Here is a 461373-nt window from a genome sequence, read left to right as displayed (position 1 = left end):
AAGCTCGCGGCCCGCATTGCCGATGCCCGACGCACACGGATGGAACTTGAAGAGCGGGTGGAAGAACGCACCCGTGACCTCAGCCTGGCGCGGGACAGGCTGCAAGCGGAGATCAGTGATCATCGCCGCACCGAAACGATGCTGCAGGGCGTGCAGCAGGATCTTGTTCATGCCAATCGTCTCGCCATCATGGGTCAGGTCGCAGCAGGCGTGGCGCATGAAATCAACCAACCGGTTGCAACCATCCGCGCTTATGCAGACAACGCAAGAACCTTCATTGAACGCAAGAAGCTTTCGGATGCAACCGACAATCTCAACGAAATCGCGGCGCTGACAGATCGAATCGGCACGATTACAGGTGATTTGAAAGCGCTTGCGAGAAAAGGACGTTCTCCTTCCGCGCCAACCTCGCTAAGCAAGGTTATTTCGGGAGCCCTGGTATTGTTGCGAAGCCGTTTTTCCGGACGGATGGACCAACTCGACGTCGTGTTACCACCGCCCGAACTACGCGTCATCGGGCATTCCATCAGGCTCGAACAGGTTTTCATAAACCTGTTTCAGAATGCACTGGAAGCAGTTGATGCAAAAGAACATGATGGCCGGATAGAAGTCCGAACCCATGTGGAGAATGACAAGGTCATCATCACCGTCTCCGATAACGGACCAGGCATGCCGCAGCATATTCGCGACAATCTGTTTTCGCCCTTCAATACATCGAAGGAAAAGGGGCTCGGCCTCGGTCTTGTGATCGTCAAGGAAATCGTCACTGATTATGGCGGAACGATTTCTGCCGAAAGCGGCCCCGCCGGCACGTCTTTCCGCATCGAATTGAGAAAAGCATGATGGATAAATCACCTTCCGTTATTCTGGTCGACGATGACAGGGCGCTGCGGCGCGCCACCCGGCAGACGCTCGAGCTGGCCGGTTTCGATGTTGCAGATTTTCCGAACGCTCTGGATGCCCTGAACAGTGTTACATCTGCTTATGACGGCGTCGTCGTCACGGATGTGCGAATGCCGCAAATCGATGGCCTTCAGCTCTTTGCACGGATCAAGGCGGTTGACGCTGAACTGCCCGTCATCCTGATCACCGGTCACGGTGATATTCCTATGGCCGTGCAGGCCATTCAGGACGGCGCTTATGATTTCATCGCCAAGCCGTTTGCAGCCGACAGGCTTGTGCACAGCATCCGCCGCGCCGGGGAAACGCGCCGACTGGTTCTGGAAAACCGCGCTTTACGCGAAGCCGCGCAGAATGTGGAGGGCGATCTGCCGTTGATTGGCCAGACACCCGCAATGGAAAACCTGCGTCGTACCTTGCGGGATATAGCTGATACCGATGTGGATGTGCTCGTAGCTGGCGAAACCGGCAGCGGCAAGGAAGTGGTTGCACAATTGCTGCACAATTGGAGCCGTCGCCGCAAGGGCAATTTCGTGGCTCTCAACTGCGGCGCCTTGCCCGAAACGGTGATCGAAAGCGAATTATTCGGTCACGAGGCAGGCGCTTTCACCGGAGCGCAGAAAAAGCGGCTGGGACGGATCGAACATGCAAGTGGCGGCACGCTGTTTCTCGATGAAATAGAAAGCATGCCGGCTGCAACGCAGGTAAAGCTGTTGCGCGTGCTTGAAATGCGGGAAATCACTCCGCTCGGTACGAACGAAGTTCGTCCGGTCAATCTTCGTGTCGTGGCGGCCGCAAAGATCGATCTTGCGGACCCTGCCCAGAGAGGCGACTTCCGAGAAGACCTGTATTACAGGCTGAACGTCGTCACCCTTTCCATTCCGCCGCTGAGAGAAAGGCGTGAGGACGTTCCGTTGCTTTTCGCGCATTTCCTGTCGCGTGCTGCAAAGCGCTTCAATCGCGACGTGCCCGCAATCGAAGCCTCTACGCACCGCTATCTTATGAGTCATGACTGGCCGGGAAATGTCCGCGAACTCGCCCATTTTGCCGACCGTGTGGCGCTTGGGGTTGAGAAAACGGTTCATTCGACAACGCTCACGGGCAGCAATCAGGAGCCGCTTCCCAAACGGCTGGAGCAATATGAGGAAACGATAATTCGCGAGACGCTTGCCGCGCACAATGGCAATGTTCAGGAAACGATTGAGGCCCTCGGTATTCCAAGGAAGACCTTTTACGATAAGATGCAGCGCCATGGCATCAATCGTGCGGACTATCGCAGCAACCGCGATTGAGGTTGATCTGTAGCGATATGGGAGGACCATGATGTCGCTGAAACTCTACCTGCATCCCTTCTCGTCTTATTGCCAGAAGGCCACAACAGCTTTCTATGAAAAGGACATAACCTTCGAAGCAAGAATGCTCGACGGCACCGAACCGGTTGCCAGCGAGTTCGCCGCGCTCTGGCCTTTTGGCAAATTTCCAATCCTGACGCACAATGGAAAGCTGGTGTTTGAAGCAACCGGAATAATCGAATATCTCGAAGCTGCCTATCCCCATTCCCGACGCCTGATCCCCTTGGAACCACTTGCAAGCGCTGATGTACGCATGTGGGATCGCTTCTTCGATAACTATGTAAACTACCCACAACAGCGCCTTGTCTATATTGCGCTTGACCGCGAACATGATGATGGCAGCGACCGCTGGCGAGCGATGCTCGATACAGCCTATGCGTTTTTGGATCGGGCACATGGCTGGGCGCGAGTGGGCTTCCGGCGATGAGTTCAGTCTGGCTGATTGCGCTGCGGCTCCCTCCCTGCTCTACGCAGATTGGACTTATGCCATTGCCGAAGAGTTCACCAATGTGCGGAACTATCGCAGACGTCTGCTTGCACGTCCCAGCTATGCCCGTGCTCTGGATGAAGCACGACCATTCCGGCATCTGTTCCCGCTCGGAGCGCCCGAAGAAGGTCGGGATTGAAACGTGTTTGGTGGGGCAACTACATAGACTGCATGAACGCGTGCAGAACCACAGCCTGATTATGCTCTTCGTCTTTCGCACCAAACAACAGCGTCAGACGACCGCCTTTCTCGCCAGCTTTGGCCATTAGCTCTTTCAGCGCGGGTTTGTTGCGTTCAAGCTCTTCGCGATACTTCTTCTGAAAATCGCTCCATTTTGCCGGATCGTGGCAGAACCATTTGCGAAGTTCGGCTGACGGAGCAATATCCTTGGCCCACAAATCTATATCTGCCTTTTCCTTCGTCATGCCCCGAGGCCAAACCCGATCCACGAGGACACGGTAGCCATCCTCCGGTGAAGGAGCATCGTAAATGCGCTTCAAATGAATTGTCGTCACGGCAACTGCTCCCCTTTGCAAAACCGAAAATATGGCCGTCGGGGCGGTTTCGGCAAGTCCACCCACCTCCGTGAACAAAAGAAAAGGCCGCTGCAAATCGGACATCTCATGTCCGACAGGCAACGGCCTTTGGTGGCAAGAACCGACTGCGAGGGAGCCGCCGGCTATCGCACGAAACGGAAAACTTAGATCTTCTTGGCCGGAGCGGCCTTCTTGTGCGACTTCTTCGCGGTGTGGTGCTTCTTGTGAGCCTTAGCCTTCTTCGCATGATGCTTGGCAACAGTCGTGTGCGTTGCAGCAGCCGGAGCAGCGTTAGCAGCGCTTGCCGTCAGGACAGGAGCGGACAGGCCCAGAACAGCGGCCACACCAAGAGCAGAAATAAGAGACTTCTTCATTTTCCGGTTCCTCAATTGGGTTTTCCGTTCGGGGTCTTCCCCGCCGGAGGTAAAGCACTTTCCTGTCCGCCCGTATCGGCCATGTCAGGTTTGATCCCTAGAAGCTTGAGGGCCTCGGCATAGGCTCGCAAGCCTTGCGCCTCTCTTCTGCTTGCGCAGAATTTCATCCCCCGCTTCTGCAAGGTCTCTGCCTGACGGGCCTGCCGGGTTTCGGCACGACCGGAAAGCGCGGTTTGCAGTTGATGCTGAAGCCTGTCACACCGTTCGCTACGTGTTACGAGTTGCGCTGCCATTGCTCCGTTGGGAAGCGGGAAGGACAGCAGACCCGCAAGACAAAGTGTTGAAAGAGACGCTTTCGTTGCTGCTTTCGATATGAAAACCGACTTGAACATACGAATTCAATCTTTCATTGGACTTCAGTTTCTTCAGCGAAACCGTTATGACACGCCTTGTTTGCCCTTGTTTTTCGCATCTGTTGCAATTTGTTTCTGGATTGTAGCGCTATCCAATTGCCGGTTGAAAACCATTGCCCAAGGCTTTTTATCGTCGCAATCCGGGCGCTACTATCTCGTAACCTTAGGCTATTACGGATACTTCAAATTGAAAGAAGACGCCCACGTTCTGATTGTCGATGACGATAAGGACATACGTGACCTTCTGCATGAATTTCTCAAACGGCGCGGCATGCGCGTTTCAATCGCCCATGACGGCGAAGAAATGCATGATGTGATGAGCCGGACGGCAGTCGACCTGATTATTCTCGACGTCATGCTTCCCGGAAAAAGCGGCATTGAAATCTGCCAGGATATCCGTCGTCATTCGCGGGTGCCGATCATCATGCTTACGGCAATTGCCGATGCTGCCGACAAGATACTGGGCCTGGAAATCGGCGCCGACGATTATCTGGCCAAACCGTTCGATCCGCGCGAATTGCTGGCCCGTATCCGTGCTGTACTCCGGCGCCTGGAAAACAACCGGGCGCCCAGCCGTCCCGTCACTCATAGCTACCGCTTTGCTGGCTGGACCCTCGATTGCGCGCGAAGGAGACTTACGTCTCCATCCGACGTGCGAGTGGAACTTACCACGGCGGAGTTCAATCTCCTCGAAGCCTTCGTCAAAAGTTCGCAGCACATCCTTAGTCGTGACCAACTGATGGAAATGGCCGGAAATCAAGCGGTATACGGCTATGACCGCAGCGTTGATATCCTTATCAGCCGGCTGAGGCGCAAGCTGAACGATGATTCTCGCTCTCCCAAATTGATCCTCACCATTCGCAATGGCGGCTATCAGTTTGGCCATGAGGTCGAGGTGGAATGAGGTTCCCTTTTCCGCGTTCTCTACCGAGCTGGCTTCTCACGATACTGATCAGCGGCCTTCTGATTACCCAGATAGCAACGCTCTGGATCGTTTCGCAGGACCGGAAGGAAGCCAACTATGCGCTTGAACTTTTCCGTCTCAGCGAAAGGGCGACATCACTCGTCAAGCTCTTGAACACGACGCCGGTCAGCGACTGGAACAGCCTTGCTTCTCGCCTGGCAAGCTCAGGTCAGGGCCTCACCATCACCCTGCAACCCGATGTGCCAACCGTGCTGGCGAGTGAAGAAGATCTTGCGGAACTGGAAGATGTCCTTGTCGCGCGTCTGGCGCGCTACGGTGTCATCGATGCCCGCATTCGACGGGACAAGCTTGCCCACGGCCCGCACGCCACCGTTGTGCCGACCGCTGACAGCGGAGACATCGGCGATGTCGAAAAGCAGATCAACGATCTTGCCGCAACGGCAAATCTGGGCGCCAGCCTGACGACATCCCTGCAATTTGGCGATGGGCGCTGGATCAATTTTACCACGCGCATCACCCCGGCTGATCCAATTATCACGACCGAAACCATTCCACTTTTCGCGCTTGTGGCGCTCAGCGTGGTTCTTGTCGCAATATGGGCAACGCGACGCCTCACCGCACCTTACCGTGTGCTGGAACATGCCGTCCACCGCATCGGAGGCGACTTGAAAAGCTCTCCGCTGCCCGAAGACGGCAGCAGGGAATACAAGGCAGCCGCGCGAGCAGTGAATACGATGCAATCGAAGCTTCTCGATTATGTGGCAGAACGCGAGCAACTTGCAGCCGCCCTTGCACACGACTTGCGCACGCCGCTCACCCGTATCCGGCTTCGCCTGGCGCTGGTTGAAGATGAAGCCCTCGCAAAGTCGCTGGCCAAGGATCTGAGCGATATCGAGGCTATTTCACGTTCCGTGATCGACTTTGCCACGTCAGAACTAGCGAATGAAGAGAAGGAGAAAGTCGATCTCTGGTCGCTTCTCCTTTCCATTGCAGACAATTATCCGGACGCAACTCTGGATGAAAGAAACTCGGACATGCTGGACGCCATAGCTTACTGCCAGCCAGTCTCAGTCCAGCGCAGCATCACGAACCTCATTGACAACGCCATTGCCTATGGCGGTAAAGCGAAACTGTCGCTGCGCCAGGAAAATAACGAGCTTGTGCTGCGGGTGAAGGACAATGGGCCCGGCATTCCGACAGACCAGATCGAGGAAATGTTCAAACCTTTCAACCGTGTGGAAAAGTCCCGAAATCGGGACTCTGGCGGTTTCGGCCTCGGCTTGACTATCGCCCGCAACGTAGCGCGTGCCAATGCAGGCGATATTCTCCTGAAAAACAATCCATCGGGCGGATTGATCGCTGAACTGCACTTGCCCGTCTGGCGGCCGTAACCCCGAGGACTGACCTCGGGGACAATCACTCATGCAAAGACGGTGTCGACAGCCTTTTTCGTAGCTGCAACAATCTTGTCCGCTTCCTCAGGCGTAAGGCAAAGTGGCGGCGCGAAGCCCAGAATATCGCCTTCCGGCATGGCTCGCCCGATAACACCGTTGGCCAGGAGCGCCGTCGAAACCTGTGCACCGATTTTGAGCGACGGATCGAAAAACCTGCGGTCGTCACGATCTTCGACAAACTCGATCGCCGCCATCAGCCCCTCGCCGCGAATTTCCCCGACATGGCGATGTTCACCGAGAGCATCCGCCAATGCCTTGCGGAAATAGATGCCTGTGGAACCGGCATTTTCGACCAGCTTCAGTTCGTCGATGAGTTTGAGGTTGGCCACGCCTGCCGCTGCACAGATGGGATGGGCCGAATAGGTCCAGCCATGGCCGATCGGTCCCATCTTGTCCGATCCCTGAACCAACACCTGCCACATACGGTCCGATACAATCGAGCCGGAAAGCGGTGCATAGGCCGAGGTCAGTCCCTTGGCGATGGTGATCAGGTCGGGCTTCATGCCATAGTGCTCGGACCCGAACATGCTGCCCAAACGACCGAAACCGGTGACCACTTCATCAGCAACAAGCAGAATATCATAGTGATCAAGAACCGCCTGGATCTTCTGCCAATAGCCAGACGGGGGCGGAACGATGCCGCCGGTACCAAGAACAGGTTCACCGATGAAGGCTGCGATTGTATCCGGGCCTTCTGCAAGGATCATTTCCTCGAGCTTGTCGGCGCAATGTTGCGAGAACTGCTCTTCGCTCATAGAGCGATCCGCACGGCGAAAATAATAGGGTGACTCCGTGTGCAGGACAGGCGCGCGCGGCAGATCGAATGCGTTATGGAACGTCGCAAGCCCGGTCATGCTGCCGGTCATTACGCCGGAGCCGTGATATCCGCGCCAACGAGAAATGATCTTCTTCTTCTCGGGGCGTCCGAGAATATTGTTGTAGTACCAGATGAGCTTGATGTTGGTTTCATTCGCATCCGAGCCGGAAAGGCCGAAGTAAACACGGCTCATATGGTCGGGTGCGCGGTCGATGATCATCTTGGCGAGCGTGATGGACACTTCGGTGCCATGGCCGACATAAGCATGATAATAGGCAAGTTTGCGCGCCTGCTCTGCAATCGCATCCGCGATTTCCGTGCGACCATAACCAACATTAACGCAATAAAGACCCGCGAAAGCGTCGAGGCTCTTTCGACCGTTCACATCGGCAATATAGACGCCCTCGCCGCCCTCCAGCACGCGCGTTGGTGTTTCACCCCGGGCATGCATGCCCATGTGGGTGGAGGGATGAAAGAAATGATCCCGGTCCCAGGCGGTGAGTTCATTGCTATTGTTCAACATGGGTATGTTCCTTTCCTGACGCCACGCTTTTACGCGGCGGTATCGATGCAGAGATATTTGAGTTCGGTAAAGGCTTCGATGCCCTGATGGGAGCCTTCACGGCCAAGCCCCGATTGCTTCCAGCCACCGAATGGGATCGGTGCGCCGGTGATCTTCGCGCGGTTGATGGCCACCATTCCATATTCGAGGACACGGCCCATCCGGAGTTGTCGTGCGCCGTTTGCAGTCACGACATAGGCAACAAGACCATATTGCGTGGCATTGGCACGAGCGACAACTTCATCCTCGTCGTCAAAAGCCGTGACGGCGGCGACCGGCCCGAATGTCTCCTCCCGCATGATTGCAGCGTCGTCCGGCACATCAACCAGCAAAGTCGGCTCGAAGAAAAGCCCGGCTTCTCCAAGCCGGTTGCCCCCGGTGACTATTCTGGCGCCCCGCTGCTTGGCATCGAGCACTTGCTCTTCGACCTTGGCGACCGCGCGACTATGCATCAGAGGGCCTATATCCGATGCCGGATCAAGCCCGTTGCCGACTTTCAGGGCGGCGATGCACGTAGCAAACGCTTCGGTGAAAGATTTCAGAATACCGCGTTGGACGAAGATACGGTTTGCAGCAAGGCAATCCTGACCGGACGTTGCAAACTTGGCAGCCATCGCCACATCGACGGCCCGTTCAACATCAGCATCATCGAAAATGATCAAAGGTGCGTGACCGCCAAGCTCCATGACGAGCCGCTTCATCGTGTTCGCGCTCTTGGTAGCAATCAACTTGCCGATTTCGGTTGAACCGGTGAAGCTCAGCCCCCGCACACGCTCATCGCGGCACAAAACATCGACGATAGGCGCAGCCTTGCCTGTCACCACATTGAATATGCCTGCTGGCATTCCAGCGCGCTCGGCCAGTTCGGCCAAGGCAAGTGCGGAGAGCGGTGTTTCTGAAGACGGATGCACGACAACGGGGCAACCTGCGGCAATCGCTGCAGCAGCCTTACGGGTAATCATGGCATGCGGAAAATTCCACGGGGTAACAAGCGCGACGACCCCAAGCGCTTCGCGGCGTACGAGCATCTCGGCATTCTGGAGATGGCTTGCTATGGTTTCACCATTAAGCCGCTTCGCTTCTTCGGCAAACCATTCGATGAACGATGCGCCATAGTCGATCTCGCCCCGCGATTCCGCCAGTGGCTTGCCCTGCTCCAGCGTCATCAGCAATGCGAGGTCTTCACGGTGTGCAGTGATCAACTCGAACCAACGCCGCAAAACTGCTGATCGTTCCTGAGGCAGTTTATCCCGCCAGGACGGAAAGGCCTTTACAGCGGCATCAATCGCAAGTGCAGTCTCGGTTTCGCCGAGGCTTGCCACACGCGCAAGCCGCTGACCGGTTGCAGGATCGAGAACAGAAAAGGTTTCAGCCTTCTCTCCTGCTACCCAGCGCCCGTCGACATAGCCCAGTTCACGAAAAAGATGTTTATCGCGGAGCGTGCCAAGCCCGTCATGTCGTATCGGATGATCCAGAACGGCGTTCATTGTTCTTCTCCCAATTCAGGAAGAAGTCTGTCACAGGATAGTTCTGGATTCAGACCAAACTCATCTCCACGGACAGGCGAAATGGACTAACTTTAGAAGCCAGACAGTCTGTTTGGGCTAGTCCGTGGCTTCCTTGAACAGCGACAAAGGCGCACTTGTCTTCTCGTCCTTGACCAACTTGGTTACGATATAGGTGAAGTAGCGTTCTATGCCGATATTCTGGTCCAGAAGACGGTCAATCAGGCGCTGATAGCCATCAATGTCGCGCGCAACGATCATCAGGAAATAGTCCACCCCACCGCCAACCGACCAGCACGACACGATTTCGGGTACAGCTGTGATGGCTCTCTCGAACCGGTCGAAATCGCTTTGGCGATGATTGCCCAGCGTAATCTGGACTATGACATGGGCAATTGGGGCTATTTTTCGATAGGCGATGTGCGCGTGATAGCCGGTCACAACGCCTGCTTCTTCAAGCTTGCGCAGCCGCAGCCAGCAAGGTGTCGCCGAAAGCCCGACCTTTTCCGCCAAAGCAAGCTTGGTGATCCGCGCATTCTCCTGAACGGCTTCGAGAATACGCAAATCGACGGCGTCGAGCTTCAAGGCGGCTTTCATTCTTTTGATCCAGCATCTGCAAACACTTCTGTTTTCATTGGCACGCCCCTGCGCCGCTGACAAGGCTCCCGCGCAGAAAAGTCGTTACAGATCAAAATTGTAATGATCCAATATAATTATTGACATGATCCGAATGGTCTTTCACACATAGAGCCAAGAACAAAAAATCAGACATATGGGGAACGAGGATGCGGACATACGGTTTCGCACGCGGTGCATCATTGCGCCTTTTGTCCGCTCGTCCATCGCAGCGTTTGACGGAGTTCAACACTGCATTCCCTGTCGTCATGACGCTATGAGAGGCAGCGCCGTGCCACGAGTGACGAATGAAACGATTGACCTTGAGGTTATCGAAGCAGCGCGTGACAGGTTGAAAAGCCTCGTCGCGAAAACGCCTCTGACGCGCTCCGAGCATCTGAGCGAACTCACCGGGACCTCGGCTTATCTCAAACTGGAAAATCGACAGACGACGGGCAGCTTCAAACTGCGTGGTGCGACCAACGCTGTCCTTTGTCTGTCGTCCGATGATCGCAGACGTGGACTGGTGACCGCGTCAACAGGCAATCATGGGCGCGCTGTTGCGCATGCCGCTTCCGAACAAGGGTTGATCGCGACCGTTTGCCTCTCCTCGCTGGTACCGCGCAACAAGGTCGATGCAATCCGCAATCTTGGTGCAGATGTGCGGATTGTCGGAAAATCGCAGGATGACGCGATGGACGAGGTGGCGCGCCTTGCCCGCGAAGAAGGAATGAATGTCATTCCCCCGTTCGACGATCGGCGCATTATTGCCGGACAGGGCACAATCGGTCTGGAAATCCTTGATGAGCAGCCGGACATTGAGACTGTTATCGTTCCTCTTTCAGGCGGAGGGCTCGCTGCAGGCATCGCCGCAGCTGTTAAAGCCCGTCGACCTCATTGCCGTATCATCGGCGTTTCCATGTCTCGTGGCGCAGCCATGGATGCCAGCCTCAAAGCTGGCAGACCGGTCAATGTCGAGGAGCTGGAGACGCTTGCAGATTCATTGGGCGGCGGTATCGGGCTCGATAATCATTGGACTTTTAAGATGTGCCGCTCGCTATTGGACGAAGTGGTCCTGCTCGATGAAGAGGAGATCGCAGCAGGAATCCGACATGCCGCGACGCGGGAAGGCGAAATCGTCGAAGGTGCTGCGGCAGTCGGCATTGGGGCCTTATTGAGCGGAAAGATCAAGCCAACAGGACCGGCCGCCGTCGTTATCTCCGGCGGCAACATCGATCCTGAGCAGCACCGCGCAATCGTGGAAGACCGCTATCGGAGGGCTGGCTGATGGCTGAAATGAGAATTCTCACCGAAGCTGATTTAAGGCAGATCATTACCCTCGACATGGCAAGCGTGGCGTGTGTGGAAAATGCTTTTCAGGCACTCGCCGGAGGCGGTGTCAACATGCCGCCGATACTTCGACTGGACATCCCCGCCCAACGTGGCGAAGTTGACGTGAAAACGGCTTACATTCCCGGACTTGGCAGTTTCGCCATCAAGGTGAGCCCCGGTTTCTTCAACAATCCTTCCATCGGCCTGCCTTCTACCAACGGGCTGATGATCCAGTTCTCAGCGAAGACCGGGCTTGTCGAGGCTCTATTGCTGGATAATGGCTATCTGACCGATGTGCGTACCGCCGCAGCCGGTGCTGTTGCGGCAAAACACCTGGCACGGGAGGACGCCCGTGTCGCTGCGATCTTCGGTGCAGGCATGCAGGCAGGAATGCAGCTTGAAGCACTGACCCTCGTGCGCCCGATCTCCGAGGCACGGATCTGGGCACGCAACTTCGAAAGTGCACAAAAAACAGCGCGAAGCTTTTCAGAAAAGTTCGCAATACCGGTGACGGCAATCGCAGAGGCACGACACGCCTGCCAGGACGCGGATATCATCGTGACGACAACGCCATCGGAAACGCCGCTTATAGAGGCCGAATGGCTTGTGTCCGGCCAGCACATCACCGCAATAGGTTCGGATGCCGAACACAAGAACGAGATCGATCCCGCGCTGTTCCGGCGACCGATTACCTATGTCGCGGACAGCCTCTCACAAACGCGCAGGCTCGGTGAGTTGCATCATGCGATTTCGGCGGGAATTGTCGCGGCGGATACGATTTTTCCAGAACTCGGTCAGATCGCTCTCAATACCCCCACCTTCCAACGAAAGGCAGAGGACATAACCTTTTGTGACCTCACCGGGACGGGCGTTCAGGACACGGCCATCGCTCGTCTTGCGACAGAGCGCGCCAGCCTGCGCGATGCAGGCACGAAAATTGATTCAACCAAAACTGCAGGAGCCAGTCGATGAGTGTGGAACTCAACTTCACCCGCGCGGAATATGATCAGCGGATAGCAAAAACCCGTCGCGCAATGGAGAAGGCAGGCTTCGATGTCATCATTGTCACCGATCCATCCAATATGCATTGGCTGACCGGCTATGACGGCTGGTCCTTTTACGTGCATCAATGCGTTGTGCTCTCGATGGAGGGGGAACCGATCTGGTACGGTCGCGGTCAGGATGGAAATGGCGCGAAACGCACCGCGTGGATCAGCCATGACAACATCATCGGCTACCCCGATCATTACGTGCAGTCGCTTGAGCGCCACCCCATGGATCTTCTGGCATCAATATTGGAGGAAAAGGGTTGGGGCAGCAAGACCATTGCCGTTGAGCTGGACAATTACTGGTACACGGCTGCGGCCCATCACGCTTTGCAGAAACATCTGCCGAATGCTCGCTTCAGGGATGCGCAAGGACTGGTCAACTGGCAGCGCGCCGTCAAAAGTCCGGCGGAAATCGACTATATGCGCAAAGCTGGCCGGATTGTTGAAGCTATGCATCGACGTATCGTCGACAAAATCGAGCCGGGCATGCGAAAATGCGATCTGGTTGCGGAAATCTACGACGCAGGCACACGCGGCGTTGAGGGTTTCGGCGGCGATTACCCAGCCATCGTGCCTCTGCTGCCTTCCGGGCCCGACGCCTCCGCACCGCATCTGACGTGGAACGATCTGCCTATGAATACCGGTGAAGGCACCTTCTTCGAGATCGCCGGTTGCTACAAGCGCTATCACTGCCCTCTGTCGCGTACCGTGTTTTTGGGCAAGCCGACGCAGGCTTTTCTTGATGCCGAGAAGGCCACGCTCGAAGGCATGGAGGCAGGTCTCGCGGCTGCTCGACCCGGCAATACATGCGAAGATATAGCCAACGGCTTCTTCGCCGTGCTCAAGAAATACGGAATTATCAAGGACAACCGCACCGGCTACTCCATCGGCTTGTCCTATCCGCCGGATTGGGGCGAACGCACAATGAGCCTGCGCCCTGGCGACCGCACCGAGTTGCAGCCGGGCATGACCTTTCATTTCATGACGGGCCTTTGGCTGGAAACCATGGGGCTGGAGATCACCGAGAGCATCGTTATCACTGAAACCGGCGTGGAATGTCTTTCGAATGTACCGCGCAAGCTCGTGGTCAAGGATTAGGACGTTGCGATGATGCACACCTCGCCTCCCTCACGTCCCTCCCCGATCACGCCCACTGTCGACCTCAACCGCGACGGCGTTCAGCACGGGCATCTGCGACTGCCATGGTCCAGAGACGATTCCGCATGGGGATCGCTGATGTTGCCGATCTGCGTCATCCGCAACGGCGACGGTCCGACCGCGCTCTTAACCGGCGCCAATCATGGCGATGAATATGAAGGGCCTGTCGCTCTTTATGATCTCGCAGCCAATCTGAGACCGGAAGAGATCAGGGGCCGCGTCATCATTGTTCCGGCCATGAACTATCCCGCCTTTCTTGCGGGAACGCGAACATCTCCCATCGACAAAGGCAACCTCAACCGCAGCTTCCCGGGCCGTCCGGATGGCACAGTTACTGAAAAGATTGCCGACTATTTCACCCGCTACCTCCTGCCAGCGGCCGATGTCGTCATGGATTTCCATTCCGGAGGGCGAACACTCGATTTCCTGCCTTACGCAGCCGCACATGCCTTGCCGGATACGGCACAGGAACTCCGCTGCTTTGCGGCGGTCAAAGCCTTTTCGGCGCCTTTCTCGATGCGGATGATCGAGATTGACGCTGTGGGCATGTACGACACGATAGCAGAGGAAGCGGGCAAGGTGTTTGTCACGACAGAGCTTTCCGGCGGCGGTACGATCTCCGCCCGCACTGCTTCCATAGCCAAGCGCGGCATTCGCAACCTTTTGCGCCATGCAGGCATTCTGCAAGGAGAGGTCGAGCTGTCGCCAACAACATGGCTCGATATGCCATCGCAGGAATGTTTCGGTTTTGCCGACACCGAGGGTCTACTTGAACCGTTGGTTGATCTCGGAGCTCAGGTACGCAAAGGCGACGTCATTGCGCGGGTTCATACCGTAACCCGAACAGGCGTTGCTCCGCAGGAATACCGTGCCGCGCTCGATGGAATTCTCGCAGCCCGGCATTTTCCTGGTCTCATCAAAATGGGGGACTGCCTGGCGGTCATTGCCACGATCAGTGAGGAGCCGTCTCCGGGATAAGCCGATCATCAACGCCAACTGACAAGCCGGACAATAAAACAACCGGCGTTCATAAAGAGGAGTGAACACGATGCGCATGAAACATCTTACAATTTCCGCTCTGTTTTCGGCAGTTGCAGTCTTGTCTCTCACGCTTCCGTCACAAGCTGTCACCATCGAAGATCTCAAGGGGGCGGGCTTTGTTCGTGGGGCAACGGCCAACGAGGTGCCTTACGGCTACATGGACGAGAGCGGCGCGGCCAAAGGGATAGGCCCTGACGTCGCCGCAGCAATCTTCAAGAAACTTGGAATTGAGGAAATCGACTGGACTGTTACCCCGTTCGGCTCGCTCATTCCCGGTCTAAAGGCCAAGCGGTTCGAGTTCGTCGCGGCGGAGCAGAATGTCTTGCCGGACCGCTGTAAGCAGGTCCAATTCACCGTCGCCAATTCGAGTTACGGTGAAGGCCTTCTGGTTCCCAAGGGCAACCCAAAGAACATTCATTCCTATGAAGACATCAAGAAAGATCCATCGCTGAAAGTCGCAATCGTTTCCGGTGCGGACCAGATCGACTTCCTGCATGGAATGGGTATCGACGAATCCCAGATCGTCATGATCCAGGGCAATGCGGATGCACCTTCGACGGTCCAGACCGGGCGCGCTGATGCCTATGCTGCAACGGAACTGACGGTCGCCAAGCTGGTCGACAATTCACCGGAGCTGGAACAGGCGCATCCGTTCACCGATCCGGTTGTGAACGGCAAATCTGCGAGAAGCTTCGGCGCGTTCAGCTTCCGTCCGGAAGACAAGGAATTCTATGAAGCTTTCAACAAGGCGCTCATCGAATTCAAGAAGACAGACGACTACAAAAAAATCCTGATGACTTATGGGCTTAGCGAGGAGAGCGTAGAAGCTGCACGAACAGTGGATACAGCCAACCTCTGCAACGCAAAGTAAGTTGATTTGCGTCCGCCGAACCGCTCACGGCTCGGCGGGCATTGTCTCATCTCAATCGGGAGACGATTATATGCATTGGACGGAATATCTTCCCGCCCTTTTCAAGGGAGCGCAAATCACTGCCATTCTTGCCCTCAGTTCGATGGCCATTGGCACCATACTGGCATTTTCCGCCGGAATTGCCCGATTTGCGGGTGGGCCGATCCTCTCCACGATTGCGGTGATCTATATCGAGATATTCCGCGGCACGTCTCTGCTCGTGCAGCTTTTCTGGCTCTATTATGCCCTGCCGCTGATCGGCATTTCGTTTGATCCGGTCACAACCGGCATCATGGGCCTTGGTCTCAACATCGGTGCCTATGGCGCAGAAGTGGTTCGCGGTGCCTTGCAGGCGGTGCCGGAAGCACAACATGAAGCCGCTCGGGCGCTCAATTTCAGCAAGGGTCATACCTTGTTTCATGTCATTCTTCCGCAAGCGGTAGTCGAAATGATGCCGGCCTTCGGTAACCTTGCCATTCACAACCTCAAGGACACCGCGCTTGCCTCACTCATTGCGATCAGCGACCTCACCTTCCAGGCCCAGCGCCTGCGAAACCTGACGCTCGACAGCGTGACAATCTATTCGCTGACCCTACTCGGTTATTTTGCAATGGCGCTCGTGCTGTCAGCGGCCATTCGCTGGCTGGAGCGGCGTCTGAGACGCCAGACCATGGCCGGAGGCTTCGCATGATCTACGGTTATGCCTGGGACACCTCGTCCACACTCTCGTTCGCGATTTCCATTCTGCCAATTCTGGCGATTGGTCTCACCGTGACTTTGAAAGCCGCTGCCACGGGCTTTGCAATTGCGCTGGTCCTTGGCCTTGTCTTTGCGCTTCTCCGCCGTAGTCCATACAAGATCATATCCTGGCCAACGACGGTTGTAGTTGAGTTCCTGCGTGATACACCACTGCTGGTGCAGCTGTTTTTCCTCTATTACGTGCTGCCCGTATACGGCATTGTTCTGCCCGCATTTCTGACCGGCGCTCTGGCACTTGGTCTTCAATATTCGGCCTATACGTCGGAAGTTTATCGCGGAGGTATCGAAGCGATCCCGCGAGGACAATGGGAAGCCGCACGCGCATTGAATCTCACGCCCTGGCGCACCTATCGCGATATTGTCATCCCGCAAGCCATACCCCGGATCATCCCAGCCATGGGCAATTACCTGGTTTCCATGCTGAAGGAGACCCCGGTGCTCTCGGTCGTCAGCATCGTCGACATGCTGAACCTCGCCAATCTGATCGGCGACCGCACTTTCGAATATCTGGTTCCGCTGTCGATGGTAGGCCTGATTTTCCTGGTGCTGACCTTGATCTGCTCGGCACTCATACGCCTGCTCGAACGCACACTTCCAAAAAACGGGATCGCTCTCAAATGACCCAGGAAATTATCCGCTTTCAGGACGTAACCAAGCGCTTCGGAGCGCTGACAGTGCTGGATCGCTTCAATTTTTCCGTCAAATCAGGCGAGAAGGTCACCCTCATCGGCCCCTCGGGCTCAGGGAAATCGACAGTTCTCCGTATCCTCATGACCTTGGAGCCGTTTCAGGAAGGTACTCTCGAGCTTGCAGACGTGTCCTATCATGAGCCGAACGGCAAAGGACAATTTCAGGCAAGTGAAGGCCATTTGCGCAAGATCAGGTCGCATGTCGGCATGGTGTTCCAGAGCTTTAATCTGTTCCCGCACATGTCGGTACTGCGAAACATAATCGAGGCCCCGATTCATGTTCTGGGCATGAAGCGCGCCGAAGCAGAGGCCCGCGCACTTGACCTGCTCTCCCTCGTGGGCTTGACCGACAAGAAGGACCACTATCCTTCCCAGCTATCCGGTGGCCAGCAGCAGCGCGTCGCCATCGCCCGTTCTCTTGCCATGCGCCCACGCGTATTGTTGTTTGACGAACCCACGTCCGCTCTTGATCCGCAACTCGTGGGCGAAGTGCTGTCCGTCATTCGCGGGCTGGCACAGGAGCATGACCTGACCATGCTCCTTGTCACGCATGAAATGCGATTTGCCCGGGAAGTATCTGATCGCGTTTGCTTTTTCGATAAGGGGCGCATCTGCGAGCAAGGCACGCCCGAACAGATATTCCAGACCCCGAGCGAGGCACGCACCAAAGAGTTCCTGCGTTCAGTGCTTTAGAAACAGGCTTTCAGGCGATCGATCCCACATCATAGACAGGCGGCAATTGCGCAAAGGTCTCGCAGATGGTTTCAAGTGCCGTCTGCAATGCCGGGCGCGAAAGCCGTCCCCCCAAACAGATGCGAATACCACCACTTCCTCGATCAGCACCGGCCACAAATGGGTCCGATGGCGTGACCGCAACGCCTTTATTGGCAAGCGCGCGCACCAGCCCGTCCTCAGACCAGTTGCGGGGTATTTTAAGCCAGGCGCATAACGACAACGGATTGTTGCCCGCCACATGCGAACCCAGAATATCGGTTACCTGCGCCTGACGGGATCGCAACTCGCTGCGCTGGATTTCAATCAATTCCCCCGCCGTGCCATCTTCGATCCAGCGGCTGGCCATCTCACCCATAAGATTGACACCGCTCCAGCTTGTAACGCGCAAAATAGATGTGACCCGAATGGAATATTGCGTTGGAACGACGAGGTAACCGGTACGCAAGCCCGTCATTACCGTCTTGGTGAAACTTGTAACAAAGAAGCCAAGATCGGGCAGCAACTCCGGCATGGACGGCAATTTTTCTTCAAGGATGGGTTTGTAAACCTCATCCTCGATAACGCAGACATCGTATCGTCGGGCAATTTCTGCTATGGCGATGCGACGCCCTGCGCCCATCAGATGACTGGTCGGATTGCCCAGTGTCGGGATCATCACGAGCGCACGAACATCACCGGCCTTGCAGGCGGTTTCAAAAGCATCCGGTAGAATTCCCTGTTCATCAATAGGGAGTCCACGCAAAGTAAATCCGAGCACATTGGCAAGACCTATGATGCCATGGTCGGTCAGGCTTTCCGTGAGCACTACTTCCCCGGGCTGAACGACGGCGGCAACAGCGAGAAACAGGCCATGCGCGGCACCATTGGTGAGGATGATCCGGCCCGGGTCGACATCAACCGACAGATTGCGCAGCCAATCCCGCGCGACAGCACGATGTCTGTCCAATCCAGCTATAGGACGGCAGGGGCGCATGAAACTTGCATTGTCCGACTGGCTCAATTCTTCCAGCAGACGGCGCGAGGCATTCTCGTGCGCTTCGGTATAGACCGCCCGAATGATCGACAGATCCGCCGTTCCGCTAGGATCACGATCGAGCATGAACCGGTCCGCTCGCTCTGTCACCCGGTTGCAGACATATGTTCCCCGACCAACCTCGCCGCGCAGATAACCACGTCGTTCAGCTTCCTTGTAACTGATACTGACGGTCTGCACCGAAAGTCCGAGCTTGTGAGCCAGGTCCCGATGCGTCGGCATACGCATGGCGGGTTGAAGAATGCCCTTTTCAATATCATCGACAATTTTTTCTGTCAGAAGTCGATGCTTGGTGACGCCCTTGCGCATTTCCAACATAGGTTCCCACATGCGTCCACCGACTCCATCATGACATATTGAGAATTGTCATATTATACTGAATTAATACCATGACATTCCAGTCAAAACAGCACAGAGGACGAAGCGATACAAACTGATGGGGACCATTGCGACAATTTCCGAGAATATGACTTTGTGGGCGCCTGTCGCGCAGAATAGTTGGTCTGAAGTTGTGTCGGAAGTTAGCGATATCGGGTCATAAAAGATGACAAGTCCATCAAAACAAGCTATTGATAGATAAAGCGATTTCTATCGTTTGCCTGTCCACATCGTTCCTCGCCGCCGGACGAAATGCGCATGAATGAAAAACGGAGCCAGCCGGTTTCCAAGCCGCCAAATCCAGCCAAACCGTTCCTCGAAAACGAACGTCCCACGCTGAAGACAATAGCATTCATGACTGGCCTGGGCGTAACCACGGTTTCCCGCGCCTTGAAGGATGCCCCTGAAATCGGCCCCGAAACCCGCAAACGCGTGCAATTGATCGCGAGGCAGATCGGATACCGCCCCAATCGTGCAGGTGTACGCCTTCGCACCGGTAAAACAAACGTCATTGCGCTGGTCCTTAATACGCAAGATGAAATTATGGGTTTTACCAGTCAGGTCATTCATGGTGTTGCGGATGTACTGGCCGAAACGCAATACCATCTCATTCTAACGCCCTATTTTCATTCAAGGGCACCCATCGAGCCGATCCGCTATATCGTCGAGACAGGTTCAGCCGACGGAATTATATTCTCACGCACAGAACCGGACGATCAACGCGTCCATTATCTGACCGAACATGATTTCCCGTTCGCCACCCACGGACGCACTGATACGGGCATCGAACATCCTTATCATGACTTTGATAATTTCACTTTTGCCCTCGAGATGGTCGGCAAACTGTCGACGCTCGGGCGGAGGCGGCTTGCCCTGCTGACTCCGCCAGCGCACCTCACCTATTACCGGCATATGGTGGGTGGATTTTATGAGGGGCTGCGGACCTTTCATTGCAGTGGATCACCATTTGAAGGGGTTGATCTCGATACGTCCCTTGAGGGCTTGCGGCTGCATGTTGCTCAACTGATGAAGAGAGCAGATCGGCCGGACGGCATCATCTGCTCCGGCAGTGCGGCTGCATTAGCAATTGTTGCAGGTATCGAAGATGCGGGAATGAACATCGGCAATGAAGTTGATGTAGCAGCCAAACAGTCGACCGAGATTTTGCACTGGTTTCGTCCGGGCCTGATTGTTGTTGAGGAGAGTTTCAAGCTCGCGGGCCAACAACTTGGTAAAGCCATTCTGGGCCGAATCAACGGCAAGGACATCAAGTCTCTGCAGACGATAGGCTAGGTGGGTGGAGGCCACCCCAATCCCGCGGGATCGGGATAGCCTCCAATCGCTCGGGAGGAGCGATGCAAAGTCAGTTTGCCGCCCGTTTCTGTCTGTTTTCTTCCGGCTGAAGCAAGGCTTCTGCGGCAGCGATATCGAGTGCTTCAGGGCGCGTGCATCGTGTTTCAATGTCGATGAAACGCTTTTCTTCACCTGATCTCAGAATGGCCAGCATGACATCGACCCCATGCAGGGCGCGTTCCAGCGAACAGCGCATATCGCGACCATCCAGGATGGCGGCCGCCATATCTGCCAGTCCTGCCGCTCTATAGTTGGCCATCATACCTTGCGAGTGCTGCTCATTGGCGATGCCAAAGGGGTGTTCCCAGTTTTCGACTGGTTCGGCTGGCTCACCCGGCTTCGCTATCTGGACTTCCCCACCGAAAAAATTTGGGTCCGGCAGATAGAGCGATCCCTCGGTGCCATATAGTTCCATGTTCGCATGGCGGTGCGCCCACACATCCCAACTTGCTGAAAGCGTTATTGTTGCGCCTTGCTCGAATTCCAGCAGCGCGTGAATGGTGGTTGGTGTCTCAACGGGAATGGTTTCGCCTTTGCGCGGCTCCGAACTGATCGTCCGCGTCGGGGTCGCCATGGAAGTCAAAGCCGCGACACGCTTCACAGGCCCGATGAGATTGACGAGATTTGCGATGTAATAAGGCCCGAGATCGAGAATGGGGCCGCCACCATGCTTGAAGAAGAAGTCCGGGTTCGGATGCCAATGCTCCATACCATGGCTCATGACGTGGCAGGTGCCTGAAGTGATACGGCCGACATTCCCACTATCGATTTCGCGCCGCGCCAGCTGGTGCGCACCGCCCAGAAAAGTGTCAGGAGCGCACCCCACTTTGAGACCGCGGCCGTCGGCAAGTGCCTTCAGTTCCAGCCCCTGCTCCATTGAAAGAACCAGCGGCTTTTCCGAATAGGCGTGTTTGCCTGCCGCCAGTATCTGCTTGGTTACTGCATAGTGGGCATCTGGAATTGTCAGATTGACGATGATGTCTATGTCATCATTCCGAAGCAGTTCCTCAATAGTCTGTGCCTTTACGCCGAACTCTTCTGCCCGCGCATTTGCCGCCGCCAGATTGATATCTGCGCAAGCCCTCATTTCAATGCTTCGAAACATAGGTGACAGCCGCAGATATGTAGCTGATATATTGCCGCAGCCGATAATCCCGACACCAAGTTTCCTGGTCATTTCTTTCTCCAATTTAGAAAGTTCTTACGGTTTCGATGGAACGGCTCGCAAACCGGGTATCGTCCGACGGGTTATCGTGTTCCATGATGAAATAGCGGGCAGGCGTCTTGCGCAAAGCCGTAAACAAGGCAGGCCAGTCGACGGTCCCGTGACCAACATCTTCCCAACCGTCTTCGTCGGCCTTTTCTCCATTCACCGCGATGTCCTTTACATGAACTGCCAGTATCCGGTCGCCGTAACGCTCGATCCATTCAAGCGGGTCGGCTCCCCCTTTGATGATCCAGGCAATATCGGCCTCCCAGGCCAGATCGGGCGAAGCATTCATGATGTGTTCCTGCGGCACGGAACCGTCAGCCAAGGGCCGGAACTCGAAATCGTGGTTGTGCCAGCCAAAGGCATAGCCTTCCTTGCGATAAGGCTCACCAGCCGCGACCAGGCGTTTACCAAACTCCTGCCAGCCAGCGACACTATCCGGGCGGCGATCTGCATCGAGATAAGGACAGAAGATCGCCTTCATATCGGCAACCTTGGCAATCTCCAGAACGCGGCTCACTTCATTTTCCAGCATATCCAGACCAAAATGGCCGGTAGGCATGGAAAGCCCCAAAGCATCGAGATCCTTCTTTAATCGAACGGGATCACCATAAATCCCCCCGTAACCTTCTACACGACGATAACCGAGGTCGCGCAACATTGTGAGTGTGCGCTCCAGCGGCTGGAAATTGCGAGAGCTGTAAAGCTGATAGGAATATCCGTTCATGTCCTTATCCTTTGAACTCGTTCCAGAATTACATTGGTTTTTCTGAGCAAAATGCGCCCATGCGGATCGACGCGGTGTCCGATCCGTCAGCAAAAACAATGGTCGCCTCTTGCTGAAGGCTGTTAAGGGGAGCGTTGTTCTCTGTTCATCTAAAGCCTCTCCTCCGTTTGAGCATCGAAAAGCGACAGGGTATCGGGTTTGAAGCCGATCCTGACCTTCTCTCCTGCCCGATAACGCTTTCCAGCTTCCACGCGCGCGGAAAGCGGATGCCCGTTCAGCCGAAGCCAGACCAGACTATCGGCACCCATCGGTTCATCCAGATCGACTGTCGCCTCGAAACCGTCCTCGATCTCAAGCCTGACATGTTCCGGACGAACACCGAGTGTTGCCTTCCGGCCCGGCTGTAGCGCTCCGTCATATCCGTCCAGCCCTACGGCTGTCTGTCCGATGTGGAATACGGCCTTTCCTTCTGTGACCGCAATTTCACCAGCGAAGAAATTCATCGATGGCGACCCCAGGAAACCCGCGACAAACCGGTTCTTCGGGCGGTTGTAGATCGTCAGCGGGTCGGCCAGTTGCTGAACCACGCCACCTTTCATCACGGCAATGCGATCCGCCAGCGTCAGCGCTTCAATCTGGTCGTGGGTAACGTAGATCATCGTGTTGCCGAGTTTCTGATGAAGGCGTTTGATCTCGACGCGCAGTTCGGAGCGCAATTTTGCATCGAGATTGGAAAGCGGTTCGTCGAACAGGAACACATCGACGTCGCGCACCAATGCACGACCGATCGCAACACGCTGACGCTGACCGCCAGACAATGCCGAGGGTTTGCGTTGCAGCAAGGGTTCGATCTGGAGAATTTCGGCAGCACGCTTGATGCGATTGTCGATCTCTCCCTTCGGCAGACCGGCCACGCGCAATCCGAAAGAAAGATTCTTTTCGACAGTCATTTGCGGGTAAAGCGCGTAGGATTGAAACACCATGCCGATGCCTCGGTCCTTCGGCTCATCCCAGGTGACATTACGGCCTTTGATGAAGATGCTGCCTTCGGAAATATCGAGAAGACCAGCCACGCAATTGAGCAGCGTGGACTTTCCGCAGCCGGACGGCCCAAGAAGCACGAGAAACTCGCCTTCCCCGATTTCCAGATTGAGATTTTGCAGCACATTGACCGTGCCGAAGCCAAGCGACAGGTCCTGGATGGAAACGCTTGAATTCATGAACTCATCCTTTCACTGCGCCAGCGGCAATACCGCGAACGAAATAACGGCCGGAGAGGAAGTAAACGAGCAGTGGCACGGCACCGGTCAGGATCGTGGCTGCCATATTGACGTTGTATTCCTTCACGCCCTGCATGGAATTGACAATATTGTTCAACTGCACGGTCATCGGAAAATTCTTCGTTCCGGCGAACACCACGCCAAACAGAAAGTCGTTCCAGATACCGGTCACCTGCAAAATGATCGCAACTACGAAAATTGGCAGTGACATCGGCAGCATGATCTGAAAGAAAATTCGCCAGAAGCCTGCACCGTCCACACGCGCCGCCTTGAACAATTCCGGCGGCAGACCGGCGAAATAATTGCGGAACAGCAGCGTGAGGATCGGCATGCCGAAAATCGTATGGATGAAGACAACGCCGGTCAGGGTGCCGAAAATTCCCAGCTCGCGTGTAATGATAACGAGCGGATAGAGCATGACCTGATACGGAATGAACGCCCCGAACAGCAGCACGGCGAAGAAGATTTCCGATCCCTTGAACTTCCAGTTTGCCAGCGCGTAGCCATTCACCGATGCGATCGCGATGGAAACGATCACGCTCGGCACGGTGATCTTGATGGAATTCCAGAATCCTGCACTGATTCCTTCGCAATAAAGGCCGGTGCAAGCCTGGCTCCATGCCTTGACCCAAGGTTCGAACGTGATTTCGACCGGCGGCGCAAAGATGTTGCCTAGCCGGATTTCAGGCATACCCTTCAGGGATGTGACAACCATCACATAAAGCGGCAGCAGGTAATAGACGGCAGAAACAAACAGCACGCTGTAGAGCATGATGGTTGCTGGGGCAAAGCGCCGTTTCGGTTTGCGCCCCCAGGGCTGGGAGACCTGCTTCGCTGCAGGACGCGTCTGGTCCGTCGCAGCTTCGGTTCCGGCTCGTACCCTCCCGTTCAGAACAGCTTCCGTCATCGCGTTTTTCTCCGGCTATGCTCAAACATCGTCCACGGAACGAGGATGATCAAAACTGTAGTCAACATGACCGTAGATGCAGCAAGCCCCTGCCCCAGATTGGCCCAGCCGAACATGAAGTCATAGACGTATTTTGCCGGCACTTCCGATGCGATGCCGGGACCGCCATTGGTCATGGCGACAACCAGATCGTAGAGTTTGACGATACCCGTCGCGATCAACACGATGGTCGTCACCAGGACGGGGCGCATCATCGGCAGGATGATGAACAGATAGGTTTTCCATTTCGGAATGCCGTCAACTCGTGCGGCCTTCCAGATTTCCTCATCGACACTGCGCAGCCCCGCCAGCATCAGAACCATGACGAGCCCTGTCATCTGCCAAAGCCCGGCAATGACAATCGCATAAATGACGTAGGTCCGGCTCGACAGGATCGCCATATGGAAATTTTCGAAACCTATATCGCGGACCACTTTCTCCAGTCCGAGTTGTGGATTGAATATCCACTGCCAGACGAGACCCGTCACGATAAACGACAAGGCATAGGGATAGAGAAAGATTGTGCGGAACGTATTTTCGAAACGAATCTTCTGGTCCATCAACGCCGCAAGGACAAAGCCCGTCACGAGCGAAAAGCCCATGCACAGGACACCATAGATCGCAAGATTGCGGACCGACACATGCCAGCGGGTGGCAGAGAACAGGCGCGTGTATTGATCGAAGCCGACAAAGTTCAACATCGGCAGCGATTTGGAAGACGTGAAGGAATAAAGGACTGTCCAGAGCGTGCAGCCAATGAAGACCACGAGAACCGTCGCGATCATCGGAAGGGCTGCAACTTTCGCATTCAGATTGCGAAATATTCCCGGCGGCTTTCGACGATTGCCCTCTTCGATGACGGCCATGATATTCCTCCCTATCCCGGTTTTCGGGGTCCTGCACCGCCATCCTCAGGGACGGCGCAAGACCAGACCGAGACTATTGTGCCTGCTCGATAATCTCGGCAAAACGTTCCTGAATGTCATCAACGGTCATATCGGGATTGGAGAAAAACTCAGCCGCCAGACTTTCGATCTGCCCTTGCGTGTCCGGTGCGCGCAATTGCTCTACTGATGGAACGATGTTATCCGGGTTCTTCAAAATCTCGATGCCCGCACGCATGCAAGTCGAGGCTGCCTCAAGGTCGACATCGCCACGGATCGGCAGAGAACCCTTGGCAAGATTGAACGCGACCTGCGTATCCTTGGAAACAAGCATGCTAGCCAGCTTTAGCTGCGCTTTCGTAACTTCCGGGTCCTTGTTCTTCGGGAAGTAGATCGCGTCGCCGCCAGTATCCAGATACGGATGGACACCGAGTCCCGGCAAGCAGTCATAATCCTTGCCTGCAACCTTTCCGGCTGTACCAAACTCACCCTGCGCCCAGTCCCCCATGATCTGTGTTCCTGCGCGCCCGGTCAGCACCATATTGGTCGCCTCGTTCCATGAGCGGCCAACATAACCCTTATCAGCCAGTTCGCGTGCCTGCGCCAGCGCTTCAAAGACCTTCTTCATTTCAGGCCCCCGCGCCGCATCAGCATCCTTGTCCTTGTTGACCTTCAGGTAAAGGTCCTTGCCGCCAATCGCAGTCGTCAGGACCGTCAGTATGCCGTTCACCTGCCAGCCGTCACCGGTTGCGAGAGGAACGATGTTCTTTTCCTTCAGCTTGGGAGCCGCAGCGACAAGATCATTCCAATTCTTGGGCGGCTCTGTTCCGGCATCACGAAATGCTTGCGGATTGACCCACATCCATTCCCAGGAATGAATATTCAGCGGAACGCAATAGAGACGTCCTTCAAAGGTGCAGGATTCCAGGAGGCTCTTAGGGCGAATGAAATCAGCCCAGCCTTCCTTTTCAGCAAGCTCGGTCAGGTCCATCATCAGGCCGCCTTGCACCAGCTCTTCAGCCTGCCGTCCATGATTGAGCTGCGTCGCCCCCATCGGATTGCCGCCCAAAATTCGGCTGATAATGATTGGGCGTGCGGTAGAGCCGCTACCGGCTATCGCTCCATCGACCCATTTGTCGCCGCCGAGCGCATCAAATTTTTCAGCAAGAACCTTGACCGCCGCAGCTTCACCGCCGGATGTCCACCAATGGGTGACTTCAAGATTGGCCGCCGAGGCCGAACCTGCCATTGTCAACGCTGTCATAGCCAGACAAACGGATGCGGTGAGCGTCTTTGCTCTTTGAAGCAACATTCCATCTCCTCCCAAATCTGAAACGTTACAGGTATGGTAGTCAAAAAGGTCTCACTTGCAACCCCTCTTGTGCGCATCTTCAGGGATTCCGCATCTGTAGGAAAATAAGTTGTTGTTTTAACCGTATTTTTTTGATGGCGTTTTTCTCGGAGCAAAGCATTCCAATATGTGCCATTTCCGAACGAACGGTCGTCGAAGTGTCAGAAGCCGGAGAATCTGTAACGTTACAGATGCGAGCAATTTCAACAGAAAAAGCGCCCGTTTGGGCGCCTTCTCATGTTTTTTCCAAACCAGATTGAATCAGGCGGCCTTTGTCACCAAGCCGTGCGGATCGAGAACAAACTTTTTGGCAGCGCCCTGATCAAAGCTCTCATAGCCCTTTGCCGCATCTTCAAGCGATATCACCTGAGCGTTGACAATATCGGCTATGTTGAGACGTCCATGAAGGATAGCCTGCATCAGCTGACGATTGTACTTCAGCACGGGCGTCTGCCCCGTATGGAACGACTGCGCCTTGGCCCAACCGAGACCGAAGCGCAGGGACAGGCTACCTTGCTTTGCGGCATTATCGACGGCTCCCGGATCTTCGGTGACATAGAGCCCTGGAATACCGATGGCCCCTGCCGGGCGGGTGATCTCCATCATCTGGTTAAGCACAATTGCGGGTTGTTCACCGCCGCTGTGGCCTCGTGCTTCGAAACCAACGGCGTCGATAGCACTATCGACTTCGTTACTGCCGGTGACCTCTGCGATCATGTCGCCGAGACGGTCGCTGGCTGAAAGATCGATCGGTTCGAACCCGACTTTCCGTGCGTGATCCAGACGTTCCTTATTGAAGTCGCCGATCATGACAACCGCAGCTCCCAGAATGCGTGCGGATGCGGCGGCGGCAAGACCGACTGGCCCCGCGCCCGCGACATAGACAATCGAGCCGACTCCGACGCCGGCCTTGACGGCACCGTGAAAACCGGTTGGCAAGATATCGGACAGCATCGTCAGGTCGCGGATTTTTTCCATCGCCTGTTCGCGATCGGGAAATTTGAGCAGATTGAAATCCGCATAGGGAACCATGACATAGCGGGCCTGTCCGCCAATCCAGCCTCCCATATCGACATAACCATAGGCGCCGCCGGCACGCGATGGATTGACCGTCAGGCAAACGCCAGTGTCCTGGGATTTACAGCAGCGGCAACGTCCGCAAGCGACATTGAATGGCACCGAAACGATGTCGCCCACGTCGAGCATTTCAACATCGCTGCCCTTCTCGATAATTTCACCGGTAATTTCATGGCCAAGCACAAGACCGGGCATGGCAGTGGTGCGTCCCCGGACCATATGTTGATCTGAGCCGCAAATATTGGTGGAAATTACCTTCAGTATAACGGCGTGGTCCAGTTTCCTCCCGTCCGGTGCCGCCAACACTGGGTCTTCAATATCGCGTACTTCGACTGTCCCGGGCCGCAAATAAACGACGCCACGGTTCTTGCTCATGTCTACCTCCTCCAGGTCGAACAACACTGACAGATTTCAAACAATGCAATGATCGATAGTTTTCCGGGCATACGTTGGAACGCCCGTTTCTGGGAGGTTACAGACAGAACGCGTGTGGTTCAGTCCCAATCGCGACACGTCTCATTCAAATTGACCGTCAGAAGACTGGCTGCGGGCAGTCAGTAGGTAGCGGACTTTGCCTGCGCCGCATCTTCGTCGAAAATGAATGCAGGACCAATCACACGTACATTGCGGTCACTCATGGGAGCAAAAGACGTTGTCGAAATCGCGACCTCATCATTGCGTGTCGGTCGCGTGTCCGGCATGGGCACGACCACATTTTTGAATGCACGACTGCCTTTGCTATTGGCTCGCAATTCGCTGATCTTGTTGACATAACCAGCCCAATCGCACTTCTTGAAATCGCTGCCGCCTTGATAGGCGTAGGCAGTTGGAAGCTCGATGTAGGGCTTGCCGTTGGAAACGGAAACCATGTCCGCTGTTTCGCCATTCGGATCGGTCAAAATATAAAGATCGACATTCTCCCCCTGACAGATAAAGCGGCATTGCGCCAATGTCTCCGTCACATTGTCGGATTTCTGGAACTGCGAATGCGGAGCCGGAAAAAGATAACCGTCCGACAAGCGCACGCAATAGGTCAAGGCGCCCTTCACACCGCTGGGAACCCACGGCTTGCCGGGCGTGGTGACCGAAGACGTTTTCGGCCGGTCGAGTTTTACTTTTGCAGTTTGCGGCGCAACCGGCTGTTCGGCACACGCCCTAGAAGAAAGCGAACTGGACGCGAGTTGCCGCTGGATTTCAGCAATACGCTGGGCAAGATCACGACACGGATTGAAGAAACCTCCACGTTCGTCGCCCCCCTTGCAGCCGCGGCTCCGCTCCATTGCGCGCAGGGCTGAAAGCTGGCGTTGCGTCATCAAATCCGCGGCGCCGGCTGCTCGCGTGCAGGACGCGGCAGCCAATTGCGGATAACAAATCAGTCCAATCCAAAGCAGCAAGGCGAAAGATTTTGTCACAACAACACCGTTGAAACCCAAGACTTCTGACAATTATCCTGCCGACAAGAGGTGAAGCGGCCTTTCCATTTCCGAATTCCCACGCTTGGGGTTCAGCACTTCATCCGGGTCCATTTCCGAGACCAGGGCGGCCAACGCCAATCGCAGATAAAGAGGCGCATCAGTCCGATCTATCGCCTTCAGGGCAACTCGCGAAATACCGAGAGAATGAGCCAGTTCCTGCTCGGATGTGTTCAGGGATGCACAGATTCTCGCGAGCTTTTCGTATGCACGTCTACCCATTGCCGTCGTTCCCTCCTCCAATTTTCTGGCGATCCGTTTCGGTCGCCATTGTTTTTCATCGTTCTGTTTCAACCCGAGACGGCCTTACCCTTAACCGGTGATCGCCCCCGACTCGATGAGGGCTGCAATTTGATCCGGAGCGAGCTTTGTGTCGGTCGAGATGAAGCCGCAAGAGCCCAGATTACGGCGACGCATCACCTCAACTATTGGTCATATCTTGCCCGCAACAATAGAAGGACATTTTCTTACATTAAGCAACGCGAAATATCAGATGGAAAATAAAAATACTTCAACCAAACAAGGATAACCAAACAACCCTCATTCATGATCCAATATGGCACATGCCGGTGTTGAGTATACAGACTCCCTGTATACTTTTTACGCTAAATGGTTGATTTCAATATCAAATATGCTTGAATCCCCCTGAATAGGGGAATGCCAACACCCATAAATTTTACTATCTTTAATTGAAGTTTAACAAGCCAATCAAATCTAAATTGTAGAGATTCCAAACGAAACAAAGGTTAACTTTATCTGGAAGAATGGAGCCCCACTGCGCTTTCGGGTCGAGAGCAGTAGCAACGCATGGATAAAATAAAAAAACTGGCGAAGAATCGACATCAGGTCGACGCACGTGCGCGCGACCCTTTACCCGCCAAGTCGGACGCAAACGGGGATGTGAATCCCTAGAAGTCATCCCGGTGGCGAATGGATTGCAGATAGGCGTAGGCCGTACCCAAAAGCACGGGCACGATTACCAAAGCGGTCCAGAATAGAATGTTGCTCATCTCTGCCCTCTCCCATAGTGCGTAGCGATGTGCGTTCTGCATCTCTGCAGGCACTATTCTAACACGGAAATGGCCGTCCTGTTTCAAATTCTTAATGGGAGGTTAATGCGCTTCGACGCCCTGACGGGCAAATATCGTCACCAACCAGTCGATAAATACTCTGACCCGCGGAGAAAGCTGACGGTCACGGGGGTATATGACAGAGACTGGTGATGGAGTTGGAGGATAAGCAGTGAGTATCTGCACCAGTTTTCCATCGCCGATGTGCTTCATCGCATGATAGCGGGGAATCTGTATGATCCCCAGCCCCTCACGGGCAGCAGCGGTATAGCTTTCGGCGGCATTGACCGTGACCGACGCAGGGATCGAGACGGTTCGCAATTTTCCGCCGATCATGAATTCCAGCGGCATGCGCGTAATACTACCGCTCGCCCTGAAGCCGATCATCCGGTGACCTTCGCCCAACTCATCGGGGTGTTGGGGGTGTCCAAATCGCGAGATATAAGAAGGGGATGCGACGGTGATCTCATCCAGCACCGTAACGCGCCGGGCAATCATGTCGCTGTCTTGCAGCGAACCAACGCGCAGAACGCAATCGATACCTTCCCGAACCAGATCAACGAACCGGTCTCCCTCGGTCATATAGAATTCGATCTCGTTATATTTTTCCAGAAAGGCTGGCAGTTCGGGAAAAAGAAAATGGCGGGCCAGTGTTCCTTGAACCTCAACTCGAAGCAGGCCTTTGGGTGCAGCTCCGGAAAACCCACCTTCGGCATCCTCCACATCAGCCAGGATTGCTGTGCAACGCTGGTAATAGGCCTGACCGTCAAGCGTTGGATTGACGTGCCGAGTGGTGCGTAGAAACAGCTGCGTACCCAGTCGTCTTTCAAGCTGCTTGATCGCGTCAGTAACGGTCGAACGCGGAATTCCGAGATCTTCAGCGGCCAGGGTAAAACTGCGGCGTTCCAATACGCGGGTAAAGACCCGCATCGCGTCGAACCTGTCCATCTGATTGTTCGCTCTTCTCGGATAGTGATAACAAATAATGGCCGATTAAACGGTTAGAGAAAAGTGCGATCTTGTTGGTGCTTACAAAACGGACCTAAGTGATCGGAGCACAGAATGTCAGATATGAAAAACAGGGTTGCCATCGTCACCGGAGCATCGCGAGGCATCGGTGCCGCCATTGCCGAACGTCTGGGGCGCGATGGTTTTACGGTTATCGTCAACTATGTCGGCAACGCTGCGATGGCCAACGCGGTGGTGGCAAGGATCGAGGCTGCGGGAGGCGTCGCGCTATCAGCACAGGCCGATGTTGCCGATCCCGTCGCAGTAAAGAAAATGTTCGATGCTGCCGAAACCGCATTCGGAGGAGTTGACGTCCTCATCAATAATGCCGGTATCATGTCCCTGTCACCCCTCGCCGCTACCGAAGATTTGGATTTTGACAAGACTGTATCGGTCAATCTAAAAGGGACATTCAATACTATGCGGGAGGCAGGCAGGCGCCTGCGCGACAATGGACGCATTATCAATTTTTCCACCAGTGTGGTTGGCCTGAAACTGGAAAATTACGGTATTTATGCAGCGACCAAGGCCGCCGTCCAAACGCTGACGGCTATCATGGCCAAGGAAATGCGCGGTCGAAACATCACCGTCAATGCCGTCGCCCCCGGCCCCACCGCGACCGACCTCTTTCTGGATGGAAAATCCGAGGAACTGGTTGCTCGCATGGCGAAGATGAGCCCGCTCGAACGGCTCGGCACACCGGAGGACATCGCAGGCGTAGTGGCGTTTCTCGCGGGACCCGACGGCGCTTGGGTGAACGGCCAGACCTTACGCGCCAATGGTGGGATCATCTGAAATACGGACATGTTCTGCGAGGCAGGTATCTCGTAGAACGTATTTCCCCTAAAACTATCCTAATAGTTGTAGATAATCCCTATTCGCCTTGACAGTTTGTCGCGGTGAGGCTTCACATGAGCCGGATTCTTTTCGCCTTTTCTAAATAAATCGGAATTGGCATCGGTCGTTGTGAGGGGATGCAAATGCTTATTGGTTACAACCGGCTTTTACGGGCCTTTGCAGTCGCAGCTTGCCTTTTGGCAGGCCCGCACAGCACGCAAGCGGCCGAAAGTCGGCAGATAGAGATAACCAAAGACAGCGATTATTTCGGCTTCGACCTGCGGACGGAGAAAAATGTCTCCCTTGACCAGTGCAAAAGCATTTGTCTGGGCGACAACGCCTGCCTCGCCTTCACCTACAACCCGAAGGTCAAATGGTGCTTTCTGAAATCTGATTTCAACAAGCTCAATCAGTCCGTTGGCTCCATCGCAGGCAAGGTTGTAACCCAATCCACAGCAGCCCGCGAAGTTGAAGACATTGGCGCTCCGCCAACCATCTCCTTTTTTGCCGCCAATCTGATTGACGAAGCCCGTCGCTTGAAGCGCGAACTGGCTGGTCTTGAAAGCCCCGACAGCCTTCGCTCGTTGAAGAGCGAAGGCGCGTCTGCAGCGTTAAATGGCGACCCTCGCACGGCGATGGAAAAGTTCCGCCTGGCTGTCAGCATGTCCCCCGATGAAAGCGAAATCTGGGCCGGATATGCGCTGTCGGCGCTTGCGACCGAGCCGTCCAACGGGCAGGAGCGTTCAAAATTCCAACGCGATGCGACGTCAGCCTCCTGGTTTGCCTACCAGACTTCGCGCACCAAAGAGGAGCGCGCGCAAGCGCTTGCCATCATGGCCCAGGCGCTCGAAAAGCGCGATGCATCGCGCCCGGCCTTGCAAGCCTATGAAGCGAGCCTTGATCTCGTCAATTCCGCATCCGTTCGTGCGGCCTATGAAGACCTCAAAGCCCGCAAGGGCTTCCGTATCGTCAACAACACAGTCGATAATGACAATGCCGCGCCACGCATCTGCGCGCAGTTCTCTGAAGAACTGGTGAAAAGCGGAGTCGACTATTCGAACTTCGTCACGCTCGACAATGGCGCACCGCAGGCAGTTGAAGCCAAGGATCGCCAGATTTGCGTCGAGGGACTGGAGCATGGCCGCAATTATACGGTGACGTTCCGCCAGGGTCTGCCGTCGACTGTCGGCGAAGTGCTGCCGGCGCCGGTCAATCTTTCGATCTATGTGCAGGACCGTGCCCCATCGGTGCGTTTTACCGGCGACAGCTTCGTGCTGCCTGCCAAGGCGCGTCGCGGCATTCCGTTGGTCAGCGTCAATCTGGATGCAGCCAAGGTCAAGCTCTACCGCGTCGGCGACCGTTCGCTCGCTCAACTTCTTTCAGGTTATCAATTCCTGCGCCAGCTCGACAGCTACGACATCAGCACGGTATCCGACCAGTTGGGCGCACCCGTCTGGGAGGGCGAGATCGAGGTTGCAGGCAATCAGCTGAACAAGGAAGCCACAACAAGCTTCCCGGTCGATGAGGCGCTGCCCGAACGCAAGCCCGGCGTCTATGTACTGACTGCAGAGCCGCTGGTTCAGAAGCCCGATGATGCTTATGGCACCAAGGCAACCCAGTGGTTCGTCGTCTCCGACATCGGCCTTTCGACCTATACCGGACAGGACGGCATCAATGTATTTGCCCGTTCCCTGGAAAGCGCAGAACCGCTTAAAGGCGTGAAGCTGACGCTGCTTGCACGCAACAATGAAGTGCTGGGCGAAGCGACCACCGACAGCGATGGCCGTGCGACGTTTACGCCTGGCCTGACACGCGGCATCAACGGCATGGTGCCAGCGGTTCTGATGGCCAGTCAGAATGACGACGATTTCACATTCCTCGATATGGCGCGCGCTGGTTTCGATCTTTCCGATCGTGGTGTGACGGGCCGTGCAGTGCCAAAAGCGCTTGATCTATATGCATGGACGGAGCGCGGCATTTATCGCGCGGGCGAAGTCGTGCATGTGGGTGCGCTTGCGCGTGACGATACCGCAACGGCGATTGACGATCTGCCGCTCACCTTCATCTTCACGCGTCCCGATGGTGTGGAAGATCGCCGTCTCGTTTCCGACAGCAAACTCGCCGGTGGTCATGCCATCGACCTGACCTTGCCGTCCAACGCCATGCGCGGCACCTGGAATGTTTCGATCTATACCGATCCCAAGCAGCCCGCCATCGCAACGCAGATGTTTCTGGTTGAAGATTTCGTGCCGGACCGGATCGAGTTCGATCTGACCTCCGACAAGCCGGAAATTGCAGTAGGCGAAGCCGCCCATATCACCGTGGATGGTCGTTTCCTCTATGGCGCCCCTGCCGCGGGCCTTGCACTCGAAGGCGAAGTCACGCTTTCGACCAAGCGCCAATGGGACCGCTTCAAGGGCTATTATTTCGGCCTCGCCGATGAAGAACAGGGCGAAGCCACACGCCTTCCGCTCGATGGCCTGTCAAAAGTCGATGACAATGGCAAAGCGACTTTCCCGGTTGCGGTCGACGAAATGCCGTCGACAACGCGTCTCGTAAACGCGGCCGTGACAATTCGCATGCGCGAAACCGGTGGTCGTGCTGTTGAACGCAAGATCGACATTGCCATTCAGCCGGAAACCGATCTCATCGGCATTCGCCCGAATTTCGCTCGCGATGAAGTTCCACAAGGCGGCACCGCGAAGTTCAGCCTGATCGCCTCTGACAGCAAGGGTGATCGCAAGGCGCTTGATGGCGCGCAATGGTCGCTGGTCAAGATTGAGCGTAATTATCAATGGTATCGCAGCGGCAACAGCTGGAACTATGAGCCGGTCACCTTCACCAAGGCGATTGCCAACGGCAAGATCGATCTGAAAACCGATAGTGAGGCTGAAATCAGCCTGCCGGTCGATTGGGGTCGGTACCGTCTGGAAGTCGAAACTGCCGACGCCTCAGGTCCGGCTACGAGCTACGAATTCGATGCGGGCTGGTATGTAAGTTCGACCTCGACCGAAACACCGGATGGGCTCGAAATCGCACTCGACAAGGAACATTATGCGGCGGGTGACACTGCAGAACTGAAAGTTTCGCCTCGTTTTGCCGGTGAATTGCTCATCACCATCGGTGCAGAAAAGCTGCTCAAGACCATCACGGCCAGCGTTCCGGAAGGTGGCACGACCATCGATATTCCGGTCGGTGAGGATTGGGGTGCGGGCGCCTATGTCACGGCCACCCTGTTCCGGCCGGGTGAGGCCGCTGAAAGCCGCATGCCTGCGCGGGCGATTGGTCTTAAATGGCTGAAGGTCGATCCTGCCGACAAGCAGCTTGCAGTCAAGCTGACCCCGCCTGAAAAGATCGCTCCGCGTTCCACACTTTCCATTCCGGTTTCGGTTGAAAATGCGGGTGGCGAGCAGGCCTATGTCATGGTTGCGGCAGTCGATGTCGGCATTCTCAACCTGACACGCTACCAGCCGCCGAACCCTGAAAACTGGTTCTTCGGCCAGCGGCAGTTGGGCCTTGAAATGCGGGATATGTATGGTCGCCTGATCGATGGTTCGCTCGGCGTAACAGGCAAGCTGCGCACGGGTGGTGATGGTGGCAATATGGCAGCCGAAGGCAGCCCGCCCACCGAAAAGCTGCTAGCGTTGTTCTCCGGTCCGGTTGAACTCGACAGCGATGGCAAGGCGACGATCAGCTTCGACGTACCGCAGTTCAACGGCACTGCGCGTGTCATGGCTGTCGCATGGTCGAAGAAGGCCGTCGGTCACGCGGTTACCGATGTCATCATTCGCGATCCGGTGGTTATCACTGCTGGCCTTCCGCGCTTCATGGCGCCCGGCGATCAGGCCAATATCCGCTTCGATATTGCCAACACGGATGCGCCGGACGGCGATTATCGTGTGAGCCTCGAGACCACCGATAATCTCGGGGTTCAAGTTGGCTCCTATCCTGAAAGCATTGCGCTTACAGGTGGCAAACGACAGTCGATCACCGTTCCGCTCAATGCTATGGCAACGGGTGCCGGTGGTGTGACGATCCGGCTTTCCAACGATGCGGGTCTCAATGTTGAACAGGCTTTGGCATTGCCGGTGCGTCCGGTCGATCTGCCGGTCACGAGCCGCCATGTCGTCAATCTCGCAGCCAATGGCGGGAGCCTGAAGGTCGATGGCGGCCTTTTGTCAGAGAGCCTGCTTGACGGTGCCTTTGTCAGCGTCGGTGTCACGCGTAGCGCGGCCTTTGATGTCCCAGCCCTGTTGATGGCGCTCGACCGCTATCCTTATGGCTGCACAGAGCAGACCACCAGCCGTGCACTGCCGCTGCTTTACTTGAGCGAAATGGCCGCAGGTACGGAAGCGGCAGCGGGTCTGGAAAGTCAGGAAGAACTTAAGAAGCGCGTACAGGATTCCATCTTCCGCGTGCTGAACAACCAGTCTTCAAGCGGTTCGTTCGGCCTGTGGTCGCCGGGTTCGGGTGATCTCTGGATGGACGCCTATGTGACCGACTTCCTCACGCGTGCTCGTGAAAAGGGCTATGACGTGCCGCAGCAGGCAATGCTCTCTGCGCTCGCCAATCTGCAAAACGCTCTCGGTTATACAACCGACGTGAAAGAACGCGGTAACGACATTGCCTATGCGCTCTACGTTCTGGCGCGCAACAAGAAGGCATCCGTCGGAGATCTGCGTTATTATGCCGATACCCAGCTTGAAAACTTCGCGAGCCCCATGGCAGTCGCACAGCTTGGCGCAGCACTTGCCCTTTATGGTGATCAGCCGCGTTCCGAACGCGTCTTCGATACGTCGCTCCAGCTTGCGACCAGCCAATCCAGTTTCGACTATAATCGCTCCGATTACGGTTCGCCGCTGCGTGACGGTGCTGCAATGCTTGCGCTTGCTTCGGAAACCAAGCCTGCGCCGAAAGTGCTGCCGTCGCTCATCACACTGGTCGAATTCCAGCGTGAAAAGGCGCGCCATCTCAGCACGCAGGATCAGGCATGGATGCTGCTTGCCGCACGCGGCCTGCAAGATGACAATGGCGCAATCAGCCTCGACATCAATGACACAGTGCATCAAGGTGCATTCTCAAAACGCCTCAATGGTGCAACCCTGGAAGCGCAGCCGCTGATTGTTACGAACAAAGGACAAGGCTCGGTCGACGCAGTCGTGACCGCCGTTGCGCCGCCGGCCCAATCTCTTCCTGCGGGTGGCGAAGGTTTCAAAATCGGGCGCACCTATTATACGCTTGACGGTGAACCAGCCAATGTCACCGGGGTCAACCAGAATGAGCGCTATGTGGTTGTACTGAAAATTGACGATTTGCAGGAATGGCAGTCGCGTCTGCTCGTGACAGACCTGCTGCCAGCGGGTTTCGAGATCGATAATCCGGGCCTCGTTTCCAGTGCCAATCTTGGCAATTTTCCATGGCTTGAAAGTACGCAGGCAGCGCATCTCGAATTCCGCAATGATCGATTTGTGGCGGCTTTCGACCGCTCTGCAGGCACGAAGAGGCCGATCACACTGGCCTATGTGGTGCGTGCGGTGACGCCGGGTCTTTACACCCATCCGGCGGCCACGGTTGAGGACATGTATCGTCCGCAATTCGCAGCGCGCACGGCAACCGGCATGATGGAGGTGGCAGCGCCGTAAGCAATCCCAAAAGTGGGACCGGTTTTCGGACAAGATCATGGCTAGACATAAATCATGGCCAAAGAGATGAAAAGGCGATGGAAAACAGCCATTGGCGGTGCCGTGTTCCTCTGCATCGCCGCTTTTGGAACCGTGGTCGGGCTGGACTGGCTCGACCGCGCATATCCTCCGCCTTTGCCGGAACGGCTGACCATTTCCACCGAGGTCATGGATCGCGACGGCTCGCTGCTGCGCGCCTATGCGACGCCGGACGGATACTGGCGACTTAACACCCGGATTGAGGACGTTGATCCAAAATTCCTGAAAATGCTCATCGCTTATGAAGACAAGCGTTTTTACGATCATGGCGGCATTGATTTCACAGCGCTTCTTCGGGCCGCGTATCAGCTTGCAGGGAGCGGCCGCATTGTATCCGGTGGATCGACGCTTTCCATGCAGCTTGCGCGCCTGATCGAGCCGCGCGAAAGCCGCAGCTTCGGTTCCAAATTCAGGCAGTTGGCCCGCGCTATCCAGATCGAACGGCGGCTGAGCAAATCCGAAATCCTCGAACGCTATCTGACACTCGCGCCCTATGGCGGCAATCTGGAAGGCGTACGGTCGGCATCGTTAGCCTATTTTGGCAAAGAGCCGCTGCGCCTCACCATATCGGAAGCAGCGCTTCTTGTGGCCCTTCCGCAATTGCCGGAGCGCCGCCGCCCGGATCGGGAGATGCATAATGCAGTTGCAGCACGTGATCGTGTATTGAAACGCATGGTTTCGGCGGACGTGTTTACGGAAGAGGAAGCTGACCGCGCATCGCGTGAGCGCATATCCGCTACTCGTCATCCCTTGCCTTCATTGGCCGCCCACTTTGCTGATCTTGCGCTGAAGCAGGCTCCCACCGAAGCACGCCATAATCTCACGCTCAAAAAATCCGTGCAGGCAGGACTGGAAGCCGTTGCGCGGGAAGCCGCAGCGAAACTTGGGTCAAAAGTCTCGGTTGCCATGGTGCTGGCTGACAGCCGCAATGGCAACATTCTGGGCGAAGTCGGTTCCGCTGACTATTTCGATGGCGATCGGCAGGGCTGGATCGACATGACCCGCGCCGTGCGCTCGCCCGGTTCAACGCTTAAACCCTTCATTTATGGACTGGCTTTCGAGCAGGGACTGATTGCGCAGGAAACCATCATCGAAGACCGCCCGCAGGATTTCGCAGGCTATCGTCCGCGCAATTTCGATATGAGCTATCAGGGCGATGTCAGTATCCGTCAGGCGCTGCAAATGTCCCTCAATGTGCCGACTATCAGCCTGCTCGATGCGGTTGGTCCGGCACGGCTGACGACGCGCATTCGTCAGGCAGGTGTCAATCTGCAACTGCCTAAGGGCGAAGCGCCGGGGCTTGCCATCGGCCTTGGCGGCGCGGGCATCAGCCTGCGCGATCTGGTGCAGCTTTATACCGGGCTTGCGAATGGGGGTCGCGGCACGGCCTTGCGTGATGGCACCGAAAGCTCGGAGCCTGTGCAGCCCTCCGCCCCCATTCTCACCGAGCAGGCGTCCTGGCAGATTGGCGATATTCTGGCCGGTGTCGTGCCGCCGCAAGGGGCGAAACGTTTAGGCATCGCTTACAAAACCGGCACATCCTATGGTTATCGCGATGCTTGGTCGGTCGGCTACGACGGTCGCTATGTGCTGGGGGTCTGGGTCGGCCGGGCCGATGGCGGTTCGGTGCAGGGCCTTGCAGGCTATGTTTCGGCGGCACCCATCCTGTTTGACGCCTTTGTGCGCTCAGGCATCGCTTCCGTACCGCTTCCGCGTGCGCCAGCCGGCGCGTTTCGCACTGCACGTGCCGAACTTCCGGTGACGCAAATACGCTTTTCATCGGCAAGCGATCCCCTGCCGGTTTTCAAAGCCTCGATTGAGCCTGCGCCGCGCATAGTGTTTCCACCGGATGGCGCGCATGTTGAGTTGAAAGCGCTGACGGACAATGCGTCACCCTTGGTGCTAAAATTGCAGGGCGGGCGCGCACCATTTCGCTGGCTCGCCAATGGCAAGCCGATCGCCGAGATCGAACGGAGAAGGACGACAAACTGGCAACCGGACGGAACCGGATATTCGACACTGACCGTAGTCGATGCAGTGGGGCGGGCCGCTAGCGTCAATATTTTTGTTGAATAACGACCTACTGGGCGGCTTCTGATAGCACTGGGTTTACCGCAGCCTGCTTCTCAAGCGACATGACTTTCAAATTGCCGGAAAACAGGATGCCGGTGATCGGAAGTACCGGTTGCTCGGGCAGTTCCTCATGGTGCGTGCTGTCTTTCGGAACATGCAGCTTATGTTCAACGCCCTCTTCGGCACCCGACAGGGTGAGCGCAACATTCCCCCGTGCTTCCAGCAGTTTCGCGCCGTAAAGAAACTCGAAGCTCAGCATCGAAACGAGGAATTTGTAGGTTCCGTCGCGAACGCCTCCCTTCATCATGGCAGCACGATGAACCTCCCCGCCCGTCGCCACGTCAAGCGGCGGAATGCGGGGATCGCAGACGTAACCCAACGCAAGCAGTTGTCCGCCCTCAACCTCGAAGCGCATTTTATCCGCGCCAAGATCGAGCGCCGAGATCGAGAAACGGCGATTGCTGTATTGAACCGGAACACGCCCCAGCCGCTTGCACAATTGTTCGCCGCTCAAGGCGCGCGCATTCGCGAAATGGTCTGGATCGATGGCGAATGGCAGTGCTTTTGCGCGATGCGGAACAGAAAGGGCCGGTTCAAGAACATCCGCAATCAAATTCGCAACGATAGTCGTCGAAACCGGTCGCGCGTAGTGCCCCTGATCGAGATAGAAGGCCGGATTACCCACGACATCGCGGCCATATTGCTGCATCAGCATTCGGGAGACATCGACCGAGATCGTTCCATACCATTGCGAAATATAATTGATACCTGCATCAATGGACGGAACTGAATTCAGAAACGAGCCATTGCGAGCGCCAAACACAAGCGTTGCAATCCGCAAATTCGGATTGCGTTCAAGCGCGTAGCGAATGATCCCTTCGTAAAACCGGGCCCAATGGCGGAATGGTCGCCGCTCATCGCCATATACGAAGGCATCGTTGATCGCATATTCAATCAACAGCAGTTCGCAATCTTCGAGCTGTTCGAACTGCTTGAGTTGGTAAAGGCCGAGCGCACTCGTCGTGCCTCCCACCGCAAGATCGGCAACAATATCAAGTTCCACACCGCGCCGCGCCATCGTCGACAGAAGAGTGGGCAGATAGCCGGGAAGCATGACGGTGTTCGAACCACCGATAATTACAGTCCTGAGTTTCATTTCGTCACCGTTGCAGCTTTACCGGCTGGCGTCAGCGCACCGCAACGCCAAACACCGTAAGTGCTTGCATCCCAATCAAAATAATAAGCAGCGGCGATCTGGCCGCTATCCATCATCTGTCGAAAACGGTCGCGCGTCTTTTCGACCAGTTGCTCGCGATTATTGTCATTGGCTGGACAGGCTTTTGAAGTATTGGCAAAACCCCATTCCGTGATCCAGCAAGGCTTGCCGTCCACACCACCGCAAAAAGAAAGCGCATTGTGGATGTGTTTTGCGCGAGCAGCGCGCGTCCCGCTGCTGCCGGGATAGATATGAATACCATAGCCGTCAGCAACGTCGTCCAGACCATATTTCTTCAAAAGATCGGTAAAGGCCGCAGGTTCGACAGTGTCTATCCCGCGCCGGTCCGCATCGATGAAAGGGATATCGGATAGGCCCGCAGATATGACCTTTGCCTTGGCGCTGTGCCTGGTTTTCGCCAATTCCGCCCGCACGATGCGCAAAAGTTCGACGTATTTTTCCGCCCCCCTTTCGACCAAAGGAAGCTCCTCCATCTCGGCCAAAGAACGCGCGGTCTTCATCTTCTCCTTGGGTAGAATGGCAAGGTCGCCATTATAGGCGCCCCAGTTGATCTCGTTTCCGGGTTCAACCGCCACAAGAGGCACCCCCAGCGCATCGATCTTTTGCAAGGCATCCGCCATAGCATTCCGAAACCGCTCAGGAGATATGTCGGAAAGCCGATACATGTCCCATATACGCCCGCGCCCCGACCGGGGTTTTGTTCCTTCCGGATAAAAATCCGCATTGTTGAGCGAGATTTCGAGCAGGATCGCCAGACCTTTCTCGTGAGCAAGGCGTGCGGCATCGATGCTTTGATCGAGCGGTCGGGTGAGCGACAACCGAACCGCCACTACCCCGTTCTCCACCATCTGATCGAATATCTGCTCACGCTCGGCTGGCTTGAGCCAGGCCATATTGACCCGGTTGACGCCAAAGCGCGTATCCGCAAGAGCACCACCGGGCGCAACCGCGAGCAGGGCAGCGGCCAAGAAAGCCGCCATTACCCCTTTCCTGCCCCCGATGCTCTCGCGAAGTTTCATCATCGGATGCCGATATCTTTCAGCGCGCCGTTAAAATTGGCCTCGCATTCCGAATAACGGTTGATGGCCGCAGGCACGTCGATCTTGGAAAGGAAGTCGCGCAGGTAGGCTTTCTTCTGCGGCTCGCGGTTCCAGACGCTCGCTTCGATATGCGGAAAACCGACAAAGCCCAGCATCTCGCGCATGCGGTCATCGACTGCGATCATCAGGCCCGGAATACCCGACTGCATGCCGATGATCGTGCCATGGAATCTGCGGCTCAGTCCGAAATCCTGGCTGGAGATCCAACTGCGCCATTTGTGCGTGTCGAAGAACACCAGCAGCTCGTTCTTGCGCTGCCATTTTTCCATATGCTTGTAATCGACGGGGGCGGTGATGCGGCTTGCCGCCTGATCATAGGCTTCGGCATGGTCTTCGCCTGCCATGTTCATGTTGTAGACGATCACCTCGTCCTGAATGACATAGCTTGCAACGCTATCCTTTTCGAGCAGCGCGTGGGCGTCCACAATCGTATCGGCAACGCTGCCGAGATAACCGCCAAAGGAGATTTTCTGCGCATCGGCAAGCGTTGGATCGGCAAGGCGGCTCAGCGAGCGTTTCATCTGGTCCGGCGCATAATAAAGCGACGGACAGCCGGTCGGGCGGACATATTTCATGCCCGCATCTTTCAGAAACTCCTCGGTGAAATGCCCGCGCGTGAGGAAGAAGCTTTCCTTGCGGCGCAGAATTTCGAGGAAACGACGCGTGCCTTCCGGCAACTCCGCCTTCAGGTTTTCCTTCTTTTGAATGCCGATGCCCATGACCACGATTGGCATGTTCAGCTTTTCAAAGACGAAGGATTCCGTCGTCGCTGCATAGCCGGGTCGCAAAAGATTGGCGGAGGCAAACAGGCACAGGTCGAAATTCTCATTGAGTTCTGCATAGGTGTCCGGCGAATTAAGGCTGTTGGCCAAATGCCAGAACGGAACGTAGGTCACATCGTGGCCGCGCACTGCGTTGGCCGCGCCCTCACCGATGAGATAATTGCCCGTATTGGCAATCTTCTTGACCTGATCGATCACATCCTTCTTGGTGCGGATGGGCTCGAAATAGGGGCGATGCTTCACTCTTGCCCCGGAAACGCTTTCGACGGTCCGCATCAGATATGACGGGATGCCGGTGATCATTATGCGCATGGTGATCCATCTTCGCTGGAATTAAGGAAACTGGTGAAGAGTGCCTGAGATCAGCCGATGCCGATTTCTGAAAGCACGCTCCGGAAATTGCGTTCTCGCGCCGAGTAAGTTTCGATGACTTCGGGAATGTTCATCGAAGCGATGTGGTCGCTGACGAAAGCCCGCCTGTCGTTGGCGGCATTGAGATCGCGGGCATCGATCTTCGGCAGGCCGGCGAAATTCAGCATCTCGCGCATACGATCATCGACAGCGACCATCAGGCTCGGCACGCCCGCCTGCATGGAGATGATATTGCCATGGAAACGGCGACCGAAAGAAAAGTCCATGGTCGAGCACCAGGCGCGCCATTGATTGGTATCGAGGAAGGCGTGAACACTCACCTTCTTTTTCAGATCGCCCGACCCCTTATAGGTCAGCGGGCCGACAAGTTCGCCAGTGGTGGAGTCATAGGCGCGGCCATTCGCATCCGATTCAAGCTGCATGTCGAAATGCAAGAGCTCATCCTGAACCACATAAGCCGAACGCCCGTCATCCGAACCGAGCGCGTTCATATCGCCGATAGTTTCGAGTTCCGCTCCCATATATCCGGTGAAGACGGTACGGCCCTCGCCCACCTTCACCTCTGGCAGGCGACTGATCGCCTTGCGCATATTGTCCGGACGGAAATAAAGCGATGGACAGCCGACCGGGCGGACATAGGAAAAGCCCTGATCGCGGAGATAGCCGGCTGCATTTTCACCCCGCGTGAGAAAATAGTGTTCGCGGCTTTTCAGCACTTCCAAAAGCTTCTTCGTACCAGCTGGCAGGCCGTCCTCGCCTTCAATGTCGGGGCGGTTCTGGATGCCGATGCCGAGCATCACGACAGGCATGTCGAGTTTCGACAGAACAAGCGCTTCTGCATCCGCCGACAAGCCCTTGCGGAGAAGGTTTGCGCAGGTGAAGACGCAGATATCGAACTCCTTGTTGACCTCCTCAAGCCCCGTTCCGTTGTTCACGCAATTGTAGAGGTGCCAGAACGGAATGTGCCTGGCAGATGGCAGAAGCGCTGTCATCGCACCTTCGCCGATCAGATAATTGCCGGTATTGCTGATGTTCTTCAGCTCCTGGATAAAATTATCCCGGGTTTCGGAATCCCGCTGCTTCTCCGAATAATAGACCTGCGCCTTATCCGCACGCTGGATGAGGCGGGTCAGATGGCTCGGAATGCCCGTGACAAGGATTCTTGGGTTGGTTGGGCGGCTCATAAGTCGACCTTTCTGGTATAATCAGGCAACTGCACGTCCCGGGAGAACGGCGGTCGTGCTGGCATCGTCTGCAACATCCGGCTGGGAAGACCGGGATTTCGGATAAACGGGGCTTATTTCGTTCGCCCAATCGGTAAATTCGGAGAACGCGGAGCTCCATGTGCGATGTGCTGCGGAAGCGAGAGCGCCTTCGGCGGTCCGCATCAAGGCTTCGCGATCCTGTGCAAGGATCGTCAGAATGCGTGTCATGTCTGAGACGATCTGCGCATCGTTGCCATTGCGGATGAGAATGCCATCGCGTCCGTGATTGATAAGCTCATCGACGGCACCGACCGCCGTGGCGACCGGAACGCAGCCGAGTTGCTGCGCTTCGGCGATCATCAGCGGCGCGCCTTCCCAGCGCGACGGCATCAGGAGAACATCGGCCCAGGCCAGATGGTTGGCAATGTCCTTTCCGTCGAAAACCGGCGGCGAGACTTTCACGCCCGCATCCTTCAAACGTGTCATCCACGATGCGCTTGGATCGTCGGAGAGAATTTCGCCGCCGATGGCCTGCGCTTCAAAAGGAATGCCCTGCTCTTTCAGCTTGACGATTGCATCATTCAAACGGTCGATACCCTTCTGGCGGTCGAGGCGCCCCATGTAAAGGATACGCATGGGCTCGCCCTTGCGCCCCTGCTTGCGCGCGGCAGTGACTTGCGCCCGCTGTTTTGTATCGATTGAAAAACTGGCCCCGTTTGGCACCGAAAACACTTTTTCATACGGTACGCCAAAGCTGTGCAGATAAATTTTCAATTGATCCGAACACGTGAGAAAAGCGTCATATGCATGTTCGAAGGCGATCGCCGCATAGGGTTGACCTGCCTGACGGCGGAAGACCGTTTCGTCCACCACATGCAGATAGCAGGCGGTGCGGGTGCCTTCCGACCGAAGCTTACCCATCAGGGGATGAGCGGCCATGACGTGGTTGTTCACGACAAGATCGAAACCGGAAAGCTGGCCGCGCAGGATACTCCAGTCGAGCGGATGATCTTCGGTGATAAAGTCCTGACCGAGGAAGCGGTTTGTGTCTCCCCAGGCGGGAATCCCATCCTTCCAGAAATGCAGGTAGTCGAAGGACTGGTCGAACTCATCGAGCACGTCCATCCGCTCATTGCCGAGCACGAAGAGATGGGTTTCAAACCCCTGGTTCTTCAGCTCCCGCCCGGCGGCATAAGCGACCTTTTCCGCCCCGCCGAAAGAAGCATTCGGCACCAGAACGGCCGCGGTCTTTTTTCTTGCCGGGTTATGCGCAAGCGGCAGAACGGGTCCGCCGCCAAGTTCATTGCGCAGCACCTGATACATTTCGGAAAGGGCCGGCAGGCGACGGGGACGCCATGTCCAGCGTGTGGCCGCACTCTGCTTCAGCGGGCTTGTTGCAATCGACGTCACCAGATTGAGCATTGATTGTTCTGGCCGTGAGAGAGCGCGGCGCTGGCGAACGCGCGGGAACGGAAAGCGGACCTTCATGCGCGCCGACGTGGGCCATAGTTGCTGCGTACCCAACGAAGCGAACCAATCGAGCGCATCGTTTTCAATGATTTCCTTTATGAGCCGGGTCGAAACGAAAATCAGGTCGGCATGTGGCTGCCTGGTACCCGACGGCATGATTTCGGTGTCGATGCGACGCTCATCTTCAACATTGGTGAGTTCCACAAAAACGATGTTGGCCTGTTCCGCAAGCTTCTCAAGCCGCGACAGGATATTCGGCAACAGTCGCGAACGCGCCAGAAGTTTCAGCGTCTCTGTGTTGGACGAGGCAAGAAACGGCGGGAAATGGAAATTATCCGGCTCGGACACACTGCCCCAGAAGGCACGGATCGCATCATCGAACTTGAGATCGGTAGTGCCAAGGCTAAGATCGGTGAAAAGGCTGACCGTCCCCTCGCCTGCGCGGATCACGCCATAACGCGGGCATTCCTCATGCTCGAAACCTACAAGCGTCGGACGGCGAAATAGCGCCTTGTGCCGCTTGCGCAGAAAGCTGATCGAGCCGGAGCGGTCGCGATTGGCTTCCTTGAAACGGCTTTCCGCACGCAGGCGATATTCAAAGCCGGTATCGTGGCATGGCGTCCCGACAAACCCCGCCTCGATCGCCGAAAGCCAGAACTCCCAGTCTTCAAAACCATTCTGGCGATCATCATCAAAACGGACACCGCTACGGAAAACATCCGCAGAAATCATCGACCCCGTATCGCAGATATTGTCAGTGATGCAGTGGATCAGGCGCGAATAGCTGTTGCCATAATGTGCGCGCCAATTGACCGAGAAAGTGTCGATATTGGTGTAGACCCAGCCGGCGTTCGACGCCAGCAGCTGACGATAGAGCGTGTCGATGGTGTGCGGCTGCACGCGGTTGTCTGCATCGACAAAATATACCGCTTTCACGTCCGGCATTTCTTCAAGAATATAGTCGACAGCGCGATTACGTGCGCCGCCCGGACCGGCGTTTTCGCCAAAGATGATATGGATGTTGGAATGCGCTGCCGCATAGAGCGTCAGGCTGTCGAACACTTCGCGGCGCGGATCGCCATCTACCGACACCACGATCTGGGTACGGAAAACCGTTTCTGATGCAAGAATGGTTTCCAGTGCTTCAAGCGCCAGCGCCGCGTGGCCGTAAAGCGGCATGGCAACGACGATCAAATCCTTGGACCTATCGTACATTCGCGGCCTCTTTGGCTAATTCCTGAGCGGGCCCGGCCTCAATGTGCTTGACCAGCCGGAAGTTGAAGACCTTGAGCCAGGAAAAATCCACGGAATCCGCAGCGGCCTTGCTCAGCACAACGAGATCCATCGTCCGGTCGACCGGTCCCTCAAGCATGAAATTGATATCGATCGGGCGATTGGGCGCGACCTCCGACCAACCGCTGAACAAAACCTGCTGACGTCGCCGATCAAGATTGGAAATCGCGTCGATTTCCTCCTTCACGTCTGATGCCAGATTGACCAGCAACAGACCGACGGCACAGGGTTTGCCCTCTGGATGGTCAATCACAGCCCGCGCGGAGACGCGGACCGTACCCGGAGCAACCACACGGCGAATGGAAGCCGCAGTGACGCCCTCCTCGAGCGGATGACAGCCGATGGCATCCTCATGTTCCAGAAAACGCACAGTCGGAAAATCGGGAGTAATGGACGTAACGGACACGTTGGCCACGTTGCGCAGTAATTCGACCGGCAGACGGTAGTCGTCAACCTTTCGGCCATTGATCAACGCAGTCGGCACGATGGCGTTCGGCAACGATGCCGGGCGCACACCCGGCAAGCCGGTGAAAATCCTCAATGCCAGAGGGCGCATGTCGAGATCGGCGTGCGGAATACGGGCACGCGCCGCATAGCGTTCGTTGGCGATCACATTGCCCAGCGACAGTTCCGGCGGCACGCCGCCCGAGGCGGAGATGCGCAGGCGGAGCGTCCGATGGCTGCCATCACATGCCTTGGGAAGCGAGAAGAAATTCCATTCCGACTGCAGCGCGCTGTAGGGAACCAGCCACTCGGCAATTCCCTCGCCGTTTTCCAGATAGTCCAGCGTTACGATCAGCTGGCCGTTGCGGTTGGCGGGCAGATCGCGGAAATGGAGGGCGAAACCGGAAACGGCATAGCTTGAAACAGGAAAAAGCTGTTCAATCTCCGATTCGCGCAGCAGGCGCGCAAAGCCCTCATCCTTTGGATCGACCAGAGGAGCATGACTGAAAATTTCCGTCGAGGAATCCCAGTTGCGGGCGTGGAATGCGTCTTCAATCGCCCGATAATTCTCAAACATCGTCTCGCGCTCGCGGCGCAGCATGGCGAGCTCGGTGTGAACCTTGCTGACATGGCCGACAAGGCGATCCAGACTGCTCTCAAGCAACTGCGTAACCAGCAGCGGAGCCGTTTCGGGGGATGCTTCATCGACCCGCACAACGGGTAGTTCCGGAATGGTGCTCAGACGATAAATCTGCTGCAGAACCGTTTTGAGTTCGTTCTCGCCCTCTTGCGAAGCGGCGACAGCAATGAGTGGAAATGTATTCGCCAGACGAAGGCGTTTTCCGTCTCCTTCGACAAAGGTGGTCAGCTCGCCCAGAGACGTCGCTTCCAGCGCTTCACGATCACGCATCGAAGCAATGGCATATCGGCGGGATTTCCGCGCCGAGATCGCAGGAAGTGGTGTGCTCAACATAATCATCCATTGTGTGATGGCCGACTTGGGAGTCTCGGCCTGCACTTGCAATGAGAAAATACAGTCTATGTATTGTCAACAGTCTTATAGCATCAACTATATGATAATATTACGAATATTTGGAACGAGTTTAATTCAAAATTTGAAACAATGTTCATATATATTACAATAACAGCGTAAACACGCAGAAACACGGAGTTTTATATTTACGTTACAGGACTTGCACGCCCGATTGTCGCCACATACCAGCTACCGCCCGTTCAATACTGCCTCGATCAAGGTTTTTTGCTGCCGTAAACAATCCGACAACCTGAACCGGGTTTCCACGGTTCGTCGTGCTGCAGCTCTCATCTGGAGACATGCATCGGGGTCACGAAGCACGTTCATGATCACTTCCGCCAACACGTCCGGCTCAAAAAACGGTACAAGCAGCCCGTTTTGGCCCGAGCGGATCAACTCCCGAACGGGAGGCGTATCCGAACCGATGATGAGCGCGCCGCATGCCATCGCTTCCACGACCGACCAGGACAGGACAAACGGATACGTCAGATAGATGTGGGCAGTCGATATCTGATAGAGTTTCCGCAACTGGACATGCGGGATCGTGCCGGGAAACACGATTCGATCCGGCGGCAGATCAAGATTCCCGACGAGATGCTCGCGCCACGAACCGCCTCCGGGCGGCGGGGTTCCATAGCTGACGCCATCGCCGCCAACAAAAACGAAGATCGCGTCATCGTTCTGCCGGATGACCTTGGCCGCAGCCTCGAGCGCTTGAGGAAAGCCGCGATAGGGTTCGAGATCGCGCGCGACAAACGTGATTACGCGCGATTCTCCTGCCTTCAGCGTCCGTCCGTCCGGCAACTGGATCGTTGCGTGACGATCCGGATAGAAGAGTTTGGTATCGACCCCTTCGTGAACCACGGCAATGCGGTTCTGAACGGAACGCGGATAAAGGCTCTTTTGCCAATGCGTCGGGCTGAATCCGCCGTCGATACCCTCAAGGGTAACCAACTGCGCCATGTTACGCAGGCGCAGGCGCTTGCGGGTTTCAATATCGGGCCGGTCGCCCGGTGCGAAACCGACATCGGCACCATTCGCGCGGTAGAAAAACTCGCAATAGCCAAGTGCGGGGACTAAGGGCAGCACGTCCTTGACGAACATCATGCTGCCCCAGCCAATATGACCGACGACGATATCGGGTGCCTGACCATGATGGGCCATGGATTCCAGGGTTTCGGCCACACGGTACCCGATCCTCGTGTGATGATCGGGTACTTCCAGATATCTGGCCATCGCACCGCCGGTGCGAGGACCAGATTCTACTCTGTGGCGAATGACGCGAACCGCTGGGAGGCGACGGTCCACTGTCTCGCAGATCAGGCTTACCTCATGTCCACTCGTAGCCAGATTCTCGGCTAACGCAGCGAACTGACCGAAACCGCGCCTGTGCACAAATGCTATACGCATGTTACGAAACGTGTTCGGCTAGCGGCCGAAAATAATCGCAACCCATCAAATGCCAAACCGTGCGGCATTACCCCACACGAGTTCCAGTCTGTGCAGTGTCTGATAGGCAATCTCCAGATTGCGAAGATCGTCATCATCGCGGGTGAGGATATGGTTGTAGGACCGGCTCGCATTCCGCAAGCTTGCACACAGCCTTTCACCCTTGTCCGTCAGGCGAATACGGGCAGACCGTTTATCTCTCTGCGAGGTTACACGGTCGACATATCCACCATCGGTAAGCTGTTTCAGATAATAGGAAATGTTGGAACCGACATAATGCCCGCGATCCAATAGTTCACCCACAGTGAGCTCGACATCGCCTATAGCCATCAGAACCAGGGTCTGGGCCGGACCGATATCTTCCACGCCTAACTTCGTCAGCTCGGTTTTCAGCAAGCTTACAAAGCGGCGGTTCACTCGTTCTATCATCCGGGCCAGCTCGAAATGCGTGATAACGACTGTATGAACCGGATGTCTGCGTTCCTGTTTTTCGGCGGTAACTTCAGGAAAATCAACGGCAGTAAAGCCATCGACTGATGTTTCGACTTCCACTCCCTCGTGTAGAAGTTTTTGCATCTTTTGCTCTCCATTTTCAATTTTACTTCAAATTTTGAAGAAATTTGCAGTTATATTTTCTTTGCTCCTTTCGCATTTCCCCGCCGTAAGAACCTTTTTTCTGTCACATTCTCTGCAGTATTACTTTACTGATCTTGAGAACTAGCACACAGTTTTTAGGGATATCCGCCACCTGTGACCATTCCAAGGCAGATAGCGTATGAATGATACTCGCGAAATCAACTCGATTGGCAAGAGCCCTGCACACAAAAAGGGGCAGGACGATTCGGTAACTACGCCGAAAGGCCTGATTTTCAAGGCCCGCCGCGTTTTCCTGTCGGGACTACTTTATGCAGTGCTGCTGAGCGCCTGTATCAATTTGCTACAACTCACTGTACCTCTCTACATGTTGCAGGTTCATGATAGGGTGCTGAACAGCCGAAGCATGGACACGCTCACCATGCTGACCGTGCTCGCCATCGGCGCCATGCTCGTGTTCGGGGTGCTGGAATTCATCCGCTCCCTGTCGTTTCAGGCCATGGGCAGCGCACTTGTGCGCCGCCTGAATCTGGCGGTTTTGACGGCAGCGGTGCAGGCATCCGTGAATCAGGGCATGCCGAAAGCGACTCAGACGCTTCGCGACCTCAACGAGCTGCGCAGTTTCCTCACCTCACCGGCGATCAATGCTCCACTCGACGCCGCGTGGTCGCCGATCTTTCTCGGCGTCCTGTTCCTGCTCCACCCCATGCTCGGCGTGATTGGCCTCGTCGCCGTCATTATCCTGATTGCATGCGGCGTGCTGACCGACCTCCTTACCCGAAATCTCATTCAGGAGGCGAACCAGGCGAACATCGAAGCGGTGTCCAAGATCGGCAGCAGCTTGCGGCATGCCGAAGTCATCGAAGCCATGGGCATGCTCCCCGGCGCTCGCTCGCCGCTGGCGCACGATGCAGGTTCAGGCGCTTGAAGTGCTCGATCTCGGCGGAACCCGCGCCCGTGCCCTCTCCTCGATTGCCCGGACGGCGCGTTTCATCATCCAGATCGGATCGCTCGGCATAGGCACGCTGCTTGCCATGCAGCAGGAAATCACGCCCGGCGCAATGATCGCGACCAGCATCATCATCGGCCGCCTGCTGATGCCGTTTGATCGAATCGTGGAAAACTGGCGCCAGTGGGTCAGTGCAATCGCCAGTTGGAAGCGCGTCCAGTCATTGCTTTCGGAAAACCTGGCTGTGCGCCAGACCATGCCGACGCCGCGCCCCAATGGCGACCTCGTGATCGACAAGCTCATCTATGCCGCACCCGGCGTGGATGTCCCGATCATCAAGGGCATCTCCTTTTCGATCTCGCCGGGTGAAGTCCTTGGGGTTGTCGGCCCCTCAGCCGCAGGCAAATCGACGCTGGCCCGGCTGCTGATAGGCATCGTCAAACCCACCTCCGGCGGCGTTTTCCTTGACGGAAACAATGTCTATCTCTGGGAACGCGGTTCTTTCGGTGAGATTGCGGGATATCTGCCGCAGTCCGTCTCGCTGCTGGATGGAACGATCAAGGACAATATCGCCCGCATGGGTGACAGCGATCCGCATCGCGTGCTGGAAGCCGCACGTCTGGCCGATGTGCATGAAATGATCGGCCGCATGCCGCTTGGCTACGATACCCCGGTGGGCGACGGCCGCCTGACTTTGTCCGGGGGGCAGCGCCAGAGAATTGGTCTCGCCCGCTGCCTCTACAATCGCCCGCGCCTGATCGTTCTCGATGAACCAAATTCGAATCTCGATGCGGTCGGCGAGCGCGCGCTCATCCGGGCGGTCGAACACGCGCGCGACGATGGCGCCATTGTCATCATGATCGCACATCGGCCATCTATCATGCAGGTCGCCGACAAGCTGCTGGTGCTCGAAAACGGACGTATCTCGCAGTTCGGGCCGCGCACGGATGTGGTCGCCTCACTGACACCTGCCAGTAATGGCCCGCAAATGGGAGCAGCAAACGCATGATGGGCAAATCGATTATTCCTCGTCGTGTTTCCAGCCTGCTCGCGCCGCGCGCGGAATCGTCGGATCACCAGGCTCTTACCCGTTTTGGCAGCGTCAAACCTGAATGGGCGCTCGATCTGGAGCGCGAGGATTCAAGATCGCCCCTGCGTGGGCTGATCATTGCAGGCCTCGCAACGATCGGCGTCGCTTTCGGCGGGTTCTTCGCCTGGGCCTATTCTGCCAATCTTGGAAGTGCGGCGGTAGCAATGGGCACGGTCATCGTCGATTCCAAACGCAAGACCATCAGCCATCTCGAAGGCGGTATTCTTGATCGCCTGCTGGTGCAGGAAGGCGATATCGTCAAGGTCGGCCAACCGCTTCTGCGGTTGGACGACACAAAGGCACGTTCCGACCTCCAGTCCCTTGAAAGCAGGCGCATCGGCTTGATCGCAAAACTCGCTCGTCTGCGCGCAGAACAGGCGGGGGAGAAGGAGATCAGCTTTCCCGCCAGCTTTGCCGAGAGCGGTGAAAACGCGCAGAATGCCATTCGCGCCGAAAACATCTTCTTCCAGAAGCGACTTGCCCAGAAACTGAGCAAGATCGACATACAGCAGAAAACTATCGAGCAATATACGGAGCAAGCCAAGGCATCGACCGCACAGATAGCCGCGACGGACCGGCAAATCGAACTCATCAGCGATCAGCGCAAGGCGATTGCCAGCCTCGTCGAAAAGGGTTTTGCCCAGAAATCGAAGCTCACGGAAATCGATACGCGTCTCAGCCAGCTCGCCGGCGACAGAGGCGAGTATGCCGGTGACAAGGCGAAAGCCGAGCAAGCGAAAGCCGGCGCGGAGTTTGCCCTGACTGGAATCGAAAGCGATCTCCAATCCGAAATTGCAGGCGAAATCACATCAAGCCAGGTCGAGCTTTCGGATGTGCAGGAACGTATCGTCGCGGCCAAGGATGTGATGCGGCGCGTGGAAGTCCGCTCGCCGCAAGACGGGATTGTAGCCAACATCCGGCTGCGTACGCCGGGCGGCGTCATCGCGCCGGGCGAAGCGATCATGGATATCGTTCCTGAAAACGAACCCCTCGTCGTCGAAATGAAAATCAGCCCGCGTGATATCGACAGCATTTCGGTTGGCGCAGGCGCACAAATCCGCCTGACCGCCTATAATCAGCGGTCAATGGCGCCGCTGGATGGCAAGCTGACCTATATCGCCGCCGATCAGTCACTTGATGAGAAGACCGATACCGCATTTTTCGTGGCACGTGCCGAAATCACTCCGGCATCGCTCGCCGCAAATCCAACCGCCCGACTTTATCCCGGTATGCCGGCTGAAATCATCATCGTGCATAAGGAACGTCGTGCGATCGATTATCTGGTTTCCCCCATCACGGACAGCCTGAACCGGGCCTTCCGCGAAGATTAATATCCAGAGAATTTCAAAGTAAAACTCGATCATAGGTTGAAATTCCCGAAGGAAGTGTCGCCGCACATGAAATGACATGTGCGGCGTCATCTTGTTGAAATATTTTCACATTTCTCTCCTCTCGGCAGATAGTTCAAATTTAGAACCAATTTCTACGTAAACACAAAACAAATATAAATTATAATCACTGCAAATAGATTTCATATTTATGTTTACAGAACTGCAATATAAATTAACGGTAATAATTTGTTACTTACGCATGCCGCAATTATACCAAATGACGATGTTGCAATTCCACATAATGCAGAGCAGACTACTAAGAGCATAATGGTCGGAGCATTCCGGCTTGTGGAAACCCCTACAGGAACACAAGGAGAAGCAGATGGCCACTCTAGAAGGCGGCGCCTACGACGACGTGTTGTTCGGCTCCCGCTTTGACGATTTCATCCGTGCCCATGGCGGTGATGATCTCGTATTCGGAGGCGATGGTAACGACACCGTCTTCGGCGGCAACGGGAATGACATCCTTTTCGGCGGCACGGGTAACGACACCCTTTTCGGCGAAAACGGGAACGACATTCTCTTCGGCAATGAAGGAAATGACGTCCTGAGCGGCGGCAATGGCAGCGACGTGCTGTATGGCGGCAATGGAGATGACATTCTCCAGGGCGGCAACGGCTCCGACCTGCTCTATGGCGGCGCACATAATGACATTCTCTACGGTGGGAACGGCAACGACATCCTTGATGGCGGTGCTGGAAACGACGTTCTCATCGGCGGAAATGGCAGCGATACATTCCTGTTCAATGGTGGCGGCGGAAACGACGTCATTCTCGACTTCAATCCCGGCGAAGACATTCTGCAGATTCAGAAGGGTATCAATGGTCTTGATATCTCTTCCGCAGACGATCTTGCCGACCGTGTCACGCAGGTTGGTGGCAATGTCGTTGTCGACCTCGGCAATGGCGACACCGTTACCCTCGTGAACACCAATGCAGACGATGTACAGGCTCATCCCGACCAGTACTTCACTGTTCACTGATTGAACAATTGAGAGCGTGCCCGGCAATCCTCCCGCCGGGCACGTTTCGACTTCGCCGGATACCCAACTTCCCCGTTGGGTGTCCGGACCTCCTGCAAGCTGAACTTTTCTGCAAGAATGAAAGGGCCACACATTGAACCTCGACCATTCGGCGGACATTGAAAGCAAAACCGAGAACCTCTCCATTTGCCGTCTTTGCGCCGATGTGGCTGTGGTCATCTGGGATATTCCAGGCCCGGCTCGCACGACCACCAAATGCACATTTGAAATGCCCGTTCAGCCGGTCCCCTTGCTGAGCGTCGGCATTCCGCTTGAAAATGGGGGCCTGCGCATGTTCTGGGCCATGCGTACCGGCAGTGAACCCGCGGAACTTTCGCTCTCGGCAGGGTCTCTTGGCCCGACGGCGCAAGCGGTCGTATATCCGGCAAAGGAACTTGCCCCTTTCGACGTCGAATATGTCGTAAGCGATCTGACGCTCCCCGGACATATCAAGCTTCTCACCACTATTCTGACCACGTGGCGCAGCACTTTCCGGCTTTCGCGAAACCAGACTTTCGCATCCCTCGTGCGGGACCTGACTTTCGCATTGACGCCGGAACCGCGCGAGGCCCAGCATTGCGGCGAACCTGTTCAGGGACATCACCTCCTTGAAACAGCGGTCGACCCGATGCTGGGCGAGATTTCGGCTATCTATGGCATCACTTCCGGCAGCGTGATGGTCATTCCACCACGCTTTGTGGTGGGCAGGCAGGCGCGCAGCGCCTGGCAGCCATGCCATCTTCTGCTGGAAGCAGCGCAAGACCTGCCCTCATCGCTTCTGCTGGTGCTCACGGGACAGAAAGGTGTCGCCGTTCGCAAGCTTGCGAGCGCTAGTGAACAAACGGATTTTGCCAAATGGTGGACCAAATGGCAGGGCAATGGCGCCTTGCGGGAGTTTCTTGTTCGCCAGCTCGGCAAGCTAAGCCCTGCGGGTGCGGCAGTCGCCATTGATTTGCAAACGCGCACGCCCCTGCCCGTCCGCCAGATTGCACAGTCTGCCACCCATCCGGCCGCTGAAATCGATCTCGCTCTGGCGCTCGATGGCGGGCTGATCGTGGGTGGATGGATGCATGATCCCGCCGCCATGCTTGCGGATATCGAATATCTCCCGGAGAACGGAAGCGCATTGTCGCTGAAGCCGAACTTCCACAAATTTCCCGGCAAGGTGGCCAAGCGCGAAGATACACCCCAGCAGGATGTGACGGGTTTCGTCGCCTGGCTTCCTTCGGTGCAGAATCTTGGACCCCTCCTGCAGCCACGTTTCCAGTTGCGCCTTGCTTCCGGCGCGACCGCGCCTCTGGTGCCCGCACCCCAGCCCTTCGAGCCATCCGCGCAGCGCAACCGCATTTTGCGGTCCGTGCCGCCGCAACAGGCAAGGCCACACGTATTCTCCCATATTCTGGGACCGGCCCTCACCGAAGTTGAAAAGAAGCTCGCTGCAACGGTGCACATAGCCGAGGTGAAGGAATTCGGAACGACGCCTGCCTCCCCGCTCGCGTCCATCGTTATTCCACTCTATCGCAATCTTGATTTCCTGCGTTTCCAGTTTTCATCCATGGCGACAGACCCGTGGCTGGTGGAGAATGCAGAGTTCATCTTCGTGCTGGATTCTCCTGAAATTCAGGACGACACCGAGCACATGCTGGGTGGGCTGCACATCCTGCACGATATGTCGTTCAAGCTGGCAATCATGAACCGCAATGGCGGCTATGCGCGTGCCTGCAATGCAGGTGCCAGCATTGCGACCGGAACAACCATCGTGATGTTGAATTCGGACGTCGTGCCTGCGGAACATGGCTGGTTGCAGCAACTGATCCAGCCTTTGTTCGATCAGCCCAAGCTTGGGGCAATCGGTCCTCGCCTCCTGTTTGAGGACGGCTCGCTTCAGCATGGCGGGCTTTATTTCGCCCGCGACCGTCAGGGCATCTGGCTCAACCATCACTATTACAAAGGCATGCCGGGTAACTATCCACCGGCACTCCGTCCGCGCGAAGTGCCCGGCGTTACCGGTGCCTGCCTTATAACGCGCAAGGATATCTTCGATCTCGTCGGTGGCTATACGGAAGACTATGTCATCGGCGACTATGAGGACAGCGATCTTTGCCTGAAGATCAGGCAGCTTGGCTTCCAGATATTCTACGAGCCTTCCATAGCGCTTTACCATTTCGAGCGCCGCTCGATCCGCCGCAGCGCGGATTACATGCGCGGCCTCGCCAGCCAATACAATTCCTGGCTCCATACACAGCGCTGGGACGACGACATTACCGAATTGATGGCTCTGCCGCAGGAACAGGAGCGCACTGTCGACCTGTCGAATGTCATCATGACCAAATCTGAAAGGAGCGCCGCTTGACGGACGTGGTAGCGCTGAAACAGCCAGAACCTGAAGCCAAACCAGCAATACCGGATGTGCAGATCGACTGGCTGATGCAGTCGGTATTGAAAAACCGCTTCTTGCCCTCGCCCGATCCGAACAGCGTATTCGTCGGCGATGGCGATTATCGCGCGGTCGGCGCAGAGTTTCTCGGGCATTTCATTCGCAAGGGCGGCCTTCGGCCCGACGCGCGCGTGCTCGACATCGGTTCCGGCATCGGTCGCATGGCAGTGCCGCTGACGCAATATCTCGACCCGGCAAAAGCCCTTTATTCCGGTATTGATCCCGTGTCAGGTGGCGTAAACTGGTGCCGCCAGAACATCACGTCGCGCTACCCGAACTTCGAGTTCCGCCACATCGATATCGCCCATGACCTCTATAATCCAAAAGGGGCGGTCAACGGGCTCAGTCTCGTCCTGCCTTTCGCTGACAGGAGTTTCGACTTCGTCATCATGACGTCGGTAGTCACCCATCTGCCGTCCGACGAGGTTAAAACCTATCTCGAACAGGTTTCCCGCGTTCTCGCTCCTGGCGGAAAATTGTTCATGACCGCATTCGTCGTGGACGATGTGGCCGCACGCGACCGTCACGGCAAACGTGACAAGCGACTAGCATTCGAGCGTCATGGAAGCGGACCATGCTGGTTTGTGCCGGAACTGCCGCCGCTGGCGGCAGTCGGGTTTGAAAATGGCTTTCTGGACCGTGCGCTTGCCGGTGCAAAACTGTCGCTCGAAGCAAAATCCTTCGGTCACTGGCGCGGCATCGAGGCGGATCATTATCAGGATATTTTCATCGCTTCGCGAGGTGCTGCCTGATGGCCCAACGCGTCCTCATCGCGGCTCATAATCACCCGTCGCTTCATCCCGGCGGAACGGAAATTTTTGCGCACGACCTGTTTCGCGCCTATCAGCGCGCCGGTTGCGAAGCCATGTTCATAGGCGCCACCAACAAGGTGCACCGCGAGGCCCGCCCCGGAACAAGCTTCCAGAGCATTGGCAATGGCGGCGATGAAATCCTGCTCTGGTCCGGTCATTTCGACCTCTTCTACATGAGCCAGATCGACCTTTACGGGATTGTTCCCGACATTGTCGAACTGCTGCAGGACTTCCGGCCCGACGTCGTGCATCTGCACCATCTGCTTTTGCTCGGCGCCGAATTCCCGCATATTGTGCGCCGCACGTTGCCGGATTGCCGTATCCTACTGACTTTGCACGACTATTATCCCATCTGCCACCATGATGGATTGATGGTCCGCACCACGGGCAAGGAGCTTTGCCATGGTGCAAGTCCCGACCGCTGCCATGCCTGTTTCAAGGACATTGCGCTCGATAAATTCGTGCTGCGCGAACGGCATATCAAATCGCTCTTGAGCGCTGTCGATGCGTTCGTTTCACCGAGCGAGTTTCTCAAGCAACGCTATGTGGAATGGGGTCTCGCGGAAGAGTTGATCAGCGTCATTCACAATGGTCAACCGGAGCGCCCTTCCCTCGAAACAAAGCAAATCGAGCGCAGCAAGCCGGTCTTTGGCTATTTTGGCAATCTCAATCCGTGGAAAGGCGCAACAGTGCTGCTGGAAGCAGCACGGCAGCTTATATCGGAAGACTTCGATTTCGAACTGCGGGTCCATGGTGCAGCGCCATTTCAAAGCGAAAGCTTCGTCAGTGAAATCGAGCGGCTCTTTGCAGAGACATATCCTTTCGTCCAGCGTCGGGGTGCTTATCGGCGCGATGACATCGCCCAACTGATCCAGACCGTCGATTGCGCCATAATGCCGTCGATCTGGTGGGAAAACGCTCCGCTTGTCATTCAGGAAGCGCAGGGACAGAACCGTCCCGTCATATGCAGCAATATCGGTGGAATGGCCGAAATGATTGAACATGAGGTCAATGGCCTCACCGTTCCGCCGAACGATCCGCTCGCGCTCGCCCAGGCGATGCGTCGAATGGCGGAAAACCCGGATCTGCGCCAGTCGCTCAGCGCGAATGCACGTCATCCGGACACCATCGACACCACGGCAGCACGCTATCTCGATCTGATCGGGACATTGCGGATCGCGCGTGTCGAGGCAGCATGAGAGGTAAATCATGAACATCGCGACCAAAGTTCCAACCGAGGGGGAAGCAAAGCAGGCAGCAACACCCAATGCCGCCGCCGGACCTCAAAGGACCGAAGCCATGAAAGGACGCGTTGACGCCATCGAGGAAGGCCGCCTCTATGGCTGGGCCTTCGATCCTTCGGTCCCGACCGAACGGCTTCTGATCCGGGTTCTGCTGGATGACAAGCCTATCGCTGAAGCTCCGGCCGACAAGGATCGCCCCGACCTGAAGCGCAATGGTATCGGCGATGGCAAGCACGCCTTTGAAGTGATGCTGCCGCAATTCGCCGCTGCACGGGCTGGCGAACTTGTCGTCGTTGCCGCCAACGCCGCAGGCGGCGAGCAAAAACTGCGCGTGCCGAAGCCCGACGAACAGGCCGCCGAAGCGCTTATCGCAGCACCCATGACACGCATTCTGGACAAGCTCGACATGCTGATGGCGGCGCAACGCCAGTTGCAGGTCAACCAGCGTTCGCTGCAACGCGTCGCGCCGACCCTCGACGCATCCGGCAATGCAGCCCCCGCCGAATTGCTGGACATTGCCAGTTCCGTTGATGGCCTGCGCACCGATCTTCATCAGCGCATGACCGAGCTTGATGTGCACATTATGCGCATGGACGGTGTTGTCGCCGGATTGGAACAGCGCATGGAAGACGTGCGCAAGCGCAGCAGCGGCGACATCAAGCTTCTGTTCATGCTGATGTTCGTGCTGGCTGGTTTCGTCGCCGGTGCCCTTCTGACCCTTGCAGTCATGCCCTGAGGGGACGTCCATGGCGCAAGACGAAAGACCTGTCGCACAGCAGCCGGCTGCAAGACCTTCCCGGTCTCCGGATCGTCCTCCCATGATGATGGAGGGCGAAATGGTCGTGGGCAGCGTGATCGAAGACATGCTGGTGCTGGTGCTTGGCATCGGCAGCGCCGCAAACGATCAGGTCACGGCCTTTCTCAACGGCGATCCTGCCATGAGCGTGAAAACAAGCCTGATCACATGGCCGCTCAAGGAACCTTCCCCTGCGGGAACCCATGGTTTCGTCGCCATCGTGCCAACGGCTGCTCTGCGCCGTGGCGTCCTGAAGACCATCATGTTCCAGCATCGGGCGAAGGTCGCTCGCTACAATTTCGCGTCGCGTTCTGCTTCTATCGCGGATTTTGTCGCCATGATTGGCGATCTGGCCGGACCGAGCCTGCCTGGCGTCATCGATGAACTGGTGGAAGGGCTGATCTCCGGCCCTATCAGCCGGAAGAAACTTTCGGCGATCACCGTTCTGTTGCAGGCGGGAGCCCGCTCCGACGGCTGTATCGAACTCATCGGCGGCAGCGACGAAGGCGAAATTTTTGTTCAGGGCTGGGCACAGGACCTGACGCCTGCTGTTACCCGGCTGCTGATCAGCGGCAAAAATCCATCCCTCGCGGAGTGCGCGATCAGCGTCTTTGCACGGCCGGACCTGAATGATGAAGCATCAGGATTTGCAGGACTTCTGGTTGCCAATGAGCCGGTCGAACCGACCGATATCGAACGGCTTCTGTTTCGCGGGCGGCGGGGCTGGCGTTTTACCGAAGTCTATGACCGCAGGCTGTTGTCCGGCTCGCGTGAGACGCCGGGCCACATACGGGCGATCCTGCCACGGGTACGCAGCTCGACAGACATTCTGCTGCGCATGCGGTCTGCCGCCAACCGCTTCGATGGCGCCGACACGGTATCCGGCCTCCCCTTTCCCGTCCGGATGGGAATAGACAATGCCTTCCGTGTGGAAGGAAGTGGCATGCTTGTTTCCGGCTGGCTGCTCGATCCTGACAGCCATGTGGAAAGCGTGAAACTCCGCCGCCATCGCGGTGAAATCCAGATCGACACAAGCTGGACCCGTATAGACAGGCCTGATGTAACCCGCGAATTCGACAATCAGCCGCCGTTCAATGCCGGGCTCGACCCCAGCCGTCACGCCCATGGGTTCGTGGCCTTCGCCCCGGAACTTGCCGGTGACAGCACCTCGCCGTTCTACCTCGAACTTTCGATCAGCGATGGGCGACGCGCCTTTTTTCCATTGACGCCCACCCGCGTCACGTCCCGCGAAGCCATCGTCCGGCAAATCAGGGCAACCGATCCGAACGCATGGGCTCTGCGCCATATCGTGGACCAGCAACTCGTTCCATTGCTGCGCGGCGTCAGCCGCCCTGCGCCTGAAGTCTTCGGCGTTGTCGATCTCGGCCCCTTCGAGGATGCGATAGGGCCTGCGATCATCATCGGCATCGATGAACGCGTCGAGGAGATCGAAGCCTTGCTTGCACTGCTCGCGCTCGATCCGGAAACCCGGATCGCCCCGATCGTGATTGCGGCGGCAAGCGAGATCATCGACCGCATCGGCGTACAGATCAGACGCCTTGCCGATTTCTACCGCCTGCGCATCCGGCTCGTTTCAGCGACCGGTTCCGAGGACCTCTACGATGCGCTGGAAGTCGGCGCCCGCACGGTTACAACGGATCAGGTCATATTCCTGGCCGGATCGCTGCTGCCGCGCCGCGCCGGATGGCTGAACAAGCTCATCAGCGCCTATGAAGCGCACAAGGACTGCGTCCTGTCACCCACCCTTGCCTATGAAGATGATTCAATCCGCTGGGCTGGAACCTGGGTTGCGGGTCCGCCCTCCGGCATGTCGGCGGATCGGGCCCTGATCAGCCGCTATGCGGGTTATCCCATCGACGCCGTATCGGGAATGTCGTTGACGGAAGTCGCAACGGCGACGTTCGAGTGCTGCATCCTTCCCCGCGAAGCGCTGTTTTCGGTCGGCGGCTTCACGCGCGGCTATCTCGGCACCCACGAAAAGGGACTGGATCTCGGATTGAAACTGAAACAATCAGGCTTGCGCTCCTATTGGTTGCCTTCGGCCCAGATGCTTGGAGCGGACGACACATCCGTTACCGACAGGGCATCGACCATCGCACTCATCGAGCGCATTGACCGGCAGGTCTTCGATGCGCGTTGGTCCTCCATTCTCGCTGGCAGGCGCAAGGCTCAGGCGGAGGAACTTGCATGAGCGATAAACTCCGGGTTCTCGTCATCTCGCACGCCCACCCCTCGATCTCTCTGGGGGGCGGTGAAATCGCTTCCTACAATCTGCACAAGGGGTTGAACAGCATTCCCGAGGTGCAGTCGGTCTATCTGGCGCGTGCGGCCCATCCGATCCCGCGACATGGCACGACGGCGCTCATGAGCATGCGGCGCGCCAGCGATGAAATCCTGTTTCATGCCGACGAATACGACCATTTTTATCTGTCGAACAAGAATACCGATGAAATCCGCCGCGACCTGCTGCGCTTCGTCCGAGACTACGACCCCGACATCGTGCATTTCCACCATGTCCTGGGCCTCGGGCTGGAGACCCTCTACGCCATCCGCGAAGCGTTGCCGGACCGGATCATTCTCGTGACTTTTCACGAGTTTCTGTCCATCTGCAACAATGACGGCCAGATGGTCAAAGCCGGCACATCGAAGCTGTGCAGCGAGGCGTCCCCCATCGATTGCCACGCCTGTTTTCCGCAGATACCGCCAGCGCGCTTTCTCAAGCGGGAACGCTTTGTGCGCGGCATGCTGGAACTTGCCGACGCCTTCGTTTCACCGAGCGAATTCCTCGCCAATCGCTATCTCGAATGGGGCCTCGATCCGGACAAGATGGAAGTCATCGAAAACGGCATAGCCATCCGCGATGTCACCCCTCCACGTGAGTTGACCGGGCCGAACCCGCGCCGCAACCGCTTTGCCTTTTTCGGTCAGATCAATCCTTTCAAGGGCATAGACGTGCTGGTCGATGCGGTATCCCGTGTCCCGGAACAGGTCTGGGGTGAGGATTCCCGGCTGATGATCTTCGGAGGCAATCTGGAGAAGCAGCCACCCGCCTTTCAGGAGCGCATGCACAAACTGATCGAGGAGGCTGGTCCGCGCGTGCGCTTCTATGGCGCTTACCAGAATGCCGAAATGCCACGCCTCATGCAGTCTGTGGACTGGGTGGTCATGCCTTCGATCTGGTGGGAAAACTCACCTATCGTCATTCAGGAGGCCTTGCATCATCGACGCCCGGTCATTTGCTCGAACATCGGCGGCATGGCGGAGAAGATTCGCGACGGCGAAGACGGCCTGCATTTCCGGGTGCGCAGCGCCGAGGATCTGGCCGACCGCTTTACGGAAGTGCTGAGCGAATCGGGCGTGTGGGACAGATTGCATCAATCCATCCGCAATCCGGTCCATTATATCGACTGTGCGAAGGAGCACCTCGATCTCTATAACCGGTTGCGGGAGTCAAAACCGCGCAGACAGAAACCGGCAGTTACGCAAACTGCTCTTTCACAGGCAAGCTGAGCCTGGCTTGACCTTATTGAAACAGAAGGAAAACCGTATGGCACGCGCCCTCGTCATGATCCCTGCGGGAGAAGTGTACGATCACGACAATGTCCGCTGGTATCGTCATACCGACGTTCAGGGCAGCATCAATCATTATCACAATATCGGCGACGCCTTCGTCTTCGAGTCATCGTTGAAGCTCATGGATTACGAGAAGGCTTCCGAACTCCCGATCACCAATTTTTCCCCGGAAAAGATCGATCAGCTGCGCGAAGAATATGATTATGTGATCCTGCGTGGCTCGAACTATATCAACAAGGATATGAACTGGCGCGACACGATCCCGGTATTGCAGCGGCTGAAACTGCCGGTCATCGCATTCGGCGTTGGAGCGCAGGCGCCGGTCAGAGGGGAAATACAGCTTTCAGAAGAGACGAAGGCGGTCCTGCGCATCATCGCGGATTCCACAACATCCATCGGTGTGCGCGGTGCTTATACGGCCCAGGTGCTCAACGATATTGGCATCCGCAATGTGCGGGTCATCGGTTGCCCGACCGCGTTTCGCCGCAACAACCAGCATCTGCGCATCAAACTGCCGCCGCTGGAAAACGTTGCCCAGGTCGGCGTTACGGTTCGCCGCGAGGTGTCGCCTGCCTATGCGCAGGACATCGAGCAATATCTGACCCGGCACCGCGACCTCATCAAATCCATGGCCCAACGCTTCGATGTAACCTTGATGGCGCAGGGCGAGATCGATGAAAAGAAGATGGTCCTCGGGACAGCGGAGCAGAAGGAAGAGGCCATTGCGGCCCTCAAGGCGCATCGCTGGACAGCAGACTGGTATTTCGACGAAACGGTGGAAAACCTCTATCGCCATCGCATGTTCTACTCGGATGTCGTCGCAGATTACGAGGAACTGGTGCGCAAGCAGCAACTCGTCCTTGGTTATCGTCTGCACGGCAACCTGATGGCGCTGGCCAACGGCGTTCCGTCCATCTACTTCACCTATGACAGCCGCACGGCAGAATTTGCAGAGACCTTCAAGATACCGAGTTACGACGTCTTCAGCGACAAGCCCTTCCGGCTGGAAGACTACTGGGACCAGTCTCTTTTCGACAAATACAACCGGGCCTGGTTCGAGACCTATGCCGAGATGAAGCATTTTCTCGATGAAAACGGCGTCCACAACAAGATGACCGAAACCGGGCTTCCCATCGCGGAACTGAAGGTCGCGTGAGTTCAGCTCTTCGGCAGTTGGGCAGGACCGTTGCCCTTCTGCTCTTCTGCCAGAAGCGACCATGCGGCGATGAACATCGCGGCAATCAGCGGGCCGACCACGAAACCGTTGATCCCGATCAGTGAAATTCCTCCGACCGTGGAGATCAGCACGACATAATCAGGCATGCGGGTGCCTTTTCCGACGAGCGGCGGTCGCAGGAGATTATCGACCAGTCCGATCACGAATACGCCGACGAAGATCAAAACAGCGCCGCTGATCCACTCCCCGCTTGCAAAGAACCAGGCCGCCGCCGGTATCCAGACAAGAGCAGCGCCGACGGCCGGCAGCATGGAGAGGAACGTCATCATGACGCCCCAGAGCAAGGCTGCTTCCACGCCGAGAAGCCAGAAAGTCACCCCGCCTATCGTTCCCTGAATGATGGCGATGATGATATTTCCCTTCACGGTCGCCCGGATGACGGCTGTGAACTTTTCCAGAAACTGCCGGGTGTAATCGTCGTTGAGCGGAATGGCCTGCCTGATCTTCCGCCCCAGCTCCGCACCGTCGCGAAACAGGAAGAACAGCAGGTAAAGCATGATGCCGAAACCGATGAAGAATTGCAGTGTATTCTGGCCGAAGCTCACCAGCCTTCCGGCGAAAAGCTGGCTGCCCTGCATGATGGCGGAGGAAATGCGCGAGCGCCATTCCGCGAAATCACCCAATTCAAACCGGGTCAGCCACTCCTCCAGCGAATCCGGCAAGGCACCCAGGATGCGGGAAATATAACTGTTCAGGTCAAACTCGCGGCTGCTCAGGCGTTGATAAAGGGAGTTACCCTCCTGAACCAGCGAACCGAAAATCGCCAGCATCGGAATGATGACCAGACAGATGCACATCAACACGGAAAGCAGGGCGGCAATGTTCTTCCTGCCCCCGAGCAAACGTTCCAGACGCTGTTGCACCGGCGAGAACACCACGGCGAGAATAACAGCCCACAAGACTGCCGAATAATAGGGCAGCAGCAACCACGCAAAGGCGATGGTGACCAGTGCCAGAAGAATATAGAAGCTCGCGCGCTGGACGGACATGAACACCTGCTGCAGATTTCCGGGTCGGCAAACCCTGCCCGGAAAACCGTTCCAATTCAATAGGGAAGCACGGGCCAGCCGATCATGCCGCTCTCAAAGGCACCAGCTTTTCATTCGGACGCGAACGCGCAAGCGTGCTCAGAAGATCGCTTTGCGATACGAGCCCGATGATGCGGCGCATTTCGTCGATGACGACGACGGCATGCGCCAGACCATCAGTGAGGCTCGGCACGAGGCTCATCACCGGATCAGACTGTGACGCGGTGGGAGCCTCCACGATGTAGTTTCTGAAATCATCGCCTGGATGCATCAACTCACGCAAACCGATCACGCCTTTCAGGCGCCCATCGGATGTGCGCACCGGCAGGGTCAGCAGATTATGCCGCAGGATCAGCTCGCGCGCCTGGCTGGCGGTTGCACCTTCGTCGATACTGACGACATCCCGCGACATGATATCGGCGCATGTCAGATCCCCGCGCGAGCGAGTGGACACTTCAAGCTCCACCTGCCGCAGCAGACGTCCGAGATCGTTGCGATCAATATCGAAGCTTTCATCCAACGCCAACAAGGCGCGGTCGATATCTTCCTCGCGGATGCCCATGCGGACCGAAGGCGGCAGGTCTTCCGTGCTGTGCTTGTTAACCGGCGCGGCAGCAGCCACATGCGGATATTTCCGGCGCGACAGTTTGTGAAACAGGATCCCCAGTCCGACAAGAAGGCAGGAATTCAGCGCAACCGGCACCAACGGGAACAGCAAGCCCCATTTGGCGACCGCCGATCCCCCCAGAACCGCGGTCAGCGCGGCTGCGCCGCCGGGCGGATGAAGGCTGCGGGTGACGGACATGGCAGCGATGGCCAGAGCCACGCCAAGGCCGATTGCCAGCGCCGGATCATCGACAAACTGCGTGACGGCCAAACCGACGAAGGCCGAAATCGTATTGCCGCCGATGATCGACCAGGGCTGGGCCAGCGGGCTGGTCGGAACGGCAAAGAGCAGAACTGCCGAAGCGCCGATCGGTGCTACGATCAAAGGAAGATGCGGCCCATTTCCCAGCAACATGCTCGAAATGAAGCCGGTCAGCGCGATACCGATCAGGGCGCCGAGGCAGGCAATGGATCGTTCCCGCAGCGTAGCGCCGGCAAGAACCGGCTTGAACAGCCGGAAAGCGCGCGACTGGTTTGGTTCGGTATCTCTTTGGGTCATTCCGTCAATCAGGCCGATGATAGGGAGGCTTCAGCAAAAAACCGTTGAAGCTGAAGGCTATTCTCTTGGGGGTGAAACAATATCCTGCCCTTGCCGGATTCGAACAAGAAAGCAAATCCGTATCCGCTTGCAGGAACGGAAAAATCCTTCTCCATTCATCAACTTAACGAGAACAATGGTCTCAATGCCATTTCAAGTCCGAGAACCATGAGGCCTATCAGAAACCAACGGCGAAAGCTTTCCGGCCGGATTTTGCGGCGAAAGAACTGCCCGAGGAACATCCCGGCCAGTGCGGGAGCGATGGCCAGGACGGAGATCAACAGGAGATCGCCCGAATAGGCCTGCCTGCTTGAAAGCCCAACGCCCAGTGCGGCAGTCGAAACAGTGAAGGAAAGCCCGAGCGACTGCACAAGATCGTCTTTTCTAAGCCCCAGAGAACTCAGATAGGGCACTGCCGGAATGACAAATATTCCCGTTGCCCCTGCAATCAACCCCGTCAGGAGGCCGATGACAGGGGATAGCAAACGCTCGAGCTTTTCCGGCACCTGTAGCTGGCGGGCCAATAACGTATAGGCTGCATAGACGACGAGCGAAAAACCCAGCATCGATGTGGTGATTGCAATATTTCCGCCGACCAGAACCGCGGTGCCTGTGATGGTCCCCACCACAATTGCCAGCATCATGCTCCATAGGCGAAGCATGAGCGCACCGAAACTCGGCCCTGCCACAAGCTGCCACAGATTGGTGACGAAGGAGGGAATAATCAGCAGGCTCGCGGCTGCGAGCGGAGATATGAGCGCGCCCAATATGCCCATCGCGACGGTTGGCAGTCCCATTCCGGTCACGCCTTTGACGAAGCCGGCGCAGAGAAACGTAATCGCAATCGTGAGGATCAGGGAGAAGGAATAAGTCATGTCCCTGCTATAGCGACATGGCCAGCGGGCGGAATGCGGAAGTTCCTCATCCAGCCTTCGGCTTTCCCATAGGCAGGATTCGCGCTAACATCGGGCATGCGCTTTGATCTTACCGACCTTAGCCTCTTCCTTGCGGTAGCCGACACCGGCAGCATCACTCATGGCGCGGCGGAAGTAGGCCTCTCGCTTCCAGCGGCAAGCGAGCGTCTGCGCGATATGGAAGCGGCGGGACAGGTTATACTTCTGGAGCGCGGGCGGCGGGGCGTAACCTTGACTGAAGCGGGCGAAGCCCTTGTCCATCATGCCAGAACAGTGATGCGGCAGATGGCGGATATGCATAGCGAATTGGGTTTGCATGCCAAAGCCATGCGTACAGCAATCCGTGTTGCGGCCAATACGGCGGCGATTACGGAGTATCTTCCGGCAAAACTCGCCGTCTGGATGGCGGAAAATCCGCGCATCGATGTGGAACTGAAGGAACGGCAGAGCACCGATATTGCCCGGGCCGTCCTGCGCGGGTTTGTCGAGATCGGGATATTATCGGACGCGGCAGATACAACCGGTCTGGAAAGGGTTCCGTTTGCTAAAGATCAACTGGTGCTGATCACGGCCAAGCACCATCTTCTCGCCAGCTATAGGCGGGTGAGTTTTCCGGATATCCTGCAGGAGCAATTCATCGGCCTTTCAGCCGGTGCCTTGCAGGAGCACATCGAGAGCCAGGCGAGCCGTCTGGGCGGCAGGCTCAAAATCAGGACGAGGCTTCGCACGTTTGAAGGAGTCGGCCATATGGTGGCTGCCGGTGCAGGGATTGCAATCATTCCGCAGACAGCCGCCCAACGTCTCAGAAAGACGCTGCCAATCGCGACTGTTGCGATCTCCGATGCCTGGGCCAGAAGAAATCTTGTAATCGCCGTGCGGTCCCGTGAGGAACTGACCGCCGCCGCCAGATCCCTCGTCGACCATCTGGCCGAAGAGCGAGCTACCCAGACTTTGGTAGTATAAGCGCTTTCGTTGAAGCTCAGGCATTGGCAAGCCGCCGGGTTGCATCTACATTCTGTTTGAAGCGCGCCGGAAATCATTGCCGATTCAAGAGCAAGTCCGGTGCGGAAGCGATTACTGCAGTGACCTGATAATATCGCATCTGATTGCCCGAAGCGCCCAAAGAGGCGTGGGGAACTGAATTCAGAATACGGGCTTGCCCGCCGCAACATAGTCTGGGAGGACGCTATGATGAAGACTATCGCCGCTCTGGCGACGACACTTGCCATTTCCGCTGCAACTTTCACCGCACAGGCACAAAACTATCCTGAACGGACGATTACCATGGTCGTGCCTTTTGCGGCAGGCGGGCCTACCGACACCGTGACCCGTCTTGTCGCGGAATCCATGTCCAAGGACCTCGGCCAGCAGGTCATTGTCGAAAATGTGGGCGGCGCGGGGGGAACACTTGGCGCGGGGCGCGTCGCAACCGCGGACCCGGATGGCTATACGCTCCTGCTTCACCATATCGGCATGGCCACAAGCGCCACTCTCTATCGCAAGCTTGCCTATGATACATTGAATGGCTTCGAATATGTCGGGCTGGTTACGGAAGTTCCGATGACCATCGTTGCGCGCAAGGACCTTGAGCCGACCGATCTGAAGGGGCTGGTCGAATATGCCAAGGCCAACAAGGATACCGTAACGGTCGCCAATGCGGGCATCGGGGCTGCCTCGCATCTGTGCGGAATGCTGTTCATGAGCGCTATTGAAACTCCACTCGTCACAGTTCCATACAAGGGAACCGGCCCGGCCATGACTGACTTGCTCGGCGGACAGGTCGATATCATGTGTGACCAGACCACAAACACGACCAAGCAGATTCAGGCAGGCACGATCAAGGCCTATGCGGTCACCTCTCCCGAACGTCTGGACGTGCTGAAAGACCTTCCCACGACCAAGGAAGCCGGCCTTGACGGCATGGAAGTGGGCATCTGGCACGGCATTTACGCCCCCAAGGGAACCCCGGCGGCAATCACCGAGCGGTTGTCGAAATCGCTCCAACTGGCCCTGAAAGACCCGAATGTGGTTGCCCGCTTCGCCGAACTCGGCACAAAGCCGTCATCGGAATCCGACGCCACGCCTGCCGCGCTGAAGGCAAAGCTGGAATCCGAAGTCGCACGCTGGAAGCCGATCATCGAGGCTGCCGGACAATACGCGGACTGACGTCGCGGCCTTCAATCAAGGTGCGCTATCTGGCGCGCCTTGATTGTCATGTCCCTGAGGCCGCCTCGCAACCGCAGCCTCGGGATAGCTGATCCCATTCACATGCCGAGCCACGGCATAGCCCTTTCAACGGCAAATCCGAAAGATGATTAGCCCATGAATGAGCCCTCAAGGAAATTTTCTATCGATCCGACCAACGGATTATGCGGTGCCCTTCTCACACTGACCGGCGCCTTTTTCGCCTATCAGGCGCTGGGTCTGGACTTGGGCACATCGCTACGCATGGGACCGGGATATTTCCCGCTTGTTCTCTCAGGCGTACTGGTCCTGCTTGGACTGGTCATACTTATCCAGGCGACGCGGGTCTCCGGTGAGCCGATGGGCCCGATCGCATGGCGCGGCCTGTTCTTCATTCTGCCCGCGCCCATATTCTTCGGCCTCACGGTGCGCGGCCTCGGTTTCATACCGTCATTGTTCCTCACCTGCCTCATTGCCTCTTTCGCCTCGATGCGCATGAAGCCGCTCGCAGCACTGGTTCTTGCGGCTGCAATCACTGTCTTCTCCGTCATCGTGTTCAGCTACGCCCTCGCGCTGCCGTACCAGCGTTTCGGGCCGTGGTGGCCGTTCTAGGAGGTCGGACATGGAACTTTTCAGCAATCTTGCGCTTGGTTTCTCCACCGCATCGACGCTTGCTAATCTCGGCTTCTGCCTGATCGGCGTATTGCTCGGCACCTTGATCGGCGTATTGCCCGGCATCGGGGCGACAGCGACAATTGCCATGCTTCTCCCGGTCACGTTCCAGATCGGCGATCCGGTTTCGGCATTGATCATGCTCGCCGGTATTTATTACGGCGCCCAATATGGTGGGTCGACGACCGCTATCCTCATCAACATGCCGGGTGAATCTTCATCAGCCGTCACCGCCATCGATGGCTATCAGATGGCGCGACGCGGACGGGCTGGCGCCGCACTTGCCATCGCGGCAATCGGTTCGTTCTTTGCGGGCACTGTCTCGACATTTCTGGTAGCGGTGTTCGCTCCGCCACTGACTGAAATCGCGCTGAAGTTCGGCTCGGCTGAATATTTCTCGCTCATGGTCGTGGGTCTGGTGTCGTCCGTAGCACTGGCGCACGGCTCCATTGTCAAGGCATTGGCGATGGTCGTCCTGGGCCTCCTGCTCGGTCTTGTCGGCACCGACATCTACACCGGCGCGCCGCGTTTCACGCTCGGTATCACGGAATATGCAGACGGGCTTAATTTCGTTGCCGTTGCCGTAGGCGTGTTCGGCATTGCGGAAATCCTCCGTAATCTCGAAAGCGAACATACGCGCGAAGTGCTGATGGCAAAGGTCACAGGACTGATGCCGACACGTGACGATTTCAAACGCATGACGGCACCGATCCTGCGCGGAACCGTCATCGGCTCGGCGCTTGGCATTCTGCCCGGAGGCGGTGCCATTCTCGCATCCTTTGCTTCCTATACGGTCGAAAAACGCATTTCCAGCACGCCCGAAGAATTCGGAAAAGGTGCGATCGCAGGCGTTGCGGGACCGGAATCCGCCAACAATGCCGGGGCGCAGACATCTTTCATTCCCATGTTGACGCTGGGCATTCCTGCCAATCCGGTGATGGCACTGATGATAGGCGCGATGATCATCCAGGGCATCGTGCCGGGGCCGAACGTAGCGACGGAACAGCCTGCCCTGTTCTGGGGCGTGATTGCGTCCATGTGGATCGGCAATCTCATGCTCATCGTCCTGAATTTGCCGCTGATCGGCCTCTGGGTGAAGCTTCTGACCGTGCCTTATTATGTGCTCTTCCCGATTATCATGACGTTCTGTTCAATCGGGGTTTATAGTGTGAATTCGAATGTCTATGACCTCTATGCGGTCGCATTCTTCGGATTCATCGGCTACCTGCTGGCCAAGCTGCGTTGCGAACCGGCTCCCCTGCTGCTCGGTTTCGTTCTCGGCCCATTGCTGGAGGAACATCTGCGGCGCGCCATGATCCTGTCTCGTGGCGACCCGGCAACCTTCTTCACCCGACCGATCAGCGCCATTCTGCTTGCCATAGCGGCAGCCGTACTCGTGGTCGTGCTGCTTCCATCGGTACGCAAGAAGCGCGACGAAGTATTCGTGGAGGAAGGTTAGAGCACTTCCAGCAAAAGTGTGAAACGGTTTTGCGTTGGATAATGTGATAAAACAAATAGTTAGGCGGTTCCGGCGCGTCTGTTAGAACAGGAACCGCTCAAGCCCGGTTGGAGCATTTCCTGTTCAGGCAAAAATTGCTGTTTCAGGCGCATCAGATCATGATGCGCCTGAATTCATCCGCGCCGCGCGCCCGAGGATACGATGTCGAGATAGACCGCCAGCACAAGAATGCTGCCCTTGATGATCTGCTGCCAGAACGTATCGACGCCGAGCATGGACATGCCGTTGTCGAGGCTCGACATGATGAGCGCGCCGACCAGTGCGCCGAGCACGGAGCCGACACCGCCGCGCATGGACGTGCCGCCGATGAAGCAGGAAGCGATGGCGTCGAGTTCGCCGCCCATGCCCGCCGATGGCGTACCCGCGGCAAGGCGCGAGGTCGTCGTCAGGCCGGCCACCGCCGCCATCAGCCCCATCAGCGCGAAGACGGCCATCTTGACGAAGTTGACATTCACACCCGAAAAGCGGGTTGCTTCGGTATTGGAACCGACCGCGTAAATATGGCGACCGAACACGGTCTGCTTGGCGATGACGGTGAAAACGCCAAGGATTACCAGCAGGATCAGCACAGGCACGGGCACGCCCTGATAGCTGTTGAGGATCAGGATGAAGCCGAGGATCAGGACGCCGATACCAAGAAGCCTCGCGACTTCCATGCCGGATGAAAGCAACTGGAGATTATGCTTGCGCTTGCTGGCCCGCGTGCGCAGCGTCATCAGGATAAGCACGCCAAACAGCGCAATGGCACAGAGATTGCCAAGCCATCCCGGCAGATAGCCTTGCCCGATATATTTGAACTCCGGCGAGATGGGCGCGATGGTGACGCCGCCCATGATGCCCAGCACGATGCCGCGAAAGACAAGCTGGCCGCCAAGCGTCACGATGAAGGACGGTATGCCGAGATAGGCAGTCAGCCAGCCATTGAACGCGCCGAGCGCCACGCCGAGCACCAATACCGTACTGATCGTAGCCCATAACGGCCATCCAAGGAGCACATCGAGGACGGCGGCAATGCCGCCAAGGAGCCCCAGAAGCGCCCCGACCGAAAGATCGATTTCACCGGCAACGATGACGAACACCATCGCGGATGCGAGCATTCCGGTGATCGCCATCTGGCGCAGAAGGTTGGAGAAATTGCGTGCGGTCAGGAACTGCGATCGCCCCATTTCGGGGTCATAGGTGAGGATCGCGAAAAATGCCCATATGAGCGCAACCACGATCAACAGAGCGACGATCTTGTATTCCGCCAGAAACTTTCGAAGGCTTTTGCCCGTCATCGTCATATCATGCACCGGTCATATTTTGAGCATTTCCAGCAAAGGCGAGACAGGTTCTTGCGTTCGGAAATGCGTGAAAACAAAGAGTTGATCGCGGATCAGGCCGCATTGCTTGTCGGCTTGCCGATTGCAGCGGCAAGCACCTTCTCCTGGGTCAGATTTTCATTGGGGAAATCACCGCGCAGCCTGCCCTCGCCGATCACGAGCACACGGTCGCTGATGCCGAGAACTTCCGGCATTTCGGAAGACACCATCAGCACCGCGACGCCCTGCTTCGCAAGGGCGAAGATCAGTTTGTAGATTTCATATTTCGCGCCAACATCGACGCCCCGGGTCGGCTCGTCCAGAATGAGCACCTTGGGGTCCGGCAGCATCATTTTCGACAGCACGGCCTTCTGCTGGTTGCCGCCCGACAGCGAGGCGATTTCCAGCATTGGGTCGGCAGTCTTTACCTTGAGACGCAGAATTTCGCGCTGGATCGTTGCCAGTTCCGCTTCCTTGTCGAGCAGTCCGCGCAGGGAAAACCGATCCAGCACCGAGATCGTCATATTATAGCCCACCGGCATGATGGGCAGGATGCCATCCTTCTTGCGGTCTTCCGGCACCATGCAGATGCCTTGTCGAACCGCATCGCGCGGGGTGCGGATCTTCAGTTCCCGGCCCTCCAGGAACACCTGCCCGTCATGAGCGCCTGGCCAGACGCCGAACAGGCTGGACACCAGTTCCGTCCGCCCCGCGCCAACCAGCCCGGCAATGCCGAGAATCTCCCCGCGCCGAAGAGCGAACGAAACATTATCGACCACCTTGCGGTCGGGGTTCGTCACATCCCAGCAATTGATATTGCGCGCTTCGAAAATGACCTCGCCAATATCATGCGGCTCGCGCGGAAACAGGTTTTTCATTTCGCGCCCCACCATCATGGTGATGATGGCTGGCGTCGTGAGTTCCGTCATCGGCTTCGTGGCGATATGCGTCCCGTCGCGGATGACCGTCACAGTATCGGAAATTTCTGCCACTTCGTCCAGCTTGTGGGAGATATAGACGCAGGCCATGCCTTGCGCCTTGAAGTCCTTGATGAGATCGAGAAGGACGCGCGTTTCGGACGCCGTCAGAGCCGATGTCGGCTCGTCGAGAATGAGCAACTTCGCATTCTTGTTGATCGCCTTGGCGATCTCGATCAATTGCTGCTTGCCGCCCGGATAGTGGTAGACCGGAAGCGCGACATTGATATCGTGAATATTGAGCCGCGCCAGAAGTTCCGTCGCACGCGCATTCATCTGGTCGTAATCGATAAAGCCTCTGCTTGTCGGCTCCGATCCCAGAAAGATGTTTTCCGCAACCGACAGATGCGGCACCATCATGAGTTCCTGATGGATGATGACGATGCCCGCCGCCTCCGTGTCGCGGATGCCCGTGGCCTTCAATTCCTGGCCTTCCCAGAAAATTTCCCCGCTCCAGGTGCCATGGGGATAAACGCCGGAAAGCACTTTCATCAGCGTGGACTTGCCCGCGCCGTTCTCACCGCAAAGGCCGACACACTCGCCCGCGCGCACTTTCAGGTAAATTCCGTCCAGCGCTTTCACGCCGTTGAAGTCCTTACCGATATTGCGCATCTCTAGAAGATATTCGGACATCGCATATGACCTTGCAGTAACGTAGAGAATGGACCGCCGGGTTCGAGACATTCCGGCGGAACTCCTCCCAGACAACGCTGTCACCGACAGCATCGACAAGTCGGCGAGGCCAGAAGCTGGATCATGATTTCCAGACTTCCGGCCCCACTGTTTCACATCGGGCTGGCTCACCGGAGCAACTCCGGCGACACCCGCCGGAAAGGCTTACTTTCCGTAGATCTGCTCCTTGGTATAGAAGCCGTCCTGAACGTAGATGTCGATATTGTCCTTGGTCACGGCGGTCGGCGTCAGCAGAAGCGTGTCGACCTGCTTGCCGCCATTGTCGAGCTTGGAATTGAATTCAGGCGTTTCGCCCTTGACCATCTGGACTGTCAGCTTGGCGGCTTCCGAAGCAATGAGCTTCAGCGGCTTGTAGACCGTTACGGTCTGCGTGCCGTCGATCAGGCGCTTGACGGCAGCAAGGTCGCTGTCCTGCCCGGAAACGGCGGTCTTTCCGGCCAGTCCCTGCGCAGCAAGCGCCTGGATGGCGCCACCGGCGGTGCCGTCGTTCGAAGCGACGACCGCATCGATCTTGTTCTGCGCAGCCGTCAGCGCGTTTTCCATGATGGAGAGCGCTTCCGTCGGGCTCCATTCCTTGACCCACTGCGAGCCAATGACCTTCACCTTGCCGGAATCGATGGCTTCCTTGAGGGCCTTTTCCTGACCGGCGCGGAGAAGCTTGGCGTTGTTATCCGTCGGCGAGCCGCCGAGGAGATAATAATTGCCTTCCGGCTTGGCCTTCAGGACCGCTTCCGCCTGCATGAAACCGACGCGTTCATTGTCGAACGAAATATAGGCATCGATATCGGCATTGAGGATCAGGCGATCATAGGAAAGAACCTTGATGCCGGAAGCCTTGGCGTCAGCCACGACGGCGTCGAAAACCTTGGAGTTCATCGGCACGATGACGATGGCGTCAACGCCCTGCGCAATCAGGTTTTCAACCTGCTTGACCTGCTTTTCCTCATTGCCGTCAGCCGACTGCACATTGACCTTGGCGCCCAGCGTTTCGGCAGCTTCGATGAAATAGTCGCGGTCGCGCGCCCAGCGCTCGACACGCAGGTCGTCGATGGAAAAGCCGATAACCGGATTTTCCGGCGAAGCATAGACCGGCGTGGACGCCATGGCGCCGATGCCCAAAGCCGCAGCAACCAGCGCGCCGGTCAGAAAATTACGACGTTTCATGCAAATCTCCTCCAAACAACACCGGCTTGCTGCCGGCTGATACCAATCCGCGCCCCCGAACGTATTCCGCCCCCGGAGTTCGGCACGACAAAACAGCCCACTTTGGAGCTGCTTATTTCTTGAATGGCTGATCCTCCCGAAGGCGCCACGCGCCAAGATCACTCCATCGGACAGCATTGCAAAAGCGACACTGCCCCATCCTCGGACACCATTGATACGTGAAGAAAAATGAATAGCAAGCATTTTTTGATTTACGTACCTCATTTTTGATCTTATGGTCCGCGTCGAGGAGCGAGGATGAAACCTACAGTCCATGATATAGCCAGAACAGCGGGCGTCAGCCTCGCCACGGTAGACCGTGTGCTGAACGAACGTCCAGGTGTGAGAGCGAAGACGCGCGACCGGGTCATGGCTGCGATGAACACGCTTGGCTATGTGCGCGATGTGGGTGCTGCCAACCTTGCTCGCGGACGGCTTTATCAGTTCGATTTTATTTTGCCGGACAATGAAAACACCTTCATGCTGAGCCTGCGCGCGGAACTGCAATCCGCGACCGAGCGGGCGCTGGCCGAGCGTGTGCTGATCAATCTCGTCCTTGTCCCCGCCTTCGATGAAGCGGCGCTCGTGGCGGCGCTGGATGACTGCGCCACACGCAAGCCTGACGGCGTAGCATTCGTCGCGGTCGATACTGACCCCGTGCGTGCGGCCTGCGACCGATTGGGAGAGCAAGGCGTCCACGCCGTCACGCTCGTATCCGATCTCGGGCATTCTACGCGGACGCATTATGTCGGCGTCGACAACGGTGCGGCGGGACGCACGGCGGCGCGGCTTCTGGGACTTTTCGCCAACGGAACCGAAGGCGCGCTTGCGGTCGTCGCCGGTTCGTTGAAGGTTCGCGACCATCAGGAACGTTTCGAAGGTTTTACCGCTGCCATGAAAGCGGACTTTCCTGGCCGCGAGATATTGCCCGTTCTGGAAGGCTTCGATGAGGGCTCGCGCGTGCAGAAACTCGTAGCCGAGTTGCTTGACGAGCGCAGCGATATCGCCGGAATTTACAGCCTCGGCGCGGGCAATAGCGGTCTGGTCAAGGCGCTGGCTAGGCACAACTCCAATCGGCCGCTCGTCATCGCCCATGAACGCGATAGCGTGACGTCCAAGGCGCTGACGGATGGCATCATCCACGCTGTGCTGGCGCAGGATGCGGGCCATGAGATCCGCAGCGCCATCAGGGTCCTGAAGGCGTCTGCCGATCGTCTGGCTATTGTGCCCGGACAGGAGCACATCCGTATTGAAATTTTCCTCAAAGACAACCTGCCGCATCTCGACTGAAGCGCAGGCGACAAGGCCTTTCCAACAGGAGCAAATATGTATCTCGGGATCGATCTAGGAACATCCGGTGTCAAGGCGCTGTTGATCGATGACGCACAGACCGTCATCGGGTCGGCCCATGGCGAACTGGATGTTTCGCGACCCCATCCGGGCTGGAGCGAACAGGACCCCGCACATTGGATCGACGCCTGCCGGACAGCGATTGACGGCCTGCGCACGGCGCACCCGAAGGAGTTTTCGGCGATTGCCGGTATCGGTCTTTCCGGTCAGATGCATGGCGCTACCCTGCTGGACGAACGGGACCAGGTACTGCGTCCCTGCATCCTCTGGAACGATACGCGCAGCTATCGCGAAGCAGCCGCACTCGATGCCGACCCGGCTTTTCGCGCCATCACCGGCAATATTGTCTTTCCGGGATTTACCGCGCCCAAAATCGTCTGGGTTGCCAATAACGAACCCGATATTTTCGCACGTACCCGCAAGGTGCTGCTGCCGAAGGATTACCTTCGCCTCTGGCTGACCGGCGAGTATGTCTCCGACATGTCGGATTCGGCGGGCACAAGCTGGCTCGACACCGGCGCACGCCGTTGGTCACGCGAACTACTGGACAAGACCGGCCTCGATGAAAGCCGGATGCCGCGTCTTGCCGAAGGCACGGACGCAACCGGACGGCTGCGGGCGGAACTGGCCGCCGAATGGGGCGTTGCCGGACTCCCGGTGGTAGCAGGAGGTGCAGGCGATAATGCGGCATCGGCCTGCGGCATGGGTACGGTCAAACCCGGCCATGCCTTCGTTTCGCTCGGGACGTCCGGCGTGCTGTTTGCTGCAAACGGTGCTTATCAGCCGAAGCCAGAAAGCGCGGTTCATGCCTTCTGCCATGCCCTGCCCGATACGTGGCACCAGATGGGTGTCATCCTGTCCGCAGCAAGCGCGCTCGACTGGTATGCGCGGCTTGTCGGAAAGACGGCGCATGAGCTTGATAGGGAACTCGGCGACAGGCTCAATGCGCCGGGCAGCACGACCTTCCTGCCCTATCTGTCGGGCGAACGCACTCCGTATAACGATGCGAAGATACGCGGCGTGTTTTCAGGTCTGGAACATGAATCCGATCAGCGCGCCCTGACGCAAGCCGTGCTGGAGGGCGTTGCCTTCGCGATCCGCGACAATCTCGCCGCGCTCCAGTCTGCCGGTACCGAGATCAGTTCCCTTACCGCGGTCGGCGGCGGCTCGCGCTCCACCTATTGGCTGAAGGCGATCGCAACCGCGTTGAATGTGCCGATTGCCTTGCCGGAAGAAGGCGATTTCGGCGCAGCCTTCGGCGCTGCGCGGCTGGGTCTCATCGCCGCTACCGGCGTCGACCCGCTGGCTGTCTGCACGCCGCCGCGCACGGAGCGAACCATAGAGCCGGAAGCCGCCCTCACCCCGGCCTATGAGGAAGCCTATCAGCGCTATCGCGCCCATTATCCGGCACTTCACGCCCTCGCCGGTCAGTGACGTTGCCTCAACCAATCAGACATGACGACATTCGAACGGGAGGAAACAATGAGCACCGGATTTTTCGGCGACATTCAGAAGATCAAGTATGAGGGGCCGGACAGCGACAACCCGCTGGCATTCCGTCACTATGATCCGGATGAGATCGTGCTGGGCAAGCGCATGGAAGATCATCTGCGCTTCGCGGTCGCCTACTGGCACAGCTTTGCCTGGGAGGGTGGCGATCCATTCGGTGGTCGCACCTTCGACCGCCCGTGGTATTCCAACGAGCTGGATGCGGCAAAGCTCAAGGCCGACGTGGCTTTCGAGTTCTTCTCCCTGCTTGGCGCGCCCTATTACTGCTTCCACGATGCAGATGTGCGGCCCGAGGGGCGCAACTTTGCGGAAAATACCCGATATCTCAACGAGATTGTCGACATATTCGAGAAGAAGCAGACCGAAACCGGCGTAAAGCTTCTCTGGGGCACGGCTAACCTGTTCTCCAACCGCCGCTATATGAGCGGGGCCGCAACCAATCCTGACCCGGATGTCTTCGCCTTTGCCGCGGCGACCGTGAAAAGCTGCATCGATGCCACCAAGCGGCTCGGCGGCGAGAACTATGTGCTGTGGGGCGGTCGCGAAGGTTATGAAACGCTGCTCAACACCGATCTTGGACGTGAACTCGACCAGATGGGGCGGTTCCTCAATCTGGTGGTCGAGTACAAGCACAAGATCGGCTTCAAGGGTACGATCCTGATCGAACCGAAGCCCCAGGAGCCGACCAAGCATCAATACGATTACGACGTCGCGACGGTCTATGGCTTCCTGAAGCGCTATGGCCTCGAAAACGAGGTGAAGCTCAATATCGAGCAGGGCCACGCCATTCTGGCTGGTCACTCCTTCGAGCATGAACTGGCACTTGCCCGCACACTCGGCATTTTCGGCTCCATCGATATGAACCGAAATGACTACCAGTCCGGCTGGGACACGGACCAGTTCCCAAACAATGTGCCGGAAATGGCGCTCGCCTATTATCAGGTCCTGCTCGCAGGCGGCTTCACGACCGGCGGCACGAATTTCGACGCCAAGCTGCGCCGCCAGTCGCTCGATCCGCAGGATCTGCTGATCGGCCATATCGGGGGCATGGATTGCTGTGCACGCGGGCTGAAGGCAGCCGCCGGAATGCTGGAGGACGGCGCGTTGTCCAAGCCGCTCGATGAGCGTTATGCGGGCTGGAACGGCGATTTCGGCAGGAAACTTCTGACCGGCCTCTCGCTGGACCAGATCACGGCGGAAGTCGAAGCGAAGGACATCAATCCGCAGCCGAAATCTGGCCGTCAGGAATATCTCGAAAACGTCGTCAATCGGTATGTCTGAACCGGCAAAGCGACGATAACAAAAAAGGGCGCCACTGGCGCCCTTTCGTTATTCCCCTATCAATTTCTAAAGCTTGACCCAGCCGCCGTTTTTCTGTGACGAACGCACACAGGCATCGATGAAGGCAACGCCCTTCAAGCCGTCATCGACTGTCGGATAGATCACGGCGCTATCCGGCTTCTTCCCCTTACGATGGGCCTCGATGGCGCTCGCCGCTTCAGAATAAATGGTGGCGAAAGCCTCCAGATAGCCTTCCGGATGACCGCCCGGCACACGGGTCACGCGGGTTGCAGCATTGCCAACGCCTGCACCGCCCCGCGTGATAAGCCGCTTCTGTTCCCCAAAAGGCGTGAACCAGAGATAGTTCGGGTCTTCCTGCGCCCATTCAATGCCGCCCTTTGTGCCATAGACACGCAAGCGCAGTGCATTTTCATTGCCCGGCGCAACCTGGCTGCACCAGAGCATGCCCTTGGCGCCGCCTGCAAAACGCAGCATCACATGGGCATTGTCGTCCAGACGACGCCCCTCGACAAAACTGTCGAGATCAGCAGCGAGACTATCGAGCGTGAGGCCGGTCACGAAGGAGGCGAGATTGAAGGCGTGCGTGCCGATATCGCCCGTTGCGCCGCCAAGACCGGATTGCGCCGGATCGGTGCGCCAGACAGCACCCTTGGCTCCGGTTGCCTCAACCGCTTCGGTGAGCCAGTCCTGCGCATATTCCACCTGTACGACGCGCAGATCGCCAAGTTCGCCATTGGCGATCATCTCGCGCGCCTGCCGCACCATCGGATAGCCGGTATAATTATGCGTCAGGACGAACAATGCGCCGCTTTCATCGGCGACCTTCTTCAGTTTCTTCGCATCGGCAAGGGTCGAGGTCAGCGGCTTGTCGCAGATAACATGGATGCCGCGTCGCAAAAACTCCCTGGCAGCTTCGTAGTGAACGTGGTTCGGCGTCACGATGGAAACGGCTTCGATGCCGTTTTTCAGGCGCGCCTCGCGAATGGCCATGTCCTTGTAGCTCGAATAGATGCGGTCTTCGGCCAGCCCCAGTTCACGCCCCGAGGCCTGCGCCTTTTCCGCTGACGACGACAAGGCGCCTGCCACCAGTTCAAACCGGTTGTCGAGCCGCGCCGCCATGCGGTGAACGCCGCCGATAAACGCTCCCGCGCCGCCGCCCACCATGCCGAGGCGAATACGTGGAACGGCGGTTTCCTTGGTTTTAGCTTCGATGGTCATTGCGTCCTCATAATCCAAGCATACGTCGGTTGGCGGCGTCATCGGTGCCGCCGGATGCGAAATCGTCAAATGCTTTGTCGGTCACCCGAATGATGTGCGCCTTGACGAACTCCGCGCCTTCGCGCGCGCCGTCTTCCGGGTGCTTCAGCGCGCATTCCCACTCGACGACGGCCCAGCCGTCAAAGTCGTTTGCAGCCATCTTGGAGAACACCGCGCCAAAATCAACCTGCCCGTCACCGAGCGACCGGAAGCGGCCAGCCCGGTTGACCCAGCCCTGATAGCCGCCATAGACGCCCTGTCGTCCGGTCGGATTGAACTCGGCATCCTTGACGTGGAACATCTTGATGCGGTCCTTGTAGATGTCGATATTGTCGAGATAATCGAGGCATTGCAGGACATAATGGGACGGGTCATAGAGCATATTGGCCCGCGGGTGGTTTTTGACCTGCTCCAGAAACATCTCGAAGGTCACGCCGTCGTGCAGGTCTTCGCCCGGATGGATTTCATAGCAGATATCGACGCCGTGTTCATCGGCATGATTGAGGATCGGCTTCCAGCGGCGGGCGAGTTCCTCAAATGCCGTTTCCACCAGGCCGGCAGGACGCTGCGGCCATGGATAGATGAACGGCCATGCCAGCGCACCGGAAAAGGTCGCATGCGCGCCGATGCCGAGATTGCGCGATGCACGGATCGCCATCTTCACCTGCTCAACCGCCCATTGCTGGCGCGCCTTGGGATTGCCGCGCACTTCGGGCACCGCGAAGCCATCGAAAGCTTCATCATAGGCCGGGTGCACCGCGACGAGCTGGCCCTGCAAATGCGTCGAAAGCTCCGTGACTTCGACACCGTTCTGACGCGCCACACCGGCGAATTCGTCACAATAATCCTTCGATTCAGAAGCCTTTTTCAGATCGATCAGCTGGCTCGCCCATGTGGGAACCTGCACCCCGGCATAGCCTTTTTCGGCGGCCCATTTGGTGATGCCATCCCATGTATTGAACGGCGCTTCATCGCCTGCGAACTGCCCGAGAAAAATGCCCGGCCCCTTGATCGTCTTCATCAAATTTCTCCTGAATATGCTCGGACCCCGCCATCGAGCAATTTGAGAGCGCGCTTCGCGCTGCATTTCGGGATTGAAAAAGAAAGCCGTGCGCCCACTCCCGCAGGCGCACGGTATCTGTTCACCTTAGAACGGCGAATCCGGGAAATAGAAGTCCTTGGCATTATCCTTCGTCACGAGCGTCGCATCGAGGATGTAATTGCCGCTCACCGGAATCTGGTCGTAGAAATGTCCGGCGGCAAGCTGCATCGCGGTCGAAACCATCGCTGGCGGATAGAGGACATCGACCGGCACGAGCTTGTCGCCGTCCATGACCTTCTTGATCATATCCTTGGAGCCTGCGCCGCCTACCACATACTGAATGTCGGAGCGGTTCGCCTGCTTGATGGCTTCGAGAACGCCGACAAGCATGTCGTCATCCTGTGCCCAGACCACATCGATCTTCGGATATTTGGTCAGGAAATCCTGCATGACGCGGAAGGCATCGTCGCGGTTCCAGTTGCCGTACTGGCGGTCCAGAACCTTCACGTTGGAGCCTTCAATGCCCTTGTCGAAACCGTCCTGACGCTGCTGATCGATCGGGATAGGCAGGCCGCGAATGACGACGACCTGTGCGTCGGGCGTGGTCTTCTTGATATATTCGCCAGCCACCTGTCCGAGCGCCGGGTTGTTGCCGGCCACGTAGAGATCGCGGATGGTGTTGTCGTTGCTGCTCGGCGCGCGGTCGACCAGAGCGACAAAGGTTCCCTTGTCCTTGATCTCCTTGATGGCGTTGACGAGCGGATCGGGATCGGTCGGCAGAACGACCAGCCCGTCGAGGCCCTGTACGGCCAGATCCTGCAACGCATTGGCCTGCGATGCCGCATCGGGCGATGTCTTGACGATGACATTGAGGCCCGGATGTTCTTCCATCAGGAGCTTCGCCACGCGTTCGGCGTGATAGACGACGCCCGCCGTCCAGCCGTGGTCGGCAGCCGGGATCGACACGCCGATCGTCACTTTCTTGTCCTGTGCGCTTGCCGCGCCGCCAAAGGCCAGCGCACCCGCCGTCAGAGCGGCGAAAGCAAGCTTCATCAAATTCCCTCGCATAGTCTTCCTCCCAGTAAACGCGGGGCTCTCATTCCTCTCTGGCTGGAATCGCCCCACCAATCCCGCCAATCTCCAAAACCTATCTCCGCGCCAGCGAACGCTGCACCAGCATCGCGATGATAATAATCGCACCCTGAATGGCTCCCAGCAGATACTCGCTGACGAAACTCGACAGCAGCATGATGTTTCCGATGATCTCCAGTATGAACGCGCCACAGATCGTGCCCCACACTCGACCGACGCCGCCGCGCAGCGCCGTGCCGCCGACAACGACCGCCGTAATGGCCTGCAATTCCCACATCAGGCCAGTGGTGGCAGAGGTGGAGCCAAGACGCGGCACATAGAGGAGCACCGCGACGGCCACGCAAAGTCCCTGAATAACGAAAGCAATGGTGCGCACCTTCTTAACAGAAATGCCCGAATAGCGCGCCACATCCTCGTTCGATCCTACAGCAATGACATGACGGCCATAGCGTGTCCGGTAAAGAACGAATGCCGCAAGCGCCGCCGTCACGAAAATCACGATAACCGGAACCGGTACACCAAGCACGGACCCGAAATAGGCGGGGCGATAAATCGCCTGAATGTCCGGGTTGCGCAGAGTGATCGCACCACCCTGCGACAGCCATGTCGTCAGGCCGCGATAGATACCCATCGTACCCAGCGTGGCGATAAATGGCTCGATGCCGCCAACTGTCGTTATGAGGCCGTTCAACAGGCCGCAGGCCGCTCCGACGATCAGCGCCAGCATAACGGCTGCGATCAGCATCATTACCGGATCGGCAATCATCCCGCTATTCATGAAAAGGATCATGATGCTGGCGACGAACGCCACCATTGCGCCCACCGACAGATCAAGCCCGCCAGAGGAAATCACATAAGTGGCGCCGAGCGCGATAATGGCAATGAATGCGCTGCGCGTTGCGACGTTGAGAAGATTGTCGATGCTGATGAAATTCGGGTTGGCAATCGCGCCAAGTACAAGCAGCAAAGCGAGCGCTACAAAAGGCGCAATTGCGCGCAGATCCCAATCCTTGGACGTCCTCGGCACTCTGCTTTTATCGGTCGCAACCTGTGTCATCTATTTCCCACTTTATTGTTCTTATGCGGCGTCTTCGGCTTCAACGCCGGTTGCAAGCACGACGATGTCATGTTCCGTCATGCGGTCGCCGGACACCTCACCGGCGACCCGCCCTTCCCGCATCACGACGATGCGGTCGCAGATGCCGATCAGTTCCGGCATTTCCGACGAAACGACGATGATCGATTTCCCCTCGTCAGCCAGATTGGCGATGAACTGATAAATCTGCTCCTTCGTGCCGACATCGATGCCGCGCGTCGGTTCATCGATGATGACGATGGACGGATCGAGCATCATCATTTTGGCGAGCAGCAGCTTCTGCTGGTTTCCGCCCGAGAGCTGGCCTGCAAGAATGTCCTTGCGGCCCGTACGAATATCGAACTCACGGATCGCATCATCAAGCGCAGTGCGTTCCCTGTTGCGATCGATCTGCAAACCGCGCACGAATTTCTTCAGCGAAGCAAGCGTCAGATTGACACCCAGGTCCTTGGTCAGCAGCAGCCCTTTGCCCTTGCGGTCCTCGCTGAGATAAACGATCCCCGCCTTCTGGCTTTCATGCGCATTGCGAAAATGAACCGGCTTTCCATTGTGGCGCGCATCGCCCTTGCCGGGCCGCAGGCCGACGATGCCTTCCATCAGTTCCGTGCGCCCTGCACCGACCAGGCCGGCAAAGCCGAGTATTTCGCCCCGGTTCAGGTGAAAGCTCGCATTCTGCACGTAACCCGGCACGCTGAAGTTCTCGATTTCCAGAATGGCAGCGTTGTCATGCTGGCTTGCGCGGTCAGGATAGAGTTTTGCGACATCGCGGCCAACCATCAGGCGGGCCATATCGGATGGCTGCAATTCGGAAGCCAGATGCGCCGAAACGAGTTTCCCGTCACGAAGCACGGTCACACGATCGGATATTTCCTTAACTTCCGGCAGGCGATGCGAAATATAGAGGACAGCTACGCCCTTGGCGCGAATATCGCGAATGACTTTCAGCAGCGCTTCCGTCTCGAAAGGCGTCAGCGAGGCGGTCGGCTCATCGAAGATCACAACACGATGCGGCACCAGAAGCACGCGGGCGATCTGGACCAGCTGGCGCTGTGCAATGGACAGGGAACCGACGACCGTATCGGGGTCGATATCGGCGCCGAGATCACGGATGGCCTTGCGCGCGCCCTCGCGCATCGACTTGTCGTCGACCACGACGCCCCGGTTCAGTTCACGGCCCAGATAAATGTTCTGCGCGACGGTCAGATCGGGTGCGAGCAGGATTTCCTGATGCACGAGCACAATGCCCTGCGCTTCGGCCTCGACCGGCCCCGAGAAGGACACCGGCTTGCCGTCAATGCGGATTTCTCCGCCCGTCGGACGCTCATTGCCCGCTAGCAGCTTCATCAGCGTCGATTTTCCGGCACCGTTCTCACCGATGATCGCGTGGACTTCGCCGCCGAAAATGCGCAGATCAATGTTTTTCAGAACCTGAACGGGACCGAATGACTTGGAAAGCGACACGGCCTCCAGCAGCGCTGGCCTGCCATCTTCTCCCGGCGCGCTCATAGGCAGCCGCCCACGGCGAATCGCCACTTCCGGCGCTTTTTCAGCCCAGTCTTTTCCAAAGCTTTCGCCGCTGTTTGTGGCTGCACGTGAACTCCTCCCAAAGCATCACGATTAAAAGATTAGCTTTCGTTTTGAGGTACGTAAAGCAAAATATACGCGTTCTCTCACATCATCCGTCTTTGGGCAAAAGTCCGTCAGTCGTCCTGATGGATGGGCTCATCGACAAATGCGCCGCCCTGGTAGACCGCGAGCGCTGAATCCGGCGCGGGCCGCGGGGTCGTCTTCTCCAGTCCGGCGCGGAAGCGTTCGGCATTGTCCTTCGGATGCCAGCCGAGGAAACGGGCGTGGCTGTTATCCCACCACATCGAATCATTATTGGAAACGCCCCAGATGACGGGACATCCCAGCATCGGTGCCCGGAAAACGCAGTCGATCAGGCTGGCAAAATCGTCATGGGACATCCAGGTGGAGAGCATGCGATGGTTGCGCGGCTCCTCAAAACAGGAACCGATGCGAACGATTGCCGTCTCCTGCCCGAACTTGTCGTGATAAAGGCTGGCGATGGACTCGCCAAAGCATTTTGAAACGCCGTAAAGGCCATCCGGTCGCGTGGGCGCCTTTGCGTCGATATATTCGTCCTGTCGATAGAAACCGATCGTGTGATTGGAACTGGCGAAAATGATGCGCGGACGGCCATGCGCCCGCGCTGCCTCGTAGAGATTGTACATCCCGACGATATTCGCGTTCAGTATCTTGCTGAAGGACGCCTCGGTGGAAATGCCGCCAAGATGCAGAATGCCGTCACAGCCCTCGACAAGGCGCATGACCGCATCCAGATCGCCAAGGTCGCATTGCACAAGCTCTTCATGGGGCCTGGCCTCGCCCATATCGACAACATCGGAAAGGCGCAACCGCTCGGCCTGTCCGATCAGCTTTTCGCGCATCACGCGCCCCAGTCCACCCGCAGCACCGGTAATCAGAAGTCGTTTCACGAAAATCTCCATTCGGACGGGATAGGGCATAATTCGACCGTTCGGCTTGCGGCCACCAGCCCTCGCCTACGGTAATCCTATGGATGGAAAAGCAGCGTCCCCTCCCAGGCATCTCGCCGCTCTGGCCATCATACATGCCAGATGGTGACGGTCAACGCCGCCCGCGCTCCACTCTGCTCAGTCCGTGCCATGGGGATCACTGATCCGGCAACAGGCTTATCAGATTGTCGATCAGCGGGGACCGGTTATTCTTCATCGAAACCAGGCCCAGCCGTGCCAGAAGCGGCCCCCCCTTGATCGGCCTATAAGTGACACCGGCCAGCCTGATCTGCGCAATGGCGGCGGGAACGATCGAGACGCCGAGATCGGCTGCGACCAGATTGACGACGGACGGCATCTGTGGCGCTTCCTGTGCCACGATCATTTCAAAGCCTGCCTTCCGGCAGGCCTCGACCACGTCGTCATAAAGGCTTAGCCCGACTATGCGTGGGAAAAGCACGAAAGCTTCGTTTGCCAGTGCTGAAATCGGGAGCTCAGGATGAACCGCAAGCGGATGATGGCTTGGCAGGGCGATCATCATTGGCTCGTCGGCCAGCCGCTTCACGCGCACATCCTTGGGGTTTTCGAGACCGGGCCTGATAAAAGCTGCATCCACTTCGCCCCGCAGCAGGCTCTGCATCAGGAGATGGCTGTTCATCTCGGTCAGGGTCAGCCGGACTTCGGGCCATCTGGCCCGAAACTTTCGGATCGTACCGCTCACCACCGGATTGAACGCGGATGATGCGGTGAAGCCCAATGCAAGCCTTCCTGTCTCTCCGCGCGCAGCGCCTTGCGCCGCAAGCCTCGCCTTCTCGGCGGCGGCAAGGGAAGCCTTGGCTTCATCCAGAAACGCCGTACCTGCCGCCGTCAATTCTGCGCCGTGCGGTACGCGGTGAAACAGCGCCACGCCAATCTCGTTTTCGAGATCACGTATCTGCTGGCTGAGCGGCGGCTGGCCGATCCCGAGCTTGGCAGCCGCTCGGGTAAAATTACCCTCTTCGGCCACCGCCAGAAAATACCGTAGATGACGCAGTTCCATCGCTATATCCAAAAGCTATTAAAATCGTCACTTCCATATATTGGACAAATGGAATGGCTTTGACTAGATCGAAAAGCGGGAGGATTTGAAAAGGCAAAGTCATGTCACGCCTCGCAGAACGCAGCCTCGACAGCGTAAGAACACCGGAAAGCCAGCTCAAGCTCGTTTCAGCTCCCGCTGCGTCCGAACAAAGACATTATCTCACCAAGGGAACCCCGGCGTTTCGCAATGCAAGCATCGCGCTGTTCCTGTCAGGATTTGCAACCTTCTCGCTGCTCTACTGCGTCCAGCCGCTGATGCCGCTTTTCGCGCATGATTTCAACATCACGCCTGCGGCCAGTTCGCTGTCGCTTTCCGTTTCGACGGGTTTTCTGGCCTTCGCAATTTTCTGTGCCGCCGCCATATCCGAGCGCTTCGGACGCAGGACGCTGATGTTCGTCTCGCTTCTCGGCTCCGCGCTCTGCACGATAGCCAGCGCGATTGTGCCGGACTGGCATATGCTGCTCGCCATTCGCGCATTGCAGGGCTTGTTGCTGGGCGGCGTTCCGGCAGTCGCCATGACCTATCTTGCGGAAGAAATCGACCCACGCGGCCTTGGCGCATCGATGGGGCTCTATATCGCCGGGAACGCTTTCGGGGGCATGGCAGGCCGGGTCATTGCCGGAACGCTTGCCGAATATTTCTCCTGGCGCGTCGGACTCGCGGGCATGGGCTTGCTTGGACTGGCGGCATCGATCGGTTTTCTCCTCCTTCTGCCCCCATCGCAGAACTTCATTGCGCGTCCCGGCTTCAACGCACGATTCCACCTCGGCGCATGGCTCGGCCACATCCGCAACCCGGCGCTGCCGCTGCTCTTCGCCATCGGGTTTCTGGTGATGGGTTCGTTCGTCACCATCTATAATTATATCGGTTTCCGCCTCGTTGCCGCGCCCTATAGCCTTAGCCAGACGGCGCTTGGCGCTATTTTCACGGTCTATCTCTTCGGCATCGCAGCCTCCTGGCTTGCTGGCAGAATGGGTGACAGGCTTGGCTATTTCACTGTTCTTCCCATCGGTCTTGCCATCCAGGCCGCGGGCTGTCTTCTGACCCTGTTTGCGCCGCTCCCCGTCATCGTCGCCGGTATCATCCTCGTCACTGTCGGCTTCTTCGTCAGCCATTCGGTCGCCAGTGCGCTGGTTGGAAGGCTGGCGCTCCAAACAAAGGGTCATGCCTCATCGCTCTATCTGCTGGCCTATTATCTCGGTTCCAGCGTTGCCGGGGCGGCGGGCGGCTATTTCTGGACTGCAAACGGATGGTCCGCGGTCGCCGAATTCACCTTCGTCATGCTCGCCCTTGCCTTTGCAGCGGCGCTGGGTGCGGCCCGTCTCTCCCGGCGGAAATGACGGCAGGCAAAAAGATAAAATTTTATGGAACCATATCCTCCACGGCGCGTTCATGCGGCTCGGAAGGAGAATTATTGCATGCAAATCGTCGATGCTCTGGTCAAAAGATGCGGCAAGGAAAATTCCTATCAGGTCGAATTCATCGGTGAAGATGGTGAAACTGTCTGCGTTTCCTTCCGCCACGATTCCGAGGAAGAATTGAGCCGCCACGACGCCATTGCGAGCGCACTTGCAAAGATGGCGCCGCTCACGGCCTACGGGGCCGCGTTTATCAGCATCCTGTCGGCCAACAAGTTGAACACAGCAGCCACCGCTGCCTGATATCGTCCAGACAGAGCCCCTGCGATCCAGCCGGACCGCAGGGCAGTTGTGTTTGCCTGGATAGCCTTTCGTAACCGGTTCGGGATTGATATCCTTTTGGAAATTGCCTAGCTGCTTGACAGGAGCAAGGCGATCGACGGAGGTGCGGACATGAGCGAACTGGCCGATTGGCTATCGGATACCCATCCGGTTACGCGCAAGAATGCGGCGGAAGTCGTATTCGACGACATTCGTTCCGCCATTACGTCCGGCCGTCTGGCGGTCGGCACCCGCCTCCCATCCGAAACGCAACTGGCGGGCCGGTTCGGCGTCAGCCGCCCCATCGTGCGGGAAGCGTTGCGGTCCCTGCAGACGCTCGGCCTTACCCACACGCGGACAGGCAGCGGCACCTATGTCCTGAATGCTTCTCCCGCAAGCGAACTGAATTACGGCAGCTATTCGGCCCGCGATCTGATCGAGGCGCGCCCCTTCATCGAAGTCCCTGCGGCGGGCTGGGCAGCGAAGCGCCGCGACGCCGGGCAGCTCGCCCGTCTGCTCGAACTCTGCGACAAGATGGACCGCCAGACGGACCTTCAGAAGTGGGAGCTGCTCGATTCCGAATTTCATTGCGCCATTGCCGAAGCCTCCGGAAATTCGGTCTTTACCAAGATCGTGGCGGATGCGCGTGAAGCGCTGATCCAGCAATCCGAACTCGTCAACTTCATGACGGGCCGCCGCGAAGCATCGAATGTCGAGCATCGCCGTATCGCGGAAGCCATCGAGGCCGGATCGGAAGCTGAAGCCCGCGCTGCCATGGAAGCGCATCTGAGCAAGGTCAAGACGGCGGTGACCACCATCATCGGCAGGGATAGGGTCAGCTGATATTTCCACAGGATCGAAGCGTGCCAGTCATGCCGAACCGGACCGGAACGCTGCTTTCGTGTCGTTTTAGCAAATGCCGATAAAGCGTTCTTCCCGCTGAATTTTTCACCGCCAACATAGTTCAAGCGCCACAAGCGAACCTCGTCAGTTGGCGCGCAATACTTGACGCGCGTTCTGCGATATGCGTTAAAACCGCCCAAAACCTGTCATGCAGCTTTACAGAATAACCCATCAAACGGGATGAAATCCGTCCCTCATTGAATGGCTGGCGGCGTGCCCTAAGTGGCCTTGCACGCCCAATGGCCGTCCCCGCAAACCGCGCTCTCAGGGAGGAGCAATGCCGACTGAAACCATGAAAGCCGTCCCGGCCCCACGCGAAGTGTTCATCGAAGAGGAGCGCGGCTATCACAAGGCCCTGCGACCGAGGCAGATCCAGATGATCGCCATCGGCGGCGCAATCGGAACCGGGCTCTTTCTCGGCGCTGGCGGACGTCTGGCGCTGGCGGGTCCGGCTCTCGTCTTCGTCTATGCCCTGTGCGGATTCTTTGCGTTTCTGGTGCTGCGCGCCCTGGGCGAACTCATCATGCATCGCCCCAGCTCCGGCTCCTTCGTCTCCTATGCCCGCGAGTTCTACGGCGAGAAGCTGGCTTTCGTGGCAGGCTGGATGTACTGGCTCAACTGGGCCATGACCTCGGTCGCCGACGTAACGGCGGTTGCGCTCTACATGAATTTCTTCAAGCACTATGTGCCCTGGCTGCAAGGCATCGACCAATGGATATTCGCGCTGACGGCGCTTGTCATCGTGCTGTCGATGAACCTCATGTCGGTGAAGGTGTTTGGCGAACTGGAATTCTGGTTCAGTCTCGTTAAGGTCATCGCGCTCGTGACGTTTCTGGTGGTCGGCATTTATTTCGTCGTGACCGGAACGCCGATTGATGGCCATCCGGCGGGTTTCAGCATCATCCCGAACAGCGGTGGCCTGTTCCCGAACGGCATATTGCCGGCCTTCATCATCATACAGGGCGTCGTTTTCGCCTATGCATCCATCGAGTTGCTGGGCACCACGGCTGGAGAAACCGAAGACCCGCGCAAGGTCATGCCCCCGCGCAATCCGCACCGTCGTGTTCCGCCTGCTGGTCTTTTATGTGGGTTCGGTCCTGCTGCTGTCGCTGCTTCTCCCCTATACGGCCTATTCCGCAGGCGAGAGCCCATTCGTCACCTTCTTCGGCAAGATCGGCGTCGAGGGGGCGGATATCATCATGAACCTCGTGGTCCTGACAGCGGTTCTGTCGTCGCTGAATGCGGGCCTATATTCCACGGGCCGCATCCTGCATTCCATGGCGATATCCGGCTCGGCACCGGCGTCTTTGGCCAGAATGAACAAGAACGGCGTTCCCTATATGGGCATTGCCGTCACCGCCGTCGTCACCGTGATCGGCGTCGTCCTCAATGCGGTCGTGCCTGCGGAAGCGTTTGAAATCGCGCTCAATCTTTCCGCGCTCGGCATCATCACGGCGTGGGGCGTCATCGTCCTTTGCCAGCTCAAGCTTTGGCATCTCGCGCGCCTTGGTGAAATCGCGCGTCCGGATTTCCGCATGTTCGGAGCGCCCTATACCGGTATCCTCACGCTGGCATTTCTGCTGGGCGTGCTCGTCCTGATGGCGCTCGATTATCCTGTCGGCACCTGGACGATCGCTTCGCTGGCTATTATCGGCCCGGCCCTCATCGTCGGCTGGTATATGATGCGGGAACGCATCCATCGACTTGCCGCCGAACGTGCTGTAGACGCCAGCGTTCCTGATAAGTAAGAGGATTCGGAAATATGTCGCTTGCAACGCCGTCCATAGCGCTGATCACCACTGGCGGGACTATCGCCAGCAAGCGTGGGGAAAATGGAGCAAGCACGCCGGTCCTGTCGGGTGGCGACCTGATGGGACTGGTGCCGGGTCCCGAAGCAAAGCTTCGCGCCGTCAACCTGATGGCCAAGGATTCCGCGAGCCTCACCCTTTCCGACATGCAGCGCATCAGCAGTGCCGTCGAAGCCGAACTCGAGGATGGCGCGGTCGACGGCATCATCGTCCTGCACGGAACCGACGCGATGGAAGAAACCGCGCTGCTGGTGCAGTTGCAGTGTCGCATCGGCAAGCCGGTGATTTTCACCGGCGCGCAATTTACCGCCGACCACCCCGACGCGGACGGCCCGGAAAACATCGCCGCCGCCATTCGCCTTGCCAGCGATCCGTCCAATGCGGAAAAAGGCGTCCAGATCGCCTTCGGCGGACGCATCATCCCGGCGTGGGGAGCCTATAAATTCAGCAGCGGCAACGGCGATGCCTTCCGCTCCGCCCGTCCGCTCCTTGTTCAGAGCCCGGTGTTCCCTGCCCCGGTCGGCGATCGCCGCGTCGACCTGATTGCCATTTATCCGGGCTGCGACGCCCTCCATATTGAAGCGAGCATCGCAGCCGGTGCAAGCGGCATCGTGCTTGCGGCGCTCGGCTCGGGCAACGCCACGCCATGCATCGTCGAAGCCGTCCGCGAGTGTACCCGCCGCAATATCCCGGTCGTGGTTTCAAGCCGCGTGCCGGAAGGCCAGCTGGTTCCCGGCTATGGCGGCGGCGGCGGCGGATACGATCTGGGAGAAGCGGGCGCCATCCATGCGAGCACGCTTCGTCCCGGTCAGGCCCGCATCCTGCTTGCCGCGCTGATCGCCAGCGGCAGCACCAGAGAGGCCATGGTGCAGGCTTTCAGCGACTATCGATAAAGGCGGTTCAGCTCGGAAACTGGCGATAGCATTCTTCCGCCACCTGCCGCAGCCGGTCCCGCGATATCTCGCCGCTCACCGCATAACCAAGATCTTTGTCGATCCAGTAGAAGGTTTCGACCCCGTCGCTCGAAGCGAAGCGAAAACTCGTGTCTCGGTTATCCGGATTGCGCCCGACGATCACCGAAAGCCGCTTTCCCGTCTCGTCTTCATACAGGAAGAAAGCGCCTGCCTTGCCCCCGACCGGCAAGAGGCGTCCGCCGACAAGCTGAAAGCCGAGCGAGCGGAGATCGGGTAGCCTAAGGTCGGCTATGTCGAGCCTTTTGCCCAGCCATGCCGCCAGATGTGCTTCTTCGTTGGAAAAGACCTCGACCGGATGCCGCACTTCGCTGGCATAGATGAGATAGGCCGCCTGAGCCTGCTCCGGCAGGGTCTGCACGCTGGCGAGTTGCGGCGCATTTTCCGAAAACAGGCGCGAACCTGCAAAGCCGCCCGCACCGCCGATCAGCAAGGCGGCCAGAACGGCAGCAGCAACGGCTCCGCGATAGGTTCGCGACTGGCGCGTTTCCGCCTGCCGGATCATTCCGGCGTCTTCGTTCCGGGGCTCGGCATAGCGGGAAAATAAGTGCCTGATCCCCTCGTTCTGCCTGCGCCATTCTTCGGCCAGCGCCGCCTGTTCGGGGTTTTCATCAAGAAGCCCGGCAATGCGCATATGCTCTTCTTCGGACAATTGTCCGTCGACAAAGGCAAGCAGTTCCGCTTCGGTTATGGGAGAATTGGAGGCTGTCATCGGTTTCTCCGAAGCGTTACGATATTTGAGCCGTTCATATGTTCGGCAAGGCGATTGCGCGCTCGCGACAGCCGCGACATGACGGTTCCTACAGGTATGCCCAGCATTTCCGCCGCCTCGCCATAGCTGTAGCCTTCGACGACGATGAGCATCAGCACCGCGCGGTTATCTTCCGGCAGGGTGTTTATCGCCTCTTCCAGCTGCTGCAACTGGAACGGATCGGTTTCGGAGGCCGCAACGCTGACATTCTCGGCGGCGTCCAGCGTTTCGTGCCGGGTGCGCGCGCGGCTTTTATAGCCGTTGCGATAGAGGTTGGTCATCATCGTGAGTATCCACCCACGCAGGTTGAGGCCGCGCCACTGGCCGCGACGGGCCAGTGCCTTGGCCACACAGTCCTGCAGCAGGTCCTCGCCTTCCGCATCGGACTTTGCAAGGCTGCGCGAATAGCGCCGCATGACCGGCAGGAGGGCCAGAAGCTGGCCCTCGAAAGTTTCCGGGGCGGGATGGCTCACATCGGCCTCATGGCTTTGCGACGTGCCAGACCCCATTAACGCCGTCTCCGGTCACATCGCCGGGCTTCTTGTCCTTCACCCAGTAATAGAGCGGCATTCCATCCTTTGCCCATTGCTCGCTGCCATCCTTGCGCTTGACCAGCGTATATGCGCCGGAAGCCTTCGCCCCCTTCATTGCCTTGAAGGGCGGCCAGTTCTTCGCACAGGTATCATAGCAGCTGGATTCGCCCTTGCTATCCTTGTCGAAAGTATAAAGCGTCATGTCCTTGGCGCCTGCCAGGACCTGTCCCTTCGAGCTTTCCATCGTCTTGACGGATGGCGCTGCGACAGCAGCGGACGCCGCGACTGCTGCAATTGCCAGTACGGCCACAAAACCAAACGTTTTCATGATTTGCCTCACAGGGTTCCAATCGCGACATGCGATATGGAGGTAAGACAATCGGCAACCGCGATTTATTCCCGCAGGCGCAGATTTTTTTCGGTTCCGTGCTTTGCAGGGCCACACACGGCATTGATTAGCAGGCAATAAATTATTATGTATAGCTACACATATAATAGATAGCTATACAATGTCTCAATCAAAACTCGATCTCGAAGCGGCCTTCACGATGGAGCTGTCCACGGCCGCGCGCAAAATGCGCAACCTGTTCGATTCCCGTGTTCGCGAACGCGGGCTGACGCTGGCGCGCGCCCGCGTGCTCCTGCTTCTGGCCCAGGAGCGCGACTGGAACCAGCGAGAACTGGCGGATGCGCTGGAAATCGAGCACCCATCGGTGGTGCGCCTTCTGGATGGCCTTGAAAAGCAGGGATTGATCTATCGTGCCGCAGTCGAAGGCGACCGCCGCGCGAAACGTATCGAACTGACCGACGAAGCGCAGGCACAGGTGCGCGAGTTGCAGGAAATCACCCGCAGCATCCGGTCGGAGCTTTTGCAGCGCATCGACAGGCCCACGCTGGAAGCCGCGTTATCGGTGCTTCAGGAAATCAGCCAGACGGTAGAGACGACGCTCGCGGATAAAGACCGCTAGAACCATGTCGGAAGAAAACAAAGCCAATCAATCAGACCAGACACCCCCGGCAGCGCAACCGGCTGCGGCACCGCCCGCTCCGCATATGCCGGTTTACATGTCGGCCATCTATATCGCCGCATCTGTCCTCATGTGGTCGACGCGCGGTCTCAGCATGTATTTCATCTCCGCCAATACGCAGCAGATACAGGGGTCACTCGGCGCAACACTGACGGAAACTTCATGGCTGATCGCGGCCTATATGGCTCCCTATGCCAGCCTGACGATCCTTCTCGTAAAGATCCGCACCCAGTTCGGACTGCGCCGCTTCGCGGAAATCGCCATCGCCGTCTTTCTGGTGTCCTCGCTGTTGCATTTGCTTGTCTACGACATCTGGTCGGCGATCCCGATCCGCTTCATCGCGGGTGCGGCTGCGGCACCGGTTTCGACGATCGGCTTTCTCTATATGCTCGAAGCCTTTCCTCCGCCCAAGAAGATGACGTGGGGCCTCAGCCTCGCGCTCACCTGTTCGGCTGCGGCGGGCCCGCTGGCGCGCGTCATCTCGCCGTTGCTGTTCGACATCGGGCAATGGCAGCAGCTCTATATGGTTGAGATCGGCCTGTCGCTCGCCGCCTTCGCCGTGGTCTATATTCTGCCGATGACACAGGCGCCGCGCGCCAAGGTGCTGCACTGGCTGGATTTCGTCGCCTATGGGCTGATTGCCATCGGCTTCGGCCTTCTCGCGGTGGTTCTGGTTCAGGGAAAGAACTACTGGTGGTTTGAAGCGCCATGGATCGGCATATGCCTTGCGATCTCGATAGCGGCGCTGGCCTGCGCCGCCGCGCTCGAGCTCAACCGCGAGCAGCCGCTGATGAACCTGCACTGGCTGTTCTCGCCCGAAATCCTGCGCTTCACGCTGATCCTCTTCATCTTCCGCATCGTGCTTGCCGAGCAGACGACGGGCGCGGTTGGCCTCTTTCAGGCATTCGGCCTGCAGGACGGCCAGAGCCGCGGACTTTATCTCGTCATTCTCGTCGCTTCGCTGGCGGGCGGCATTGCCTGCGGCATGTGGATGAAGCTGGAACGTGTATCGTTCATCTTCGGGCTGGCATTGGTTTTCATCGCGGTCGGCGCCTTTCTGGACAGCCATGCGACCAACCTTACCCGCCCGCACAACGCCTATCTCAGCCAGGGCCTGATCGCCTTCGGCGGCGCCCTGTTCCTGCCTCCGGCCATGCTTGCGGGCATTACCAAGGCTCTCAAACAGGGACCGACCTATATGACGAGTTTCATCGTCATCTTCCTTTTCACGCAGAATATCGGCGGGCTTATCGGTTCTGCCGTGTTCAGCACGTTCATCACGATCCGGGAGAAATACCATTCCGCCTATCTGGTGGAGCAACTGGTCATGTCCAATCCCATAGTTGCCCAGCGCGTTCAGGCGCTATCCGGCACCTATGCGAAGGTTCTGGCCGATCAGGGACTGACCAGGGCCGAAGGGCTGGCGCTTCTCGGGCAACAGGTCACCAAGGAAGCGACGGTGCTGTCCTATAACGATGCCTTTCTCGCGATCTCCGTCATTGCGCTCCTCTCGCTCGCATGCCTGATCGCCTATCGCCTCTATGAAAAAATGCAGGCCCGCCGCCATAGTGCGACGATGGCTGGTTAAATCGACGAGTAATGAAGATGTTAGTTGGAAAACAGTATATTCGCGGCGGTCTCGCCCTCATCATCGGCCTTGCAGGTGTCCTGATGGTACTGTGGGCGTGGCAGTTGCCGCCGTTCAAGCACAGCGTCGAGACGACCGACAATGCCTATGTCCGAGGTCAGGTGACCGTTATCAGCCCGCAGGTCGCCGGTTACGTCACCAAGGTCAATGTGAACGACTATCAGTCCGTGAAGCAGGGCGACCTCCTTTTCGAGATCGACAGCCGCAGCTATCAGCAGAAGCTGGATCAGGCGCTGGCCGCGCTCAACAGCAAGAAGGCAGCGCTTGCCAATTCGGAACAGAGCCAGCGCTCGGCCGAAGCGACGATCCAGTCGCGGCAGGCGCAGATTTCCGGCGCCAAGGCAGCACTTGAGGTTGCCGAAGCCAATGCAAAGCGCGTCGAGGCCTTGCTGCCGCGCGGCGTGACCACACAAAGCTCCGCCGATACGGCGCATGGCAGTCTGCTTCAGGCACAGGCCGCAGTGGAGGAAGCGGAGGCCGCACTGGCCGTCGCGCAACAGGACCTGCAATCCATCATCGTCAATCGCGACAGCCTCAATGCCGATATCGCCAATGCGGAAGCAACTGTCGAGCTGGCGCGGATCGACCTTCAGAACACTCACATCATCGCCCCGCGTGACGGCACGCTCGGCGAAGTGGGCGTGCGTCTCGGTCAATATGTGACAGCGGGAACGCAGCTCGTCTCCGTCGTGCCGAAGTCCAAATGGGTGATGGCCAATTTCAAGGAAACACAGCTCTACGGCATGAAGGTCGGCCAGCCGGTCACGTTCACCGTCGATGCGCTGCGCCATGCGAAGCTGACCGGACGTATCGAAGCCTTCGCTCCTGCCGCCGGTTCTGAGTTCAGCGTGATCAAATCCGATAACGCCACCGGCAACTTCACCAAGATCACGCAACGCCTTTCCGTTCGCATCGCCATCGACGAAGATCAGCCGGATGCGGCACGTCTGGCGCCCGGCATGTCGGTGGTCGTCCGTGTCGACACCAATGCGGAGCCGATTGCAAACTAGAACAACCGCAGCTTTCTGGCATGGAAAGCCTCGGCATAAGTTTCGGGCGCACGGCATTCCATGCCGCGCAGCCGCGCCAGACCGCGAAATGTTTCGGAGTCGAACCAATCCTTGGAGCGCTGGGTGCCGAAGTGCTTCATCAACAGTTCGATCTTGCGATCCATGATTGCGGCCGGTAGCGCCGAATAGGCGTTGGGCTGACCCAGATCGCCATCCCATTTCGGAATTTCATATTCGAGGATCACCTGATCCCGAAACAGGTTCCATGTCAGTTCATTGACCGTCCGGTGATCCTGATGAGCGTCGCCGTGGCGGTGGGTGAACACCATGTCCGGCACCCTTCGCCCGCGCTGTTCGATCAGCCATTGCTTGATTTCGCGGCCCTGCGCGGGAAAGTAGCTATCCTCGAAAGAGGCGAGATGAATATTGAAACTGTCTATCCCACGCAGAAAATCGCGGGCTGAAGCTTCCGCCTCCGCCCGCCTTTCCTCATTTCCCGAAAGCACGCACCATTCCACATGCAGCGGCGCGCCGCTCTCGATCAGGCTGAGAAGCGTGCCGCCGCAGCCGATCTCGATATCGTCCGAATGCGCGCCCAGACAAAGCAATTGCAGCGGACGGCTGTGATTTGCGAGCGAACGCAGGTCGATCATAGCGCTATCGCGACATTGGTGGCGCGGCGCCTGGCCTCTTCGGCCTTGTGCCGCTTCCAGGGCATGTCGCCCTTCTCCACCATATCCTCAAGCGTCTGCCAGTCGCGCAGCGTATCCATGGAGCGCCAGAAGCCCTCATACTTATAGGCCATCAGCTGGTTTTCGGCGATCAGGCGGCCAAACGGCTCCAGCACCAGTTCCTCACCCTCGCGCATATAGTCGAAGATTTCCTTGCGGAAGAGGAAGTAGCCGCCATTGATCCAGATGTCCGAAGTGTTCGACGTCCGGAAAGCACGCACGTCGCCGCCTTCGGCAATATCGGCGAGGTGATAGGTCAGCGGCGGACGGACGGCGAGAAAACAGGCGATCTTGCCGCTTGCACGGAAGCGTTCCGTCATGTCGTCGAGGTCCACATCGCTGAGACCATCGCTGTAATTGGCGAGGAACATGTCCTCGTTCGCCACATGCGACCGGGCGCTCCACAGTCTTTCGCCGATATTGCGCCATATGCCGGTATCGAGCAGCGTGACACTCCAGTCGCGATCAACTTCCTCAAGCAGTTGCACATTGCGCCCGCCATCGGAAACCACACAGTCCGCAAAGGTCTGCGGGCGGATGGTCAGGAAGAAATCCTTCACGACATTGGCCTTGTAGCCGAGGCACAGAACGAATTCGTTGTGCCCGTAATCGCTGTAATATTCCATGACGTGATGCAGGATCGGCTGATGGCCGAGCGGGATCATCGGCTTCGGTATATTCTCCGAATATTCGCGGATTCTGGTTCCAAGACCGCCGCAGAACAGAACGACTTTCATGATTACCGCTCCTCAGTGAGTAGTGCCGGGTCAATCAACGTGACGTGCGGAATGGGAATGATGAACTTGGCCCCCCATTCGACCACGTGCTGCATCTGTCGGATGATCTCATCCTTGAAGTTCCACGGCAGGATGAGGATGTAATCGGGCCGGTACTTGTCGATTGCCGATACATCATAGATCGGGATGTGCATGCCCGGCGTGAAACGGCCATGCTTGTACGGGTTGCGATCCACCGTGAAATCCAGGAAATCCGTGCCGATGCCGCAATAGTTCAACAGCGTATTGCCCTTGCCGGGCGCCCCATAGCCGCAGATGCGCTTGCCCGCATTCTTGGCGGCGATCAGGAAGGACAGGAGATCGCGCTTGGTACGCCGGGTCTTTTCGGCGAACTGCTCATAGGTCGAAATCTCGTTGAGGCCGAAACTCTCTTCGCGCTTCAGCAGTGCCGCGACACGCGGTCCCGCCTTCCGCTTGCTGCTGTTATGCGCAAGATACACCCGCAGCGACCCGCCATGGGTCGGCAGTTCCTCCACGTCGATGACCTTGAGGTGATGGCGATGCGCCATGAAGCGGATCGTCAGCAGCGAGAAATACGAGAAATGCTCGTGATAGATGGTGTCGAACTGGTTCTGCTCGATCAGGTTGGCGAGATGCGGAAACTCCAGCGTAATGACGCCTTCCGGCTTCAACAGCAGTTGCAGGCCACGGACAAAGTCATTGAGATCAGGCACTTGCGCCAGAACATTGTTACCGATCAGGAGGTCGGCCTTGCGTCCTGCGCCGACCAGTTCGGCGGCAAGCGTCGAGCCGAAGAAATCCACGCGCGTCGGCACGCCCTTGGCGATTGCCGTTTCGGCCACATTGGCCGCCGGTTCGATGCCAAGGATCGGAATACCCTTCGGCAGAAAATGCTGCAGCAGATAGCCGTCATTGCTGGCGATCTCGACCACGAAGCTGTTTTCATTCAGCCCCAGCCGCTCGGTGATCTCGTCGCAATAGGTCTTCGCATGGCTGACCCAGCTTGTGGCGAAGGATGAGAAATAGGCATATTCGGTGAATATCTCGCCAGGCGAGAAATACTCCTTCAGCTGCACCAGATAGCAATGGTCGCAGACGAGCGCATAGAGCGGGTAGTATGGCTCCATACGGTCGAGGCGATCCGCGGTAATGAAGCTTTCGCAAGGCGGCGACATACCGAGGTCGACAAAGCTATGCTTGAGTAGTTTACCGCATAGCCGACAGCCGGTCTGCTCTTGCGCCATGCTCGTGCTCCGCGAAATATCCGGCGTCTGGATGGTCATACGTCATTCCTCGCCTTTTAAACCTATATGGCCGGGTCTTCTGTAGGGTTGAATTCCGATCCGCGTCGGATAGCCAAAACTACTAAGCGGTCTAAAAATTGCCGAGACTGTCATCAGGGGCGAGCCGTACATACGATCGGGCGCAACATTCACCGGATGGACTATGAAGCGTAGATACCCGATCTTCGCCCAATGGCGAGGGGGGCGTAGGCGCGTACCTCTTTCGGACAAGGTCGGCTCATCCGCAAGCCTGCCGGATGCGTCGAAGAAGGTCCTATCGCCCGAAAAACCCGCTGGCAGAATGACGCTTGCACAAATCGGGGCACGACATGCGTTTCACTTCGCTCAATATTGACGGCGCCTGGTCCATCGAGCCTGAAAGGCTTAAGGACGAGCGCGGCTGGTTCGCACGCGTCTTTTGCGAAGGCGCCTTCGCCGAGCGGCAGATGGAAACGCATTTTCCGCAGCACAGCCTCTCCTTTTCCCGCGAGAAAGGAACATTGCGCGGCCTTCATTACCAGAGCGAGCCGCACTCGGAGACGAAACTTGTCACCTGCCTGCAAGGCGTGATCTGGGACGTTCTTGTCGATCTGCGTCCGCATTCGCCAACTTATCGGCGCTGGACCGGCGTGGAGCTTTCAGCCGAAAACGGCGTGCAGCTCTATATCCCGGAAGGCTGCGCGCACGGTTTCCAGACCCTGACGCCTGATGTGCTCGTGCGATACATGATCTCGAAGCCCTATGCGCCTGATTATGCAACAGGTTTGCGTTATGATGATCCCGCATTGGGCATTCCCTGGCCGAACAGACCAAGCGTCATTTCCGACAAGGATCTGGCGTGGCCGCTTCTTTAGGTCGCCGCCAGCAAGCCCGCATCGCGGAGCCGGTCAGCCGCATCGGCAAGGGTTGCGAAGGGCAATTTCGCCCGCTCTGCCATATCGAGGATGGAATGCTCGCCATCCGCCAGATTGAGCACCCATAACAGCGCCATTGCGTTTTGTGCCGAGCGGCTGTCGCCGCCCGCGCTTCCATAGAGCCCGCGCCTTCCAAGCTGCGGTTCTCCCTTTGGAGAAAGGTTTACTGGACGCCAGTTTCGTTCAGCGATTTCAATGGCCTGCATGACCGCATTGAAAGATTGATCGAGATATTGGGGTTTGATGAAATCGAGATTGTCGGCCGATGTGTGGTATTCGGGAAAAGTGCCATAAAGGCTGCGCTGGAACATGCCGACCGGCAGGTTGAATCCCGGCGAACAGAACTGGCGCTCGTCATATCCATAGGGCCAGAAATCATGGAGCACCGCATCGGCGCGGCCGGCAAGCACATGGCCCATGATCCGATCGATCTCGGCATCGCCGCGACGGCTGCGCTTGTAGTTCGGCCTGCCCGCATCGCCGACGCAGGACAGGACCAGCCCATGCCGCACCAATCCCAGATGCGCCTCGTTCTGTTGAAGCCATGCAAGCGCGCCGAAAGTCGCCGGACCGAAAAGCAGGCGATAGGTCAGGCGCGTGCGCCTTGATTGCAGCACTTCGCCGAGATGGGCCAGCAGCGCCAGCCCTGAACAATTGTCATTGGCGAGCGATGGGTGGCAGAGATGGGCCGACAGGATGAAGGTCTCGTCGGTTTCTCCCCGGTGAATGAACTCGCCGAAGGTCAGAAAGCCGTCGCGCCGCTCCGCGTCGATCACAACGTCATAATCGCCATCCTGCATCGCCAGAAATTCACGATGCGCCATGCAGAAACCCCACCCCTCCGCATGATAACAGGTGCGGTAGGGAATGAGGTCCGGCTGGTCGGGCAGCGTATGAATATGCGCCTTCAGCGCACCGAGTGGCATGCGCGCCCGCACGCCCACGCTGAAATTCACCACATGCAGATTGTGCCGGGCGAAATCGACGATGCGATTGCCGTTCATATCCGCGATATAGGCCTCACGAATGATCCATTCCTGCGGCGCTTTCCAGTCGTAAAGGGGCGTGCCGCTCGGCACCTGATGGACCGTCAGCGGCAGATGTTCGCCGATGATGGCGAGCGTCTCGCGCACGCCGTCGCCCGCCAGACTGCGGCAAAGCGGATAAAGGCGGGCAGCAAGTTCGTATATAGCTGTTCCGTCCGTTGGCGGTGGAACGGCCCATTCGGTGCTTCTGCCTGCCCCTGTATCCATCATGCCGTGGCCCGCAGAGGTTGCGACTGTTCTTCGACACGCCGCAGATCGGCATCCAGCACGCCTTCGGCTATCAGCTTGCGGATATGGGCGATGCGCTGGAACCGTGGCCCCTCGAACTCCTCAAGCGTCAGGGTCGAGCGGCTATAGGCGGCAAGCAGTTCACGCGTGCCGGCAACGGCATCCCATTCCGGCTTGGCTTCCGGCAGCACCCGCGCCAGCTTTTCAAAACTGACGCGATAGGAGCGCGTATCCGGCCCCGCATCATCCGCATATTCGATGCGGCAATCGGGGACATTCTCGGCAACGATCCCCGCAATATCGCGGATGCGGTAATTGTGCTCGGTCGAGCCGACATTGAAAGCTTCATTCCAGACCTTCTCGCGCGGGGCTTCCATCGCCGCCATGAAGGCGCGGGAAATATCGCGAATATGGACGATGGGACGCCAGGGCGTGCCGTCGGACTTGAGATAGATCAGTCCCTTCGTCACCGCCCATGCCACCAGATTGTTGAGCACGATATCGAAGCGCAGGAAGGGCGAAACGCCGTAGGCGGTCGCGGGCCGCAGATAGACCGGGCAGAAGCTTGCATCGGCGAGTTCCCGGATTTCCTGTTCCGCCCGCACCTTGGACCGGCCATAGGCCGTTACCGGCTTCAGGTCGCCGGTTTCATCAATCAGGTCGGCATCGCTGATGCCGTAATTGCTGCAGGATGAGGCAAACAGAAAACGCCCCACACCGGCGCGCTTGGCAGCTTTGGCCATGGCAACGCTCGCCCGGTGATTGATGTCGTAGGTCAGTTCCTCATTGAGATTGCCGAGCGGATCGTTGGAAAGTGCTGCAAGATGAATGACCGCATCGAAACCCTCAAGATCGCGCGGCGACACATCGCGCACGTCCTTGCGAATGGTCGGCACATTCATCACCGCGCCGCCTTCTTCAAAATGGCAATGTTCGTAAAGGCCAATGTCATAGCCGGACACTTCATGCCCCGCATTTATCAGGACCGGCACCATGACCGACCCGATATAGCCCTGATTGCCCGTAACCAGTACCTTCATGTCCGACTCCTCAAGCTTTGATAAATGCATGTTAGCGATGGAGGGCGGGAGCGACGACTTGACCGAAGGCATGTCCGGTTAGGACAAGCGTTTATGAAAGGAGGAAAAGGGCGTATCGCCTACTCCTTTCGGATGCAGCGCAGGCGCTCGGCGCTGCCGATCAGCAAAAGCCAGTCGGTTCCGCCGCCCGCGTTTTTTGCCTGCGCGGGCATATAGGTCGCAAGGTTTCCCTCGATCTTCGGCGGGCCCGCATCCGCGAACATGCCGGAAACCGGATCGAACCAGATTGCCTTCCTGCCTTGCCCGACCACTTGCCAGTTCGCTTGCCCGACCGCCTGCTCTGCCACCGCAAAGCCGTCGGCGTCGCCATAGATGACCGACAGCGTGCCATCAGGCAGGGACGAGGCGTAGCTTTCCGGCTTCAATGCGACGCGCTTTTCACGATCCGGTCGCAATTGCGGCCATGGCAGCCTGTCGAACAGTTTCTTCATCACGGTCATCGATCGCGCGCCGGGGCTGCCGAGCGCTTCCTGCCAGCTGCGGTCAGCGTTGAAGATACCGGGTCCGGTGAAATGCCAGATCGGGTTATTGCCGAAGAACTGTCCGGCGGCACCGGCCAGCAGCGCGCCATAGGCATTGCGGCGGATCATGCGCGCCGTGGTTTCTCGCTCGAACTCATAGGCGCCTTCCAGCAGGATGACGGGCATCCTGCCCGCTTGCCGCCGGGCAGAAATCGCCGCATGAACATCGTCATAGGTATAAACCGTATCGAGGCTCAGCCATGGCTGGTCGGCCCAGAGTTCCGCCGTATCGGTGTTGCGACCGGAATGTACGGTCTGGAGCGCATTGGGGGAAACCAGCGCTATGCCATCGGCCAGATCAGAGACGAGCTGGCGATCCGGCGCATTGAAATCACCGCCCAGAACCCAGACGACATTGTGAAATCCGGCAAATCGCCGGGCAATCGCTTCGCCATAGCCACGCATTTTCGCCGGTCCGGCAGCCTGAACCTTGGAAAACCAGCCCTGACTGTTGCCGTTGACGCCCAGATAGGCTGGCGCCAGAAAGACAGCCATTCCCAGTTGCTCCGCCCGCCCGATCACCCAGGCGGCATGGTCGAAATATCTCGGATTGAGCTCACCGAACGCATCGCCCTCGAAGGGCTTCTCTCCATAGGCATTGGCAGGCGGATGGCTGGAAAACCGGTGTTCGAGAAGATTGACCAGAATGGCGTTGAAGCCGCGCTTCCTGCGATCCTGAAGATAGATTTCGACGTCTTCCCGTTTCAATTCGGCGATCAGCGACCATGCCGTATCGCCCTGCAACAGGAAGGGCTTGCCCGTCGCATCCTCGAAAATGCGTCCGTCCTCAGCGACCCTGATCGGAAACTGGCCAGCCGCATGCGACGACCCTGCCCCCATCGACAGCAGGATCGTTGCGATCAGAACCGCCGCGAGGCGCTTCATCGCATCGCGGGCGGATAAGTCGGCGCTTCGTTGAAGCGGCGATAGACCACCTGCGAGGGACGCCCGGTCAGATAGGAACCCACCCCGTCATTGAGCGCGCGAACATAAATGCCGAGCGCACCGTCGATTGCATCCACCGTGCGCGCAATGTCGGTGTCGCTGTGGGTGTAGCTGACGACCAGCGACGGCATCAGCACGCCGCGCCGGATCGTCTCCTGAAGGAACAGCGTGCGGAAAGCCTGCGACGGCTGCCCCGCTTCATCGAGCGTTCCATAGGCAAGGCAGCAAGGCCGCCCGAAGAGGCGGACATGCTTCTGAAGTCCATGGGCGGCAATAGCCGCATTCACCCCCTCCGCCAGTTTGGAACCCTGCTCATAGAGCCTTTCAATCACCGGTTCGTCGCGATAGATCGTCATCGTGGCAATCGCCGCCGCCATTGCATGGGTTTCCGCGCCATGGGTGGTGGAAAGCAGGAACACACGGGGGTGATCCGTCTGGATCAGACCGCCAAGCTGCATATATTCCGCCTTGCCCGCGAGCGCCGAAATGGCAAACCCGTTGCCCAGCGCCTTGCCGAAACAGGAAAGATCGGGTTCGACATCGTAAAGCTTCTGCGCCCCGCGCAGATGCCAGCGAAAGCCGGTAATCATCTCGTCCAGAATGAACAGGGCCCCGTTTTCATGGGCGATGCGCCTTGCTTCACGCAGGAAATTGTCCTGCGGCTCATCGGCCTTGGCCGGTTCCAGAATGATGGCGGCGATCCGCCCCGGATAATCGTCGAACACGGCCTGCACGCTTGCAATGTCGTTGTAACGGAACGTCGCCGTCAGGGCCGAGACCGATGCGGGAATGCCCGCATTCATTTTCGTGGTTCCGATAAACCAGTCATCGGTCGAGAAGAATGGATGATCGGCGCAGCAGGCAACCATGTCGCGCCCGGTATAGGCGCGCGCCAGCCGCACCGCGCCTGAAGTCGCATCGGACCCGTCCTTGCAGAATTTCACCATGTCCGCGCTGTCGATCAGCTCGAGAAAGCTCTCCGCGCATTCGACCTCGATAGCGCTCGGGCGCGTGAAGTTGCATCCATCCTGCAAGGCGTCGCGCACCGCGCGCACGACGGGCGGATAGGCGTGGCCGAGCCCGACGGCGCGATTGCCCATGCCGTATTCGATATATTCATGCCCATCGACATCGAAGACATGCGAGCCGGAGCCGCGCTGGATGAAGCCGGGCGCCAGAACCGGATACTGGTCGTCGCCCTTGGCATAGGTGTGACAGCCGCCGGGAATAAGCGCATGCGCCTTGCTGGCGAGCAATTGCGAATTGCGGAACTGCGGTGTGAAAAGGTTCATGCCCCTTCTCCTTTCTATTCACGGGTCATGCTGCCGACCATCCCGCATGCAGGCGCTCGCGCATCTGGCGCAGCCAGTTCTTCACGGGCTTCGGCAGGCGGCTGCGCAGGCTGGAATGAAGCGCGTTCGGCATCGCCCATTGCGAAAGCGCCAGCGGCGGGGCGATGGCAGGGCGTTCCGCCGCCAGATGTTCGAGCAGGCCCGCATAGGCGCGCCCGACAACATCATTGTCGAACACCGTTTCCACCTTCTGCCGGGCGGCGGCGGCCATGCCCGCAAGCAGTTTCCGGTCGCGGGCAAGCCGTTCGATGTGGCGTGCAGCCTGGCGAAAATCGCCGACGCGGAACAAGAGCCCGTCCTCGCCATCGGTGACGATGGTATCGGTCACGCCTGCGATCCTCGATACAACCGCAGGGCAACCCTGGCTCATCGCCTCGATGAGCGTCAGGCCGAACCCCTCGAAGCGCGAGGGCATGACCAGCACGTCATGCTGGCTCACCCGCCACGGTACATCGGAAGGTGCAACCCAGCCGGTAAAGCTGACGTGATCGCCAAACGGCGCCAGACGGCGGCGCAGTTCGGCCAGATCGGGGCCGTCACCGGCGACTGTCAGGTGATAGGGGCAGTCGAGCTCGCGCAATATGTTCGGCAGCCAGAAAATGCCCTTGGAGTTGTCCTCGATGCGCCCGAGATAAAGCAGGCGCAGCGGCCCGCTTTCGTCCTGCTTCGTCACATTGCGCGCCAGATGAATATCCCGGTTCAAACCGTGCGGGATGACCAGTGTGCGGGCGGCATCGAAACCGTGCTGGCGGACGAGGTCGTCGCGGCAGCGTTTTGAAACGCCAACCGTCGCATGGACATGATCGCGGATCGCCCTTGCCGCCGCATAGGTGCCGGGCGTGATGTTGTGCACGATCATGACGCGCAGGATATCGGCAGGCAGATAGCGCACCAGATTGGTTTCAAAACGGTTCGCGAGAACATTGACGAAAACGGCGTCGAAGCGATTGTCGCGCAGAAAGCCGATCATGTGCCGGGCGCGGGTTTCTTCGTCCAGCAGCCCCATGCGGTCGATCGCATCGCCCTTGCGCAGCGCATCCTCAAGCCCCTGCCCGCTTGGCACGTTGACCGTATCGCCAGCAGCGCCCGCCGCAAGCCAGCGAAGCTCGATCCCGGACTGGCCGAGCGACGAACGCAGCCGCGTGAAGACCGAATAGGTCCCGCCGATGTGAGGACGGACAAAGTAAGCACATTTCATGGCCAGAACCTTGTTGCCCACCTTGCAAGGGAGACAAGACTTCGAGGGAACAACTCCCTCGAAGCCTTACTCCGGTATATCGGGGGGCAATGGATATACCGCAGGCCAGTGTATCGAAATCGCAACGCTGCGCATTTCGGCTATGAGGGGTACATGCCCTCCTACAATAGAGGATGGTGTTCACCCTTCTGCCAGTTTTCCCGACAGCGCGTCCGGCATTAGCTTCTAGCTGTAGCGGGAGACACGCGCATGAGAATTGGACTTTTCGGGCAGTTTGGTTCCGGCAATACCGGCAATGACGGTTCGCTGGAGGCCATGTTGCAGCTCTTGAAACGCAATTGCCCCGGCGCACAACTTGTCTGTATCTGTTCCAGACCCGACATCGTTGCGCAGAAGTTCGATCTTACGGCCCGTCCGGTCTCCCAGCCCTACCCGTCCAACTGGCTGCTGCGCGCCGTCAACAAGGCCATGCTGCATGTTCCCCGCAGAGCGGTCGGCTTCTGCTGCGCGCTGCTGCTCGCTTCCCAGCTCGACCTCATCGTCGTACCGGGAACGGGCATTCTGGACGACTTCAACGAGAACCCGTTCGGCTGGCCTTTCGCGGTGCTGCGGTGGTCCCTCGCAGCGAGGCTCACCGGCACGCGCATGATTTTTGTGTCGATCGGCGCCGGGCCCGTCAGTCATCCATTGAGCCGGCGCTTCGTTCGCTGGGCCTCGACGCTTGCAGCTTTCCGCTCCTACCGGGATCAGGTTTCGCACGACTTCATGAAGCAGCTCGGCGTCGCTCCTTCCGGCGATTTCGTCAGCGCGGATATCGCCTTCGCGCTGCCGACGGCTCCCGATGGACGACAGGACGTAAGGGATCAATGTGTCGGCATCGGTGTAATGTCCTATCGCGGGTGGAAGAAGAAGAGCAGTGACGGGGATGCCGTTTACGCCGACTACCTCGCCAAAATGACCACACTTGCAAGAAGACTTCTTGGTGACGGACGGCAGGTCCGGCTGCTGATCGGCGACAAGGGCGATATGGAGGCGGCGCGCGATATACTGGAGCAGCTTGGCCCGGCGGAAGCGGGCAAGGTTATATTTGAACCCTCCGCATCCCTGCACGACCTCATGCAGCAGATCGCAAGGACCGACATCGTGGTCGCCAGCCGCTACCACAATATCGTCTCGGCCCTTGCCATGGGGCGTCCGGCAATTTCACTGGCCTATGCGAGCAAGAACGATGCCTTGCTGTACGATACCGGGCTTTCGGCATTCTGCCACCGGATCGATAGTTTCGACCCCGAAACCATCCTCTCCCAGATCGATTTTGCCTTTGCGGAGCGAACGGCATTGACCAGACAAGTCGAGGCGGGCGTGGAGCGCTATCGAAGCGGGCTGGCAGGACAGGAAGAAATCCTTCGCGCCCTTTTTCTCGATCCGGCACCGCAGAAGGCTGATTGCGCGGCCCAATCATGCACCGCGTCCGTTTCGCCAGGCGGATCGTTTCAACAGGTAGTCGAACGGGGGAATGACTGCCAGTAAGGGCTCCCGCTTCAGCGCGAACGCCATTAGCGAACCCGCCACTTTCGGCTGCCGCGCCAGACTGGAGATCGCAGACCAGTAGGCGCGCTTGGTCAGGCAATCCCGCGCCATCGCGAACAACCGGTCCCGTTGCGGCAGGCTGGCGCCTTCGTGCTCGAAAAACGACCGGAAACCGGCCTCGAATTCCCGATTCCAGTTCAGGATGCCATTCACCGCCGCCGACTGGTTCTGCGGGTGCGAGCGCGCGAAAGCCTGTATCCGGTTCGTCGATGCAACGCATCCACGCATGGCGATGCGCAGCCACATCTCCAGATCGTCCGTATGGGACAGCGACGTGCGATAATATCCAACCTGTTTCTGGATCGCGGTCCGTACCACCGCCGTCGGACCGATCACCGGGTTAATCGCATACCGGCATGCAAATTCAATAAATTCCTCCCCGGACCGTATTCGCCAATCATCCGGCACGGTGTCTGCAACGGCCAGAGGTGGCTCGCCGTCATCGGCCTTCATCCTTCCGGTCGCACCGTGCGCCAGATGAACATCCGCCTGTTGCGAAAGCAAACCTGCCGCCCTTTCCAGCGCGCCGCCTGCCAGCAGGTCATCCGAACACAAGATCAGGAAATAGTCCGATGCGGCCCAGTCTATACCTTCGTTGAACGAAGCATGCGGCCCCAGATTCTTCCGGCGCAGAAGCAATTCCACGCGGCTGTCCCCGGCAGCAAGGCCCTTTGCCACCTCGACGCTGTTGTCGGTCGAGGCATTGTCGATAATGAGCAGGCGGACATTGACGCCTGTCTGCCCCAGAACGCTGTTGGCGCAGAGGGAAAGATAGCGGCCATAGTTGAAATTGGGGATGACAACGTCGATCGCCGGCAGTCTGTTTTCGCCCATGACCCGCCGCCCTATTCCGCAAGCCTGGAAGCTGGCGGATGCACGCTCCGCGTCCGGATCTTACCGGCAAGCCAGCCCAGTATCGGTTCAACCTCGATGATGAAGGGATGCCGCACCACGAACAGCGCGCCAAGCCAGCTGAATGCCGCGATGAGGCCCATCACAACACCGCGGGACCAGTGAATTTCGAGCGAAAAGCCGTTCGCCGCCACCATTGCAAGCGGTATGGCGAGCGTGATCAGGGTAACGAGCCCGCTTCTCAGCAAGGCCCGGCCAAGCACCGCATAGGAAAAGGCCACATGCCTGCGCACGAACACGATGGCTATCACCATCTGGATCGGCAGGCTGATGAACTGGCCGAGGGCGACGGCAAGCAGCCCGTAGAAAGCGGCGGTGCCGATGACGGTGACTGCCACCAGCCGCGAAATCAGGTTGGACAGGAATGCCTCGCGGTTCTGGCCCAATGCCATCAGCAGTGGATAGGTCAGGATGGACGGAAACCAGAAAAGGCAGGCCAGGCTGAGGATCGCGACGATGGGCGCCGCTTCGGACCAGCCGGGACCGAGAACGATATGCACCGCCGGATAGGCAAGGAGCGCAAGCAATGCCTGCGCGGGCCAGTAGACGACGGTGATATAGGACAAGGCCCGTACATAGGATTGGCTGATATCGGCTCCTTCACGGACCTGTGCCGAAAGCATCGGAAACGCAACCGTGAAAACGGCGGAAAGGATGATGCGATCCGGCAGGCCGCTCAGCGTGTCGGCACGATTGTAGATTCCGACCGCCGATATCGGCATGAAGCGCCCGAGGAGGAGCTGCGGAAGCGTCATGCAGATCTTGTTCAGCCCGGCATTGCCGCCAAGAAAGATTCCGAACCGCCAGGCCGTATCGAAACTGGCCAGCGATGGGCGCAGCAAGGTGCCCAAAGGATGGATCGCAACCGCCAGCCCCGTCGTCATCAGCGCGCTTGCCAGCAGGCCGAAGGCAAAACACATATGCCCGAACCCGCAGAAGGCCATGGCAATGGTTACAAGTGCGCCGAGCCCGGAGCCTGCGGTACGAATGCGGGCCAGTCTTCCAAAGGCCATTTCGCGCCTCAACAGCGCAACGATCGGCAAGGACAGGCTTTCGACCAGCGCGGCCACAATCGTGATGCTGAGAAAAAGCTTCAGTTGCGGATCATTATAGGTTTCGGCGAAGTAGCCCAGCGAGAGATAGAGAGCGGCGGACAGCAGGACCGTCACGCTCATCAGGAACGTAAGCGAAGTCCGGATGTCCTGATCGCGCACCTTGTCGATCTTGATCAGGAACTCCGGACTGGCGAATTCACGCAGTGAAAACACGATTGCCGTAAGGCTGAGGCCAATCACACCCATTCCGGTTTCCGCAGGCCCCAGAAAGCGCGATACCACAGCAACCGTCACGAAGTTGAAGAGCAGCCCCGCATACTGCTCCAGCGCCGCCATGAGAAAGCCTCTGCGACCGCCATTCATGATGCGCTCCAACAAGTGGTATTCCCCGGCGCGGCCGGCGGTTTTCGTATCACCTTTTCGTCCCCCATTCATTGCAATCCGGCAGCAGCGCCCGCAGGCGCAATCTTCCCGGTTCCGCCCAGAATAGTCTTTTGCGACAGGCACGAAATGTCGCCCTTGGTGTTAGCACCCGACCTGAAAGGAGTATGCGGCACGCTCTAAAGCCAAGTCGTGGACCCGGGTCGCAATGCGTAAAAATTTGCCGAGTTCTATCTTTTGCACGCGCCCTTTTGCACACGCCTTGGAGGAGACATGGCGAGTCTTTCCTGGATCCCGCTTCTGGCCTTTGTCCTTTCCGTGGCCTTTTGCCTCGGCTTTCGCGGGCTGGCACGCGAATGGTATCTCATCGACGTCCCGGATGCCCGCAAGACGCATGATGGAAATGTCCCGCTTTGCGGAGGCATCGCCATTTTTCTGTCGTTTTCCGTTGCCGCGCTGCTGGCGCTCGGCGTTTCCGGTCAAGCCAACGCCGTGACCCTGCTGCCGGGGCTGGTGCTGATCCTCGTTACGGGCGTTCTCGATGACCGCTTCAATCTGCCCGTAGCGCCACGCCTTGCAATTCAGCTGCTGGCAGCCTTCCTGATGCTGGGCATGGCCGGGGTCTGGCAGATCTATCTGGGCCTTGCCCCGGACGGGATGGCAACGCCCGCAGCGCGCCCCACAGACTTGCTGATCCAGCTTCTTACGGGACCGCTTTTCCTCTTCATCGCGCTTGCTTTCATTGTCGGCCTCGTCAACGCGGTCAATATGAGCGATGGTGTTGATGGACTGGCGGGATCGGCAAGCGCCGCCGCCTTCTTCTGGCTGGCCGTCATCGGCTTCGGCGTGGGCGAGCATCGCCTCGGCCTGCAGGCTCTCGCCATTGCCGCCGCCTGTCTCGGCTTTCTGGTCTTCAACATGCGGCACCGCTGGCGCGCAAAGGCAAGCCTTTTCCTCGGCGATGGCGGCAGCACCTTTCTGGGCGCAGCCCTTGCCGGATTTATCCTCATCCTCGCAAGCCGAACAGCCGCCGTCCCCTTTCCCGTCCTGATCTGGATCGTCATCGTGCCGGTCATCGATACGCTGAGCCTGATCGTGCGCCGCATGTCGGCGCGCCGGAGCCCCTTCTCGCCAGACCGGCAGCATCTGCATCATCTGCTGATGGATGCAGGACTTTCCTGCGGGCAAACAGCCGTCGCCATCATGGGGCTCAACCTCATCGCCGGTGCCGTCGCCTATGTCGCCGTACGTTTCGACATGCCTGTCTGGCCGATGCTTCTGGCGCTGGCGATCCCCGCTGCGACACACACGCTTTTCGTACTGCACATGACCAGAGGTCCGCGTCAGGCCGTCGCCGCCTCAATGGCCGAGGCCAATCCGGCCACCAAACCGAAAATCACTTATCCCGGGGCAACTTCATGAATGTTTCCGTACTCATCATGACGCTGAACGAAGAGGCCAACCTGCCAGCCTGCCTGGCATCGCTGGACTGGTGCGACGATATCGTCGTGCTCGATTCCTTCAGCAGCGACCGCACGGTCGAAATCGCCAGGGCAGCAGGCGCCCGCGTCTTCCAGCGCGCCTACGACACCGAGGACCGCCAGCGCATGTATGGCCTGACGGAAATCAAATTCAAGCATGACTGGGTCTATACGCCTGATGCGGACGAGATCACCCCGCCGGACCTGCGTGACGAAATGCTGGCAATCGCCGCCGACCCCGACCGGCCGGAGGTGTTCTTCAAGGCGCGTTACAAGAACATGTTCATGGGGCGCTGGATTCGTCATGCCAGCCTCTACCCCACCTGGATCACACGGCTGGTGAGGCCGGACCGCGTGCGGTTCGAACGTTCGGTGCATTCGCGCGCCAGCGGCGGGCCGGAAGGTGCCTTGCAGGCCCATTTCATCCATTACAGCTTCAACAAGGGCCTCGAAGCCTGGTACGACAAGCATAACCGCTATTCTTCCGCCGAGGCTGATCTGTCCGCCTCGCGCCAGCTCGAACGCAAGATCGACTGGGGCGGCATTCTTTCGGCAGTGCCGGAGCGGCGGCGGCGGGCGCTGAAATCGCTTTCCTATCACATGCCGTTCAGGCCGGGCCTGCGCTTTCTCTACATGTACCTGCTGCGCGGCGGCTTTCTGGACGGCAAGCCCGGCTATCTCTATTGCCGCCTGCTTTCGGCCTACGAGTTCATGATCGTGGTCAAGATGGAAGAGCAGCGCCAGCGCCGGTTGGCCACCCTCGCGGAAAACGCTCCGGCGAGGCAACCGCTGGAAACCGAAGCACCAGAACGGCGTATGGTATGATGCTTCTCGTCGTTCTGCCCTGCGCCATCCTGTTCGGGATTGCCGCAATGTTCTTCTCGCAACCGGTCCTGACCTTGCAGGACGATGGCGGCAGGGCGGATGTCATCGTCGTACCGGGAGGAGACGGCCCGCCCCGCGCGGCGCAGGCCGCCCGCCTGTGGAAGGAAGGTCGCTCGCCGGTGATCCTCGTTACCGGCGATGGCGACTGCCTCTATAACAAGCGGATCATGGTGCGCAACGGCGTGAACCCGTCGGCGATCTTCGTCGAATGCCAGTCGGGCAGCACCTGGCAGAATGCGCAATTTTCCGCTCCCGTCCTGCGCGAAATCCGGGCCAGAAGCGCACTGGTCGTGACCAACTGGTATCACTCGCGCCGGGCCATAGCGAGCTTTCGCGCCGCCTGCCCGCAGATGCGCTTCATCTCGTCACCCATCGGCGGCGATGACGGACGCCCCGGCTTTCCGGCAACGCCCGCAGACATGGAACTCGTCGCCAAGGAATATGTGAAGCTTGGCTGGTATCTGGTTTCGGGCCGCATTTTCCCGCACGATCTTTCCGCGGGCGAACCCGCGCCCGATTTTTCAGACACATGCGCTGCGGCGGGGGTCACGCAATGAACCTGTCGCTCACATGGATCTTTGTCGGCTTCGTCCTCTACCTCCTGGCTGGCGGCCTCTTCTCCCGGCCGGAGCGCATGTATCAGTTTCCCTTCCTTGCCGGGGTGATGACGTTCGGTTTCCTGCTGCCGCAGCTCCCTGCCCTCGTCTATGACCAGTTCCTGCCTTCCGGCGCTTATGCCAAGACGATGATCATGGGCATCCTGTCCTTCGCAATGCTTGTGATCGGGTGGCGGATGACGAAAAAGCCGATCCGGTTTCTCCGCATGAGTTTCAGCGAGCGGCGGCTGATCTGGGCCGCAGCAGGGCTGTCGGCTTTCGGCGCCGTCTTCTATTTTCTCCTGAGCCGCCTTCCCGGAGATGTCTCCATCGGCATGCAGATGACCGGAATGCCGGTTGTCTATCTCTTCTTCGCGCAGCTCATGCCCTATGGTCTTGCCATCGCCGTCCTGTGTTTTGCGCGGCGTCCCTCATGGTCGGCGCTGGCGATCATCCTGTTCGATCTGGTTTTCTATCTGGACCGGATTCTGGTGACGGGAAAACGGGCAGAGACAATTCAGCTCGTCCTCATGTTCCTTCTCGCCTTCTGGTTCTACCGGCGGATCGTCGTGCCTCGCACCGTCATGGCGATCGGCATCCTCGCCGGCACTTTCCTAATGACCAGCATGGGCGATTATCGTCAGGTCACCCGCACGGATGCGAGTTTCGTTCTCGATGAGATTCTCGAAATCGACTATGCCGCCAATTTCCGCAGCACCCTTGAGCGCGGCGGCCCCGAAATGCGCAATGCCGTGCAGCGCATCGATGAAATCGACCGGCGGCTGGAATTCGACTACGGCAAATATCACTGGAACCGGATCATCTTCACATTCGTTCCGGCGCAGCTCGTCGGCGGCGACGTCAAGGAAGCGCTCTATCTCAACGTCCCCGAACCCAGCCGCGATTACAATCCGCTGACCGGCACCACCGAGACCGGACTGGTCGACGCATTTTCGTCATTCTGGTATTTCGGCGCGCTGAAATTCCTGGTGCTCGCCTGGGCGATGCGCAGGCTCTGGGAAACCGCGATGGCAGGCGAGATGCTGGGGCAGCTGGTTTACATGCTTTCCATCGTCCCGGCCATGCATTCCATTTCCCACCACACGGATTGGGTCGTGCCGGTCTGGATTCACATGTCATTGTTCCTCATTCCCGTTCTTTCGTTCTGCGTGATCCGCAATCGATCGATTCACTTGCCGCTTCCGGCATCGCATAGCGGCAAGCTTCAGGAAGGATGGTCATCATGACCGTAACGTCGAACCACAATGCACTCGGAGAAGGCATCAGGGGCAGAATGAATGCCTCGCGTCCGCTTGAGGGCGGGGCGACCTTCACTCTCGGGCATCGCGTCCAGCGCCTGTGCTGGCAGGCAAGCTGGCTGCTGCTCGCCGCATGGACACCGTCCTTCCTGTGGCGCTGGCGCGGCGCGGTGCTGCGCGCCTTCGGTGCGAGGCTGCACAAGACGGCCATCGTGCGCGGCAGCGCCCGCATCTGGTGGCCGGGCAACCTGACCATGGGCGCGCATTCATCGCTTGGTCCCGGCGCGCTGTGCTACAACGTGGCCCATGTGACGCTTGCGCCTTTCGCCATCGTCTCGCAGCGCGCGCATCTGTGCACGGCCGGACATAATATCGATCAGGCCGACTTTCCGCTGACGGCGGCGCCCATTCATGTCGGCGCTTATGGCTGGGTTGCGGCGGAAGCCTTCGTCGGGCCGGGGGTGAATATCGGTGAAGGGGCGGTTCTCGGCGCACGCGGGGTCAGTTTCCGCGACATGGAACCTTGGATGGTCTATGCGGGCAATCCGGCCAAGCCGGTGCGGCCACGGCGAAAGCCCTGACCCTCAGCTTGCAGTAACGGACCGGAGCGCCTTGCGGCTTGCAACCGCGTCCGGCTTTTGTGACTGAAAATCCTGATAGGCCGCAATCGTCTGGACCGCGATGCGCGGCCAGGTGTAATTGTCGCGCACCAGTTTTGCACCGGCGGCGCCCATCCGCGCCGCGCGATCCGGGTCTTCCAGAATCCGCTCAAGCGCCGCAGCGACCGCCATCGGATCAAGCGGGGAAACAATACCGGCCCCAGCCTCGCCCACCTCCGGAAAATGGCACGCATCAGTAATCGCCACCGGCACGCCGCAGGCAAGCGCCTCGGTAATGGCGACGCTGAACCCCTCCTGACGACTGGGCAGGCAGAAGCAGGCCGCTCGTTTGAGGGCGGCGATCTTGGCCGGGCCGTAAAGCCCGCCGGTCATGTGCACGCGCTCCTCCAGCCCGTATTGACGGATACGCCCGCGAAATTCGTCTTCCGCCCCGCCATCGGGACCAGCCACCACCAGATCGACATCGGGAAACAGGGGTGCAACCCGGCGAAAGGCATCGGCGAGAATGTCGAGACCCTTCTTGTAGTGAAGCCGCGACAGAAACAGCACATAGGGCCGTCCGGGCAAGCCCCCCACATCGGCCTCTCCCCCCTCCACCTCGTTCAGAAAAATCCCGTTCGGGATAATCACCGGCGGAGCCGTCAGGCGAAGGGGCCGCATCAGCTCGATCTCATCCGCATTCAGCGCATGGATAAAGGCCGCGCCGTCGAGCATCCGGCGAAAGCCCAGCCTCATGGCGAGTTTCTTCTTCCACGCGCTTTGCTGCATGCTCCACACGTCGAGCATTCCGCAGCAGCACACGCAATAGGGCACGGAAAAGCGGCGGCAGAGCATCGATGCGCGCAACAGATTGGTTTCCCACACGCCATGCAGATGCACGAAATCCGTGGCCCGCAACAGTGCCTCCATCGCCTTCGCTGCGGCGCTTCCAGACAGCGTTTCGCGCAGATCGGGCATCGGCAGCAACAGGGTGCGCACCCTGTCGAACCCGGGAATTGCAGCAGTCGCCGCGACAGCGCGCCTGCTCACCTCGTCGTCGCTGTAGCTTACGATTGTCACCTCATGGCCGAGGGCCGCCTGTGCCGCTGCCAGCCGCACCACGACCGCCTGCGGCCCGCCCTTCGCAGGATCGTAGGAGCCGATGACGTGGACGATGTTCATGCCGCCCTCTCCCCAAATATCGCCGCAGCAAGCCTTTCGCCATAGCGTGACAGGGTATAATCGGCCGCACGCTCGCGTGCATTTTCCCCCATCCGTTCCAGTGCCGCCGGATTGCCCGCCAGCTCCCGCAAGATTTCGGCCGTCTCCCGCACGTCGCGGATCGGCACGATGTAACCATCGACACCGTTGCGAACCACGCTGCCGGTATTTTCGGTACAGATCACGGGCAGCCCCGCGGCCAATGCTTCATAAACGGAAATCGCCGACCCTTCGCACAAGGACGGAAGCAGGAAAACATCGGCCCATTCAAACTGCTTGCGCATTTCGCTGCGCGGAATGGGGCCGGTCAGTTCAACTGTTGCAGCCAGCTTTGCCTGTGCCTCGTGCAGGAGTTCCAGCGGCCCCACCATCCGGAACTCCGCCTGCTCCGCCAGCAGCTTCGAAACCGCGCCGACATAGGGCGAGCCCTTGCGCAACCCCACCGCGCCCACCGTCAACACGCGCAATTTGCCCGGCACCCGCGCCTTCCGTTCGATCTGGAAGCGTGTATCGACACCAGTTGGAACCACGACGATCTTTTCGGGCGCGCAGCCTTCCTCGGCAACATGACGGGCAACGAAAGGCGACGGACACACGACCAGATCGGCGAGCTGCCATTCGGTTCGCTCACGTTCCGCGAAAACCTCGCAATAGCCATCGTCTTCGACCGGCAATTGCCAGCCCGGATTCAACAATTCCTCTTCCTGCCCCAGCCGATCGACAATCGCGCGGGGCGCGATGACTTGATCGACAGCGGTCCACAGCCCCGCTTTCCGCGCAGCCGACAGCACTTCCACGGCTTCGCCGCTGAACGCATAGACCCCGCCCGCGCCGTGGAAACCGCTTTCGGCCACCAGCCTGCCGAATGTTTCGCCCGCCCAGATCGCATTGGCGGTGGATTTCGGTCCGGTCTGGTTCGCCAGCCTGCGGATAGCGGAATGCAGTCCGAAAACCGGAAAGGTCGTCATCTGCTTCAGCGGGATTCCCTGCGGCTTGCGCCCGACCAGCCGGCGCACCGAGGATGGGAGCGCATTGGACGGAACGCTGCCGAGCAGACGCGGCCATCCCTGAAAGGCGCAGATATCCGTATAAAAATGCGCCAGCCTCTGATTGTTTGCGAAAATGCGCGGGACCGCATAATGCCGGCGCGCGCCAAGCTGGCTGACAACGACCGAGCCTTCCATCACAGTTCCCTCGGCTGGAACTGGCGGTCGAGAACCGGCATGGCCTGCGGCACCACTTTTTCCTCAAGCCGCGAGATGGCAGACTGCCAGACGGCTGCGCCATATTCCCGCGAATAGGCGGTTTCCATGAGATAGCGGGCATTGTTGCCCATCGACATGCGTCCGACCGGCGAGTGGCGCAGATGAAGGATCGCGTCAACCAGCGCATCGACATCGCCCGGCCTCAGCGCCATGCCGCACTGGAAATCGCGGACAATGGTGCCGATCTCGCCTTCCGTGTCGCCGATGAAGATCGTCGGGCGGGCGGCGGCCAGCACGCCGTAGAACTTGCTGGGAACGATGCAATGTTCCAGTTCCGGCTTCAGCGAAACCAGATGCACATTGGCCGCGCCAAGGCTTTCGGAAAGCTTTTCCACGGGCTGGAACGGCTTCATCATCACATTGGTGAGGCCCCGCCGCCTGACCTCGCTTTCGACGAAACCGCGCTGCTGCCCCTCGCCGATCATCAAAAAGACGATGCTTTTCATGTGCTTGAGCCGCTCGGCTGCATCGAGCACCGTCTGAAACTCATGCGCGCGCCCGAAATTGCCCGAATAGCCGATGACGAATTTGCGCCCGAGGCCCCAGGCACGACGGAGCGAATTATGCGCGGGTTCCACCGGAACGATCTCGTTGCGGTCGGCCCAGTGGTGAACCACGCTCAGGCTTTCCGCCGGAATGTCCCGCGTCGAAAGATAATGCGCCATGCGCTCGATCGGACAGATGGTCAGCGCCGACTGGCGCATCGACCAGTTGCGCAGAATGAGGGCAAGCCTGCCGGAAACCGTATTGGACCTGATGAGCCCTAGTTCCATCGCCGTTTCGGGAAAAAGGTCCATTACCCAGTTGACCAGCTTTGCCCGGCGAAGACGGACGGGCAGCGCAGCCGAAACCGACAGAAGCGGCGGATCGGTGCAGACGACGCAGACATCGTCCTTCTTGGCGTTGGATGCGAACCATGCGGCAGCGGACAGATGGAAGGTCGCATAATCGACCGCACGCCCCACGAGCCTGCCGCGACCGAAGCCGGAGGTCCATATGCGGTGCACATCCACGCCGCCGATGGTCTCGCGCGCCGGGAGCACGTCCTTTCGCCTGTCGTGATAGCTGCGGCTCGCCAGCACCGTCGTTTCGATGCCTTCGCGCACCAGCGTATGGGCAAGGCTCGTCACCATCCGGCTCGTCGCCGACTGGTCCGGATAGTAGTAACGATTGGCAAGCACCACACGCATGATTTCGCTTCCTGTGCATGTTTCTCTTGAACAGAGGATCGCAACAGCGCAGCCGAACCCGCAAGAAACACAAAGGCATGGCAGGCACCGACAGCGGGCGAACCGCCTACCTCTTTGGGTGAAACAGGCCATGCCGGTCGCGCCGCAAGCCTCATCCTAAGAGGGAGGTTCCCGCCCGCGATTGCCGTTTTGGAGCCGTTCTGCCCGCGCCGGAAATCGCTAACATGGCTCCATCGAGTTTCTGATCGGAGGCAGGGTCTTGCAGGAGAAAACAGCTCTCATCGTCGGTGTGACCGGACAGGACGGCGCTTATCTAAGCGAGCTTCTGCTCAAGAAAGGCTATCGCGTGCATGGCCTGAAACGGCGGTCTTCCTCGTTCAACACGGCCCGCATCGACCATCTCTATCAGGACCCGCACGAAGACGACATTCGCTTTCGCCTGCATTTCGGCGACCTGACGGATGCGACCAATCTGTGCCGGGTCATCCAGGAAGTGCGGCCCGACGAGATTTACAATCTCGGCGCCCAGAGCCATGTGCAGGTGAGCTTTGAAACGCCTGAATATACGGCAAATGCCGATGCGCTCGGCACGCTTCGCCTGCTTGAATCCATGCGCATTCTGGGGCTCGGCAAGACATGCCGCTTCTATCAGGCTTCCACATCGGAGCTTTTCGGCAACAGCTCGCCCATGGCCCAGAACGAACAGACGCCTTTTGCGCCGCGCAGTCCTTATGCGACCGCGAAGCTCTATGCCTACTGGACAACGGTCAATTATCGCGACGCCTATGGCTTCCATGCTTCCAACGGCATCCTGTTCAATCACGAAAGCCCGCTACGCGGCGAAACCTTCGTCACCCGCAAGATCACGCGGGCGGTCGCGGCAATCGAACGCGGCCTTCAGGACAGGCTTCGTCTCGGCAATCTCGATGCCCGCCGCGACTGGGGCCATGCCCGCGATTATGTCGAGGGCATGTGGCGCATCCTGCAGGAAGATGTTCCCGACGATTATGTGCTTGCCACCGGCGAGACGCATACGGTGCGTGAATTTGTCGAACACGCATTCAAGGCGGTCGACAAGGAGATCGAATGGCAGGGCGACGGCGTGGAGGAGATTGGCCGCGACCGCAAATCCGGCAATTGCCTGATCGAGATCGATCCGCGCTATTTTCGCCCGAACGAAGTCGATTTCCTGCTCGGCGATGCCTCCAAGGCGAAAAGCCGCCTGGGCTGGCAGCATACGACCGGCTTCGACAATCTCGTCGCCGAAATGGTCGACTGGGATTTGCGCAACATCATGCGGGAGGTCGGACGCAATGACTTCTACGGCTGAGATCGCCCCTCTCTATTCGCTCGAAGGCAAGAAGGTCTTCGTTGCCGGGCATACGGGCATGGTCGGTTCGGCCATCCTTCGCCGCCTGCAAGGCACGGATTGCGACATCATCACTGCCGCGCATAACACGCTCGACCTGACCCGGCAGGGACCGACGGAAAATTTCATCAGCGGCCGCAAGCCGGATGTCATCATCATCGCCGCCGCCCGCGTCGGCGGCATATTGGCCAATTCGCAATATCCGGCGGATTTTCTCTACGACAATCTCGCCATCGGGATGAACCTCATCCGCGCCGCCCACCAGAACGGCGTCGAGCGCCTCTTATGGCTCGGCTCAAGCTGCATCTATCCCCGCGACGCGGCCCAGCCGCTCACCGAGGACGCACTGCTGACCGGACCTCTGGAGCCGACAAATGAAGCCTATGCCATCGCCAAGATCGCCGGGCTGAAATATGCCGAGGCCTGCGCGCGGCAATATGGCAACCGCTTCATGACGGCGATGCCGACCAATCTCTACGGCCCGAACGACAATTTCGATCCCGAAAGCTCGCATGTGCTGCCAGCGCTGATCCGGCGGATTCATGAGGCCAAGGTGCGCGGCATCGATCACGTCACGCTATGGGGCAGCGGCAAGCCCTTGCGGGAATTTTTGCATGTGGACGACCTTGCCGATGCCTGCCTGCACATGCTGCGCTTTTATGACGGCATCGAGCCGATGAATATCGGAACGGGCGACGAGATTTCGATCAGGGACCTGGCGCTGACCGTCGCCCGCGCCGTCGGCTACGAGGGCCGCTTCGAGCATGATCTCAGCAAGCCTGATGGCACGCCGCGCAAGCTTCTCGACACGTCGCGCATGCGGGCGCTTGGCTGGAAACCGCGCATCCGTCTGGAAGACGGCCTGCGTGACGTCTATCGCGATTGGCTGCGGGAAACCGCCGATCCTGTCGCGGCCTGAAAACCGGCGCTGAAAATTCCTAATCCTGACTGGAGAAAAAGCTCGCCCTATGAGGGCGAGCCGCCGACCCTGCTCATGTCGAGCTCGACGCGCAGGATATCGCCGGGCCTGATCTCCGTGCGCTCATCGGCAACGATATCCTGGAAACTTCCATCGACGATGCGGCTGATCGAGAAGATCAGCTTCTGGCGCAGCGTGGACGAGGCGATATTGCCGGAGGATTTGGCGATTTCGGCCATGGTCTGAAGCTGCGCATTGCTGCGGCGCTCCATCCGGGCAATGTTGAGGTCTATGTCCTGCAAGGCCGTCGCAGCCTCGCTCTTGCGGATTTCGTCCAGATTGGCAATGCGCTGCTGCATGGCAAGCTGGTTCTGCCTCGCACGCGCGAGGAAGGAGGCAAGCTCCAGCGCGGCGCGCCGGGTCGCCGACAGATCGCGCTCCATGTCGCGCAGGTTGGACTTGGCGGCCAGCCCGCGATCCACCAGCGACTTGCTGGAATCCACATTCTCCTGCAACAGCCCGATTTCCGTGTCGTGCAGCTTGATGCTCTGCTGCAAGGTCTCTATTTCGTCGCCATAGCTCGCGGCCTGCGCTTCCAGCGCCTGACGTTCAGCGGCGAGATTGTTGCGGCGGACATTGAAGACGGTCTTTTCCCCGTCCAGCATCTGCTGCGTCAGCGCCGCCGTTTCCTTGCTGGCGGCGGGTTGTTCCGGAAGGACATAGTTGAATTCCGTGCCGTTCAGTTCCGCCTCGAAGCGGGCGCGCCGTATCGTCATGGCGGTGATCTGCATCTGCAGATCCACATATTCCTGCTGGACGGTGATAAGCTGCATCCCGGCGGTCAGCGCCGGCGTCTCGGCCTTGCCGGCCCCGCCGCCCAGCGCCATCAGTTCAAGCGCCACCATGCCGGGCCGGAACTGGTATTTTCCCGGCGCCTTCACGTCGCCGACGACAAACACCGGCGCGTACTGGTTGATGGTTGCGGTAACCGTCAGGCCGGGAATGTGCTGCGACAGCGACCCGGCAATCTTCTCGCCGATCTCGTTGATGGTGAGCCCGCTCACCGGAATATTGCCCACGATCGGATAGCCGATATTGCCGTCCACATCGACCGGGTAAAGACCCGTCAGGGACGGCTGGCCATAAACTGTCACCTGCAACACGTCGTTGGCCCCGACCCGGTAGGCCTGCCCTTCGCCAAGCGCGGCGAAGCTTCCGCCAGCCAGAATTAGCCCTGCGAGCATGGTGGCCCGCAGATGGGCGGCGATGCGGTTTTTCATGATCCTGTGTGCCATTGGCTTGCCCTCACGCCTGTTCCTGAACGCTGCCTGCGACCGGCTTTCGCCGCCGCGAGAAAATGCCGCTTAAAGCCTGCCCCGTCTTGCGCAGGCCCAGCCCGCACAGCGCGACGGGAAGCGTGATCCAGCTTCGATAGGACGCAATGTTCTGGTTCACCACCGCCAGCGCCGGTTTGCGCCCGAAGGAGGCCATCGTCTGTATCAGCGCATTGGTTGCAAGCTGGTCCTGGCGGTCTGACTGGACCACGAGCAGCGCCGTATCGGTTGCCCGCGAAAGGAGAACCGAGCGCTTGTCTTCCATGACCGCCGGGAGATCGACGAGAATGATCTTGTGATCGGCGCGAAGCTGGGCAATCAGTTCGGCCAGCCAGTCACCCTCGCGCATCAGGCTGTTCGGCTTGATGATATCGATACCGGAGCCATGGTCGTGCACGAGCGTCGCGCCGGTGAGCTGCCGTCCGGTAGACACACCGCCCAGATCATTGTGCGGCAGCCCGAAGGCCTCCGCCAGCCCCGACCGCCTGTTGGTCGCGTCGATGACTGCAACCGTCAGGCCGGTGGCGGCGATCTGTTGTGCGAGCGCGGTGATCAGCAGTGTCTTTCCCTCGCCGCTGGACAGGGAAACCACCGAAAGCGCCAGCGAATCCCGACCGCGCGTCAGCGCCCGAACACGATCATGCACGGACTTGATGGCGCGACCGAACGGGCTTGCCGGATCGAGACCGCGATTGACCAGAAGCGGCACGGTCATCTGCGGCGAGACCGGCAGCAGCGTCGCCGCCGGAATGCCGGGCAGCACCAGCGATGCCGTCTGTGCGGGCCTGATCTTGTCGAATGTTTCCTTCAGCATCGTGCCTGCAAGCGCAACCAGCCCGCCAAGCCCCAGCCCCAGCAACAGCCAGTTGGGCAGGTTCGGGCTGGCCTTGGCCATTGCCGGTTCCGCCGGAGAAATCATCTGCGCTTCCGGCGCAGCCATGCCGTCCTGCTCGATCAGTTGCTTGTAACGCGTCAGATAGCTTTCATAGACCGTGCGGCTGGCATTGGCTTCACGGTCAAGCTGCACGGCTTTCACCTGCGCCTGATTGGCCTCGGCAAGGTCGGCCTCCGCCTTCTTCAACGCTTCTTCCAGTCCGCTGCGCCGCTGGCGCGCTATCTGGATTTCGTTGCCAAGGCTCTTGATGATATCGCCGACCTGGCTGGAAATCTGCTGTTTCAACGCTTCCTGTTCGGCCTTCAGCACGGGAATTTCGGCGCTCTTCAGCGCACCATTCGACTGCAATTCGCCAAGCTGCCGCTCGACGCGCGCCTGCTCGCTGCGCAATGTCTGGATCGCGGGCGACGCCAAAACTTCCGCCAGCGCGGGCGCTTCATCCTTATCCTTCAATTCTTCCGCCGTGCGCAGCCGCGCCTCGGCAAGCGAAACGGCGCCCGTTGCGGCGACGATCTCGCTGTTCAGCGCCGCAACGCGCTGGGCCTGAAAGCTGATCTGCCCCTGATCGCCCGCAAGCCGCGACTTCTGGCGGAATTCTTCCGCCGCACGTTCCGCGCTTTCAAGGTCGCTGCGCAGGTTTCCAAGCTTGTCGCCAAGCCACTCGCTGATGCGCCGCGTTGCCGATTGCTGCACGTCGATCTGGTGGTCGAGATAGGCCGTGGCGAACGCATTGGCGACCTGCGCCGCATAGACCCGGTCGGATGCGCGATAGGAAATGAAGATCGTGTATGACCGCCCGTCATTGGTGACGCGCAACCGCGAAAGAAGCAGGTCTATCTGCTGGCGCTCACGCAGGGCCGGATCGACCTCGCGCGCGCCCTTGGCCTGCGACGCCGCATCCGAGGCGGACGATAAAACCGTGCGCGAACGGAATTGCGTCGGCACGGTTATGTTCTCCGCTTGCAATATGTCGATGACCTTGCGCGCCATCATGCGGGAATTGATGATATCGAGTTCCGAACGCAGAACGGGACTGTCCTGCGGCAGCGGCGTGATGGCGCTTTCATTGGGAAGCGCCTGCAACCGCCGCATATCCAGCACCAGCACGGACTCCGACACATAACTGACCGGCGCTGTGAGATAGCCTGCAAAACCGACGCCAATGCCCGCGACCACCGGCACGATCAGCATCATTTTTCTGCGTTTTATAATGTCGAGCAGGTCAGCCACCGGCTGCCGCCCGTTTCCTGCCGAAACGTCGGAGATAATCACCCAAATTCTCCTTCACGGAATAGTTCAGTCCGCTGAATGTCCCCTTGCCCCTAAAGCGGGCGTCGGGTCGCGCCCTATTGCAGGTCGGAAAACGATGTTTCCGACGGGAACAGCTCATTGATGATGCAAGCCACCTCGGTGCGGTTGGATGCCTTCAGCTTCTTCATGATGTTGCGGATATGAACCTTCACGGTGCTTTCCCGCAGTTTCAGTTCATAGGCGATGATCTTGTTCGCCTTGCCCCGGCGCAGCGCATTGACCACTTCGGCCTGGCGCTGGGTGAACATTCCGCCGAGAGGCTGCAGGCGCTGCGAATTCGGATCGGTGGCATGCCGCAGGGCGAGCACGCTGCTGGCCGGAACGAAGGTTCCTCCCGCCATGGCAAGCCGCAATGCTTCGACGCAGACATTCACATTGACCGAGGTGGGGATATAACCCTTCACTCCATGGTCGAGCGCCTTGAGGACCTGCGAGATTTCTTCCTTGTCGGCCAGAAGAATGACGGGCGCCGGGGCGCAGTCCGTAACGATGCGATTGAGATAATTGCCGACCGCCGGGTCGGAAACCTTCTGGCCGCCGATATTGAAAAGCACCGCGCCCGCCGTGCGGCCCCGACGCTGATGCTGCCACTGCTCGAACGAGCTGAATGTGGCAATCGACATTTCGATACTGTGATTGGTCAATCCGTGTGCCAGGCACTCGCGATCCAGCGCACGATTGTCTATGATAACCAGCAACGGCAACACGCTGTCACTGGGCAGTTCAGGCTTGAAGGAAGCATCTCTTGTCGCTCCGAAGCCATTATTCTTTATTTCAGTGGTTCTGTTGCTGAATTTTGGTGAAATGTTCATTTGTTCGCCCTCTAACCCAATTTAATTACACGCCTCCGTTTCTTGCGCATGACAATCAAGCATGCGCATCGGTTACCCTGTTTTATTGATCTTTGTGATATATAGACAACCAACGGGGGAAACTAGTCTGGAAAGTTGCCTGAAATTTTCTACAGTGTCATTAACCTAGATTAAGGGCTTCAGCAAAATATGGTTTAGAAGAAGCGCGGATATATACCCAATTAGTGGTAGAAATTACTACCTTGCCAAAACAACCGCCCTCGATAAAACTCTTGCGATGCCCCGCTTCCGGGCGAGAGCGGGGAAAAACGAATGCGGGGACACCTGACTTAAAATTTATATTTCCTTTGCTGGGCGAAACGGCAGGTAGGCTCAATGGTGGTAAATGCCGACGAAGCAAAATCGCTGCGCCATTTTCTGGAAAGCGCGCCCATAGGCGCGGTTTTTGAAGAAAGCGATCTCAGCGTGCTCGCCGCCCTGCCCATGGCTTCCAAGACCTATGCCGCCCACACCGTGGTAAGCAGCCAGGGAGACTGGGCCAATTCGGTCCATATCATAAAGAGCGGCTGGGGCTGTATCTATCGCGATCTTCCCGATGGCGACCGCCAGATACTCGACTTTCCCATGAAAGGCGATTTTCTCGGTTTCCGCACCGGGCTCGGTTTCAACTATTACACGCTCATTTCGGTTACGGAGCTTTCCGTTCTCGAAATCTCGCTGGACCATCTCACCGAAAGCCTGCTGAAGTCGCCCCGCCTCGCCATGACGTTCATGGAACTGATGGCCCGGCAGCGTGCGATCCTGATCGAACATCTCATCAGCATCGGCCGCCGCAGCGCACTTGTTCGCATCGCCCATCTTCTGCTGGAACTCGGCCACCGGGCGCGCATCAACGGCACGGGCGACGAGAACAGCTTCTTTTGCCCGCTGACCCAGAGCGAACTTGCCGATGCGCTCGGGCTGACGCCGATCCATATCAACCGCATGCTGCGCGAACTTCGCGAAGACGAACTTCTGGTGTTCCGCAACAATGAGGTGGAGTTCCTCAACCGGTCCGCCCTCGTCCATATTTCCAGTTTCGACGAGCACTATCTGACCATGGAAATTTTTCCCCGCGTCCGGATCAGCCGGTAGGTCCGGGTTTCCGGTTTTGCAGTTCTTCAACAGTTCGTCATTTGCGGCGGGCTGGAATAGTTGCTCTCGTCGTCCTAGATTCTGGAGACAATTCAAGGGAGCGCACATCATGACCTACAGCAAGAACCCGGAAGCGATTGCCAGGCTCACGCCGGAGCAATATCGCGTCACGCAGGAAAGCGGCACCGAGCGCCCTGGAACCGGCGAATATCTCTATAACAAGGAGCCGGGAATCTATGTCGACATCGTTTCGGGCGAACCGCTTTTCGCCTCTGCCGACAAATACGAGTCCCATTGCGGCTGGCCCAGCTTCACAAAGCCCATCGAACCCGCCAATGTCGCGGAACTGACCGATGTTTCGCATGGCATGGTGCGGACGGAAGTGCGTTCGGCCCATGGCGACAGCCATCTGGGGCATGTCTTTCCTGACGGCCCGGTCGATCGCGGCGGGCTTCGCTACTGCATCAATTCCGCATCGCTGCGCTTCATTCCGAAGGACCGGATGGAAGCTGAAGGATATGGCCAGTATCTCGATCAGGTCGAAGATATCGGCTGAATGGAAGTCAAATCAAAGGCATGGCCGTGCGAAGTATTTGAAATAAAATTTGTGCGATTTGAAATTAATCCGGGTCCGGATTAATTGATCCACAGCCATTCCTTGCGCCTACGAAGTAAGACTTCTTTCTGTCGCAATGATCACTAATCTGATTTCGCGCACCGCTTCGGCGGAATCAGGCAAATGCGCAGCCTCGGTATGATTATGCTATTACCACACATACCGAGGCTTTTTGGGGCTATCGACCGGCTTTCCGCCATCCCCTCGCCAATTATGCCCTCCCCCCGACCGAACAAGCCGCCCGTAACGTCGGTTGCATGGACGGCGTGAATTCCATTGCAAATAGCGGGCAATTATATTCAATATACTGTCCTGCTATTACTGGATGACGGATTTCGATCACGCGACATTTTGGGAGGCGGCTTGGATAGTGCGGTTGGGGCCTATCGGATCTATTCCGAAACGGAGTGCGCGGAGGCGCCGGCACTCGACTGGCCCTATGTCTGCGCATTGCATCTGCTTCGGAAACCTGTCGGAAACGCCATTTCGGAATTTCTCGCCGCCGTCGGCAATGCATCGCGGGCGGACCGGGCATGGATGATCGAATATACGCCCGATCTCCTGCGGTTTCGCAATTTGCATGAATGGTGCAAGGGTAGTACGACGCCCTATATTGCCGAGCTTCAGGAAATTCCGACGACGGTGATCGCATGGCTGCACCGCTATCTGACCAGGGGACAGGCCGTCGCGGTTCACGACGTCCGCGGACTGCCACGCACCGCCCGCGCCCTTCAGGCGGAGTTCCTGCGGCAGGGAAACCAGAGCATTCTCAGCATTCCCCTCTTTCATCACGACCGGCTACGCGGGATCATCGGCTTCGATACGACAGTGGAAGCCAGACGATGGTCGCGGGCCGAGATCAAGGCCATGTTCCAGTGCGCAAGCCTGATCGCCCAGGCCAAATATGCGACGCCTGAAGACGATCCCGTCAGGCATGAGGAAACCGACCCGACTTCGGTGATCTATGTCAGCAAACGCGGCGTGATGCGCGGTGTTTCACCGGAAGAAATAATCGGGGTCCGCTCGGCAGGCAATTACAGCGAGATATGGCTTGGCGACGGTTCCAAGGTTCTCGACTCCCGACCGCTTGGCATATGGGCGGGCATTCTTCCGCCAAGTCTCTTTTTGCGCATTCACCGCACGACATTCATCAATGTCCTGCATGTTTCGGACATAGACAGAAGCACGATCGACAAATGGCTGATCAGGATGCGCGGCGTGGATCAGTCATGGCCGGTTTCGCGATCCTATCGGAAGCCTCTGCGGGAGCGAATGGGCTTCTAGCCTTGATTTCGCCATGATTTAGTCGGTCCTTCGCCACAAAAATCGATGCGAAAAACGCACACTTTCGTTCCGCAAACAGCGTTTCGCTGCCGATTTCGCGGAATTCGCGGTTCTGCCTCAATTTGAAATCGCTGCTCAAGACAGGTCGAGATGCGCCTTGAGCGGCATGTCGTCATGCACCGGAACCGTCTGCCTTTCGATCATGCGATGGACCAGCGGCGGCTTGTCTCCCTTGTGCAAGGCAAGCAGCCTTTCCGACACCTCGGCATCGGCCTTGGTCCGGCGCTGGTTATGGCGGACATACTCCACCCAGGTCGGCACGTGATAGCTTTCCGTCCAGGTTTCCGGGTTCTCCAGATCGCGCAGCAGCACCCATTGCCGGGCACCGTCGCGGATACGCATGCGCCGACGCAAGGCCATGGCGGAAAGGAATGCGGGAACATCTTCCTGCGCGATCTTGTAATCAACCATGATCATGATCGGGCCGCTGCGCGAGCGAAGATCAAGCCGAAGTTGCGGCTCGCTGAAACGGTTGAGCGGATCGAGATTGAGGGATTCGAACTCGGGCTGCGGGAGGAGAAGGCCGATCAGCGCGCCGAACATCAGCACCACGGCAGCAGCCAGAAGCGCACCCGGCACGTTATATTCATCCGCCACGGCACCCCAGAGCCAACTGCCCGCAGCCATTCCGCCGAAGGTCGCCGTCTGGTAAAGCGCCAGCGCGCGCCCCACCACCCAGCGCGGCGTGGAAAGCTGCACGGTGACGTTGAACAGAGACAGCGCCAGCACCCACGACACACCGGCAGGCAGCAGGAAAATGCAGCTGAGCCACATGTTCCGGCTGATCGACAGCAGGCCGCAGCTGACCGCAAAGGCGACGAAAGCCCCGCGCACCAGCCATTCATTGCCGAGAAGCTCGCGCAGCCGCGCGCTGAGCAAGGCACCGCCAATGGCGCCAAGCCCGAAGAAACCCAGCATGATGCCGTAAGTAAGCGCCGTTCCGTGGACGAGATCGCGGGCGACCAGCGGCAGAAGCGCCAGGATGACGATCGCGGACAGGCCGAACAGAAAGCCTCTGAACATCACTTTCAGCAGGTTCGGCGACATGGCGACGTAACGCAGCCCCGCCATCATGGCCGGTCCCAGCGTTTCGCGCGGCAAGGTGGATTTGACCGTTTCCGGCTTCCACTGCCAGAGCGCCAGAATAAGCGCACAATAGCTGAACGCATTGAAAATGAAGGCAAAAGCAGCACCCGCCGCCGCAACGATAATACCGCCGATTGCCGGACCGATGCTGCGCATGAGATTGAAGCTCATGCTGTTGAGCGCCACGGCGGCAGGCAGGTCGGTGCGGGGCACGATGTCGCCCATCGACGCCTGCCATGAAGGATTGTGCAAGGCCCCGCCGCAGCCGATGAGGAATGTGAAGCTCAGCAGCATCCAGGGCGTCAATATGCCAAGATAGGCGAAAGCCGCCAGCGCGACCGAAATGACCAGCAGCAGAACCTGCGCGGTGAGCATGATGCGGCGGCGGTCGAAATTGTCGGCCAGGGCACCGGCGGCGACCGAAAAGATCATCACGGGCAAGGTTGTCGAAGCCTGCACCAGAGCAACCATATCGTCCGAATGGGCGATGGTTGCCATCATCCAGCCAGCGCCGACCGTCTGCACCAGACCGCCAAGGTTGGAAACCAGTGTAGCTGACCAAAGCGCCCGGAATGTCTTGTATTGGAAAGGCGCGAGGGGGGAAATTCTCTGCGGCACCGGACGACCTCCCGTTCCATCTGCCTCACATAGCCGATACGTGAATCTCTCCCGGGGGACAAGGGGGATAGTGCCAAACTTGTCACGACAACCCATCAACGTTTATATGTGCTGTAAATATTGAGCCAACCCTTTATTCCTGATTATTATTTTTCCTGTTGGAGTGCAGTTGCCCATGGGCTTGCGAACAGCACAAATTTCTGACGCTTCTGTTCTCGCAGCCATCTCGATTCAGGTTTGGCTGAGCACCTACATCCGCCGGGGCGTGAACGCATTTTTTGCCGATTACGTTCTAAGCGAGTTCACGGAGGAAAAATTCCGGAGCCTCATCGAAGACGCCGATGAACATATTGTCGTTTCGGAGAATAAAGACGGTCTGGACGGCTTCACCCGGATCAGTTCCAAAAGTTCCGCTCCGATAGATAATTGTTCGACAATGGAAATTTCGACCCTTTACGTCCAGCCGCGACATCAGGGAAACGGAATCGGGCGAGCACTGTTGCAAGAAGCTTTGCGCCACGCGCGCGATGCGAAGGTTCCTTCCGTATGGCTGACCACGAACTCCGAAAATACCTCCGCAATCAACTTCTACACGTCCCAAGGCTTTGAACGAATTGGAACAACGCATTTCCGGATTCAGAACCAGGCCTATTTGAACGACGTGTTTCGATATGCCTTTCCCTGACAACTGACAGGTCTGTTCGGGTCAATACGTCAAGGCTGACCCCGGATTGACTCCATCCTTCGATTAGGTAGACTGGTCTACCTAATCATCCGGGCATGTATTATGGACGATTCTGCCACACCAACTTCAAAACCGGCGCGCGAGCGGCTTCTGCAAGCGGCGGCGGAATTGTTTTACGACGAGGGCATTTCGGCCACCGGCATCGACGCGATCATCCAGCGCGCAGGCGTGGCAAAGCAGAGCCTCTACAACAACTTCACCTCAAAGGCGGAGCTGGTGGCAACCTATCTGGAGCATCGCCACGCCGAATGGCTGGGCCTCTATGAAAAGCGGCTGGAGAAGGCAACAGGCCCGATGGGCGGGCTGCTGGCGGTGTTCGACGCCTATCGCGATCACGCGGAATTTGCCTATGAACACGGGTTTCGCGGCTGCGGCCTTCTGAATGCGGCGGCGGAACTGCCCGCTGGCGATCCGGGCCGCGAGGCGGTGAGAAAGCACAAGGAAGAGGTCGAGGGCCTGCTCGTGACCCACCTCACCGGCCTGATCCCCGACGATCCGCCACGCGTCCGCCAGCTGGCCGTGCAGCTCTCCTTCATACTCGAAGGAGCGATCATGCGGGCCGGGCTCGAGGGCAACAGTGCGCGTCTTGGCGAAGCCAGGGCGATGGTCGCAACGATTTTGAAACCCGTGTAAAAATGCAATCATCGAAAAGCTATTTTCTGGGCGTGGCCGCCATCATCGCCGCCTCCACGATCTGGGGGACAACCGGCACTGCGGCGACTTTCGCGCCCGAAGTCGGCGCAGCTGCAATCGGCGCCGCCGCCATGGGCCTTGGCGGGCTTGCACAGGCGGCAATCGCCTGGCGCGGCATCATCGCCTCGCGAAAGGCGCTCGCCAATCAATGGCGCCTTCTGATGCTGGGCGCGATCTGCGTTGCCATCTATCCCCTCGCCTTCTATGCCTCCATGCGGATGGCGGGCGTAACCATCGGGACGGTCATTTCGCTCGGCTCCGCCCCGCTGCTTTCCGCCGGGATCGAATACAGGCAAAGCGGCTTTCGTCCATCGCTCCGCTGGCTGGCAGGGGCCACGATCGGCATCATCGGCATGGTCCTGCTCAGCATATCGGAGGATGGCGGCAGTCACGCCGTCTCCGCTGACGGCTCACCACTCATCGGCTCGCTGCTCGGCCTCGTGGCAGGCTTCACCTATGCGCTTTATTCCTCCTGCGCGCGCCAGCTGATGCAGGGCGGCATATCGTCGACGACCGCCATGGGCGCAACCTTCGGCATAGGCGGCATTCTGCTGATGCCGGTTCTGATCGCGACCGGCGGGCCGTTTCTCGCCTCCTGGAACAATGCGGCCGTCGGACTTTACATGGCTTTCGTGCCGATGTTCCTCGGCTATGTCTGCTTCGGCTACGGCTTGAGCCGCGTGGAAACAAGCGTGGCGACCACGATCACCCTGTTCGAGCCGGTCGTCGCCGCGTTCTTCGCGGTGGTGATCGTCGGCGAGCGGCTGTCCGCCCTCGGCTGGTTTGGCGTCCTTCTGGTCGTCATCTGCCTCGTCTGCATCACCATGCCGGCCCGCAGCCGCAAAAATCCGCTGGAAGTGCCTGAGCCATCAACCTGATGGGCTCGCGCTTTATCTGCATTGCGCGCATCTTTTCCAAAAACCGTTTCACACTTTTCGGGATGCGTCTTGTTTGTATCGACGCGCATCTTTTCCGAAAACCGTTTCACACTTTTCGGGATGCGCTTTTCAGCCAGCCCTTCACGGCCTCCACGGATTCCGGATGGCGCGGTTTTCGCAGCGAAACCGCATAGAAATCCGCGCCAACCCGCAATTCGGTGGCCAGCGCCTGGACGAGACTGCCCGCGGCAATTTCCTTTTCCACGAAAAAGCGGCTTGCCAGCGCCAGCCCGTGCCCGGCAATTGCCGCATCGATGGCGAGCGAAGTCTGGTTGAAGCGCGTATTTTTCGGTGAAGCCGACACGCCGCGGGGAAACGCCTTTTCCAGATATCGCGGCCAGAAATTATGCGCATCGTGCAGCAGCGGATAGCGCTGCAGATTTTCCGGCAGGCCCGGATCGCCCAGCCTCTCGACCAGAACCGGACTTGCGACGGCAACGATCACATGCTCGAAAAGCAGCTCCGCATTCAGCCCCGGCCCGAAAGGCGGCTCGCCATACCGCACCGCAAGATCGACGGCATCTGTCTGGAAATTGGCAACCTTGTCGCTGGCGACAATGCGCAATTCTATATCGGGATGCGCTTGCGTAAATTCTGCCAGTCGCGGGATCAGCCATTTCGACGCGAAGGTCGGCGTCACGCTCACGGTCAGGTGCTGCGGCTCGGGTCGCAGCATTTCGGTCGCTTCCGAAAGCAGGTCGAACGCCCGCCGCACACTGGCGATATAGGCGCGGGCCGCCTCGGTCATGACCAGCGTGCGGGGTTGGCGTTCAAAGAGTTTCAGTCCAAGCTCCGCCTCGAGGCCGCGTATCTGCTGGGCCACCGCCGCCTGCGTCACGCCAAGCTCCTCCGCCGCCAGACGGAAGTTCAGATGCCGCGTGACGACTTCGAACACACGCAGACCATTGAGCGAGGGAAGTCTCTTCATGAACTGAACCCGATAGATTTTCTATTGCCTGACGTTACGCATTTTCGTTCGTCAGGATAATGGCTCTCGGCTATAACTGCAAAGAATGGTTATCGGCGGTTGACCGCTCGTGCAACATTTTCCCGGAAGGAAAGCATCATGACAGTAGAAAAAGTAGCGATTGTGACGGCTGGCGGAAGCGGCATGGGTGCCGCCGCCGCACGCAGGCTTGCGCAGGACGGTTTCAAGGTTGCAATCCTTTCATCCTCCGGCAAGGGTGAGGCATTGGCGCAGGAACTGGGCGGCATCGGCGTCACCGGCTCCAACCAGTCGAACGATGATCTGAAGCGCCTTGTTGACCTTGTTCTGGAAAAATGGGGCCGTATCGACGTGCTGGTCAACAGCGCAGGCCACGGCCCGCGCGCGCCGATCCTCGAAATCACCGATGAAGACTGGCACAAGGGAATGGACACCTATTTCCTCAATGCGGTTCGCCCGGCCCGTCTTGTCGTGCCGACGATGCAGAAGCAGAAATCCGGCGTCATCATCAATATCTCGACCGCATGGGCCTTCGAGCCGAGCGCCATGTTCCCGACTTCGGCGGTGTTCCGTGCCGGGCTTGCCTCCTTCACCAAGATTTTCGCCGACACCTATGCCGCCGACAATATCCGCATGAACAACGTTCTTCCGGGATGGATCGACAGCCTGCCGAAGACGGAAGAGCGCCGCGCCAGCGTTCCGTTGCAGCGCTATGGCAAGAGCGAGGAAATCGCCGCGACGATCTCCTTCCTCGCATCGGATGGCGCCGCCTATATCACCGGGCAGAACCTGCGCGTGGATGGCGGCTTGAGCCGTTCAGTGTGATGGGTGTTTGAAACGGTCGTCCGCCGCATGGCGGCGACCGTTGTGCGTACCGGCGAAGCTGCAAGACTGGAGATACAGCCTTGCTCCTTTTTCGGTTTAAAGCACGATCTTTTGTAACATCAATAGAAATACAACTTGTCACGCCAGATCGTAACCGCAGCAAAAATACCTGCAAAGAGCGCGACAATCATAATAGCACCACCGGCTAAAGCGGCTCCAAACACTTCTACAAAGACGCTGAGAATGTCTACGACAATTTTCATAATCCCATGATATCCGCCATCGGAGATATTCACGCCCGCCTGAATCTTGTATCCAACAAGAAATATAAAGCCGAAGACAGCAGAGGTTAGAGCGATGTAAAACAACTTCCTTAATCGTATCATTAGTGCCTTCCATTATTCATTTCATTCTACATTACAATATTATTGGCCCGCTATTCAGCGCCATCCATCCAGCTCATCGAACTTGATTACGTCCGGACACTCGCCCAGCTTGATGCCGGGGCTTCCTTACGTTGAAAACGAGGGGCTTTTCAATCGCCTCTGTCGTCTCGGGTCGCTTGATCTTCACGCCTTGGATTTTTTCCGCGTCTTTTTTGCTTGATTATGCGCGATGGCAGCGTGAACGAGCGCGATGAAGGCGTCTTCATCGACCGTTTCACCCTCGCTTATATCCAGCGCGCGGCGCGTATTGCCTTCGAGACTGGAATTGAAGATGCGGGCGGGATCGTCCAGCGCCGCGCCATTGGCGAAAGTCAGCTTCACGACTTTCTTGTAGGTCTCGCCGGTGCAGATGATGCCGTCATGCGACCAGACCGGAACGCCGCGCCATTTCCATTCCTCGACCACTTCCGGGTCGGCCTGCCTAATGAGTGCGCGCATTCTGGCAAGCGTCTCGCCGCGCCAGTCGCCAAGTTCCGCAATGCGCCCGTCAATCAGTTTGGACGCCTCGTTATCGTCTGCCATGAAGTCCTCCCGTAGTCTAAACTGCAAATTCGTCCGGCCGTGGCGCATCACGAAACTGCATCTACATTTTCTCGCCCGGCAGGCGGCTCGCCTGTCCGATCCAGTCCGCAAGCTGGGCTTCGTCCACCGCGTCATGCTCGTGAATGTGGAAGTAGCGCGTGTCCTTGCTCTTCGATCCGACCGGCGGCATCGGTTTCAGCCCTGCGCCGCGAAAGAACGCAACCTTTATATATTTCTCGAAGCAATGATAGCTGAGGAACCAGCCCTCTCCCTTCATGCCGTAAAACGGCGAGTTCCATTTGACCGCCTTATGCACATCCGGCACCGTGCGCACGATCAGGGCATCGAGGCGGCGGCCCACTTCGCTCTTCCAGCCCGGCATGGCCGCGATATAGGCCTGCACCGGCCCGTCCCCTTCCCCCTTGGCGATCTGCGGGTTGCCGCCCGATAAAAGTACCGGGCCGTCAGGTTTCTTGTCGGCCATGATGCTTCCTCCACCTTTTCCAACGAGGACCATAACATCTGGCCCGGCTTGCGCCCAAGCCCCGGATGAGTGGAAAGGACGACTCCCGTTTCTGCCCGGCCTCCTGTAAGCCAGACGCACGATATCAAACGAGAAAATGGCGATGAGACGATTTTTCCATCTTTCGGCACTCAGATTTGCGCTGGCCTTTCTGTCGCCGGGCCAGATGAATCGCGCTTTCGCGGAAGAGGATCTTCCTCGCCTTCTGCCGGAACCGGGCGTGAGCGCGCATATCGAAAGGCGCGAAGAGGGTTATGTTCTGATCCTGCCCGACGGATCGAAACTCGTCTTGCTGGATTCCGACTGGCTCACCGGGCTCGACGGACCTGTCGGCTTTGACACCGCCGACTATGATTTCGATGGTTACACGGACCTCGCCTTGCGTGCCCGCGAGGCCGGAAGCCTCGACATCGGCGTCGCGCTTTATCTCTACGATCCGAAATCCAGATCTTTTTCTCCCCTGATCATCGAGGACGAACTTGGCGGAAAACTGAACTGCGGCGAACTGTGGAACGTCGAGCGCCTTGCGGAGCGAAAGCTGATCAAAAGCAGTTGCAGCCGCGACGGGCATTACAGCCGGGTCGATATCCTGTCGATCGGCCCTGACAAGTCGCCACGGCTTGTGGAACAGTCGCGCCCGGAGGAGCAGATGTCCGGCTGGCCCTATATGGAAAAACCCATGCGCATGGTCACTTACGACCCGCAGGGGAATATCGTCCTCGAACTGCCGCTGGCGCCCGATGAAACGGAACAGGGCTGGGAAGTTCCGATAGAAAAGCTGGCTCTTTACAGCAATCCCGACCGGGAAAGCGCCACAAATTCTCATCTGGTCCGGGGCGACAAGGCGCGCAAGCTCGCTTTTGCCGGTGGCGACTGGATGAAGATCGCCTATCAGGACAAAACTGGGCGGCTGGAACGCTGGATATCGCTGAGCGAAGCCTATGACCTTGCAGAATGGCAGGCCGAAAACGGGCAGAAGCCGCAATCCCTGCAGCTTGGTCTCGCGGATTACAGCGATGTCGACAAGGACCGGGATTACTACAGGCACCTGTTCACCCTGACGCTGGCGAACAAGGGGAGCGAAGCGGTGGAACTGAGCTATGCCGAGTTGCATCTGCTTTTCACATCTGCCGACGGCCAGCAGACCACCCACAAGCTTTACGACCTCTTCAACAAGACCATTGAGCCGGGAAAGAGCGAAACGCTCGACGACAATCCCGTTCAGAAGCGCGACGGCCAATATGTCATCTACCATCCGGTTGGCGATGAAGACGCCTATTCGCCGTTCTTTCCGCAAGGGCTTCCCGCCGGGAAATACAGAATCCGCCCTGTCGTGACCGGCCCCAACCTCAAGGCCCCCATTTATGGCCGGGACGAGATCGAGATGGACTATCCGCCCCGGCTATCGGACAGCCTGATCGACCCTTGAACCGGCGCTCGACCGGGCAAGGGCTGCGAGCGCCATGCCCATCGGCAGGGCGGGGGCGAACAGGAAGCCCTGCCCGCTGCTGCAGCCAAGCGCGCACAGCATGTCCCGGTCTTCCTCGGTCTCGATGCCTTCGGCGGTCACCTTGACACCGAGGGCGTCGGCCAAAGCGACCATCGCCCGCACGATATGCTGGTCCCCTTCCGACTCCGCGATGCCGCGCACAAACACCTGATCGATCTTGATCTTGTCGATGAGACCTTTCTTCAACGAAGCAAAGGTCGCAAAGCCGGTGCCGAAATCGTCGAGCGCGATGGAAACACCGGCATTCGACAGCGCATCCAGACTGTCATTCATCCCGCGCTGGTCGAAGGGCGCCTCCTCCGTGATCTCGATTTCCAGCATGGAAACAGGCAGGTCGCGTCGTTCCATCTGGGACAGGATTTCGTGCGGAATGCGGCCTCCCGCCATTTCGCGCGGCGACAGGTTCATGGCGACCGTCAGATCGCAGCGACCGCTTTCGGTGAGCTTGTCGATCATCTCGCAGCAATTGAAGAAGACATTCTTCGTAAGCTGCCGCACCACGCCCACTTCGCAGGCGACATCGATGATTTCAGGCGGGGCGATGGTGCCGTGCTGCGGATGGTCCCAGCGCAGCAGCGCCTCGAATCCCACCATACTCCCGCTGGAAAGTTCCACCACCGGCTGGAAATAGGTCTGTATCTGCCCGGTCTCGATGGCGATGCGCAGATCGCGCTCGATGCTCTGCTTGCGCTCCCACTCGTGATGCAGGCGCTTTTCAAAAAAGTAATATTCGTTGCGGCCCCGCCTCTTGGCGGCATAAAGCGCGAAATCGGCGCGCAGCAGCATTTCGACCGGGTCGAGCCGCTCCAGCCGGCAGATGCCGACGCAGGCGCCGATCTCGACCGACAGGATGCCTTCGTAATGCGCGCTCAGGCTGCCGATGATGCGCGCCGCGACCAGCCCCGCCTCGATGGTCGCCGATGGTTCGGGATAGACGAGCACGAACTCGTCGCCGCCGATGCGCGCCAGCACGGAGCGCTCAGGTGAAATCTGCCGGATGCGCTGCGCGATGGCGACGAGGAGATCGTCCCCCACCTTGTGTCCGTAGGTATCGTTGACGGACTTGAACCCGTCGAGGTCAATCAGCATGACGATGAAGGGGCCTTCCGCGACGGGAAAAAGCCGGATGGAATTTTCCAGCCCGCGCCGGTTGAAGAGGCCGGTCAGCGGGTCTTCCTGCGACTTGAGCGCCATTTCGTCGGCCAGCTGCTTGGCCTCGTGCTTCAGCCTGCTTGTCTGGATGAAGCGGTTTTGCCCCAGAAGCGCGCCGCGCGTAAGCCCGCACCAGAACAGCACGACGGAAACGGCGATCACGCCGCGTTGCAGGTCGGCTTGCACGGCCAGACATATCACCGTGACGACGAGCGGCGGGGTTATGAAATTGATCGCAATCGAAGCATAGGACGAACCGTAGGTGACGGCGCCCGCGCAAATTCCGGCAAGGATGACGAGATAGACCGGCGATTGCGGGTCGGTGAACCCGCTGGAAAGCACGGCGACGCCGGACCAGAAAAAGCCGGACAGGGCGGCGAGAAACTGGAACCGCCTGATCTGACGCTGCAAATCCGCGACATTTTCAATCGGCGCCAGGCGGCGACTATAGGCAATTGCCTCGAAGAAGCGCAGCGCATTGACGATATTGACGAGCGCGAACCAGACGATCGACTCCCAGAAATGCCCGGCGGCGCTCTGCACCAGCACGATGAGCACCGAGAGAATCGTGCTTATGGGCATCGAGAAGCGAGCGCCCTCGCAAATCTCGCCAAGCTGGTCCGCCAGTATCTTGTCGGCTATCGGACTGTCGTGGCTGCCATATGCCGACCTGACCAGTTGAAGCCAATATGCAGTTTTCGACCCCATCGATACGCAACCACCGGCCAGAGCACGTTCAGCTTTTCCCGATCGGGACGCCCCCGAGTTTCCGACCAGAAAGGAATGCAGAAAACCTGCCCCCAACTGCCAAGTATAACATGCACTTTATCTAAAATGCCAATGGTCCAGCGGATCAATCGATACAATTACTTCGGTGGATGGGGCATACCACCCGGCAAGCCCCATCCAGCGTGGTCTCAAGAAAGCCGGGTCACTCGGTCGCGGGTTCTTCCGCCGTCAGCAGCAGCTTGTCGATGCGTCGCCCGTCAAGGTCGACGATCTCGAACACCCATCCGTTCTTGACGAAGGTTTCGCCCACATCCGGCAGGTGTTTCATTTCCTCGAGCGCCAGTCCGGCAACAGTGTTGTATTCCGCGTCCTCGTCAATCGGGAAACGCAGGAATTCCGAGAATTCGTCAATCGGCATCCAGCCGGAGACGAGATAGGAACCATCCGCACGGCGAACGATCGCCTTTTCCTCGATATGGTCCTCTTCCTGCATGGCGCCGATGATTGCCTCGATCACATCGCCCGCAGTAATCACCCCTTCAAAATGGCCGTATTCGTCATAAACGAGCACCATATGCGTCGGCGTGCCGCGAATGGCCTCCACCACGTCCAGCGCATCGGAAAAATCCGACACGACCGGAACGTCCCGGACGATCTCGCGCAGATTGACGCTGCCCGTGGAGGAAAGCTGGTTGAAGAAATCACGCACTTGCAGGACGCCGATCACTTCATCGGAATTCTCGCCGCGTACCGGCAGCCGTGAACGGCTCGTATTGTGAAGCTGTTGGCGGATTTCATCGAAACTGTCTTCAATATCGACCATTTCGACGTCCATGCGCGGCGTCATCAGCCCGCGCGCCGTCCGGTCCGCAAGGCGCATCACGCCTGCAATCATGCGGGATTCTTCCGTCTCGATCACGCCCGCGCTATGCGCTTCGGCGAGAACGGACTTGATCTCTTCGTCGGTCACGCTGTCGCTCGACTTGCCGGACTGACCGAGCAGCTTGAGGACCAGACGGCCCGACGTATCGAGAAGCCAGACGAGCGGCGCAGCCATTTTCGACAGGAGCGTCATGGTCGGGGCGACGCGGCTTGCCACCGCCTCCGGTTCGCGCAGCGCGATCTGCTTCGGCACGAGTTCGCCGACGATCAGCGACAGATAGGTGATGACCACCACGACCGAACCGACGCCGAGCGCATCGGCAAGGGCCGGCGATATGCCCTGCGCCAGAAGCCAGCCGGAGAGACGGGCACCCAATGTCGCACCCGAAAACGCACCTGACAGAATGCCGACCAGCGTAATGCCGATCTGGACGGTGGACAGGAAACGGCCTGGATTATCGGCAAGTTCGATGGCCATGCGGGCGCCGCGGCTGCCCTTGTCCGCCATTACCCTCAGTCGTGCCGGGCGGGAGGAAACCACTGCGAGTTCCGACATGGCGAGAACACCATTGAGGATCGTCAGCAGCACGACCGTAATTATTTCAAAATACAAAACTGCCCCTCGGGATCAGATGATCGGAATATAGAGCGTTTCCAGTTAAAACGGGTTCGCAGAACCGCTCCATCTCTTTTTGTCTACGCATTATCCTATGCAAAACCGCTTCGCGCTTTTGCTGGAAATGTTCTAATAATAGAAAGGAACGCCCCCTCTTTCCAGAGGCGGCCCGCATAAAATACTGCGATACTGTCACAATAACAGTCATGATGCGCTTTCTTCTGGCTCGCTTCTGATCGGGACCGGCGGCCATTTGTTGTCCTCACAATAAATGATTCACAATTCAGGCAAAACGACAAAACAGAAGTTTGGTCAGGCCAATTGGGTCTAACAATAGCAATTAGGGGCCGAGCCAACCGATCCTAACGAGTTTTTTGCTGCCTGCACAAAATTGGCTTGACCAGAAACCGCGTGCCTTCTACTTCTTCTGTCAATAGTTGACGAAACTTTGCGCGAGGAGGAAGCGCGATGGGAGGATTACCGTCAGCGTCAGCGCGCGCGGATGCTGCGCCTGTATTGCTGAAGCTGGATTCCGTTTCCAAGGAATTTCCGGGCGTCAAAGCCCTGTCGAACGTCAGCTTTGAATTGCGGGCGGGCGAGGTTCATGCCGTCTGCGGCGAAAATGGCGCGGGCAAATCGACCCTGATGAAGATCGTCAGCGGTGTCTATCAGCCCGATGGCGGGACGATCCATTATCGCGGCCAGCCGGTCCGCTTCGGCTCCACGCTTGAATCGGAAGCGGCAGGCATCGCCATCATCCATCAGGAACTGAACCTCATTCCGCACCTGAGCGTTGCGGAAAATATCTATCTTGCCCGCGAACCGAAACGCGGTTTCTTTGTCGACCGCCGCAAGCTGAAGGAAGACGCGCAGCACTGCCTTGACCGGCTTGGCGTGAAGATCGACCCGTCCACGCAGGTGCTGAACCTTTCCGTTGCCCAATGCCAGATGGTCGAGATCGCCAAGGCGCTTTCGCTCAATGCCTCCGTCCTCATCATGGACGAGCCCACCTCCTCGCTGACCGAACAGGAAGCGCAGCTTCTGTTCAGGGTCATCCGCGAACTGAAGGCGCAGGGCACCGGCATCGTCTATATTTCGCATCGCCTCGATGAAATGGCGGAGATTGTCGACCGCGTCACCATCCTGCGTGACGGGCGCTATGTCTGGACCAAGGATTTCCACGATGTCACCGTCGATGAGATCGTGGCCGGGATGGTCGGGCGCTCGCTGGACGAGAAATTTCCCGAACCGACGCGAAAGCCGACGCAGGAAGTGATGTTCTCCGTCGCCGGGCTGACGCGGGGCGGTGTCTTCGAGAATATCGGCTTTGAACTCAGGCGCGGCGAAATCCTTGGCTTTGCCGGGCTGATGGGCGCGGGACGAACCGAAGTTGCGCGCGCGATCTTCGGCGCCGATCCGCATGATGCCGGAACCATCGTGCTCGAAGGCGATACGCTTTCCATCACCAGCCCGCGCGACGCAATTGAGGCAGGCATCGCCTACCTGTCGGAAGACCGCAAGGCGCAGGGACTGGCTGTCAAGATGCCGGTCGATGCCAATCTGACCCTCGCCAATATGGAAGCCGTCAGCAGCGCCTATGGCGTTATCGATTTCGAGCGCCACCGGCAGGCAAGCCAGCGCTATGTCGATCTTCTCAACATCAAGACGCCGGGGCTGGCCCAGCCCGTTCGCCTGCTGTCGGGCGGCAACCAGCAGAAGATCATCATCGGCAAGTGGCTGTTCCGCGAGCCGCGCATCATGTTCTTCGACGAACCGACGCGCGGCATCGACGTGGGCGCGAAGTTCGCCATCTACCAGATCATGGACGAGCTGGCCGCAAGAGGCATCGGCATCGTGCTGATCAGCTCGGAACTGCCGGAAATTCTGGGGCTTTCGGACCGCGTGGCGGTCTTTCACGAGGGGCGCATCACCGCGGTCCTCGATACGGCTGCGACAACGCAGGAAGAAATCATGACCTATGCCTCCGGTCGGGGCCGGCAGGACAAATGAGGACGCAGTAATGGCCGAAATCACCACGGACAAGCCCCAGCAGGCGGCAAAATCCAAAGGGCTCAGCGACCGCCAGAAGGATATCATCCAGAAGTTTGCGGCCGTCGGCAGCCTGATCATTCTGGCGGCGATCTTTTCCGTCACCAGCAGCGCTTTCATGACCGTCAACAATGCGATGACCATCGCCTTGCAGGTGACGTCCATCGCGCTGCTCGGCATCGGCGCGACCTATGTCATCATCACCGGCGGCATCGATCTTTCGGTCGGCTCCGTGCTGGCGCTTGCCGGTGTGGTGGCAGCGCTTGCGGTCAAGGAACTTTCACTGCCGATCCCGCTCGCCATGCTGCTCGGCATCCTGACGGGATCGCTCTGCGGTCTCATCAACGGCTTTGTCATCACCCGGCTCAAGCTGCCGCCCTTCATCGCCACGCTTGGCATGATGCTGATCGCGCGCGGCGTCGCGCTCCAGATCACCGGCGCGCGCGCCGTCTCCGGCCTTGGCGAATCCTTCGGCGTGCTCGGCAACGGATCGCTGTTCCGCATCGAGAGCATCGACGAACAGGGCTTTCCGGTCGTCACCTTCCCCGGCATCCCCTACCCGGTGGTGCTGATGATCGTGATCGCGATCGCGGCCGCACTCGTATTGAACCGCACGGTGCTTGGCCGCCACATCTATGCCATCGGGTCGAACGCCGAGGCAGCGCGGCTTTCCGGCGTCAATGTCGCCCGCGTGACGGCCTTCACCTATATCGTTTCGGGAACGCTTGCCGGGCTTACGGGCTGCGTTCTCATGTCCCGCCTCGTGACCGCGCAGCCCAATGAGGGCGTCGCCTACGAACTCGACGCCATTGCGAGCGCGGTCATCGGCGGCACGTCGCTCATTGGCGGCGTCGGCACCATTTCGGGCACGTTCATCGGCTCGTTCGTCATCGGAATCCTGCGGAACGGCCTCAACATGAACGGCATTTCCGCTTTCACGCAGCAGATCATCATCGGCCTCGTCATTCTGGTCACCGTATGGATCGACCAGATGCGCAACCGTCGATGAGAGGGGAGACGGAATGCGAGGCATTCCGGCAAGGGTAGAGCCAAGAGCTCGATAACAGGAGGAAAACATGCGTAAACTGGTGTCTGCATTGATGGCTTCGGCCTTCGTCCTTGCCGGGGCGGCAAGCGCTTCGGCTGGCGAAATCGCCGTTATCGTGAAGACCGTGAATTCGACTTTCTGGCAAAACGTCCAGAAGGGCGCCGAAGCCGCGATCAAGGATTCCAAGGACCACACCATGACCTTCCAGGGTCCGGCGGCTGAATCGGCCATCGCCGATCAGGTGAACATGGTGGAAAATGCCGTGAACCGCAAAGTGGACGCAATCCTGCTTGCCCCTTCCGACCCGGACGCGCTGACGCCCGCCGTGAAGAAGGCATGGGAAGCCCGCATTCCGGTCGTCATCATCGACTCGCAGCTCGCCGATGGCGGCGACAAATATTACCAGTCCTTCCTCGCCACCGATAACCGCAAGGCCGGCGAAGCCGCGGCCAAGGCCCTGATCGACAAGGCAGGCACCACCGGCAAGATCGCCGTCATGTCCTATGTCGCGGGTGCAGGGTCCGAAATCGGCCGCGTCGGCGGCTTCGTGGACTACATCAAGGCCAATTCCAAGCTGGAAATCGTCGGCCCCTATTACTCGCAGTCGCAGATGGCGACCGCGCTCAACCAGACCACCGACGTTCTGGCGGCCAATGGCGATCTCGTCGGCATCTTCGGCGCCAATGAACCGACCGCCATCGGCATGGGCCGCGCGATCAAGCAGGCAGGCAAGTCCGGCAAGCTGACCGCCATCGGCTTCGACGGCAATCAGGACCTGCAGGAATTCGTCAAGGACGGCACGCTGAACGCCATCGTCGTTCAGGGTTCCTACCAGATGGGCGAAAAGGGCATCGAAACCCTGCTGAAGGTGCTGAACAAGGAAAAGGTCGAGAAGTTCGTCGACACGGGCGCTGTTGTCGTCACCAAGGACAATATCGACAAGCCGGAAGCCAAGAACGTGCTTTATTAAACCACGGCAGTCCCAAATGTTCGAAAGGGAGGCGCAACGCCTCCCTTTTTTGTTGGAGCGCATCCCGAAAATTGTGAAATGATGCGCGTTCCAATCGGATCGAAACTGCTCTAACGGCCCTTCCTTTCGCGCCAGTTCTGGAACTTGCGCTCGTTCTCTTCCTTCGTGCACGGATAAAGGCCGACAATGGCGGCACCGTTCAGCACCTCTTCCAGCACGAAATCCTCATAGGTTTCCATGGCCGTGCATTCGGCGGCGATTTCATCGGCCAGATGGGCGGGAACGACCATGACGCCATCGGCGTCGCCGACCAGCACATCGCCGGGAAACACCGCCGCATCGCCGCAGGCGATCGGCACGTTGATGTCCACCGCCTCATGCAGCGTCAGGTTGGTCGGCGCGGAGGGCTTTGCGCAATAGGCGGGCATGTCCAGCTCGCCGATGCCGCTCACATCGCGAAAGCCGCCGTCCGAAACGATGCCGGCCGCGCCGCGCAGGGCGAGCCTCGTCACCAGGATCGACCCGGCGGTCGCCGCGCGCGCATCCTTGCGCGCATCCATCACCAGCACGCAACCGGGCGGGCAGGTTTCTATCGCAACGCGCTGCTTGTGGTCCGGATTGCGAAAAACCGTGATGGGATTGCGATCCTCACGCGCCGGGATATAGCGGAGCGTGAAGGCCTGCCCGACCATGTTCTCGCGCTTGCGCGCCACCGGCAGCACGCCCTGGATGAACTGGTTGCGCAGACCGCGCTTGTAAAGCGCGGTCGCGACGGAAGCCGTCGAAACCGCCTTCAGCTTCGCCCGCGTTTCGTCGGAAAGCACATAATCTGACATCTAAGCTGCCTTTCAATAGATGACCGGTTCGTCGACGGGACGGCCGAAATCGGTTTTCAGGAAGTCGAAATCGCAGCCCTTGTCGGCCTGTTCGACATGCTTGGAGAACACGAACCCGTAGCCGCGCTCATATTTGGGCGGCGGCGCCTGCCAGGCTGCGCGCCGCGCCGCCAGTTCCGCCTCCGAAACCAGCATGTTGAGGCTGCGGGCCGGAATATCGAGTTCCACCATGTCGCCGGTCTTCAAAAGGGCGAGCGGCCCGCCGATGAAGGATTCAGGGGCGACATGCAGGACGCAGGCGCCGAAACTGGTTCCCGACATGCGCGCATCCGAAATGCGCACCATATCGCGCAGCCCAAGCTTCAAAAGCGCCTTCGGCATCGGGATCATCCCCCATTCCGGCATCCCCGGCCCGCCCTGCGGACCGGCATTGCGCAGCACCAGCACCGTGTCCGGCGTCATCGGGTAGTCCGGATCATCGATGATCTTCTTCAGGTCGGGATAGCTGTCGGCCACAAGCGCCGGTCCCGTGTGGCGGTGGAAGCGCGGATCGCAGGCAGCAGGCTTAATCACCGCGCCATCGGGACAGAGATTGCCTTTCAGCACCGCAAGCGACCCTTCGTGATAGACCGGATTGGACAGCGGACGGATCACGTCCTCATTCCAGATTTTGACGTCCTCCAGACCATCGGTGAGCGGCTTGCCGGTCACGGTTATCGCGGACGGATCGAGCTTGCCGCCGAGCTGCTTCATCAATGCTCGCAGCCCGCCCGCATAAAAGAAATCCTCCATCAGATAGGTGGTGCCGGACGGCCTGATATTGGCGATCACCGGCGTCGTGCGGCCGATGCGGTCGAGATCGTCCAGTTCCAGCGGCACGCCCGCCCGGCGCGCCATCGCGATCAGATGAATGATGGCGTTTGTCGAGCATCCGGTGGCCATCGCAACCGTGACCGCATTGGTGATCGCGGCAGGCGTCATGATCTTTTCCGGCGTCAGGTCTTCCCAGACCATCTCCACGATGCGGCGGCCGCATTGCGTGGACATGCGCTGGTGATTGGCGTCCGCGGCCGGGATGGACGACGCACCGGGAAGCGTCAGCCCCATGGCTTCGGCAATCGCGGTCATGGTCGATGCGGTTCCCATGGTCATGCAATGGCCGTAGGACCTTGCGATGCCGCCCTCGATCCCCTGCCATTCCTCCTTCGAGATGGTGCCTGCGCGGCGCTCGTCCCAATATTTGAAGCCGTCCGTGCCGGAGCCCAGATATTTACCGGCATAATTGCCGCGCAGCATCGGCCCGGCAGGCAGGAAGATGAACGGCAGGCCCATGCTGACCGCGCCCATGACGAGGCCCGGCGTGGTCTTGTCGCAGCCGCCCATCAGCACCGCGCCGTCGATCGGATGCGAGCGCAGCAGTTCCTCGGTCTCCATCGCCAGCATGTTGCGGTAGAGCATCGTGGTCGGCTTCACGAAATTTTCCGACAGCGACAGTGCAGGCAACTCCATCGGGAAGCCGCCCGCCTGCAGGATGCCGCGCTTGACCCACTCCACCCGGTCCTTGAAATGCATATGGCACGGCTGCGCCTCGGACCATGTATTTATGACGGCGATGATCGGACGGCCTTCCCAGTCGACCGGATCATATCCCATCTGCATGGTGCGCGAGCGATGCCCGAATGAACGTTGGTCGTCCGGCAGCATCCAGCGCGCCGAACGCAGATCACCATAGGTCTTTCTGGTCATTTCCTACCTTCCCGATCAGAGCGCATCCCGAAAGGCATAAGCGGCTTCCGGGAGAAATAATTGGTTTGGGAGCAGCCGGGCGGTCACGTCACACGCCCCTCATCCGGTGCACCGCGGCACCGGCAACCGAAGCCGCGGCCAGAAACACGCCGCCCGACAGGGGCGCTGCGTCCAGTGCCGCGCCCGGCACCTGCCGATGCGAAGTGATGGCCAGAAGTGTGAGGTCCGGTCCGCAAAAACAGGGCATTGTCGGGGCTGGAACCGGGACTGGAATCTTTTCCAGCAGATTGCCGTCACGGTCGAAGCGGTTCAGGACACCCGCCGATACGCCCGCGCTCCAATAAGCGCCCCCGGCATCGCAAGCCCCGCCATCCGGCCTGCCGCTCTGCTCATCGAGATCGCGGATGCGCTTGCGCCCGCTGACGCCACCCGTCTCCGGGTCAAAGTCGTAGCGGTCGATCCACGGCCCGCGTGAATCCGTATGAAACATGGTTCTGCCATCCGCCGTCCAGGCGAGGCCGTTTGAAATCCTGAAGCCGTCGGCCTTCACGGATGCATTGCCATCCCCCGTCACCCGATAAAGCCGCGATATGGGCTCGCGCTCGGGACGGCCATCCATGCTGCCGACCCAGAACGCGCCGTCGGGACCGACCTTGCCGTCATTAAGGCGGGACGTTGCAGGCTCGTCAAAGGCGGACCATAACGCTTCCTGACTGCCGGTTTCAGGATCAAACAGCACGACCTCGCGCGATAGCGCCACGACAAGCCTCCCGCTTTCGGTCAATCCGAGGCTTGCCACCTTGCTGTCGAAAGACCATTCGCGAAGCGGCCCCCGGTCAAGGTCGATTTCATATATGCGTCGCCCCTCGATATCGCAGGCAAAGAGTGTCTGCCTGCGATCATCCCAGACCGGGCTTTCCATCAATTCCCCGCGCAGATCGGCTATGCAGCGAAACGGCTCCATCATTCAGCCTCCGTCTTTCTCCTGACAACGTCAGGGTGATCGAGCACGAAACCGGAGAGTTCCAGTCCAAGGCCCGCGCCTTCGAATGGATAGATCACGCCTTTTTCGATGCGCGGCATCACCGTCACCAGATCGCGATACCAGGACGTGTAATAGGCGCGGACCGACTCCTGATAGATCGCGTTCGGCGCATTGAGCGACAGGTGAATGGAAGCGGCGAACACCACCGGGCCGGTGCAGTCATGCGGCGCGATGGGTCGCTGGAAGGCCTCGGCCATGGTGGCGATCTTCTTGGCTTCGGAAAGCCCGCCGCACCATGAAATGTCGAGCATCACATAGTCGGAAGCATCGGCACGCAGCACATCGAGAAACTGCGCGCGCGTCGCCATGGTTTCGCTGGCGCAGACCGGAATGCCGGACTGGCGCGCATAAACGGCAAGCGCCTGCGGGTTCATCATCTTGATCGGATCTTCCGACCAGAATGGCCGGAAGGCCTTCAGCTCGCGCGCAATGGCCAGCGCCGATGTGAGGTCCCACATGGAGTGGAACTCGACCATGATTTCCATCCGGTCGCCAACCGCATCGCGTATCTGGCGGAATGGTTGCAGCGCCTTGTCGAGATCACCGGCATGGATGAAATTCCCGCCGGAAGCGACGGCAAACGGATCGAAGGGCCAGATTTTCATGGCCGTTATGCCTTCCGACAGAAGGCTTTCGGCAAGCGCGCCCGCATCCCTGTGAAAGGCGAGCTGGTCCTCGTATGGCCCCTCCTTCGCTTCGTCCGCATCGCCGATATAGCGGCGCGCGCCGCTCTTGTTATAGGTGTAACCGGCGCAGGTATTGTAGGTGCGGATCGATTGGCGCGACAGGCCGCCCAGCAATTGGTGGATCGGCTGGCCGGTCAGCTTGCCGAAAATATCCCAAAGCGCGATGTCGATTGCCGATGCGGCGCGGATTTCCACGCCCGAGGAACGAAAGCCGACATAGGGTTCCAGCAGCAGTTTTGAAATGCGGTCGATCTCCAGCGGGTTCTGGCCAAGGAGCAGCGGCGCAACATCGCTGTGGATATAGGCTGCAACCGCATTTGCCCCACGAAATGTTTCGCCAAGCCCGACGATACCTTCGTCGGTGTGAACCTGCACCCACAAGATGTTGTTGAGGTGCGGAAGCTGCACCGTTTCGATTGCGGTGATTTTCATCCTGTAGCCTCAATGCGCGGACGGTTGACGGTTACGTGCCACGATCTGCGTCGGATTGACGAAGCGCAGCGCCAGAAGCAGCCAGACCAGCGAAGTGACCATGTAGATGACCGCCATGGCATCGATGGACTGCACCGAGCGGACCCCGGCGGCGAACACCGAATAATAGAGCGCGACCACCAAAGTTTGCGATGTCGGCCCGGCGGTGAGGAAGGTCAGTTCGAACATCGCCACCGTGCGCACCAGAACCAGAAGCATGGCCGCGAGAACGCCCGGCATCAGCATGGGCAGAAGCACATGGATGAAGAGTTTGAACGTGCCTGCGCCGAACACGCGCGCCGCCGCCTCCACCTTCGGGTCGATCTGCTCGATGAACGGGATCATCACCAGAATGACGAAGGGGACCGTCGGCACGAGATTGGCAAGCACCACACCCCAGAAAGTGCCGCCCACGCCGAACTTGTAGAGCACGGTCGCCAGCGGAATGCCGAAGGTTATCGGCGGCACCAGAAGCGGCAGCAGGAAGATCAGGAGCACCAGCTTCTTGCCGGGAAAATCGCGGCGCGCCATGGCATAGGCTGCGGTCACGCCCAGAATGCCCGACAGGATCACCACGGCAAAGACGACCTGAAACGTGACCAGCAGCACCTGATCGAGCTGGAATTCGGCCCAGGCCGCCGCATACCAGCGTGTGGTGAACGCTTCCGGCAACCAGGTGCCGAGCCAGCGCGTGCCGAAGCTCGAAACCACCACAGCCGTGATGACCGCAAGAACATTGAGCACGAAGAAGCCGGTCACGAGCCAGACGAGGGTGATCCAGAGCTTGGAAAGGACGGAAGTATCGCGGATCATGGTCTATCCCTTTCCGCCGGCGGTGGAACCGCGATAGAAGAGCGAACGCACGCCGAGAAGCGCGCCGACGACAAGCAACTGCACGCCCGCCATGATCATCGCGATGGATGAAGCCATGGAGTCGTCATATTGCTCGAACGCCGCCTGTGCCGCGGCAATCGAGATCACGCGCGTCGGACCCGACGGCGCGCCCAGAAGGACGGCGGAGGGAAACACGGCGAATGCCTGCACGAAGGTGAGACAGGCCGCGACGACCAGCCCCGGCACCAGCAATGGCAGCATGACATGGCGGAAACGCTGCCAGCTGTTTGCGCCATGGGTGGCGGCGGCGCGTTCCAGCGCGGGATCGATACCCGTGATATAGGAAAGCGTCAGCAGGAAGGTGAACGGAAACACCGTGATGACCAGCGATGCGAAGACGCCCCAGTAGTTGTTGGTGAGCTTCAACGGGCTGTCGATAAGGCCGATGGTGATCAGCGTGCGGCTGAACCAGCCTTGCGGTCCCAGATAGTTCAGCAGCCCCTCCGCGATCAGGACGGTGCCAAGCGTTACCGGCAGGACGAGGATCGTGGTCAGCAGGCGCTGGCGGCGCATCAGCCGCACGCGCATGGCAATGGGCACCGCGAAAAGGACACTGATGAGGGTAACGGGAACTGCCAGCCACAGCGTCGCGCCGATGGTCTTGTAGAGGTAGGGATCGGAGAAGAACTTGCTGTAATTGGCAAGCGCTCCGCCTCCGTCGAGCGGGTTGAAGGACAGTACCAACCCGTAAAGAAACGGATAGATGAACACGCCCACCACAAAAAGCAGCGCGGGCAGGATCAAAAGGGTGACGCCATCGAAGCCGCGATTGGCGAGGCGTTGCCGCAGGCCGGGCCGCAAGGCGGGATTGAGCGGTGCGTCTGCATAAGTTTCAACTGCCATCGCTCAGCCCTCCGCCGGAAAGACCAGCGCATGGCCGGCATCGATGCCGAGCACGATGCGGCTGCCGGGTTCAACGCCGTGCGGCCCGTGAAAGATCAGTTCCATCCCGGTTTCGGTGCGGGCGGTGCCGACATACTCGCGCCCGCGATATTCGATGGTCTCGACGATGGCCTGCAAGTCGTTGCGATGGCCCGAACCGGACACGACATCATCGCCGCGCGCCATGAGCACAGCATCATCGCCCGGCCGAAGCTCGTCCATGGCGCGCCCGACGAGTTCGCTTCCGGCCACGGCAATGTCCGCCTGCCCGTTTTCGACGCGCAGAACCTTGCCCGGCAAGGCGTTGCGGAAGCCCATGAAGGCGGCAACGTCGCGATAGCGCGGCTCTTCGTAAAGTTCGTGCGGCTTGCCCACCTGACGGATTTCGCCATCGCGCAGGACCACGATGCGGTCGGCAAGCGACAGGGCCTCGTCCTGGTCATGGGTCACATAGATCGTCGTGGAGCCGAGCTGATTATGGATGCGGCGGATTTCGGCGCGCATCTCAAGGCGCAGCTTGGCATCGAGATTGGACAGCGGCTCGTCCATCAGAACCAGCGGCGGCTCGATGACGATGGCGCGGGCAATCGCCACGCGCTGCTGCTGGCCGCCGGAAAGCTGTCCGGGCAGTTTTTCCTCCTGCCCTTGCAGTCGCACCAGAGCCAATGCGGCCCGCGCGCGCTTTTCGATCTCGCTTTTCGCCAGACCGCGCATCTTGAGGCCGAAGCCGACATTCTGCAAAACGTTCATATGCGGAAACAGCGCATAATTCTGGAACACCATGCCGAAGCCGCGATCCTCGGGCTTCAGCTGGTCCACCCGCCGCTCGTCGATATAGATGCCGCCGCCCGTCGTGCCGAGAAGTCCGGCGATGCAGTTGAGAGCCGTCGATTTTCCGCAGCCCGAAGGCCCCAGAAGCGCGATGAACTCGCCCTTGCGGATGGTGAGGTTGATATCCCTCAGGGCAGCGAAAGTCCCGAATGAACGGCTCATGCGGTCGAGCCGGAGTTCTTGAAATGACATTGACGCAAGCACCATGGTTTGGAATTGGCGAGTATCGGCGCCCCGCGACGGGCCGTTTGCAGCCCGTCACGCAGCCGTGGGTTCTTCAGCCCCCGGCGACCTCTTCGTCCCAGCGGCGGAACGCGGCGACCAGCGCCTCCGGCTCAAGCGGCAGCTCGATCGGATTATTGGCGATCCAGTCGGCATATTCCGGACGGCCGAACTCCGCGATGATGTTCTGGCTTTCCTTCGGCGCCATCTCGATGGTGACATCCTTCACCGCCGGGCCCGGATAGAAATATCCAGCGTCATAGGAATAGGCCTGCTGGTCGGGCTTGAGCGCGAACTTGATGAACTCCATCAGCACCGCCACCTTTTCCTCCGGTACGCCCTTGGGGATCGCGAAATAATGCGCGTCGCAAACCCAGTGGAAGCCGTCGAGCTTGCTGACGCCCATCTCCTTCGGCACCACCCCCAGCGCACGCGGATTGATATCCCAGCCGGTAGTCGTCACCGTCATGTCGCGCGTGCCTTCGCCCAGTTCCTTCATGAGCGCGCCCGTGCCTGCCGGATAATATTCGATGTTCTTGTGCAATTCCTTCAGATAGGCCCAGGTCTTGTCCCAGCCCTTGACCGGGTCTTTCGGGTCGCTGTCCTTCAGGAGATAGGGAAGCCCCATCAGGAAGGTGCGCCCCGGACCGGAATTGGCCGGGCGGGCATAGATGAACTTGTTCGGATTTTCCTTTGCCCAGGCGAGCAGTTCTTCCGCGGTCTTCGGCGGCGTCTTCACCTTGTCCGGATGATATTCAAGCAGGGGGCCGGATGGATAATAGGAAACGACGACGCCCTTGCCCTTCGACATTTCCTGCATGCGCCAGGCGGGTTCCAGATAGATATCCTGCAACTTCGGCAGGCCATTGTCCGGCAGCGCAATGATGTCGGTCCATATGTCGTCGGCAAGCCCGGCGGAAAGCGCGTCCGGTCCGACGATCACCATGTCGATGTCGATGCGGTTGGCGCGCTGCTGCGCCTTGATCTTTCCCGGCAGTTCCGGCGCCGGTGCCTTGTTGAAGGTGAAGCGCGAAACAAGCGCCTTCTGCCCGGCTGCGAAATTATCGAAGATCGGCTGTGTCAGCGCCAGATTGCCAGCGGCATCGATGACGTTGAGCGCCACCGGCGAGGACGGCAGTTTCGCCGACTGCGCCCATGCGCCCTTCGGCAGCATGAGCCCCATGCCGGTCGCAATCCCGGCCCCCGCCATGAATGTGCGGCGTGAAATTCCCTTGTTCATGTTCTCCTCCACTTTCTGGTTATCCGGTGCGCCCCTCTTCTCCCTGTCAGGACGCCCGGGTTCATTTGTCAGACAATGCCATCGCTCTCCCAGCCGGAGACGATCTTGCGAAGCGTCCCCCGATCATTCGCTTCAAGCTGCGGCAATCCGGGAAGCCGCACCTTGCCCACATCGAGCCCCTGAATCTGCAAGGCTTCCTTCACAACGGTCACATTGGCGCCGTTGCGGTATCTGGTGCGCATGGTCTCGAAATCGGCAACGCTTTCGACCACTGCCCGCGCCCTTGCGAAATCTCCCGCCTCCAGCGCGTTCCACACGGCAAGCGAGCGCTTCGGCGCGACATTGACGAGGCCGGAGGTGAAACCGCGCCCACCAAGGGCATAGAACGGCAAGGCCCAGCTTTCCGCCAGACCGCAGATCCAAGTCGCTTCCATGCCCTTCGTCGCCCGGCAGCACTCGAAGAAAAGCATCGTGTTCTGCGATGCGAACTTGACGCCTGCGACCTTCGGATGGGTGGCAAGGCGCACCATTTCATCGAGCGGGATCAAATCCGAGCGGATATAGGCGACGATGGGCAGGTCGATGGCTTCGGCAATGGCGATGAAGTAATCCACCTGCGCGTGGGGCGCGGCGAAGGGATCGAGCGGATGGTGGATCATCACGCCATCGGCCCCCGCCTTGCCTGCCGTGCTCGCGACCCGGATCGCCTCGCGCACCGAACGCCCGGCGGCAGCCGTTACAGCAGCCTTTCCGTCAACCGCGGCAATGGCAATCGCCTGAAGCCGGATGACTTCATCCTCGGTAAGACTGTAGAATTCGCCGGTATTCCCCCCGGTGACGATGTTATGAACACCTGCCTGCGCGATGCGCCCGACGATTTCACCCGTCAGTCCGGCATCGATCTCGCCCCTTGCGTCATAGGCAGTCGCATGCACGCCCGAAATGCCGCGAAGCACCCGGCGGTAGCCCGCTAAATCCATTATTTCCTCCCAATGTACCGGTCAGAAGACCAGTTCGATATGCGTATCCCCCGCTTTCACGATGTGCTCACGCATCAGCCGCTCGGCCAGATCGCCGTTGCGGGCCGTGATTGCCTGCATGATAGCCTCATGTTCCTTGAACGACTGGCGGCGCACATCCTCGCGCGACAGGACTGTCACTCTTGCGGCGTGGTCGTACATGCGCTGCGCATTCTGCAACCGGCGCAGATATTCGCAGCCCGATGCCTCATGGATGCCGTCGTGGAACTTCTCGTTCAACTCGATCAGCAGATCGACATTGCCCGCTTCCACCGCCGCGCGCATTTCCTCGATCACCGCGCGAAGAAAGCCGAACGCCTCCTCGCCGCCATGCTTGGCCGCCTGCCGCGCAATGATGCTTTCCAGCGCGGCACGGGCGAGCGTCATTTCCTCGGCCTGCCGCGCATTGAACGATACGAACGTCCCGCGCCGCGCCTCGGTCCTGACCAGCCCTTCCCCTTCCAGCTGGCGCAGCGCCTCTTTCAACGGGCTCGTGCTGATGCCCAGATCGGAAGCCAGCTGCCTCTCGTTCAGCTTCTCGCCAGACTTGATGCGTCCGGAAATGATCGCCTCCCGCAGATTGTCATGCACATGGTCTCTGAGGCTCTTCACCTTGATCGGAGAAAGGGGGGAAACGTTATCACCCAAGGCAGCACCTGTTTGTCACGAACTTTCGGCTCTGATCCTGAAACAGCGAATCTGATATGTCAATATCTGATACATCAGATATCAAATGAAACTGACCCGCAGACTGGCAGACGGTAAAAAGATGGCGAAACGCCGTCTTTCCCGGAAAGCCTCTTGCAAAAGACGGGTGCGCTCCGGCCTGAAACCGGCAGCAAAATGGGAGCGGTTGTGCGGGTGGGCCTGTTGCGCCGCCCAGAGCATTTTCAGCAAAAGTGTGCAACGTCCACGCGGGGAAATCAGTTCACTGGACTGATTTCTATCCCGCTTCGATGCGTTGGATAATGCGATAAAACAAATGGTTAGAGCGGTTCCGGCGTTCTGTCAGAACGGAAACCGCTCTAGGACTGATCCAGTCCGGCCTGCGCGACATGCAGGCGCCTGTAGCGCCCATCCTTCATTTCCAGAAGCGCGGCATGACTGCCCTGCTCGGCGATGCGCCCGCCCTCCACCACCAGAATGCGGTCGGCATTGACGATGGTTGCGAGGCGATGCGCGATCACCAGCGTGGTGCGGCCTTGCGAAAGCTCGGCCAGCGACTGCTGGATGGCGCGTTCGGTTTCCGTATCGAGCGCCGACGTCGCTTCATCGAGGATAAGGATAGGCGGGTTTTTGAGGAATATGCGCGCAATGGCCAGGCGCTGCTTCTGCCCGCCGGAAAGCTTCACGCCACGCTCGCCGATAATCGTGTCATAGCCGTCCGGCAGGCTGGCGATGACACCATCAAGCCGCGCGCGGCGCGCGGCCTCGGCGATTTCCGCGTCGGTCGCATCAAGACGGCCATAGGCTATGTTTTCCCGGATCGTTCCCGCGAACAGGAAAACATCCTGGCTGACGATGCCGATGTTGGAGCGCAGGGATTTCAGCGTCATATCGCGAATGTCGATGCCGTCGGCAAGGATCGCACCCTTCGTCACATCATAAAAGCGCGGCAGCAGCGAGCAGATCGTGGTCTTGCCCGCACCCGATGGACCGACGAAGGCAATGGTTTCGCCCGCGCGGATGGAAATATCGAGGCCGTCGACAATGGGACACGCGGCGTTGTAGCCGAAGCTCACACCGCGATATTCTATATCACCGGTGAGGCGCGCAACCGTCTGCGCACCGGGGCGGTCCGCAATATCCGGGCGCGTGTCGAGAAACTCCGTATAGCGCTGGAAACCGGCAATGCCCTTGGGATAGGTCTCGATGACCGAATTGATCTTTTCAATCGGGCGGAAGAACACGTTGACCAGCAGCAGGAAGCCGACGAACCCGCCAGCCGTCAGTTCGCCGCGCACCACGAACCACGCGCCCGCCAGCATCACCACGACCTGCACGAAGCGCATCGACAGATAGGAGAGCGACATGGACGCCGCCATGATCTTGTAGGCAGCAAGCTTGGTGGTCAGATATTTGTCGTTGCTTTCGGCGAAAAGCTGCCGCTCATGGTCCTCGTTCGTAAAGGCCTGAACGACGCGGATGCCGCCGACATTCTCCTCGATGCGGGCGTTGAAATCGCCGACGCGCCGGTAAAGCGCGTGCCATGTGTTGGTCATGCGCCCGCCGTAACGGGTGGTGACATAGGCCGACAGCGGAACGATGACGGCGGTAATCAGCGCCAGCGGCGGATGCACCCACAGCATAAGGATGAAGGCGCCGATCAGGGTCATGATCGCGATGAAGACATCCTCGGGGCCGTGATGCGCTACCTCGCCGATTTCTTCCAGATCCTTGGTCAGCCGCGCGACCAGATGGCCGGTCTTCTGGTTGTCGAAGAAGCCGAAGGAGAGCTTCTGCAAGTGATCGAAAGCCTTGCGCCGCATCTCTGTCTCGATCTTGATGCCGAGCATATGCCCCCAATAGGTTACGATGACCTGAAGGAAGGCATTGAGAACATAGATGGCGAGCAAGCCAACCGCAGCGATGGCGATAACGCCGAGCTGCCCGGTGGGCAGCAGCTTGTCGATGAAAAGCGTGACGGCGACCGGAAAGGCAAGCTCAAGCAGGCCGGATGCCACCGCACTGGAAAAATCCAGCGCGAACAGCCCACGATGCGGACGGTAATATCCGGCAAAGCGTTTCAGCAACCCAGCCATGATGCGGCTCCCTCGAAATCAATCACAGGGTGCCTAACTCATTCATCTCCTTATTAAAAGGGTAATCTGACCCCAAAGTTCAAGATTGGGGCGCCACCGTTGCCATCCGGTTGAGAATGCGGTCGTGGAAAAGCATTCCCAGACACATCATCGCGACGAAGAGCCAGACCTGCGGCAGGCCCATCGAGAGCGCCGACACGACAGGACCGGGGCAGAAGCCGGCGAGCCCCCACCCCGCGCCGAATATCGCGGAACCGGCGATCAGCCGCCGGTCGATTTCTGTCTTTTCCGGCAGATGGAAGGATTGGCCGAGCACGGGCCGCGCCATGCGCCGCTGCAACAGGACGCCGGGGATTGCCACCAGCAGAGCACCGCCCAGCACGAAGGCAAGGCTCGGATCCCAATGGCCGCTGGCAATATTCAGGAATCCCGTCACGCGGGCGGGATCGATCATGCCCGACAGCGACAGGCCGAAACCGAAGATCGCACCGGCAAGCAAGGTCACGGAGAGGCGCGCGAATGCCGACTGTTTCATAGGAACGCTCCCGAAATGGTGGCAACCACGATGCCGGTTATGAGGAAAGTGAGCGTCGCCGCTATCGAGCGCCAGGAAAACCGCGCCATGCCGAGAATGCCGTGGCCTGACGTGCAGCCCGAACCCATGCGGGTTCCGACACCGACCAGAAGCCCGGCCACGACGATGACGGGCCATGACATGGCCATGGTGACGGGGGGAAAGGAGCCATAAATCGCGGCATAGATAATCGGACCCAGAACGAGGCCGACGACGAAAACCGCATTGGCCGGGATCTGCTGGCCACCCAGAAGCCGCCCGACGATGCCACTGATACCGGCGATGCGTCCGTTCATGAGAAGAAGCAGGACCGCGGAAAGGCCAAGCAGCATTCCGCCCGCCAGCGATTGCAGATAGGTGGCGATCATGTCCTGGCCTCCGATGCACAGAAAATGCCGTAGAGAGCCTCGATCAACTGCGCGGCCCTCGCTTCCGTCAGCCGGTAGAAAATCTGCTTCGCCTCGCGACGGGTTTCGACCACGCCCGCCTCCCGCAGCACGCCCAGTTGCTGCGACAGCGTCGGCTGATGGATGCCTAGCGCTTCCTCCAGCTCGCCGACCGAATATTCACCTTCTGCAAGCGTGCAGGCCAGCATGAGCCGCGCCGGATGCGACAACGTCTTGAGGAGTTCGGCAACCTCTGTTGCCCGGCCTTCCATTTGCGCGCGCGTCATCCTCTTTGCATTGGCGGGCGCACGGCCCGAAATCGCATCCATCTCGTCACCTCACAAACAATATACAATTAAATATAATATATATTGAGTTTTGCAAGAGGAAGCCGGAACAATGATGCCGCCGTTCATTTCCGAACGGCGGCACCAAAGTCAGTATGCGAGAAGCGACTGGACTGCGGCCAGTTCCGTCTGGCGCAATTCGTGCCCGCCCGGATGCCAGACAAGCTCGACATCGGCTTTCTGGCGCTCGAAATATTGCGCCAGCGCTTCCGTCAGGTCCGGCGGACAGATGGGGTCCATCCGCCCGGCGGTCATGAGGATTTTCGCTCCTTCAAGCGCCGGATTATCCTTCGGCCTGAACGGGACCAGCGGATGCAGAAGCGCTGCCTTGTCGAAGACCCTGCCTTTCTCGATCAGCAGGTTCGCCATGATGTTGGCCCCGTTGGAATAGCCGAGCCCGATCACTTCGGACGGCTTGTGTTCAGCCGCAAGGGCGGCAATGAACCCGGCCATCTTGTCGGTGGCGCGGGCAAGGTCTTCCATGTCATAGACGCCCTCGCCCGTGCGGCGGAAGAAGCGCGCGGCGCCATATTCCGACACGTCGCCGCGCGGCGACACGATGGTCGCGTCCGGCAAAAGCTGTTCCGCCAGTCCGAAGAACTGGTTTTCGTCGCCGCCTGTGCCGTGAAACACGATGAAGAGCGGCGCACCCTTTGCACCGGCCTTCAGCCGGTGCTCATAGGTTTGAGTGGTCATGTTCGTTTCCTCCCTGCGCCTCAGATCTTGTCGAGATGTTCTTCAAGATAGCTGCGCAGATGCTGGTGCTGCGTCGGCAGCTTCAAAGCTTCGCCAAGATGCGCCGTGTCCTCGTCGCGGTCGAAACCGGGTTCGTTGGTCGCCACCTCGAACAATACGCCGCCCGGCGTGCGGAAATAGATCGCCCAGAAATAATCGCGGTCGATGACCGGCGTGACGTGATAGCCCGTATCCATCAGCGCCTTGCGCACTTCCAATTGCTTCTCGCGATTTTCGACGGCGAAAGCCACATGATGCACGGAACCCGCGCCCTGCTGGTTGCGGCCCACTGCCGGAAGTGTCTCCAGATCGATGACGCCCGCGCCATTGCCCTCCGGCATGAGGAAGCGGCTGACGCCGTCCTTCGCGTCGAGCTTCTGGTATCCCATATATTTCAGCAGTTCGGCTGTAGCGCCCTCGTCGCGAAGCCGCATCGAGACCGAATGAAAGCCACGGATTGCATGGTCGGGATCGATCCCTTCATGCGCCCATGGCGCACGCGGATCGTCCTTCACTTCGACCAGCGCAAAGCTGTCGCCGTCCGGCCCGCGAAAATGGACACGCTTTTCACCGAACGCCTCGTCTTCCGAATCCACCTTGACGGCAGACTGCTCGAACCGGTCCTTCCAGAAACCGAGCGAGCCCTGCGGCACGGCAAAGACGGTCGTCCCCACCTCGCCCGTGCCGTCGCGTCCGCGCGGTATGCCGGGGAACGGGAAATAGGTCATGACGGTGCCGGGCGTGCCAACTTCGTCACCATAATAGAGGTGGTAAACGCTCGGATCGTCGAAATTGACGGTCTTCTTGACGCGGCGCAGCCCCAGGACATCGGTAAAGAACCGGTTGTTGGAGCGCGCATCGGCGGCAAGCAAGGTGACGTGGTGGAGGCCCTTGATCTGGTTAAGCATGGCGATCTCTCCTATTGTGTTGCCGCTAATATAACCATCGTCATGGGACTTGAAATATTGACGGTGCTACACAGATTGTATCTGTTTCAGATACAGTTGCGGGCAACCGCGATTTCCATCTGGACGCAGCACTCTTTGAACGTTTAGCTACCGCTAACCCAACACAGAAAGGTTTCCCATGGCATCCGGCTTGTTCGCACTTCTCGATGATGTCGCGGCCATTGCGAAGATGGCGGCAGCCTCGCTCGACGATGTCGCAGGACAGACGGCAAAGGCCAGCGCCAAGGCGGCGGGCATCGTCATCGATGACACGGCCGTCACCCCGAAATATGTCGTGGGGCTGAAACCGGAACGCGAATTGCCGGTCATCTGGAAGATCACCAAGGGATCGCTGCGCAACAAGCTCGTCTTCCTGCTGCCGCTGGCGCTCATCCTCGGCTATTTCGCGCCGTCCTTCATCATGCCGCTTCTCATGATCGGCGGCGTCTATCTGGCTTTTGAAGGAACGGAAAAGCTGGTGGAATTCTTCATTCCGCACAGCGAAGATGCACATGAGGAAACCAAGGCCGGCACGCCGCAGGAGATCGAGGAAACGACCGTCAATGGCGCAATCCGCACCGATTTCATCCTGTCGGCGGAAATCATGGCGCTGACGCTGGCAGGGCTCGCCCCTTCAAGCATCTATACGCAGGCGGCTATCCTCGCCAGCGTCGCCATACTGATCACCTTCGTCGTTTACGGCGTGGTCGGCATCATCGTGAAGCTCGATGACGTGGGCGTCTCGCTGGTACGCAACAGCCATACCGCTTTCGGCAGGCAGCTTGGCAAGGGACTGGTCGCGGGCATGCCCATCATCCTCAAGGTTCTGAGCACCGTCGGCACCGTCGCCATGCTCTGGGTCGGCGGCAGCATCATCGTTCACGGGCTGGATTCCATCGGCGTCCACAGCGTCGAAGCCTTCATCCATTCCCTCGTTTCGCACCTGCCGACCGAAGGTACCCGTTTTGCAGCCGCCTTCGAATGGATCGCAACGTCTTTCCTGCAGGCAGTGCTTGCCGTCCTGATCGGCATTGTCGTGGTGATCGTCGTCAAGGGCTACAAGTCCCTGAAGGCGAAGGCCTGAATCAGAAAGCCCGGCAAAAGCCGGGCTTTTCAATGAATTATATCGTGAAGCTCAGATATTGGGCTCGATCTTGCCCTTCCTCTTGGCTCCGCCCTTGTCCTTAGCGGTGAGCCTGTCGATATAGGCGAGGAACAGCGCCGAGAATACGAATGCCAGATGGATGATAGTGAACCACATCAGCTGGCCCGACGTATAGCTGGTCGCGTTAAGGAATATCTGCAGCAGGTGGATCGACGAGATCGCAACGATGGTCGAGGCGACCTTGATCTTGAGCGAACCGGCATCGATGGTGCCGAGCCAGTGCACCTCGTCGCCCGCCTGATCGAAGCGGCTGACGAAATTCTCATAGCCCGAAATGATGACCATGACCACGAGGCTCGCAATCAGCGCCGCGTCGATGAGCCCGAGGACTTTCAGGATCGTGTCGGTATCGTTGAGCGCGGTGACTTTCGTGGCAAAATCGAACAGTTTGCCCACGAAGGATACGGCATAGATCGCCAGCGCCACGGCAAGGCCGAGATAAAAGACCACCAGCAGCCAGCGCGACGCCAGAATGATGTTTTCGATCAGGAGTTCAATTCGTTTCATCGATCCGTTTCCAGGTAATCATGCGGATACCCTCTTAAAAAACATCGCGCCTTTGACAAGCGCGAGAGATATTGAATGATGTGCAAAAGTAGGAACGCGACCGCTTTCCTGCAATATCAGCCTGCCTCTGTCGCCTCGAGCAATTCCAGCGCAAGCCTCCGTGCGCCCGCGGAAATATCCGGATTGAAGATCAGCCAGTAGCCCTTGTCGCTCGTCTGCGACACCTCGCAGGCATGGACAAGCTGTCCGCGCTGCACCGCGCCGTCGATCAGCCCCGCCCAGCCGAGCGCCACGCCCTGATCGGCAATCGCTGCCTCGATCACCAGGTTATAGGTGTTGAAGACCAGCCCGTAATTGCCGTCCTCAATATCTTCACCGATAGCATCGAGCCATGACTGCCATGTGAACCAGCGGTCGCCCTGCAAGGTGTCGAGATGCAGGAGCGAGGCCGCGCCGAGCCGTTTTCCGTCCGGAAAGGGACCATGCGCGGCAAGATAGGCCGGGGAGCACACCGGCACGACCTTTTCGCCGATGAAGGCTATGGCGTCCTTCGGGAAGTCCCCGCGTCCGCCGAAGAGGATTGAAATGTCCGCGTCACGCCGGTCGAGCGGCTGAAGCATGGACGATGCCGTGATGCGCACATCCACTTCCGGATGTTTCGGGCGGAACTGCGCGACACGCGGCATCAGCCAGAAGGTTGCGAAGCCGTAATCGGTTGCGATGCGCAATCCCGGCGCACGCTGGCGACGTCTGATCTGCTGCACCGCCTCATCGATTCCATCCAGACCGCTGCGCACCGCATCGTAAAGAATGCGGCCTTCGGGCAGAATTTCGACCCCGCGGGCGCGCCGGGCGAACAGCACGACACCCAGACGCTCCTCGATGCGTTTTATCTGATAACTCACCGCCGGTTGCGTCATGCCCAGTTCACGCGCTGCGAGGGTCAGATTTTCCAATCGTCCCACCGCTTCGAAAACGCCAAGGCTGCCAAGATCCCAGGATGGAGAAACCATAAAAACTTTCTATAGCTTCGATAAAAAATGAATGGGTTTTTCCTTAGCCTAAATGATGTTTTCCTTAAAGTAGGAATGCGAGACATAACCGGTTTTAATCTATAAGAGGGGTCATCAAATGCGCTACTTCAAGATTGCGGCACTGGCGTTCACGGCACTGGCGGGGCTTTCGGGAACGGCTTCCGCTGCCGATCCGGCGGCTTGCGAAACCATCCGCCTGTCCGATCCGGGCTGGACCGACATTACCTCCACCAACTCCATCGCCAGCGTCTTGCTGGAAGGGCTCGGCTATAAGCCGGATGTGAAGACCATGTCCGTGCCGATCGGCTATGAGGCGCTGAAAACCGGCAATCTGGACGTCTTCCTGGGCAACTGGATGCCCGCGCAACAGAAATTCCGCGACGATCTCGACAAGGCCAAGGCTGCCGAAGTCATCGTGAAAAACCTCGAAGGTGCGAAGTTCACGCTGGCCGTGCCGGACTATGTGGCAAGCGAAGGCGTAAAGAATTTCACCGACCTTGCCGCCCATGCCGACAAGTTCGGCAAGGAAATCTACGGCATCGAACCGGGCGCGCCCGCCAACCAGAACATCCAGAAGATCATCGAGGACCAGAAATTCAAGCTCGCCGGCTGGAAGCTGGTGGAATCGAGCGAGCAGGCAATGCTCGCGCAGGTGGACCGCAAGAACAAGGACAAGAACTGGGTCGTGTTCCTCGCCTGGGCACCGCACCCGATGAACACAAAGCTGAACATCGAATATCTGGCAGGCGGCGATGACTATTTCGGCCCGAATTTCGGTGGCGCGGAAGTCTACACGCTTGGCCGCACCGGATGGGCAGCACAGTGCCCGAATGCGGCAAGCTTCTTCAAGAACCTCGTCTTCACCGTCGACATCGAGAACGAACTGATGGGCAAGATTCTCGATGGCGGTGCGGAAGGTCCCGCAGCCGCGAAGGAATGGCTGAAGGCGCATCCCGACCAGATCGACAAGTGGCTTGCAGGCGTCACCACCTTCAAGGGCGAACCGGGCGCGGAAGCCGTCAAGGCAAGCCTCGGCCTCTGATCCTGACAAGCACGACGAGCAAGGCGGGCGTTTCGGCGCCCGCCATTTCGCGTTTCCACACCTGCCAACGGTTCCGCACAATGAAAAAGCCGAATATCCTCATCCTCATGGTCGACCAGCTGAACGGCACCTTCTTTCCGGACGGCCCGGCCAAATTTCTCCACGTTCCACATTTGAGAAAGCTTGCCGAACGCTCTGCCCGTTTTGCCAATTGCTACACGGCCAGCCCGCTTTGTGCTCCCGCGCGCGCATCGTTCATGTCAGGCCAGTTGCCGTTCCGCACCGGCGTCTACGACAATGCGGCGGAATTTTCGTCGGAAATCCCGACCTATGCGCATCACCTGCGCAACGCCGGCTACCAGACGGCGCTTTCCGGCAAGATGCATTTCGTCGGGCCGGACCAGCTCCACGGTTTTGAACAGCGGCTTACGACCGACATCTACCCGGCGGATTTCGGCTGGACGCCCGATTATCGCAAGCCCGGCGAGCGCATCGACTGGTGGTATCACAATCTCGGCTCCATCACCGGAGCAGGTTCCGCCGAAATCACCAACCAGCTCGAATATGACGATGAGGTGGCCTATCAGGCCGAAGCGAAGCTCTATGATCTGGCTCGCGGCCACGACCAGCGGCCATGGTGCCTGACGGTCAGCTTCACCCATCCGCACGATCCCTATGTGGCGCGCAAGCGCTTCTTCGATCTTTATGCGGATATTCCCGAACTCGATCCGAAAATCGGACCGCTTGATGAAAGCGGGATCGACCCGCATACCGAGCGGCTGCTGCGGGCCTGCAAGGCGGAGGACTACGACCTCACCCGCGAACAGGTTCGCGCGGCGCGGCAGGCATATTTCGCCAATATTTCCTATGTGGACGAGAAGATCGGCGCGCTGCTCGATGTGATCGAGCGCTGCGGCATGGCGGACGACACGATTGTCGTCTTCACTTCCGACCATGGCGACATGCTGGGCGAACGCGGCCTGTGGTTCAAGATGAGCTTCTTTGAAGGTTCCGCCCGCGTTCCTCTGATGATTGCCGCGCCGCAATTGCAGGCTGGCCGCGTGGACGCGCCGGTCTCCACGCTCGACGTTCTGCCGACACTGGCAGACCTTGCCGGCATAGACCTCAAGGGCATCATGCCATGGACCGATGGCGTTGCGCTGGCAGGTGTTGCTTCGGGCTCCGCCGAACGCGGCGCGGTGCCTGTCGAATATGCCGCCGAGGGCACGGTCGCGCCGATGGTTTCGCTGCGCGATGGAGACTGGAAGCTCAACCTGTGCCGCGCCGACCCGCCGCAACTTTTCAACCTTGCCGACGATCCGGACGAGATGCGCAATCTGGCGGAAAATCCAGAGTTCAAGGCAGTTCTGGACAATCTTCTGGCCAAGGCGGAACAGCGCTGGAATCTGGATCGCTACGATGCCGACGTTCGCGCCAGCCAGGCGCGCCGCCATGTCGTCTATCCGGCGCTGCGTAACGGCGCCTATTATCCATGGGATTACCAGCCGCTGCAAAAGGCGTCCGAGCGCTATATGCGCAACCATATGGACCTGAACGTGCTGGAAGAAAACCAGCGCTTTCCGCGCTGATCAGCAAAGCGGGGCCCCACGGCCCCGCCTGCTCCAGTTCCTACTGTTCCGAGAACTCAAGAACCGTGCCGCTGGCATTTTCCGGCAACACGGCGATGCCTGCCGGTGTCGTCACGTGGGAAACGCCGTTGGCATCGAGAACGCCACGCGCCTTGTCCAGCGACGCAACGCGAATGCGCAGGGCGGCAAAAGCCTTGCCCGGCGTCTGGCCGAAATCCACACCGGGATAGAGTGCGGCGGCTTTCTCGGCGGTTACAACCCATATGTCTGCCGAACGCGTGCCGGTCGAAACCTTCCATCCGCCATCCTGCGCGCCGGCCTTGCCGTCCGCGAAAAGGCGGGCAAACCCCTTGGCGGCTGTTTCCGGGTCTGACGAAATGGCAATAATGGCGGAAAGGCCATTCGCGCCATTTGCATGTTCGATCAGCTCCGGCAGCCAGACAGTTTCTCGGGTCTTGTGCTGGCACATGAACACCATGCCTTGCGGAACTTCGCTTTCCGCGAAGGATACGGTTTCAAAGGCCGCGATACCCTCGCCGCCACCCGGCAGTTGAACCGGACGCTGGAACGCGCCGACCTCACCTGTCCCTAGGCCGAGCGCGCCCAGTTCCGCCTTGGCGTCGCGCGCATTGTCGATCCGGCAGGCAATGGCATGCAGGCCTTCACCCTGCGCCGCCAGTTTCTCGCGCTGGTGCAGATTGCCCGGCGTCTCGGCGACGATGCCAAGCAGCTCGAAATAATCCTCCGGAAACATGATCGTGTAGTTGCCGGTTCCCTTCTCCTTGCTGTGCAGCCCGCGCGGGCTCAGCGTGAAACCGAAACGGCGATATTGCTCGGCACTTTTCTCCAGATCGCCGACCAGCAGGAAAATATGATCGACGCCTTTGACCGGATGAGACATGCAAAACTTCCTTTTACTTCTTGGTCGGAGCCAGAACGATCTCGTGGATCGTAACCTTGGGATTCATATTGGCAACATAGAGTGCCGTTTCAGCCATATCCTCGGGCTGGATGACCTCATCCATGCGGGAAAGATCGAAACCCGGACGGCGCGCCAGAAGCGGCGTCGCCACCTCGCCGGGGCAAAGCACGGTCGACCGGATACCGTTCTGCCCTTCCTGCGCATTGAGGCTGGCGCTCAGATCGTTGAGCGCATGTTTGGACGCACCATAGGGAACGCCGCCGCCGGGCGACGAAAACCGCCCTGCCCATGACGAAGTGTGGATCATCAACCCGCCGCCTTGCGCGCGCATGGGCGTCAGGGCGGCAGCAATCACGTTGATCGCCCCCTTGATGTTGATATCGATGACATCGTCCCAGGAATCGAAATCGATATCCGCCCAGCTGCGGCGCGGAATATTGAGACCGGCATTGTTGCAGAGCACGTCCAGACGGCCCGCCCATTCGACGATAGCTCCGGCAGTAGCAGCAATTGCCTCCCGGTCGAGAACATCCGCCGGAAAAATCCGCGCCTCGCCGCCATTGGAAGCAATTTCCCCGGCAATTGCTGCCAGCGCATCCGCCTTGCGGCCCGTAAGCGCCACCCGCCAGCCCTCACGAGCGAAGCGCCGCGCCATGGCAGCGCCGATGCCCGACCCGGCCCCGGTAATCCAGACCGTACCGGGTACGATTTTGCCCGAATTGGCGTTCAGCTCGGGAGAATTTTGGCTCATCAACAAACTCCGTCGTAAAAAATCGACATTTAATAACGCAGGCTGGCCGAGAATTTTTACCAATTTTGCGACGCATATTAGTTTATCTTGACAATATCGCCACGGAATCTAGCATATCAATGCTTGCATACAATAACGACCCTCTGAAGCGGCATTTCGTTGCAATTTCAGGGGCTTGCACAATATTGGGACGTGCGGGAAAAGAGGCTGGAAAGCCCTCCCTCAACGTCCTTCAGGGGAACAGAGAATGCATATCAGAAAAGCTGGCCTTGGCCTGTTTGTTGCGGCGTTTTCGCTTGCGGCGGTGTCTTCGCACGCCGAAGAAGTCAAGCGCGGCGGCACTGTCATCGTCCATATGAACACCGAACAGGGTGTGCTCAACCCTGCGCTGCGCGCTTCCACCGGCGTCTATCAGATCACCGGCCGCATCATGGAGCCGCTGATCGACCGCACCTATGAGGGTTATGTGCCGGTTCTGGCCACAAGCTGGTCGTCCTCGGAAGACGGCAAGGCCATCACCTTCAAGCTGCGCGAGAATGTGCGCTGGCATGACGGCCAGCCCTTCACCTGCGATGACGTTTCGTACAGCGCGATGAACCTCTGGAAGAAGCTGCTCAACTATTCGACGACGCTTCAGGCCAATCTCGAAGCCGTGGATTGCACCGATCCGCACACGGCGGTGTTCCGCTATTCCAAGCCGATGCCGCTCGACCTTCTGGTCGCGGCCATGCCAGATCTCGGCCACCCCGTGCCGAAGCATCTTTATGAAGGCACGGATGTTCTGAAGAACAAGTACAACGCCGCGCCGGTCGGCACGGGGCCGTTCAAGTTCGTCGAATATGAACGCGGCCAGCACATCATTGCCGAGCGCAACGAAGATTACTGGCGCGGCAAGGAATATCCTTACCTCGACCGCATCATCTGGCGCTTCATGCCGGACAAGGCAGCGGCTGCGGCGGCGCTCGAAGCCGGTGAAATGATGGAAACCGCCTTCAACGGCATTTCCATGTCGGATACCGAGCGCCTCCAGAAGGATGGCCGCTTCGATACCGGCACCAAGGGTTTTGAAAACAACGTCGCCCACTCGACCATCGAGTTCAACCTGCGCAATCCGATCCTTGCCAATCTGAAGGTTCGTCAGGCGATCTACCACGCGCTCGATATCGATTTCGCGATCAAGACGATCATGCGCGGCTATGCCAAGCCGGGTCGTGGGCCGATCCCGAGCACCGGCGGCGCCAACTACACGGATCAGGTTCAGACTTACCCGTACGATGTGGAAAAGGCGAAGAAACTGCTTGATGAAGCCGGATATCCCGTCAAGGAAAACGGCATCCGCTTCAAGCTGCGCCATCGCCCGGCCCCATGGGGTGAATATACGCAGCTCTGGGCTGAATATTACGCTCAGGCGATGAAGGAAGTCGGCATCGATGTCGAAATCCTCACCAATGATGCACCGGGCTTCCTGAACGGCGTCTATCGCGATCATGACTTCGACACCGCCAATGGCTGGCACCAGTTCCGCTCGGACCCGGCGGTTTCCACCACTGTGTGGCTGCGCTCCGGCGCTCCGGTCGGCACGGCATGGTCCAACCAGTTCGGCTACCAGTCCGACGAAATGGACAGCCTGATCGACAAGGCCGCGTCGGAACTCGATCCGGCCAAGCGCGCCGATCTCTATCATCAGATCCAGCAGCTTGAGATGAAGGACCTTCCGGTCATCTTCGCCATCGAACATCCGTTCGTCGGCGTGACCAACAAGGTGTTGAAGAACCACCACAACACGCCGCGCTGGGATTCTTCCAGCTGGTACGACCTGTGGATCGACCAATAAGCCAAAAGCTGTCGCTGCCGGTCATCCGGCAGCGGCTTCTCTCTTAAATCAATGCCGAAATGAATATCTTGCAGGATAATCCGCAATGCCCCTGCCCCCGATCCTGACCTTTGCGCTGCGACGTATCTTGCAGGCGATCCCCGTCATTCTCCTCATCATGATCGGGTCATTCCTGCTGATCAAGCTTGCCCCCGGCGACACGGTGGACGCGCTTGTCGGCGACATGGGCGGCGCTGACCCGCAATTCGTCGCCAATCTGCGCACCGAATATGGCCTCGACCAGCCGGTCTGGACGCAGCTCTGGATCTACATGACCAAGCTGGCGCAATTCGATTTCGGGTGGTCCTATGTCTACGAACAGCCGGTGCTGGACGTGCTGATGGCTCGCCTCGTGCCGACACTCCTGCTGATGGTTTCCTCGCTTTCGGTGGCTTTCATTTTCGGCATTGCGCTCGGCGCTTTCGCCGCTCGCAAGGCTTATTCGCTCACCGACAATGCGATCTCCACGCTAGGCCTGGTCTTCTATGCCATGCCAAGCTTCTTCCTCAGCCTCATCCTGATGTTCATCTTTTCCGTCAAGCTCGGCTGGCTGCCAGTCGGCGGCTACAAGACGCTGGGCGGGTTCTATACCGGCTGGAAGAATGTCTGGGATATTGCCGTCCACCTCGTCATGCCGACGACGGCGCTTTCGCTCATCTATCTTGCCTTCTACATGCGCCTGATGCGCACCAGCGTGCTGGAAGTGGCCGACCTCGACTATGTGCGCACAGCGCGCGCCAAGGGCGCCAGCGGCGCAAGGCTGATGTTTCATCACATCATGCGCAACGCATTCCTGCCTGTCGTCACGCTGCTCGGCCTGCAATTTTCCACCGTGCTTGGCGGCTCGGTCGTGATCGAGACGATCTTCTCGCTGCCCGGCCTCGGCCAGCTTGCCTACACCTCCGTGATCAAGCGCGACCTCAACACGCTGATGGGCATCATCTTCCTGTGCTCGGTGCTGGTGGTGATCGTGAATTTCATCACCGATCTCATCTATGCGCGGCTTGATTCCAGGATCGAACTGTCATGACTTCCCAGGACCTCTCCCTCACTCGCCCGCAGGTCTCCCGCACGAAAATTCTGTGGCAGCGTTTCAGCCGCAACCGCGCCGCCGTGCTTGGCCTTGTCCTCTTCATCGCCGTGGTCCTGATCGCACTGCTGGCGGATATCATTGCGCCCGGCGATCCGCTGCGGCGCGCTGGCGATCCGCTCGTCTGGCCGTTCCTCAACGCGGCAACGCCGCTCGGCACCGACCAGCTTGGCCGCGATATCATGGCGGGCATCTTCCATGGCGCGCGCATCTCGCTGCTGATCGGCGTGGTGGCTACCCTGATTTCCATCGTGATCGGCATCATCATCGGCGCGCTTGCCGGATATTACGGCGGCTGGGTGGATGACGTTCTGATGCGCATCACCGAAGCCTTCCAGACCGTGCCGAGCTTCGTGCTGCTTTTGACACTGGTGGCGATCTTCGGCTCGTCCATCGAGAACATCATCATCTGCATCGGCATTGTTTCATGGACCGCGCCTGCCCGCATGGTGCGCGCCGAATTTCTGGCGCTGCGCAAGCGCGAATTCATCGACGCCGCGCGCAATCTGGGCGTCGGCAATGTCTCGATCATCTTCCGCGAAATCCTGCCGAATGCCCTGCCGCCGGTGATCGTCTTCGCATCCGTGGTGATGGCAACCTCCATCCTCATGGAAAGCGCTCTCGCCTTTCTTGGTCTCGGCGACCCGAACTATGCAAGCTGGGGCAACATGATCGGTCAGGGTCGCGCCGTGCTGCGCACCGACTGGTTCTGCTCGGTCATTCCCGGCATCGCCATTCTGCTTACCGTCCTGTCCTTCAGCCTGCTCGGCGAGGGCCTCAACGACGCGCTTAATCCGAGGCAGAAGAAATAATGACCGCCGCACCTGTTCTTGAAATCACAAACCTGCAAATCGCGCTGCCGAAAGGCTCCGACCGGCCTTTTGCCTTGCAGGACCTGTCGCTAACCATCAATCCCGGCGAGATCGTCTGCCTCGTCGGCGAAAGCGGCTCCGGCAAATCGCTTTCGGCGGGTGCGATCATGCGCCTCCTGCCGGAACCGCATGTGCGCGTGACCCGTGGCACGATCAGGCTCGAAGGCACCGATCTTTATTCGCTCAGCGAAGCGGATATGAAGAAGCTGCGCGGCAACCGCATCGGCATGATCTTTCAGGAGCCGATGACCGCGCTCAATCCCCAGAAGACGGTCGGCTGGCAGATCGATGAGGTGCTGCGCCTGCACACGAAACTCGGCCGCAAGGAGCGCCGCGCCGCCGTGCTGGACATGCTGGCAGAAGTGAAGATTCCGGACTCGGAATCCGCCTATAACGCCTATCCGCACCAGATTTCCGGCGGGCAGCGCCAGCGTGTCATGATCGCCATGGCGCTGATCCTGAAACCGCGCCTCATCATCGCCGACGAGCCGACAACCGCGCTCGATGTGACCACGCAGGCGCAAATCCTCAAGCTGATCCGCGACCTGCAACGCGAGCACAATACCGGCATTCTGTTCATCACGCACGACTTCGGCGTGGTGGCGGAAATCGCCGACCGCGTGGCCGTGCTGCGGCTTGGCGAACTGGTGGAGGAAGGTCCGGCCAACGAAGTGCTGAACCACCCGCAGCACCCTTACACCAGGGCGCTGATCGCGTCTGTTCCGGCGCTCACTCCGCCGCCAGCCAAACCGTCTCTTGAACAGCCGGTCATTCTGAGGGCGAGCGCCCTGCGCAAGACCTTCAAGGCGCGCGGCGGCTTGCTCACCGGCAAACGCAGCGCCGTATCCGCCGTCAAGGACCTTTCGTTCGAGCTGCGCCAGGGCGAAACGCTGGGCGTCGTCGGTGAAAGCGGCTCCGGCAAGACGACCGTCTCGCGGATCGTCACCCGCCTGCTGGAAGCCGATAGCGGCAAGGTCGATGTGAATGGCAGGGATTTTCTGAGCGCCAGCCCGCGGGAAGTCCGCGCCATGCGCAAGGATATCCAGATGGTCTTTCAGGACCCGATGGCCTCGCTCAACCCGCGCCGCCGTGTCGTGGACCTCATCGCGCAGGGACCGATCGTCCATGGCGTGCCGAAGGAACAGGCACACGCGAAAGCCCGCGAATTGCTGGAACTGGTCGAGCTTTCGCCCGCTGCCGCCGACCGTTTCCCGCATGAGTTTTCCGGCGGGCAGCGCCAGCGCATCGGCATCGCCCGTGCTTTGGCGCTTGAACCCCGCATCATCGTCGCGGACGAACCCGTCTCCGCGCTCGATGTTTCGGTGCAGGCACAGGTGCTGCGTCTTCTGGCCGACCTGCGCGAAAGGCTCAACCTGTCGCTGCTTTTCGTAACGCACGACCTGCGCGTTGCAGCACAGCTTTGCGACCGCATCATCGTCATGTCGAAGGGCGAGATCGCCGAAGCCGGGCCAACGGCGCAAGTCTTCGCCAATCCGCAACATGAATATACACAGCGCCTGCTTGCCTCCATTCCCGGCAAGGGCTGGACACCGCCTCGTTTGGAACATGCGTGAAGCCATGCAAAAAGTAGAATTTCCACCCTCCATATGGGCTGCAACCGCCCCGGCCCGGACCCCGGCCAAGCCGCTGACAACGGACGCGGAAGCCGATGTAGTGATTGTCGGCGGCGGTTTTACGGGGCTTTCGGCTGCACTCCATCTGGCAAAGCGCGGGAAGCGCGTCATCCTGCTGGAAGGCAATGCCGTCGGCTGGGGCGCATCGGGCCGCAATAATGGCCAGGTGATCCCCACCATGACCTCGGCGGAACCTGATGCAATCGCCAAACGCTATGGTGCCGCAGGCGAACGTTTTGCCAAACTGATCGGCAACAGCGCCGATATTCTTTTCTCCATCGTGCGCGATGAGAATATCGATGCCGAAGCCGAACAGAACGGCTGGTTCCAGCCTGCCCATTCGCCGGGCCGGGTGAAGCTGTCGCAAACCCGCGTGGAAGCATGGAAACGTTTCGGCTTCCCGGCAGAATTTCTTGACCGCGCCGCGACATCGCGTCTGCTGGGCAGCGATTTCTGGTATGGCGGCATGTTCAACCCTACCGGCGGTCATATCAATCCGCTGGCATTTGCTCGCGGGCTTGCAGCCGCCGCCGAGCGCCACGGCGCAATCATCCACGAGCAAAGCCCGGTCATTTCCTATGCCCGAGCGGGCGACCACTGGGAGGTGAAGACCGCAAGCGCCACCGTGCGCGCCAAGGGCTTCCTGCTCGCCACCAACGCCTATACCGGCGAGTTGCGCGAGGGGCTGGCCCCGCGCCTTGCCCGCACCATCGTGCCGGTTCTCTCGTGGCAGATGGCGACAGCGCCCGTCAGCGACAATCTGCGCGCAACCATCTTGCCCGGACGGCAGGCGGTTTCCGATACACGCGGCGACCTGCGCTTCTTCCGCTACGATGCCCGCAACCGGCTCATTACCGGTGGCGTGGTGATGGGCGATTTCAACGTGGCGGAGCGCGTCAGGCGCAAGACGGCGCGCAACATGGCGGAAGCCTTTCCAGCGCTGGGCGAGCCGGAAATCACCCATGTGTGGAGCGGCTATATCGGCATGACGTGGGATCGTTTCCCGCGTGTCCATCAGCTCGGCCCCAATGGCTGGGCGTGGATCGGCTGCAACGGTCGCGGCGTGGCGCTTGGCACATCGCTTGGCCGGGAGTTTGCACGCGCGCTGGATGGCGAGCCGGTGCAGGAGCTTGCGCTTCCCGTCTCGGAACCGGCGCCGTTGCCTTTTCACAAGGTCGCACGGAAGATTGCGCCGTTCTATCTCGCATGGCTTCGGCGCAAGGATCTCTCGGAACCGAATCTGTAATCCGCTTCTTCAATGTTCATGTGAAAGGTCAGGTCCATGAATCAAATGTCAATTCTCGAACGTCGCCGCATCGAAGCGCTGGTTCTCAAGAACGTCTACGAAGTCATTCGCGAGCGTTCCGGTGAGGACGAAGCGCAAGCCGCAATCGGCGAGGCAGTCAGCCGCTCGGCAATCGAACAGGGCAAGAGCTTTGCCGATGAACTGGGCCGCACGCCGACGATACAGGATTTCGCCGATATCCAGCCGCTGTGGACGAAGGAAAACGCGCTGGAAATCGATGTAATTTCGCAGGGCGAAGATCATTTCGATTTCAACGTCACGCGCTGCCGCTATTCGGAAATGTATCGCGACATGGGGCTTGGCCATATCGGTCATCTGCTGTCGTGCAATCGCGATGGCGATTTCTGCATCGGCTACAACCCGGCCATGAAGCTGGAGCGCACGCAGACCATCATGAAGGGCGCCAGCCACTGCGATTTCCGCTATCGCCTGGAACAGAACGACACGAAAGACGGGGAAGCCTGACATGCCGGTTGAAAACTGGACTTCAAACCAGATCGAGGAACTGGTCGCATTCCGCCGCGACCTGCACCAGAATCCGGAATTGCTCTATGACGTCAACCGTACCGCCGAAAAGGTGGCCGAAGCGCTGCGCGCCGCAGGCGTCGACGAGGTGGTGACAGGCATCGGGCGCACCGGCGTCGTCGGCGTCATTCGCGGCCAGTCGAACCGCTCGGGCCGTGCCATCGGCCTGCGCGCCGACATGGATGCGCTGCCGATCCTCGAAGAAACCGGCGCCGAATGGTCGTCGAAAGTGCCGGGCAAGATGCATGCCTGCGGCCATGACGGCCACACGACCATGCTTCTGGGCGCTGCCCGCGAACTGGCGCAAAGCCGCGCCTTCGACGGCACGGTCATCGTGATCTTCCAGCCTGCCGAAGAAGGCGGCGCGGGCGCAAAGGCGATGATCGATGACGGCCTGTTCAAGCGCTGGCCGGTCAATGAAGTCTACGGCATGCATAACCGTCCGAACCTCGCAGTGGGCCATTTCACCATCAATTCCGGCCCGATCATGGGATCGGTCGATGTTCTCGACATCAGCATCGAGGGTGTTGGCGGCCATGCCGCTTCGCCGCACCAGACGATTGACCCCATCCCGGTGACCGCGGCGCTTATTCAGGCGATCCAGACGCTGACGGCGCGCACCATCGACCCACTGGATTCCGCGGTGATTTCCATCACCACCATTCAGGGCGGCGATGCGTTCAACGTCATTCCGCAGAAAATCCGCCTCACCGGCACTGTCCGCACGTTGCGCGAGGAAGTGCGCAACCATATCGAGGAAAAGCTGACCCGCGCCGTGCAGGGCATTGCCGATGCTTTCGGCGCAAAGGCGACGCTCGATTACCAGCGCAATTATCCGGTGACGGTCAATCACGAGCAGGAAACGGAACTCGCAGCCATTGCCGCCGAAGCGGTGGCCGGCGCGGAACGCGTCACCCGCGACATGCCGGCGACGCTTGGCGGCGAGGACTTCGCCTTCATGCTCAATGAAGTGCCGGGCGCGATGATCAATATCGGCAACGGCCAGAGCGCCAATCTGCATCATCCAAAATATGACTTTAACGATGATGTGATCGCATGGGGTTGCTCCTACTGGACGACGCTCGTCCGTCACCGGCTGCCGATCAGCAACTGAATAATCGAGTTTGACGCTTTATGACGGGCGGTCCAGTGGGCCGCCCGTTCTTTTTTAAGCTCAGGAAGCCGCCAGTGCGGTGGCTTTGAAACCGAAATTCCTTAGCAACACTGCTCCAAAGTTGTACGAAATTCGGATTTGCCGCACTAGTCTATCCAAGATAACCGTAATATAAGGCCCTCCCAATAACCATCGCGGCTTTTCCCGATGGGACGGACAACGCATCCCGGACATTGTGAGACGGCTTTCCATCTGGACACGTGTTTCGGCAAAAAGTTGGAACGGAATCCATGAATATCGAGTCTGCCCTGAGCGACAGCGCCAATATTTTTGACCTCGCCCCAATCTCCCTGTGGCTTGAGGACTATAGCGGCCTGCGCGAGCAGTTCGAGGAATGGCGTGCGCTTGGCGTTACCGACCTCAGGGCCTTCCTGCATGAGGACACGACCCGGCTGCGCATCTGCACCAGCCATATCCGCGTTCTCAAGGTCAATCGCAAGACGCTTTCGCTCTTCGAGGCCGATAGCGTCGACCATCTGGTGACCAATCTTGAACGCGTGTTCCGCGACGACATGCTGGACCCGCATATCGAAGAGATGGTGCAGCTCTGGGAGGGCGGCAACGCCTTTTCCAGCGATACCATCAACTATACGCTCAAGGGCAAGCGGCTTGATATCCAGCTCAAGGGCGTCGTGCTGCCCGGCTATGAACACACCTGGGAGCGCGTCCTGCTTGCCATCGAGGACGTCACCGCCCGCGAGGATGCCCGCCGCGAACAGGACCGTCACAAGCAGCATGCGCAAGGGCTTTTCGAGCATTCGCCGGTTTCGCTCTGGGTCGAGGATTTCAGCCGCATCAAGCATTTGATGGACGATGTGCGCCAGCGCGGGATCGTCGATTTCCGCGTGTTCACCGACGTGCATCCAGAATTCGTGCGTCAGTGCATGAGCGAGATCCGCGTGCTGGAAATCAACTCCGAAACGCTCGCCCTCTTCCTCGCGCCGGACAAGAAGACGCTGCTGCAAAACCTGCCGCACATCTTCAAGGACGAGATGGAGGCATCATTCCGCGAACAACTGATCGACCTGTGGAACGGCGTGCTGTTCCAGCGCCGCGAAGTGGTCAATTATGCGCTCGACGGCACGGAGCGGCATGTGCTGCTGCAATTCTCTGTCCTGCCTGGGCATGAGCAGGACTGGTCGCTGGTGCAGGTCGCGCTCACCGACATTACGGCCCGCAAAAAGGCGGAAGCCTATCTGGAATATCTCGGCAAGCACGATGTGCTGACGAAGCTGCACAACCGCGCCTTCTATGTCGACGAACTCAACCGGCTCGAGCGCAAGGGCCATGCGCCGATCTCGATCATCATCATCGATCTCAACGGCCTCAAGGCCGCCAACGATCAATGGGGCCATGCGACAGGCGATGGCTTGTTGCGGCGCCTTGGCGAAGTGCTGAACGAAGCGGTAAGGCAGCCCGGCCATGCAGCCCGCATCGGCGGCGACGAATTTGCTGTCGTGCTGCCTTATGTGGACGAGCGCGGTGCGGAAGCCATGGTCGAGGACATCCAGCGGCTGGTCGATATCAACAACCAGTATTATTCCCAGTTGAAGCTCAATCTTTCCATCGGCACGGCCACCAGCATGCCCGGCGAAAAGCTGGAAACCGTCGCGAAACGCGCCGACCTGCTGATGTATGAGAACAAGCGGCAGCAATATACGAGCCGGGTCTAGAGCATTTCCAGCAAAAGTGTGAAACGGTTTTGCGTTGGATAATGCGACAAAACAAATAGTTAGAGCGGTTCCGGCGATTCTGTTAGAACAGGAACCGCTCTAGGTGCTAATCATCAAACTTGATGACGGTCTTTCCGCGTGTCAGGTCGGTCACCAGCCTTGAAAGATCGTTCTGCGCGGCAATGGGCATGAGGCCTGCAAGCTCGACGCCCGTTCCGGTAAAGTTTTCGTCGGTGATGGCGAGGTTTTCGACCGCGGTGAGACGCGCCTTCAAAAGCGCATGGTCGGAAAAATCGCAGGCAAAACGAAAGCCGACCAGCGGAATGACTTCGGTCTTTTCGGCCTGTCGCAGACAGGTCGCGGCCGTGCCGCCATAGGCGCGCATCAAGCCGCCGCTGCCGAGCAGAATGCCGCCGAACCAGCGGGTCACCACCACCACGATATTGTCGAGCTGCTGGCCGTCAATGGCTTGCAGGATCGGCTTGCCCGCCGTGCCGCTCGGCTCGCCGTCATCGCTGAACCGGTAGTTCTGCCCCATGCGCCACGCCCAGCAATTGTGGTTGGCGGCAAGGTCCGAATGCTCGCTCAAAAACTCCTTCGCCGCCTGCTCGTTCGCAACAGGCGCGGCAATGGCCAGAAACCGGCTTTTCCTGATCTCCTGACTGAAGGTTTCAACGCGGCTGATCGTGAACATGGCAATCCCGAAAATAATATCCTTTGCGCCCTAACATTTTCCTTTGAGGATGACGACCCCTGCCGGCTTTATATCCGGCGCCGGGATGCTGACGCATCACGCCCGGAAAATGCGCAATCGCCACACACGCTTGCCCAAAACTCGCTGAGCCAAACTCCTTGGGTTTTGGCATTTCCCGGCATTGCGCCCACCGGTTATAGGGTATAAGGCAATTCAAAAATGAGCCCTTCTTTTTGGGCTCGGTTCTTGCATACCCAGATGAAAGGTCCCGCCGATGTTCGATTTGATCGTGAGAAACGCCAATCTCCCCGACGGTCGCGAGAGGCAGGACATTCTGGTCAAGGATGGCAAGATTGCCGATATCGTGCCTTCCACTGGAGAGCATCAGGCGGCTCAGGAAATCGATGCGACAAACCGGCTCGTAACCCCGCCTTTCGTCGATCCGCATTTCCACATGGACGCGACCCTGTCGCTCGGCCTGCCGCGCCTCAATCGTTCTGGCACCCTTCTGGAAGGCATCGCGCTCTGGGGCGAATTGAAGCCGATGCTGACCGTGGAAGCCATGGTCGAACGCGCGCTGCGCTATTGCGATCTGGCCGTCAGCCAGGGCCTGCTTGCGATCCGCAGCCATGTCGATGTCAGCGACCCGCGCCTCCTCACCGCTGAAGCGATGATCGAAGTGCGCGAGAAGGTGAAGCCTTACATCGACCTGCAACTGGTCGCCTTCCCGCAGGACGGTTATTACCGTTCGCCGGGCGCGGTCGATCTCGTCAACCGTTCGCTCGACATGGGCCTCGACGTGGTGGGCGGCATCCCGCATTTCGAGCGCACGATGGCCGATGGCGCAGCCTCGCTGGAAGCGCTCTGCCGCATCGCCGCCGAACGCGGCCTGCCGGTCGATATCCATTGCGACGAAAGCGACGATCCGATGTCCCGCCATGTCGAAACCCTGGCGGCTGAGACCATGCGCTTCGGACTGCAGGGCCGGGTTTCCGGCTCGCATCTCACCTCCATGCATTCCATGGACAATTATTACGTCTCCAAGCTCATTCCGCTGATCGCGGAAGCGAAGATGAACGCCATTCCGAACCCGCTCATCAACATCACGCTGCAGGGACGCGCCGACACCTATCCGAAACGCCGCGGCATGACCCGCGTGCCGGAGCTGATGGCTGCCGGCATCAACGTCGCCTTCGGCCACGACTGCGTCATGGACCCGTGGTACTCGATGGGTTCCGGCGATATGCTGGAAGTCGGCCACATGGCGATCCATGTCGCGCAGATGACGTCCATCGAGGGCAAGCGGCAGGTTTTCGACGCGCTGACCGTCAACTCAGCCAAGGCGCTCGGCCTGGAAGGTTATGGCCTCGCCAAGGGCTGCAACGCCGACTTCGTGGTTCTCCAGGCACGCGATCCGATCGAAGCGCTGCGCCTCAAGGCGAACCGCCTCAAGGTCGTGAAGCGCGGCAAGATCATCGCCGAAACCCCGCAGCGTGTAAGCGCACTCAACCTCGAAGGCCGCCCGTCTTCGGTTGACGGAGCTGACTACGCACCAGTCGGCCAGCTTTAGAATCTTCTTGAATTAAAGGCGGTTTGGGCAATGATGGAAATCGTTGCTCATCAAATCCGCACGTCAAAACGAAGCAACCGGCTGCGCGCACCCGCGCGCCGAAAACACACATGAGGGGTCCCAGACCAAATGACCAAAATCATCAAGACATCGAACTTCACCCGCCGCGATATTCTCGCAATGTCGGCGGCACTGGGCGCAACGGCGATCACCAGCCGGGTCTTCGCCGCCGATGAAAAACTGAAAGTGGCAGGCATCCACGCTTCGCCGGTGGAAAATGCCTGGAACTCGCGCCTGCATGACGCCCTGAAACAGGCCAACGATGCAGGCGTGATCGAATATGTCTTCTCGGAAGGTGTTTCGGCGAGCGACTATCCCCGCGCCATGCGCGAATATGCCGAACAGGGCATCAAGCTGATCGTGGGCGAATCCTATGCCGTGGAACGCGAAGCGCGTCAGGTTGCGGGCGACTATCCGCAGGCGGCTTTCGTCATGGGCTCTTCCGGCAAGCCGCAGGGCGACAATTTCGGCGTCTTCGGCACCTGGAATTTCGAAGCAGGCTATCTCACCGGAATGCTGGCGGGCGCGATGAGCAAGTCCGGCATCTTCGGCTCCGTCGGCGCAGTGCCGATCCCGGAAATCAACATGCTGATCAACGCCTTTCAGGACGGCGTGCGCGAAACGCGTCCGGACGCGAAGTTCGTCGCGTCCTTCATGGGCACCTTCTTCGACCCGCCAAAAGCACGCGAGGCAGGCCTTGCGGCCATCGATTCCGGCGCGGACATCCTGTTTGGCGAGCGCATCGGCACGGCGGACGCGGCCAAGGAGCGCGGCATCAAGGCCATCGGCTCGCTGACCGACTATACGCCGCGTTATCCCGACACGGTTTTTGCCAATGCAATCTGGAACTTCGGGCCGATCCTTAATGCTGCAATCGCAGACGTGAAGGCTGGAAAGCCCGCAGGCAAGGATTACACGCCTTTCAGCATGATGAAGGAAGGCGGCAACGACATCATCTACGTCAAGGGCGTCGCACCGGCTGAAGCCGAAGCGAAGATGGAAGCACGTCGCAACGAGATCAAATCGGGCGCATTCACGCTCAAGCTCAACGCCGAAGAGCCGAAATAATCACGCCTCGCGCCGGTGCCTGACACCTGTTCCAGCACCGGCGCGCCTTCTGGTTCGGATAACAATCCGCAAAACCGGCTCCCGCTTTTCAGGCCCGCTTCATGTCTTCAACCGTCCTCGAACTTCGCAACATAACAAAGCGCTTTGGTCCCCTGACCGCCAATGACGATATTTCGCTGAAGCTCGGGCGCGGCGAAATTCTCGCTTTCCTCGGGGAAAACGGCGCTGGCAAGACCACGCTGATGAACATCCTGTTCGGCCATTATGTGCCGGATGAAGGCCGTGTGTTCGTCAAGGGCGAGGAAATCCCGCAAGGTAAGCCGCGCGCCGCCATCGAGGCGGGGGTGGGCATGGTGCACCAGCATTTCACGCTCGCGCCCAATCTTACCGTGCTTGAAAACATCATCACCGGCACGGAAAGCCTCTGGAAGCTCAAATCCGCGCACGGCCCCGCACGCACCAAGATCGCCGCAATCGCGAAACGCTTCGGCTTGCAGGTCGATCCCGATGCGCGACTTGGCGATCTTTCGGTAGGCGAGCAACAGCGCGTCGAAATTCTGAAAGCGCTCTATAACGACGCCGATATCCTCATTCTGGATGAGCCGACGGCGGTTCTCACCACGCAGGAAGCCGAAAACCTGTTCGCGACGCTGAAAGAGATGGCGCGGCAGGGCCTGTCGCTGATCTTCATTTCTCACAAGCTGCATGAAGTCATGTCCGCCGCCGACCGCGTGGTCGTCCTGCGCGGCGGCAAGCTTGTGGCCGAGCGCAAGGCTTCCGAAACCTCGAAGGAGGAACTGGCCGAACTGATGGTCGGCCGCCGCGTCTCGCGCCCTTCCCGCGCCGCTTCCACGCCCGGCGAAACCCTGCTGGAAGCGAGGAATGCAACGGTTGTGGAGGACGGCGCAACCCGTCTTTCAGACCTCGATTTCCACGTTCGCGCCGGTGAGACGCTCGGGATCATCGGTGTTTCGGGCAATGGGCAGGCAGCGCTTGGACGTCTCGTTTCCGGCCTCAGCCAGCCGGCAAGCGGTGAACTTGTCATGTTCGGGCAGACGGTGACGAAATTCGACCCCCGCCAGTTCGTGGCCCAAGGTGTTGGCCGCATTCCGGAAGACCGCAATGCGGAAGGCGCAATCGGCGATCTGACGCTTTGGGAGAATGCTGTGCTGGAGCGCGTGCGCGACCGGCAATTCTCCAATGCTCTTCTGGTCAACCGCGCGGCAGCGCGCGAGTTTACCGATCGTATCATCAAGGATTTCGATGTGCGAGGCGGCACGCCTGACAGCCGCATCCGCCTGCTTTCCGGCGGCAACATGCAAAAGCTCATTCTGGGCCGCAATCTGGAAACCGCTCCGCGTATCCTGATCGCGGCACAGCCGACGCGCGGCCTTGACGAAGGCGCAGTGGCGGCTATCCACGCCCGCATTCTGGAAGCACGCGCCAAGGGTGCTGCGGTGCTGCTCATCTCCGAAGATCTGGATGAAATCATTGGCTTGGCGGATCGTGTTCAAGCGATTGTCAAAGGCCGGCTCTCGCCCCCGATCGATGCTGGGGAAGCAAACGCGCAACGACTGGGCCTGATGATGGCAGGTGAATGGGGCAAAGCATGATCCCGAAAAGTGTGAAGCGGTTTTCAGATAAGATCATGCTCAAGCAATTGAAGGGGCTGAACTGATGCGTATCGAACGACGCGAAACCCGGCCCGTGGCACTGGTGGCAACTGCACCGGTCATCGCGGTTCTGGCCGCCTTCGTGCTTTCCGGCCTGCTGATCGCCGCCGCCGGTGCGCCGGTTCTGGAATCCTTCCGCCAGATCGCCATCGGTGCCTTCGGCAACAAGCTTTCGATCACCGAAACGCTCACCCGCGCAACGCCCTTGATGCTGACGGGACTGGCCGCTGCCGTCGCCTTCCGCTCCAAACTCTGGAATATCGGTGCCGAAGGCCAGTTCTACATGGGTGCGCTGGCGGTCGTCGCCTGCGGCACGCAGTTGCAGCTTTCGGCCGCCATTCTCATTCCGCTTCTGCTGATCGTCGGTGCGATTGCAGGCATGATCTTTCTTCTCATCCCGCTCGGGCTGCGCCTGCGCTTCGGTGTCGACGAGGTTGTGACGACGCTGCTCTTGAACTTCGTGGCGGTGCTTATCGTATCCATGATGATCGAAGGGCCGATGAAGGACCCCCTCGCCTTTGGTTGGCCGCAATCCGAGCCCGTGCCGGACGCGGCGGTGCTGCCGAAAATCATGTCCGGCATGCGGCTTCACATCGGCATCGCGATAGCCATCGCCCTGGCGCTCATCATCGCCTATGTGCAGAAGCGAACCGTCTTCGGCCTTGAAACCAAGGCTGCGGGCCTCAATCCGCGCGCCGCGCGCTTTGCCGGCGTCCCGCTGGCCAGGACGCTGGTGAAGGTCGCCTGCATTTCCGGTGGCCTTGCGGGGCTTGCAGGCGCGATACAGGTCATGGGCGTGAAAGGCTACGTCACGACCGATCTTTCGCCGGGCTTCGGCTATTCCGGCATCATCGTCGCCATGCTCGCCAATCTGAACCCCATCGGCGCGATCTTCTCGGCACTTTTTGCCGCCGCCATGTTTGTCGGCGCCGACGGCATGAGCCGCGCCATCGGCATTCCGAGCTTCATCGCCGATGTCACCGTCGCGCTGTCGCTCCTGACCATGCTGGTCGCTCTGTTTTTCACACAATACAGGATCGCCCGATGAACGAGCTGATGGATATTCTTCTCTCCGCCGGCCTGTGGGTCTCGGTCCTGCGCATCGCAACACCGCTTATCTTCGGCACGCTCGGCGCGCTTTATTGCGAACGGGCGGGCGTACTCAATCTCGGCATTGAAGGCATCATGACCTTCGGCGCAATGATCGGCTGGCTGACCGTGTTCAACGGCGCCGACCTGTGGACCGGCGTGGCGGTTGCGGCAGCCTCCGGCGCACTGTTCGGCCTGCTTCATGCAGCCCTCACCGTGCCGCTCGGCCTCTCGCAGCATGTGGTGGGCCTCGGCATCACGCTGTTTGCATCGAGCCTCAGCTATTTCCTGTTCCGGCTTCTGGTCCCGCTGTCCTCGACACCGCCGTCCATCACGCCTTTCCAGCCGCTCAATCCGGCCTGGCTTGCAGAAGTCCCGTTCATCGGACAGGTGCTTGGCACGCAGACGGCGCTGACCTGGATCGCCATTCCGCTGGCGCTTCTGCTCGGTTACGTGCTTTTCCGCACGCCGCTCGGCCTTGCCATCCGCATGACCGGCGAAAACCCGCATGCAGCCGAAGCGCAGGGTATCAACCCGATCCGTGTGCGTATTTTCACGATCATGTTCGGCAGCGCGCTCATGGCAGTCGGCGGAGCATTTCTTACGCTCTCCGCCTTCAACTCGTTCTTCCCGACCATGATGCAGGGGCGCGGCTGGGTCTGCATCGCGCTTGTCGTCTTCGCCTCGTGGAAACCGGCGCGCGCGCTTGTCGGCGCGCTTTTGTTCGCACTGTTCGATGCATTCCAGCTTCGATTGCAGACAGTCTACGGCAAGGCCGTGCCCTACCAGCTCTTCCTGATGATCCCCTACATCATGTCGATCGTGGCGCTCATCGTCATGGCGCGGCGCGCTCGTGTTCCGCAGGCGCTGATGCAGCCCTATCGTCGCGGGGAACGGTAAGCGCTGCACGCACACCAGCCCCCTAAGGTCAGCCCCACGCGCGCCCTGAGCCCTGAGCTTGGCGACAGGGCGACGAACCTGTGCTTGAGATTGGCCGCTACGCAAGCCCCTCATCCTGAGGAGCCGCCGCAGGGGGCGTCTCGAAGGGCAAGGGGCGGCAATGCCGTGCGGCAGCGCGGTTTAGACGAGATAATTTTCAAATAAAAACGGCGCCCGAAGGCGCCGTTTTCTTTATGCTGTCGGGCTTATGCAGCGCTCGACTTGCTCTTTTCAAAGCGCTTGCGCTCGTTCGGGTCAAGATAGAGCTTGCGCAGGCGGATGGACTTCGGCGTCACTTCCACCAGCTCGTCGTCCTGAATCCACGACAGGGCGCGTTCCAGCGTCATCTTGATCGGCGGGGTGAGCTTCACGGCTTCATCCTTGCCTGCGGCACGGATGTTGGTGAGCTTCTTGCCCTTGAGCACGTTGACTTCCAGATCGTTGTCGCGGCTGTGAATGCCGATCAGCATGCCCTGATAGACCTTGACGCCAGCGTCGATGATCATCGGGCCGCGATCTTCAAGGTTGAACAGCGCATAGGCAACAGCTTCACCCTGATCGTTGGAGATCAGAACGCCGTTGTTGCGGCCAGCGATTTCGCCCTTGTAGGGCTGATAGTCGTGGAACAGGCGGTTCATGATCGCCGTGCCGCGCGTATCAGTCAGGAGTTCCGACTGATAGCCGATAAGGCCACGGGTCGGAGCGTAAAACACCATGCGAACGCGATTGCCGCCCGAAGGACGCAGTTCGACCATTTCGGCCTTGCGTTCGGACATCTTCTGCACGACCGTGCCGGAATATTCTTCATCGACGTCGATGACGACTTCTTCCACCGGCTCCAGCTTTTCGCCGTTCTCGCCGTCCTTCATGACGACGCGCGGACGCGAAACGCCAAGCTCGAAGCCCTCGCGGCGCATGTTTTCGATCAGAACTGCAAGCTGCAATTCACCGCGGCCGGAAACGAAGAACGAATCCTTTTCGTTCGATTCCTCGATCTTCAGCGCGACATTGCCTTCAGCTTCCTTGAGCAGGCGGTCGCGGATGACGCGGCTCGTTACCTTGTCGCCTTCCGTGCCCGCATATGGGCTGTCATTGACGATGAAGGACATGGTCACGGTCGGCGGATCGATCGGCTGTGCGGCGAGCGGTTCGCTTACGGACGGGTCGCAGAACGTGTCGGCAACCGTACCCTTGGAAAGACCGGCGATAGCGACGATGTCGCCTGCATGGGCTTCGTCAATGGCCTGGCGCTCGATGCCTCGGAAAGCGAGGATCTTCGAGATACGGCCATTTTCGAGCAGCGAACCATCCTGACCGAGAACCTTGACGGCCTGGTTCGGCTTGATCGAGCCGGAATGGATGCGGCCGGTGATGATGCGGCCCAGGAACGGATCGGCTTCCAGGATCGTGCCGATCATGCGGAACGGGCCTTCAGCAACCTTTGGTGCCGGAACGTGCTTCAGCACGAGGTCGAACAGCGGAGCCAGGCCTTCGTCCTGCGGACCTTCCGGGTTCAGCGCCATCCAGCCGTTACGGCCTGAACCGTAAAGGATCGGGAAGTCGAGCTGTTCGTCGGTCGCGTCGAGATTGGCGAAGAGGTCGAACACTTCGTTGATGACTTCCTCATGACGGCCATCCGGACGGTCGATCTTGTTGATCGCAACGATCGGACGCAGACCAACCTTCAGCGCCTTGCCGACGACGAACTTCGTCTGCGGCATCGGGCCTTCGGCAGCGTCGACGAGAACGATAGCGCCGTCCACCATCGAGAGGATACGCTCAACCTCACCGCCGAAATCGGCGTGGCCCGGCGTGTCGACGATGTTGATGCGCGTATTTTTCCAGACAACCGAAGTGGCCTTGGCGAGAATGGTGATCCCGCGTTCCTTTTCGATGTCGTTGGAATCCATCATGCGTTCTGCAACGCGCTGGTTGTCGCGGAACGAGCCGGACTGCTTCAGGAGTTCATCGACCAGAGTTGTTTTGCCATGATCGACGTGTGCGATAATAGCGATATTACGCAATTCCATATGGAGATCACTTCTATATGAGTTGGGAGCCGCGCCAACAGACCCGCGCGGAAAAACAATGCAGCGCTCTTACAGGTTTTTTTGCATTTTAGAAAGGGGCAGCACGAAACTGCCCCTCAATTAACCCGAAAAACCCGGATTTCATTGCGTTTTTACACTGTCAATTTGACAGTTTTTTGTACTCATTAGGGCATGTCGTTGTTACGCCCATGGCTGGCCTTACAAAAGCGTACCGGACAGAATGACCATCGCCACGCTGAAATAGATGACGAGACCCGTCACGTCGACCAGTGTGGCGACGAACGGCGCCGATGCGCTGGCCGGATCGAAACCCAGCCTTTGCAGGATGAATGGCAGCATGGAGCCCGTCAGCGAGCCGAAGGTGACGATGGCCACCAGCGCCATGCCCACGGTGAGCGCCACCAGCATCCAGTGCTCGCCATAATCGTAGATGCCGAGCGTCTGCCAGGCGATGATGCGCAGAATGCCGATGCAGCCCAGAAAGCTGCCCAGCGCAAGGCCGGATGGGATTTCACGCAGCGCGACACGCCACCAGTCCTTCAGCCTGATTTCCTGCAAGGCAAGCGCGCGGATGATCAGCGACGTTGCCTGCGAGCCGGAATTGCCGCCCGAAGACATGATGAGCGGGATGAAGAGCGTCAGCACCAGCGCCTTTTCCAGTTCCGCCTCGAAATGCTGCATGGCGCTTGCCGTCAGCATTTCGCCTAGGAACAGGATGCCGAGCCAGCCGGCGCGCTTCTTCAGCATCTCGCCGAAGCCGATGCGCATATAGGGCTTGTCCAGCGCCTCCATGCCACCGAAACGGTAAGCGTCCTCGCTTGCCTCTTCGGTCATGGCGTCAAGCACGTCATCGACGGTCACGATGCCGATGATATGGCGGCTCTCATCCACCACCGGAACGGCCAAAAGGTCATGCTTGCGAAAGAGCCTGGCGACTTCCTCGCGGCTTGCCAGCGGCGAAATCGTGATCGGCTCGTCATCCCGCGCGATGGACAGAATCGGCTCGTCCGGCTGGCGGATGATGAGACGGCGAAGGCTGACCACGCCCAACAGGACGCGACTGGCCGGATCGACCACATAAATGGCATAAACCGTTTCGCGCGTGCGCTCGACCTTGCGGATATAATCCAGTGTCTGGCCGACGTTCCAGTTGGAAGGCACCGCGATGAATTCGATGGTCATGAGCGAGCCCGCCGTGTTCGGCGGATAGCCCATCAGTTTCTTCAGTGCGACCTTGGTTTCAGGCGCGAGGATGGGAAACAGGCCCGCGCGGTCATCGTCTTCCAGTTCCTGAAAAACGTCGGTTGCACGGTCCGCCGACATGCCGTCAAGCAGGAGGCTTGCAAGGCCGGGCGGAAGCATGGCGATGATTTCGGTGGCACGGTGCAGTTCCGGCTGGTCGAGCAGACGGATGGCATCTTCGTGCGAAAGCTGTGCGATGACGGCGACTGCATCATCGGCATCGAGTTCGTTAACGAGTTCCACTGCGTCGCCGGTACGCATGTCCGCAATGCGGCTTGCGATGGCAGCAGCAGGGAGGTCGGCAACATTGAGTACTTCCGGGAAGAAGTTGTTGTCGGTCATGGGCTTGCCTTTCTGTCGATCCGCCGTCAAAGGCAGACCGTGCAAGCCGACCGCGAGCGATCAGATCACGAACTGCCTTGACGGCTGAAACAATCGACTGTGACTGTCGCTTGGCATAAGAGAATAAAACTCCGGTTGAAAATGCTGCCGCAGAAATTCGGCTGCGGGCGTGATTTGCGCTTGGTCGCCCATAAAGTCAAGCCCTGACGGATAATGTAGAACGGTTTTCCCGCAGCCTGTCATAACGACAACTTGCCCTTGCCCGCATGCAAGGCAGCGCCTAAATCTGGTTCAGCTTATCAACACCATCCGAACCGGAGTTCATCATGTCCGACAACACCGCCCACAATCACGCGCTGACAGACTGGAGCGGACCGTTGGGCCTGCCGGATTTCACCGCGTTCGGCGACGAGGATTTCGCACCCGCCTTCGATGTGGCGCTGGCGCAGGACCTCGCGGAAGTGGAAGCCATCGCCGGGGCGACCGAAGACGCCACCATCGAAAACACGCTCAAAGCCCTGCAACTGACTGGCAAGGCGCTCGACCGCGTGTCAGCCATTTTCTGGCTGCGCGCCGGTGCGCACAGCAACGACACGATCCAGGCGCTGGAGCGCGAAATCGCGCCTAAAATGTCGCGTCATTATTCGCGCATCATGATGGACCCGGCGCTTTTCGCCCGCATCGACGCGCTTTATGAAAACCGCGACATGCTGGATCTCGACACCGAGACCAGACGGGTTCTTGAAAAGACCTGGAAAGGTTTCGTCCGCTCGGGTGCGAAGCTCGATGAAGCGGGCAAGACGGAACTGGCCGGCATCAATGAAAAGCTCGCCGGGCTTGGCGCCCGCTTTGGCCAGAACGTGTTGAAGGATGAATCAAGCTGGGCGCTGTTCATCACCGATGAAGCCGACCTCGCGGGCCTGCCTGATTTCCTGAAAAACGCTATGCAGAGTGCTGCCGCCGAGCGCGGCAAACCGGATGCATGGGCCGTCACGCTGTCGCGCTCGATTGTGGAGCCATTCCTTTCCTTCTCGCAAAACCGCGCGCTTCGCGAACAGGCGTTCAACGCCTGGGCAAAGCGCGGTGAAAATGGCGGTGAAAGCGACAATCGCGACATCGTGCGCGAAATGGTGGAACTGCGCGAGCGCAAGGCGCATCTGCTCGGCTACGCCAACTTTGCCGCCTACAAGCTTGACGACACCATGGCCAAGACGCCCAAGGCAGTCATGGACCTGCTGGAACCGGTCTGGGACAAGGCCCGCGCCAAGGCCCGTGAGGAAGAAGTCGAACTCGAACGGCTAATTGCAGGCGATGGCGGCAATCACAAGGTCGCGCCGTGGGACTGGCGTTTCTATGCGGAAAAACTGCGTGCCGAACGCTTCGCCTTTGATGAAGCGGAACTGAAGCCTTATCTGCAGCTTGAAAAGATCATCGAAGCCGCCTTCGACGTCGCTCACCGCCTTTTCGGCATCCGCTTCGAGGAAAAGAAGGGGATCGCAGCATGGCATCCGGACGTGCGCGTGTTTCAGGTGCTCAATGCTGATGGCAGCGAACGCGGCCTGTTCCTTGGCGACTATTTCGCCCGGACATCGAAGCGTTCAGGCGCATGGATGAGTTCGCTGCAATCGAGCCACAAGCTCGATGGCGGGCAGAAGCCGATCATCTACAATGTTATGAATTTTGCCAAGCCAAAGGCCGGTGAACCGGCCCTGCTCTCGCTCGACGACGCACGCACCCTGTTCCACGAATTCGGCCATGCGCTGCATGGGCTTCTCTCGGATGTGACCTGGCCCGCTGTTTCCGGTACTGCCGTTTCGCGCGATTTCGTGGAACTTCCGTCGCAGCTTTACGAACACTGGCTGACCGTTCCGGCCGTCCTCGAAAAATACGCCGTGCACTATCGCACCGGCGAGGCCATGCCGAAGGCGCTTCTGGACAAGGTTCTCGCAGCCCGCACCTTCAATGCAGGTTTCAACACGGTCGAGTTCACCTCATCCGCGCTGGTGGACATGGCATTCCACACCGGCACGGAAAAGATCGCCGATCCGCTCGCCTTCGAGGTAAAGACGCTGGAAAAGCTTTCCATGCCGGATGCGATCATCATGCGTCATCGCACACCGCACTTCACCCACGTCTTTTCCGGCGACGGTTATTCAGCAGGCTACTATTCCTATATGTGGTCGGAAGTGCTGGACGCAGACGCCTTTTCGGCATTCGAGGAAACCGGCGACGCCTTCAACCCCGAACTGGCAGCGAAGTTGAAGCAGCATATCTATGCCGCCGGTGGCAGCCGCGACCCGGAAGAGCTTTACAAGGCCTTCCGTGGCAAGATGCCGACACCGGACGCGATGATCGAAAAGCGTGGGCTGAATTAAAACCAAGAACAAAAGGCCGGGAAATCGGCCTTTTTTCAATTCTTGTGGGTCAGGATATTCACGAGCCGCCCATAGGGATCACGCGTGAAGAAACGGCGCACGCCCCATTCCTCATCCGCCGGGCCGTATTCTACGGGAAATCCCAGCGCGATCGCGCGCTCCAGCATGGCGTCGACGTCATCGACCTCGATGGAAAGGTCGGGCACCGGCGTGCCGGCCCCGCCTTCGCTCATTATGCTCACCTGCACCCGTGCCTGCGCATCCGCGGCATAGGTGACGATCCAGCCGAAATCCATCGCCACATCGAGGCCCAGCAAGTCGCCGTAGAAGCGCTTTGCCGCCGCCGGGTCGCCGGCTGCGATATTGGCAACGATGCGGCGCACAGCCATCAGTATTCGCCGAGCTTGATGTCCGGCGTGTAATCGACGCCGTCAACTTCCTTCACCACCGGCTGGCCGCAATGCATGACACCCGTGGCGGCATTGAAGGCGTAGGTCGGCGAGCCGTAAAGCTGCCAGCCCTTGTTGAGCGCCGCCGTGACGCGATGGCAGAAAGCGGAATCGTCGGGGCCTGTAATGAAACGGTATAACTTCATGCTTTAACTTCCTCTGTTATAACTTCACGCCGGTTCTGGCGAGCACGCGCTCGGCCATCTGAAGATGCAGGCGCTCGACCATCTGCCCGTCCAGCGAGACGACACCCTTATCGGCATTTTCAGGGCGGGCAAAGATTTCAACGACGCGGCGGGCCTGTGCCACTTCCTCCTCGCTCGGGGAGAATGCCCGGTTGGCCGCTTCGATCTGCCCCGGATGAATGAGCGTCTTGCCGTCAAAACCCATGGCAGCGCCTTGGGCGCATTCGGCCTCGAAACCCACGCTGTCGCGAAAATCGTTATAAACGCCGTCAAGCACGGTGATCCCGCCAGCGCGCGCGGCAAGAACGATCTGCATCAGCCAGGGGATCAGATAGGGTCGCCCCGGCTGCGGACGCACGCCCGTTTCCCGCGCTATATCATTCGGCCCCACGACAAAACAGGCAAGCCGAACTGCCGAACGATGTCCAAGAACCGCAATTTCGTCGGCGTTGAGAATGCCCCTTGGCGTCTCGATCATCGCCCAGACGCCAACGGCCGGATCGGCGTCATGGCGGTCAAGCCGGTTGGCTGCGTCGATTATATCCTGCGGACGTTCGACCTTGGGCAGAAGGATCGCATCCGCGCCCATCTTCGCAGCCGTCGCAACATCATCCTTGCCCCACGGGGTTTCTGCCGTATTCACCCGCACGATCCGTTCGAAGCCTGCCTTCGGATGGCTTGCAAAATGCGCCGCCAGCGCATCGCGCGCCGAAACCTTTGCATCGGGCGCTACGGAATCTTCCAGATCGTAGATCACACAATCCGCCGGCAGCGTCAGCGACTTCTCCAGGGCGCGGGCATTGGAAGCAGGAACGAACAGGACGGAACGGCGGGGGCGAACAATGGTTTTCATGTCCCGATTTGTGCACCGAACCGTGTAAACGCGCAAGGTCCCGAAGCGTTCGGCGTGGTCCCGCAAGCCTTCCCGGAAAGGGACTTGAAATCCGCATCACGGCTGCCTATTTTCCGGCCTTCGGTTGAATGCACCTGCCGCCCGCGGCTTCCAAGCCATGGTAAAGCATTCTGAAACTTCGTTTTTGTTCCGGTGACGGCAGAAACGGCAATGCGGGCACCCGTTCATGAAAACGCCGCTCACAATCAGGAGCGAAAACAATGACCACAGCTATCATCGCTGGGACCAATAACGTTGACTTCAAACATCAGGCCCGCCGTCTGCGGCAGGCTTTGAGCGAGGAAGGCATCGCCATCAGCCACGGCAAGGCCCTCGACCTTGTGGCGCGCCAGTCCGGCACGCGCGACTGGAACACACTTGCCGCCAATGGCAGCAAGGTTGAAGCCGCATCCGCGCAGGACGAGACCGCGCCTTACCGCGTCGGCCAGCGCATTACCGGCCTGTTTCACACCACGCCGTTCGATGCGCGCATTATCGCGGTCGAGGAAACGATCAAGCCGGAGTTGTGGCGTATCACGCTTCAGTTCGATCCGGCTATCGATGTGGCGGTTTCGCCCAACCTTTCGATGCTGCGCAGGCGCGTCACGGCTGTTGTCGGCACCGACGGGAAATCCCGCCGCCTGACCGGCAGCGAGACCGGCGGCATCGCGTTGAAAGTCGGATAATTGCTGAAATTGCATCGCATACGCATGATCCGCAAACCTTGACGCGGTTTACAGACAGGATTATGCGCATAACCCGACAGTCGAACTATCCGGCGTGCTTGCAAGCGCGCCGGATAAGTCGCAAGACGGGTCGGGAGTTGCGACCTATTGGGCAGTTTCGGCCTCAAACGTTGACTCTCGGTCAAGCTGATGTAAACCAGTTTGCAAATTGCAAATTCCCAACCGACAGGTTCAGGACATGGATAAGTTCACCAAGCTCACGGGCGTCGCCGCCCCCCTGCCGATCGTCAATATCGATACGGACATGATCATTCCGAAGGATTACCTGAAGACGATCAAGCGCACGGGTCTGAGCAAGGGTCTTTTCGCCGAAATGCGCTTCAACGAAGATGGCACGGAAAACCCGGATTTCGTCCTGAACAAGCCGGGCTACCGCAACGCGCAGATTCTCGTCGCAGGCGACAATTTCGGCTGCGGTTCGTCGCGTGAGCATGCGCCGTGGGCCCTGCTCGACTTCGGCATCCGCTGCGTGATCTCGACTTCTTTCGCCGACATCTTCTACAATAACTGCTTCAAGAACGGCATTCTGCCGATCAAGGTCAGCCAGGAAGACCTGGACAAGCTGATGGACGACGCTTCGCGCGGCGCCAATGCAACCCTCACCATCGATCTCGAAGCCAAGGAAATTCACGGGCCCGACGGCGGCACGATTTCCTTCGACCTCGACGATTTCAAGCGCCATTGCCTGCTCAACGGTCTGGACGATATCGGCCTGACCATGGAAAAGGCTGGCAGCATCGACGCATTTGAGGCCAAGCGCGCCGAACAGCGTCCCTGGGCATAATGACGGCATGCGCTATATATACTCGGCCAGAATGCCCGCCAGAACGCCCGGTTGCAGGTCTGGCGGCCTGCACAAGTGAATAGGACACGATTGGCTGGAATGGCCCGAGAAGATCAAAGCGGCGACTGGGCGGGACGTCTTTCGCCCTCGCTGGACGAAATCGAATCCATCGCGATTGAAGCTCTTGCGCATCTGCCGCAGGAGTTTCGTGCGTTGTGCGGCGACATCATCATCCAGATCGCCGATTTTCCTGACGACCAGATCATCGAGGATATGGGGCTGGAAACGCCTTTCGACCTGCTCGGCCTTTTTGAAGGACGCGGCATCGGCGAACGTTTCAGCCTGCAGACCGGCGAAGGCCCGAACCGCATCACGCTTTATCGTCGCGCGATCCTCGACTACTGGTCCGAACATGAAGAAGTGCTGGGCGATATCATCACCCACGTCCTGATTCACGAGATCGGCCACCATTTCGGCCTGTCGGACGACGATATGGAAAATATCGAGGCTCAGGCGGAGTAGCCGCCGCGGATTTTTGGCGACTTAAAACGCGCCATCTTCCTTCAGGAATTTGATCGCCATGAGCGCAGCGCATCGGCTGAGCAAGATATCTCGTTCATCTGAAAGGTCGGCGGCAAAGCGATCCGCAAGTCTGCGATATGAAGCGTCAATTGCCGGATTCATAAGGTAGCGCGCTTCCATTCTTTCACAAGTCGAGCGGAGTTCGCGAATATCCGGTTTTATACTCATCGAAATGGCTTCCTGCTGAAATTCGGAAAGTATCATAAAAAAGGCGCCCTCGCCGGGCGCCTTTTCCATTTCCTGTTACGCCACGCTCAGGCGGACATCGATATTGCCGCGCGTTGCATGCGAGTAGGGGCAGACGATGTGCGCTGCCTGAACCAGTTCTTCGGCCTTCGCCTTGTCCACGCCCGGCAATGCCACTTGCAGTGCGACATCAAGGCCAAAGCCGGTGCCGTCCTCGCGCGGACCGATACCGACCGTCGCGGTCACGGTGCTGTCGGCTGAAATGGAAACTTTTTCCTTTGCGGCAACGAACTTCAACGCACCGAGGAAGCAGGCCGCATAACCGGAAGCGAAAAGCTGCTCCGGATTGGTGCCCTCGCCGCCCGAGCCGCCCAGTTCCTTCGGCGTATCGAGAACGACGCTCAGCCGTCCGTCAGCGGTTTTGGCGCTTCCCGTGCGGCCGCCGGTGGCTGTGGACTGGGTGGTGTACAGAATTGGCATCTGGGTTTCTCCTTTGGTTTGTCTTCGCAGCCAAACTCGCAGATTATTAAATTGTGCGCAATCTAATTTTGCAAAACATAATATCACAATTATATGATGCACAATCCAATTGCGTATGCTGTATATGTTTTGCCAAGGAGTTGTCTGAATGAAGCGCGACGATCAGGATTCGAATCTCGACCTTTCCAACATGGTCTGCTTTGCGATCTATTCGACCGCAAATGCGCTGACGCGCGCCTATCAGCCGATCCTCAACAAACTCGACCTCACCTATCCGCAGTTTCTGGTGATGATCGTGCTGTGGGAACAGGACGACCGGACCGTCTCGGAGATCGGCGCACAACTCAATCTGGATTCGGGCACGCTGACCCCGCTGCTGAAACGCCTCGAAGCAGCCGGGCGCATTGCGCGGCGACGCGATCCGCGGGACGAGCGGCAGGTGCGCATCACATTGACCGACGAAGGCCGGGAATTGCGCAAGCAGGCCGAGAACATCCCGGAGCAGGTGTTCTGCGCGCTGGGTCAGCCTGTCGATGAGTTGCAGGATCTGCGCGCACGCTTGCTCTATATACGCGGCAATCTCGTCAACACCCTCAGCCGCTAACAAAAAAGCGCCGGAAAACCGGCGCTTGGACTTCTGATAAGGCTACGCAGATCAGCGATAATGGTTGTTGAAACGCTTGTCGTACCAAAGCCAGCCAAGACCGGCGGCCGCTACGATCAGCGGGAAAATGTACCAAAAGAAGACCCCGGAAGTCATGGCTTCAATCTCCCTAAAACGCGTCTTGCCATGAGATGTAATACGATCGCCGGCAAAATCCAAGCTGTGACGCCGAGAAAAGAGACGACCAGGCCGCTCCCCGGCGTGAAATTAAAGGTGTTGCCCAGAACCCCGACAGCGAGAAACGCCGTGGAAAGGCGATCAAGATTGTTCGCCAGCAACTTGGTTCGTTCGTTGTGTATCAAACTCATATCGCCCCCATCCCGATCAATTCTTATCCCGAAGCTTAAGGGACCGCCACCCGCATCAAACAAAAAGCGCCGGTTTCCCGGCGCTTTTCAATCTCAGTGCTGAGAAAGCAGATCAGGCCGCAAGCGCCTTCGGCTTGATGAGGCCGCGCGCGACCAGCAGTTCAGCAATCTGGATCGTGTTGAGAGCAGCGCCCTTGCGCAGATTGTCCGAGACCACCCACATGGCAAGACCGTTTTCGACGGTGATATCCTCGCGGATGCGGCTGATATAGGTCGCGTCTTCGCCAGCGGATTCATAAGGCGTGATGTAGCCGCCATTCTCGTGCTTGTCGACAACCTGGCAGCCCGGGGCTTCGCGCAGGATTTCGCGTGCTTCTTCCGGCGTGATCGGGTTTTCGAACTCGATATTGACCGCCTCGGAATGGCCGATGAAGACCGGAACACGGACAGCGGTTGCCGTCAGCTTGATCTTCGGATCGAGCATCTTCTTGGTTTCGGCCACCATCTTCCATTCTTCCTTGGTGTAGCCGTCTTCCATGAAGACATCGATATGCGGGATCACGTTGAACGCGATGCGCTTGGTGAATTTCTTCGCCGTAACCGGATCGGCTACGAAAACAGCGCGTGACTGTTCAAAAAGCTCATCCATGCCTTCCTTGCCCGCGCCCGAAACCGACTGATAGGTCGACACGACAACGCGCTTGATCTTGGCGACGTCGTGCAGCGGCTTCAAGGCCACGACGAGCTGGGCGGTCGAGCAGTTCGGATTGGCAATGATGTTCTTCTTGCGGAAGCCTTCGATTGCGTCCGGGTTCACTTCCGGCACGATCAGCGGCACTTCTGCATCATAACGCCAGGCCGAGGAATTGTCGATGACGACACAGCCCTGCTTGCCGATCTTCGGCGACCATTCCTTGGAAATCTCGCCGCCGGCAGACATCAGGCAGATGTCCGTATCGGAGAAATCATACGTGTCGAGCGCCTTGACCTTCAGCGTCCGGTCACCATAGGACACTTCCGTGCCCTGGCTGCGGCGCGATGCAAGCGCGACAACTTCGTCAGCCGGGAAGCCGCGTTCCTCGAGGATATTGAGCATTTCGCGCCCGACATTTCCGGTGGCGCCGACAACTGCAACCTTGAAACCCATTTTTCGTCTCCTGTCCCTCTCCGCTTCCAGATTCGGAACCCCGCAGGCCACGCGGGACTTCCGCCCCCGGGCCAGACCCGGGGAGAGGGCGAGCAGGCCAAGGGAATCAGACCGTTTTCGTGGTCGTTTTGGTAATGGCCGTGAGTGTTTTGGAAATCGAAGGCATGCGCGCTGCCCCGGCAAGAATGCCGGCAGTTCCAAGCGAAACTGACGCTACGTTGACGCGATCCACGCGGGTTCTCCTTCGTTCGCCACTGCTTTTACGCGGTTTATAGATGGAGTCAATTCTCCATCCCCGCAAGGGGCGCATTTTTTGGCGCTTTATTGCTTCCCTTCAGTATTTCAAGCCGTCAGTTCTGTCTCATACTAAAGACTACTGCACGAATCCCCTTTTTCGGTTCATCATGCAAGTGTGAGGAGAGCGCCCGGACAGTTGAGAGGAACTGTTCCCGGCGCACCAGGCGAACTTCATTTACCCGGTGAAGAAGTATCGCCCTACATTTGCCCGCAGGGCTCTGTTTGGGAGGACAGATTAATGGCAGTCTCGTCAAGTGCCGAGGTCGGCACGCAGAAAATGACGAGCGAAGAACGCAAGGTGATCTTTGCGTCATCGCTTGGTACCGTCTTCGAATGGTACGATTTCTATCTCTATGGAACGCTTGCAGCCTTCATCGGCGCGGCATTCTTCAACGAATATCCGGAAGCAACCCGAAACATCTTCGTTCTGCTCGCCTTCGCGGCAGGCTTCCTCGTGCGCCCCTTCGGCGCCCTTGTTTTCGGACGCATCGGCGATCTCGTCGGGCGTAAATACACATTCCTTGTGACCATCGTCATCATGGGCGCGTCCACGTTCCTCGTGGGTATCCTGCCCGGCTCGGCCACGCTCGGCATTTTCGCACCGATCATCCTGATCGCCCTGCGCATGCTGCAAGGTCTCGCACTCGGCGGTGAATATGGCGGTGCGGCAACTTATGTTGCGGAACATGCTCCGAACAATCGCCGTGGCTTCTTCACGTCATGGATCCAGACCACGGCGACACTCGGCCTGTTCCTGTCGCTGCTGGTCATTCTGGGCATCCAGACCATCATGAGCAAGGAAGCCTTCGCCGCCTGGGGCTGGCGCATTCCGTTCCTTGTCTCGATCCTTCTGCTTGGCATTTCCGTTTGGATTCGCATGCAGATGAGCGAGTCGCCCGCATTCAAGCGCATGAAGGAAGAAGGCAAGACTTCCAAGGCACCGCTTTCTGAAGCTTTCGGCCAGTGGAAGAATGCAAAGATCGCGCTCATCGCCCTTTTCGGCCTCACCGCCGGTCAGGCCGTGGTCTGGTATTGCGGTCAGTTCTACGCCTTGTTCTTCCTCCAGAACGTTCTGAAGGTCGAAAACCAGTCGGCCAATATCATGGTCGCCATCGCACTCCTGATCGGCACCAGCGGCTTCGTCTTCTTTGGCTGGCTGTCGGACAAGATCGGTCGCAAGCCGATCATCATGGCGGGCCTGCTTCTGGCCGCCGTAACCTACTTCCCGCTGTTCAAGGCGCTGACCCATGCCGCAAACCCGGCTCTGGCCCAGGCCGAACAGACGATCAAGGCGACCGTTACGGCTGCTCCCGGCGATTGCAACTTCCAGTTCAACGCCACCGGCACGTCGAAGTTCACCACGTCTTGCGATGTTGCGACAAGCTTCCTCGCCAAGAGTTCGGTGCCTTATGAGATCGTGCAGACAGCAGCAGCCGGAACGCCTGCAACCATTACGCTCGGTGACAGCACGATCACGTCTTACGACGCCGTTCAGGCCGGCGCCGACGCTGCGGCCAAGCAGTCGGCTCTGTCTCACGACGTGAACCTTGCCTTGCAGAAGGCTGGCTTCCCGCTCGTTCGCGATCCCGCGAAGGTGCCCGGACAGCAAGCTCGACGCATTTGTCGCCGCCAATCCGGAACTTCAGTTGAATGCCGAAGCGATCCGCGGCGGCGAGAAGGCCATGGTTCCGGCTGCCGATCTGGTGAAGCAGAAGCTTCTGACCCAGACTGAGGCGGACGGACTGGGCGTCAGCACGCCGCAAGCCGTCTTCACGATCCCGGGCGCCGGCGCATTCAAGATGGTTGCCGACCCCGCAGAGGTCAATTGGGTTCTGACAATCGCTATCCTGACCGTCCTCGTCATCTATGTGACGATGGTGTATGGCCCGATTGCCGCGATCCTCGTCGAGATGTTCCCGACCCGCATCCGCTACACCGGCATGTCGTTGCCATATCATATCGGCAATGGCTGGTTCGGCGGTCTGCTTCCGGCTGGCGTGTTCGCACTCAGCGCGGCCAAGGGCGATATCTACTACGGCCTCTGGTATCCGATCATCATCGCCTCCATCACCTTTGTGATCGGCATGATCTTCGTCAAGGAAACCAAGGGCGTCGACCTGCACAAGCTCGACTGACCATCGTCAACCGCAAAAAACGGAACGCCGCCTCCAGGGGCGGCGTTTTCATGTTCGTATGGTGTACTATCGGCGGTATTGCGCCTCGATTTCGATCAGCTTCTGCTTGCGCCACAGACCGCCACCGTAGCCCGTCAGCGATCCGTCCGCGCCGATCACGCGATGACAAGGGATAATGATGGCAATCTGGTTCGCCCCGTTGGCCCGCGCCACCGCGCGCACCGCAAGCGGCTTTTCCATGGCCTGCGCAAGTTCGCTGTAGCTACGCGTGTCCCCTGCCCGGATATTCTGAAGTTCGCGCCAGACATGCTGCGTGAAAGCACTGCCATGCAGAACCAGCGGCAGGTCGAACGTCGGGGAATTGCCCTCGAAAAAGGCATTCAGCTGTCGCTCGACAAGATCATGCGTGTCGAAACGGCCAATCCCCAGATCGCCGCGGCAGGTGGCATATAGTTTCTTGAGCTCAGCGGGCAGCGCCTTGCGATCGACGAATTCGAGAAGATGCAGGTTTCGCGCGTCACAGATGGCGATCATCGTACCGAGCGGCGTCCTGATCCAATCGGCCCGCAGCAAGCCATCGCCGCGCAATTTTCCGGGCGGCAGTCCGAGAATACGCGCAAAGGCGCTGCGGAAAGCTTCGGGAGATTCAAATCCCGCGTCGATCTGCGCATCGATCACACGCCCGCCATCGGCAAGCGCCTGGAACCCGTGCCGCAGGCGCTCCTGCCGCGCCATTTCGAGAAACGTCATTCCGAAATGGCGGCGGAAACTGCGACGGACGGTCGAAGGATCAAGCCCCAGCCGGGCCACATCCTCTTCGCCCCAGCGCCGCTCCGGTTCGGCTTCAAGGGCGTCGAGAAGCTTCCTGACGGCTGGTTCCGCTTCGGCGGCGGGCTGTAACGGATGGCATCTTTTGCAGGGCCTGAATCCGTCGGCCATGCATTCGGCAACCGATGCGAAGAAACGGCAGTTTTCCGGTTTCGGTTTGCGCGCCGGACAGGTCAGGCGGCAGAAAATTCCAGTCGAGATAACGCCGACATAGGCCCTGCCCTCAAAAGCGGCATCGCGGGCGACAAGTGCATCGTAAAGTTTGTTTTGATCAGGGAGCGTGAACAACATGCCGCTATTCTTATGCAGCGAAGCAGGAATTTACAGCCTCAAATCGGGCACTTATTCAAAAAAGAAAAGCCCGCCACGCAGATTGCATGACGGGCCATATATCAAGCGATCCTGTCGCGCTTATGCAGCGGAAAGCTTGGAGAACTTGTCGAGGATTGCGTCACCCATTTCGACGGTGCCGACCTTGGACTTGCCTTCCGACCAGATGTCAGCAGTGCGCAGGCCATCATCGAGAACCTGTGCAATCGCTGCTTCCAGACGATCCGCTTCGTCGACGAGATTGAACGAATAACGCAGGCACATGGCAAGCGAAGCAATCATCGCAATCGGGTTGGCAACGCCCTTGCCGGCGATATCCGGTGCCGAACCGTGAACCGGCTCGTAAAGCGCCTTGCGCTTGCCGGTTTTGGAATCGACCGCACCGAGCGAAGCCGACGGCAGCATGCCGAGCGAGCCGGTCAGCATCGCGGCCACGTCCGACAGCATATCGCCGAACAGGTTGTCCGTGACGATGACGTCGAACTGCTTCGGCCAGCGCACGAGTTGCATGCCGCCAGCATCGGCCAGCATATGTTCCAGTTCCACGTCGGCATGCTTTTCCTTGTGACGCGCGGTGACGACCTGATTCCACAGGACGCCCGACTTCATCACGTTGCGCTTTTCCATCGACGTGACCTTGTTGCGGCGCGTGCGCGCCAACTCGAAGGCGACATCAGCGATACGTTCGATTTCGTAGGTGTCGTAGACCTGCGTATCGATGCCGCGCTTCTGGCCGTTGCCGAGGTCGATGATTTCCTTCGGCTCCCCGAAATAGACGCCGCCGGTCAGCTCGCGCAGGATGAGGATATCGAGACCTTCGATAACTTCCGGCTTCAGCGAGGAAGAATGGGCCAGCGCCGGATAGCAGATGGCCGGGCGAAGATTTGCATAAAGCTGCATGTCCTTGCGCAGACGCAGAAGACCGGCTTCAGGGCGCACTTCATAGGGCACGCTGTCCCACTTCGGACCGCCAACGGCACCGAAAAGCACGGCATCGGCGGCCAGAGCCTTCTCCATATCCGCATCGGAAATCGCCTGACCATGCGCATCATAGGCGGAACCGCCAACCAGACCTTCTTCCGTCTCGAAACCGAGATTGAGGCCTGAGTTGAGGAAAGCGATGATCTTGCGGACTTCCGCCATCGCCTCTGGGCCGATGCCGTCGCCGGGCAGGAGAAGGAGTTTTCTGGATGCCATAATGCCAAGCCTCTGTTTTATTTCGCATATTCCGCAAAACGGAGATCCGCTTTTTCAAGAATATCACGTTCAAATTCACGACAACAACAAACAGCAGGAGGCCGTCCGCCATCATCTTTATCAAGTTCCGCGAGGGTTATAGAGCCCCGTTGTCCGACAAGCAATAATGCGCGTGGCTGAAACTAATGAAAAAGATAGGGGCTTGTGTGGAAATTATATAACAGCGGAAAAAGCAGACATGGCCCGGCGCGTCAAGCCTCCAGCCAGCACCAGAAAGGCCCGCGATCACTCCGTCAAACTGCGCGCTTCTGACGGCAGCATGATGGGAATGCCGCCCCGGACCGGATAGGCAAGCTTTGCCTTGTGCGAGATCAGTTCCCCATGTTCCGCGTCATACTCCAGCGCCCCTTTGGTTATAGGGCATACGAGAAGTTCCAGCAGGCGCACGTCGATATTGCCGGTTTCCGTCTTGTCGTCCATGATCCTATTCCTGAAATCTACTGTAAACGCGATCCGAAATCGTCGTCCTTCACTCGGGCCAGCACCATTTCGGTGATGGCGATCAACGTCGCTGCACGCGTCTTCAAATCCGGGGCTTCCAGAAGCGCCTGTTTTTCAGCCGGGCCGAAAGGCGACATGATGGAGAGCGCATTGACGAGGGTCTCGTTGTTTGCCCGCGCGATGCTATCCCAATCGGCTTCCAGATTGTGCGCCTCGAGATAATCCCGGAACGCACCCAGCAAGGCTTCACGGTCGATCTCCGATGACTCCCGCGACTGCTCCAGGTCGGCAAGGAACGGCATGATCCGGCACTGCCGATAAGGCTGGCGGCAATTGATCTCCTCGCGCACGCGAAAACGGCAGATGCCCTGCAAGGTGATCAGCAACCGGCCATCGCCGGTTTCGGCAAAAGTGGTGATACGGCCAAGACAACCGACACTGCTCAACTGCGGGCGAAGGCTTTCGTCCAGCTCGTCGGTCGGCTCATCATCCTCGCCGTCGATTTTGGGCTGGATCATGCCGATGATGCGCTTGCCGGCCAAAGCATTCTCGACCATCGCCAGATAGCGCGGTTCGAAAATGTTGAGCGGAAGCTGGCCACCGGGCAGAAGCAGCGCCCCTTTCAACGGGAAAACCGGCACAGTCTCAGGAATATCCGCGCCCGTCCTGTAACGGGCATTGCCCACTTGCATTACAACCTCCCTTTAGGGCTCACGCGACATGCGCCCTAACAGTTGGAATCCGCATGGCGGGGCAAAGCGCAATTTGTCCGCCATGCTCCCGACCGCTTGCGGTCAGGAAAACAGAAGCGACGACAGCTTGCGCCGTGCGCCGAGCGTCGCGGGATCGGCATTGCCCCATGCCTCGAAGAACTGGAGCAACTGCTTGCGCGCGCCGTCATCGTTCCACTCGCGGCTGGCCTTCATGATGAAAAGCAGCTCATTGGCCGCATCTTCACGCCGCCCCTGCGCGTTACGCACCTGCGCAAGATCGAACCGGGCCTGATAATCATTGGAATCAGCCTGAATTCGCTTTTCGAGTTCAATCGGATCACCGATGAGCTTGACCTGGTCGGCCAGTGCAAGGCGCGCTTCCAGCGCCCGGACGGCAGGCGCGTTCTGCTTGTCTGCCGGAATCTGGGCCAGAATTTCCCGCGCCTTTTCCGCGTCGCCGGATTCCAGAAGGCAGGTCGCAAGACCGACGACTGCGTCGACATTATCCGGGACTGCATGAAGGATCGACGAGAATATCTCCGACGCCTGAACGAAATCGCCAGCTTCAACCAGTTCGTTCGCCGCCGCGATTGCCTCGGCAATTGCAGTTTCCGCGTCACTCGGCCCACCAACCTTGGCGATGAACTCCTTCACCTTCGATTCAGGGACAGCTCCCATGAAACCGTCAACCGGCTGACCGTTGACGAAAGCAATGACTGCCGGAATGGATTGAATGCCAAGCTGGCCGGCAATCGCCGGATGGTCGTCGATATTCATCTTGACCAGCTTGACGGCGCCGCCAGCCTCGCGGACCGCCTTTTCAATGATCGGGGTCAACTGCTTGCAGGGACCGCACCATGGCGCCCAGAAATCCACCAGCACCGGCTGCTTGCGGGATTCTGCGATTACATCCGCCTGAAAGCCTGCCGTCGTGGTGTCCTTGACGAGATCCGCTCCTCCAGCAGCGGCCTGCGGCGCGCCGAAAGAGACATTCGCCGTCATCTGGCCACCCGCGCCAGCATAAGGATTGTTTTGGCTGCTCATAAGAAATTCCTTCGTATTTTCCGGTCGATGCAACGCTCCGCATGCAAGCCCGCGTCGTTCATTCAGTTCGTATCTTCGAAAGCCAATTTCAAGACGGTCGATTCAGCAGTTGCGCTGTAACTTAGCGCTTCTGTTTCCCACTTCAATCGCCAATCGCCGCGTGGGAAAACTGCCGTTCCGACCACCAGTCTATACCTAAGCATCAGCCTTGGCACGCTCGGAAACGGCCAGAATGCGCGGTTCGTGTCCTGTGGACTTGAGGAAAGCAACCAGATCGTCGCGCTTGATGGAAGTCGTGGCTTCGTTGGTCAGCGGATGCCCATTAATGACATCATGCTTCATGAGATCGGCATCGAGGATCACCTGCACATTGTGTGCGGTATCGTTGACAGCGCCGAATACGGTGACCGAACCGGGAATCACACCCAGATAATCCATCAGCTTTTCCGGCTTGCCGAACGAAACACGGCTTGCCGCACCGATCAGTTGATGGATCGATTTCAGATCGACCACCGCGTCCTCCTCGACCGTCACGAGAAAGAAATTGTCCTTCTTGTCTTTCAAGAAGAGATTCTTCGTGTGACCGCCCGGAATTTCACCGCGCAGGCTTTGGGAATCGGCAACCGTGAACAAGGGAGGATGTTCAACAGTCTTTACTTCGATACCGAGTTTATCAAGATAGTCGTGCAGTTCGCTCGGCGACAAAGGCATGGTCCCACCCCATTCTGTTCGGCATTGAATATGTTGCACATGTCGCCGCGCTCCTCACGCTTCGGCGACACACCACAGCTTATAGACCAAGGATAGAGGCTTAGAAACCACGCAAAACAAATTGGATTGCTTGTCCGAAGCACTGCGGTCTGACTCGCACCAATCCTACAGAATTCAGCGCCCCGAGCAGGCGCCTGTCTCCTGTCCGGGGAAGAAATCACAGCTGAAACCAGCCCCTGCACCTCAAAATAACGACATGAATACAGATAGTTAGCCAACGCCTCACAGCCAATTTCGTCGAAATGACATTTTCATGTAATTTCCCTGTTGCAATCTCAGAAGCGTTAGTTCATATACCGCCTGCCTGACGGAAACGACTGGCGCGAGCGGGTGTAGCTCAGGGGTAGAGCACAACCTTGCCAAGGTTGGGGTCGAGGGTTCGAATCCCTTCGCCCGCTCCAGTTTTCCGTTAAGTACAGGCAACAAAATCCCGGCTTTGTCCGGGATTTTTGCTTTTTCAGGTGTATTTCCATACGATTTCTGCAAGGTCACCTGTTCAGCCAGCGCCAAGCGCCAGCTGAATCCTCGACCTGTGAATAAAGCGACGCATCAGGTGACCACGTTTTCTTCGTATGTCCGTTTAACCCCCGGCACACAGAGACAAGCTGGCACGATCAACACGGCAATAAGCATCATCGCTATGAAAGTCGTGTGCAGCGCATGTTGAAGGGCTAGCCGAAGTTCCTGCTGATCTATGAGCATGTCGGCGCCATTCAGGAGATCCCGCAGTTGGTCTGACGTAATAGCCTGGTCATGATTGGCGTTGGCAAGACCGTAGGTCAGCACCGCGCCCAGAATGGCTGCTCCGAGCGTGCTGCCAAGATTGCGCGAAAAGACATTCGATGCAGTGGCACTGCCGCGCTCGGACCAGTTCACGCTGTCCTGCGTCAGGATCAGCGCCCCGATGTTGAGCAGGCCCATTCCGAAACCCATGATCAGCGAACCGGCGCCCGCCATCGTGGCCGAGCTTGACGGGTCAAGCATGACCAGCAAGGAGGTTCCGATCGGAATGCAAATGCTTCCGACAATCATGATCGGACGCAATCCAAACCGCGTAAACTGTCGCGAAGCAATCGTCGCTCCGCAAGGCCAGCCGAGCAGCAGCATGGTCAACGCAAAGCCCGCGACCACCGGAGAACGGTCGAGAACCGTCTGCACATACATCGGCAGAAACGTCGTCAGTCCCATGATCGACATGCTGGCAAGGAAAACCGCCAGATTGGAAAATGCTATCGGTCGCTTCAGCCACAAGCCGGGCGCGACCATGGGTTCCTTTGCGCGCCGTTCCTGCCAGATGAAGGCAACCAACGAAAAGCCGAAGAGAACCAATGCCAGAACCGCTTCCGGCGAGACAGCGCTTTCCATGAGGGTAAGCGCAATCATCAGGGATGAAATCGAGACCGCAAAAAGCGCTGCGCCAAGCACATCGACCGATACGGGCTTGGAGCGTTTTTCTTCATGCAGGAAGAGGAGAAAGCCCGACGCCGCCAGCATACCGACCGGCACGTTTATCCAGAACACCCACGCCCAGCTGAGATTGTGAATGATCAGGCTGCCAAGGAGCGGGCCGACAACGGCTGACAGCGCCCACACGCTGGCGAGGTATCCCTGAACCTTGCTGCGCTGTGCGCCCGGAAAAAGGTCAGCGACAACAGTCATGGATGCGGGCTGGATCGCCCCTGCCCCAATGCCCTGCAATAGCCGGAAGACAATCATCGAAGGCATCGACCATGCAAAGCCCGCCAGTATCGACGCGATCAGGAAAAGGGCGATGCCGAAAATCAGCACTGGCTTGCGACCGTATATATCGGCCAGTTTTCCAAACACGACGGTCGTCGCGGTCTGGGTCAAGAGGAACGATGAGAAAACCCAGGAATAGAGATTGAGCTGGCCCAGTTGCGCAGCGATCTGCGGCATTGCGGTCGATACGATTGTCGCCTCGACTGCAATCATGGCCATGCTTGCCATGATCGCGGCAACAACGAGCCCGCGATGAGAATGTTTTTCTGTCATGGATTGCCTTCAGACCGGAACGGTCGTCGTTGAGGGGAAGCCTCCTCGCTCCCAACCCTGTTTCTTAGACCTGCCCGATCACCACCGCAATAGGTTGCCCGCCCCGATCGGTACACATTATTGCTACCATGTGTCCACCTATCAGCGGTCAGGCGTGCCAGAACGGCTCTCGAGCGGTTTGTCCATCACGATGCGGCTTGTTTTAACAGGCAACCTGTCCGACAACGCTTCACACTTTTGAGACACTTGGAGAATGACCATGACAAACAGCACGACGCCCTATTTCCTTGAAGACACGGATGAGAGCGAGATTTCCTCCGATGTCGCAGGTATCGGCAACCTGCTGGTAACCACGCATATTCCCATCCGGGCAGATGGCACAATGGAAACCGGCGATATAACCGCTCAGAGCGAATGCACGCTCAACAGTCTCAGGACTTCACTTGAAAAGGCAGGCAGCAGCCTGGCAAACGTCATTCATTTGACGATCTACCTGACCGATATCAACGAACGTCCTGCCTTTAACGAGGTTTACCTGCGCTTCTTCAAGAAACCTTTTCCGGTTCGTTGCGCTGTCGGCGTGGCGGGGCTGGCCACGCCGGAGATGCGGGTCGAAGTCACGGCTATGGCGGTACGCAATCAGTAGCCGCCGACACACGGCGTTACTCGCCTTATCGGGGCCGTGGGACATGAACGGCCCCGACCTTGTGACTCCCTGAGCGGAATCCTGCAGGATTAGCATATAATCATACGCTAATTTCATAATTCGTTTCTGCGAGCGGCCTAGCCGACGCTTGCGTGTTTATGCAATGCTCGTGCGTCAGACCAGTGGAGGGGTCGATAAGATGAGAAAAATCATAACAATAATGGGTATTGCAGGCGCTATTCTGGCAACGGGGTTCACGGCTCATGCGGGAGAGACGCTGGATCGCGTCATGGAAAAGAAGGCCATGGTTGTTGCAACCAATGCAGGCTGGCCTCCGCAAAGCTTTCTGGACGATTCCAATCAGCTCGTGGGATTCGACGTTGACGTTGCCAATGAGATCGGCAAGCGTCTGGGCGTCGCCGTATCCTTCGAGACACCGGACTGGGCAACCTTGACCGGCGGGCGCTGGCAGGGGCGCTATGACGTAGGCGTCGGATCGGTCACGCCGACCAAGGCGCGCGCCAATGTCATCGATTTTGCCGGCATTTATTATTACAGCCCATATGTGTATGTCGTGCACAAGGACAGCGAAGCGAAATCGGTCGCTGACCTCAAAGGCAAGGTTATCGGCGTCGAGACAGCCACCACGTCGGAAGATTATGCGCGTCACCAGCTGGAGATCGACGCACCCGGCCTTCCCCCGATCGAATACAAGCTCGAACCGGGTGAAATTCGCACCTTCGCGGATTCCATGCTGCCGTTCGACGACCTGAGACTGGGAGATGGCGTGCGTATCGATGCGATCGTCGCACCGGAGCAGACGGCCCAGAACGCCATCAAGAACGGCTATCCCGTAAAAATCCTCGAAGGCGACTATGCCTTCCGTGAGCCGCTCGTCGTTATCGCCGAGAAGAACGATCCCGAATGGACCGCCAAGATTGGCGAAATCATCAAGCAGATGAAGTCCGACGGCACTCTCGGGACACTCACCGCAAAGTGGTACGGCAAGGACTACAGCGCCGACTGACCTTTCCCTTGCTTCGATATTGAAATGAGCCATCCATGCGGTGGCTCATCCGATACCCCTATTTTGGTGTTACGATGACATATCCCGTCACTTACTACAGCCGTACCAAGGCAGACGACTTCGCACGTCCGACGCTGGAGCGTGAGATAACAGCAGATGTCGCGGTGATTGGCGGCGGACTTGCCGGATTGTCGGCGGCCTTGCAGATGGCGCGCGCCGGCAAGAAAGTAGCTGTTCTGGAAGCCGAAAGCATTGGCTTTGGCGCATCAGGGCGCAATGGCGGATTTGTCAGCCCCGGTTTTGCGACCGGCGGCGATGCGATTGCCGCCCGCGCCGGGGGCAATGTCGCCAGAACGCTTCACGAAATGTCGATCGAAGGCGTCGAGTTCGTTCGCCAGAACATTGCCTCGCTGAACATCGAGGAAGCCCAGCTATCACCCGGCATCATGAGCGTTCGTCGCTATGATGATGGCGACAGCCTGAAACACTACGCCGACGAACTCTACCGCGACTACGGCTACAAGCTCGATTTCCATACAACAGCCGAAACCCGCGACATTTTGAATTCCAGGCGCTATTTCCAGTCTGTCACTGACCCCAATGCCTTTCATATCCATCCCTTGAATTATCTGCGGGCGCTTGGGCGCGAGATAGAGCGGCTTGGCGGGCGGATAGTCGAGCACAGCCGTGTCGTTCAATTGCTCGACCACGGTGATGGCAAGCTTGTAAAGACGGCCCAGGGACAGGTCAAAGCAGGCGCCGTGCTGATAACCACCGGCGGCTATACAGACGGGCTCGTCGGGCAGATCAAGCGGGCCTACCTGCCCATCGCAACCTATGTAATGGTAAGCGAGGAAGCGCCCGAACTGATTGCGTCGGCAATTCGCACCACATCCGCCATCGGTGATAACCGGCGGGCGGGCGACTATTACCGCGTGATCGACGGCGGCCGCAGACTGTTGTGGGGCGGACGCATCACGACAAGAGCAGCGGATACGCCCGGCGTCGTGCGGGAACTGCGCAGCGAAATGGAGGGGACCTACCCTCAGCTCGCTTCGCTGAAGACGGAACTCGCATGGTCGGGCCTTATGTCCTATGCGAGACATCTCATGCCACAGATCGGCAAGCTGGACCGCGCCACCTGGTATTGCACGGCATTTGGCGGCCACGGGCTCAACACGACCGCCATCGGCGGCAAGGTCGTCGCCGAAGCCATCTGCGGACAAAGTGACCGGTACAAGCTTTTCGAGAAATTCGGGCTGGTCTGGGCCGGAGGAGCTGCGGGTCTCGCAGCTGCCCAGCTGACCTATTGGAAATTGCAGATGCAGGATTGGCTTGCCGAGCGAAAAGCAGGCTGACAGGGGAGAGAATATGCTCGGGAGGTTTTTTCTGACACGGCCGGAGGCCGCTAAACGAACTGTTCAGGTAGCTCTTTTTGTTATCCTGACAGCGCTCTTCTGTTTCATGAATGTCCGGTTCTCGGGCATAACAAACTGGCTGGGGATCGATCCCAAAGTCGCGAAGGCGGGTTTCACCAAGGCGACGTTGCTTTCCTCTGTTCTGCTCAGTCTCATAATCTTCGCCAATTGGAGCTTTCTGAGACTTTTTCCGCGTTGGGCACAGATCATCGCCATTTGGACGGAACTGTTCCTGCTGCTGATGATCTTCTTTTATTCATTCAATCTCTCGTTTGAATTCATCGCCAGAAAGGTCGGATTTCTCATCAGTCAGGGCGTCGTCACGACGCTTTATATTTCCACCGCCTCCATCTTCTTCGCAACCGTTCTGGCGCTCATCGGGGCTGTGGCCAAACTCTCCAAGAACGGTCTGGTCTACGGTCTGGCGACGTTCTACACCTCGCTCTTCCGCGGCCTGCCATTGCTGATGCAGATTTACATTATTTACCTCGGCTTGCCGCAGGTGGGTTATGTCATCGGGCCGATTCCCGCCGGTATTCTGGCGTTGTCGCTGTGCTACGGCGCTTACATGACGGAAATCTTTCGTGCCGGCATCGAAAGCATCCCGCGCGGACAGCAGGAGGGTGCTGCGGCCTTGGGCCTCGGACCATCACAAACAATGTGGCTGGTCATTCTTCCTCAGGCAATGCGCATCATCATTCCGCCAACGGGCAACCAGTTCATAGCCATGCTGAAAGACTCGTCGCTGGTCTCCGTCATCGGCGTATGGGAACTCATGTATCTTGCCCGCACACAAGGCCAGACCGAGTTCCGGCACATCGAAATGCTCATAACCGCATCGATGATCTACTGGGCCCTGTCCGTCGTTCTGGAATATGGCCAGGCGAAACTCGAAGCTCGCTTCAAACGTTCTCTCGTGCGTTGAACGCGTCATCATAGAGGCGTCGGGCCTGAAGCAACATCAAACGAAAATCGGCGCGGTATTACCGCGCCGATCCATTTTTCGGAACCTTTTTCTGACTATCGCCGCCACCTGAGCGACATGCATGACAGGCCTGCATCGATCCGCCCGATTTCGCCTGTCTTGAGGGGGACAACCTTATATCCCTCCTTATCAAGCTTATCGATCGTGCGGGGATAGTCCGCGCCGACGAAAACGACATCGTTGACCCGAAGCGCATTGGCGGCTGCCTCTTCACCTTCCGGCGTCACAATTTCACGCATGCCTCGAAAGAAGCCGGAACCCGCCAGCCTGTGCGTCGCAAGCACCGTCTCCTCGTCCAGCAGCGAGCAGTCGGTCTTGAAGTGCAGTACACCCTTCGGCGTCTCGACAATTTCAGCGGCGCGTCCGAGCCCTGCCAGTGCAGCCCGAAGCCCTTCGGCGCCACTATTGTCGGTACGCGCCGACAGGCCGATCATCACCACCTTGGGCGTCACCAGCACATCACCGCCATCGGCGAAACCCGGCGAAGGGAGCGACACGACATTCTCAAAGAGCGAACGCAGAACCGGTTCGATTTCAGCCGTCTCACCCATGCGCGATGGTGCGCCGGGACGCAGCAGAACCGCGCCTTCGTGGAACACCAGCGCCGGATCTTCTACAAATATCGAATCCGGAAAATCTTCCATCGGCGGCAGAACCGTCACCTCGACACCAGCGTTTCGCAACGCCTGCACATAGGCTTCGTGTTCTTCCCTGACACCTTCGTAGGTCGGATTACCCCTGTCATCGGCGCGCAAACCATTGACGACGGATCGCCCCGGCGTGCGGACGATAGCTGCATTGAATTGATAAACGGCGGTCATGGAAATCACTCGGGTTTGAGATAGGCTTCAGCAAGCTCGGTCCAGAAGGCCGCGCCGAGGGGGATCAGATCATCATTGAAATCGTAAGACGGATGATGGAGCTGGAAATCGTTCTCTCCTTTGCCGCCCCCCACAAAGAAGTACGTTCCGGGTCGCTCACGGAGCATATAGGCAAAATCCTCGCTGCCCATGAAAGGCCGCTCCAGATCGATCACATTCGTCGCGCCAAACGACTTCACCGCCAGGGAGCGCGCGAAATCAGTTTCCGCGGTATGGTTGATCGTCGCATCATAACTGCGCAGATAATCCACTTCAGCGGTGAGTCCGAAGCTCTCTGCCTGATGCGCTGCAACACGTTTGATGCGTTGCTCGATCTGATCGCGAATGGTGGGCGAAAAAGTGCGAACACCGACGACGATTTCTGCCGTCGACGGAATGATATTGCTGGCCGAACCACCATGGAATGCGGCAACGGTCACAACCGCCGGGTCGAGCGCTGGCACGTTACGCGACTTGATGGTCTGCAGGGCCACCACAATCGAAGCGCCCGCTGTTATGGGATCGGCAGTTTTTTCCGGTTCCGAACCGTGGCCGCCGTAGCCGTTCACCCTGATAAATGCCTCATCGACCGCAGCCATGATCGGCCCATCGCGGAAGGCAAACTTGCCGAGGGGAATGCCGGGATCGTTATGAAGGGCAAAAACAGCATCACAAGGAAAACGGTCGAACAATCCTTCGTCTATCATGATCTTGGCGCCGCCGAAATTCTCTTCCGCCGGCTGGAAAATCAGATGAATGGTTCCGTCGAAATTGCGCCGCTCAGCCAGAGCCTTGGCAGCACCGAGCAACATCGTCGTATGGCCATCATGTCCACAAGCATGCATCAGACCCGGGGACTTGCTGGAATAGGGCAGATTTGTCTGCTCATGAATGGGAAGCGCGTCGATATCGGCCCGAATGCCGACCGACTTCCGGCCCGATCCATTCGTCAAAGTCCCGATGATCCCCGTTTTCGCAAGTCCTCGCGTGACCTTGTATCCCAGAGCCTCGAGCTGCCGCGCAATGATCTCGGAAGTCCGTTTCTCCTCGAGCCCCAGTTCAGGGTGGGCATGAAGGTCATGCCGCAGTGCTGTCAGCTCTGGAAGGTTGTTGCTAATAGCAGTTGAAAAATCGCGCATTCAAGCACCTCTTGTCGGAATTCGGTTCTCAAGACGCCGGAAGACCAGGACCAGACCAGCGGTCAATATCATGTAGATCAAGGCCAGCAGCAGAAGCGGCTCATAAGTGAGATAGGTTTCCTGGCGCACCCGCGAAACAACGCCGTAGACATCGACGACGGTTATGGTTGCCACCAGCGGCGTCGCTTTCAATTGAAGGACCGTTTCGCCGTTCAGTGTCGGCAGGGCGCGATGGATCGCGCGCGGCAGCCAGATACGGCGAAACACTTTCCAGGGCGACATGCCGAATGCACGACCGGCCTGCAGCTCACCGGACGGCACACCGGCAAACGCACCGCGCATGACCTCTCCCTCATAGGCCGCGAAAGAGATCGTCAGCGCGGCAAGTCCATATGGCCATGCCTCGCGCAGATAAGGCCAGATAAAGGAGCCGCGAATGCCGGGAATGGAGGGGAATAGCGAACCAAGGCCGTAATAGAGCAGCCAAAGCTGCAGCAGCAATGGTGTTCCCCGGATGACGGTGCAGAACGCCTTCGCTGGCCAGCTCAACCACCATGGGCCAGTCACCTGAAGCAATCCGAGGGGAAGAGCCAGCATAAACCCCAGAATTGCAGACCCGAACAGCATAAACAGAGTTACCACGATGCCGGAACCCAGACGAGGCAGGTATTGCGGCAGCCAGTCCCAGCGGCCAAACACCACCGCCGAGGCAAACAGTGCGATAGCGATGACAATCAGCACAAGACGGTGCGGTTCGAGCCAGTTTCTGGCGGATGTCCGGTTTTCCAATACTGCTGAAGATGTGCTCATCTCAGTCAATCCGTGCGAAACCACGGCGCGCGCGCCGCTCGACAATGCCGATGAAGACGTTCGAAATCAGGGTAAGCCCGAGGTACAGCACGCCAGCCGCCATGAAGAACAGCAGATAATGCTTGGTCGTGCCCGCTGCCTGTCTCGTCACCAGCGTCAGTTCGCTAAAGCCGACAACCGCCAGAAGGGCTGTATCCTTGGTTGAGATAAGCCACAGATTGGCAATGCCAGGTATGGCGAAGGGCAGCATGGCCGGTATCGTGATGCGTCTGAGCATCTTGGACGGGGGCATGCCGAATGCGCGCGCTGCCTCGATCTGGCCGGGCGCGATCGCTTTGATCGCACCGCGCAGGACTTCCGTCGAATATGCGCCCTGCACGACACCGATGACAAAAATACCGGCCGCAAGCCCGCTGATATCGACTTTGCCATGGCCAAACAGAGCAAGCAGCTGGTTCAACAGGTCGGTGCCCGCGTAGTACAGGATAAGGATCAGCACCAGTTCCGGCACGGCGCGGACCACGGTTGTATACACTTCCAGAAGGTCGCGAATGATCGGGCCGCCATAGAGCTTGCCCAGCGCACCGAACATGCCGATCAGCAGACCGAGCGAATAACCGCCAACGGCAATTTGCAGCGTGTGCCAGAAACCCTGCAGAAGCACCCCTCCCCAACCCGGCGGATTGAGAGCAAGCAGGCTCCAGTTGATCAGTGGTGCGTCCATGGGCAGTTCCGTTCATGCTGAAATCAGGGAGGCCAGCCGAAGAGATACCGGCTGGCCAGCAAACTCACTGGCCGTAAATGTCGAAATCGAAATATTTTTTGGTGAAGGTATCGTAGGTTCCATTCGCGCGGATGGCCTTGATCGCGGCGTTCAGCTTGTCCTTGAGTTCCGTATCGCCCTTGCGCAATCCGATGCCCACGCCCGGCCCTAGAACTTCAACATCCTTAGCGACGGTTCCCTTTTCCTCGCAGCATGCCTTGCCGTTATCCGTCGCAAGGAACGTTCGCAGAGCCAGCGAGTCCGCCTGCACGGCATCGATGCGCCCGGCGGTGAGGTCGTTGTTGGCTTCGTCCTGCGTCTGATACTCCTTGATCGTGGCACCGGCGGGCGCGAAATGCTTCACCGCATAGGCCTGATGGATGGTAGAAACCTGCACGCCAATCGTCTTGTCCTTCAATCCCTCCGGCGTCGCGTCGAATTTGAGATCCTTGGTGCCGATGACGATCGTTGGCGTATTATAATATTTGTCCGAGAAATCGATCGTCTTGAGGCGTTCAGGCGTCATCGACATTGAGCCGACGATCATGTCGATCTTGCCGGTGGTGAGTGCGGGGATGATGCCATCCCAGGCGACCGGCGTTATCACGCAATCAAGCTTGGCCTCTTTGCAGACTGCATCCGCAAAATCGATTTCCCAGCCGTGCCATTTTCCCGTGGCGTCCGGTTCCGTGAAAGGGGGATAAGGTTCGGCTGCGATACCGAGCTTCACCTGTTCGGCACTTGCCGCCCCCACGCCCGCAAGGGCAAATGTTACACCCACGCACAGACTAGCTAAAAGACACTTCATTGGTACTCCTCCCATTCCCATTTCAGTGTGTTGAACTGATAAATTTCTTCAATCGCTCGGATTTGGGCGCCCCGAAGACCTCTTCGGGAGGTCCCTCTTCCTCGATCCTGCCATCGTGCAGAAAAACGATATGATTGGCGACCTTGCGCGCGAACTTCATCTCGTGCGTAACCAGGATCATCGTGCGCTTTTCCTTGGCCAGATCACCGATAACAGTGAGAACCTCGCCTACCAGTTCAGGGTCCAGCGCGGATGTCGGCTCGTCGAAAAGCATCACCAATGGCTCTATCGCCAGCGCCCGCGCAATCGCGGCGCGCTGCTGCTGGCCACCGGACATGAATGCAGGATAGACGTCTCGCTTCTCGTAAAGTCCGACGCGCCTTAAAAGCGCTTCGGCACGCTCTGTCGCTTCGGCCTTGGGCACGCCCAGCACATGCACAGGCGCTTCGATCACATTCTCCAGAACGGTCATGTGCTGCCAGAGATTGAAGCTCTGGAAGACCATTCCAAGCCGCGTGCGAATACGCTCGATCTGCCTTCGGTCCGCAGGTATCTGGCCGCCATTGCCGGCGTTTCGCATGGCGATGGTTTCACCGTGGATGCTGACCGCCCCCGATGTTGGCAGTTCCAGCATGTTAATGCAGCGAAGAAATGTCGATTTGCCGGAGCCCGATCCGCCAATAATGGCGATAACATCGCCCTCGCGCGCCCTGAGTGAAACGCCTTTAAGCACCTCGAGATCACCGAAACGCTTGTGAAGGTCGACGACGGAGATCGCCTCTTCGCCTTGACTCATGCAGCACAAACCTCCCTTGGCCCGACACCTTTACGGTTTGTCGCAAGCCACCTGGATATTGCTTTATTATCAGCCACTTCGGAGTTTTTTCGACTTCTCGACAAGCGGCCAACCGTTCCCTTGACGTTGACTATACACTTGAATAAGTATTGCGCAAGTGCATAGTCAGACATCGAGGGGAGGAGAGGATGACCGCATCGTTTCGACGTGCGCCGGACTTCGATCGTCGCACGGACATGATAGAGGCTACGCTCGACTGCATTGCCGATCTCGGAATACAGGCGACAACGGTTCGTGCAGTTGCGGCGCGTGCAGGCGTCAGCAATGGCCTGATCCGCCATCATTTCGCATCGAAGGCCAATCTCATCGCCGCCGCCTACCAGCGCATGATCGAAATGATGACCCTGCCCGCGTTGAGCGTTCTGGAATCGGATGGTGGCACGCCCCACGACCGGCTGACGCGGTTCATCGCAGCCAGCCTTGGCGGAGCCGTGGCCGATCCCCGGATGCTTTCGCTCTGGGCGACTTTCGTCAGCCAGGTTCATCTTGATCCGGATCTGGAGCACGAACATCGCGAAGGTTATCTCGCTTTCCGGCGGGCGACGGAGACCTTGATTGCCGAGGTGTTGTCGGCAGAAGGCCGGGAACCGACCCCGCAATCGTGCCGGAACCTTGCCATCGCGGTCAACGCCCTGATTGACGGCCTTTGGATCGAAGGCTGTCTCAGCGCGGATGAAATCGACGAAACCACGCAAATTGGCATCGGACTAAGCTCAATCGGCGCTCTTCTCGGCATCGAGCTTCCTGACGCGCCACCACTTCCGAGAGAATGACATGCATTACGCCTCCATCACCGATAGACTCTCAGGGCTGGGTTCGGACAAATGGCGGGTTCATGCACGAGGCAGGGAACTGCGCGCGCTTGGCCATCCCGTCATAGAATTTACGATCGGTGAACCCGACGTTGCCCCCGATGCCTCGCTGCTCGAAGCCTGCAATAACGCCATGCGCGCCGGACGCACACGCTATTCCAGCGGTCGCGGCGAACCGGCGGTGCTGGCGGCGCTGGCGGCAAAATATTCAAAGCGCACCGGCCGTGCCATCACCACCAGTAATGTCCTCTATTTTCCCGGAACCCAAACAGCGCTTTATGCCGTTCTGACAGGATTGGTCGAGAACGGCGACAAGGTTCTCGTCCCCGATCCCTATTATGCGACCTATGAAGGCGTGGTGCGGGCGCCCGGAGCCGATATCGTCCCGGTGCCACTGCGGGCCGAAGATGGCTTTCATCTTCGAGCGGAAATACTGGAAGCGGCAATCACGCCCGGCTGCCGGGCATTGCTTCTCAACAACCCTCACAATCCGACCGGAGCGGTTCTCACAAAACCCGAAATTGCCGCGATCAGCGAAGTCTGCCGCAAGCACGATCTCTGGATCGTTTGCGATGAGGTTTATGAAGATCTTACTTTCGGCGCCGCATTTGCGTCGCCGCTCGACCTTCCCGAAATGGCTGATCGCACCATCGTGGTCTCCTCCATATCGAAGTCACACGCAGCCCCCGGCTTTCGTGCAGGCTGGGCGGTCGGTTCCGAGGAGTTTTGCCAGAGATTGCTGCCTTTCTCCGAATCCATGCTCTTCGGTGGACAGCCGTTCATCGCCGACATGGCAGCCTATGCGCTGACACATGATCTGCCGACAGCCTCAATCATGCGCACGCAGTACAAGGCGCGGTCCGAGCTGATCGTGGAGCGTTTGCAAGACGTTGCGGGGATCAAGCCCCTGATGCCGGAAGCGGGCATGTTCGTGCTGCTGGATATTGGCGGCACTGGCCTCAATGGGGAGGAATTCGCCAGCCGGCTGCTTGAGGAACACTACGTCTCGATGATGCCCGGCACGTCTTTCGGTCAGGTCGCGAAGAATCTGGTTCGCATGAGCGTCACCGTTCCTGAAGACAGCATAATCGAGGCATGTGACCGCATCGCCCGTTTTGCCCGCAGCCTCAACTACAGAGCGGAAAGTCTGGTTTCATGAGCAGCGAAATAACGGTCGGGCAAGCGCTGATCCGCCTTCTGGAAGCTTACGATGTCGATACAGTATTTGGCATTCCGGGTGTGCACACAGCCGAACTTTATCGTGGCCTTGCCGGATCGAGCATCCGGCATGTTACCCCGCGCGACGAACAGGATGCGGGCTTCATGGCAGATGGCTATGCGCGGGTTTCCGGCAAGCCGGGTGTCTGCCTGCTGATTACCGGTCCGGGACTTACCAATGCGATAACCCCGATGGCCCAAGCGCGAGCCGATTCCATACCGATGCTCGTCATCTCAGGCGTCAACGCGCGCCACACGCTTGGACAATATAAGGGACACCTGCACGAGCTTCCCGATCAGGCCGCGACCATGCGAACAATCGCCCTGTCGTCAGAGCGACTGGAACAGCCCGGCGACCTTGCAGAACTGGTTGGCCGTGCCTTCGCCCGTATGAAATCCGGACGTCCGGGCCCTGTCCATATTGAAATCCCGACGGACCTTATGGAAGCTCCGTTTGAAGGAAATTTGCGCAAGTCCCCGGCAACTGCGAGCGCTACGGCTGTGGATTCCAATGTCGGAAAAATCAAAGCCGCCGCGACACTTTGCGCCGAAGCCCGCCGTCCTTTGATCCTCGCAGGCGGGGGCGCCAACCGGGCGGGTGATGCGGTTTCCACCCTTTCGCAGATGCTTGACGCCCCGGTGGTGACCACAACGAACGCCCGTGGTTTGCTTGGCCGTCATCCGCTCGCGGTGCAGGCAAGCCCCAGCCTGCCGCCTATCCGCCAGCTGATCGCCGATGCCGATCTCGTCATTGCGATAGGAACCCAGTTCGGTCCGACCGATTACGACATGTATGTAGATGGAGGTTTCGAGCCTCCTGCCAGAATGATCCGCATCGACATAGACCCGGATGCGGAGGCAACCAGCGCCCCGGCTGGCCTGATGATCGTGGGCGATGCCGCCCCAATAACGGCAGAGCTCATCTCTGCTCTGCAGCTTCTTCCTCAGGCACCACGTGAGGACGGAAAGGAGCGCGCAACGGCGGCCAAGGCTGCAGCATACGACTTCCTTTCTCCCAAGATGCAGGCTTTGACCGGAGTTCTGGACACCATTCGGGATGCCCTGCCCGGCAGTATCATAGTCGGGGATTCCACGCAGCTCGCCTATGCCGGCAACCTTTTCTTCGAAGCCGATGGCACACGAAGCTGGTTCAATGCTTCGACCGGGTACGGAGCGCTCGGATTTGGTCCCCCGGCCGCAGTGGGCGCCAGTCTTGCGCAGGCTGACACACCGGTGGTCTGCCTGGTGGGAGACGGCGGATTCCAGTTCTGTCTCGGCACCCTCGGCACTGCCGCAGACGAAAAAGCGCCTGTGATTTTCGTCGTCTGGAACAATCACGGTTATCAGGAAATCGAAGATTACATGCTTTCTCGGGGTATCGAGCCCGTGGGCGTGCGCCCGACACCTCCCGATTTTCTCAAGCTCGCGCAGGCCTATGGCATCCCGGGGGAACATATCCGTCTGACTAATCAACACAATCAGGATGCGCTTCATCCAGGCGCCCTCGACCTTGCGCAACTCGCCGGTGCGCTTCACCGCGCCCAGGCGGTCGAGGGGCCCGCACTTATAGAAATAACGACGCCATAGGCCGGGACGGTCTGGCAAAGCGACTGGGAGGAACGCTATGCATTTCGGACTGACTGAAGAACAGGAAATGATCGTCTCGACAGTTCGAAGCTTTGTCGAGAACGAGATTTATCCGCATGAAACGACCGTCGAGCGGCTTGGTTACGTGCCGGAGGAAATCGGTGACGAAATCAAGCGGAAGACCATCGAACTTGGCTTCTATGCCAGCAATTTCCCGGAATCGGCGGGTGGCCCCGGACTTTCCCATCTGGAGTTCGCGCTGGTGGAGCGCGAGCTGGGACGCGGGTCGATGGCGCTCACCCATTTTTTCGGACGCCCGCAAAATATCCTGATGGCCTGCAAGGGTGAGCAGATCGAGCGCTATCTCCTGCCAGCGGTGCGCGGCGAAAGGATGGATGCACTTGCCATGACAGAACCTGACGCCGGCTCCGACATTCGGGGCATGAAAGCCAATGCGCGCCGCGATGGTGACGACTGGGTACTGAACGGCACCAAGCATTTCATTTCCGGCGCCGAGCACGCCGACTTCGTCATTGTCTTCATGGCGACGGGCGAGGAACAGTCCTCCGCCGGAACGAAGAAGAAAATCACGACCTTTCTGGTGGATCGTGGAACACCGGGCTTCACCATCCGCGAGGGTTACAAATCCGTCAGCCATCGCGGCTACAAGAACATGATCCTTGAATTCGACGACTGCCGTCTTCCCGATGCGCAGGTGCTCGGAGAGGTGGATGGTGGCTTTGCGGTCATGAATGAGTGGCTTTACGCTACCCGCATAACAGTTGCGACAATGGCGGTGGGGCGCGCGCGCCGCGTATTCGACATGATGGTCGACTACGCCGCCCAGCGTAAGCAATTTGGCCAGCCCATCGGTCGCTTTCAGGGCGTCGGCTTCCAGCTTGCCGATTCCGTCACCGAAATCGATGCCGCCGACTGGCTGACGCTGGCAGCGGCCTGGCGTCTCGATCAGGGATTGCCCGCAAACCGCGAGATCGCCTCGGCGAAAGTCTACGCATCGGAAATGCTGGCTCGCGTCACCGATCGGGCCATTCAGGTGCATGGAGGCATGGGCCTGATGGACGACCTCCCGCTGGAACGCTTCTGGCGTGATGCGCGTGTCGAGCGGATATGGGACGGCACAAGCGAAATCCAGCGCCATATCATCGCCCGCGACCTCCTTCGCCCGCTCGGAGCCTGACCGTGAGCAAAAAGAACCTGTCTCGTGTCTTGCGTCCCCGTTCCATAGCCATCTTTGGCGGAGGATGGTCTACGGCTGTGCTCAGGCAATGCCGCAAAATGGGCTTTGAGGGAGAACTCTGGCCTGTCCACCCCACCCGCGATACTATCGACGATATTCCCTGCTATCGATCTGTCGCCGACCTTCCCGGCGCACCGGATGTAAGCTTCATCGGCGTCAACCGCGACGGAACAATCGAAATTGTTCGCCAGCTCTCGGCGCGAGGAAGTGGCGGCGCGGTGTGCTTTGCATCTGGCTTCAACGAAGTATCCGACGGCGCCGAACGCAATCAGGCCCTGCTGGCGGCGGCAGGCGAAATGCCGATCCTCGGCCCCAACTGCTACGGCTTCATCAACTACCTTGATGGAGCCTTGCTGTGGCCCGATCAGCATGGCGGCAAGAGGGTGGAAAGCGGCGCCGCCATCGTCGTGCAATCGTCCAATATAGCTATCAATCTTACGATGCAGCGTCGGGGTCTTCCCATAGCCTATGTGCTGACAGCCGGAAATCAGGCACAGACCGGTCTTTCCGAATTGGCGGAAGCCGCGCTCGAAGACCCGCGGGTTACCGTTCTAGGTTTGCATATAGAAGGCTTCGACAATATTTCACGGTTGGAACGTGTTTTCGCCAGAGCACGTGAGATGAGAAAACCGGTTGTCGCCATCAAGGTCGGAACTTCCGCCGCGGCACAGGCGATGACCCTCTCACACACGGCATCGCTAGCTGGAGCCGACACGCTTGCCGACGCTTTCTTTGCGCGATGTGGCGTCCTGCGTGTTGGAACGCTCGACGAATTTGTCGAAACGCTGAAGCTGCTTCATGTGCTTGGCCCCTCACCGGACAACAGCCTCGGCTCTATGAGCTGTTCGGGCGGCGAAGCTTCACTCGTCGGCGATCTTGCAAGCGCCGCTGGTCTCGATCTCAGACCGTTGGCGCCGGACGAGGCAAACAGGCTTCGCGCCACCCTGCCCGAGATGGTTACCATCTCGAACCCCCTCGACTATCACACCTTTACATGGGGAAACGGGCCGTCGCTGACTGAGACCTATCGCGCTATGCTCGATGGCAATTTCGGTCTGACCATACTGGTGCTCGACTTCCCCCGTGGGGACCGTTGTGTTGACAATGGTTGCGAAACATCGCTCGAAGCGGCGATAGCGGCGCACGAAGCTGGAGGCGGTCGCTTTGCGCTGGTTGCCAGTTTGCCGGAGAATATGACGGAAGCCCACGCCGAACGTCTGATAGCAGCTGGAATAGCCCCGATGATGGGGCTTGCAACTGCGCTTGCGGCAGCAGCCAATGCTGCCTGGATTGGCGAAATCTGGTCGAAACCGCAATCTCCAATGCTGGCTGACCAAGCGCCGGCGTCGCCATCTGCAGCCACCGCATTGGACGAGTGGTCATCGAAATCCGCCTTGCGCGAAATCGGCCTCATCACCCCGACGGGCGGCGTAGTATCGACTATCGACGATGCTGTCGCCCTTGCCGAAAAGCTGGGTTACCCCGTCGTCCTCAAGGGGGTGGGTGAGAACTTGCTTCACAAAACGGAAATGGCGGCGGTGTGCCTCAATCTGGCGAATGCCGAAGCAGTACGCGCTGCCGCCCTTTCGCTTGCCCCTTTGAAATGCGATTTTCTGGTCGAGAAAATGGTTCAGGGTGGTGTGGCTGAACTGATTATCGGCATCGCGCGCGACCCGCAATTCGGGCTTTATCTGACCATTGGCGCAGGTGGCGTGATGGTTGAGCTTTGGAACGATACACGGTCGCTGCTCTTACCTGCGAGCCGCGATGAAATCCGCGAGGCGCTTCTTACCCTGCGCTCCGCCCCCCTTCTCACCGGCTTTCGCGGCAGGCCAAAAGCCAATATCGAAGCCGCCGTCGAGGCCGCGTGGCTGGTTGGCAACTATGCGCTCGAACAGGCAGGGAAACTTGAGGAACTCGACATCAACCCGCTCATTGTCACAGCGGACAATGCAATCGCCGTCGATGCCCTGATACGCAACAGGAGAGCTTGATGACTGACGAGGTAAAGGCCGTTCGCAACGGTCAGATATTGGAGATCACGCTCGACCGGCCAAAGGCCAATGCCATCGACCAGCCAACCAGCCGAAAGCTGGGCGATGCCTTCGCCATGTTTCGCGACGACCCGGATCTGCGCGTTGCTATTTTCACAGGTGGGGGCGAGAAGTTTTTTTCCGCCGGCTGGGATCTGAACGAAGCGGCTTCGACCGGCGGAGATGGCTATATCGCCGACTATGGTCAGGGCGGAATCTATGGCTTTTCCGAATTGCCCGGATTGGAGAAGCCCATCATCTGCGCAGTCAACGGTTATGCCATCGGCGCGGGTTTCGAAATTCTCCTTACTGCCGATTTCATCATTGCCGCCGACCACGCGCAATTCTGGCTGCCGGAAACTTCGCTCGGGGTTCTGCCGGATATCGGCTCATTCGTTCTGCCCAAGCTCCTGCCCAAGGTTATAGCGAACGAAGTTCTTTATGGAGGGCGGCGCTTTAGCGCGCAGGACTGCCTCCGCTGGGGTTTGGTCAATGACGTGGTGCCGCAGGCGGAGCTGATGAGCGCAGCCCGTGCGCTCGCTGCCCGTATCCTGCGCTCCGCACCGCTTTCTGTTGCCGCAGCCAAACAGACAGCGCGTATGGCCGAACATATGGGTCTGGCCGAAAGTTACGCCGCCATGCGGGCCGGTAATTTCCCGCTGTTCAAATTGCTGATCGAAAGCGAAGACGCACTGGAAGGACCGCGCGCAGCGGTCGAAAAGCGCGATCCGGTATGGAAAGGCAGATGAAATGAGCGCACATGCCGAAGACGCCATAACAACCCGCCGGGACGGGGCTATTCTGGAAGTTACGCTGGATCGGCCCAAGGCCAACGCCATCGATCTGCCGACATCGCGCGCGATGGGTCAAACTTTTGCCGCCTTCCGCGATGACCCGGAATTGCGTGTCGCCATCCTCAAGACCGCTGGCGACCGTTTCTTTTCTGCCGGTTGGGATTTGAAAGCCGCGGCAGAAGGCGCGCCTATCGATGGTGACTACGGAATTGGCGGTTTCGGCGGCATCCAGGAACTGCGAGACCTGAACAAACCTGTCATCGCCTGTGTCAGCGGCATGGCCGCGGGCGGCGGCTTCGAACTGGCGCTGTCCTGTGACCTGATCTATGCCTCGGAGCATTCAACCTTTTCGCTTCCCGAAATTCGCTCCGGAACCATTGCAGACGCGGCAAGTATCCGGCTTCCGAAACGCATTCCATACCACATAGCCATGGAACTTTTGCTGACTGGCCGCTGGATCGACGCTCACGAAGCTCATCGCTGGGGTTTCGTCAACGAGGTCCTGCCTCAGGAGAAGCTCGAAGAACGTGTCTGGGAAATTGCCCGTCTGCTCGCCTCCGGTCCTCCACTCGTTTACGCCGCGATCAAGGAGACAGTCCGGCGCGCGGAAAGCGAGGACTTCCAAACCATGATGAACCTCATCATGCGGCGCAAGTTGGCGACGGTCGACATTCTGTATGGATCGGAGGATAATTTGGAAGGCGCCAGAGCTTTCGCCGAAAAGCGCGATCCTGTCTGGAAGGGAAAATAGCGACTGTTGTATCAAGGAGCAGACGCGCTGCCGGTGGCAGATACCATCCGCCAGACCGGCTTTTTATCGCAGGCTGCCGATCAGAAAGTCCGGCAGCTTTTTTCTGCGTTCAATATGTCCCGCAATTATTGATTGCGGAGTTTCTCCAGCTTCTCCGAAACCAGGTCCTCAGCGACCAGTTTGGCGAATTCATCACCATCCTGCGGTTCGGAATGCTTGAACACGTACCAGCCGCCGGTGGGTTCCTTCCTCTGGTAGATCATCTGGCCATCGATCATGTGCTCGAAACACGTCCTGTCGCTGGATGTGCCGTTTGGAGCATGCCAGTCGGCCTCAAGGCACATCCGTCCGGTGTCGGCCACGGTCCAATGTCCCAGTGCCCAGGAAGCACGGGCACCCGAGCCTGCCCATCCCTTGAATATCCGCTCCTTGTCCTGCATGTAAGCGGCGCCATCGCACCATTTCCAGCTCTTGTCGCGGTAGAGTTCATGAAGTTCCACTGCGGTCATTGGCCGTGCATTCTCCGGCAAACGCAGGCTGACCCGCGCTTCGCCATTTTCCGGAGCGCTACAGGTTAATTCGTCAGCCACGGCTGAGGACCACGCCATCATCACGCCCACCGACGCGGCCATGATTGCCATGCAGGTCTTTCCGATACGTGATGTAAAATGTTGGAATTCGTTGGTCTTTAACATCGTTTTCGCCCTCTACGTGAAACTTTACATCTCTTGAATTAACGACAGGCCAGAGTTGGTGCGATTTACAGCCTTCTCCCGAGCAACCCTCAAGAAGCCTCCCGCACTATCGTTCTTTACCGGCGATTAGCCTTCAGCCGCGCCACTTCTGCGCCCACCCGGTCACCTTTGACCAGTTTGCGTATCTCATCGTCTTTCCGAACTGGATTGTGCGCAAAGACATACCATTTTCCGCCAAGAGCGGGTTTCTGGTAGACCACGCCATTTTTCTCGCGGTGCAGGAAGCAGGTGACTGCGCCGCTGCTGTCGCCTTGGCTACTCCAGAGCGCGCGCAAGCAGAGCTTTCCGCCATCGGTCACGTACCAATAGCCTGTTGCATGGGTTGTGGCCGCGCCTTTGCCGGACCAAGCGGAGAATTGTTTCTGTTCGCCAGAAAGGATCCAGCTGCGGGCTTTCTTGCTTGAAAAGAATCCGCCGCCGGTTTTCCATTTCCAGGTGCGGCCGGCATAGAGCTTTTCAAGCGCAGGGCCTTTCATCGGTGAGGCGGCGGCCGCAAGTTGGGTGACGGTATTATCCGTCGCTGGCTTTGGCGCTGCACTGGCGTTGCCTGCCAGCGAGAGCGCTAACATCGCAGCGCTCGCAATGACGAAATGCTTCAATAGCATTTTCTTCTTCCTGTTGATCGAGCAGTTCCGGCAAGCTGGCTTGGCGGAACTGCAAGAATGCAAAGAAAGGAGCGGCGGCGTTTTCACAAATAACAAGCCGCTCCGGTTGAATTACCCGGGTCAATCGAGCGGATGGTTTGCGACGCGCCAGTCCGGGCGTCCGACACCACGCGGCCATGGGTAGACTTCACGGTCGTTAAAGTAGATGACGGCGGTCAGGGCCGGAAACTCGGCGTGGGGCTTGTTGGCTTCCGCCGCCCAATCCCGTACGTAGCTGTCACTGCCTTCATAACCGAGCTCGGCAATGGCAACTGGTTTGCCAAAACCTGCCACACGATCATATCCCGGCTCGGTGCGCTCGACGAATGTCGTATCTCGCCCTACAACCAGCTTGTCATAGGGTTGGTAGCCGAACACCGACAGACCGATGATATCGAGATATTCGTCACCCGGATAATAGGCTTCCAACTGGGCATCTCCCCGCGGTGACCACATATATCGCGCGTTTGGAAGATGCTTCCGGCAAATGCTGATAACATGCCTGTATGCCTTGCTCAAAAGATTCGATTCAGTCCGATTGATCATTGGCGCATCGCACTCCTCCACTCAGGTCGTAATTGGACCGAAGTGGACGGCCATGTTGCACAAAATGAGCCGGGCATGATGGAAGTTCGTTCGCTCGGCCGACTGTTTCGCCGGCGTCATCTTCTCACTGCTCATGCCATGCTGGCAGATCCTGCGGGTAGCCAGAAAATTGCAGACATCGGACTGGCGATTGGCATCAAATCCTCGGCCAATTTCAGCCGCACCTTTACACCGTATTTCGGTTATAGCCCTAGCAGCGTATACAGGAAAAATTCTATTGTAGATCAAATTCCTCCTGCTGAGCGAGGAGTTATAAAAGATTACCATCAACATACATTTGAAGGCTTGTTGAGGCCCCTCGGTCTCTTCTGATCATGAAGCATTATCTGAACTTGCCCACATGTACACACCTATGACGAGTCGTGCCCCACGCAAAGTTAGCTTAACGGACTTTGGTTTCTCAACACAGCATCGGCGAACTTCAGGATGCCAGCGTTCGGGCTACGGTGGTTCTCGCCACCGAGATCGAATTCCGTGACCTTAATCGTCTCGCGTAGAATGTCGAGCCGCCGTGGATCGATGTCATCTCGATAATCAAAGATGCGTTGCTCAGGATCGGCGAGACAGAAAACGTTCGTGACGCCCAACAGCGCCCGTACGATCCCCCACTGATTGTCGTCCGTGTCCTGGAATTCATCGACGATTATCATCGGAAAGCGGTCGGCAATCAGCTCGCGCAACGCGGCGCAGCGTTCGAGCAACTCGACAGTTCCGGCAGCGAAAAGATCGAAACAATGAAGGCCAGACTCGGCCGCCTGCCGTTGGCGCTCCAAGTTCCAATCGCCGTCGAAAGATGACTTCTGAAGCCTCTCATCGCCGGGGTAGAGGAAGCGCACGGGTTTGCCGCTCAGTAAGCGACCGTGCGCTTTTTCCATGCAGAAGGCGTGATAGGTTTGCACCGTCACCGCGCGTCGTTCCGCTGGCGACAGGATTTCCTTGCAACGCCGAGAACCTGGCGGATCGCCGCGCGCGAACAACTCAGGAAAAGGATTTCCTGACCGGATTTCAACTCGGCGAACCGCTTCTGCGCTTTGAACAAGGCGATGGTGGTTGTTCCGGAACCCGGACCGCCTAACACCAGAAGGTGCCCGTCGTGCGCGATGATTGCCTTACGCTTGTCGCACAGATCGACCTTCATTCGAGCAGGTCCACGAAGTCATCTGGCGGCGGTGACGGTACAGCAATGTCTTCCGGAACCGCGCTCAGCGCCTTGTGGATCGTCTCCAAAATCTCACGGACTGTCGCCGGCAGTTCGTTGGCGTCCTGGCATTGTGCGATCAGCATGGCGGCGTAGCCATAAGCGTCGCCCTTGCGCGCCTTCAGCACCTTGCCGGCCAGCGTGAGAACATCGGCGTCTCCGGCCGCCGGATCATAGGCGCCGACCGGCGGATAGTCCGAACGGCTCTTTACCTCATCAAGAAACCGACGGACCACCTGGATGGGCATCTGTTTCAGCAGGACGTTTTCAATGCCCTTCTCCGGCTATCCCCAGAACTGGGTGTAGCCCTTCAGCTTCTCCGTGGCGTCTGCGGTCAGCGCGGCATTCGGCTTATCGTAGAACCCTAAAGACAGCTTACCGAGCGCAGAGAACACCGGCCCATGTCGGGGCACTGCCCCATCGCCGCCCGCATTGAAGATGCTGGACTTCCCCTTCAAAGGTGAAGGGCTTCTGTTAGATAAGACTGACAGGAGACTTAAAATTGAAGCGGCGAGAATTTACAGAAGAGTTCAAACGCGAAGCCGTTCGTATTTTAACGACGAGTGGTCTAAGCATTTCATCGGTCGCCAAGGACCTTGGCATTGGCAAGTCAACACTTGACCGTTGGCGGCGTAATATTGCTGAGAAAGATTTGCTTTCTGGCCCCATGAGGACATGAACTAGGAGCTTGCCCGTCTTCGAAAAGAATGAGCTTCTACGACAGGAACGAGAATTATTAAAAAAAGCGACGGCCTTTTTCGCGCGGGAGACAAGTCGATGAAGTTTGCGTTCATCGACACGGAGAAGGCCCATATGTCTCTGTCACGGCTATGTGCTTTCGCAGGTGTCAGCATCAGCGGCTATTATGTATGGAAGCGTCGTTTACCCAGTCGTCGCCAGCTTGATGACATGATTATCCTGGCTCACATTCGTAACCAGTTTGTACTATCACGCGAACCTTACGGCAGCCCTCGCATGCATGTTGAGCTGAACGAAGAGGGGCATTCGGGCAGGTCGTCCCCGCACAGCGCGACTGATGCGTCAAAATGGTTTGAAAGCCCGACAAAAGACGCGTTTCAAGCGCACGACGGACAGCAATCATGGCGAGCCTGTCGCTCCCAATCTTCTGGATCAGGACTTCACTTGTGACGGACCGGATCAGAAATGGGGTGTCGATATCAGTTACATATGGACGGTAGAAGGCTGGCTGTACTTGGCAATCGTTGTCGATCTCTATTCTAGTCGCATCATCGGCTGGGAAGCGCGCGATCGGATGAAAAAGGATCTGGCTATCTGTGCTTTGAAGAAGGCTATTGCAATCCGGCAACCAAAACCGGGACTGATCCAACATTCGGACAGGAGAAGCCAATACGCCAGCCCGCTGGCCCGTATCGGCCGAGGGTCAAGGTCTCGGGTCGACCGTGCATACGGTAGTCATAGCCGAACACGACGGCGCCCGACGGGTTCACGACGACATACATACCGTCACGGTCAGTGACCTTGTATAATTTGTCCTTTGGCTTCAGTGCTTTGATTGCCGCATCGGTAAGCATCGGCCCCTCCTAGATCGTTCAAAAAACGCCAGAGAGCCCCTGAAAATACCGTCAGGCCAAAATCGACCAATCCTGTCGCCGAATTTTCCTTTATTCTCAATGGAATAAGGGGCAAAAAAATACCGTCACAAGCTCTCTAAGCCATGACGGTATATGCAATTCCGCGATGTCACAAGACACCCATACCGTCAACTCCGCCGTCGATAGCGAGGCTGGCTCGGCGATTGACGGCGAAAGACGGCGGAAAGAAAAGTGTTTATTTTGAGTGCGTTATAGAGGGAGATAGGCGGCTATTGGCGGCGTCTGGGTAGGCGCGAATTATTCCCACTCAATCGTACCCGGCGGCTTTGACGTCACGTCGTAGACGACGCGGTTGATGCCCCGCACTTCGTTGATTATGCGGGTTGCCGCATTGCCAAGGAAGTTCATGTCGTAGTGATAGAAATCAGCGGTCATGCCGTCTACGGAAGTCACAGCGCGCAGCGCGCAGACGAATTCATAGGTACGGCCATCGCCCATCACGCCGACAGTCTGAACCGGCAGCAGAACCGCGAAAGCCTGCCAGATGGCATCGTAGAGGCCAGCCTTGCGGATTTCGTCCAGATAGATCGCATCCGCTTCACGCAGAATTTCCAGCTTTTCGCGCGTGATGCCGCCGGGGCAGCGGATCGCAAGACCCGGCCCAGGGAACGGGTGACGACCGATAAAGCTGTCCGGCAGGCCCAGTTCCTTGCCGAGCAGGCGCACTTCATCCTTGAACAGTTCGCGCAGCGGCTCAACCAACTGCATCTTCATGCGCTCGGGCAAACCGCCGACATTGTGGTGCGACTTGATCGTGACCGAAGGTCCGCCGGTAAAGGAAACGCTTTCGATAACGTCCGGATAAAGTGTGCCCTGCACCAGGAAATCTGCGCCGCCGAGCTTCTTGGCTTCTTCTTCGAATACTTCGATGAAGAGGCGTCCAATCGTCTTGCGCTTCTTTTCCGGATCGGTTTCGCCTTCCAGTTCACCGATGAAACGGTCGGAAGCATCCACGAGGATCAGCGGCAGATTGTAATGTTCGCGGAACATCTCAACGACCTGCTGCGCCTCGTTCTTACGCATCAGGCCGTGGTCGACGAGAATGCAGGTGAGCTGGTCGCCAATGGCTTCGTGGGCCAGAAGGGCTGCAACAGAGGAATCCACGCCACCGGAAAGCGCGCAGATGACCTTTCCGCTGCCGACCTGCTTACGGATCGCTTCGACAGCCTGTTCGCGGTATGCGCCCATCGTCCAGCCCGGCTTCACACCGACGATACGATGAACGAAATTCTGCAACAGCTTGGCGCCATCCGGCGTATGCACAACTTCCGGATGGAACTGCACGCCGTAATATTTGCGCTTTTCGTCGGCGATGGCTGCAAAAGGTGCGTTCGGCGACGTACCGATGATTGTGAAACCATCCGGCAGCGATGTTACCCGATCGCCGTGGCTCATCCAAACCTGGTGACGGGTACCCTTGGCCCAGATGCCTTCGAAAAGCGGGCTGTCTTCCTGCACATCCAGGAAAGCCCGACCAAATTCGCGGTCATGACCACTTTCCACCTTGCCGCCCAGTTGGGCGCAGATCGTCTGTTCGCCGTAGCAGATGCCAAGAACCGGAATACCTGCCTCGAAAACCGCCTGCGGCGCACGTGGCGAGCCGATGTCGGTCGTCGAATGCGGGCTTCCTGAAAGGATGACGCCTTTCGGCTTCAGCCGTTTGAATGCCTCTTCAGCAGACTGGAAAGGAACGATTTCACAATAGACATTGGCCTCGCGCACGCGACGCGCAATCAGCTGCGTGACCTGGCTGCCAAAGTCGATGATAAGGATTGTGTCGGGATGTGCCGTAATACTCATGTGCAGCATCTATTTAAAAAGTGGCCGGGATGCAATGCCTATATGGGGTATGGACGAGATGCTCAACAAGTGTGTTGCGAAAAAAGGGCCCATACTGACACACCATTGTCAGGAGGAGATGAGGCCATCCGCGATTGCAGCTTCCAGTCGCTCGACCGCGTCGGCTAGTTTTTCATCTATAACATGCAGATACTGCGTCCAGTCGCCGACATGCTGCAACTCGCTTGTGCCATCGGAGATACCTCTAAGCCCGAAAAGAGGGACACCTGCAAGTTGGCAGGCTCGCAGGCAGGCGTAAGTCTCCATATCGACCATATCTGCATCAATTGCCGAATAAATATCGCCGGAAACAATGTTTGCGCCGGTTGAAAGCGATGCAGCAGGGATTTCGGGCACATAAATCGGAAGTTCAACCACCGTGGGGAGGTCAAGAAAGGGCGTCGCTCCCTTTTCAAATCCAAGCGGCGAAGCATCCATATCGCGATAAGATACGGAAGATACCTGAAATACTTCCGCCTGGGCTAATTTGGCTGATCCGGCCGAACCCAGCGAGACCACGAGGTCGGGTTTTTTGCCTGCGTGAATCAAGCTGCCGAGAGCATATGCGAGATTGGCCGCCGCTTCGACTGGCCCTACCCCGATCATGACCGGCGTGAAGAGCTTCGCCAGGTGCCGTCCATATTCGGCATCTGCTGCCATAACGTAGAGCAGGCGCTTTCCGGCGACGGTCTTTATCATCCCTGCAAGCCTTTTCTATCCTGCACCACCATCATCGTCCCGGTCATCGTCGCGATGAGACGCACTTCCGTGTCGGTGACCGCAAATGCCTGGCCATCGCTGACCATGATCGTCCGACCGGGTTTGGTCACCTCGCCACGGAACAGAAAGCGTTCGCCCTTGCCCGGAGCAAGCAGATTAACCTTGAATTCGATGGTCAGCACCGCCGCATCGGACGGCATCAGCGTAAGTGCCGCGTAGCCACAGGCGGAATCGAGCGCAGCCGAAATCACGCCTGCGTGGAGAATGCCGTGCTGTTGCGTCAGTTCTTCCCGGAACGGCATCTCGATTTCGACAATACCGGGCTCACACCGTGCCAGCTCAGCACCAATCAGCTTCATCGCAGCCTGCCGCCCGAAACTTTCCTCCACGCGTTCCTTGAAATCCGGTTCGGCTACACGGTGTGCTGACATCGGCTCGGTTCCCCCGTTCCATCCGTTTGCTTTTACACATTGTCCGGCGCAAACCGCTTCGCACTTTTGCCGGGAATGCTCTAGTTCGACCTTTGCAGAATGCTCACATAAAAACCGTCAGTGTCAGTAGACAATGGCGAAAATACCGCGCCGTACTCGGGGAATACCGGCTTGATGTCACCGGCATCTGCAACAACTGCGTCCCACAAGGGCTGCGGGGCGACTTCCGTAAAATCAGCATTATCGCGAAGAAACCGCGCCACTTGCCGGGTATTTTCTTCAGCAAAGAGCGAGCAGGTGACATAAGCAAGCCGCCCACCCTGCTTCACATAGTGCTTGGCCGATTCCAGCACTTCCCTCTGATCCTGAACGCGCCGCTCAAGCTGCTGCTCGTTCAGCCGCCATTTTGCATCGGGACGGCGGCGCCATGTGCCGGAACCGGTGCAGGGCGCATCGGTCAGCACCAGATCCATCTGCCCCGTGAGCGGGTCGAGCGCGTCGAGATTTCCATGCACCTGTGTATTGCGAACCCCTGCACGCTGCAGTCGTTCATGCATGGGTGAAAGCCGCGCACGTTCGGCATCGTAGGCGTGAATTTGACCGCTGTTTTGCATCGCAGCCGCCAGAGCCAAAGTCTTGCCCCCGGCCCCGGCACAGTAATCCAGTACCTGCTGACCGGGTTTCGCACCGGCAAAAAGCGCGGCAAGCTGTGATCCGAGGTCCTGCACCTCGAACCAGCCATCGAGAAAAGCCTGCTCACCCTGTACATTCGGATGGCGACCAAGCGCTTCGATCGGCGGTATGCGCAAGGCTTGTGCAAGGAACGGCGCCGGCGCAGCGCCGGCTTTTTCCAAGGCCGCAAGCGTTTGCTCAGGCTTGGCCTTCAAACTGTTTACGCGCAGATCGACGGGTGGCCGCGTTGCCAGTGCCCTGCCCTCGTCCATCCAGCGCGCACCAAAAAGCTCCTCAAGCGAAGAGGCACACCATTCCGGTATGTCTGCTTGAACGTGCGAGGGCGCTTCGGCAATATCCCGGCTTTCCCAGGCAATACGGCGCGGCTGTTCCAGCGTTTCAGGCGCGAACTTGTCGCCGTCGAGGACCGTATCGATGCCCGCGATATCCATGCCACCATCGGCCAGCAAAGCGCCGAATGCGAGCGCGCGCGCGTCATCAGCATCCATTCGCCACGCAATGGACAGTTTGCGGCGCAGTGCGTCATAGACGATATTGCCGATCACAGCGCGATCGCCTGCGCCTGCGAAACGATGGGTAGCGCCCCAATCCTTCAGCACATCAGAAGCCGGGCGCGTGCCCGCTTCGATCTGATCCAATACCTCGATAGCTGCCTGCAGGCGTCCGCCAAGCCGCATTGTGTCTCCTTCTCGAATGCCTGCTCGGGCATAGCCTTCCTTGCAGGGAAAAGGCAATCGGCAAATCAAAACAAAAAAAGCCGAAGCGGCGAGCTCCGGCTTTTTCAAGCTTACAATGCCAGCTTATTCTGCCGCTGTTGCCTCTTCGCTCAAGGCAATCGTGTTGGCTTCATAGCCATGAGCATCCTTAAGCGCTTTGCGCACCCCGGCTTCATAATCGGGATGGACCAGCTTGAAGTGACCAAGCTGGCGCTCAACGATGAACCCTGGCACTCCCGCCATTGCCGCAGCAATGTTGGAGAACAGGCGCTGCTTCTGACCGTCATCGAACAGATTGAACAGAGCACGTGGCTGCGAATAGTCGTCATTGCCGACACGGTGGTCGTAACGGGCGGCATCGCCGGAAATACGCAGCGGCGGCTCCTTGGCAGCTGGCTGCTCGACCGGCCCGTTGAAGGAATTCGGCTCGTAATAAGCGTCCGGATTGCCGGTCTTGATGCCGCCATAGACATTCATCTGACCGTCGCGGTGATAATGATGGACGCGGCATTTCGGCTGGTTGACCGGAATGCTTTCGTAATGCGTGCCCAGCCGGTGGCGATGAGCATCCGCATAGGAGAAGATACGAGCCTGAAGCATCTTGTCAGGCGAGTAGCCAATGCCCGGCACGATATTCGACGGCGAGAACGCTGCGTTCTCAATCTCGGTGAAATAGTTTTCCGGATTGCGGTTCAACTCCATGATGCCGATGTCGATCGGCGGATAGTCGGCATGCGGCCAGACCTTGGTGAGGTCGAACGGGTTGTAAGGCGTTTTGTCGGCATCGAGTTCCGGCATGATCTGCACCTGAACCTTCCACTTCGGATAATCGCCCTTATCAATGGAAGTGAAGAGGTCTTCCTGTGTAGATTCACGCGTGCGGCCAATCACGGTCTCGGCTTCCGCATTAGTCCAGTGCCTGTGGCCCTGCATGGTCTTGAAATGGAACTTGACCCAATAGCGCTCACCGGCATCGTTCCAGAACGAATAGGTGTGAGAGCCGTATCCGTTGATGTGACGGACGTCCGTAGGCAAGCCGCGATCCGACATCAGGATCGTTACCTGATGCAGGCTTTCCGGTGAGAGCGACCAGAAGTCCCACATGGCTGTCGCTGAACGCAGGTTCGTCTTGGGATGACGCTTCTGGGTATGAATGAAATCCGGGAACTTGACCGGATCGCGCACGAAAAACACAGGCGTGTTGTTGCCGACGAGATCCCAGTTGCCTTCCTCGGTGTAGAACTTCAGGGCAAAGCCGCGCACGTCGCGCTCAGCGTCGGCGGCTCCAAGTTCGCCGGCAACGGTGGAAAAACGCGCCAGCATCGGCGTCTGAGCACCCGGTTGGAGAGCCTTGGCCTTGGTATATTTTGAAATGTCGCCGGTGATGGTCAGTGTGCCATAAGCACCCCAACCCTTGGCATGGACCGCACGTTCCGGGATACGTTCGCGATTTTGATGGCTCAGTTTTTCAATGAGCTGGTAATCCTGCATCAAAAGCGGGCCGCGCTCGCCTGCGCTCAGGGAATTCTGGTTGTCCGGTATCGGAGCACCTGCGCTCGTCGTCATTATCGGGCGATCTGCCATGGGAATTCCCTCCTGAAAAGCCAATATTGGAATACGACCAGCGTCCGAGAAGCATGACACGGCTTGTCCGCGTCACACCGGGGCTAGTGAACGGGCGTAGATTAGACCTACTCCAATCATAATCTCCAATTGCTTTTCCGATTATTTCCGATAAGTTTTTCCTATCATGTTTACAGTACGTCAGATGCGCTATTTCGATGCGCTCGCCACCACACTGCATTTTCGCAAGGCGGCCGAACTGGCCCACGTGTCGCAACCGGCCCTTTCGGCTCAGATAGCGGAAATGGAAGCGCTTGCAGGTGCGCCGCTCTTCGAACGCTCGCAGCGGCAAGTGATAATGACAGAGCTCGGCAAGCAACTTTATCCGGGCATTCAGACGGTTTTGCGCGAGCTCCACTCCCTTGAGGAAATAGCAGCGCAGAGCCGGGGGCTTCTGCAGACACGGTTGCGGCTGGGCATAATTCCCACAGTGGCCCCCTATTTGGTCCCGGTTCTGATTCCGCTTCTGCGCGAACGACATCCGTCGTTCCGCCTTCAATTACGAGAAAGCGTGACTGCCAGACTACTGGATGAACTGCATGCAGGCGATATCGATGCGATTGTTGCCGCTCTTCCAATTGACGACGAGCGACTTACCCAAAGGAAGCTCTTCGATGATCGCTTTCTGATCGCGACCTCCACCAACGATCAAACTGTTCTCGCTTCGCCGATGACACAGGACAATGTCGCTCTCGATCGTCTGCTCCTGTTGGAGGAAGGACATTGCATGCGGGATCAGGCGCTTGCCGTTTGCTCGCTACCGTCGCAGCGCCAGCTGGTAAAATATGGCGCCACCAGCATGACCACCCTTTTGCAAATGGTGAGCCATGGCATGGGCCTTACACTCATCCCAGAAATCGCGGTGCGCGCCGAAGCACGCAGCAATCATATGCGTATTGTCCCGTTTGACGGCGAACAGCCGAAGCGGGAGATTGCCCTCTTCTGGCGGCGGCAGAGCATGCGTCGAGAGGATTTCAACGCCCTCGCCGACTGTATCGTCGAAAGCGCACAAAAATTGAAAGTGAACCCGGACGATCTCATCACCCTCGGCTCGTAAGACCTTTGCACTCTTAAGGCTGCATTAAGCTTCGAAGCCTAGCCACCAAACGTTTTGATTCTGAAACGTATTGCCTGGAGGGGATGATGAGGTGGTCTGATTTGACGGCCTATGGCGTGGTCTTTTGCCTTAGCCTGGGATATTTCGCGGCGACGAGCGGCAGTTCGCGATCGTCTGCACCGCCACGTACCAGCAATAGTGTCGCCAAGAGTACGGCGACTGCGCCGCAGAAAGCGGCGACTGCTGCAAACACGCAAAGCGCGCCCGTAAAAGCCGCAGAGACTGAAGAAGCAGCCTGGAACATACCGGATCCAGATACATTGCCTGATGACGCGTGGGGACGCGTTGTGCGCGAAGGCCGTGATCTGATTATTGCGACTTATGCGCATATAGGCCCGGAAGTAGCCGATGAAACCAAACGTTTTGCAGGCAACAATCTTTCCTGCCAGAGCTGCCATCTGGAAGCAGGAACCAAGAAGTATGGATTGCCACTGGTTGGCGTCTACGGGGACTTCCCACAATATCGTTCCCGTGAAGGGCAAGTGGGCACGATTGAGGATCGCGTCAATGGCTGCATGACCCGAAGCCTGAACGGCAAAGCGCTCCCTATCGACTCTGCCGAGATGAAGGCGATGGTCGCATACATCAAATATGTATCCGCTGGCACGATTGTCGGTGAAAACACGAAGGGGCGCGGCTCCGGAAAAATGCCTGAATTGAAGCGCGCGGCGGATCCGGTACATGGCGAGAAACTCTACGCCGAAACTTGCGCCGCCTGTCATGGAGCGGATGGCCAGGGCAAGCGTGTTGGCGTCGTGGGCGATGCAAAGGGCTATGAATTTCCACCGCTTTGGGGCCCGGATAGCTTCAACGATGGCGCAGGCATGAACAGGCTGATCTCAGCCGCGAATTTCATTCACGCCAACATGCCGAACGGCGTATCGCTGGAGGAACCACAGCTGGAGCCGGAAGACGCCTGGGACATCGCTGCTTTCTTCCAGTCCAAGCCGCGTCCGGCGAAAGCGGACCTGGATAAAGACTTCCCGAACCGGTTGGAAAAGCCGGTAGACGCTAGCTACGGCCCTTATGCCGACGACCTGCCCGTTCAAACGCATAAAGTTGGGCCGTTTGACGAAATCAGAGCCGAGATCAAGAAGCTGAAGACAGTGACGAACTGAAAAATGAAAAAGGCGGCGCAACCGAGCCGCCTTTTCCTTTTACCTATGCGAAATGATATTACATACCGCCAGGATAGTTCGGGCTCTCCCGGGTAATCGCAACACCATGCGAATGGCTTTCCCTCAAACCGGCATTGGAAATGCGCACAAAGGTTGCCTTTTCGCGGAATTCTTCCAGCGTCTTCGCCCCCACATAACCCATGGAAGCGCGCAGTCCACCAGCAAGCTGGTGAAGAACCGCGGAAATCGGACCCTTGTAGGCAACCTGTCCTTCGATACCTTCCGGTACGAGTTTCAGCTCATCGCGCACTTCCGCCTGGAAATAACGATCAGCCGAACCACGCGCCATGGCTCCGACCGAGCCCATGCCGCGATAGGCTTTAAACGAGCGGCCCTGATGCAGATAGACTTCCCCGGGGCTTTCCTCGGTACCGGCCAGCAGCGAGCCTGCCATCGCGGCGACTGCTCCGGCGGCCAGAGCCTTGGCAAAATCACCGGAGAACTTGATGCCACCGTCTGCGATCACCGGGATATTTTGCTTCTGCGCCGCCTCGACCGCTGACATTATGGCTGAAAGCTGCGGAACGCCGACGCCCGCAACGATGCGAGTGGTGCAGATGGAGCCCGGCCCGATACCAACCTTGACCGCATCCGCTCCGGCATCGATCAGCGCCTTGGTACCGGCAGTGGTTGCCACATTGCCTGCAAGAATTGCGACATTGGGATAGGCTTTCTTGATGCGCGCCACAGCATCCAGAACGCGCTGTGAATGGCCATGTGCCGTGTCGACGACCAGAAGATCAACACCCGCTTCGATCAGGCGCTCGGCGCGTTCGTATCCGTCTTCACCGACGCTTGTTGCAGCAGCGGCGCGCAGGCGACCTTGCGCATCCTTCGCGGCGTTGGGATTGAGCTGCGACTTTTCGATATCCTTGACCGTCACCAGACCGACGCAACGTCCCTGATCGTCGACGACAAGAAGCTTTTCAATGCGATGTGCGTGCAGGAGGCGCTTTGCTTCGTCCTGATTGACATTCTCACGGACCGTAATCAGGTTTTCGCGGGTCATCAGTTCGTGGATTTTCTGCTTCGGATCGGAAGCAAAACGCACATCGCGATTGGTCAGGATGCCAACAAGACGTCCGGGCCCCTTGGCTGCATTCTCGACAACCGGAATGCCGGAAATTCCGTGCGCCTTCATCAATGCCTGCGCATCGGCCAGAGTGGCGTCCGGTCCGATGGTAACCGGGTTCACAACCATGCCGGACTCGAATTTCTTCACCTGGCGGACTTCCTCCGCCTGACGCTCCGGCGTCAGATTGCGGTGGATGACCCCGATGCCCCCGGCCTGTGCCATTGCGATGGCCAGACGGGACTCCGTTACGGTGTCCATGGCCGCCGAAAGAAGAGGAAGATTAAGCTCGATGTCCTTGGCGATGCGCGTGCGCAGATCGACCTGCCCCGGCATTACTTCGGAATGGCCCGGCTGAAGCAGCACATCGTCGAATGTGAGAGCGAGCGCGCCAGTGGGCGATTCCACGATTTTAGCCATTGCCAATTCCTTTGCCGGTTTTATCGAATGAGAAAAGCCGCCTCTCCGGAATAGGTCCGGGAGCAGCGACGAGTCTGATTTGCTAGGTTGAATTGGCACCGGCTGGTAACACGGTTATGACCAAATGGGAAGCCTTTTGCAGACAAGTTTCAGTTACCGATAAGGATTTGGGTGATAAATCTTCGCTCATCGCAATCCGGGAGTGACAGATTTGCAGGCAAAGTGAAAAATTCCGCCAGCGAATTCGCCTTTATCCGCGGCCCAAAACTATGTGAAACATCGCATAGCAACCATAAGAACGATGTCCGCGACGCTCGGCACGCTAAAGAATATGCACTCACCACAGAGTGAAAATGGAGGAGAAAACTGTTCATGGATCGCAGAAGATTTGCCATGTCGCTTGCAGGACTTGGAGCAATGCCCCTTGTCGTCAATGTAGCGTCCGCTGCCAACAAGGGAGGAGAAAGCGTGCTGGAACTCATGGGTGGAAGTATTACGGATGTGCCCGGAATTAAGCTGGGTCATCATACGCTGACAAAGCGCCCGACCGGATGCACGGTTCTGCTTTGCGAGGAAGGCGCTTCTGCCGGGGTTGATGTGCGCGGTTCCGCACCCGGTACGCGGGAAACCGATCTGCTCGATCCGATCAATTATGTGCAGCAGGTTCAGGCTATCCTACTATCCGGCGGCAGCGCCTATGGTCTGGCGGCCGCCACCGGGGTGATGCGATATCTCGAAGAGAACAATCTCGGTTTCAAGATTGGCAAGGGCGTTGTTCCGATTGTACCGGCGGCAATCCTGATGGACCTTGGTGTTGGCGATTTTTCTGTCCGCCCCGGAGAGGAAGACGGCTATCTTGCCTGCAAGGCAGCCAAGGCGGAACCATCGGGCGAAGGCAATATCGGCGCGGGTGCAGGAGCAACTGTCGGCAAGATGTTCGGCATGGACTATGCCATGAAGGGCGGGCTTGGCACGGCGAGTTACAAGGTCCCTGGCACCGAAATCGTGGTCGGCGCCATTGTTGCCGTCAATGCTGTCGGTGACGTCTATGCCCCTAACTCACGCCGGATACTGGCCGGCGCGCGTACCGAGGACGGCAAGGGATTCCGTGATACGATGTCAGCCATCATGCAGGGTTACGGCGTGGTTAAATCGGGTGGCGCGAACACAACGATCGGCGCGATAGCGACCAATGTCCCGTTCGACAAAGCGCAGCTTAAGAAGATCGCCGGCATGGCGCATGACGGCTTTGCGCGCACGATCAACCCGATCCATACGATGTGGGACGGTGACACGATCTTCGCTCTTTCCACAGGCAAGGCGAAGGGGGTGGAGGCCGACGTAACGGCAATAGGCGCGATTGCAGCAACCGTGATGGCAGAAGCCGTGGCCCGTGCAGTTATCAATGCGGATAGCCTCAAGGATTTGAACCTGCCCGCACACAAGGATTACGCAAAAGAATAAGCTGACTATCGGGATGACGCTGGCAGGCGGATTTTGGCAATTCCTCCCAATGCGCATAGGCGAGTCTTGGCGGGCGATAGAAGCGTGTTCTTTACGGAAGCGAATCCTTTTATAGTCCGCCCATGCCCATTCGACACTTAAGCGAAACCATCATCAACCAGATCGCGGCGGGTGAAGTCATCGAGCGCCCCGCCAGCGTCATCAAGGAACTTGTCGAAAACGCCATCGACGCCGGAGCGACCCGCATCGAGGTCGTAACGGGGGGCGGCGGCAAGACCTTGTTGCGGGTAACGGACAATGGGTCCGGCATTCCCGTTGACGAACTTCCCTTGGCAGTTTCCCGCCACTGCACCTCCAAGCTTTCAGACGATGTGCACGACATCCGTGCTCTGGGATTTCGTGGCGAGGCCCTTCCATCAATCGGCTCGGTGGCCAAGCTGGTGCTCAAATCCCGTCCGCAAGACGCCGACTCCGGCTTCGAAGTTTCTGTTTCCGGCGGGCATCTGGACGGGCCCCGCCCCTCAGCGCTCAATCGCGGAACGATAGCGGAGGTGCGTGACCTTTTTTATGCGACGCCGGCCCGCCTCAAATTCATGAAGACTGACCGCGCGGAAGCTTCCGCCATAACCGATGTCATCAAACGCATCGCGATTGCCTTTCCGCATATCCGCTTTTCCCTTGCAGGCAGCGACAGGACGCCGCTGGAGCTTGCGGCAACGGGCAGCGGCGCCGAAGCAACGCTTGAGCGCATCAATCAGGTATTGGGAAAAGAGTTCGGCGAAAATGCGCTGGCCATAGATGCCGAGCGCGACGGTGTGCGGCTGGCGGGTTTCGTCGGCATTCCCTCTCATAATCGCGGCAATGCCTTGCATCAGTTCGCCTATGTGAACGGTCGCCCGGTGCGTGACAAGCAGCTTTTCGGTGCATTGCGCGGAGCCTATGCAGACGTGATGGCGCGGGATCGCCATCCGGTTGCCGTATTGTTCCTGACGCTGGATCCCGCGCTGGTCGACGTCAACGTGCATCCTGCCAAGGCCGACGTGCGTTTCCGGGATCCGGGTCTTGTGCGCGGGCTGATCGTCGGCGCGATCAAGCAGGCACTGGCGCAATCGGGCATAAGGCCCGCGACGAGCGGCGCCGATGCCATGCTGCAAGCCTTCCGCGCCGAAGGGTTGCAGCCCTCGCCGTCCTCCTTTGCCTCGCGTTCTTCCTCTACAGGTTACGCCTCCGGCGGCTGGCGTCCTGCACCTCCCGCCCCGCGGACGGAATGGTCTCCGCAGACTGCGCATCCAGCCCATAGGCCACTCGATTTCGCAACCTCGCCATCTTTTCAGGAGAGCGAGCAGGCGACGCTTGCAGCCGTCAATGTGCTCGCGGCGGATGCCCGTGCAACAGTTCACGAAGCGCCAGCGGAACTACAGCAGAAACCACTGGGAGCAGCCCGCGCACAAATCCACGCCAACTACATCGTGTCACAGACGGAAGACAGTCTCGTCATCGTGGACCAGCACGCTGCACACGAACGCCTTGTTTACGAAGCCTTGAAAAACGCATTGCATTCCCGCCCGATACCGGGACAGATGTTGCTTATTCCTGAAATCGTCGACCTTCCGGAGGAGGACGCCGAACGGCTGGCAACACACGCGGAAACGCTTGCTCGCTTCGGCCTCGGGATCGAGCAATTCGGGCCGGGCGCTATCGTCGTGCGTGAAACGCCAGCCATGCTCGGAGAAATGAATGTGCAGCAATTGATCCGCGATCTGTCGGACGAGATTGCGGAGCACGACACTTCCGATGGGCTGAAAGCAATGTTGAACCATGTGGCGGCGACGATGGCCTGTCATGGTTCCGTGCGCTCTGGACGGCGGTTGAAGCCTGAAGAAATGAATGCGCTTCTGCGTGAAATGGAATCCACTCCCGGCTCAGGCACCTGCAACCACGGTCGTCCGACCTATATCGAACTGAAGCTGACTGACATCGAACGGCTTTTCGGCAGGCGCTGACAGAATTACGACAGAGCAAAATGCGGTACTGCTGGACGCAACGCGCGACGCTTGCTAGAGTCCGTTACAAAGGTTTTAGACACATGAATAAATTTGAATCGCCCCGTTCCTCCGAAGCTGTTCTGCGCTATCTCGACGGTGACTACGAGATCGTCCGGCATGGTGCCTATGTGGCATGTGCAGTGACCGGCGCTCACATCCCGCTCGATGAACTGAAATATTGGAGCGTAGCCCGGCAGGAGCCTTATGCAACGGGGCTGATTTCTTTTGAACGGGAGTTGGAAGTCAATCCCGAGCTGCGCAGCCGCAGGAAGGCTTAAACTAGCTCGTCACGCGGCTTTTGAAGCGCTCTGTGACCGTATCCAGAATTCGGCCGAGCGCATCCTTGCGATCAAATTTAAGGTCGACGTCGAGGACAGCAAGTTTTTCCAGAAATCCGGCGGGGACTCCAACCATCGTTGCCAGGCGCACCTGATCCTTCGCCGTGGTGATCAGACCCAGGCCTTGGCGGCGGGCAGCATCTGTCAGGTTGCGGATATCATCCGCTTCGAAACTGTGATGATCAGGAAACGAGCGCGTTTCCACAATCTCACCTCCTGCTTCAGCAACACTTGCATAGAATTTTTCAGGGTTGCCGATACCGGCAAATGCAAGCCAGCGATTACCCGCGACCGGTGCTGTAGACGAGGGCTCAAGACGCGCTTCATATATGGGTCGGCCCGCTCGCGCTGCCTGACGGATCACGAAGTCGGCGCCGTCGCCCTTGCCAATGCGCAGCAAGGCATCGGTCTTGCGCATCTGGTCGGTCAGCGGAGCCCGCAACGGGCCTGCCGGTATGACTTTCCCATTTCCAATGCCGCGTGCCGCATCCACCACCAGCAGCGAAAAATCGGCAAAAAGCCGCGCGCTCTGAAAACCGTCATCCATGATGATGAAATCGCAGCCGAGCGTCTGCAGATGTCGCGCTCCCTTCAGTCGATCAGGACAGAGAGCTACCGGGGCATGGCGCGCTAATAGCAGCGGCTCGTCCCCAACGTAGCGCGCACTGTCATGTGCGGCATCGACAACGTGCAATCCCCTGTAAGCGCCACCATATCCCCGCGAGACGATACCGGGGCGCAAACCCCGCGCTTTTGCGCCATTGGCAAAGGCGATGGCGGTCGGGGTTTTTCCAGCTCCCCCCACCGTGAAATTGCCAATGCAAAGTACGGGCAGGGAAATTCGCGGCGGATCCGCCTTCAAAAGCCGACGCCCGGCCACCGCTCCGTAAAGCAGGGCAGCAGGCGCCAGAGACATCGCACGCCAATCAGGCTTTTCCCACCAGAAAGGCGGCGCCTCACTCGCCATGGTCAGTGTCCGCCCGACTGATATGCAACCTCATTGCGATTGCCGGGCAATTGTGCCTGCAGGATCAATGGCTGGATGAAAGGCTCAAGTGCTACGAGCGTCCGGTCCAGCGCACCGCGCATGTCTTTCACCGTATTCACACCGGCATTGATCATGCCACGCAGATGCTGGGGATTGTTGAACAGGAAGTTGATCGCCCCTGCCAGCATGTTGCGATCCTTCACAATGCGCGCACCGCCATTCTTGATGAGACGCTGGAAGGATTCCCGGAAGTTCTGGACATTCCGCCCTGTCAGTACGGCGGTCCCCATCATTGCTGGTTCCAGCGGATTATGCCCGCCTTCCTTGGTCAGGGAGTTGCCAATGAATGCAATCTCCGTGAGCTGGAGATAAAGCCCCATCTCCCCGATCGTGTCACCCAGAAGGATATCCGTGTCGGCTTCAATCGGCTCACCGGCGCTCCTGCGTGCAACCTTCAGGCCTTTTTCAGCAAGCATGGCTTCAATGGTGGGAGCGCGATCCGGATGGCGCGGCACGATGATCGTGACAAGATGCGGATAACGGACTTTCAGCATCTGGTGGACTTCGGCGGCAATCGCTTCTTCACCATCATGGGTCGAAATGGCAGACCATGTCCGCCGTCCGGCGATCTGGCGTTGCAATGCAGCTAGCGCCTGCAGATCGGCTGGTGGTGGATTCGTATCCACCTTCAGATTTCCTGAAACGCTTACCGGCCGTGCACCCAGCGCCCGGAAGCGATCTGCGTCGAGTTCCGATTGTGCGACCACATAGGCAAAATTTTCAAAGAGCGCTTCTGCCAGGGCCGGTCTTTTCTGCCAGGCGGCAAAAGAGCGATCAGACATGCGCCCGTTGACCAGAACCTGCGGCGTATGGCGGCTGCCTAGTGAAAGGACTGTTGCCGGCCAGACTTCGGATTCACAACCAATCGCAAGATCAGGCTTCCAGTGGTTGAGAAACCTGTTGACCGCAGGCTGCAGGTCCAGCGGTGCATATTGGTGGATAACCTTGTTACCCAATTGTTCCGCAACAACTTTCGCCGACGTCACCGTGCCGGTTGTCAGAACGATATGAATACCCGTTGCAGCTATCCGCTCAATCAACGGTGTGATTGCAACTGTTTCTCCGACGCTCGCCGCATGAGCCCAGATGACTGGCCCCTGGGGACGCGCGATAATGGATTTGCCGTAGCGCTCGCCACGACGCATGCGTTCTTCCTTGCCGCGAGAAGCGCGGTAGGCAATGTAAGGCCCCATGAGAGGATAGGCCGCGGAGCCGAGTACGCGGTAGGCAGACAACATATTGCGCGCCCAGCGTTCGCTCATTTCGCTTTCTCCAACGCTGCATAGGCCTTGGCGGTCGCGTCGTTGAGTTGGCGCGTTAGCTCCATGCGTTTTTCTTCCAGTTGCGTTTCATCGGCATCCGCGTCGACCCATACATTGTCGCCGCGCACGATAATCGAACGCCCGAAGGGCAGCGGAATCGCCGTTTTATCCCACGACTTTTCCAAAACATGGTTCCGGGAGAAGGCATAAGCAACCGGTATTATCGGACGGCCGGATAATTTCGCCAACAAAATGATACCTTCTCCTGCCTCACGCGGCTTCCCGTGAGCAATATCCGCTATCATTGACGCCGATTGCCCTTTCTTGAGAGCATTCTTCAGCGTCAGAAGTGCCCGTGCCCCGCCCTTTTCAGGTTTTGAGCGAGAACCGCGACCGCCAGACCCGCGCACCGTCACCAATCCGAGCTTCTCCGCCACACGCGCATTCAGCTCCGCATCCGCGCTGCGCGAAAACATGGCAACCAATTCGATTCCCCGGGGACAGATGAACGGCCCCATAAGATGCTGCCCATGCCAGAAAGTCACGATGAATGGATCGTCCTTGCCGACGAGTGCTTGCGGATCGGCAGATTCCTTCAGGCGCGAATTGGTGAGATAGACGAATTTGAAGTATGCGGTGATCAGCCACACAAGCACAGATCTGACCACGGCAGACTGCGCCAGCGGTCCGCGAATGCGCCGCCATAAGCGCTTCGCGAATCCCTGTTTTTTCCGTCCGGTTGCCTGACCTGAGCTGTTTTCACTGTGCATCCGGTATGGGCCGCTGCTCAATCCGCCTTCAATGTCACACCTTCGGGATCGAGCAACCGATGCAGGTGCACGATGAAGTAGCGCATGTGGGCATTATCTACCGTTTGCTGGGCCTTGGACTTCCACGCGGTCTTGGCCGATTCGTAATCCGGGTAGATGCCAACGATATCGAGGTTTTCAAGATCACGGAATTCAACGGTACCGAGCTTTTTCAGCTCGCCGCCAAACACCAGATGAAGAAGCTGCTTTTTGTCGCCTTCGACGCTCATGACAATTATCCCTGAACAAATTTGGTTCGCGGCATGATTAACCCAAGGGTCAGCCCGCGACAACACTCAACATTTCTTGCAGAAGGTTCCCGCTGGCGGCAACGAGAGCGCCATGGCTCCGCGTTGGTCCACCATATGCGATCGGCAAGGCATCGCTTGTCAGGATTGCCCCGCCCGACTCACCGAGGATCAGATCAGCTGCTGCCAGATCCCAATCATGCGAATTGGGCCGAATGAAGGTGCCAGCTATATCTCCACGCGCCACCATTGCAATTCGGTAAGCAAGAGACGGAACATAGGGATGAACCTTTGCGCGGCCTCGCCAGCTTTCCGGAAGTGCCGTCACCATGTTGCGCGCAGATGCTATTGTCACCTGTTCATCGGGCGATGGTAATCTGACACGAATGGCAGCGCCGTTCTGCGAAGCGCCGACACCTTTTCCCGCCACGATGAGTTCCGCTCGCGCCGGACATTCCAGCACACCCGCCAAAGGACGACCATTTTCGATGACGGCAATGCTCACACACCATTGATCCTGTCCGGCGATATAGGCACGCGTGCCGTCGATTGGATCGACCACAAAGGCACGGCTGCGTTTGGCCGCCGCCCGATCATCGACAGTTTCTTCCGATATCCAGCCATAATCCGGCCGCGCGTTCAAAAGAACCTCTTTCAAATAGCGGTCAACGGCAAGATCCGCTTCACTCACCGGCGACACGCCATCCTTCAGCCAAACCTCCGGCGACCTGCCAAAGTAGCGCATCGCGATGCGGCCTGCTTCGCGGGCCGCATCTCTTAACAGGGCCAGTTCTCCAGAAACGTCGTTGTGCTTGTCAATTTCCGGCAAGGGTCATGCCTTCGATTACGAGTGTCGGCGCCGCCATTCCAAAGTTCCTGTCAATATCGGACGCAGGCGTCATATTGAGGAACATATCCTTGAGGTTCGAAGCAATCGTCACTTCGCTTACAGGATAGGCAAGTTCCCCATTCTCGATCCAGAAGCCCGACGCGCCACGGCTGTACTGGCCGGTAATCATGTCCACGCCCTGCCCGAACACTTCCGTCACGTAAAAGCCTGTGCCGACGGAACGAATTAACTCTTCCGGCGATTGCGAACCGGGCTCTATCGCAAAATTGGTGGATGCTGGCGAAACACCAGAGCCGGAACGAACGCCCCGGCCATTGCCTTGCAGTCCAAGTTCACGGGCGCTCGATCCTGAAAGCAGCCAATAATTGAGAACGCCGTCCTCGACCATCATCAACGGCTGTCCTTCAAACCCCTCACCGTCGAACGGACGCGAGGAAGAGCCGCGCACACGCAGCGGATTATCGGTAACATTTATACCGGACTTGAGAACCTGTTTGCCGAGACTGTCACGAAGAAAACTGGTCTTGCGCGCTACCGAAGCGCCGTTGATGGCGCTGGCAAGATGCCCGGCAATACCACGGGCAAGCCGGGGATCATAAACGACTGTGACGGGACCGGTTTTTGCCTGACGCGCACCCAGTCTCCGCACAGCGCGTTCTCCCGCGCGGCGGCCTATTTCGCTAGGTGTATCCAGATCGGAAAAATGCAGCCGCGAACTGAAATCGTAATCGCGCTCCATTTTCGTGCCCTCGCCAGCAATGGCAGAGACCGACCGGCCAAATCGTGTAGCCGCATAGTGCCCCGAAAAACCTGTTGATGTGACGAGCACCAGGCCACCCAGACTGCGCGAAGCGCCAGCCCCGCCCGAATTCGACACGCCTTTAACCGCAAGCGCCGCCTCTTCCGTCGCAAGGGCATCCTGAGTCAAACGTTCGGTATCGATTTCCGTTGAATCGAAGAGATCAAGATCGCGAGGCGAGACCACGAGCAGCGAGGGATCGGCGAGTTGCTCATAAGGGTCTTCCGGTGCAACACGCGCCATGGCTACAGCCCGCTCAGCGAGCCGGTCAGGGTCGGCACTCGCATTCGCGGAAACACTGGCAATGCGGCGACCTACAAAAACCCGCAAGGAGAAGTCATCGCTCTCCGACGATTCGGTTCCCTCAACCTTGCCAAGTCTCACCGACACGCTGACAGAACGCGCCCGCATCACGACTGCGTCAGCGTGATCGGCACCTGCCCGCCTAGCAGCGGCCACGAGCACGGCGGCTCGATCGACAAGTTTTTCCGCCGAATTATCTGAAATCATTATATAATCCGAGTTTCCCAAGCGCTTCGCGGTTCGACCACGCACCATAGTCTGCGGCATGATCGAAACCGGGACTTGTCAAAAAATATCGTCAAATTGTTCGACATCGGGCTGATTACAGCCATATCTTGTTTCTATATTGACGAAATCCAAGGGCTTCAAGGCAAGTCCTCCCACATTTCTCCAAATTCCAAGAGCTTGGCATGGTTGCGACTGGCGGAAACCTCTACCTACAGTGCCTGATGATTCTGGGCGGCGCGATTATCGCGGCACCGCTGTTCAAGCGATTAGGGCTTGGCACGGTCCTCGGCTATCTTGCGGCAGGCATTACGATAGGCCCCGTGGCAAGCCTTGTCGCCGATGGAGAGGAATTTCTGCATTTCTCCGAACTCGGCGTCGTGTTCCTGCTCTTTATCATCGGTCTCGAGCTGAAGCCGTCAAGGCTTTGGGCTCTCCGCCATTCGATTTTCGGCCTTGGAAGCGCGCAGGTACTGCTTTGCGGAGCCGCACTTACTGCCCTTGGCATCTACTTTGCCGGTCTCAGCACAGAAGCAGGAATCATCATCGGTTTCGGCCTCGCGCTCTCTTCCACGGCATTTGCCATGCAGGTGCTGGAGGACCGGGCTGAAACCAACCAGAAACACGGGCAGCGCGCCTTTGCGATTCTGCTGTTTCAGGACCTGGCGATCGTACCAATTCTTGCAATCATTCCAGCGTTATCCCCGAACGAGCCTTCCCAGGCCAGTGCTGGTTTTCATCTCGCCACTGCCATCGCAGCCATTGCAGCGCTGGTGATTGCGGGACGCTATCTCATCAATCCCATGTTCCGCATCATCGCCAATACCGGCGCTCGTGAAGTCATGATCGCCGCCGCGCTCTTTGTGGTGCTTGGGTCGGCCAGTCTGCTTCAGGCTGCTGGCCTTTCGATGGCCATGGGCGCATTCATTGCAGGGGTCTTGCTGGCGGAATCATCCTACCGGCACGAACTTGAAGCCGACATCGAACCATTTCGCGGAATTTTCCTTGGCTTGTTCTTTGTCGCAGTCGGCCTGTCCCTGAACCTTTCGGTAATCCTTCAATACTGGAAAATAATCCTTCTTGCTGTTCCCGTCTTCATGGCAGCCAAGATTGGGATCATTTACCTTCTATGCCGCGCCTTCCGGTCCAGCCATAATGATGCCGTGCGGATCGCTTTTCTTCTTCCGCAAGGCGGCGAGTTTGCGTTCGTACTTTTCTCTGCGGCCACTGCGGGAGGCATAATCTCCAGCGCTCTCGGTTCAGAGCTTGTGGCCGCGGTTACCGTTTCCATGGCACTCACCCCGCTTTCTGTCGCACTCGGCTCGAAACTGCTCATCAAGGACAAGACGGTCGATGTCATCGAGGAGAATTTTGACGGCGCCGGTTCCGACGTGCTGATGATCGGTTTCTCGCGTTATGGCCAGATCGCCGCTCAAATCCTGCTTGCTGGCGGTATCGACGTAACGGTGATCGACAGTTCTCCCAATCGCGTCCGCGCAGCCGGAAAATTCGGTTTCCGTATCTATTTCGGCGATGGCACCCGCAAAGACGTGCTGGAAGCATCAGGAATCCGAAAGGCGAAGATCGTCGCCGTCTGTACCCACAAACGGGAAACGACCAACCACATCGTCAATCTCATCCAGTCGGAATATCCAGACGTAAGGCTGTTCGTTCGTTCATATGATCGCGAACATACATTGCAATTAAGGGCCCAGGGCGTGGAATACGAACTGCGCGAAACGTTCGAGTCGGGTCTGCTTTTCGGTCAGCGCACGCTCGAAGGGCTCGGCATGGCCGAAGCGCAAGCCTATGGAATTCGCGAAGACGTGCGTCAGCGGGACGAGGACCGGCTCCACGTACAGGCTTCGGAAGGCATCATGGCTGGTCGACATTTGTTGTTCAATAAGCCTGTAACGCCTGAGCCGCTGGTCAAACCCACTCGCGAAGGCCAGCGTATCGACAAGGCGGTGGAAGATGCAACGGCCTCGTCAGCACAGGCCGTCCCGGCAGAATAGCTCTGCGCTACGGCGGCGATAGACTCAATTCGCCAGAGTTGAGCCTATCGGCGCCGCTTTCCCCTCGATCGTCAGTTCTATGGCGCGCTTCAGTTCGTCGCGAACACTGGCACTTTGCGACAGGATCTGTTCGAACTTCAGGAAATCCAGAAGCCCGATCCGTTCGACATTGGGACGGATAAAAATGTGCGGCGGACGGATGCGAAACTTGTTCTCGATGATGGAGCACATAGTCAATTGGTTGGCGCCGATCACTGCTTCGAACGTAGTGGGCATATAATCGTCCGGGCCAACAGGCGTGCCGACAACGTCGATACCGATAACGATATCGGCCTTGTCGAATAACAAATCAAAAGGCACGGGATTGAACAAGCCGCCATCGACCAGAATTCGACCTTCCCGGCGCACGGGTGCGAAAACCGGCGGTATTGCACAAGATGCCGCTATCGCTGAATGCAGATCGCCATCGCGGATATGAATCTCCTGAGCGGCGTGAAAATCCGCCGCCGTGATGCTCATGGGAATTTTCAGCTCTTCCACATTGGCGGGCAGGCTCTCAGGCAGAAAAACGTCCAGCACCTTTTCGATATTGAACTGGCTGACACGCAGGCCGCCCTTGAGCAATTCGACCCAACGGGCCGGACGGGTTTGCCAGATGCGCTTTGCGACTTCCGAACGGCGATTGAAAATCGCCGCCATATATTTGTGTATCTCGTGGCCGGTCATGCCACTCGCCATTCCTGCCCCGACGATCGAGCCTATCGAAGAACCCGCAATGGCGACCGGCTTGATGCCCAGTTCATCGAGCACTTCGACGATATGGAGATGAGCAATACCCCGCGCCCCGCCGCCGCCGAAAGCGACGGCAATTCGGGGCGATGACGGCACTGCCTTTTCCAATCTGCCACCTGTTAGCTTTGGGCCGGACCGAAGATCAGAATAGCTGGTTCTGCTTCAAGAAGTTTCCTGGCGATGGCTTTGACCTGATCCAGCGTCACTGCCTCAATCAACTCTGAGCGCCGGTCGATATAATCACGCGGGAGCCCTGCTTCCTGCAAGCTTACCAGAGTTTCAGCAATTGCCGCGGACGAGTCCAGATTATTAACGGCATAGGACCCCTTGAGGAAGCTCTTCGCAGCAGCAAGTTCTTCTTCGGTCGGTCCATCGGCGGCCATCGCGGCAACTTGCTCGCGAATGATTTTCAGAGATTCCTGCGCCTTGTCGGGACGGGTTGCCGTCGAAATCATCAATGCCGAAACATGGTCGCGCAGAACCATGGACGAGGAGACAGAATAGGCAAGACCACGCTTTTCACGCACCTCGGCATAGAGACGCGAAGTGAAGCCACCACCCAGAATGTGATTCATGAGGTAGGCCGCGAAAAACTCCGGATCCTTGCGCGGAATCGCAGGATATACAAAGCTGATCGAGGTCTGTGGCATATCGAAATTGAGGCTGGTCGTTGTACCGAGCGCCAGTTTGGCATCAGGAACGGGAACCAGTTCAGCCATCGCTGGCAGTTCGCCGAACACCTTGTCCAGCAACGCACCCAGATCCTGCGCATTGATGGCTCCCACGACGCCTATCGTCAGGTGGTCACGCGCAAAATTCCTGCGATGAAAGTTCACCAGATCGTCACCCGTGATCAACTGCAACGACTTCACCGTGCCGTCATTGGGCCGCGCATAAGGATGATTGCCGTAGAGAACTTCGGAAAACTTGCGCGATGCTATCGTTGAAGGATCGCGTTGCGAAGCTTCGATACTGGCAACGACCTGCTGACGAATGCGATCAACGGCGTCCTGATCGAAACGAGGCTTGTTGACGGCGAGAGCGAGTAGGCTGGTTACCGCATCGCGATTTTCGGCAAGCATCCGAATGCCGCCAGAAACCGAATCCTGCGTTGCGGAAAAGCTCATTTCCGCGCCAAGATTATCCATCCGTTCCTGAAAGGCATCCGATTTCAGATCGCCTGCGCCTTCATCGAAAAGCCCCGTCATCAGATTGGCTAAACCTTCCTTGCCGGAAGGGTCCTGCGACGTGCCGCCCTTGAACGAAAACCGCATTGAAATGAGCGGAACCGAGTCATCCTCTACCAGCCAGGCTCTAATGCCCTTTGGCGAGACGACCTCCTGAATTTCAATCGCGCGCGCGGGCAATGCGCACACGATCAAGACTGTCATTGATGCCACGAACATGCCAACCATAGAGCGGGCATAGCGAAATGCGAGAACACGTTGGAATTTCAGCATAAGAATGTTCTTCACTGGATCGCTCCTCCCGAACCATTGGCCCCGACGCCTTCAGGTGATGCATCCGGGTTTTCCCGAGCACTTTGCGGCTCTGCATTCGGTGGAAGCAGGTAGCTTGTTACCGATTGGTCCTCGACAAGGTAACGTGTCGCAACATCTTTAACCTGGTCGACGGTAACGCGCTTGATGACTTCTGGCCACTTCTGGATATCGTCGACCGTTTGTCCAACGGACAGTGACGAACCATAAATTCGCGCCATGCCTGTCTGGCTATCGCGTGCAAAAATAACCGCTTTGAGGAAACGGTTACGAGCCTGATCAAGCTCGGTCTGGCTCACACCTTCCTTGATGATCCGTGCGACTTCGGCTTCGACGGCCTTTTCCACGTCACCCAGCGTGGCCCCATTGCGTGGTGCGCCATAAACGGAGAACGTGCCGTCATCGAGCGCGTCACCGCCATAGCTCGCACCTGTATTGGCGGCGATGCCCTGCCTCACTATCAGTTCCTGATAAAGGCGTGAACGCAACGAACCGCCGAGAATTTCGCTCAGGAGATCAAGCGCGGGCGCATCCCCCGGCTTTGCATTCGGAAACCGCTTTTCATTCGCATAAGACGGCACCAGCCAGGATACACGAAATGAAGGCGTGCTCACGCGCTCATCATGCAGCGTCACTATTCGGGCGGCATGTTTCTTGGGCTCCTGTGGACGTTCGCGCGGTAGGACTTCAGCGCGTTTCGGAACGTTTGCCCAGGTTTTCAGGGTCAGTTCGCGCACGCGTTCCGGCGAAACGTCTCCGGCGATCACGAGCGTCGCGTTGTTCGGTGTGTAATATTGCTGATAAAAGTCGATAGCGTTCTTCAGGCTCAGCTTTTCCATCTCCTGCTGCCAGCCGATGACGGGCTTGCGATAAGGATGGTTATAGAAAAGAACAGCATCGGTATTTTCCATCAGCATGGAAGCGGGATTGGAATCGACCCGCATGCGACGCTCTTCCAGAATAACATCCCGTTCCGTTTTCACGGCTTCTTCGTTGAGTACCAGATTCTCCATCCGGTCCGACTCGAACTGCATCACCATTTCCAGAGCTTCAGGAGATACGCGCTGGAAATAGGCCGTATAATCGTAAGAAGTGAATGCGTTTTCCTGCCCGCCAATGGAGGCAACTTTTGCTGAAAACTCACCGGCGGGGTGATTTTTCGTTCCCTTGAACATCAGATGTTCGAGGAAATGCGCAATGCCTGAAACACCGGGCGCTTCGTCCGCCGATCCGACATGGTACCAGATCATCTGTGTAACCACGGGCGCGCGATGATCGGGAATGACGATTACTTCCAAGCCATTCGGCAAAGTGAAATGGCTGACCCCGTCCGACTGGGAAATTTCGGGAAGTGCTGTCTGCTCAGCGGCTGCCGGTGCTGCCGGCGCGGGCTGTGCTTCAGCAGTGGCGGCAGCGGGTTGGCTTTCTGCCCGCACGGCACCGCCTGCCAAAGGCAAAGCCAGTACGAAACCCAACGCGGTGGACAATAGCAAGCGCCGGAGTGAGGGGTTCTTCACCAAGCGACATCTCCAATCGGTTTCATTACTGCCCGGTTCTTCCGGACAGCATATCAATTTGATGCGGACCATATTTGTCCGCGAATTCAAGCGGCGACTTTCAGCCGGATCAGCCGAATGATCGTGCCCCCGTAGTTGCGCTCTTCCAGGATGACGAATCGTTCATCAAGCTCAAGTGCCGCCTCGCCATCTTCTTCAAGCACCAAAAGTGCGTCAGGATTAAGCCAACCGCCTTGAAGTGCTGACAAAAACGCCTTTTCTCCCATGCGCCGTCCATAAGGCGGATCGGCAAAAACGAGATTGAAGGGCTCCATCGTGCCAACGATACCCAACTGGCAGGCGTCGCGCCGCAATATCTTGGTATGTCCCTGCAGACCGAAGGCCTCGATATTCTGGCGCAGCAAACCACGGCCCTCAGCAGATTCTTCCACAAAGGTCGCATAGCGCGCACCACGCGACAAAGCCTCCAGGCCAAGCGCGCCAGTCCCTGCAAACAGGTCGAGGACGCGTGCGCCCTCCACCTTGTCGGGGAAATTATGCGCAAGAATGTTGAAGAGGCTCTCGCGCGTACGGTCGGTGGTGGGGCGAATGGCGTTGGTTGAAGGCGTTACAAGTGCACGCCCGCGCAGCTTACCGCCGACGATCCGCACCGCCGCCTCCAGTTCTGCCACCACCCGGCTTGCCGCCGCCCGGTTTTCCGCCCGGCCCGCCGCCTGACTTGCCTCCCGGCCCGCTACTACGTGGGCCTGAGCGCGTATCACGGTCGGAAGCGCTAAAACGTCCTTCCCCCCGCGGCGCGCCCGGCTTACCAGACTTGCGGCCTTCGAAACCGCCCTTGCCGCGTTCACCTACGCGGCCTTCTGCATCGCGCAATTCTGCACGCTCGCGTTTTCCGGGGCGGCGTTCCTTGCGTCCATCCTCACGCGGCTCGCGACGCTCTGGACGCCCCTCTTCCGAACGATTTCCTTCCGGGCGCGGCCGCTGTGGACGGGAATCCTTGTCGAAACGACCTTCCGGGCGCTTGTTGTAACGACGCTCACCGCCTTCTTCGCGACCCTGCTCCTCTTCGCCAGCCCGGCGTGGGCGCATCTGCAGATCGCCACTGAACTTTGCGGAACGGTGCGGAACCTGATGTTCGACGCGGGGCGGCTTTGCGGCAGCCTTTTCTCCCTTGGGGCGAGCGCCCGGAGCCATCCAGACATTGGCATTCCCGCGACGGCGAGGCTCGACCTTTTCCGTCTTGTCTTCGCGTCCGCGACGGCGTTCGGGGCGGCTGGAAATCCACTCACGCTCCCGCGGTGCCCGACGGGTCTCGCCGTCCTGCTCCGGCTGACCTTCCTCCATCTCGCGGCGAGTGCGTCCCTGAACCGCGGCATTGGAAAATTCGTTCAGGACAGGCGCATCAAAATCTGCTCCCGATTCCTCAATCAGCTTGTCACCCAACTGGTCTCGCAGGGTGCGTCCCTTGATTTCGCGGACAGCACCTTCTTCAAGATCGCCAAGCTGGAACGGACCGAATGAAACACGGATAAGTCGTCCGACCGTCAGCCCAAGGGCACCCAGAATGTTCTTCACTTCACGGTTCTTGCCTTCGCGCAACCCGATGGAGATCCAGACATTCGCGCCCTGCACGCGCTCAAGTTCGGCCTCTACGCTGCCGTAGAATACGCCATCAACCGCGATCCCGTTCTTCAGCTCATCCAACTGCTGTTGCGTCACCTTGCCGTGCGCGCGCACGCGATAGCGGCGCAGCCAGCCCGTGGATGGCAATTCGAGAACACGCGACAACCCACCATCATTGGTGAGCAGCAGGAGACCTTCGGTATTGATATCGAGACGACCAACCGAAAGTACGCGCGGCATTTCGGCAGGCAGCGCCTCGAACACGGTTGGACGCCCTTCAGGGTCACGATTGGTCGTCACAAGGCCAGCCGGCTTGTGATACAGCCAAAGGCGAGTGCGCTCTGTCTGCTTCAAAGGTTTGCCGTCAACCGTGATAATGTCCGTGCGCTTGACATTGACTGCCGGGCTTTCGAGCACCTTGCCATTCACAGCAATACGGCCGGCTGCAATCATCGTCTCCGCTTCGCGGCGGGAGGCTATGCCAGCGCGCGCCATACGCTTGGCTATACGCTCGCTCGCATCCTCCTGCGCTTCGGCATTGCGAGGTCCGAATTTACGCGGCTTGTCACGGGCACCGTCGTCGCGGCGCGGACGGCTGTCGCGGTCTTTGTCACGATCTGGCCGGCCCGGGCGATCACAGCGCCCTCCACGGCCATGGGGACGCTTGCCGTCCTTGTTGTCGTCATCTGTAGTCATCTGGTATTGGCCTTTCAGCAGCGCTGCCGTGTCATCTTACACCCTTAAGCACAGGTAAGAGACAGCCGGAAACAGGAACGCCGTATAAATCCGTTCGCAAATCGGTTTCGATTTCGAGAATTATGCAGTAACAAATCGCTCCATGGCTTGCGAGCGAAATTTCCCAAAGAACGCACGAAATGGAGCAGGCATGAGCAAGGGGGTCGAGGTCCTGAACCAGAATGATACCACTCCCATGGAGATCGCGCTCGAAGAAGCGCGAGCTGCAGGCGCACGTGGAGAAGTCCCCATCGGTGCAGTCATCGTCCATCAAGGCACGATCATCGCGCGGGCGGGCAATCGGACACGCGAACTCAATGACGTGACCGCTCACGCCGAAGTGCTGGCCATCCGCGAGGCCGGAGAGACCCTGCAATCGGAACGTCTGGTTGGTTGCGACCTTTATGTAACGCTGGAGCCGTGTGCGATGTGCGCAGCCGCCATTTCATTCGCCCGCATCCGTCGCCTCTATTATGGCGCAACTGATCCCAAAGGAGGCGGCGTCGAACATGGGCCGCGCTTTTACACGCAGCCCACCTGCCATCATGTGCCGGAGATTTATGCCGGTTTCTCCGAAGGAGATTCGCAGAAAATCCTGCGGGAATTCTTCCGCGACAGACGATAGCTTCAGTTCAGAGCCTTTCTTCCGGTCATATAGCGCAACGTATCGTCACGCAGTGCAAAATGATGGATAAAGGCCATCACAACATGCCCGACGATTACGGCGAGCAAAACCCAACCCAGCAAACCGTGCAATGCGCTCCCCGGTGCAGTCAACGCGGCGTTCTGCACGCCCGTTTGTTCGAAAATCTGGATACCGAGGAAGGAAAACCCGCGCCCGCTGCCATATGTACGCAGCAAGGCCAGTGCGGGGACTACAAACATAAGCCCGTAAATAACGATATGCCCAAGCGCTGCCAATTTGCCCACATGGCCTGACTTGTGCGGGCGGCGGCTCAGGTTCAGCAGCCCCCACGCCCCGCGCAATAACACCAGCACGAGAAGGGCAAAGCCAAGCTGATAGTGCGCCGACCAGAAGATGCTATAGATTGCTGTGTCTTTAGCCGCGACCCGCAGCAATGCAGACGCAAACTGCCAAATAAACAGGAGAGCCATCAACCAATGCAGGGCTCGACTGATAAGGCCATATCCCGAGGGCCTATCCCATATAGTGTTTGTATTGTTCATCAGATCATACCTTCCATCCCGAGTTGGCATGATGACGAACTGCACCAAAGAAATCTTTGATTGAAATCAAATATTCGTCAGATTCCAAAACATTAAAAATATTTAATCTTTTGCTTCAATTATGGGATTTATGCGCTCAACCTCGCCCAATCAAGTATATGGTATAATAAAAAATAGGTCGCAGTAAATTTCCTTCACTGCGACCTATTGTTAAGAATAATAAATTCAGGCGACATTAGTTCCAAGGCAGGTAATCGCGCCAGCCCTTGGACTTACCAGAGGCCTTCTTGCGTTCACGCTCTTTCTGCGCCTCGTCTGTTCCCAACTCGCCAACTGCAGCGGTGGAGGCAGGCTGACGATAGGTAAGTGGCGGCTCGCTCAAATAACGGCGCGTCGAGGAAGATCCCTGAACCTGCTGCTGACGCATTGCCTTATAGGCTGCGACCTTTGCCGGATCGAACGTTGGCGTGCGGGATTCATAGTCTTCGCGGCGGCTGTTACCGCGCGGCAACGCTGCCTGAATATTGGACGCGACGGGCACATCCTGAACGACCGGCGACACGAAATTCGGATCGTCACGGTTCGCGGTAATCTCGTCGCGCAGGCGCTTGCGGCGCTGCTCGGGCGATTCCGGCCAATTTGGATCGTTAGCGCTGGCAACACTCTGCTGCGGAGCAGGCAACTGGCCTTTTTCGCCCGGTGCCGGACGGACAAGATCGGGACGCGGCTTGTAGTCAATCCGCTCTTTCTTGTTCTTACCCTGTCCGAAACTTGCTAAATTCGACACATCGTCCAGGAGCTGTGCTCCCGCCGTTTTGTCGGTTCCGTAGGTTGGCGAAGAAACGCAGCCGGATAGCGAAACTCCCGCTATCGCTGTCATAAGCACCAGAACTCGTCCTTCAATCTTCATTAGCGCCACTTCTTTTACGCTTGCCGATTTTATCTTCACCAAGATTTGCTCAGGCGAGCCTTGAATGAAGAAACCGGCAACTCCAAGGCAGATCTTGAAATTATCCGAGGAATGCCTTGTACATGAGTGCAACTCATGCGGCAATCCGATGTTAACCGCTATTTCACCATGTCCGAAGCGGAGATTGCAACCCCATTTCCCCTCCCGAAGCTCCCGGCATATGAACTGCCGAGAGCAAGATCGTCAGAATTCGATCAAACTTCGAGCTTGCCCAAAGACTTGAGTTCGCGAAGTGCAACAGCATCACGCGCCGACACTTCCGGAAACTCGGGATCTGAGCCAACATCCGTCGTATACCGCCATGAGCGGGCACACTTTTCGCCCTCTGCACGTGCGGGCACGACAGCCACGCCTTTCACATCGCCAAGCGTGAATGCTCCTTCGGGCGCATCGGCGTCACTGAACGAAATGCCGCTGGTGATGCAGATTTCCGCAAAATCTAGACCTTCGAGCGAATCGGTCAGGCTCTTGTCGGAAACATAGACGACCGGAGAAGCTTCCAGCGACGAACCGATGCGCTTGTCGGCGCGTTCCAGTTCCAGTGCGCCGGTTACTACGCGGCGAACAGCACGAACCTTGCGCCACTTTTCGGCCAGCACATCATCCCGCCATTGGGCTGGCGTCGGGCGGAACTGCTCGGCATGAATCGAAACCGAAAGCGGATATCGGTCAAGCCAGGCTTCCTCCATGGTGAAAGGCAGCATTGGAGCGAGCCAGGTCGTCAGGCGATCAAAGATTTCACGCACGGTCTGCAGCGCCGCCTTGCGGCGAACACTCGACGGCGCATCGCAATAAAGGGCGTCCTTGCGGATATCAAAATAGAACGCCGAAAGCTCGACATTCATGAAATCGATCAGCGTGCGGGCAATGCGCTTGAAATCGAATGCGTCATAGCCGGAGCGGACGATCTCATCCAGTTCCGTCAGACGGTGCAGCATCAGGCGTTCGAGTTCCGGCAGTTCCGCATGAGCGACGTTTTCGCCTTCATCATGAGCAAGCGTGCCCAACATCCAGCGGATCGTGTTGCGCAGCTTGCGATAGGCGTCGATATTGGTCTGGATGATGCTCTTGCCGAGGCGCTGATCTTCCCAGTAATCGGTCGTCATAACCCACAGACGCAGAATATCCGCCCCGGATTCCTTGATGACGTCCTGCGGCGTGACCGTATTGCCGAGCGACTTCGACATCTTCTTGCCGTGCTCGTCCATGGTGAAACCATGAGTCACGACGGCGTTATATGGCGCCCGGCCGCGCGTGCCGCAGCTTTCCAGAAGCGAAGAATGGAACCAGCCACGATGCTGGTCCGAGCCTTCCAGATAGACGTCAGCCGGCCATTTCATGTCCGGACGATCTTCCAGCGTGAAAGTATGCGTCGAACCAGAATCGAACCAGACGTCCAGGATATCGCGTACCTGCGTCCAGCCTTCATTGGCGCGGCTGCCGAGGAACCGCTCGCGCGCACCTTCGGCAAACCACGCATCGGCGCCTTCTGCCTCGAACGCTTCAAGGATGCGCTTGTTGACGGCATCATCCTGAAGGATGTTGCCTTCCTCATCCACGAAAACGCAGATCGGCACGCCCCACGCCCGCTGGCGCGAAAGTACCCAGTCCGGCCGGCCTTCGATCATCGAGCGCAGACGCGTCTGACCAGACGCTGGCACAAAACGAGTGTCGTCAATGGCTTTCAGCGCGCGTGAGCGCAAGGTTGTGCCGTCACCAAGGTTCTTGTCCATATAGACGAACCACTGCGGCGTATTGCGGAAGATGACCTGCTTTTTGGAACGCCACGAATGCGGATAGGAATGCTTCAGGCGACCGCGCGCGAAGAGCTTGTCGCGGGCGATCAACTGATCCATGACGGACTTGTTGGCATCGCCCTTCTTGCCGTTGTCATCGATAACACGCGCAGGTCCACCTTCGCGGTCCGGGCCGAATCCGGGCGCGTCCTTGGTATAGAAGCCGGCATCGTCAACGGGGAACGGGATGCTTGGATCGATGCCCCGCGCTTCCAGTTCGCGGGCATTGTTCATCCAGGCTTCAAAGTCTTCGCGACCGTGGCTTGGCGCGGTATGCACAAAGCCCGTACCGGCATCGTCGGTCACATGATCACCGTCGAGCATCGGTACAACGAATTCATAACCGCCGCCAAACCCCTTGAGCGGGTGATCGAGTACGACTTTGCCCAATTCGTCAGCCGCAATACCGCGCAGGCGCTTGAACTGAAGCTTTGCCTTCGCGAAGCTTTCTTCGGCGAGCTTGTCAGCGAAGATGAGCTTCTCCCCCGGGCGCGGCCCAAAGTCGTTCTCGGCTTCCGTGACTTCATAAAGTCCATATTCGATACGCGAGGAGTAGGACACAGCGCGGTTGCCGGGAATGGTCCACGGCGTGGTCGTCCAGATCACTACTGCGCTACCGGCAAGATCGTTCTGGCCAGCGACAGGGAACTTGACCCAGATCATGTCGGACTCGACGTCGTGATATTCGACTTCGGCTTCCGCCAGCGCGGTGCGTTCCACAACCGACCACATCACCGGTTTGGAGCCGCGATAAAGCTGACCGGATGCAGCGAACTTCAGGAGTTCCCCGGCGATCCGCGATTCAGCGTGGAAATTCATCGTCGTGTATGGATTTTCAAAGTCGCCGAGAATTGCAAGGCGTTTGAATTCTTCCGTCTGAACCTTGATCCAGCCGGCAGCAAAATCCCGACATTCCCTGCGGAATTCGTTGATCGGCACTTCATCCTTGTTCTTGCCTTCGGCGCGATATTTCTCCTCGATCTTCCATTCGATAGGCAGGCCGTGGCAATCCCAGCCCGGAACGTAGTTCGAATTGTATCCGCGCATCTGGAAGGAGCGCGTGATGACATCCTTGAGGATCTTGTTCAGCGCATGGCCGATATGGATATTACCGTTGGCGTAAGGCGGGCCATCGTGAAGCACATAAAGCGGACGGTCCTTCGCCTGCTCACGCAACTTCTTATAGAGGTTCATGTTCTCCCATCGCTCGACGAAAAGCGGCTCGCGCTGCGGAAGCCCGGCGCGCATGGGAAATTCGGTCTGCGGAAGATAAAGGGTTTTGGAATAATCGATTTTGGTCGTCTCAGTCATGAGGGTATTCGCCTGTGAAGCCCTGGCCAAAGATGGCGGGCATGTGGATCAAAGAAAACAGGGGACTGTAGAGCACAGCCGGTCGCTCCCGGACCTCCGCGCCGTATATTGCCTGGCAAAACAGCCGTTCAGGCAAAGCGGGAGGCCGGGCCAATAATTCGTATGGCCGTCATGATAAGCCGAAAATCCGTCATCATGGGCACGCTTTTAACAATGAGCTTCACAGGAATAAAGAGGTGAAGGGGCAAAGACGCAATAAAACTGCATCCCTGCCCCGGAAAATGTTTACATTGATGCGGCTCAAATCAGTCCAGCGAGAAATCGAAACGATAAGTTGCCGAGACACCGACCATGAACTGATCTCGCGAGCCGCGTTCCTTGACGATGCTCGAGTCCTTCGCGGGCCCTTGCAGACGGCTATATTCGCCAAACAGGCTGGTATCGATCTTGTCGGTTGCCTTCCACGTGATGGCACCGCCGACACCAGCGGACTTGAAGCCGCTACCCGGATTATATTCTGAAAGTCCCGACGCTGCCGCTTCCTCGGCATCCACGCCGTAATAAGTCTTGAAATAATCCTTGGACGCGAAGGTCGCACGTGGACCGCCCGACACACGAACGGTCGGCGTAACGTCATAGAACGCATCGGCAGCGATATCGCCTACGACGCCCTTATGCGCACGAATACCTTGACGCACTTCGCCGCGCACGCGCAGCCAATCGGTTGGATAAACGTCAACAAACGCGCCCGCCTCACCGCCAAACTTTGTGTCTTTCAGGCCATGGATATCGTCATCGCGTTCGAAGAGAAGCTTGCCTGCAAGCCCCACGCGGAAACGATCATTGTCGATCAAGGCGAAGGATACGTTGTCATTTCGTGACGAGAAACGCGTCGCTTCTCCCTGTCGACCCAGCGAGATCAACGGCTGTGCGGAAAAGCGATATTTGTTGGAACCCTCGAACTTTGGAGCAACGAGACCAGCCGCACCGACCTTGAGATACCAGTCACCGGACCAAAAATGCTTGCGGGCTGGCTGCGCGGTTTCCGCAGCATAAATATCGGGCTGCTGCACGTCTGCTGAAAACGCAAACGGGCTGCTCATCAGGAATGCGGCACCTGCAACAAGTGCCCGAGGAACAATACGTGCCACATTAAACTCCAACAAAAAGCGCCCCAGTTAGTTTTGAGGCATTTTTCTCTTTTGGTCGAGAATAAGTAAAATTTGATTTAAATTTTAAGTGGAAAAAGCAACCACAAATTCGCTTCACGCGAAAGAAAGCAAGCGATCCAGTTCAGACAGCGGCTTCGCCCCCGCAAGAAGAGCTCGTGCCTCGGCATCGTCCCGCTTCATCTGATCGATAAGCGGATCAAGGCCATCGAACTTTATCTCGCCCCGCAGGAACCCGAAGAACGATACACAAGCGGTCTCGCCATATAGATCGTCTGAAAAATCGAAGAGAAACGTTTCAAGTAGCGGAGAACCATCGCTGTCGACAGTGGGACGCCGACCGAAACTTGCAACACCGTCGTGAAGGTCGCCGTTCGCACGCCGGAACCTGACGGCATAAATTCCATGCTTCAAGCCCGCCTGGGCATCGATTTGCATATTGGCAGTAGGAAACCCTAGCGTTCGCCCGAGCTTCTTGCCGTGGATGACTTCACCGCAGACCATATAGCGATAACCGAGAAGTCCCGCCGCCTGAGCGACATCGCCTTCGCAAAGCAGATTTCTTATGCGGGTCGACGAGACAAGATTATCGCCTTCATCCGTAAAGGCATCGACAAGCGTAACCGTAAACCCGGCAGTTTCTCCCGCCTTCTGAAGGAATTCCGGTGTTCCACGCCGTCCCTTACCGAAGTGAAAATCATACCCCGTGACCACACAGCTTGCGTGCAATCGTTCGACGAGAATGTGCTCGACGAAATCTTCCGCCGACCGGGAGGAAAACTCAACGGTGAAGGGCTGCTCAACGACAGCATCAAACCCCATGAGACGTAGGATTTCGGCCTTTCTGGGTGCTGCTGTCAAACGATCGATCGGCGCATCCGGCTTGAAAAAGCTGCGTGGGTGCGGCTCGAAAGTCAAAACAACGGCCGGCAAGCCACGTTTTTCGGCAATCTCCAGCGCGCGTTCGAGAACGGCCTGATGACCGCGGTGAACTCCGTCGAAATTGCCGATTGCCACCACACAATTGTGCAGGTGTCCCGGCAGGGAATCCGTTCCAGAAAGGCGCTGAAAGCTGGATTTGGTCATTTTGATCTGGTCTTTGACTGGTCGTAGGAGGTTGCTCTCATTCAAACAAGAGCATTCAGCGCAGCAACCGGGCGGTTGCCATGCTTCTGGAGAAACGCCTCCATTCGGGCAATGTCAACGGTGCCGTCGGTCGTATAGTCTGCTGCATGAACTCCACCGGAGATGTAAAGCACATCCAACCCGAAATCCGCAGCCCCCTTAACATCGGTGAGAACCCCGTCACCAATCCCAAGAATTTGGCTTTTCTCGACTTTCGTGCCGCGAATTTCTTCGGCAAACCGCAAAGCGGCCTCATAAATGGGGCGATGTGGTTTTCCGGCTATGAGGGTTCGCCCGCCAAGCTGACCATATTCGCGCGCGAGAGCGCCAGCGCACCAGATCAGCCGCGAACCACGTTCAACCATGATATCCGGATTGGCACAGATGAACGGAAGATTGCGCGAGCGCAACCGGACGAGCAATTCCTTGTAGTCGTCCGGCGTTTCGCTTTCGTCATCGTAAAGCCCGGTACAGACGACGCCCGAAGCTTCAAATTCTTCGACCAGTTCGACATCGAGACCGTCATAGATGGTCAGTTCGCGCTCGCAGCCGATGTGAAACACCTTGCGCGGACCTTCTGCAATCAGATCGCGGGTTACATCACCGGACGTGACTACGCGATCATATGTATCCGAGGGCACACCAAGGCCAAGCATCTGCTTTTCAACATCGGGATGCGGCCTTGGAGAATTGGTTACAAGAATGACCGTAACACCCTTGGCGCGTGCGCGTTTCAGTGCCTCGATTGCAGGCGGATAAGCGGCCACGCCGTTGTGTACCACACCCCATACATCGCAGAAGAGCACATCGTACTGGTCGGTCAGATCGTCGAGGCGTTCAAGCTGCTTCATGGTTTCCTCTTGATAATTCGTCTGTAAGGCGAGAACCGCTAGGGCCGTTTGATGGATTGCCAGCGCTCCATCTAGCGTAGCCAACCACATCTGTCACGGCCTTTAGGCCCGAATCCGACAGCTAAAGCGCGTCCAATTATCCCAGGGGATTCTTCATCGTTCATTTACCCTGCTTCGTGACCGACTGTTAGAAAGATGCTGGTAGGAGCAAGCACAACTTTCCATTTCATCAATTGCGAACACAACCGTCGGCGGGGGCCAAAATGAAGAACTGGATCACGAAAGCCGGCAGGCTTCAGGCGCGCGTTTTTCGCTGTTTGCCTCAATTGACCATCCTGCGCTTCGGGAAAGACGAGCGCGGGAATTTCGCCATGATCGCGGCTTTGGTGCTCGTCCCCCTGCTTCTGGCCGGCATGGTTGCGGTTGACACCGCAAACCTCATGCGCGTGCGCAACAACGTGCAGGCTTCGCTGGATGCCGCCGCTTTGGCTGTAGGCAAGAGGTTCTCCACGGGCGAAAGCCATACGGTCGTACAGGACTACGGTGCCCGAATTTTTTACGCCAACGTCACCGCGCTGAGCGCAGACGCAATCAATTTCCAGATTGCCTTTCCCCAGGACAAGACGACGGACCAGCAAGTACAGGCCACTGCCGCATTCACCTACAAATCCCTATTTGGCGTCGTCGCCTCCCGCCTTACAGGCGACAATTGGGATAAACACCAATATACGCTCACAGCGTCTGTCCGGCTCAAGAACACCATCGAAGTCGCTCTCGTCCTCGACAACTCCAAATCAATGGATGAAACAAGAAGCGGATCGTCAAAAAAACGCATCGATCTTCTAAAGGATGCCGCCTCGCAACTTGTGGAGACGATGGCCTCACAATCCGCGCTCATAACCTATGTCGAAAAACCAGTGCAATTTTCACTGGTTCCTTTCGCCGGTTCTGTGAATGTCGGCCCACAATATCTCAATGCGGCCTGGATGGACCCGGAAGGCAAATCTTCCGTCAATCTTGAAAATTTCACCCTGCCCGTCACGATCGACGCTAGCCGCAAGATAGAAGAAAAGCCCGCGGGCAGCGGACGATATTACAAAGTGGGAACCGGCTGGGGAGACCGTAACAACAAACCTTTTTCACGGGCGGAGCTTTATGCTGACCTCACACGGAGATCAAGCGAGCCGTGGCTCGCCTGGCAGGGGTGCGTCGAATCTCGTCCCGGACCTTTTGCGCTGGATGTAACGCCACCTTCTGACAATAATCCAGATACGTTGTTTGTGCCAATGTTCGGTCCGGCTGAATATTACAACGTGGATAGCAGGGGAAATGTAATTTCCACAGTTTTGAACAGCTGGTGGCAAGATGATATGTCTCTTGCCTACTCACCCCGACAAAGCGACTTGAAAAAATACTATCTGCGCGATTCCCTCGACAAGATCTATCGGAAGGGAAGATCGGAAGGCGGTGGCCCTAACTATAGCTGCACAACATTACCCCTCACGCCTTTGACTGACGTTACAACCGAACAAGGGATGAAAACGGTCCAGACGGCAATCAAGGCAATGGTGCCGAACGGCGGTACGAATGTCCCCGAAGCCATGGCCTGGGGCTGGCGAACCATCGTCCAGGGCGCCCCGTTCACAGAAGCCCGGGCCTCAACGGAACGAGGCAATGACAAGGTGGTGATCGTACTCACCGATGGTGCCAATACTTATTACAAATATGACGGCCTGGCTGGCTCAGGGCCCGACCGTGCCGGAAACCTGTCCTATTACTCGACACATGGCTATACCGCCCGCATAACCAAAAAATATAGCCAGAGCCGCCTCTTTCAGGAAAGCGGCGTTTCAGTTTCCCAAAACAACACGACATACACCAAGGCTTTGAATGCCCGCTTTGCCAAACTCTGCGACAACGCCAAAGCCGCCAATATCATTGTCATGACGGTCGCGCTCGATCTCAACGAAGCAAACAGCACGGAGAAAGCACAAATAGACTTGTTGAGATCGTGCTCTTCAAACTCACGCGTGCGCATGGAAGGCGGCAAACCGGCTAAACTCTTCTGGAATTCGACCGGCGGCGAACTGAGCGAGACCTTTCGGCAGATTGGCGATGAACTGTCAAACTTGCGTCTCGTCGATTGATAACAGCAAAAGCATCACCATATGCGGGTATCGGCTACGACTGCCCATGGCGGTTCTGCGTTAAGGATGGTGCAAATTAACCATCATTCGCCTGTCAAATTCCTCAGGCAATCTTGACAAGATCAGACGCGCCTTCTATCTCAGAACCACGTTAGCACTCTCACACGGTGAGTGCTAACAAGCGCGGATCGGTTCGATCCGTTATCAGGGTTCAACGTCTATAACACCAAGGGTTATACCATGGCTGATATCAAGTTCCGCCCGCTTCATGACCGCGTCGTCGTTCGTCGCGTTGAATCGGAAGCCAAGACCGCTGGCGGCATCATCATCCCTGACACCGCCAAGGAAAAGCCGCAGGAAGGCGAAATCGTCGCTGTTGGCGCTGGCGCTCGTGACGAAGCAGGCAAGCTGATTGCTCTGGAAGTCAAGGCTGGCGACAAGGTTCTGTTCGGCAAGTGGTCGGGCACCGAAGTCAAGATCGGCGGCGAAGACCTGCTGATCATGAAGGAATCCGATATTTTGGGTATCGTTGGCTAATCAAGCCTCGGGCGGTTTCGCCCTTACCTGAAACCAATTCACCATAATCTGACCGGGACAATTCCCAGGAGAGTAAAATGGCTGCTAAAGACGTAAAATTCGGCCGCACTGCGCGCGAAAAGATGCTGCGCGGCGTCGATATCCTCGCTGACGCTGTTAAGGTAACGCTCGGCCCGAAGGGTCGTAACGTTGTTATCGACAAGTCCTTCGGCGCTCCGCGCATCACCAAGGACGGTGTATCGGTCGCCAAGGAAATCGAACTGGAAGACAAGTTCGAAAACATGGGCGCACAGATGCTGCGCGAAGTGGCTTCCAAGACCAACGACACCGCTGGCGACGGCACGACGACCGCTACCGTTCTGGGCCAGGCTATCGTTCAGGAAGGCGCAAAGGCTGTTGCTGCCGGCATGAACCCGATGGACCTGAAGCGCGGCATCGATCTCGCAGTTTCGGAAGTCGTTGCTGAACTTCTCGGCAAGGCCAAGAAGATCAACACCTCGGAAGAAGTTGCCCAGGTTGGCACGATCTCCGCTAACGGCGAAGCCGAAATCGGCAAGATGATCGCCGAAGCGATGCAGAAGGTCGGCAATGAAGGCGTGATCACGGTTGAAGAAGCCAAGACCGCTGAAACCGAACTCGAAGTCGTCGAAGGCATGCAGTTCGACCGCGGCTACCTGTCGCCTTACTTCGTCACCAACCCTGAAAAGATGGTTGCTGACCTCGAAGACGCATACATCCTTCTGCACGAAAAGAAGCTCTCGAACCTCCAGGCTCTTCTGCCGGTTCTGGAAGCTGTCGTTCAGACCTCGAAGCCGCTCGTCATCATCGCTGAAGACGTCGAAGGCGAAGCTCTTGCAACGCTCGTCGTCAACAAGCTGCGCGGCGGCCTGAAGATTGCTGCTGTCAAGGCTCCTGGCTTCGGCGACCGCCGCAAGGCAATGCTCGAAGACATCGCGATCCTCACGGGTGGTCAGGTTATCTCCGAAGACCTCGGCATCAAGCTCGAAACCGTCACGCTCGACATGCTCGGCCGCGCCAAGAAGGTCTCGATTTCGAAGGAAAACACCACGATCGTCGACGGTGCAGGCCAGAAGGCTGAAATCGACGCTCGCGTTGGCCAGATCAAGCAGCAGATCGAAGAAACCTCTTCGGACTACGACCGTGAAAAGCTTCAGGAACGTCTTGCCAAGCTCGCTGGTGGCGTTGCCGTCATCCGCGTCGGCGGTGCAACCGAAGTTGAAGTGAAGGAAAAGAAGGACCGCGTTGACGACGCGCTGAACGCAACCCGCGCTGCGGTTGAAGAAGGCATCGTTGCTGGCGGTGGTACCGCACTCCTCCGCGCTTCGGCCAAGATTTCTGCCAAGGGCATCAATGCCGACCAGGAAGCCGGCATCAACATCGTTCGTCGCGCTCTGCAGGCTCCGGCTCGCCAGATCACGACCAATGCCGGTGAAGAAGCTTCGGTCATCGTTGGCAAGATCCTTGAAAATGCCTCTGAAACCTATGGCTACAACACTGCCTCCGGTGAATTTGGCGACCTGATCAAGGCTGGCGTTGTCGATCCGGTCAAGGTTGTCCGCACCGCCCTGCAGAATGCAGCATCGGTTGCCGGTCTCCTGATCACGACCGAAGCCATGATCGCCGAACTGCCGAAGAAGGATGCAGCTCCGGCTGGCATGCCTGGCGGAATGGGCGGTATGGGCGGCATGGATTTCTAAGAAATCCACGTCCTCGTTTCGATGGAATGTGAGAAAGGCGGCCCTTGGCCGCCTTTCTTTTTACGTGACGTAACTATTTGTGATTTATGAAAAATTTACTTTGCTTGCGCTTTGCCGCCGCGAAGCGGTTATTTCAGAAACTTCTGATTGACACTCTACCACCAATCATGATCAATCCGAGATGACATAGAGACGGACTTCCTGTTTGCCCCCGCACTATGGAAGTCCTGTCTCAGGCAACAGGAAAGACAGGCTTCGGCCTGTCTTTCCACTTGCTCTCCTTCACAAGTCCAGCCTCTATTCTGCAGCGTCGCTCTGCGTCTTCACCGATGTGAGGGCGTCATATCGGGCGCGCGCCATCACCACTTTTGCTTCATTGGCTATTGCCCATTCACCCAGCGCACGCACAGGCCTCAACAGGTCACGCCCCATTTCCGTCAGTTCATACTCGACCTTGGGCGGAATTGTCGGAAAGATGGTACGATTGACGAAACCGTCCCGTTCCAGATTGCGCAGGGTGGTTGTCAGCATCTTCTGGGAAATGCCCTCGACGGTTCGGCGCAATTCATTGAAACGCATCGGGCGATTGCCGAGATAACTCACCACGAGCACAGTCCATTTATCGCCAACACGCGACAAAATCTCCGTTACGGTCCTGCATGCATTGGTTTCCTTGAAGTCACCGGGTTTCATAAAAGTGCCTCCTTGCGTGGGAATTTGGTCACTTATATAGCGTCGGTCTCCAATGGTTACCACTGCAATAAAGGTGTCATCAATGTCCAAGCTCAAAGTCGCCGTTATCATCGGCAGCACACGTGAACAACGTTTTGCGCCCGTTCCAGCCCAGTGGATTGCCAGGCTCGTTGCCGAGCGGCCGGAACTGGACGTGGAAGTTCTCGATGTCGCGGATTATCCGATGGGTTTCTATGGCGACACGTCCACCACGACCGCTCAGGCAGAAACAGCCGACAAATGGAAAACGAAACTGCGGGAGTTCGACGCCTACATTCTTACGGCCGCTGAGTATAATCACGCGCCGACCGCCGTTCTGAAGAATGCCATCGACTACGGCGACTGGATACAGAAGCCCATGGGCTTCGTTGGCTACGGAGGCGTGGGCGGCGCTCGCGCTGTCGAGCAACTGCGGATGATCGCCGTCGAAATGTCCTCCATGTCCGTCAAAACGGGCGTCCACATCCTCTTCCCCGACTATCTTGCGGTCGTGAAAGGCGAGAACAAGCTGGATGATTTCCCTCATCTGGCGGAAGCGGCCAAGAATATGCTGGACCAGTTGATCTGGTGGGGCAAGGCACTAAAGGTCGCTCGCGGCTGATAAGGAACAAGGCAAGCCGGAACACGGAATTCCGGCTTGCCGCGGGCATCGTGTGCCCTATGATTATTTCCGATTACAACGGAGTGATAATCATATGCGCAAGGAACTTCCCATCGCCACGGCGCCGAAAGATGGCCGAAAGATAACAGTCGTCTGGACCGACGACGACGACCAGCGCAACGAGTCGATCGCACAGTATCGAACACTTGCCCAACTGCAGGCCGGGGGCGGTCAATGGGATGAGGCGGATACCGGGTGGTGGACGTTCACCGACAGCAAAACCCAGCGTAAGATTGAACCGACCGCCTGGATATCCGAAATGGATGACGACGAAGACAGCGATACTTGACAGTGCCGACGGTCAATAAAAATTGACTTTTTTCGTCATATTTTATCAAATGATTGCGCTTTAAAGTTTCACGAAGAAACATGAGCCGCCACCAAATGGCGGTGTTATATTCGTTGTGCACGGCTCGGTTCCGAGTCCACGTCAGCCGGAGACCAGAAATGACCGCTACTCGTACCGAAACAGATACTTTCGGACCGATTGATGTTCCTGCCGACCGCTACTGGGGAGCTCAGACCCAGCGTTCGCTGCAAAATTTCAAAATCGGTGGAGAGCGCATGCCGCTGCCATTGGTTCATGCGCTGGGTGTCGTCAAGCGGGCGGCAGCGGAAACCAATATTGCACTGGGAAAGCTCGATCCGGTTCTTGGTCAGGTGATCGCGGTGGCCGCCTCGGAGGTGATCGAAGGTAAACTTGACGATCATTTCCCATTGGTCGTCTGGCAGACCGGTTCGGGCACTCAATCAAACATGAATGCCAATGAGGTCATTTCAAACCGGGCTATCGAGCTCCTCGGTGGTGAAATGGGGTCGAAAAAGCCGGTCCATCCCAACGACCACGTTAATATGAGCCAATCGTCCAATGACAGCTTCCCGACAGCGATCCATATCGCCACAGCAGTTGAAGCGGTCCATCGGCTCTATCCGGCGCTGGAACATCTGACCAACGCGCTCAAGATCAAGGAAGAAGCGTTCAAGGATATTATCAAGATCGGCCGAACGCATACGCAAGATGCAACCCCGGTCACACTCGGACAGGAATTTTCCGGTTATCGTGCTGCATTGGAATATGCGCGCCACCGTATAGAACAATCGCTTGCAGACGTCTTTCTGCTCGCCCAGGGCGGGACAGCAGTCGGGACGGGGCTGAATGCACCAATCGGCTTCGACACAGGCTTTGCTGAAGCCGTGAGTGAAATAACTGGCCTTCCCTTCAAGACGGCGCCGAACAAATTCGAAGCCCTTGCCAGCCACGGTGCGATTCTTGACTTCCACGGCAGCTTGAACGCCTTGGCGGCGGATCTCTTCAAGATCGCGAATGATATTCGTTTCCTTGGCTCCGGGCCGCGCTCTGGCCTCGGTGAACTGTCACTGCCGGAGAATGAACCGGGATCCTCCATCATGCCGGGCAAGGTTAACCCGACCCAGGCCGAAGCTTTGACGATGGTGGCAACACAGGTGTTCGGCAACCAGGCGACAATTACGGTTGCTGCCAGCCAGGGGCACTTTGAACTCAATGTGTTCAAGCCGGTGATCGCATATAATGTCCTGCAGTCGATCCGCATCCTAAGCGACGTGATGGTGTCGTTCGCCGATCATTGTGTGGATGGAATCGAGCCAAATCTGAGCCGCATCAAGGAACTATTGGATCGTTCGCTGATGCTCGTCACTGCGCTTGCTCCAGCTATCGGTTATGACAATGCGGCCAAGATCGCCAAGACCGCACACAAGAATGGAACGACCTTGCGGGAAGAAGCGCTGGCGAGCGGTCTCGTGTCGGAAGAGGATTATGAGCGACTGGTGCGCGCAGAGAGAATGATTGCGCCGGAGTGAATTGGTATTCATACTGTAAACAAACTGTCGAGGATTAGACGGCTTTCCTTGACAGTCCGCAGTCGTTAATTGATGGCCCAGTTCAACAGGAGATAGCCCCGCATGTCCTCTATCACCCCGCAGTCCAACGGCGTTGTTACGCTCATTGCCCGCATCTTTCTTTCAGTTCTTTTCATCATTGCCGGCTACGGCAAACTGACCGCCATTGCCGGCACCGCAGGTTACTTCGCTGGCCTCGGCCTTCCGCTCCCCACCGTTACGGCTGTTGTCGTCGGTCTGGTTGAATTTGTAGGCGGCCTCGCAATTCTCGTTGGCTTTCAGACCCGCATTGCTGCGGCTGTTGTCGGCCTCTTCACCATCGGTGCGACGCTCGTTGCCCATATGGACTTCTCGCAGGGCATGAACGCCATGATGGCGCAGAAGAACCTCGCAATTGCTGGCGGCCTGTTCATTCTTGCCCTGCACGGCGCTGGAGCCCTCTCGATCGACGCCAAGCGCGGCTGATCGACATTCTCATCGCAATAAAATGAAAAGACCGCACCATGAAAATGGTGCGGTTTTTCTTATTTCAAAATCGTGTTGCGAAGAACTAGAGCGCATCCCGAAAAGTGGGAACCGGTTTTCGGATGAGATGCGCGATAAAATAAACAGAGAGAGCATTCCAACGATTCATGAAAACAGGAAATGCTCTAACTGCTCAACCCTTTACGGATGCGCGTCGCAACGTCCATGACGCGTGCGTTCTCCCGGCTTCGGCGTGCCGATACGAGGCATGCTTGCGAGCGCAGGATAATGCCGTCTTCCAGAATCTTCAGCCTGTTGGCCCGCAACGTGGAGCCAGTCGACGTAATATCGACGATCATATCGGCGGAGCCCGCAGCCGGAGCGCCTTCGGTCGCGCCAAGGCTTTCTACAATGCGGTAAACCTGAATGCCGTGTTTCTGCGAAAAGAACTGCTGCGTCAGCCGCCAGTATTTGGTGGCGATGCGAAGGCGGCGACCGTGGCGCTGGCGGAAATCTGCTGCCACATCGTCCAGATCGGCCATGCTGGTCACATCACGCCAGACTTCCGGTACGGCCACGACAACATCAGCGTGACCGAAACCCAGTTCGGCTTCGATAGCCACACGCTCTTCCGAGTGCGCCAGCGTCTCGCGAATGAGGTCTTCGCCAGTTACGCCAAGATCCACGCTGCCATATCCCAGTTCACGGGCAATTTCGGAAGCGGAAAGGAACAGAATATCCAGATCAGGCTCGCCCTCGACACGGGCGCGATAATTGCGTGAGTCATCAGGCAGGATCACCTTGTAGCCAGCTCTTTCAAGCACAGCGAGCGTCTGCTCCTTCAACCGCCCCTTGGACGGCAATGCCAGCGTCACACTCATTTTTTCTCTCCCGCCAGCATCTGCAACCGGTCGAGCCAGATGGAAAAGCCGACGCCGGGAATGTTTTCCGAAGCGCCAAGCATGGTCAAAAGTCGGTCATATCGCCCACCACCCGCAAGAATGCCATCTTTCTCGACGCCAGCAGCCCGGATTTCGTAAACGAGACCGGTATAGTAATCGAGCGGGCGCCCGAAGGACGCATCATAGATAATGTCTCTGGTGGCAATGCCTGCATTCGCAATCGCATCGCTGCGTGCTTCGAATTTCTGCAGCACCGCAGCCAGATCAAGAGCGTGTTCCGAAGCGAATGCTCGCAGGGTGATGGCTGCGGAATCGAGCGAGACGCGCATTTCGAGGAAGTGCTTCAGAAGATCGAGCGCCGATGCCGGAAAGCGCGTAGCCGCCAGGTCTTCCTTTTCGATCAACCGCCGCGCGATCTCGGCAGGGGAACGACCGGCACCGGGCGAAATTCCAGCTTCGAGCATTTCTGCTTCCAGCATGCGCGCAAGCCCGGATTCGTCGCCTTCCGCCACAAGAACCGCAAGCGTTTCCGGTAATGGATCGCGTCGCTGTGCGCCCGTCAGTTCAGCGAGCACCTGCTCCATCGAACCCGCATCGCCGAAGGAACGCAACAGTTTCTTGCGCCATCCTTGCGGCAGGCCCAGCGCTTTCAGCATGCCGGCAAAGACCGACTGGTCTCCCAGAACAATCTCAAGCGCAGCTTCGGGAGCGGCCGCGCGAACGCAGGCCAGCGCATCAGCGATGGAGCGGGCATCGGACGTCGCTTCGTCGGTAGCCCCCAGATCCTCTATACCGGCTTGAAGAAATTCGGCTGCCCCGTCACGACGCTGACGGAACACTTCGCCGAGATAGGCGTAACGCTTCGGCGTGGCTGCGTTAAGCTCGATGTGATTGCGGCAAACAGGAATGGTAAATTCCGGTCGCAGGCACAGACTGTCGCCGTTTTCGTTTTCGGTCAGAAAAATACGGCGGCGCAAATCCTCGCCCGCCATATCCAGAAATGGATCAGCCGGCTGAATCAGCGGAATTTCGACAAGTTCGGCTTCACGCGCATCGAGGGCCGCGCGAAGAGAACTGAGAATACCGGGCGAGTTTGATCCAGCCATGGCTTTCGTCACTTCGACTGTTCTGCGCGATCCCGCGCCTGACTGGCAAGGATTTCGCGGACTGCCTCGACAAGCCCTTCTTCCTTGACCGTGATCTGCGCCGGGCGGCTCTCGCGCCAGGTCACATTGTCTTCGATCTCAGCAGACAGGCGCTTTCCCTCGACCAGATCCTTGATCTGCACCTCACCGGCCTCGCGTTCCTGCGAACCCTGAATGATGACGCACGGCGCCTCGCGGCGATCCGCATATTTCATCTGCGCCTTCATGCCGGAGCCGCCGACATACATTTCGGCGCGAATGCCCGCCTGACGCAGATCGGAAACCATCTTCTGATAGCGGCCAAGACTTTGTGAGTCCTTGTCCATGACCAGGACAACCACGGGACCGACAACATCGGAAACGTCCAGCTTGCCCAGGTTCTTCAAAGCCGTCATCAGACGCGAAACACCGATGGAAAAGCCCGTTGCCGGCACCGGCTCACCACGGAAGCGCGACACCAGACCGTCATAACGCCCCCCGCCGCCTACGGAACCGAACACGACCTTCTGGCCGTCTTCGTTGGTTACGTCGAACAGAAGCTCGGCTTCGAAAACCGGGCCGGTGTAGTATTCGAGCCCGCGCACGACAGACGGGTCGATCTTCACGCGGCCATCATAGCCACCCGCCGAGAACAACGCCTGCATGTCGGCAAGTTCTGTCACGCCTTCTTCACCCTTGGCGTTACCCGCCACAACCGTGTGGAGATTGGCAATCGTATCAGCCCCGGTAACGCCGCCAGCAGCAGTGAATGACAGGATTTTTTCAATCGAGGCGTCAGGGAGTTCAGCACCCTTGGTGAAATCGCCGCTTTCATCGAGACGTCCCTTGCCGAGCAGAAGGCGAACACCTTCCGGGCCGAACTTGTCGAGCTTGTCGATAGCGCGCAGCACATTGAGACGCTTGGCGGCATTGCCCTCGCCTTGCAGCCCGATAGCGTCCAGCACGCCGTCGAGCACCTTGCGGTTGTTGACGCGGATCACATAATCCCCGCGGCGAATGCCGAGACGTTCCAGCGTGTCGGCCATCATCATGCACATTTCGGCATCAGCCGAGACATTCGGTGCGCCGACCGTATCGGCGTCGAACTGCATGAACTGGCGGAACCGACCCGGACCTGGTTTTTCGTTGCGGAACACCCAGCCATTGCGGTAGCTGCGATACGGCTTTGGCAGCGACTCAAAATTTTCAGCGACGTAACGCGCAAGCGGCGCGGTCAAATCATAGCGCAGCGACAGCCATTGGTCGTCATCGTCCAGAAACGAGAACACGCCTTCGTTCGGACGGTCCTGATCCGGCAGGAATTTTCCGAGCGCATCCGTATATTCCACAAGCGGCGTTTCCACCGGCTCAAAGCCATAGAGGTCGTAAACTTCGCGGATGGTCGCCATCATCTTTTCGGCGGCGCGCAAATCATCCGGCACCCGATCGACAAACCCGCGCGGCAACCGCGCCTTCATCTTGTCCGCTTTATCGGCCATTTTTCCCGCCTGATCGCTGATTTGTACATATATGCCGATTGGAGCCGGCACCAATTCTGTTGCCGGTTTCCTAACCGATCAAGTCCGTTGCGGCAAGTGCGGGGAATATGTTCAGCGTGTCGCAATGGCGACTGCAGCCCCCGCCATCATCCCCGCGCTGGTCCTGTTGGCAATCCGCATCATGCGCGGGCTGCGAAGAAACCGCCGAGCCTGCGCTGCGAGCACCACCCATGCGGTATCGACCGCCGCAAGAACCACGAACATGACCAGCAACAGTTCGGCCCAGCCAACCAGCGAAACATGGGTGATGTCGACTACCGTCGGCAGGATGGCAAGGTAGAAAACCATGATCTTCGGATTGCCAAGCGTGATTGCCATTGCGCTAAGGAAGAGCTTTCCGGCCTCCCCCTGACGGGGAATGGCATTCTCATCTGCGACTTCGTCAACTGGCGCGATCCACATCTTCCACGAAAGATAGATCAGATAGGCCACGCCGACATATTTGAGGATGAGAAACGCTGTGTGGAACGTGTTGGCCAGTGCGGCCAGTCCCCAGACGGCCAATGAAAGCCAGATAGCGTCACCGAGCCACAGGCCGAACATGAATGGAAAGACGCCCTTGTGCCCGCGGCTGATGACACGTGCCACCAACGCTCCGACATTCGGCCCGGGCGTCCCCGCCGCAACAACCAGAATGCCAGCAAATGCCAACAACGACACCAGATCCATGACCATCTCCCATCTTCAAAGGCGGATGTTTCTCGCAGAAATGAGGATGCTTAGCAATCGGCCGCCTTAACTGGGTCTTTTGAAACTCTGTCGCAATTTTTCAATGTGCGCACGGCAATGACAACCTTCAATGTGATCGTTCACCAGCCCCATGGCCTGCATGAAGGCGTAGACCGTGGTTGGCCCGACAAATGACCAGCCGCGCTTTTTCAGATCCTTGGAAATGCGAATAGATGTCTCGGTCTTTGGATTGGCGATCAGGGTTGGATAGTCCACGACAACGGGGCGATCTTTTGCACCCGGCTCGAAAGACCAGAAATAAGCCGCCAACGAGCCTCTTTCTGCCACCAGTTCAATTGCGCGTTTGGCATTATTGATCGTCGATTCAATCTTGCCCCGGTGGCGCACAATGCCTTTGTCCGCCAAAAGGCGCTCCACATCCGCCTGCCCGTACCGGGCAACCCGATGGAAATCAAAGCCATCGAAAGCAGCGCGAAAATTCTCCCGCTTTCGCAAGATTGTCAGCCACGACAACCCAGACTGGAAACCTTCGAGACAGATTTTCTCAAAAAGTCGAAAATCGTTTGAAACAGGAACGCCCCATTCATTGTCATGGTAGGCAAGATAGTCAGGTAACTCGCCCGGCCAGAAGCAACGTGTCATTCCATCGGCACCGACAATCAGACCGGTTCTTGCCTCGGCAACATCATTCATTGCTCTGCCTCCCAAGTTTTATCGATAATTAATTATGTCGCGCAACTTGCCACTAACCACAACTTTAATTGGAAGGGGCGCCAGGCGAAACACGCGGCCGAAATTTACCTTTACGATTCCATTCCGGCGCACAATCCCCACTCGAGCATGAGGGCCGCTCTCCTGACAACCGATGTCAGGAGCTGCAAGGGGCAACTGCGCCATAAAGAGTCTCCGGCGCAAAGAGACGGATTTGGATTATGAAACCACGTCATCTTCTTTTAATCGGATCGCTTGCGGCGATTGCCGTTTCCATTGTCAGCACTAGCATGGCGTTTGCCAATGATCGCTATGCCACCCTCCCGCCGGTACGCGTGAGCCCTGATCTTTCCGCTCCGTGGGTTGCGCAGTTGCATGGGCAACCTGCCCGCATCAAAGCCGTGCCGCAAAATCTGCAGCCAGCACCGCGCGTTGCCAACAGACAAAAGCAGAGAGCGAAATCAAGCTATCGCCAGGTTTCATACCAACGCCCGGCTGCAAACCCTGCCACCACCGTGCGAAAGCACCAAATCGACCCGGCTTATCTGCCGCAGACTGTTTCCTATTCGGGAAAAGAAAAGCCGGGCACGATCGTCATCGATACAGGCAAGCGCTTCCTTTATCTCGTGCAGTCGGACGGCAAAGCCATGCGTTATGGTGTCGGTGTCGGAAAGCAGGGATTCAGCTGGAAAGGTTCCCAGCGCATCAGCCGCAAGGCTGAATGGCCTACCTGGACACCCCCGAAGGAAATGATGGCCCGCGAGCGCAAGAAGGGACGCATCCTGCCCGCGCGCATGGAAGGGGGGATCAATAATCCTCTTGGTGCGCGCGCCCTATATCTCGGCGCCACGCTCTATCGGATCCACGGGACCAATCAACCCTGGACCATCGGCAAGGCCATGTCTTCGGGCTGTATTCGAATGCGCAATGAAGATGTGACCGATCTTTACGAACGTGTGCCGGTCGGCGCGAAGGTCGTTGTCCGTTAGAACAACCGTCATTTTCAAGCTTCTCGCGACCGCCTTTTCACCGGGGCGGTCGCATTATTTTCATAAATCTGAAACGACCAAATTTTCTGCACAGAAAGAATGATCGCAGATTTGGAAACATGATTGAAAGGGCTTTTCCTTTTCCCGCGAACACCCATATGCTGACCATGGCAAAGTCCAGAAAGATACGAAAAGGACTGCCACATGGCAGTCCGTGCCGGGGGAAGACCCGGCACGCAGGTCAAATAGCATTCCAGCGCATCGAAGGATCAATCCTGCGCCGGGTGCTTCGAGGGAAAGGATAAAACATGACCGTACCGATGGTTAAACTGAACGACGGAAATCACATCCCGCAGCTCGGTTACGGTGTCTGGCAAGTGGGCAACGACGAGGCGGTCGCCGCTGTCAGCGAAGCATTGAAAGCAGGATATCGCCATATCGATACCGCTGCCATTTATGGCAATGAAGAGGGCGTCGGCAAGGCGATCAAGAATTCCGGCATCGCGCGCGGCGACATTTTTCTCACCACGAAACTGTGGAATAGCGAGCAAGGCTATGAATCGACGCTGAAAGCGTTCGACACGAGCCTGAAAAAGCTCGACACGGATTATGTGGATCTCTATCTCATCCATTGGCCGACGCCTTCAAAAGACCTCTTCATGGAAACATGGCGTGCGTTTGTGAAGCTGAAAGAAGAGGGTCGAGCGAAATCCATTGGCGTGTCCAATTTCCGCACAGCCGACCTCGAACGCGTCATCAAGGAAAGCGGCGTAACGCCGGTTCTCAACCAGATTGAATTGCACCCGCAATTCCAGCAGGACGAGTTGCGTCTGTTCCACGGCAAGCACAACATCGCAACGGAAGCATGGAGCCCGCTCGGGCAAGGTAAGATACTGGAAGATGCCACGCTGAAGGCCATCGCTGAAAAGCATGGCAAGTCGGTTGCGCAAATCATCCTGCGCTGGCACATCGAGACCGGCAATATCGTCATTCCGAAGTCTGTGACGCCCGCCCGCATCAAGGAAAACTTCGATATTTTCGATTTCCGCCTCAACGGAACCGATCATGATGCGATTACGAAACTGGACAAGGCCGACGGCCGGATAGGCCCGAACCCGAGTACATTCTCGGCTGGCTGAACGGGCGAAAAAACCGGGCGATTGCCCGGTTTTTTTATGCAGAGATCTGCGACAATCCTTGCGGCTTCGGGCCACCATAGGCCCAGTCAATCAACTCTACCGTGTGAACGATGGGCAGTTTGCTGCCCGTAGCAATCTGCGTCATGCAGCCGATATTGCCGGTGGCGATAAGATCGGCCCCCGTCGCCTCGATATTTCTTACCTTGCGGTCCCGAAGTTTTACGGCAATCTCCGGCTGCAGGATGTTATAGGTGCCCGCCGACCCGCAGCAAAGATGCCCCTCGAGCGGCTCTTTCACCTTGAAACCTGCCCTTGAAAGCAGGTCTTTGGGTTGGCGTGTAATTTTCTGCCCGTGCTGCATGGAACAGGCAGAATGATAGGCCACCGTCAAGGCTTGGGATACGTCCGGTTCCGGCAATTCGATGCCGGCGAGATATTCGGTGATGTCCTTGGCCAGTGACGACACGCGCGCAGCTTTCTCGTTATAAGCAGGGTCCAGCCGAAGCATGTAACCATAATCCTTGATGGTCGTCCCGCAACCCGAAGCCGTGACAATGATTGCATCAAGCCCGCCTGCTTCCAGTTCGCGGGTCCAGATATCCACATTATGACGTGCCTGCTCAAGCGCCTGCTCTTCGCGCCCCATATGATGGACCAGCGAACCGCAGCATCCCTCCCCCTTCGGCGTCACCACCTCGATGCCGAAACGGTTCAGAAGACGCAAGGTCGCAGCATTGATGCCCGGATTGAGTACCGGCTGCGCACAACCATTGAGGATTGCCACGCGGCCACGCTTCTCCCCTTTGGCAGCACTGATGGCTTCGACCCTGGAAGTCTCGGGCAAATTCCGCGGTGCGAGATCGAGCATTGCCGCCACCGGTCGCAAAGTCTGGCTTTTGCGCAGCAGCGGCGCGAAAGGCTTGCCGAGCTTTGCAAACTTCAGCGCGGCGCGGAAGCGGCCCGGATAGGGCAGAACCTGCGCCAGCACCCCACGCAGGAAGCGGTTCATGAACGGGCGTTTATACGTTTTTTCGATATGCGCGCGCGCATGATCGACCAGGTGCATATAATTGACGCCCGACGGGCAGGTTGTCATGCAGGACAGGCAGGAGAGGCATCGGTCCACATGGCGCACGATTTCCTCATCCGCCGGACGGCCATTTTCCAGCATATCCTTGATCAGATAGATGCGCCCACGCGGACTGTCGAGTTCGTTGCCAAGCGTCACATAGGTCGGGCATGTGGCGGTACAGAATCCGCAATGCACGCATTTGCGCAGGATTTTTTCCGCTTCACTGACACCGGGATCGCGCAATTGCTCGGGGCTGAAATGGGTCTGCATGGTTTCAAGCTCCGGCCTGACGGGGATGCATACGCCCCGGATTGAGGATATTTTCTGGATCGAACTGATGCTTCAGCCGCTGCGAAAGTGCGGCAAGTGCGGCCGGTTGAGGTTCAAACACTTCAACGCTTGAACGAACACTCTCCGGCGCACGTACAAGCGTCGCGTGGCCACCACCATATTTGGCAATGAGTTGACGCAGTGTTTGCGCTTCGGGATCGGCTTCCATCCGCATCCAGATCAAACCGCCCTGCCAGTCGTAGAAGGCATCGACCCCGGCATAGCGACGGAACTCGTCCACCATGCACCAACCCAGCATCGGAGCCATCGAAACCCGCCACACAGCGCGATTGTCTCCCGCATTGGCATAAGGCAGGACATCACGCACCTCGCGCCAAAGCTGGTGCGACTGCGCTTCATTGAGCACGTCAACCACCCCGCCGAGCAACGCCTGCAACTGGCGGCTGCGATGCTCAACCGAAGGCGCAAAGCCTTCGAGCCGCAATACAGTTGCCGCCTCCCAGCCCAGCTTGCCATCCAGAAAGCGATTGGCAACCGTCGGCGGCAGATGCGCTGCGGAAGCGACTTCCTCCCGCGACCCCATGGCCATCGCCATCGCGCGCACCGCCTGTTCATCAGTCAGACCACGCACGGCAAGCGTTGCCGCTGTTTCCGGTTTCGGCAGAACTTTGAACGTTACCTCGGTGGCAACGCCCAGCGTGCCCCAGGAATTGGCCATCCCCTTGGACAGGTCATAACCGGTCACGTTCTTGACCACCCGTCCGCCGGATTTGAACAATTCGCCGCGTCCGGACACCACACGCACACCGAGCACATGATCGCGCGCAGCACCTGCCTTAAGACGGCGTGGACCCGAAAGGTTGGCGGCAAGCGCACCACCGATCGTACCACGGCCACTTTCACCCGACAGCAGCGGGCCGTAGTCCATCGGCTCGAAATGAAAACACTGGTCGTTGTCGGACAGAAGTTTTTCGATCACGGCCATCGGTGTTCCTGCCTTGGCGGAAAGCACCAGTTCGTCCGGTTCGTACAAGGTCACGCCCTTAAGTTCAGACACATCCAGCACATGACCTGCATCGACCCGATGGCCAATGCCACGCTTTGAACCGTGGCCAATAATCTCCAGCGGCGTAGAACCGGCCAAAGCTTCTTGCACCGCGTCAACAACGCCCGCTTCGTCCTGCGGCTTGAGAATAGTTCTATCACTCATGAACCAGACCTCAGATCAGAATCGCGGAATGTCAGGGAAAGCCAGTTCCCCACGATGTACATGCATACGGCCAAGTTCGGCACAGCGACGCAATTGCGGAAAGACCTTGCCGGGATTGAGCAGATGCTTGGCATCAAAGGCACATTTGACCCGCATCTGCTGGTCGAGATCGATTTCGTTGAACATTTCCGGCATCAAATCGCGCTTTTCTATGCCGACCCCATGTTCGCCGGTGAGAACGCCGCCGACTTTCACACATAGCCGCAAAATATCGGCACCGAAATTCTCCGCGGCTTCCAGCTCGCCCGGAATATTCGCGTCGTAAAGGATCAACGGGTGCAGATTGCCGTCGCCCGCATGGAACACATTGGCGACACGCAGTCCGTATTTCTCCGACAGGTCGCGCATACCCGACAGCACTCGCGGTAGTTCCTTGCGCGGGATCGTGCCGTCCATGCACAGATAATCCGGCGAGATGCGCCCCACTGCCGGAAACGCCGCCTTGCGCCCTGCCCAGAAAGCCAGACGCTGCTCTTCCGACTGAGACAGGATACAGGTTGTCGAGCCATTTCTGAGCGCCAGCGCTTCGACCCGCCCAATCAGATAGTCCACCTCAACGGGCGGCCCATCCAATTCGACGATCAACAAGGCTTCGACGTCAAGCGGATAGCCCACCCGCACAAAATCTTCTGCGGCTTTGATGGCTGGTCTGTCCATCATCTCCATGCCGCCCGGAATGATGCCTGCGCCGATGATATCGGCCACGCACTGCCCGGCCTGTTCGCTGGAGGGAAAGCCAACCATCACCGCCCGCGCTGTTTCGGGCTTTTGCAGGATGCGTACCGTAATTTCGGTCACGACGCCGAGCAGCCCTTCCGAACCGGTCATCAGGCCGAGGAGATCGTAGCCCTCGCTATCGAGATGCTTGCCACCGAGCCGGATTACCTCGCCCGTAATCAACACCATTTCGATCCCGAGCACGTTGTTGGCCGTGAGCCCGTATTTGAGGCAATGCACTCCACCGGCATTTTCCGCGACGTTTCCGCCGATGGAGCAGGCAATCTGCGATGATGGATCGGGCGCGTAATAAAAGCCCTCATGTTCGACGGCCTTGGTGATACCGAGATTGGTCACGCCGGGCTGCACCACGGCGACACGGTTAGGATAGTCGATTTCCAGAATGCGGTTGAAGCGTGACATGACCAGAAGCACGGCATCCTGCAACGGCATGGAGCCACCGGAGAGCGAAGTCCCCGCCCCTCTCGGCACGACACGAACATTGTTATCGTGACAATAGCGCAGAACCCGCGCAACCTGATCGACGGTTTCAGGGAGCACGACGACCAGCGGCAGCGAGCGATGTGCCGTCAGACCGTCGCTCTCGAACACACGCATCGCATTGATCGCATCGACAACGCCTTCGCCGGGCACTATGCCGCGCAGGTCCGCGACGATCTGCTCACGCTTTTGCATGACGGACGCGTCCGGCTCCGGCATTATGAGTCCGCTCATATTCTCCTCCACCACTTATGCGGTCAAAGTGCACTCCACACCATTTTCGTCAAGTGGTAAATCATTTTTACCACTTTAGCCGATGGTTAAACAGTTTCCACGCCGCGGCATAATTACTTGCCTAGTTTCCCAGCGCTCGGCTAGATGCTTTTAAAACCCAAAGCTTTAGCAAATGCAGCAGGAAGTGGGATAGCAGAGCATGATGAGCAGTCTGGCAGATATGGAAATCTTTGCCCGCGTCGTGGCAACGGGCAGCATGTCAGCCGCCGCTCGTGATCTGGGCCTTTCCCCAGCGGTGGTTTCAAAACGCCTCGGACGTCTGGAAGAGCGGCTCGGAACCCGCCTGCTTCAACGTACGACGCGCCAGATCGCACTTACCGAGGCCGGTCAGGGCTATCATGAGCGCGTTCTCGCCATTCTCTCCAACATCGAGGAAGCGGAAGCCTTTGTCGCCCGCCGTTCCGCCGACGCACGGGGTACATTGAAAATTTCGGCCCCGACGACTTTCGGTCGCATGCATATTGCGCCTTATCTCGTGCCCTTCATGCGCGCCAATGCCGATCTCACCGTCAATATGCAGCTCACCGACGAAATGGTGGACATTGTGGGGGATGGTTACGATCTTGCTATCCGGATCGCGGAACTTTCCGATTCAACACTCGTCGCACGTCGCCTAGCGCCCGTGCGCCGCATTCTCGTTGCATCGCCCGGCTATATCGCAGAACGCGGCACGCCACAGACGATTGAGGACCTGCAAGACCACATCTGCCTTGCCCCGCACAACAACGACCCCTGGCGGCTGGAAGGCCCCAAAGGGCCGATCGTCATCCGTCCGGTCGGGCCCTTGCAGACCAATTCCAGCGAAATGGTAAGGGAGGCAGTGCTCGCGGGCCTTGGTATCGCGCAGCGCTCAACCTGGGACATCGGGCCAGAACTTGCGGCCGGAAAGCTGGTACAGGTTCTGCCCGACTATGCCGCTTCTCGCAACGTAGCAATTCATGCCGTCTATCCATCGAAACAGTTTCTTCCAGCAAAGGTCCGGCTGTTCATCGACTACCTTGCCGATCTTTATGGCCCCGTTCCCTATTGGGAGAGCGGGACATCCCACCACGAAGCAGCAAAAAAATAGACCAGCTTTCATTCGTCGGTTAATAAGCCACGTGCTTTATATCAGCGTGCCAGCATATAAAGCTGACTAAGCTTTTGATTCAAAAGACTTAGCTCCCTCCGCACTCCGTTATTCAAGCGAATCGGATGCCCTCCTCCTGCTATCCTGATTTTCTGGGAAAAATGATGAACACACCTGTACGCTTCATTCTTGCAATTATCGTCGCCGTGATCGTTGGCTGCGGCTTCATGTTTTATGACAAATCGCGTGGCGCCGAATGGGTCGTTTCCCCTCAGCAGATCGAACAGGCTAAAGCCGAAGGCAAACCCGGTGTGGAAAGCCGTCCCGGCACCGTGACCGTACTGCCCATCCGTAGCGAGACCGCAGACGCACTTCCATTCAAATGGGCGATGTATGGCGTGGTCGCAGGACTTTTCGTCCTCGTAGCAACACGCAAGCGCAATAAAGCCTGATCATTTTTCGATGACAAAGCACGAAAGCCCGGTTGTCTTATGAACCGGGCTTTCAATTCCAATATATTCCGTTGCCGGATATGGGGCTAACGGCTACTTTGCCGCCGTTACAGAGAGGCTTCAGAGGGCATGGCGGAAACGGTTTTTTCACGCATACAGGCAAGCCGCACAGCAGATGATGTTGTGCACCAGATCGAAACGCTTATCCTCGAAGGCGTTCTGCGTGGCGGCGACCGGCTTCCCGGTGAACGCGAGCTGGCGCGCCAGTTCGATATTTCGCGCCCAATCCTGCGCGACGCTCTAAAGAGACTTGAGACCGCAGAACTTCTGATTTCCCGCCATGGAGGAGGTACGTTCGTTGCTGATGTGATCGGGCAGGTATTCAGCGCGCCTGTCGTGAAGCTGTTTGCCGATCACCGCAAGGCGACAGCGGACTATCTCGAATATCGTCGCGAAATCGAAAGCATTGCCGCCGAATATGCCGCGCTTCGAGCCACACCGGCAGACAAGGCGCTTTTGACCGAAATCATGGAAGCCATGGAAAAGGCTCATGGCGCTAGTGATTTCGACACGGAAGCGCGCCTAGACGTTGAACTGCACAATGCCATTGGCGAAGCCGCTCATAACATCGTTCTCCTGCACACCTTGCGGTCATGCTATCAACTGCTGAAGGATGGCGTTTTTTACAATCGCAGCCTTATCTACAGCTATCCCGGCGTCGCCGACATGTTTTTGTCGCAGCATCGCGCCATTTACGATGCAGTGATGGCCGGCAATCCGCAAGCGGCCCGGGAAGCGGTTCAAAAACACATCCGTTTCGTGGAGCAGGCGACACATGATCGCGAGCTTCACGAAGAACGCGAACGTGTCTCGCGCCTGCGCTACCGGCAGCGGGCCGGCGTGAAGACAGCCAAAGACGTGAAGGATGATAACGGCGAATGAGTGTTGTTTTCAAAGATGCGAAAGGGCCTGACGGTATCCGCCTTTATGCAATTGGCGACATACATGGCCGCCTGGACTTGCTTCTGGATATGCATGGGCTGATCCGTGCCGACCTTGATCGCCGGCCCGTTCACGACTGGCGCATCATTCATCTGGGTGACTATATCGATCGCGGTCCGAAATCGAAGGAGGTGCTGGATTTCCTGATCGATGCGTCGGAACGGGACGAGCGCGTGATTTCGCTGCTTGGCAATCACGACGACGGTTTTCTCACTTATCTGGCAACGGGGGACATCGCCGGGATATTCGCGCTGCATGGCGGCATTGACACCGCTCGGTCCTACGGTGTGGAAATTGATTTTAACGATGCGGTTTCAGCCCGCCATGGTCATGCCGCGCTCGTCAAAGCCGTTCCGCAAAGTCATATAGATTTCATCCGCACCATGCCCCGCTCGGTCGGTTTTGGCGATTTCTTCTTCTGCCACGCCGGCATCAATCCCGCTGTGCCGCTCGATACACAAGATCCCGAAGAGCTGATCTGGATTCGCACAGCCTTCCTGAAATGGACTGAACCATTCGAAAAAGTCGTCGTCCACGGACATACCCCACAAAGCGCCATCGACATTCAACCCAACAGGGTCAATCTCGACACCTATGCGTGGAAAAGCGGACAGCTTTCGGCCATCGTGATCGATGGCGCGGAAAAGCGTTTTATCGAAGCGAGATAATGCACTTAGGGCGCATCCCGAAAACTGTGAAACGGCTTTCGGAAAAGACGCGCGTCAAAAAGAGATAAAACGCCGACCTGATCCAATCAGATCGAAACGCGATCTAGTGCGCGCTCGAAATGCCGTACCCGTCGGTCGACATAGCATTGTCGCCTGCGTCGACGGTGAATATGCCGACTGCCATGAACACAATCGCGGAAACCATCAGAACGGTGAGAAGAGCGGCATGCTTGGCGGTCATATTCGGAAACTCTTTCGACGGGGCCGGACAAAGTTCGTTAGACGAGCCGCCACTTGCGAGCATGGCGATCAGCCTTGCCCATTCGGTCGCTGCCCGGGGAGACGGCGTTCAGTTACACCCGAAAAAAGTTACCCGCAACTGAACGGTTCCAGCCGGATCACCGCTTTTTTCGGGGAAGCACTGTTTGGCTGAACGGTGTGGCAAAGCGGCAACGCAAAACTGCGACTTAAGGTTAAAAGGCAGTTACGATGCGTCTAGATTTGGCTAACCCAAGCTTTTGCTAATACAGCGCCTGCAGCATCTGCCTTTATCCCCAATGTCTCTGCAAGGACTGGGTACTGCTCAGTCCACTGAGGTGCGAAGCCTGATATCAAGCCGCCAAGCTGATCGTTCCACTCTGCCACAAGCTTTGTGTCTGCCTCGAAATGGAACTGCGTACCGTAGACCGCACGCCCGATGCGATAGGCCTGATGAGGTGTCATATCGCTGGTGGCCATGTGGATGGCATTCCCGGGAAGCGAAAACGTGTCGCGGTGCCAGTGAAAGATTGGAAAGGCCTCACCCGCCGCGGACAGGACTGGATCGCTTTTACCCTCTTCCGTGAGCTGAACCTCCCGCCAGCCGAACTCCATGGGTCGATCCAGAATGTTCTCGCCGCCATATGCGCGAGCTATGAGCTGGCTGCCCAGACAAATGCCGAGAACGGCCTTATCGCTGCGGCCAAACTTGCGTATCAGTTCAAGCAAATGCGGGAAATAAGGACATTCGTCATCGGCGAGCGCATTCTGTTCGCCACCCAGAACGATCAGGGCCCGATATCCATCGTCGGCCGCCGGTAGCGCATCCCCATCGTAGGGATGACGCAGATCGATGGAAAAACCCGCATCTGTCAGTATGGGTTCAATCTGCCCCAACCCGGAGCCTTGGTAGTTTTGAACGACCAGTACACCCATGAGAATCCCCCACCGACTTTCACATTCGGTAACATGGAAATGACCCGGACAACAGCGGGGTCATCGATCAGTTCACTATCGACACGCTGACTGTCCGGCCCGCAACAAGGTGTACACCATCAGGCACGTCTTCAAGCTTCACACGCACCGGAACGCGTTGCGCCAGCCGGACCCAGTTGAATGTTGGCGAAACATTCGCCAGCAGGCTGGATGAGTCGCTGCGCTCGCGATCCTCGATACCTCCCGCAATACCTTCGACCTTCCCCTTGAGCTGAACCTTGCTGCCCATGATATCGATCACCACCGGATCGCCTACCTGGATACGTTCGAGCTTGTTTTCCTCAAAATAACCGGAGACGTAGTAGGAATCCGTGTCAACGAGAGCCGTCACAGCCGAACCTGCGGAAACATAGTCACCCGGTTGAAGCGAGAAGTTGGTCACCACGCCGTTTACGGGCGCTTTCACCGATGAACGGTCCAGATTGAGCGCTGCAAGATCGCGATCCAGCTGCGCCTGCCGATAGGCAGCTTCTGCCTGCTGAGCCGTCGTTTCAATCTGTTCCAGTTTCTGACGCGTCACGGTCGTATCGTTAAGCTGGCGATAGCGAACCAGATCGCGGTTGGCCATGTCGAGCGCCGCCTTGCTGCTATCGATCTTGGCTTCCGCCGTTTGCAGGGCGAGCTTGTAACGGGCCTGATCGATGCGGAAGATCACATCGCCACGGTGGACCGCTTCATTATCATGAACGAGCACTTCGCCAACCAGTCCAGAAACATCCGGCGCAACACGCACAACATCCGCACGAATCTTGCCGTCGCGCGTCCAAGGCGCGTTCATGTAATAGTCCCACAAATGCCAGCCAAGAAGCCCCGCCATCGTGACCATGACGAGGGTTACAAACACACGGCCTGAATGTGCAAAGAGCTTTTTCATAGCGGTCCATTGAGAATGACGGCTGCTGAGCCGAGAATGCAAAAATACATGGCAGCATCGAACAGGGGCCGGTGCCATACGAAACGGTAGAAGCGGGCGCGCGCCAGAAGGCGTTGCATAATCGTGTTTGCGAAATAGGCTCCGAGCGCCAGCACGCCGAGGGTCGGAATGTAAATTCCGTAAATGTCGAGTTCAGGTTGCATCACAAATCACATTGTTGTTCTAGGCTGCTTGCGGAAGTTCCATCAGCGGACGCGGCGGCAAGGCAAAAGGCGGCGCTTTCGGGAAAAGGTTGAAGCGCAGGGCGACCAGCGCCATTCTTGTGCGCTTGGCATTTGCCGGCGATCCGCTTTCGATGATGGTCGTGATCGCTTCGTCGATGGAGACGAGCAGATTTCTGTCGATCTCATCAGCCTCCTGCGGCTTGCTGGCCAAGGCTCTGTAATGCGCACCGACACCGTCCAGCACCGCATCAACAGCCGCCCGGCAGTTTTCGGGCAGCTTGGAACGATATTGCTGAAGATCGATCGTGTTCATGCCGTTTCGCAGGTCGCGCAGCAAATCGACCTTCGCGACATCAGCCGCCGCAACCAGCGCCAGGCGAGGTGTCATCATGCCGATGCGGTCGATCATGCGGAGCAGCAGGCGGTTCATGCGCTGGCGGCGATGTCGTCCCGGGCGGCGTTCGGCGGCAAGCGCGATGTCGTTCCAGCCCGCCTTGATCAGGCGGCGAACGCTCCATTCCGCCCCCACCGATCGTACAATCGAAGTTACCGCCGCGGCGATCACGATCCCCAGAACCGTGGCCAGATTGGCGTTGGCAAAACTCACAAAATCGTGGGTCAGATGGCCCTGCAGCATGAGCATGTTCGGCAGATTTACGCAAAGAACCATTCCCAGCAAAAATTGCGACGGAATGGCAAGCAGCAGGCCTGCCGGAATGAGGAAAAGCCCCAGCACCAGAACCAGCGGGAAGAAGCCGTCCACAAGCGGCAGAAGCGCGAATTCAAAAATGAAAGCAGCCGCAATGACGATCAGAAGCAGCCAGTTGAACTTGCGCATGACTGGCACAGGATCGTCCATCGTTGCGAAGATGCAGCAGAAGATGCCCGCCATCATGGCTGCGGCGCTGCCTTGGGACCAGCCGCTGGCGATCCAGAAAGCGGTTGCCACGCAGGTGGCCAGAAAAGCCGAAAAGCCTGACAGAAGCGCCATGCCGTAGTCGCGATGCATGGGGCGAGCTTTCAGATGGGCGTCATAACGGCGCCACCGTAGCGAATGCCGCGAACCCGACAGGATATCCTGACGCAGTGTGATACAATCGCTCCATATCTGGACCAGATCGCGAACGCGCGCAGCCACGTTGAAAGGCAGCAATTCGCCCCAGCTTGTCGCATCTTTCCCGTGCCGGTCAATGTCTTCGATCAGCCGTAACAGGACGGCGCGGCGTTCCTCCGTCAGGTTCTCGCCGCTTTCTATCCAGTCGCAAGCTTCGTCCAGGAGCTTTTGCACCGCCGGATGCCAGGGCTTCTCGTTTTCACCGGGCTTCAGCGCCAGCACGTCGTGCAGGCTTGATATGATCGGAAGAACCGCCACCATGCGCTGCTGCAACACATGAAGCAGCGCACCGACATTCCTGATCGACGAGGTGTCATAGGCAACATGCGTGGTCAGATTGCGCAGCTCCAGCGCATCGGCCGCCAAACGCTGCCGATCCCGAAGGAATTCGGGCGTCGCGCCTTCCCCCCGCAAGCTCGCGAGCGCGAGCTTTGAACCATCCCGCAGCCAGTTATCGATACGACTGACGAGCACCGGACCGCTATGGCGCGGAAAAACGAGACGATTGACGACAGCGGCACAAATGATGCCGATCGCGATTTCCTCCACTCGTCCCACGGCGTAGTCGAAGGTGGTTTCCGGCACGGAAACAACGGCAAAGCTGGCGATTGCCACCGTATAACCGGCAAGCATGAACAGATAGCTGCGCGGTGTGCCGTCAAGCAGGCTGATTGCAAGGCAAAGCCCCATCCAGAGGCCGATGGCCAATGTCAGAATTTCAGGCGAATTGACGAGATGCGGCACGAACAGAATGGTCACCGCGCCGCCAATAATCGTACCGATGAGGCGATAGAACCCCTTGGACGTGGTGGCCCCAGACAAGGGATGCGCCACGATATAGACCGCCGCAATGGACCAGTAAGGATTGGGCAGATTGGCCACCAAACCGATCCACAGCGCAAGCATGCCCGCAGCGAAAGTCTTCAATGAAAAGACTACATCCCAAAATTTGGGGTTTGTTTCGGCTGGTTTCGTCATGGCTTGTGGGGGCACCGGTTGAACGCACTGCGTCTTTCCGGTCAGACGGCCGATCAGAAAGACTATGTTTGAAATTTCTCATTCAGCTTGCGCAAGACTTCCATGGCGACATCGACCGCATCGGAGTCGAAATCGCCGAGGAAAAGAGCGCGAAGACGGGCAGCAGACTTTTCCACCTTGGCGGCAAGAGCGCGGCCATCCCCTGTCAGTTGGATGAGCTTGACGCGACGATCGGCATCATCGGCAATCCGCTGGATCAGGCCATCCTTTTCCAGCTCATCGACGACCCGGACAATCGTGGCGCCCTCAATACCGACCCTTTCGGCCAGCACACCTTGAGGAATACGATCTCCATGCCGCAAGAGGGTCATCAGCGGTATGGCTTTCGCGTCGGAAAGACCATGTTCCGCCATCGCCGCATCGAAAGCTTTCCGCCATCCTCTGGCAGTACTGGCAAGAAGCGGCGCGAATTCGACCCACGCTTGTTTCATCACATCAATTCCATTCAAATAGATAGCTTCATACCTATATGGATACAATCTAGTTAAATGCAACTTCCCTGATATTTCCCATCAATTGTTTGTGTAGGAATGCTCATCGATTGCCTCGACATGCGTCGCCAAAGCGCTTGACCGCCGCCCCTGCCCTCTGCCATCGATGCTGACATGCGCGCAAATTACAAAATGCAGAGACTGTACGTCGAAAACGACCTCCAATCTGGCAGCCAGATCGAGGTTGCCTCGCAGGCCGCACATTATCTTACCCATGTCCTGCGATTGAAGGAGGGGGATGAAATCCTCGCCTTCAACGGACGTGACGGTGAATGGAAATCACGACTGAGGCCGGAAGGTAAAAAGCGGCTTTTTCTCGAACCTTTCGATCAAACGCGTCCGCAGCCCCCAGCAAGTGACCTGATCTATTGCTTCGCCCCGCTGAAACAGGGACGGCTGGATTATATGGTGCAAAAAGCAGTGGAGATGGGTGCGGGCGTTCTGCAACCGGTCATTACACAGCACACTCAGGTACCGAAACTCGGAACCGACCGTATCAGGGTCAATGCGATAGAAGCCGCGGAACAGTGCGGCGTTCTTTCCTTGCCGGCATGCCGCGAAACCATTCGCTTTGACCGATTCATCGAGCAGTGGGACGAAACCCGTCACCTGATCTTCTGCGATGAAGGACACGAATCGGACGATCCGCTGACCATCTTGCAAGCCATGAAGCCCGGCCCTGCCGCATTGCTGATCGGTCCGGAAGGTGGTTTTTCCGAAGACGAGCGCCAGACACTCCGAAGGCTCCCATACGTGACGGCTATTCCCCTCGGCCCACGAATCCTGCGCGCCGATACCGCTGCCGTCGCAGCCATGGCTTTGGTGCAATCCGTGCTCGGAGACTGGCGCAATGCAGGATGACATTCTCGAAACCCGATGTTCAATGGAATTGACTTGCGTGATTTGACAAATTTGTCCAATCACGCTGAAACGCGAAAAATCGACTAGGGACAGACTGCATGGCGCGCGATACGACGGACGAAACGGCACTGACGGGCGTTGAACAACTGGCAGGTTATCTGGCTGGCGGATGCAAGCCCAAAGACGCCTGGCGCATCGGCACCGAGCATGAAAAATTTCCATTCTATACAGCCGACAACAGTCCGGTTCCCTATGAGGGTCCGCGCGGTATCAAAGCCATCCTCGAAGGCATGCAGGCCAAGCTTGGCTGGGAGCCCATCATCGATGAAGGCAACATCATCGGTCTGGTAGAACCAACCGGACAGGGTGCGATTTCGCTTGAGCCCGGTGGCCAATTTGAGCTTTCCGGGGCACCACTTTCCACCATTCATCAGACATGCCGTGAGGTGAATGCACATCTTTCCCAGGTTCGCGAAATTGCAGAGCCGCTCGGCATCCGCTTTCTTGGCGTTGGCGGCAGCCCGAAATGGACCTTGGCCGAAACGCCCATCATGCCGAAATCGCGCTACAAGATCATGACCAACTACATGCCGAAAGTGGGGCATGAAGGTCTGGACATGATGTACCGCACTTCAACCATTCAGGTGAATCTGGATTTCAGTTCCGAACGGGACATGCGCCGCAAGATGCAGGTATCCATGAAGCTGCAATCTGTGGCGACAGCACTTTTCGCCAGTTCTCCATTCACGGAAGGCAAGCCGAACCGCCTGCTGTCCTGGCGTTCGAATATCTGGCGCGATACCGACAATCAGCGTTCGGGCGTTCTGCCTTTCGTCTTTTCGGAAAATTTTGGTTTTGCTGACTATGTCGAATGGGCGCTTGATGTTCCGATGTATTTCATCCTGCGCGACGGTCATTATCATGACTGCACGCATGTCACGTTCCGGCAGTTCATGAATGGAGCGCTGAAAGGCGAAGTAAGTGACCCGCTACCCAACATGGGCGACTGGACCAACCACCTTTCCACTCTTTTCCCGGAAGTGCGCCTGAAGCGCTTCCTGGAGATGCGCGGAGCCGATGGTGGCCCCTGGCGCCGCATCTGCGCACTTCCCGCCTACTGGGTCGGCCTGCTCTACGACGAAGAAGCTTTGACGGCGGCCGAGCTTCTGACCAAGGACTGGACCTACGAAGAAGTTCTCGCGCTGCGCAACGAAGTTCCAGCCAAGGCACTGAATACAACCTTCCGCGGCAAGCCGCTGGAACAGGTCGCACGCGAAACTCTGAAAATTTCCAGGCTCGGCCTTTTGAACCGCAACAAGCTCAACAGCGATGGCCATGACGAAACGCATTTCCTCGCACCGCTTGAGGAAATCGTTGCGGCTGGCATCACAGACGCCGAGCGCATGCTGAAAGCATATAACAGTGTATGGGCAGGGTCGGTCGACCCAATCTTTCTGGAATATGCCTACTGAGCGTAGGCCTCGACCACATCCATTAAAAAAGGGCGCGTTATTCGCGCCCTTTTTTTCAGCTCACAACCTGCTGGCCTTTGCTGGGATCCGGTATCACGACGATTGTGCTGCCATCGCGCACATTGTTGTAAAGATCGATTACATCCTGATTGAGCATACGGATGCACCCGGACGATACCGCCTTGCCGATGCTCCAGGCTTCCGGTGATCCGTGAATGCGATAAAGCGTGTCCCGCCCATCCTTGTGAATGTACATCGCTCGTGCGCCAAGCGGGTTCTTGATCCCCGGAGGCATTCCGCCATTGGCGATGCTGTAAGGCTCCAGGGCGGGTTGACGCGCGACCATCTCATCCGGCGGCGTCCAGCGCGGCCATTGGCGCTTGTAAGCGATCTTTGCGCGTCCCGCCCAGGCAAAACCATCGCGCCCGACCCCAATACCATAGCGCATGGCCCGGCCATTACCGAGAACATGGTAGAGATACTTGTTCGGCGTATCGACGATAACAGTGCCTTTCACTTCATCGGTTGGATAATCGACCTCCTGCCGCCAGAATTTGGGATCGACCTTGCTCGTATCGACGGCCGGGATCGGGAATTGTTCGTCAGGCAACGCCTGGTACATCAGCGGTACCGGTCGCGACGGCGCAGGTTGAGGCAGTTTTTTAACCGGTTGAGACGGCTCTGGCACCGTCGAGACACAGCCCGACAATGCAAAGGCGCTGGCGCCTATGAGAAAGCCGCGACGGCTGAAAGCAGCCTTCGCGAAGCCATTTGTAAGGTCGTCCTGGGATTTTTTACGCGACATCCTGAATCTCTAGCAATGACAGATGCGCGAGAAAAAGATGCTCAAGCTTAAGTCAGCCTTAAGGCTGCACAAACCCGGCACAAAGCGGAAAATACAGCGAGCGACTGTTGCTAAAATAGCGATCCCTGATTACCGGATCCGGGAGATTGAACTTTCTTTGTTTGAACGGGCTTTGCGGGCTCGCTCCCGCCCCCCTCATCCGCAATGACAGCCACGTCACCATCGCGAAACCGTATCGACAAGGCGTCACCCGCCGATACGGTTGCAGCCTGCTTTATCGGCTTCCCTTCTGCGTCGAAGACAACCGCAAAACCACGCTCCAGCACGCTTTCGTAAGAAAGCGTGCGCATGAGGCGCTCCAGTTCCTGCCCGCGCCGTTTGGCTCTTTCGATGAGAATTCGCACCGCCTGGTCACGACGGCGGTCCAGCTGTTCCATGGAATTGGTTGCAAGTTTCGTGCGCCGCAGTATCGGCTCTGCCGATAGACGATTTGCCCGATGTGTAAAGGTCGTTCGGCGCTCCCTCAGGAATGTCTCAAGGGCTCGAGGCAATCTTTGCCCGAGAACGGAAATACCGCGTTCCAGTTCCGTAAACCGACGTTGCAGAAGGCGCGGCGATAGCTGTCGCACATGCCCTTCAAAGTGTACCCGCTTCTTCTGCGTGTTGACGAAAAGAGCACGGGTGAGACGCGAAGCCGCTTCATCGAACCGCCGACGCGGCAAAGCCAGCAACTGGTCAGCCGATGGGAGAGCGCGCGCCGCCGAACGGTGGCTTCGCCGTTTCAGATCGATAAAACGGGAAATAGCCGAGGAAAGCCGTGCGGATTGCCCCGCCAGCGCCGCCAGCAGGTCGGCCTTTACCGGCACGGCCATTTCCGCCGCACCGGTCGGCGTGGGGGCGCGAATGTCGGCTGCGAGATCGATCAAGGTCCAGTCGGTTTCGTGGCCGACAGCCGAAATCACGGGTATGTGCGATGCGGCAACAGCCCGAACGACGATTTCGTCGTTAAACCCCCAAAGGTCCTCAAGACTGCCGCCACCGCGCGCCACGATGACCACGTCGGGCCGCGGAATTGCCCCGCCCTCCGGCAAAGTATTGAAACCATGTACTGCGGTGGCCACTTCCGGACCGCTTGTTTCGCCCTGCACACGCACGGGCCAGACGATGACGTGCAGCGGATAACGGTCTGCAATCCGGTGAATAACGTCGCGAATGACTGCCCCGGTTGGAGAAGTAACCACCCCGATCACACGAGGCATGAAAGGGAGGAGTTGCTTGACGGCGGGATCGAAAAGGCCTTCCGAAGCCAGCCGCCGTTTGCGTTCTTCCAGAAGCGCCATCAAGGCGCCCGCGCCGGCGGGTTCCATCTGTTCGATGACAATCTGATACTTTGAAGAACCCGGATAGGTCGTGAGCTTGCCAGTGGCGATGACCTCCATTCCTTCTTCAGGACGGAAGCGCAGCCGACTCATCGAGCCGCGCCAGATCACGGCCTCAAGACGCGACCGATCATCTTTCAACGCGAAATAGGCATGGCCCGACGAATGCGGACCACGATAGCCGGAAATTTCGCCGCGCACGCGCACATGCCCGAACACATCCTCGACCGTGCGCTTCAACGCGCCGGAAATCTCGGACACGCTATATTCAGCGACATTGGACGATGCGCCGGTAAAACTCGAATCGGAACCCATGCTCATCCCATCATAGGCAACCAGGTGGCATGGCTGGTCAAGAAGCCATGCGGCGATTTACTGCTTCGTCACCAGCCTGGCAGCAATTCGTTGGCTCGCACCCTCCTCGTGCGGACCGCAGGAAACGGCGATATTTCAGCCGAAGCCATCGCGCCCGGTTGCGGTGACGATATATTGTCTAGACTTTCAATGATGTGCTGCGCAAGTGCATCTACGACAGCGTTTTGTTTTGTATGGCCGCGCATGATGCCGATGCCGAATTCCGGCAGCATTCCAAACCCGTCAGCTTCGCCAAGAACACGCATACCCGGGCGGAGCGCGCACTCCGGAAGTACCGAAACCGCAAGCCCGGAAAGAACTGCCGCCGCCAGCACTGTCGCAGACCAACTCGTGATTATGATGCGATAATCACGCCGGGCCGCTTCCAGCACATCGATAGCGGCATGACGCCAGATACAGGTTGGACGCCCGACAGCCAGCGGCAATACGGCTTCTTCGTGCACCGCGTGGTTGGCGGACGTAACCCAAAGCAAGGGCTCCGTGCGAACCACCTCGGACCGGCGTTTGTCATCGCACTGGGTGACTAGGGCAATATCCAGCGTTCCACGACGGATCATTTCGTCCAGATTGACGGTGGGTTCGCACACAACCGACAATTCGACGCGCGGGTTCGATCGTGCAAACCGCGCCATGATTTCCGGCAGAAAGCGATCGGCATAATCGTCCGGTGTGCCGATGCGAACGTGGCCTTCCAGTTGAGTATCGTCGAAGGCCGCGATGGTTTCACCATTGAGCTGCATCATGCGGCGTGCATAGAGCAATAGCCGCTCCCCCTCTTCGGTAAGACGATTGGTCCGTCCGTCGCGTTCGAACAAAGGTTTGCCGATGCGCTCTTCCAGACGGCGCATCTGCATCGAAACGGCTGATTGCGTCTTGAAAACAGCGTCCGCGGCACGCGTAAAACTGCCCATGTCCGCGATGGCTATGAAGGTCTGCAACTGATCGAGATCCAGAGGCGTGCTCATTAGCGTGATCCATCACTATTATTGAAGAATGACATTAAAAACATTCGCTGGAACAATCAATTCGATTGTTGGATAAAGCCGCCATCGTAAAGGAAAAGGAGCCGCGCAAGCGAATGACCCTGACGATGAGGATAACCTAGCCCCGCTAAATCAAAGGAGAGCGGACATGACAGCGACAAGCAAGATAACGACCACGCATTTACCGGCAACGAGCGCCTCGACCTCCACGCTCACGCAAATGGTGAAAGCCGTATTCACGTCGATCATGCGTCGCTGGGCGTTTTCCAAGGGTCGACGGCAATTGCTGAACCTGAGCGACTTTGACGATCACATGCTACGCGATATCGGGCTGCGCCGTGAGGATATCTACACGGCAGTGCATTATCGAGGCATTGAGGATCCTACCCAGGTTCTAAGCGAACTAGCAGACGCACGTCTGCGGATCAAGGCAACACGCCGGATATGCTGAACCGGTAGTCTCTACATCTGGCAGGCGCCACCTTCACATGCCGGGCCCCCTCCCGGCCAGCCTGCCCATTGCCCGGCCGCTCCTCCGCTGGCCGGGCTTTTTTATGTGGCTGCTTGGGAAGGACACTTCTCTGCAAGCCATTTCGCAACGGTCCGAACACTCGAAATAAGCAATCGCTGGATAACTGAAATCGCTTTGATTTTTTTCAAAGAAAAGTGTTGCGTTCGGTGTTTGAGTTCGCTAGATGGGGGCCGTCGCGAACGAGTACACGCTTCTGTCGCGCTTGCGGGCCTCCAAGTTGAAGGCGTATGCAAATCCCTGCTGGGGGATAGTTTAAGGGTAGAACAGCGGACTCTGACTCCGTTAGTCTTGGTTCGAATCCAGGTCCCCCAGCCATTTGCTTTCGAGAAAAAGCTTGGATACTTTTTAGCTTTTTGGCGGCAAGTTCATGTCGCCATTGCCAAAAAAATGCTCCCTCAGTGCTCGGCGTTCGGTGCCTGACCCCAACTATCAGTATCCATTGCACACACTCAGGAATAGGGCCCCTTCGGGCCCGCGATCTCCTTGGCTATTTCGAATTCGAGCAACATTACAAAAAATTCAGTTTCCACTCTTGAACTTGGCCAAACCATACACATTTGAAGAAATGCAGCGCCGGGCCCCTCTGGTCATGGCTACCGCTATGGCGATGTCGGGGCTGCTCCACTTGTTCAAATGGAGATGGTCCGGCGATGGATTCGCTTATTGTAGCCCTATCGGGCGATTTTCTTGGTACACCTGTATATTTTTGGGCGGCATTCATTGTTGTCGTCGTGGGCTTGCTTGTCTTCGACCTCGGCATTCTCCATCGTGACGAACACGAGATCGAAGCCAAGGAAAGCCTCCTGCTTTATGGCTTCTATGTTCTGATCGCATTGGCCTTCGGTGGCTGGGTGTGGTGGCAGCGCGGAGCGGAAGCCGGCCTGGAGTTTTATACCGGTTACTTGATCGAGCAGAGCCTCGCGATGGACAATATGTTTGTCATCGCCACGATCTTCGGCTTTCTCGGCATTCCGCGCCTTTATCAGCACCGCGTGTTGTTCTGGGGTATTCTCGGTGTCATCGCCTTCAGAGCAATCCTGATCGGGCTGGGCGCGGCACTTGTGCACGAGTTCAACTGGATTCTTTTCCTCTTCGGCGCGTTCCTTGTTTTCACCGGCTTCAAGATGTTCGGTCACAAGGACGAGACGCCTGACATCGAACAGAACGCCGTTTTCAAATTTCTGCGCCGTCGGTTCAACATCACCAGCGAGTTGCATGGCCGCAATTTTACGGTCAAGCAACCGCATCCGAAGACCGGCAAGATGGTCACCTGGCTGACACCACTGGCAGTTGCTCTGATCATGGTGGAAACAGTCGACCTCATCTTCGCGGTCGACTCTGTCCCGGCCGTCTTCGCCGTTACCCAGGACACGTTCATTGTCTACACCTCGAACATCTTTGCCGTTCTGGGTTTGCGTGCGCTTTACTTCGCACTCGCCGCTGCGATGAACCGGTTCCGCTATCTGCAGGTCTCGCTTGCAATCATTCTGGTGCTTATCGGCATCAAGATTTTCCTCGTGCCGCTCGGCGTTCACATCAACACGCTGCTGTCGCTTGTCGCGACGCTGGTCATCCTCGCAAGCGGAGTACTGTATTCGCTTTATAAAACCCGCAATGAACCGGACGTGAGCGTTGAGGACCTCGCCAAGCAGCACCATACCGAAAACTGAGCGAAAGCAGTTTTGACCACGGAGAGGCCGGCGCTAATCGCCGGCCTTTCTGTCGATAAAGTCCGGCCCCATACTATCTGAGCATATGAGAATTTATGGGTAGCACCTGCGGGATTGTCCCGATATGAGTGCGCCATGACACGCAAAGGCCAAGGCTATCTATTCACACTTCTCGCGGTTACCATTTTCGCGACGCAGGATGGTATCTCGAAGTACCTTGGTACGCATTATTCGCCCATCCTGATAACGATGATCCGCTATTGGGTTTTTGCAGCTTTCGTTCTTCTGCTTGCCATTCGCTCCGGCGGCATCGCCAAAGCTGCCGCGACGAACCGCCCATTTCTGCAGCTTTTTCGCGGTATTCTGCTTGCCGCCGAAATCGTGACCTTCATCTTCGCGCTCAGCCGTGCAGGCATGGCAACGGCGCAATCGATCTTTCAGGGTGCACCGCTGCTGGTGACCATGCTTTCCGTACCGTTTTTGGGTGAAAAGGTGGGATGGAGGCGCTGGACGGCGATCATCGTTGGACTGATCGGTGTCCTGCTGATCATTAATCCCGTCAATGCCAAGTTCGACGCGTCCCTGCTTCTGCCTGTTGCAGCGATGGTCATGTTCGCCGTCTATGCTGTTGCGACGCGCGCCGTCAGCAAAAGCGACGACGCCATGACCAGCTTCTTCTATACCGGGATGGCTGGTGCTGCGGCCCTTACATTCGTAGGCAGCTTCTATCTGATGCCGATTGCACGGAGCGACTGGTTCTGGATGGCGGCTCTTTGCGCCTGCGGCATCGCGAGTCACTACTTCCTGATCCGTGCCTATGACATTCTGGAGGCTGGAGAAGTGCAGCCCATCACCTATCTTCAACTTGTTATAGGCGCATGTATCGCAGTTACGGTATTCCATGAACAGCTGACATGGAACATTGTCGCCGGTGCGCTTATCGTCGTAGGCGCCGGACTGTTTTCTGTCTTCCGGGAACGTCAGCTCGGTAAAAGCAAGCCGCCCGCTCTCGGCTAGCCCCCCAAAAAACGTGCTGTTTTGAGTTTATAACATTATAGCATTCATTTTCTGCGGCTTCCGGTCGTTGGCTGATAACTTGACAAATAAAACATGATAATTTAATTCATGTTTTGACCTCTTCTGGTCGCGTAGACTTCCAGCCGGCGCTTGACCTACGAGAGCGCCGGTCTTTTTATGTCTTTTGGACCGCACCAGCATGGTTGAGTGGATAAGTCATGACGCAGCCAGTCACATCGCATAGCAACTCCATAAAGACGGACTGCGTGATAGCGGGCGGCGGGCCAGCAGGCTTGATGTTAGGTCTTCTGCTTGCCCGTTCAGGCGTGAGCGTGACGGTTCTCGAGAAGCACCCGGATTTTCTGCGGGATTTCCGTGGCGACACAATTCATCCATCCACTCTTCAGATCATGCATGAGCTTGGCTTGCTGGACGGCCTGCTTGCGTTACCCCATACCAAGGCGTACCGCTTACATGCGGAGATCGGCGGCCAGGACATAACGATAGCGGATTTTTCCAGGATTCCAGCGCGGTGCAGATTCATCGCTTTCATGCCACAATGGGAATTTCTGGATTACATTGCACGCGAAGCTGCGAAGTATCCTAATTTCAAACTCATAATGCCGGCCAACGTAGTGGAACTGATTGAACGGGACGGAAACGTCACCGGTCTAGTTGCGGCAACGCCCGCTGAAACGATCGATATCAGCGCTAAACTCGTAGTGGGTGCCGACGGCAGAAACTCCGTGGTGCGCACAAAAGCCGGTATGGAGATCGAGAGCTTTGGTTCGCCAAGCGAGATACTCTGGATGAAACTGTCTCACCTTCCCGATGACCCGCCCTATACGATGGGTCATGGCGGCCCCAGGCAGGGGTTCGTCATGATCGATCGCGGCGACTCCTGGCAATGCGGTTATGTGCTGCGCAAGCAGACTTTCGCCGAGGTAAAACAGAAAGGGCTCGATGCATTCAGGGAAGCGGTAGCGAAAGTATCCCCATTGCCCCCTGACCGGATGGACGAAATACATACATGGGACGACGTCCATCTGTTGAGTGTGCGCATCGATCGACTGAAGAAGTGGTGGAAACCGGGACTTTTATGCATCGGCGATGCCGCCCATGCCATGTCGCCTATCGGTGGTTTCGGAGTCAATCTTGCCATTCAGGATGCTGTAGCGGCCGCAAATAATCTGGCTGCGCCGCTCAAGAGTAACGACGTCTTGTCCCGCCATCTTGCAGCCGTCGAGGCGCGACGCCGCTTTCCCACAAAGGCGACGCAAAAGCTGCAACTCATGATGCGCAGCGATCGCCGCAAACGCGAGACGAAAAACGGGAGGCCGGATGGACCGCCCGCTTTCATGCGGTATCTCGCCCGCTGGCCAATCCTCGCGCACCTCGCGGGCAGACTGATCGGCGTCGGCTTCCGCCCGGAGCACGTGCGCAGCAACTAAGGGGAGACTTCAGTCTATATCGTCAAGTTCGTCGTGTATCCCGGCAACGATCTCCAGTCGCTGTTGCGCCGATTTCCCTGCAAGCGAAGCATAGGTCAAAGCGAGAAGCCGAATGGCACTGCTGACAGCCGTATAGGATGCCCCCAATGCGAAACTGTCGACATGGCATGGAAGGACGACGCGGGCATATCGCTGCGCCTCTGAAACCGATCCACGGTCCGTAATGGTCACGATATTCAGCCGGCTCGTAGCGGCATATCCCAGAATTTGCTTTAACAGAGCCCGATGCGGTGGCAGCGTGATCAGCAACAGCACGTCTTTCGGGCCGGTCATGGCCAGATCTTCAGCCCATGAACCCTGATTGATGCCAAGGATCATCACGCTGTGCCGCAGCCTGGAAAACAGGAGCCGCGCATAGCGTGCGAACCCTTCCTCATCCCCCATTCCTATCACCCAGACACGCGGCGCGGCCGCGATCAGTTCCGCAGCCTCGCGCATCTTGTCGGAACGCAGCGCCTCGAAGGTTCGCGTGATATTGGCGATCTCCAGATCAAGATGCGCGCTGATGGTACGCACCAGCGGCACTTCTTCATCAATTGTGGCCGAATATTCGTAGGGCTCGGTGCGATTGCGCTCCTCGCGCGCCTGAAGTTTTACTTCGTTGAAATCGGCATAGCCCAGATGTTGAAAGAAACGGGCCGTCGTTGCCTTGGATACACCGGCCATCTCCGCGATTTCAGTGGCGGAGTGAATCAGAATATCGTCCTCGCGCTCAAGTACTAGCTGCGCGATTTTCTGCTCTCCTGCCGTGAGCTTTGCGTAGCGCTCCTGTATGCGCAGTACCAGACGTGAAGCCATGTGCGTTTATTCCGAATCTCTAATGCACCAAAAAAGCTTATCATTGCCTCTTGCAATACTGAAACATTTGTTTCATTGATAGTGAAACGTTGAAATTCATGGAATCTCCATGGCGTATTCCCGCAATATCCGGCAGCGCATCTGGGAGCGACTGAAAGATGTCGCACGTCCTGATGCACGCTTCCACCTCAAATTTTCGGAATTCATTCCGGACTTTGAGGGTGTCGAGGCAGCTACCGATCGTTTGCTGGCGCTTGAAGGGTTTGCAAAGGCCAATCTGGTTTTTGTCACTCCGGATAATTCCATGATCGAGTTGCGCCGTCGCCTGATCAAGTCGGGTACACCATTCATCATGCCGACTTACGGCATGCAGCGCGGCTTTCTCCTACTGCAACCGGGATCCGTTCCCCCGGGGTTGGAGAAAGCCGCAGCCTGGCTTGACGGGATGGAACATTTCGGTCGAGCGGTCAGCCTCGAAGACCTGACCCATATCGGCCGTTTTGATGTCGTGGCGACTGGCGCATCCGCTGTTTCCATTGATGGAGTCCGCTTTGGCAAAGGCCATGCGTTCTTCGATCTGGAATGGGGCATGTTCACCGACCTGGGGCTTGCAGACGAGCAATCCCTGATTGTCGCAGCAGTCCACGACGTGCAGATCGTGGAAGAGCGCCTCAACGTCTCCGAAAGCGATATTGCTCTCGATTTCATTGCCACACCAAGCCGTCTGATTGAAATAACGCGCAATCGTCGCCGACCGCGCGGCGTCCGCTGGAACGAGGTTTCGGCAGAGGAAATACAATCGATTCCACCATTGCGTGAACTCGCCCGCATACGCGGCATAGCCTGAAAATTCAGCACCAAAAGGAAGTTTCGATGAATATTGCCTTGGATCGTCGCCGTTTTCTCGGACTTATGGGAGCTGCTGCCACCTTTCCTGCGATGAGCCGCTTTGCCGATGCCGATACGCCGTTCAACTTTCAAGCGTCCTGGATCAATGACGCGGAATTCTGCGGCTATTTTGTTGCGGCCGACAAGGGTTTTTATCGAGAAGAAGGCCTTGATCTCAATTACATTTCCGGCGGTCCGGATGTCATCCCCGAAAGCGCGATCATTGCGGGCAAGGCTGACCTGACACTCACCACTCCGGACACGACGATCAAGGCTATCGTCGAACAGGGCGCACCTTTCAAGATCATCGGCGCCCAATATCAGAAGAATCCCATCGGCATTGTTTCGCTCGCCAAGAATCCGATCAGGGAACCAAAGGATCTCATCGGCAAGACCCTTGCGGTACCGCCGGTCAATGTCATCTCGGTCGAGGCAATGCTGAAGATTTCGGGGATCGATCCGTCCCAGGTTAACATCGTCCCTTACGCGTATGACCCAACGCCGCTTATCAAGGGTGAAATCGACGCGTCGCTTGATTTTACGACCAACGTTCCCTTCACCATCAAGCAGGCCGGTGAAGAGGCCATATTCTTCCTGCTTTATGACTTCGGCTTCACCATCTTCAACGATACGGTGGTCGTTACGGAAGAAACGCTCAAGACGAAGCGCAAGGATATTGTTGCTTTCCTTCGCGCAAGCCGCAAGGGCTGGGATGAAAACCTCAAGGACCCGGCAGCCTACCCGCCCAAATTTATCGACAGCTGGTTTAAGGGTACGGGCCGGTCAGTGGAAAATGAAGTCTATTTCAACACTGCCCAGAAGCCGCTGATCGAGTCCCCCCATGGCATATTCTCCATGAGCGAGGAAGCCATCGAAAAAACGATCGCGGCTCTCGGTACGATCGGCATCGCCGCCAAGCGCGATCATTTCGACACCACGCTTCTTGAAGAGATTTGATGCCAGAAATGTCCGGGATCAAACTTGAAAACGTGACACGCTCCTTTTCAGGGCGTGGCACGAATGTAATTGCATTATCCGATGTCTCCCTTGAATGCCCGGCCGGGTCGTTCACAGCACTTATCGGGCCATCGGGCTGCGGCAAGTCGACCATGTTGCGGCTGGCACTCGGTCTTGACCGACCCGACAGCGGCGCGATTTCGGTTATGGATAAAAGCCCCGTCAAGGCGGCAAAAGCCGGGCTGACGGGCGTGGCCTTTCAGGACGCGGCGCTCATGCCCTGGCGCAGCGTCGAAGACAATATCGCTTTGCCGCTTGATGTCCTCGGTCTTTCGCGTTCTGCGAAGTCTCACAGAATTGCCGAGCTTATCGCTCTTGTCGGTCTCAAAGGCTTCGAAAAGGCGCTTCCGGGCGAGCTTTCCGGTGGCATGCGCCAGCGCGTCGCAATTGCCCGCTCACTGGTTACCGATCCGCGCGTTCTGTTTCTCGACGAGCCTTTCGGCGCACTCGACCAGATATTGCGCCGCCAGATGAATATTGAGCTTCAACGCATATGGCTGGAAAGCAAGGCGACCACCCTGCTTGTTACCCACGGCATAGACGAGGCGGTTTTCCTCGCCGACCGGATCGTGGTGATGCACAGTCGCCCCGGACGCATCGCGCAGATCATCGATATTCCATTGGAGCGCCCGCGCAGCCCCGAGATTTTCAGCACATCGCAGTTCCACGCGCTGGAGGATGCCATCGCGGAGGCCCTGCATGGCTGACGTGAAGCCGTCCACCCATCTCTCGACCTTGCGCAACTGGATTATCCTTCTTGCGATATGGGAGATATGCGGTCGCTTCTCACTGATCGCAGATGGCGCCCTTCCGGCACCGTCGGCTATACTGGCTCGTCTCTGGATAGATCGGGCCGACTATCCCGCCCATATACTGGCAACACTTGAAGGCGCAGGCGCTGGATTTATCATCGGCAATCTCATCGCCGTGGCAGCAGGCATCCTGTTCGCGCTATTTCCTGCTGCTGCAAAGCTCGGACGTGGCGTCAACATCGCGATTTTCGCACTGCCTCCAATCGCCATATCGCCCATTCTGGTGCTGACCTTTTCGGGCATGACGCCGCGTATTACGCTGGCAGCGCTTGGTTGTTATTTCATCACCATGGCCGCCACCGTAACAGGCATCAGCCAGACGGACCGCCGCATGATCGATATCGTTCGTGCATATGGCGGCAACCGCTGGAAAGTGCTGCGCCTGGCGCAATTGCGATCTGCACTTCCGTCGATTCTCGCGGGTCTACGCATTGCTGCTCCGAATGCGGTTCTGGGTTCCATCCTGGCCGAATTCGGCGGAGGAGGTCGCTTCGGTCTTGGTGCCTATCTGATCGGTTCTCTCGGGAGAGCCGAACCGACCCGGTTATGGGGCATCGGCCTGTGCGCTACCCTGCTCGCGGGGCTGGCCTATGCGCTATTCTCTGTTGTTGCGAAGGTACTGACGGGCAGCACCAAGGCAATCACCGTCCCGGCCAGCGCTCCAGATGTTGTCCAACACCGCTCTCGCGGGCTGAACTATGTTCTCACTGTCTGTTCAGTCGCGCTTCCGTTCCTTTTGTGGTGGCTGTTGCTTGTCGTCATGGGAACGCCAGCCATGATAGCGAAAACACCTGCCGGACTGTTCGATTATCTGTTCCTCGCTCCGTCCGCGACCGCCGCCCAGACCAAACTGCTGACAGCGCTTTTGCAGACTTTGCCGCTCACATTTCTCGGCATGGCCGCCGGCATCCTGTTTGCCTTTGCACTCGCCATTGCGTCCGTCGCCAAACCAGCCATCGTGCGCGGCTTCATGCCTGTCGCCCTCGTCACTCAGACGATGCCTCTGGTTGCACTGACGCCTCTGCTCGTTCTGTTGCTGGGGCGCGGGCCGTCCGTCATCCTCTGGATCACCATTTCGGTCACATTCTTTCCCGCCTTCGTCACCATGGCGCAGGGTATGGCATTGGTTCCCCGGGCTGCGCTGGATGTACCCCGCGCATACGGCGCGAATGTCTGGAAACAGATACGCCTGGTGTCGGTGCCAGCGTCCCTGCCCTATCTCTTCGCGGCCATCCGCCTCGCCGTGCCGCGCGCTCTGCTCGGGGTCATGATCGCCGAATGGCTGGCCACCGGAACAGGCCTTGGAAACCTGCTCAACCAATCGCGCGGATATCTCGACTACGGCATGATCTGGGCCGTCGCCGTGGTCTCCGTCATGCTGTCTGTCTTTTTCTACCAGATCGTAGCCCTCTGCGAGCGCCGTGTGCTCGCCCGCCGGGGTATGAGCCCGGCAGACTAAAATGCAAGGAGTCCCCATGGAAATCACCGATCACAAAGCTTCCGTTCGCGAACGTGTGTGGAGCGAGTTGCGCAAGGTCGCTGTTCCGGATAGCCGTTTCCATTTCGACTTTGGCGAATTCATCGCGGATTTTGAAGGCGGCGAGGAGGCGGTCGCCCGCCTGACCAGCCATCGCTATTATCAGAATGCCGATTTCATCTTCATCACGCCCGACAATTGTCTCGACCGCCTTCGCCTTCAGGCCCTCAAGGACGGCAAGACCGTTCTGATAACCACTTACTCCATCAGGCGCGGCTTCTGGGTTCTCGATCCGAAACTGATTTCGCCGGATCACTACCTCTATGCGTCAACGCTTGACGGCATGGAGCGTGTCGGGCAGCCGGTAACGCTGAAAGACATCTCGGCCCTGCCGGTCATCGACTACATGGTCACGGGCACCGGGGCCATCAATCTGGAAGGGGTCCGTTTCGGCAAGGGGCATGGTTTCTTCGATGCCGAATGGGGCATGCTCTACCGTCTGGGTCGCATCACCGCCGCTACGCCGGCAGCCGCTGTCGTGCATGATTGTCAGGTTCTGTCCGAAAAGCTGACGCCCGATATCTACGACACGGTTGCGGACGTGATTTTCACGCCCACCCGCACCATAGAGGTTAAAGACCCGCATAAGCCGACCTGCGGGATCATCTGGGACCGCCTCGATCCTGTCATGTTCGAGACGATCCCTCCGCTTCAGGAACTCAAGGCAATGGGACTATAGACAACGTCCCACTGAAAACTCAAAAAAGCCGGATGCGTTTATCGCTTCCGGCTTTTTCCTTACATGCCGATCACGAGCTTCAGCGCAATTGACCACATCGTAAGTGCAATCACGCCTTCCAGAATACGCCAGGAAGATGGACGGGCGAAAATCGGGCGCAACCAGCGGGCACCGAAACCGAGCGAAAAGAAGAACACGAAAGACGCAGTGATCGCACCTGCGGCAAACGATGTTTCCAAACCGGGAAACTGCGTGGAGATCGTTCCGAGAAGAACGACCGTGTCCAGATAAACATGCGGATTGAGCCATGTCAGCGCCAGACAGGTTGCCAGCGTCCTCGTCAGGCTTACGGACGCCCCGTTCGCCGTCGCCAGTACGGCAGAGGATGTGAAGGCCGAATGGAGGCTTCGGGCACCATACCAGATCAGAAAAGCCGCTCCGCCGTATCGCATGATGGGATCGAGCGCCGGCATGATGGCAGCGATCTTCTGGAAGCTCGTCACGCCAATAAGGATCAATATGGCATCCGATATGGCGCAAACGAGACTGACAGCAAACACATGCTCATCCCGCAATCCCTGCCGCAACACGAAGGCGTTTTGCGCGCCAATAGCAACAATCAGGCTGAGGCCCATGGTGAGGCCGGTGACGTAGACGGAAGGATTCATGAGTGGTCGCCATCTGGGAGTAAGTTGGCCCTTGGATAGCGGACGGAAGCCCATTAGAATAGTTAAATCTGATAAACTCAGTTTAGGAAACCTAATGATCGACTATTCTGCTCTGAGAGCAGTGGCAATGGTAGTGCAGACAGGCAGCTTTGAAAAAGCCGCACGTGCTTTGAGTGTTACGCCGTCTGCGATCTCCCAGCGCGTCAAACATCTGGAAGAGCGGCTGGGCGCGGTCCTGATTGAGCGGGGAACGCCCTGCACGGCAACTGAAAAGGGTGATTGGCTATGCCGTCACATCGAGCAGGTCGGCATGCTCGAACGAGAGCTTCTGGCGGAATTGCCAGGACTGTCCGGCAGCGAGAATAGTGCTCAGCGCGTTACGCTTCATATAGCCACCAACGCCGATAGCCTTGGCACCTGGTTTCTGAATGCGATTTCGCATTTCAGCACCGCATCGGATTATCTCTTCAACATTGCCGTCGATGACCAGGATCACACCGCCGAATGGCTGCAACGGGGACGCGTCGTCGCCGCTGTCACTTCCCTGCCCAAACCCGTGCAAGGCTGCCGTCTCACCCCGCTTGGTACTCTTCGCTATCGCGCCACAGCATCGCCGGATTTCATCACCCGGTATTTTCCCGACGGAGTAACCCGCGATGCGATTGCCAAGGCCCCCGCGCTGACATTTAACCAAAAGGACAGATTGCAGGATCGCTGGGTCCGTTCTGTTCTCGGAACCGATATGACTTGCCCGACGCATTGGCTTCCCTCGACGCAGGCCTTCGTCGATGCAAGCCTGTCAGGCATGGGATGGGGGATGAACCCGGTGCAATTGGTCGGCGAGCATCTGAAAGCCGGGCGGCTGGTTGAGCTAATCCCCGATACGGCTCTGGATATTCCCTTGTTCTGGCAAGTGAACCGCCTGGCGGCCGACCGACTTGCAGGATTGACGCAGACCGTCCTCACGACAGCGCGCCGGGAACTTGCGCCCCTTCCTCAAAAATGACTGCCATCCAACCGGGCGCGCTGTCGCAAGGCGAGAAACCAGACAAGGCTTTTCCTTACCCTTCGGTCAATCACCATCTGTTTTCTTGAACGTGAACAGCGATTGAGCGATGCATGAAGAATGAAGCTCCTGTTCCTCATCGCGGCGCTGATCGCCCTTGTTTTCCTCGGCTGCTATTTGCAGATGTTCTTTGCCGTGCCGTGAAGGCGCGAATATCCGGCGCGCTCTTCCGGCTGGCTTTCCGAAGAGCTGTCTATCGCCCAAGCGAACAACAAGAAAAAGGCAGGATCAATGATCCTGCCCCGTTTGCGCGACACCTGCTGCCTCTTCACAGACCCTGACGTGCTCTGCCAGTGCCTCGAGCTGCAAGAAAGCGCTTATGCTACAGATATCCCGCTTCTGAAACTTTGGAAGCTCCTGAAGCTCCTTCAATCTGGTGAGAAGTGCACCGCGGTTCATGGTTTTCCCTCCATCTTTCTGGCTATCCGCAAGTTCGGTGTTCGTCAGGCTGCCCGCACCTTCGCTTTCGTCTTCAGTGGAAGCTCGATATCGACTTCCAGCGTCGACATCTGGTCGCCCCGATCCATTTTCACGCTGACCTTGTCACGATCGATCTGGATATGCTTGGCGATGACGGCAAGGATTTCCTCCCGCAATACCGCGACAAGATCGGAATGTTCGTGCGATGCCCTTTCATGGGCGAGCAGAACCTGCAACCGTTCGCGCGCTTGTGGCGCGGAAGCAGGTTTGCTGAAGAAACGAAACAGGCTCATGCCGCTCTCCTTCCGAAAAGTTTACCCAGAAGGCCGCGCTTTTCGGATGGAACAGTCATCGGCACTTCTTCACCGGCAAGGCGGCGGGCTGCGTCGAGGTAAGCCAATGCAGGCGCACTGCGCTGATCGGCAAGCGTCACGGGGGAACCAATATTGGAGGCCCGCAGAACGTCCTGGCTTTCGGGAATGATGCCCAGAAGCGGGATGGACAGGATTTCCAGAACGTCTTCAACCTTCAGCATATCGCCGCGTTCAGCGCGAACCGGGTCGTAACGGGTCAGGAGAAGATGTTTTTCCACACGTTCGCCACGCTCGGCCTTGAGCGTCTTGGCGTCCAGCAGGCCGATAATGCGATCGGAATCACGCACCGACGATACTTCGGGATTTGTGACGACCACCGCCATGTCTGCATGGCGCATTGCCAGCGTGGCACCGCGTTCAATTCCGGCAGGGCTGTCGCAAATGATCCAGTCGAACTCCTTCTTGAGGTCTTCCATGACGCGGTCGACGCCCTCGATGGTCAGATTATCCTTGTCGCGTGTCTGCGAAGCCGGCAGCAGATAGAGCGTCTCAAGACGCTTGTCGCGGATCAAGGCCTGCGGAAGCTTTGCATCGCCCTGAATGACATTGACCAGATCGAACACGACGCGGCGTTCCGCTCCCATGACGAGGTCGAGGTTGCGCAGGCCGACATCGAAATCGATAACGACGGTCTTCTCGCCGCGTTGCGCCAGCGCGGCGCCGATTGCGGCGGTAGATGTCGTTTTGCCAACGCCACCTTTACCGGAAGTTACAACAATCACTTTTGCCATATTTGTCTCCTGTATCTCCCGCGCGCCTCCAGAGCATCCGTTACCCGGGATATGAGATGCTCTGCTTTTCTTTTGCGGCACTCAAACGTGCCTGAAATCAGTTCGGGACCTGCGCTCCCAAAAGGCGTTTCGCCTGTTGGAAACGTGCTAGCCCAGCGTTTCGGCCATCATATAGTCGCCGTCGAGCCACAGCTGTACAGCCTGTCCGCGCAATCTGCTTTCCATGTCTTCCGCCGTCTTGTAGAGGCCGTCGATAGCGACAAGCTCGGCTTCCATCTTGCGGCAGAAAATGCGCGCATCGGCGTTTCCGGCTGTTCCCGCCATCGCGCGGCCGCGCAATGCGCCATAGACGTGGATCGATCCGCCAGCCACCACTTCCGCTCCGGATGCAACAGAACCGACAATCGTCACATCGCCATCTGGAAAATAGATCGACTGCCCCGACCGGACCGGCTCGGTGACGACCATGGATGGTACAGCCTTGACCAGTTGCACCGATGCTGGCGCAGCCGGCGCGCGTTCCTTCGGTTTCGATTCCGCGATCTCCGGATCGAAATCGGCTGCAGGCTGTCCGCCCCGCATCGCCGGCGGCATGCCGGGACCGAGGAGCGAAGGCCGTGCATTTTCGAAACCAGTGATCCAGACGCCGCGGCTAACCAGATCCTCAAGCAATTGCACCAGTTGCGGGCGCTCGATCGTTACATTTTCAAGATCGAGAACGATCGGACGATTGAGAAAGAACCCAACCGAACGCGCTGCAAGATCGTCCAGCTTGTCGAGCCAGCCATCGAGCGGCAATTCAGGCGAAAGGACCAGCGCCAGAAAGGACCTTCCTTTCAGGCGGATTGGACGAGACTGTGTTAGCACTTGATTCATCTTGGTTAAAAAACAGTTTATCCGGTCTATATGCGCAATGGTTAACAGATGGTTAATTTCCGGGGCTTGAACGGTTCCTTGAGTTGGAGAATCCGTTCCTTTCCGACGATCAGAGAATAACTATCCGCAGGGAATCCGCATCAGGCACAGAACGCAACATCATGCCCGCTCGAACAGCCAGAGGCGCCTCAAGAACGAAAGCGACTCAGCCTTCTCCTGATTGTAAACGGATAATTGGGGCGATAATTGACGTTTCTTCGACCGTCCACAGAAGACAATGCAGAAAAATATAAACTTAAATTTCAATCAAAAGTGACGCTACGTAATGTATTATAAATTTATAATATATTTTATTTAGCCAAATGAACAGAAAAACTTGCACACCGACTGAATTGTTGAAACTTCATCCGTCAGTTTTCGAAGTGTATTTTAGTTATTTCACACCACACAAAAGTAAAGAGGTGTTCCTCTCTCAGCAGACCAACTTCAGAATTTCGGAAGCAATACGCAACATAAAGCACGTGCCTCCGTTTTTCCGAGCGATGGAATGCGTGCAGAAATGGGCATGAGCCGCCGGAAAAACGCAGACTTTCGGACGCGGTTTGTCTCAGCCTACTTCAGCTGGAAATAACTTCTTCCAGATGCGCTGGAATATAAAGCTATGAGAAGGTTCCCGCTCAAAGGAACCGCCTCGCGTTTGGGCGGGGGGCTTAGGGGCGCGAGGCGGGCGAGCTCTCAGGAGTGCACGCACCATGAAAATGGAACGTTAGCTGCGATTCTGGAACTAACAATACATTCCAGCCTGAAAAATTACGTGACTAAGATACAGAAAAGCCCGCAAGGCTCGGGAGGAGGTGAGCGTTGCGGGCTTGATCAGTAAGCGCGATTGGGAAGAGGAGTATCGCGCTCGGCCCCGGCTTTTGGGAGGAGGAGCAAGCCAGGACGGATATTCAATAATCCCTTCGCCCCGCCCACTCAATCAACAAGCTTGCATTGCTGATATGCACTTTCCACCCCCCAAACAAAAACCGCCCCGCGGCGACTGAACGCGCTGAGGCGGCGTATCTCCCTCGAAAGCCCCCAATCGAAGAAGATGGTGGAACTTAATCACAGCTTTGAAAAAAATAAATAGGCAATTTGCACCATTGTTAGAAAACCCGTGAACAATATCGCCCGGAGGTTGAGGCCACTTGTCTTTCCGAACAATTCCCTGCGATCGGCCATCCAAGCACATCAACAAGATTCGCATAAAACGCACTGCAATGTCGTTGTGACTGCTTTCCCACCGCTCATTTTGAGTCCCGACCGATTTACTAACCGTACATAATTTTCAGTATTTTCTGAAAATCGTGTAGTTATATTAAGGGGTTGCTTTCTCCATAAGCGGAGTTATTGTTCCTCTCACTTGGAGGAGGGAGTACCGCCCCAGCGCGCTAGACCGCTGCGGGGCGGTTTCTTTTTAGCTACCCAAAAATGCATATCTGCATTGCAAGCTTGCCCCTTGTAACCGGCACGCCGTATTCCTATTTTGGGCTTGTTCGGTTTTACTCCTCCTCCCAAAAACCGGACCCAAAGCGCGATACTCCTCCTCCCAATCGCGCTTTATAGATTCGCCCACTGCACACTCCTCCTCCCAGTGCAGTGGGCGTTCTCATTTCTGGAAGTCTTCTCCCTTTTGAAATCGAGTTGAATCCAACGGCCTCCGGCTGTTTCTGTAGTTTTAAGGGTTTGCGGCTAGTTTTTGCGCATGACGCATGGGGGTGGGGTTTCATGTTCTTCGGCAAGAGCTTCAAAATTGCACGAGCGCCATTGCTGAGCGCGCCGATGTTCTGGCTGGCTTTCACGCTCATACTGCTGGTCGTTCTCTTGTCATTCCGGCTCAATGTCCCTATCGGCCCGATGTACTGGGACAGCTACATCTATTTCGATGCGGCCCAGCGCATAAGGACGGGCCAGGTTCCCAATGTGGACTTCTCCACACCGGTCGGACCGCTTGGCTATTATCTTTTTGCATGGGGACAATCCCTGTTTCCGAAAGCGCAACCGCTGTTGCTCGTTCAGTGGTCCATATTGATCGTCGCAGCGCCGCTAATGTTCGGAGTGCTGGCTGAGCTTCACCCTCGGAATCGAACAACCGGATTTCTTATCCTTGTCCCATTTCTGGTATTCGCCATCTTTCCCGCCAATACACAGAGCTTTTATCCATATCCCGGCCTGGATGGTTTCGGTATTTATAACCGCCACACGTCGCTTCTGCTTTACGTGCTCATGTGCGGGCTGATGTTCATGCGGGATAGTGCGAAGCTTGCGCTCTTTTGCGCAGCGACGATGTCCGCCCTGCTCCTGATGAAAATAACCGGTTTTCTAGCAGGCGGGCTGTTCGGACTCACAGCACTTCTGGCTGGCAGAATTTCGATTCGCCATGTCCTTCTCGCAGCGGCCGTTGCTTCTGCGGCGCTGTCTGTTCTTGAGTTGCATAACGGAATCATCGGCGCATATGTTCGCGATATCGCTACATTGGTGGCGCTGAATGAAGGGGCTCTGCTTCCGCGGTTCCTGACCGTCATATCGTTGAAGCTCGACGTCATTCTACCAGCTTCAATCCTTGTTCTGTTGCTTTTCTGGAACGAGCAGCGCCAGTCCGGTGCTCAGGCCTCCAGCGAACAACCCCACTTCTTCGACCGGAGCTCCGTGTGGCTCGCTGTCGGGCTGATCGGCAGCGTCTTCCTTGAAACCCAGAACACCGGGAGCCAGGAGTTTATTTTTCTTTGGCCTGTTCTGATCATGATCTTTCGGCGAGTGCAGCTTCGCAGTCAGAACTTCAAGATCGCTTTCCTGACACTGGCCGCTTTCTGTTCCATTCCGACTTTCGCCAAGGTTGCGCACACGACCTTGCGGGCCGTCGCTGTAGCGCCAACTTATGTCCAGCCCTCTTTGCCGGAGTTGAAGAATCTGGGTCAGGTGCTGACACGGCCCGATTTCCTGCAGCGGGCAGAGCTTTTCCAATCCCATTATCCGCAGAACAACGCGGCGTATGAAGCACTGGCCAAACAGGGACAACTACCCAGTTGGCAGCTTTACTCGGAAATCGATTTCCAGGTTTTCTGGCTCCTGTCTGCAAACCAGATGGTGACGGACCTGAAATCCTTCGAAACCCGCACCAACATTCGCCTGCAAAGCATCATGACGCTTGATTTCGTCAACCCGTTCGCCTGGATTTTGGACCGTGATGCTACGCGACATATCCAGATCGGCGCCGATCCGTTCCGCACGGTCCCGGTTCTGTCCGAAGAAACGAAAGCCGCCGTGGAAGCAACGGACGGCGTAATGCGCCCGAAATGCCCGACAACGACCAATCGCCTTGCCTTGCAGAAGATATACCTCGAGGCGCTACAGGATCGCACAGTTATCGCTTTGAACCCCTGTTGGGATTTGCTGCTTCGCCCCGGTCTTCTTCCGTAATCGGCCCTTACTTGATCTGAGCCTTGATGAAATCCCGCACAATCCGGATGATCCCGCGTGAAAGCACCTCATCCAGCGCCTGGATGAACGCATCCACATGCTCGCGCCCGCAAATCAGTGGCGGCTCAAGACGAATGACATTTCGATTGTATTCGGTAAAGGCAACCAGAACCCCATGATCGCGCAGCAGATGGCTGCCGATGAAGCCGGGGAGCGAGCCTTTGAGCTTCTCATCCAGCATCCCCAGAACCGGCCGCAACACAGCCGGCATGGTCTGGGAAAAATCATGGAACTCCAGTCCCACCATCATCCCCTGCCCGCGCACATCTTTCAGAAGAGCTGGATAACGGCTCTGCAACTCACGCAGCCTTTCCAGAAGATAATCCCCGACATCGGCAGCGTTATCGATCAGATGTTCATCGTAGAGAACATTCAAGGCTTCGATTGACGTGATGCAGGCTTCGCCAATCCCGCCGAAGGTCGCCATTGCATGGATCATCGCAGTCTTCGGCGTGCCATAGGCTTTCATATAGATGCCACGGCGGGCGATCATCGCGGCCATAGCCGTCTTTCCCCCGCCCAGCGATTTCGCCAGCGCAGTGACGTCCGGTATGACGCCATAATGCTCGAAAGCATAGAATTTCCCGGTCCTGCCCAATCCGCACTGCACTTCATCGGCAACCCAGATCACACCATGCTGGTCACAAAGGCGACGCAGCTTCTGCCAGAACTCTGCGTCCGCCTGAATGATACCGCCGCCGCCCTGCACCGTCTCCAGCACGATCACCCCGATTTCCGGGTCCGAACGAAACGCGTTTTCAACGGCAGCAATGTCACCGAAGGGAACCCGTACAGTGTTGTCGACAAGCTTGAATTCGCCGCGATAAAGCCCGCCATCCGTGACGGACAGAACGCCCTTGGTCTTCCCGTGAAATGAGTTTTCCGCATAGACGATTTTCGGCTTTTCCGGACCGGCGGCGCGCTCGGCAACCTTGATCGCCGCTTCCATCGCCTCGGAACCGGAGGACCCCAGAAACACCATGTCCAGATCGCCTGGCGAGCAGGCCGCAATGTCATAAGCAAGAGCAGTCGCATATTGCGACATGAAGGCGATCGCGATCTCGTGGCGCATCTCTTCCTCAAATTGGCGACGTGCTTCGAGAATACGCGGATGGTTGTGACCAAAAGCAAGCGACCCGAAGCCGCCGAAGAAATCGAGAATCGGGCGCCCGTCCTGATCGTAATAATACATGCCTTCTGCTCGTTCGATCTTCACCTTGTGAAAGCCGAGCAGCTTCATGAAATGAAGCTGGCCCGGATTAAGGTGGGTCGTGAACAGCTCGGTCATGCGTGGCAGATCGAGCGCTTTCGCCTCGCTTACGGTCAGCAGATTCGGCTTTGGCGTTGCGTTGGTCCTGGTCATTTTTTGCCCCTATGCCGTTTCAGAAGCCTGTACACCCGAGGATGCCGCGCCGATTTTCCTGCGATATTCGCTATAGGCTGCGATCAACATGTCCTCGTCCCGATATTGCGGCACCCAGCCAAGCTCGCGCTCGCCCTTTGAAACATCCAGAACACACATTTCATCGGCGATGAGATATTGCTCCGGGTCCATGATCGGCATGTTCATCCAGTCGAGCAGATCCAGTGTCCGCTTTACTGCCCAGGCGGGCGTCGGCAACAGAATGGATTTCGATCCTGCATGACGGATGAGATCACCGAGTAGTTTGCGGACGGGAGGCGGGTTGAGTGATCCGAGATTGTAGGCCTCGTTGGGGATACCCGCTTTGAAAGCGGCGCGTGCCGCCTCCGCACAATCGAACACCGAAACGAACTGGTACGGGTTTCTGCCCGAGCCGATCATCGGCACCGGCAGATTTTTATCTATCAGCTTGAACAGCTTTTCCAGAATGCCGAGACGGCCGGGACCGATGATAAGGCGAGGACGGAACAGGGATATATGCATTCCACGTTCGCGCCATTCAGCGGCGAGTTCTTCGGTTCTCAACTTGGAAAGCCCATACTCGCCGAGCGGCTTGCATGGATGGTCTTCCTTCTGCGGCCAGACATAAGTGTGGCCATACACCATGTCGGTGGTGAAGTGGATCAGCTTGCTCGCACCGGCAACATCCATTGCCTTGATGATGTTCTCCGTCCCGTAATAATTGACGGGAAAGAAGAAATCATGCCGCTTCGCGCGGACCTGTATCGGCGAGAGCATCTTGGCAGAGAGATTGTAGACCACGTCGTCAGCGCGGATACCCAGTCTGCGGATTGCTGCCGGGTCGGTTACATCGGTCGCGAAAAAAACGGCGTCAGCATAATGCGGCAGATCGCTTTTCACGATATCTGCGACAATGACCTCTTGACCGTCGGCGAGCAGTTTGGGCGCGAGATACCGACCGACAAATCCATCTCCACCGAAAATTACGTGTCTCATCATACCGCCCCGTTCAACCTTGCGTCTGCCGGCTCACACCCGTATCCGCCTGCGGTTCGGGCGATTTGCCGCTTTGCGCGATCAACACCGTCCCGATGCAGATGAATGCAATGCCCGCGATCTTGTATGCGCCCAGTTCCTCCTTGAACAAAAGCCAGGCGAACAACGCGACCGCCACATATGCAAGACTGAGGAATGGATAGGCGAAGGAAAGGTCCACCTTCGACAGCACGTAAAGATGCGATGCCATCGAGATCACAAAGGTCAGCAGACCCGCAAAAACCCAGGGGTTGAACACGATCTGGAATATGCGTTGGATCATTGTTTCAGCGGAAAAACTGATCGGGCCGAGCGACAGCATGCCATATTTCAGCATCAACTGCGCGGCAGCGTTGGTCATGACTGTGAACAGGATGAAGGGAATATATTTCATCACGTTTCCTAAACTGCCGCACCGGACGTCAATGCCGTGCGGCGCCAGAAATTGGAATTGAATGCCTTGTCGCGAAAAACCTCGAAGTCGCGCCAGCCTGGAAAGCTTGCAGCGAAAACCTCCGCGCTCATCCGCTGGTCCTTGTACGGATTGACCCGGCCCCCGACGCCCACGACCATCTGGTCCAGACTATCCAACAATTCCAGCGTCTTGCCGCCCCGATTGGGAAAATCCATTGTCAGCGTATATCCAGGCATCGGAAAGGACATGAGACCGGGAGACTTCACCGACCCGAAACGCTTGAGTACCGTCAGGAACGAGACCTGCCCGGCCGCGCGGCTTGCTTCCAGCATTGCGGGAATGACCTTTCGCGCCGCATCGAACGGAACGACGCTTTGATGCTGATAAAGCCCCCTTGGGCCATAAAGCCGGTTCCAGTTTCTGATGCTGTCGAGCGGATAGAAAAAATTTCGATATGGCACCCTGTGTGCCGTTCTGAGCCGTCCCTTGCGCCGAAAATAGGCCGCGTTGAACAATGACAGGCTTGTCCTGTTCAGTACGGAGAACGGCAGTTCAAAAGGCACGCCAAACCGCCCCATTCTCGATGGCTGCGGGCCGCTGGCCTTCCTCACAGGATTGCCGACCATCAGCAGGCCCCGCCCATCGGAAAGCTGATCGACCCAGGCAACGGCATATTCATTCTCCCGGTCCGCAACCTCTGCCATATCGAAATATGCATCGAGGCTACCGAATGGCAGGATCTTTTCCTCAATATCGAGGCCGCCCACCCGCATGAGCCGGATCGTTGCACGCAGAATCAATCCGGTCAGCCCCATTCCACCGATCGTGGCCCGGAACAGGTCGATGTTTTCGGCGTCGGAACATTTGTAACGAACACCGTCCGAGCGAAGCAGATCCAGCCCGTCGACGTGACACCCGAACGTTCCCCGCAGATGGTGGTTCTTGCCATGCACGTCATTGGCGATGGCCCCGCCCAATGTGACGAACTGGGTGCCGGGCGTGACGGGCAGGAAATAACCATGCGGCGCGACATGCGCGATGATATCGCTCAGAAGCGTACCGCTTTCAGCCGACAGCAATCCCGTATCGGGATCGAATTGGAGTATCCTCCTTCGGGCCTGCATGGGCGCGAGGAAGCCTGCATCGTTGTGACAGCTGTCACCATAGGAACGACCATTTCCAAACGGCAGCAGGCTCGCACCTTCGTGCAAGGCACCGGCGAAATCGGCCTCCAGCAGATCCAGCGGTAGAAAGCGCCGCTGCCGCCGGTCAACACGCCCGAAACTGTCGAAAGACTGTTCCATCAGCGCAGTCCAGCCACAAGTAGCAGTGCAGCGCCAAACGCGATCACGACCTGACTGCGCCAGTCCTTGGCCATGAAGAGAACCGGATCGTCATCCATGTCCCCCCGGTGCGCCAATATCCATATGCGGACGTTCATGTAGAGGACCATCGGGCCGAGCGGCCATATCAGCCAGGGATAGGTGTAGAGGGTCTTGACCGCATCGCTGTTGATATAAAGGGCCAGAACCAGTGCCGCGGTAAATGCGGCGGCAACCCCGCACTGACCGACGATATCGCGGTCTTCAGGGCGGTAGCCTCGCCCGGCAATCTTGTCCTTTTCCGTCGCCATCGCGCCTTGCAATTCCACATAGCGCTTCGCCAATGCCAGCGAAAGGAAGAAAAACATGGCAAAGGCCATCAGCCAAAAAGACGGCGGAACTTGGGAGGCAGCCGACCCACCCAAAAGACGCAAGCTGTAAAGCCCCGCGAGACAAATCACGTCGCCCAGCAACATGCGCTTCAGGGCAAATGTATAGGCGGTAGTGAAAACCAGATAAGTGACGATCGCAAGTGTGAAAGCGGGCGGCAGGAAGAAACAGACGGCGGCCGTCAACAGCAGCAGCAGAGCCGCGACACCGAGGCCGAAAGGAATGGATATCTGGCCGCTCGCGAAGGGCCGCTGATTTTTTCGCACGTGTCTCCGGTCGACCGGAAGGTCGATAATATCGTTGACGATATAGATTGCAGACGCCGTCGCAGAGAAAGCGACGAATGCCAGACAAACCGCAATGAACACGTCGGGCTTCACTATATCATGAGCCAGAGCAGCAGGAACAAAGACCAGCAGGTTCTTCAGCCATTGATGGACACGCAGCATCCGGGCGTAGGTTCGGATGGTCGGCTTTTCAGCAAGGAAAACCTGGCAGTCCGTTCGTTTCTGGAACTGCGCCGCCGCACGATCAGGCGCGACCAGGATCACCTGTCGGGCCGCATCGAAAACCGGTAGATCGTCGCGATCACTTCCGGCATAATCGAACCTGTGTCGCCCATAGCGCTCCACCAGCAGATCGGCCTTGCTTGCTGCTGAGAGATTCTTCGCTGCAGTTGTCGAATAGACAGCGCTGAAAATACCCAGCTCCGTCGCCACAGCCCGGGCTATCGGTTCAATGGCTGTGGTGATCAGGACCAATATTCGGCCCGATGCATGTTCTCGACGCAGAAAATCCAGAAATTCGGTTCGATAAGGAAGCCGCGAGACATCGAGGGCTACGCGGTCCGCCACCTGTTGCTTGAGATATGCCTTTCCCGAGAACAGCCAGACCGGCAACATGAAGACGAACAGAATGTTCTTCTTCAGAAGAAGAAAAATCCCCTCCCACAGCAGATCGGTCGAAACCAGAGTTCCGTCCAGATCGACTGCAAGCGGCACATCCTTGTTGTTCTGCCCCCGCGTGTCCATTTTTAGCCCTTTACCGCCCGAGCCTCTCTTGTAACGGGACCGCGACAGAAGCCAAATAAAAAATGAACTTTTTCGATGTAGATTGCGCTAAACTCGCCTTTTGAGCGTGGAGCGCCGCGCACCCGCAAGGGCGCACCGCGCTCCCGCTGCAAAACTCGCCCAAGGCCTCGTCAGAAACTCCAGTCCTCATCCTCGGTCGCCACCGCCTTGCCAATGACATAGGACGAGCCGGAACCGGAGAAAAAGTCGTGGTTCTCGTCCGCATTGGGCGAAAGCGCGGACAGGATCGCCGGATTGACCTTGCACGCATCAGCCGGGAACAGTGCCTCATAGCCGAGGTTCATCAGGGCCTTGTTGGCGTTGTAATGCAGGAATTTCTTGACATCTTCCGTCAGTCCCACGCCGTCATAGAGCGCTTCCGTGTAGCGAACTTCGTTGTCGTAGAGCTCCAGAAGAAGTTCGAAGGCAAAATCCTTGATTTCCTGCTTCTGTTCTCCGTTCAAACGTTCCAGCCCGCGTTGGAACTTATAACCGATATAATAGCCATGCACTGCCTCATCGCGGATGATAAGCCGGATGAGATCGGCCGTGTTGGTGAGCTTTGCGCGGCTCGACCAGTACATCGGCAGATAGAAGCCCGAATAGAACAAAAAACTTTCCAGAAAGACGCTGGCAATCTTCTTTTTCAGTGGATCGCCAGCATGATATTGATCGAGAATGAGAACGGACTTGCGCTGTAGAAACTCGTTTTCCTCAGACCAGCGATAGGCATCATCGACATCCGGTGTCAGGCATAGTGTGGAGAAAATCGACGAATAGGACCGCGCATGAACCGCTTCCATGAAGGAGATGTTGGATAGCACCGCTTCTTCATGCGGTGTCACAGCGTCATCCATCAGCTTCACTGCACCAACTGCATTCTGGATCGTGTCGAGAAGCGTCAGCCCGGTGAAGACGCGGATCGTCAGCTGCTTTTCCTCCCGTTTCAGCGTTTCCCATGACTGAATGTCATTGGAAAGCGGCACTTTTTCCGGCAGCCAGAAATTTCCGGTCAGACGGTTCCAGACCTCAAGGTCTTTTTCATCCTCAATCCGGTTCCAGTTGATCGCGCGCACTGCGGCGGGCTTCGGGGTCTTGGTTTTCACTTGGATATTCATTCGTCGTCACCAGGGTCAAAGGGCGCAGGAAACACAGCCCTGCACTTCCGTGCCGGAAAGCGCCATCTGGCGCAGGCGGATGTAGTAGATGGTCTTGATGCCCTTCTTCCATGCGTAGATCTGCGCACGGTTGATGTCGCGGGTGGTTGCGGTATCACGGAAGAACAATGTCAAAGACAGGCCCTGATCGACGTGCTGCGTCGCCGCCGCATAGGTATCGATGATCTTTTCCGGCCCGATCTCATAGGCATCCTGATAATAATCGAGATTGTCATTGGTCATGAAGGCTGCCGGATAATAGACGCGACCGATCTTGCCTTCTTTTCGGATTTCAATCTTCGACACGATCGGATGGATCGATGAGGTCGAATGGTTGATATAGGAGATCGAGCCTGTCGGCGGCACGGCCTGAAGATTCTGGTTATAAAGTCCGCCCTCCATCACCGCTTTCTTCAGGTCACGCCAGTCATCCTGTGTAGGAATGGCAATGCCCGCCTTGTCGAAGATTTCGCGCACCCTTTCGGTCGCCGGTTCCCAAAGCTGCTCGGTATATTTGTCGAAATATTCGCCCGATGCATATTTGGACTTCTCGAACCCTTTGAACGACTTGCCCGCCTCAACCGCAATCAGGTTCGATGCGCGGATCGCGTGATATGTCACGGTATAGAAATAGATATTGGTGAAATCGACGCCCTCCTCCGAGCCATAGTAAATCCGCTCGCGGGCGAGATAACCGTGCAGGTTCATCTGACCGAGGCCGATGGCATGGCTTTCATCATTGCCGCGGGCGACCGACGGCACGGAGCCGATATGGCTCATATCGGAAACGGCAGTCAGGGACCGGATGGAGGTCTCGATGGTCTTGCCGAAATCGGACGAGTCCATTGCTGCTGCAATGTTGAGCGAACCGAGATTGCACGAAATATCCTTGCCGAGATAATCATAGGACAGGTCTTCGCGGAAAACGCTCGCCTCGCTCACCTGAAGGATTTCCGAGCATAGATTGCTCATGGTGATGCGCCCGTCGATCGGGTTGGCGCGGTTCACCGTGTCCTCGAACATGATATAGGGATAACCGGATTCAAACTGGATTTCCGCCAGCACCTGAAAGAACTCGCGGGCATTGATCTTCTTCTTGGCAATGCGTGCATCATCGACCATTTCACGGTATTTTTCGCTGACCGAAATCTCGGTCAGCGGCATGCCGTAAACCCGCTCCACATCATAGGGCGAGAAGAGGTACATATCCTCGTTATTCTTCGCCAGTTCGAAGGTGATGTCCGGAATGACGACGCCGAGCGACAGTGTTTTGATGCGGATTTTCTCGTCGGCATTTTCGCGCTTCGTATCGAGAAACCGCATGATGTCCGGGTGATGCGCATGCAGATAAACCGCGCCCGCGCCCTGCCGTGCGCCAAGCTGGTTGGCGTAGGAAAAGGAATCTTCAAGAAGCTTCATCACCGGAATGATGCCGGATGACTGGTTCTGGATCTGCTTGATGGGTGCCCCCGCCTCGCGAATATTGGTAAGGCTCAGGGCCACTCCCCCGCCCCGCTTCGACAATTGCAAAGCCGAATTGATGGAGCGCCCGATGGACTCCATATTGTCCTCGACCCGCAGCAGAAAACAGGAAACGAGCTCACCGCGCTGCTTCTTGCCTGCATTGAGGAAAGTCGGCGTCGCAGGCTGGTAGCGTCCCGAGATAATCTCCTCCATCAGATCGCGTGCGAGTTGCTCATTGCCACGCGCCAGCGCCAGCGCCACCATGCAGACGCGGTCTTCATAGCGCTCCAGATATCGCTTCCCGTCGAATGTTTTCAGCGTGTAGCTGGTGTAATATTTGAACGCGCCGAGAAATGTCGGGAAGCGAAATTTCTTCGCATAGGCTTCGTCGAAAAGATCGCGCACGAAGTTGAAGGAATACTGATCCAGCACTTCCTGCTCATAATAGCCTTCGCTCACCAGATAATCTAGCTTTTCCCGAAGGTTATGGAAAAAGACCGTGTTCTGGTTCACGTGCTGGAGGAAATATTGGCGCGCCGCCTGCCGGTCGCGGTCAAGCTGGATTTTTCCCTCGTCGTCATAAAGATTCAGCATTGCGTTGAGCGCATGATAATCCAGCCCGTCGGTGGATTTTGACGGTTTGCTGCTGGAGCCCGCCGTTTGCAGTCCATCCTGCACCAAGGGCCGAGCTTCTCGCTCCCGTATCAGGGTTGTGTCTGCCGTGTCCAAAATTGTTCCATCCCGTTTTTGACATTGCCAATGTCCTCGTCGGTTCCCAGAAGCTCGAAGCGGTAGAGGTAGGGAACCCGACATTTGGCGGAGATAATGTTGCCGGCGATACAGAAAGCCTCGCCGAAATTGCTGTTTCCCGCGGCGATCACGCCGCGGATGAAAGAGCGATTGCTCTCGTCGTTGAGAAAGCGGATCACAGCCTTGGGGACAGCGCCCTTGGAACCGCCGCCGCCATATGTGGGCGTGACGAGCACAAAGGGCTCGCGCACCTGCAATCCGCCTGAACCGTCCATCGGGATACGGTTTGACCGCATTCCAAGCCGTTCAACGAACCGGTGCGTATTTTCCGACCGGCTGGAGAAATAGACGATCAGGCTCATGTGACCACAGGCCTCAGGCTAGAGAGCTGATCATATCGGGCCGGAAGCCCGCCCAATGGGATTCGCCTGCCACAACCACCGGCACCTGGCGGTAGCCCATGCCCTTCACGAGATCGAAGGCGTCCGCATCGGCAGAAATATCGATGACTTCATATTCGATGCCCTGACGATCGAGGGCGCGCGTGGTGGCGGTGCACTGGACGCAGGCGGGCTTGCTGTAAACGGTGACGTTCATTTTTTTCTCGCTGGTTAGAGCGCATCCCGAAAAGTGGGAACCCGTTTCGGATGAGATGCGCGACAAGACAAACAGACAGAGCATTTCCAACGGTTCATGAAAAAACAGGGAATGCCCTGGAAGGACGCAAAAAGCCGTTCGCGCATCGCGAAATGCGCGTTGAAAGGCACATGACAGGGGAAAGGCCAGCCGCACCAACAAGCAGCCTGACCGCACAAACTATCCCTGGAAGGGAGGACCGGAACTGAAACTGAATAGACTGAACATGGACTTCACCCCGAAGCTAAATCCCAGCAAAAGTGCAAAGCGGTTTTGCCGGGGAATGCGTAAAAACAAAGCGGGAAGTTCGAGGCAGCAACCGGCAAGGCAAAGCTTGCCATACAAGATTGCGCGCCAACCGGACACCCCGCCCGTGGACGTACTCGTTCAAGGCAGGTCTCCTGGCTCACGGATCAACATTCTGCCCGCCTTCCCAGCCTGAGCCAGTGACGTGATGGACAGAACTCTCCGCTTACAGTTGCGGGGGCAGCTCCGGCATTGTCGCATCCATCATGGATGAAACGCACCGGATTCCCGTCTTAGCTTTCGATCCGACGAATCGAAAGAACCTAGAACACTATATATAGTAGTCGAAGTTAAAAACTCGTCAACGGATAGTTGGTGACAAGGCATGAAAATTAGCGGGGTCGTTCGAGCGCGCCCCTCAATAGCGGGCATTGTCGCTGCCTATTTAGCGGGCGTGATCGGTTTCGGCCTGAATTCCGGCTTGATAGCCTTGAGCGCCATGCGGTCCACCAGAGCGGGAGCTATAAGCTTCAACCACCGCCCCAGCCGCATCTGCCTGGTCATCAACACTTCGCGTTTGCGCGCCTGGACACCCGCCAGCATCAGCCGCACGGCTTCCTCGACCGGCATCATGTCATCCTCGCGCACGCCGCTCGTTCCAAGAGCGGCACCGCTTGCGCCATAGCCTACTTTGCGAATGTCGGTTTTGACGACACCCGGATAGACGATTGTCACGGAAATGCCGCTGGGGGTCAGTTCGGCGCGAAGCGCCTCGCAGAAGCCTGAGAGGGCGAACTTCGTTCCGCTATAGGCCGTACGCCCCGGCACGCCGATGAATCCGGCCACGGATGAGACAGCGACGATCCGCCCCCTGCTGGCAGCGAGATATGGAAGTGCGGCATGGATAGGCCAGACGCTGCCCCAATAGTTCAACTCCATCAGGTCATGCATCCAATCGAGATCATCCGGCTTGATTTCGGCGAAATTGGCATGGGCCGACATGCCCGCATTCACGATCAGCGTATCGATGCGGCCATAGGCGGAAACCGCCTTGTCGATCAGGGCGATGCAGGCAGCGCGATCCTTAACGTCGGTGGGTATCACAAGGGCCGAGCTGCCCAGTTGCCGCAATTCGGCGGCAAGCCTCTCCAGCTTGTCCACATTGCGCGCAGCGAGCACCAGAGCAGCACTGGCACGGTCGCGCTGGGCGATCTGCCGCGCGGTTTCAGCGCCGATACCATCCGATGCTCCCGTTATGATCGTCACGTCCATGCCAGGCCCTCCCCTGCCTATCGATCCGACGACAGGCAAGGTACAGGCAGGGCAATCAGTGCGTCCAGTGGTTTAGACCTTGCGCGATAGAATTGCAGCGAGAGCGAGACCGCCGATCAGCGATATGTGCTCCAGCGCCACCGTCATATCCCGGAAAGCTTCTTCTCCTTCCTTCGCCCAGAACGGGTGGGCAACGGGAATGGTCAGGATCGTAAAGACGGCAAGCGCGCCACAAGCCAGCCAGGTTCCGCGATTGAAGATGATCATCAGCGATCCGCCAATCTGCAAAAGCAGAGTTGCGCTGTTGAACAGCCAGCCCGGATGAAGACCAAAGCTTTCCATTTCCGCAGCATTGGCGCCGAAGTCGAAGAGCTTGGCCAGCCCACTCGACCAGAAAACGAAGGTAAGGACCACCCGCGCCAGCAAAAGGCTGGCACGGGAATCGAGGATGTTGGCGATGAAACGCGGCATCGGTCAGCCCTTTCCGCCCGTGATACGGATAACCTTGAATGCGACTGCCACGGCAATTGCTGGCGCGAGCGCGAATATCACCGACAGCCAGAGCGAGGCATTTGCCGCGCCCTCCACACCTCCCGGCACGGCAATACCGGCAAAATTGGCAACCATCCCCGCGCACGCCGTTCCGAAGGCTATGGCGAAGAGCTGTACGGTCGTCATTCCACCCGCTGCGAGATCCTGCTCGGTCAGGGGAGCGCTCTGATAGACGCGGGTAACGAGGCTGGGCCAGGCAAGGCCAATCCCGAAACCGATCAGGATGAGCCCAAGGCAGACGGGCGCGAGCAGCGACCAGTTGCCGTTGCCATGGATCGGGAGAAATATGGCGAGCAGGACAAGACCGGCAAGCGCGAGAACGGGTCCGGCAACGACAAGCCTGTCGCCCCCCTTCTCCTGCCATCTGGAACTGAGGAAGGATGCCACCGTCCAGCCGATTGCCATAAGTGCCGCCAGATATCCTGCCCAGAGCGGAGACTGGCCATGCAGGTGCTGCAGCAGATAAGGCACGTATATTTCGGGCTGCATGCTGAGCATCAGAAGCGCGATCGTAAGGTAAAGAGCGCCGAGCGGTGTCGACAGGCTGAACGAGCGGCGCGGCAGGAGACGTGCCTTGGCGTCGCGGTCCACGACTGCGATGATGGCGATCATGAATATCGCAGCACCCAGACCGACGATCTTCCATAGCGTTTCCTCTGACAGGCTCCCCGCTGAAACCGCAAGGACAGCGCCGGTGAGGAGGATGAGTTGAAGAACCGGAATGGAAACGCGCTCGTTTCTATCCCAGCTCGAGCGTGGCAAAGTCGCGAATGCCACCACAGCGAAAAGACCCGATACCGGCAGCAAGGACCAGAAAGCAGCGCGCCATGCGCCATATTCGGCAAAGATGCCGCCAATCGCCGGACCGATGAGCGTCGCCACGCCGAACATAGCGGAAATAAGACCGATGGCCCGGCCCCACAGGCGCTCCGGCAACACGACACGGGTGAGACCATAGGCGAGCGCGTAAAGAAATCCGCCGCCGAGGCCTTGCACGCTCCGCCCCGCCAGCATGACCGGCATGTTGATGGCCAGAGATGAGATCAGTGTGCCGGCTGCGAACAGCAGGGTCGCCACGACATAGGCGCCTCTTGGACCGGCACTTTTCAGCAGCCGCGCGGTGAGTGCAGCCCCCAGAATGGAGGCAACGACGAACAAGGTCGTCGCCCAGGCATAGAAATCCATGCCGCCAATGTCCTGCACCACGCTCGGCATGACTGTAGTCGCGATATACATATTGACCGCATGGAGAGTGACACCTCCGGCCAAAGCCAGGGCATAGAGGCCATTTTTACCGCTTAGAAGCTCCCCCCAGCCAGCAGGCGCATGTCCCGCAATTCCCGCTGGTGTTGTTTCTTCGATCGAACTTTGCACTGTCGGCCTCCGTGAACTGAATTGTTGCCGACAGGTTTATAGGACCTCAACTTTGGTTGAGGTCAATAGGCTATTTCCACTGGAAACGAAGGCTTTTGACTGTTGCAAAATGTGGCATGGAACGCCGCAAGATCGCCGCCGCGAATGAGCCGCAGCAGCGTCGGAAAGGTTCGTCCCAGATGCAGGGAAGTCAGATGAGATTGCCGGGCTTGACCATCAATCTTCGGGGACCGGCGCCTTGCTGACCGAGGATGTCGTCGGGATTTCGCAACGGGCATTCGGACAGCGAGAGACAACCGCAGCCGATGCAACTCGTTATCTGGTCACGAAGCTGCATCAGACTGTCGATGCGTTCCTGAAGCATGTCTTTCCAGGCTTCCGAAAAACGTCTCCAGTCCTCCGCCGTCGGCACGTGGTCGTGGGGAAGGTCTTCCAGCGCTTCATGAATGATCGCAAGCGGAATGCCCGCGCGTTGCGCGATCTTGATAATGGCAATGCGGCGCAGCACGGCGCGGTGATAGCGGCGCTGGTTGCCCTCTGTGCGCCAGCCCTCGATGAGCCCCTTGGTTTCATAGAAATGGACCGTAGAGACCGCCACACCGGCGCGCCGGGAAACGTCACCAACCGTCAGGCTTTTCTTGAGACCTGAATGTTCCATATCGTCAAACTCGATCATGCCGAATGTGTAGGCCGCAGCCCCGCATAATTGCAAGACGCGTCATAAATCCGCGTCATGTCTCAACGCGCGATAATTGCGGCGTGCCCATAGCAACGGGCGCGAATGCAGCGGCAGATCGGTATTTGTTACCAGCCCGGCAAAAAGCGTGTGATCCGCCATTGGAACGCTGCCCGCCAGTTCGCAGTCAATGGCGGCCGAAGCCCCGAAAAGACGCGGCCTGCCAGACGGCCATTCGCTCCACACACCAATGAGAAATCTCTGCGCGTGGGGAACCTTTCCCGCGAAGGCATCGCCGATCATCTCCTGCCCTTCCGCGAGCATGGCGAGCGAGAAGCCGCCATCAGAGAGGATCGCCGTTGCCAGCGCGCTGTCGCTTTTCACCGAAACCAAAACCATGGGCGGCTCGGCGGAAAGCGACAACACCGCTGTCACCGTGCGACCGTGGGCTTCACCGGCATCGCATGCGGTCACCACGGACACTGTTGCGGCCATCCGCGACATCGCATCCGCGAACTCTCGCTTCGAAACGGCGCCGATTGCGTCGCGGTCTATATGCAGCACGTTTCTGTTCATCATGTCAGGCAACCTTCGGCTTCTGTCCCTGATAGCGCCGGTCGGAAAACGCCCCGCAGCGCTTCCGACCGGCCATGGCCTCACGTCGGGATGTCCGTTCGGCCATATCGGTTCCAAACAGCTATTCGGAATGCTGTTTCAGATAGGCGATCATGTTTTCGAGGTCTTTTTCCCTGGTCAGTCCGGCAAAAGCCATCCAGGTGCCCTTCACCACGGCCTGCGGCTTCCTGAGAAAAGCCTTCAACTCCTCGTCGTTCCAGACCAACCCCTCGGCAGCCGCCTTGCGCATCGCATCCGAATAGGGATAGCCCGGATAGGAGGCGGCCTTGCGGCCCACCACGCTTTTCAGTGATGGGCCGCGTTTGCTTTCGTCGGCATCCGCCGTGTGGCAGACGGAGCATCGCTTGAAGAGTTTTTCCCCGGCCGCAGCATCTGCCCCTTCACCAGAGGCGGCTGTCGAAACAAGAAGGACAGTGGAAAAAGCAAGGGGAACAAGAAGAAGCGACAAGCGCATGGACGATACTCCAGATGATCGGCCATGCTTCTCTAGTTCCTCAACCTTGGTTGAGGTCAAGAGCAAATCTCGTCTGCTTCCTCATTTTTTAGACATCGCTCGTGGAAAAATTCGCGGCAGCGCTCAACACAGCCCGTATCGACGCGGTTGCGATATCGTCGTCGATCCCGACGCCGAAAACTTTCCGTCCATCATGCGTACGGCATTCGATATAAGCCGCAGCCTTCGCGTAAGTGCCCTTTTTCAATGAATGTTCGTGATAGTCGACGATTTCCAGATCGATATCGCAACCGGCCTGCAATGCCGAGACCGCACTTGATATCAAACCATTGCCGCGCCCGGTTATGGCGATTTCCTGCCCGCGATGCCGAATGCGCCCGGCGAAGACACGCGCCTCTCCGCTCCGTGCGGGCCTGCTTTCCCTGTAGTTCAGCAGCTCGAAATCAGCATTCTCTTCCAGATGATAGACATCGCGGAACAGCGACCAGATCATTTCGGCGGTCGTTTCCTTGCCGGTATCGTCGGCGAATGCCTGCACGCGACGGCTGAAATCGATTTGCAGCGGGCGCGGCAGTTTCAGCCCCCGGTCCTGCTCCAGCACCCATGCCACGCCGCCCTTGCCTGACTGGCTGTTGACGCGGATGACGGCTTCATAGCTTTCACCGATATCTTTCGGATCAATGGGCAGATAGGGCATTTCCCATATGCCGTCATTGCGGCTTTGATGCGCGGCAAAACCCTTGCGGATCGCATCCTGATGCGAGCCGGAAAAAGCAGTATGGACCAGTTCGCCCGCATAGGGGTGGCGCGGATGAACCGGCAAGTCATTGCAATGTTCGACCGTTCGCACCACGGAGCGCATCTCCGGGAAATAAAGCTTCGGGTCGATGCCCTGCGTATAGAAATTGAGCGCCAGCGTAACGAGATCGACATTGCCGGTGCGCTCGCCATTGCCGAACAGGCAACCCTCGACGCGATCAGCGCCTGCCAGCAAGGCCTGTTCCGTGGCGGCCACCGCCGTCCCCCGGTCATTGTGCGGATGCACGCTTATAATGACGCTGTCGCGGCGCGACAGGTTGCGGCAGAACCATTCGATCTGGTCCGCATAGACATTCGGCATTGCCACCTCGACCGTAGCCGGCAGGTTGAGGATCGCCTTGTTTTCGGGCGTTGGCTGCCAGACATCCAGAACACGTTCGCAGATTTCCAGCGCGAAATCAGGCTCGGTAAAACAGAAGGTTTCCGGCGAATATTCGAAAGTCCAGCGTGTCTCTGGTTGTTTCCGGCTTTCTTCCAGCATGGCGGTTATCCCACTGACCGCCAGATCGACGATCTCGTCCTTTTCCATGTTGAACACCACACGACGAAACAGCGGCGCGGTTGCATTATAAAGATGAACGATGGCCTGACGTGCACCGCGCAGGGATTCGAAAGTGCGTGCGATGAGGTCAGCGCGCGACTGGGTGAGCACCTGAATGGTCACATCGTCAGGTATCAGTTCCTCTTCGATCAGCCGACGAACAAAGTTGAACTCCGTTTGCGAAGCGGAAGGAAACGCAACCTCGATTTCCTTGAAACCGATTTCCAGAAGCATGCGATAGAAACGCATCTTCTTTTCGCCGTCCATCGGGTCGGCGAGCGCCTGATTGCCATCGCGCAGGTCCGTCGAGACCCAGCGCGGCGGCTGCGCCAGCCGCCGGTTCGGCCACTCGCGATCCGGCAATTCGATCGGAGATATGAAAGGACGATATTTGCTATCCGGGTTTGGCATCATGACAATAGTTCCTTCGGCTGCGAGAGCAGCGGCTTCGACAATTGGGAAATGGGATTGACGGCAGGTTACGACCGCCGGGATGCCATCAGGCCCAACGGTCGCCGGTAAGTCGAAGGAGAAGAAGCGAAAAAGCGAAGCGTGCGCAGCCAGCCGGAGCGTTCAACTCCGTTGAAACAAGTGTCTTGTGGCTGGCGCAAGCGGACACTGCGGGGCTTTCTTAAAAATGGCTTCTCCACTCCATCATATGTCAATGGATATTGGCATTCCTGCGCTTTAAGGCCATTATTGAGCGCAAAAGGGTCAATCCATGTCACTGAATTATCCAGCGCCCCTTGCACTCGCCATATCCACCATCGCGCAGGACGATGCATCCTTTGCAGGGCCGCCGCACCGTCACCGCGATGCGCAATTGATCTATGCGCGGTCCGGCGTGGTAACCGTTGCAACCGAAAACGGTAGCTGGGTCGTTCCTCCCAATCGCGCCGTGTGGGTGCCGCCGATGGTGGAGCACGCAACCCGCAGCCACGGACCTGTTCAGTTTCGTACGATCTTTATCCATCCGGATGCCGCGCGATCCCTCCCCTCATCCTGCGGCGTGGTGGAAGTTTCTTCCTTGCTGCGCGAACTGATCCTGCGTCTTGTGGAATTGCAGGACCGGCCAGCTACACCCTTCGCTCACCGCGTCTGCGAATTGCTGTTGGAGGAACTCACTTTTCTGCCCGCCGAACCCCTCAGTCTGTCCATGCCATCGGATCACCGGCTACGCACCCTTTGCCAGACGCTGCAAGCGGAGCCCGATACGGAGTTATCGCTCGATGCTGCCGCCTCGCGGACTGGCATGAGCAGGCGCAGTTTCATGCGTCATTTCGAGCGTGAAACCGGCATGACCTACGGTCGCTGGCGGCAGCAGGCCCGCTTGCTTGCTGCCTTGCCTGCGCTTGCCGCAGGCGTGCCTGTCGTGACCGTGGCGCTTGATTGCGGATACCAAAGCGCAAGCGCTTTCGCCGCAACGTTCAAGCGCAGCCTCGGACGAAGCCCCGCAAGTTATTTCGAGTGAAATATTCACCGAACGGCCTGATGGCACTCGCCAAGAACGAGAACATTTTCAATCGTTTATTGCTCTGGGGGCATGCACCGATGAACTTTCCAGCAGGGATTTCAGCGTCTTGGGCGAAGGGAGAAATTGACAGTCCGGCTTCTTATCCTGTATCGATCATTCAGTTTTGAACATTGTTCAATATATTGAACAAGCGAAGAGTTTCTCCCAAGGCTTTTCTTTCAGAACTGCCGGTGCATCGGCTGCATCGGAGAATTACCGGACGCCTCCTTCCCAAGACAGGAGCGTTTCCGGGATAGCCCAGCGTTGTGCGCCGGTGAGGAAATGAGAGACCTCGGCGCTGGTGAAAGTGAAAAGGGTGGAATGATGACAACAGAGATCAAGCCATTTTCGTTCGACACCGTCGGCTCGATGCTCGTCGAATGGAGCGCTGCGAAGCGCCTCGGCGAAATCCTCGGCGAACGGTTTTCGGAACGCAGGATTCTGATCGTGACGGACAAGGGCCTGCACAAGGCCGGCGTCCTCAACCATGCGCTGGCCTCGCTCGAAAAGGCGGGATTCGGTATCAGCGTGTTCGACGACGTGGTAGCCGATCCGCCGGAATCCGTATTGTTTGCCTGCGTCGAGCAGGCAAAGGCTGCCGGTTGCGATATCGTGCTTGGTCTGGGCGGCGGCTCCTCCATGGATATCGCCAAGCTCGCCGCCGTGCTGATTGTTTCCGAACAGGAGCTTTCCGAGCTCTACGGTATCGGCAAGGTACAGGGCGGACGTCTGCCGCTGATCCAGATTCCGACCACCGCCGGAACGGGTTCGGAAGTCACGAACATCACCATTCTGACGACGGGCGAAACCACGAAGATGGGCGTCGTCGCTCGCCAGCTTTACGCTGATTTCGTAATCCTCGATGCAGAACTGACCTGCGGTCTTCCCGCGCTTCATACGGCTGCGACCGGCATTGATGCCATGGTTCATGCGATCGAAGCCTATACGAGCCGGATCAAGAAGAACCCGCTCTCCGATGCGTTCGCCCGCGAGGCGCTGAAGCTTCTTTCAGCGAACCTGATTGCGGCCTGCGAAAATGGCAATGATCGTCATGCCCGCGAGGCCATGCTGCTCGGCGCCAATTATGCCGGTCAGGCCTTTTCCAACTCGCCTGTCGGCGCTGTTCACGCGCTGGCTTACCCGCTTGGCGGCCACTACCATGTGCCGCACGGCCTTTCCAATGCGCTGATGCTGGGGCCGGTGCTTCGCTACAATATGGCAGGCGCAGCCGCGCTTTACGCCGAACTTGCCGATCTGCTGCTGGAGAAATCCGAAGGCACGACGGAAGAGCGTTCAGCGGCTTTCGTAACCTATATGGAAGAGCTGATGAACAAGTCGGGCGCGCCGCGCCGCCTGCGTGATGTCGGCGTGACGGAAGACAGCCTCGAAACGCTGGCACGCGATGCGATGCTGCAGACACGGCTTCTGGGCAACAACCCGGTCGACGTGACCGAGGCCGACGCCCTGGCGCTTTACCGCGAAGCTTTTTGAGCGCGAGCATCTCCAGCAAAAATGCGACGCGCTTTTTTCTGGAAATGCGACACAGCAAATCTTTAGTGCGGTTCCGACAGCTCTGCGTTAACCGGAACCGCTCTGCCACAACGACCTGAAGGTTGAGGACCGCAGAAGCGTGCTGATAGCCGCTTCCGCGCAACCTTTCCTATGTCCCGGAGAATAAATTGAGCACTGAACGTATCGACGGTCAGGAGCAGCCCTATTGGCCTGCCGGACCGTTCAAAATTCGCTTGCCTTTTGTCCATTACAAATTCGAGTGGCCTGACTATTGCCAGGGGCTTCTCATGTGCGCCGTCGACCTGTCGGCGATCCCGCTCATGGCGGAGCTTCTTGGAATGCCCTTCGAAGTGGCGCTTGCCGTGGTGGTGCTGAACGGGCTTTTCTATCTAACCCACCATCTGCTCGGCGACCCGGTCGTTCCCGGCTGGATCACGCCTGCCGTCCCCCTCATCATGGCCTATTGCTCGACCTTCCCTGAAGGCCCGGAACGCATACACGCGCTTGTGTCCTTCCAGATGATGCTGGGGCTCTTGTCCATCTTCATCGGCGCGACCGGCATCGCAAACAGAGTGATCGCCGCGATCCCGCAAGCGATTAAATCCGGCATCATCATCGGCGCCGGTTTTTCGGCTGTCATTTCGGTATTCAAGATCGGCGGAAATTTCGACACGTTTCCGTTCACGATCTCGATTGCCATCGGCCTTTGCTTTTACCTGATGTTCTCGCCGCAGTTTAACCGCCTGTCGCGCAATGGCGGCTTTTTCGGCCTTATCGGAAAGCTCGGCGTACTGCCATGCATCCTGCTTGCCGTGGTGATTGCCCCGCTATTCGGGGAGGCCAAATGGCCGGAATTCCAGTGGACGATCTCGTCTCCGGATTTCGCGACACTGTGGCGCGAATATACGATCTTCGGCCTCGGCATGCCGCCGCTTTCCATGTTCCTCACGGCTCTGCCAACGGTGCTTGCAACTTATATTGTCCTGTTCGGCGATGTTCTGAAAACCAAGTCGATTATCGGGGAAGCCCAGCAGCACCGCCCCGACGAGAAGATCGACTACAATCCCAACCGCGCGCACCTCGTTTTCGGCATGCGCAATACGGGAATGTCGATCCTAGGTCCCGATGTGACGATGTGCGGCCCGGTATGGGCGGCAATGCAGGTGGTTATCTGCGAGCGCTTTTCCAAGGGCAAGAAGTCGATGCACTCGATCTTCGGCGGCGCGGGTTCGTTCCGCTGGGGCACCAATACCGGCCTGTTCCTGATGCCGATCGTGACACTTGTCCAGCCGATCCTCGGCGTGGCGCTGACGCTCACTCTGCTGATCCAGGGCTATGTCTCGGTGCGTATCGGTGTCATGGAAGCCCGCTCGCAGCGCGACCTCGGCATCGCAGGCATTACAGGCGCGGTACTGGCAACGCGCGGTGCCGGATGGGCTTTCGCCACCGGCGTCATCCTCTGCCTGCTGATCTATGGCCGCGAATTCTTCCGCGGCGAAGTGGACCAAACCTTCGTGAAGGACCAGCAGTCCTGATGCATAAACCCTCCCGCATCTTGCGGGAGGGTTTCATTTCCTGGAGATGTTAACCGGCAACAACCTCCGGCAACGGCCTGTCCACGATCATCGCATGATCGAGCACACGTTGCAGATTGGCCGCATGGCGGAAACCCGGTTCCAGTTGCGCCCCGTCGGCCACCGCGCGGGCAAACCGCTGGTAATTCGTCTCCACCGTTCCCGCATCAATGTCCCGCCATACCGGGGTTTCGATATCCTCGCCGATGGAACCACGCAGGCTCGAGCCGGTCGGTGTGTGAAGAATTTCCAGCGCGCCCTTGTCGCCGTGGATACGCAGCCGCAGCTCGTTGAGATGACCTGTCGCCCAGCGGCTGGCGTGAATGACACCCAGCGCGCCATTGGCATATTCGGCCATCATGACAAAGCTGTCATTGGCATCCAACACATATTCGCCGATATGGTTGTTGTCCGCCTTCTCGAAAGTCTTGAGACGCGCCGAAGCCCGCTCCACATCGCTGCCGATCGCATAGGTCGCGAAGTCGAGAATATGAATGCCGACATCGCCCAGAACGCCGTTGGAACCGTGCCGGGTTGAAAGCCGCCAGAGCCACTTGCTCTCGGTTTTCCAGTCGCCCCACGCCTTGGAGACCAGCCAGCTTTGCAGGTAGGACGCCTCGAAGTGGCGCACCTGTCCGATCTCGCCCGCCAGCACCATTTCGCGCGCCTTCTGCAGCGGCGCTACATTGCGATAGGTGAGGTTGACCATGTTGACGACGCCCGCCTGCTCGGCGGCGTCGGCCATTTCGGCGGCTTTCTCGTAGCTTTCAGCCAGCGGCTTTTCGCAGAAGACATGCTTGCCTGCCCCGACCAGCGCAAGCGTGGTCGGGTGGTGAATGGCGTCCGGCGTCACATTGGCAACCGCGTCGAAGCGGTTCCATTCCAGCGCATCCTCAAGCCGCGTGAAGCGGTTGTGAATGCCATGGTTTTCCGAAAACGCATCGACACGCACCGCCGAAACATCGCAAGCCGCGACAACCTCCACACCGTTGATGGCCTTGAAGGCTTCGACATGGTTCTTCGCCATGCCGCCTGTTCCAAGAATAAGAAGACGCATGATGCACCTCAGCGATAGCCGGCTTCGCCCGGCTTGTGCAATTTCGGACCACGCTCCACGATCGGCTCCGGCGCCTGGTCCACCGGGACATTCGGCGCGGTATGGATGCCCGCCCATGCCGGTTGCGGATTATAGGCCCATTTCACCGAATTGCGCAGGACTGTCCGCACATTCGCATCGTGATAGGTAGGATAGGTCTCGTGACCGGGACGGAAATAGAACACATTGCCTGCACCGCGCCGCCAGGTCATCCCCGACCGGAAGACTTCACCGCCGGCGAACCACGAGATTAAAACCGTTTCGAGCGGTTCCGGCACGGAGAACTGCTCCCCGTACATTTCCTCGTTCTCCAGCACGAAATTCTCATCCAGCCCCTGTGTGATCGGATGGCCGCGATTGACTACCCAGAGCCGCTCGCGCTCACCCGCCTCGCGCCATTTCAGCGCGCAGGGCGTTCCCATCAGCCGCTTGAATATCTTGGAGAAATGCCCTGAATGGAGCACGATCAGGCCCATGCCTTCAAAGACGCGCCTTGCCACGCGCTCCACAACCTCGTCGCTGACGCCGCCATGGTCCTTGTGCCCCCACCAGACCAGCACGTCCGTTTCGGCAAGACGCTCTTCGGTCAGGCCGTGCTCAGGCTCCTGCAAGGTGGCGGTCGTCGCTTCGATGGCACTGTCCTCATTCAGCGCGCCTGCGATGGTGTTGTGCATACCGTCCGGATAAACCGAACGCACGGTTTCATTGATCTGCTCGTGAATGTTTTCACCCCAGACGATTGTACGAATAGGCACGAATATTCTCCTTGCTGCGGGCGTCACCGCCCATTTGTCTCATGTGTCGTTGAGCTTGGGAGGTCGGCGTCAGACGGCGCGGCCCTTTTCATCGAAGCGATGAATGTCGTCCCCCAAGGGGGAAACCGAGAGCGTCTCGCCTGATTTACGCGCTGCCACGCCGCTTTCGCGGACCACCAGCGGCTCCTCCAGGCCGAGATCGATATAGACATAGGTATCGGAACCGAGGATTTCGCTATGAATCACCCGACCGGTCCAGTGGCCTCCCTCGGCAACGATGGCGAGGTGTTCGGGGCGCAGACCCACCGTATGCGCCCCGAAAGGCTCACTATAGCTGCCGGTCAGGAAGTTCATTTTCGGCGACCCGATGAACCCGGCGACGAAAAGCGAATTCGGCTTTTCGTAAAGCTCAAGCGGCGTTCCGATCTGCTCCACGCGTCCATCGCGCAGCACGCAGATGCGGTCAGCCAGGGTCATCGCCTCCACCTGATCGTGCGTCACATAGATCATGGTGGTGTCTTCCATGCTCTCGTGGAGCTTGGCGATCTCAAGCCTTGTAGCCACACGTAGTGCCGCATCGAGGTTGGACAAGGGTTCGTCGAAGAGGAAAACCTTCGGATCGCGCACAATGGCGCGGCCAATCGCGACACGCTGGCGCTGGCCGCCCGAAAGCTGACGCGGCAGGCGCTCCAGATAAGGTGTGAGTTGCAGCATCTCCGCGGCGGCCTGAATCCGGGCCTTGCATTCCTGCTTGTCCTTGCCCGCAAGCTGCATGCCGAAGGCCATGTTTTCATAGACCGTCATATGCGGATAAAGCGCATAGGACTGGAACACCATGGCGATACCGCGCTTCGACGGCGCAAAGCTGTTGACCACCGTTCCGTCAATGGAAAGACTGCCCGAGGAGATTTCCTCCAGCCCGGCAATGAGGCGCAGCAGCGTGGACTTGCCGCAGCCGGAAGGGCCGACGAAAACCATGAACTCGCCGGGCCGGATATCCATGTCCACGCCCCGGATGACCTCGAAATTGCCGAAAGATTTGCGCACATCGCGCAATTGAAGCTCTGCCATGGTTGTACCTAACCCTTTACGCCGCCTGCCGTCAGACCGGACACGATCCGCCGCTGGAAGATGAGCACGAGGATGACGAGGGGAACCGTCACGATGACGGAAGCCGCCATGATGTTGCCCCATGGGATTTCAAATTGACTGCCGCCGGACAGAAGCGCGATGGCCACCGGCACGGTGCGCTGGCTGCCCGAGGAGGTGAAGGTGAGCGCAAACAGGAACTCGTTCCACGCCGAGATGAAGGCGAGCAGCCCGGTCGTCACCAGCGCGGGCCACATGAGCGGCATGAAAACCCGCGTGATGATGACCCATGGTGATGCGCCGTCCACGATGGCGGCTTCTTCGATCTCGACCGGCAGGTCGCGCATGAAGGTGGTGAGAACCCAGACCGTGAACGGCAGTGTGAAGATCATATAGGAGAAGATCAGCGCCAGCGGCGTGTTGAAGATGCCGAGGAAGCGGATCAACTCGAACAGCCCTGCCAGAACGGCGATCTGCGGGAACATGGACACCGAAAGGATGGTAAGAAGCAGCAGCCCTCGCCCGCGAAAACTTACACGGGCCAGTGCATAGGCCGCTGTCACCGCCAGCAACAGCGAGATTGCCACCACCACGGTCGCCACCATGAGCGAGTTGCCGAGGCTGCGCAGGAAGCTGCCCTGGGTCAGCACGCTGGCATAGTTTTCAATCGAGAAACTGGTCGGCCAGTAATCGACCTGAAACAGCGCCGTTCCGGATTTCACACTGGTGATGATCGCATAGTAGAACGGGAACACTGCGATCAGGATGATGAGTGCCACCAGCAGATAAAAGCCCAGGGTTTTTACATAATGCATCATGCTAGTCCCCCCTGCCGACGTTGACGCGCCCGAAGAACATGTAGAGCACGGTGATGGCCGCGATGATGAGGAACAACATCGTCGATGCCGCCGCACCATAGGCGAACTTGTCGAAATCGAAGAGATTTTCGCGCGCGAAGACCGACATGGTTTTCGTCTGCGCATTGTTGGGCGTCAGCACATAGATGAGATCGAATATGCGCAGGGCATCCAGCATCCGGAAGATGATGGCCACCATCAGCGCCGGACGGATCAGCGGCAGCGTCACCCGCCAGAACACCTTCAGCGGGTGCACGCCATCTATCCTGGCTGCCTCGTAAATATCCGTTGGCACCATCTGTAAACCGGCCAGAATGAGCAGCGCCATGAAGGGCGTCGTCTTCCAGACATCGACGATCAGAACCGCAATCATTGCGGTGTCCGGATTGGCGGTCCATGCGATCTTCTGGCTTATGAGCCCCAGATTGAGCAGAATATGATTGAGAATGCCGAACTGATCGTTGAGCATCCAGTGCCAGATCTTGGCCGAAACGATGGTCGGGATGGCCCAGGGGATCAGGATTGCGGCGCGCACAAGCCCGCGCCCCCGGAAGTTCGCGTTGAGCACCAGTGCGACGATCAATCCGAAGACAGTTTCCAGACTGACCGACAGAACGGTGAACCGGATCGTATTCCAGACCGCGCCCCACCAGGCGGGGTCAGCCAGCAGACCACGATAGACGGTGCGCCCGCTTTTCAGCGTCACCCATGACAGATAATTGTTGAAGCCGACGAATTCCGCCGTGCCAAGGCTCGTCAGGGATGCATTGGTGAAACTGAAATAGACAGTCCGAAGCAGCGGCCAGCCTGCCACCAGCGCCAGTACCGCCAGCGTGGGCGCAAGAAACAGCCAGGCTGACCTGATACGCTGCGCGCGCAGATCGGAATGAACCCGGCTGTTCGTGGCCGAATTCCCCGAAATATCGAGAGAAGTCTCCGTCATGATCCCACTCTTGGTCGTGCTCAGGGAGATTGGAGCGTTCGGACTGCCCTAAAGGGGCTTGGGAGGCCGCCCGAACGCGGCTTGACGGGGCTACCAGCCGGAGCCTTCCAGCTCGGTCAGCTCGACCTCAAGCATTTCGAGATTCTCCGCAGCCGTGCCGTTGCCCGAAAGCGTCTTGTGCACCGCCGTCCAGAATTTCGATGAGACTTCATTGTATTTTACTTTTGTCGCAGCAGACGGGCGCGGCACGGCATTCTGGAAAATCGGCTTCCAGTTGGCCATGAAAGGCTGGGCTGCAATGACATCCTTGTCATCATAAAGCGCTTCGATGGTCGGCAGGCGCGAAATCTCTATCGCCTGCACCTTCTGCACTTCCGGCGAGGCCAGATATTTGACCAGCGCGATGGCTGCATCCTGCTTGGTGGAATATTTTGAAACGGCAAGGTTCCAGCCGCCCAGCGTCGAGGAAGGTGCATCGCCCTCCGCCCCGGCAGGCAATGGCGCCACGTCGAACTTGCCTTTCACGCCGCTATCGGCACTGTTGCCGAGCGCATAGGCATAAGGCCAGTTGCGCATGAACACGGCATTGCCGGTCTGCCAGACACCGCGCGATTCCTCTTCCTGATAGGCAAGCGCGCCCTGCGGCGAAATTGAGCCGATCCAGCCCTTGGCGCGGTCGATGGCCGCCGCCGCCTTTTCATTGTTGATGGAAATGGTGCCATCGGCTTCGACAATCTGGCCGCCGCCCGACGACTTGACCCACTCGAGCGCGTTGCAGGTCAGGCCTTCATAGGCATTACCCTGAAATACAAAGCCCCAGAGGTCGGACTTTCCTTCCGCTCGCTCCTTGTCCATGATTTCCTTGGCGGTTGCCGTCATTTCGTCCCAGGTCTTTGGAACCTGCTTATTGTATTTTTCGAGCAGATCCTTGCGATAGAAAAGCGCTGGCGCGTCGGTATAGAATGGCAGCGCAACCAGCTTGCCGTTCACCGTCTGCGAGGCGATGATGGAAGGAAAGTGAGCGCCGGTCACGTCCTTGGTCGCCTCTGTCAGATCGACAAACTGGTCCGACAGTTGCGGCGCCCAGACCACGTCGGTCTGGTAAACGTCGATATCAGCGTTACCGGCTGCCAGCCAAAGGCGATACTGGCTGAACTGCTCGCTGCTCGACGGCGGCATCGAGACGATATTGACCTTGTTGCCGGTATCTTTCTCGAACTTGACGATCTGCTCCTGCAGAAACTTGATGTTGTTGCCCGTCGAATTGGCGGCGATGGAAATCTCCACCGCATGGGCGCTCACCGTCGCCAGACCAAGCGCCACGCCCGCTGCGAGCACACCTTGAAAAACCTTCATAGTTCCCTCCTCCCATCCATTCTGTAAGCGGTTTGATAAAATCGAAAACGGTTTGGATGACGAAAAGGTTGCAGAGGACCGCATTTCTGTCAAGCAGCAGAATCCGGAGCGGACCCTATTTACGCATTTCCGAACGTCTGAGCACGATAATTCAAAGGGTTATGGATTCATTTCGTTGTTGATCAGCATTTCGGGCTCGGTTTCGTTGCAGCATGCAGGAGTAAGAATTCAAACAAACTTGAAATCGGTTTGGTTTTCGTGCACCCTATATCTTGCAGCGTATCAAAGAACTCAGCCGACCAATTGTTAATCGCAGGGAAGCGGCTATAATCCGCCGCCTTGCCTGCCTGTATAATTCGAAAGCCAAATGAAGCTCCGTGAATTCGCCAAACATCTGGGCCTTTCGGCCACGACCGTCAGCCGGGCGTTGAGCGGCTATCCCGAAGTGGCGGAAAGCACGCGCAAGCGGGTGATGGACGAGGCTGTGCGCCTTGGTTACCGCCCCAACGTCAACGCGGTCAGGCTGGTGACCGGTCGCGCCGGTGCAATCGGTGTCGTGATGGGACGCAACAGCGAGTTTCATTTCGCCGAGTTCATGCGGGGCATGGCGGAACGGCTTTGCCAGGATGAAGTCGATATTCTTGTCAGCCCGATTGCCAACAACGGAACCGATGACGAAGTGCAACTGTGCAGACGGCTCGCCACCAGCCATCGCGTCGATGCTATCATCGTGACCTCTCCCAAGCCAAACGACGAGCGCATCCGCATGCTGCATGAACTGGGCATGCCTTTTCTCGTGCACGGACGTTCCGAAACCGGCATTCCGCACGCCTGGCTCGACATCGACAATGAAGGGGCGGTCTATCGCTCGACTGCCCATCTGCTCGATCTCGGCCATCGGCGCATCGCCATGATCAATGGCCGCTACGGCTTCACCTTCTCGCTTCACCGTGACGAAGGCTACCGCAAAGCCCTCGAAAGCAGAGGCATCGCCTTCGACCCAGATCTCGTCCAGCACGGCGATTTCACCGATGAAATCGGCTATCGTCTCGCCCGCAAGCTGTTGGAGCGCGACCCCCGCCCGACTGCATTCGTTGCCGGTTCCATGATGACCGCGCTTGGCATATACCGGGCGGCGCGCTCCTTCGGCCTGACCATCGGCAAGGATATTTCCGTCATCGCCCACGATGACGTCATCTCGTTTCTGAGCGCCGACAATATGGTCCCCTCGCTGACCGCGACACGCTCGTCCATGCGCGCAGCCGGCAAACGTTGCGCCGACCTCCTGATGGACATACTCGACGGACGCGCCGCATCCGATATCCATGAATTATGGCCGGTCGAGCTCATCCTGCGGGAATCGGCCACCCGCGTACCGGAATGGGCCTGAAAATATCGAATAGCTGACACGATTTGCCAGTTTCACGCTGCCGGTGTAGATTTGCCGTGCAACGCGGAATTGGCTCGGCGCTTGAAGAAGCGCACTCCGAAGCCAAACCGCGTTGCATGTGGTTTAAATCGGAGTACAAATTGCGCAGTGAACAATCTATTCTTCAACTATCAATAGCGGTTACTATTCTGGTTGCTGGTTTCGGCGTCGTCTTCGGCCTGTTATCCGGCTCATTTTCTATAGTATTCGACGGCGTTTACATGCTTGCCGACGCAGCCATGAGCGGACTTGCCCTTCTCGTCTCGCGTCTCATCGCACTCTCGGCCCTGCCGGAACAACCCCGCGGAAAACTGCGTGATCGCTTCACGATGGGTTTCTGGCATCTGGAACCAATGGTGCTTGGCCTCAACGGCATGATGCTGACCGGCGTCGCAATCTACGCCCTCATAAACGCTGTCGGCAGCCTGATGGATGGCGGACGCGACCTCGAATTCAGCTATGCGATCTTCTATGCCGTCGTGGCCCTGATCGCGTGCCTCGGCATGGCCTTGCTAGAAACACGCGCAAACCGGACCCTGAAATCGGATTTCGTCGCGCTCGACGCCAAAGCCTGGATCATGTCGGGCGGCATTACGGCAGCGCTTTTGATCGCTTTTTCGGTCGGCTATGTCATCGACGGAACAGAACTCGGCTGGCTGACGCCTTATATCGATCCCGCGGTTCTGGCGGTCGTCTGTCTTGTCATCATTCCGATGCCGATCGGGACGATCAGACAGGCATTGGCTGACATATTCCTCGTGACGCCTCTGGACCTCAAAAAGCACGTCGATGCCATTGCGGAACAGTTCGTCAGGCAGCACGGCTTTCTCTCATACCGCGCTTATGTCGCCAAGGTCGGCCGCGGCAAGCAGATCGAACTCTATTTCATCGTTCCGCCCAATCTTCCGCCCCGAAAGCTTGAGGAATGGGATGCATTGCGTGATGAAATCGGCGATGCGCTCGGGGGCGAAGGGCCGGACCGGTGGCTGACCATCGCTTTCACCACCGATGTGGAATGGGCAGACTGATCGGGAACCTTATTCGTTCGTCAGCGACAATTGTCGGCGCAGGCGCATCGTGCGGCTGTCGCCCGGCTGGCGAGGCAACCGGCTGAAGGCATTCAGGTAATTGGTCTTGGTGCGCATGATATGCGCTTCCAGAATTTCCCTCAGTTCCCCGGGCTTATCGGCCTCGGCGAGTTCGATGATGACGGCGTGGTCAGCAAAGGAGCGGGCGGGTTCGCCTTCGGCACCGATTGCCAGATGTGTCCGCAAGGCTGCGACACGTCCCAGAATGCTGTCATAGGCGCGCGCGAGATAACGATTGCCGCAGACCCGGAAGAACGCCAGATGGAACTCGGTGTCACAGCGCCCATAGGCGCGCAGATCGTCGTCGTCTATGGCCGCACGCATGAGATCGTACTGCTTCTTCAATTGTGAAACGAGTTTCTTGCGATTGCAGACCAGAGCCAGGCGCATGGCCTGATCTTCGAGGCCGACGCGAAAATCACACAGTTCGGCTATGTCTTCCTGCGTGGGCGTGAAAACATAGGTGCCGGACTTGGGAACGATGTGGACCAGTTCCTGCATCTGCAAAATGTTGAGCGCCTCGCGCACCGGCGTACGGCTGACATCGAAAGCCGCAGCGAGCATATCTTCGGAGAGGTTTTCACCGAATAGAAACTCCGCATCGACGATCGCACCGCGAATCCGTTCCGCGATGCTGCTTGCCAGCGACTTCTTGCTCTTGCCTCGAATCTCTCTCATGTCCGAATCTTACAGACGCCTTCTTGCGACGTATAGAGCGGTTGAAACCGCACTCGAATTACACTCGTGACGATAACGGGCCTGATCGAAGAACAGGCCCGTCACCCGGATCAGTCCCGTTTGGCTTTCAGGCTCATGCAGAGGAAGAAGCCGATTATCGGGAATATGGACAGGGCCAGCAGCGACAGCGAAAAGCTGTCGGTCGTGGATTTGACCCAGCCGACGAGATAAGGCCCAGTGAAGCCGCCAAGCTGCGCGAAGCCGTTGATGGCGGCAAGTCCGCCTGCGGCAGCCGCGCCCGACAGGAACTGGGTCGGCAGCGTCCAGAACACGCCCAGATAGGACCAGAGGAAGAAGGCGCAGACCGACAGGAGCACGAGGCTCAGGACCGGTGATGGAGACAGCGCACTGGCGGCAAGGAACACGCCGCCGAACAGACCCGCAATCGCCGTATGTATCTTGCGTTCACCGGTACGGTCCGAACTGCGCGAGATCACCACAAGCCCGATGGCTGCGAACACGAACGGAATGGCGGAAATAAGCCCCGTTTGGGCCGCGCTGTAATCGCCAAGGCTCTTGACGATCTGCGGCAGCCACATGATGACGCCATAAACAGCAATGCCGTTGAACATATAGACGAGCGTCAGAAGCCAGACGCGGTAGTCGCTGAAAACTTCCTTCAGCGAATGCCTTGTATCGGGTTGCTTGCCCTGATTTTCCCTGGCAAGTTCAGCCATCAGCCAGGCGCGTTCATCCGGGTTCAGCCAGTGCTTGTCCTTTTCCGGACTATCGACCAGATAGAAGAACGTCACGACGCCGAGGATCACGGCGGGAAGCCCTTCAAGAATGAACATTGCCTGCCAGCCATGCAGGCCGAAAAGCCCCTCGCCGGCATCCATCAGCCAGCCGGAGAATGGCGCGCCGACGACGATGGAAAGTACGGTTGCCGTCATGAACAGCGCCGTTGCGCGGCCGCGTTCCTTGGCCGGGAACCAATAGGTGAGATAAAGCAGAACGCCCGGCGCGAAACCGGCCTCCGCAACGCCCAGCAGGAAGCGCAGGATGTAGAACGAAACCGGCCCCTGCACGAAAGCCATGGCGCAGGACACGAGCCCCCACGTGACCATGATGCGCGCTATCCAGACGCGCGAGCCGAGCTTGTGCAGCATCATGTTGCTCGGCACTTCGAACAGCATGTAGCCGATGAAGAAGATGCCCGCGCCGACGCCGAACATATAGGGTGTCAGGCCGATATCGTTGTTCATGTGAAGCGCGGCATAGCCGATATTCACCCGATCGAGATAGTTGACGATGAAGCAGATGAAGCAGAACAGAACGATCCGCAGATTGAGCTTGCGAATGGTGCTGTCGCGCAGGTCGGGCGTTGCGCCGACCGCGCTCACAGTGGAATTGACCACGATATCCTCCCAGATCTCCGCCCATGTCCCAGCATGAGCGGCATGCAATAATCGTTGCGGAAGCTGTCACGCGGTAGTGCGCGCCTCCCGTTTGGAGCTTCGGCGGAAAGTTGACCGGACCAGTCGGACAGGGTTTCCCGAACGGACAACCCCGCACGGATGCCCATCGGCGCAATTCCGGTCATTGTCGCCTCGCTCCATTGCAATGATTAGCCCGGCAACAATCACTTTACAAGTAGCATACAAAATCTTGTACCTCAGATTGACAGATTGCCGCTCACATGGCTTTTAAAGTCACCGTCGCCATATGGTCGAGTCCCAGGGATTCTCATCGGCGATCCATGAGCGCGCTGCGGCGTTCGTTTTCGAGGAGGAGATAATTCATGACCGCATACAACGCCCCGCCAGCGTTCCCGACCGATTTCTTCGTGGACCGCGTGGTGCTCGTCACCGGCGGCGCATCCGGCATCGGCAAGGCGATTGCCGAAAAGCTCATCCCGCTCAAGGCGCGGGTCGTGCTTTGGGACGTGAACGGCGCGCGCCTTGAGGAAATGGCGGAAAGGCACGGCGAGCAGGTTCTGACGGCCCTTGTGGATGTTTCGGACAAGGCCGCGGTTGACCGCGCAGCGCAAGACATCGGCACCAGATGGGGCGGCATCGACCATCTGGTCAATAATGCAGGCATCATCGGCCAGCGCATGACCGTGAAGGATTTCGATGCGGACGAGCTGGACAGGGTTCTGGCCGTCAACCTGAAAAGCGTGTTCTACGTTTCCAGTGCTTTCCTCAACAATCCGGGAGCCAAGCCGAACAAATCCGTGGTGGGCCTTTCCTCCATCGCCGGGCGCACCGGCGGCATGGTCGGCAACATCGCCTATGCCACGACCAAGGGCGCTATCGCGTCCTATACCTATGCGCTTGCCAAGGAACTCGCGCCGGAAATCCGCGTCAACGCTCTCGCCCCCGGCGTGATCGACACGGAAATCCAGAAAGACGTGTTCGCAGATCCGGCCAACATCGCAAAGATGGCCGACCTCATTCCGCTGAAACGGCTTGGAACCGCCGATGAAGTTGCCGACGCGGCCATCTGGCTGCTGTCGCCGGGCGCGGCCTATATCACCGGCGTCGTGCTTGATGTTTCAGGCGGACGATAGAGCGGTTGCTGTTTTAACAGGATCGCCGGAGCCACTCTCACTATTTGTTTTGTCGCATTATCCAGCGCAAAACCGTTTCTCATTTTTTGCTGGAAATGTTCTAGGAGACGACGATGACACAGGCCAGGGCCCTGAAAAACCTCATCGAAACCGGCCGCATCGTTCAGGCGCCGGGAGCGCCTGATCCGCTGACCGCCCGCCTCGTGCAGCAGGCGGGATTTCCTGCCATCTACATGACCGGGTTCGGCGCGACGGCAAACCGTCTCGGCACGCCCGATCTTGGCCTTCTCACCCAGACCGAGATGACGACCCATGCACGGGATATGACCCGCGTGGTGGATATTCCCGTCATCGCCGATGCGGATACGGGCTATGGAGGCCCGGCCAATATCGTTCGCACGGTGGAGGAATATATCCAGTCCGGTGTGGCAGCCATTCATCTTGAAGACCAGATGGCGCCGAAGCGCTGCGGCCAGCTTGCCGGTATCCGGCTGATCCCGGCGGAAGAAAATGTGCGTCGTCTCAAATGCGCCATCGCGGCGCGGGCCGACAAGGACCTTCTCCTCATCGCCCGCACCGACGCCATGCCTGCGGCCGGAGCGGAAGAAGCCATTCGCCGCGCGAAAATGTATCAGGATACGGGTGTCGATCTTGTTTTCGTCGATGGCATCAAGACCATCGCGGAAATCGAAACCGTCGCCCGGCACGTCGAAGGACCGAAGGTCGTCAGCATTGTCGATGGCAACGAAACCGTGGCCCTGACAGCCGCCAATCTCGAACAGATGGGTTTCAATGTTGTGTTCTATGCGCTGTCCACGCTGTTTTCGGCAGTGAAGGCGGTGAGCGACACGCTGTCGGTGCTGAAACGTGACGGGACGCCGAAGGCCCGCGCGGGCGACATGATTACCTATCAGCAATATTGCGACATCGTTGACCTGAAAAAATTTCAGGATCTCGATGAGGAATATGGCTGGTCATAGCGCGATGAACGAGGCAGGCGACGCCTGCCTCCTCAGGCACTCAGTTTTTTCGCCAGAATGCGGTTGGATGCCCTTTCGACCGTGATTTCATAGTGATCGCTCTGCGTAACATCCGCGATCCTGCTCGGGCGAAAAGCAACAGCATTGATGCCGCCTTGGTGGCGCAGGCTGTCGAACAAAATCCCGAACTCGCCGCCCTTGCGCATTTCCTCGCCGAACTTCTGCGACGCGGCATAATCTGCCGGGTCGTAGACGGCAGGCAGCGCTGCCTGCTCACCACATATATCGACGAAATCCTCTTCCAGCTTGGCAGTATAGACCCGGAAGGTGCGGGCGAGACCGTCCTGCTGTGTCGCAACCGCTTCGCGACGCATGTGATGCGCAACCTCGATGACGGATGTGGTAAGCCGCGCTGCCGCATACCATGCGCCTAGCTCCGGCCCGTTGAAGCGCATGCCGCCTGGCGCGACATGGAGGAAAGTTGCCATGACGATGCTGGAATTGGGCCTGCCGAACACCCACTCCTCGCGGGGAAGGCGCTGCAATCGCTCGGCCAGAAGGCGATCATTCGTCCATCCCGCCAGCTCCATCACCGCTTCCAGATCGGCAGCCGTGGCAACCGTATCGAAGAGGCCGATGGGCGGAAAGCGCGACGGGATCAGGCGATAGCTCGGCTGCGGTGCAGGACTGCGCTTCACGAAAACACCACATCTTCATCGCGATAGGGCTTGAACGCGCGATCCAGTTCATTCGGCTCCATATAAAGCCCGCCGCGCGCCGCATCCAGAAAGCGGCGGACCGTCAGCAACCCGTCCTGAAGCCCGCTCGTCACCAGTTGCAATGGTGGATGTCCGCCAAAGACGCCAGCCTGGTTGGGTGTGTGCAGCCAGCGAATACCGGCCCTTTCATCGGGATAAAGCACCCCCAGCGCCTGATGTATGCCGAGCACTGCGGACAGGCGCATCAGCACATCAACATCGAGCGTGATATCGCGGCGCTCGCGTACCGCCTTCACCCAATTGTAATAGGTCGACCGGGAAGGCAGGCCCAGAACCATCAGTCGCTGCTGTTCGTCCAGCCCCCACAAATCGGCGATGGTCAGGAAGGTGCGGAGGCCCGGCCCGCTCAACCGCTTGCGCGAGTGAGGAGCAAAGCGGGCGGCATCGAGAATATCCGGTCCCTTGCCTATTTTGGTTTCCAGCATTGCCTTGTTTCGCGCCATGATTGCCTCCGATCGTCCAGATCAGAATATAGTCCAAATTTGGACTAATGCAACCTTACGCTGTTTTGCCCGGAGCGAAAGGCTCTATTCGGCGGCGATGAGAGCGGTTTCGGCAGCGATATCCGGCAGCGTATCGAAATGAACGGGACGCAGCGAGACATAGCCGTTGCGGATATCCAGGACGTGCGAATAGACATTCTGGCCGTTTTCCAGCAGCGGCAGCTTGTCCTCATGCATGATGCTGATGACGATGGCCTGCGGGCAGCGCGTCTTCAGCGCCTCATGGAACCGCGTCTTCGCAGCGGGATCGAGCGCCCCGGTCGCTTCATCGAGGAAGATGATCGACGGCTTGTGCAGGAGAATGCGCGCCAGCACGATTTTCTGCTTCTGGCCGCCAGAGAGGATCATGTCCCACGGCGCGCCATCGGCGTCCGCATCGTTCATGCGTTCGATGAATTCGCCCAGTCCCGCCTCGTGCAGGACGGCCGCGACAGCAAGGTCGCTGAAACGGTCTTCATCGGCAGGCAGGGCGACAAGCTGTTTCAGCGTTACGGAAGGGAACTTGGCCTCCTGCGTCGCATAAAGCGAGGTCGCGTTCTGCGGGTAGATGATATCGCCGGTCCCATAGGGCCACAGGCCGTTGAGCGCCTTCATGAATGAAGTTTTGCCGGAACCGGATTCGCCACGCATGTAAACCCAGTCGCCCGCGCGAATATTGATCACGCCGGAGCGCAGGAACGGTGCTTCACTGTCCGGCCCTTGCATAAGCGTGAGATTGCGCACGGACAGTCCGAAGCGCGGATGCTGTTGCGCGAAGGCGAAACGATTGATGCCCGACCGGCTGTAGAACTCCGCAGGCTCCTGAACATTCTCGATGGCCTGCGCGAGACCGGTCACACGGCCCGCATTGGCGCGGAGATTGGCAATCGCAGGCATGACCTGAATGAACCATGAGCAGTCATTGATCATCGCCGCGACAAGTTCAGCGCCGGTTACATAATTACGGAAACTGACGGAGCCGCTCATATAGGGCAGAAGGCCCGGAATATAGGCAACGATGCGGTTCGAGAGAAAGCCATAGGCCTGCGAGAAGGCGAGATAGGCGGCATCGAAGCGGTTGAGCCGGTTCCAAGTGCCGTCGACATCCTTGTACAGACGGTCGTTGACAGAGCGCTGCACTGCCTCACCGCCGGATGCAGAAATCTGGAAACTGCGGCGCAGCAGCGTCGTCCACTCACCACGATAGGAGCCTTCGGCTTTCTGGATGCCGAGATTGAGACGCTCCAGTCGCTTGCCGATCTTGATGGCGACCAGCGTGCCGAGCGGGACATAGACGACGATTGCCGCAAAGGCCAGAACGGCGCTGCCGTAGCTGCCAAGGAAATCCAGCCCCTCCACGTGGGTAGACATCTCGATCAGCTTCTGTCCGATGAAGAAAGCCGACAGGAACACGCCGACAATCCCCATGACGAGGCCAATGGCGCCGCCGGTCATTCCCTTGATCGACTCCTGCAGGCGCTGATCGATGTTGTCGGGCTGGTCCTTGCCCCTGCCCTGCTGCAAATGGAAATGCGTGTGCCTGCCGTTCAACAGCGCGGTGGAGAACTGGTCGTTCAGCCATTTGCGCCATTTGCGATGCAGCGTGGTGGACAGGAAATGGCGGGAGCCGACCAGCATCACGTCCTTTGCCAGCATCAGCAGAACAAGAATGCCCGCATTGGCGGCTATCGTCATGAGAGGGTGCTGCACAGGCGCAGTGTTGACATTGACGATGGAATTCATGAGGAGGCCCGAAGCCTCGGCCACCCACACGGTAGTCTTGCTCACGAAAGCCGTCATCAGAAAGATCGCGAGAGTAAGAACCCAGGCTTCCTTCCAGCGATCGGAGATCCAGTAGGCGCGCATCAGCCCCCAGAACGACGTCATGTCGGCTACGGCAGACCTCTCCCTTGCCTGCAAGGTTAGCTGTCTGGTCTGCCGCTTTTTGTCCAATCCACACCTCGTTCTGAAAACAGGATGATAACGCTTTGTAACATATTGCAACAAACTGTGGTTAACGGAATGTTAATAGTCAACACAAAAGCGGAGCACCTCATCGTGAACACGCGGGCGCGCCACAGCAACAAGCTGAAATCGTTAAGCTATCGGAAACCAAAATAATTTCGGAAAAGCGCCCGTCTCGCCCCGGAAATCCGGCATTTCCGAGGGATCACCGCTGATGATTCGACAGACGCGCCTATTGCGCCGCGAGATAGGCCTGCAGGCGCGGCACGACATAATCAAGGAAAACGCGGACCCGTTGCGGCAGCCGGGCGCCGCCCAGAAACACCGCGTGAACTTCCTCCGTGTCGTTCTCCACAGCCTCCGAGAGAACTTCCACCAATGCGCCGGAAGCAAGGTCGTTCCGCGCGTGATAGTCGCCGATCCGGGCGAGCCCCAAACCTGCGACCGCCATGCGCCGGACCGTTTCCCCGTTATTGGCCAACAGAGAACCATAGACCGCACGATCCACGATGCGGCCGCTTTCCTTCAGCGGCCAGACGGGCGCGGCGCGGCGAAAATTGAAACCGATGCAATTGTGCTCGGCAAGATCATCGACAGTCATGGGCGTGCCGCGGCGCTCCAGATAGGCGGGAGCCGCCACGATCTTGCGCCGGGCCGTGCCGAGCTTGCGCGCCATCATGCTGGAATTGGGCAGGGTGCCGATGCGGAAAGCCACATCGGTGCGGTCGAGATAAAGGTCGACCAGTTCGTCCGACAGGGAGAGGTCGATGACGATATTCGGATAAGCCGCGAGAAATTCCGGCAATAGCGGCTCCAGCGCCAGCGTACCCAGCGCCACCGAAGCATTGACGCGCACCGTTCCGCCGGTGCTTGCCGAACCCTGGGAAAGCTCGCGTTCGACCTCCTCGAAATCGCGCAGCAATCCCTGGCTGCGTTCGTAGTAAATCTGCCCCTCGCTCGTCAGCGACAGGCGTCGGGACGAACGTTCCAGAAGCCGCACGCTGAGCCGCGCCTCGATACGGGATATGAGCTTGCTGATGGTCGAAGGGTTCATGCGCAGGAGCCGGGCGGCCTCCGAGAAACTGCCTGCTTCCACGACCCGCATAAAAACCTGCATTTCGCCGATGCGATTGTCCATCGCCCGCTCCATCTGTGAAATCGTTTCACAGATAATGTGGATTCCGAGCGGATTTTCAAGCCCGCGCGATTGTCCTATCTGTGCAGCCGAGATCAGACCTGACCGAAAGCTGACTGGTACAAGGCTCTGAAAATTCATGGCCCGAAGCATGAGCCTCCCAAGCTCGCGCAACCGACGCGATACGCCGAAGGCCAACCGACAGGAGATGACATGAAAATCGTGAACGCACATGGCGCGGCCATACCCGCGCTCGGCTTCGGCGTTTTCCGCATGACGGATGCCGAAGTGGAAAGCGTTGTCCCGGCGGCGCTGGAAGCCGGCTTCCGCCATTTCGATACGGCGCAGATCTACCAGAACGAAGCGGCCCTCGGTCGTGCACTGGAAAAAGCGGGCGCACGGCGCGAAGACCTGTTCCTGACCACGAAAGTCTGGGTGGACAATTACAGCCCGGAAAAATTCGGCGCGTCCGTCGATGAGAGTCTCGACAAGCTGAAGGTCGATCAGGTTGACCTCCTGCTTCTGCACTGGCCCGCCGACAAGGTGGCTATCGCCGATCAGATCGACATGCTGAACGCGGTGCAGGCGGCAGGCAGGACACGCTTCATCGGCGTGAGCAACCAGAATGTCGCCCAGATGCGCCAATCCATCGAACGCAGTGCCGCACCCATCGTCACCAACCAGATCGAGGCACACCCCTATCTCGACCAGAATGCCGTGGCCGATGCCGCAAAAGCCGCAGGCGTTGCCATCACCGCCTATTACGGCATGGCAGACGGCGCAGTGCCGCGCGATCCCGCCCTGCAGGCCATCGGCGCCCGATACGGCAAGACAGCCGCTCAGGTAGGCCTGCGCTGGCTGATCGAACGCGGCTTCATCGCGCTTTCCAAGACGGCCAAGCCTGAACGTGTCGCTGAAAATTTCGACATATTCGACTTTGATCTCAGCGCTGAAGACATGACGGCGATTTCCAAACTCGCCCGCCCCGATGGACGACTGGTCAGCCCTGCCGGACTGGCGCCCGTCTGGGACAATTGAAGAAATAACGGAGAATTTCAGATGAGTGCTGCAAATGCACAGGAAAGCGCAACGAACACGGCCGGTTTCAACTGGCCGCTTCTGGCGCTTGCAATCGGTGCCTTCGGTATTGGCACCACGGAATTTGCGCCCATGGGCCTGCTGCCGGTTATTGCCGATGGCGTCGACGTTTCCATTCCGACGGCGGGCCTTCTGGTCAGCGCCTATGCCATCGGCGTCATGGTCGGCGCACCGATCATGACGCTTGCCTTCGGGCGCTTTGGAAAGCGCACGGCGCTGATGCTCCTGATGGGCATCTTCACGGTTGGCAATATCCTTTCCGCCCTTGCGCCGGATTACTGGACGCTGCTTGCAGCGCGTCTGGTAACAAGCCTCAATCACGGCGCATTCTTCGGCCTCGGCTCCATTGTTGCAGCCAGCGTCGTGCCGCCTGAAAAGCGGGCGAGCGCCGTTGCCACCATGTTCATGGGCCTGACGATAGCCAATATCGGGGGCGTCCCGGCTGCAACCTGGATCGGCCAGCAGATCGGCTGGCGCATGTCGTTCGCCGGCACTGCCGTTCTGGGCCTGCTGGCCATCTCGGCACTCTGGCTTTCGCTGCCGCGTGGTGAAGCAGGCAAGATGCCCGACATTCGCCGCGAGCTTGGCGTGCTGATGCGCCCGACCGTGCTGATGTCGCTCGCGACCACCGTCATGGGTGCTGGCGCCATGTTCACGCTCTACACCTATGTAGCGCCTGTACTGGCCGACCGCACCGGCGCTTCGGAAGGTTTCGTGACGCTGGCGCTCATCCTCATCGGCGTGGGCTTCACGATTGGCAACGCGCTCGGCGGACGCCTTGCCGACTGGTCGCTCAATGGTGCGACGCGGATATTCCTTGCAGCACTTGCCATCATCAGCCTGGCATTGCCGCTGCTGCTGGGCAGCCATATCGGCGCTGCAATCGGCCTCCTCGCCTGGGGTGCTGCGGCCTTCGCCATCGTTCCCCCGGTTCAGACCCGCGTGATGCAGGCCGCATCGGAAGCGCCGGGGCTGGCATCGTCGATCAACATTGGCGCGTTCAACCTCGGCAATGCGGTGGGCGCGGCCCTTGGCGGCGGCGTGATCAGCGCAGGCTATGGCTATGCGGCCATTCCGGTCGCAGGCGGCCTGCTGGCGGCAGCCGGACTGCTGTTCACGCTCTCGCGCCGTCCGAAAGCGGCGCTGGCTCCATCGGCCTGCTAATCCAGCGTCCGCCGGAACCTTAACAGCGCCAGCGACGCAAACAGCACCACGAAGAACAAGAGGGCGTTCACCTCTCCGGCAATGTCGGAAAGGTGGGCGCCCTTCAGCATGACGGCGCGGACGATACGCAGGAAATGCGTGAGGGGAAAGATCTCCCCCAACGCCTGCGCCCAATCGGGCATACCCCGAAACGGGAACATGAAGCCGGACAGCATCAGCGAAGGCAGGAAGAAGAAGAAGGTAAGCTGCATGGCCTGCATCTGCGTGCGCGATGCTGTGGAAATCGTATAGCCGAGCAGGACGAGCGACAGGACGAAGATCAGGACACAGGTCAGCAGAAGCGCCAGCGATCCCACGAAGGGCACACCGAACAAAAGCTTGGCTGCGGCCAGCACCACCACGACCTGCACACCGCCGACGGCCAGAAACGGCAGCACCTTGCCCAGCATGATTTCGGCGGGCGTGGCGGGCATTGCGAGCAGGTTTTCCATCGTGCCGCGCTCGGTTTCGCGGGTCAGCGCCATGGCGGTCATCATCACCATGGTCATTTGCAGGATCACCCCCAGCAGGCCGGGAACGATATTGTATTGCGAAACGCCTTCCGGGTTATAGCGGCGGTGCACGACGACCTGTAGCTGCCCCCGCGCTGCATCGGCGGCTTCGGCTTGCTTGCCCTGTTCACGCAAAAGCGCCTGACCGGCGACGGTTCCGAGCGTGGAAATCGCACCGCTTGCCACCGACGGATCGGTCGCGTCAGCCTCGATCAGGATCTGCGGCTGCTCGCCCGCATCGACCCGCCTTGCAAAATCCGACGGGATCGTCACCACGAAGGAAACCGCGCCGCTGGCTATCAGCGCTTCCGCTTCGGCCGCACTCTGCACAACATGGTCGAAGCGATAGTAGCCCGTTGTTTCCAGAGCGGAAATCATGGCCCGCGTATAATGGTCCTGGCTTGTCACCACCAGAGCGCTCGGCAGGCTCTTCGGATCGTTGTTGATGGCAAAGCCGAAAAGCAGGAGCTGCATCAGCGGAACGACCAGCATCATGGCGAAGGTGATGCGGTCACGCCGCATCTGGATGAATTCCTTCACCAGCATCGCGCCAAGCCGCTCGAAGGAGAACCAGCCGTTCATTGCTCACCGCTCCGGGACGCCCTGTCTTTCGACATATTGTCCTGCGCATTGGCCATGAACTGGATGAACACATCTTCAAGGCTGGTTTCGCCCGCCTCGACGCTAATGCCCTCACGATGCCTGATCTTTTCCAGAGCCGCCTCGAGCTTCGCCCTGTCGGACCCTACGACATGCAGCGTCGCACCGAAAGGCGCAACCTGCTCGACACCCGGTTCGCCAGCCAGTTCGCGTGCCACGTCTCCAAGCCGGGGACCGTTGACGATAAAGGTCGTCAGCCCCGCCTTATCGATGACATCGCGGACCGTTCCCGTCGCCAACAGCTTGCCATAAGAAATATAGCTGATGCGGTGGCAGCGCTCGGCTTCGTCCATATAGTGGGTTGAAACAAGCACGGTCAGCCCGCCATCGGCCAGACGATGTATCTCGTCCCAGAAATCGCGCCGCGCCTTCGGATCGACACCGGCGGTCGGCTCATCCAGCAGCAGAAGCTTCGGCTTGTGCATGATGCAGGCGGCCAGCGCGAGCCGTTGTTTCCAGCCGCCGGAAAGCGTGCCCGCCAGCTGGTTTCCGCGTGATGTCAGGCCCAGTTCCTCAAGTGTCCGCGCCACATGGTCCTTCACCGGCTTCAACCGGTAGAGCCGCGCGACAAATTCGAGATTTTCGGCGATGGTCAGGTCTTCGTAGAAGGAAAAGCGCTGCGTCATGTAGCCGACTTCACGCTTGATCTTCAGTCCTTCCGTCCGAAGATCGAAGCCAAGCACCTGACCCTCCCCCTCGTCGGGCGTCAGCAACCCGCACATCATGCGGATGGTTGTGGTCTTTCCAGAACCGTTTGGCCCGAGAAAGCCGACAATCTCCCCCTCAGCCACCGACATGCTCACATGATCGACGACGGTAGCGTCGCCGAAACGCTTGACGAGACCTTTGACATCGATGGCGTTCGACATTGCCGCCTCCGCTTACCGGGGGGCCAGATCGACGTCCACGATCTGGCCGGGCTGGAGAGGCGACGCGGGATCGACGGGATGCGCCTCGACCAGATATACAAGCTTCTGGCGCGTTTCGAGCGAGTAGATCACCGGCGGCGTGAATTCCGGGTCGGGCGAAACATAGCTGACGCGAGCCTGCAAACCCGGAGCGCAGCCATCGCAGCGCACCGACAGCATATCGCCAACCCGTATCGCGGAAAACTTGTCCTCCGGTATGTAGACCTTCAGCTTTACCGCACCGTCGGGCAGCATGGTCAAAACCGGTGCGGACGGACCGGCAATATCGCCTGGATTGCGAATGACGTCGGTGATCCGCCCAGCCGCCGGGGCCTCGATCGTCCGCTTGGCCAGATGCCAGCGGGCGGAATCAAGCTGCGCTTCGGCACTTCTGACCGCATTTTCCGCCGCCTTGATCGTTTCCGGACGGGCGGGCAAGCGACCCACTGCAAGATTGGCCGTCGCCTGATTGATCGACGCTTCGGCCACCTCGACCTTGGTGGCGGCATCATCGAGCTGCGCCTGCGTCATCACCCCGCGCTTCGTCAGATCCTGCGTGCGCAACAGCGTCCGCCGGGCATCGTCGGCCTGTGCTTTGGCGGTCCTGACCGCCGCTTCGAGAACGGCGATTTCGTCGGGGCGCTTGCCGACCTGCAAATCCGCCAGTTGGGCGCGTGCCTGGGCCAGTGCCGCCTCGGCCTGCGCGACAGCGATCTTTGCGTCCGCGTCCTCCGTCTGTGCAATCGGCTTGCCCGGTTCGACACGGTCACCACGCCTGACGGCCACGGACTGAACCTGCGCCACTTCCAGCGGGGCAAGCTGCACGAACTCGCCCTCGACATAGCCGACAGCCAGAGGCTGTGCGCTGCATGCGGCGAAAAGATAGGACGCAAAAGGGAGAACACAGAGAAGGCTCATGACGACACCTCGCCGTTTTTCGCAGCGTCCTTCGCCGCAAGGATGGCCATCAGGTTCTGCCGCACAACTGCCGCCACCGCCCCGGCCTCTTCCGCACCCATCGCGGACCAGCCCATGCGCCGTTTCACCGCCTCGCGGCCAATACGGAAATAGATGACCTGCCCGAGCAGGGTGAAGATGAGAAGCCGCGTGCCTTCGCTTTCGGCGGGCTCGCCCGTTGCGACTTCCCAGATGGCACAGAGCCTTTTATGGGTCGGCTCGAATACGCCGGAATAGATGCGATCAAGCGCGGCCGTCGGATGCGCAAGCTCGCGAAGAAGAAACTGGACGATCTCGCCGGATTCCGGCTGCGCCACGATGAACTGCGCCATGCGCTCCACCGCCAGGGCAAGCATTTGCCGCGCTTCTTCCCTGGTCCCGGCGGAGGCGCCAATCACCCCGTAATGACCGAGAGCCTGACCGGCCACCCCCTGTATCGTCTCCACGATATAGTCCGCCGCCGCCAAACGAAGCCCTTCCTTGCCGCCGAAATGATAGGCGATGGAACCGATATTCGCCTTGGCCAGCGCAGCAATCTCGCGCGTAGACGTGGCATCGAAGCCCTTCGACCCGAAAAGCTGCAATGCCGCATGGATAAGCGCGGCGCGCGTCTGTTCGACCGACGGCTGCGGTTGCTCCTGCCCGATATTCTTCGATCTGCTCATATACCGATTTAATCAATCGATTGATTAAATGTCAAGCGATGCGAACAACGGAAGCCTGTTCGGGGGCCTGAGCTTCCGTTGTTCGCTGCGGCAAGCGGCGGAATAAAACCCGCCGCCGCCAGCCGGGTGGGACTTGGAGCAGTTCCATTTCACAAGGAACCGTGGCACCGCTACGCACTTTTGCTGGAAATGCTGTAGTTCAAACGCGGCCGTGTCAGCCGCGTATCCCGACATGCCGACCGACGGCAATCGGTGTCGGCATCTCCTGATGGGAATGGAACAACCGCTCAAGGGCTTCCCGGATGCCGGGCTTTGCCGCCACCGCTTTGCCCGCCTTGCTGTCGACATGCAGCAGCATCTGTTCCGCACTGGCAATTTCCGCATCGCCTCGCCGCAGGCTGTGAAAGACATGGGCGCGCTTCTCGTCGAAGGAAAGCAATTGCGTTTCGACATGCAACTCGTCGCCCGCCTTCGCCTCGCCGCGATGCATGATATGGGTTTCGACCGTATAGTAGCTGTGACCGGATTTCAGATAGGCGTCATCTACGCCGATATGCGCCAGAAACCTGTCCGTCGCCTGCCCGAACACGTCCAGATAACGATGCTCGGTCATGTGTCCGTTATAGTCGATCCATTCGGGGATCACACGTGCATCGAGAAGCCGAAGCGGGGCCGGAACCCGCATCGGGGCGGTCCGCCGCCGTCTCAAGCCGCGCGGTATAGTTGTTGAGAAGCGCGCCCGCCCCCCAGCCCTTGCCCTGCTGCTGTTGCGACAGAGCCCGGATGATCGCAACAAGGTTTTCGTCGCGAATCCGCTCCAGATCGCGGATGGAAAGCCCTTCATTCTGCGCGTCCGACTGATCGGCGATGCGGTCAATCAGGCTGTCATCGAGGTCGGGCACATCCGTCAGTTTCGTCCATGGCCATTGCAGCGCAGGACCAAATTGCGCGAGGAAGTGCCGCATGCCTGCCGGGCCGCCGGCAATACGATAGGTCTGGAAAAGCCCCATCTGCGCCCAGCGAAGCCCGAAGGAATAGCGGATGATGTCGTCAATCTGCTCCACCGTGGCGATACCGTCGCGCACGAGCCACAGGGCCTCGCGCCACAGCGCTTCCAGAAGCCGGTCTCCGACGAAAGCGTCGATTTCCTTTTCGAGCACGACCGGCTCCATGCCGGTCTGGCGATAGAGTGCGGAAGCCCTTTCAATCGTTGCCGCCGCGGTCTTTTCGCCGGGAACGAGTTCCACCAGCGGCAGCAGGTAAACGGGGTTGTAAGGGTGGGCAATCAGCAGGCGCCCGGGATGCCGCAACCCGGCCTGCAACTTGCTCGGCAGGAAGCCGGAAGTGGATGACGCGATCAACGCATCGTCTGAACAGGCGGCCTCGATCTCGGCCATTACGGCAAGCTTCAGGTCGAGGCGCTCGGGCACACTTTCCTGAATGAGCACGGCCCCTTCAACCGCCTCCGCCAGCGAAGCGGAAATGGACAGCCGCCCCTCCTGCGGAAGGTGCACGGTTGTTAGCGCCGCCAGCGCCTTGCGCGCATTGTCGAGAATATGTTCGGTCGTCGCCCTGGCGTCCGGCGACGGATCGTAGACGGCAACATCGAAACCGTTGAGCAGAAAGCGTGCGGCCCAGCCGCTGCCGATGACACCGCTGCCGATACAGGCGATCTTGGGAGGATGGCTGTTCATGGATATCACCAGCGCTTCGTAAGCTTGAGTTTTTCGCGGACTTCGGCAGGCGTCAGGACCCTGGTTCCCATATTGACGGCGATGGCCTTGGCCCGTTCGACCAGATCGCCATTGGACGCCAGAACGCCCTTGTCGAGCCAGATATTGTCTTCCAGTCCGACCCGGATATTGCCGCCTGCCAGCACGGCAAGCGCTGCATAGGGCAACTGATTGCGGCCAATGGAGAATGCCGAGAAAATCCAGTTGTCCGGCAGGTTGTGGAGGATCGAAACCAGCGTCGCCAGATCATCGGGCGCGCCCCACGGGATGCCCATGCACAATTGCACCAGAACCGGATCGTCAAGCAGGCCCTGCTGCTGCAGCCATTGGGCAAGCGGCAGATGGCCGGTATCGAAGATCTCGATCTCCGGGCGCACGCCGAGCCGCTGTATCTGCGCGGCCATTTCCTTGAGCATGGCGGGCGTGTTGGTCATCACATAATCGCCCTCGCCGAAATTCATCGTGCCGCAGTCGAGCGTGCAGATTTCCGGCAGGAGTTCAGCGACATGGGCGAGCCGCTCCGTCGCGCCCGCCATGTCGGTCTTGGCGGCATCCGGCGGCAATGGCGCTTCGGAGGAGCCCAGAACCAGATCGCCGCCAACGCCTGCGGTCAGGTTCAGCACGATATCGACACCGGATGCCCGGATGTGATCCACCACCTCGCGGAACAGTTCCAGCTTGCGCGACGGTTCGCCCGTCTCGGGGTCGCGAACATGGATATGCGCGACGGCGGCGCCCGCCTCGGCACTTTCGATGGCCGCGTCCGCGATCTGGCGCGGCGTGACCGGCACCTTGTTCGAGCGATGCGTGGTGGCTCCGGCGCCGGTGACGGCAGCGGTGATGAATATTTCGCGGGCAGGCTTTAAAGGCATGTTCGTTTCCCTCAATTTTCACTGAGCTTGACAGGTCCCGAAATGCCGGGATTATCATTTTACGAAATCTATTTGGCGAAGAGCGAAGAGCGAAGAGCATGATCTTTGAACCGTCGGACGAAGAACTGACCGTTACGCTGCTTGTCCTGCCGGATTGTTCGCTGATGTCGCTGGCCGCGACGCTGGACCCGATGCGCGGCGCCAACCGCGTGACGGGCCGCTCGCTCTATCGCTGGCGCGTGGTCTCGCCGGACGGCAGCGATCCGGTCACGTCGAGCGGCCTCAAGGTTTCGGCGGACGGAAAATTCGAGGCTGGCGCGCAGGACATCCTCATCATCGTCAGCGCCTTTCACGCATTGGAACATGCGACGCCGAAGCTTCTCGCCATGCTGCGGCAGGCTGCCAAGCAATCGAAGCTCATCGTGGGTGTGGAAGCCGGATCATGGGTCCTGGCAAAGGCCGGATTGCTCAACGGCCGCAAGGCAACCACGCACTGGGAAGACCTGGAAGCATTTTCGCAGCGCTTTCCCGAAGTCGAAATGCAATCGGATCGCTGGGTGCGGGATGGGGCACTTCTGACGACCGGGGGTGCGGCCCCGGCGCTCGACATGATGCTGGCGCTCATTCGCGCCCGCCATGGTTACTCAATCGCGCTCGATGTCGCGAGCCTCTACGTCTATGATGAGGTGAAACAGGCTTCGGATGCGCAGCCGCTGGTCTCCCTCGGGAGATTGCTCAATCGCGAGCCGCGACTGGCCGACGCGATAAAGATCATGGAAACCCACATAGATCGCCCGATCCCTGTGTCGAGCGTGGCGCGCAGGCTGGGCCTTTCGACGCGCAGTCTCGAATTGCTGTTTGCCAATGTGATCGGCCAGTCACCGGGCAACTACTATCTGTCGCTCCGGCTGAAAGCTGCCCGGCGGCTGATCCTCGACACCCGTCTTTCCATGGCCGACACAGCAGAACAGACCGGCTTTTCGTCGATCAGTTCGCTGTCCCGCGCCTTCAAGCGGCATTTCGGTCAGTCGCCGAGCAAATTGAGGCAGTAAACGACTTACAGACCGAGACCCGACTTTACCGCAGCAAGCGCCGGCTTGCCGTCGGTAGTGGTCACACCGTCGAGCCATGCATCGAGCTGCGCCGGGTTGTCCTTGATCCATTTCGTGACGGCATCCTTGGCTTCCATGCCGTCGTTCAGGATCATGTTCATCATCGTGCTTTCCATCTCCGTGCTGAATTTCAGGTTCGACAGGAAGCGCGAGACATTGGGGCAGTCGGTTGCATACCCCTTGCGGGTCAGGGTCTCGACGGTGGCCGCACCATCGTCCGGCCCAAACAGGTTTTCGCCATTTTGCAGATAGGTCAGCTTGTAGCGAATGTTCATCGGATGCGGCGTCCAGGCGAAGAAAACGACAGGTTCATCCTTGCGCACCGCATTTTGAACCTGCGAAAGCATGGCCTGCTCGCTCGATTCCGCCAGCTGGAAATCCTTCAGGCCGAACTTGTCCTTCTCGATCATCGACTGGATCGTGGCATTGGCGCTGCTGCCAGCCTCAATGCCATAGATCTTGCCGCCAAGCTGATCCTTGAATTTGGCTATGTCGGCGTAGTTCTTGATGCCGAGATCCTTGCCCGTGGCGGCAAGACCGATCTTCGCGCCCTGAAGGTTCACACCGGCCTGCTCGACCTTTTTGCCCTCGATATAGGGTTTGCGCGCTTCCTCCTGAAGCGGCATCCAGTTGCCGAGGAAAATATCGATCTGACCGTTTTCCAGCGACTGGAAGGTGACAGGCACGGAAAGAATAGTCGTTTGCGGCTGATACCCGGCTTTTTCCAGCAGCAGGGAGGCAAGCGCCGTCGTTGCGGTAATGTCGGTCCAGCCGACATCGGAGAATTTGGGTGACTTGCAGGCTTCGCTTTCGGCAGCCTGCGCCTGCACGCTGGCAAGGCTGGCGACGCTGGCTGCAAGCAAAAGAAGTATGCGTTTCATTATCTTCTCCCCTTTGTTTTTATTGAGAACAACATGATAGGGGAAACAGGAAATACCTCTTCGCAATATACGCAATCATCTTTGCGTTTTGCGCAGCCTTTGGCCCTCAACCGTCCGGGCAGGTTTGGAAAAGCTGCCCAAAACCGGGACGAAATTTACCTGCCCGCACCATATTGCGCGTCGCTGACATGCTCCATCCAGTCCACGACCTTGCCGTCGAGCTGTTCCTGAATGGCGATATGGGTCATGGCGATGTTGGCCGATGCGCCGTGCCAGTGTTTCTCGCCGGGCTCGAACCAGACGACGTCGCCGGGCCGGATTTCCTCGATCGGCCCGCCTTCACGCTGCACGAGGCCAAGCCCGGCAGTGACGATCAGGGTCTGGCCAAGCGGATGCGTATGCCATGCCGTGCGAGCGCCGGGCTCGAAAGTCACGGTCGCCGCCGCCGCGCGCCTGGCATTGTTTGGAGAGAACAGCGGATCGATACGGACATTGCCCGTAAACCAGTCGGCTGGGCCTTTGCCGGAAGGATCGGTTCCGTTTCGCTTGATATCCATGGCGCGTTTCCTTTCGAATAAGAGAGACGCACCATAAATCAAGTCCGCGACGAGATCAGCGCCTTTTGGCGGGGTGCGCCTGCAAAATCACGTTATGCCGTTTTTCAAGCTCGACGTTGACCGCCTCGATTTCCCGCGCCTTGCGCGCATCGTCCCAGCCGAGTTCCCGCGCAACAATGCTGGCGATCGCAGCGAGATTGCTGGTCGTCAGCGCCCCGTCGATGGCAAGGGTCGTGCGCCGCAGTACGACATCCGCCAGGTGCACGACGAGTTCGTTGCGCGCGATCCATGCGATCTCCGTCGCGCTGATCGTTTCGGTTTCCGGCAACATCGTTACCGAGGCCCCGGCTTCCTCGCGGAGGATGGGCAGGGCCGTCGTGCCATAGCGCTTCAACAGGGTCTCGACCCGTGCGGCGGGCAACCGAGTTTCGGTGGCATATTTCGTCACCCAGGCCTTGCGGGCGCGATCATCGGCAGGATAGTCCCTGCCGCCACCAATGGCGAGATTGCGCGTGGACACCTGCCGGGTCTTGCCGAACCGGGTCAGAACCTTGTCGGCCACTTCCTCGGCAAAGCCCCGGAACGTTGTCCATTTGCCACCGACCAGCGCAATGATCGGGAACGGACGTTCGCTGTCCGGCTCGATCACTGGCGCGGAATGATCGCGGCTGATCAGGCCCGGTTCGGAAGCGTTGGACGCCGGAAGCGGGCGGATGCCGCTATAGGTATAGACGATCTGGCTGCGGTCGAATTTGAGCTTCGGCAGCAGCGAACGCAGGCTGTCGATGAAATAATCGGTCTCGTGATCGTCGCAACGTACATTGTCGGGATCATCGGATGGAATGTCGGTGGAACCCACCAGCGCCAGACCATGATAGTCGTAGACAAGGCAGATGCGCCCGTCATCCGCCTCGAAATAGATCATCCGCCCGTTAAGGCTCTTCACCAGTTCGGGGTGGTCGACAAGAATATGCGAGCCCTTGGTGCCGCCGATCATCTTGGTCGGTTTCCCGAGCGCGGCATTGACCCGGTCGATCCATGGCCCGGCCGCATTGATGACCAGCTTTGGCCTGACGGCGAATTTCGCACCGTCCGGCCCCTCGAAGCCCACCACGCCGTTTTCAGCGGAAATGAGCGTCATGAAATTGGCGGCAGCGCTTTTCGGACTGGCGCGCAGGCCGTCGCTCACGAGTTCATAGACCAGACGTTCCGGCTGGCTGACCTTTGCGTCGTGATAGATGCCGCCTGCCACGATTGCGGGCGTGATATAGGGCATTTCCTTCGTCGCCGTTTCCTTCAGCAGAAAACGGTGACGCGGCATGACGCGTTCGCGCGCGCCGAAATAGTCGTAGAGCGCCAGACCGATCTTGATCAGCACGGCGCCACGGCTGCGCGGCGCGGTCGTGGAACCGAACAGGGTGCGCAGCGCCGCCGTGATGCCCTTGGTCCATGAAAAGACGGGAATGAAGGTCGGCAGAGGCTCCACATTGTGCGGCGCGTTCTTCAGCAGCAGATTGCGCTCCAGCGTGGACTGCGCCACAAGACCGAACTCTCCGGTTTCCAGATATTTCAATCCGCCATGGATCAGCCGCGACGGGGCGGCGCTGGTGCCGGAACCGAAATCCGCCTTGTCGACGATCAGGCAGTTCACACCCTGCTCGCTTAGATCGCGAAAGAGCCCTGCCCCGTTGACGCCCGCACCGAGAATGAGCACATCCACGCCTTCGGCCTCAAGCTGTCCGATGCGGTTCTTCATCTGGGCCAGACTTACGAAATCATTCATGTCACTGTCTCTCTGGGCGAAGGACGCCCTTCATTTCAATCCGTGAGGGCTTCGATCTTCGGCCAGATCGGCCCGAGTGCCGACGCGATTTCCTTGAACAGCTGATAGCGCGTCTCATAGAGCGCGCTCCGCTCCGCATCCGGCTGATAGGTGCGGCCGATGGCATCGAGATCGCGCGGGTCGTTGTAGACATCGGCAAAGACACCGGCGCCCTTGCCAGCGCACAGCGCCGCACCCCATGCTGCCGCTTCATCCGTATCCGTCACCGTAACGGGCATGCCGAGCACATTGGCGAACATCTGCGCGAAAGCCGGACTGCGCGACACGCCACCCGTAAGCCGCGCGGCGGAAATCGCAAATCCGTCCTTCAGATGATCGACATGGATGCGGTGGTTGAAAGCAATGCCTTCCCACACAGCGCGCAGCATGTCGCCCCGATCCTGCCAGCCACGCAGACCGAAAAACGCGCCGCTCGCCATCGCCCCATAGGGCGAGCCGAAAAGATAAGGGTGGAACATCGCCGTCGAAGGCTTCGCCAGTGCCGAATCGATTTCCGGGCGCAGCATGTCGTGGATTGATCGCCCTGTTTCCTCCGCCTCGCGGCGTTCCGCCGGGCAGAGCTTGTCGAGGAACCAGTCATAATTGGCCGTCGATGCGGGCGAGATCGACATGTTGTTCCATTCGCCCGGCGCAATGCCGTTGCGGCAGAACCAGCTCTTGTCGACACGCGGTTCGGACGACAGCGTTTCGTTGATGGAATAGGTTCCGGCAACCACTGCAACGGTTCCGATGCCAAGCCCGCCCACGCCGAGCGCGGAGGCCGTCACGTCATGAAGCCCGCCGACAACCGGCGTACCGGCAACGAGACCGGTGCGCTTCGCGCATTCAGCCGAGACCTTGCCGACAATCTCATCGGAGCGCGACATGGGCGGCAGCGCGTCCCAAAGCGCATCGAGCCCGAACAGAGCGAGCGCTTCCTTCGAGTATTCCTGCGTGTTCACATCGGTAAAGGAGGTGGAGGCTTCGGTGCGATCCGTGCCCACGTCACCGGTGAGACAGAAGCGCAGCCAGTCCTTGCAGGCGATCACATGGGCGATGCGGCGGTAGCGTTCCGGCTCGTTTTCCTTCACCCATGCCAGAATGGCCGATGGCGCCGACGCATGGGGCAACTGGCCGGTAACGGCGATGGCGCGGTCCGCGACCGGGCTGTTCACCCAGCGCTCCGCCACATCCACGGCGCGGCTGTCGAGCGAGAGGATACCCGCGCCGAGCGGCCGGCGATCCTTGTCGAGCATATAGATGCCGTCGCCATGCGCAGTGGTGGCGATTGCCAGAACGTCGGAAGCTGGACGTCCGCTTTTGGCGATGGCTTCGGCAATCGCATCGGCGGTCGCATTCCAGAATTCATCCATGTCGCGTTCGACATGGCGCGGGCGCGGGAACGATTGCGCAACGCGGCGGCGCGCAACGGCAAGGGTGGTTCCGTCAACGTCGAACAATACGGCTTTGGTGACGGTGAGGCCGCTATCGATTCCGAGCAGAGAAGGCATGTATCGTATTCCTGATAAATATGCTGAGGCTAGTCCGGCCTGCCGCCTGTCCGGGCGCGCGCAACGACGACATTGATGCCTTGCGCCTCCATGCGCTCGATATGCGCAAAGGGCGTGTTCTCATCGACGATGACGACATCGAAATCGGTCAGGGCCCCGAAATTGTGCAGGGCGCGGCGCTCGAACTTTGTATGATCGGCCAGCAGGATGCGTTTGGCGGCGCAATCCAGCATGGCGCGCTTGGTCTCCACCATTTCCGGTGACTGGTGGAACAGAAGATCATCCGTGATCGCGGCAATCGATATGAAGGCCACATCGGCGCGAAGACGGCGAATTTCGTGGATGGTCATGCCGCCGACGAAGGCGTTGCACCAATTATAGAGCTGGCCGCCGAGACCGAGCAGCGTCACGTCCTTCATGTCGCGCAGTTCGTTCATCAGGATGAGCGAATTGGTGATAGCGGTCAGCGGCCCCTTTTCGGCCAGGTGCGGCACCATTTGCAGGACGGTGGTGGAATCGTCGAAGAAAATCGCCTGGCCGGGTTCGACGAACTGCATTGCCGCTTCGGCGATCAGTTTCTTTTCTTCCGACTGGCGGGTGACGCGATAAAGATCGCTTGCCTCGATCAGGCTTGTCGGCGCCGCCGACACGATGCCGCGCGACTTGCGAAACAGGCCGCGGCTCACCAGTTCATCGACGTCGCGATGCGCCGTCATCAGGCTGATGCCGAACCTTTCGGTCAGGTCCTCGATCCGCATCGAGCCTTCAGCCATTACAGTTTCCGCAATCTGCTGGCGCCGGACGAGCTGACGCGCATGCCGACTGTCATTCGGCACCTGCTCCGCCATAAGCTTGTCAATGCTTGCTTTGTTGCTCACTGCCATGCCCGTCACTTGACCCCTTGCTTGCGCGTTCCGAAAGCTCCGGAATCGCCTGATAGGCTTCATATTGCGCGGTCTTCAGCCCCAAAATCCAGCGAGTGATTGCATGGGACTTTCTTGAGGAGAGGGACTTCTGGAAATACGCATCCCGGAAGCGGCTGGGCTGCCGGGATGCGCCTTGTTCAAACCTTACTGTTCGAGAACGAACGGCGAGGTGTACTTGTCGACATTGTCCTTGGTGATCAGGATGCAGTCGAAGAGCTGCTTTTCCTGATCGACGCCGGTCTTGCCGGTCTTGATGAAGTTGTCGGCCTGCTTGACGGCAGCTTCCGAGAACACGGCAACCGGCTGCAGAACGGTGTACTGCAATTCACCGGCCTTGATGGCTGCGACCGCATCCGGCGAACCGTCGAAACCGCCGACCTTGACCTGATCGAGCTTGCCGGCCTTCTTCAGAGCGGCAATCGCGCCCAGAGCCATTTCGTCGTTACCGGAGATGACGCCGATAATGTCCGGGTTGGCCTGAAGCAGGGCCTGCATCTTGTCGTGGCCCTGGGTACGGTCCCAGTTGGCGACGTCCTTGCCGGCCTTCACCAGATCGGGATACTGCGACAGAACGGTATCATAGCCGTTCGAGCGCGTTGCGGCGTTGTTGTCCGACGGCGAACCGAACAGTTCGACATACTTGCCCTTGTCGCCAACGCTTTCGACCCACTGGGTCGCGCCGAGGGCTGCGCCCTGCGCGTTGTTGGAAACGAGCTGCGCCTTGGCCAGGCCTTCCTGGTTGATTTCCGCATTGACGAGGAAAACCGGGATATTGGCGGCGATTGCGCGCTTGACCGCACCGACCGAACCGTCCGCATTGGCCGGATCGAGAATGATGGCCACCGACTTGTTGGTGATAGCGGTGTCGATCAGGTTGCTCTCGGTGTTGGTGTCGCCCTTGTGGCCACCGACAACAGCCTTGTAGCCGAGACCTTCGGCGGTCTTCTTGGCGATTTCACCTTCGGTGAACCAGTACGGGTTGGACGGATCGTTGACGATGATCGTCATCAGTCCTTCGGCCCAGGCCGTGCTGGCGATGAGAGGCAACGCTGCCGCAGCGGCGAACAGAACGCGCATTCCCTTCTTGAACATGGTCTCACTCCCTTAACATTTTTCGTTTGCGTTATGCCGGTTCCCCGGCGGTACTTATTTCCATCAGGCCGTTTTCGAGATCATGCGCCTTTCCGGAAACCTTTCGATACGCCCGAATTTCAGCGGCCCCACCCGGAACGGTGGGCAGAGCCGCTTTCGATTATCGCCGGGAGTATTGAATGCTGTTGAGCAGAACCGCGAGCACGATCACCGCGCCGGTAAAGACGGTCTGCCAGTAGGAGGACACGCCGATGATCACGAGGCCGTCGGAAAGGAAACCGATCACGAAGGCGCCGAGAAGCGTGCCCTGTATAGTACCGCGCCCCCCAGTGAGCGCAGCGCCACCGATAACCACGGCGGCGATTGCCGTGAGTTCGTAGGTGGTGCCTGCCGTCGGGCCTGCCGACGTCAGCTGCGAAGCAAGGATCAGACCGGCGATCGCAGCGCAGATGCCGGAAATGACATAGACCGACACCTTGACGCGCTTGACCGGCACGCCGGACAGTTCAGCCGCACGTTCATTGCCGCCCGATGCATAGAGCCAGCGGCCGAATGCGGTGCGGTTGAGAACGATGGCGCAGATGATGGCGAGAACCACCAGAACCAGAACACCGATCTGCACGCCGAACAGCTTGTTGAAGCCGAGCCAATCGAAGCCGGTATTGCCAAGCTCCGGCCGTCCGCCGAGATTGTTGTAAGTCAGGCCATTGGTCATCAGCAGCGCCACGCCGCGCGCGCAATAGAGAACGCCAAGCGTCGCAACGAAGGCTGGAACCCGCAGATAGGCAATCAGCACGCCATTGATCGCGCCGACGAACGCGCCAAGCGCACAGGTGATGATGACGACCGCCCATACCGGGAAATAAAGAATGACGCCGAAATGCTGCAAGGTGACGCCCTGCATCAGGAAACCGGCAACCACGCCCGCCAGCCCCAAAGTAGAGCCGACCGAAAGATCGATGCCGCCATTGAGGATGACGAGCAGCATGCCGATGGCAAGCAGGCCGAATATCGCCACATGCGACGACATGGTGAGGAAATTGTTGACCGTGAAATAATTCGGCGAAAGAAACGAGAAAACTGCAATGATCGCAATCAGCGAAAAGAACGCGCGGCCTTCGAGCAGCAGGTGCACGAGGCTGGTCTTTCGCTTCGCGCCGTTCGGAGCGGCTGTTTCCTTGTTGGTGCTTGTGACTGACATTCTATCAGTGCTCCATAACTATTCTTGAGCGTTTCTAGGAAAGGGGCGCTGGAACCGCTCTATCTATTTGTTTTTACGCATTATCCTACGCAAAACCGCTTCGCACTTTTGCTGGAAATGCTCTAATGACCGACCATGGCTTCGCCCGAGGCGGCCATGATCTTCTCCTTGGACACGTCCGATCCGAATTCGGCGGAGATGCGTCCACGGTGCATGACGATGATACGATGAGCGATGCTGAGGCATTCGCCGACTTCCGAGGTCGTATAGACGACGGCCAGGCCCTGCTTCGCCTTTTCGGCCAGAAGCTTGAACACTTCCGCCTTCGCGCCGATGTCGATGCCGCGGCTCGGCTCATCGAGCAGGATGACTTCCGGCTCGGTCGCCAGCATCTTGCCGATCACGACCTTCTGCTGGTTGCCGCCGGAAAGCGAACCGATTGCCGCTTCGCCGCCATCGGTCTTGATGTGCACATTCCGGATCGACTGATCGACAATCTGTTTCTCGCGTTTGCGCGATGTGAAAAGGCCCTTGGTCATCTCGGCGATGCTGGCGAGCGACAGGTTCTTGCCGACCGTCATCGTCTGCACGAGACCGTCGCGCTGGCGATCTTCCGGCACCAGCACAAGGCCCCGCTCGATGCGCTGCGCGATGGTGAGGCCGGAAACGTCCTGCCCTTTCAGGAGCACGCGTCCCCCGCTAGCCTTGAGACGACCGGCAACGGTTTCCAGCAATTCCGTGCGACCAGCCCCCATGAGGCCGTAGATGCAGACGATTTCACCGGCGCGCACATTGAGCGACATGCGGTCGACCAGCGAAAAGCCTGCGCCGCCCGGATCGGGAACGGTCAGGTTTTCGACAGAAAGCGCCACATCGCCCCATTCATATCCGGTGGGCGGCGAGCCGAGATCGAAGTTCTCGCCGACCATGTTGCGCACGATCCATTCCAGATCGATTTCCTCACGCGGCGCATAGGCAGTCATCGTTCCGTCGCGCAGCACAACCGCATGATTGGTGATCTGCAGCGCTTCTTCCAGATGATGCGAAATATAGACGATGGCGACGCCACGCGCCGTCAGGTCGCGGATGACCTTGAACAGGACTTCCACTTCCGAGGCGCTCAACGCCGAAGTGGGCTCATCCATGATGAGAATGCGCGAATTGACCGAAAGCGCGCGGGCGATTTCCACCACCTGCTGCTGGCCGAGACGCAGTTCCTCGACCGGCGTCAGCGGGTCGATGTCTTCTTCCAGTTCGGCCAGAAGCTCGCGCGTCAGCCGTTCTTCCTCGGCAAAATCGACGCCGGTGGCGGTGCGGATCTCGCGTCCCATGAAGATGTTGTCGCGCACATTCATGTTGGGCGCGAGGCTCAGCTCCTGATGGATGATCGAGATGCCGTGGTCGCGCGCTTCGGTGGACGAGTTGAACGTCACCGGTTCGCCGTCGAGAATGATCGTGCCGGAAGTCGGCTGGATGACGCCGGACAGCACTTTCATCAAGGTGGATTTCCCGGCGCCGTTTTCGCCGAAAAGCGTCGTGACCTGACCACGGCGGATTTCAAAATTCACGCCTTTCAGGGCATGAATGCGACCGTAGGATTTGGCGACGTTATGCGCGGCAAGAACGACATCGCCGTTTTTGCCTTCGATTTTGGGAGCGGTGCTCATTTCACTTCGAGCCCCACAGGCGTGACGAGCCAGTTCTTGGGATTGACCAGCTTGAACACGCCGACAACCGAAACGGTCTTGCCCGTCAGGTTTTCTACATCGACGCCCGAAAGCACCTGCTTCTTCATCTCGTTGTTCAGCGCCGAACCGGCGTTCTGATATTCGATCTGGTTCTTGAACTGGCCGAACTGGATTTCGCCGGTGGCATCGCGCAGGTCCGTGCCGTTGACGGCGGGGCCGGTCTGGATGCGGATCGCCATGCCTTCCGGCAGGCCTTCAACCTTCACGACATTGTAGTTGGACTTGCGCTCTTCCACGACGCCGGTGAACTTGACCGGGATGACCGGATTGACGTCGCCCACGCCATATTTCTTTCCGGCTGCAGCCTTATCGGCAGCGAGAGCCGTTCCGACTTCCACGGCATCGACGGCGCGCTGCTCGACGCTGGCCTTGACCTTGGGAAATTCGGTTGCGCCATAGGCATCGGGAGAGAAAGCCTGCTGGCGCACATCGGAATCAGACCCGATCTTCACGACCTTCGTGTCGAAAGCAATCGCGCCGACAACCACAACCGCAGCGATCACGCTCCAGACGATGGCGCGGCTCAGCTTGGCGGGTTTTTGTGAAACTTGACTGGTTTGTGCACTCATTATCAAACGCCTTCAGCAATTCTGCCGGATTGTCGTTATAGAAACAGAAGATGCGGCTGAATTCAGACCGCCCGGAGATCATCCTCGACCATCACGCCTGCCGGGTAGGCGAAAGCCTCCGCGAGAGCGGTGCAAGATGCGGCAGACGAGATCATGATATCCTCCACGTGAATTCCAGGGCCCCGCTCCTCCGTGCATCCTGGAACAGATGCGCCGCCCATCGGAACTTATGATAGCGGCGTGTTATTAACTCCAATAATGATGTTATAAAGCTCCAAAGCTGTCAATCGGATGTTTTCCAAACGCCGGTGAATTAGCATAATTTCGCGCTGAATCCCGATCACGATCCAGCGAAATCCACTACATAATCCGTTATCGGGCGCGTTATTCGCAGCTTTGACATTCATCGCCAGCCCGGATGGATCAGCAATCCGCGTCACTTAAATTATCATTTATATTCAAATATTTAAATTGAAGCCAACATAGAAGACAGCTCAACATATCGCGGAAGAACCCGGACAAAACCGCAAGCCGCCGCATAGCGATTTTCTCCACATTCACTCTTTGGTGAAAAAAAATGCGCACTCTCGAAAATTTTACAGACAAGGTGATAGCGTTATGTTATCTCCAGCTTACGCCATTGCCCGATTTCATTATAAACGGGGCCGCGAGCGATGTATTTTCAGTCGCGGGAGGAATCCAAATGTCAATGAAGGCAGATATCCGCCATGCGTAAGACAGGTGACATCATCATCGGGATCGACGCGGGCACGTCCGTGCTCAAGGCAGTCGCTTTCGACCTCAGCGGACGCCAGATCGAATCCGCGGCGGTTCGCAACAAATACGATACCGGCGACCATGGCGCGGTTACCCAGTCGCTTTCCCAGACATGGCAGGATTGCGCGCGCGCCTTGCGCGATCTCGGCGCCAAGTTGCCGGGCCTTGCCGAACGCACCGCGGCGATTGCCGTCACCGGACAGGGCGACGGAACCTGGCTTGTGGGCCACGGCAACCAGCCGGTTGGCGACGCCTGGCTGTGGCTTGATGCCCGCGCCGCCTCCACCGTCACGCGGCTTGCCGCCGGGCCCATGAACCGCGCGCGCTTTGAAGCGACCGGCACGGGACTCAATACCTGCCAGCAGGGCTCGCAGATGGCGCATATGGACGCCACCGCGCCGGAGCTTCTGGACAATGCGGAAGCAGCCCTTCACTGCAAGGACTGGCTCTATCTCAATCTCACCGGCGTTCGCGCCACCGATCCGTCGGAAGCAAGCTTCACCTTCGGCAATTTCCGCAATCGTCAGTATGATGACGTGGTGATCGAGGCCCTCGGCCTGACGAAGCGCCGCGGATTGCTGCCGGAGATCATCGACGGCACCGAAGTCCAGCATCCGCTATCCCCCGAAGCGGCGGCTGCAACGGGTCTGCGGGCGGGGACGCCGGTGAGCCTTGCCTATGTGGATATGGCGATGACTGCGCTTGGTGCGGGCGTGCGCGGCGGTACGGCTGACGCCGGATGCTCGACCATCGGCTCCACCGGCGTGCATATGCGCGCAAAGCCGGTGGCCGATATTCATCTGAACAAGGAAGGCACCGGCTACGTCATCGCGCTGCCGATCCCCGGCATCGTCACGCAGGTGCAGACCAACATGGGCGCGACCATCAATATCGACTGGATATTGCAGGTCGCAGCCGATCTCATGTCGACGCCGGACAAGCCGGTTTCGCTTGGCGATCTCATTCCCCGCCTCGATGACTGGTTCAATGCCAGCCGTCCCGGCGCCATCCTCTATCACCCGTATATTTCGGAAGCTGGCGAGCGCGGCCCCTTTGTCAATGCCGATGCGCGGGCCGGTTTCATCGGGCTTTCCAGCCGCGACCGTTTTCCGGAACTGGTGCGTTCGGTCGTGGAAGGCCTCGGCATGGCGACGCGCGATTGCTACGCGGCAATGGGCGAAATGCCTGCCGAACTGCGCATCACCGGCGGCGCTGCCCGCTCGAAGGCGCTGCGCGGCACGCTGTCGGCTGCCGTCAACGCGCCTGTGCGCGTTTCGGCCCGCGAGGAAGCGGGCGCGGCGGGTGCTGCCATGATGGCCGCCGTGGCCATCGGCGCCTATCCGACCATGGACGACTGCATCGCCGAATGGGTGGAACCGCTGCTGGGCGCGGGCGAAGCCCCGGATGCGGCGCGCGCACGGCATTATGAAGAACTTTTCGTTGCCTATCGGGAAGCGCGACTGGCTCTGACGCCGGTCTGGGACAAGCTCGCTTCCGGCAAATAAGGAAATATTGAAATGGCTGAACCGGAAACCTGCGACCTGTTTGTAATCGGCGGCGGCATCAACGGCGCGGGCGTGGCCCGCGACGCTGCCGGGCGCGGCCTCAAGGTCGTGCTGGCGGAAAAGGACGATCTGGCGCAGGGAACCTCGTCGCGCTCCGGCAAGCTGGTGCATGGGGGCTTGCGCTATCTCGAATATTATGAATTCCGCCTCGTACGGGAAGCGCTGATCGAGCGCGAAGTGCTTTTGAACGCCGCTCCCCACATCATCTGGCCGATGCGTTTTGTGCTGCCGCACAGCCCGCAGGACCGTCCGGCCTGGCTGGTGCGGCTCGGCCTGTTCCTCTACGACCATCTCGGTGGCCGCAAGAAGCTGCCCGGCACGCGCACGCTCGATCTGCGCCGCGACCCGGAAGGCACGCCGATCCTCGACCAATACACCAAGGGTTTTGAATATTCCGACTGCTGGGTGGACGATGCCCGCCTCGTGGCCCTCAATGCGGTGGGCGCTGCCGAAAAGGGCGCAACCATCCTCACCCGCACGCCTGTCGTCTCCGCACGTCGCGAGAAAGGCGGCTGGATCGTGGAAACGAAGAACCGCGACACGGGCGAGACCCGCACATTCCGCGCGCGCTGCATCGTCAACTGCGCCGGACCATGGGTCACGGATGTCATTCACAATGTCGCCGGTTCCAACTCGTCGCGCAATGTGCGCCTCGTCAAGGGCAGCCACATCATCGTTCCGAAATTCTGGTCGGGCGCGAATGCCTATCTCGTCCAGAACCACGACAAGCGCGTGATCTTCATCAACCCTTATGAGGGCGACAAGGCGCTGATCGGCACCACCGACATCGCCTATGAAGGGCGCGCCGAAGATGTTGCGGCGGATGAGAAGGAAATCGAATATCTGCTGACCGCCGTGAACCGCTATTTCAAGGAAAAGCTCAGGCGTGAAGACGTGCTGCATTCCTTCTCCGGCGTGCGCCCGCTGTTTGACGACGGCAAGGGCAATCCTTCCGCCGTCACCCGCGACTACGTCTTCGACCTCGATGAAACCAACGATGCGCCGTTGCTCAACGTCTTCGGCGGCAAGATCACCACCTTCCGCGAACTGGCGGAACGCGGCATGCATCGCCTCAAGCACATTTTCCCGAAAATGGGCGGCGACTGGACGCATGGCGCACCGCTTCCCGGCGGCGAAATCGCCAATGCCGATTATGAAACCTTCGCCAATTCCCTGCGCGACACCTATCCGTGGATGCCGCGCACGCTCGTCCATCATTACGGGCGTCTCTATGGCGCACGCACGAAGGACGTGGTTGCAGGCGCGCAGAACCTCGAAGGGCTTGGCCGTCATTTCGGCGGCAACTTCCATGAAGCGGAAGTGCGCTATCTGGTGGCAAAAGAATGGGCGAAGACGGCGGAAGACATTCTCTATCGCCGCACCAAGCATTACCTGCACCTGACAGAAGCCGAACGCGCCGCATTCGTGGAATGGTTCGACAACGCTAAAATCGTCGCTTGAGGACACATCATGGCGCTGACGCTTTCGCTGAATACCAATCCGCTTGTGAACCGCTTTGCCGAGCCGGGCGACCTGATCGAAACGGTTGCCCGCGACCTGCGCCTGCGCGACCTCCAGCTGACCCATGAATTCATCAATCCGAGCTGGCAGGCTTCGACCATCCGTCGCCTGACGCGCGACATGGACAAGGCCTTGCAGCGCACCGGCGTCCGTGTCACTTCGGGCATGACCGGCCCCTATGGCCGCCTCAACCATTTCGGCCATCCCGATGCGGAAGTGCGCCGCTACTATGTCGACTGGTTCAAGACCTTTGCCGACATTATCGGCGACCTTGGCGGCAAGTCGGTCGGTACGCAGTTCGCTATCTTCACCTACAAGGATTTCGATGATCCGGCGCGCCGCGAAGACCTGATCAAGATCGCCATCGACTGCTGGGCCGAAGTGGCCGAACATGCGGCTGGCGCCGGTCTCGACTATGTGTTCTGGGAGCCGATGAGCATCGGGCGCGAGTTCGGCGAGACGATTGCCGAATGCATGAAGCTTCAGGATCGCCTCACCGCCGCCGACATGGCGATCCCCATGTGGATGATGGCCGACATCGACCATGGCGACGTCACCTCGTCCAACCCGGACGATTATGACCCTTACGCCTGGGCGCGGGCCGTGCCGAAGGTCTCGCCGATCATTCACATCAAGCAGAGCCTGATGGACAAGGGCGGGCATCGCCCGTTCACCGCCGCGTTCAACGCCAAGGGCCGCATCCAGCCGGAACCACTCCTCAAAGCCTTTGCCGAAGGCGGCGCGGTTGATAATGAAATCTGCCTGGAGCTTTCCTTCAAGGAGCGCGAGCCGAACGACCGCGAAGTCATCCCGCAGATTGCGGAAAGTGTGGCTTTCTGGGCTCCCCACATTGACACCGGCGCCAAGGACTTGAAAATATAGGTAATTTCAGGAACCGGACCGTTTTCAATGGCAGATGCTGACGATTCACTGGCGCTGCGCGCCGCCTGGCTTCACTTTGTGGGCGGCATGACCCAGTCAGCCGTCGCCAAGCGCCTCGGCCTGCCTTCGGTGAAGGCGCATCGCCTGATTGCCAAGGCCGTCGCCGATGGTGCGGTGAAGGTAAGTATCGACGGTGACATTACCGAATGCATCGACCTCGAAAACCGCCTCGCCGACATGTACGGCCTCGATTATTGCGAGGTTGCGCCCGACATTGGCGAGGAAGGCCTGCCGCTGATGGTCCTCGGCCATGCCGGGGCGGATTTTCTGCGCCGCGAGATCGAGCACGGCGATCACGAAGTCATCGGCATCGGCCATGGGCGCACGCTTTCTGCCGCCGTCAGCTATATGCCGCGTGTCGCGGCCAGCAATGTACGTTTCGTATCCCTGCTGGGCGGCCTGACGCGCAATTTCGCCGCCAACCCGCATGATGTGATGCACCGCATCGCGGAAAAGACGGGGATGCCCGCTTATGTGATGCCGGTTCCCTTTTTCGCCAACACGGCGGAAGACCGTGAAGTGCTGCTCGCCCAGCGCGGCGTCACCACGGTTTTCGACATGGGTTGCCGCGCCGAACTGAAGATCGTGGGCATCGGCACGGTGGATGCGCAGGCGCAGCTCGTCACATCCGGCATGATAGAATTGAGCGAAGTTGAGGAGATTGCGAACCTCGGCGGCGTCGGCGAAATGCTCGGCCATTTCTTCGATGCAAACGGCCAGCGCCTCGAAACCGCGCTCACCGCCCGCACCATCGCCGCCTCGGTGGAAAACGCTGATATGAGCCGAATCATCGGGCTGGCCGGCGGAATTTCCAAGGCTGACGCCATTCGCGCCGTGCTGAAAAGCGGCCGGCTTTACGGCCTCATCACCGATGAGCGCACCGCAAGGGCTCTTATCCGACAGCCAGATGGAAAATAACAAAATCACATTTTTCTCGTGGATTTTTTTGTGATTTTGTGATCTAACTTCATGCGATAAATGTTCCGCCAATGAGATCGGAAACAGCGTGAAGCGCGACGACAGACGACAGGCGATCATAAACCTTCTCATCGAAAATCAGGCCGTCGACCTCGACGATCTGGCGGACCGGTTTGCTGTTTCCAAGATGACGATCCACCGCGATCTGGATTCGCTGGAACATTCCGGCGTGCTGCGCAAGGTGCGCGGCGGCGCGACCATCGATACCGGCACCCAGTTCGAGAGCGATTTTCGTTTCCGCGAGCGGCAGGACGGCGAAGCCAAGCAGAAGATGGCCCGCGCCGCGCTGGAACTGGTGGAACCCGGCATGACCGTGATGGTCAATGACGGCTCCATGGCAGCTGTCCTCGGCGGCATGTTGCTGGAAAAGCGCCCATTGACCGTCATCACCAACAATGCCGTCATCGTCGATGAGCTGAAGGGCGAGAACGGGATCAATCTGATCGCGCTCGGCGGAACCTATTCAGCCAAGTTCAACGCCTTTTTCGGCATACTGACGGAAGAAGCGCTGTCGCATTTGAGTGCCGACATCGCTTTCGTTTCGTCGCCCGCCGTCAACGGGCAGCTTGTCTATCACATGGATGAAAACGTGGTGCGCACCAAGCGCGCCATGACGGCGTCCGCGGCCCGCACCTGCCTTCTGGTCAATCACCAGCGGTTCGGGCGCCCTGCCCTCCACGTCATGGCAAATCTCTCCGATTTTGACGCGATCATCACCGATTCATCACCCGGCGCCGCCATACTGGACGAACTCGAGCAGGCCGGGATCAGACTGACAATAGCAGCAGACTAGGAACAGTTACGCATGAGCAGATTCTGGGTTGGAACGAGTTGGAAAATGAACAAGACGCTGGCCGAGGCCCGCGCCTTTGCCGAAGCGCTGAAGGCTGCCGATGGCGGTCGTTCCGCCGATATCCAGCGCTTTGTCATTCCACCGTTCACCGCCGTTCGCGAAGTGAAGGAAATCCTGTCGGGGACCTCCGTCAAGGTCGGCGCGCAGAACATGCACTGGGCCGATCAGGGCGCATGGACCGGCGAAATTTCACCGCTGATGCTGAAAGATTGCAATCTCGACATCGTTGAGCTTGGCCATTCGGAGCGCCGCGAGCATTTCGGCGAGACCAACGAAACGGTTGGCCTCAAGGTCGAAGCCGCCGTGCGCCACGGCCTGATCCCCCTCATCTGCATCGGCGAAACGCTGGAAGACCGCGAAAGCGGACGCGCGGCTGAAGTGCTGGAAGAAGAAGTGCGCGGCGCTCTTTCCCGGCTTTCCGACGACCAGAAACAGGCTGAAATCCTGTTCGCCTATGAGCCCGTATGGGCCATCGGCGAGAACGGCATTCCCGCTTCCGCCGATTATGCCGACGCGCGGCAGGCCGAAATCATCGCGGTTGCCGAAAGTGTGCTCGGACGCCGCGTGCCTTGCCTCTATGGCGGCTCGGTCAATCCCGGCAATTGCGAAGAACTCATCGCCTGCCCGCATATCGACGGCCTGTTCATCGGCCGCTCGGCGTGGAACGTGGAAGGCTATCTCGACATTTTGGACAAGTGCGCCAGAAAGATTCAATCCAATTAAAGGAGCAATCCCATGAAAGTAGCAGTAGCAGGCGACAGCGCCGGCGAAGGTCTGGCCAAGGTTCTCGCCGACTATCTGAAGGACCGTTTCGAGGTTTCGGAAATCTCGCGCACGGATGCTGGCGCGGATGCATTCTACGCCAACCTTTCCGACCGCGTGGCTTCCGCAGTTCTCGACGGCACCTATGACCGCGCCATCCTCGTTTGCGGCACCGGCATCGGCGTGTGCATCGCAGCCAACAAGGTTCCGGGCATTCGCGCCGCGCTCACGCACGACACCTATTCGGCAGAACGCGCAGCGCTTTCCAACAACGCCCAGATCATCACCATGGGCGCCCGCGTCATCGGCTCGGAAGTGGCCAAGACGATTGCCGACGCCTTCCTCGCACAGACCTTCGACGAAAACGGCCGTTCGGCTGGCAACGTCAACGCGATCAACGAAGTCGACGCGAAATACAACAAGGGCTGATCGCCCTTATTTGACGTCCCGGCCCGAAACGCTTCCGCTTTTCGGGCCGGTGGCGAAACCGGTTCAGCTTTCCGGAATGACGGCAGCAAAGTCCATTGCACCGTGAAGGATGTGGACGACAATCACCTGCTCACCATCAAGGCGATAAAAGATCAGATAATTGCCGTGAACCTTTCGGCGTATGCCCTGCTTTTCATATCGGGGCACCTTGGGAAAAGCCTTTGGAGAGGCGGCAATCGCCAGGCATTCCCGTTCCATTTCATCGATAAAGGATAAAGCTCTGAGCGGATTGTCCCTCGCGATATAATCGCCTATCCGCAGGAGGTCATTCGTCGCTTCGTCCGTGAAATGGACCTTCATTCGGTCGTGTCCGGCAACATTGCCTGATAGCGTTTACGCAAGGCCCCGAAAACGTCCTCCGCGCCGGCTGTCCGGCTTGCATCAGCGTCGGCGACCCCGCGCATGATGGAGGCGTCGAGCGCAGCAAGACGGGTTTCCCGCTCCTGAACGAGGCGCACGCCCTCACGCAGAACCTCACTTTTCGAGCCGTATCGTCCCGTATCGACAAGGTCCTGTACGTAGCTTTCAAGCTGCTTGCCAAGTTCTGCACTGATCATCTGTCCTGCCTCCATCGCTCTGCGATAGTGACAAGATAGATTTCTTATCAATTATTATCAAGACCCTCGACCGTGCAAACAAAAAGCGGAGGATTTCCCCTCCGCTTTTCATTTAGCTTATAGCAAGGCGCTAAGATGCTAACGCATCACGCCCTGAAGATGCTCAATCGCCGCACGGGCTTAACCAAGTCTCAGCAAGACTTGGTTAAACAGCAGAACTTAGCTGAACTTCGGGTCCAGCGAACCATCGCGATAACGCTTTGCCATGTCGGAAAGCGGGATCGGACGGATTGAGGCGGCATGACCGGCAGTGCCGAACTGCTCGAAACGCTCCTTGCAGAGCTTGGTCATGGCAGCCATTGCCGGCTTCAGGTACTTGCGCGGATCGAACTCGCTCGGGTCTTCCTGCAGGACGCGGCGGATCTGGCCGGTCAGCGCCATGCGGTTGTCCGTATCGATGTTGATCTTGCGCACGCCATGCTTGATGCCGCGCTGGATTTCCTCGACCGGAACACCCCAGGTCGGCTTCATCTGGCCGCCATATTTGTTGATGATTTCCTGCAATTCTTCCGGCACGGAAGACGAGCCGTGCATGACGAGGTGCGTGTTCGGCAGCTTGCGGTGGATTTCCTCGATCACATGCATGGCGAGCACGGAACCGTCCGGCTTGCGGCTGAACTTGTAGGCGCCATGCGAGGTGCCCATGGCGATCGCCAGTGCATCGACCTTGGTTTCGCGCACGAACTTCACGGCTTCGTCCGGATCGGTCAGAAGCTGGTCGTGCGACAGCACGCCTTCCGCGCCGTGGCCGTCTTCGGCATCGCCCATGCCGGTTTCGAGCGAACCGAGAACGCCGAGTTCACCTTCCACCGAGATGCCGCCCAGATGCGACATCTCGCTGACCTGACGCGTGACCGAAACGTTATAGTCCCAGTCGGCCGGGGTCTTGCCGTCGGCTTTCAGCGAACCGTCCATCATGACGGAGGTGAAGCCTGCCTGAATGGCGGTCATGCAGGTTGCGGCTTCATTGCCATGGTCGAGGTGGACGCAGACCGGGATATGCGGATAGATTTCCGTCACCGCGTCCATCATGTGGCGAAGCATGATGTCGTTGGCATAGGCACGCGCGCCGCGCGAAGCCTGCAGGATCACCGGCGCATCGACGGCATCCGCCGCTTCCATGATGGCCAGAGCCTGTTCCATGTTGTTGATGTTGAATGCCGGGACGCCGTAACCCTTTTCAGCGGCGTGATCGAGCAATTGCCGCAGCGTAATGCGCGCCATTTCTAGCCTCCTAGAGCGCATCCCGAAAAGTGTGAAACGGTTTTCGGAACAGGATGCGCGTTGCAAAACAATTGGATGGAGCATTTGCAATGCTCCAGGCGATGTCAGGTCAGGTTATTTCGCGAAGTACTCGCCGAGGATGTCCACCTCTTCGGCAACGCCGAACACCAGCGCACTGCGCTCGTGATAGGTTTGCGGGACGATATCGAGAATGGATCTCGAACCGTCGGTCGCCTTGCCTCCCGCCTCACGGGCGAGGAAAGCAATCGGATTGGCTTCGTAGACGAGCCGCAGGCGGCCCTTCTCGTAGCCGGGGCGGCTGTCGTTCACGTAGAAGAACAGCCCGCCGCGCTGCAGGATGCGGTGCATGTCGCCCACCGCAGCACCAAGCCAGCGCATGTTGAAGTTACGCCCGCGCGGACCGTCCTTGCCGTTATAGGCATCATCCACATAGGCTTTCATGCCAGCCGAAAGGTGGCGATAAACGGATGCGTTGAACGCCAGATCGGAGGTGCGCTCGGGCAACGTCACATTGCGGCGCGTGATATGGAAAATCCCGCTCACCGGATCGAAGGTCGCGAAGATCACGCCTTCGCCGACCGAAAAGCCGAGATCGACCGAATTGCCGTAGGACACATAACCGGCGGCGAGCTGGCGGTTGCCGGGCTGCAGGAACGGTTCTTCCACATCGGCGGGAAAGATCGAGAAGATCGTGCCAAGCGGTGCGCCGAGGCCCACATTGCCGGAACCGTCGAGCGGGTCGATGGCGACGGCGATCAGCCCATCGGCCTTGCCAGCCACCGGCAGGTCCGCTTCTTCGGAAAGAATTGAGGCCGCGCCCGCAGCAATCAGCAGCTCGACGAACAGGTCGTGCGAACCGACATCGATGCACTTCTGCTGGTCCTGATCGCTGTTGACGCCGACGAGCTTGCCCGGATCGCCGGGAAGCGAACCGCGAGCAATGCGACCGGCAAGCCGTGTCGCGCCCGCCAGAATGGCCTTGATCGCATCGGCGGTCGCAAGACGCAGACCATCCTTGCCAGCCCAGTTGTCCAGATAGGCGCCGACCGCTTCGGCTTCCACGCGCTCGCTGTCGCCCACCAGAACCAGCGGAGAAAAATTGCCAGCCATCGTCATTCGCCCTGCTCCAGCAAGAACTTGGCGCGGGCGACAATCGCCTCGGCCGTAATGCCGAATTTCTCATAAAGCACCTCGGCAGGGGCCGAAGCGCCGAAGCCGTCCATGCCGATCACATCGTCTTCGCTGTCGACATAACGTGTCCAGCCGAACTTGCCCGCAGCTTCGACAGCGATGCGCGGCGCATCGCCCAGAACACCCTTGCGGTATTCCTTGCTCTGCTTTTCGAACAGGTCCCAGCTCGGCATGGAGACGACCGCGGTTGCGATGCCTTCTTCAGCAAGCTTTTCGGCAGCCTTCACGGCGAGCGAGACTTCGGTGCCCGTGGCAAGCAATGTGATCTGGCGTTCGCCCTTCGCCTCACGCAGCACATAGGCGCCGCGTGCGGAAAGATTCTCGCCATTGTCGGTGCGCAACTGCGGCACGTTCTGGCGCGACAGGGCCAGAACCGAAGGCGTGTTCGGATCGGAAACCGCAACAGCCCAGCATTCCAGCGTTTCAATCGTATCCGCCGGGCGGAAGACATGCAGGTTCGGCATGGCGCGCAGGCTGGCCAGATGTTCGACCGGCTGGTGGGTCGGGCCGTCTTCGCCAAGACCGATGGAGTCATGCGTCAGCACATGGATGACGCGCACGCCCATCAGAGCCGAGAGCCGGATGGCGTTGCGGGCATAATCGGAGAACACCATGAAGGTGCCGCCGTAAGGAATGAAGCCGCCATGGACCGCAATGCCGTTCATGGCCGCACCCATTGCGAACTCGCGCACGCCGTAGCTCACATAGCGGCCGCTCTTTTCCGGCGTGAAGTCGCTGTCGACAGCCGGAACGCGGGTGAGGTTCGAATGGGTAAGGTCAGCCGAGCCGCCGATCATTTCCGGGAGCGCCGCCGTCAGGCTTTCAAGCGCAATCTGGCTTGCCTTGCGGGTCGCGACATTCTGCGGCTTGTCGAGAAGGCGCTGCTTTGCGTCCGCGACAACCGCAGCGAAGCCTTCCGGCAGGACACCGGCGATCCGGCGGTCGAATTCGGCACGTTCGGCTGCGGGCAGCGCATCGACGCGCTTCTGCCATGCATCGCGTTCCGACGCGCCACGGGCACCGGCTTCGCGCCAGGCATTGAGCAGGGGAGCAGGAATTTCAAAGGCTTCCGCCGTCCAGCCGAGCGCTGCCTTGGTGGCCGCATTTTCGGCGGCACCAAGCGGAGCGCCGTGAACGCCGCTCGTACCGGCGCGGTTCGGCGAACCATAGCCGATGACGGTCTTGAGCGCGATCAGCGTCGGGCGGTCGGCCTGAGCCTTGGCGCGCGTCAACGCCGCATCGATGGCGTCGTGATCGTGACCGTCGACCTTTTCGACATTCCAGCCGCACGCCTTGAACTTGGCCGGAATATCGTCGGTGAAGGCGATTTCCGTGCTGCCGTCGATGGTGATGCCGTTGTCGTCATAAAGCACGATCAGCTTGCCGAGGCGAAGATGCCCGGCGAGAGAGATCGCCTCCTGGCCCACGCCTTCCATGAGGCAGCCGTCGCCGCAGAAAACATAGGTGCGGTGATCGACTATATCCTTGCCGAACTGGTCGGCGAGCGCGCGTTCGGCGATTGCCATGCCGACGGAGCTTGCAAGGCCCTGACCGAGCGGCCCGGTGGTCAGTTCGACGCCTTCGGTATGGCCATATTCGGGGTGACCGGCGGTCTTAGAACCCCACTGGCGGAAGTTCTTCAGCTCATCGAGCGACACGTCCTTGTAGCCCGCCAGATAGAGCGCGCTGTAAAGCAGCATCGAGCCATGGCCGTTGGAAAGCACGAAGCGGTCGCGGTCGGCCCAGTTGGGGGCCGACGCGTCGAATTTCAGGTGCTTCGAGAACAGAACGGCTGCGGCGTCGGCCATGCCGAGTGGCATTCCCGGATGGCCGGAATTGGCGGCATCGACGGCATCGATCGAGAGAGCGCGAATGCAGTTGGCGAGTTGCAGCATATCTGATACGGGCGGGGCGAAATTCATCGGCGGCAACCTCCTTGCCAAATGCAAAGTCTCAGGCATTTCCGGCAAGGCGAAACCCGGGTTCCGGCACCGGCATGCGTATAAACAACAAAGCCACGGCGCATTATGCAACGCGGGCGTTACGCCGACTGGATGCAATGCGCTCGTGCTGCCCGGGTTTGCGCGGTCCCTTCAGGACCAGCCTCCCGGGCACCAATTCCGGTAACACCGTTTCAAAAGCATAACAATATGGTCATAACATTATAACGATTTAAATGTGATCTTGAGTGTGATTTTTCTTTCCACACCCCCGTTTCAGGCCCTTTGGACGGGCAGAATCGCAGGATCGGCGCCGCGACTCACCCCCGCAAAACAAAAAGACAGCCCGCGGGCGACCGCGGACTGTCATTTGAATGATCCTTGCGATGGGGCGGATTACGCGCCCGCCATGCGCTGGCGTCTCTCGCGTAACAGCATCGGACCATATTCCAGAACGTAAAGCCCGAAAGCGCCCATCCAGAGCAAGGCCGAGGCGGCGAGGATGGTGTGGAAGAAATTCGGCATGATTTCCGCCAACGGACGGATCAACGCCGCCGCGACAAGGCAGAGATAAGCGGCCTGCGTGACGGGCGATGCCGTCAGTTCGCGCCCGGTATGGCCGCGGGTGGCCCGCGTCATGACCGCCAGCATCATGCAGCCGATCGCACCCACCGTCACAACATGCAGTGCGGAATAGGGATTGAGGCGATCAATGGCCGAGAGACCGATGGCGATGAAACCGAGCGGGATGAACGCATAGGCGACATGAAGAACCAGCAGCAGCTTTTCCCGCGCCACAGACCATCCCCGCCAGCGGTAAAGCCGCACGATGTGAAACAGGGCTGCAATCCACGCCAGTACCGCCGTTATCGTCTGGTCGGGAGCGGCGATCCAGCCGATACAGGCAGCCACTCCGACGAGAATGCTGAAACCGTCATAGCGGTTGAAAGGCACCGGAAAGCGCGTCTCCCCCATCTTGTTGAGCCAATTGCGGGTGAAGCTTGGCACAATGCGCCCACCAATCACCATAACCAGCAGGACATAGGCGCTGACCCCGATGCGGTCGGCCAATGCCACGTCACCGTCGGTCAGGATCAGATAATGGAAGACGAGATTGGCAACCATCACCGTTGCCACGCCAACCAGCACCTTCAGGTTTTTCCATTGGCGCCCGGCAATGATTTCCCGCGCGCAGATGAAAAGCAGCGAGGGCAGAAACAGACTTTCGACAGCGACTGCAAAGCGCACATCGATCAGGTCAGGCTCGAGAAAGACGAGCCGTCCTGCAAGCCATACCCCGCAGAGAATGGCGAGCGGTGTGCCCGATACCGGCAGGCCGCCTGTCCAGTTCGGAATGGCGGTCAGCAGAAAGCCTGCGAGAACGGCGGAAGAAAAACCGAACACCATTTCATGGGCGTGCCAGTTCAGCCCGCCATAGGAACCGCCCAACGGCGTTCCAAGAGTGAGCGACAATATCCAGAAGAGCATGGCCAGAACGGCCCATATGGCTCCGCCCAGAAAGAATGGGCGGAAGCCATAGCTGAGGAGGACGGGACCGGTCATCTTCAGTCCGCGCGGCATACCTTTTTGATCGGATGGCATCGCAGCAGGTACTGCCTGCAGGCCTGGCTGTCTGGTCATGATGTCCTCGCCATGAAGCCGGTCAAGTCCGGCTCATCGAGTTTCGGTATTACTGGCCCCTATTACTGGCCCGCATTATTTGGCGCTGGCGATGACCTTTTCCAGCCGCTCCTGAACGACCTTCGGCTTCTTGGCCGAAACGATCTGTTCGAGATTGGCCGGGCTGTCGCCCACGGCGATCAGCGCGATCATGCCCATTGCATAATGCGGAGTGCACTTTACCAGATATGCGCCGGGTTCCGTAACCGTCAGCACATAATTCTCGTTGATCTTGCTTTTGAACTTCTCCGCGCCTTCCGGGATCATGTCCTTGATGGATTCGACATTGTGCCCCTTGTCCACCGGCACGAAGGTGATCGTGTCGCCGGGATTGGCCTTGATATAGGCGGGCTCGAAAACCATGGCGCCCTCGGCGCCCTTGTTGAGCATGTGAACTTCGATATTTTCGGCAAGGGCTGGGGCCGCCAGCACCGCAAGAATGCCTGCTGCAGCAAATTTGATTGCGAGTTTACGCATTTTCGTCCTGATCTCCATCGGGTGGGCGCAGCTGCCGTCTCGGCTTTACACGCCACACGACGGGATTTAGACCCGCCGCAGGCCATTCTCTTTGATCTGGATCAAACAGGTTGCGTTATTCATGATAATGACTCTCAGAATAAAAAGGGTTGATTTTCCGCGTCGGCCCACCGCACCATTTCGGGTGAAGCCCTTTTGCCGCAGGCCCCGGCCCGCCTCCCCGGCATGACAACCCTGCATGCATCTTGTATGCATTTCAGCGAACTTTATTCGCCCCTATCCGCACTGCCTCAAGAACCGGCAAGGAATGACAGAATGAGCGACACCATTTCGATTTCGACAGAAGAACTCGCCGGGCTTGTGCGGGAAATCCTGAACAAGGCGGGTTTCAGCGCCGACCATGCCGCAGCCATCGCCAAGACGATTGTGGCGGGCGAGCGCGACGGCTGCAAATCCCATGGTGTCTACCGCATCGAAGGCTGCCTGCGCACGCTGAAAAGCGGCAAGGTGGTCGCCGATGCTGATCCGGTCGTCACGACCGATGACAGCGCCGTTGTTCGCGTCGACGCCAAGGGCGGCTTTGCCAATCTGGCCTTTGAACGTGGCGCCCCTGCCCTGGTCGAGAAGGCACGCAAGCTCGGCATTGCGGCGCTGGCGATCAACGATTGCACCCATTTCGCCGCCCTGTGGCCGGAAGTCGAGGCGCTTGCCGAACAGGGGCTTGCCGCAATCGCCATGTGCCCGAGCTATGCAACCGTTGCGCCAGCAGGCGGAACGAAGCCGCTTCTGGGCACCAACCCCTTCGCCTTCGGCTGGCCCCGCCCCGGCGATTATCCTTATGTGTTCGACTTTGCCACCAGCGTGGCCGCGCGCGGCGAACTGGAGCTTTATCGCCGCGCCGGAAAGCAGCTGCCCGAAGGCTGGGCCGTCGATGCGGACGGCAAGCCCACGACCGACCCGGAAGCAGCCCTTGCAGGCGCGATGCTGCCATTCGGCGAGCACAAGGGCTCGGCCATTTCCACGATGATCGAACTTCTGGCTGGTGTGATGATCGGTGACTTCACCAGTCCTGAAGCGCTCGACTTCCTTGGCACGACGACGCTTGCGCCGCGCCATGGCGAACTCATCATTGCCTTCGACCCTGCCCGCATGGCGGGCGGTCGTGGCAATCCGCAAGAGCGCGGCGAAGTCCTGATCGAAGCGATTGCCGGACAGGGCGCGCGCCTGCCGTCGCAGCGCCGCTTTGCCGCTCGCCGCGATTCACTCAGCAAGGGCATCACACTCACCGCCGCTGAAATGGCGCTGCTGGAAAAGCTCAAGGAAAAGGGTCTCGACGCAGTGTCGTGATCCCAAACAAAAAGGCGCCGGAAACCGGCGCCTTTTTGTTTTTTGAACTGATTTCAGGCAGCGTATTTCGTTGCTGCGCTGCCCTGCTTGTTCCAGTCGGCATACCAGGTCTGGAACAGCTTCAACTGGGTTTCGCAATAGCCGCGCTGGCTATCGGACAGCTTGTCCGTCTCGTTGAAATGCAGTTCATATTCCGGATTGCCGGTCAGCACCATCATGTGCTTGTAGAAGAGAACGAGGTCCGGACCTTCATCGAAGGACGACAGCACGTCGAGTGCGGCTTCCAGTTCCAGCGCCAGCTTGCGCGCTTCGACGTCGCCGGTGGCTGCGGCCTTCGACAGGGCAACCAGATGCTGCACTTCCTTCGGCAGCACATTGCCGATGCCCGTGATTGCGCCGGTTGCACCGCAATTGACGAAACCATGGAAAACGCCGGTATCGACGCCGACCATCAGGGTCACATTGTCATCGGCGCTGGTGATGTTTTCAGCGGCGTAGCGCATGGCTTCCGCGCCGCCGAATTCCTTGAAGCCGATCAGGTTCGGATGTTCCGCACGCAGCGCGAAGAACAGGTCGGCGCGGGTGGCGAAACCATAGTAAGGGCTGTTGTAGATCACGGCAGGCAGATCGGGAGCAGCCGACAGGATCGCCTTGAAATGCGCCTTCTGCGCCGAGATGGACGAGCCGCGCGACAGAACACGCGGAATGACCATCAGGCCCTTCGCGCCAACCTTCTGCGCGTGGGCAGCATGGGCGGCGGCAATCTTGGTGTTGACCGCGCCGGTGCCGACGACGACCGGCACGCCGGCCTTGGCAAGCGCTTCAACGCCAGCCATGCGTTCCTCGTCCGAAAGAAGCGGCCAGTCACCCATGGAGCCGCAATAGACAACCGCAGACATGCCCTTCGCGATCAGTTCCTTGCCTTTGCGGACCAGCGCATCGAAATCCGGCGTGCGGTCGGGCTTGCAGGGGGTCATGAGGGCCGGAATGCAGCCGGAGAAAATGTTAGAAGTCATAGCGTCTTTCCTTGGCGTTTTCCTTGGGCGCTTTCGCGCGAGCTGAACCTACAATCGCTCTGTCGAACCTTGTATTGCAATCAAATATACACTTTGTATTTTTCTTGTCGACCAAAATTTTAAATGAGGATAGGATTGCTTGACCGGTGGAACTTAAACTGCTGTTAGAATGCGGTTGTGCCGCGCCAAATACACCGTAAGAAGGCAGAAAGATCATGGACAAAGACGACGCCAACCAGACAGCCGACCGGAAGAAGGGTTCAGGTGTCAAGCTGGTTTACGACGTGCTGCGCGACGAGATCATCGATCTTTCGCTCGCGCCGGGCAGTCCCATCGATGAAAACCAACTGGCAGAACGCTTTTCCATGTCGCGCACGCCGATCCGCGAGGCTTTGGTGCGGCTTGCAAGCGACGGCTTCGTGACCACGCTCCCCAATCGTTCGACTGTCGTGTCCAATATCGACTTCCTGAGCCTGCCCGCCTTTTTCGACGCGGTGACGCTGATGTACCGCGTCACGACGCGACTTGCAGCGCGCAACCGGACCGACAAGGATCTTGAGAATATCCGCGCGCATCAGGAAGCCTTTGCCCGCGCCGTCCGCTCGCAGAACGCACTGGAAATGATCGCGACCAACCGCGATTTTCATGCGGCCATTGCCGAAGCCGGACGCAATCCCTTCTACACCACGTTCTTTTCGCGGCTTCTCGACGAAGGGCGCAGGCTCTTGCGCCTTTATTACCAGTCCTTTGCGGACCGCCTGCCGGAGCGTTACGTCACCGAGCATGAGGACATGATCCGCGCCATCGAAGAGCGCGATGTCGACACCGCCGATCTGCTCGGCAAGGCGCATGGCGACCAGATCGTCTATCAGATCCGCAAGCTGATTGCGGAAGACCGCCGCGACCAGCTGGATCTATAGAGCATCCATCGTCATACGGCTTCGGGCAATCGCCGCGCTTCCATCACGCGGTCGCACCATCCGAGCACGGCCTTGCTGTCGGGTGCCAGAAGAACGCCGCAATCCCCGGCAAAGTCGTTCCAGCCCTCGACATAGGTTTCGCGCACCACGGTCAGCACCGGAATCTGGCGCGCATAGGCCGTTTCGATGATGGAGCGGAAACCATGCCCTTCCGTCTCGCCCTTGCCGAAACGGTTGAGGATCAGCATATCCGCGCCGTCATCGAGTTCCGTCTGAAGCGCGCCTGCCACATCGGCAAGGGCCGCCGGATCGAGGCGGCAACCCTTCGACCCGGAACCGAGCGCCTGCGAAATGATCTGCGTGACGCCGGTGCCGATATGCTCGATCTCGATATCGCGGCAGCATTCCTCGCCGCCGGTTTCACGGTGCTGCAGAAAGCCGGCCACGCGCAGGCCCGCCTGTCTTGCCCGATGCGCCGCACCTGCCAGAAGCTGGTCCACCGGCACATCCTTGGCGGCGAGGATGGCCGCAAGCGTCGGTTCGTTCCTCATGCCTCGGCTCCCTCGTTCGACAACAGATCGATGCCGGTAATCTCAGCGTCGGCTGCGAGGATCGCGATATATTGCGACACCGCCTTCGACCAGGTGGAGGCTTCCAGCCAGCCCGCAATCCGGTCGGCCACATAATCGAACGGCAGTTCCTCGCCTTCGATGCGGCGGTCAAGCCGCACAATATGAAAACCGAAGCGGCTTTCAATGGGATTGGCCGTGATTTCCCCTGCCGCCATGCGCTCCAGCGCCCTTTCAAATTCAGGCACCGTGCTGCCGCGCGTGAGCTGGCCCAGATTGCCGCCTTGCGCGCCCGAAGGGCAGGACGAATATTCATGCGCGACCGAGGCGAAAGTGGCAGGCTCGGCAATCACCGCCGAAGCCAGGCGGGCAGCGGTCGCGCGGGCCTTTTCGCGGGCCTGGCTGTCGGCGGGATCGGCGGCGATCAGGATATGGCTCGCCTCCAGAATGGGCGCACTGGTGAAGCGGTGGCGGTTGTTTTCGTAGAAGCGCAAGGCTTCCTCCCGCGTGGCGGAAGGCACTTCCACCTCCCGTTCGATCACCATGCGCACCAGCGCATCCTCGTCGGTTTCGCTGCGTCCCTCGGCGTCCTTCTCGCGTTCCGGCACGATGCCCGCCTCCCTCGCCCGCTGCAAAAGCAGTTCGCGGACCGCGAGCGCCCGGGCCGCGGCAAGCAGCGCCGCGCCGGGATTGTCCGACGGATGGTTCTGCGCCTCCGTCAGGATGTCGGTTTCGTTGATCGCCACGCCATTGACGGACACCGCATCGAAAACCGGGCGCGGCTTGGGCGGCACCCGCGTATCCGGCTCCTGATAGGTGGTATAGCCGGTCGGGTGATTGTGCTGCCCGGCAGCGGGTTGTTTCCGGTCGAAAAGCGTTACCATGAGCCTTACTCCGCAGGAACGCGCATATGCGAGGGCTGAGCCGTATGGTTGCGCTCACGCACGACCTGATAGCCCGGACGCCAGATATAGCGCACCGGTGCGCTCAGCATATGCACAAGGCGCGTGAACGGGAACAGCAGGAAGATCGTCAGCCCCAGGAAGATATGCATCTTGAAGACAAACGACGCATCGGTGATGTAGCTCGATGCAGCCGGGTTGAAGGTGAAGATGCCCTGCGCCCAGTTCATGAATGTCACCATTTCGCCGCCGTCGATATGTTGCAGCGAAACCGGAATGGTGCCGAGGCCCAGCAGAAGCTGCACCCACAACAGCATGATGATCAGCGTGTCGGTCGGCCTTGAAGATGCGCGCACGCGCGGATCGAACAGGCGGCGATGCACCAGCATGCTGGCGCCGATGATTGCCATAACCCCGGCAATGCCGCCCGCCACGACGGCGAGAATCTGCTTTGCCTCATGGCTGACGCCAAGCATGTCGAACACCCAGATGGGTGTCAGCAGGCCGACGAAATGACCGGCGAAGATGAACAGCACGCCGACGTGAAACAGGACCGAACCCCACATGAGCTGCCTGCGCCGCAAAAGCTGGCTCGAGCCCGAACGCCAGGTATAGGGCTCGCGGTCGTAACGGAAGATCGAGCCGAGCACGAGCACGCTCAGCGCGATATAGGGATAGATGCCGAAAAGAAACGTATGGAGGTAAGCCATTTTCCGTCTCCTATAGATGTGAAGGGTTGGACGGGGAGCCGGGCTTGCGCTGTGCCGCACGCATCTGCATGCGCAACCGGTCCGGGCCGCAGGCGTTTTCACCCGCATTGCCGCCGAACGTCACCGCTTCTTCTTCCCAGATGCGGTCGAGCGCGGCGAGGTCGTTCGGGTCGTCTTCTTCCTGCCGAAGCAATTCTCCGACGAGGCTCTGGTCCGGCTTGGCGTTGGCGACATGCAGGAGCGCCGCAAAGGCGTTGGCATAGGGCGACTGGCGCTTGCGCAGCCGCTCGCCGATGGCCGCCGTGATATGGCCGGTCTGGGTGAGAAGATCATGGATTTCCTCCGGCGAGCGCGTCGACAGGAACTCGAGAAACAGCGGCAGATAGTCCGGCAGTTCCCTGGCATCCACCACAAAGCCGTTGTCGTCATACATCTTCATCAGGTCGACCATGGCCTGGCCGCGATCGCGGCTTTCACCATGCACATGCTCGAAAAGATGCAGCGACAGCGACCGCGTGCGGTCGAAAAGATGCACATAGCGTTCCTGCGCCTCGTAGAGGTCGCAGTCGCAGACATAATCGACAAGACTGTCGAGAAGCCTGCGGATGCCGGGCGAAAGCCTTTCCCCGGCAAGCGCCTCTTTCAGCTCCTCTCCGCCCAGTTGCAGCTCGGGCGTGGGATAGGAAAGCAGCAGCGAAATGATTTTCAGGGTCCTGTTCATTACACCTGCTCCCTGAAAATATCGGTCGGCGTTTGGACCACTTTCTGGCGCTTGGCACCGAACAGATCTTCCGTCGACGTGCCGCCCGAGCAGCCATTGCCGAAGGTGAAGCCGCAGGAGCCGCGCACGTCATAGGCGTCCTCGGTGATTTCACGATGCGTCGTCGGGATGACGAAGCGGTCCTCGTAATTGGCAATCGCCATGATGTGGTACATTTCCTCGATCATCGCGCCGCTCATGCCGACGCGGTCGGCAATCGCCTCGTCGATGACGCCATCGACCGTCTTGGCGCGCATATAGGCGCGCATGGCGAGCATGCGTTCCAGCGCCGAGATGACCGGCTCTTCCTTGCCTGCGGTCAGGAGATTGGCGAGGTAGCGGACCGGGATGCGCATGGAGCGGACATCCGGCAGCGGGCCGTCCATGCCGAGCTTGCCGGCAGCCGCAGCCGATTGCAGCGGCGAAAGCGGCGGCACATACCAGACCATCGGCAGGGTGCGGTATTCGGGATGGAGCGGGAAGGCGATCTTCCAGTCCATCGCCATCTTGTAGACCGGCGAATGCCTGGCGGATTCCAGCCAGGCTTCCGGCACGCCGTCCTTGCGCGCCTGTTCGATCACGGCAGGATCGTTCGGATCGAGGAAGATGTTGAGCTGTTCCTGATAGAGGTCCTGTTCATTGGCCGTGGAAGCGGCCTCCGAAATACGGTCTGCATCATAGAGCATCACGCCCAGATAGCGGATGCGGCCGACACAGGTTTCCGAACAGACGGTCGGCTGGCCTGCTTCGATGCGCGGATAGCAGAAGATGCACTTCTCGGACTTGCCCGAGCTCCAGTTGTAATAAATCTTCTTGTAGGGGCAGCCGGAGACGCACATGCGCCAGCCGCGGCACTTTTCCTGATCGATCAGGACGATGCCGTCATCCTCGCGCTTGTAGATCGCGCCGGACGGGCAGGCCGCAACGCAGGTGGGGTTGAGGCAGTGCTCGCACAGGCGCGGCAGGTACATCATGAAGGTATTTTCGAACTGGCCGTAGATTTCCTTCTCGACGCCTTCGAAATTGTAGTCCTTCGAGCGCTTGGCGAACTCGCCGCCGAGAATTTCCTCCCAGTTCGGCCCCCATTCGATCTTTTCCATCCGCTCGCCGGAAATCAGCGAGCGCGGGCGGGCGGTCGGCATGGTCCTGCTTTCGCCTGCCGTCTGCAGATGGCCGTAATCGAAGTCGAACGGCTCGTAATAGTCGTCGATTTCCGGCAGGTCCGGATTGGCGAAAATCTTGGCGAGGATGCGCCATTTTGCGCCCATCTTCGGCTCGATCTTGCCGTTCTTCTTGCGGACCCAGCCGCCGTTCCACTTCTTCTGGTTTTCCCATTCCTTGGGAAAACCGATGCCGGGCTTGGTCTCAACGTTGTTGAACCAGGCATATTCCACGCCTTCACGGTTGGTCCAGACGTTCTTGCACGTCACCGAGCAGGTGTGGCAGCCGATGCACTTGTCGAGATTGAGCACCATTCCAATTTGCGCACGGATTTTCATTCTGCTGCCTCCTTCACGGCGGAGTTGCGGTTGCCTTCTTCAAGCGGCCCTTCCATCCAGTCCACATGGTCGAGCTTGCGCACGACCACGAACTCGTCGCGGTTGGCGCCGACGGTGCCGTAATAGTTGAAGCCATAGGATTGGTGGGCGTAGCCGCCGATCATATGCGTCGGCTTGGTGATGATGCGGGTGACGGAGTTGTGAATGCCGCCGCGCTGGCCGGTGAGCGGCGAGCCGGGCGTATTCACGATCTTCTCCTGCGCGTGATACATGAAGATGGTTCCATCCTTCATGCGCTGGGAGACGACCGCACGGGCCACGATGGCGCCGTTGGCGTTGTAGACTTCCACCCAGTCATTATCGACGATGCCGGCCTTTGCCGCATCCGGCTCCGAAATCCAGACAACCGGCCCGCCGCGATTGAGCGTCAGCATCAGGAGATTGTCCGTATAGGTGGAGTGGATGCCCCATTTCTGGTGCGGCGTGATGAAGTTCAGCACCAGATGCGGCTGGCCGTCCGCCTTTTCGCGGATTGCCGGATTGACCGTCTTGGTGTCGATGGGCGGACGATAGACGCAGAAGCCCTCGCCGAAGGCGCGCATCCACAGGTGATCCTGATAGAGCTGCTGACGGCCGGTCAGCGTGCGCCACGGGATCAGCTCATGCACATTGGTATAGCCCGCATTATAGCAGACATGCTCGGATTCGAGCCCCGACCATGTCGGCGAGGAGATGATCTTGCGCGGCTGCGCGACGATATCGCGATAGCGGATCTTCTCGTCTTCCTTGGGAAGAGCCAGATGGGTGTGGTCGCGGCCTGTGAACTTCGACAGCGCTTCCCATGCCTTGACCGCCACTTCGCCGTTGGTTTCCGGCGCAAGCGAGAGAATGACCTCGGTTGCGTCGACATCGGTATAGATGCGCGGACGCCCTTCGGTTGCGCCCGGCTCATGAACCCTGCCGTTCAGCTTGCCGAGAAGCTCGACCTCATGCTCGGTGTTCCACGAGATGCCCTTGCCGCCATTGCCAAGCTTGTCCAGAAGCGGCCCGACGGAGGTATAGCGCTTGTAGAGGTTCGGATAATCGCGCTCCACGACCACGACCGATGGCATGGTCTTGCCGGGGATCGGCTCGACTTCGCCCTTCTTCCAGTCGAGAACATCCTTGGGCTGCGCCAGTTCGCCCGCCGTGTCATGCAGGGTCGGCACCAGAACGATGTCCTTCTCGACGCCCAGCACTTCCGGCGCCACTTCCGAGAACTTCTTCGCGATGCCCTTGAAGATGTCCCAGTCGCTGCGTGCTTCCCATGCCGGGTCGGCGGCACTCGACAACGGATGGATGAAGGGATGCATGTCGGAGGTATTGAGGTCGTTCTTTTCGTACCAGGTGGCAGTCGGCAGAACGATATCGGAATAGACGCAGGTCGTGGACATGCGGAAATCGAGCGTGACCAGAAGGTCGAGCTTTCCTTCCGGCGCATTCTCATGCCACACGGCCTCGCGGCTTTCCTGCGCGCCTTCCTGTCCCAGATCCTTGCCAAGCAAGCCGTTGGACGTGCCGAGCAGGTGCTTCAGGAAATATTCATGCCCCTTGCCCGACGAACCGAGCAGGTTCGAGCGCCAGACGAACATGTTGCGCGGCCAGTTGGCCTCGTGGTCCGGGTCCTCGCAGGACATGGTGACAGTGCCGTTCTTCAAGGCATTCGCGATGAAGTCCTTCGGCTCCTTGCCCGCTGCGGCTGCCTCTCTGGCAAGCTCCAGCGGGTTGGTCTGGAGCTGCGGCGCGGAAGGCAGCCAGCCCATCCGTTCGGCGCGGATGTTGTAGTCGATCATCGTGCCTTCCCACGCCCCCTCGGGCGCGGTGGGCGAAAGGATGTCCTGCACCTTCACGGTCTCGTAGCGCCACTGGTCGGTATGCGCATAGAAGAACGAGGTGGAGTTCATGTGGCGCGGCGGACGGTTCCAGTCCAGCGCGAAGGCAAGCGCGGTCCAGCCGGTCTGCGGGCGCAGCTTTTCCTGTCCCACATAATGGCTCCAGCCGCCGCCCGACTGGCCGATGCAGCCGCACATCACCAGCATGTTGATGATGCCGCGATAGTTCATGTCCATGTGGTACCAGTGGTTGAGACCGGCACCGAGAATGACCATGGAACGGCCATTGGTCTTTTCGGCATTGGTTGCAAATTCGCGGGCGACGGCAATGATCTGGTCGCGCGGGACGCCCGTGATCTTCTCCGCCCAGGCCGGTGTATAGGGCAGGCCCTCGTCATAGGACCTGGCGGAGTTCTCGTCGCCAAGCCCGCGATCGAGGCCGTAATTGGCGGCGAACAGGTCGAACACGGTCGCGACCAGCACTTCGCCCTTCTTCAGCTTGAGCTTGCGGGCCGGGACCTTGCGCACCAGCACGCTGTCATGGTCGGTGCCTTCAAAATAATCGTGCTCGCGATTGCCGAAATAAGGGAACGCCACATCGGCGACGGCATCGTGCGCGCCCGCCGCAATGAAACTCTTGGCGAGTTCCACATCCTTACCCCGGCCATCCTTTTCTTCAAGGTTCCACTGGCCGTCATCGCCCCAGCGGAAGCCGATGGAGCCCTGCGGGGCAACATAGGTACCCGATCTCGTATCAAAGGCGACCGTCTTCCAGTCGGGATTGTTGGCCTCGCCCAGATCGTCCTTCAGGTCCGAGGCGCGCAGGAAGCGGTCCGGCACGTAGCGTCCGTCCTTCTTCGAGAGCATGACCAGCATCGGGAAGTCGGAATATTTGCGGCAATAATCCTCGAAATAGGGAACCTGCCGGTCGAGATGGTATTCGCGCAGGATCACATGGCCAAGCGCCATGGCAAGGGCGGCGTCGGTGCCCTGCTTCGGGTGCAGCCAGAGGTCGGCGAACTTTGCGGCTTCCGAATAGTCGGGCGAGACCACGACCGACTTGGTGCCCTTGTAGCGCACTTCCGTATAGAAATGCGCATCCGGCGTGCGGGTCTGCGGCACGTTGGAACCCCAGAGCATCAGGAAGCCCGCATTGTACCAGTCTGCCGATTCCGGCACGTCGGTCTGTTCGCCCCATGTCATGGGTGACGCGGGCGGCAGGTCGCAATACCAGTCATAGAACGACATGCAGACGCCGCCGAGCAGCGACAGGTAACGCGAACCCGCCGCATAGGACACCATCGACATGGCCGGGATCGGCGAGAAGCCGATCACGCGGTCCGGGCCGTATGTCTTGGCCGTATAGGCATTGGCGGCTGCGATGATCTCGTTGACTTCTTCCCACGTGGCGCGAACGAAGCCGCCGAGACCGCGCACCTTCATATAGTCGGCGCGCTTGGCCGGGTCCTGCTGGATCGCAGCCCAAGCTCCGACCGGCGTTTTCAGCGCACGTTCCTTGCGCCACAGTTTCAGGAGGCGCGAGCGGATCAGCGGATATTTCACGCGGTTGGCCGAATAGACATACCAGCTATAGCTTGCCCCGCGCGAACAGCCGCGCGGTTCGTGGTTCGGAAGATCGGCGCGGGTGCGCGGATAGTCCGTCTGCTGGGTTTCCCAGGTGATGATGCCGCCCTTGACGTAGACCTTCCACGAGCAGGAGCCGGTGCAGTTCACGCCATGGGTGGAGCGCACGATCTTGTCGTGCTGCCAGCGCTTGCGATAGGCGTCTTCCCAGTCACGGTTTTCGTTGGTGGTGACGCCATGGCCCTCCGAGAAGGTGCCGACATTCTTGCGCGCAAGAAAGTTCAGGCGATCGAGGAGTAGACTCATGATTTTATCCTCATTTTGGTTCGTTAGGCGGCAGCAGCGGCTGGCTTGCTGCGGTGCTCCACGTCGTAGAGCAGCCCGCCTTTTCGGGTGTAGACGCCCCAGGTGATGACGAGGCATGTCACGTAGAAGATCAGGAAGGCCCAGAGTGCGGCTTCCGGCCCGCCGGTCATGCTGATCGAGGTGCCGTAGCCCTTCGGAATGAAGAAGGCGCCGAAGGCAGCGATGGCCGAGGTGAAGCCGGTGATGGCCGCGGATTCCTTGTCCGCTTCGTGGCGGCGTTCTTCCGCGGTGGCCTTGGGCATGAGCCTGTCCATTTCCTTCGACATGATCGCCGGGATCATCTGGAAGGTGGAGGCGTTGCCGATGCCGGTTGCGAAGAACAGCAGGATGAAGGAAGCGAAGAAGCCCCAGAACGCGTTCGGCTGATCCTTGATGCCGACGAAGTAGAGCACGCCCGCCACGCCGATCATCATCAGCACGAATGCCCAGATGGTGACGCGCCCACCGCCGTATTTATCGGCAAGCCAGCCCGAACCCGACCGCGACAGCGCGCCGACGAGAGGCCCGAGAAAGGCGAACTGAAGCGCATTGACTTCCGGGAAGAGGATGTTGGTCAAAAGCGGGAAGCCTGCCGAATAGCCGATGAACGAGCCGAAGGTTCCCGTATAGAGCCAGCACATGATCCAGTTGTGCCTGCGGCGGAAGATGACGGCCTGATCGGCAAACGAAGCCTTGGCCGATGCGATGTCGTTCATGCCGAACCAGTTGGCGAAGGCCGTGATGATGATGAACGGCACGAAGAAGAACCCGGCATTCTGCAGCCACAGCGGTGCGCTGCCCGCTTCGGTCGCGACCATTGCCGGATCGCCGCCGAGCTTGCCGAAGATACCGGCGGTGATGACCAGCGGCACCACGAACTGCACGACGCTGACGCCGAGATTGCCGAGGCCCGCATTGAGCGCTGCCGCATTGCCCTTCTCGTGCTTGGGGAAGAAGAACGAGATGTTGGACATGGAGGAGGCAAAGTTGCCGCCACCAAAGCCGCAGCAGAGCGCCAGCAGAAGGAAGATGAAATAAGGCGTGTTCGGGTTCTGCACCGCATAGCCGATGCCGATGGCCGGAATGACCAGCGACCAGGTGGTCAGTGTGGTCCACAGGCGACCGCCGAAGATCGGCACCATGAAGGAATAGAAAATGCGGAAGGTCGCGCCCGAAATGCCGGGGAGCGCTGCCAGCCAGAAGAGCTGGTCGGTCGTGAACTGGTAGCCCACCAGCGGCAGCTTCGCCACCACCACGGACCAGACCTGCCAGATGGCGAAGGACAGCAGAAGCGCGGGGATCGAAAGCCACAGGTTGCGCCTGGCGATCTTCCTTCCCTTCTGCTCCCAGAAGGCAGGATCGTCCGGACGCCAGTCGGTGAGGACGGAATCGCCTTTTGCCGGCTTGATTTCGGCCTTCTTCAGGCCCTGCAATTCGGCGAAGGCCGGAAGTTCTTCCGTGGCCGCGCCTTGCGAGGCGCGTTCCATCTGGCGGATCGAGACATGCATCCATGTGAACGACACGGCGACGATGACGAAAAGCAGCATGAAGCAGCTTGTCCAGAGGCCGGTCTGATCGAGGAGCACGCCGAACAGGATCGGCAGGATGAAGCCGCCAAGGCCGCCGATCATGCCCACGAGGCCGCCGACAGAGCCGACATTGCCCGGATAATAGACCGGAATGTGCTTGAAGACCGCAGCCTTGCCGAGCGCCATGAAGAAGCCGAGGATGAAGACGGTGATGGTGAAGCCGATCACGCCCATTTCGGCATGGAAGGCCAACGGGCCGTTATCGCTCTGGATGACGTAATCCGTCGGCGGATAGGACAGCACGAAGGTTGCGACCAGCGAGACGGCGAAGGTCCAGTACATGACCCGGCGCGCGCCATAGACATCCGAAAGATGCCCGCCATAGGCGCGGAACAGGCTGGCCGGGACGGAGAAGAACGCCGCGATGATGCCTGCCAGGCGAATATCGACGCCATAGACATGGATCAGATATTGCGGCAGCCACAGCGCGAGTGCCACGAAGGCGCCGAAGACGAAGAAATAGTAGAGCGAGAAACGCCAGACCTGCACATTCTTCAGCGGTTCCAGCTCCATCAGCGTGCTGGTGGGCTTTATGCCCTTGAGACGGCGCTCGACCAGAACCGGATCGTCGCTCGTGGTGAAATAGAAGATGAGCGCCATGACGACCATCGCCGCCGCCCAGACTTCCGCGACCGCGTGCCAGCCAAACGCAACCATGACCATCGGCGCGAAGAACTTCGTCACCGCCGAGCCCACATTGCCCGCGCCGAAAATGCCCAGCGCGACGCCCTGCTTTTCCGGCGGATACCAGCGCGACACATAGGCGACGCCGACCGAGAACGACCCGCCCGCCACGCCGACGCCAAGCGCTGCAACCAGCATCTGCGGATAGGTGGTGGCGTAGGTCAGAAGCCAGGTGGCGACCGCCGAGACCAGCATTGTGAGCGTGAAGATGGCGCGGCCGCCATAGCGGTCCGCCCAGATGCCGAGGATGACGCGGATCAGCGATCCGGTCAGGATGGGCGTGCCGACCAGCAGGCCGAACTGCGTTTCGCTCAGTCCAAGCTCGGACCGGATTTCAATGCCGATGATTGCGAAGATGGTCCAGACCGCGAAACAGACTGTAAAAGCGGTCGTACTCATCGCTAGCGCCGTTGTCTGCGCCCTGGGATTTTCCCCTGCGACATGTTGCATAGGCGTACTCCGAATTGAATACCATTGGGAGGTTTCGTATGCACTTATGCGTCGACTGCGAGATGAATACATTGATTAAGATCAATATCTTTAGACTATTCAAGTTGAATTTTAGTTCTTGGTGACTTAAGGACAATAATAAACCGAGTTTGGCCCAAGTATTGATTAATGCATATTGCACGATTGATATTTATCAATTATATTAGCGGGCAGTAACTTGCCCCCTGAAGTGAGGATCGATGCGGAGAGAAGAAATCGACGCGCTGAGAAATCTGCCGCTTTTCGCGGACATGGCCGACGCCACGTTCGAGCGGCTGGTGCGCCCGAGTTTCGTGCAGTCGTTTCCGCCCCGCACGACCCTGATCAGGGAGGACGAGCCTGCGGATTTCCTGTTCGTGATCCTGGACGGGCTTGTGCTGATGTCGGCGAAATCGGACGATGGCGAGACCGCGCTGGAGATACTGCGCGCCGAAGACATCTTCATCCTCGCAGCCGTGCTGAACGATGATGTGTGCCTGCAAACCGCGCAGACGCTGACCCCCACCCGCGTGCTGATGGTGCCTTCCAGCCTGGTGCGCGACCTGATGAGCGAGGATGTCGGCTTCATGCGCGCCATCGTTTTTGAAACCGCGCGCGCCTATCGCCGTCTGGTGAAGGAACTGAAGGCGCAGAAGCTGCGCAGCAGCGTACAGCGCCTCGCCAACTGGATCGTCAAGGAATCGCTTTTGAACGACGGCGCCGACGTGGTGATGATTCCTTACGAAAAACGCACGCTCGCCGCCTATCTCGGCATGACGCCGGAGAACCTGTCACGCAATTTCGCGACACTCGGTTCGCATGGCGTCACGGTGCAGGCCTCGGCGATCAAGATCACCAACAAGAACAAGCTGCTGCAATTTGCGGCCCCCTCCCACCTGATCGACAGGCAGGAACCGGCGCGCGCATTCGACAGAATTTGAGATCAGCAGCCTTCATCTTCCTGTCAAACAGAACGACTATCCGGTGACTTTCTCGATCGAACGGGCCGCCGTCATGAAAGCACCTCTTGCTGCACTGTTTCTCGCCCTTGCAACCAGCGCCGTTGCGCATGAAATGCCCAAGCCCGAACTGATCGGCGCTTTCACCCTGCCCACCGGCCTGAAAATCGGCGGCGTCGAATTCGGCGGAATATCCGGCCTCGACTACGACCCGCGTGCAGATGTCTATTACGCCATATCCGACGACCGTTCGGAAAACGCGCCAGCGCGCTTTTACAAGCTCAAGCTCGCCATCGACGGTTCCGGCATGCAGAGCCTCGATATTCTGGAAACGGTTACGCTTCTGGACAAGGCGGGCAAACCATTTGCACTGAAGGACGTGGACCCGGAAAGCATCCGCTTCAATACGGCCACCGGCACCATCTACTGGTCGAGCGAAGGCGACAGGAATGGCAGACCGTTTGTCGGCGAAGCAAAGACCGATGGCAGCTTCATCCGCGAATTTGCCTTGCCGGAAGCTTACATTCCCGACGAGGGCAGGACACGCGGCATCCGCAACAATCTTTCCTTTGAAAGCCTGACGATCACACCTGACGGCAAGACGCTTCTGGCCGGTACTGAAAACGCGCTGGTACAGGACGGGGACAAGGCGACGCTCGACCATGGCAGCCGCTCGCGCATCATCGCCTTCGATCTCGCATCAGGCAATGTGACGGCGCAATATGCCTATGACACCGGCCCGATCTTCACCAAGGCGACTGAGCCGCCCTTCTGGAACGATAACGGCATGTCGGAATTCGTTGCCGATGGAAACGATCTCCTCACCGTCGAGCGCTCCTTCGCCATGGGCGTGGGCAACCGGATCACGCTCTATCGCGCATCCTTCGATGGCGCCAGCAATGTGAAAGACGTTCCGTCGCTCGCCAGCGAGCCGGTAACGCCGCTGTCAAAGCAGCTCCTCCTCCAGCTCGACGAAGGCGATTTCGGCCTCGACATCGACAATATCGAGGCCGTCACCTTCGGGCCGGTGGTGGACGGGAAGAGGACGCTGGTCCTCGCTTCCGACAACAATTTCAGCCACGGACAGGTTTCGCAGTTCATCGCCCTGAAGCTGCCCTGAAGCGACATGACCGGCCACAGCATTTCCAGCTGAAGTGTGGCGCGGTTTTGCGCAGGATGTTCAGGTCCAGAAATAGCGCACGGTGTGGAAGAAGACCGGGGCTGAAAAGACGAGGCTGTCGGCCCGGTCGAGCATGCCGCCATGCCCTTCGATCATGTGGCCCCAGTCCTTCACGCCGCGATCGCGCTTGATGGCGGAGGCGACAAGCCCGCCGAAGAAGCCCATGATGCAGGATGCGGCCGCAAGCGCGCCCGCCTGGAGCGGCGAAAACGGCGTCAGCCAGGCAAGCCCCGCACCCAGAAGCGATGCCGCCGCAACCCCGCCGACAAAGCCTTCCCAGGTCTTTGACGGCGATATGCTGGGCGCGATGCGATGTTTGCCGAACAGCTTGCCGAAAATATATTGCAGCACATCGCTGCCCTGCACGGTGGCCACCAGAAACGCGATCAGCAGCAGTTTCTTGCCGTCGAACCCGGGAATATCCAGCGTCATCAAGGCCGGTACATGGCTGATGCAATAGACCGACAGCATGATGCCCCATTGCTGCTCGCTGATGCGTTCCAGAAAGCGCGACGTGTCGCCGGAAAGCGCCGTCAGCACCGGCATTGCGAGGAAGCAATAGACCGGGATGAAGATGGAATAGAGCCCGTACCAGTCGATCCAGATCAGGTAATATTGCACTGGAATGACCAGCAGGAACATGCCGAGCAGCACGCGGTGGTCGGCGCGCCTTGTCTGGGTCAGCGTCGCATATTCGCGGAGGGCCGCGAACGAGATCATCGCGAACAGCACGATCACGCCACCCTTCCCGAACAGGAAAGCGACGCACATGGCGCCAACCATGATCCACCATGCCTTGATGCGGGCATTGAGATTGACCAGCGTGGATGAAAGCGGCTTCGGCGCGCGCCATGAAAGAACACCGGCCACGGCGCTTGCCGTTATCAGAACGCCCATGAGGCCAAGGAATAATCGGGTTGTTTCGCTCATGGCTGTTTACCGTTACGGGGCTGTATATCGAGAAGGCTCTGGCGGGCGCGGGCGAGAAATTCCTTGCGGTCCTCACCCTCGCGAAGCTGGACCGGCGCGCCGAAAACGACACGGCACAGAAGCGGCACCGGCAGCATCGCGCCCTTGGGCAGCACGCGCGACATGTTTTCGATCCAGCATGGCACCAGTTCGACATCGGGGCGCGCCAGCGCCAGATTGTAGATGCCGGAGCGAAAGCGCAGCAGCGCCTCGTCTGTCATGTTGCGCGTGCCTTCGGGAAAGATGATGAGCGAATAGCCGTCGGCCAGCGCCTTCAGCATCACTTCCATCGGGTCCTGCGTGCGTTCCACCCAGTTGCGTTCCACAAGCACGGTGCGCAACAGAACTTCCGCCATGAACTGGCGCACGCGGTTGCCCCGCCAGTAATCCGCGCCGGCGACGGCACGGGTGCGCGCGCGTTCTTCCTGGTCGAGACAGGAAGAGAGCAGGATGAAATCGCCATGACTTGTGTGATTGGCAAAATAGATGCGCTGGTTGCGCGACGGGCCAGTGCCGCTCCAGATCGGCCGCACGCCGGTAATCCCCCGCGACAGGATTGCCAGAAACGAACCGAAAATCGATTGCACCTGATGCCGGATCAGTTCCCGCATGTCACAGCCCCTGACCCGATGGCACCACGGCCAGCAGAATGAAAAGCACGATCTCAACCCCCATGAAGAACCGCAGGCGCTCCACGATGCGCCGCGAACCCTCGATCCTCGCCGCAAGCGGACGAACAGGACCGGCATGGGTGCGCAGGCCCATGCGTTCCAGAATTCGGTCCACCTCGCTCAGGCCCGTTTCGCCGGAAGCGGCAATCAGCCGGAAAAGCGCTGCATCGAACAGAAGATGCGCCGCGATACCGAGCACGATCAGCGCGCTTGCAAGCAGCAGCGGCCAGATCAGCCAGAAAGCCAGATCGTGCACCGGGCGCAGGAAGGGCGCGACCGCAAGAAGAACCACCGCGACGGCAATGCCGGGGAAAGGCGTTGCGGCGCAGCCAGACCGCCGTGGAGGATGCAGGCGCGTTCATGCCGCCTCCCCCGCCAGATGCAGATGAACGGGCCAGCCTTTGGCGCGGATCAGCGTTTCTGCTTCTCGCGCATTGGCCACGCGGCCAGTCGAGACGAGCCAGGCCACCGCAACCGTGGCGCTGCGCTGGAAACCGAGCGCGCAGCAGATGAGAACCGGACCGTGATGGCGAGCCGCTTCAACAGCATCGGCGGCCAGTTGCACTTTTTCCGATGGCGGCGCGACCATATCGATCGCGGCAAAGCTCTTCCATTCCGCGTCATGCGGCGGCGGCACCATTTCAGCGGCCAGATCGATGACGGTCGCGAAGGATGAAAGTTCTGCGGCTCTAGGAAAACGCCCCAGAAACACCCCGTCGGCAAGCTCCACATGCGGCGGCAGCCTGCGGGTCCAGAACCGCACATTCAGCCCGGCAAAAAGACGATAGGGCCAAAGGAGCCAGCGGCTTGCAAGACTGACCGATCCATCCGTCTGCTTCTGGAAAATGCCAGCACCGGCCCCGAAATAGCCAAGCGCCACGATGGCCAGCGCGGTTGCGGGCCAAAGCCAGAAGATCGCATAGCCAGTCATGCTGAGGCCATGAATGCCGAGCGCGAGAAAAAGCACAGCGCCCGCCAGATAATATAGACCCAGCCGACGCGCTTTTGGGTTCGTGGTCAACTGAAAACCGGCAAATGGTGACGACCCACTACGCGGAAAAAGCCACAGGGCAAACAGGCCGAGCAAAGCGCCTGCCGGAATATCGACCGCGTGGTGCTGATAGGTGGTCAGCACCGACAGGCCGATCAGCAGGCACCAGACATGCCAGACCACGCGCACGGCGCCGCCCATCACGCGGCGCATCTGGTCCCAGATGATGATCAGAAGCGCGATATGCAGCGAAGGTGCCTGATTGAAGGGTTTGTCGAAACCGCCGAGCACATCGAACATGAAGCCCGGAATGCCAGCCGTTGCCGGTTTTACGAAGGTCGCCGTCAGCGGAAAGGCGACGAAGCAGAGAACAGCGATGATCTGAGCCGCCAGATAACGCTTCGCCAGCCGGTCCACCTGTTCCGGACTGTCATTGACGAACAGCGCGACCGCGTAGAACAGATTGACCGACCAATAGGGCACGATGCTCCACGCGATGAACGGAACCCGGTTTTCCCACGCGAAGGCAAGGTTCGGCACATGGCTTTGCTGCGATGCGAGCCAGTTGGCCGTGCCGTATGTCAGGTAGAAGAAGGGAGCGAGAAACAGAAGCCAAAGGATGGCGCGACGGACCACGGGCCGCCGCGAATATCCCTCGCGTTCCGTCAGATGCACCGTCACGCCTTGCCGTCTCCGACCCGCTCTGCAATCGAGACGGTGAAAATGCCCCACTGATCGATGCGCTGTTCGATCTTGCGATAGCCTGCCTTTTCGACAAGCTGGTCCATCTCGCCCTGCGTGCGGCGGCGCATCACCCATGCCTCGCCGCCGCGATGCGAGGTCAGCGCCCGCGCGATCATTTCAAGCTGCGGATGCCATGGCTGGTTGGTGTAGATCAGCAGTGCGCCGGGCTTCTGCACGCGGGCAAGCCCCGACAGCGAACGATTGATCAGTGCATTGTCGGGGAAAAGCTCGTAAAGACCGGACACGATGGCAAGGTCCGGCTGCGGCGTGACAGCGGCAAGGCTTTCCTCGTTGAAAGCATCGCCCTCTTCCATATGGGCAATGGCCTCCAGCCCGCGATCCCTGATGAGCTTGTTGCCCGCCAGCACATTGATCGGCGAATAGTCGCGCAGATGGATGCTGTCCGGCATCGCGCCGGCGCGCACCACCGCGTCGATCACGTAGCGGCCATGGCCGCAGGCAATATCAAGAATATTGGTCGAGCGGCCTTCGCTCTTCAGCCGGTTGATCGCCACGCCGATCAGTTCTTCCAGATGCACCTTGCGCTGCCGGATGCCCCGCCAGCCGATCGCTTCCAGAAACTGCCTGTCGATGAGCTTGCCGCCCGGTCCAATACCGCGCGCTTCGTTCTCATAAACGTAATCGAGCGTCGAACCGGAATCGAAGCCGGTGCGCCTGCCGACTTTCAGCCCTTCCGAAAACAGTGCGCCGAAGGCTATCGAAGCCCGCGTCGACGCCCAGTAAAGCCCCTGCGCCGTCAGAAGCGGCAGCGGGGTCGACAGCCGGTCCGCCTCGTCGCGCGTGTGGCCTGCAATATGCGCTTCCGTCAGGTCGGCGCGCTGCGGCGCTTCGGCAAAGCGCGCCTCGATGAAATCATGAATGCGTTCGATGGCCGGTTTGCGATCCCGCTCGCCCAGCGTGTCGTGGTAGAAGCCCTTGAGCACGTGCCGCTCCTTGATGCGGCTGCCGAGGTTCTCGAAGAAGCGATGTTGCGGCGCGGGGCGCACGACGAAATCGCTGCCGGAGATGAGCAGTTGCGTCGGAACGGTAATCGCCCGCGCATCGTCCACCACGCGCTTCGCCGTCTCGTAGAGTTGCAGCAGGATATGCGATGCAATGGGCCGTGCGATCAGCGGATCGGTGCGATAGGATTCGATGCGTTCCGGATCGTGGGTCAGGAACTGCGGCTTGACGTAGGAATTGACGTAGAAAGTGCCTTTCAGCTTCTGCCACAGGCCGATGCCTTCCTTGGCGAATGGCACATAGAGCTTGATGTCGAAGGCGGGCGAAGCCAGCACCAGCGCCCGGATATTCGGCGCATAGTCATGCACCCATGCGGCAGCAAGCACCGCACCGACGCTCTGCGCGATGATTGCCACGTCCTCGATGGCCGCGCTGGTTTCCCGCCGGATATGGGTGACGAAACTGTCGAGATCGCGGATCGACGCGCCGAAGGATGGCGAGAAGCCGCGCACGCCCGGCGACTGGCCGTGGCCGCGCGCATCCCAGGCATAGAAGGCGTAGTCATCCAGCCCCAGCTCATCGACGAGGTGCGCGACACGGCCGCTATGCTCGTGCCCGCGATGCAGCAGGACGATGACGCCTTTCGGCTTTCCGGAAAGCGCCGGCCAGAAACGGTAGAACAGCGACGTGCCGTCATGGGTCGCGAACCGGCTTTCCTGCGCCACGCGATGCGGTTTTACTGCCTGCTCGTCCATGCATCCCTCTCCACAGCGTTTCCTCGCGAGGCGGCTGCCCCCAATTTCTATTGAGTGAAACAAAATGTTTGCTTAAACGAGCTGGAGCGAACCGCAAATAGCTGTTCAATACTTATTCTTCGTTTCCCAAGAGATTCTTGATGTCCGTTTATCAACTCAAGTCGCGTTTCCAGAATTTACTGAGGCCGCTGGTCGTGCGACTTGCCGCAGGCGGTGTAACCGCCAATCAGGTTACAGTCGCCGCCGCGCTCGTCTCGATCATACTTGGGGCTTTTCTGGCGTGGAGCGGAAATGCGGCATGGTTTGCGCTCGTCCCGGTCTGGCTGTTCCTCCGCATGGCCCTGAACGCCGTCGATGGAATGCTGGCGCGCGAACATGGGCAGAAATCGACGCTGGGCGCCTATCTCAACGAGATCGGCGATGTGGTTTCCGACGCGGCGCTCTATGCCCCTTTCGCGCTGGTCGCCCCGTTCACCGGCCCGTGGATTTTCGCGGTCATATTCCTTGCCACGCTGACGGAATTTGCCGGTCTTGCCGGGGCTTCCGTGGGTGCGAGCCGCCGTTATGACGGCCCGATGGGCAAGAGCGACCGCGCCGTGGTCTTCGGCGTGCTTGGTGCCTGGATCGCCATCGACGGCACCTTGCCGGACTGGATGTTCTGGCTGCAACCGCTCCTTTGCCTGCTTCTGGCCGCGACCACCGTCAAGCGCATCGCAAACGGAATAAGCGAGACAAAGAACCGTTAAAAGGTACTGGTCCGGGACTGGTATTGACGCAATTGGGGCCTATGTTGGTCCATTCAATTCCAGCTCAATCGGAGGCCATGCCAATGAAGAAAGCTAAAACTGCTTTTCTGTTTGCGGGCATATTCGCATTTTCATCCGCGCAGAGCCCGGCGCTCGCCGCCAGCGACGGCAGTTCCAGCCAGCGCGCCAGAGAAGTCACAGCGGTGGTCAACGCCGTGGCACAGAAGTTGCCCGGCCAGCCTATCAATACGGTGATGTATATCCGCTCCAACAATTTCGAGGTGCTGGCCGGCGACTGCACAGTGCGCGCGCATATCGTCTCGTCCGGCCACAAGGCGAAAAGCACCTCTCCCGACAAGATCAAGGTCCGGCTCAACAAGCGGCGCTGCGCACGCTAACTCCCGTTGAGCTGTGACCTCGCGACGGTCTTGACCACCCAGTCGGCGAAGACGCGCAGGCGGTTGCTCAGATGCCGGTTGGGCGGATAGACCAGATAGATCGGCGTCGGCTCTATCTCCCATTCCTGCAGGACGGGGCGCAGCGTGCCGCTGGCGATATCGTCCTTCACCATGAACAAGGGCGCCTGCACCACGCCGAGCCCGGCCCGCGCGGCGGCAAGATAGGTGGTCGATTCGTTCGCCGCCACCACATAGCGCCCGTTGACCTCGATCTCCTCCGTCCCCTTCCTGAAGCGGAACGGCATCTGCTGGCCGGTCGATGGCCGGAAATAGCCGACCACAGTACAGTCACGGCTGAGGTCCGACGGGTGAAGCGGCGTGGAGCAACGGTCGAGATATTCGGCGGAAGCGCAGGCGATGAAATGCATGTCGCCGATGCGGCGCGCAATCAGCGACTGGTCGGCCAGCTCCCCGATGCGAATGGCGCAATCGACATTCTCCGCCACATAATCGACAGGCCGGTCCGACACGCCGAGATCGATCTGGATATCGGGATAGCGCTGGTGAAACTCCATCAGCGCCGGAATGATGATGAGATTGGCGACCGCGCCCGCCATTTCGACGCGCAGGCGCCCCTTGGGCAAGGTCTGCGCGCTAGACAGGCTGCCGTCGAGTTCGGCAAGATCGGCGAGCAAACGGGCCGCACGCTCGTAATAGAGCGCGCCGTCCGGCGTCACCAGAACGCGGCGGGTGGTGCGATTGAGGAGCTTCGTACCAAGATGGGCTTCCAATCCCTGAATGAGATTGCTGATCGTTGCCTTGGGCATGTTGAGCGAGGCGGAGGCGCGCGTGAAATTCCCGGTTTCGACAACCCGGAGAAAGGCGCGCATGGCCGAAAGCTGGTCCATTATCAAAAAGCCGTTATTGTTCGAGATTCTGGACAGTGTAACCAATTATAGGGGACTATTCCAGTTCATAGACAATGATAATATCTGATCATGGCAGTTTGCCGCTAGCGCATGTCCCCCAAAAGTGGGAACCGGTTTTGGGGCAAGGACTTGCGTGAATACAGCCAGAGCATTTCCGACGATTCCGTTCAGACAGAAATGCTCCGGCGCATCGTGCAGCCCGGTGGAGATCACCTGACAGGCATGAATGCGGCGCAGCAAACAGCCGGAGCGTGGGCGCGAACCATATATAGGCGTGTCCTGCTCCAGACGCATCATTTTCGGACCGGAAGCGTGAAACGGTTTTGCGTTCGGAAATACGTGGAAATAGAATGGATAGGGCGGTCTGGACGATTCCGTGTGACAGAACCGCTTTATACATGAAGGCCAGAAAAGATGTGCGAGAAGTTTAGTGTAGAGACGTTGCAGGTTCATGGGCGACTTCATGGTCAAGCCCAGGGACAGGCGGGCGACTGCACCTGCAAGGCGCGCATCTACCGGGGGACAAAGCTGCTCTCCCCGCCGCCGGTGGTGCTGCACCTTCACGGTGGCGCTTTCTCGGCCAGTTGTCTGGGCGCCTGCGAGCGCGTCGCCGAAACACTTGCCGAGGCGGGTGCGGTGGTCGTGTCGCCGGAATATTCGTCAGCCTGTCTCAACCCGTTCCCGGCGGCGCTTGAGATAGTCTATTCCATCCTGACTTCGATGCGCGCGCGCTGCCCGGAGTTTGCGCACAAGAAGTCGATGCTGTTCGTCGCCGGTGAAGAGGCGGGCGGCAACCTTGCTGCCGGCGTGGCCCTGATGGCGCGCGATCAATATCTGACCGATCTCAAGGGTCAGATACTGCTTTCGCCCATGCTCGACCCCTGCCTCGCCACGGCGTCTTTCCGCAAATATTGCCCGGAAAGCGCCGTCAAGACGATGTCGGATGGCTGGCAGCATTATCTGGGCGAGTGTGCGGGTTTCACCCACCCCTATGCCGCGCCCGCCTTGTGTACCCGTCTTGCTGGTCTGGCACCCACTTTGCTTGTCACCAGCGCCCAGTGCCCGATGCGTGATGAAACGCAGGCCTATGCCGAGCGTCTTCGTCAGGCGGGCGTGAAGGTCCAATCGCATGTCCTGCCCGGAAAAGCCGGCTGGATACCTGAAAACAAGGTGGCGGGCACCGACTGGTCGCCACAGGAGCACAAACTTGTAGACCTGTTTTCCGATTTCTTCCGGCAGGCAGGAGCAAAGGCAATCGCAGCATGACATCAGTTTTAAAGTCCTCCCAAGCTTTGACCTGATGCCCCAATGAAGCCGGCCCCCACCGGTTAGAGCGAAGCTCTAACCTCCTTGATTGAAAGCATAATCAGACCGAACCTCTCCGGTCGGGTTATGCTGCAGGAGATACAACAATGACATCGATTACAGCCCGCCGGGCCCTATGGGGCGCCGGCCTGAGTATCCTATTGTCTGCAGCTGGCGGCGGCGCCATTCTCTTCGGCGCGCCCCACCTCAAGGCCGATGCCGCAACCGATATTTCCGCTCCCCCGCCTGCCGTGCCGGTTTCCGTCGCCAGGGCGGAATCGCGCCGCATTGCGACCTGGGAAGAATTTTCCGGTCGTCTGGAAGCGATCGACCGGGTTGAAATTCGCCCGCGCGTCGGCGGCGCAATCCTGAAAGCCCATTTCCGCGAAGGCGCTCTGGTGAAACAGGGCGATCTGCTCGTCACCATCGATCCCGAGCCCTATGCAGCGGCGGTGGAAAAGGCGAAGGCACAGGTTTCAGCCGAAGAGGCCCGCGTTGCGCTGGCCAAGACGGAACTGGAACGCGGACGCCAGCTCGTCACCACCCGCACCATCGCCCAGAGCGGCCTCGACCAGCGGTCCAGCGCCTATGACGAGGCGCAGGCAAGCCTGCGTTCAGCCAAGGCGGCCCTTCGTACCGCCGAGCTCGATCTTCAATATACGGAAGTGCGCGCGCCGATTTCCGGCCGCGTCGGGCGGCTGGAAGTAACGGCAGGCAATCTGGTTGCCGCAAGTTCCGCCTCGCCGGTCCTGACCACGCTTGTTTCGGTCGATCCGATCTATGCAAGCTTCAGCGCCAATGAGGAAGTCGTCACCAAGGCGCTTGCCAAGCTTGCAGCCTCGCCCGGCGGAAACGCCATCGAGCGCATTCCGGTCCAGATCGGCACCGCTTCCGATGAAGGCACCCCGATTTCCGGTCATATCCAGCTCATCAACAATGAGGTCGATGCCACGACCGGCACGATCCGCGTTCGCGCCGCAATCGACAATCCGGACGGCAGGCTCATTCCCGGCCAGTTTGTCCGCATCCGCTTCGGCGAACCGGAACCGGATGAAAAGCTGGTGGTGAGCGACCGCGCCATTGCCTCCGATCAGGACAAGAAATTCGTCTTCGTGGTCGGGGCCGATAACAAGGTCGAATACCGACAGGTGGTTCTGGGACGCAATTATGACGGCCTGCGCATCATCGAAAGCGGGTTGAAGCCCGGCGAGAATATCGTCGTGAACGGCCTGCAGCGCATTCGTCCGGGCGTGGTCGTCGCACCGCAACCCGTCACCGAAACACTTGCCAAAAACTGAATTAAAACGGCGCGCCTGAGCGCGCGCTAACCGCAAATGCTCAGCCTCAGCAACCCGCGAAATCTGCCGATTTCGCGGGCCGGGAGAGTCTTTGCCCATCCGCCACGGCATCGGCCCAAAAATCGATTTCGATTTTTGGAAAGCACGATGCCCAGACCCAAACAATTAGAGCGTCCTTTGTGCGTTCGACCGAACGCACGGCGCTCTAAGGGGGATAAACAGATGAACTTCTCACGCTTTTTCGTCGACCGGCCGGTCTTCGCTGGCGTTCTGTCGGTCCTGATCTTCGTTGCCGGTCTGATCGGCATGACAGGTCTGCCGATCTCGGAATATCCGGAAGTCGTGCCGCCGCAGATCGTGGTTCGCGCGCAATATCCGGGCGCCAACCCTGCCGTCATTTCCGAAACCGTCGCCACGCCGCTTGAAGAACAGATCAACGGCGTCGAGGGCATGCTCTACATGCAGAGCCAGGCGACCGCCGATGGCGTCATGACGCTGACGGTCACCTTCGCGCTCGGCACCGATCCCGATCAGGCCCAGCAGCTGGTGCAGAACCGTATTTCGCAGGCTGAACCGCGCCTGCCGGAAGAGGTGCGCACGCTTGGCGTCACGACCGCCAAGAGCTCGCCCGACCTGACGCTCGTCGTCCATATCATCTCGCCCGATGGCCGGTATGACGTGAACTATCTGCGCAACTATGCGGTTCTGAACGTCAAGGACCGTATCGCCCGTATCCCGGGCGTCGGTCAGGTGCAGATATTCGGCGGCGGCGATTATTCGATGCGCGTCTGGATCGACCCGCAGAAGGCCGCCGAACGCGGTCTTTCCGCAAGCGACATCGCCAATGCCATCCGCCAGCAGAACGTTCAGGCCGCTGCCGGCGTCATCGGCGCATCGCCGTCCGTTTCCGGTCTCGACCTGCAACTTTCCGTCAATGCGCAGGGCCGTCTCCAGTCGCCGGAAGAATTCGCCAATATTGTCGTGAAGTCAGGCAATGAAGGCGAAATCACCCGGCTGGGCGATGTGGCGCGCGTCGAAATGGGCGCCGCCGATTATTCGCTGCGCTCGCTGCTCGACAACAAGCTCGCGGTCGGCATGGGCGTGTTCCAGTCGCCCGGTTCCAATGCGCTGGACATTTCCGAAAACGTCCATGCGGCCATGGCGGACCTGAAGAAAACCATGCCGGAAGGCGTGGATTTCGACATCGTCTATGACACGACCGGGTTTGTGAAGGCTTCCATCGAGTCGGTCATCCATACGCTGCTCGAAGCCATCGTGCTGGTGGTCATCGTCGTCATCCTGTTCCTGCAGACATGGCGCGCCTCCATCATTCCGCTGGTTGCCGTTCCCGTTTCCATCGTCGGCACGTTTGCGGTGATGTATGTGTTCGGCTTCTCCATCAATGCACTCAGCCTTTTCGGCCTGGTGCTTGCCATTGGCATCGTGGTCGACGACGCCATCGTGGTGGTGGAAAATGTCGAGCGCAACATCGAACAGGGGCTGTCGCCGGTCGAGGCAACCTATCGCGCCATGCAGGAAGTGTCCGGGCCGATCATCGCCATTGCGCTGGTGCTGGTCGCGGTCTTCGTACCACTTGCCTTCATCACCGGCCTGACAGGCCAGTTCTACCGTCAGTTCGCGCTCACCATCGCAATCTCGACGGTGATCTCGGCCTTCAATTCGCTGACGCTTTCGCCTGCCCTCGCGGCACTGTTGCTGCGCGGTCACGATGCGCCGAAGGATCGGCTCACCCGCATCATGGACAAGCTGTTCGGCTGGTTCTTCCGTGGCTTCAACCGTTTCTTCGGTGCAAGTTCGGAAGCCTATGGACGCGGTGTCGGCAGCATCCTCTCGCGCAAGTCGCTGGTCATGGGCCTCTATGTCGTGCTGCTCGGCGTCACCTTCGTCCTGTTCCGCGCGGTGCCCGGCGGCTTCGTTCCGGCGCAGGACAAGCAATATCTGATTGGCTTCGCGCAATTGCCGGATGCGGCAACGCTCGACCGGTCGGAAGATGTGATCCGTCGCATGAGCGACATTGCGCTCAAGCATCCGGGCGTGGCCAATGCCATCGCCTTCCCCGGCCTGTCAATCAACGGTTTCACCAACTCGTCGAACTCCGGCATCGTTTTCGTGACGCTGAAGTCGTTCGAGGAGCGCAAGACCCCGGAACTGTCGGCCAATGCCATCACCATGGAGCTGAACCAGCAATACGGCGCCATTCAGGATGCCTTCATCGCCATGTTCCCGCCGCCGCCCGTTCAGGGTCTCGGCACGACAGGCGGCTTCAAGCTCCAGCTTGAGGATCGCAACGGGCTTGGCTTCAAGGCGCTTGACGATGCGACCAAGGCGTTTCTCGCCAAGGCCTATCAGACGCCGGAACTGGCTGGTCTCTATTCGAGCTACCAGATCAACGTGCCGCAGCTTTATGCCGATCTGGACCGCGTGAAGGCGCGACAGCTTGGCGTGGCGGTGACCGACGTGTTTGAAACCCTGCAGATTTATCTGGGTTCGCTCTATGTCAACGACTTCAATGCCTTCGGACGCACCTACAGCGTGCGCATTCAGGCCGATGCGAATTATCGCAGCCATGCCGAGGATATCGGCAAGCTGAAGGTGCGTTCGCAGTCCGGCGAGATGATCCCGCTGTCGGCGCTTCTGAAAGTCGAGCAGACCGTGGGTGCGGAACGCGCCATCCGTTATAACGGCTTCCTTTCCGCCGATATCAACGGCAATCCCGCCCCCGGCTTCTCGTCCGGTCAGGCGCAGGCTGCCATTGAACGGATCGCGGAGGAAACCTTGCCGCCCGGCATCACCTTCGAGTGGACGGATCTGACCTACCAGCAGATTCTGGCTGGCAGCTCCGGTTTCCTCGTCTTCCCGCTGGCGCTGCTGCTCGTCTATCTGGTTCTGGCCGCGCAGTATGAAAGCCTTGCCCTGCCGCTGTCGATCATCATGATCGTGCCGATGGGGATCATGGCCGCACTCACCGGCGTCTGGCTGACAGGAGGCGACAACAACGTCTTTACCCAGATCGGCTTGATAGTCCTTGTGGGGCTGTCGGCGAAGAACGCGATCCTGATCGTGGAATTCGCCCGCGAACTGGAGCTTTCAGGACGAGGCGTCGTGCAGGCGGCGGTCGAGGCAAGCCGGTTGCGCCTGCGTCCGATCCTGATGACATCGATGGCGTTCATCATGGGCGTGGTGCCTCTGGTAACGTCGACCGGCGCCGGTGCGGAAATGCGCTCGGCCATGGGCATCGCGGTCTTTGCAGGCATGATCGGCGTGACCGCCTTCGGCATCTTCATGACGCCGGTGTTCTATGTGCTGATCCGCAAGCTCTCCGGCGAGCGCCCGTTGAAACATGCAGGCGCGAAGATCGAGGCCCCGCATCTGGCGCCGGGGGAATAATCCCGGCGTCTCCTTCCATCGCCTTCCACAGAAGGGCCGGAGCAATCCGGCCCTTACTTCGTTGTGGATTGGCCTTCTGCCGTCGCGATATCGCCCGAATCGGTTTCTTAAGAGGAGGCTTTGTCCGCTGCATGAAGGAGAAGATCGTTGCAGAAGTCCGGTTTGCTTGCCCTCGTCCTCGCTGCCACCGCCCTGGCAGCATGTTCCGAAACGACGCCCGGTCCTTCGGCAAGCGCCTCCCCCGCCAGACCGCCGGTCGATCCCACCCCCATCACCGGCAACTGGTGCAGCCCTGACGGCCAGCGATTCGCCATTTCCGGCGAGCGTTTCGACAGCCGCGACGGCCAGTGCTCGGTCACGCGCATGAACAATTACGAAGGCACCTTTACCGTCTCGATGTCCTGCACGGCCAACGGGCAGCAGTCGAAGGAAAACATCACCATTTCACCCGTCGGACAGACGCTGCATATCTCGTTCCTGTCGATGGGCGGCAAGCGCGCCGTGGTCAACCGCTGCGCCTCCTGACCGGGCCGAAATCAAATCAAGGCAGAACCGTGAACCGGCGCGATTTTCGCGCCGGATGCGTTTTTTCGCGGCAAACCATGACTTTTTCCCACCAAAACTTGTGGCGAACGCCCGACAAAATCATGGCGAAAATGCGGCAAATGGCATTTTGGGGATGATGTGATGCGACAGGAGGGGTCCGCTCTGCTAAACTCTCCGCTGCAATGCCATACCCAAATTATAGGGAGACAGACATGAAAGTCGTATTCGTGACTACCGCTGTCCTCGCTCTGTCGGTTACCGGCGCGATGGCAGACTGCACCTATCACAGTGCTCAATCCTCCACGAAAATGGAGAAGCCGCAGACCACTGCAAGCATCCAGACAACGGCTCCGGAACAGAAATAACCGCCGGAAAGCCGGGAACCGGATAGCCCATCCTGATTCGTGACGATCGCGCCGCAACGCCGGTCGTCACTTTTTTCTGAAATTGAAACAGGGCAAAAAAAAGCGCGCCCTTCAGATGAAGGACGCGAAAGAGTTGCAAGCTCGCTCTGTTCGAGGAACCTGAACGGCAGGTTCTAGGCTCGACCAGATGCCTGTCGGCCATTTTGCCCTGGAAGCGACCCAGAATGCGGGACCGGTTTTTATTCGTAGCTCGAAACGCTTCGCTTCGAGAGTAACCGTTATCGCCGCTTCCGCGCTGTCCGGACTGGTTTGGCTGCCTATCGACCCCGACTCCCCGCGGTCGATAAGCAGCCCCCGCCCAATTTTTTGCGTCAGCCTCCTAAGCCCCAACAGGCCGACGGTTATTTAGTGGACGCTCTAGTAGCGAAAAACAATTCCCCTATTCAGGGGGGTAGGTTAGAAAGAAGAACTGACCCACTTTTCCGGCAATGACTTTCAGCAGCCGGTAGATTTTGAAAGACTTTATGAAACCGTTTGATATTTATTTGAAATTGGACCAGACTTTTTCAGTGTTATGTGCGAATTGACGCTTTTGAAGGGGAATTTCGTCCGCCAAACTCAGGAGATTCTTGAAATTTCGGGCATCCTCCCTTTTAAGCTTCGCTGCATTCGCATTCGTTCGTTTCTGGAGATACCTCACGTGTCATGCGCAAACTGGATGTTCGCTTTCCGGCGTCTTCTGGCGCTCCCGGCACTGATCGCGCTTTTCGCCGTCTGCCAAATCATCCTTTCCACAGGCGCGGCTCCTGCTGCATCGCCTGCGACGGTGACCATCACGCTGACCGTCATCGCCCCCGATGGAACGACGCGCGTATTGAGCAATGACGACTTCACGCAGTTGCCGCAGAATACGTTGCAGACCAACACCGCCTGGACCGAAGGTCCGCAGAATTTCGACGGCGTGCTGCTGCGCGACGTGCTGGCAACGGTGGGTGTGGACGGTAAGAACGCCCCCAACCGTTCGATCACCATTCTTGCGCTCAACGATTACAGTATCAGCATTCCGCTGGAGGACGCCTACAAGTACAATGTCCTTGTGGCGCGCAGGATGAACGGCCGGGAGCTGAGCCTGCGCGACAAGGGACCATACTGGATCGTCTATCCGCGTGACCAGCATCAGGAACTGAACGATTCGCGCTATGATCACCGCTGGGCATGGCAGGTGAAGCAGATCGAGGCGAAATGAGAATCAAGCGGGGCTATATTCTCTCCGGCCTTGTCATGGCAGGTTTTGCGGCCCTGCTCGCTTATGCATTCAGCCAGCTTCTCCAGATCCAGAAATCGCTGGCGACCTATACCGGCGAGAACATGGTCTGGGCCATCACCAAGACCGAACGCGACGCCGGACGCCTGGCCGAAACGGCGCTGACAATGCCGGCGGGCAGCACCGACACCGCCGATCTCTCGCTCCGCCTCGACGTTCTTTACAGCCGTTTCGCGCTTCTGGCCGACGGGCCGCAGAAGAAATATTTCGCCCGTATTCCGGGCGCTGCCGAAATCATCCAGCGCAATACCGACCGGCTTCCCCAGATCGAGGCGATGATCAAGGCCGGGCCGGAACAATTCGACCCTATAGCCATCTATCGGGCGCTGGTGCCCATGCGCGATGAACTGACCAAGGTTGCCGATGACGCGACGATCGTGGAGCAGGACCATGGCGGTGCGCAGCGCGACCAGCAATTGCAGTCGATCTACCTGATCATGTTCGCGGTGCTGGGCATCATGGCGACGGGCGCCATCCTGTCCTGGCAGGTGGTTTCCAACATGCGCAAGGCCGAGCGCGCCCACAAGGCATTGCAGGAGTACAAGCAGCAACTCGAACAGACCGTCGCCGACCGCACCGCCGCCCTGCGCGAGGCGCTGGAAAGCGAGCGCAAGGCCAAGGAACTCTACAAGAGCTTCATCACCACGGTTTCGCACCAGTTCCGCACGCCCGTATCGATCATCGACATCATCGCCCAGCGCTTCATCCGCCGCGCCGACGAGTTCACGCCCGAAATCATCATCGACAAGGCCAAGCGGATGCGCAACGCCAGCCGCCGCCTGATCCTGCTTCTGGAAAGCACCGCCAATGCGGAACGCCTTGATGAAAGCGGGTTCCAGATCAACCGCCAGCCGGTCGATTTCTCCGAACTGGTGCGCAACACCTGCGCCTATCATCAGGAGCTGCATCCCGAGCTGGAACTGGTGACGGACATTCAGGACAGCGAGACGTTCTGTTACTGCGACGGCATTCTGGTCGAGCAGATTCTTGTCAACCTGCTTGGCAACGCCACCAAATATTCGCCCGCCGGCAAGCCCATCGAAGTGACCACGGAAGAAGACGAGAACGAATTCCGCTGCATCGTCCGCGACCACGGTATCGGCATACCGGCGGAGGAAGCGGATCGCATATTCACGCGCTTTTTCCGCGCCAGCAACGCATCGCACATGGCGGGCACCGGCCTGGGCCTCAGCCTGTCGCGCGCGCTCGCCGAATTGCACGGCGGAACGCTTGTCTTCACTTCGATTGAAGGACAAGGTACGGTATTCATCCTCACTCTACCAAAGGTGGCCCAGCATGCGACTGCCTGAAATCCTCCCCCAGCCGACCGTCCTCTGCATCGAGGACGAAACCCATATTCTGGAAGAACTGATCGATGAACTGGGCACTTCGGGGTTCAACGCCATTGGCGCGGCCAATGCGACCGAAGCGCTGCGCGTGCTGGACACGACGACGCCCGACATCATCATCTGCGATATATTGATGCCCGGCACCAACGGCCTGCAATTTCTGGAACAGATCCGCAGTTCCCGCACCGACCTTGCCGGAACGCCATTCCTGTTCCTGACCGCGCTTGCCGACCGCAGCCACGAGCTGACCGGCAGGGAGGCCGGTGCCGACGATTACCTGACCAAGCCGATCGATTTCGATGTCCTCATCCTCACGATCCGCGCCCGGCTCAATCTGGTGGCGCGCGTGAAGGCCATATCCAACCAGCCTGCGGCAGCGGAGCCGAACGGCGAGTTCATCCATCTTTCGCGCCGGGAAACCGAAGTGCTGAAGGAGATAGGCACCGGACAGCGCAACGGCGAAATCGCCCGCAAGCTTGGACTGTCGGAACATACGGTCAGCGATTATGTGAAGGCCATCTACCAGAAGCTCAGCGTGTCGTCGCGGGCCGAGGCAACGCGGGAAGCCATAAGGCGTGGCCTGGTCGACATGAGATAGTGGCCGACATGAGATAGGCTTTCGAATTCAACCGGTTTTTCTGGGGATGAGCGGTAATGATCTCGACAATCCGAAAGCCCCAAATTACGGTTTGCCCATGAAGCAACCGGTTCGACAACGCGCTGTCTTCTTCATTGGCGGCTATGATCCGAAAACGCCGGAGGCGTTTTTTGGACGATTGAACAGAGAAATCAAACGGTTCGAGGCACTGTGGAGCGTTCGTTCCGACGTTTCGGATGTCAGCGTGTCGCCGGACGGCGAGATCGGCTCCGTCGCGATCGCGACGGCCTCCGCCGATGATGGATGGGCGACCCAGACCGACTTCAATTTTCTCGTTCTGGACAAGATCGTGCTCGCGGATTTCGACCGTCCGCTGCCGGTCAGGCTCGCCAAATATCTCGCCGCCTTCGGGGATTTCGTCCTGACCGGCACCGCCTTCCGCTTCTTTGCCAAGGCCTGGCGCTTCGGGCTTTATTTTCTCTATCCTTTTCTCGTGCTGGCCCTGTTCGCCGTTGCGGGCTATGCGGTGGCGCGATGGACGGTCCAGTGGCTCGGCGCACTGAGCTGGCTCGTCGGCCTTGCGGTTTTTTTCGCGGCGCTCGCCATTCTGGGCAAAAGATGGTCCACCAACCACCTGATGGACCTCTGGTCGTTCTCGCTCAATTTCATTCGCGGGCGGCGGCGGGATGCAGAATCCCTGATGCAGCGCTTCGCAGCCGGCATTGTCGAGCGCACCGCGGCGAAACATTATGATGAAGTCATCCTGATCGGCCACAGCACCGGCGGCATGCTGATGCTGGATGTTGCCGCGCGCTGCCTTGCCATCGATCCGGAATTCAGCAGCCATGCGCCGAAGGTGACGGTCCTCACGCTCGGATCGACCGCGCTCAAGGCCGGTTACCATCCGGCGGGCGGGCATTTTCGCGAGGGCGTGCAGCGGCTGGTGGACGATGGCGGGATCGACTGGGTGGAAATCCAGTGCCTGACCGATGCGATCAACTTCTACAAGACCGACCCCGTGGCCGAGATGGGTTTGAAGCGGGATGCGCAGCGATCCTTTCCCGTCACGCGGACGGTGCGCATAAAGGAAATGCTGCAGCCGGAAATCTACCGGCGTGTGAAGCGGAACCTTTTTCGCGTGCATTATCAATATGTATTCGGAAATACGAAGCCCTATTGGTATGATTTCTTTCAAATCTGCTGTGGGCCGGTCTCGCTTCGGGAACGGACCGACGACCGCATAATCGGCGCCCTGCCAAGGAAGGAAACTGTTGCCGAATGACACCGACACTGGCTGCAATCGTCTGGAGTATCGGGCTTGTCGCCTGGGTCGTCATCCGCATTCCGCACCAGCGGCGCGCGCGCAAGATCAAGGTTGCGAAGGATGCAAGGACGCTGGCCGACAGGCTGGCGCTGGGGGCGGCGACTGTCGGCCTGTCGCTGATCCCGATCGTCTATGTCGCAACCGGCTTTCCAGCCTTTGCTGACTATGCCTTCCAGCCGTGGCTGGCCTGGATCGGGGTGATTGTCGAGATCGCCTTCCTCTGGCTTTTTTATGCAAGCCACCGGCAGCTCGGCAAGAACTGGTCGGTCTCGCTTGAAATCCGCCGCGAGCACAAGCTGGTGACCGAAGGGCTCTATAAATATGTCCGCCACCCGATGTATCTGTCGTTCTGGCTGTGGGCGATTGCGCAGTTCTGCCTGCTTCCGAACTGGTTTGCGGGGTTGGCGGGCCTTGTCGGTGTCGCCATCCTCTATTTCTACCGGGTCGGCCACGAGGAGGCGATGATGCGCGCGGCGTTCGGCGCATCCTATGACGACTATGCGCGCAGGACGGGCCGCGTCATCCCGAAGATCAAAATATAGCTCAAGTTCTAGTGATTTGGCCGAAGCGGATCGGCGCTCTAAATACTCTTTCGATGCGTTCCGTTCGAAAGCCATTTTCGAACGTGCCCCAACAGGTAGTCGAAGATGGTTTCAAAGCCCGATAGTTTGCATTCGAAAATGACCCGCCGCAGCCTGATCTTTGCGGGGGCGGCGCTCGCCTTCTGTGGGGGCGCGGCCCAGGCAGCGCCCAGAACGCCTTCCCGAACGGCGCCGCAGGCCGATGTCTACCTCCTGCGCGGCTTCGGGGATATCTTCTCCACCGGCATCGACGAGATCGGCAAGCAGTTGCAGGCCAACGGCGTCGATGCGCATGTCGAGGGGCATCAGGCATGGCGTTTTGTGCTGAACCGGATTCTCACCGACCAGAGAAACAATCCGCGTGCGCCGGTGGTGCTGATCGGCCATTCGCTGGGCGCCAATGCCGTTATCGATATTGCAGCGGCGCTTGAAAAGAAGGGCATCCAGGTTGCCTATATGGCGACCTTTGCCGCTACCGCTCCCGCCCCCCTGCCCGGCAATATAAGACGTGTGGTGAACTTCTATTTCAAGGAGCACGGCTGGGGCCTGCCGCTGACGGCCGGGCCACGTTTCAGGGGAAGCCTCGACAACCGCGATTTTTCAGGCATGAAGGATATCGGCCATTTCAACATCGAGAAGCAGCGCCCGCTTCAGGACGAAGTGGTGCGCAATGTGATGGGCATCGTGCGTTCGAGATGATCGGAAAAGCCGAATGGCGGAAGAGAATGGGAGTCGAACCCACCAAAGACCGTCTATCGGCCCCTCCCGGATTTGAAGTCCGGACATGCCACCGGGCATGCATCCCTTCCAGATATTGATTCATTCCATAAATTCGTCTCAGGTGGCCGCGACGAGAGGCCGTTTCTGCCCGGCTGCCACCATTTCACTTACTCCTCATTCCTACCGCACCAGCAATCGAAGCGTCAATCTGGACAACTGGCCGATCATTGAATGATGCAGGTGCCCGGCCATTCATTGCAGGCTCGGTTTGCGCAACCGCCTGCGACAGCCAGAACCAGTATCAGGCACATGGTTGTTGAAAAGGTTTTCACAGGGCTCCTCCCGTTTGTTGCGTTTCCCCTTGCGCAAAATCGCCAAACAGGTCGAGCTTGCGGCGGTTGAGGCGGCGCATGTCTCCGCGCCTTATCGTAACGCTGTTGCGGTCGAAGAATTCCAGTATCTGGATCGCCACCTTGCGGCCGCTGTCGACCCGGTCGCGAAATCGCGCAGCGATAAACCAGCCGCTGTCGAAAGCCGCGTCCATGTCCGACAATATTCCGATCATCTCGGCAATCGTTGCGCGGAGGAAAAAATGGTCGTGCGCCACTTCATGCACCCGGCCCATGCGCCCGGCAAGCTTGAGCAGGCGGCGGATATCTTCCTCCCGCTCATCCAGCAGACCCGCAATATCGCGCACGCGCGGCGGGCGAAAACGGGCATCGCCGCCAAGAAGCGGCGCGATGCGCTGCCAGAGCGCGTCGTCGGCATCGCTCATCGTCACTTCATGATCGCGCAGGCGCAGCCAGGCACCGTCGAGCCGCAACAGGTCCGCCTCGATGAGTGCAGCAATGGCGGCGCGGAAGGCCGGAGCAGGCAGGCGCGGCTTCAACAGCAAGCGCAGCCGCTCCACACCCATGCCAATCAGGTCCGGGTTCTCCGTGTGGAAAGCACCGAGCCGCGCCACAATCTCGTCCCGCAGCGCATTCCATCGCTCCGGCAACAGCAGGAGCACGGAATTCGCCTGCGGCAGCATCACCGCATCGAGCGCCTGCGCCAGTGCCTGCGGATCGTCGGCCAGCGCCCGGTCGCGCTGGAAGGCCGTCGCATCCAGATAATATGGTTCGACGGACAGCAGCGCCCGCGCCGCCTGCACGGGATCATCGATGGAATGGGCGTCGAGTTGCGCCATGCGCTCGGGGCTGCGGCGCTTGCGCTGCGGCGGACGCAGATCGAGAAAACGTCCGCCCCCGATGGTTCGTTGCGCGGACACATCCCGGATGACGAAACGGTCTCCGGCGGCCACGGCAAGGGGGCGATCCAGAACCATTTGCACCCGGTCTTCGCTCCCGGGCCGAAGCTCGCCGCCCCGCAAAGGCACGATGCGCGCGCCAACTTCCGCCGACGCATGATGTAGGCGCGCAGGAAACCACTGGCCTATCGGCTTTTTCTCGGAAGGCAATATTTGCAGCGAAGCATCGATGCGGTCCGTGGGACGATGCAGAGGGGGCGACACCAGCATGTCGCCGCGATGCACCGCCTCTTTCGATATGCCTTCGCCTGCCAGATTGAGCGCGCAGCGATCACCCGCCTGCGCGGTTTCGCTCGGCCGGTTCTGCGCATGAATGGTCCGGACCCGCGCTTCTTTTCCAGCCGGGCTGATCGCCAGATGATCGCCGATGGCGACCTTGCCGGAAAGCACCGTGCCAGTGACGACCGTACCCGCGCCCTTCAGCGTGAAGGAACGATCCACGGCCAGACGAAAACGTCCGTTCGCCTGCCGCTCGCCAACCGCATGGGCCTGCGCCTCCAGCATGGTTCTGAGATCGTCGATCCCGGCACCGGACACGGTGGAAACCGCCAGAACGGGAATATCGACAAGCCCCGTCAGCGCCAGTTCGTTGCGGATAGCGGTTTCCACTTCCGCAAGGCGGTCGGGCGCGGCAAGGTCGGATTTGGTAATGACGGCAACACCGCGCCGGATGCCGAGCAGATTGACGATTGCCAGATGTTCGCGGGTTTGCGGCATGATGCCGTCATCGGCGGCGACAACCAGCATGACGAAATCGATGCTCGCCGCCCCGGCCAGCATCGTATGCACGAACTTCTCGTGCCCCGGCACGTCGACAAAGCCCAGTATATCCTTTTCGTCGCCGGACAACGGCAGATAGGCAAAGCCGAGATCGATGGAAATGCCCCGCGCCTTTTCCTCTTTCAGCCGGTCCGTATCCACCTGTGTAAGCGCGCGCACCAGCGCGGTCTTGCCATGGTCGATATGCCCCGCCGTTCCAACGATCATGGTTGCTCGTCCAGTGCGCTGCGCGCTGCCTCGATGAAAGGCGCGGCAAGCGCGCTGCCGCCCGTCCTTGCGCGCTGCAGATAATCGTAAGCCGCCAAAGGATCGCGTTCCACGCCCATGCCGAGGTGCAGCGCCGCCCCCAGCATGGCCTGCCCGTCGGCATCGCCCGCGTCGGCGGCCTTTCGCCACCAGTAGACCGCCCGGGACGGATCACGCGGCACACCGAGGGCATTATGGTAGATCATGCCAAGCCGCGTCATGGCTGCGGCAACGCCGCCTTCGGCTGCCTTCAGCGCCCATTCACGCGCCTCCACCGGATCGGCGGAAATCACCTCGCCCTCGATGAGCATCCAGCTCAGCATGTCCTGCGCCTGCGCGTCACCCTGTTCGGCGGCAAGGCGGTAGAGCCGCGCAGCTTCCGGGTAATCGGCTTCGATGCCTTCGCCCTTGAAAAGCAGGGAAGCGAGATTGCGCTGGCCGGAAGCATCGCCAGCGGCGGCGGAAAGGGTCAGCCAGCGCTGCGCGAGGCCGATATTCTTCTCGACGCCCATGCCGCCTGCAAAACAGGCCCCGATATTGTTCTGCGCACGGGCATTGCCGCTACGGGCCAGCGGCTCCCAGATGGAAAGCGCCGTTGCGTAATCACCCGTCTTTGCAGCCGCAAGCGCCTTTTCCAGCGCCTGCGCCGTCGTGTCCTGCTTCGTTTTGCGGGCGAAGAGATCAGCAAGCCGCATAGGATGACAGGTTCCCGATGAAACTGCTTTCGTCGTCAAGACAGCGCAAGTCGAGCACGAGCGCGCCCTTTTCTATCCGCCCGATGACCGGGAGAGGCAGCGCGCGCAGCGAAGCGCCAAGCGCTGTCAGCGCGGAGCCGCTGCCGTCCTTCGGTGCAATCGACAGACCGGCGCTTGGCACGGTCGAAAGCGGCAAGGCCCCGGAGCCGATCTGGCTGGCGCACTCCGTCACCGTGACGGTGAAAGCGGGCCCGAGCACCTTTTCCAGCGCGGGTTTGAGCCTTTCCGCCTGCGCGGCAATTTCTGCCTGCGGGCGCGCCAGATAACGCAAGGTCGGCAGTTTTTCCGCAAGCCGCTGCGGGTTGCGATAAAGTTTGAGCGTCGCCTCAAGCGCTGCAAGCCTGATCTTGTCGACCCGCAAGGCGCGCTTCATCGGGTTCCTGTTGATGTGGGCGATCAGATCGCGCCGCCCGACGACGAACCCCGCCTGCGGCCCGCCGAGAAGCTTGTCGCCGGAAAAAGTGATGATATCAGCGCCTTCGGCCACTGCCTCGCGCACCGTCGGCTCATGTGCCAGACCGAAAGCTGTCAGGTCGGCCAGCGTGCCGGAGCCGAGATCGTTGACCAGCGGCACGCCCCTCGCCTGCGCGATTGCTGCAAGTTCCGGGGCAGTGACTTCGCGCGTGAACCCCTCGATCCGATAGTTGGAGGTGTGGACCTTCAGCACCAGACCCGTATCGGAGTTGATCGCATTCTCGTAATCGCGCGGATGGGTGCGGTTGGTGGTGCCAACTTCGACAAGCCGCGTACCGGCGCGGGTCATGATATCCGGCATGCGGAAAGCACCGCCGATCTCGATCAGTTCGCCACGCGAAACAATGGCTTCCTTTCCCGCTGCAAGGCTGTTCAGCACCAGAAGCACCGCCGCCGCGTTGTTGTTGACGATGGTGGCATCCTCTGCCCCGGTCAGTTCGCAGACAAGCGCGCGCAGATGATCGTCACGCTCGCCGCGCGCGCCGGAAGAAAGGTCGAACTCAAGAGAAACCGCCTGCCGCATGGCTTGCGTCGCAGCCTCGATTGCGGCTTCGGCCAGAATGGCGCGCCCGAGATTGGTGTGCAGGACCGTTCCAGTCAGGTTGAACAAGGGGCGCAGGCTCGACTGGCCGGATGCTTCGAGCAGGTGAATAACCCGCTCCGCCAAAAGCACGTTGCTGGAAGGCGCGGCGCCGGACTTCACCGCCTCACGCTCATTTCCCAGCACCTTCCGCACGGCTTCCGCCACCGAAGCATGGCCAAAGCTCTCCAATGCTGCGGCAAGCGCGGGCATTTGCAGGATGGCATCCACGGAAGGAAGATGGCGCAGCGACGATTTGATCTGGTCCATGCTGCCTCACAATCCGGCGAGAAGCGGGGAGAAACCACCCCGCCTGTAAGGCGTCTCGCGCATCAGCATGTCCAGGCCGAGGCTTGCAACATCGTCGGCCACCGGATCGGCATCCGAGGATAGCTGCTGATAGATGATCTTGACCCAGCTTTCGCATTCATCGCAGGTTTCGGCCTTGATGACGCCGCCGCCTTCTTCGACTTCCTTGTAGCCGATGCCTTTTGTGGACCCGCAGCACGTGCATTTGATCCGCACATAGTGCCAGAGCGTGTTGCAGACGGAACAGGAGCAGAAGCGCGCGCCATGCGCACCGTGCCAGCCGACGACCATGGAGCTTGACGGCATGCTGCCGCAAGCGGGGCAGACGCCATCGGCAACCGGCTTCACCGACTTCGGGTCGAGCGCCGAGGCGAGCCGCGCAAGATGAAGCTGCAATCCCGCCCAGATATAGATGTGCTCGGCAATTGCGTCAGGCGGCAGAACGCCGGCAAAGATCGCCTCGACCATCCGGCGACGTTCATTCGCATCGCTGCCCGCCACACGCTCCAGCGCATCGGCGGCGTCCTGCGGCTTGGCGATATTGCGGGCGCGCTCGAAGAGCCGGTCGAAGATGGTGTGAAGCCCCGCATCCGATGCGGCATCCGCACGATCGATCGAGGGCATCCCGAATTCGCGTCCCCGATCATTCTCCTGCCGCGCAGCGACAGGGCCGAGCCCGGCGTCTATTTCGGACTGCGCCTCGCTCAGATCAGCGATGAATTCCAGATAGGGTTTCAGCGGGCTGACCGAAGCCAGAATACGCAGGCGCTCCGCCCGTCTGGCAAAAAGCGCGCCGGGGTCCGGCAGTTGCACGAAGGGTGGGGCCGATATTTCGCCGATGACCGTCGGGTCCGGCACCAGATCTTTCTTGCCTGCCATGTCACTCCTCACGAACCCAACGGGCCACGTGGACCACTGAATAACGTCATTCTGAGGTGCCTGCCGGGAAATGCAACCCGGAAGGCGCGAAGTTCAGAGCATGATTCCGAAAAGCGGAGACCGGCTACGCAGGGAAATCATGCTCAAACAAAAGCCTGGGGCGAGATGAAGCTTCAATTTGAAAGCATGCCGCTCTAGGCGGCAGGCTTGCCGCTGCCCTGCTTCGCCTTCTGCTTCGATGTCAGTTCGCGCAGCCACTTGCGATGGTGCCGCCAGGCCCAGCCGCCCGTCACCGTGCCGCGTGTCATCGCATGGATCGTGCCCTTGACCCAGATCGCGGCATAGACATGCACGATCCAGACGCAGATGGCCGCAACCGCCGCCATGGAGTGAACGAACAAGGCCCAGCGCTGCTGGTTGATGCTGGTATAGGAGCCGAAATATTCGTTCCAGATCATCAGGCCGGACACGATCAGGATCACGATCAGAAGCGACATGGACCAGAAAACAAGCTTCTGACCGGCATTATATTTGCCGACTTCAGGCAGCTTTTCCTCATTGCCGGCAATCACGTCATTGGCCTGCGACAGCCATTGGCTGTCTTCGCGCTTCCACAGATTGGCGCTCCAGAAGCGCAGGAAAAGGCCGAGAAAGCTGAAGAACAGGACAACGCCGATCCATGGATGGATGGCGCGTGTCCACTGCCCGCCGCCAAACAGGCCCGACAGGAAAAACAGCCACGGGTGGAACATTGCAAGGCCGGAAAGGGCCAGCAGCACCAGGCTGGCGGCGGTGATCCAGTGATTGATGCGCGCGCCGCCGGAATAGCGGTGCACCCTGACCGGCGGGCCGGGTTCTATGCCGTCGCCGCGCTCAACATCGTCAAAGTCGGTCCTGCTCATGAGCTTTTTTCCCCCGTGAGCTTTTCGGCCTGTTCCTCGTCGTGCTCTGTCACGACATTCGGCCCCTTGAAGATATAGTGCAGCAGACCCGCTGCGGCGGCCAGCCCCATGACAGCCATGCCCGCATATTTGGACACGCCCTTCCACGCCTCGACAACCGGGCTGATGCGCGGATTGTTCGGCAGGTTGGCATAGAGTTCGGGCCGGTCGGCATGGTGCAGCACATACATGACATGGGTGCCGCCAACGCCCGGCGGATCGTAGAGCCCGGCATTCTCAAAGCCACGCGATTTCAGGTCCTTGATGCGTCCGTCGGCCCATTCCTTCATTTCGTCCTTGGTGCCGTAGACGATGGCCTGTGTGGGGCAGGCCTTGGCGCAGGCCGGTCCCTGCCCTACCGCGATGCGGTCGGAGCAGAGCGTGCATTTATAGGCCTTGTTGGTGACCTCGGAAACGCGCGGGATGTTGAACGGACAACCCTTGATGCAATAGCCGCAACCGATGCAGTTATCGTGGATGAAATCGACGATGCCGTTGGAATATTGCACGATTGCACCGGGCGCCGGGCAGGCCTTGAGACAGCCGGGGTCTTCGCAATGCATGCAGCCATCCTTGCGGATGAGCCATTCCAGATTGCCGGTATCGGGATTGTCCCACTCGGTAAAGCGCATCAGCGTGAAGGTGTCGGGCGTCAGGTCGTGCGGATTGTCATAGACGCCGACATTGATGCCCACTTCCTCATGCGTATCGTTCCATTCGGCGCAGGCCGACTGGCAGGCCTTGCAGCCGATGCACTTCGACACGTCTATGAGCTTCGCCACCTCGGTCTGGCGCTCGGCAGGCGGCGTCACATTCGACGCCGACCGCCTGATCAGGTCCTTGTCACCGAAACGCGGCTGTTGCGGCTGGACGCTAGGATTGGGAACGGGTGGAAACATTTATCCCTCCTAAGCCACAGGCGCGCTTGAGCGCTCGATATTGACCAGGAACGCCTTGAATTCCGGCGTCTCGATGTTCGCGTCGCCGACGAAAGGCGTCAGCGAGTTGGGGCCGAAGCCCTTGCGGGCAGCACCCATGAAGCCCCAATGGAGCGGGATGCCGACCACATGCACCGTCTTGCCGTCGCAGATCAGCGGCTTGATGCGCTTGGTCACCACCGCCTTGGCCTTCACCGAGCCGCGCTTCGACCACACCCGCACCCAGTCGCCCTTGGCGATGCCCTTTTCCTTCGCCAGTTCCTCCGAGATTTCGACGAAGAATTCCGGCTGCAGGACTGCATTCACATGGACATGCTTGGTCCAGTAGTGGAAATGCTCCGTCAGACGGTAGGAGGTGGCCGCATAGGGGAACTCCTCCGAAGCCGTTTCGGCGAACTGCTTGAAGTCGTCGTTGAAGACACGCGCTACCGGATTGCCCCGGATGTTGGGCGCGATCACATTGGCGAGCGGCGATTCAAACGGCTCATAGTGGGCCGGGAACGGACCGTCGCGCATCATGCCGCGGCTGAACAGGCGCGACGCGCCTTCCGCATTCATGATAAAGGGGCCGACTTCCTGCGGCTTGGCGGTCGGCGCAATGTCCGGCACGTCATAGCCTGTCCACTTCGAACCGTCCCATTCGATGAGCTTGCGGCTCGGGTCCCACGGCTTGCCGTCGATGTCGGCGGAGGCGCGGTTATAGAGAATGCGGCGGTTCGCCGGCCATGCCCACGACCAGTTGAGATAGGCGCCCGTCTCGTCCGGATCGTGATTGTCGCGGCGGGCCATGTTGTTGCCCGCCTCGGTGAAGCAGCCGGAATAAATCCAGCAGCCTGATGCCGTCGAGCCGTCGTCGCGTAGCGCCGCGAAACCGGCGAGCAGCTTGCCCGCCTCGGCGACCACCTTGGTCGGATCGGCCGGGTCGGTGACCGTGGAAAGCGCGCGGCCGTTCAACTCCTTGGCCAGTTCTTCCGCTGTCGGCTCGCCCTCATCCTTGTAATCCCAGGTGAGATTGAGGATCGGATCGGGGAAAGCGCCGCCTTCCTTGCGATAAAGCTCGCGCAGCCGCAGGAAAATCTGCGCCATGATCCAGTTGTCGGTCTTCGCCTCGCCGGGCGGTGTGGCACCGGGCCAGTGCCATTGCAGCCAGCGCCCGGAATTGGTGAGCGAACCTTCGTCCTCCGCAAAGCAGGTGGAAGGCAGCTGGAACACTTCCGTCTGGATGGAAGCAGAATCCACATCGTTGAATTCGCCGTGGTTTTCCCAGAAACGCGAGGTTTCCGTTTCCAGCGGGTCCATCGTGACGAGGAATTTCAGCTTCGACAGGGCATCGGTCAGCTTCTTGCGGTTCGGCACCGCCATCAGCGGATTGAACCCCTGACAGACATAGCCGTTGACCTTGCCATCATGCATCATGTCGAAGATGCGCAACATGTCGTAGTTCGGCACGTCGAGCTTCGGCAGCCAGTCGAAAGCAAAGTCGTTTTCGACGGTCGCGGCGCTGCCCCACATCGCCTTCTGGAAACTGACGAAGAACTTGCGATAGTTCTGCCAGTAGCTCGTCTGGTTGGGGCGCAGCGGCTTGAAACCGCGTGTCGACATGTAGATTTCGAGATCGGTCTCCTTTTCGACCGGGATGTTCATATAGCCCGGCAGGAGGTTGGACATCAGGCCGATATCGGTCAGCCCCTGAATGTTGGAGTGACCGCGCAGCGCATTCATGCCGCCACCGCGCACGCCGATATTGCCGAGGATCAACTGCAGCATCGCCATGCAGCGAATATTCTGCGATCCCTTGGAGTGCTGCGTCCAGCCGAGCGCGTACATCGACGTCATCGTCTTGTCCGGCGCCGAGCATTCGGACATCATCTGGGCCACTTTCAGGAATTTCTCCTTCGGCGTGCCGCAGATGCGCTCCACCATTTCCGGCGTGAAGATGGAAACGTGCTCTTTCAGCAGGTTCCATACGCAGCGCGGGTTCTGCAGCGTATCGTCGACGACCGCATAGCCGTCATCGCCGATCACATATTCCCAGCTCGAGCGGTCGTAGTCGCGCTTTTCCTCGTCATAGCCGGTAAACAGCCCGTCCTTGTACTCGAAGCCATCCTTGATGATGTAGCTGGCATTGGTGAAATGCTTCACATAATCCCACTGCACCTTGTCATTCTGAATGCAGTAGTTGATGACGCCGAGCAGGAAGGCGATATCCGAACCCTGCCGGATAGGCGCGTAAAAATCCGCCACGGAAGCCGTGCGCGTGAAGCGCGGATCGACGACGATCAGCTTCGCGCCGCGATGGTGCTTGGCCTCCGTCACCCATTTGAAGCCGCACGGATGCGCTTCCGCCGCATTGCCGCCCATGACGACGACGAGATCGGTGTTCTTGATATCGGTCCAGGAGTTGGTCATTGCTCCGCGGCCAAATGTTGGGGCGAGACTCGCCACCGTCGGGCCGTGTCAGACGCGTGCCTGGTTATCGAATGCGACTATGCCTGTGCTGCGCACCACCTTGTAGGTGAGAAACGCCGTTTCGTTGGTGGTGGCCGATGCCGCGAGAAAACCCGTCGAGACCCAGCGATTGACCGTGGTGCCCGCCGCATTCTTCGCGATGAAGTTTGCGTCGCGATCGTCTTTCAGATGGCGTGCGATGCGGTCGAGCGCATCCTCCCACGAAATCTGCTTGAATTCGGCGGCGCCCGGCTCGCGCACCCGCGGATTTTTCAGGCGGGTCTCGGCCTGGACGAAACCCCTGAGTGCCGCGCCCTTCGGGCAAAGCGTGCCGCGATTGGTGGGGTGATCCGTATCGCCTTCGACGTGGATCAGATCGGCCTTCTCGCCTTTCCTCACATCCCCCTTGGAATAGAGGATGATGCCGCAGGCGACCGAGCAGTAAGGGCAGGTATTGCGGGTTTCGGTCGTGTTGGTCAGCTTGAAGGGGCGAATGGTTTCGGCATAGGCGCTTTCCACCGCACCAAAACCGAAGGACCCAAGCGCCGAAGCCGCCACTACCGCCCCCGTTCCGCCCAGAAACTGGCGGCGTGAGAGCTCCACATTCATTGCGCTGCACCTCCCTGATCGTCAGAAGAAAAATGCCGAAGCATATCCCTCCCTGAATTGGACTTGCCTGACATCAGTTCACCGCAATAAACCCAAGTTGTCAACCGAAGGGCAGGTTAAATTAATTAACAATAAGACCCATTTATCAATAATATGACTTTCATAGTCAGGTATTAATACATGAACCTCACCACAGGAATGACTTGGAAACGTGCCAGCTGATTGACGTTGCCGTGTAAAAACGCCAGACTGATGTCGTGGCTTCTTTTGTTGCTCCCGAGTTTCGGGGCTTGAATTTTGAGCGGCTCCTGCCTCGCACCGGCTTCCCTGACCCGATGCGACGGCATCGTGCGGCCCTCGGCTCCGGCTCCCCTCAGCCGCGCAAAACCACAGCCCGAATTTCCTGCCATCGCTGCATCTATGCCCTTCGCGCGTTCCGGGCTTTTCGGGGTTTCCGGACCTTCCAGCTTGGCGGCGCGAAAGTCGTCCTTCCACGCCATCGCACAGAACAATTCAGAGCAAAAAGGGGATCGTCATGAACCGTCGGGAGCTTCTTAAATCCGGTGCGGCCTGTGCCGCCGTCAGCATGCTGCCGAATTTTGCCTCTGCGGCCAGCACCGCATTCGCGCCGCAGCCGTCGGACTGGCGCAGCTTCGAGATCACAACCAGCGTCACGCCTGCCGCTTCGGGGAGAAGTCATTCGTGTCTGGGTGCCGCTGGCGGGCTTCAACGCCGATGACTGGAACCGCCCGGAGGGCAATCGCTGGACGACCAATGCCAAGGTCGCGCGGCTCGACCGCGATCCGGCGAGCGGCACCGGCCTTCTCTATCTCGAATGGGATGGAGGGGAAGAAAAGCCTCAAGCCGAAATCATCAGCCTCATCTCCACCCGCGACCGTTCGGGCAATCTCGAGGCACCGGCCAAGGCCGTGCCGCTGACCCGCGCGGAACGCGAACGCTATCTGGCGGGAACGCGGCTTGCGCCAGTCGATGGCATCGTCAAGCAGACCTCTGACAGGATCGTTGCGGATGCCGATACCGATCAGGAGAAGGCGCGCCGGATCTACGACTGGGTCGTCGCCAACACCTATCGACGGGCCTCCACGCGCGGCTGCGGAGACGGCAATATTGTCGCCATGCTCGACAGCGGCGATCTCGGCGGCAAATGCGCCGACATCAATCCTTTGTTCGTGGCTCTCGTCAGGGCGGCGGGAATTCCGGCCCGCGACCTTTATGGCGTGCGCGTCGCGCCTTCCGCCTTCGGCTACAAGAGCCTCGGCGCGAAAAACGAGGTCATCACCAAGGCCCAGCATTGCCGCGCCGAAATCTATCTCGACGGCATCGGCTGGGTCGCGACCGATCCGGCGGATGTGCGCAAGGTGATGTTGGAAGAGGAAAAGGACGGGCTCCCCGCCGACGATCCGCGTGTCGCAGCCGTGCGGCAAAAACTCTTCGGCTCCTGGGAGGGCAACTGGATCGCCTTCAATGACGGCAGCGATATCGTCTTGCCTTCCGCGCAAGGGCCGGAACTCGGCTTCCTCATGTATCCGCAGGCCGAAGTCGCCAGCACCCGTCTGGATTGTCTCGATGCGGACGCCTTCCGCTACGCCATGACCGCACGCGAAATAACGATATAAGTTTTGAGGTTATCATGGATATTGCATCGCCTATTCGTCTCAGCACGCTTGCCCATGGCGGCGGTTGCGGCTGCAAGCTTGCTCCAGCCGTTTTGCAGGATCTGCTGTCGGACCAGCCGGTCATGCAGCCGTTCAGCCAGCTTCTCGTCGGAACGGAAACCGGCGACGATGCCGCCGTCTGGCAACTGGACGACGAAAACTGCGTGATCGCCACGACGGATTTCTTCATGCCGATGGTGGACGATCCATTCGATTTCGGGCGCATCGCGGCCACCAATGCGATATCCGACGTCTATGCCATGGGCGGAACGCCGATCATGGCGCTGGCGATCCTCGGAATGCCGGTGAACAAGATGCCCGCCGAAATGATCCGAGAAATCCTGAAGGGCGGTTCCAGCATCTGCGCGGAAGCGGGCATTCCGGTTGCAGGCGGGCATTCCATCGACGCGCCGGAACCGATCTATGGGTTGGCGGTCATCGGCACCTGCAAGCTTTCGAACCTGCGCAGGAACAGCGGCGCGCGTGTCGGCGACACGCTGATCCTGACCAAGGCAATCGGCGTCGGCATCTATTCCGCCGCCTTCAAGAAGCAGGAACTCGACAGCGCCGGTTATGATGAAATGATGGCGTCAGTCACCTTGCTGAACCGGATCGGTGCCGAACTCGGCAAGGATGACGCCGTTCATGCCGTCACCGATGTGACCGGCTTCGGCATTCTCGGCCATGCGCTGGAAATGGCGCGCGGCTCCAATGCGGGCATTGCGCTGGACTATTCCGCCCTGCCCTTTCTCAATCAGGCCGAACATCTGGCGCAGGCCGGTTTCGTAACCGGAGCCTCCACCCGCAACTGGGCAAGCTACGGCCATGGCGTGCAGCTTCCGGACGACTATCCGCTCTGGAAACAGCAATTGCTGACCGACCCGCAGACGTCCGGCGGGCTTCTCGTATCCTGCGCGCCGCAGGAAGGCGAAAGGCTCCTCGGCAGCATCCGCGCCGCCGGCTATCCATCCGCCCGCATTGTCGGGAAAGTGACGGACGATGCGGGCCGCGTGACCGTAAACGGATGAAATCGCTGCAACATCAGCCTGAAAGCAGGATGCGTGGATTCTACAGTCTGGAGGGCCGTTTGTGCGTTCATAAGCACGTGCGGCGCTCCAGGACGGCTCATCAACAGCTCCCTCATTGTTTGGACTGTTCCCCTCTGGAAATCGGTGGCATGAGTCGATAAAGGCAGTAGCGCGTCCCGAAAAGTGCGAAGCGGTTTTCGGAAAAGATGCGCGTTAAAAACAAACGGATAATATTTTCCAGAGGGACATCATGGGCTATTTTCCAAGTTGGCGTTTGACATCAAACGCCGTCGTGCTTCCTGACGAGCGTCTTCCGGCCGCCGCCGCCATTCCGATGGGCGTGCAGCACCTGCTTGCAATGTCCGGCTCGACCATCGTCGCGCCCCTGCTGATGGGCTTCGATCCCAATGTAGCCGTCTTCTTTTCCGGCATCGGCACGCTTCTGTTCTTCGTGCTGACGGCAGGCCGGGTGCCGAGCTATCTCGGTTCGTCCTTCGCCTTCATCGCGGTCGTCATCGCCGCGACGGGCTATGGCGGCTCCGGCCCCAATCCCAATATAGCAATCGCGCTTGGCGGCATCATCGCCTGCGGCGCGCTCTATGCGCTTATCGGCCTCGTGGTCATGGCCATCGGCACGGGCTGGGTGGAGCGGCTTATGCCCCCGGTCGTCACCGGCGCCATCGGCGTTTCCATCGGCCTCAACCTCGCCCCGGTCGCTGTCGGCCAGCTGAAGGGAAGCGGCACGCATATCACCATCGCGCTGCTTACCGTTCTCTGCATGGGTATGATCGCCGCCTATGGTCCGCGCGGCACCAAGCGCCTGTCGGTGCTCTTCGCACTGCTTTTCGGTTATCTGCTGGTCCTGATCCTCGGCAACGGCCTCGGCATCGTGCCGGGCATCGATTTCACCGCCGTCAGCAATGCGGCATGGTTCGGCCTGCCGCATTTCACCACGCCGGAATTCAACTGGCAGGCGATCACCCTGATCGCGCCGGTCGCCATCGTGCTGGTGGCGGAAAACCTCGGTCATATCAAGGCGCTCGGTTCTATCACCGGCCAGAACATGGACCGCTACATCGGCCGCGGCTTCCTCGGTGACGGCATCGCGACCATGATTTCCGGTTCGGGCGGCGGCACCGGCGTTACCACCTACGCCGAAAACATCGGCGTCATGGCGATGACCAAGGTTTATTCCACGCTGATCTTCGTGATTGCCGCCGTCATGGCGCTGATCCTCGGCATGTCGCCGAAATTCGGCGCGATCCTGCAGACGATCCCGGCTCCGGTTCTGGCCGGTCTTGCCGTTTCGGTCTTCGGCCTCATCGCCTCGGCCATGGCGCGCATCTGGATCGTCAACAAGGTGGATTTCGCGGATTCCCGTAACCTGTTCACCGCCGGTGTGGCGCTCATTTTCGGCGCGGGCGACTTCACCTTGAAGATCGGCGAATTCGCGCTCGGCGGCATTGCGACATCGACGCTAGCCGCCCTCGTGTTCTATCAGTTGCTCGGCATCGGCCGCAGCGACAAGCCCGCCGAATAAAATCAGAGGGAGCGGGCATCCGGCCCGCTCCTTCCACTGCCGAAGCAGGTCCTGCTTGATCCGCATCAAATACTGTACTTCTATATTCGTCTATGTCCGAGAATGAAGATCATCCGGATGAGACGGGTTCATGCTATCAGACCTTTTCGAACATAACCGGCAGTGGGCCGTGGAAAAACGCCGGGAAGATCCCGAATATTTCAGCCGGCTGTCCTCGATGCAGCGCCCGGAATATCTCTGGATCGGCTGTTCCGACAGCCGCGTTCCGGCCAATGTCGTCACCGGATTGCAGCCGGGCGAGGTGTTCGTGCACCGCAACGTCGCCAACCTCGTCCATCGCGCCGATCTCAACCTGCTGTCGGTGCTCGAATTTGCGGTCGAGGTGCTGGAGATCAGGCACATCATCGTCTGCGGCCATTACGGTTGCGGCGGCGTGCGCGCCGCCATGGCCGGTTATGGCCACGGCATCATCGACAACTGGCTGCAGCCGGTGCGCGATATCGCGCAGACACATGAGCAGGAACTGGACCGCTTTACCGATCCCGAAGAACGCCTGAACCGGCTTTGCGAGCTGACCGTCGCCTCGCAGGTGGAAAGCCTGTCGCGCACGCCGGTTCTGCAATCGGCCTGGAAACAGAACAAGGAGATTGTCGTGCATGGCTGGATTTACGGCCTCAAGGACGGCCTGTTGCGCGACCTTCAATGCGACTGCACGAAAAGCGTGCTGGATTTTTCATGTCAGCAGGCCGGTTGATCCGCAAGCAGCCTCTCGGCCCTCAAGCGCATGTCGGGTGCAAGTTCGGCTGAACGCCGCGCAACCTTGTCGAAACATACAGAGGTAACTTCGTTGACCGCGCGCAGTTCGCCGTCGAGCGAACCCGCCATCGTCTGGCGAAACGTGATCGACGAGCGCCCGACTTTCAACACCTGCGAACAGATCGTCAGCAGGTCCCCGGCTGGCACTTCACGCTTGTATTCGGTTGCCGAGCGCACATCGGCCCAGCCGAATGCGTCATCGGGAATTTTCCCTGCGATGTGGCCAAGCAGTTGAAAGCTCGCATCGTCGAACATCCCGGCATAATGCCGGACATTCATATGCCCCATGACATCGCACATCCACGGATGCGCGACGCCGACAAAGGTAACAAGACCGCTCATCGCGCCACCGACCGGTAGCCGCCGAGGAAGGCCGTGAGATTATCGCCCAGCGCATCGCACAGATAGCCGCCTTCCTGCACGATGACGGTGGGCAGCCGCAGCTTCGCGATTGCTTCGGCAATGCGTCCGAAACCGCCGGTAGTCACCGACAACCCGCCGAACGGATCCCCCTCGAACGGATCGAGGCCGAGCGCGACCACGATCGCATCGGGCGCGAAGGCTTCGATGCGGCGGAAGGCCGTGTCGAGCGAGGCGAGGAATTCGGCGTCGCCGGATTTGCGCGGCAGCGGCAGGTTGAGATTGTAGCCAAGCCCCGCGCCTTCGCCGCGTTCGTCGGCGTGGCCCCAGAAGAATGGATAGAAACGCACCGGATCAGCATGGATGGAGACGGTCAGCACATCGGGACGGGAATAGAATATACCCTGCGTGCCGTTGCCGTGATGAAGATCGACGTCGAGGATCGCCACACGCCGGGCATTGGAGCGCAGGCGCTCTGCGGCGACCGCCGAATTGTTGACGAAGCAGAAGCCGCCCGCCACATCGGCAAAGGCATGATGCCCCGGCGGACGGCAGAGCGCATAGGCCGCAACTTCCCCTGCAAGCACCGCATCGGCGGCATCGACCGCGCTCCACGCGCTCCAGCACACGCTTTCCCACGTGTGTTCGGCAATCGGGCAGGCCGTATCGGCCATGTGATAGCCGACCTGCCCCACGGCGGACGCCGGATAGCGGCCGTCACGCGCGAGCGGATGGATGTTGGGGATCACCTCTTCCGACGCCTCTTCGATACGCCGCCAGCGGGCATGGATGTGCTGCAGGAATTCCAGATATTCCGGCGTATGCACGGCCGCAATCGGGCCAAGGCCGTGATTTTGCGGACGGATGATCTCGCAGCCTGCGGCCTTTGCACCGGCGAGCAGACGTTCGACACGCTCCGGCTGTTCGGGGTTCGGCTGCGGCGCGCCGCTGGAAAGAAAGGCTTTCGGGTCGTGACGCTTCTGCTCGACTGCGTAAAAGGCTTTCATGACTGCTCCCTGATTTGATTGATGCGCGCCAGGCGGGTGAAATCCTCACCATAGGCGCCGTGATCGCGGTCGGATTCGATCCAGCCGATACCGAGCCGCTCATAAAATCTCTGCGCAGCAATATTGTCCCGGTCCACGGCCAGCCGCAGATAGACGCCGCCCCGCGCCATCGACCAGGAGGAGACATGGCGCAGAAGCACTTCGCCGATCCCGTTGCCGCGAAAGGCTTCATCGACATAGAGGTCCTGCACGTAGACGCCGGGCTTGCCATACCATGTCGAGAAGATGGGGAAAAACAGGGCCAGCCCGGCAAATGCCCCGTCCACCTCGGCGATCAGGCTGGTGAATGCCGCATAGGGGCCGAAACCGTAACGGCGAAAATCCTCGACCGTGCTGGAAATCCTGTCGGCAGCGCCAAGCCCCTCGCCCATGATGCGGATCGCCTCATGGATCATTTCGGCATCAGCGGGTTCGCCCAGACGAACGATGACGCGCCTTTTGCTGTCCAACACGATTTTCGGCATCAGAACGCCACCCTGTCTCCGCCTTTGAGGCCCAGATATTCGCGTGCCTCCTCGGGCGTCGCAACGTCCAGCGACAGGCCGTCGAGGATGCCGCGTATGCGCCGCACCTGATCGGCATTGCTTCTGGCAAGCTGGCCGCGCCCGTCATAAAGGCTGTCTTCCAGCCCCACGCGGACATTGCCGCCCATGGCGGCCGCCATGGTTATCATCGGGATCTGGTGCCGCCCCGCCGCCAGCACGGAAAAGGAATAATCGTCCCCGAACAGCTTGTCGGCAATCCGCTTCATATGCATGAGATTGTCCGGATCGGCCCCGATGCCACCCAGAACGCCAAAGACGAACTGGATGAACAGATGGCCCGACACCAGTCCCCGGTCGCGGAAATGCGCCAGCGAATAAAGATGGCCGACATCGTAGCATTCAAACTCGAAACGCGTGCCGCAGCCCTGTCCGAGACTGGTCAGGATGCCTTCCATGTCCGCGAAAGTGTTCTTGAAGATGGAATGGCGGGTGGCTTCGAGCAGTTCCGGCTCCCACGCATGTTTCCATTCACGCGGCTTGTCGAGTGCCGGGAATAGCGCGAAATTCATCGAACCCATATTGAGCGAGCACATTTCCGGCTCTGCCCGGAGCGGCGCGGCCAGCCGGTCCTCCAGCGTCATCAGCGACGAGCCGCCGGTGGAGATATTCACCACGGCAGATGTCGATTGCTTGATGCGCGGCAGGAACTGCATGAACAGGTCCCGGATTGGCGGAAGGCCTGCCGTCGCGCGGGTCGCGGGCATGCAGATGCAGGATCGACGCACCCGCTTCCGCTGCCGCAATGGCTTCGCTCGCAATCTCGTCGGGCGTTACCGGCAGATGCGGCGACATGGACGGCGTGTGCACGGAACCCGTCACCGCGCAGGTGATGATCACCTTGCGACGCATTTTCTTCTTGTCGGTCATGATCCGGTTTCCTTACGCATTCACGGGCAGTTTGAGCTCACGCGCCAGAACCTCCAGCGTGTCGCCGAGGATGTCGGTGATCTCGCCGACCTGTTCGCGGCTGACGATCATGGGCGGGCAGACGAGGAAATGATCGCCTTCGACGCCGCCGCGTGTGCGGCGCGAATAGATGATCAGCCCGCGCTCATAGGCGAGATCGACCATGCGCTGATGGGCGTTCAGCTCCTTCGGCAGCGGCTTCATGGTTTCGGGGTCGGAAACGAATTCGGCAGCGAGCAGCAGGCCCTTGCCGCGCACATCGCCGATAAAGGGGAAGCGCTTTGCAAGCCCTTCCAGTTCGCCCTTCAGCGCATCGCCCATGCGGGCGGCATTGCCGACGAGATCGAGGCGATCGATTTCCTGCAGCACTGCCTTGCCTGCCGCGCAGGCCAGCGGATTGCCGGCATAGGTGAAGCCATGCAGGAAGCCGCCCGCGTCCAGAACCGGCTGCACGATGCGCCCCGGCGCCGCCATCGCGCCCAGCGGGCAATAACCGGAGGCAAAGCCCTTGGAAAGCGCGATCAGGTCCGGCTTGCAGTTCCAGTGGTCGCCGCCCAGAAACTTGCCGGTGCGCCCGGCGCCGCTCATCACCTCGTCATGGATCAGCAGGATGCCATAACGGTCGCAGATTTCGCGGATGCGCGGATAATAGCTGTCGGGCGCAACCAGCGCGCCGGTAGAGGCGCCGCCGATCGGCTCCATGATGAAGGCGAGCACGCTTTCAGGGCCTTCCTCCTGAATCCGTTCCTCCAGCATGTCGGCATATTTCTGTCCGCGCTGTTCCATCGAGAGATTGTCGCGGTCGAGATAGGCGGTCGGCGCCGGAACCTTGGGCATTTCGCGCATGATGGGCGCGAAAGGCTCGCTCAGGGCCGCATAGCCGGTGACGGCGAGCGCCCCAAGCGTGCCGCCGTGATAGGAGGGAAAGCGCGAAATCACTTTCCAGCGCTTGCCCTGCCCGGTCGCAACCGCCCACTGGCGGGCGAGCTTGATGCAGGATTCGACCGCTTCCGAACCGCCGGAAACGAAGAATATCTTGTCCAGACCTTCCGGCATACGCTCTGCGGCCATGCGTGCCAGATCTTCCGCCGGTTCGTTTTCGAAATGCAGGCGATAGGCGAAGGTCACGCGGTCCATCTGCTCCTTCATGGCATCGAGCACGTTGCGATTGCCATGGCCGATATTGACCACCATCGCGCCGCTCGATCCGTCGATGACGCGACGTCCGTCCTGATCCCAGATGTAGATGCCCTCGGCGCGATCCACCAGCGGCCTGCGCAGGCGCGACTGGTAGAAAAGATGTGATGCCGGGCGTTCATTCTGTGCATTTGTGTTGAGCATGGCGTTACTCTGTCAGCGCTTGAGATATTGGTTGAGAACATTGGCGGTCACGCGCTCGACCATGCGGTCGCCGCGCTTGAGGGCCGCTACCCACTCGCAGCTTCCGGCGTGGAAGACCTCGCCCTTGCCGCGTGGAAAATTGACGATCATGCCGCAGCCCCGCTTGGTGCGTTCCACGGCTGCATCCCCATCGTTGCCAATCAGCGTATCGGCCACGAATTTTGCATCGGCGTCGGAAAGGAACTGGTCGTCGGCCGGAATATCCGCGCTTTCCTCCTTGAGAGACGACATGCCGAGCGCCAGAATCTGCAACCCGTCAGGTGCGCCGCTGCCCTCTTCCGGCTCCGGCAATCCGCCACGGATCACATAATCCAGTCCGTCGACCTCGTAGCCGAAGGCATGGCCTTGCGAACCCAGAAGATCGCCGTAATAGATGCCGGTTCCTGCAAAGGCCCAGTGTTCGGGACGATAGACCGGGAAACCGCGCACGCCGCGCGGGGCGCAGCCGCCCCAGCCGACATAAAGCCCGCGCAAGGCGTTGAGGCCGAATGTCTCTGCGGCAGGCCGTCCGGTTTCCGCCGCTTCCCAGCAGCCGCTTGTGCGGCGCGGATCGGCGGAGCGATAGACCGGATCTTCGGCGCGGGCACGGTATTTGTAGCAGGTCTGCCGCTTGCCATTATCCTCAAGCCGGGTCTGCCACATGAAATTGCCGGCGAAACGCGCCGCACGACCGCCGCCATCGACATAATTATCGACGGCATCGCGCATTTCCCATGTCCAGTATTCATCATGACCGACAAAGACCACGCAGTCATAACCGTCGAGAATTTCCGGCGCGAAATGCAGCTCATGCTGGGTTGCGAGATCGACCGCATAGCCTTCCCGTTCGGCCCAGCGGAAAAACAGGCTGTCATAGCTTGCCCAGCCGGACGAGGCATATTTCTTGGAATAGCCATTGGCATAGGCCCATTCCATGTGCGGATAGCGCGGGGGCGCGGCAGGGGGCGTGACGATTTCCAGCGGCACACGCGGCGCATCGGGCGGCAGCAGCGCGAAGCCACGGCAGAACGGGCGCTCGATGCTCACCGTCGTCGCATATTGATCGCCGTTCGGCCCGGTAATGCCCTGATAATGGTTGGAGCCGCCCCAGGTATTATAGGCCGTCCATGTGCCGGTTGCGGCAACCTGCAGGATACGGCCCGGCTTGCGCCCCGCCGCAGGGCGCAGGATGAACAGGTGATGGCAATGGATGGGCTGGCCGTCATTGCCATGCGCCTTCAGCGTGATGCGATAAGCGCCGGAGGGCCAGGTCTCATCCGTCCTGACGGCGAATGTCGTTTCCCAGCCGCAGCCGACGACCGAACATTGCGCCGGTGTATCCTGCCATTTGCAGTCGATCCCGCGTTTTGAGAATACCGGCGCTTCCACTGCGCCGTCCCGCACGATTTCGATGTCGAAACGTTGCGCGGTCGCACTTACCTGAAGATGAACCGTCGCGCCCGGCAGATAGGAATAGGCGTCGGTATAACACCAGATTTCGCCGCGCGGCCCGTCCATGCCGGGATATTCGTAATAATGGCCGAGGACAGCCTCGCGGCGCTGCGCCGGGGTCAGCCCGAAATCGGGAAACTCCGCGAAATTCACAAACTCGTTGTTTCGCTCGCTCATGCCGACACCTCACGCAGCCAGATATTTCTTGAGGAAGGAGCGGGTACGCTCCTGCACCGGGTTGCTGAGTATCTGGTCCGGCGGCCCTTCTTCCACGACCACGCCGCCATCCATGAACAGGATGCGGTCGGCAACCTCGCCTGCAAAACGCATCTCGTGCGTGACGATCAGCATCGTCATATGTTCGGCGGCAAGCTGTTTCATGACGGCATTCACTTCGTCCACCAGCTCGGGGTCGAGCGCCGAAGTTGCCTCGTCAAACAGCATCACTTTCGGCTGCATGGCGAGCGCACGCGCGATTGCCACACGCTGCTTCTGCCCGCCCGACAGGCGCGAGGGATAGACGTCGATCTTGTCGGCAAGCCCGACCTTGGACAGAAGCTCCAGCGCCAGCGTGCGCGCCGCGTCCTTGCCCATGCCCTTGAGCTTGATCGGGCCGAGCGTGATGTTTTCCAGCACGGTCAGGTGCGGGAACAGGTTGAAGTGCTGGAACACCATGCCCATCTGCTGGCGCACCGCATTGATGTGCTTTTCGAACGCCTGCCCTGCCAGCGGCTGGTTGACCTGCACGCCGTCCAGCCAGACCTCGCCGCCATTCAGCGTTTCCAGATGGTTGATCGACCGCAGGAGCGTGCTCTTGCCGGAGCCGCTGGGGCCGATGATGGCAACGATCTGGCCCCGCGCCACTGAAAGGTCTATGCCCTTCAATACTTCCAGCGCGCCGTAGGCCTTGCGGGCGCCCTTCACTTCGACCATCGGTTTTGCCGATTTGGAGCTGCTCATCGCGTGACCTCCACTTTTCTTTCAATGCGCCGCAGACCAGCCTCGAGCACGAGATTGACCACGTAATAGATGGCCGCGACGGTGATATAGAATTCAAACGGGCTGAAGGTTTCACTGATGGCAAGCTGGGCGCTGTGCACCAGTTCCGCAATGCCGATGATCGAAACCAGCGACGTGTCCTTCAGAAGAACGATCATGTTGTTGCCGATCGGCGGGATGGTGTTGCGGATCGCCTGCGGAATGACGACATAGCGCAAGGCCTGTCCGTGGCTGAAACCGATGGAACGGGCGCCTTCCATCTGGCCGGGATCGACAGCCACGATGCCTGCGCGGATGATGTCGGCATTATAGACCGCGAAATGCAGGCTGAGGCCGATGATGCCCGCGCCAAGGGCCGGAATATCGATGCCGATCTGCACCAGCCCGAAATAGATCAGGAACAGTTGCAGCAGAAGCGGCGTTCCCATGAACAGCCACATGAAGAACCGCACCGGCCAGGCGAGGATTGCGGGCGCATAGAGCACCACCAGCGCAAATGCGATGCCGAGCACGAAGCTCAGGAAGGCCGAAGCCACGGTCAGAACCAGCGTCCACCAGAGGCCGGTCAGAAGCAGATCGGTATAGGGAGTGACGATGCTGAAATCGAGAGCCTGCATCCAGTCCTCCCTCACTGCGCCGCAAAGCGCTTGTCGAGAAAATCGACCCCGCGCGCCACGACATAGATGATGATCATGTAGAGAATGGCGGCGACGCCGAAAATCTCGAACGGCTTGTAGGTCGAGCCGATAAAGCGCTGCGCGGTATAGGTCAGCTCGACCACCGAAATGGTGGAAACCAGCGCCGAGCCTTTCAAGAGAGCGATGGCGTTGACGCCAAGCGGGCGGATCATCAGGCGAGCCGCCTGCGGCAGCACGACGAGACGCATGGTCTGGCCGCGTCCGAAACCGACGGAGCGCGCGGCTTCCGTCTGTCCGCGATCAACGCTCTGGATCGCGCCGCGGATCGATTCCGACATATAGGCGCCGATATTCAGTCCCAGCCCGATGACACCGGCGGCAAACGGCTCCAGATTGATGCCCACCTGCGGGCCGCCGAAATAGAGAATGAAGAGCTGCACCAGGCAGGGCGTGCCGCGAAAGACGCTGACATAGGCCGCCGCCAGCCCGCGCAGAATGGGGGAGCGGGAAAGGCGGCCCGCCACGAGTATTGCAGCCACCACAAGGCCCAGGATCAGGGCCAGCGCGGAAATTTGCACAGTCACCCATGCCGCCTCCAGAAAAAACGGGAGGACGCGCTGCATCAACGCAAAATCCATCGGAAAACTCCGGTCAATCGGTTCTCAGCCGGCCCGGACAATTGCCGGGCCGGGATGACGGCATGTCAGCGGATGTCGCTGCCGATCCACTGCATCGAGATCTTCTCGTAGGTGCCGTCGGCCATGATCTCGTCGAGAGCCTTCTGCATCGCGGCCTTCAGCTCAGGATTGTTCTTGCGGATGGCAATGCCGATGGCCACGCTGCCGCCTTCAATGTTCGGCGTATCGAGCTTGCGGACCTTCTGCCCGGTTTCCTTGATCGCCACCATGACCGGGATATTATCGACGACGATGGCGTCGACGCGGCCCGAATTCAGTTCGAGCATCAGTTCCGGCAAGCCCTTATAGGTGCGAATGGTCCAGCCGCCCTGCTCACGCGCCCATTTCTCATGGGTTTCGCCAAGCGTCACGCCCAGCGTCTTGCCCTTGAGATCGTCAAGCTTCTGGACGGCGGAATCTTCCTTCACGAAAACCGCGCGGCCCGCGTGATAATAGGGTCCGACGAAGTCCACCGCCTTTTCGCGTTCCGGCGTGATGGTCATGGAGCCGACGACCGTATCGAACTTGCCTGCACGAAGACCCGCGACGATACCATCCCAGGCCGTGGTGATGAGCTGCGGCTTCAACTTCATGCGCTCGGCAATCGCCGAGCCGATGGACGCATCGAAGCCCACGACCTCGTTCTTCTCATTGACGAAATTGAACGGCGGGTACTGGCCGCTCATGGCGATCTTGAGTTCTCCCGATGCCTTGATCTTTTCAAGATCATCCGCCTGTGCAGGCGCAACCGCGAAGACTGCGGTGGCGGCAATAGCGGCGGCGGCAATGAAACCCGTGAATTTGCTAAACATGTTGTTCCCGACTTCCTCTTGTTGTTTTTCTTGAGGCTTGTTTCTGCCCCTCAATATTCATGATTGCTTTTATGGATGCATTTCGCAAATAGATAATGGGAATGGATCACATAGATTTCATGAATGGATAAACCATGTCGTTGCATCGCCCCGAACGCCTTGTCTGGGATCTGGACTGGAACCTGCTGCGCAGTTTCGTGGTGATCGCGGAGGTGAAAAGCATCACCCGCGCCGCCGAACGTCTCAACCTCAAACAGCCGAGCGTGAGCAATGCCTTGCGCCGTCTGGAAGACCGCATCGGCCAACGGCTGGTGGAGCGTGACGCCACCCATTTCGAACTGACGGAAGTCGGAAAGCTGCTCTATGAACAGAGCATTGAGGTCTTCGGCGCCATTTCGCAATTGCCGCAGCTGGTGCGCGGGGTGGGAGACGATGTGACCGGCCATGTCACCATATCGGTTGCGAGCCACATTATCTCGCCGATCTTCGATCAGGCGCTTGCGCTCTTTCACGAACAGCATCCGCGCGCGACCCTGACGATCAACGTATCCGCCAGCACCGAAGTCGCCCGGCTGGTGCGCGAGAAGCGCGCCTCTTTCGGTTTGGGGCTGGTAAGCAATCGCGATCCGGCGCTGGACTACACGATGGTCTATCGGGAGTTCTTCGGCTTTTTCTGCGGCCCCCGCCATCGCATGTTCGGCCAGTCGGGACTGACGCTCGCCGATCTGAAGGGGGAGCCGTCCGTGTCGTTCCAGACCGACCATATCGCCGACGCGCTGCGACCTGTCGCTCTCCTGCGCAGCGAGGCGCGGCTTTCGCCGGAGGTGGTCGGCACGTCATCGAGCCTTGAGGAAGTGCGCCGCATGATCATCACGGGCCTTGGCATCGGCCCGCTGCCGCTGCACGTGGCCCGGCGCGAGATCGATGACGGTCTTCTCTGGCGCCTGCCACCCTATGAAAACCCGCCCGCCATCGATGTTTTCCTGATCCACAATCCGGAAACCAATCTCAACAAGGCCGAGAAAGCCATGCTTGCCGGACTGAAGGGGCTGATCGCTTCCACGCCCATGGAAGAGCGTATCTATGGAGATTGACGAGCGGGCGTTACCCGCTCGTCCTTATGGCGTCATTCCGCCGCTTCGGCAGCGCATAGCGCATCGCATTCGGCGGTTTCCGTCGCAGCGGAAAGGCTGGCCTGACCAAGCGCGACGACGGCCATTGCGCTGAGGCTCGCCACGACCGAAACCCAGAAGCCGTTCCCGGCACCGAAATTGTCGACCACCCAGCCGGAAACGAAGGCCCCGAGCGCCATGCCGATGCCAATGCCAGTCATGACCCAGGTGATGCCTTCGGTCAGCATCGCTTCGGGCACGCGGCGTTCGATCAGGCCGAAGGCCGTGATAAATGTCGGGGAAATCGCAACACCGCTGACGAACACCGCCGTTGCCAGAAGCGCGGTTGATGTACCGGCGAAGGGCAGCGGCAGCGCAGTCAGGGCAAGGACGCTGACGGCGATCAGCAACTGGCGCTGCAATGGAATGCGGATCGACAATGCGCCAAGCGTTATCCCTACAAGAAACGAACCGATGGCATAGACACCGATGACGATGCTGGCGGCGCCGGGCTCGCCAAGCTCACGCGTGATCGCCACGGCGCTGACTTCAGCCGTTGCGAAGGTCGAGCCGACGAAGATGAGAGCAAGCGTGATGATTTGCACGGGACGCGACCAGATCGCCGAACGTTGCGGGTGGTTCCGGTCGAGCGCACGAACCGGCGGCTCGCTGGAACGCTGCAGGAGGAAGGCAACCGTCCCCACGGCGAGGGAGGCCGTGCTGATCAGCATTCCAGCTTCGGGAAACAGCGAAACCGCCAGGGCCACGGAAAGGGAGGCACCGGAAATATAGACCAGCTCATCAGCCGCAGATTCAAACGCGAAAGCGGTGTTCAGCTCGGGACGATTGCGGAAAATTTCAGTCCATCTTGCCCGCACCATCGCGGGAATGCTGGGCATGACGCCGGCAAAGAACGCCGAGGCGAACAGGGTCCAGTTGGCCCAACCCTGATTGGTAGCTATGAGCAGGAAGACGAAGGCTATCACCGAAACGATGGTGGCGGGCATGACGATGCGGCTTTGTCCGTAACGGTCGACAAGGCGCGAAATCTGCGGCGACACAAAAGCATTCGTCAGCGCGAAGGTGGCGGAGACCGCGCCCGCCAGCCAATATTCGCCATGGGTCTGCGCGAGCATGGCTACGATGCCGACAGGCGCCATCGCAATGGGAAGACGGGCGAAGAATGCAGCCGCCGAAAAGCCGACAGCGCCGGGCGCGCTGAAAATCTCTCTATATGGATTGGACATCGGAGTGGGTCCTTGAAAGGGGAAATTGCATCACTTGCATACGGTCCGTATGTTAATTAAATAATTGATACGCGGCGTATGTCAACTAATATACGCAGCGTATCTGAATAAATGGAGCGACGATGCGTAAACCTCGCAGCGAAATGATTGCCGAAACAAGGGCGAAGCTGATGGCTGCGGGCCGCAAGGCTTTCGGCACCGTTGGCTATGCCGAAGCTTCGATGGATGACTTTACCGCCTCCGCCGGTCTGACGCGGGGCGCGCTCTACCATCATTTCGGCGACAAGAAGGGTCTTCTGCAGGCCGTGATCAACGAAATCGATTGCGAGATGGCCGCGCGGCTGTGCACGATTTCGGCGAAGGCGCCCAACCGCTGGCAGGGCTTTGTCGACGAGAATGTCGCCTATATCGAAATGGCGCTGGAACCTGAAATCCAGCGCATCATGTTCCGCGACGGACCGGCGGTGTTTGGCGATCCGTCCTGCTGGCCGAGCGCCAATGGCTGCATCCGCACGATCACCACAAGCCTCGATGCCTTGCGCGAGGAAGGCGTCATCATCGATATCGACGCGGAAGCCGCCGCACGGCTGATCAACGCGGCAAGCAGCAGCGCGGCGCAGTGGATCGCCAATTCCGACGATCCCGAAGCCACGTCAAAGCGCGCGGTGAAGGCGTTCCGGACATTCCTGGAAGGTCTGTTGAAGCGGGAAGGTTGAGCTAGCCCGAGACGATCGAGGTGAAATCAGCCATGCCCGCGAAACGGGCGGCACGGACCTTGCCATATTTGCTCTTGTCGACGACAAGATGTTTCTCGACGGCGCGTTGCATGGCCATCTGCTTGATCGGCACTTCGTGGAAGTGCGAGCACGTGACCCCGTGCTGTTCATCGACCCCGCCGGCGGACAGAAAAGCCTTGTTGATGTTGACGCGCTTCAGCACATCGATCCCCTCATCGCCCGAAAACGATGCCGCCTCCGGGTGGTAAAGCCCGCCCAGAACGATGAGGCGCACATCGCCGCGCTGCGACAGGATTTCGGCGATGTTGAGCGCATAGCAGACGACGGTGATGTGCTGGTTCTGCGGAATGCGGTGAGCAAGATGCGGCATCGTCGTGCCGCAATCGATGAAAACCGTATCATAGGGTTCGATCAAAGCAGCGGCTGCGGCGCAAGCCTGCGCTTTCGCGCCGGCATGGCTGTCCTTTTCAAAATCGAAGACATAATCGCCGTTGGCACCGTCTTGTGTGGGGATAATGTAACCACCCAAACAATTGAGCGCTGCGCCGTCGCTGCCTATATCGCGGCGGATCGTCATTTCCGAAACGCCGAGGCGCGCTGCCGCATCGCGCAGACGAAGCACGCCGACTTCATCGACCAATGCCGCCAGTTCAGCGATGCGCTCTTCTTTTCGGCTGATTCTGCTCACACTGTCCCCAATTCTTGCAGTCTGCTCATCCGTTTATACGTCCCTCACATTTCACGCAATTACGATCCTTCGATCTTGACAGGCCGAACATAAATGTGAAACGATCCAAACATAATGATCGGATTATAACATTATAATTCGCATTGTCGGGAGGATATGACAACAGGGTTTTGCGCGCGCCGGACAGAATTCGGTTCGCAGCGTCAAACAGGCGGGAAAACAGATTGATTTTCGCCCGGCCGGGAAGCCGGGCATGGAGGAGAACGCCGGTGCACCCACCGTTCCGGGTGCACCGGCGCAGCAACAGTTGAGCCTGTCGGAGCCACCGAGGCAGACGGCCAAGGAATTCCCAGGGAGGAAAAACCGGTGAAAAAATTTCTAGCATCCGTGGCGATTGCCATGTCCGTTGCCGTTCCGCACGCTTTCGCGGAAGGCGTCGTTGATACGTCGAAGATCAACAAGGAACTCATCACCACGGCCAATGACAAGAAGTACACCATCGCGACGGTCGTGAAGGTGGACGGCATTGCATGGTTCGACCGCATGCGCGATGGCGTGGACCAGTTCAAGGCCGATACCGGCAATGACGTCTGGATGGTCGGCCCGAGCCAGGCGGACGCCGCGGCACAGGTGCAGATTGTCGAAAACCTGATCGCGCAGGGCGTTGACGCTATTGCCATCGTGCCGTTCTCGGTCGAAGCAGTGGAGCCGGTTCTGAAGAAGGCGCGCGAGCGCGGCATCGTGGTCATCAGCCATGAAGCATCCAACATCCAGAACGTCGACTACGACATCGAAGCCTTCGACAACAAGGCCTATGGCGCCAACCTCATGAAGGAACTGGGCAAGTCGATGGGCGGCAAGGGCAAGTATGTCACGACCGTAGGCAGCCTGACCTCCAAGTCGCAGATGGAATGGATCGACGGTGCCGTCGAATACCAGAAGGCGAATTTCCCGGAAATGGCAGAGGCAACCGGCCGCCTCGAAACCTATGACGACGCCAACACCGACTATAACAAGCTCAAGGAAGCGATGACCGCCTATCCGGACATCAAGGGCATTCTCGGCGCGCCGATGCCGACCTCTGCCGGAGCCGGACGCCTGATCGCCGAAGGCGGTCTCAAGGGCAAGGTCTTCTTCGCAGGCACGGGCCTCGTTTCGGTGGCTGGCGAATATCTGAAGAATGACGACATTCAGTACATCCAGTTCTGGGACCCTGCCGTTGCAGGCTATGCCATGAACATGCTGGCCGTCGCAGCGCTTGAAAAGAAGAACGACCAGATCAAGGCCGGTCTCAATCTGGGTCTGCCGGGCTATGAAAGCCTGCTGGCGCCGGATGCCGCCAAGCCGAACCTGCTCTATGGCGCAGGCTGGGTCGGTGTGACCAAGGAAAACATGGATAAGTACGACTTCTGATATCCATGGATGTTTAGAGCGCATCCCGAAAAGTGTGAAACGGTTTTCGGAATAGATGCGCGTCTAAACAAACATATGGAGCGCCGATCTGATTCAATCATATCGAAACGCGCTTGACGGGAGGAGCTTCATGCCCCTCCCACCCTGCCAATCGCATTCCAGCCTTGCACGAGGCCCCTCATGAGTGAAAACCTGATCGAACTGCGCCATATCGGGAAACGTTTCGGTGGCGTCAGGGCGCTGGACGACGTTTCCTTTGCCATCAAGCCCGGCGAAATCCACTGTCTGGCAGGCGAGAACGGCTCCGGCAAATCTACCATCATCAAGGTCATGTCGGGCGTCTACACGCCGGAAGACGGCGAGATACTGATCGACGGCAAACCTGTCGGCAAGCTCGATCCCGTCAAGTCGGTTCATCATGGCATCCAGGTGATCTATCAGGATTTCTCGCTGTTCGGGAACCTGACCGTTGCCGAAAATCTGGCCATCAATACTTTTCTGATCGAAGGCCGCAAGGGCGTCGACTGGAAGCGGGTGCGCGAACTGGCGCAGAAGGCACTGGACCGGCTTGGCGTCAGCATCGACCTCGATGCGGATGTGGACAGCCTGCCCACTTCCGGCAAGCAGATCGTGGCGATTGCGCGCGCCGTCATGGCCGACGCCCGGCTCATCATCATGGACGAACCGACAACCGCACTGACGCGGCATGAGGTGGACGCGCTGTTCAGGATCGTGCGCGATATTCAGACGCAGGGCATCGCGGTGCTCTTCGTCAGCCACAAGATGCGCGAGATGCTGGAAATAAGCGAAAGGCTGACCGTCTTCCGCAACGGCAGGAAAGTTGCCGAAGGCCCGATTTCCGATTTCGACGAGCCGTCGATCACACGCGCCATGACCGGCCAGGAACTCACATCGGACCATTATCACTGGACCCCGCGTGAAGGCGCTTCGGCCAATCCGACGCTGGAAATCGCCAATCTCTCCGTTCCCGGTTCCGTGGACAATGCCAGCCTCACCCTCCATGCAGGCGAGATCGTCGGCATATCCGGGCTGATCGGTTCGGGCCGCACGGAGCTCGCGCTGGCTCTCTTCGGCATGAAGCCGGATTTCACCGGCACCGTGCGTATCGACGGCAGGCAGGTCCACCCGAAAACCGTGCAGGAAGGGATCGCCTGCGGCGTCGCCTATGTGCCGGAAGACCGCCTGACGGAAGGCCTGTTCCTGACGCAATCGATCGAGCGCAACATCATCGTGACCTCGATCGAGAAATTCGTGCGCGGCCTTTTCATAGACCGCGCGAAGGCGGACACCACGACCCGCGACATGTTTTCGGCAATGCACATCGTGGCCCCCGGCCCGCATACGCCAGTCAACCACCTGTCGGGCGGCAATGCGCAGCGCGTGGTGCTGGCGCGCTGGCTTTTGACCGGCGCCAAGGTGCTGATCCTCAATGGGCCGACCGTGGGTGTCGATGTCGGCTCCAAGGCGCAGATCCACAACATCATCCGCAAGCTCGCGCGCGATGAAGGGCTCGCCGTCCTGATGATTTCCGATGACGTGCCCGAGTTGGTGCAGAACTGCAATCGTGTGCTGGTGATGCATCGCGGGCGTTTCGTCGATGAGCTTTCCGGTGAAACCATGACCGAAGATGCCGTCAACGACCGGCTCAAGACGCTGAATTGAGGAGCCGGCAAATGAAATTCTTCCGCAGTACCGAATTCATCATTGCCTGCGTCCTGTTCGCGGCGATGGTCATTATCGGCCTCATCAATCCGGCATTCTGGTCGCTGGACAATATCTTCGGCCTCCTGCGTTCCAATGTCGTGATCGGCATCATGGCGCTCGGTGTGTTGCTTGTGATGATTTCCGGCGGCATCGATGTTTCCTTCACCGCCTTTGCCATCGCGGCCATGTATCTGACAGTCCGCGCCATGGTCTATCTCGGCTATGACGGCGTGTTCATTCCCTTCGTCGCGGCAACGCTGATCGGCCTGCTGCTCGGCGCTTTCAACGGCCTGATCATCCATCGCTTCAAGATGATCCCG

408 protein-coding genes, 3 tRNA genes, 11 pseudogenes and 1 riboswitch (2 of these 423 running past the window's edge) are annotated in these 461373 nt (G+C 58.6%); of the genes and pseudogenes, 176 read left to right on the top strand and 246 right to left on the bottom strand.

All coding sequences use genetic code 11. From position 1 onward, the window contains the following. The 3 genes and pseudogenes from OINT_RS15130 to OINT_RS15120 all read left to right on the top strand — a co-directional run. Nucleotides 1-843 carry the final stretch of an ATP-binding protein gene (locus OINT_RS15130; protein ID WP_050791039.1) on the top strand. It extends 993 nt beyond the left edge of the window, so only the last 843 of its 1836 coding nucleotides appear in the window; its start codon lies beyond the left edge, outside the window; it ends in the stop codon at nucleotides 841-843. Beyond that, the gene (locus OINT_RS15125; RefSeq protein WP_006471732.1) at nucleotides 843-2192 is read left to right on the top strand and encodes a sigma-54-dependent transcriptional regulator; all 1350 of its coding nucleotides are present in this window, start codon (nucleotides 843-845) and stop codon (nucleotides 2190-2192) included. The genes OINT_RS15130 and OINT_RS15125 overlap by 1 nt, the downstream gene beginning before the upstream one ends. Before the next feature lie 31 nt (nucleotides 2193-2223). Next, nucleotides 2224-2878: pseudogene (locus OINT_RS15120) on the top strand (glutathione S-transferase family protein). Nucleotides 2879-2897: 19 nt separating this feature from the next. Here the strand turns inward: OINT_RS15120 and OINT_RS15115 are convergent. The 3 genes from OINT_RS15115 to OINT_RS15105 all read right to left on the bottom strand — a co-directional run bounded on the left by OINT_RS15115 (nucleotide 2898) and on the right by OINT_RS15105 (nucleotide 3942). Then, complete coding sequence (locus OINT_RS15115) at nucleotides 2898-3254, bottom strand: DUF488 domain-containing protein (RefSeq protein ID WP_006471730.1); 357 nt, start codon at nucleotides 3252-3254, stop codon at nucleotides 2898-2900. Nucleotides 3255-3439: 185 nt separating this feature from the next. After that, on the bottom strand, nucleotides 3440-3649 hold the full coding sequence (locus OINT_RS15110) for a hypothetical protein (protein WP_006471729.1): 210 nt from the start codon (nucleotides 3647-3649) through the stop codon (nucleotides 3440-3442). 11 nt (nucleotides 3650-3660) lie between these two features. Continuing rightward, a complete protein-coding gene (locus tag OINT_RS15105; protein ID WP_230349921.1) occupies nucleotides 3661-3942 on the bottom strand; it encodes a hypothetical protein in 282 nt (93 codons plus the stop codon). A gap of 307 nt (nucleotides 3943-4249) precedes the next feature. On the opposite strand from OINT_RS15105, the gene OINT_RS15100 reads away from it, so the two are divergent. Continuing rightward, nucleotides 4250-4966, top strand: coding sequence for a response regulator (locus tag OINT_RS15100; protein ID WP_006471727.1), 717 nt, complete (start codon nucleotides 4250-4252; stop codon nucleotides 4964-4966). Beyond that, on the top strand, nucleotides 4963-6378 hold the full coding sequence (locus OINT_RS15095; protein ID WP_006468730.1) for an ATP-binding protein: 1416 nt from the start codon (nucleotides 4963-4965) through the stop codon (nucleotides 6376-6378). Before OINT_RS15100 ends, OINT_RS15095 begins: the two co-directional genes overlap by 4 nt. Nucleotides 6379-6407: 29 nt before the next feature. Here OINT_RS15095 and OINT_RS15090 read toward each other — a convergent pair whose 3' ends face one another. The 3 genes from OINT_RS15090 to OINT_RS15080 form a co-directional block, all read right to left on the bottom strand. After that, on the bottom strand, nucleotides 6408-7781 hold the full coding sequence (locus OINT_RS15090; RefSeq protein ID WP_006468729.1) for an aspartate aminotransferase family protein: 1374 nt from the start codon (nucleotides 7779-7781) through the stop codon (nucleotides 6408-6410). A gap of 29 nt (nucleotides 7782-7810) precedes the next feature. Then, the gene (locus OINT_RS15085) at nucleotides 7811-9307 is read right to left on the bottom strand and encodes an NAD-dependent succinate-semialdehyde dehydrogenase (RefSeq protein ID WP_006468728.1); all 1497 of its coding nucleotides are present in this window, start codon (nucleotides 9305-9307) and stop codon (nucleotides 7811-7813) included. A 117-nt stretch (nucleotides 9308-9424) separates the two neighbouring features. Then, nucleotides 9425-9922 (bottom strand): Lrp/AsnC family transcriptional regulator, encoded by a 498-nt coding sequence (locus OINT_RS15080; RefSeq protein WP_006468727.1) that lies wholly within the window; start codon nucleotides 9920-9922, stop codon nucleotides 9425-9427. A 295-nt stretch (nucleotides 9923-10217) separates the two neighbouring features. Between OINT_RS15080 and eutB the strand changes: the two genes are divergently transcribed. The 8 genes from eutB (at nucleotide 10218) to ehuA (ending at nucleotide 17571) form a co-directional block, all read left to right on the top strand. Continuing rightward, a complete protein-coding gene (gene eutB / locus OINT_RS15075) occupies nucleotides 10218-11228 on the top strand; it encodes a hydroxyectoine utilization dehydratase EutB (RefSeq protein ID WP_115168612.1) in 1011 nt (336 codons plus the stop codon). Beyond that, on the top strand, nucleotides 11228-12244 hold the full coding sequence (locus tag OINT_RS15070) for a cyclodeaminase (RefSeq protein ID WP_006468725.1): 1017 nt from the start codon (nucleotides 11228-11230) through the stop codon (nucleotides 12242-12244). The genes eutB and OINT_RS15070 overlap by 1 nt, the downstream gene beginning before the upstream one ends. Then, nucleotides 12241-13419: an ectoine hydrolase DoeA gene (gene doeA, locus OINT_RS15065; protein WP_006468724.1), complete on the top strand. Its 1179-nt coding sequence runs from the start codon at nucleotides 12241-12243 to the stop codon at nucleotides 13417-13419. The genes OINT_RS15070 and doeA overlap by 4 nt, the downstream gene beginning before the upstream one ends. A gap of 9 nt (nucleotides 13420-13428) precedes the next feature. Next, entirely contained in the window at nucleotides 13429-14457 is a 1029-nt protein-coding gene (gene doeB, locus OINT_RS15060; protein ID WP_006468723.1) for a N(2)-acetyl-L-2,4-diaminobutanoate deacetylase DoeB, read from the top strand. A gap of 70 nt (nucleotides 14458-14527) precedes the next feature. After that, the gene (gene ehuB / locus OINT_RS15055; RefSeq protein ID WP_006471724.1) at nucleotides 14528-15391 is read left to right on the top strand and encodes an ectoine/hydroxyectoine ABC transporter substrate-binding protein EhuB; all 864 of its coding nucleotides are present in this window, start codon (nucleotides 14528-14530) and stop codon (nucleotides 15389-15391) included. A gap of 70 nt (nucleotides 15392-15461) precedes the next feature. Further along, nucleotides 15462-16121, top strand: a complete 660-nt coding sequence (ehuC, locus tag OINT_RS15050; RefSeq protein ID WP_006471723.1) for an ectoine/hydroxyectoine ABC transporter permease subunit EhuC — start codon at nucleotides 15462-15464, stop codon at nucleotides 16119-16121. Continuing rightward, nucleotides 16118-16810 (top strand): ectoine/hydroxyectoine ABC transporter permease subunit EhuD, encoded by a 693-nt coding sequence (gene ehuD, locus OINT_RS15045; RefSeq protein WP_006468720.1) that lies wholly within the window; start codon nucleotides 16118-16120, stop codon nucleotides 16808-16810. The genes ehuC and ehuD overlap by 4 nt, the downstream gene beginning before the upstream one ends. Continuing rightward, nucleotides 16807-17571, top strand: a complete 765-nt coding sequence (gene ehuA / locus OINT_RS15040; RefSeq protein WP_006468719.1) for an ectoine/hydroxyectoine ABC transporter ATP-binding protein EhuA — start codon at nucleotides 16807-16809, stop codon at nucleotides 17569-17571. Before ehuD ends, ehuA begins: the two co-directional genes overlap by 4 nt. Nucleotides 17572-17581: 10 nt before the next feature. On the opposite strand, the gene ehuR is transcribed toward ehuA, so the two are convergent. Beyond that, nucleotides 17582-18976 carry a MocR-like ectoine utilization transcription factor EhuR gene (gene ehuR / locus OINT_RS15035; RefSeq protein WP_006468718.1) on the bottom strand — a complete coding sequence of 465 codons (1395 nt, stop codon included), beginning with the start codon at nucleotides 18974-18976 and terminating at the stop codon, nucleotides 17582-17584. Between the two features lie 306 nt (nucleotides 18977-19282). Here ehuR and OINT_RS15030 point away from each other — a divergent pair, with 306 nt between their 5' ends. Next, the gene (locus OINT_RS15030) at nucleotides 19283-20317 is read left to right on the top strand and encodes a LacI family transcriptional regulator (RefSeq protein WP_022569502.1); all 1035 of its coding nucleotides are present in this window, start codon (nucleotides 19283-19285) and stop codon (nucleotides 20315-20317) included. Between the two features lie 70 nt (nucleotides 20318-20387). Here the strand turns inward: OINT_RS15030 and OINT_RS15025 are convergent, their stop codons facing one another. The 10 genes from OINT_RS15025 to OINT_RS14980 form a co-directional block, all read right to left on the bottom strand. Then, nucleotides 20388-21554 (bottom strand): Gfo/Idh/MocA family protein, encoded by a 1167-nt coding sequence (locus OINT_RS15025; protein ID WP_006472266.1) that lies wholly within the window; start codon nucleotides 21552-21554, stop codon nucleotides 20388-20390. 13 nt (nucleotides 21555-21567) lie between these two features. Then, on the bottom strand, nucleotides 21568-22314 hold the full coding sequence (locus OINT_RS15020) for a sugar phosphate isomerase/epimerase family protein (RefSeq protein ID WP_006472267.1): 747 nt from the start codon (nucleotides 22312-22314) through the stop codon (nucleotides 21568-21570). Nucleotides 22315-22463: 149 nt separating this feature from the next. Next, complete coding sequence (locus OINT_RS15015) at nucleotides 22464-23534, bottom strand: ABC transporter ATP-binding protein (RefSeq protein ID WP_006468714.1); 1071 nt, start codon at nucleotides 23532-23534, stop codon at nucleotides 22464-22466. Nucleotides 23535-23538: 4 nt separating this feature from the next. After that, nucleotides 23539-24501, bottom strand: coding sequence for a carbohydrate ABC transporter permease (locus tag OINT_RS15010; protein WP_006468713.1), 963 nt, complete (start codon nucleotides 24499-24501; stop codon nucleotides 23539-23541). Next, nucleotides 24498-25406, bottom strand: coding sequence for a carbohydrate ABC transporter permease (locus OINT_RS15005; protein ID WP_006468712.1), 909 nt, complete (start codon nucleotides 25404-25406; stop codon nucleotides 24498-24500). The genes OINT_RS15010 and OINT_RS15005 overlap by 4 nt, the downstream gene beginning before the upstream one ends. Before the next feature lie 73 nt (nucleotides 25407-25479). After that, complete coding sequence (locus tag OINT_RS15000; RefSeq protein WP_006472268.1) at nucleotides 25480-26736, bottom strand: ABC transporter substrate-binding protein; 1257 nt, start codon at nucleotides 26734-26736, stop codon at nucleotides 25480-25482. 300 nt (nucleotides 26737-27036) lie between these two features. Then, nucleotides 27037-28227: a formaldehyde dehydrogenase, glutathione-independent gene (fdhA, locus tag OINT_RS14995; RefSeq protein WP_006472269.1), complete on the bottom strand. Its 1191-nt coding sequence runs from the start codon at nucleotides 28225-28227 to the stop codon at nucleotides 27037-27039. A gap of 179 nt (nucleotides 28228-28406) precedes the next feature. Then, the gene (locus OINT_RS14990; RefSeq protein WP_235691673.1) at nucleotides 28407-29165 is read right to left on the bottom strand and encodes a DUF2865 domain-containing protein; all 759 of its coding nucleotides are present in this window, start codon (nucleotides 29163-29165) and stop codon (nucleotides 28407-28409) included. A 132-nt stretch (nucleotides 29166-29297) separates the two neighbouring features. Continuing rightward, on the bottom strand, nucleotides 29298-29546 hold the full coding sequence (locus tag OINT_RS14985; protein WP_006472270.1) for a hypothetical protein: 249 nt from the start codon (nucleotides 29544-29546) through the stop codon (nucleotides 29298-29300). 890 nt (nucleotides 29547-30436) lie between these two features. Beyond that, entirely contained in the window at nucleotides 30437-31342 is a 906-nt protein-coding gene (locus OINT_RS14980) for a LysR family transcriptional regulator (RefSeq protein WP_006468705.1), read from the bottom strand. Between the two features lie 114 nt (nucleotides 31343-31456). On the opposite strand from OINT_RS14980, the gene OINT_RS14975 reads away from it, so the two are divergent. The 3 genes from OINT_RS14975 to pbpC all read left to right on the top strand — a co-directional run bounded on the left by OINT_RS14975 (nucleotide 31457) and on the right by pbpC (nucleotide 40035). Then, nucleotides 31457-32197 (top strand): SDR family oxidoreductase, encoded by a 741-nt coding sequence (locus OINT_RS14975; protein ID WP_006468704.1) that lies wholly within the window; start codon nucleotides 31457-31459, stop codon nucleotides 32195-32197. 179 nt (nucleotides 32198-32376) lie between these two features. Beyond that, nucleotides 32377-37881 (top strand): alpha-2-macroglobulin family protein, encoded by a 5505-nt coding sequence (locus OINT_RS14970; RefSeq protein WP_006468703.1) that lies wholly within the window; start codon nucleotides 32377-32379, stop codon nucleotides 37879-37881. 54 nt (nucleotides 37882-37935) lie between these two features. Next, nucleotides 37936-40035: a penicillin-binding protein 1C gene (gene pbpC / locus OINT_RS14965; protein ID WP_006468702.1), complete on the top strand. Its 2100-nt coding sequence runs from the start codon at nucleotides 37936-37938 to the stop codon at nucleotides 40033-40035. Nucleotides 40036-40039: 4 nt separating this feature from the next. Here the strand turns inward: pbpC and OINT_RS14960 are convergent, their stop codons facing one another. The 8 genes from OINT_RS14960 to OINT_RS14925 form a co-directional block, all read right to left on the bottom strand. Beyond that, on the bottom strand, nucleotides 40040-41188 hold the full coding sequence (locus OINT_RS14960) for an SGNH/GDSL hydrolase family protein (protein ID WP_006468701.1): 1149 nt from the start codon (nucleotides 41186-41188) through the stop codon (nucleotides 40040-40042). Continuing rightward, complete coding sequence (locus OINT_RS14955) at nucleotides 41185-42291, bottom strand: hypothetical protein (RefSeq protein ID WP_006468700.1); 1107 nt, start codon at nucleotides 42289-42291, stop codon at nucleotides 41185-41187. The genes OINT_RS14960 and OINT_RS14955 overlap by 4 nt, the downstream gene beginning before the upstream one ends. Then, nucleotides 42288-43463: a polysaccharide pyruvyl transferase family protein gene (locus OINT_RS14950; RefSeq protein ID WP_006468699.1), complete on the bottom strand. Its 1176-nt coding sequence runs from the start codon at nucleotides 43461-43463 to the stop codon at nucleotides 42288-42290. The genes OINT_RS14955 and OINT_RS14950 overlap by 4 nt, the downstream gene beginning before the upstream one ends. Nucleotides 43464-43513: 50 nt before the next feature. Further along, the gene (locus tag OINT_RS14945; RefSeq protein ID WP_006468698.1) at nucleotides 43514-44707 is read right to left on the bottom strand and encodes a polysaccharide pyruvyl transferase family protein; all 1194 of its coding nucleotides are present in this window, start codon (nucleotides 44705-44707) and stop codon (nucleotides 43514-43516) included. Nucleotides 44708-44728: 21 nt separating this feature from the next. Then, nucleotides 44729-47413, bottom strand: coding sequence for a glycosyltransferase (locus tag OINT_RS14940; RefSeq protein ID WP_006468697.1), 2685 nt, complete (start codon nucleotides 47411-47413; stop codon nucleotides 44729-44731). Beyond that, nucleotides 47403-48908: a DUF6212 domain-containing protein gene (locus OINT_RS14935; protein WP_006472274.1), complete on the bottom strand. Its 1506-nt coding sequence runs from the start codon at nucleotides 48906-48908 to the stop codon at nucleotides 47403-47405. Before OINT_RS14935 ends, OINT_RS14940 begins: the two co-directional genes overlap by 11 nt. 249 nt (nucleotides 48909-49157) lie before the next feature. Beyond that, on the bottom strand, nucleotides 49158-50378 hold the full coding sequence (locus OINT_RS14930; protein ID WP_006468695.1) for a glycosyltransferase family 4 protein: 1221 nt from the start codon (nucleotides 50376-50378) through the stop codon (nucleotides 49158-49160). Nucleotides 50379-50423: 45 nt separating this feature from the next. Next, the gene (locus OINT_RS14925) at nucleotides 50424-50993 is read right to left on the bottom strand and encodes a MarR family transcriptional regulator (RefSeq protein WP_006468694.1); all 570 of its coding nucleotides are present in this window, start codon (nucleotides 50991-50993) and stop codon (nucleotides 50424-50426) included. 199 nt (nucleotides 50994-51192) lie between these two features. Between OINT_RS14925 and OINT_RS14920 the strand changes: the two are divergent. From OINT_RS14920 to OINT_RS14875, 10 genes and pseudogenes are all read left to right on the top strand, one after another. Beyond that, nucleotides 51193-52969, top strand: a pseudogene (locus OINT_RS14920) (type I secretion system permease/ATPase). Then, nucleotides 52966-54381, top strand: coding sequence for an HlyD family type I secretion periplasmic adaptor subunit (locus OINT_RS14915; RefSeq protein ID WP_006468692.1), 1416 nt, complete (start codon nucleotides 52966-52968; stop codon nucleotides 54379-54381). Before OINT_RS14920 ends, OINT_RS14915 begins: the two are co-directional and overlap by 4 nt. 382 nt (nucleotides 54382-54763) lie before the next feature. Continuing rightward, on the top strand, nucleotides 54764-55423 hold the full coding sequence (locus tag OINT_RS14910) for a calcium-binding protein (RefSeq protein ID WP_006470323.1): 660 nt from the start codon (nucleotides 54764-54766) through the stop codon (nucleotides 55421-55423). Between the two features lie 133 nt (nucleotides 55424-55556). Next, complete coding sequence (locus OINT_RS14905; RefSeq protein ID WP_006468690.1) at nucleotides 55557-57815, top strand: glycosyltransferase family 2 protein; 2259 nt, start codon at nucleotides 55557-55559, stop codon at nucleotides 57813-57815. Beyond that, a complete protein-coding gene (locus OINT_RS14900) occupies nucleotides 57812-58651 on the top strand; it encodes a class I SAM-dependent methyltransferase (RefSeq protein WP_006468689.1) in 840 nt (279 codons plus the stop codon). The genes OINT_RS14905 and OINT_RS14900 overlap by 4 nt, the downstream gene beginning before the upstream one ends. Next, complete coding sequence (locus OINT_RS14895) at nucleotides 58651-59910, top strand: glycosyltransferase family 4 protein (RefSeq protein ID WP_006468688.1); 1260 nt, start codon at nucleotides 58651-58653, stop codon at nucleotides 59908-59910. Before OINT_RS14900 ends, OINT_RS14895 begins: the two co-directional genes overlap by 1 nt. A 10-nt stretch (nucleotides 59911-59920) precedes the next feature. Next, nucleotides 59921-60691, top strand: a complete 771-nt coding sequence (locus OINT_RS14890; protein WP_006468687.1) for a hypothetical protein — start codon at nucleotides 59921-59923, stop codon at nucleotides 60689-60691. A 10-nt stretch (nucleotides 60692-60701) separates the two neighbouring features. Beyond that, nucleotides 60702-62963 (top strand): glycosyltransferase family 2 protein, encoded by a 2262-nt coding sequence (locus OINT_RS14885; protein ID WP_036564550.1) that lies wholly within the window; start codon nucleotides 60702-60704, stop codon nucleotides 62961-62963. Further along, entirely contained in the window at nucleotides 62960-64282 is a 1323-nt protein-coding gene (locus tag OINT_RS14880) for a glycosyltransferase family 4 protein (protein ID WP_039853230.1), read from the top strand. Before OINT_RS14885 ends, OINT_RS14880 begins: the two co-directional genes overlap by 4 nt. A 37-nt stretch (nucleotides 64283-64319) precedes the next feature. After that, nucleotides 64320-65501, top strand: a complete 1182-nt coding sequence (locus tag OINT_RS14875) for a polysaccharide pyruvyl transferase family protein (RefSeq protein WP_006470328.1) — start codon at nucleotides 64320-64322, stop codon at nucleotides 65499-65501. A 2-nt stretch (nucleotides 65502-65503) separates the two neighbouring features. Here OINT_RS14875 and OINT_RS14870 read toward each other — a convergent pair whose 3' ends face one another. From OINT_RS14870 to OINT_RS14860, 3 genes are all read right to left on the bottom strand, one after another. Continuing rightward, complete coding sequence (locus OINT_RS14870; protein ID WP_006470329.1) at nucleotides 65504-66571, bottom strand: AI-2E family transporter; 1068 nt, start codon at nucleotides 66569-66571, stop codon at nucleotides 65504-65506. Between the two features lie 82 nt (nucleotides 66572-66653). Next, nucleotides 66654-67775: an HPP family protein gene (locus tag OINT_RS14865; protein WP_006468684.1), complete on the bottom strand. Its 1122-nt coding sequence runs from the start codon at nucleotides 67773-67775 to the stop codon at nucleotides 66654-66656. Between the two features lie 158 nt (nucleotides 67776-67933). Continuing rightward, complete coding sequence (locus OINT_RS14860) at nucleotides 67934-68689, bottom strand: sulfite exporter TauE/SafE family protein (protein ID WP_006468682.1); 756 nt, start codon at nucleotides 68687-68689, stop codon at nucleotides 67934-67936. 96 nt (nucleotides 68690-68785) lie between these two features. Here OINT_RS14860 and OINT_RS14855 point away from each other — a divergent pair, with 96 nt between their 5' ends. From OINT_RS14855 to OINT_RS14840, 4 genes are all read left to right on the top strand, one after another. Further along, nucleotides 68786-69691, top strand: a complete 906-nt coding sequence (locus tag OINT_RS14855) for a LysR substrate-binding domain-containing protein (RefSeq protein ID WP_006468681.1) — start codon at nucleotides 68786-68788, stop codon at nucleotides 69689-69691. Nucleotides 69692-69916: 225 nt separating this feature from the next. Then, on the top strand, nucleotides 69917-70894 hold the full coding sequence (locus tag OINT_RS14850; RefSeq protein ID WP_006468679.1) for a tripartite tricarboxylate transporter substrate-binding protein: 978 nt from the start codon (nucleotides 69917-69919) through the stop codon (nucleotides 70892-70894). A gap of 156 nt (nucleotides 70895-71050) precedes the next feature. After that, on the top strand, nucleotides 71051-71524 hold the full coding sequence (locus OINT_RS14845) for a tripartite tricarboxylate transporter TctB family protein (protein WP_006468678.1): 474 nt from the start codon (nucleotides 71051-71053) through the stop codon (nucleotides 71522-71524). Nucleotides 71525-71534: 10 nt separating this feature from the next. Next, nucleotides 71535-73043 (top strand): tripartite tricarboxylate transporter permease, encoded by a 1509-nt coding sequence (locus OINT_RS14840; RefSeq protein ID WP_006468677.1) that lies wholly within the window; start codon nucleotides 71535-71537, stop codon nucleotides 73041-73043. 173 nt (nucleotides 73044-73216) lie between these two features. Here OINT_RS14840 and OINT_RS14835 read toward each other — a convergent pair whose 3' ends face one another. From OINT_RS14835 to xylF, 3 genes are all read right to left on the bottom strand, one after another. Further along, the gene (locus OINT_RS14835) at nucleotides 73217-74386 is read right to left on the bottom strand and encodes a sugar ABC transporter permease (protein ID WP_006470332.1); all 1170 of its coding nucleotides are present in this window, start codon (nucleotides 74384-74386) and stop codon (nucleotides 73217-73219) included. 92 nt (nucleotides 74387-74478) lie between these two features. Further along, entirely contained in the window at nucleotides 74479-76014 is a 1536-nt protein-coding gene (locus OINT_RS14830) for a xylose ABC transporter ATP-binding protein (protein ID WP_006470333.1), read from the bottom strand. Nucleotides 76015-76218: 204 nt separating this feature from the next. Continuing rightward, a complete protein-coding gene (gene xylF, locus OINT_RS14825; protein WP_006470334.1) occupies nucleotides 76219-77238 on the bottom strand; it encodes a D-xylose ABC transporter substrate-binding protein in 1020 nt (339 codons plus the stop codon). 297 nt (nucleotides 77239-77535) lie between these two features. Here xylF and OINT_RS14820 point away from each other — a divergent pair, with 297 nt between their 5' ends. The 3 genes from OINT_RS14820 to xylA are packed head-to-tail and all read left to right on the top strand — an operon-like array spanning nucleotide 77536 to nucleotide 81417. Next, a complete protein-coding gene (locus OINT_RS14820) occupies nucleotides 77536-78567 on the top strand; it encodes a LacI family DNA-binding transcriptional regulator (protein WP_006468672.1) in 1032 nt (343 codons plus the stop codon). A 36-nt stretch (nucleotides 78568-78603) separates the two neighbouring features. Then, nucleotides 78604-80061 (top strand): xylulokinase, encoded by a 1458-nt coding sequence (xylB, locus tag OINT_RS14815; RefSeq protein WP_006468671.1) that lies wholly within the window; start codon nucleotides 78604-78606, stop codon nucleotides 80059-80061. 48 nt (nucleotides 80062-80109) lie between these two features. Further along, complete coding sequence (gene xylA, locus OINT_RS14810; protein ID WP_039853226.1) at nucleotides 80110-81417, top strand: xylose isomerase; 1308 nt, start codon at nucleotides 80110-80112, stop codon at nucleotides 81415-81417. Between the two features lie 66 nt (nucleotides 81418-81483). Here xylA and OINT_RS14805 read toward each other — a convergent pair whose 3' ends face one another. The 7 genes from OINT_RS14805 to OINT_RS14775 form a co-directional block, all read right to left on the bottom strand. Beyond that, nucleotides 81484-82656, bottom strand: a complete 1173-nt coding sequence (locus tag OINT_RS14805) for a Gfo/Idh/MocA family protein (RefSeq protein ID WP_039853224.1) — start codon at nucleotides 82654-82656, stop codon at nucleotides 81484-81486. Between the two features lie 7 nt (nucleotides 82657-82663). Further along, on the bottom strand, nucleotides 82664-83716 hold the full coding sequence (locus OINT_RS14800; RefSeq protein ID WP_006470335.1) for a sugar phosphate isomerase/epimerase family protein: 1053 nt from the start codon (nucleotides 83714-83716) through the stop codon (nucleotides 82664-82666). Between the two features lie 126 nt (nucleotides 83717-83842). Further along, a complete protein-coding gene (locus tag OINT_RS14795; RefSeq protein ID WP_006470336.1) occupies nucleotides 83843-84805 on the bottom strand; it encodes a substrate-binding domain-containing protein in 963 nt (320 codons plus the stop codon). A 79-nt stretch (nucleotides 84806-84884) separates the two neighbouring features. Then, complete coding sequence (locus OINT_RS14790) at nucleotides 84885-85886, bottom strand: ABC transporter permease (protein ID WP_006468666.1); 1002 nt, start codon at nucleotides 85884-85886, stop codon at nucleotides 84885-84887. A 21-nt stretch (nucleotides 85887-85907) separates the two neighbouring features. Continuing rightward, a complete protein-coding gene (locus OINT_RS14785; RefSeq protein WP_006470337.1) occupies nucleotides 85908-87431 on the bottom strand; it encodes a sugar ABC transporter ATP-binding protein in 1524 nt (507 codons plus the stop codon). Nucleotides 87432-87625: 194 nt separating this feature from the next. After that, the gene (locus OINT_RS14780) at nucleotides 87626-88423 is read right to left on the bottom strand and encodes an NAD-dependent epimerase/dehydratase family protein (RefSeq protein WP_036564562.1); all 798 of its coding nucleotides are present in this window, start codon (nucleotides 88421-88423) and stop codon (nucleotides 87626-87628) included. Between the two features lie 196 nt (nucleotides 88424-88619). After that, nucleotides 88620-89501 carry a LysR family transcriptional regulator gene (locus tag OINT_RS14775; protein ID WP_006470339.1) on the bottom strand — a complete coding sequence of 294 codons (882 nt, stop codon included), beginning with the start codon at nucleotides 89499-89501 and terminating at the stop codon, nucleotides 88620-88622. Between the two features lie 101 nt (nucleotides 89502-89602). On the opposite strand from OINT_RS14775, the gene OINT_RS14770 reads away from it, so the two are divergent. The 5 genes and pseudogenes from OINT_RS14770 to OINT_RS14750 all read left to right on the top strand — a co-directional run bounded on the left by OINT_RS14770 (nucleotide 89603) and on the right by OINT_RS14750 (nucleotide 94826). After that, nucleotides 89603-90883 carry an MFS transporter gene (locus OINT_RS14770; protein ID WP_006468662.1) on the top strand — a complete coding sequence of 427 codons (1281 nt, stop codon included), beginning with the start codon at nucleotides 89603-89605 and terminating at the stop codon, nucleotides 90881-90883. 78 nt (nucleotides 90884-90961) lie between these two features. Beyond that, nucleotides 90962-91204, top strand: coding sequence for a hypothetical protein (locus tag OINT_RS14765; RefSeq protein WP_006470341.1), 243 nt, complete (start codon nucleotides 90962-90964; stop codon nucleotides 91202-91204). A 150-nt stretch (nucleotides 91205-91354) separates the two neighbouring features. Continuing rightward, nucleotides 91355-92065 (top strand): FadR/GntR family transcriptional regulator, encoded by a 711-nt coding sequence (locus tag OINT_RS14760; RefSeq protein ID WP_006468660.1) that lies wholly within the window; start codon nucleotides 91355-91357, stop codon nucleotides 92063-92065. A gap of 337 nt (nucleotides 92066-92402) precedes the next feature. Next, nucleotides 92403-93873 (top strand): annotated as a pseudogene (locus OINT_RS14755) (amino acid permease). 14 nt (nucleotides 93874-93887) lie between these two features. Further along, nucleotides 93888-94826, top strand: a complete 939-nt coding sequence (locus tag OINT_RS14750; RefSeq protein WP_006468659.1) for an asparaginase — start codon at nucleotides 93888-93890, stop codon at nucleotides 94824-94826. Nucleotides 94827-94833: 7 nt separating this feature from the next. On the opposite strand, the gene OINT_RS14745 is transcribed toward OINT_RS14750, so the two are convergent. From OINT_RS14745 to OINT_RS14735, 3 genes are read right to left on the bottom strand one after another with little or no spacing between them, the layout of a single operon-like run. Beyond that, on the bottom strand, nucleotides 94834-95616 hold the full coding sequence (locus OINT_RS14745; protein WP_006468658.1) for an anti-sigma factor family protein: 783 nt from the start codon (nucleotides 95614-95616) through the stop codon (nucleotides 94834-94836). Continuing rightward, nucleotides 95613-96164, bottom strand: coding sequence for an RNA polymerase sigma factor (locus tag OINT_RS14740; protein WP_006468657.1), 552 nt, complete (start codon nucleotides 96162-96164; stop codon nucleotides 95613-95615). Before OINT_RS14740 ends, OINT_RS14745 begins: the two co-directional genes overlap by 4 nt. Then, nucleotides 96136-96516, bottom strand: coding sequence for a COG4315 family predicted lipoprotein (locus tag OINT_RS14735; protein WP_006470343.1), 381 nt, complete (start codon nucleotides 96514-96516; stop codon nucleotides 96136-96138). The genes OINT_RS14740 and OINT_RS14735 overlap by 29 nt, the downstream gene beginning before the upstream one ends. Before the next feature lie 181 nt (nucleotides 96517-96697). Here OINT_RS14735 and OINT_RS14730 point away from each other — a divergent pair, with 181 nt between their 5' ends. Genes OINT_RS14730 through OINT_RS14720 form a run of 3 tightly spaced genes read left to right on the top strand, consistent with a single transcriptional unit; the run spans nucleotide 96698 to nucleotide 99874 of the window. Beyond that, nucleotides 96698-97156 carry a MarR family winged helix-turn-helix transcriptional regulator gene (locus OINT_RS14730; RefSeq protein WP_006468655.1) on the top strand — a complete coding sequence of 153 codons (459 nt, stop codon included), beginning with the start codon at nucleotides 96698-96700 and terminating at the stop codon, nucleotides 97154-97156. A 4-nt stretch (nucleotides 97157-97160) separates the two neighbouring features. Then, nucleotides 97161-98804 carry an MFS transporter gene (locus tag OINT_RS14725; protein ID WP_006468654.1) on the top strand — a complete coding sequence of 548 codons (1644 nt, stop codon included), beginning with the start codon at nucleotides 97161-97163 and terminating at the stop codon, nucleotides 98802-98804. Between the two features lie 17 nt (nucleotides 98805-98821). Further along, a complete protein-coding gene (locus OINT_RS14720; RefSeq protein WP_006470344.1) occupies nucleotides 98822-99874 on the top strand; it encodes an HlyD family secretion protein in 1053 nt (350 codons plus the stop codon). Here OINT_RS14720 and OINT_RS14715 read toward each other — a convergent pair. From OINT_RS14715 to OINT_RS14705, 3 genes are read right to left on the bottom strand one after another with little or no spacing between them, the layout of a single operon-like run. Then, complete coding sequence (locus tag OINT_RS14715; protein ID WP_006468652.1) at nucleotides 99871-100527, bottom strand: PIG-L deacetylase family protein; 657 nt, start codon at nucleotides 100525-100527, stop codon at nucleotides 99871-99873. The two genes, OINT_RS14720 and OINT_RS14715, sit on opposite strands and share 4 nt — an antisense overlap. Next, nucleotides 100524-101342, bottom strand: a complete 819-nt coding sequence (locus tag OINT_RS14710; RefSeq protein WP_006468651.1) for a sugar phosphate nucleotidyltransferase — start codon at nucleotides 101340-101342, stop codon at nucleotides 100524-100526. Before OINT_RS14710 ends, OINT_RS14715 begins: the two co-directional genes overlap by 4 nt. A gap of 2 nt (nucleotides 101343-101344) precedes the next feature. After that, complete coding sequence (locus tag OINT_RS14705; RefSeq protein ID WP_006468650.1) at nucleotides 101345-102646, bottom strand: class I SAM-dependent methyltransferase; 1302 nt, start codon at nucleotides 102644-102646, stop codon at nucleotides 101345-101347. 329 nt (nucleotides 102647-102975) lie between these two features. On the opposite strand from OINT_RS14705, the gene rfbC reads away from it, so the two are divergent. After that, the gene (gene rfbC, locus OINT_RS14700; RefSeq protein WP_006470345.1) at nucleotides 102976-103500 is read left to right on the top strand and encodes a dTDP-4-dehydrorhamnose 3,5-epimerase; all 525 of its coding nucleotides are present in this window, start codon (nucleotides 102976-102978) and stop codon (nucleotides 103498-103500) included. On the opposite strand, the gene OINT_RS14695 is transcribed toward rfbC, so the two are convergent. The 5 genes from OINT_RS14695 to OINT_RS14675 all read right to left on the bottom strand — a co-directional run bounded on the left by OINT_RS14695 (nucleotide 103497) and on the right by OINT_RS14675 (nucleotide 109950). After that, nucleotides 103497-104816, bottom strand: coding sequence for a DUF4910 domain-containing protein (locus OINT_RS14695; protein WP_006468648.1), 1320 nt, complete (start codon nucleotides 104814-104816; stop codon nucleotides 103497-103499). The two genes, rfbC and OINT_RS14695, sit on opposite strands and share 4 nt — an antisense overlap. Beyond that, nucleotides 104813-105874 (bottom strand): NAD-dependent epimerase/dehydratase family protein, encoded by a 1062-nt coding sequence (locus tag OINT_RS14690; protein ID WP_006470347.1) that lies wholly within the window; start codon nucleotides 105872-105874, stop codon nucleotides 104813-104815. The genes OINT_RS14695 and OINT_RS14690 overlap by 4 nt, the downstream gene beginning before the upstream one ends. A gap of 119 nt (nucleotides 105875-105993) precedes the next feature. After that, nucleotides 105994-107340, bottom strand: coding sequence for an apiosidase-like domain-containing protein (locus OINT_RS14685; RefSeq protein WP_006468646.1), 1347 nt, complete (start codon nucleotides 107338-107340; stop codon nucleotides 105994-105996). Continuing rightward, nucleotides 107337-108692, bottom strand: coding sequence for a glutamate-1-semialdehyde 2,1-aminomutase (locus OINT_RS14680; RefSeq protein WP_006468645.1), 1356 nt, complete (start codon nucleotides 108690-108692; stop codon nucleotides 107337-107339). Before OINT_RS14680 ends, OINT_RS14685 begins: the two co-directional genes overlap by 4 nt. A 25-nt stretch (nucleotides 108693-108717) precedes the next feature. After that, nucleotides 108718-109950: a glycosyltransferase family 4 protein gene (locus OINT_RS14675; protein ID WP_036564565.1), complete on the bottom strand. Its 1233-nt coding sequence runs from the start codon at nucleotides 109948-109950 to the stop codon at nucleotides 108718-108720. Between the two features lie 249 nt (nucleotides 109951-110199). On the opposite strand from OINT_RS14675, the gene OINT_RS14670 reads away from it, so the two are divergent. Next, complete coding sequence (locus OINT_RS14670) at nucleotides 110200-111480, top strand: polysaccharide pyruvyl transferase family protein (protein WP_006468643.1); 1281 nt, start codon at nucleotides 110200-110202, stop codon at nucleotides 111478-111480. Here OINT_RS14670 and OINT_RS14665 read toward each other — a convergent pair. Further along, complete coding sequence (locus OINT_RS14665) at nucleotides 111409-112374, bottom strand: glycosyltransferase (RefSeq protein WP_039853220.1); 966 nt, start codon at nucleotides 112372-112374, stop codon at nucleotides 111409-111411. The two genes, OINT_RS14670 and OINT_RS14665, sit on opposite strands and share 72 nt — an antisense overlap. 11 nt (nucleotides 112375-112385) lie before the next feature. Continuing rightward, nucleotides 112386-113870, bottom strand: coding sequence for an oligosaccharide flippase family protein (locus OINT_RS14660; RefSeq protein WP_036564568.1), 1485 nt, complete (start codon nucleotides 113868-113870; stop codon nucleotides 112386-112388). 291 nt (nucleotides 113871-114161) lie between these two features. Here OINT_RS14660 and OINT_RS14655 point away from each other — a divergent pair, with 291 nt between their 5' ends. The 5 genes from OINT_RS14655 to OINT_RS14635 are packed head-to-tail and all read left to right on the top strand — an operon-like array spanning nucleotide 114162 to nucleotide 118690. Next, a complete protein-coding gene (locus tag OINT_RS14655) occupies nucleotides 114162-115310 on the top strand; it encodes an MraY family glycosyltransferase (protein ID WP_006470350.1) in 1149 nt (382 codons plus the stop codon). Continuing rightward, on the top strand, nucleotides 115307-116194 hold the full coding sequence (locus OINT_RS14650) for a glycosyltransferase family 2 protein (RefSeq protein ID WP_006468639.1): 888 nt from the start codon (nucleotides 115307-115309) through the stop codon (nucleotides 116192-116194). The genes OINT_RS14655 and OINT_RS14650 overlap by 4 nt, the downstream gene beginning before the upstream one ends. Then, nucleotides 116194-116811, top strand: coding sequence for a YdcF family protein (locus OINT_RS14645; RefSeq protein WP_404990498.1), 618 nt, complete (start codon nucleotides 116194-116196; stop codon nucleotides 116809-116811). The genes OINT_RS14650 and OINT_RS14645 overlap by 1 nt, the downstream gene beginning before the upstream one ends. Then, nucleotides 116808-118097 (top strand): hypothetical protein, encoded by a 1290-nt coding sequence (locus OINT_RS14640; protein WP_006470351.1) that lies wholly within the window; start codon nucleotides 116808-116810, stop codon nucleotides 118095-118097. The genes OINT_RS14645 and OINT_RS14640 overlap by 4 nt, the downstream gene beginning before the upstream one ends. After that, nucleotides 118094-118690 (top strand): putative colanic acid biosynthesis acetyltransferase, encoded by a 597-nt coding sequence (locus tag OINT_RS14635; protein WP_006470352.1) that lies wholly within the window; start codon nucleotides 118094-118096, stop codon nucleotides 118688-118690. The genes OINT_RS14640 and OINT_RS14635 overlap by 4 nt, the downstream gene beginning before the upstream one ends. A gap of 3 nt (nucleotides 118691-118693) precedes the next feature. On the opposite strand, the gene OINT_RS14630 is transcribed toward OINT_RS14635, so the two are convergent. From OINT_RS14630 to OINT_RS14620, 3 genes are read right to left on the bottom strand one after another with little or no spacing between them, the layout of a single operon-like run. After that, on the bottom strand, nucleotides 118694-119890 hold the full coding sequence (locus OINT_RS14630; protein ID WP_006468635.1) for a glycosyltransferase: 1197 nt from the start codon (nucleotides 119888-119890) through the stop codon (nucleotides 118694-118696). Continuing rightward, nucleotides 119887-121113 (bottom strand): glycosyltransferase family 4 protein, encoded by a 1227-nt coding sequence (locus OINT_RS14625; protein WP_006470353.1) that lies wholly within the window; start codon nucleotides 121111-121113, stop codon nucleotides 119887-119889. The genes OINT_RS14630 and OINT_RS14625 overlap by 4 nt, the downstream gene beginning before the upstream one ends. Continuing rightward, nucleotides 121113-122384 carry a glycosyltransferase family 4 protein gene (locus tag OINT_RS14620; protein WP_006470354.1) on the bottom strand — a complete coding sequence of 424 codons (1272 nt, stop codon included), beginning with the start codon at nucleotides 122382-122384 and terminating at the stop codon, nucleotides 121113-121115. The genes OINT_RS14625 and OINT_RS14620 overlap by 1 nt, the downstream gene beginning before the upstream one ends. A gap of 259 nt (nucleotides 122385-122643) precedes the next feature. Here OINT_RS14620 and gmd point away from each other — a divergent pair, with 259 nt between their 5' ends. Both gmd and OINT_RS14610 read left to right on the top strand, forming a co-directional pair. Next, nucleotides 122644-123714: a GDP-mannose 4,6-dehydratase gene (gmd, locus tag OINT_RS14615; protein WP_006468632.1), complete on the top strand. Its 1071-nt coding sequence runs from the start codon at nucleotides 122644-122646 to the stop codon at nucleotides 123712-123714. After that, on the top strand, nucleotides 123698-124672 hold the full coding sequence (locus OINT_RS14610; protein WP_006468631.1) for a GDP-L-fucose synthase family protein: 975 nt from the start codon (nucleotides 123698-123700) through the stop codon (nucleotides 124670-124672). Before gmd ends, OINT_RS14610 begins: the two co-directional genes overlap by 17 nt. A gap of 47 nt (nucleotides 124673-124719) precedes the next feature. On the opposite strand, the gene OINT_RS14605 is transcribed toward OINT_RS14610, so the two are convergent. From OINT_RS14605 to OINT_RS14595, 3 genes are all read right to left on the bottom strand, one after another. Further along, complete coding sequence (locus OINT_RS14605; RefSeq protein ID WP_006468630.1) at nucleotides 124720-125967, bottom strand: polysaccharide biosynthesis/export family protein; 1248 nt, start codon at nucleotides 125965-125967, stop codon at nucleotides 124720-124722. 10 nt (nucleotides 125968-125977) lie between these two features. Next, a complete protein-coding gene (locus OINT_RS14600; protein ID WP_006468629.1) occupies nucleotides 125978-128173 on the bottom strand; it encodes a GumC family protein in 2196 nt (731 codons plus the stop codon). A gap of 74 nt (nucleotides 128174-128247) precedes the next feature. Beyond that, nucleotides 128248-129024 (bottom strand): response regulator transcription factor, encoded by a 777-nt coding sequence (locus OINT_RS14595; RefSeq protein ID WP_006468628.1) that lies wholly within the window; start codon nucleotides 129022-129024, stop codon nucleotides 128248-128250. Between the two features lie 375 nt (nucleotides 129025-129399). On the opposite strand from OINT_RS14595, the gene OINT_RS14590 reads away from it, so the two are divergent. The 3 genes from OINT_RS14590 (at nucleotide 129400) to OINT_RS14580 (ending at nucleotide 132058) form a co-directional block, all read left to right on the top strand. Then, complete coding sequence (locus tag OINT_RS14590) at nucleotides 129400-130158, top strand: Crp/Fnr family transcriptional regulator (RefSeq protein WP_006468627.1); 759 nt, start codon at nucleotides 129400-129402, stop codon at nucleotides 130156-130158. Nucleotides 130159-130267: 109 nt separating this feature from the next. Beyond that, nucleotides 130268-130714 (top strand): peptide-methionine (R)-S-oxide reductase MsrB, encoded by a 447-nt coding sequence (msrB, locus tag OINT_RS14585; protein WP_006468626.1) that lies wholly within the window; start codon nucleotides 130268-130270, stop codon nucleotides 130712-130714. A 423-nt stretch (nucleotides 130715-131137) separates the two neighbouring features. Next, on the top strand, nucleotides 131138-132058 hold the full coding sequence (locus OINT_RS14580) for a GAF domain-containing DNA-binding protein (RefSeq protein ID WP_039853213.1): 921 nt from the start codon (nucleotides 131138-131140) through the stop codon (nucleotides 132056-132058). A gap of 135 nt (nucleotides 132059-132193) precedes the next feature. Here OINT_RS14580 and OINT_RS14575 read toward each other — a convergent pair whose 3' ends face one another. Further along, nucleotides 132194-133822: an MFS transporter gene (locus OINT_RS14575; RefSeq protein WP_006470356.1), complete on the bottom strand. Its 1629-nt coding sequence runs from the start codon at nucleotides 133820-133822 to the stop codon at nucleotides 132194-132196. A 175-nt stretch (nucleotides 133823-133997) separates the two neighbouring features. Between OINT_RS14575 and OINT_RS14570 the strand changes: the two genes are divergently transcribed. The 3 genes from OINT_RS14570 to OINT_RS14560 all read left to right on the top strand — a co-directional run bounded on the left by OINT_RS14570 (nucleotide 133998) and on the right by OINT_RS14560 (nucleotide 136138). Next, nucleotides 133998-134507: a GNAT family N-acetyltransferase gene (locus tag OINT_RS14570; protein ID WP_006470357.1), complete on the top strand. Its 510-nt coding sequence runs from the start codon at nucleotides 133998-134000 to the stop codon at nucleotides 134505-134507. Between the two features lie 102 nt (nucleotides 134508-134609). Then, a complete protein-coding gene (locus tag OINT_RS14565) occupies nucleotides 134610-135200 on the top strand; it encodes a TetR/AcrR family transcriptional regulator (RefSeq protein WP_006468622.1) in 591 nt (196 codons plus the stop codon). A 2-nt stretch (nucleotides 135201-135202) separates the two neighbouring features. Continuing rightward, complete coding sequence (locus OINT_RS14560; protein ID WP_006468621.1) at nucleotides 135203-136138, top strand: DMT family transporter; 936 nt, start codon at nucleotides 135203-135205, stop codon at nucleotides 136136-136138. A 106-nt stretch (nucleotides 136139-136244) separates the two neighbouring features. On the opposite strand, the gene OINT_RS14555 is transcribed toward OINT_RS14560, so the two are convergent. After that, nucleotides 136245-137126, bottom strand: coding sequence for a LysR substrate-binding domain-containing protein (locus tag OINT_RS14555; protein ID WP_006468620.1), 882 nt, complete (start codon nucleotides 137124-137126; stop codon nucleotides 136245-136247). A gap of 138 nt (nucleotides 137127-137264) precedes the next feature. Between OINT_RS14555 and OINT_RS14550 the strand changes: the two genes are divergently transcribed. Beyond that, on the top strand, nucleotides 137265-137969 hold the full coding sequence (locus OINT_RS14550) for an SDR family oxidoreductase (protein ID WP_006470358.1): 705 nt from the start codon (nucleotides 137265-137267) through the stop codon (nucleotides 137967-137969). A gap of 119 nt (nucleotides 137970-138088) precedes the next feature. On the opposite strand, the gene OINT_RS14545 is transcribed toward OINT_RS14550, so the two are convergent. The 3 genes from OINT_RS14545 to OINT_RS14535 all read right to left on the bottom strand — a co-directional run bounded on the left by OINT_RS14545 (nucleotide 138089) and on the right by OINT_RS14535 (nucleotide 139421). After that, the gene (locus OINT_RS14545; protein ID WP_006468617.1) at nucleotides 138089-138355 is read right to left on the bottom strand and encodes a hypothetical protein; all 267 of its coding nucleotides are present in this window, start codon (nucleotides 138353-138355) and stop codon (nucleotides 138089-138091) included. Nucleotides 138356-138538: 183 nt separating this feature from the next. After that, nucleotides 138539-138937: a DUF1801 domain-containing protein gene (locus OINT_RS14540; RefSeq protein WP_006470359.1), complete on the bottom strand. Its 399-nt coding sequence runs from the start codon at nucleotides 138935-138937 to the stop codon at nucleotides 138539-138541. Nucleotides 138938-138998: 61 nt separating this feature from the next. Next, complete coding sequence (locus OINT_RS14535; RefSeq protein ID WP_006470360.1) at nucleotides 138999-139421, bottom strand: DUF1801 domain-containing protein; 423 nt, start codon at nucleotides 139419-139421, stop codon at nucleotides 138999-139001. 142 nt (nucleotides 139422-139563) lie between these two features. Here OINT_RS14535 and OINT_RS14530 point away from each other — a divergent pair, with 142 nt between their 5' ends. Continuing rightward, entirely contained in the window at nucleotides 139564-140889 is a 1326-nt protein-coding gene (locus OINT_RS14530; RefSeq protein WP_235691672.1) for a hypothetical protein, read from the top strand. On the opposite strand, the gene OINT_RS14525 is transcribed toward OINT_RS14530, so the two are convergent. Together OINT_RS14525 and OINT_RS14520 are read right to left on the bottom strand one after the other, a co-directional pair. After that, nucleotides 140863-142830, bottom strand: coding sequence for a putative bifunctional diguanylate cyclase/phosphodiesterase (locus tag OINT_RS14525; RefSeq protein WP_039853208.1), 1968 nt, complete (start codon nucleotides 142828-142830; stop codon nucleotides 140863-140865). The genes OINT_RS14530 and OINT_RS14525 overlap by 27 nt on opposite strands. 223 nt (nucleotides 142831-143053) lie before the next feature. Further along, entirely contained in the window at nucleotides 143054-144346 is a 1293-nt protein-coding gene (locus tag OINT_RS14520) for a hemolysin family protein (RefSeq protein WP_006468612.1), read from the bottom strand. Between the two features lie 471 nt (nucleotides 144347-144817). Between OINT_RS14520 and OINT_RS14510 the strand changes: the two genes are divergently transcribed. The 3 genes from OINT_RS14510 (at nucleotide 144818) to OINT_RS14500 (ending at nucleotide 148416) form a co-directional block, all read left to right on the top strand. After that, a complete protein-coding gene (locus OINT_RS14510) occupies nucleotides 144818-146359 on the top strand; it encodes a sugar ABC transporter ATP-binding protein (protein ID WP_006468610.1) in 1542 nt (513 codons plus the stop codon). 10 nt (nucleotides 146360-146369) lie between these two features. Beyond that, nucleotides 146370-147407 (top strand): ABC transporter permease, encoded by a 1038-nt coding sequence (locus tag OINT_RS14505; protein WP_006472243.1) that lies wholly within the window; start codon nucleotides 146370-146372, stop codon nucleotides 147405-147407. 67 nt (nucleotides 147408-147474) lie between these two features. Beyond that, complete coding sequence (locus tag OINT_RS14500) at nucleotides 147475-148416, top strand: ABC transporter substrate-binding protein (RefSeq protein WP_006468607.1); 942 nt, start codon at nucleotides 147475-147477, stop codon at nucleotides 148414-148416. Between the two features lie 110 nt (nucleotides 148417-148526). On the opposite strand, the gene OINT_RS14495 is transcribed toward OINT_RS14500, so the two are convergent. The 16 genes from OINT_RS14495 to OINT_RS14420 all read right to left on the bottom strand — a co-directional run bounded on the left by OINT_RS14495 (nucleotide 148527) and on the right by OINT_RS14420 (nucleotide 164000). Then, complete coding sequence (locus OINT_RS14495) at nucleotides 148527-149252, bottom strand: ribonuclease activity regulator RraA (RefSeq protein ID WP_006468606.1); 726 nt, start codon at nucleotides 149250-149252, stop codon at nucleotides 148527-148529. 12 nt (nucleotides 149253-149264) lie between these two features. Then, on the bottom strand, nucleotides 149265-150998 hold the full coding sequence (araD, locus tag OINT_RS14490) for an L-arabinonate dehydratase (protein WP_006468605.1): 1734 nt from the start codon (nucleotides 150996-150998) through the stop codon (nucleotides 149265-149267). A gap of 88 nt (nucleotides 150999-151086) precedes the next feature. Then, nucleotides 151087-151965 carry an SMP-30/gluconolactonase/LRE family protein gene (locus OINT_RS14485; RefSeq protein ID WP_006468604.1) on the bottom strand — a complete coding sequence of 293 codons (879 nt, stop codon included), beginning with the start codon at nucleotides 151963-151965 and terminating at the stop codon, nucleotides 151087-151089. Then, entirely contained in the window at nucleotides 151962-153161 is a 1200-nt protein-coding gene (locus OINT_RS14480; protein WP_006468603.1) for a mandelate racemase/muconate lactonizing enzyme family protein, read from the bottom strand. The genes OINT_RS14485 and OINT_RS14480 overlap by 4 nt, the downstream gene beginning before the upstream one ends. Nucleotides 153162-153170: 9 nt before the next feature. Further along, entirely contained in the window at nucleotides 153171-154013 is an 843-nt protein-coding gene (locus OINT_RS14475; RefSeq protein WP_006468602.1) for an ABC transporter permease, read from the bottom strand. A gap of 3 nt (nucleotides 154014-154016) precedes the next feature. Further along, nucleotides 154017-154937: an ABC transporter permease gene (locus tag OINT_RS14470; RefSeq protein ID WP_006468601.1), complete on the bottom strand. Its 921-nt coding sequence runs from the start codon at nucleotides 154935-154937 to the stop codon at nucleotides 154017-154019. 3 nt (nucleotides 154938-154940) lie between these two features. Next, a complete protein-coding gene (locus OINT_RS14465; protein ID WP_006468600.1) occupies nucleotides 154941-156014 on the bottom strand; it encodes an ABC transporter ATP-binding protein in 1074 nt (357 codons plus the stop codon). A 70-nt stretch (nucleotides 156015-156084) separates the two neighbouring features. Further along, nucleotides 156085-157269, bottom strand: a complete 1185-nt coding sequence (locus OINT_RS14460) for an extracellular solute-binding protein (protein WP_006472240.1) — start codon at nucleotides 157267-157269, stop codon at nucleotides 156085-156087. Between the two features lie 68 nt (nucleotides 157270-157337). Further along, nucleotides 157338-158249, bottom strand: a complete 912-nt coding sequence (locus OINT_RS14455) for a dihydrodipicolinate synthase family protein (protein WP_006468598.1) — start codon at nucleotides 158247-158249, stop codon at nucleotides 157338-157340. Between the two features lie 21 nt (nucleotides 158250-158270). Beyond that, nucleotides 158271-158879, bottom strand: a complete 609-nt coding sequence (locus OINT_RS14450; protein ID WP_006472239.1) for a GntR family transcriptional regulator — start codon at nucleotides 158877-158879, stop codon at nucleotides 158271-158273. A 434-nt stretch (nucleotides 158880-159313) separates the two neighbouring features. Next, the gene (locus OINT_RS14445; RefSeq protein ID WP_006468596.1) at nucleotides 159314-161050 is read right to left on the bottom strand and encodes an ABC transporter ATP-binding protein; all 1737 of its coding nucleotides are present in this window, start codon (nucleotides 161048-161050) and stop codon (nucleotides 159314-159316) included. Nucleotides 161051-161129: 79 nt separating this feature from the next. Next, nucleotides 161130-161585 carry a YeeE/YedE family protein gene (locus OINT_RS14440; RefSeq protein ID WP_006472237.1) on the bottom strand — a complete coding sequence of 152 codons (456 nt, stop codon included), beginning with the start codon at nucleotides 161583-161585 and terminating at the stop codon, nucleotides 161130-161132. Beyond that, nucleotides 161582-161992 (bottom strand): YeeE/YedE family protein, encoded by a 411-nt coding sequence (locus OINT_RS14435; protein WP_006468595.1) that lies wholly within the window; start codon nucleotides 161990-161992, stop codon nucleotides 161582-161584. The genes OINT_RS14440 and OINT_RS14435 overlap by 4 nt, the downstream gene beginning before the upstream one ends. After that, nucleotides 161989-162339: a sulfite-sensing transcriptional repressor BigR gene (gene bigR / locus OINT_RS14430; protein WP_006468594.1), complete on the bottom strand. Its 351-nt coding sequence runs from the start codon at nucleotides 162337-162339 to the stop codon at nucleotides 161989-161991. Before bigR ends, OINT_RS14435 begins: the two co-directional genes overlap by 4 nt. 108 nt (nucleotides 162340-162447) lie before the next feature. Then, complete coding sequence (locus OINT_RS14425; RefSeq protein ID WP_006468593.1) at nucleotides 162448-163053, bottom strand: alpha/beta hydrolase; 606 nt, start codon at nucleotides 163051-163053, stop codon at nucleotides 162448-162450. Nucleotides 163054-163073: 20 nt separating this feature from the next. Then, nucleotides 163074-164000 carry a VOC family protein gene (locus OINT_RS14420; protein ID WP_006468592.1) on the bottom strand — a complete coding sequence of 309 codons (927 nt, stop codon included), beginning with the start codon at nucleotides 163998-164000 and terminating at the stop codon, nucleotides 163074-163076. A 178-nt stretch (nucleotides 164001-164178) separates the two neighbouring features. Between OINT_RS14420 and OINT_RS14415 the strand changes: the two genes are divergently transcribed. Continuing rightward, on the top strand, nucleotides 164179-165123 hold the full coding sequence (locus OINT_RS14415) for a DUF808 domain-containing protein (RefSeq protein WP_006468590.1): 945 nt from the start codon (nucleotides 164179-164181) through the stop codon (nucleotides 165121-165123). A 51-nt stretch (nucleotides 165124-165174) separates the two neighbouring features. Here the strand turns inward: OINT_RS14415 and OINT_RS14410 are convergent, their stop codons facing one another. Further along, nucleotides 165175-165711, bottom strand: coding sequence for a TIGR00645 family protein (locus OINT_RS14410; protein ID WP_006468589.1), 537 nt, complete (start codon nucleotides 165709-165711; stop codon nucleotides 165175-165177). Nucleotides 165712-165827: 116 nt separating this feature from the next. Next, nucleotides 165828-166724, bottom strand: a complete 897-nt coding sequence (locus OINT_RS14405) for a LysR substrate-binding domain-containing protein (RefSeq protein WP_006468588.1) — start codon at nucleotides 166722-166724, stop codon at nucleotides 165828-165830. A 118-nt stretch (nucleotides 166725-166842) separates the two neighbouring features. On the opposite strand from OINT_RS14405, the gene choX (OINT_RS14400) reads away from it, so the two are divergent. Next, nucleotides 166843-167787, top strand: coding sequence for a choline ABC transporter substrate-binding protein (gene choX / locus OINT_RS14400; RefSeq protein ID WP_006472236.1), 945 nt, complete (start codon nucleotides 166843-166845; stop codon nucleotides 167785-167787). A gap of 80 nt (nucleotides 167788-167867) precedes the next feature. Continuing rightward, nucleotides 167868-169376 carry a choline-sulfatase gene (gene betC / locus OINT_RS14395; protein WP_006472235.1) on the top strand — a complete coding sequence of 503 codons (1509 nt, stop codon included), beginning with the start codon at nucleotides 167868-167870 and terminating at the stop codon, nucleotides 169374-169376. Between the two features lie 40 nt (nucleotides 169377-169416). On the opposite strand, the gene OINT_RS14390 is transcribed toward betC, so the two are convergent. Beyond that, nucleotides 169417-170277 carry a VOC family protein gene (locus tag OINT_RS14390; RefSeq protein ID WP_006468586.1) on the bottom strand — a complete coding sequence of 287 codons (861 nt, stop codon included), beginning with the start codon at nucleotides 170275-170277 and terminating at the stop codon, nucleotides 169417-169419. Nucleotides 170278-170290: 13 nt separating this feature from the next. Continuing rightward, on the bottom strand, nucleotides 170291-171049 hold the full coding sequence (locus tag OINT_RS14385; RefSeq protein ID WP_050791022.1) for an SDR family oxidoreductase: 759 nt from the start codon (nucleotides 171047-171049) through the stop codon (nucleotides 170291-170293). Nucleotides 171050-171296: 247 nt separating this feature from the next. On the opposite strand from OINT_RS14385, the gene OINT_RS14380 reads away from it, so the two are divergent. The 8 genes from OINT_RS14380 (at nucleotide 171297) to OINT_RS14345 (ending at nucleotide 181196) form a co-directional block, all read left to right on the top strand. Then, on the top strand, nucleotides 171297-172883 hold the full coding sequence (locus OINT_RS14380) for an ABC transporter substrate-binding protein (RefSeq protein ID WP_006472234.1): 1587 nt from the start codon (nucleotides 171297-171299) through the stop codon (nucleotides 172881-172883). Between the two features lie 85 nt (nucleotides 172884-172968). Beyond that, nucleotides 172969-173952 carry an ABC transporter permease gene (locus OINT_RS14375; RefSeq protein WP_006468583.1) on the top strand — a complete coding sequence of 328 codons (984 nt, stop codon included), beginning with the start codon at nucleotides 172969-172971 and terminating at the stop codon, nucleotides 173950-173952. After that, the gene (locus tag OINT_RS14370) at nucleotides 173949-174824 is read left to right on the top strand and encodes an ABC transporter permease (protein ID WP_006468582.1); all 876 of its coding nucleotides are present in this window, start codon (nucleotides 173949-173951) and stop codon (nucleotides 174822-174824) included. Before OINT_RS14375 ends, OINT_RS14370 begins: the two co-directional genes overlap by 4 nt. Beyond that, the gene (locus tag OINT_RS14365; protein ID WP_006468581.1) at nucleotides 174824-176458 is read left to right on the top strand and encodes an ABC transporter ATP-binding protein; all 1635 of its coding nucleotides are present in this window, start codon (nucleotides 174824-174826) and stop codon (nucleotides 176456-176458) included. The genes OINT_RS14370 and OINT_RS14365 overlap by 1 nt, the downstream gene beginning before the upstream one ends. Nucleotides 176459-176462: 4 nt before the next feature. Continuing rightward, entirely contained in the window at nucleotides 176463-177764 is a 1302-nt protein-coding gene (locus tag OINT_RS14360) for an NAD(P)/FAD-dependent oxidoreductase (protein WP_006472233.1), read from the top strand. A gap of 36 nt (nucleotides 177765-177800) precedes the next feature. Beyond that, nucleotides 177801-178289 carry an L-2-amino-thiazoline-4-carboxylic acid hydrolase gene (locus OINT_RS14355; protein WP_006468580.1) on the top strand — a complete coding sequence of 163 codons (489 nt, stop codon included), beginning with the start codon at nucleotides 177801-177803 and terminating at the stop codon, nucleotides 178287-178289. Nucleotide 178290: 1 nt separating this feature from the next. Continuing rightward, complete coding sequence (locus OINT_RS14350) at nucleotides 178291-179463, top strand: M20 aminoacylase family protein (RefSeq protein WP_006468579.1); 1173 nt, start codon at nucleotides 178291-178293, stop codon at nucleotides 179461-179463. Nucleotides 179464-179753: 290 nt separating this feature from the next. Continuing rightward, nucleotides 179754-181196: a sensor domain-containing diguanylate cyclase gene (locus OINT_RS14345; RefSeq protein WP_006472232.1), complete on the top strand. Its 1443-nt coding sequence runs from the start codon at nucleotides 179754-179756 to the stop codon at nucleotides 181194-181196. Nucleotides 181197-181302: 106 nt separating this feature from the next. On the opposite strand, the gene OINT_RS14340 is transcribed toward OINT_RS14345, so the two are convergent. Then, nucleotides 181303-181890: an IMPACT family protein gene (locus OINT_RS14340; RefSeq protein WP_006468577.1), complete on the bottom strand. Its 588-nt coding sequence runs from the start codon at nucleotides 181888-181890 to the stop codon at nucleotides 181303-181305. A gap of 274 nt (nucleotides 181891-182164) precedes the next feature. Between OINT_RS14340 and OINT_RS14335 the strand changes: the two genes are divergently transcribed. The 5 genes from OINT_RS14335 (at nucleotide 182165) to OINT_RS14315 (ending at nucleotide 188250) form a co-directional block, all read left to right on the top strand. Further along, entirely contained in the window at nucleotides 182165-183460 is a 1296-nt protein-coding gene (locus OINT_RS14335) for an amidohydrolase family protein (protein WP_006468576.1), read from the top strand. Nucleotides 183461-183589: 129 nt separating this feature from the next. Beyond that, complete coding sequence (locus OINT_RS14330; RefSeq protein ID WP_006468575.1) at nucleotides 183590-184588, top strand: BMP family protein; 999 nt, start codon at nucleotides 183590-183592, stop codon at nucleotides 184586-184588. 101 nt (nucleotides 184589-184689) lie between these two features. Next, nucleotides 184690-186201, top strand: coding sequence for an ABC transporter ATP-binding protein (locus OINT_RS14325; RefSeq protein ID WP_006468574.1), 1512 nt, complete (start codon nucleotides 184690-184692; stop codon nucleotides 186199-186201). 64 nt (nucleotides 186202-186265) lie between these two features. After that, complete coding sequence (locus OINT_RS14320; RefSeq protein WP_006468573.1) at nucleotides 186266-187309, top strand: ABC transporter permease; 1044 nt, start codon at nucleotides 186266-186268, stop codon at nucleotides 187307-187309. Then, on the top strand, nucleotides 187306-188250 hold the full coding sequence (locus OINT_RS14315) for an ABC transporter permease (RefSeq protein WP_006468572.1): 945 nt from the start codon (nucleotides 187306-187308) through the stop codon (nucleotides 188248-188250). Before OINT_RS14320 ends, OINT_RS14315 begins: the two co-directional genes overlap by 4 nt. A 245-nt stretch (nucleotides 188251-188495) precedes the next feature. Here the strand turns inward: OINT_RS14315 and typA are convergent, their stop codons facing one another. Together typA and mgtE are read right to left on the bottom strand one after the other, a co-directional pair. After that, entirely contained in the window at nucleotides 188496-190319 is a 1824-nt protein-coding gene (gene typA / locus OINT_RS14310) for a translational GTPase TypA (protein WP_006468571.1), read from the bottom strand. Between the two features lie 219 nt (nucleotides 190320-190538). Further along, nucleotides 190539-191924 carry a magnesium transporter gene (gene mgtE, locus OINT_RS14305; protein ID WP_006472231.1) on the bottom strand — a complete coding sequence of 462 codons (1386 nt, stop codon included), beginning with the start codon at nucleotides 191922-191924 and terminating at the stop codon, nucleotides 190539-190541. 326 nt (nucleotides 191925-192250) lie between these two features. Between mgtE and OINT_RS14300 the strand changes: the two genes are divergently transcribed. Further along, the gene (locus tag OINT_RS14300; RefSeq protein ID WP_006468568.1) at nucleotides 192251-194299 is read left to right on the top strand and encodes a M3 family metallopeptidase; all 2049 of its coding nucleotides are present in this window, start codon (nucleotides 192251-192253) and stop codon (nucleotides 194297-194299) included. 35 nt (nucleotides 194300-194334) lie between these two features. Here OINT_RS14300 and OINT_RS14295 read toward each other — a convergent pair whose 3' ends face one another. The 3 genes from OINT_RS14295 to OINT_RS14285 are packed head-to-tail and all read right to left on the bottom strand — an operon-like array spanning nucleotide 194335 to nucleotide 195786. Further along, nucleotides 194335-194688: a VOC family protein gene (locus OINT_RS14295; protein ID WP_006468567.1), complete on the bottom strand. Its 354-nt coding sequence runs from the start codon at nucleotides 194686-194688 to the stop codon at nucleotides 194335-194337. Beyond that, a complete protein-coding gene (locus OINT_RS14290; RefSeq protein WP_002965766.1) occupies nucleotides 194688-194894 on the bottom strand; it encodes a DUF1737 domain-containing protein in 207 nt (68 codons plus the stop codon). Before OINT_RS14290 ends, OINT_RS14295 begins: the two co-directional genes overlap by 1 nt. A gap of 16 nt (nucleotides 194895-194910) precedes the next feature. Then, on the bottom strand, nucleotides 194911-195786 hold the full coding sequence (locus OINT_RS14285) for an HpcH/HpaI aldolase/citrate lyase family protein (RefSeq protein ID WP_006472230.1): 876 nt from the start codon (nucleotides 195784-195786) through the stop codon (nucleotides 194911-194913). A 260-nt stretch (nucleotides 195787-196046) separates the two neighbouring features. On the opposite strand from OINT_RS14285, the gene OINT_RS14280 reads away from it, so the two are divergent. The 3 genes from OINT_RS14280 to OINT_RS14270 all read left to right on the top strand — a co-directional run bounded on the left by OINT_RS14280 (nucleotide 196047) and on the right by OINT_RS14270 (nucleotide 197877). Further along, nucleotides 196047-196511: a glyoxalase superfamily protein gene (locus tag OINT_RS14280; protein ID WP_006468565.1), complete on the top strand. Its 465-nt coding sequence runs from the start codon at nucleotides 196047-196049 to the stop codon at nucleotides 196509-196511. 238 nt (nucleotides 196512-196749) lie between these two features. After that, entirely contained in the window at nucleotides 196750-197355 is a 606-nt protein-coding gene (leuD, locus tag OINT_RS14275) for a 3-isopropylmalate dehydratase small subunit (protein WP_006472229.1), read from the top strand. A 99-nt stretch (nucleotides 197356-197454) separates the two neighbouring features. Continuing rightward, the gene (locus OINT_RS14270) at nucleotides 197455-197877 is read left to right on the top strand and encodes a metallopeptidase family protein (RefSeq protein WP_006472228.1); all 423 of its coding nucleotides are present in this window, start codon (nucleotides 197455-197457) and stop codon (nucleotides 197875-197877) included. A gap of 21 nt (nucleotides 197878-197898) precedes the next feature. Here OINT_RS14270 and OINT_RS14265 read toward each other — a convergent pair whose 3' ends face one another. After that, nucleotides 197899-198174, bottom strand: coding sequence for a hypothetical protein (locus OINT_RS14265; protein WP_006468562.1), 276 nt, complete (start codon nucleotides 198172-198174; stop codon nucleotides 197899-197901). Between the two features lie 6 nt (nucleotides 198175-198180). Beyond that, nucleotides 198181-198603, bottom strand: a complete 423-nt coding sequence (locus OINT_RS14260; protein ID WP_006472227.1) for an organic hydroperoxide resistance protein — start codon at nucleotides 198601-198603, stop codon at nucleotides 198181-198183. A 148-nt stretch (nucleotides 198604-198751) separates the two neighbouring features. Here OINT_RS14260 and OINT_RS14255 point away from each other — a divergent pair, with 148 nt between their 5' ends. Further along, complete coding sequence (locus OINT_RS14255; RefSeq protein ID WP_006468560.1) at nucleotides 198752-199207, top strand: MarR family winged helix-turn-helix transcriptional regulator; 456 nt, start codon at nucleotides 198752-198754, stop codon at nucleotides 199205-199207. Nucleotides 199208-199359: 152 nt separating this feature from the next. Here the strand turns inward: OINT_RS14255 and OINT_RS14250 are convergent, their stop codons facing one another. The 3 genes from OINT_RS14250 to OINT_RS24305 form a co-directional block, all read right to left on the bottom strand. Continuing rightward, nucleotides 199360-199575 (bottom strand): hypothetical protein, encoded by a 216-nt coding sequence (locus OINT_RS14250; RefSeq protein WP_230349924.1) that lies wholly within the window; start codon nucleotides 199573-199575, stop codon nucleotides 199360-199362. A 112-nt stretch (nucleotides 199576-199687) separates the two neighbouring features. Beyond that, the gene (locus OINT_RS14245) at nucleotides 199688-200722 is read right to left on the bottom strand and encodes an aspartate-semialdehyde dehydrogenase (RefSeq protein WP_006472226.1); all 1035 of its coding nucleotides are present in this window, start codon (nucleotides 200720-200722) and stop codon (nucleotides 199688-199690) included. 106 nt (nucleotides 200723-200828) lie between these two features. Next, a complete protein-coding gene (locus OINT_RS24305; protein WP_006472225.1) occupies nucleotides 200829-200954 on the bottom strand; it encodes a hypothetical protein in 126 nt (41 codons plus the stop codon). Between the two features lie 303 nt (nucleotides 200955-201257). Between OINT_RS24305 and OINT_RS14240 the strand changes: the two are divergent. Next, nucleotides 201258-203154, top strand: a pseudogene (locus OINT_RS14240) (MFS transporter). A gap of 66 nt (nucleotides 203155-203220) precedes the next feature. Here OINT_RS14240 and OINT_RS14235 read toward each other — a convergent pair. The 6 genes from OINT_RS14235 to OINT_RS14210 all read right to left on the bottom strand — a co-directional run bounded on the left by OINT_RS14235 (nucleotide 203221) and on the right by OINT_RS14210 (nucleotide 208478). Further along, nucleotides 203221-204273 (bottom strand): bifunctional transcriptional activator/DNA repair enzyme AdaA, encoded by a 1053-nt coding sequence (locus tag OINT_RS14235; protein ID WP_006468555.1) that lies wholly within the window; start codon nucleotides 204271-204273, stop codon nucleotides 203221-203223. A gap of 120 nt (nucleotides 204274-204393) precedes the next feature. Continuing rightward, complete coding sequence (leuB, locus tag OINT_RS14230; protein WP_006468554.1) at nucleotides 204394-205509, bottom strand: 3-isopropylmalate dehydrogenase; 1116 nt, start codon at nucleotides 205507-205509, stop codon at nucleotides 204394-204396. A 285-nt stretch (nucleotides 205510-205794) separates the two neighbouring features. Beyond that, nucleotides 205795-205989: a Trm112 family protein gene (locus OINT_RS14225; RefSeq protein ID WP_006468553.1), complete on the bottom strand. Its 195-nt coding sequence runs from the start codon at nucleotides 205987-205989 to the stop codon at nucleotides 205795-205797. A 17-nt stretch (nucleotides 205990-206006) separates the two neighbouring features. Beyond that, entirely contained in the window at nucleotides 206007-206702 is a 696-nt protein-coding gene (locus tag OINT_RS14220; RefSeq protein WP_006468552.1) for an LON peptidase substrate-binding domain-containing protein, read from the bottom strand. 102 nt (nucleotides 206703-206804) lie between these two features. Next, entirely contained in the window at nucleotides 206805-207767 is a 963-nt protein-coding gene (trxA, locus tag OINT_RS14215; protein WP_006472223.1) for a thioredoxin, read from the bottom strand. Nucleotides 207768-207962: 195 nt separating this feature from the next. Beyond that, nucleotides 207963-208478 carry a prolyl-tRNA synthetase associated domain-containing protein gene (locus OINT_RS14210; RefSeq protein WP_006472222.1) on the bottom strand — a complete coding sequence of 172 codons (516 nt, stop codon included), beginning with the start codon at nucleotides 208476-208478 and terminating at the stop codon, nucleotides 207963-207965. A 386-nt stretch (nucleotides 208479-208864) separates the two neighbouring features. Here OINT_RS14210 and OINT_RS14205 point away from each other — a divergent pair. Continuing rightward, nucleotides 208865-208939: transfer RNA gene (locus OINT_RS14205), tRNA-Gly, on the top strand. A gap of 148 nt (nucleotides 208940-209087) precedes the next feature. Here OINT_RS14205 and OINT_RS14200 read toward each other — a convergent pair. Beyond that, the gene (locus OINT_RS14200; protein ID WP_006468549.1) at nucleotides 209088-210551 is read right to left on the bottom strand and encodes an MDR family MFS transporter; all 1464 of its coding nucleotides are present in this window, start codon (nucleotides 210549-210551) and stop codon (nucleotides 209088-209090) included. 259 nt (nucleotides 210552-210810) lie between these two features. Here OINT_RS14200 and OINT_RS14195 point away from each other — a divergent pair, with 259 nt between their 5' ends. The 4 genes from OINT_RS14195 (at nucleotide 210811) to OINT_RS14180 (ending at nucleotide 214567) form a co-directional block, all read left to right on the top strand. Further along, entirely contained in the window at nucleotides 210811-211197 is a 387-nt protein-coding gene (locus OINT_RS14195; RefSeq protein ID WP_006472221.1) for a RidA family protein, read from the top strand. A 199-nt stretch (nucleotides 211198-211396) separates the two neighbouring features. Beyond that, entirely contained in the window at nucleotides 211397-212224 is an 828-nt protein-coding gene (locus tag OINT_RS14190; protein ID WP_036565478.1) for a transporter substrate-binding domain-containing protein, read from the top strand. A gap of 74 nt (nucleotides 212225-212298) precedes the next feature. Continuing rightward, nucleotides 212299-213582 carry an NAD(P)/FAD-dependent oxidoreductase gene (locus OINT_RS14185; protein ID WP_036565489.1) on the top strand — a complete coding sequence of 428 codons (1284 nt, stop codon included), beginning with the start codon at nucleotides 212299-212301 and terminating at the stop codon, nucleotides 213580-213582. 13 nt (nucleotides 213583-213595) lie between these two features. After that, on the top strand, nucleotides 213596-214567 hold the full coding sequence (locus tag OINT_RS14180; RefSeq protein ID WP_006472219.1) for an amino acid ABC transporter permease: 972 nt from the start codon (nucleotides 213596-213598) through the stop codon (nucleotides 214565-214567). A gap of 95 nt (nucleotides 214568-214662) precedes the next feature. Here the strand turns inward: OINT_RS14180 and OINT_RS14175 are convergent, their stop codons facing one another. The 6 genes from OINT_RS14175 to OINT_RS14150 form a co-directional block, all read right to left on the bottom strand. Next, nucleotides 214663-215448 carry an arginine deiminase family protein gene (locus OINT_RS14175; protein WP_172491083.1) on the bottom strand — a complete coding sequence of 262 codons (786 nt, stop codon included), beginning with the start codon at nucleotides 215446-215448 and terminating at the stop codon, nucleotides 214663-214665. Nucleotides 215449-215453: 5 nt separating this feature from the next. Then, nucleotides 215454-216626, bottom strand: coding sequence for a M20 aminoacylase family protein (locus OINT_RS14170; protein ID WP_006468543.1), 1173 nt, complete (start codon nucleotides 216624-216626; stop codon nucleotides 215454-215456). After that, on the bottom strand, nucleotides 216627-217436 hold the full coding sequence (locus OINT_RS14165; RefSeq protein WP_050791021.1) for an ABC transporter permease: 810 nt from the start codon (nucleotides 217434-217436) through the stop codon (nucleotides 216627-216629). Between the two features lies 1 nt (nucleotide 217437). Further along, the gene (locus OINT_RS14160) at nucleotides 217438-218160 is read right to left on the bottom strand and encodes an ABC transporter permease (RefSeq protein ID WP_006468541.1); all 723 of its coding nucleotides are present in this window, start codon (nucleotides 218158-218160) and stop codon (nucleotides 217438-217440) included. A 64-nt stretch (nucleotides 218161-218224) separates the two neighbouring features. Then, nucleotides 218225-219007, bottom strand: a complete 783-nt coding sequence (locus OINT_RS14155) for a transporter substrate-binding domain-containing protein (RefSeq protein ID WP_036565473.1) — start codon at nucleotides 219005-219007, stop codon at nucleotides 218225-218227. Between the two features lie 22 nt (nucleotides 219008-219029). After that, nucleotides 219030-219803 (bottom strand): ABC transporter ATP-binding protein, encoded by a 774-nt coding sequence (locus OINT_RS14150; protein WP_006472216.1) that lies wholly within the window; start codon nucleotides 219801-219803, stop codon nucleotides 219030-219032. 188 nt (nucleotides 219804-219991) lie between these two features. On the opposite strand from OINT_RS14150, the gene OINT_RS14145 reads away from it, so the two are divergent. From OINT_RS14145 to OINT_RS14115, 7 genes are read left to right on the top strand one after another with little or no spacing between them, the layout of a single operon-like run. Further along, on the top strand, nucleotides 219992-220636 hold the full coding sequence (locus OINT_RS14145; RefSeq protein ID WP_006472215.1) for a TetR family transcriptional regulator C-terminal domain-containing protein: 645 nt from the start codon (nucleotides 219992-219994) through the stop codon (nucleotides 220634-220636). Between the two features lies 1 nt (nucleotide 220637). Beyond that, entirely contained in the window at nucleotides 220638-221834 is a 1197-nt protein-coding gene (locus tag OINT_RS14140) for a pyridoxal phosphate-dependent aminotransferase (RefSeq protein ID WP_006468537.1), read from the top strand. Beyond that, nucleotides 221831-223480 (top strand): 5-guanidino-2-oxopentanoate decarboxylase, encoded by a 1650-nt coding sequence (locus OINT_RS14135; protein ID WP_006472214.1) that lies wholly within the window; start codon nucleotides 221831-221833, stop codon nucleotides 223478-223480. Before OINT_RS14140 ends, OINT_RS14135 begins: the two co-directional genes overlap by 4 nt. A gap of 37 nt (nucleotides 223481-223517) precedes the next feature. Beyond that, nucleotides 223518-224678 carry an acyl-CoA dehydrogenase family protein gene (locus tag OINT_RS14130; protein WP_006468536.1) on the top strand — a complete coding sequence of 387 codons (1161 nt, stop codon included), beginning with the start codon at nucleotides 223518-223520 and terminating at the stop codon, nucleotides 224676-224678. Next, entirely contained in the window at nucleotides 224675-226732 is a 2058-nt protein-coding gene (locus tag OINT_RS14125) for an acetate--CoA ligase family protein (RefSeq protein WP_025092074.1), read from the top strand. Before OINT_RS14130 ends, OINT_RS14125 begins: the two co-directional genes overlap by 4 nt. Next, nucleotides 226732-227520: an enoyl-CoA hydratase-related protein gene (locus OINT_RS14120; protein ID WP_006472212.1), complete on the top strand. Its 789-nt coding sequence runs from the start codon at nucleotides 226732-226734 to the stop codon at nucleotides 227518-227520. The genes OINT_RS14125 and OINT_RS14120 overlap by 1 nt, the downstream gene beginning before the upstream one ends. 1 nt (nucleotide 227521) lies before the next feature. After that, entirely contained in the window at nucleotides 227522-228316 is a 795-nt protein-coding gene (locus OINT_RS14115; protein WP_006468534.1) for a carnitinyl-CoA dehydratase, read from the top strand. Between the two features lie 125 nt (nucleotides 228317-228441). Here OINT_RS14115 and OINT_RS14110 read toward each other — a convergent pair whose 3' ends face one another. From OINT_RS14110 to OINT_RS14100, 3 genes and pseudogenes are all read right to left on the bottom strand, one after another. Next, nucleotides 228442-228957: a DUF995 domain-containing protein gene (locus OINT_RS14110; protein WP_006472769.1), complete on the bottom strand. Its 516-nt coding sequence runs from the start codon at nucleotides 228955-228957 to the stop codon at nucleotides 228442-228444. 170 nt (nucleotides 228958-229127) lie between these two features. Beyond that, nucleotides 229128-229676: a DUF995 domain-containing protein gene (locus tag OINT_RS14105; RefSeq protein ID WP_006468532.1), complete on the bottom strand. Its 549-nt coding sequence runs from the start codon at nucleotides 229674-229676 to the stop codon at nucleotides 229128-229130. A gap of 120 nt (nucleotides 229677-229796) precedes the next feature. Then, nucleotides 229797-230228: pseudogene (locus tag OINT_RS14100) on the bottom strand (glycosyl hydrolase); the annotation flags it as partial. Here OINT_RS14100 and OINT_RS23615 point away from each other — a divergent pair. Further along, a complete protein-coding gene (locus OINT_RS23615) occupies nucleotides 230190-230633 on the top strand; it encodes an AraC family transcriptional regulator (protein WP_112669425.1) in 444 nt (147 codons plus the stop codon). The pseudogene OINT_RS14100 and the gene OINT_RS23615 sit on opposite strands and share 39 nt — an antisense overlap. A 65-nt stretch (nucleotides 230634-230698) precedes the next feature. On the opposite strand, the gene OINT_RS14090 is transcribed toward OINT_RS23615, so the two are convergent. Genes OINT_RS14090 through OINT_RS24110 form a run of 3 tightly spaced genes read right to left on the bottom strand, consistent with a single transcriptional unit; the run spans nucleotide 230699 to nucleotide 231767 of the window. Beyond that, nucleotides 230699-231226, bottom strand: a complete 528-nt coding sequence (locus OINT_RS14090; protein ID WP_021588154.1) for a UvrD-helicase domain-containing protein — start codon at nucleotides 231224-231226, stop codon at nucleotides 230699-230701. Next, nucleotides 231223-231459 (bottom strand): DEAD/DEAH box helicase family protein, encoded by a 237-nt coding sequence (locus OINT_RS24115; protein ID WP_021588155.1) that lies wholly within the window; start codon nucleotides 231457-231459, stop codon nucleotides 231223-231225. The genes OINT_RS14090 and OINT_RS24115 overlap by 4 nt, the downstream gene beginning before the upstream one ends. After that, nucleotides 231456-231767: a hypothetical protein gene (locus tag OINT_RS24110; RefSeq protein WP_021588156.1), complete on the bottom strand. Its 312-nt coding sequence runs from the start codon at nucleotides 231765-231767 to the stop codon at nucleotides 231456-231458. Before OINT_RS24110 ends, OINT_RS24115 begins: the two co-directional genes overlap by 4 nt. Before the next feature lie 236 nt (nucleotides 231768-232003). Between OINT_RS24110 and OINT_RS23610 the strand changes: the two are divergent. Next, nucleotides 232004-232897: pseudogene (locus tag OINT_RS23610) on the top strand (IS3 family transposase); the annotation flags it as partial. Here the strand turns inward: OINT_RS23610 and OINT_RS14080 are convergent. From OINT_RS14080 to katA, 6 genes and pseudogenes are all read right to left on the bottom strand, one after another. Next, nucleotides 232896-233072: pseudogene (locus tag OINT_RS14080) on the bottom strand (Arm DNA-binding domain-containing protein); the annotation flags it as partial. The pseudogenes OINT_RS23610 and OINT_RS14080 sit on opposite strands and share 2 nt — an antisense overlap. Before the next feature lie 318 nt (nucleotides 233073-233390). Next, a complete protein-coding gene (gene guaA / locus OINT_RS14075; RefSeq protein WP_006472762.1) occupies nucleotides 233391-234953 on the bottom strand; it encodes a glutamine-hydrolyzing GMP synthase in 1563 nt (520 codons plus the stop codon). Nucleotides 234954-235061: 108 nt separating this feature from the next. Then, nucleotides 235062-235691 carry a 5'-methylthioadenosine/S-adenosylhomocysteine nucleosidase gene (locus OINT_RS14070; RefSeq protein WP_006468526.1) on the bottom strand — a complete coding sequence of 210 codons (630 nt, stop codon included), beginning with the start codon at nucleotides 235689-235691 and terminating at the stop codon, nucleotides 235062-235064. After that, nucleotides 235688-236143 carry a PaaI family thioesterase gene (locus tag OINT_RS14065; RefSeq protein WP_006468525.1) on the bottom strand — a complete coding sequence of 152 codons (456 nt, stop codon included), beginning with the start codon at nucleotides 236141-236143 and terminating at the stop codon, nucleotides 235688-235690. Before OINT_RS14065 ends, OINT_RS14070 begins: the two co-directional genes overlap by 4 nt. Nucleotides 236144-236223: 80 nt before the next feature. After that, nucleotides 236224-237513, bottom strand: coding sequence for an RsmB/NOP family class I SAM-dependent RNA methyltransferase (locus OINT_RS14060; protein WP_006472760.1), 1290 nt, complete (start codon nucleotides 237511-237513; stop codon nucleotides 236224-236226). A 123-nt stretch (nucleotides 237514-237636) separates the two neighbouring features. Then, nucleotides 237637-239136, bottom strand: a complete 1500-nt coding sequence (gene katA, locus OINT_RS14055; RefSeq protein ID WP_006472759.1) for a catalase KatA — start codon at nucleotides 239134-239136, stop codon at nucleotides 237637-237639. A 166-nt stretch (nucleotides 239137-239302) separates the two neighbouring features. On the opposite strand from katA, the gene OINT_RS14050 reads away from it, so the two are divergent. Together OINT_RS14050 and OINT_RS14045 are read left to right on the top strand one after the other, a co-directional pair. After that, nucleotides 239303-240232, top strand: coding sequence for a hydrogen peroxide-inducible genes activator (locus OINT_RS14050; RefSeq protein WP_006468522.1), 930 nt, complete (start codon nucleotides 239303-239305; stop codon nucleotides 240230-240232). Between the two features lie 86 nt (nucleotides 240233-240318). Beyond that, nucleotides 240319-241410, top strand: a complete 1092-nt coding sequence (locus OINT_RS14045) for a c-type cytochrome (RefSeq protein WP_006472757.1) — start codon at nucleotides 240319-240321, stop codon at nucleotides 241408-241410. Nucleotides 241411-241468: 58 nt separating this feature from the next. Here OINT_RS14045 and guaB read toward each other — a convergent pair whose 3' ends face one another. Continuing rightward, on the bottom strand, nucleotides 241469-242962 hold the full coding sequence (gene guaB, locus OINT_RS14040; protein ID WP_006472756.1) for an IMP dehydrogenase: 1494 nt from the start codon (nucleotides 242960-242962) through the stop codon (nucleotides 241469-241471). A gap of 372 nt (nucleotides 242963-243334) precedes the next feature. Here guaB and OINT_RS14035 point away from each other — a divergent pair, with 372 nt between their 5' ends. The 3 genes from OINT_RS14035 to OINT_RS14025 all read left to right on the top strand — a co-directional run bounded on the left by OINT_RS14035 (nucleotide 243335) and on the right by OINT_RS14025 (nucleotide 246749). Continuing rightward, complete coding sequence (locus OINT_RS14035; protein ID WP_006468518.1) at nucleotides 243335-244426, top strand: P1 family peptidase; 1092 nt, start codon at nucleotides 243335-243337, stop codon at nucleotides 244424-244426. Nucleotides 244427-244548: 122 nt separating this feature from the next. Further along, nucleotides 244549-246429 carry a DNA mismatch repair endonuclease MutL gene (gene mutL, locus OINT_RS14030; RefSeq protein WP_006468517.1) on the top strand — a complete coding sequence of 627 codons (1881 nt, stop codon included), beginning with the start codon at nucleotides 244549-244551 and terminating at the stop codon, nucleotides 246427-246429. 83 nt (nucleotides 246430-246512) lie between these two features. Then, nucleotides 246513-246749, top strand: a complete 237-nt coding sequence (locus OINT_RS14025) for a DUF2093 domain-containing protein (protein ID WP_006472755.1) — start codon at nucleotides 246513-246515, stop codon at nucleotides 246747-246749. A 1-nt stretch (nucleotide 246750) separates the two neighbouring features. Here OINT_RS14025 and lpxK read toward each other — a convergent pair whose 3' ends face one another. The 6 genes from lpxK to OINT_RS13995 are packed head-to-tail and all read right to left on the bottom strand — an operon-like array spanning nucleotide 246751 to nucleotide 252335. Continuing rightward, nucleotides 246751-247776 (bottom strand): tetraacyldisaccharide 4'-kinase, encoded by a 1026-nt coding sequence (gene lpxK, locus OINT_RS14020; RefSeq protein WP_006468515.1) that lies wholly within the window; start codon nucleotides 247774-247776, stop codon nucleotides 246751-246753. A 2-nt stretch (nucleotides 247777-247778) separates the two neighbouring features. Further along, nucleotides 247779-249119, bottom strand: a complete 1341-nt coding sequence (gene waaA / locus OINT_RS14015; protein WP_006468514.1) for a lipid IV(A) 3-deoxy-D-manno-octulosonic acid transferase — start codon at nucleotides 249117-249119, stop codon at nucleotides 247779-247781. Beyond that, nucleotides 249116-249889 carry a lysophospholipid acyltransferase family protein gene (locus OINT_RS14010; protein WP_006472754.1) on the bottom strand — a complete coding sequence of 258 codons (774 nt, stop codon included), beginning with the start codon at nucleotides 249887-249889 and terminating at the stop codon, nucleotides 249116-249118. Before OINT_RS14010 ends, waaA begins: the two co-directional genes overlap by 4 nt. A gap of 17 nt (nucleotides 249890-249906) precedes the next feature. Further along, the gene (locus OINT_RS14005) at nucleotides 249907-250158 is read right to left on the bottom strand and encodes a DUF4170 domain-containing protein (RefSeq protein ID WP_006472753.1); all 252 of its coding nucleotides are present in this window, start codon (nucleotides 250156-250158) and stop codon (nucleotides 249907-249909) included. 49 nt (nucleotides 250159-250207) lie between these two features. Further along, nucleotides 250208-251005, bottom strand: coding sequence for a 3'(2'),5'-bisphosphate nucleotidase CysQ (locus OINT_RS14000; RefSeq protein ID WP_006468511.1), 798 nt, complete (start codon nucleotides 251003-251005; stop codon nucleotides 250208-250210). Next, entirely contained in the window at nucleotides 250992-252335 is a 1344-nt protein-coding gene (locus tag OINT_RS13995; RefSeq protein ID WP_006472752.1) for a TldD/PmbA family protein, read from the bottom strand. The genes OINT_RS14000 and OINT_RS13995 overlap by 14 nt, the downstream gene beginning before the upstream one ends. 203 nt (nucleotides 252336-252538) lie before the next feature. On the opposite strand from OINT_RS13995, the gene OINT_RS13990 reads away from it, so the two are divergent. Continuing rightward, nucleotides 252539-254368, top strand: a complete 1830-nt coding sequence (locus tag OINT_RS13990) for a monovalent cation:proton antiporter-2 (CPA2) family protein (protein WP_025092075.1) — start codon at nucleotides 252539-252541, stop codon at nucleotides 254366-254368. 24 nt (nucleotides 254369-254392) lie between these two features. Here OINT_RS13990 and OINT_RS13985 read toward each other — a convergent pair whose 3' ends face one another. From OINT_RS13985 to OINT_RS13965, 5 genes are all read right to left on the bottom strand, one after another. Next, complete coding sequence (locus OINT_RS13985) at nucleotides 254393-255268, bottom strand: patatin-like phospholipase family protein (protein WP_006468507.1); 876 nt, start codon at nucleotides 255266-255268, stop codon at nucleotides 254393-254395. An 11-nt stretch (nucleotides 255269-255279) separates the two neighbouring features. Continuing rightward, a complete protein-coding gene (locus OINT_RS13980; RefSeq protein WP_170873243.1) occupies nucleotides 255280-256620 on the bottom strand; it encodes a M16 family metallopeptidase in 1341 nt (446 codons plus the stop codon). A gap of 11 nt (nucleotides 256621-256631) precedes the next feature. Further along, complete coding sequence (locus tag OINT_RS13975) at nucleotides 256632-258176, bottom strand: M16 family metallopeptidase (protein WP_025092078.1); 1545 nt, start codon at nucleotides 258174-258176, stop codon at nucleotides 256632-256634. Nucleotides 258177-258262: 86 nt separating this feature from the next. Next, complete coding sequence (gene rsmD / locus OINT_RS13970; protein WP_006472515.1) at nucleotides 258263-258826, bottom strand: 16S rRNA (guanine(966)-N(2))-methyltransferase RsmD; 564 nt, start codon at nucleotides 258824-258826, stop codon at nucleotides 258263-258265. Beyond that, nucleotides 258807-260495 (bottom strand): pseudouridine synthase, encoded by a 1689-nt coding sequence (locus tag OINT_RS13965; RefSeq protein ID WP_006468503.1) that lies wholly within the window; start codon nucleotides 260493-260495, stop codon nucleotides 258807-258809. The genes rsmD and OINT_RS13965 overlap by 20 nt, the downstream gene beginning before the upstream one ends. Nucleotides 260496-260685: 190 nt before the next feature. Here OINT_RS13965 and OINT_RS13960 point away from each other — a divergent pair, with 190 nt between their 5' ends. Beyond that, nucleotides 260686-261159, top strand: coding sequence for a nucleoside deaminase (locus OINT_RS13960; protein ID WP_006472514.1), 474 nt, complete (start codon nucleotides 260686-260688; stop codon nucleotides 261157-261159). A 2-nt stretch (nucleotides 261160-261161) separates the two neighbouring features. Here OINT_RS13960 and OINT_RS13955 read toward each other — a convergent pair whose 3' ends face one another. From OINT_RS13955 to OINT_RS13930, 6 genes are all read right to left on the bottom strand, one after another. Next, nucleotides 261162-261722 carry a cytochrome b gene (locus OINT_RS13955; RefSeq protein WP_006472513.1) on the bottom strand — a complete coding sequence of 187 codons (561 nt, stop codon included), beginning with the start codon at nucleotides 261720-261722 and terminating at the stop codon, nucleotides 261162-261164. A 235-nt stretch (nucleotides 261723-261957) separates the two neighbouring features. Further along, on the bottom strand, nucleotides 261958-262632 hold the full coding sequence (locus tag OINT_RS13950; RefSeq protein WP_006472512.1) for a hypothetical protein: 675 nt from the start codon (nucleotides 262630-262632) through the stop codon (nucleotides 261958-261960). Nucleotides 262633-262886: 254 nt separating this feature from the next. Continuing rightward, the gene (gene ileS / locus OINT_RS13945) at nucleotides 262887-265799 is read right to left on the bottom strand and encodes an isoleucine--tRNA ligase (protein WP_006472511.1); all 2913 of its coding nucleotides are present in this window, start codon (nucleotides 265797-265799) and stop codon (nucleotides 262887-262889) included. A gap of 305 nt (nucleotides 265800-266104) precedes the next feature. Then, nucleotides 266105-266965: a MipA/OmpV family protein gene (locus OINT_RS13940; RefSeq protein ID WP_006468498.1), complete on the bottom strand. Its 861-nt coding sequence runs from the start codon at nucleotides 266963-266965 to the stop codon at nucleotides 266105-266107. Between the two features lie 99 nt (nucleotides 266966-267064). After that, complete coding sequence (locus OINT_RS13935) at nucleotides 267065-268054, bottom strand: bifunctional riboflavin kinase/FAD synthetase (protein ID WP_006472509.1); 990 nt, start codon at nucleotides 268052-268054, stop codon at nucleotides 267065-267067. Between the two features lie 41 nt (nucleotides 268055-268095). Further along, entirely contained in the window at nucleotides 268096-268944 is an 849-nt protein-coding gene (locus OINT_RS13930) for a TIGR01459 family HAD-type hydrolase (RefSeq protein ID WP_006472508.1), read from the bottom strand. A 263-nt stretch (nucleotides 268945-269207) separates the two neighbouring features. Between OINT_RS13930 and OINT_RS13925 the strand changes: the two genes are divergently transcribed. The 3 genes from OINT_RS13925 to groL all read left to right on the top strand — a co-directional run bounded on the left by OINT_RS13925 (nucleotide 269208) and on the right by groL (nucleotide 273346). Further along, nucleotides 269208-271091 carry a VWA domain-containing protein gene (locus tag OINT_RS13925; protein ID WP_006472507.1) on the top strand — a complete coding sequence of 628 codons (1884 nt, stop codon included), beginning with the start codon at nucleotides 269208-269210 and terminating at the stop codon, nucleotides 271089-271091. A 240-nt stretch (nucleotides 271092-271331) separates the two neighbouring features. After that, nucleotides 271332-271628 carry a co-chaperone GroES gene (gene groES, locus OINT_RS13920; RefSeq protein ID WP_006472506.1) on the top strand — a complete coding sequence of 99 codons (297 nt, stop codon included), beginning with the start codon at nucleotides 271332-271334 and terminating at the stop codon, nucleotides 271626-271628. Nucleotides 271629-271705: 77 nt separating this feature from the next. Then, complete coding sequence (gene groL, locus OINT_RS13915) at nucleotides 271706-273346, top strand: chaperonin GroEL (protein WP_006468493.1); 1641 nt, start codon at nucleotides 271706-271708, stop codon at nucleotides 273344-273346. Nucleotides 273347-273643: 297 nt separating this feature from the next. On the opposite strand, the gene OINT_RS13910 is transcribed toward groL, so the two are convergent. Beyond that, entirely contained in the window at nucleotides 273644-274039 is a 396-nt protein-coding gene (locus OINT_RS13910; RefSeq protein ID WP_006472505.1) for a winged helix-turn-helix transcriptional regulator, read from the bottom strand. An 82-nt stretch (nucleotides 274040-274121) separates the two neighbouring features. On the opposite strand from OINT_RS13910, the gene OINT_RS13905 reads away from it, so the two are divergent. The 4 genes from OINT_RS13905 to OINT_RS13890 all read left to right on the top strand — a co-directional run bounded on the left by OINT_RS13905 (nucleotide 274122) and on the right by OINT_RS13890 (nucleotide 277082). Then, nucleotides 274122-274679, top strand: a complete 558-nt coding sequence (locus OINT_RS13905; protein WP_006472504.1) for an NADPH-dependent FMN reductase — start codon at nucleotides 274122-274124, stop codon at nucleotides 274677-274679. Between the two features lie 94 nt (nucleotides 274680-274773). Further along, complete coding sequence (locus OINT_RS13900) at nucleotides 274774-275028, top strand: hypothetical protein (RefSeq protein ID WP_006472503.1); 255 nt, start codon at nucleotides 274774-274776, stop codon at nucleotides 275026-275028. A gap of 158 nt (nucleotides 275029-275186) precedes the next feature. Next, nucleotides 275187-276578 (top strand): class II fumarate hydratase, encoded by a 1392-nt coding sequence (fumC, locus tag OINT_RS13895; protein ID WP_006472502.1) that lies wholly within the window; start codon nucleotides 275187-275189, stop codon nucleotides 276576-276578. Between the two features lie 102 nt (nucleotides 276579-276680). After that, entirely contained in the window at nucleotides 276681-277082 is a 402-nt protein-coding gene (locus tag OINT_RS13890) for a DoxX family protein (protein ID WP_006468489.1), read from the top strand. A 185-nt stretch (nucleotides 277083-277267) separates the two neighbouring features. Here the strand turns inward: OINT_RS13890 and hisG are convergent, their stop codons facing one another. From hisG to OINT_RS13865, 5 genes are all read right to left on the bottom strand, one after another. Further along, the gene (gene hisG / locus OINT_RS13885; RefSeq protein ID WP_006468488.1) at nucleotides 277268-277963 is read right to left on the bottom strand and encodes an ATP phosphoribosyltransferase; all 696 of its coding nucleotides are present in this window, start codon (nucleotides 277961-277963) and stop codon (nucleotides 277268-277270) included. Next, a complete protein-coding gene (locus OINT_RS13880) occupies nucleotides 277960-279090 on the bottom strand; it encodes an ATP phosphoribosyltransferase regulatory subunit (protein WP_006472498.1) in 1131 nt (376 codons plus the stop codon). The genes hisG and OINT_RS13880 overlap by 4 nt, the downstream gene beginning before the upstream one ends. 8 nt (nucleotides 279091-279098) lie before the next feature. Further along, nucleotides 279099-280607 (bottom strand): histidine--tRNA ligase, encoded by a 1509-nt coding sequence (gene hisS / locus OINT_RS13875; protein ID WP_006472497.1) that lies wholly within the window; start codon nucleotides 280605-280607, stop codon nucleotides 279099-279101. Between the two features lie 111 nt (nucleotides 280608-280718). Then, nucleotides 280719-281336, bottom strand: coding sequence for a LysE family translocator (locus OINT_RS13870; protein ID WP_006472496.1), 618 nt, complete (start codon nucleotides 281334-281336; stop codon nucleotides 280719-280721). Nucleotides 281337-281402: 66 nt separating this feature from the next. Then, complete coding sequence (locus OINT_RS13865) at nucleotides 281403-282050, bottom strand: DNA-3-methyladenine glycosylase I (RefSeq protein WP_006472495.1); 648 nt, start codon at nucleotides 282048-282050, stop codon at nucleotides 281403-281405. A gap of 239 nt (nucleotides 282051-282289) precedes the next feature. Here OINT_RS13865 and OINT_RS13860 point away from each other — a divergent pair, with 239 nt between their 5' ends. Continuing rightward, complete coding sequence (locus OINT_RS13860) at nucleotides 282290-283057, top strand: L,D-transpeptidase (RefSeq protein WP_006468483.1); 768 nt, start codon at nucleotides 282290-282292, stop codon at nucleotides 283055-283057. A 308-nt stretch (nucleotides 283058-283365) separates the two neighbouring features. Next, complete coding sequence (locus OINT_RS13855) at nucleotides 283366-284196, top strand: aldo/keto reductase (protein ID WP_006468481.1); 831 nt, start codon at nucleotides 283366-283368, stop codon at nucleotides 284194-284196. A 34-nt stretch (nucleotides 284197-284230) separates the two neighbouring features. Here OINT_RS13855 and glcF read toward each other — a convergent pair whose 3' ends face one another. Genes glcF through OINT_RS13840 form a run of 3 tightly spaced genes read right to left on the bottom strand, consistent with a single transcriptional unit; the run spans nucleotide 284231 to nucleotide 288281 of the window. Then, nucleotides 284231-285538, bottom strand: a complete 1308-nt coding sequence (gene glcF, locus OINT_RS13850) for a glycolate oxidase subunit GlcF (protein ID WP_006468480.1) — start codon at nucleotides 285536-285538, stop codon at nucleotides 284231-284233. A gap of 4 nt (nucleotides 285539-285542) precedes the next feature. Further along, complete coding sequence (glcE, locus tag OINT_RS13845; RefSeq protein ID WP_006468479.1) at nucleotides 285543-286769, bottom strand: glycolate oxidase subunit GlcE; 1227 nt, start codon at nucleotides 286767-286769, stop codon at nucleotides 285543-285545. Between the two features lie 15 nt (nucleotides 286770-286784). After that, entirely contained in the window at nucleotides 286785-288281 is a 1497-nt protein-coding gene (locus OINT_RS13840) for an FAD-linked oxidase C-terminal domain-containing protein (RefSeq protein WP_006472494.1), read from the bottom strand. Between the two features lie 199 nt (nucleotides 288282-288480). Between OINT_RS13840 and OINT_RS13835 the strand changes: the two genes are divergently transcribed. The 4 genes from OINT_RS13835 to OINT_RS13820 all read left to right on the top strand — a co-directional run bounded on the left by OINT_RS13835 (nucleotide 288481) and on the right by OINT_RS13820 (nucleotide 291532). Continuing rightward, on the top strand, nucleotides 288481-289410 hold the full coding sequence (locus OINT_RS13835) for a LysR family transcriptional regulator (RefSeq protein WP_006468477.1): 930 nt from the start codon (nucleotides 288481-288483) through the stop codon (nucleotides 289408-289410). Nucleotides 289411-289574: 164 nt separating this feature from the next. Then, the gene (locus OINT_RS13830) at nucleotides 289575-289862 is read left to right on the top strand and encodes a hypothetical protein (protein WP_006472493.1); all 288 of its coding nucleotides are present in this window, start codon (nucleotides 289575-289577) and stop codon (nucleotides 289860-289862) included. A gap of 129 nt (nucleotides 289863-289991) precedes the next feature. Next, nucleotides 289992-290804: an FCD domain-containing protein gene (locus tag OINT_RS13825; RefSeq protein WP_006468475.1), complete on the top strand. Its 813-nt coding sequence runs from the start codon at nucleotides 289992-289994 to the stop codon at nucleotides 290802-290804. Continuing rightward, entirely contained in the window at nucleotides 290801-291532 is a 732-nt protein-coding gene (locus tag OINT_RS13820; RefSeq protein WP_006468474.1) for a metallophosphoesterase, read from the top strand. Before OINT_RS13825 ends, OINT_RS13820 begins: the two co-directional genes overlap by 4 nt. Nucleotides 291533-291635: 103 nt before the next feature. Here the strand turns inward: OINT_RS13820 and OINT_RS23865 are convergent, their stop codons facing one another. From OINT_RS23865 to OINT_RS13795, 6 genes are all read right to left on the bottom strand, one after another. Then, entirely contained in the window at nucleotides 291636-291773 is a 138-nt protein-coding gene (locus OINT_RS23865) for a hypothetical protein (RefSeq protein ID WP_006472492.1), read from the bottom strand. A gap of 254 nt (nucleotides 291774-292027) precedes the next feature. Beyond that, nucleotides 292028-292726, bottom strand: a complete 699-nt coding sequence (locus OINT_RS13815) for a type 1 glutamine amidotransferase (RefSeq protein ID WP_006468472.1) — start codon at nucleotides 292724-292726, stop codon at nucleotides 292028-292030. 67 nt (nucleotides 292727-292793) lie between these two features. Further along, on the bottom strand, nucleotides 292794-293660 hold the full coding sequence (locus OINT_RS13810; RefSeq protein ID WP_006468471.1) for an efflux RND transporter periplasmic adaptor subunit: 867 nt from the start codon (nucleotides 293658-293660) through the stop codon (nucleotides 292794-292796). Further along, on the bottom strand, nucleotides 293657-293863 hold the full coding sequence (locus tag OINT_RS13805) for a DUF1656 domain-containing protein (RefSeq protein ID WP_006472491.1): 207 nt from the start codon (nucleotides 293861-293863) through the stop codon (nucleotides 293657-293659). Before OINT_RS13805 ends, OINT_RS13810 begins: the two co-directional genes overlap by 4 nt. Nucleotides 293864-293882: 19 nt before the next feature. Continuing rightward, nucleotides 293883-295976 carry an FUSC family protein gene (locus tag OINT_RS13800; RefSeq protein ID WP_006468469.1) on the bottom strand — a complete coding sequence of 698 codons (2094 nt, stop codon included), beginning with the start codon at nucleotides 295974-295976 and terminating at the stop codon, nucleotides 293883-293885. Between the two features lie 62 nt (nucleotides 295977-296038). Continuing rightward, nucleotides 296039-296467: a MarR family winged helix-turn-helix transcriptional regulator gene (locus tag OINT_RS13795; RefSeq protein ID WP_006472490.1), complete on the bottom strand. Its 429-nt coding sequence runs from the start codon at nucleotides 296465-296467 to the stop codon at nucleotides 296039-296041. 174 nt (nucleotides 296468-296641) lie between these two features. Here OINT_RS13795 and OINT_RS13790 point away from each other — a divergent pair, with 174 nt between their 5' ends. Next, entirely contained in the window at nucleotides 296642-297388 is a 747-nt protein-coding gene (locus tag OINT_RS13790) for a 16S rRNA (uracil(1498)-N(3))-methyltransferase (protein ID WP_006468467.1), read from the top strand. A gap of 98 nt (nucleotides 297389-297486) precedes the next feature. Further along, nucleotides 297487-298860, top strand: coding sequence for a glutamate--cysteine ligase (locus tag OINT_RS13785; protein WP_006468466.1), 1374 nt, complete (start codon nucleotides 297487-297489; stop codon nucleotides 298858-298860). 55 nt (nucleotides 298861-298915) lie between these two features. Here the strand turns inward: OINT_RS13785 and OINT_RS13780 are convergent, their stop codons facing one another. The 3 genes from OINT_RS13780 to OINT_RS13770 form a co-directional block, all read right to left on the bottom strand. Next, nucleotides 298916-299665 carry a L,D-transpeptidase gene (locus OINT_RS13780; RefSeq protein ID WP_006468465.1) on the bottom strand — a complete coding sequence of 250 codons (750 nt, stop codon included), beginning with the start codon at nucleotides 299663-299665 and terminating at the stop codon, nucleotides 298916-298918. A 110-nt stretch (nucleotides 299666-299775) separates the two neighbouring features. Beyond that, nucleotides 299776-301359, bottom strand: a complete 1584-nt coding sequence (xseA, locus tag OINT_RS13775; RefSeq protein WP_025092081.1) for an exodeoxyribonuclease VII large subunit — start codon at nucleotides 301357-301359, stop codon at nucleotides 299776-299778. Nucleotides 301360-301427: 68 nt separating this feature from the next. Then, nucleotides 301428-302384, bottom strand: coding sequence for a LysR substrate-binding domain-containing protein (locus OINT_RS13770; protein WP_006468463.1), 957 nt, complete (start codon nucleotides 302382-302384; stop codon nucleotides 301428-301430). A 166-nt stretch (nucleotides 302385-302550) separates the two neighbouring features. Here OINT_RS13770 and OINT_RS13765 point away from each other — a divergent pair, with 166 nt between their 5' ends. The 5 genes from OINT_RS13765 to OINT_RS13745 all read left to right on the top strand — a co-directional run bounded on the left by OINT_RS13765 (nucleotide 302551) and on the right by OINT_RS13745 (nucleotide 307072). After that, nucleotides 302551-302853 carry a DUF1127 domain-containing protein gene (locus OINT_RS13765; RefSeq protein WP_006468462.1) on the top strand — a complete coding sequence of 101 codons (303 nt, stop codon included), beginning with the start codon at nucleotides 302551-302553 and terminating at the stop codon, nucleotides 302851-302853. 322 nt (nucleotides 302854-303175) lie between these two features. After that, nucleotides 303176-303249 (top strand) — tRNA-Gln (locus OINT_RS13760). 335 nt (nucleotides 303250-303584) lie between these two features. Then, entirely contained in the window at nucleotides 303585-304604 is a 1020-nt protein-coding gene (locus OINT_RS13755; protein ID WP_039853172.1) for a TerC family protein, read from the top strand. A gap of 135 nt (nucleotides 304605-304739) precedes the next feature. Beyond that, complete coding sequence (locus tag OINT_RS13750; RefSeq protein WP_006472486.1) at nucleotides 304740-305621, top strand: DMT family transporter; 882 nt, start codon at nucleotides 304740-304742, stop codon at nucleotides 305619-305621. A gap of 218 nt (nucleotides 305622-305839) precedes the next feature. Further along, nucleotides 305840-307072: an FAD-dependent oxidoreductase gene (locus OINT_RS13745; protein WP_006468459.1), complete on the top strand. Its 1233-nt coding sequence runs from the start codon at nucleotides 305840-305842 to the stop codon at nucleotides 307070-307072. 9 nt (nucleotides 307073-307081) lie between these two features. Here the strand turns inward: OINT_RS13745 and OINT_RS13740 are convergent, their stop codons facing one another. Beyond that, nucleotides 307082-307930 (bottom strand): MurR/RpiR family transcriptional regulator, encoded by an 849-nt coding sequence (locus OINT_RS13740; protein ID WP_006468458.1) that lies wholly within the window; start codon nucleotides 307928-307930, stop codon nucleotides 307082-307084. A gap of 109 nt (nucleotides 307931-308039) precedes the next feature. Here OINT_RS13740 and OINT_RS13735 point away from each other — a divergent pair, with 109 nt between their 5' ends. From OINT_RS13735 to OINT_RS13715, 5 genes are read left to right on the top strand one after another with little or no spacing between them, the layout of a single operon-like run. After that, entirely contained in the window at nucleotides 308040-308777 is a 738-nt protein-coding gene (locus OINT_RS13735; RefSeq protein WP_006468457.1) for a 5-formyltetrahydrofolate cyclo-ligase, read from the top strand. A gap of 26 nt (nucleotides 308778-308803) precedes the next feature. Beyond that, the gene (locus OINT_RS13730; protein ID WP_006468456.1) at nucleotides 308804-309775 is read left to right on the top strand and encodes an ABC transporter substrate-binding protein; all 972 of its coding nucleotides are present in this window, start codon (nucleotides 308804-308806) and stop codon (nucleotides 309773-309775) included. Further along, entirely contained in the window at nucleotides 309775-310542 is a 768-nt protein-coding gene (locus OINT_RS13725; RefSeq protein ID WP_006472485.1) for an ABC transporter ATP-binding protein, read from the top strand. The genes OINT_RS13730 and OINT_RS13725 overlap by 1 nt, the downstream gene beginning before the upstream one ends. Further along, nucleotides 310535-312106, top strand: coding sequence for an ABC transporter permease (locus tag OINT_RS13720; protein WP_006472484.1), 1572 nt, complete (start codon nucleotides 310535-310537; stop codon nucleotides 312104-312106). Before OINT_RS13725 ends, OINT_RS13720 begins: the two co-directional genes overlap by 8 nt. Nucleotides 312107-312122: 16 nt before the next feature. Beyond that, a complete protein-coding gene (locus OINT_RS13715) occupies nucleotides 312123-312863 on the top strand; it encodes a 5-formyltetrahydrofolate cyclo-ligase (protein ID WP_006472483.1) in 741 nt (246 codons plus the stop codon). 59 nt (nucleotides 312864-312922) lie between these two features. Here the strand turns inward: OINT_RS13715 and OINT_RS13710 are convergent, their stop codons facing one another. After that, nucleotides 312923-313531, bottom strand: a complete 609-nt coding sequence (locus tag OINT_RS13710) for a LysE/ArgO family amino acid transporter (RefSeq protein WP_006472482.1) — start codon at nucleotides 313529-313531, stop codon at nucleotides 312923-312925. 94 nt (nucleotides 313532-313625) lie between these two features. Between OINT_RS13710 and OINT_RS13705 the strand changes: the two genes are divergently transcribed. Then, entirely contained in the window at nucleotides 313626-314537 is a 912-nt protein-coding gene (locus OINT_RS13705) for a LysR family transcriptional regulator ArgP (protein WP_036565607.1), read from the top strand. 503 nt (nucleotides 314538-315040) lie between these two features. On the opposite strand, the gene minE is transcribed toward OINT_RS13705, so the two are convergent. The 3 genes from minE to minC form a co-directional block, all read right to left on the bottom strand. Further along, nucleotides 315041-315310 (bottom strand): cell division topological specificity factor MinE, encoded by a 270-nt coding sequence (minE, locus tag OINT_RS13700; RefSeq protein ID WP_006468449.1) that lies wholly within the window; start codon nucleotides 315308-315310, stop codon nucleotides 315041-315043. After that, the gene (gene minD, locus OINT_RS13695) at nucleotides 315307-316122 is read right to left on the bottom strand and encodes a septum site-determining protein MinD (RefSeq protein WP_006472480.1); all 816 of its coding nucleotides are present in this window, start codon (nucleotides 316120-316122) and stop codon (nucleotides 315307-315309) included. The genes minE and minD overlap by 4 nt, the downstream gene beginning before the upstream one ends. 147 nt (nucleotides 316123-316269) lie before the next feature. Further along, complete coding sequence (minC, locus tag OINT_RS13690; protein ID WP_006468447.1) at nucleotides 316270-316998, bottom strand: septum site-determining protein MinC; 729 nt, start codon at nucleotides 316996-316998, stop codon at nucleotides 316270-316272. A gap of 1770 nt (nucleotides 316999-318768) precedes the next feature. Between minC and OINT_RS13685 the strand changes: the two genes are divergently transcribed. Next, complete coding sequence (locus OINT_RS13685) at nucleotides 318769-320460, top strand: hypothetical protein (RefSeq protein WP_006472479.1); 1692 nt, start codon at nucleotides 318769-318771, stop codon at nucleotides 320458-320460. A 7-nt stretch (nucleotides 320461-320467) separates the two neighbouring features. On the opposite strand, the gene OINT_RS13680 is transcribed toward OINT_RS13685, so the two are convergent. From OINT_RS13680 to leuA, 16 genes are all read right to left on the bottom strand, one after another. Beyond that, complete coding sequence (locus OINT_RS13680; protein WP_006468444.1) at nucleotides 320468-321883, bottom strand: aspartate aminotransferase family protein; 1416 nt, start codon at nucleotides 321881-321883, stop codon at nucleotides 320468-320470. Nucleotides 321884-321892: 9 nt separating this feature from the next. Continuing rightward, complete coding sequence (locus OINT_RS13675; protein WP_006472476.1) at nucleotides 321893-322900, bottom strand: NAD-dependent epimerase/dehydratase family protein; 1008 nt, start codon at nucleotides 322898-322900, stop codon at nucleotides 321893-321895. Between the two features lie 13 nt (nucleotides 322901-322913). Next, the gene (locus tag OINT_RS13670; protein ID WP_006472475.1) at nucleotides 322914-323333 is read right to left on the bottom strand and encodes an EamA family transporter; all 420 of its coding nucleotides are present in this window, start codon (nucleotides 323331-323333) and stop codon (nucleotides 322914-322916) included. 8 nt (nucleotides 323334-323341) lie between these two features. After that, nucleotides 323342-324658 carry an FAD-binding oxidoreductase gene (locus tag OINT_RS13665; protein ID WP_006468441.1) on the bottom strand — a complete coding sequence of 439 codons (1317 nt, stop codon included), beginning with the start codon at nucleotides 324656-324658 and terminating at the stop codon, nucleotides 323342-323344. Continuing rightward, nucleotides 324658-326097, bottom strand: a complete 1440-nt coding sequence (locus OINT_RS13660; RefSeq protein ID WP_006468440.1) for a UbiA family prenyltransferase — start codon at nucleotides 326095-326097, stop codon at nucleotides 324658-324660. Before OINT_RS13660 ends, OINT_RS13665 begins: the two co-directional genes overlap by 1 nt. Before the next feature lie 170 nt (nucleotides 326098-326267). Then, nucleotides 326268-327254: a class 1b ribonucleoside-diphosphate reductase subunit beta gene (gene nrdF / locus OINT_RS13655; protein ID WP_006468439.1), complete on the bottom strand. Its 987-nt coding sequence runs from the start codon at nucleotides 327252-327254 to the stop codon at nucleotides 326268-326270. 15 nt (nucleotides 327255-327269) lie between these two features. Then, nucleotides 327270-329486 (bottom strand): class 1b ribonucleoside-diphosphate reductase subunit alpha, encoded by a 2217-nt coding sequence (nrdE, locus tag OINT_RS13650; RefSeq protein WP_036565605.1) that lies wholly within the window; start codon nucleotides 329484-329486, stop codon nucleotides 327270-327272. Then, entirely contained in the window at nucleotides 329462-329869 is a 408-nt protein-coding gene (nrdI, locus tag OINT_RS13645; RefSeq protein WP_006468437.1) for a class Ib ribonucleoside-diphosphate reductase assembly flavoprotein NrdI, read from the bottom strand. Before nrdI ends, nrdE begins: the two co-directional genes overlap by 25 nt. Before the next feature lie 13 nt (nucleotides 329870-329882). Next, nucleotides 329883-330104 (bottom strand): glutaredoxin-like protein NrdH, encoded by a 222-nt coding sequence (nrdH, locus tag OINT_RS13640; RefSeq protein ID WP_006472472.1) that lies wholly within the window; start codon nucleotides 330102-330104, stop codon nucleotides 329883-329885. Between the two features lie 413 nt (nucleotides 330105-330517). After that, nucleotides 330518-330731: riboswitch (cobalamin riboswitch) on the bottom strand. A 99-nt stretch (nucleotides 330732-330830) separates the two neighbouring features. After that, nucleotides 330831-331661: an SDR family oxidoreductase gene (locus OINT_RS13635; RefSeq protein WP_006472471.1), complete on the bottom strand. Its 831-nt coding sequence runs from the start codon at nucleotides 331659-331661 to the stop codon at nucleotides 330831-330833. A 72-nt stretch (nucleotides 331662-331733) separates the two neighbouring features. After that, a complete protein-coding gene (locus OINT_RS13630; protein WP_006468433.1) occupies nucleotides 331734-332132 on the bottom strand; it encodes a DoxX family protein in 399 nt (132 codons plus the stop codon). Nucleotides 332133-332135: 3 nt separating this feature from the next. Then, nucleotides 332136-333587 carry an MFS transporter gene (locus tag OINT_RS13625; RefSeq protein WP_006468432.1) on the bottom strand — a complete coding sequence of 484 codons (1452 nt, stop codon included), beginning with the start codon at nucleotides 333585-333587 and terminating at the stop codon, nucleotides 332136-332138. Between the two features lie 190 nt (nucleotides 333588-333777). After that, nucleotides 333778-334245, bottom strand: coding sequence for a redox-sensitive transcriptional activator SoxR (gene soxR / locus OINT_RS13620; protein ID WP_025092092.1), 468 nt, complete (start codon nucleotides 334243-334245; stop codon nucleotides 333778-333780). A gap of 60 nt (nucleotides 334246-334305) precedes the next feature. Next, complete coding sequence (locus OINT_RS13615) at nucleotides 334306-334842, bottom strand: flavin reductase family protein (RefSeq protein ID WP_006472468.1); 537 nt, start codon at nucleotides 334840-334842, stop codon at nucleotides 334306-334308. A 118-nt stretch (nucleotides 334843-334960) separates the two neighbouring features. Next, a complete protein-coding gene (locus OINT_RS13610) occupies nucleotides 334961-335353 on the bottom strand; it encodes a c-type cytochrome (protein WP_006472467.1) in 393 nt (130 codons plus the stop codon). 88 nt (nucleotides 335354-335441) lie between these two features. Continuing rightward, a complete protein-coding gene (gene leuA, locus OINT_RS13605) occupies nucleotides 335442-337127 on the bottom strand; it encodes a 2-isopropylmalate synthase (protein WP_006468428.1) in 1686 nt (561 codons plus the stop codon). Nucleotides 337128-337434: 307 nt separating this feature from the next. Here leuA and OINT_RS13600 point away from each other — a divergent pair, with 307 nt between their 5' ends. From OINT_RS13600 to OINT_RS13590, 3 genes are all read left to right on the top strand, one after another. Beyond that, nucleotides 337435-338184: an AraC family transcriptional regulator gene (locus tag OINT_RS13600; protein WP_006468426.1), complete on the top strand. Its 750-nt coding sequence runs from the start codon at nucleotides 337435-337437 to the stop codon at nucleotides 338182-338184. A 363-nt stretch (nucleotides 338185-338547) separates the two neighbouring features. Then, nucleotides 338548-339717, top strand: coding sequence for an iron-containing alcohol dehydrogenase (locus OINT_RS13595; RefSeq protein ID WP_006472466.1), 1170 nt, complete (start codon nucleotides 338548-338550; stop codon nucleotides 339715-339717). A 188-nt stretch (nucleotides 339718-339905) separates the two neighbouring features. Then, the gene (locus OINT_RS13590; RefSeq protein ID WP_006468422.1) at nucleotides 339906-341273 is read left to right on the top strand and encodes a hypothetical protein; all 1368 of its coding nucleotides are present in this window, start codon (nucleotides 339906-339908) and stop codon (nucleotides 341271-341273) included. A 49-nt stretch (nucleotides 341274-341322) separates the two neighbouring features. On the opposite strand, the gene OINT_RS13585 is transcribed toward OINT_RS13590, so the two are convergent. The 6 genes from OINT_RS13585 to OINT_RS13560 form a co-directional block, all read right to left on the bottom strand. Continuing rightward, entirely contained in the window at nucleotides 341323-342369 is a 1047-nt protein-coding gene (locus OINT_RS13585) for a Gfo/Idh/MocA family protein (protein WP_006468421.1), read from the bottom strand. 8 nt (nucleotides 342370-342377) lie between these two features. Continuing rightward, nucleotides 342378-343163 carry a ThuA domain-containing protein gene (locus OINT_RS13580; protein WP_006472465.1) on the bottom strand — a complete coding sequence of 262 codons (786 nt, stop codon included), beginning with the start codon at nucleotides 343161-343163 and terminating at the stop codon, nucleotides 342378-342380. Between the two features lie 69 nt (nucleotides 343164-343232). After that, nucleotides 343233-344234 (bottom strand): ABC transporter ATP-binding protein, encoded by a 1002-nt coding sequence (locus tag OINT_RS13575; RefSeq protein ID WP_006468419.1) that lies wholly within the window; start codon nucleotides 344232-344234, stop codon nucleotides 343233-343235. Between the two features lie 8 nt (nucleotides 344235-344242). Further along, nucleotides 344243-345070, bottom strand: a complete 828-nt coding sequence (locus OINT_RS13570; protein ID WP_006472464.1) for a carbohydrate ABC transporter permease — start codon at nucleotides 345068-345070, stop codon at nucleotides 344243-344245. Nucleotide 345071: 1 nt separating this feature from the next. Further along, on the bottom strand, nucleotides 345072-346052 hold the full coding sequence (locus OINT_RS13565) for a carbohydrate ABC transporter permease (protein ID WP_006468417.1): 981 nt from the start codon (nucleotides 346050-346052) through the stop codon (nucleotides 345072-345074). A gap of 90 nt (nucleotides 346053-346142) precedes the next feature. Beyond that, the gene (locus tag OINT_RS13560) at nucleotides 346143-347408 is read right to left on the bottom strand and encodes an ABC transporter substrate-binding protein (RefSeq protein WP_006472462.1); all 1266 of its coding nucleotides are present in this window, start codon (nucleotides 347406-347408) and stop codon (nucleotides 346143-346145) included. Nucleotides 347409-347775: 367 nt separating this feature from the next. Between OINT_RS13560 and OINT_RS13555 the strand changes: the two genes are divergently transcribed. Then, nucleotides 347776-348798 carry a substrate-binding domain-containing protein gene (locus OINT_RS13555; protein ID WP_006468415.1) on the top strand — a complete coding sequence of 341 codons (1023 nt, stop codon included), beginning with the start codon at nucleotides 347776-347778 and terminating at the stop codon, nucleotides 348796-348798. A 140-nt stretch (nucleotides 348799-348938) separates the two neighbouring features. After that, the gene (locus OINT_RS13550; protein WP_025092094.1) at nucleotides 348939-349865 is read left to right on the top strand and encodes a cation diffusion facilitator family transporter; all 927 of its coding nucleotides are present in this window, start codon (nucleotides 348939-348941) and stop codon (nucleotides 349863-349865) included. A 9-nt stretch (nucleotides 349866-349874) separates the two neighbouring features. On the opposite strand, the gene OINT_RS13545 is transcribed toward OINT_RS13550, so the two are convergent. Further along, the gene (locus OINT_RS13545; protein WP_006468413.1) at nucleotides 349875-350603 is read right to left on the bottom strand and encodes a GntR family transcriptional regulator; all 729 of its coding nucleotides are present in this window, start codon (nucleotides 350601-350603) and stop codon (nucleotides 349875-349877) included. Nucleotides 350604-350713: 110 nt separating this feature from the next. Continuing rightward, nucleotides 350714-352021 (bottom strand): MFS transporter, encoded by a 1308-nt coding sequence (locus OINT_RS13540; protein ID WP_006472460.1) that lies wholly within the window; start codon nucleotides 352019-352021, stop codon nucleotides 350714-350716. A 383-nt stretch (nucleotides 352022-352404) separates the two neighbouring features. Here OINT_RS13540 and OINT_RS13535 point away from each other — a divergent pair, with 383 nt between their 5' ends. Further along, complete coding sequence (locus tag OINT_RS13535; RefSeq protein WP_006468411.1) at nucleotides 352405-353175, top strand: SDR family NAD(P)-dependent oxidoreductase; 771 nt, start codon at nucleotides 352405-352407, stop codon at nucleotides 353173-353175. A gap of 113 nt (nucleotides 353176-353288) precedes the next feature. Continuing rightward, nucleotides 353289-354155 (top strand): isocitrate lyase/PEP mutase family protein, encoded by an 867-nt coding sequence (locus tag OINT_RS13530; RefSeq protein WP_006468410.1) that lies wholly within the window; start codon nucleotides 353289-353291, stop codon nucleotides 354153-354155. Between the two features lie 32 nt (nucleotides 354156-354187). Here OINT_RS13530 and OINT_RS13525 read toward each other — a convergent pair whose 3' ends face one another. The 4 genes from OINT_RS13525 to OINT_RS13510 form a co-directional block, all read right to left on the bottom strand. Beyond that, nucleotides 354188-354853, bottom strand: coding sequence for an RES family NAD+ phosphorylase (locus OINT_RS13525; protein WP_006468409.1), 666 nt, complete (start codon nucleotides 354851-354853; stop codon nucleotides 354188-354190). Next, nucleotides 354850-355377, bottom strand: coding sequence for an MbcA/ParS/Xre antitoxin family protein (locus OINT_RS13520; protein ID WP_006468408.1), 528 nt, complete (start codon nucleotides 355375-355377; stop codon nucleotides 354850-354852). Before OINT_RS13520 ends, OINT_RS13525 begins: the two co-directional genes overlap by 4 nt. 84 nt (nucleotides 355378-355461) lie before the next feature. Then, entirely contained in the window at nucleotides 355462-357369 is a 1908-nt protein-coding gene (locus OINT_RS13515) for an ABC transporter ATP-binding protein/permease (RefSeq protein ID WP_006472459.1), read from the bottom strand. A 244-nt stretch (nucleotides 357370-357613) separates the two neighbouring features. Beyond that, complete coding sequence (locus tag OINT_RS13510) at nucleotides 357614-358519, bottom strand: LysR family transcriptional regulator (RefSeq protein WP_006472458.1); 906 nt, start codon at nucleotides 358517-358519, stop codon at nucleotides 357614-357616. A gap of 210 nt (nucleotides 358520-358729) precedes the next feature. Between OINT_RS13510 and OINT_RS13505 the strand changes: the two genes are divergently transcribed. Together OINT_RS13505 and OINT_RS13500 are read left to right on the top strand one after the other, a co-directional pair. Then, complete coding sequence (locus OINT_RS13505; RefSeq protein WP_006468405.1) at nucleotides 358730-359554, top strand: aldo/keto reductase; 825 nt, start codon at nucleotides 358730-358732, stop codon at nucleotides 359552-359554. 21 nt (nucleotides 359555-359575) lie between these two features. Continuing rightward, nucleotides 359576-360778: an MFS transporter gene (locus OINT_RS13500; protein WP_006468404.1), complete on the top strand. Its 1203-nt coding sequence runs from the start codon at nucleotides 359576-359578 to the stop codon at nucleotides 360776-360778. Here OINT_RS13500 and OINT_RS13495 read toward each other — a convergent pair. The 6 genes and pseudogenes from OINT_RS13495 to OINT_RS13465 form a co-directional block, all read right to left on the bottom strand. Then, nucleotides 360775-361911: an ABC transporter permease gene (locus tag OINT_RS13495; protein ID WP_006468403.1), complete on the bottom strand. Its 1137-nt coding sequence runs from the start codon at nucleotides 361909-361911 to the stop codon at nucleotides 360775-360777. The two genes, OINT_RS13500 and OINT_RS13495, sit on opposite strands and share 4 nt — an antisense overlap. Next, nucleotides 361908-362858 carry an ABC transporter ATP-binding protein gene (locus OINT_RS13490; RefSeq protein ID WP_006468402.1) on the bottom strand — a complete coding sequence of 317 codons (951 nt, stop codon included), beginning with the start codon at nucleotides 362856-362858 and terminating at the stop codon, nucleotides 361908-361910. Before OINT_RS13490 ends, OINT_RS13495 begins: the two co-directional genes overlap by 4 nt. 12 nt (nucleotides 362859-362870) lie before the next feature. Then, the gene (locus OINT_RS13485; RefSeq protein ID WP_006468401.1) at nucleotides 362871-363815 is read right to left on the bottom strand and encodes an HlyD family secretion protein; all 945 of its coding nucleotides are present in this window, start codon (nucleotides 363813-363815) and stop codon (nucleotides 362871-362873) included. After that, nucleotides 363812-364519: a DUF1956 domain-containing protein gene (locus OINT_RS13480; RefSeq protein ID WP_006468400.1), complete on the bottom strand. Its 708-nt coding sequence runs from the start codon at nucleotides 364517-364519 to the stop codon at nucleotides 363812-363814. The genes OINT_RS13485 and OINT_RS13480 overlap by 4 nt, the downstream gene beginning before the upstream one ends. Before the next feature lie 214 nt (nucleotides 364520-364733). Continuing rightward, nucleotides 364734-366213 (bottom strand): annotated as a pseudogene (locus OINT_RS13470) (carnitine 3-dehydrogenase). A gap of 5 nt (nucleotides 366214-366218) precedes the next feature. Beyond that, nucleotides 366219-367124: a beta-keto acid cleavage family enzyme gene (locus OINT_RS13465; protein ID WP_006468396.1), complete on the bottom strand. Its 906-nt coding sequence runs from the start codon at nucleotides 367122-367124 to the stop codon at nucleotides 366219-366221. Nucleotides 367125-367222: 98 nt separating this feature from the next. Here OINT_RS13465 and OINT_RS13460 point away from each other — a divergent pair, with 98 nt between their 5' ends. Continuing rightward, nucleotides 367223-368176 (top strand): GlxA family transcriptional regulator, encoded by a 954-nt coding sequence (locus OINT_RS13460; protein ID WP_006468395.1) that lies wholly within the window; start codon nucleotides 367223-367225, stop codon nucleotides 368174-368176. 5 nt (nucleotides 368177-368181) lie between these two features. Here the strand turns inward: OINT_RS13460 and choX (OINT_RS13455) are convergent, their stop codons facing one another. The 9 genes from choX (OINT_RS13455) to OINT_RS13415 form a co-directional block, all read right to left on the bottom strand. After that, nucleotides 368182-369117, bottom strand: a complete 936-nt coding sequence (gene choX / locus OINT_RS13455; protein ID WP_006472456.1) for a choline ABC transporter substrate-binding protein — start codon at nucleotides 369115-369117, stop codon at nucleotides 368182-368184. A gap of 155 nt (nucleotides 369118-369272) precedes the next feature. Continuing rightward, nucleotides 369273-369674 carry a (R)-mandelonitrile lyase gene (locus OINT_RS13450; protein ID WP_006472455.1) on the bottom strand — a complete coding sequence of 134 codons (402 nt, stop codon included), beginning with the start codon at nucleotides 369672-369674 and terminating at the stop codon, nucleotides 369273-369275. A 55-nt stretch (nucleotides 369675-369729) separates the two neighbouring features. Further along, nucleotides 369730-371457, bottom strand: a complete 1728-nt coding sequence (locus OINT_RS13445) for a glycerol-3-phosphate dehydrogenase/oxidase (protein ID WP_006468392.1) — start codon at nucleotides 371455-371457, stop codon at nucleotides 369730-369732. Between the two features lie 35 nt (nucleotides 371458-371492). After that, nucleotides 371493-373007 (bottom strand): FGGY-family carbohydrate kinase, encoded by a 1515-nt coding sequence (locus tag OINT_RS13440; RefSeq protein WP_006468391.1) that lies wholly within the window; start codon nucleotides 373005-373007, stop codon nucleotides 371493-371495. Nucleotides 373008-373036: 29 nt separating this feature from the next. After that, nucleotides 373037-373891, bottom strand: a complete 855-nt coding sequence (locus tag OINT_RS13435) for a DeoR/GlpR family DNA-binding transcription regulator (protein ID WP_006468390.1) — start codon at nucleotides 373889-373891, stop codon at nucleotides 373037-373039. 186 nt (nucleotides 373892-374077) lie between these two features. Further along, complete coding sequence (locus OINT_RS13430; RefSeq protein WP_006468388.1) at nucleotides 374078-375025, bottom strand: D-ribose ABC transporter substrate-binding protein; 948 nt, start codon at nucleotides 375023-375025, stop codon at nucleotides 374078-374080. Between the two features lie 160 nt (nucleotides 375026-375185). Beyond that, nucleotides 375186-376226: an ABC transporter permease gene (locus OINT_RS13425; RefSeq protein WP_006468387.1), complete on the bottom strand. Its 1041-nt coding sequence runs from the start codon at nucleotides 376224-376226 to the stop codon at nucleotides 375186-375188. A gap of 122 nt (nucleotides 376227-376348) precedes the next feature. Further along, complete coding sequence (locus OINT_RS13420; RefSeq protein WP_006468385.1) at nucleotides 376349-377893, bottom strand: sugar ABC transporter ATP-binding protein; 1545 nt, start codon at nucleotides 377891-377893, stop codon at nucleotides 376349-376351. After that, nucleotides 377890-378543 (bottom strand): DUF2291 family protein, encoded by a 654-nt coding sequence (locus OINT_RS13415; protein WP_006472454.1) that lies wholly within the window; start codon nucleotides 378541-378543, stop codon nucleotides 377890-377892. Before OINT_RS13415 ends, OINT_RS13420 begins: the two co-directional genes overlap by 4 nt. Between OINT_RS13415 and OINT_RS24105 the strand changes: the two are divergent. The 8 genes and pseudogenes from OINT_RS24105 to derI form a co-directional block, all read left to right on the top strand. After that, nucleotides 378523-378640 (top strand): annotated as a pseudogene (locus tag OINT_RS24105) (ATP-binding protein); the annotation flags it as partial. The gene OINT_RS13415 and the pseudogene OINT_RS24105 sit on opposite strands and share 21 nt — an antisense overlap. A 631-nt stretch (nucleotides 378641-379271) precedes the next feature. Beyond that, nucleotides 379272-380825, top strand: a complete 1554-nt coding sequence (locus OINT_RS13410; RefSeq protein WP_006468380.1) for an FGGY-family carbohydrate kinase — start codon at nucleotides 379272-379274, stop codon at nucleotides 380823-380825. A 12-nt stretch (nucleotides 380826-380837) separates the two neighbouring features. Continuing rightward, on the top strand, nucleotides 380838-382346 hold the full coding sequence (locus tag OINT_RS13405) for a glycerol-3-phosphate dehydrogenase (protein WP_006468379.1): 1509 nt from the start codon (nucleotides 380838-380840) through the stop codon (nucleotides 382344-382346). Between the two features lie 9 nt (nucleotides 382347-382355). Beyond that, nucleotides 382356-383288: a sugar phosphate isomerase/epimerase family protein gene (locus OINT_RS13400; RefSeq protein WP_006468378.1), complete on the top strand. Its 933-nt coding sequence runs from the start codon at nucleotides 382356-382358 to the stop codon at nucleotides 383286-383288. Nucleotides 383289-383315: 27 nt separating this feature from the next. Continuing rightward, nucleotides 383316-384266, top strand: coding sequence for a sugar-binding transcriptional regulator (locus OINT_RS13395; RefSeq protein ID WP_006468377.1), 951 nt, complete (start codon nucleotides 383316-383318; stop codon nucleotides 384264-384266). Nucleotides 384267-384354: 88 nt separating this feature from the next. Then, nucleotides 384355-385119 carry a DeoR/GlpR family DNA-binding transcription regulator gene (locus OINT_RS13390; RefSeq protein WP_006468376.1) on the top strand — a complete coding sequence of 255 codons (765 nt, stop codon included), beginning with the start codon at nucleotides 384355-384357 and terminating at the stop codon, nucleotides 385117-385119. Nucleotides 385120-385131: 12 nt separating this feature from the next. Beyond that, nucleotides 385132-385902 (top strand): triose-phosphate isomerase, encoded by a 771-nt coding sequence (locus OINT_RS13385; RefSeq protein WP_006468375.1) that lies wholly within the window; start codon nucleotides 385132-385134, stop codon nucleotides 385900-385902. A gap of 12 nt (nucleotides 385903-385914) precedes the next feature. Beyond that, complete coding sequence (gene derI / locus OINT_RS13380) at nucleotides 385915-386370, top strand: D-erythrulose-4-phosphate isomerase (RefSeq protein ID WP_006468374.1); 456 nt, start codon at nucleotides 385915-385917, stop codon at nucleotides 386368-386370. A 63-nt stretch (nucleotides 386371-386433) separates the two neighbouring features. On the opposite strand, the gene OINT_RS13375 is transcribed toward derI, so the two are convergent. The 7 genes from OINT_RS13375 to OINT_RS13345 all read right to left on the bottom strand — a co-directional run bounded on the left by OINT_RS13375 (nucleotide 386434) and on the right by OINT_RS13345 (nucleotide 393580). Beyond that, nucleotides 386434-386730 carry a type II toxin-antitoxin system RelE/ParE family toxin gene (locus OINT_RS13375; protein ID WP_006468373.1) on the bottom strand — a complete coding sequence of 99 codons (297 nt, stop codon included), beginning with the start codon at nucleotides 386728-386730 and terminating at the stop codon, nucleotides 386434-386436. Then, nucleotides 386727-386987, bottom strand: coding sequence for a type II toxin-antitoxin system ParD family antitoxin (locus tag OINT_RS13370; RefSeq protein ID WP_006472453.1), 261 nt, complete (start codon nucleotides 386985-386987; stop codon nucleotides 386727-386729). The genes OINT_RS13375 and OINT_RS13370 overlap by 4 nt, the downstream gene beginning before the upstream one ends. Before the next feature lie 219 nt (nucleotides 386988-387206). Next, nucleotides 387207-388271 carry a class II fructose-bisphosphate aldolase gene (fba, locus tag OINT_RS13365; protein ID WP_006472452.1) on the bottom strand — a complete coding sequence of 355 codons (1065 nt, stop codon included), beginning with the start codon at nucleotides 388269-388271 and terminating at the stop codon, nucleotides 387207-387209. A 114-nt stretch (nucleotides 388272-388385) separates the two neighbouring features. Continuing rightward, nucleotides 388386-389408 (bottom strand): class 1 fructose-bisphosphatase, encoded by a 1023-nt coding sequence (locus OINT_RS13360; protein WP_006468369.1) that lies wholly within the window; start codon nucleotides 389406-389408, stop codon nucleotides 388386-388388. Continuing rightward, nucleotides 389405-391405: a transketolase gene (gene tkt, locus OINT_RS13355; protein WP_025092109.1), complete on the bottom strand. Its 2001-nt coding sequence runs from the start codon at nucleotides 391403-391405 to the stop codon at nucleotides 389405-389407. Before tkt ends, OINT_RS13360 begins: the two co-directional genes overlap by 4 nt. A gap of 414 nt (nucleotides 391406-391819) precedes the next feature. Then, entirely contained in the window at nucleotides 391820-393064 is a 1245-nt protein-coding gene (locus tag OINT_RS13350; protein ID WP_006468367.1) for an NnrS family protein, read from the bottom strand. 75 nt (nucleotides 393065-393139) lie between these two features. Next, a complete protein-coding gene (locus OINT_RS13345; protein WP_006473392.1) occupies nucleotides 393140-393580 on the bottom strand; it encodes a pseudoazurin in 441 nt (146 codons plus the stop codon). 315 nt (nucleotides 393581-393895) lie between these two features. On the opposite strand from OINT_RS13345, the gene OINT_RS13340 reads away from it, so the two are divergent. After that, nucleotides 393896-394927: an Ldh family oxidoreductase gene (locus tag OINT_RS13340; protein ID WP_025092110.1), complete on the top strand. Its 1032-nt coding sequence runs from the start codon at nucleotides 393896-393898 to the stop codon at nucleotides 394925-394927. A gap of 53 nt (nucleotides 394928-394980) precedes the next feature. Here OINT_RS13340 and OINT_RS13335 read toward each other — a convergent pair whose 3' ends face one another. Beyond that, a complete protein-coding gene (locus OINT_RS13335; protein ID WP_006468364.1) occupies nucleotides 394981-395943 on the bottom strand; it encodes a dihydrodipicolinate synthase family protein in 963 nt (320 codons plus the stop codon). Nucleotides 395944-396158: 215 nt separating this feature from the next. Here OINT_RS13335 and OINT_RS13330 point away from each other — a divergent pair, with 215 nt between their 5' ends. Then, nucleotides 396159-396863, top strand: coding sequence for a GntR family transcriptional regulator (locus tag OINT_RS13330; RefSeq protein WP_006468363.1), 705 nt, complete (start codon nucleotides 396159-396161; stop codon nucleotides 396861-396863). Nucleotides 396864-396874: 11 nt separating this feature from the next. On the opposite strand, the gene OINT_RS13325 is transcribed toward OINT_RS13330, so the two are convergent. The 7 genes from OINT_RS13325 to OINT_RS13295 are packed head-to-tail and all read right to left on the bottom strand — an operon-like array spanning nucleotide 396875 to nucleotide 407826. Then, nucleotides 396875-397414, bottom strand: coding sequence for a DUF2478 domain-containing protein (locus OINT_RS13325; RefSeq protein ID WP_006468362.1), 540 nt, complete (start codon nucleotides 397412-397414; stop codon nucleotides 396875-396877). Then, nucleotides 397411-398316 carry a peptidylprolyl isomerase gene (locus OINT_RS13320; RefSeq protein WP_006468361.1) on the bottom strand — a complete coding sequence of 302 codons (906 nt, stop codon included), beginning with the start codon at nucleotides 398314-398316 and terminating at the stop codon, nucleotides 397411-397413. Before OINT_RS13320 ends, OINT_RS13325 begins: the two co-directional genes overlap by 4 nt. 5 nt (nucleotides 398317-398321) lie before the next feature. Further along, nucleotides 398322-399044 (bottom strand): respiratory nitrate reductase subunit gamma, encoded by a 723-nt coding sequence (narI, locus tag OINT_RS13315; RefSeq protein ID WP_006472081.1) that lies wholly within the window; start codon nucleotides 399042-399044, stop codon nucleotides 398322-398324. A 10-nt stretch (nucleotides 399045-399054) separates the two neighbouring features. Further along, a complete protein-coding gene (narJ, locus tag OINT_RS13310) occupies nucleotides 399055-399765 on the bottom strand; it encodes a nitrate reductase molybdenum cofactor assembly chaperone (protein ID WP_006468359.1) in 711 nt (236 codons plus the stop codon). After that, the gene (narH, locus tag OINT_RS13305; RefSeq protein WP_006468358.1) at nucleotides 399765-401303 is read right to left on the bottom strand and encodes a nitrate reductase subunit beta; all 1539 of its coding nucleotides are present in this window, start codon (nucleotides 401301-401303) and stop codon (nucleotides 399765-399767) included. Before narH ends, narJ begins: the two co-directional genes overlap by 1 nt. Continuing rightward, complete coding sequence (locus tag OINT_RS13300; protein ID WP_006472080.1) at nucleotides 401300-405064, bottom strand: nitrate reductase subunit alpha; 3765 nt, start codon at nucleotides 405062-405064, stop codon at nucleotides 401300-401302. Before OINT_RS13300 ends, narH begins: the two co-directional genes overlap by 4 nt. A gap of 23 nt (nucleotides 405065-405087) precedes the next feature. After that, nucleotides 405088-407826, bottom strand: a complete 2739-nt coding sequence (locus OINT_RS13295; protein ID WP_025092112.1) for a nitrate/nitrite transporter — start codon at nucleotides 407824-407826, stop codon at nucleotides 405088-405090. 239 nt (nucleotides 407827-408065) lie between these two features. Here OINT_RS13295 and OINT_RS13290 point away from each other — a divergent pair, with 239 nt between their 5' ends. Continuing rightward, entirely contained in the window at nucleotides 408066-408785 is a 720-nt protein-coding gene (locus tag OINT_RS13290) for a cyclic nucleotide-binding domain-containing protein (RefSeq protein ID WP_006468355.1), read from the top strand. 73 nt (nucleotides 408786-408858) lie between these two features. Continuing rightward, nucleotides 408859-409923, top strand: coding sequence for an esterase-like activity of phytase family protein (locus tag OINT_RS13285; protein WP_025092113.1), 1065 nt, complete (start codon nucleotides 408859-408861; stop codon nucleotides 409921-409923). A 60-nt stretch (nucleotides 409924-409983) separates the two neighbouring features. On the opposite strand, the gene OINT_RS13280 is transcribed toward OINT_RS13285, so the two are convergent. The 5 genes from OINT_RS13280 to OINT_RS13260 all read right to left on the bottom strand — a co-directional run bounded on the left by OINT_RS13280 (nucleotide 409984) and on the right by OINT_RS13260 (nucleotide 415076). Continuing rightward, nucleotides 409984-410913, bottom strand: coding sequence for a phosphatidate cytidylyltransferase (locus tag OINT_RS13280; protein WP_006468353.1), 930 nt, complete (start codon nucleotides 410911-410913; stop codon nucleotides 409984-409986). Next, on the bottom strand, nucleotides 410910-411563 hold the full coding sequence (locus OINT_RS13275) for a lysophospholipid acyltransferase family protein (RefSeq protein WP_006468352.1): 654 nt from the start codon (nucleotides 411561-411563) through the stop codon (nucleotides 410910-410912). The genes OINT_RS13280 and OINT_RS13275 overlap by 4 nt, the downstream gene beginning before the upstream one ends. Before the next feature lies 1 nt (nucleotide 411564). Then, nucleotides 411565-411915, bottom strand: a complete 351-nt coding sequence (locus OINT_RS13270; protein ID WP_006468351.1) for a hypothetical protein — start codon at nucleotides 411913-411915, stop codon at nucleotides 411565-411567. Between the two features lie 66 nt (nucleotides 411916-411981). Next, nucleotides 411982-413295, bottom strand: a complete 1314-nt coding sequence (locus OINT_RS13265; protein ID WP_006468350.1) for a phosphatase PAP2/dual specificity phosphatase family protein — start codon at nucleotides 413293-413295, stop codon at nucleotides 411982-411984. Beyond that, entirely contained in the window at nucleotides 413292-415076 is a 1785-nt protein-coding gene (locus OINT_RS13260) for a bifunctional alpha/beta hydrolase/class I SAM-dependent methyltransferase (RefSeq protein ID WP_006472076.1), read from the bottom strand. Before OINT_RS13260 ends, OINT_RS13265 begins: the two co-directional genes overlap by 4 nt. 140 nt (nucleotides 415077-415216) lie before the next feature. Between OINT_RS13260 and OINT_RS13255 the strand changes: the two genes are divergently transcribed. Both OINT_RS13255 and OINT_RS13250 read left to right on the top strand, forming a co-directional pair. Next, a complete protein-coding gene (locus OINT_RS13255; protein ID WP_006472075.1) occupies nucleotides 415217-415822 on the top strand; it encodes a CDP-alcohol phosphatidyltransferase family protein in 606 nt (201 codons plus the stop codon). A gap of 83 nt (nucleotides 415823-415905) precedes the next feature. After that, nucleotides 415906-416220 carry a hypothetical protein gene (locus tag OINT_RS13250; RefSeq protein WP_006472074.1) on the top strand — a complete coding sequence of 105 codons (315 nt, stop codon included), beginning with the start codon at nucleotides 415906-415908 and terminating at the stop codon, nucleotides 416218-416220. On the opposite strand, the gene OINT_RS13245 is transcribed toward OINT_RS13250, so the two are convergent. Beyond that, entirely contained in the window at nucleotides 416217-417128 is a 912-nt protein-coding gene (locus tag OINT_RS13245; protein WP_006468346.1) for a LysR family transcriptional regulator, read from the bottom strand. The two genes, OINT_RS13250 and OINT_RS13245, sit on opposite strands and share 4 nt — an antisense overlap. A gap of 435 nt (nucleotides 417129-417563) precedes the next feature. On the opposite strand from OINT_RS13245, the gene OINT_RS13240 reads away from it, so the two are divergent. The 11 genes from OINT_RS13240 (at nucleotide 417564) to OINT_RS13195 (ending at nucleotide 429946) form a co-directional block, all read left to right on the top strand. Beyond that, nucleotides 417564-418415 (top strand): alpha/beta hydrolase, encoded by an 852-nt coding sequence (locus tag OINT_RS13240; RefSeq protein WP_006468345.1) that lies wholly within the window; start codon nucleotides 417564-417566, stop codon nucleotides 418413-418415. 146 nt (nucleotides 418416-418561) lie between these two features. Further along, nucleotides 418562-419752: an efflux RND transporter periplasmic adaptor subunit gene (locus OINT_RS13235; protein ID WP_006468344.1), complete on the top strand. Its 1191-nt coding sequence runs from the start codon at nucleotides 418562-418564 to the stop codon at nucleotides 419750-419752. 222 nt (nucleotides 419753-419974) lie between these two features. Beyond that, nucleotides 419975-423160 (top strand): efflux RND transporter permease subunit, encoded by a 3186-nt coding sequence (locus tag OINT_RS13230; RefSeq protein ID WP_006472072.1) that lies wholly within the window; start codon nucleotides 419975-419977, stop codon nucleotides 423158-423160. 147 nt (nucleotides 423161-423307) lie between these two features. Then, nucleotides 423308-423685: a hypothetical protein gene (locus OINT_RS13225; RefSeq protein ID WP_006468342.1), complete on the top strand. Its 378-nt coding sequence runs from the start codon at nucleotides 423308-423310 to the stop codon at nucleotides 423683-423685. Nucleotides 423686-423918: 233 nt separating this feature from the next. After that, nucleotides 423919-424071, top strand: a complete 153-nt coding sequence (locus OINT_RS23860) for a hypothetical protein (protein WP_022570581.1) — start codon at nucleotides 423919-423921, stop codon at nucleotides 424069-424071. Nucleotides 424072-424771: 700 nt separating this feature from the next. Beyond that, a complete protein-coding gene (locus tag OINT_RS13220) occupies nucleotides 424772-425317 on the top strand; it encodes a putative pterin-binding protein (protein ID WP_235691671.1) in 546 nt (181 codons plus the stop codon). Further along, a complete protein-coding gene (locus tag OINT_RS13215) occupies nucleotides 425314-426705 on the top strand; it encodes a sensor histidine kinase (protein WP_006472071.1) in 1392 nt (463 codons plus the stop codon). The genes OINT_RS13220 and OINT_RS13215 overlap by 4 nt, the downstream gene beginning before the upstream one ends. After that, the gene (locus OINT_RS13210; protein WP_006472070.1) at nucleotides 426692-427342 is read left to right on the top strand and encodes a response regulator transcription factor; all 651 of its coding nucleotides are present in this window, start codon (nucleotides 426692-426694) and stop codon (nucleotides 427340-427342) included. The genes OINT_RS13215 and OINT_RS13210 overlap by 14 nt, the downstream gene beginning before the upstream one ends. A 97-nt stretch (nucleotides 427343-427439) precedes the next feature. Beyond that, nucleotides 427440-428624 (top strand): alpha/beta fold hydrolase, encoded by a 1185-nt coding sequence (locus OINT_RS13205; RefSeq protein WP_006472069.1) that lies wholly within the window; start codon nucleotides 427440-427442, stop codon nucleotides 428622-428624. Next, complete coding sequence (locus OINT_RS13200; protein WP_006468334.1) at nucleotides 428621-429208, top strand: protein-S-isoprenylcysteine O-methyltransferase; 588 nt, start codon at nucleotides 428621-428623, stop codon at nucleotides 429206-429208. Before OINT_RS13205 ends, OINT_RS13200 begins: the two co-directional genes overlap by 4 nt. Before the next feature lie 138 nt (nucleotides 429209-429346). Further along, the gene (locus tag OINT_RS13195) at nucleotides 429347-429946 is read left to right on the top strand and encodes a thioesterase domain-containing protein (RefSeq protein ID WP_025092114.1); all 600 of its coding nucleotides are present in this window, start codon (nucleotides 429347-429349) and stop codon (nucleotides 429944-429946) included. Nucleotides 429947-429960: 14 nt separating this feature from the next. Here OINT_RS13195 and OINT_RS13190 read toward each other — a convergent pair. The 9 genes from OINT_RS13190 to OINT_RS13145 form a co-directional block, all read right to left on the bottom strand. Continuing rightward, nucleotides 429961-430056 (bottom strand) — tRNA-Sec (locus tag OINT_RS13190). A 239-nt stretch (nucleotides 430057-430295) separates the two neighbouring features. After that, on the bottom strand, nucleotides 430296-432263 hold the full coding sequence (selB, locus tag OINT_RS13185; RefSeq protein WP_006468331.1) for a selenocysteine-specific translation elongation factor: 1968 nt from the start codon (nucleotides 432261-432263) through the stop codon (nucleotides 430296-430298). Beyond that, nucleotides 432260-432997: a tetratricopeptide repeat protein gene (locus OINT_RS13180; protein ID WP_006472067.1), complete on the bottom strand. Its 738-nt coding sequence runs from the start codon at nucleotides 432995-432997 to the stop codon at nucleotides 432260-432262. Before OINT_RS13180 ends, selB begins: the two co-directional genes overlap by 4 nt. Then, nucleotides 432984-434381 carry an L-seryl-tRNA(Sec) selenium transferase gene (selA, locus tag OINT_RS13175; RefSeq protein WP_006468329.1) on the bottom strand — a complete coding sequence of 466 codons (1398 nt, stop codon included), beginning with the start codon at nucleotides 434379-434381 and terminating at the stop codon, nucleotides 432984-432986. The genes OINT_RS13180 and selA overlap by 14 nt, the downstream gene beginning before the upstream one ends. 6 nt (nucleotides 434382-434387) lie before the next feature. Next, the gene (gene fdhE, locus OINT_RS13170) at nucleotides 434388-435299 is read right to left on the bottom strand and encodes a formate dehydrogenase accessory protein FdhE (protein ID WP_006472066.1); all 912 of its coding nucleotides are present in this window, start codon (nucleotides 435297-435299) and stop codon (nucleotides 434388-434390) included. A 194-nt stretch (nucleotides 435300-435493) separates the two neighbouring features. Continuing rightward, nucleotides 435494-436201, bottom strand: coding sequence for a formate dehydrogenase subunit gamma (locus tag OINT_RS13165; protein WP_006468327.1), 708 nt, complete (start codon nucleotides 436199-436201; stop codon nucleotides 435494-435496). Beyond that, the gene (gene fdxH / locus OINT_RS13160) at nucleotides 436198-437139 is read right to left on the bottom strand and encodes a formate dehydrogenase subunit beta (protein ID WP_006468326.1); all 942 of its coding nucleotides are present in this window, start codon (nucleotides 437137-437139) and stop codon (nucleotides 436198-436200) included. The genes OINT_RS13165 and fdxH overlap by 4 nt, the downstream gene beginning before the upstream one ends. A 9-nt stretch (nucleotides 437140-437148) precedes the next feature. Continuing rightward, entirely contained in the window at nucleotides 437149-440235 is a 3087-nt protein-coding gene (gene fdnG, locus OINT_RS13155) for a formate dehydrogenase-N subunit alpha (protein ID WP_077684181.1), read from the bottom strand. A gap of 173 nt (nucleotides 440236-440408) precedes the next feature. Further along, on the bottom strand, nucleotides 440409-440735 hold the full coding sequence (locus tag OINT_RS13145; RefSeq protein ID WP_006472063.1) for a hypothetical protein: 327 nt from the start codon (nucleotides 440733-440735) through the stop codon (nucleotides 440409-440411). A gap of 35 nt (nucleotides 440736-440770) precedes the next feature. Here OINT_RS13145 and OINT_RS13140 point away from each other — a divergent pair. The 4 genes and pseudogenes from OINT_RS13140 (at nucleotide 440771) to can (ending at nucleotide 445233) form a co-directional block, all read left to right on the top strand. Further along, nucleotides 440771-441872: pseudogene (locus OINT_RS13140) on the top strand (transglutaminase-like domain-containing protein). A 14-nt stretch (nucleotides 441873-441886) separates the two neighbouring features. Continuing rightward, a complete protein-coding gene (selD, locus tag OINT_RS13135; protein WP_006472061.1) occupies nucleotides 441887-442939 on the top strand; it encodes a selenide, water dikinase SelD in 1053 nt (350 codons plus the stop codon). A gap of 250 nt (nucleotides 442940-443189) precedes the next feature. Continuing rightward, nucleotides 443190-444479, top strand: a complete 1290-nt coding sequence (locus OINT_RS13130; RefSeq protein ID WP_006468320.1) for a solute carrier family 23 protein — start codon at nucleotides 443190-443192, stop codon at nucleotides 444477-444479. A gap of 130 nt (nucleotides 444480-444609) precedes the next feature. Continuing rightward, nucleotides 444610-445233: a carbonate dehydratase gene (gene can, locus OINT_RS13125; protein WP_006468319.1), complete on the top strand. Its 624-nt coding sequence runs from the start codon at nucleotides 444610-444612 to the stop codon at nucleotides 445231-445233. On the opposite strand, the gene OINT_RS13120 is transcribed toward can, so the two are convergent. The 10 genes and pseudogenes from OINT_RS13120 to OINT_RS13075 form a co-directional block, all read right to left on the bottom strand. Next, nucleotides 445218-445637, bottom strand: a complete 420-nt coding sequence (locus OINT_RS13120; RefSeq protein WP_006468318.1) for an acyl-CoA thioesterase — start codon at nucleotides 445635-445637, stop codon at nucleotides 445218-445220. The two genes, can and OINT_RS13120, sit on opposite strands and share 16 nt — an antisense overlap. Then, nucleotides 445634-446662, bottom strand: coding sequence for a histone deacetylase family protein (locus OINT_RS13115; RefSeq protein WP_006468317.1), 1029 nt, complete (start codon nucleotides 446660-446662; stop codon nucleotides 445634-445636). Before OINT_RS13115 ends, OINT_RS13120 begins: the two co-directional genes overlap by 4 nt. Beyond that, nucleotides 446659-447186 (bottom strand): GNAT family N-acetyltransferase, encoded by a 528-nt coding sequence (locus OINT_RS13110; protein ID WP_006468316.1) that lies wholly within the window; start codon nucleotides 447184-447186, stop codon nucleotides 446659-446661. The genes OINT_RS13115 and OINT_RS13110 overlap by 4 nt, the downstream gene beginning before the upstream one ends. After that, nucleotides 447186-448134, bottom strand: a pseudogene (locus OINT_RS13105) (beta-keto acid cleavage family enzyme). Before OINT_RS13105 ends, OINT_RS13110 begins: the two are co-directional and overlap by 1 nt. 12 nt (nucleotides 448135-448146) lie before the next feature. Beyond that, a complete protein-coding gene (locus OINT_RS13100; RefSeq protein WP_006468314.1) occupies nucleotides 448147-449514 on the bottom strand; it encodes an aminotransferase family protein in 1368 nt (455 codons plus the stop codon). A 12-nt stretch (nucleotides 449515-449526) separates the two neighbouring features. Then, the gene (locus tag OINT_RS13095; RefSeq protein WP_006468313.1) at nucleotides 449527-451182 is read right to left on the bottom strand and encodes a N,N-dimethylformamidase beta subunit family domain-containing protein; all 1656 of its coding nucleotides are present in this window, start codon (nucleotides 451180-451182) and stop codon (nucleotides 449527-449529) included. 9 nt (nucleotides 451183-451191) lie between these two features. After that, nucleotides 451192-451938, bottom strand: a complete 747-nt coding sequence (locus tag OINT_RS13090) for an amino acid ABC transporter ATP-binding protein (RefSeq protein ID WP_006472059.1) — start codon at nucleotides 451936-451938, stop codon at nucleotides 451192-451194. 23 nt (nucleotides 451939-451961) lie between these two features. After that, entirely contained in the window at nucleotides 451962-452621 is a 660-nt protein-coding gene (locus OINT_RS13085; RefSeq protein WP_006472058.1) for an amino acid ABC transporter permease, read from the bottom strand. 11 nt (nucleotides 452622-452632) lie between these two features. Next, nucleotides 452633-453280, bottom strand: a complete 648-nt coding sequence (locus OINT_RS13080) for an amino acid ABC transporter permease (protein WP_006468310.1) — start codon at nucleotides 453278-453280, stop codon at nucleotides 452633-452635. Nucleotides 453281-453345: 65 nt separating this feature from the next. Beyond that, nucleotides 453346-454131, bottom strand: a complete 786-nt coding sequence (locus tag OINT_RS13075) for an ABC transporter substrate-binding protein (RefSeq protein WP_006472057.1) — start codon at nucleotides 454129-454131, stop codon at nucleotides 453346-453348. A gap of 134 nt (nucleotides 454132-454265) precedes the next feature. Here OINT_RS13075 and OINT_RS13070 point away from each other — a divergent pair, with 134 nt between their 5' ends. Further along, the gene (locus OINT_RS13070; protein ID WP_006468308.1) at nucleotides 454266-455225 is read left to right on the top strand and encodes a LysR family transcriptional regulator; all 960 of its coding nucleotides are present in this window, start codon (nucleotides 454266-454268) and stop codon (nucleotides 455223-455225) included. 32 nt (nucleotides 455226-455257) lie between these two features. Here OINT_RS13070 and OINT_RS13065 read toward each other — a convergent pair whose 3' ends face one another. After that, nucleotides 455258-456490 carry an MFS transporter gene (locus OINT_RS13065; RefSeq protein WP_006468307.1) on the bottom strand — a complete coding sequence of 411 codons (1233 nt, stop codon included), beginning with the start codon at nucleotides 456488-456490 and terminating at the stop codon, nucleotides 455258-455260. Nucleotides 456491-456612: 122 nt separating this feature from the next. Between OINT_RS13065 and OINT_RS13060 the strand changes: the two genes are divergently transcribed. Beyond that, the gene (locus OINT_RS13060; RefSeq protein WP_006468306.1) at nucleotides 456613-457206 is read left to right on the top strand and encodes a TetR/AcrR family transcriptional regulator; all 594 of its coding nucleotides are present in this window, start codon (nucleotides 456613-456615) and stop codon (nucleotides 457204-457206) included. A gap of 1 nt (nucleotide 457207) precedes the next feature. On the opposite strand, the gene OINT_RS13055 is transcribed toward OINT_RS13060, so the two are convergent. Next, a complete protein-coding gene (locus OINT_RS13055) occupies nucleotides 457208-457915 on the bottom strand; it encodes a DeoR/GlpR family DNA-binding transcription regulator (protein WP_006468305.1) in 708 nt (235 codons plus the stop codon). A 366-nt stretch (nucleotides 457916-458281) separates the two neighbouring features. Here OINT_RS13055 and OINT_RS13050 point away from each other — a divergent pair, with 366 nt between their 5' ends. The 3 genes from OINT_RS13050 to OINT_RS13040 all read left to right on the top strand — a co-directional run. Further along, on the top strand, nucleotides 458282-459328 hold the full coding sequence (locus OINT_RS13050; RefSeq protein WP_006468304.1) for an autoinducer 2 ABC transporter substrate-binding protein: 1047 nt from the start codon (nucleotides 458282-458284) through the stop codon (nucleotides 459326-459328). A gap of 180 nt (nucleotides 459329-459508) precedes the next feature. Continuing rightward, nucleotides 459509-461011 carry a sugar ABC transporter ATP-binding protein gene (locus tag OINT_RS13045; RefSeq protein WP_006468303.1) on the top strand — a complete coding sequence of 501 codons (1503 nt, stop codon included), beginning with the start codon at nucleotides 459509-459511 and terminating at the stop codon, nucleotides 461009-461011. A gap of 11 nt (nucleotides 461012-461022) precedes the next feature. Further along, a protein-coding gene (locus OINT_RS13040; RefSeq protein WP_006472056.1) for an ABC transporter permease crosses the window boundary here: on the top strand, nucleotides 461023-461373 show its beginning. 627 nt of this gene lie beyond the right edge of the window; the window shows 351 of its 978 coding nt (coding positions 1-351); the start codon lies at nucleotides 461023-461025; the stop codon falls past the right edge of the window.

The organism is Brucella intermedia LMG 3301 (assembly GCF_000182645.1).
Classification (GTDB): Bacteria; Pseudomonadota; Alphaproteobacteria; order Rhizobiales; family Rhizobiaceae; genus Brucella; species Brucella intermedia.
Note: the sequence above shows the minus strand (reverse complement) of the source record. Positions and strands in the feature narration are given on the sequence as shown.

Bases quoted from the DNA above. Each gene is read 5' to 3' on its own strand.
- fdhA (WP_006472269.1), bottom strand. From the start codon at position 28,227: ATGAGCAAGAACCGTGGCGTCGTTTATTTGCGGCCCGGGACAGTCGAA.
- choX (WP_006472236.1), top strand. From the start codon at position 166,843: ATGCGCTACTTCAAGATTGCGGCACTGGCGTTCACGGCACTGGCGGGG.
- OINT_RS13290 (WP_006468355.1), top strand. From the start codon at position 408,066: ATGCGGAGAGAAGAAATCGACGCGCTGAGAAATCTGCCGCTTTTCGCG.
- OINT_RS13780 (WP_006468465.1), bottom strand. From the start codon at position 299,665: ATGTCGCGTAAAAAATCCCAGGACGACCTTACAAATGGCTTCGCGAAG.
- OINT_RS13865 (WP_006472495.1), bottom strand. From the start codon at position 282,050: ATGAATGATGTTGCCGAGGCAAGAACCGGTCTGATTGTCGGTGCCGAT.
- OINT_RS14635 (WP_006470352.1), top strand. From the start codon at position 118,094: ATGACCGTAACGTCGAACCACAATGCACTCGGAGAAGGCATCAGGGGC.
- OINT_RS14280 (WP_006468565.1), top strand. From the start codon at position 196,047: ATGACCACAGCTATCATCGCTGGGACCAATAACGTTGACTTCAAACAT.
- OINT_RS15105 (WP_230349921.1), bottom strand. From the start codon at position 3,942: ATGGCAGCGCAACTCGTAACACGTAGCGAACGGTGTGACAGGCTTCAG.
- OINT_RS13440 (WP_006468391.1), bottom strand. From the start codon at position 373,007: ATGCCTTCTCTGCTCGGAATCGATAGCGGCCTCACCGTCACCAAAGCC.
- narI (WP_006472081.1), bottom strand. From the start codon at position 399,044: ATGGCTTACCTCCATACGTTTCTTTTCGGCATCTATCCCTATATCGCG.
- OINT_RS13115 (WP_006468317.1), bottom strand. From the start codon at position 446,662: ATGAAAGCCTTTTACGCAGTCGAGCAGAAGCGTCACGACCCGAAAGCC.
- OINT_RS14420 (WP_006468592.1), bottom strand. From the start codon at position 164,000: ATGCTTAACCAGATCAAGGGCCTCCACCACGTCACCTTGCTTGCCGCC.
- OINT_RS13250 (WP_006472074.1), top strand. From the start codon at position 415,906: ATGAAGAAAGCTAAAACTGCTTTTCTGTTTGCGGGCATATTCGCATTT.
- OINT_RS13725 (WP_006472485.1), top strand. From the start codon at position 309,775: ATGCCAGAAATGTCCGGGATCAAACTTGAAAACGTGACACGCTCCTTT.
- OINT_RS13445 (WP_006468392.1), bottom strand. From the start codon at position 371,457: ATGAATGATTTCGTAAGTCTGGCCCAGATGAAGAACCGCATCGGACAG.
- OINT_RS14135 (WP_006472214.1), top strand. From the start codon at position 221,831: ATGAGCAGCGAAATAACGGTCGGGCAAGCGCTGATCCGCCTTCTGGAA.
- OINT_RS13435 (WP_006468390.1), bottom strand. From the start codon at position 373,891: ATGGCAGTGAGCAACAAAGCAAGCATTGACAAGCTTATGGCGGAGCAG.
- lpxK (WP_006468515.1), bottom strand. From the start codon at position 247,776: ATGGCGAGTGAGGCGCCGCCTTTCTGGTGGGAAAAGCCTGATTGGCGT.
- OINT_RS14915 (WP_006468692.1), top strand. From the start codon at position 52,966: ATGATGGGCAAATCGATTATTCCTCGTCGTGTTTCCAGCCTGCTCGCG.
- OINT_RS13790 (WP_006468467.1), top strand. From the start codon at position 296,642: ATGCGCGCAAATTACAAAATGCAGAGACTGTACGTCGAAAACGACCTC.
- OINT_RS14165 (WP_050791021.1), bottom strand. From the start codon at position 217,436: ATGAGCACATCTTCAGCAGTATTGGAAAACCGGACATCCGCCAGAAAC.
- OINT_RS14200 (WP_006468549.1), bottom strand. From the start codon at position 210,551: ATGACAGAAAAACATTCTCATCGCGGGCTCGTTGTTGCCGCGATCATG.
- pbpC (WP_006468702.1), top strand. From the start codon at position 37,936: ATGGCCAAAGAGATGAAAAGGCGATGGAAAACAGCCATTGGCGGTGCC.
- OINT_RS13750 (WP_006472486.1), top strand. From the start codon at position 304,740: ATGACACGCAAAGGCCAAGGCTATCTATTCACACTTCTCGCGGTTACC.
- OINT_RS14705 (WP_006468650.1), bottom strand. From the start codon at position 102,646: ATGACCATCCAGACGCCGGATATTTCGCGGAGCACGAGCATGGCGCAA.
- doeA (WP_006468724.1), top strand. From the start codon at position 12,241: ATGAGTGTGGAACTCAACTTCACCCGCGCGGAATATGATCAGCGGATA.
- OINT_RS13070 (WP_006468308.1), top strand. From the start codon at position 454,266: ATGTCGTTGCATCGCCCCGAACGCCTTGTCTGGGATCTGGACTGGAAC.
- OINT_RS13480 (WP_006468400.1), bottom strand. From the start codon at position 364,519: ATGAGCAGATCGAAGAATATCGGGCAGGAGCAACCGCAGCCGTCGGTC.
- OINT_RS13660 (WP_006468440.1), bottom strand. From the start codon at position 326,097: ATGGACACGCGGGGGCAGAACAACAAGGATGTGCCGCTTGCAGTCGAT.
- OINT_RS13430 (WP_006468388.1), bottom strand. From the start codon at position 375,025: ATGTTCAAGAAGGGAATGCGCGTTCTGTTCGCCGCTGCGGCAGCGTTG.
- leuB (WP_006468554.1), bottom strand. From the start codon at position 205,509: ATGGCATCCAGAAAACTCCTTCTCCTGCCCGGCGACGGCATCGGCCCA.
- OINT_RS14140 (WP_006468537.1), top strand. From the start codon at position 220,638: ATGCATTACGCCTCCATCACCGATAGACTCTCAGGGCTGGGTTCGGAC.
- OINT_RS14385 (WP_050791022.1), bottom strand. From the start codon at position 171,049: ATGAGCCAAAATTCTCCCGAGCTGAACGCCAATTCGGGCAAAATCGTA.
- OINT_RS13130 (WP_006468320.1), top strand. From the start codon at position 443,190: ATGGGCTATTTTCCAAGTTGGCGTTTGACATCAAACGCCGTCGTGCTT.
- OINT_RS13080 (WP_006468310.1), bottom strand. From the start codon at position 453,280: ATGGATTTTGCGTTGATGCAGCGCGTCCTCCCGTTTTTTCTGGAGGCG.
- OINT_RS13460 (WP_006468395.1), top strand. From the start codon at position 367,223: ATGATCTTTGAACCGTCGGACGAAGAACTGACCGTTACGCTGCTTGTC.
- OINT_RS14560 (WP_006468621.1), top strand. From the start codon at position 135,203: ATGCAATCATCGAAAAGCTATTTTCTGGGCGTGGCCGCCATCATCGCC.
- OINT_RS14295 (WP_006468567.1), bottom strand. From the start codon at position 194,688: ATGGCTGTGCGCCGCATCGTTGCCAATATCGCAGCCGGCGACCCGGCG.
- OINT_RS13360 (WP_006468369.1), bottom strand. From the start codon at position 389,408: ATGACGATGGCTGGCAATTTTTCTCCGCTGGTTCTGGTGGGCGACAGC.
- OINT_RS14005 (WP_006472753.1), bottom strand. From the start codon at position 250,158: ATGAGCGTCGAAGGCGACAAAAAGCAGCTTCTTCATCTGGTGTTTGGC.
- choX (WP_006472456.1), bottom strand. From the start codon at position 369,117: ATGAAACGCATACTTCTTTTGCTTGCAGCCAGCGTCGCCAGCCTTGCC.
- OINT_RS13280 (WP_006468353.1), bottom strand. From the start codon at position 410,913: ATGAGCGAAACAACCCGATTATTCCTTGGCCTCATGGGCGTTCTGATA.
- OINT_RS14060 (WP_006472760.1), bottom strand. From the start codon at position 237,513: ATGCGGCTTGGCGGACGCCTGCAGGCAGCTATCGAGGTATTGGATCAG.
- OINT_RS14715 (WP_006468652.1), bottom strand. From the start codon at position 100,527: ATGATCGACCTGCGTTCGCTCGCAAATCACAGCCGTCCGCTGCAATTG.
- leuD (WP_006472229.1), top strand. From the start codon at position 196,750: ATGGATAAGTTCACCAAGCTCACGGGCGTCGCCGCCCCCCTGCCGATC.
- OINT_RS13575 (WP_006468419.1), bottom strand. From the start codon at position 344,234: ATGGCAGAGCTTCAATTGCGCGATGTGCGCAAATCTTTCGGCAATTTC.
- fdxH (WP_006468326.1), bottom strand. From the start codon at position 437,139: ATGTTTCCACCCGTTCCCAATCCTAGCGTCCAGCCGCAACAGCCGCGT.
- OINT_RS14110 (WP_006472769.1), bottom strand. From the start codon at position 228,957: ATGGCAATCATGGCCGCGTCGGTGGGCGTGATGATGGCGTGGTCCTCA.
- OINT_RS13180 (WP_006472067.1), bottom strand. From the start codon at position 432,997: ATGCGGCTTGCTGATCTCTTCGCCCGCAAAACGAAGCAGGACACGACG.
- OINT_RS14545 (WP_006468617.1), bottom strand. From the start codon at position 138,355: ATGATACGATTAAGGAAGTTGTTTTACATCGCTCTAACCTCTGCTGTC.
- OINT_RS14850 (WP_006468679.1), top strand. From the start codon at position 69,917: ATGATGAAGACTATCGCCGCTCTGGCGACGACACTTGCCATTTCCGCT.
- OINT_RS14775 (WP_006470339.1), bottom strand. From the start codon at position 89,501: ATGGAACTGCGTCATCTACGGTATTTTCTGGCGGTGGCCGAAGAGGGT.
- OINT_RS14660 (WP_036564568.1), bottom strand. From the start codon at position 113,870: ATGAATGGCGGTCGCAGAGGCTTTCTCATGGCGGCGCTGGAGCAGTAT.
- OINT_RS13205 (WP_006472069.1), top strand. From the start codon at position 427,440: ATGAAGCAACCGGTTCGACAACGCGCTGTCTTCTTCATTGGCGGCTAT.
- ehuC (WP_006471723.1), top strand. From the start codon at position 15,462: ATGCATTGGACGGAATATCTTCCCGCCCTTTTCAAGGGAGCGCAAATC.
- OINT_RS14750 (WP_006468659.1), top strand. From the start codon at position 93,888: ATGTCGCTTGCAACGCCGTCCATAGCGCTGATCACCACTGGCGGGACT.
- OINT_RS13555 (WP_006468415.1), top strand. From the start codon at position 347,776: ATGAAGCTCCGTGAATTCGCCAAACATCTGGGCCTTTCGGCCACGACC.
- OINT_RS13770 (WP_006468463.1), bottom strand. From the start codon at position 302,384: ATGAGCACGCCTCTGGATCTCGATCAGTTGCAGACCTTCATAGCCATC.
- OINT_RS13710 (WP_006472482.1), bottom strand. From the start codon at position 313,531: ATGAATCCTTCCGTCTACGTCACCGGCCTCACCATGGGCCTCAGCCTG.
- OINT_RS15015 (WP_006468714.1), bottom strand. From the start codon at position 23,534: ATGAATTCAAGCGTTTCCATCCAGGACCTGTCGCTTGGCTTCGGCACG.
- OINT_RS14805 (WP_039853224.1), bottom strand. From the start codon at position 82,656: ATGACCATCGAAGCTAAAACCAAGGAAACCGCCGTTCCACGTATTCGC.
- OINT_RS14565 (WP_006468622.1), top strand. From the start codon at position 134,610: ATGGACGATTCTGCCACACCAACTTCAAAACCGGCGCGCGAGCGGCTT.
- OINT_RS13145 (WP_006472063.1), bottom strand. From the start codon at position 440,735: ATGGCGTGGAAGGACGACTTTCGCGCCGCCAAGCTGGAAGGTCCGGAA.
- OINT_RS13830 (WP_006472493.1), top strand. From the start codon at position 289,575: ATGAACACACCTGTACGCTTCATTCTTGCAATTATCGTCGCCGTGATC.
- OINT_RS23865 (WP_006472492.1), bottom strand. From the start codon at position 291,773: ATGACCGCCAAGCATGCCGCTCTTCTCACCGTTCTGATGGTTTCCGCG.
- OINT_RS24110 (WP_021588156.1), bottom strand. From the start codon at position 231,767: ATGCCCATCCAGGTGGTCCGTCGGTTTCTTGATGAGGTAAAGAGCCGT.
- OINT_RS13330 (WP_006468363.1), top strand. From the start codon at position 396,159: ATGGACAAAGACGACGCCAACCAGACAGCCGACCGGAAGAAGGGTTCA.
- OINT_RS14865 (WP_006468684.1), bottom strand. From the start codon at position 67,775: ATGACCCAAAGAGATACCGAACCAAACCAGTCGCGCGCTTTCCGGCTG.
- OINT_RS14990 (WP_235691673.1), bottom strand. From the start codon at position 29,165: ATGACGCAACGCCAGCTTTCAGCCCTGCGCGCAATGGAGCGGAGCCGC.
- araD (WP_006468605.1), bottom strand. From the start codon at position 150,998: ATGACCAGAAAGACCTATGGTGATCTGCGTTCGGCGCGCTGGATGCTG.
- OINT_RS14875 (WP_006470328.1), top strand. From the start codon at position 64,320: ATGGCACGCGCCCTCGTCATGATCCCTGCGGGAGAAGTGTACGATCAC.
- OINT_RS13485 (WP_006468401.1), bottom strand. From the start codon at position 363,815: ATGAGCCTTCTCTGTGTTCTCCCTTTTGCGTCCTATCTTTTCGCCGCA.
- fba (WP_006472452.1), bottom strand. From the start codon at position 388,271: ATGGCGCGCATTACGCTGCGGCAATTGCTCGATCACGCCGCTGAAAAG.
- OINT_RS13200 (WP_006468334.1), top strand. From the start codon at position 428,621: ATGACACCGACACTGGCTGCAATCGTCTGGAGTATCGGGCTTGTCGCC.
- OINT_RS13730 (WP_006468456.1), top strand. From the start codon at position 308,804: ATGAATATTGCCTTGGATCGTCGCCGTTTTCTCGGACTTATGGGAGCT.
- hisG (WP_006468488.1), bottom strand. From the start codon at position 277,963: ATGAGTGTGACGCTGGCATTGCCGTCCAAGGGGCGGTTGAAGGAGCAG.
- OINT_RS13925 (WP_006472507.1), top strand. From the start codon at position 269,208: ATGAAGAACTGGATCACGAAAGCCGGCAGGCTTCAGGCGCGCGTTTTT.
- OINT_RS14070 (WP_006468526.1), bottom strand. From the start codon at position 235,691: ATGATAAAGACCGTCGCCGGAAAGCGCCTGCTCTACGTTATGGCAGCA.
- narH (WP_006468358.1), bottom strand. From the start codon at position 401,303: ATGAAAATCCGTGCGCAAATTGGAATGGTGCTCAATCTCGACAAGTGC.
- OINT_RS14655 (WP_006470350.1), top strand. From the start codon at position 114,162: ATGGCGAGTCTTTCCTGGATCCCGCTTCTGGCCTTTGTCCTTTCCGTG.
- OINT_RS14950 (WP_006468699.1), bottom strand. From the start codon at position 43,463: ATGCGCATAATGATCACCGGCATCCCGTCATATCTGATGCGGACCGTC.
- OINT_RS14510 (WP_006468610.1), top strand. From the start codon at position 144,818: ATGGGAGGATTACCGTCAGCGTCAGCGCGCGCGGATGCTGCGCCTGTA.
- OINT_RS14525 (WP_039853208.1), bottom strand. From the start codon at position 142,830: ATGGGGTCGAAAACTGCATATTGGCTTCAACTGGTCAGGTCGGCATAT.
- OINT_RS15000 (WP_006472268.1), bottom strand. From the start codon at position 26,736: ATGTTGCTTCAAAGAGCAAAGACGCTCACCGCATCCGTTTGTCTGGCT.
- OINT_RS13335 (WP_006468364.1), bottom strand. From the start codon at position 395,943: ATGACTTCTAACATTTTCTCCGGCTGCATTCCGGCCCTCATGACCCCC.
- OINT_RS13345 (WP_006473392.1), bottom strand. From the start codon at position 393,580: ATGCGTAAACTCGCAATCAAATTTGCTGCAGCAGGCATTCTTGCGGTG.
- OINT_RS13810 (WP_006468471.1), bottom strand. From the start codon at position 293,660: ATGAAAAAGCTCTTTGCACATTCAGGCCGTGTGTTTGTAACCCTCGTC.
- OINT_RS13610 (WP_006472467.1), bottom strand. From the start codon at position 335,353: ATGCGCTTGTCGCTTCTTCTTGTTCCCCTTGCTTTTTCCACTGTCCTT.
- OINT_RS13215 (WP_006472071.1), top strand. From the start codon at position 425,314: ATGAGAATCAAGCGGGGCTATATTCTCTCCGGCCTTGTCATGGCAGGT.
- OINT_RS14670 (WP_006468643.1), top strand. From the start codon at position 110,200: ATGAGAATTGGACTTTTCGGGCAGTTTGGTTCCGGCAATACCGGCAAT.
- ileS (WP_006472511.1), bottom strand. From the start codon at position 265,799: ATGACTGAGACGACCAAAATCGATTATTCCAAAACCCTTTATCTTCCG.
- eutB (WP_115168612.1), top strand. From the start codon at position 10,218: ATGAGAGGCAGCGCCGTGCCACGAGTGACGAATGAAACGATTGACCTT.
- OINT_RS13420 (WP_006468385.1), bottom strand. From the start codon at position 377,893: ATGAGCACCGCTCCCAAAATCGAAGGCAAAAACGGCGATGTCGTTCTT.
- OINT_RS14250 (WP_230349924.1), bottom strand. From the start codon at position 199,575: ATGAGTTTGATACACAACGAACGAACCAAGTTGCTGGCGAACAATCTT.
- OINT_RS14355 (WP_006468580.1), top strand. From the start codon at position 177,801: ATGAATCAAATGTCAATTCTCGAACGTCGCCGCATCGAAGCGCTGGTT.
- OINT_RS14120 (WP_006472212.1), top strand. From the start codon at position 226,732: ATGACTGACGAGGTAAAGGCCGTTCGCAACGGTCAGATATTGGAGATC.
- OINT_RS13385 (WP_006468375.1), top strand. From the start codon at position 385,132: ATGAGCAGATTCTGGGTTGGAACGAGTTGGAAAATGAACAAGACGCTG.
- OINT_RS13955 (WP_006472513.1), bottom strand. From the start codon at position 261,722: ATGAACAATACAAACACTATATGGGATAGGCCCTCGGGATATGGCCTT.
- nrdI (WP_006468437.1), bottom strand. From the start codon at position 329,869: ATGAGCCTGATCGTCTATTTCTCCAGCCGGTCGGAAAATACGCACCGG.
- OINT_RS13095 (WP_006468313.1), bottom strand. From the start codon at position 451,182: ATGAGCGAGCGAAACAACGAGTTTGTGAATTTCGCGGAGTTTCCCGAT.
- OINT_RS14265 (WP_006468562.1), bottom strand. From the start codon at position 198,174: ATGGAAAAGGCGCCCGGCGAGGGCGCCTTTTTTATGATACTTTCCGAA.
- OINT_RS14505 (WP_006472243.1), top strand. From the start codon at position 146,370: ATGGCCGAAATCACCACGGACAAGCCCCAGCAGGCGGCAAAATCCAAA.
- OINT_RS14895 (WP_006468688.1), top strand. From the start codon at position 58,651: ATGGCCCAACGCGTCCTCATCGCGGCTCATAATCACCCGTCGCTTCAT.
- OINT_RS13745 (WP_006468459.1), top strand. From the start codon at position 305,840: ATGACGCAGCCAGTCACATCGCATAGCAACTCCATAAAGACGGACTGC.
- OINT_RS14980 (WP_006468705.1), bottom strand. From the start codon at position 31,342: ATGGACAGGTTCGACGCGATGCGGGTCTTTACCCGCGTATTGGAACGC.
- OINT_RS13840 (WP_006472494.1), bottom strand. From the start codon at position 288,281: ATGAGCGGACTCATAATGCCGGAGCCGGACGCGTCCGTCATGCAAAAG.
- OINT_RS14330 (WP_006468575.1), top strand. From the start codon at position 183,590: ATGACCAAAATCATCAAGACATCGAACTTCACCCGCCGCGATATTCTC.
- OINT_RS13860 (WP_006468483.1), top strand. From the start codon at position 282,290: ATGAAACCACGTCATCTTCTTTTAATCGGATCGCTTGCGGCGATTGCC.
- OINT_RS14645 (WP_404990498.1), top strand. From the start codon at position 116,194: ATGCTTCTCGTCGTTCTGCCCTGCGCCATCCTGTTCGGGATTGCCGCA.
- OINT_RS14255 (WP_006468560.1), top strand. From the start codon at position 198,752: ATGAAGCGCGACGATCAGGATTCGAATCTCGACCTTTCCAACATGGTC.
- OINT_RS13405 (WP_006468379.1), top strand. From the start codon at position 380,838: ATGGCTGAACCGGAAACCTGCGACCTGTTTGTAATCGGCGGCGGCATC.
- ehuD (WP_006468720.1), top strand. From the start codon at position 16,118: ATGATCTACGGTTATGCCTGGGACACCTCGTCCACACTCTCGTTCGCG.
- ehuR (WP_006468718.1), bottom strand. From the start codon at position 18,976: ATGTGGGAACCTATGTTGGAAATGCGCAAGGGCGTCACCAAGCATCGA.
- OINT_RS14970 (WP_006468703.1), top strand. From the start codon at position 32,377: ATGCAAATGCTTATTGGTTACAACCGGCTTTTACGGGCCTTTGCAGTC.
- OINT_RS14260 (WP_006472227.1), bottom strand. From the start codon at position 198,603: ATGCCAATTCTGTACACCACCCAGTCCACAGCCACCGGCGGCCGCACG.
- OINT_RS13965 (WP_006468503.1), bottom strand. From the start codon at position 260,495: ATGACTACAGATGACGACAACAAGGACGGCAAGCGTCCCCATGGCCGT.
- OINT_RS14550 (WP_006470358.1), top strand. From the start codon at position 137,265: ATGACAGTAGAAAAAGTAGCGATTGTGACGGCTGGCGGAAGCGGCATG.
- OINT_RS14745 (WP_006468658.1), bottom strand. From the start codon at position 95,616: ATGACAGCCTCCAATTCTCCCATAACCGAAGCGGAACTGCTTGCCTTT.
- glcE (WP_006468479.1), bottom strand. From the start codon at position 286,769: ATGAGTGATAGAACTATTCTCAAGCCGCAGGACGAAGCGGGCGTTGTT.
- OINT_RS14720 (WP_006470344.1), top strand. From the start codon at position 98,822: ATGTTAGTTGGAAAACAGTATATTCGCGGCGGTCTCGCCCTCATCATC.
- OINT_RS13465 (WP_006468396.1), bottom strand. From the start codon at position 367,124: ATGCCTTTAAAGCCTGCCCGCGAAATATTCATCACCGCTGCCGTCACC.
- OINT_RS14855 (WP_006468681.1), top strand. From the start codon at position 68,786: ATGCGCTTTGATCTTACCGACCTTAGCCTCTTCCTTGCGGTAGCCGAC.
- OINT_RS15070 (WP_006468725.1), top strand. From the start codon at position 11,228: ATGGCTGAAATGAGAATTCTCACCGAAGCTGATTTAAGGCAGATCATT.
- OINT_RS14340 (WP_006468577.1), bottom strand. From the start codon at position 181,890: ATGTTCACGATCAGCCGCGTTGAAACCTTCAGTCAGGAGATCAGGAAA.
- OINT_RS13235 (WP_006468344.1), top strand. From the start codon at position 418,562: ATGACATCGATTACAGCCCGCCGGGCCCTATGGGGCGCCGGCCTGAGT.
- OINT_RS13510 (WP_006472458.1), bottom strand. From the start codon at position 358,519: ATGGACAATCGCATCGGCGAAATGCAGGTTTTTATGCGGGTCGTGGAA.
- OINT_RS14415 (WP_006468590.1), top strand. From the start codon at position 164,179: ATGGCATCCGGCTTGTTCGCACTTCTCGATGATGTCGCGGCCATTGCG.
- OINT_RS14410 (WP_006468589.1), bottom strand. From the start codon at position 165,711: ATGAAACGAATTGAACTCCTGATCGAAAACATCATTCTGGCGTCGCGC.
- OINT_RS13785 (WP_006468466.1), top strand. From the start codon at position 297,487: ATGGCGCGCGATACGACGGACGAAACGGCACTGACGGGCGTTGAACAA.
- OINT_RS14470 (WP_006468601.1), bottom strand. From the start codon at position 154,937: ATGGCAGTTGAAACTTATGCAGACGCACCGCTCAATCCCGCCTTGCGG.
- OINT_RS13415 (WP_006472454.1), bottom strand. From the start codon at position 378,543: ATGAGTGCACAAACCAGTCAAGTTTCACAAAAACCCGCCAAGCTGAGC.
- ehuA (WP_006468719.1), top strand. From the start codon at position 16,807: ATGACCCAGGAAATTATCCGCTTTCAGGACGTAACCAAGCGCTTCGGA.
- OINT_RS13395 (WP_006468377.1), top strand. From the start codon at position 383,316: ATGGCAGATGCTGACGATTCACTGGCGCTGCGCGCCGCCTGGCTTCAC.
- OINT_RS15005 (WP_006468712.1), bottom strand. From the start codon at position 25,406: ATGGCCGTCATCGAAGAGGGCAATCGTCGAAAGCCGCCGGGAATATTT.
- OINT_RS14740 (WP_006468657.1), bottom strand. From the start codon at position 96,164: ATGGGGTCTGGCACGTCGCAAAGCCATGAGGCCGATGTGAGCCATCCC.
- OINT_RS13960 (WP_006472514.1), top strand. From the start codon at position 260,686: ATGAGCAAGGGGGTCGAGGTCCTGAACCAGAATGATACCACTCCCATG.
- OINT_RS13285 (WP_025092113.1), top strand. From the start codon at position 408,859: ATGAAAGCACCTCTTGCTGCACTGTTTCTCGCCCTTGCAACCAGCGCC.
- minC (WP_006468447.1), bottom strand. From the start codon at position 316,998: ATGAATCAAGTGCTAACACAGTCTCGTCCAATCCGCCTGAAAGGAAGG.
- OINT_RS14290 (WP_002965766.1), bottom strand. From the start codon at position 194,894: ATGAAGTTATACCGTTTCATTACAGGCCCCGACGATTCCGCTTTCTGC.
- OINT_RS14590 (WP_006468627.1), top strand. From the start codon at position 129,400: ATGGTGGTAAATGCCGACGAAGCAAAATCGCTGCGCCATTTTCTGGAA.
- OINT_RS14830 (WP_006470333.1), bottom strand. From the start codon at position 76,014: ATGTCCGAATATCTTCTAGAGATGCGCAATATCGGTAAGGACTTCAAC.
- bigR (WP_006468594.1), bottom strand. From the start codon at position 162,339: ATGGATGCGATTTCGGGCCGTGCGCCCGCCAATGCAAAGAGGATGACG.
- OINT_RS13615 (WP_006472468.1), bottom strand. From the start codon at position 334,842: ATGATGAACAGAAACGTGCTGCATATAGACCGCGACGCAATCGGCGCC.
- OINT_RS13375 (WP_006468373.1), bottom strand. From the start codon at position 386,730: ATGAAGGTCCATTTCACGGACGAAGCGACGAATGACCTCCTGCGGATA.
- OINT_RS13900 (WP_006472503.1), top strand. From the start codon at position 274,774: ATGCGCAAGGAACTTCCCATCGCCACGGCGCCGAAAGATGGCCGAAAG.
- OINT_RS13195 (WP_025092114.1), top strand. From the start codon at position 429,347: ATGACCCGCCGCAGCCTGATCTTTGCGGGGGCGGCGCTCGCCTTCTGT.
- OINT_RS13110 (WP_006468316.1), bottom strand. From the start codon at position 447,186: ATGCCGAAAATCGTGTTGGACAGCAAAAGGCGCGTCATCGTTCGTCTG.
- OINT_RS14770 (WP_006468662.1), top strand. From the start codon at position 89,603: ATGTCACGCCTCGCAGAACGCAGCCTCGACAGCGTAAGAACACCGGAA.
- OINT_RS13295 (WP_025092112.1), bottom strand. From the start codon at position 407,826: ATGCAACATGTCGCAGGGGAAAATCCCAGGGCGCAGACAACGGCGCTA.
- OINT_RS14465 (WP_006468600.1), bottom strand. From the start codon at position 156,014: ATGGTGCTTGCGTCAATGTCATTTCAAGAACTCCGGCTCGACCGCATG.
- OINT_RS14935 (WP_006472274.1), bottom strand. From the start codon at position 48,908: ATGTTGAGCACACCACTTCCTGCGATCTCGGCGCGGAAATCCCGCCGA.
- OINT_RS14345 (WP_006472232.1), top strand. From the start codon at position 179,754: ATGAATATCGAGTCTGCCCTGAGCGACAGCGCCAATATTTTTGACCTC.
- OINT_RS13630 (WP_006468433.1), bottom strand. From the start codon at position 332,132: ATGCCGCGTTTCATCGCCAACATCCTCGATTCCCGTGCCAGCCTTTTG.
- OINT_RS14610 (WP_006468631.1), top strand. From the start codon at position 123,698: ATGACTTCTACGGCTGAGATCGCCCCTCTCTATTCGCTCGAAGGCAAG.
- OINT_RS14760 (WP_006468660.1), top strand. From the start codon at position 91,355: ATGAGCGAACTGGCCGATTGGCTATCGGATACCCATCCGGTTACGCGC.
- soxR (WP_025092092.1), bottom strand. From the start codon at position 334,245: ATGGAACATTCAGGTCTCAAGAAAAGCCTGACGGTTGGTGACGTTTCC.
- OINT_RS13320 (WP_006468361.1), bottom strand. From the start codon at position 398,316: ATGGTAACGCTTTTCGACCGGAAACAACCCGCTGCCGGGCAGCACAAT.
- OINT_RS13490 (WP_006468402.1), bottom strand. From the start codon at position 362,858: ATGTCGAACGCCATCGATGTCAAAGGTCTCGTCAAGCGTTTCGGCGAC.
- OINT_RS13855 (WP_006468481.1), top strand. From the start codon at position 283,366: ATGACCGTACCGATGGTTAAACTGAACGACGGAAATCACATCCCGCAG.
- OINT_RS14485 (WP_006468604.1), bottom strand. From the start codon at position 151,965: ATGATGGAGCCGTTTCGCTGCATAGCCGATCTGCGCGGGGAATTGATG.
- OINT_RS14975 (WP_006468704.1), top strand. From the start codon at position 31,457: ATGTCAGATATGAAAAACAGGGTTGCCATCGTCACCGGAGCATCGCGA.
- OINT_RS14370 (WP_006468582.1), top strand. From the start codon at position 173,949: ATGACTTCCCAGGACCTCTCCCTCACTCGCCCGCAGGTCTCCCGCACG.
- OINT_RS14695 (WP_006468648.1), bottom strand. From the start codon at position 104,816: ATGATGGATACAGGGGCAGGCAGAAGCACCGAATGGGCCGTTCCACCG.
- OINT_RS13120 (WP_006468318.1), bottom strand. From the start codon at position 445,637: ATGAGCGGTCTTGTTACCTTTGTCGGCGTCGCGCATCCGTGGATGTGC.
- OINT_RS14735 (WP_006470343.1), bottom strand. From the start codon at position 96,516: ATGAAAACGTTTGGTTTTGTGGCCGTACTGGCAATTGCAGCAGTCGCG.
- OINT_RS13890 (WP_006468489.1), top strand. From the start codon at position 276,681: ATGTCCTCTATCACCCCGCAGTCCAACGGCGTTGTTACGCTCATTGCC.
- OINT_RS14955 (WP_006468700.1), bottom strand. From the start codon at position 42,291: ATGATGAAACTTCGCGAGAGCATCGGGGGCAGGAAAGGGGTAATGGCG.
- OINT_RS14625 (WP_006470353.1), bottom strand. From the start codon at position 121,113: ATGGAAGGCTCGGTCGTTGTCAGCCAGCTTGGCGCGCGCCGGCATTAT.
- OINT_RS13905 (WP_006472504.1), top strand. From the start codon at position 274,122: ATGTCCAAGCTCAAAGTCGCCGTTATCATCGGCAGCACACGTGAACAA.
- OINT_RS14940 (WP_006468697.1), bottom strand. From the start codon at position 47,413: ATGTACGATAGGTCCAAGGATTTGATCGTCGTTGCCATGCCGCTTTAC.
- OINT_RS14195 (WP_006472221.1), top strand. From the start codon at position 210,811: ATGACAAACAGCACGACGCCCTATTTCCTTGAAGACACGGATGAGAGC.
- OINT_RS14035 (WP_006468518.1), top strand. From the start codon at position 243,335: ATGGATCGCAGAAGATTTGCCATGTCGCTTGCAGGACTTGGAGCAATG.
- OINT_RS13255 (WP_006472075.1), top strand. From the start codon at position 415,217: ATGTCCGTTTATCAACTCAAGTCGCGTTTCCAGAATTTACTGAGGCCG.
- OINT_RS14675 (WP_036564565.1), bottom strand. From the start codon at position 109,950: ATGAAATGTGCTTACTTTGTCCGTCCTCACATCGGCGGGACCTATTCG.
- OINT_RS14390 (WP_006468586.1), bottom strand. From the start codon at position 170,277: ATGTCTCATCCGGTCAAAGGCGTCGATCATATTTTCCTGCTGGTCGGC.
- OINT_RS14190 (WP_036565478.1), top strand. From the start codon at position 211,397: ATGAGAAAAATCATAACAATAATGGGTATTGCAGGCGCTATTCTGGCA.
- OINT_RS15095 (WP_006468730.1), top strand. From the start codon at position 4,963: ATGAGGTTCCCTTTTCCGCGTTCTCTACCGAGCTGGCTTCTCACGATA.
- OINT_RS14665 (WP_039853220.1), bottom strand. From the start codon at position 112,374: ATGGGCGAAAACAGACTGCCGGCGATCGACGTTGTCATCCCCAATTTC.
- OINT_RS14050 (WP_006468522.1), top strand. From the start codon at position 239,303: ATGTTTACAGTACGTCAGATGCGCTATTTCGATGCGCTCGCCACCACA.
- OINT_RS14910 (WP_006470323.1), top strand. From the start codon at position 54,764: ATGGCCACTCTAGAAGGCGGCGCCTACGACGACGTGTTGTTCGGCTCC.
- OINT_RS15025 (WP_006472266.1), bottom strand. From the start codon at position 21,554: ATGACCAGGAAACTTGGTGTCGGGATTATCGGCTGCGGCAATATATCA.
- derI (WP_006468374.1), top strand. From the start codon at position 385,915: ATGAAAGTAGCAGTAGCAGGCGACAGCGCCGGCGAAGGTCTGGCCAAG.
- OINT_RS14620 (WP_006470354.1), bottom strand. From the start codon at position 122,384: ATGCGTGTGGTGCTTGCCAATCGTTACTACTATCCGGACCAGTCGGCG.
- OINT_RS15110 (WP_006471729.1), bottom strand. From the start codon at position 3,649: ATGAAGAAGTCTCTTATTTCTGCTCTTGGTGTGGCCGCTGTTCTGGGC.
- xylB (WP_006468671.1), top strand. From the start codon at position 78,604: ATGTATCTCGGGATCGATCTAGGAACATCCGGTGTCAAGGCGCTGTTG.
- OINT_RS14925 (WP_006468694.1), bottom strand. From the start codon at position 50,993: ATGCAAAAACTTCTACACGAGGGAGTGGAAGTCGAAACATCAGTCGAT.
- OINT_RS14270 (WP_006472228.1), top strand. From the start codon at position 197,455: ATGGCCCGAGAAGATCAAAGCGGCGACTGGGCGGGACGTCTTTCGCCC.
- OINT_RS13210 (WP_006472070.1), top strand. From the start codon at position 426,692: ATGCGACTGCCTGAAATCCTCCCCCAGCCGACCGTCCTCTGCATCGAG.
- OINT_RS13815 (WP_006468472.1), bottom strand. From the start codon at position 292,726: ATGGGTGTACTGGTCGTTCAAAACTACCAAGGCTCCGGGTTGGGGCAG.
- OINT_RS14175 (WP_172491083.1), bottom strand. From the start codon at position 215,448: ATGACCGCCGTTTATCAATTCAATGCAGCTATCGTCCGCACGCCGGGG.
- OINT_RS14300 (WP_006468568.1), top strand. From the start codon at position 192,251: ATGTCCGACAACACCGCCCACAATCACGCGCTGACAGACTGGAGCGGA.
- OINT_RS14045 (WP_006472757.1), top strand. From the start codon at position 240,319: ATGAGGTGGTCTGATTTGACGGCCTATGGCGTGGTCTTTTGCCTTAGC.
- OINT_RS13740 (WP_006468458.1), bottom strand. From the start codon at position 307,930: ATGGCTTCACGTCTGGTACTGCGCATACAGGAGCGCTACGCAAAGCTC.
- OINT_RS13075 (WP_006472057.1), bottom strand. From the start codon at position 454,131: ATGTTTAGCAAATTCACGGGTTTCATTGCCGCCGCCGCTATTGCCGCC.
- OINT_RS14840 (WP_006468677.1), top strand. From the start codon at position 71,535: ATGGAACTTTTCAGCAATCTTGCGCTTGGTTTCTCCACCGCATCGACG.
- OINT_RS14530 (WP_235691672.1), top strand. From the start codon at position 139,564: ATGAGACGATTTTTCCATCTTTCGGCACTCAGATTTGCGCTGGCCTTT.
- selD (WP_006472061.1), top strand. From the start codon at position 441,887: ATGGATATTGCATCGCCTATTCGTCTCAGCACGCTTGCCCATGGCGGC.
- leuA (WP_006468428.1), bottom strand. From the start codon at position 337,127: ATGATGCCAAACCCGGATAGCAAATATCGTCCTTTCATATCTCCGATC.
- OINT_RS14425 (WP_006468593.1), bottom strand. From the start codon at position 163,053: ATGACCACTCAAACCTATGAGCACCGGCTGAAGGCCGGTGCAAAGGGT.
- OINT_RS13260 (WP_006472076.1), bottom strand. From the start codon at position 415,076: ATGGACGAGCAGGCAGTAAAACCGCATCGCGTGGCGCAGGAAAGCCGG.
- minE (WP_006468449.1), bottom strand. From the start codon at position 315,310: ATGAGCCTGTTTCGTTTCTTCAGCAAACCTGCTTCCGCGCCACAAGCG.
- OINT_RS13795 (WP_006472490.1), bottom strand. From the start codon at position 296,467: ATGAAACAAGCGTGGGTCGAATTCGCGCCGCTTCTTGCCAGTACTGCC.
- typA (WP_006468571.1), bottom strand. From the start codon at position 190,319: ATGGAATTGCGTAATATCGCTATTATCGCACACGTCGATCATGGCAAA.
- OINT_RS14555 (WP_006468620.1), bottom strand. From the start codon at position 137,126: ATGAAGAGACTTCCCTCGCTCAATGGTCTGCGTGTGTTCGAAGTCGTC.
- fdhE (WP_006472066.1), bottom strand. From the start codon at position 435,299: ATGGCAGGCAAGAAAGATCTGGTGCCGGACCCGACGGTCATCGGCGAA.
- OINT_RS13665 (WP_006468441.1), bottom strand. From the start codon at position 324,658: ATGGAACAGTCTTTCGACAGTTTCGGGCGTGTTGACCGGCGGCAGCGG.
- OINT_RS13570 (WP_006472464.1), bottom strand. From the start codon at position 345,070: ATGATGCATTATGTAAAAACCCTGGGCTTTTATCTGCTGGTGGCACTC.
- OINT_RS14460 (WP_006472240.1), bottom strand. From the start codon at position 157,269: ATGAACAAGGGAATTTCACGCCGCACATTCATGGCGGGGGCCGGGATT.
- hisS (WP_006472497.1), bottom strand. From the start codon at position 280,607: ATGGCCGATAAAGCGGACAAGATGAAGGCGCGGTTGCCGCGCGGGTTT.
- OINT_RS13980 (WP_170873243.1), bottom strand. From the start codon at position 256,620: ATGCTGAAATTCCAACGTGTTCTCGCATTTCGCTATGCCCGCTCTATG.
- OINT_RS13805 (WP_006472491.1), bottom strand. From the start codon at position 293,863: ATGCAACCTGAACTCGACATTTACGGAATTTACATTCCGACCCTCGGC.
- OINT_RS13530 (WP_006468410.1), top strand. From the start codon at position 353,289: ATGACACAGGCCAGGGCCCTGAAAAACCTCATCGAAACCGGCCGCATC.
- OINT_RS13565 (WP_006468417.1), bottom strand. From the start codon at position 346,052: ATGACGGAGACTTCTCTCGATATTTCGGGGAATTCGGCCACGAACAGC.
- OINT_RS14930 (WP_006468695.1), bottom strand. From the start codon at position 50,378: ATGCGTATAGCATTTGTGCACAGGCGCGGTTTCGGTCAGTTCGCTGCG.
- OINT_RS13950 (WP_006472512.1), bottom strand. From the start codon at position 262,632: ATGAAGATTGAAGGACGAGTTCTGGTGCTTATGACAGCGATAGCGGGA.
- OINT_RS13910 (WP_006472505.1), bottom strand. From the start codon at position 274,039: ATGAAACCCGGTGACTTCAAGGAAACCAATGCATGCAGGACCGTAACG.
- OINT_RS14010 (WP_006472754.1), bottom strand. From the start codon at position 249,889: ATGCACAGTGAAAACAGCTCAGGTCAGGCAACCGGACGGAAAAAACAG.
- OINT_RS14180 (WP_006472219.1), top strand. From the start codon at position 213,596: ATGCTCGGGAGGTTTTTTCTGACACGGCCGGAGGCCGCTAAACGAACT.
- OINT_RS14325 (WP_006468574.1), top strand. From the start codon at position 184,690: ATGTCTTCAACCGTCCTCGAACTTCGCAACATAACAAAGCGCTTTGGT.
- OINT_RS14375 (WP_006468583.1), top strand. From the start codon at position 172,969: ATGCCCCTGCCCCCGATCCTGACCTTTGCGCTGCGACGTATCTTGCAG.
- OINT_RS14680 (WP_006468645.1), bottom strand. From the start codon at position 108,692: ATGAACCTTTTCACACCGCAGTTCCGCAATTCGCAATTGCTCGCCAGC.
- OINT_RS13935 (WP_006472509.1), bottom strand. From the start codon at position 268,054: ATGACCAAATCCAGCTTTCAGCGCCTTTCTGGAACGGATTCCCTGCCG.
- doeB (WP_006468723.1), top strand. From the start codon at position 13,429: ATGATGCACACCTCGCCTCCCTCACGTCCCTCCCCGATCACGCCCACT.
- OINT_RS13560 (WP_006472462.1), bottom strand. From the start codon at position 347,408: ATGAAGGTTTTTCAAGGTGTGCTCGCAGCGGGCGTGGCGCTTGGTCTG.
- OINT_RS14065 (WP_006468525.1), bottom strand. From the start codon at position 236,143: ATGTCAGCACACCGTGTAGCCGAACCGGATTTCAAGGAACGCGTGGAG.
- OINT_RS13585 (WP_006468421.1), bottom strand. From the start codon at position 342,369: ATGCGTCTTCTTATTCTTGGAACAGGCGGCATGGCGAAGAACCATGTC.
- OINT_RS13045 (WP_006468303.1), top strand. From the start codon at position 459,509: ATGAGTGAAAACCTGATCGAACTGCGCCATATCGGGAAACGTTTCGGT.
- OINT_RS14285 (WP_006472230.1), bottom strand. From the start codon at position 195,786: ATGAAAACCATTGTTCGCCCCCGCCGTTCCGTCCTGTTCGTTCCTGCT.
- OINT_RS14150 (WP_006472216.1), bottom strand. From the start codon at position 219,803: ATGAGTCAAGGCGAAGAGGCGATCTCCGTCGTCGACCTTCACAAGCGT.
- OINT_RS14650 (WP_006468639.1), top strand. From the start codon at position 115,307: ATGAATGTTTCCGTACTCATCATGACGCTGAACGAAGAGGCCAACCTG.
- guaA (WP_006472762.1), bottom strand. From the start codon at position 234,953: ATGAGTATTACGGCACATCCCGACACAATCCTTATCATCGACTTTGGC.
- OINT_RS14210 (WP_006472222.1), bottom strand. From the start codon at position 208,478: ATGCCTTTGTCGCCGAGCGAACTGCACGACTATCTTGATAAACTCGGT.
- OINT_RS13065 (WP_006468307.1), bottom strand. From the start codon at position 456,490: ATGTCCAATCCATATAGAGAGATTTTCAGCGCGCCCGGCGCTGTCGGC.
- OINT_RS14130 (WP_006468536.1), top strand. From the start codon at position 223,518: ATGCATTTCGGACTGACTGAAGAACAGGAAATGATCGTCTCGACAGTT.
- OINT_RS14495 (WP_006468606.1), bottom strand. From the start codon at position 149,252: ATGTCAGATTATGTGCTTTCCGACGAAACGCGGGCGAAGCTGAAGGCG.
- OINT_RS13245 (WP_006468346.1), bottom strand. From the start codon at position 417,128: ATGGACCAGCTTTCGGCCATGCGCGCCTTTCTCCGGGTTGTCGAAACC.
- OINT_RS14570 (WP_006470357.1), top strand. From the start codon at position 133,998: ATGGGCTTGCGAACAGCACAAATTTCTGACGCTTCTGTTCTCGCAGCC.
- OINT_RS13765 (WP_006468462.1), top strand. From the start codon at position 302,551: ATGACAGCGACAAGCAAGATAACGACCACGCATTTACCGGCAACGAGC.
- OINT_RS13495 (WP_006468403.1), bottom strand. From the start codon at position 361,911: ATGAACGGCTGGTTCTCCTTCGAGCGGCTTGGCGCGATGCTGGTGAAG.
- OINT_RS13635 (WP_006472471.1), bottom strand. From the start codon at position 331,661: ATGGACGTGACGATCATAACGGGAGCATCGGATGGTATCGGCGCTGAA.
- OINT_RS14630 (WP_006468635.1), bottom strand. From the start codon at position 119,890: ATGAACATCGTCCACGTCATCGGCTCCTACGATCCTGCGAAGGGCGGG.
- OINT_RS14480 (WP_006468603.1), bottom strand. From the start codon at position 153,161: ATGAAAATCACCGCAATCGAAACGGTGCAGCTTCCGCACCTCAACAAC.
- OINT_RS13370 (WP_006472453.1), bottom strand. From the start codon at position 386,987: ATGATCAGTGCAGAACTTGGCAAGCAGCTTGAAAGCTACGTACAGGAC.
- OINT_RS14160 (WP_006468541.1), bottom strand. From the start codon at position 218,160: ATGGACGCACCACTGATCAACTGGAGCCTGCTTGCTCTCAATCCGCCG.
- katA (WP_006472759.1), bottom strand. From the start codon at position 239,136: ATGGCAGATCGCCCGATAATGACGACGAGCGCAGGTGCTCCGATACCG.
- OINT_RS14795 (WP_006470336.1), bottom strand. From the start codon at position 84,805: ATGCGAGGGAATTTGATGAAGCTTGCTTTCGCCGCTCTGACGGCGGGT.
- OINT_RS13820 (WP_006468474.1), top strand. From the start codon at position 290,801: ATGAGTGTTGTTTTCAAAGATGCGAAAGGGCCTGACGGTATCCGCCTT.
- OINT_RS13500 (WP_006468404.1), top strand. From the start codon at position 359,576: ATGAGTGCTGCAAATGCACAGGAAAGCGCAACGAACACGGCCGGTTTC.
- OINT_RS13825 (WP_006468475.1), top strand. From the start codon at position 289,992: ATGGCGGAAACGGTTTTTTCACGCATACAGGCAAGCCGCACAGCAGAT.
- nrdH (WP_006472472.1), bottom strand. From the start codon at position 330,104: ATGAACGTCACCGTTTACAGCAAGCCCGCCTGCGTCCAGTGCACCGCC.
- OINT_RS13350 (WP_006468367.1), bottom strand. From the start codon at position 393,064: ATGACCAGACAGCCAGGCCTGCAGGCAGTACCTGCTGCGATGCCATCC.
- OINT_RS13870 (WP_006472496.1), bottom strand. From the start codon at position 281,336: ATGGATCTGGTGTCGTTGTTGGCATTTGCTGGCATTCTGGTTGTTGCG.
- OINT_RS14360 (WP_006472233.1), top strand. From the start codon at position 176,463: ATGCAAAAAGTAGAATTTCCACCCTCCATATGGGCTGCAACCGCCCCG.
- OINT_RS15080 (WP_006468727.1), bottom strand. From the start codon at position 9,922: ATGAAAGCCGCCTTGAAGCTCGACGCCGTCGATTTGCGTATTCTCGAA.
- OINT_RS23615 (WP_112669425.1), top strand. From the start codon at position 230,190: ATGCTTCCGGCAAATGCTGATAACATGCCTGTATGCCTTGCTCAAAAG.
- OINT_RS13275 (WP_006468352.1), bottom strand. From the start codon at position 411,563: ATGCGGGAACTGATCCGGCATCAGGTGCAATCGATTTTCGGTTCGTTT.
- OINT_RS14145 (WP_006472215.1), top strand. From the start codon at position 219,992: ATGACCGCATCGTTTCGACGTGCGCCGGACTTCGATCGTCGCACGGAC.
- OINT_RS14800 (WP_006470335.1), bottom strand. From the start codon at position 83,716: ATGAAGACGATCAAGGGGCCGGGCATTTTTCTCGGGCAGTTCGCAGGC.
- OINT_RS14155 (WP_036565473.1), bottom strand. From the start codon at position 219,007: ATGAAGTGTCTTTTAGCTAGTCTGTGCGTGGGTGTAACATTTGCCCTT.
- trxA (WP_006472223.1), bottom strand. From the start codon at position 207,767: ATGAGCAGCCAAAACAATCCTTATGCTGGCGCGGGTGGCCAGATGACG.
- guaB (WP_006472756.1), bottom strand. From the start codon at position 242,962: ATGGCTAAAATCGTGGAATCGCCCACTGGCGCGCTCGCTCTCACATTC.
- OINT_RS14500 (WP_006468607.1), top strand. From the start codon at position 147,475: ATGCGTAAACTGGTGTCTGCATTGATGGCTTCGGCCTTCGTCCTTGCC.
- OINT_RS13930 (WP_006472508.1), bottom strand. From the start codon at position 268,944: ATGAAGCAGCTTGAACGCCTCGACGATCTGACCGACCAGTACGATGTG.
- OINT_RS14365 (WP_006468581.1), top strand. From the start codon at position 174,824: ATGACCGCCGCACCTGTTCTTGAAATCACAAACCTGCAAATCGCGCTG.
- OINT_RS14185 (WP_036565489.1), top strand. From the start codon at position 212,299: ATGACATATCCCGTCACTTACTACAGCCGTACCAAGGCAGACGACTTC.
- OINT_RS13505 (WP_006468405.1), top strand. From the start codon at position 358,730: ATGAAAATCGTGAACGCACATGGCGCGGCCATACCCGCGCTCGGCTTC.
- OINT_RS15010 (WP_006468713.1), bottom strand. From the start codon at position 24,501: ATGACGGAAGCTGTTCTGAACGGGAGGGTACGAGCCGGAACCGAAGCT.
- OINT_RS13325 (WP_006468362.1), bottom strand. From the start codon at position 397,414: ATGAGGAACGAACCGACGCTTGCGGCCATCCTCGCCGCCAAGGATGTG.
- OINT_RS14235 (WP_006468555.1), bottom strand. From the start codon at position 204,273: ATGTTGTTCACGCTCCCTGATCAAAACAAACTTTACGATGCACTTGTC.
- OINT_RS13595 (WP_006472466.1), top strand. From the start codon at position 338,548: ATGATGACAACAGAGATCAAGCCATTTTCGTTCGACACCGTCGGCTCG.
- OINT_RS15090 (WP_006468729.1), bottom strand. From the start codon at position 7,781: ATGTTGAACAATAGCAATGAACTCACCGCCTGGGACCGGGATCATTTC.
- rfbC (WP_006470345.1), top strand. From the start codon at position 102,976: ATGCGTTTCACTTCGCTCAATATTGACGGCGCCTGGTCCATCGAGCCT.
- nrdF (WP_006468439.1), bottom strand. From the start codon at position 327,254: ATGAATATCCAAGTGAAAACCAAGACCCCGAAGCCCGCCGCAGTGCGC.
- OINT_RS14880 (WP_039853230.1), top strand. From the start codon at position 62,960: ATGAGCGATAAACTCCGGGTTCTCGTCATCTCGCACGCCCACCCCTCG.
- OINT_RS13995 (WP_006472752.1), bottom strand. From the start codon at position 252,335: ATGATTTCAGATAATTCGGCGGAAAAACTTGTCGATCGAGCCGCCGTG.
- mgtE (WP_006472231.1), bottom strand. From the start codon at position 191,924: ATGACCGACAACAACTTCTTCCCGGAAGTACTCAATGTTGCCGACCTC.
- OINT_RS14730 (WP_006468655.1), top strand. From the start codon at position 96,698: ATGTCTCAATCAAAACTCGATCTCGAAGCGGCCTTCACGATGGAGCTG.
- OINT_RS14445 (WP_006468596.1), bottom strand. From the start codon at position 161,050: ATGGCTGGGTTGCTGAAACGCTTTGCCGGATATTACCGTCCGCATCGT.
- OINT_RS13680 (WP_006468444.1), bottom strand. From the start codon at position 321,883: ATGACCAGGACCAACGCAACGCCAAAGCCGAATCTGCTGACCGTAAGC.
- OINT_RS14220 (WP_006468552.1), bottom strand. From the start codon at position 206,702: ATGCAAGTGGGCAATGCCCGTTACAGGACGGGCGCGGATATTCCTGAG.
- can (WP_006468319.1), top strand. From the start codon at position 444,610: ATGCTATCAGACCTTTTCGAACATAACCGGCAGTGGGCCGTGGAAAAA.
- OINT_RS14785 (WP_006470337.1), bottom strand. From the start codon at position 87,431: ATGAGCGCGCCGGGAGAAGATGGCAGGCCAGCGCTGCTGGAGGCCGTG.
- OINT_RS14605 (WP_006468630.1), bottom strand. From the start codon at position 125,967: ATGGCACACAGGATCATGAAAAACCGCATCGCCGCCCATCTGCGGGCC.
- OINT_RS13800 (WP_006468469.1), bottom strand. From the start codon at position 295,976: ATGACGAAACCAGCCGAAACAAACCCCAAATTTTGGGATGTAGTCTTT.
- OINT_RS14690 (WP_006470347.1), bottom strand. From the start codon at position 105,874: ATGAAGGTACTGGTTACGGGCAATCAGGGCTATATCGGGTCGGTCATG.
- OINT_RS14820 (WP_006468672.1), top strand. From the start codon at position 77,536: ATGAAACCTACAGTCCATGATATAGCCAGAACAGCGGGCGTCAGCCTC.
- OINT_RS14945 (WP_006468698.1), bottom strand. From the start codon at position 44,707: ATGAGCCGCCCAACCAACCCAAGAATCCTTGTCACGGGCATTCCGAGC.
- OINT_RS13230 (WP_006472072.1), top strand. From the start codon at position 419,975: ATGAACTTCTCACGCTTTTTCGTCGACCGGCCGGTCTTCGCTGGCGTT.
- OINT_RS13835 (WP_006468477.1), top strand. From the start codon at position 288,481: ATGATGAGCAGTCTGGCAGATATGGAAATCTTTGCCCGCGTCGTGGCA.
- OINT_RS14170 (WP_006468543.1), bottom strand. From the start codon at position 216,626: ATGCGCGATTTTTCAACTGCTATTAGCAACAACCTTCCAGAGCTGACA.
- OINT_RS15020 (WP_006472267.1), bottom strand. From the start codon at position 22,314: ATGAACGGATATTCCTATCAGCTTTACAGCTCTCGCAATTTCCAGCCG.
- minD (WP_006472480.1), bottom strand. From the start codon at position 316,122: ATGGCAAAAGTGATTGTTGTAACTTCCGGTAAAGGTGGCGTTGGCAAA.
- OINT_RS23860 (WP_022570581.1), top strand. From the start codon at position 423,919: ATGAAAGTCGTATTCGTGACTACCGCTGTCCTCGCTCTGTCGGTTACC.
- OINT_RS14765 (WP_006470341.1), top strand. From the start codon at position 90,962: ATGCAAATCGTCGATGCTCTGGTCAAAAGATGCGGCAAGGAAAATTCC.
- OINT_RS13755 (WP_039853172.1), top strand. From the start codon at position 303,585: ATGGATTCGCTTATTGTAGCCCTATCGGGCGATTTTCTTGGTACACCT.
- OINT_RS14845 (WP_006468678.1), top strand. From the start codon at position 71,051: ATGAATGAGCCCTCAAGGAAATTTTCTATCGATCCGACCAACGGATTA.
- OINT_RS13990 (WP_025092075.1), top strand. From the start codon at position 252,539: ATGGTTGCGACTGGCGGAAACCTCTACCTACAGTGCCTGATGATTCTG.
- OINT_RS14860 (WP_006468682.1), bottom strand. From the start codon at position 68,689: ATGACTTATTCCTTCTCCCTGATCCTCACGATTGCGATTACGTTTCTC.
- OINT_RS13670 (WP_006472475.1), bottom strand. From the start codon at position 323,333: ATGAAATATATTCCCTTCATCCTGTTCACAGTCATGACCAACGCTGCC.
- xylA (WP_039853226.1), top strand. From the start codon at position 80,110: ATGAGCACCGGATTTTTCGGCGACATTCAGAAGATCAAGTATGAGGGG.
- OINT_RS13600 (WP_006468426.1), top strand. From the start codon at position 337,435: ATGTCACTGAATTATCCAGCGCCCCTTGCACTCGCCATATCCACCATC.
- fumC (WP_006472502.1), top strand. From the start codon at position 275,187: ATGACCGCTACTCGTACCGAAACAGATACTTTCGGACCGATTGATGTT.
- OINT_RS13300 (WP_006472080.1), bottom strand. From the start codon at position 405,064: ATGAGTCTACTCCTCGATCGCCTGAACTTTCTTGCGCGCAAGAATGTC.
- OINT_RS14435 (WP_006468595.1), bottom strand. From the start codon at position 161,992: ATGATCGCCACCTATCTGCAATCGCTGGCGGGCGGAATGCTGCTTGGC.
- OINT_RS13240 (WP_006468345.1), top strand. From the start codon at position 417,564: ATGTGCGAGAAGTTTAGTGTAGAGACGTTGCAGGTTCATGGGCGACTT.
- OINT_RS14985 (WP_006472270.1), bottom strand. From the start codon at position 29,546: ATGGGTAGACGTGCATACGAAAAGCTCGCGAGAATCTGTGCATCCCTG.
- OINT_RS14890 (WP_006468687.1), top strand. From the start codon at position 59,921: ATGAACATCGCGACCAAAGTTCCAACCGAGGGGGAAGCAAAGCAGGCA.
- OINT_RS14380 (WP_006472234.1), top strand. From the start codon at position 171,297: ATGCATATCAGAAAAGCTGGCCTTGGCCTGTTTGTTGCGGCGTTTTCG.
- OINT_RS13400 (WP_006468378.1), top strand. From the start codon at position 382,356: ATGGCGCTGACGCTTTCGCTGAATACCAATCCGCTTGTGAACCGCTTT.
- OINT_RS14960 (WP_006468701.1), bottom strand. From the start codon at position 41,188: ATGAAACTCAGGACTGTAATTATCGGTGGTTCGAACACCGTCATGCTT.
- groL (WP_006468493.1), top strand. From the start codon at position 271,706: ATGGCTGCTAAAGACGTAAAATTCGGCCGCACTGCGCGCGAAAAGATG.
- OINT_RS13520 (WP_006468408.1), bottom strand. From the start codon at position 355,377: ATGGCGCGAAACAAGGCAATGCTGGAAACCAAAATAGGCAAGGGACCG.
- OINT_RS14540 (WP_006470359.1), bottom strand. From the start codon at position 138,937: ATGGCAGACGATAACGAGGCGTCCAAACTGATTGACGGGCGCATTGCG.
- OINT_RS13535 (WP_006468411.1), top strand. From the start codon at position 352,405: ATGACCGCATACAACGCCCCGCCAGCGTTCCCGACCGATTTCTTCGTG.
- OINT_RS14025 (WP_006472755.1), top strand. From the start codon at position 246,513: ATGAATAAATTTGAATCGCCCCGTTCCTCCGAAGCTGTTCTGCGCTAT.
- OINT_RS14535 (WP_006470360.1), bottom strand. From the start codon at position 139,421: ATGGCCGACAAGAAACCTGACGGCCCGGTACTTTTATCGGGCGGCAAC.
- OINT_RS14350 (WP_006468579.1), top strand. From the start codon at position 178,291: ATGCCGGTTGAAAACTGGACTTCAAACCAGATCGAGGAACTGGTCGCA.
- OINT_RS14710 (WP_006468651.1), bottom strand. From the start codon at position 101,342: ATGAAAGTCGTTCTGTTCTGCGGCGGTCTTGGAACCAGAATCCGCGAA.
- OINT_RS13340 (WP_025092110.1), top strand. From the start codon at position 393,896: ATGAGCGACACCATTTCGATTTCGACAGAAGAACTCGCCGGGCTTGTG.
- OINT_RS14320 (WP_006468573.1), top strand. From the start codon at position 186,266: ATGCGTATCGAACGACGCGAAACCCGGCCCGTGGCACTGGTGGCAACT.
- OINT_RS15125 (WP_006471732.1), top strand. From the start codon at position 843: ATGGATAAATCACCTTCCGTTATTCTGGTCGACGATGACAGGGCGCTG.
- OINT_RS14315 (WP_006468572.1), top strand. From the start codon at position 187,306: ATGAACGAGCTGATGGATATTCTTCTCTCCGCCGGCCTGTGGGTCTCG.
- OINT_RS14245 (WP_006472226.1), bottom strand. From the start codon at position 200,722: ATGGGTTTCAAGGTTGCAGTTGTCGGCGCCACCGGAAATGTCGGGCGC.
- OINT_RS24115 (WP_021588155.1), bottom strand. From the start codon at position 231,459: ATGAAGGTCGATCTGTGCGACAAGCGTAAGGCAATCATCGCGCACGAC.
- OINT_RS13715 (WP_006472483.1), top strand. From the start codon at position 312,123: ATGGAAATCACCGATCACAAAGCTTCCGTTCGCGAACGTGTGTGGAGC.
- mutL (WP_006468517.1), top strand. From the start codon at position 244,549: ATGCCCATTCGACACTTAAGCGAAACCATCATCAACCAGATCGCGGCG.
- ehuB (WP_006471724.1), top strand. From the start codon at position 14,528: ATGCGCATGAAACATCTTACAATTTCCGCTCTGTTTTCGGCAGTTGCA.
- msrB (WP_006468626.1), top strand. From the start codon at position 130,268: ATGACCTACAGCAAGAACCCGGAAGCGATTGCCAGGCTCACGCCGGAG.
- OINT_RS13450 (WP_006472455.1), bottom strand. From the start codon at position 369,674: ATGGATATCAAGCGAAACGGAACCGATCCTTCCGGCAAAGGCCCAGCC.
- OINT_RS13720 (WP_006472484.1), top strand. From the start codon at position 310,535: ATGGCTGACGTGAAGCCGTCCACCCATCTCTCGACCTTGCGCAACTGG.
- betC (WP_006472235.1), top strand. From the start codon at position 167,868: ATGAAAAAGCCGAATATCCTCATCCTCATGGTCGACCAGCTGAACGGC.
- OINT_RS14595 (WP_006468628.1), bottom strand. From the start codon at position 129,024: ATGAACATTTCACCAAAATTCAGCAACAGAACCACTGAAATAAAGAAT.
- OINT_RS13100 (WP_006468314.1), bottom strand. From the start codon at position 449,514: ATGCTCAACACAAATGCACAGAATGAACGCCCGGCATCACATCTTTTC.
- selB (WP_006468331.1), bottom strand. From the start codon at position 432,263: ATGATCGTTGGAACGGCGGGGCATATCGACCATGGCAAGACCGCGCTG.
- OINT_RS14885 (WP_036564550.1), top strand. From the start codon at position 60,702: ATGGCGCAAGACGAAAGACCTGTCGCACAGCAGCCGGCTGCAAGACCT.
- OINT_RS14335 (WP_006468576.1), top strand. From the start codon at position 182,165: ATGTTCGATTTGATCGTGAGAAACGCCAATCTCCCCGACGGTCGCGAG.
- OINT_RS14405 (WP_006468588.1), bottom strand. From the start codon at position 166,724: ATGGTTTCTCCATCCTGGGATCTTGGCAGCCTTGGCGTTTTCGAAGCG.
- OINT_RS14790 (WP_006468666.1), bottom strand. From the start codon at position 85,886: ATGACACAGGTTGCGACCGATAAAAGCAGAGTGCCGAGGACGTCCAAG.
- OINT_RS14225 (WP_006468553.1), bottom strand. From the start codon at position 205,989: ATGGACGACAAGACGGAAACCGGCAATATCGACGTGCGCCTGCTGGAA.
- OINT_RS13090 (WP_006472059.1), bottom strand. From the start codon at position 451,938: ATGGTCGAAGTGAAGGGCGCCCGCAAGGCCTACGGCGCGCTGGAAGTA.
- OINT_RS14475 (WP_006468602.1), bottom strand. From the start codon at position 154,013: ATGATCCGCGATACTTCCGTCCTTTCCAAGCTCTGGATCACCCTCGTC.
- tkt (WP_025092109.1), bottom strand. From the start codon at position 391,405: ATGAATTTCGCCCCGCCCGTATCAGATATGCTGCAACTCGCCAACTGC.
- OINT_RS13085 (WP_006472058.1), bottom strand. From the start codon at position 452,621: ATGCAGGCTCTCGATTTCAGCATCGTCACTCCCTATACCGATCTGCTT.
- OINT_RS13410 (WP_006468380.1), top strand. From the start codon at position 379,272: ATGCGTAAGACAGGTGACATCATCATCGGGATCGACGCGGGCACGTCC.
- OINT_RS14640 (WP_006470351.1), top strand. From the start codon at position 116,808: ATGAACCTGTCGCTCACATGGATCTTTGTCGGCTTCGTCCTCTACCTC.
- OINT_RS13705 (WP_036565607.1), top strand. From the start codon at position 313,626: ATGATCGACTATTCTGCTCTGAGAGCAGTGGCAATGGTAGTGCAGACA.
- OINT_RS13675 (WP_006472476.1), bottom strand. From the start codon at position 322,900: ATGAGACACGTAATTTTCGGTGGAGATGGATTTGTCGGTCGGTATCTC.
- selA (WP_006468329.1), bottom strand. From the start codon at position 434,381: ATGGACCAGATCAAATCGTCGCTGCGCCATCTTCCTTCCGTGGATGCC.
- groES (WP_006472506.1), top strand. From the start codon at position 271,332: ATGGCTGATATCAAGTTCCGCCCGCTTCATGACCGCGTCGTCGTTCGT.
- OINT_RS14835 (WP_006470332.1), bottom strand. From the start codon at position 74,386: ATGACGATGACGGGCAAAAGCCTTCGAAAGTTTCTGGCGGAATACAAG.
- narJ (WP_006468359.1), bottom strand. From the start codon at position 399,765: ATGAACAGGACCCTGAAAATCATTTCGCTGCTGCTTTCCTATCCCACG.
- OINT_RS14725 (WP_006468654.1), top strand. From the start codon at position 97,161: ATGTCGGAAGAAAACAAAGCCAATCAATCAGACCAGACACCCCCGGCA.
- xseA (WP_025092081.1), bottom strand. From the start codon at position 301,359: ATGGGTTCCGATTCGAGTTTTACCGGCGCATCGTCCAATGTCGCTGAA.
- waaA (WP_006468514.1), bottom strand. From the start codon at position 249,119: ATGAGCGAACGCTGGGCGCGCAATATGTTGTCTGCCTACCGCGTACTC.
- OINT_RS13735 (WP_006468457.1), top strand. From the start codon at position 308,040: ATGGCGTATTCCCGCAATATCCGGCAGCGCATCTGGGAGCGACTGAAA.
- OINT_RS14105 (WP_006468532.1), bottom strand. From the start codon at position 229,676: ATGCTATTGAAGCATTTCGTCATTGCGAGCGCTGCGATGTTAGCGCTC.
- OINT_RS14685 (WP_006468646.1), bottom strand. From the start codon at position 107,340: ATGAAGCGCCTCGCGGCGGTTCTGATCGCAACGATCCTGCTGTCGATG.
- OINT_RS14870 (WP_006470329.1), bottom strand. From the start codon at position 66,571: ATGTCCGTCCAGCGCGCGAGCTTCTATATTCTTCTGGCACTGGTCACC.
- OINT_RS14115 (WP_006468534.1), top strand. From the start codon at position 227,522: ATGAGCGCACATGCCGAAGACGCCATAACAACCCGCCGGGACGGGGCT.
- OINT_RS13060 (WP_006468306.1), top strand. From the start codon at position 456,613: ATGCGTAAACCTCGCAGCGAAATGATTGCCGAAACAAGGGCGAAGCTG.
- OINT_RS13545 (WP_006468413.1), bottom strand. From the start codon at position 350,603: ATGAGAGAGATTCGAGGCAAGAGCAAGAAGTCGCTGGCAAGCAGCATC.
- xylF (WP_006470334.1), bottom strand. From the start codon at position 77,238: ATGAAACGTCGTAATTTTCTGACCGGCGCGCTGGTTGCTGCGGCTTTG.
- OINT_RS13685 (WP_006472479.1), top strand. From the start codon at position 318,769: ATGTTCTTCGGCAAGAGCTTCAAAATTGCACGAGCGCCATTGCTGAGC.
- OINT_RS15085 (WP_006468728.1), bottom strand. From the start codon at position 9,307: ATGAACGCCGTTCTGGATCATCCGATACGACATGACGGGCTTGGCACG.
- OINT_RS13425 (WP_006468387.1), bottom strand. From the start codon at position 376,226: ATGTCAGTCACAAGCACCAACAAGGAAACAGCCGCTCCGAACGGCGCG.
- OINT_RS13165 (WP_006468327.1), bottom strand. From the start codon at position 436,201: ATGAGCAGGACCGACTTTGACGATGTTGAGCGCGGCGACGGCATAGAA.
- OINT_RS15030 (WP_022569502.1), top strand. From the start codon at position 19,283: ATGAATGAAAAACGGAGCCAGCCGGTTTCCAAGCCGCCAAATCCAGCC.
- OINT_RS14440 (WP_006472237.1), bottom strand. From the start codon at position 161,585: ATGAAACAGTCGGCATTCGCGCGCCTCTCCGTGACCTTGCTTGCCGGT.
- OINT_RS13880 (WP_006472498.1), bottom strand. From the start codon at position 279,090: ATGGCTGGATCAAACTCGCCCGGTATTCTCAGTTCTCTTCGCGCGGCC.
- OINT_RS14455 (WP_006468598.1), bottom strand. From the start codon at position 158,249: ATGGATTTAGCGGGCTACCGCCGGGTGCTTCGCGGCATTTCGGGCGTG.
- glcF (WP_006468480.1), bottom strand. From the start codon at position 285,538: ATGCAGACCCATTTCAGCCCCGAGCAATTGCGCGATCCCGGTGTCAGT.